This is a genomic window from Pseudoduganella sp. R-34 (assembly GCF_049904655.1).
Classification (GTDB): domain Bacteria; phylum Pseudomonadota; class Gammaproteobacteria; order Burkholderiales; family Burkholderiaceae_D; genus Rugamonas.
On the sequence record NZ_CP184572.1, the window covers coordinates 899320 to 1352296 of the forward strand.

At 61.7% G+C, this 452977-nt stretch carries 408 protein-coding genes, 5 tRNA genes, 6 rRNA genes and 3 pseudogenes (2 of these 422 running past the window's edge); 254 read left to right on the forward strand and 168 right to left on the reverse strand.

Going from position 1 to position 452977, the window contains the following annotated elements; translation table 11 throughout:
• From ACN9MW_RS04195 to ACN9MW_RS04230, 8 genes are all read left to right on the forward strand, one after another.
• Positions 1-133, forward strand: the final stretch of a protein-coding gene (locus ACN9MW_RS04195; RefSeq protein ID WP_426167821.1) for a type 4a pilus biogenesis protein PilO. It extends 554 nt beyond the left edge of the window; 133 of the gene's 687 nt are visible here — the last part of the coding sequence; its start codon lies beyond the left edge, outside the window; it ends in the stop codon at positions 131-133.
• On the forward strand, positions 130-657 hold the full coding sequence (locus ACN9MW_RS04200) for a pilus assembly protein PilP (protein ID WP_426167823.1): 528 nt from the start codon (positions 130-132) through the stop codon (positions 655-657). The genes ACN9MW_RS04195 and ACN9MW_RS04200 overlap by 4 nt, the downstream gene beginning before the upstream one ends.
• Positions 654-2822, forward strand: a complete 2169-nt coding sequence (gene pilQ / locus ACN9MW_RS04205; RefSeq protein WP_426167825.1) for a type IV pilus secretin PilQ — start codon at positions 654-656, stop codon at positions 2820-2822. Before ACN9MW_RS04200 ends, pilQ begins: the two co-directional genes overlap by 4 nt.
• A 36-nt stretch (positions 2823-2858) precedes the next feature.
• Positions 2859-3305: an Ig-like domain-containing protein gene (locus ACN9MW_RS04210; protein WP_426167827.1), complete on the forward strand. Its 447-nt coding sequence runs from the start codon at positions 2859-2861 to the stop codon at positions 3303-3305.
• Positions 3306-3399: 94 nt separating this feature from the next.
• Positions 3400-5019, forward strand: a complete 1620-nt coding sequence (gene aroKB / locus ACN9MW_RS04215; RefSeq protein ID WP_426172115.1) for a bifunctional shikimate kinase/3-dehydroquinate synthase AroKB — start codon at positions 3400-3402, stop codon at positions 5017-5019.
• A 1-nt stretch (position 5020) separates the two neighbouring features.
• Positions 5021-6151, forward strand: coding sequence for a deoxyguanosinetriphosphate triphosphohydrolase (locus ACN9MW_RS04220; protein WP_426167829.1), 1131 nt, complete (start codon positions 5021-5023; stop codon positions 6149-6151).
• A gap of 59 nt (positions 6152-6210) precedes the next feature.
• Complete coding sequence (locus tag ACN9MW_RS04225; RefSeq protein WP_426167831.1) at positions 6211-6846, forward strand: TMEM175 family protein; 636 nt, start codon at positions 6211-6213, stop codon at positions 6844-6846.
• A gap of 85 nt (positions 6847-6931) precedes the next feature.
• A complete protein-coding gene (locus tag ACN9MW_RS04230) occupies positions 6932-7189 on the forward strand; it encodes a hypothetical protein (protein WP_426167833.1) in 258 nt (85 codons plus the stop codon).
• A gap of 6 nt (positions 7190-7195) precedes the next feature.
• Here the strand turns inward: ACN9MW_RS04230 and mutY are convergent, their stop codons facing one another.
• From mutY to mutM, 3 genes are read right to left on the reverse strand one after another with little or no spacing between them, the layout of a single operon-like run.
• On the reverse strand, positions 7196-8299 hold the full coding sequence (gene mutY, locus ACN9MW_RS04235) for an A/G-specific adenine glycosylase (RefSeq protein WP_426167835.1): 1104 nt from the start codon (positions 8297-8299) through the stop codon (positions 7196-7198).
• Positions 8300-10228: a dynamin family protein gene (locus ACN9MW_RS04240; protein ID WP_426167837.1), complete on the reverse strand. Its 1929-nt coding sequence runs from the start codon at positions 10226-10228 to the stop codon at positions 8300-8302.
• Positions 10229-10238: 10 nt separating this feature from the next.
• Positions 10239-11072 carry a bifunctional DNA-formamidopyrimidine glycosylase/DNA-(apurinic or apyrimidinic site) lyase gene (gene mutM / locus ACN9MW_RS04245; protein WP_426167839.1) on the reverse strand — a complete coding sequence of 278 codons (834 nt, stop codon included), beginning with the start codon at positions 11070-11072 and terminating at the stop codon, positions 10239-10241.
• 63 nt (positions 11073-11135) lie between these two features.
• Between mutM and ACN9MW_RS04250 the strand changes: the two genes are divergently transcribed.
• The 6 genes from ACN9MW_RS04250 to ACN9MW_RS04275 all read left to right on the forward strand — a co-directional run bounded on the left by ACN9MW_RS04250 (position 11136) and on the right by ACN9MW_RS04275 (position 16307).
• Positions 11136-12914 carry a tetratricopeptide repeat protein gene (locus ACN9MW_RS04250; RefSeq protein ID WP_426167841.1) on the forward strand — a complete coding sequence of 593 codons (1779 nt, stop codon included), beginning with the start codon at positions 11136-11138 and terminating at the stop codon, positions 12912-12914.
• Positions 12914-13507: a lipoprotein insertase outer membrane protein LolB gene (locus ACN9MW_RS04255; RefSeq protein WP_426167843.1), complete on the forward strand. Its 594-nt coding sequence runs from the start codon at positions 12914-12916 to the stop codon at positions 13505-13507. Before ACN9MW_RS04250 ends, ACN9MW_RS04255 begins: the two co-directional genes overlap by 1 nt.
• 2 nt (positions 13508-13509) lie before the next feature.
• Positions 13510-14388 (forward strand): 4-(cytidine 5'-diphospho)-2-C-methyl-D-erythritol kinase, encoded by an 879-nt coding sequence (gene ispE / locus ACN9MW_RS04260; RefSeq protein ID WP_426167845.1) that lies wholly within the window; start codon positions 13510-13512, stop codon positions 14386-14388.
• Between the two features lie 77 nt (positions 14389-14465).
• Positions 14466-14542: transfer RNA gene (locus tag ACN9MW_RS04265), tRNA-Gln, on the forward strand.
• A gap of 109 nt (positions 14543-14651) precedes the next feature.
• On the forward strand, positions 14652-15602 hold the full coding sequence (locus ACN9MW_RS04270) for a ribose-phosphate pyrophosphokinase (RefSeq protein WP_057264651.1): 951 nt from the start codon (positions 14652-14654) through the stop codon (positions 15600-15602).
• A gap of 111 nt (positions 15603-15713) precedes the next feature.
• Positions 15714-16307 (forward strand): 50S ribosomal protein L25/general stress protein Ctc, encoded by a 594-nt coding sequence (locus ACN9MW_RS04275; protein WP_426167847.1) that lies wholly within the window; start codon positions 15714-15716, stop codon positions 16305-16307.
• Positions 16308-16391: 84 nt separating this feature from the next.
• Here the strand turns inward: ACN9MW_RS04275 and ACN9MW_RS04280 are convergent, their stop codons facing one another.
• Genes ACN9MW_RS04280 through ACN9MW_RS04300 form a run of 5 tightly spaced genes read right to left on the reverse strand, consistent with a single transcriptional unit; the run spans position 16392 to position 18510 of the window.
• Positions 16392-17228 carry an N-acetylmuramoyl-L-alanine amidase-like domain-containing protein gene (locus ACN9MW_RS04280; protein ID WP_426167849.1) on the reverse strand — a complete coding sequence of 279 codons (837 nt, stop codon included), beginning with the start codon at positions 17226-17228 and terminating at the stop codon, positions 16392-16394.
• Positions 17229-17230: 2 nt separating this feature from the next.
• Positions 17231-17671 carry a hypothetical protein gene (locus ACN9MW_RS04285; protein WP_426167851.1) on the reverse strand — a complete coding sequence of 147 codons (441 nt, stop codon included), beginning with the start codon at positions 17669-17671 and terminating at the stop codon, positions 17231-17233.
• Complete coding sequence (locus tag ACN9MW_RS04290) at positions 17671-17928, reverse strand: hypothetical protein (RefSeq protein WP_426167853.1); 258 nt, start codon at positions 17926-17928, stop codon at positions 17671-17673. Before ACN9MW_RS04290 ends, ACN9MW_RS04285 begins: the two co-directional genes overlap by 1 nt.
• A gap of 4 nt (positions 17929-17932) precedes the next feature.
• A complete protein-coding gene (locus ACN9MW_RS04295; protein ID WP_426167855.1) occupies positions 17933-18235 on the reverse strand; it encodes an ArsR/SmtB family transcription factor in 303 nt (100 codons plus the stop codon).
• A gap of 5 nt (positions 18236-18240) precedes the next feature.
• Entirely contained in the window at positions 18241-18510 is a 270-nt protein-coding gene (locus ACN9MW_RS04300) for a hypothetical protein (protein WP_426167857.1), read from the reverse strand.
• Positions 18511-18623: 113 nt separating this feature from the next.
• On the opposite strand from ACN9MW_RS04300, the gene ACN9MW_RS04305 reads away from it, so the two are divergent.
• The 3 genes from ACN9MW_RS04305 to pth all read left to right on the forward strand — a co-directional run bounded on the left by ACN9MW_RS04305 (position 18624) and on the right by pth (position 20192).
• Positions 18624-19088: a YybH family protein gene (locus ACN9MW_RS04305; protein WP_426167859.1), complete on the forward strand. Its 465-nt coding sequence runs from the start codon at positions 18624-18626 to the stop codon at positions 19086-19088.
• A gap of 84 nt (positions 19089-19172) precedes the next feature.
• A complete protein-coding gene (locus ACN9MW_RS04310) occupies positions 19173-19562 on the forward strand; it encodes a hypothetical protein (protein WP_426167861.1) in 390 nt (129 codons plus the stop codon).
• Positions 19563-19607: 45 nt separating this feature from the next.
• A complete protein-coding gene (gene pth / locus ACN9MW_RS04315; protein ID WP_426167863.1) occupies positions 19608-20192 on the forward strand; it encodes an aminoacyl-tRNA hydrolase in 585 nt (194 codons plus the stop codon).
• Here the strand turns inward: pth and ACN9MW_RS04320 are convergent.
• The 3 genes from ACN9MW_RS04320 to ACN9MW_RS04330 all read right to left on the reverse strand — a co-directional run bounded on the left by ACN9MW_RS04320 (position 20189) and on the right by ACN9MW_RS04330 (position 25465).
• A complete protein-coding gene (locus tag ACN9MW_RS04320) occupies positions 20189-21580 on the reverse strand; it encodes a DUF3999 family protein (protein WP_426167865.1) in 1392 nt (463 codons plus the stop codon). The genes pth and ACN9MW_RS04320 overlap by 4 nt on opposite strands.
• Positions 21577-24813, reverse strand: a complete 3237-nt coding sequence (locus ACN9MW_RS04325) for a DUF2339 domain-containing protein (RefSeq protein WP_426167867.1) — start codon at positions 24811-24813, stop codon at positions 21577-21579. Before ACN9MW_RS04325 ends, ACN9MW_RS04320 begins: the two co-directional genes overlap by 4 nt.
• 112 nt (positions 24814-24925) lie before the next feature.
• Positions 24926-25465, reverse strand: coding sequence for a DinB family protein (locus ACN9MW_RS04330; protein ID WP_426167869.1), 540 nt, complete (start codon positions 25463-25465; stop codon positions 24926-24928).
• A 70-nt stretch (positions 25466-25535) separates the two neighbouring features.
• Here ACN9MW_RS04330 and ychF point away from each other — a divergent pair, with 70 nt between their 5' ends.
• The 3 genes from ychF to ACN9MW_RS04345 are packed head-to-tail and all read left to right on the forward strand — an operon-like array spanning position 25536 to position 28222.
• Positions 25536-26627 carry a redox-regulated ATPase YchF gene (gene ychF / locus ACN9MW_RS04335; protein WP_426167871.1) on the forward strand — a complete coding sequence of 364 codons (1092 nt, stop codon included), beginning with the start codon at positions 25536-25538 and terminating at the stop codon, positions 26625-26627.
• Positions 26627-27556 carry a hypothetical protein gene (locus ACN9MW_RS04340; RefSeq protein ID WP_426167873.1) on the forward strand — a complete coding sequence of 310 codons (930 nt, stop codon included), beginning with the start codon at positions 26627-26629 and terminating at the stop codon, positions 27554-27556. The genes ychF and ACN9MW_RS04340 overlap by 1 nt, the downstream gene beginning before the upstream one ends.
• A gap of 60 nt (positions 27557-27616) precedes the next feature.
• Complete coding sequence (locus ACN9MW_RS04345) at positions 27617-28222, forward strand: hypothetical protein (RefSeq protein ID WP_426167875.1); 606 nt, start codon at positions 27617-27619, stop codon at positions 28220-28222.
• 3 nt (positions 28223-28225) lie between these two features.
• Here the strand turns inward: ACN9MW_RS04345 and ACN9MW_RS04350 are convergent, their stop codons facing one another.
• On the reverse strand, positions 28226-28711 hold the full coding sequence (locus ACN9MW_RS04350) for a nuclear transport factor 2 family protein (protein WP_426167877.1): 486 nt from the start codon (positions 28709-28711) through the stop codon (positions 28226-28228).
• Positions 28712-28783: 72 nt separating this feature from the next.
• On the opposite strand from ACN9MW_RS04350, the gene ACN9MW_RS04355 reads away from it, so the two are divergent.
• Genes ACN9MW_RS04355 through ACN9MW_RS04365 form a run of 3 tightly spaced genes read left to right on the forward strand, consistent with a single transcriptional unit; the run spans position 28784 to position 32309 of the window.
• Positions 28784-30238: an NYN domain-containing protein gene (locus tag ACN9MW_RS04355; protein ID WP_426167879.1), complete on the forward strand. Its 1455-nt coding sequence runs from the start codon at positions 28784-28786 to the stop codon at positions 30236-30238.
• Between the two features lie 59 nt (positions 30239-30297).
• A complete protein-coding gene (locus ACN9MW_RS04360) occupies positions 30298-31149 on the forward strand; it encodes an MOSC domain-containing protein (protein WP_426167881.1) in 852 nt (283 codons plus the stop codon).
• Between the two features lie 20 nt (positions 31150-31169).
• Positions 31170-32309: a DUF484 family protein gene (locus ACN9MW_RS04365; protein WP_426167883.1), complete on the forward strand. Its 1140-nt coding sequence runs from the start codon at positions 31170-31172 to the stop codon at positions 32307-32309.
• Between the two features lie 52 nt (positions 32310-32361).
• On the opposite strand, the gene ACN9MW_RS04370 is transcribed toward ACN9MW_RS04365, so the two are convergent.
• On the reverse strand, positions 32362-34341 hold the full coding sequence (locus tag ACN9MW_RS04370; protein WP_426167885.1) for a cation:proton antiporter: 1980 nt from the start codon (positions 34339-34341) through the stop codon (positions 32362-32364).
• Positions 34342-34423: 82 nt separating this feature from the next.
• Here ACN9MW_RS04370 and ACN9MW_RS04375 point away from each other — a divergent pair, with 82 nt between their 5' ends.
• From ACN9MW_RS04375 to ACN9MW_RS04415, 9 genes are all read left to right on the forward strand, one after another.
• A complete protein-coding gene (locus tag ACN9MW_RS04375; protein WP_426167887.1) occupies positions 34424-35422 on the forward strand; it encodes a KpsF/GutQ family sugar-phosphate isomerase in 999 nt (332 codons plus the stop codon).
• The gene (locus ACN9MW_RS04380; RefSeq protein WP_426167889.1) at positions 35422-35958 is read left to right on the forward strand and encodes a KdsC family phosphatase; all 537 of its coding nucleotides are present in this window, start codon (positions 35422-35424) and stop codon (positions 35956-35958) included. The genes ACN9MW_RS04375 and ACN9MW_RS04380 overlap by 1 nt, the downstream gene beginning before the upstream one ends.
• Before the next feature lie 9 nt (positions 35959-35967).
• A complete protein-coding gene (gene lptC / locus ACN9MW_RS04385) occupies positions 35968-36567 on the forward strand; it encodes an LPS export ABC transporter periplasmic protein LptC (protein WP_426167891.1) in 600 nt (199 codons plus the stop codon).
• Between the two features lie 13 nt (positions 36568-36580).
• Positions 36581-37141 (forward strand): lipopolysaccharide transport periplasmic protein LptA, encoded by a 561-nt coding sequence (lptA, locus tag ACN9MW_RS04390; RefSeq protein WP_426167893.1) that lies wholly within the window; start codon positions 36581-36583, stop codon positions 37139-37141.
• A gap of 2 nt (positions 37142-37143) precedes the next feature.
• Positions 37144-37899, forward strand: coding sequence for an LPS export ABC transporter ATP-binding protein (lptB, locus tag ACN9MW_RS04395; protein WP_426167895.1), 756 nt, complete (start codon positions 37144-37146; stop codon positions 37897-37899).
• Positions 37900-37908: 9 nt separating this feature from the next.
• Entirely contained in the window at positions 37909-39405 is a 1497-nt protein-coding gene (locus ACN9MW_RS04400) for an RNA polymerase factor sigma-54 (protein ID WP_426167897.1), read from the forward strand.
• 72 nt (positions 39406-39477) lie between these two features.
• Entirely contained in the window at positions 39478-39837 is a 360-nt protein-coding gene (gene hpf, locus ACN9MW_RS04405) for a ribosome hibernation-promoting factor, HPF/YfiA family (RefSeq protein ID WP_426167899.1), read from the forward strand.
• 75 nt (positions 39838-39912) lie between these two features.
• On the forward strand, positions 39913-40998 hold the full coding sequence (locus ACN9MW_RS04410; protein ID WP_426167901.1) for an enoyl-CoA hydratase/isomerase family protein: 1086 nt from the start codon (positions 39913-39915) through the stop codon (positions 40996-40998).
• Positions 40995-41456 (forward strand): Lrp/AsnC family transcriptional regulator, encoded by a 462-nt coding sequence (locus ACN9MW_RS04415; protein ID WP_426167903.1) that lies wholly within the window; start codon positions 40995-40997, stop codon positions 41454-41456. Before ACN9MW_RS04410 ends, ACN9MW_RS04415 begins: the two co-directional genes overlap by 4 nt.
• Here the strand turns inward: ACN9MW_RS04415 and ACN9MW_RS04420 are convergent, their stop codons facing one another.
• From ACN9MW_RS04420 to ACN9MW_RS04445, 6 genes are all read right to left on the reverse strand, one after another.
• Complete coding sequence (locus ACN9MW_RS04420; RefSeq protein ID WP_426167905.1) at positions 41457-42305, reverse strand: endo alpha-1,4 polygalactosaminidase; 849 nt, start codon at positions 42303-42305, stop codon at positions 41457-41459.
• A gap of 71 nt (positions 42306-42376) precedes the next feature.
• Complete coding sequence (locus tag ACN9MW_RS04425; protein WP_426167906.1) at positions 42377-43573, reverse strand: DUF4272 domain-containing protein; 1197 nt, start codon at positions 43571-43573, stop codon at positions 42377-42379.
• A 29-nt stretch (positions 43574-43602) separates the two neighbouring features.
• On the reverse strand, positions 43603-44145 hold the full coding sequence (locus ACN9MW_RS04430; RefSeq protein WP_426167908.1) for a metal-dependent hydrolase: 543 nt from the start codon (positions 44143-44145) through the stop codon (positions 43603-43605).
• Positions 44146-44277: 132 nt separating this feature from the next.
• Positions 44278-44607, reverse strand: a complete 330-nt coding sequence (locus ACN9MW_RS04435) for a hypothetical protein (protein ID WP_426167910.1) — start codon at positions 44605-44607, stop codon at positions 44278-44280.
• Positions 44608-44653: 46 nt separating this feature from the next.
• Positions 44654-45382, reverse strand: a complete 729-nt coding sequence (locus ACN9MW_RS04440) for a hypothetical protein (protein WP_426167912.1) — start codon at positions 45380-45382, stop codon at positions 44654-44656.
• Positions 45379-45732, reverse strand: a complete 354-nt coding sequence (locus ACN9MW_RS04445; RefSeq protein WP_426167914.1) for a hypothetical protein — start codon at positions 45730-45732, stop codon at positions 45379-45381. The genes ACN9MW_RS04440 and ACN9MW_RS04445 overlap by 4 nt, the downstream gene beginning before the upstream one ends.
• A 101-nt stretch (positions 45733-45833) precedes the next feature.
• Between ACN9MW_RS04445 and ACN9MW_RS04450 the strand changes: the two genes are divergently transcribed.
• Positions 45834-46208, forward strand: coding sequence for a VOC family protein (locus ACN9MW_RS04450; protein WP_426167916.1), 375 nt, complete (start codon positions 45834-45836; stop codon positions 46206-46208).
• A gap of 78 nt (positions 46209-46286) precedes the next feature.
• Entirely contained in the window at positions 46287-46781 is a 495-nt protein-coding gene (locus ACN9MW_RS04455) for an arsinothricin resistance N-acetyltransferase ArsN1 family B (RefSeq protein ID WP_426167918.1), read from the forward strand.
• Here the strand turns inward: ACN9MW_RS04455 and rapZ are convergent, their stop codons facing one another.
• From rapZ to ilvA, 5 genes are all read right to left on the reverse strand, one after another.
• Entirely contained in the window at positions 46782-47645 is an 864-nt protein-coding gene (gene rapZ, locus ACN9MW_RS04460; RefSeq protein ID WP_426167920.1) for an RNase adapter RapZ, read from the reverse strand.
• Between the two features lie 147 nt (positions 47646-47792).
• Positions 47793-48728, reverse strand: a complete 936-nt coding sequence (gene hprK, locus ACN9MW_RS04465; RefSeq protein ID WP_028101576.1) for an HPr(Ser) kinase/phosphatase — start codon at positions 48726-48728, stop codon at positions 47793-47795.
• A gap of 2 nt (positions 48729-48730) precedes the next feature.
• Positions 48731-49213 carry a PTS sugar transporter subunit IIA gene (locus ACN9MW_RS04470; RefSeq protein WP_028101575.1) on the reverse strand — a complete coding sequence of 161 codons (483 nt, stop codon included), beginning with the start codon at positions 49211-49213 and terminating at the stop codon, positions 48731-48733.
• Positions 49214-49308: 95 nt separating this feature from the next.
• Positions 49309-50142 (reverse strand): NADPH-dependent 7-cyano-7-deazaguanine reductase QueF, encoded by an 834-nt coding sequence (queF, locus tag ACN9MW_RS04475; protein ID WP_426167923.1) that lies wholly within the window; start codon positions 50140-50142, stop codon positions 49309-49311.
• 208 nt (positions 50143-50350) lie between these two features.
• Positions 50351-51883, reverse strand: coding sequence for a threonine ammonia-lyase, biosynthetic (gene ilvA / locus ACN9MW_RS04480; RefSeq protein ID WP_426167925.1), 1533 nt, complete (start codon positions 51881-51883; stop codon positions 50351-50353).
• A gap of 140 nt (positions 51884-52023) precedes the next feature.
• Between ilvA and ACN9MW_RS04485 the strand changes: the two genes are divergently transcribed.
• Positions 52024-52518, forward strand: coding sequence for a YqaA family protein (locus ACN9MW_RS04485; protein WP_426167927.1), 495 nt, complete (start codon positions 52024-52026; stop codon positions 52516-52518).
• Between the two features lie 2 nt (positions 52519-52520).
• Here ACN9MW_RS04485 and ACN9MW_RS04490 read toward each other — a convergent pair whose 3' ends face one another.
• A complete protein-coding gene (locus ACN9MW_RS04490; RefSeq protein ID WP_426167928.1) occupies positions 52521-53180 on the reverse strand; it encodes a TetR family transcriptional regulator in 660 nt (219 codons plus the stop codon).
• A 223-nt stretch (positions 53181-53403) separates the two neighbouring features.
• Between ACN9MW_RS04490 and ACN9MW_RS04495 the strand changes: the two genes are divergently transcribed.
• The 4 genes from ACN9MW_RS04495 (at position 53404) to ACN9MW_RS04510 (ending at position 59381) form a co-directional block, all read left to right on the forward strand.
• Positions 53404-54261 (forward strand): SDR family NAD(P)-dependent oxidoreductase, encoded by an 858-nt coding sequence (locus ACN9MW_RS04495; RefSeq protein ID WP_426167930.1) that lies wholly within the window; start codon positions 53404-53406, stop codon positions 54259-54261.
• 238 nt (positions 54262-54499) lie between these two features.
• A complete protein-coding gene (locus tag ACN9MW_RS04500; RefSeq protein WP_426167932.1) occupies positions 54500-58510 on the forward strand; it encodes a DUF3683 domain-containing protein in 4011 nt (1336 codons plus the stop codon).
• A complete protein-coding gene (locus tag ACN9MW_RS04505) occupies positions 58507-58965 on the forward strand; it encodes an HIT family protein (protein WP_426167934.1) in 459 nt (152 codons plus the stop codon). The genes ACN9MW_RS04500 and ACN9MW_RS04505 overlap by 4 nt, the downstream gene beginning before the upstream one ends.
• Positions 58962-59381, forward strand: a complete 420-nt coding sequence (locus tag ACN9MW_RS04510; RefSeq protein WP_426167936.1) for a gamma-butyrobetaine hydroxylase-like domain-containing protein — start codon at positions 58962-58964, stop codon at positions 59379-59381. The genes ACN9MW_RS04505 and ACN9MW_RS04510 overlap by 4 nt, the downstream gene beginning before the upstream one ends.
• Position 59382: 1 nt before the next feature.
• Here the strand turns inward: ACN9MW_RS04510 and ACN9MW_RS04515 are convergent, their stop codons facing one another.
• The 3 genes from ACN9MW_RS04515 to ACN9MW_RS04525 all read right to left on the reverse strand — a co-directional run bounded on the left by ACN9MW_RS04515 (position 59383) and on the right by ACN9MW_RS04525 (position 60523).
• The gene (locus tag ACN9MW_RS04515) at positions 59383-59646 is read right to left on the reverse strand and encodes a hypothetical protein (protein WP_426167938.1); all 264 of its coding nucleotides are present in this window, start codon (positions 59644-59646) and stop codon (positions 59383-59385) included.
• The gene (locus tag ACN9MW_RS04520) at positions 59621-59902 is read right to left on the reverse strand and encodes a hypothetical protein (protein ID WP_426167940.1); all 282 of its coding nucleotides are present in this window, start codon (positions 59900-59902) and stop codon (positions 59621-59623) included. Before ACN9MW_RS04520 ends, ACN9MW_RS04515 begins: the two co-directional genes overlap by 26 nt.
• Positions 59903-60199: 297 nt before the next feature.
• Positions 60200-60523, reverse strand: coding sequence for a hypothetical protein (locus ACN9MW_RS04525; RefSeq protein ID WP_156398190.1), 324 nt, complete (start codon positions 60521-60523; stop codon positions 60200-60202).
• A 58-nt stretch (positions 60524-60581) separates the two neighbouring features.
• On the opposite strand from ACN9MW_RS04525, the gene ubiE reads away from it, so the two are divergent.
• The 11 genes from ubiE (at position 60582) to ACN9MW_RS04580 (ending at position 71543) form a co-directional block, all read left to right on the forward strand.
• Positions 60582-61316, forward strand: coding sequence for a bifunctional demethylmenaquinone methyltransferase/2-methoxy-6-polyprenyl-1,4-benzoquinol methylase UbiE (gene ubiE, locus ACN9MW_RS04530; RefSeq protein ID WP_426167943.1), 735 nt, complete (start codon positions 60582-60584; stop codon positions 61314-61316).
• Positions 61317-61327: 11 nt separating this feature from the next.
• The gene (locus tag ACN9MW_RS04535; RefSeq protein ID WP_426167945.1) at positions 61328-62269 is read left to right on the forward strand and encodes a Tim44 domain-containing protein; all 942 of its coding nucleotides are present in this window, start codon (positions 61328-61330) and stop codon (positions 62267-62269) included.
• A 77-nt stretch (positions 62270-62346) separates the two neighbouring features.
• The gene (locus ACN9MW_RS04540) at positions 62347-62955 is read left to right on the forward strand and encodes a ubiquinone biosynthesis accessory factor UbiJ (RefSeq protein ID WP_426167947.1); all 609 of its coding nucleotides are present in this window, start codon (positions 62347-62349) and stop codon (positions 62953-62955) included.
• The gene (gene ubiB, locus ACN9MW_RS04545; RefSeq protein WP_426167949.1) at positions 62952-64511 is read left to right on the forward strand and encodes a ubiquinone biosynthesis regulatory protein kinase UbiB; all 1560 of its coding nucleotides are present in this window, start codon (positions 62952-62954) and stop codon (positions 64509-64511) included. Before ACN9MW_RS04540 ends, ubiB begins: the two co-directional genes overlap by 4 nt.
• 208 nt (positions 64512-64719) lie before the next feature.
• Complete coding sequence (locus ACN9MW_RS04550; protein ID WP_426167951.1) at positions 64720-65184, forward strand: methyltransferase; 465 nt, start codon at positions 64720-64722, stop codon at positions 65182-65184.
• Between the two features lie 33 nt (positions 65185-65217).
• Positions 65218-65499, forward strand: a complete 282-nt coding sequence (locus ACN9MW_RS04555) for an FmdB family zinc ribbon protein (protein ID WP_426167953.1) — start codon at positions 65218-65220, stop codon at positions 65497-65499.
• 22 nt (positions 65500-65521) lie between these two features.
• Positions 65522-66100, forward strand: a complete 579-nt coding sequence (locus ACN9MW_RS04560) for a DUF502 domain-containing protein (RefSeq protein WP_426167955.1) — start codon at positions 65522-65524, stop codon at positions 66098-66100.
• 26 nt (positions 66101-66126) lie between these two features.
• The gene (gene aspS / locus ACN9MW_RS04565; RefSeq protein ID WP_426167957.1) at positions 66127-67932 is read left to right on the forward strand and encodes an aspartate--tRNA ligase; all 1806 of its coding nucleotides are present in this window, start codon (positions 66127-66129) and stop codon (positions 67930-67932) included.
• A 117-nt stretch (positions 67933-68049) separates the two neighbouring features.
• Positions 68050-68499 (forward strand): dihydroneopterin triphosphate diphosphatase, encoded by a 450-nt coding sequence (gene nudB / locus ACN9MW_RS04570; protein WP_426167959.1) that lies wholly within the window; start codon positions 68050-68052, stop codon positions 68497-68499.
• 78 nt (positions 68500-68577) lie between these two features.
• Complete coding sequence (locus ACN9MW_RS04575; protein WP_426167961.1) at positions 68578-69858, forward strand: HD-GYP domain-containing protein; 1281 nt, start codon at positions 68578-68580, stop codon at positions 69856-69858.
• The gene (locus ACN9MW_RS04580; RefSeq protein ID WP_426167963.1) at positions 69855-71543 is read left to right on the forward strand and encodes an ATP-binding protein; all 1689 of its coding nucleotides are present in this window, start codon (positions 69855-69857) and stop codon (positions 71541-71543) included. Before ACN9MW_RS04575 ends, ACN9MW_RS04580 begins: the two co-directional genes overlap by 4 nt.
• A 16-nt stretch (positions 71544-71559) precedes the next feature.
• Here ACN9MW_RS04580 and ACN9MW_RS04585 read toward each other — a convergent pair whose 3' ends face one another.
• Positions 71560-72240 carry a penicillin-insensitive murein endopeptidase gene (locus tag ACN9MW_RS04585; protein ID WP_426167965.1) on the reverse strand — a complete coding sequence of 227 codons (681 nt, stop codon included), beginning with the start codon at positions 72238-72240 and terminating at the stop codon, positions 71560-71562.
• On the reverse strand, positions 72237-73025 hold the full coding sequence (locus tag ACN9MW_RS04590; protein WP_426167967.1) for a CPBP family intramembrane glutamic endopeptidase: 789 nt from the start codon (positions 73023-73025) through the stop codon (positions 72237-72239). Before ACN9MW_RS04590 ends, ACN9MW_RS04585 begins: the two co-directional genes overlap by 4 nt.
• Before the next feature lie 73 nt (positions 73026-73098).
• Between ACN9MW_RS04590 and ACN9MW_RS04595 the strand changes: the two genes are divergently transcribed.
• From ACN9MW_RS04595 to ACN9MW_RS04640, 10 genes are all read left to right on the forward strand, one after another.
• Positions 73099-73911, forward strand: a complete 813-nt coding sequence (locus ACN9MW_RS04595) for an endonuclease/exonuclease/phosphatase family protein (protein ID WP_426167969.1) — start codon at positions 73099-73101, stop codon at positions 73909-73911.
• A gap of 3 nt (positions 73912-73914) precedes the next feature.
• Positions 73915-75078, forward strand: coding sequence for a cardiolipin synthase ClsB (gene clsB / locus ACN9MW_RS04600; RefSeq protein ID WP_426167971.1), 1164 nt, complete (start codon positions 73915-73917; stop codon positions 75076-75078).
• The gene (locus ACN9MW_RS04605; protein ID WP_426167973.1) at positions 75075-75455 is read left to right on the forward strand and encodes an RNA-binding S4 domain-containing protein; all 381 of its coding nucleotides are present in this window, start codon (positions 75075-75077) and stop codon (positions 75453-75455) included. Before clsB ends, ACN9MW_RS04605 begins: the two co-directional genes overlap by 4 nt.
• A 270-nt stretch (positions 75456-75725) precedes the next feature.
• Positions 75726-76316 (forward strand): TetR/AcrR family transcriptional regulator, encoded by a 591-nt coding sequence (locus ACN9MW_RS04610; RefSeq protein WP_426167975.1) that lies wholly within the window; start codon positions 75726-75728, stop codon positions 76314-76316.
• Positions 76317-76372: 56 nt separating this feature from the next.
• On the forward strand, positions 76373-78163 hold the full coding sequence (locus ACN9MW_RS04615) for an acyl-CoA dehydrogenase C-terminal domain-containing protein (RefSeq protein WP_426167977.1): 1791 nt from the start codon (positions 76373-76375) through the stop codon (positions 78161-78163).
• Between the two features lie 139 nt (positions 78164-78302).
• The gene (locus tag ACN9MW_RS04620) at positions 78303-80699 is read left to right on the forward strand and encodes a 3-hydroxyacyl-CoA dehydrogenase/enoyl-CoA hydratase family protein (RefSeq protein WP_426167979.1); all 2397 of its coding nucleotides are present in this window, start codon (positions 78303-78305) and stop codon (positions 80697-80699) included.
• A gap of 6 nt (positions 80700-80705) precedes the next feature.
• A complete protein-coding gene (locus ACN9MW_RS04625; protein WP_426167981.1) occupies positions 80706-81203 on the forward strand; it encodes a PaaI family thioesterase in 498 nt (165 codons plus the stop codon).
• A gap of 26 nt (positions 81204-81229) precedes the next feature.
• Positions 81230-82426 carry an acetyl-CoA C-acyltransferase gene (locus ACN9MW_RS04630; protein WP_426167983.1) on the forward strand — a complete coding sequence of 399 codons (1197 nt, stop codon included), beginning with the start codon at positions 81230-81232 and terminating at the stop codon, positions 82424-82426.
• 139 nt (positions 82427-82565) lie between these two features.
• Positions 82566-83342, forward strand: a complete 777-nt coding sequence (locus tag ACN9MW_RS04635; RefSeq protein WP_426167985.1) for an enoyl-CoA hydratase — start codon at positions 82566-82568, stop codon at positions 83340-83342.
• Positions 83343-83354: 12 nt separating this feature from the next.
• Entirely contained in the window at positions 83355-84218 is an 864-nt protein-coding gene (locus tag ACN9MW_RS04640; protein WP_426167987.1) for a CPBP family intramembrane glutamic endopeptidase, read from the forward strand.
• Between the two features lie 116 nt (positions 84219-84334).
• On the opposite strand, the gene ACN9MW_RS04645 is transcribed toward ACN9MW_RS04640, so the two are convergent.
• Both ACN9MW_RS04645 and ACN9MW_RS04650 read right to left on the reverse strand, forming a co-directional pair.
• On the reverse strand, positions 84335-84952 hold the full coding sequence (locus ACN9MW_RS04645; protein WP_426167989.1) for a hypothetical protein: 618 nt from the start codon (positions 84950-84952) through the stop codon (positions 84335-84337).
• A gap of 10 nt (positions 84953-84962) precedes the next feature.
• Positions 84963-85988, reverse strand: a complete 1026-nt coding sequence (locus ACN9MW_RS04650) for a hypothetical protein (RefSeq protein WP_426167991.1) — start codon at positions 85986-85988, stop codon at positions 84963-84965.
• A gap of 204 nt (positions 85989-86192) precedes the next feature.
• Here ACN9MW_RS04650 and ACN9MW_RS04655 point away from each other — a divergent pair, with 204 nt between their 5' ends.
• From ACN9MW_RS04655 to ACN9MW_RS04670, 4 genes are all read left to right on the forward strand, one after another.
• Positions 86193-86642 carry a hypothetical protein gene (locus tag ACN9MW_RS04655; protein ID WP_426167993.1) on the forward strand — a complete coding sequence of 150 codons (450 nt, stop codon included), beginning with the start codon at positions 86193-86195 and terminating at the stop codon, positions 86640-86642.
• On the forward strand, positions 86609-87520 hold the full coding sequence (locus ACN9MW_RS04660; RefSeq protein WP_426167995.1) for a DUF2145 domain-containing protein: 912 nt from the start codon (positions 86609-86611) through the stop codon (positions 87518-87520). Before ACN9MW_RS04655 ends, ACN9MW_RS04660 begins: the two co-directional genes overlap by 34 nt.
• Positions 87521-87529: 9 nt before the next feature.
• Positions 87530-89608: a putative bifunctional diguanylate cyclase/phosphodiesterase gene (locus tag ACN9MW_RS04665; protein ID WP_426167997.1), complete on the forward strand. Its 2079-nt coding sequence runs from the start codon at positions 87530-87532 to the stop codon at positions 89606-89608.
• Between the two features lie 84 nt (positions 89609-89692).
• The gene (locus tag ACN9MW_RS04670) at positions 89693-91771 is read left to right on the forward strand and encodes a putative bifunctional diguanylate cyclase/phosphodiesterase (protein ID WP_426167999.1); all 2079 of its coding nucleotides are present in this window, start codon (positions 89693-89695) and stop codon (positions 91769-91771) included.
• A gap of 159 nt (positions 91772-91930) precedes the next feature.
• Here the strand turns inward: ACN9MW_RS04670 and ACN9MW_RS04675 are convergent, their stop codons facing one another.
• The gene (locus ACN9MW_RS04675) at positions 91931-94060 is read right to left on the reverse strand and encodes a ricin-type beta-trefoil lectin domain protein (RefSeq protein WP_426168001.1); all 2130 of its coding nucleotides are present in this window, start codon (positions 94058-94060) and stop codon (positions 91931-91933) included.
• A 158-nt stretch (positions 94061-94218) separates the two neighbouring features.
• Between ACN9MW_RS04675 and ACN9MW_RS04680 the strand changes: the two genes are divergently transcribed.
• The 4 genes from ACN9MW_RS04680 to ACN9MW_RS04695 all read left to right on the forward strand — a co-directional run bounded on the left by ACN9MW_RS04680 (position 94219) and on the right by ACN9MW_RS04695 (position 96739).
• On the forward strand, positions 94219-95199 hold the full coding sequence (locus ACN9MW_RS04680) for a lipin/Ned1/Smp2 family protein (protein WP_426168003.1): 981 nt from the start codon (positions 94219-94221) through the stop codon (positions 95197-95199).
• 42 nt (positions 95200-95241) lie between these two features.
• Positions 95242-95619: a PH domain-containing protein gene (locus ACN9MW_RS04685; protein ID WP_426168005.1), complete on the forward strand. Its 378-nt coding sequence runs from the start codon at positions 95242-95244 to the stop codon at positions 95617-95619.
• Complete coding sequence (locus tag ACN9MW_RS04690) at positions 95616-95744, forward strand: hypothetical protein (protein WP_426168007.1); 129 nt, start codon at positions 95616-95618, stop codon at positions 95742-95744. The genes ACN9MW_RS04685 and ACN9MW_RS04690 overlap by 4 nt, the downstream gene beginning before the upstream one ends.
• 77 nt (positions 95745-95821) lie before the next feature.
• Positions 95822-96739, forward strand: a complete 918-nt coding sequence (locus ACN9MW_RS04695) for an alpha/beta hydrolase (RefSeq protein ID WP_426168009.1) — start codon at positions 95822-95824, stop codon at positions 96737-96739.
• Here ACN9MW_RS04695 and ACN9MW_RS04700 read toward each other — a convergent pair.
• Entirely contained in the window at positions 96736-97488 is a 753-nt protein-coding gene (locus ACN9MW_RS04700) for a substrate-binding periplasmic protein (protein ID WP_426168011.1), read from the reverse strand. The genes ACN9MW_RS04695 and ACN9MW_RS04700 overlap by 4 nt on opposite strands.
• Before the next feature lie 215 nt (positions 97489-97703).
• On the opposite strand from ACN9MW_RS04700, the gene ACN9MW_RS04705 reads away from it, so the two are divergent.
• Both ACN9MW_RS04705 and pnuC read left to right on the forward strand, forming a co-directional pair.
• Positions 97704-99197, forward strand: a complete 1494-nt coding sequence (locus tag ACN9MW_RS04705) for a tetratricopeptide repeat protein (protein WP_426168013.1) — start codon at positions 97704-97706, stop codon at positions 99195-99197.
• 9 nt (positions 99198-99206) lie between these two features.
• A complete protein-coding gene (gene pnuC / locus ACN9MW_RS04710; RefSeq protein WP_426168015.1) occupies positions 99207-99782 on the forward strand; it encodes a nicotinamide riboside transporter PnuC in 576 nt (191 codons plus the stop codon).
• 6 nt (positions 99783-99788) lie between these two features.
• Here pnuC and ACN9MW_RS04715 read toward each other — a convergent pair whose 3' ends face one another.
• From ACN9MW_RS04715 to ACN9MW_RS04730, 4 genes are read right to left on the reverse strand one after another with little or no spacing between them, the layout of a single operon-like run.
• The gene (locus tag ACN9MW_RS04715; RefSeq protein ID WP_426168017.1) at positions 99789-101882 is read right to left on the reverse strand and encodes a TonB-dependent receptor plug domain-containing protein; all 2094 of its coding nucleotides are present in this window, start codon (positions 101880-101882) and stop codon (positions 99789-99791) included.
• 10 nt (positions 101883-101892) lie between these two features.
• On the reverse strand, positions 101893-102606 hold the full coding sequence (locus ACN9MW_RS04720; protein WP_426168019.1) for an SIMPL domain-containing protein: 714 nt from the start codon (positions 102604-102606) through the stop codon (positions 101893-101895).
• A gap of 12 nt (positions 102607-102618) precedes the next feature.
• On the reverse strand, positions 102619-103866 hold the full coding sequence (locus tag ACN9MW_RS04725; RefSeq protein WP_426168021.1) for a M56 family metallopeptidase: 1248 nt from the start codon (positions 103864-103866) through the stop codon (positions 102619-102621).
• A complete protein-coding gene (locus tag ACN9MW_RS04730; protein WP_426168023.1) occupies positions 103859-104242 on the reverse strand; it encodes a BlaI/MecI/CopY family transcriptional regulator in 384 nt (127 codons plus the stop codon). The genes ACN9MW_RS04725 and ACN9MW_RS04730 overlap by 8 nt, the downstream gene beginning before the upstream one ends.
• A gap of 319 nt (positions 104243-104561) precedes the next feature.
• Here ACN9MW_RS04730 and ACN9MW_RS04735 point away from each other — a divergent pair, with 319 nt between their 5' ends.
• A complete protein-coding gene (locus ACN9MW_RS04735; protein ID WP_426168025.1) occupies positions 104562-107123 on the forward strand; it encodes a TonB-dependent receptor plug domain-containing protein in 2562 nt (853 codons plus the stop codon).
• Here ACN9MW_RS04735 and ACN9MW_RS04740 read toward each other — a convergent pair.
• On the reverse strand, positions 107107-107874 hold the full coding sequence (locus tag ACN9MW_RS04740) for a response regulator transcription factor (protein ID WP_426168027.1): 768 nt from the start codon (positions 107872-107874) through the stop codon (positions 107107-107109). The genes ACN9MW_RS04735 and ACN9MW_RS04740 overlap by 17 nt on opposite strands.
• A 249-nt stretch (positions 107875-108123) precedes the next feature.
• Between ACN9MW_RS04740 and ACN9MW_RS04745 the strand changes: the two genes are divergently transcribed.
• On the forward strand, positions 108124-108621 hold the full coding sequence (locus tag ACN9MW_RS04745; protein ID WP_057264480.1) for a winged helix-turn-helix transcriptional regulator: 498 nt from the start codon (positions 108124-108126) through the stop codon (positions 108619-108621).
• On the opposite strand, the gene ACN9MW_RS04750 is transcribed toward ACN9MW_RS04745, so the two are convergent.
• The 3 genes from ACN9MW_RS04750 to ACN9MW_RS04760 are packed head-to-tail and all read right to left on the reverse strand — an operon-like array spanning position 108614 to position 110263.
• Positions 108614-109408: an anti-sigma factor family protein gene (locus ACN9MW_RS04750; protein WP_426168030.1), complete on the reverse strand. Its 795-nt coding sequence runs from the start codon at positions 109406-109408 to the stop codon at positions 108614-108616. The genes ACN9MW_RS04745 and ACN9MW_RS04750 overlap by 8 nt on opposite strands.
• Positions 109405-109902: an RNA polymerase sigma factor gene (locus tag ACN9MW_RS04755; protein ID WP_426168032.1), complete on the reverse strand. Its 498-nt coding sequence runs from the start codon at positions 109900-109902 to the stop codon at positions 109405-109407. The genes ACN9MW_RS04750 and ACN9MW_RS04755 overlap by 4 nt, the downstream gene beginning before the upstream one ends.
• Before the next feature lie 4 nt (positions 109903-109906).
• Positions 109907-110263: a COG4315 family predicted lipoprotein gene (locus ACN9MW_RS04760; protein WP_426168034.1), complete on the reverse strand. Its 357-nt coding sequence runs from the start codon at positions 110261-110263 to the stop codon at positions 109907-109909.
• 103 nt (positions 110264-110366) lie between these two features.
• Here ACN9MW_RS04760 and ACN9MW_RS04765 point away from each other — a divergent pair, with 103 nt between their 5' ends.
• The 7 genes from ACN9MW_RS04765 (at position 110367) to ACN9MW_RS04795 (ending at position 118802) form a co-directional block, all read left to right on the forward strand.
• A complete protein-coding gene (locus tag ACN9MW_RS04765) occupies positions 110367-111023 on the forward strand; it encodes a DUF4142 domain-containing protein (RefSeq protein WP_426168036.1) in 657 nt (218 codons plus the stop codon).
• A 122-nt stretch (positions 111024-111145) separates the two neighbouring features.
• Positions 111146-113845 (forward strand): diguanylate cyclase, encoded by a 2700-nt coding sequence (locus tag ACN9MW_RS04770; RefSeq protein ID WP_426168038.1) that lies wholly within the window; start codon positions 111146-111148, stop codon positions 113843-113845.
• Positions 113842-114420, forward strand: coding sequence for a DNA-3-methyladenine glycosylase I (locus tag ACN9MW_RS04775; protein ID WP_426168040.1), 579 nt, complete (start codon positions 113842-113844; stop codon positions 114418-114420). Before ACN9MW_RS04770 ends, ACN9MW_RS04775 begins: the two co-directional genes overlap by 4 nt.
• On the forward strand, positions 114374-116131 hold the full coding sequence (gene mnmC, locus ACN9MW_RS04780; protein ID WP_426168042.1) for an FAD-dependent 5-carboxymethylaminomethyl-2-thiouridine(34) oxidoreductase MnmC: 1758 nt from the start codon (positions 114374-114376) through the stop codon (positions 116129-116131). The genes ACN9MW_RS04775 and mnmC overlap by 47 nt, the downstream gene beginning before the upstream one ends.
• Before the next feature lie 29 nt (positions 116132-116160).
• The gene (locus ACN9MW_RS04785) at positions 116161-116862 is read left to right on the forward strand and encodes a sensor histidine kinase (RefSeq protein ID WP_426168044.1); all 702 of its coding nucleotides are present in this window, start codon (positions 116161-116163) and stop codon (positions 116860-116862) included.
• Entirely contained in the window at positions 116859-118583 is a 1725-nt protein-coding gene (locus ACN9MW_RS04790; RefSeq protein WP_426168046.1) for a response regulator, read from the forward strand. The genes ACN9MW_RS04785 and ACN9MW_RS04790 overlap by 4 nt, the downstream gene beginning before the upstream one ends.
• Positions 118584-118586: 3 nt before the next feature.
• Positions 118587-118802: a hypothetical protein gene (locus ACN9MW_RS04795; RefSeq protein ID WP_426168048.1), complete on the forward strand. Its 216-nt coding sequence runs from the start codon at positions 118587-118589 to the stop codon at positions 118800-118802.
• Here the strand turns inward: ACN9MW_RS04795 and ACN9MW_RS04800 are convergent.
• Together ACN9MW_RS04800 and ACN9MW_RS04805 are read right to left on the reverse strand one after the other, a co-directional pair.
• Complete coding sequence (locus tag ACN9MW_RS04800) at positions 118799-119446, reverse strand: PhaM family polyhydroxyalkanoate granule multifunctional regulatory protein (RefSeq protein WP_426168050.1); 648 nt, start codon at positions 119444-119446, stop codon at positions 118799-118801. The two genes, ACN9MW_RS04795 and ACN9MW_RS04800, sit on opposite strands and share 4 nt — an antisense overlap.
• 24 nt (positions 119447-119470) lie before the next feature.
• A complete protein-coding gene (locus tag ACN9MW_RS04805; protein WP_426168052.1) occupies positions 119471-120625 on the reverse strand; it encodes a low temperature requirement protein A in 1155 nt (384 codons plus the stop codon).
• Between the two features lie 87 nt (positions 120626-120712).
• Between ACN9MW_RS04805 and ACN9MW_RS04810 the strand changes: the two genes are divergently transcribed.
• The 5 genes from ACN9MW_RS04810 to ACN9MW_RS04830 all read left to right on the forward strand — a co-directional run bounded on the left by ACN9MW_RS04810 (position 120713) and on the right by ACN9MW_RS04830 (position 127619).
• Positions 120713-121828: a DUF3108 domain-containing protein gene (locus ACN9MW_RS04810; RefSeq protein WP_426168054.1), complete on the forward strand. Its 1116-nt coding sequence runs from the start codon at positions 120713-120715 to the stop codon at positions 121826-121828.
• Between the two features lie 10 nt (positions 121829-121838).
• Positions 121839-122579 (forward strand): DUF3108 domain-containing protein, encoded by a 741-nt coding sequence (locus tag ACN9MW_RS04815; RefSeq protein WP_426168056.1) that lies wholly within the window; start codon positions 121839-121841, stop codon positions 122577-122579.
• 128 nt (positions 122580-122707) lie between these two features.
• Complete coding sequence (locus ACN9MW_RS04820) at positions 122708-124084, forward strand: hypothetical protein (RefSeq protein ID WP_426168058.1); 1377 nt, start codon at positions 122708-122710, stop codon at positions 124082-124084.
• Entirely contained in the window at positions 124077-124796 is a 720-nt protein-coding gene (locus ACN9MW_RS04825; RefSeq protein WP_426168060.1) for a hypothetical protein, read from the forward strand. Before ACN9MW_RS04820 ends, ACN9MW_RS04825 begins: the two co-directional genes overlap by 8 nt.
• A gap of 3 nt (positions 124797-124799) precedes the next feature.
• Positions 124800-127619: an ATP-binding protein gene (locus tag ACN9MW_RS04830; RefSeq protein ID WP_426168062.1), complete on the forward strand. Its 2820-nt coding sequence runs from the start codon at positions 124800-124802 to the stop codon at positions 127617-127619.
• Here the strand turns inward: ACN9MW_RS04830 and ACN9MW_RS04835 are convergent.
• A complete protein-coding gene (locus ACN9MW_RS04835) occupies positions 127616-127807 on the reverse strand; it encodes a YgaP family membrane protein (RefSeq protein WP_426168064.1) in 192 nt (63 codons plus the stop codon). The genes ACN9MW_RS04830 and ACN9MW_RS04835 overlap by 4 nt on opposite strands.
• A 69-nt stretch (positions 127808-127876) precedes the next feature.
• A complete protein-coding gene (locus ACN9MW_RS04840) occupies positions 127877-128365 on the reverse strand; it encodes a hypothetical protein (protein ID WP_426168066.1) in 489 nt (162 codons plus the stop codon).
• 238 nt (positions 128366-128603) lie between these two features.
• On the opposite strand from ACN9MW_RS04840, the gene ACN9MW_RS04845 reads away from it, so the two are divergent.
• From ACN9MW_RS04845 to ACN9MW_RS04855, 3 genes are read left to right on the forward strand one after another with little or no spacing between them, the layout of a single operon-like run.
• Positions 128604-129026: a thiol-disulfide oxidoreductase DCC family protein gene (locus ACN9MW_RS04845; protein ID WP_426168068.1), complete on the forward strand. Its 423-nt coding sequence runs from the start codon at positions 128604-128606 to the stop codon at positions 129024-129026.
• On the forward strand, positions 129016-130074 hold the full coding sequence (locus ACN9MW_RS04850; RefSeq protein WP_426168070.1) for a DUF4166 domain-containing protein: 1059 nt from the start codon (positions 129016-129018) through the stop codon (positions 130072-130074). Before ACN9MW_RS04845 ends, ACN9MW_RS04850 begins: the two co-directional genes overlap by 11 nt.
• Positions 130071-131510 carry a TIGR01777 family oxidoreductase gene (locus ACN9MW_RS04855; protein WP_426168072.1) on the forward strand — a complete coding sequence of 480 codons (1440 nt, stop codon included), beginning with the start codon at positions 130071-130073 and terminating at the stop codon, positions 131508-131510. Before ACN9MW_RS04850 ends, ACN9MW_RS04855 begins: the two co-directional genes overlap by 4 nt.
• Here the strand turns inward: ACN9MW_RS04855 and ACN9MW_RS04860 are convergent.
• Positions 131507-132028: a hypothetical protein gene (locus ACN9MW_RS04860; protein WP_426168074.1), complete on the reverse strand. Its 522-nt coding sequence runs from the start codon at positions 132026-132028 to the stop codon at positions 131507-131509. The genes ACN9MW_RS04855 and ACN9MW_RS04860 overlap by 4 nt on opposite strands.
• 86 nt (positions 132029-132114) lie before the next feature.
• Between ACN9MW_RS04860 and ACN9MW_RS04865 the strand changes: the two genes are divergently transcribed.
• The gene (locus tag ACN9MW_RS04865) at positions 132115-132297 is read left to right on the forward strand and encodes a hypothetical protein (protein ID WP_426168076.1); all 183 of its coding nucleotides are present in this window, start codon (positions 132115-132117) and stop codon (positions 132295-132297) included.
• Here the strand turns inward: ACN9MW_RS04865 and ACN9MW_RS04870 are convergent.
• Complete coding sequence (locus tag ACN9MW_RS04870) at positions 132276-136805, reverse strand: translocation/assembly module TamB domain-containing protein (protein ID WP_426168078.1); 4530 nt, start codon at positions 136803-136805, stop codon at positions 132276-132278. The genes ACN9MW_RS04865 and ACN9MW_RS04870 overlap by 22 nt on opposite strands.
• Positions 136805-138586, reverse strand: coding sequence for an autotransporter assembly complex protein TamA (locus ACN9MW_RS04875; protein WP_426168080.1), 1782 nt, complete (start codon positions 138584-138586; stop codon positions 136805-136807). Before ACN9MW_RS04875 ends, ACN9MW_RS04870 begins: the two co-directional genes overlap by 1 nt.
• A gap of 132 nt (positions 138587-138718) precedes the next feature.
• On the opposite strand from ACN9MW_RS04875, the gene queC reads away from it, so the two are divergent.
• Positions 138719-139450 carry a 7-cyano-7-deazaguanine synthase QueC gene (gene queC / locus ACN9MW_RS04880; RefSeq protein ID WP_426168082.1) on the forward strand — a complete coding sequence of 244 codons (732 nt, stop codon included), beginning with the start codon at positions 138719-138721 and terminating at the stop codon, positions 139448-139450.
• Positions 139451-139499: 49 nt separating this feature from the next.
• Positions 139500-142469, forward strand: coding sequence for a CHASE domain-containing protein (locus tag ACN9MW_RS04885; RefSeq protein WP_426168084.1), 2970 nt, complete (start codon positions 139500-139502; stop codon positions 142467-142469).
• On the opposite strand, the gene ACN9MW_RS04890 is transcribed toward ACN9MW_RS04885, so the two are convergent.
• Together ACN9MW_RS04890 and ACN9MW_RS04895 are read right to left on the reverse strand one after the other, a co-directional pair.
• Positions 142470-143834 carry a serine hydrolase domain-containing protein gene (locus tag ACN9MW_RS04890; RefSeq protein ID WP_426168086.1) on the reverse strand — a complete coding sequence of 455 codons (1365 nt, stop codon included), beginning with the start codon at positions 143832-143834 and terminating at the stop codon, positions 142470-142472.
• Between the two features lie 53 nt (positions 143835-143887).
• Positions 143888-144283 carry a hypothetical protein gene (locus tag ACN9MW_RS04895; RefSeq protein ID WP_426168088.1) on the reverse strand — a complete coding sequence of 132 codons (396 nt, stop codon included), beginning with the start codon at positions 144281-144283 and terminating at the stop codon, positions 143888-143890.
• A 209-nt stretch (positions 144284-144492) separates the two neighbouring features.
• Between ACN9MW_RS04895 and ACN9MW_RS04900 the strand changes: the two genes are divergently transcribed.
• The 3 genes from ACN9MW_RS04900 to ACN9MW_RS04910 all read left to right on the forward strand — a co-directional run bounded on the left by ACN9MW_RS04900 (position 144493) and on the right by ACN9MW_RS04910 (position 147861).
• Positions 144493-144702: a hypothetical protein gene (locus ACN9MW_RS04900; RefSeq protein WP_426168090.1), complete on the forward strand. Its 210-nt coding sequence runs from the start codon at positions 144493-144495 to the stop codon at positions 144700-144702.
• Between the two features lie 118 nt (positions 144703-144820).
• Entirely contained in the window at positions 144821-146782 is a 1962-nt protein-coding gene (locus ACN9MW_RS04905; RefSeq protein WP_426168092.1) for a GAF domain-containing sensor histidine kinase, read from the forward strand.
• Entirely contained in the window at positions 146779-147861 is a 1083-nt protein-coding gene (locus ACN9MW_RS04910; RefSeq protein ID WP_426168094.1) for a hypothetical protein, read from the forward strand. Before ACN9MW_RS04905 ends, ACN9MW_RS04910 begins: the two co-directional genes overlap by 4 nt.
• 174 nt (positions 147862-148035) lie before the next feature.
• Here ACN9MW_RS04910 and ACN9MW_RS04915 read toward each other — a convergent pair whose 3' ends face one another.
• Together ACN9MW_RS04915 and ACN9MW_RS04920 are read right to left on the reverse strand one after the other, a co-directional pair.
• Positions 148036-149541, reverse strand: coding sequence for a DUF3369 domain-containing protein (locus ACN9MW_RS04915; RefSeq protein WP_426168096.1), 1506 nt, complete (start codon positions 149539-149541; stop codon positions 148036-148038).
• Positions 149542-149653: 112 nt separating this feature from the next.
• Positions 149654-150442: a DNA-formamidopyrimidine glycosylase family protein gene (locus ACN9MW_RS04920; RefSeq protein ID WP_426168098.1), complete on the reverse strand. Its 789-nt coding sequence runs from the start codon at positions 150440-150442 to the stop codon at positions 149654-149656.
• A 55-nt stretch (positions 150443-150497) separates the two neighbouring features.
• On the opposite strand from ACN9MW_RS04920, the gene ACN9MW_RS04925 reads away from it, so the two are divergent.
• The 3 genes from ACN9MW_RS04925 to ACN9MW_RS04935 all read left to right on the forward strand — a co-directional run bounded on the left by ACN9MW_RS04925 (position 150498) and on the right by ACN9MW_RS04935 (position 153935).
• Entirely contained in the window at positions 150498-150986 is a 489-nt protein-coding gene (locus tag ACN9MW_RS04925) for a GNAT family N-acetyltransferase (RefSeq protein WP_426168100.1), read from the forward strand.
• Between the two features lie 108 nt (positions 150987-151094).
• A complete protein-coding gene (locus ACN9MW_RS04930) occupies positions 151095-153281 on the forward strand; it encodes a PhoX family protein (RefSeq protein WP_426168102.1) in 2187 nt (728 codons plus the stop codon).
• Positions 153282-153431: 150 nt separating this feature from the next.
• Positions 153432-153935, forward strand: coding sequence for a DUF3016 domain-containing protein (locus ACN9MW_RS04935; RefSeq protein ID WP_426168104.1), 504 nt, complete (start codon positions 153432-153434; stop codon positions 153933-153935).
• Between the two features lie 9 nt (positions 153936-153944).
• Here the strand turns inward: ACN9MW_RS04935 and ACN9MW_RS04940 are convergent, their stop codons facing one another.
• The 4 genes from ACN9MW_RS04940 to ACN9MW_RS04955 all read right to left on the reverse strand — a co-directional run bounded on the left by ACN9MW_RS04940 (position 153945) and on the right by ACN9MW_RS04955 (position 156932).
• Positions 153945-154388, reverse strand: a complete 444-nt coding sequence (locus tag ACN9MW_RS04940) for a thioesterase family protein (protein WP_426168106.1) — start codon at positions 154386-154388, stop codon at positions 153945-153947.
• Positions 154389-154450: 62 nt separating this feature from the next.
• Positions 154451-155710: a PQQ-dependent sugar dehydrogenase gene (locus ACN9MW_RS04945; RefSeq protein ID WP_426168108.1), complete on the reverse strand. Its 1260-nt coding sequence runs from the start codon at positions 155708-155710 to the stop codon at positions 154451-154453.
• Between the two features lie 66 nt (positions 155711-155776).
• On the reverse strand, positions 155777-156475 hold the full coding sequence (locus tag ACN9MW_RS04950; RefSeq protein ID WP_426168110.1) for a dienelactone hydrolase family protein: 699 nt from the start codon (positions 156473-156475) through the stop codon (positions 155777-155779).
• Between the two features lie 4 nt (positions 156476-156479).
• Positions 156480-156932, reverse strand: coding sequence for a host attachment protein (locus ACN9MW_RS04955; protein ID WP_426168112.1), 453 nt, complete (start codon positions 156930-156932; stop codon positions 156480-156482).
• 147 nt (positions 156933-157079) lie between these two features.
• Between ACN9MW_RS04955 and ACN9MW_RS04960 the strand changes: the two genes are divergently transcribed.
• The gene (locus ACN9MW_RS04960; protein WP_426168114.1) at positions 157080-159878 is read left to right on the forward strand and encodes a bifunctional diguanylate cyclase/phosphodiesterase; all 2799 of its coding nucleotides are present in this window, start codon (positions 157080-157082) and stop codon (positions 159876-159878) included.
• On the opposite strand, the gene ACN9MW_RS04965 is transcribed toward ACN9MW_RS04960, so the two are convergent.
• A complete protein-coding gene (locus tag ACN9MW_RS04965) occupies positions 159859-161478 on the reverse strand; it encodes a M28 family peptidase (RefSeq protein WP_426168116.1) in 1620 nt (539 codons plus the stop codon). The genes ACN9MW_RS04960 and ACN9MW_RS04965 overlap by 20 nt on opposite strands.
• Before the next feature lie 57 nt (positions 161479-161535).
• Between ACN9MW_RS04965 and ACN9MW_RS04970 the strand changes: the two genes are divergently transcribed.
• The 5 genes from ACN9MW_RS04970 (at position 161536) to ACN9MW_RS04990 (ending at position 166937) form a co-directional block, all read left to right on the forward strand.
• Entirely contained in the window at positions 161536-162345 is an 810-nt protein-coding gene (locus ACN9MW_RS04970; RefSeq protein ID WP_426168118.1) for an SDR family oxidoreductase, read from the forward strand.
• A 166-nt stretch (positions 162346-162511) separates the two neighbouring features.
• A complete protein-coding gene (locus tag ACN9MW_RS04975) occupies positions 162512-164668 on the forward strand; it encodes a DEAD/DEAH box helicase (RefSeq protein WP_426168120.1) in 2157 nt (718 codons plus the stop codon).
• Between the two features lie 154 nt (positions 164669-164822).
• Positions 164823-165740, forward strand: a complete 918-nt coding sequence (locus ACN9MW_RS04980) for an alpha/beta hydrolase (protein WP_426168123.1) — start codon at positions 164823-164825, stop codon at positions 165738-165740.
• Positions 165740-166186 (forward strand): AAA family ATPase, encoded by a 447-nt coding sequence (locus ACN9MW_RS04985; RefSeq protein ID WP_426168125.1) that lies wholly within the window; start codon positions 165740-165742, stop codon positions 166184-166186. The genes ACN9MW_RS04980 and ACN9MW_RS04985 overlap by 1 nt, the downstream gene beginning before the upstream one ends.
• On the forward strand, positions 166176-166937 hold the full coding sequence (locus tag ACN9MW_RS04990; RefSeq protein ID WP_426168127.1) for a tRNA(His) guanylyltransferase Thg1 family protein: 762 nt from the start codon (positions 166176-166178) through the stop codon (positions 166935-166937). The genes ACN9MW_RS04985 and ACN9MW_RS04990 overlap by 11 nt, the downstream gene beginning before the upstream one ends.
• A gap of 283 nt (positions 166938-167220) precedes the next feature.
• On the opposite strand, the gene ACN9MW_RS04995 is transcribed toward ACN9MW_RS04990, so the two are convergent.
• Together ACN9MW_RS04995 and ACN9MW_RS05000 are read right to left on the reverse strand one after the other, a co-directional pair.
• Positions 167221-167541: a nucleotide pyrophosphohydrolase gene (locus ACN9MW_RS04995; protein ID WP_426168129.1), complete on the reverse strand. Its 321-nt coding sequence runs from the start codon at positions 167539-167541 to the stop codon at positions 167221-167223.
• Positions 167538-167987: a GNAT family N-acetyltransferase gene (locus tag ACN9MW_RS05000; RefSeq protein ID WP_426168131.1), complete on the reverse strand. Its 450-nt coding sequence runs from the start codon at positions 167985-167987 to the stop codon at positions 167538-167540. Before ACN9MW_RS05000 ends, ACN9MW_RS04995 begins: the two co-directional genes overlap by 4 nt.
• A gap of 70 nt (positions 167988-168057) precedes the next feature.
• Here ACN9MW_RS05000 and pepN point away from each other — a divergent pair, with 70 nt between their 5' ends.
• Entirely contained in the window at positions 168058-170712 is a 2655-nt protein-coding gene (pepN, locus tag ACN9MW_RS05005) for an aminopeptidase N (protein WP_426168134.1), read from the forward strand.
• On the opposite strand, the gene ACN9MW_RS05010 is transcribed toward pepN, so the two are convergent.
• Complete coding sequence (locus tag ACN9MW_RS05010; RefSeq protein WP_426168137.1) at positions 170709-172577, reverse strand: putative bifunctional diguanylate cyclase/phosphodiesterase; 1869 nt, start codon at positions 172575-172577, stop codon at positions 170709-170711. The two genes, pepN and ACN9MW_RS05010, sit on opposite strands and share 4 nt — an antisense overlap.
• 148 nt (positions 172578-172725) lie before the next feature.
• Between ACN9MW_RS05010 and ACN9MW_RS05015 the strand changes: the two genes are divergently transcribed.
• Complete coding sequence (locus tag ACN9MW_RS05015; protein ID WP_426168139.1) at positions 172726-173610, forward strand: CsgG/HfaB family protein; 885 nt, start codon at positions 172726-172728, stop codon at positions 173608-173610.
• Positions 173611-173707: 97 nt separating this feature from the next.
• Positions 173708-174355, forward strand: a complete 648-nt coding sequence (locus ACN9MW_RS05020) for a response regulator (RefSeq protein ID WP_426168142.1) — start codon at positions 173708-173710, stop codon at positions 174353-174355.
• On the opposite strand, the gene ACN9MW_RS05025 is transcribed toward ACN9MW_RS05020, so the two are convergent.
• The 11 genes from ACN9MW_RS05025 to ACN9MW_RS05075 all read right to left on the reverse strand — a co-directional run bounded on the left by ACN9MW_RS05025 (position 174329) and on the right by ACN9MW_RS05075 (position 186906).
• On the reverse strand, positions 174329-174961 hold the full coding sequence (locus ACN9MW_RS05025; RefSeq protein ID WP_426168144.1) for a YoaK family protein: 633 nt from the start codon (positions 174959-174961) through the stop codon (positions 174329-174331). The genes ACN9MW_RS05020 and ACN9MW_RS05025 overlap by 27 nt on opposite strands.
• The gene (locus ACN9MW_RS05030; RefSeq protein ID WP_426168147.1) at positions 174940-175365 is read right to left on the reverse strand and encodes a DoxX family protein; all 426 of its coding nucleotides are present in this window, start codon (positions 175363-175365) and stop codon (positions 174940-174942) included. Before ACN9MW_RS05030 ends, ACN9MW_RS05025 begins: the two co-directional genes overlap by 22 nt.
• 1 nt (position 175366) lies before the next feature.
• Positions 175367-177277, reverse strand: a complete 1911-nt coding sequence (locus ACN9MW_RS05035; RefSeq protein ID WP_426168150.1) for an amidohydrolase — start codon at positions 177275-177277, stop codon at positions 175367-175369.
• The gene (locus tag ACN9MW_RS05040) at positions 177274-177531 is read right to left on the reverse strand and encodes a DUF1427 family protein (RefSeq protein ID WP_426168153.1); all 258 of its coding nucleotides are present in this window, start codon (positions 177529-177531) and stop codon (positions 177274-177276) included. Before ACN9MW_RS05040 ends, ACN9MW_RS05035 begins: the two co-directional genes overlap by 4 nt.
• A complete protein-coding gene (locus tag ACN9MW_RS05045) occupies positions 177528-178184 on the reverse strand; it encodes a hydrolase (RefSeq protein ID WP_426168155.1) in 657 nt (218 codons plus the stop codon). The genes ACN9MW_RS05040 and ACN9MW_RS05045 overlap by 4 nt, the downstream gene beginning before the upstream one ends.
• Positions 178185-178204: 20 nt before the next feature.
• Positions 178205-179650 (reverse strand): catalase, encoded by a 1446-nt coding sequence (locus ACN9MW_RS05050; protein ID WP_426168157.1) that lies wholly within the window; start codon positions 179648-179650, stop codon positions 178205-178207.
• 3 nt (positions 179651-179653) lie between these two features.
• Positions 179654-180628 (reverse strand): alpha/beta fold hydrolase, encoded by a 975-nt coding sequence (locus ACN9MW_RS05055; RefSeq protein WP_426168160.1) that lies wholly within the window; start codon positions 180626-180628, stop codon positions 179654-179656.
• Between the two features lie 92 nt (positions 180629-180720).
• A complete protein-coding gene (locus tag ACN9MW_RS05060) occupies positions 180721-183717 on the reverse strand; it encodes a sensor histidine kinase (protein WP_426168163.1) in 2997 nt (998 codons plus the stop codon).
• A 29-nt stretch (positions 183718-183746) separates the two neighbouring features.
• The gene (locus ACN9MW_RS05065; RefSeq protein WP_426168165.1) at positions 183747-185525 is read right to left on the reverse strand and encodes a tetratricopeptide repeat protein; all 1779 of its coding nucleotides are present in this window, start codon (positions 185523-185525) and stop codon (positions 183747-183749) included.
• A gap of 14 nt (positions 185526-185539) precedes the next feature.
• Positions 185540-185971 (reverse strand): nuclear transport factor 2 family protein, encoded by a 432-nt coding sequence (locus tag ACN9MW_RS05070; protein ID WP_426168168.1) that lies wholly within the window; start codon positions 185969-185971, stop codon positions 185540-185542.
• An 86-nt stretch (positions 185972-186057) separates the two neighbouring features.
• Positions 186058-186906: a CAP domain-containing protein gene (locus tag ACN9MW_RS05075; RefSeq protein WP_426168171.1), complete on the reverse strand. Its 849-nt coding sequence runs from the start codon at positions 186904-186906 to the stop codon at positions 186058-186060.
• A gap of 52 nt (positions 186907-186958) precedes the next feature.
• Here ACN9MW_RS05075 and ACN9MW_RS05080 point away from each other — a divergent pair, with 52 nt between their 5' ends.
• Positions 186959-187498 (forward strand): DUF2058 domain-containing protein, encoded by a 540-nt coding sequence (locus ACN9MW_RS05080; protein WP_426168174.1) that lies wholly within the window; start codon positions 186959-186961, stop codon positions 187496-187498.
• Here ACN9MW_RS05080 and ACN9MW_RS05085 read toward each other — a convergent pair.
• The gene (locus ACN9MW_RS05085) at positions 187488-188468 is read right to left on the reverse strand and encodes a cyanophycinase (RefSeq protein WP_426168176.1); all 981 of its coding nucleotides are present in this window, start codon (positions 188466-188468) and stop codon (positions 187488-187490) included. The genes ACN9MW_RS05080 and ACN9MW_RS05085 overlap by 11 nt on opposite strands.
• A 62-nt stretch (positions 188469-188530) precedes the next feature.
• A complete protein-coding gene (locus tag ACN9MW_RS05090; RefSeq protein WP_426168179.1) occupies positions 188531-189235 on the reverse strand; it encodes a glutathione S-transferase N-terminal domain-containing protein in 705 nt (234 codons plus the stop codon).
• 121 nt (positions 189236-189356) lie between these two features.
• Between ACN9MW_RS05090 and ACN9MW_RS05095 the strand changes: the two genes are divergently transcribed.
• The gene (locus tag ACN9MW_RS05095) at positions 189357-191795 is read left to right on the forward strand and encodes a penicillin acylase family protein (protein ID WP_426168182.1); all 2439 of its coding nucleotides are present in this window, start codon (positions 189357-189359) and stop codon (positions 191793-191795) included.
• Between the two features lie 6 nt (positions 191796-191801).
• On the opposite strand, the gene ACN9MW_RS05100 is transcribed toward ACN9MW_RS05095, so the two are convergent.
• The 3 genes from ACN9MW_RS05100 to ACN9MW_RS05110 form a co-directional block, all read right to left on the reverse strand.
• The gene (locus ACN9MW_RS05100; RefSeq protein ID WP_426168184.1) at positions 191802-192233 is read right to left on the reverse strand and encodes a type II toxin-antitoxin system VapC family toxin; all 432 of its coding nucleotides are present in this window, start codon (positions 192231-192233) and stop codon (positions 191802-191804) included.
• Positions 192230-192484, reverse strand: coding sequence for a FitA-like ribbon-helix-helix domain-containing protein (locus ACN9MW_RS05105; RefSeq protein WP_426168187.1), 255 nt, complete (start codon positions 192482-192484; stop codon positions 192230-192232). The genes ACN9MW_RS05100 and ACN9MW_RS05105 overlap by 4 nt, the downstream gene beginning before the upstream one ends.
• Positions 192485-192563: 79 nt before the next feature.
• Positions 192564-193025 (reverse strand): hypothetical protein, encoded by a 462-nt coding sequence (locus tag ACN9MW_RS05110; protein ID WP_426168189.1) that lies wholly within the window; start codon positions 193023-193025, stop codon positions 192564-192566.
• 152 nt (positions 193026-193177) lie between these two features.
• On the opposite strand from ACN9MW_RS05110, the gene ACN9MW_RS05115 reads away from it, so the two are divergent.
• The 19 genes from ACN9MW_RS05115 (at position 193178) to ACN9MW_RS05205 (ending at position 215913) form a co-directional block, all read left to right on the forward strand.
• A complete protein-coding gene (locus ACN9MW_RS05115; RefSeq protein ID WP_426168192.1) occupies positions 193178-194755 on the forward strand; it encodes a methyl-accepting chemotaxis protein in 1578 nt (525 codons plus the stop codon).
• Between the two features lie 114 nt (positions 194756-194869).
• Positions 194870-195454: an RNA polymerase sigma factor gene (locus tag ACN9MW_RS05120; RefSeq protein ID WP_426168194.1), complete on the forward strand. Its 585-nt coding sequence runs from the start codon at positions 194870-194872 to the stop codon at positions 195452-195454.
• A gap of 23 nt (positions 195455-195477) precedes the next feature.
• On the forward strand, positions 195478-196053 hold the full coding sequence (locus ACN9MW_RS05125; RefSeq protein WP_426168197.1) for a ferritin-like domain-containing protein: 576 nt from the start codon (positions 195478-195480) through the stop codon (positions 196051-196053).
• Positions 196050-196415 (forward strand): c-type cytochrome, encoded by a 366-nt coding sequence (locus ACN9MW_RS05130; protein ID WP_426168201.1) that lies wholly within the window; start codon positions 196050-196052, stop codon positions 196413-196415. The genes ACN9MW_RS05125 and ACN9MW_RS05130 overlap by 4 nt, the downstream gene beginning before the upstream one ends.
• A 36-nt stretch (positions 196416-196451) precedes the next feature.
• Positions 196452-197651, forward strand: a complete 1200-nt coding sequence (locus tag ACN9MW_RS05135) for a diguanylate cyclase domain-containing protein (protein ID WP_426168204.1) — start codon at positions 196452-196454, stop codon at positions 197649-197651.
• Between the two features lie 227 nt (positions 197652-197878).
• Positions 197879-198775, forward strand: coding sequence for a glycosyltransferase family 2 protein (locus ACN9MW_RS05140; RefSeq protein ID WP_426168206.1), 897 nt, complete (start codon positions 197879-197881; stop codon positions 198773-198775).
• 48 nt (positions 198776-198823) lie between these two features.
• On the forward strand, positions 198824-199831 hold the full coding sequence (gene galE / locus ACN9MW_RS05145; protein ID WP_426168209.1) for a UDP-glucose 4-epimerase GalE: 1008 nt from the start codon (positions 198824-198826) through the stop codon (positions 199829-199831).
• 99 nt (positions 199832-199930) lie between these two features.
• Positions 199931-200818 (forward strand): UTP--glucose-1-phosphate uridylyltransferase GalU, encoded by an 888-nt coding sequence (gene galU, locus ACN9MW_RS05150; protein ID WP_426168212.1) that lies wholly within the window; start codon positions 199931-199933, stop codon positions 200816-200818.
• Positions 200819-200898: 80 nt separating this feature from the next.
• Positions 200899-201678, forward strand: coding sequence for a glycosyltransferase family 2 protein (locus ACN9MW_RS05155; protein ID WP_426168215.1), 780 nt, complete (start codon positions 200899-200901; stop codon positions 201676-201678).
• A 142-nt stretch (positions 201679-201820) separates the two neighbouring features.
• Complete coding sequence (gene rfbB / locus ACN9MW_RS05160; protein ID WP_426168217.1) at positions 201821-202876, forward strand: dTDP-glucose 4,6-dehydratase; 1056 nt, start codon at positions 201821-201823, stop codon at positions 202874-202876.
• On the forward strand, positions 202873-203751 hold the full coding sequence (gene rfbD, locus ACN9MW_RS05165; protein WP_426168220.1) for a dTDP-4-dehydrorhamnose reductase: 879 nt from the start codon (positions 202873-202875) through the stop codon (positions 203749-203751). The genes rfbB and rfbD overlap by 4 nt, the downstream gene beginning before the upstream one ends.
• Before the next feature lie 12 nt (positions 203752-203763).
• The gene (gene rfbA / locus ACN9MW_RS05170) at positions 203764-204645 is read left to right on the forward strand and encodes a glucose-1-phosphate thymidylyltransferase RfbA (protein ID WP_426168223.1); all 882 of its coding nucleotides are present in this window, start codon (positions 203764-203766) and stop codon (positions 204643-204645) included.
• Positions 204645-205190 carry a dTDP-4-dehydrorhamnose 3,5-epimerase gene (gene rfbC / locus ACN9MW_RS05175; protein WP_426168226.1) on the forward strand — a complete coding sequence of 182 codons (546 nt, stop codon included), beginning with the start codon at positions 204645-204647 and terminating at the stop codon, positions 205188-205190. The genes rfbA and rfbC overlap by 1 nt, the downstream gene beginning before the upstream one ends.
• 20 nt (positions 205191-205210) lie before the next feature.
• Entirely contained in the window at positions 205211-207406 is a 2196-nt protein-coding gene (locus tag ACN9MW_RS05180; protein ID WP_426168228.1) for a glycosyltransferase, read from the forward strand.
• A gap of 119 nt (positions 207407-207525) precedes the next feature.
• Positions 207526-208968 carry an ABC transporter ATP-binding protein gene (locus tag ACN9MW_RS05185; protein ID WP_426168231.1) on the forward strand — a complete coding sequence of 481 codons (1443 nt, stop codon included), beginning with the start codon at positions 207526-207528 and terminating at the stop codon, positions 208966-208968.
• Entirely contained in the window at positions 208961-209995 is a 1035-nt protein-coding gene (locus ACN9MW_RS05190) for a class I SAM-dependent methyltransferase (protein WP_426168234.1), read from the forward strand. Before ACN9MW_RS05185 ends, ACN9MW_RS05190 begins: the two co-directional genes overlap by 8 nt.
• 151 nt (positions 209996-210146) lie before the next feature.
• Positions 210147-212381 carry a glycosyltransferase family 2 protein gene (locus ACN9MW_RS05195; protein WP_426168236.1) on the forward strand — a complete coding sequence of 745 codons (2235 nt, stop codon included), beginning with the start codon at positions 210147-210149 and terminating at the stop codon, positions 212379-212381.
• On the forward strand, positions 212381-214201 hold the full coding sequence (locus tag ACN9MW_RS05200) for an HAD family hydrolase (protein WP_426168239.1): 1821 nt from the start codon (positions 212381-212383) through the stop codon (positions 214199-214201). Before ACN9MW_RS05195 ends, ACN9MW_RS05200 begins: the two co-directional genes overlap by 1 nt.
• Positions 214202-214350: 149 nt before the next feature.
• Positions 214351-215913: a hypothetical protein gene (locus ACN9MW_RS05205; protein ID WP_426168242.1), complete on the forward strand. Its 1563-nt coding sequence runs from the start codon at positions 214351-214353 to the stop codon at positions 215911-215913.
• 138 nt (positions 215914-216051) lie between these two features.
• Here ACN9MW_RS05205 and ACN9MW_RS05210 read toward each other — a convergent pair whose 3' ends face one another.
• On the reverse strand, positions 216052-218283 hold the full coding sequence (locus ACN9MW_RS05210; RefSeq protein WP_426168244.1) for a hypothetical protein: 2232 nt from the start codon (positions 218281-218283) through the stop codon (positions 216052-216054).
• A gap of 319 nt (positions 218284-218602) precedes the next feature.
• Here ACN9MW_RS05210 and ACN9MW_RS05215 point away from each other — a divergent pair, with 319 nt between their 5' ends.
• From ACN9MW_RS05215 to ACN9MW_RS05245, 7 genes are all read left to right on the forward strand, one after another.
• Positions 218603-219568: a glycosyltransferase gene (locus ACN9MW_RS05215; protein ID WP_426168246.1), complete on the forward strand. Its 966-nt coding sequence runs from the start codon at positions 218603-218605 to the stop codon at positions 219566-219568.
• A gap of 2 nt (positions 219569-219570) precedes the next feature.
• Positions 219571-220710: an FAD-dependent oxidoreductase gene (locus ACN9MW_RS05220; protein ID WP_426168249.1), complete on the forward strand. Its 1140-nt coding sequence runs from the start codon at positions 219571-219573 to the stop codon at positions 220708-220710.
• Entirely contained in the window at positions 220707-221489 is a 783-nt protein-coding gene (locus ACN9MW_RS05225; RefSeq protein ID WP_426168252.1) for a pyridine nucleotide transhydrogenase, read from the forward strand. Before ACN9MW_RS05220 ends, ACN9MW_RS05225 begins: the two co-directional genes overlap by 4 nt.
• Entirely contained in the window at positions 221489-222322 is an 834-nt protein-coding gene (locus ACN9MW_RS05230; protein ID WP_426168255.1) for a sugar phosphate isomerase/epimerase family protein, read from the forward strand. The genes ACN9MW_RS05225 and ACN9MW_RS05230 overlap by 1 nt, the downstream gene beginning before the upstream one ends.
• Positions 222319-222675, forward strand: a complete 357-nt coding sequence (locus ACN9MW_RS05235) for an SMR family transporter (RefSeq protein WP_426168258.1) — start codon at positions 222319-222321, stop codon at positions 222673-222675. The genes ACN9MW_RS05230 and ACN9MW_RS05235 overlap by 4 nt, the downstream gene beginning before the upstream one ends.
• Entirely contained in the window at positions 222672-223484 is an 813-nt protein-coding gene (locus tag ACN9MW_RS05240; RefSeq protein ID WP_426168261.1) for a glycosyltransferase family 2 protein, read from the forward strand. Before ACN9MW_RS05235 ends, ACN9MW_RS05240 begins: the two co-directional genes overlap by 4 nt.
• A gap of 139 nt (positions 223485-223623) precedes the next feature.
• The gene (locus ACN9MW_RS05245; RefSeq protein WP_426168263.1) at positions 223624-225774 is read left to right on the forward strand and encodes a hypothetical protein; all 2151 of its coding nucleotides are present in this window, start codon (positions 223624-223626) and stop codon (positions 225772-225774) included.
• 38 nt (positions 225775-225812) lie between these two features.
• On the opposite strand, the gene ACN9MW_RS05250 is transcribed toward ACN9MW_RS05245, so the two are convergent.
• From ACN9MW_RS05250 to ACN9MW_RS05280, 7 genes are all read right to left on the reverse strand, one after another.
• Positions 225813-226697 carry an NAD-dependent epimerase/dehydratase family protein gene (locus tag ACN9MW_RS05250; RefSeq protein ID WP_426168266.1) on the reverse strand — a complete coding sequence of 295 codons (885 nt, stop codon included), beginning with the start codon at positions 226695-226697 and terminating at the stop codon, positions 225813-225815.
• 185 nt (positions 226698-226882) lie between these two features.
• A complete protein-coding gene (locus tag ACN9MW_RS05255; protein ID WP_426168268.1) occupies positions 226883-228223 on the reverse strand; it encodes a glycosyltransferase family 4 protein in 1341 nt (446 codons plus the stop codon).
• Positions 228220-231708: a glycosyltransferase gene (locus ACN9MW_RS05260; protein WP_426168271.1), complete on the reverse strand. Its 3489-nt coding sequence runs from the start codon at positions 231706-231708 to the stop codon at positions 228220-228222. The genes ACN9MW_RS05255 and ACN9MW_RS05260 overlap by 4 nt, the downstream gene beginning before the upstream one ends.
• A gap of 17 nt (positions 231709-231725) precedes the next feature.
• The gene (locus ACN9MW_RS05265; RefSeq protein ID WP_426168274.1) at positions 231726-233081 is read right to left on the reverse strand and encodes an ABC transporter ATP-binding protein; all 1356 of its coding nucleotides are present in this window, start codon (positions 233079-233081) and stop codon (positions 231726-231728) included.
• Positions 233071-233889: an ABC transporter permease gene (locus tag ACN9MW_RS05270; RefSeq protein WP_426168277.1), complete on the reverse strand. Its 819-nt coding sequence runs from the start codon at positions 233887-233889 to the stop codon at positions 233071-233073. The genes ACN9MW_RS05265 and ACN9MW_RS05270 overlap by 11 nt, the downstream gene beginning before the upstream one ends.
• A gap of 7 nt (positions 233890-233896) precedes the next feature.
• On the reverse strand, positions 233897-234076 hold the full coding sequence (locus ACN9MW_RS05275) for a hypothetical protein (RefSeq protein ID WP_426168279.1): 180 nt from the start codon (positions 234074-234076) through the stop codon (positions 233897-233899).
• 177 nt (positions 234077-234253) lie between these two features.
• Positions 234254-234329 (reverse strand) — tRNA-Phe (locus ACN9MW_RS05280).
• Between the two features lie 70 nt (positions 234330-234399).
• Here ACN9MW_RS05280 and ACN9MW_RS05285 point away from each other — a divergent pair.
• Both ACN9MW_RS05285 and ACN9MW_RS05290 read left to right on the forward strand, forming a co-directional pair.
• Positions 234400-234888 (forward strand): hypothetical protein, encoded by a 489-nt coding sequence (locus ACN9MW_RS05285; RefSeq protein WP_426168282.1) that lies wholly within the window; start codon positions 234400-234402, stop codon positions 234886-234888.
• Positions 234885-236219, forward strand: coding sequence for a GAF domain-containing protein (locus ACN9MW_RS05290; RefSeq protein ID WP_426168285.1), 1335 nt, complete (start codon positions 234885-234887; stop codon positions 236217-236219). Before ACN9MW_RS05285 ends, ACN9MW_RS05290 begins: the two co-directional genes overlap by 4 nt.
• 12 nt (positions 236220-236231) lie before the next feature.
• Here the strand turns inward: ACN9MW_RS05290 and ACN9MW_RS05295 are convergent, their stop codons facing one another.
• Both ACN9MW_RS05295 and ACN9MW_RS05300 read right to left on the reverse strand, forming a co-directional pair.
• A complete protein-coding gene (locus ACN9MW_RS05295; RefSeq protein ID WP_426168288.1) occupies positions 236232-236918 on the reverse strand; it encodes a hypothetical protein in 687 nt (228 codons plus the stop codon).
• Between the two features lie 160 nt (positions 236919-237078).
• Positions 237079-238041: a hypothetical protein gene (locus ACN9MW_RS05300; protein WP_426168290.1), complete on the reverse strand. Its 963-nt coding sequence runs from the start codon at positions 238039-238041 to the stop codon at positions 237079-237081.
• Between the two features lie 53 nt (positions 238042-238094).
• On the opposite strand from ACN9MW_RS05300, the gene ACN9MW_RS05305 reads away from it, so the two are divergent.
• Positions 238095-240014, forward strand: a complete 1920-nt coding sequence (locus ACN9MW_RS05305; protein ID WP_426168292.1) for a PAS domain S-box protein — start codon at positions 238095-238097, stop codon at positions 240012-240014.
• Positions 240015-240053: 39 nt separating this feature from the next.
• Positions 240054-241337, forward strand: a complete 1284-nt coding sequence (locus ACN9MW_RS05310) for a hypothetical protein (protein ID WP_426168295.1) — start codon at positions 240054-240056, stop codon at positions 241335-241337.
• Positions 241338-241345: 8 nt separating this feature from the next.
• On the opposite strand, the gene ACN9MW_RS05315 is transcribed toward ACN9MW_RS05310, so the two are convergent.
• A complete protein-coding gene (locus ACN9MW_RS05315) occupies positions 241346-241642 on the reverse strand; it encodes a PsiF family protein (RefSeq protein WP_426168298.1) in 297 nt (98 codons plus the stop codon).
• Positions 241643-241767: 125 nt separating this feature from the next.
• Here ACN9MW_RS05315 and ACN9MW_RS05320 point away from each other — a divergent pair, with 125 nt between their 5' ends.
• Positions 241768-242634: a CsgG/HfaB family protein gene (locus ACN9MW_RS05320; RefSeq protein WP_426168301.1), complete on the forward strand. Its 867-nt coding sequence runs from the start codon at positions 241768-241770 to the stop codon at positions 242632-242634.
• A 58-nt stretch (positions 242635-242692) separates the two neighbouring features.
• Positions 242693-242941 carry a DUF1059 domain-containing protein gene (locus ACN9MW_RS05325; protein ID WP_426168303.1) on the forward strand — a complete coding sequence of 83 codons (249 nt, stop codon included), beginning with the start codon at positions 242693-242695 and terminating at the stop codon, positions 242939-242941.
• Here the strand turns inward: ACN9MW_RS05325 and ACN9MW_RS05330 are convergent.
• The gene (locus ACN9MW_RS05330) at positions 242938-244092 is read right to left on the reverse strand and encodes a TIGR04552 family protein (protein WP_426168305.1); all 1155 of its coding nucleotides are present in this window, start codon (positions 244090-244092) and stop codon (positions 242938-242940) included. The two genes, ACN9MW_RS05325 and ACN9MW_RS05330, sit on opposite strands and share 4 nt — an antisense overlap.
• A gap of 198 nt (positions 244093-244290) precedes the next feature.
• On the opposite strand from ACN9MW_RS05330, the gene ACN9MW_RS05335 reads away from it, so the two are divergent.
• From ACN9MW_RS05335 to ACN9MW_RS05375, 9 genes are all read left to right on the forward strand, one after another.
• A complete protein-coding gene (locus ACN9MW_RS05335; RefSeq protein WP_426168307.1) occupies positions 244291-245724 on the forward strand; it encodes a DUF2169 family type VI secretion system accessory protein in 1434 nt (477 codons plus the stop codon).
• A gap of 30 nt (positions 245725-245754) precedes the next feature.
• Positions 245755-250848 carry an RHS repeat-associated core domain-containing protein gene (locus ACN9MW_RS05340; RefSeq protein ID WP_426168310.1) on the forward strand — a complete coding sequence of 1698 codons (5094 nt, stop codon included), beginning with the start codon at positions 245755-245757 and terminating at the stop codon, positions 250846-250848.
• 382 nt (positions 250849-251230) lie between these two features.
• Positions 251231-251542 carry a hypothetical protein gene (locus ACN9MW_RS05345; protein WP_426168312.1) on the forward strand — a complete coding sequence of 104 codons (312 nt, stop codon included), beginning with the start codon at positions 251231-251233 and terminating at the stop codon, positions 251540-251542.
• 619 nt (positions 251543-252161) lie between these two features.
• Positions 252162-252497: a hypothetical protein gene (locus tag ACN9MW_RS05350; protein ID WP_426168315.1), complete on the forward strand. Its 336-nt coding sequence runs from the start codon at positions 252162-252164 to the stop codon at positions 252495-252497.
• Positions 252498-252555: 58 nt separating this feature from the next.
• Complete coding sequence (locus ACN9MW_RS05355; protein ID WP_426168318.1) at positions 252556-252867, forward strand: hypothetical protein; 312 nt, start codon at positions 252556-252558, stop codon at positions 252865-252867.
• Between the two features lie 298 nt (positions 252868-253165).
• On the forward strand, positions 253166-253465 hold the full coding sequence (locus ACN9MW_RS05360) for a hypothetical protein (protein WP_426168320.1): 300 nt from the start codon (positions 253166-253168) through the stop codon (positions 253463-253465).
• A gap of 665 nt (positions 253466-254130) precedes the next feature.
• Complete coding sequence (locus tag ACN9MW_RS05365) at positions 254131-254532, forward strand: hypothetical protein (RefSeq protein ID WP_426168323.1); 402 nt, start codon at positions 254131-254133, stop codon at positions 254530-254532.
• 304 nt (positions 254533-254836) lie between these two features.
• Positions 254837-255397: a DUF805 domain-containing protein gene (locus ACN9MW_RS05370; protein ID WP_426168326.1), complete on the forward strand. Its 561-nt coding sequence runs from the start codon at positions 254837-254839 to the stop codon at positions 255395-255397.
• A gap of 3 nt (positions 255398-255400) precedes the next feature.
• Positions 255401-255901 (forward strand): DUF805 domain-containing protein, encoded by a 501-nt coding sequence (locus ACN9MW_RS05375; RefSeq protein ID WP_426168328.1) that lies wholly within the window; start codon positions 255401-255403, stop codon positions 255899-255901.
• On the opposite strand, the gene ACN9MW_RS05380 is transcribed toward ACN9MW_RS05375, so the two are convergent.
• Genes ACN9MW_RS05380 through ACN9MW_RS05410 form a run of 7 tightly spaced genes read right to left on the reverse strand, consistent with a single transcriptional unit; the run spans position 255879 to position 263307 of the window.
• On the reverse strand, positions 255879-257183 hold the full coding sequence (locus tag ACN9MW_RS05380) for a DUF58 domain-containing protein (RefSeq protein ID WP_426168330.1): 1305 nt from the start codon (positions 257181-257183) through the stop codon (positions 255879-255881). The two genes, ACN9MW_RS05375 and ACN9MW_RS05380, sit on opposite strands and share 23 nt — an antisense overlap.
• Positions 257183-258187, reverse strand: a complete 1005-nt coding sequence (locus ACN9MW_RS05385; RefSeq protein WP_426168332.1) for an AAA family ATPase — start codon at positions 258185-258187, stop codon at positions 257183-257185. Before ACN9MW_RS05385 ends, ACN9MW_RS05380 begins: the two co-directional genes overlap by 1 nt.
• Entirely contained in the window at positions 258177-259505 is a 1329-nt protein-coding gene (locus tag ACN9MW_RS05390; RefSeq protein WP_426168334.1) for a DUF4350 domain-containing protein, read from the reverse strand. Before ACN9MW_RS05390 ends, ACN9MW_RS05385 begins: the two co-directional genes overlap by 11 nt.
• The gene (locus ACN9MW_RS05395; protein WP_426168337.1) at positions 259502-261088 is read right to left on the reverse strand and encodes a hypothetical protein; all 1587 of its coding nucleotides are present in this window, start codon (positions 261086-261088) and stop codon (positions 259502-259504) included. Before ACN9MW_RS05395 ends, ACN9MW_RS05390 begins: the two co-directional genes overlap by 4 nt.
• Entirely contained in the window at positions 261075-262034 is a 960-nt protein-coding gene (locus ACN9MW_RS05400) for a stage II sporulation protein M (RefSeq protein ID WP_426168339.1), read from the reverse strand. The genes ACN9MW_RS05395 and ACN9MW_RS05400 overlap by 14 nt, the downstream gene beginning before the upstream one ends.
• Positions 262031-262723, reverse strand: a complete 693-nt coding sequence (locus ACN9MW_RS05405) for an RDD family protein (RefSeq protein ID WP_426168341.1) — start codon at positions 262721-262723, stop codon at positions 262031-262033. The genes ACN9MW_RS05400 and ACN9MW_RS05405 overlap by 4 nt, the downstream gene beginning before the upstream one ends.
• A 38-nt stretch (positions 262724-262761) precedes the next feature.
• Entirely contained in the window at positions 262762-263307 is a 546-nt protein-coding gene (locus ACN9MW_RS05410; RefSeq protein WP_426168343.1) for a hypothetical protein, read from the reverse strand.
• A 404-nt stretch (positions 263308-263711) separates the two neighbouring features.
• Here ACN9MW_RS05410 and ACN9MW_RS05415 point away from each other — a divergent pair, with 404 nt between their 5' ends.
• The 6 genes from ACN9MW_RS05415 (at position 263712) to ACN9MW_RS05440 (ending at position 269830) form a co-directional block, all read left to right on the forward strand.
• Entirely contained in the window at positions 263712-266264 is a 2553-nt protein-coding gene (locus ACN9MW_RS05415; RefSeq protein WP_426168345.1) for a TonB-dependent receptor plug domain-containing protein, read from the forward strand.
• Positions 266265-266348: 84 nt separating this feature from the next.
• On the forward strand, positions 266349-267272 hold the full coding sequence (locus ACN9MW_RS05420; protein ID WP_426168347.1) for a histone methylation protein DOT1-like protein: 924 nt from the start codon (positions 266349-266351) through the stop codon (positions 267270-267272).
• A gap of 1 nt (position 267273) precedes the next feature.
• Positions 267274-268110 (forward strand): GNAT family N-acetyltransferase, encoded by an 837-nt coding sequence (locus ACN9MW_RS05425; RefSeq protein ID WP_426168349.1) that lies wholly within the window; start codon positions 267274-267276, stop codon positions 268108-268110.
• Between the two features lie 45 nt (positions 268111-268155).
• Positions 268156-268887 (forward strand): MerR family transcriptional regulator, encoded by a 732-nt coding sequence (locus ACN9MW_RS05430; RefSeq protein WP_426168352.1) that lies wholly within the window; start codon positions 268156-268158, stop codon positions 268885-268887.
• Between the two features lie 89 nt (positions 268888-268976).
• Positions 268977-269156 carry a hypothetical protein gene (locus tag ACN9MW_RS05435; protein ID WP_426168355.1) on the forward strand — a complete coding sequence of 60 codons (180 nt, stop codon included), beginning with the start codon at positions 268977-268979 and terminating at the stop codon, positions 269154-269156.
• Between the two features lie 62 nt (positions 269157-269218).
• Entirely contained in the window at positions 269219-269830 is a 612-nt protein-coding gene (locus ACN9MW_RS05440; RefSeq protein WP_426168357.1) for a DUF1579 domain-containing protein, read from the forward strand.
• 33 nt (positions 269831-269863) lie between these two features.
• Here ACN9MW_RS05440 and ACN9MW_RS05445 read toward each other — a convergent pair whose 3' ends face one another.
• The 3 genes from ACN9MW_RS05445 to ACN9MW_RS05455 all read right to left on the reverse strand — a co-directional run bounded on the left by ACN9MW_RS05445 (position 269864) and on the right by ACN9MW_RS05455 (position 273804).
• On the reverse strand, positions 269864-270232 hold the full coding sequence (locus ACN9MW_RS05445; protein WP_426168360.1) for a VOC family protein: 369 nt from the start codon (positions 270230-270232) through the stop codon (positions 269864-269866).
• A gap of 207 nt (positions 270233-270439) precedes the next feature.
• On the reverse strand, positions 270440-272047 hold the full coding sequence (locus tag ACN9MW_RS05450; RefSeq protein ID WP_426168362.1) for a methyl-accepting chemotaxis protein: 1608 nt from the start codon (positions 272045-272047) through the stop codon (positions 270440-270442).
• A gap of 104 nt (positions 272048-272151) precedes the next feature.
• Positions 272152-273804, reverse strand: coding sequence for a M28 family metallopeptidase (locus ACN9MW_RS05455; RefSeq protein WP_426168364.1), 1653 nt, complete (start codon positions 273802-273804; stop codon positions 272152-272154).
• A 178-nt stretch (positions 273805-273982) separates the two neighbouring features.
• Here ACN9MW_RS05455 and ACN9MW_RS05460 point away from each other — a divergent pair, with 178 nt between their 5' ends.
• Complete coding sequence (locus ACN9MW_RS05460; protein WP_426168366.1) at positions 273983-276007, forward strand: M13 family metallopeptidase; 2025 nt, start codon at positions 273983-273985, stop codon at positions 276005-276007.
• A gap of 105 nt (positions 276008-276112) precedes the next feature.
• A complete protein-coding gene (locus ACN9MW_RS05465; RefSeq protein ID WP_426168368.1) occupies positions 276113-278038 on the forward strand; it encodes a PQQ-binding-like beta-propeller repeat protein in 1926 nt (641 codons plus the stop codon).
• On the opposite strand, the gene yegQ is transcribed toward ACN9MW_RS05465, so the two are convergent.
• Entirely contained in the window at positions 278039-279334 is a 1296-nt protein-coding gene (yegQ, locus tag ACN9MW_RS05470; protein ID WP_426168370.1) for a tRNA 5-hydroxyuridine modification protein YegQ, read from the reverse strand.
• Positions 279335-279405: 71 nt separating this feature from the next.
• Here yegQ and ACN9MW_RS05475 point away from each other — a divergent pair, with 71 nt between their 5' ends.
• Positions 279406-279921, forward strand: a complete 516-nt coding sequence (locus ACN9MW_RS05475; RefSeq protein WP_426168371.1) for a YgjV family protein — start codon at positions 279406-279408, stop codon at positions 279919-279921.
• On the opposite strand, the gene ACN9MW_RS05480 is transcribed toward ACN9MW_RS05475, so the two are convergent.
• The 4 genes from ACN9MW_RS05480 to ACN9MW_RS05495 form a co-directional block, all read right to left on the reverse strand.
• On the reverse strand, positions 279895-280665 hold the full coding sequence (locus ACN9MW_RS05480; protein WP_426168372.1) for a ParA family protein: 771 nt from the start codon (positions 280663-280665) through the stop codon (positions 279895-279897). The genes ACN9MW_RS05475 and ACN9MW_RS05480 overlap by 27 nt on opposite strands.
• 76 nt (positions 280666-280741) lie before the next feature.
• Positions 280742-281218 carry a hypothetical protein gene (locus ACN9MW_RS05485; protein ID WP_426168374.1) on the reverse strand — a complete coding sequence of 159 codons (477 nt, stop codon included), beginning with the start codon at positions 281216-281218 and terminating at the stop codon, positions 280742-280744.
• Between the two features lie 32 nt (positions 281219-281250).
• Positions 281251-281952 (reverse strand): LytR/AlgR family response regulator transcription factor, encoded by a 702-nt coding sequence (locus tag ACN9MW_RS05490; RefSeq protein WP_426168377.1) that lies wholly within the window; start codon positions 281950-281952, stop codon positions 281251-281253.
• Entirely contained in the window at positions 281952-282986 is a 1035-nt protein-coding gene (locus ACN9MW_RS05495) for a sensor histidine kinase (RefSeq protein ID WP_426168380.1), read from the reverse strand. The genes ACN9MW_RS05490 and ACN9MW_RS05495 overlap by 1 nt, the downstream gene beginning before the upstream one ends.
• 138 nt (positions 282987-283124) lie before the next feature.
• Between ACN9MW_RS05495 and ACN9MW_RS05500 the strand changes: the two genes are divergently transcribed.
• Both ACN9MW_RS05500 and ACN9MW_RS05505 read left to right on the forward strand, forming a co-directional pair.
• Complete coding sequence (locus ACN9MW_RS05500) at positions 283125-284036, forward strand: DJ-1/PfpI family protein (protein WP_426168383.1); 912 nt, start codon at positions 283125-283127, stop codon at positions 284034-284036.
• Positions 284037-284151: 115 nt separating this feature from the next.
• Positions 284152-285099 carry an MYG1 family protein gene (locus ACN9MW_RS05505; protein ID WP_426168386.1) on the forward strand — a complete coding sequence of 316 codons (948 nt, stop codon included), beginning with the start codon at positions 284152-284154 and terminating at the stop codon, positions 285097-285099.
• Here the strand turns inward: ACN9MW_RS05505 and ACN9MW_RS05510 are convergent.
• From ACN9MW_RS05510 to ACN9MW_RS05520, 3 genes are all read right to left on the reverse strand, one after another.
• Positions 285096-286661 carry a S8 family serine peptidase gene (locus ACN9MW_RS05510; protein ID WP_426168389.1) on the reverse strand — a complete coding sequence of 522 codons (1566 nt, stop codon included), beginning with the start codon at positions 286659-286661 and terminating at the stop codon, positions 285096-285098. The two genes, ACN9MW_RS05505 and ACN9MW_RS05510, sit on opposite strands and share 4 nt — an antisense overlap.
• 222 nt (positions 286662-286883) lie before the next feature.
• Complete coding sequence (locus ACN9MW_RS05515; RefSeq protein WP_426168392.1) at positions 286884-288464, reverse strand: isocitrate lyase; 1581 nt, start codon at positions 288462-288464, stop codon at positions 286884-286886.
• 247 nt (positions 288465-288711) lie between these two features.
• A complete protein-coding gene (locus ACN9MW_RS05520; protein ID WP_426168394.1) occupies positions 288712-289692 on the reverse strand; it encodes a DUF4424 family protein in 981 nt (326 codons plus the stop codon).
• A gap of 229 nt (positions 289693-289921) precedes the next feature.
• On the opposite strand from ACN9MW_RS05520, the gene ACN9MW_RS05525 reads away from it, so the two are divergent.
• The 3 genes from ACN9MW_RS05525 (at position 289922) to ACN9MW_RS05535 (ending at position 295662) form a co-directional block, all read left to right on the forward strand.
• Positions 289922-292225, forward strand: coding sequence for a diguanylate cyclase domain-containing protein (locus ACN9MW_RS05525; protein ID WP_426168397.1), 2304 nt, complete (start codon positions 289922-289924; stop codon positions 292223-292225).
• Between the two features lie 153 nt (positions 292226-292378).
• Positions 292379-292753 (forward strand): GFA family protein, encoded by a 375-nt coding sequence (locus tag ACN9MW_RS05530; protein WP_426168399.1) that lies wholly within the window; start codon positions 292379-292381, stop codon positions 292751-292753.
• A gap of 89 nt (positions 292754-292842) precedes the next feature.
• Complete coding sequence (locus ACN9MW_RS05535; RefSeq protein WP_426168401.1) at positions 292843-295662, forward strand: M16 family metallopeptidase; 2820 nt, start codon at positions 292843-292845, stop codon at positions 295660-295662.
• A gap of 39 nt (positions 295663-295701) precedes the next feature.
• Here the strand turns inward: ACN9MW_RS05535 and ACN9MW_RS05540 are convergent, their stop codons facing one another.
• From ACN9MW_RS05540 to ACN9MW_RS05560, 5 genes are all read right to left on the reverse strand, one after another.
• On the reverse strand, positions 295702-296649 hold the full coding sequence (locus tag ACN9MW_RS05540) for an SRPBCC family protein (RefSeq protein WP_426168404.1): 948 nt from the start codon (positions 296647-296649) through the stop codon (positions 295702-295704).
• The gene (locus ACN9MW_RS05545; RefSeq protein ID WP_426168406.1) at positions 296642-296998 is read right to left on the reverse strand and encodes an ArsR/SmtB family transcription factor; all 357 of its coding nucleotides are present in this window, start codon (positions 296996-296998) and stop codon (positions 296642-296644) included. Before ACN9MW_RS05545 ends, ACN9MW_RS05540 begins: the two co-directional genes overlap by 8 nt.
• Positions 296999-297113: 115 nt before the next feature.
• Positions 297114-297176, reverse strand: coding sequence for a hypothetical protein (locus ACN9MW_RS05550; protein WP_426172116.1), 63 nt, complete (start codon positions 297174-297176; stop codon positions 297114-297116).
• Between the two features lie 263 nt (positions 297177-297439).
• Positions 297440-298030 carry an outer membrane beta-barrel protein gene (locus tag ACN9MW_RS05555; protein ID WP_426168409.1) on the reverse strand — a complete coding sequence of 197 codons (591 nt, stop codon included), beginning with the start codon at positions 298028-298030 and terminating at the stop codon, positions 297440-297442.
• 226 nt (positions 298031-298256) lie between these two features.
• Positions 298257-298332 (reverse strand) — tRNA-Phe (locus tag ACN9MW_RS05560).
• A 75-nt stretch (positions 298333-298407) separates the two neighbouring features.
• Between ACN9MW_RS05560 and ACN9MW_RS05565 the strand changes: the two genes are divergently transcribed.
• From ACN9MW_RS05565 to ACN9MW_RS05605, 9 genes are all read left to right on the forward strand, one after another.
• Positions 298408-299613: a UbiH/UbiF family hydroxylase gene (locus tag ACN9MW_RS05565; protein WP_426168412.1), complete on the forward strand. Its 1206-nt coding sequence runs from the start codon at positions 298408-298410 to the stop codon at positions 299611-299613.
• 13 nt (positions 299614-299626) lie between these two features.
• The gene (locus ACN9MW_RS05570; RefSeq protein WP_426168415.1) at positions 299627-300349 is read left to right on the forward strand and encodes a DsbC family protein; all 723 of its coding nucleotides are present in this window, start codon (positions 299627-299629) and stop codon (positions 300347-300349) included.
• A gap of 63 nt (positions 300350-300412) precedes the next feature.
• Positions 300413-300871 carry a (2Fe-2S)-binding protein gene (locus ACN9MW_RS05575; protein WP_426168417.1) on the forward strand — a complete coding sequence of 153 codons (459 nt, stop codon included), beginning with the start codon at positions 300413-300415 and terminating at the stop codon, positions 300869-300871.
• Positions 300872-300882: 11 nt separating this feature from the next.
• A complete protein-coding gene (locus ACN9MW_RS05580; protein WP_426168419.1) occupies positions 300883-303087 on the forward strand; it encodes a xanthine dehydrogenase family protein molybdopterin-binding subunit in 2205 nt (734 codons plus the stop codon).
• A 14-nt stretch (positions 303088-303101) separates the two neighbouring features.
• Entirely contained in the window at positions 303102-303719 is a 618-nt protein-coding gene (locus ACN9MW_RS05585) for a nucleotidyltransferase family protein (RefSeq protein WP_426168421.1), read from the forward strand.
• Complete coding sequence (locus ACN9MW_RS05590; RefSeq protein WP_426168423.1) at positions 303716-305503, forward strand: M61 family metallopeptidase; 1788 nt, start codon at positions 303716-303718, stop codon at positions 305501-305503. The genes ACN9MW_RS05585 and ACN9MW_RS05590 overlap by 4 nt, the downstream gene beginning before the upstream one ends.
• Before the next feature lie 88 nt (positions 305504-305591).
• On the forward strand, positions 305592-305831 hold the full coding sequence (locus ACN9MW_RS05595) for a hypothetical protein (RefSeq protein WP_426168426.1): 240 nt from the start codon (positions 305592-305594) through the stop codon (positions 305829-305831).
• Positions 305832-306146: 315 nt separating this feature from the next.
• Complete coding sequence (locus tag ACN9MW_RS05600; protein ID WP_426168429.1) at positions 306147-307313, forward strand: hypothetical protein; 1167 nt, start codon at positions 306147-306149, stop codon at positions 307311-307313.
• A 54-nt stretch (positions 307314-307367) separates the two neighbouring features.
• Complete coding sequence (locus ACN9MW_RS05605) at positions 307368-308891, forward strand: hypothetical protein (RefSeq protein ID WP_426168431.1); 1524 nt, start codon at positions 307368-307370, stop codon at positions 308889-308891.
• Here ACN9MW_RS05605 and trpC read toward each other — a convergent pair.
• The 7 genes from trpC to rpe all read right to left on the reverse strand — a co-directional run bounded on the left by trpC (position 308884) and on the right by rpe (position 315039).
• The gene (gene trpC / locus ACN9MW_RS05610; RefSeq protein ID WP_426168433.1) at positions 308884-309684 is read right to left on the reverse strand and encodes an indole-3-glycerol phosphate synthase TrpC; all 801 of its coding nucleotides are present in this window, start codon (positions 309682-309684) and stop codon (positions 308884-308886) included. The genes ACN9MW_RS05605 and trpC overlap by 8 nt on opposite strands.
• A 9-nt stretch (positions 309685-309693) precedes the next feature.
• Entirely contained in the window at positions 309694-310371 is a 678-nt protein-coding gene (locus tag ACN9MW_RS05615; protein ID WP_426168436.1) for a LysE family translocator, read from the reverse strand.
• A 3-nt stretch (positions 310372-310374) separates the two neighbouring features.
• Positions 310375-311412, reverse strand: coding sequence for an anthranilate phosphoribosyltransferase (gene trpD, locus ACN9MW_RS05620; protein ID WP_426168438.1), 1038 nt, complete (start codon positions 311410-311412; stop codon positions 310375-310377).
• 14 nt (positions 311413-311426) lie between these two features.
• Complete coding sequence (locus ACN9MW_RS05625) at positions 311427-311993, reverse strand: anthranilate synthase component II (protein ID WP_055938512.1); 567 nt, start codon at positions 311991-311993, stop codon at positions 311427-311429.
• 1 nt (position 311994) lies between these two features.
• Positions 311995-313491, reverse strand: coding sequence for an anthranilate synthase component I (gene trpE, locus ACN9MW_RS05630; protein WP_426168442.1), 1497 nt, complete (start codon positions 313489-313491; stop codon positions 311995-311997).
• Between the two features lie 184 nt (positions 313492-313675).
• Positions 313676-314371, reverse strand: coding sequence for a phosphoglycolate phosphatase (locus tag ACN9MW_RS05635; protein ID WP_426168444.1), 696 nt, complete (start codon positions 314369-314371; stop codon positions 313676-313678).
• Between the two features lie 2 nt (positions 314372-314373).
• On the reverse strand, positions 314374-315039 hold the full coding sequence (rpe, locus tag ACN9MW_RS05640; protein ID WP_130315645.1) for a ribulose-phosphate 3-epimerase: 666 nt from the start codon (positions 315037-315039) through the stop codon (positions 314374-314376).
• Positions 315040-315141: 102 nt separating this feature from the next.
• Here rpe and apaG point away from each other — a divergent pair, with 102 nt between their 5' ends.
• Both apaG and mltA read left to right on the forward strand, forming a co-directional pair.
• Positions 315142-315516 (forward strand): Co2+/Mg2+ efflux protein ApaG, encoded by a 375-nt coding sequence (gene apaG / locus ACN9MW_RS05645; protein WP_342115459.1) that lies wholly within the window; start codon positions 315142-315144, stop codon positions 315514-315516.
• 117 nt (positions 315517-315633) lie between these two features.
• Positions 315634-316866, forward strand: a complete 1233-nt coding sequence (mltA, locus tag ACN9MW_RS05650) for a murein transglycosylase A (protein WP_426168449.1) — start codon at positions 315634-315636, stop codon at positions 316864-316866.
• Here the strand turns inward: mltA and ACN9MW_RS05655 are convergent.
• Positions 316863-318497: a hypothetical protein gene (locus tag ACN9MW_RS05655; protein ID WP_426168451.1), complete on the reverse strand. Its 1635-nt coding sequence runs from the start codon at positions 318495-318497 to the stop codon at positions 316863-316865. The two genes, mltA and ACN9MW_RS05655, sit on opposite strands and share 4 nt — an antisense overlap.
• Positions 318498-318559: 62 nt before the next feature.
• The gene (locus tag ACN9MW_RS05660) at positions 318560-318997 is read right to left on the reverse strand and encodes a universal stress protein (protein ID WP_426168453.1); all 438 of its coding nucleotides are present in this window, start codon (positions 318995-318997) and stop codon (positions 318560-318562) included.
• 116 nt (positions 318998-319113) lie between these two features.
• On the opposite strand from ACN9MW_RS05660, the gene ACN9MW_RS05665 reads away from it, so the two are divergent.
• The 6 genes from ACN9MW_RS05665 to rrf (ACN9MW_RS05690) all read left to right on the forward strand — a co-directional run bounded on the left by ACN9MW_RS05665 (position 319114) and on the right by rrf (ACN9MW_RS05690) (position 325222).
• Complete coding sequence (locus ACN9MW_RS05665; RefSeq protein ID WP_426168456.1) at positions 319114-319890, forward strand: enoyl-CoA hydratase; 777 nt, start codon at positions 319114-319116, stop codon at positions 319888-319890.
• 325 nt (positions 319891-320215) lie between these two features.
• Positions 320216-321746, forward strand: a 16S ribosomal RNA gene (locus tag ACN9MW_RS05670).
• A 67-nt stretch (positions 321747-321813) separates the two neighbouring features.
• Positions 321814-321890: transfer RNA gene (locus ACN9MW_RS05675), tRNA-Ile, on the forward strand.
• A gap of 7 nt (positions 321891-321897) precedes the next feature.
• A tRNA-Ala gene (locus ACN9MW_RS05680) sits at positions 321898-321973 on the forward strand.
• A gap of 178 nt (positions 321974-322151) precedes the next feature.
• Positions 322152-325023: ribosomal RNA gene (locus ACN9MW_RS05685) — 23S ribosomal RNA — on the forward strand.
• Positions 325024-325109: 86 nt separating this feature from the next.
• A 5S ribosomal RNA gene (gene rrf / locus ACN9MW_RS05690) occupies positions 325110-325222 on the forward strand.
• Together the 16S, 23S and 5S rRNA genes with 2 tRNA genes alongside form the textbook arrangement of a ribosomal RNA operon.
• 56 nt (positions 325223-325278) lie before the next feature.
• On the opposite strand, the gene ACN9MW_RS05695 is transcribed toward rrf (ACN9MW_RS05690), so the two are convergent.
• Positions 325279-327303: a sensor histidine kinase gene (locus tag ACN9MW_RS05695; RefSeq protein ID WP_426168459.1), complete on the reverse strand. Its 2025-nt coding sequence runs from the start codon at positions 327301-327303 to the stop codon at positions 325279-325281.
• Positions 327300-327983, reverse strand: coding sequence for a response regulator transcription factor (locus ACN9MW_RS05700; RefSeq protein WP_426168461.1), 684 nt, complete (start codon positions 327981-327983; stop codon positions 327300-327302). Before ACN9MW_RS05700 ends, ACN9MW_RS05695 begins: the two co-directional genes overlap by 4 nt.
• A gap of 158 nt (positions 327984-328141) precedes the next feature.
• Here ACN9MW_RS05700 and ACN9MW_RS05705 point away from each other — a divergent pair, with 158 nt between their 5' ends.
• Positions 328142-329353 carry an SPFH domain-containing protein gene (locus ACN9MW_RS05705; protein ID WP_426168464.1) on the forward strand — a complete coding sequence of 404 codons (1212 nt, stop codon included), beginning with the start codon at positions 328142-328144 and terminating at the stop codon, positions 329351-329353.
• A 2-nt stretch (positions 329354-329355) separates the two neighbouring features.
• Positions 329356-330774: a hypothetical protein gene (locus ACN9MW_RS05710; RefSeq protein WP_426168467.1), complete on the forward strand. Its 1419-nt coding sequence runs from the start codon at positions 329356-329358 to the stop codon at positions 330772-330774.
• Here ACN9MW_RS05710 and ACN9MW_RS05715 read toward each other — a convergent pair whose 3' ends face one another.
• The gene (locus tag ACN9MW_RS05715) at positions 330775-332295 is read right to left on the reverse strand and encodes a M20/M25/M40 family metallo-hydrolase (protein WP_426168470.1); all 1521 of its coding nucleotides are present in this window, start codon (positions 332293-332295) and stop codon (positions 330775-330777) included. It lies immediately after the preceding gene.
• 170 nt (positions 332296-332465) lie between these two features.
• On the opposite strand from ACN9MW_RS05715, the gene ACN9MW_RS05720 reads away from it, so the two are divergent.
• The 9 genes from ACN9MW_RS05720 to ACN9MW_RS05760 all read left to right on the forward strand — a co-directional run bounded on the left by ACN9MW_RS05720 (position 332466) and on the right by ACN9MW_RS05760 (position 342996).
• Positions 332466-334823 carry a penicillin acylase family protein gene (locus ACN9MW_RS05720; protein WP_426168472.1) on the forward strand — a complete coding sequence of 786 codons (2358 nt, stop codon included), beginning with the start codon at positions 332466-332468 and terminating at the stop codon, positions 334821-334823.
• Positions 334824-334886: 63 nt separating this feature from the next.
• The gene (locus tag ACN9MW_RS05725) at positions 334887-335162 is read left to right on the forward strand and encodes an STAS domain-containing protein (RefSeq protein WP_426168475.1); all 276 of its coding nucleotides are present in this window, start codon (positions 334887-334889) and stop codon (positions 335160-335162) included.
• A gap of 12 nt (positions 335163-335174) precedes the next feature.
• Positions 335175-337205 carry a chemotaxis protein CheA gene (locus ACN9MW_RS05730; RefSeq protein ID WP_426168478.1) on the forward strand — a complete coding sequence of 677 codons (2031 nt, stop codon included), beginning with the start codon at positions 335175-335177 and terminating at the stop codon, positions 337203-337205.
• A gap of 10 nt (positions 337206-337215) precedes the next feature.
• Positions 337216-338835 carry a methyl-accepting chemotaxis protein gene (locus ACN9MW_RS05735; RefSeq protein WP_426168480.1) on the forward strand — a complete coding sequence of 540 codons (1620 nt, stop codon included), beginning with the start codon at positions 337216-337218 and terminating at the stop codon, positions 338833-338835.
• A 9-nt stretch (positions 338836-338844) separates the two neighbouring features.
• The gene (locus ACN9MW_RS05740; RefSeq protein WP_426168482.1) at positions 338845-339315 is read left to right on the forward strand and encodes a chemotaxis protein CheW; all 471 of its coding nucleotides are present in this window, start codon (positions 338845-338847) and stop codon (positions 339313-339315) included.
• Positions 339315-340127: a CheR family methyltransferase gene (locus ACN9MW_RS05745; protein ID WP_426172117.1), complete on the forward strand. Its 813-nt coding sequence runs from the start codon at positions 339315-339317 to the stop codon at positions 340125-340127. Before ACN9MW_RS05740 ends, ACN9MW_RS05745 begins: the two co-directional genes overlap by 1 nt.
• A gap of 1 nt (position 340128) precedes the next feature.
• Positions 340129-340638: a chemotaxis protein CheD gene (locus ACN9MW_RS05750; protein WP_426168484.1), complete on the forward strand. Its 510-nt coding sequence runs from the start codon at positions 340129-340131 to the stop codon at positions 340636-340638.
• A complete protein-coding gene (locus tag ACN9MW_RS05755; RefSeq protein WP_426168486.1) occupies positions 340635-341744 on the forward strand; it encodes a protein-glutamate methylesterase/protein-glutamine glutaminase in 1110 nt (369 codons plus the stop codon). Before ACN9MW_RS05750 ends, ACN9MW_RS05755 begins: the two co-directional genes overlap by 4 nt.
• Entirely contained in the window at positions 341731-342996 is a 1266-nt protein-coding gene (locus tag ACN9MW_RS05760; protein WP_426168489.1) for an EAL domain-containing protein, read from the forward strand. Before ACN9MW_RS05755 ends, ACN9MW_RS05760 begins: the two co-directional genes overlap by 14 nt.
• Here ACN9MW_RS05760 and ACN9MW_RS05765 read toward each other — a convergent pair.
• Positions 342959-344167: a hybrid sensor histidine kinase/response regulator gene (locus ACN9MW_RS05765; protein ID WP_426168491.1), complete on the reverse strand. Its 1209-nt coding sequence runs from the start codon at positions 344165-344167 to the stop codon at positions 342959-342961. The two genes, ACN9MW_RS05760 and ACN9MW_RS05765, sit on opposite strands and share 38 nt — an antisense overlap.
• 372 nt (positions 344168-344539) lie before the next feature.
• On the opposite strand from ACN9MW_RS05765, the gene ACN9MW_RS05770 reads away from it, so the two are divergent.
• The 4 genes from ACN9MW_RS05770 (at position 344540) to ACN9MW_RS05785 (ending at position 351208) form a co-directional block, all read left to right on the forward strand.
• A 16S ribosomal RNA gene (locus ACN9MW_RS05770) occupies positions 344540-346070 on the forward strand.
• 220 nt (positions 346071-346290) lie between these two features.
• Positions 346291-349162, forward strand: a 23S ribosomal RNA gene (locus ACN9MW_RS05775).
• Positions 349163-349248: 86 nt separating this feature from the next.
• Positions 349249-349361, forward strand: a 5S ribosomal RNA gene (rrf, locus tag ACN9MW_RS05780).
• Between the two features lie 86 nt (positions 349362-349447).
• Positions 349448-351208 (forward strand): DUF885 domain-containing protein, encoded by a 1761-nt coding sequence (locus ACN9MW_RS05785; protein WP_426168494.1) that lies wholly within the window; start codon positions 349448-349450, stop codon positions 351206-351208.
• Here the strand turns inward: ACN9MW_RS05785 and ACN9MW_RS05790 are convergent.
• From ACN9MW_RS05790 to ACN9MW_RS05805, 4 genes and pseudogenes are all read right to left on the reverse strand, one after another.
• Entirely contained in the window at positions 351205-351555 is a 351-nt protein-coding gene (locus ACN9MW_RS05790) for a DUF1840 domain-containing protein (protein WP_426168497.1), read from the reverse strand. The two genes, ACN9MW_RS05785 and ACN9MW_RS05790, sit on opposite strands and share 4 nt — an antisense overlap.
• A 69-nt stretch (positions 351556-351624) precedes the next feature.
• A complete protein-coding gene (locus tag ACN9MW_RS05795; protein ID WP_426168500.1) occupies positions 351625-352137 on the reverse strand; it encodes a hypothetical protein in 513 nt (170 codons plus the stop codon).
• Positions 352138-352166: 29 nt separating this feature from the next.
• Positions 352167-354479 carry a TonB-dependent receptor domain-containing protein gene (locus ACN9MW_RS05800; RefSeq protein WP_426168503.1) on the reverse strand — a complete coding sequence of 771 codons (2313 nt, stop codon included), beginning with the start codon at positions 354477-354479 and terminating at the stop codon, positions 352167-352169.
• A gap of 68 nt (positions 354480-354547) precedes the next feature.
• Positions 354548-355873: pseudogene (locus tag ACN9MW_RS05805) on the reverse strand (YifB family Mg chelatase-like AAA ATPase); the annotation flags it as partial.
• A gap of 83 nt (positions 355874-355956) precedes the next feature.
• Here ACN9MW_RS05805 and ACN9MW_RS05810 point away from each other — a divergent pair.
• From ACN9MW_RS05810 to ACN9MW_RS05830, 5 genes are all read left to right on the forward strand, one after another.
• A complete protein-coding gene (locus ACN9MW_RS05810) occupies positions 355957-357930 on the forward strand; it encodes a hypothetical protein (RefSeq protein WP_426168506.1) in 1974 nt (657 codons plus the stop codon).
• 149 nt (positions 357931-358079) lie between these two features.
• The gene (locus ACN9MW_RS05815; protein WP_426168508.1) at positions 358080-360215 is read left to right on the forward strand and encodes a hypothetical protein; all 2136 of its coding nucleotides are present in this window, start codon (positions 358080-358082) and stop codon (positions 360213-360215) included.
• A 302-nt stretch (positions 360216-360517) separates the two neighbouring features.
• Positions 360518-360889 carry a hypothetical protein gene (locus tag ACN9MW_RS05820; protein WP_426168511.1) on the forward strand — a complete coding sequence of 124 codons (372 nt, stop codon included), beginning with the start codon at positions 360518-360520 and terminating at the stop codon, positions 360887-360889.
• Positions 360882-362156 (forward strand): hypothetical protein, encoded by a 1275-nt coding sequence (locus ACN9MW_RS05825; protein WP_426168514.1) that lies wholly within the window; start codon positions 360882-360884, stop codon positions 362154-362156. The genes ACN9MW_RS05820 and ACN9MW_RS05825 overlap by 8 nt, the downstream gene beginning before the upstream one ends.
• A 361-nt stretch (positions 362157-362517) precedes the next feature.
• Positions 362518-363009 carry an HAD domain-containing protein gene (locus tag ACN9MW_RS05830; protein ID WP_426168517.1) on the forward strand — a complete coding sequence of 164 codons (492 nt, stop codon included), beginning with the start codon at positions 362518-362520 and terminating at the stop codon, positions 363007-363009.
• Positions 363010-363181: 172 nt separating this feature from the next.
• Here ACN9MW_RS05830 and ACN9MW_RS05835 read toward each other — a convergent pair whose 3' ends face one another.
• The 6 genes from ACN9MW_RS05835 to ACN9MW_RS05860 form a co-directional block, all read right to left on the reverse strand.
• The gene (locus ACN9MW_RS05835) at positions 363182-363628 is read right to left on the reverse strand and encodes a hypothetical protein (RefSeq protein WP_426168519.1); all 447 of its coding nucleotides are present in this window, start codon (positions 363626-363628) and stop codon (positions 363182-363184) included.
• A 75-nt stretch (positions 363629-363703) separates the two neighbouring features.
• A protein-coding gene (locus ACN9MW_RS05840; RefSeq protein WP_426168522.1) for an IS3 family transposase occupies positions 363704-364809 on the reverse strand; the annotation gives its coding sequence in 2 pieces (ribosomal slippage) (positions 363704-364557 and positions 364557-364809; 1107 coding nt in all).
• Between the two features lie 351 nt (positions 364810-365160).
• Complete coding sequence (locus tag ACN9MW_RS05845; protein WP_426172118.1) at positions 365161-365592, reverse strand: antitoxin Xre/MbcA/ParS toxin-binding domain-containing protein; 432 nt, start codon at positions 365590-365592, stop codon at positions 365161-365163.
• A gap of 48 nt (positions 365593-365640) precedes the next feature.
• Positions 365641-367821 carry a type II toxin-antitoxin system HipA family toxin gene (locus tag ACN9MW_RS05850; protein ID WP_426168525.1) on the reverse strand — a complete coding sequence of 727 codons (2181 nt, stop codon included), beginning with the start codon at positions 367819-367821 and terminating at the stop codon, positions 365641-365643.
• 92 nt (positions 367822-367913) lie between these two features.
• Positions 367914-368696, reverse strand: a complete 783-nt coding sequence (locus ACN9MW_RS05855) for a metallophosphoesterase (RefSeq protein WP_426168527.1) — start codon at positions 368694-368696, stop codon at positions 367914-367916.
• 26 nt (positions 368697-368722) lie between these two features.
• The gene (locus tag ACN9MW_RS05860; RefSeq protein ID WP_426168530.1) at positions 368723-369130 is read right to left on the reverse strand and encodes a hypothetical protein; all 408 of its coding nucleotides are present in this window, start codon (positions 369128-369130) and stop codon (positions 368723-368725) included.
• Positions 369131-369217: 87 nt separating this feature from the next.
• Between ACN9MW_RS05860 and ACN9MW_RS05865 the strand changes: the two genes are divergently transcribed.
• From ACN9MW_RS05865 to ACN9MW_RS05875, 3 genes are all read left to right on the forward strand, one after another.
• On the forward strand, positions 369218-369451 hold the full coding sequence (locus tag ACN9MW_RS05865; protein ID WP_426168533.1) for a helix-turn-helix domain-containing protein: 234 nt from the start codon (positions 369218-369220) through the stop codon (positions 369449-369451).
• 408 nt (positions 369452-369859) lie between these two features.
• Entirely contained in the window at positions 369860-370912 is a 1053-nt protein-coding gene (locus ACN9MW_RS05870; protein ID WP_426168535.1) for a hypothetical protein, read from the forward strand.
• Positions 370913-370932: 20 nt separating this feature from the next.
• A complete protein-coding gene (locus ACN9MW_RS05875; RefSeq protein ID WP_426168537.1) occupies positions 370933-372279 on the forward strand; it encodes a hypothetical protein in 1347 nt (448 codons plus the stop codon).
• A 48-nt stretch (positions 372280-372327) separates the two neighbouring features.
• Here ACN9MW_RS05875 and ACN9MW_RS05880 read toward each other — a convergent pair whose 3' ends face one another.
• The 7 genes from ACN9MW_RS05880 to ACN9MW_RS05910 form a co-directional block, all read right to left on the reverse strand.
• Positions 372328-372789, reverse strand: coding sequence for a hypothetical protein (locus tag ACN9MW_RS05880; RefSeq protein ID WP_426168540.1), 462 nt, complete (start codon positions 372787-372789; stop codon positions 372328-372330).
• A gap of 282 nt (positions 372790-373071) precedes the next feature.
• Positions 373072-374049 (reverse strand): 5'-nucleotidase, encoded by a 978-nt coding sequence (locus ACN9MW_RS05885; protein WP_426168543.1) that lies wholly within the window; start codon positions 374047-374049, stop codon positions 373072-373074.
• Between the two features lie 73 nt (positions 374050-374122).
• Positions 374123-374797, reverse strand: a complete 675-nt coding sequence (locus ACN9MW_RS05890; RefSeq protein WP_426168546.1) for a hypothetical protein — start codon at positions 374795-374797, stop codon at positions 374123-374125.
• Positions 374787-377261 (reverse strand): DNA/RNA helicase domain-containing protein, encoded by a 2475-nt coding sequence (locus ACN9MW_RS05895; RefSeq protein WP_426168549.1) that lies wholly within the window; start codon positions 377259-377261, stop codon positions 374787-374789. The genes ACN9MW_RS05890 and ACN9MW_RS05895 overlap by 11 nt, the downstream gene beginning before the upstream one ends.
• Before the next feature lie 2 nt (positions 377262-377263).
• Positions 377264-378112 (reverse strand): HNH endonuclease signature motif containing protein, encoded by an 849-nt coding sequence (locus tag ACN9MW_RS05900; RefSeq protein WP_426168551.1) that lies wholly within the window; start codon positions 378110-378112, stop codon positions 377264-377266.
• Entirely contained in the window at positions 378109-378801 is a 693-nt protein-coding gene (locus ACN9MW_RS05905) for an OmpA/MotB family protein (RefSeq protein WP_426168553.1), read from the reverse strand. The genes ACN9MW_RS05900 and ACN9MW_RS05905 overlap by 4 nt, the downstream gene beginning before the upstream one ends.
• Entirely contained in the window at positions 378802-380121 is a 1320-nt protein-coding gene (locus ACN9MW_RS05910; protein ID WP_426168555.1) for a hypothetical protein, read from the reverse strand. It abuts the gene before it with no gap.
• Positions 380122-380348: 227 nt separating this feature from the next.
• Between ACN9MW_RS05910 and ACN9MW_RS05915 the strand changes: the two genes are divergently transcribed.
• The 5 genes from ACN9MW_RS05915 to ACN9MW_RS05935 all read left to right on the forward strand — a co-directional run bounded on the left by ACN9MW_RS05915 (position 380349) and on the right by ACN9MW_RS05935 (position 387580).
• Entirely contained in the window at positions 380349-381683 is a 1335-nt protein-coding gene (locus ACN9MW_RS05915; RefSeq protein ID WP_426168558.1) for an ImmA/IrrE family metallo-endopeptidase, read from the forward strand.
• A gap of 102 nt (positions 381684-381785) precedes the next feature.
• On the forward strand, positions 381786-383096 hold the full coding sequence (locus ACN9MW_RS05920; protein ID WP_426168561.1) for a hypothetical protein: 1311 nt from the start codon (positions 381786-381788) through the stop codon (positions 383094-383096).
• A 2-nt stretch (positions 383097-383098) separates the two neighbouring features.
• Entirely contained in the window at positions 383099-385444 is a 2346-nt protein-coding gene (locus ACN9MW_RS05925; protein WP_426168563.1) for a hypothetical protein, read from the forward strand.
• A gap of 137 nt (positions 385445-385581) precedes the next feature.
• Entirely contained in the window at positions 385582-386181 is a 600-nt protein-coding gene (locus tag ACN9MW_RS05930) for a hypothetical protein (protein ID WP_426168566.1), read from the forward strand.
• 1117 nt (positions 386182-387298) lie between these two features.
• Positions 387299-387580: a hypothetical protein gene (locus tag ACN9MW_RS05935; RefSeq protein ID WP_426168568.1), complete on the forward strand. Its 282-nt coding sequence runs from the start codon at positions 387299-387301 to the stop codon at positions 387578-387580.
• Between the two features lie 192 nt (positions 387581-387772).
• Here the strand turns inward: ACN9MW_RS05935 and ACN9MW_RS05940 are convergent, their stop codons facing one another.
• The 8 genes and pseudogenes from ACN9MW_RS05940 to ACN9MW_RS05975 all read right to left on the reverse strand — a co-directional run bounded on the left by ACN9MW_RS05940 (position 387773) and on the right by ACN9MW_RS05975 (position 391941).
• Positions 387773-388189 carry a hypothetical protein gene (locus ACN9MW_RS05940; RefSeq protein ID WP_426168570.1) on the reverse strand — a complete coding sequence of 139 codons (417 nt, stop codon included), beginning with the start codon at positions 388187-388189 and terminating at the stop codon, positions 387773-387775.
• A 334-nt stretch (positions 388190-388523) separates the two neighbouring features.
• Complete coding sequence (locus ACN9MW_RS05945; RefSeq protein ID WP_426168573.1) at positions 388524-389078, reverse strand: hypothetical protein; 555 nt, start codon at positions 389076-389078, stop codon at positions 388524-388526.
• The gene (locus tag ACN9MW_RS05950) at positions 389066-389377 is read right to left on the reverse strand and encodes a hypothetical protein (RefSeq protein ID WP_426168576.1); all 312 of its coding nucleotides are present in this window, start codon (positions 389375-389377) and stop codon (positions 389066-389068) included. The genes ACN9MW_RS05945 and ACN9MW_RS05950 overlap by 13 nt, the downstream gene beginning before the upstream one ends.
• Before the next feature lie 17 nt (positions 389378-389394).
• On the reverse strand, positions 389395-389883 hold the full coding sequence (locus ACN9MW_RS05955; protein ID WP_426168579.1) for a hypothetical protein: 489 nt from the start codon (positions 389881-389883) through the stop codon (positions 389395-389397).
• 1 nt (position 389884) lies between these two features.
• On the reverse strand, positions 389885-390397 hold the full coding sequence (locus tag ACN9MW_RS05960) for a hypothetical protein (protein ID WP_426168581.1): 513 nt from the start codon (positions 390395-390397) through the stop codon (positions 389885-389887).
• Positions 390372-391121, reverse strand: coding sequence for a hypothetical protein (locus ACN9MW_RS05965; RefSeq protein ID WP_426168583.1), 750 nt, complete (start codon positions 391119-391121; stop codon positions 390372-390374). The genes ACN9MW_RS05960 and ACN9MW_RS05965 overlap by 26 nt, the downstream gene beginning before the upstream one ends.
• Before the next feature lie 314 nt (positions 391122-391435).
• Positions 391436-391630 (reverse strand): annotated as a pseudogene (locus ACN9MW_RS05970) (magnesium chelatase domain-containing protein); the annotation flags it as partial.
• A gap of 68 nt (positions 391631-391698) precedes the next feature.
• Entirely contained in the window at positions 391699-391941 is a 243-nt protein-coding gene (locus ACN9MW_RS05975) for an accessory factor UbiK family protein (protein WP_057261060.1), read from the reverse strand.
• 190 nt (positions 391942-392131) lie between these two features.
• Between ACN9MW_RS05975 and ACN9MW_RS05980 the strand changes: the two genes are divergently transcribed.
• The 12 genes from ACN9MW_RS05980 (at position 392132) to ACN9MW_RS06035 (ending at position 403432) form a co-directional block, all read left to right on the forward strand.
• Positions 392132-392893 carry a TorF family putative porin gene (locus tag ACN9MW_RS05980; protein ID WP_426168585.1) on the forward strand — a complete coding sequence of 254 codons (762 nt, stop codon included), beginning with the start codon at positions 392132-392134 and terminating at the stop codon, positions 392891-392893.
• Positions 392894-392904: 11 nt separating this feature from the next.
• Positions 392905-393243, forward strand: coding sequence for a P-II family nitrogen regulator (locus ACN9MW_RS05985; RefSeq protein ID WP_028102386.1), 339 nt, complete (start codon positions 392905-392907; stop codon positions 393241-393243).
• A gap of 11 nt (positions 393244-393254) precedes the next feature.
• Complete coding sequence (locus ACN9MW_RS05990) at positions 393255-394808, forward strand: ammonium transporter (RefSeq protein WP_426168588.1); 1554 nt, start codon at positions 393255-393257, stop codon at positions 394806-394808.
• A gap of 167 nt (positions 394809-394975) precedes the next feature.
• Positions 394976-396274, forward strand: coding sequence for a glutamate--cysteine ligase (gene gshA / locus ACN9MW_RS05995; protein WP_426168590.1), 1299 nt, complete (start codon positions 394976-394978; stop codon positions 396272-396274).
• 139 nt (positions 396275-396413) lie between these two features.
• The gene (gene gshB, locus ACN9MW_RS06000) at positions 396414-397364 is read left to right on the forward strand and encodes a glutathione synthase (RefSeq protein ID WP_426168593.1); all 951 of its coding nucleotides are present in this window, start codon (positions 396414-396416) and stop codon (positions 397362-397364) included.
• A gap of 2 nt (positions 397365-397366) precedes the next feature.
• Positions 397367-397768 (forward strand): PTS sugar transporter subunit IIA, encoded by a 402-nt coding sequence (locus ACN9MW_RS06005; protein WP_426168596.1) that lies wholly within the window; start codon positions 397367-397369, stop codon positions 397766-397768.
• An 11-nt stretch (positions 397769-397779) separates the two neighbouring features.
• A complete protein-coding gene (locus ACN9MW_RS06010) occupies positions 397780-398049 on the forward strand; it encodes an HPr family phosphocarrier protein (protein WP_055928627.1) in 270 nt (89 codons plus the stop codon).
• An 18-nt stretch (positions 398050-398067) separates the two neighbouring features.
• A complete protein-coding gene (gene ptsP / locus ACN9MW_RS06015) occupies positions 398068-399816 on the forward strand; it encodes a phosphoenolpyruvate--protein phosphotransferase (RefSeq protein WP_426172120.1) in 1749 nt (582 codons plus the stop codon).
• Positions 399817-399876: 60 nt separating this feature from the next.
• Positions 399877-401001, forward strand: coding sequence for a homoserine O-succinyltransferase MetX (gene metX, locus ACN9MW_RS06020; protein WP_426172122.1), 1125 nt, complete (start codon positions 399877-399879; stop codon positions 400999-401001).
• Positions 400998-401609 carry a methionine biosynthesis protein MetW gene (gene metW, locus ACN9MW_RS06025; RefSeq protein ID WP_426168599.1) on the forward strand — a complete coding sequence of 204 codons (612 nt, stop codon included), beginning with the start codon at positions 400998-401000 and terminating at the stop codon, positions 401607-401609. The genes metX and metW overlap by 4 nt, the downstream gene beginning before the upstream one ends.
• A 19-nt stretch (positions 401610-401628) precedes the next feature.
• Complete coding sequence (locus ACN9MW_RS06030; RefSeq protein ID WP_426168601.1) at positions 401629-402522, forward strand: M48 family metallopeptidase; 894 nt, start codon at positions 401629-401631, stop codon at positions 402520-402522.
• 1 nt (position 402523) lies between these two features.
• Entirely contained in the window at positions 402524-403432 is a 909-nt protein-coding gene (locus tag ACN9MW_RS06035; protein WP_426168603.1) for a pseudouridine synthase, read from the forward strand.
• On the opposite strand, the gene ACN9MW_RS06040 is transcribed toward ACN9MW_RS06035, so the two are convergent.
• The 3 genes from ACN9MW_RS06040 to ACN9MW_RS06050 form a co-directional block, all read right to left on the reverse strand.
• Positions 403405-404391, reverse strand: a complete 987-nt coding sequence (locus tag ACN9MW_RS06040; RefSeq protein ID WP_426168606.1) for a hypothetical protein — start codon at positions 404389-404391, stop codon at positions 403405-403407. The two genes, ACN9MW_RS06035 and ACN9MW_RS06040, sit on opposite strands and share 28 nt — an antisense overlap.
• A 7-nt stretch (positions 404392-404398) precedes the next feature.
• Positions 404399-405100: a hypothetical protein gene (locus ACN9MW_RS06045; RefSeq protein ID WP_426168609.1), complete on the reverse strand. Its 702-nt coding sequence runs from the start codon at positions 405098-405100 to the stop codon at positions 404399-404401.
• A gap of 71 nt (positions 405101-405171) precedes the next feature.
• Positions 405172-405573 carry a hypothetical protein gene (locus tag ACN9MW_RS06050; RefSeq protein WP_426168611.1) on the reverse strand — a complete coding sequence of 134 codons (402 nt, stop codon included), beginning with the start codon at positions 405571-405573 and terminating at the stop codon, positions 405172-405174.
• A gap of 203 nt (positions 405574-405776) precedes the next feature.
• On the opposite strand from ACN9MW_RS06050, the gene ACN9MW_RS06055 reads away from it, so the two are divergent.
• From ACN9MW_RS06055 to ACN9MW_RS06075, 5 genes are all read left to right on the forward strand, one after another.
• Positions 405777-405923 (forward strand): hypothetical protein, encoded by a 147-nt coding sequence (locus ACN9MW_RS06055; RefSeq protein WP_426168613.1) that lies wholly within the window; start codon positions 405777-405779, stop codon positions 405921-405923.
• Between the two features lie 71 nt (positions 405924-405994).
• A complete protein-coding gene (locus tag ACN9MW_RS06060) occupies positions 405995-406141 on the forward strand; it encodes a hypothetical protein (RefSeq protein WP_426168616.1) in 147 nt (48 codons plus the stop codon).
• A gap of 77 nt (positions 406142-406218) precedes the next feature.
• A complete protein-coding gene (gene lanKC / locus ACN9MW_RS06065) occupies positions 406219-408909 on the forward strand; it encodes a class III lanthionine synthetase LanKC (RefSeq protein WP_426168619.1) in 2691 nt (896 codons plus the stop codon).
• 51 nt (positions 408910-408960) lie between these two features.
• Positions 408961-410661: an ABC transporter ATP-binding protein gene (locus tag ACN9MW_RS06070; RefSeq protein WP_426168622.1), complete on the forward strand. Its 1701-nt coding sequence runs from the start codon at positions 408961-408963 to the stop codon at positions 410659-410661.
• Between the two features lie 15 nt (positions 410662-410676).
• Positions 410677-413463: a M16 family metallopeptidase gene (locus ACN9MW_RS06075; RefSeq protein ID WP_426168625.1), complete on the forward strand. Its 2787-nt coding sequence runs from the start codon at positions 410677-410679 to the stop codon at positions 413461-413463.
• Here ACN9MW_RS06075 and ACN9MW_RS06080 read toward each other — a convergent pair.
• Positions 413416-413988 (reverse strand): acyl-homoserine-lactone synthase, encoded by a 573-nt coding sequence (locus ACN9MW_RS06080; protein WP_426168628.1) that lies wholly within the window; start codon positions 413986-413988, stop codon positions 413416-413418. The two genes, ACN9MW_RS06075 and ACN9MW_RS06080, sit on opposite strands and share 48 nt — an antisense overlap.
• A 187-nt stretch (positions 413989-414175) precedes the next feature.
• Here ACN9MW_RS06080 and ACN9MW_RS06085 point away from each other — a divergent pair, with 187 nt between their 5' ends.
• Positions 414176-414898 (forward strand): helix-turn-helix transcriptional regulator, encoded by a 723-nt coding sequence (locus ACN9MW_RS06085; RefSeq protein ID WP_426168631.1) that lies wholly within the window; start codon positions 414176-414178, stop codon positions 414896-414898.
• Positions 414899-415012: 114 nt separating this feature from the next.
• Here ACN9MW_RS06085 and ACN9MW_RS06090 read toward each other — a convergent pair.
• Positions 415013-415375, reverse strand: a pseudogene (locus tag ACN9MW_RS06090) (hypothetical protein); the annotation flags it as partial.
• On the opposite strand from ACN9MW_RS06090, the gene ACN9MW_RS06095 reads away from it, so the two are divergent.
• Positions 415278-415868, forward strand: coding sequence for an acyl-homoserine-lactone synthase (locus ACN9MW_RS06095; protein WP_426168634.1), 591 nt, complete (start codon positions 415278-415280; stop codon positions 415866-415868). The pseudogene ACN9MW_RS06090 and the gene ACN9MW_RS06095 sit on opposite strands and share 98 nt — an antisense overlap.
• Positions 415869-415937: 69 nt before the next feature.
• The gene (locus ACN9MW_RS06100; protein ID WP_426168637.1) at positions 415938-418142 is read left to right on the forward strand and encodes a TonB-dependent receptor plug domain-containing protein; all 2205 of its coding nucleotides are present in this window, start codon (positions 415938-415940) and stop codon (positions 418140-418142) included.
• 11 nt (positions 418143-418153) lie between these two features.
• Here ACN9MW_RS06100 and ACN9MW_RS06105 read toward each other — a convergent pair whose 3' ends face one another.
• The 3 genes from ACN9MW_RS06105 to ACN9MW_RS06115 are packed head-to-tail and all read right to left on the reverse strand — an operon-like array spanning position 418154 to position 419621.
• Positions 418154-418450: a hypothetical protein gene (locus ACN9MW_RS06105; protein ID WP_426168640.1), complete on the reverse strand. Its 297-nt coding sequence runs from the start codon at positions 418448-418450 to the stop codon at positions 418154-418156.
• A complete protein-coding gene (locus ACN9MW_RS06110) occupies positions 418435-418851 on the reverse strand; it encodes a hypothetical protein (RefSeq protein ID WP_426168642.1) in 417 nt (138 codons plus the stop codon). The genes ACN9MW_RS06105 and ACN9MW_RS06110 overlap by 16 nt, the downstream gene beginning before the upstream one ends.
• A complete protein-coding gene (locus tag ACN9MW_RS06115) occupies positions 418851-419621 on the reverse strand; it encodes an exodeoxyribonuclease III (protein ID WP_426168645.1) in 771 nt (256 codons plus the stop codon). The genes ACN9MW_RS06110 and ACN9MW_RS06115 overlap by 1 nt, the downstream gene beginning before the upstream one ends.
• A 48-nt stretch (positions 419622-419669) precedes the next feature.
• Here ACN9MW_RS06115 and pyrE point away from each other — a divergent pair, with 48 nt between their 5' ends.
• The 3 genes from pyrE (at position 419670) to ACN9MW_RS06130 (ending at position 421681) form a co-directional block, all read left to right on the forward strand.
• Complete coding sequence (pyrE, locus tag ACN9MW_RS06120; RefSeq protein WP_426168647.1) at positions 419670-420326, forward strand: orotate phosphoribosyltransferase; 657 nt, start codon at positions 419670-419672, stop codon at positions 420324-420326.
• A 73-nt stretch (positions 420327-420399) separates the two neighbouring features.
• Positions 420400-420774, forward strand: coding sequence for a hypothetical protein (locus tag ACN9MW_RS06125; RefSeq protein ID WP_426168650.1), 375 nt, complete (start codon positions 420400-420402; stop codon positions 420772-420774).
• A 4-nt stretch (positions 420775-420778) separates the two neighbouring features.
• Positions 420779-421681, forward strand: coding sequence for an alpha/beta fold hydrolase (locus tag ACN9MW_RS06130; RefSeq protein WP_426168652.1), 903 nt, complete (start codon positions 420779-420781; stop codon positions 421679-421681).
• A gap of 126 nt (positions 421682-421807) precedes the next feature.
• Here the strand turns inward: ACN9MW_RS06130 and gatB are convergent, their stop codons facing one another.
• The 3 genes from gatB to gatC all read right to left on the reverse strand — a co-directional run bounded on the left by gatB (position 421808) and on the right by gatC (position 425169).
• Entirely contained in the window at positions 421808-423268 is a 1461-nt protein-coding gene (gene gatB / locus ACN9MW_RS06135; protein ID WP_426168655.1) for an Asp-tRNA(Asn)/Glu-tRNA(Gln) amidotransferase subunit GatB, read from the reverse strand.
• 10 nt (positions 423269-423278) lie between these two features.
• Entirely contained in the window at positions 423279-424754 is a 1476-nt protein-coding gene (gatA, locus tag ACN9MW_RS06140; RefSeq protein ID WP_426168658.1) for an Asp-tRNA(Asn)/Glu-tRNA(Gln) amidotransferase subunit GatA, read from the reverse strand.
• Positions 424755-424869: 115 nt separating this feature from the next.
• Complete coding sequence (gene gatC, locus ACN9MW_RS06145; protein WP_426168661.1) at positions 424870-425169, reverse strand: Asp-tRNA(Asn)/Glu-tRNA(Gln) amidotransferase subunit GatC; 300 nt, start codon at positions 425167-425169, stop codon at positions 424870-424872.
• 238 nt (positions 425170-425407) lie between these two features.
• On the opposite strand from gatC, the gene ACN9MW_RS06150 reads away from it, so the two are divergent.
• The 6 genes from ACN9MW_RS06150 to ACN9MW_RS06175 are packed head-to-tail and all read left to right on the forward strand — an operon-like array spanning position 425408 to position 432168.
• Positions 425408-426451 carry a rod shape-determining protein gene (locus ACN9MW_RS06150; protein WP_028102363.1) on the forward strand — a complete coding sequence of 348 codons (1044 nt, stop codon included), beginning with the start codon at positions 425408-425410 and terminating at the stop codon, positions 426449-426451.
• A 46-nt stretch (positions 426452-426497) separates the two neighbouring features.
• Positions 426498-427442 carry a rod shape-determining protein MreC gene (gene mreC, locus ACN9MW_RS06155; protein ID WP_426168664.1) on the forward strand — a complete coding sequence of 315 codons (945 nt, stop codon included), beginning with the start codon at positions 426498-426500 and terminating at the stop codon, positions 427440-427442.
• Entirely contained in the window at positions 427439-427951 is a 513-nt protein-coding gene (mreD, locus tag ACN9MW_RS06160; protein WP_130316749.1) for a rod shape-determining protein MreD, read from the forward strand. Before mreC ends, mreD begins: the two co-directional genes overlap by 4 nt.
• 2 nt (positions 427952-427953) lie before the next feature.
• A complete protein-coding gene (gene mrdA / locus ACN9MW_RS06165; protein WP_426168667.1) occupies positions 427954-430041 on the forward strand; it encodes a penicillin-binding protein 2 in 2088 nt (695 codons plus the stop codon).
• A gap of 10 nt (positions 430042-430051) precedes the next feature.
• Positions 430052-431167 carry a rod shape-determining protein RodA gene (gene rodA / locus ACN9MW_RS06170; RefSeq protein ID WP_426168669.1) on the forward strand — a complete coding sequence of 372 codons (1116 nt, stop codon included), beginning with the start codon at positions 430052-430054 and terminating at the stop codon, positions 431165-431167.
• Entirely contained in the window at positions 431164-432168 is a 1005-nt protein-coding gene (locus tag ACN9MW_RS06175) for a septal ring lytic transglycosylase RlpA family protein (RefSeq protein WP_426168672.1), read from the forward strand. The genes rodA and ACN9MW_RS06175 overlap by 4 nt, the downstream gene beginning before the upstream one ends.
• Here ACN9MW_RS06175 and ACN9MW_RS06180 read toward each other — a convergent pair.
• Genes ACN9MW_RS06180 through argS form a run of 7 tightly spaced genes read right to left on the reverse strand, consistent with a single transcriptional unit; the run spans position 432155 to position 438337 of the window.
• Entirely contained in the window at positions 432155-432847 is a 693-nt protein-coding gene (locus ACN9MW_RS06180; RefSeq protein ID WP_426168674.1) for an SPOR domain-containing protein, read from the reverse strand. The two genes, ACN9MW_RS06175 and ACN9MW_RS06180, sit on opposite strands and share 14 nt — an antisense overlap.
• A gap of 16 nt (positions 432848-432863) precedes the next feature.
• Complete coding sequence (locus ACN9MW_RS06185) at positions 432864-433637, reverse strand: type III pantothenate kinase (protein WP_426168676.1); 774 nt, start codon at positions 433635-433637, stop codon at positions 432864-432866.
• Entirely contained in the window at positions 433634-434446 is an 813-nt protein-coding gene (locus ACN9MW_RS06190; RefSeq protein WP_426168679.1) for a biotin--[acetyl-CoA-carboxylase] ligase, read from the reverse strand. The genes ACN9MW_RS06185 and ACN9MW_RS06190 overlap by 4 nt, the downstream gene beginning before the upstream one ends.
• Complete coding sequence (locus tag ACN9MW_RS06195; RefSeq protein WP_426168682.1) at positions 434443-435216, reverse strand: SDR family oxidoreductase; 774 nt, start codon at positions 435214-435216, stop codon at positions 434443-434445. Before ACN9MW_RS06195 ends, ACN9MW_RS06190 begins: the two co-directional genes overlap by 4 nt.
• 4 nt (positions 435217-435220) lie before the next feature.
• The gene (locus tag ACN9MW_RS06200) at positions 435221-435889 is read right to left on the reverse strand and encodes a thiol:disulfide interchange protein DsbA/DsbL (RefSeq protein ID WP_426168684.1); all 669 of its coding nucleotides are present in this window, start codon (positions 435887-435889) and stop codon (positions 435221-435223) included.
• A gap of 14 nt (positions 435890-435903) precedes the next feature.
• A complete protein-coding gene (locus tag ACN9MW_RS06205; RefSeq protein ID WP_426168687.1) occupies positions 435904-436620 on the reverse strand; it encodes an SPOR domain-containing protein in 717 nt (238 codons plus the stop codon).
• A 7-nt stretch (positions 436621-436627) separates the two neighbouring features.
• Entirely contained in the window at positions 436628-438337 is a 1710-nt protein-coding gene (gene argS, locus ACN9MW_RS06210) for an arginine--tRNA ligase (protein WP_426168690.1), read from the reverse strand.
• Positions 438338-438470: 133 nt separating this feature from the next.
• Here argS and ACN9MW_RS06215 point away from each other — a divergent pair, with 133 nt between their 5' ends.
• The 18 genes from ACN9MW_RS06215 to ACN9MW_RS06300 all read left to right on the forward strand — a co-directional run.
• On the forward strand, positions 438471-438698 hold the full coding sequence (locus tag ACN9MW_RS06215) for an addiction module protein (protein WP_426168693.1): 228 nt from the start codon (positions 438471-438473) through the stop codon (positions 438696-438698).
• On the forward strand, positions 438699-438989 hold the full coding sequence (locus tag ACN9MW_RS06220) for a type II toxin-antitoxin system RelE/ParE family toxin (RefSeq protein ID WP_426168695.1): 291 nt from the start codon (positions 438699-438701) through the stop codon (positions 438987-438989).
• Between the two features lie 723 nt (positions 438990-439712).
• The gene (gene rsmB / locus ACN9MW_RS06225) at positions 439713-441062 is read left to right on the forward strand and encodes a 16S rRNA (cytosine(967)-C(5))-methyltransferase RsmB (RefSeq protein WP_426172124.1); all 1350 of its coding nucleotides are present in this window, start codon (positions 439713-439715) and stop codon (positions 441060-441062) included.
• 64 nt (positions 441063-441126) lie between these two features.
• Positions 441127-441660: a DUF4390 domain-containing protein gene (locus tag ACN9MW_RS06230; protein WP_426168697.1), complete on the forward strand. Its 534-nt coding sequence runs from the start codon at positions 441127-441129 to the stop codon at positions 441658-441660.
• Positions 441661-443946 carry an ATP-binding protein gene (locus tag ACN9MW_RS06235; RefSeq protein ID WP_426168700.1) on the forward strand — a complete coding sequence of 762 codons (2286 nt, stop codon included), beginning with the start codon at positions 441661-441663 and terminating at the stop codon, positions 443944-443946.
• A 100-nt stretch (positions 443947-444046) separates the two neighbouring features.
• Positions 444047-444760 carry a response regulator gene (locus ACN9MW_RS06240; protein ID WP_426168703.1) on the forward strand — a complete coding sequence of 238 codons (714 nt, stop codon included), beginning with the start codon at positions 444047-444049 and terminating at the stop codon, positions 444758-444760.
• Positions 444761-444996: 236 nt separating this feature from the next.
• A complete protein-coding gene (locus ACN9MW_RS06245; protein WP_307143689.1) occupies positions 444997-445125 on the forward strand; it encodes a hypothetical protein in 129 nt (42 codons plus the stop codon).
• Positions 445126-445179: 54 nt separating this feature from the next.
• On the forward strand, positions 445180-445437 hold the full coding sequence (locus tag ACN9MW_RS06250) for a BTH_I0359 family protein (protein WP_055928525.1): 258 nt from the start codon (positions 445180-445182) through the stop codon (positions 445435-445437).
• A 194-nt stretch (positions 445438-445631) separates the two neighbouring features.
• On the forward strand, positions 445632-446048 hold the full coding sequence (locus ACN9MW_RS06255; protein ID WP_426168706.1) for a hypothetical protein: 417 nt from the start codon (positions 445632-445634) through the stop codon (positions 446046-446048).
• Between the two features lie 108 nt (positions 446049-446156).
• On the forward strand, positions 446157-446549 hold the full coding sequence (locus tag ACN9MW_RS06260) for a VOC family protein (RefSeq protein WP_426168708.1): 393 nt from the start codon (positions 446157-446159) through the stop codon (positions 446547-446549).
• A gap of 23 nt (positions 446550-446572) precedes the next feature.
• Entirely contained in the window at positions 446573-447328 is a 756-nt protein-coding gene (locus tag ACN9MW_RS06265; protein WP_426168711.1) for an Imm10 family immunity protein, read from the forward strand.
• Between the two features lie 19 nt (positions 447329-447347).
• Complete coding sequence (locus tag ACN9MW_RS06270; RefSeq protein WP_426168714.1) at positions 447348-447992, forward strand: glutathione S-transferase family protein; 645 nt, start codon at positions 447348-447350, stop codon at positions 447990-447992.
• 33 nt (positions 447993-448025) lie between these two features.
• Entirely contained in the window at positions 448026-448409 is a 384-nt protein-coding gene (locus ACN9MW_RS06275; RefSeq protein WP_426168717.1) for a VOC family protein, read from the forward strand.
• Positions 448400-449395: an NAD(P)H-dependent flavin oxidoreductase gene (locus tag ACN9MW_RS06280; protein WP_426168720.1), complete on the forward strand. Its 996-nt coding sequence runs from the start codon at positions 448400-448402 to the stop codon at positions 449393-449395. The genes ACN9MW_RS06275 and ACN9MW_RS06280 overlap by 10 nt, the downstream gene beginning before the upstream one ends.
• Entirely contained in the window at positions 449392-449964 is a 573-nt protein-coding gene (locus tag ACN9MW_RS06285) for a hypothetical protein (protein WP_426168722.1), read from the forward strand. Before ACN9MW_RS06280 ends, ACN9MW_RS06285 begins: the two co-directional genes overlap by 4 nt.
• Before the next feature lie 97 nt (positions 449965-450061).
• Positions 450062-450847 (forward strand): class II glutamine amidotransferase, encoded by a 786-nt coding sequence (locus ACN9MW_RS06290; protein ID WP_426168725.1) that lies wholly within the window; start codon positions 450062-450064, stop codon positions 450845-450847.
• Positions 450848-450901: 54 nt separating this feature from the next.
• The gene (locus tag ACN9MW_RS06295; protein ID WP_426168728.1) at positions 450902-452185 is read left to right on the forward strand and encodes an EAL and HDOD domain-containing protein; all 1284 of its coding nucleotides are present in this window, start codon (positions 450902-450904) and stop codon (positions 452183-452185) included.
• An 80-nt stretch (positions 452186-452265) separates the two neighbouring features.
• A protein-coding gene (locus tag ACN9MW_RS06300) for an ABC transporter ATP-binding protein (protein WP_426168731.1) crosses the window boundary here: on the forward strand, positions 452266-452977 show its 5' portion. The gene runs 209 nt beyond the window's last position; the window shows 712 of its 921 coding nt (coding positions 1-712); it begins with the start codon at positions 452266-452268; the stop codon falls past the right edge of the window.

Below are 452977 nucleotides of genomic sequence, written 5' to 3' on the forward strand. Positions count from 1 at the left end.
GGGCAAGGAGTTGCCAGCCGGCGTGCTGCAATTGAATGCCATCGCCAAGACCTTCCGCTATCTTGATGCAGAGGAAGTGGCCGAGCAGCGCAAGGCGGCCAACGAGAAGAAAAAGGGAGGTAAGAAGGAATGAAGAAGTTTGCCCCCCTCGCCTGTGCCCTGCTGCTGACCGCCTGCGGTGAGAGCGACGTGCAGCAGGTGCGTACCTGGATGAAGGAGACCGAGGCCCAAACCAAGCCGACCGTCAAGCCGCTGCAGGAACCGAAGACCTTCGTGCCTTTTGCCTACGTGGCCGGCGACGTGCTTGATCCCTTCAACGCCAGCAAGCTGCTGACCGAACTGGCCAAGAGCCGCGCAGGCAGTTCCCAGGCGCCGGACCAGAACCGGCGCAAGGAATTCCTCGAAAGCTTCCCGCTGGATGCCATGAAGATGGTCGGCACCATGGAAAAGAACAATGTGGTGAATGGCCTGGTGCAGATCGACCGCACCGTCTACCAGGTCAAGAAGGGACAGTACGTGGGACAGAATTATGGTTTGATCACCGGGGTCACGGATGACGCGATCACGGTGCGTGAAATTGTTCAGGATGCGGCCGGCGACTGGGTCGAGCGCATGTCGAAGCTGGAACTGCAGGAAAGTAAGGAGAGCTCCAAATGATCGCCATCAGAACCCTGAAGCGCTTGTGCCGCCAGGCTAGCGTAGTGCTGGCCCTGGCCGGCAGCGCAGCCGTTGCGCAGGCCCAGCAAGGCAACGCGATCGAATCGATCACGGCCAACCAGCAGGGCAGCAATGTGATCGTGAAGATCGCAATGAAGGATACGCCGCAAAAGCTGCCGATCGGCTTTGCCATCACCAACCCGGCCCGTATCGCGCTCGATTTCGGCCAGACCAGCAATGCTACCGGCAAGACCAGCCAGGACCTGAACATGGGCGACCTGGCCAGCGTCAACGTGGTGCAGGCTGGTGATCGTTCGCGCCTGGTGTTCAACCTGAAGCGCACGCTGAACTACGCCACCGCCATCGACGGCAAGAACGTGATCCTGACCATTGATGCTTCCGGCGGCGTGGCGCAGGCAGTTGACGCGCGCGGCCTGCCGGTGGCGGCAGCCAAGCCTGCCGCGCCGGTAATTGTCGGCAAGCAAGCGCTGCGTGATATCGACTTCCGCCGCGGTAACAACGGCGAAGGCCGCGTGGTGATCGACCTGCCGAACAACCAGGTTGCCGTCGACGTGCGCCAGACCCCGACCGGCGTCGTGGTGGACTTCCTCAAGACTACCGTGCCGGATACCCTGCGCCGCCGCCTGGACGTGACCGATTTCGGCACCCCGGTCAACCGCATCACCACCGTGCCGCACGGCGACAATGTGCGCATGACCGTGGAAGCGCACGGCCTGTGGGAGCAGAGCGTGTACCAGAGCGACACCCAGCTGGTGGTGGACGTCAAGCCGATCAAGGAAGACCCGAACAAGCTGGTGCAAGGCAGCCAGGGCTACCGCGGCGAGAAGCTCTCGTTCAACTTCCAGAACGTGGAAGTGCGCGCTGCGCTGCAGGCCATTGCCGATATCTCGGGCCTGAACATCATCACCAGCGACAGCGTGCAGGGCAACCTGACCCTGCGCCTGAAGGAAGTGCCTTGGGACCAGGCGCTGGATGTGGTGCTGCAAGCCAAGGGCCTGGACATGCGCAAGAACGGCAACGTGCTGTGGATCGCGCCGAAGGAAGAATTGCTGACCAAGGAAAAGCTGGAGCTGGAGCAGAAGGCCCAGATCGCCGACCTGGAGCCGCTCAAGTCCGAAATCTTCCAGCTTAACTACCAGAAGGCGGAAGCATTCAAGACCGTGTTCGGCATTGAAGGCGGCGGCGACACGAAGAACCGCATCCTGTCCAAGCGCGGCAGCGCCATCATCGAAACGCGCACCAACCAGCTGTTCGTGACCGATATCGCGTCCAAACTGGAAGAAGTGCGCAAGCTGATCCAGAAGACCGACATCGCCACCAAGCAAGTGCTGATCGAAGCGCGTATCGTGGAAGCGTCCGATACCTTTACCCGCAACCTGGGCGCCAAGCTGGGCTTTGCCGACATGCGCGCCATCCGCGGCGGCGACGCCGGCTGGGGTGTCGGCAACGGCAACAACCGCGTTGGCCTGACCGGCAACATCACCGGCATGGGCCAGGCACAAGGCATTGTAAAAGTGGATGATGGCCAGGGTTCCTACAACAATACCCAGTTCATCAACCTGCCAGCGGCATCGATCAACGGCGCGCAGGCTGGCAGCCTGGCAGTCAGCCTGTTCAATTCGGCTGCCAACCGCTTCCTGAACCTGGAACTGTCGGCCCTGGAAGCTGACGGCGCCGGCAAGATCATCTCCAGCCCGCGTGTGGTGACCGCCGACAAGGCTCCTGCCGTGATCGAGCAGGGCGTGGAACTGCCATACCAGGTGGCGACTTCTTCCGGCGCGACCTCGATCGTGTTCCGCAAGGCCAACCTGAAGCTGGATGTGGTCCCGCAGATTACGCCGGACGGCAATGTGGTGCTGGATGTTGACGTGAACAAGGACTCGGTGGGCCAGGAAACCCGCGCCGGTTTCGCCATCGATACCAAGCACGTCAAGACCCAGGTGATGGTGGAAAACGGCGGCACCGTGGTGCTGGGCGGTATCTATCAGCAGGTCGAGCGCAACACCACGAGCAAGGTGCCAGTACTGGGCGATGTGCCGATCCTTGGCAACCTGTTCAAATCGAATACGCGCGTCAATGACAAGACCGAACTGCTGGTCTTCATTACGCCAAAGATCGTTACCGACCGCCTGTCCGCGCGTTGAGGCGAAACATAGTGTCATCAGAATAAAGGAAAGAACATGGCAAACGTAGTATTCCGAAAACTGTCCGGCCTGGTTGGCGCGCTGGCTTGCGCCAGCCTGCTGGCAGCTTGCGGCGGCGGCGGCGGCAACCCTGGCGTCAGCCCCACCAATCCCGATCCGCTGACGCCGAAGGCCTCCAGTGTGGTGGTGAGTTCCAGCTCCGATACCATTGCCGCCTCTGGCGTCGACGGCACGGAAGTGACGATTACTGCCACCGTCAAGGATGGCGGCAACCAGGCCGTGCCTGGCGCAACTGTACTGTTCAGTACCTCTGCAGGCACCATCAGCAACAGCGGTGCGACCACGGACAGCAATGGCCAGGTCAGCGAGAAGCTGAGCGTGAAAGGCGTTAACCAGCCGGCTGGCCTGGAAATCAAGATTTCCGCCGGCGTCAAAGGCGTCGACCACGTCAGCACCAACACCATTACCGTCAAGACGGTATAAGCGGCACCCACTGCAGCGCCTGCCCGGCGGCAGGCTGCTGCAGTGTAATTTGCGCTATCATGCGTGAATGCAAAATGTATACTTAGTCGGATTGATGGGGGCTGGCAAGACGACCATCGGTCGCCAACTGGCCCGCAAGCTGGGCTTGCGGTTTGTCGATTCCGATCATGAGATCGAAAGCCGCACCGGCGCTTCCATTCCCTGGATCTTCGAGATCGAAGGCGAGCCGGCCTTTCGCCGGCGCGAAGCGGAAGTCATCCGCGAACTGACCAGCCAGCAAGGCATCGTGCTGGCCACCGGCGGCGGCGCCATCCTCAACGAGGACAGCCGCACCCTGCTGCAACAGCGCGGCACCGTCATCTACCTGCGTGCGTCGATCAACTCGATCCTGGCGCGTACCGCGCACGACAAGAACCGGCCCCTGCTGCAAACGGCCGACCCCCGCAAGAAACTCGAAGAACTGCTGGCGCAGCGCGAGCCGCTGTACATGGACATGGCCGACCTGGTCATCGACACCGGCCGCCCCAACGTACAATCGATGGTGCAGAACATCATCAACCAGCTCGATGCGCTGGCCTGCCAGGCCGCGCCCAATTGCATCACCAAAGCACAACCCGCGATGAACGAACAAACCAACATCCTGCTCAACGTCGACCTGGCCGAGCGCAGCTACCCGATCGCCATTGGCCCTGCGCTGCTGGACGATGCCGGCCTGCTGGCCAAATACGTGGGCGGCAAGAAAGTCGCCATCGTCTCCAACGACACCGTGGCGCCGCTATACATGGAGCGCGTACGCGCGCCGCTGGCCGCCGCCGGCAAGGAGGTGATCGAAGTGGTGCTGCCGGACGGCGAGGAGCACAAGCACTGGGAATCGCTGATGAAGGTGTTCGACGCCCTGCTGGCCAGCAAGGCCGACCGCAAGACCACCCTGGTGGCGCTGGGCGGCGGCGTGATCGGCGACATGACCGGCTATGCCGCCGCCTCCTATATGCGCGGAGTCGACTTCGTGCAGGTGCCGACCACCCTGCTGTCCCAGGTCGATTCCTCGGTCGGCGGCAAGACGGGCATCAACCACCCGCTGGGCAAGAACATGATTGGGGCCTTCTACCAGCCGAAGGCGGTGATCGCCGACACCACCACGCTGGAAACGCTGCCGGTGCGCGAACTGTCGGCCGGCCTGGCGGAAGTGATCAAGTACGGCTGCATCATCGACGTGCCGTTCTTCGAATGGATCGAAGCGAACATGGGCCTGCTGATGGCGCGCGACAAGGGCGCGCTGGCCTACGCCATCGCGCGCTCCTGCGAGATCAAGGCCGATGTGGTGCGCCAGGATGAACGCGAAGGCGGCCTGCGCGCGATCCTGAATTTCGGCCATACCTTTGGCCATGCCATCGAGGCAGGCATGGGCTATGGCGCCTGGCTGCACGGCGAAGCGGTCGGCTGCGGCATGGTGATGGCGGCCGACCTGTCGCAGCGCCTGGGCTTCATCGACGCCGCCACGGTGGAACGCATCCGCGACCTGGTGTCCGCCGCCGGCCTGCCGATCGCGGCGCCGGACCTGGGCGCCGAACGCTGGCTGGAACTGATGGAGGTGGACAAGAAAAACGAGGGCGGGGCGATCAAGTTCATCCTGCTCGATCCGCTTGGCAAGGCGCGCATCACGACGGCGCCGCAAGACCTGCTGCTGCAAACCCTGGCCGCCTGCACGGAGTAATATGGAAGAGACGCTCGCCCCCTACGCAGCACATTCGGACAAGGGGCGCGGCCGCCGCTTTCCCGAAACACCGCATGCCTCGCGTTCGCAGTTCCAGCGCGACCGCGACCGCATCATCCATTCGACCGCCTTCCGCCGGCTCGAATACAAGACCCAGGTCTTCCTCAACCACGAGGGCGACCTGTTTCGTACCCGCCTGACGCACAGCCTGGAAGTAGCCCAGATCGGCCGTTCGCTGGCGCGCAACCTGCGCCTGAACGAAGACCTGGTGGAAGCCATCGCGCTGGCGCACGACCTGGGCCACACGCCGTTCGGCCATGTGGGGCAGGACGTGCTGCACGAATGCATGAAGGAGCATGGCGGCTTCGAGCACAACCTGCAAAGCTTGCGCGTGGTCGACCTGCTGGAGGAACAGTATGGTGCTTTCGATGGCCTGAACCTGATGTTCGAAACGCGCGAAGGCATCCTGAAGCACTGCTCGGTCAATCATGCCCGCCTGCTGGGCGACGTCGCCCAGCGCTTCCTCGACAAGACCCAGCCTTCGCTGGAAGCGCAGCTGACCAACCTGGCCGACGAAATCGCCTACAACAGCCACGATATCGATGACGGCCTGCGTTCCGGCCTGATCTCCATTGCGCAGCTGGAGGAAGTGGAATTCTTCGGCCGCCTGTGGCGCGAGGTACAGGATGCGCACCCGGGTCTGGCCGGCCGCCGCGCCATCTACGAAACGCTGCGCCGCCTGATCACCGCCCTGGCCGACAACCTGATCGCCACCTCGCAGGAGCGCATCGCCGCGCACCATCCGCAAAGCATGGAAGACGTGCGCGCCGCGCCGCCGCTGATCCGCTTTTCCGACCAGATGCGCAAGGATGCCACGGAGCTCAAGCGCTTCCTGCACGAGAACCTGTACCGCCACTACAAGGTCAACCGCATGCGCCTGAAGGCCAGCCGCATGGTGCGCGAGCTGTATGAAGCGTTCACCGCCGACCCGTCGCTGCTGCCGCCCGATTACCGCACCGAGCGCGGCGATGTGACCGGACAGGCGCGCCGCGTGGCAGACTACATTGCCGGCATGACCGACCGTTATGCCATCGCCGAGCACCGCCGCATCTATTCGCTGGAAAACCTCTAGCTTGCATCGGTGTGCGTCACAGGTTAATCTTCTGGCAAGCTAAACTTGCCAGAAGAACCATGACCGACATCACTGCCTCCATTGCCACCACCCCACAACTCAGCAAGCACCGCATCGAAGCCCTGGTTGACGGCATCTTCGCCGTCACCATGACGCTGCTGGTGATCGAATTGCGTTTGCCGGAACACGCCACTACGCATAACAGCGCCGAATTGCTGGGAGTCTTGCAGGAATTGGCGCCGACCTTCATCTCTTGGGTGTTGAGTTTCCTGGTACTGGCGCTCTATTGGACCGCCAACCATCGCCTGTTCAGCTATGTGCGCCATGTGGATACGCCTTTGCTGTGGTACACCATCCTGTTGCTGGCAGGCGCCAGCCTGCTGCCCTTCGCTTCCGCAGTAAACAGCCGCTACCTGTCGCAACTGGCGCAAGCGGTGTATGCGGGAGTGATGTGCCTGATGTCGATCGGCTCGCTGCTGGTCGCCACGCGCATTTACCGCCATCCAGAGTTGTGCGCGCATCCGATGGACAAGGCAACCTATGTTGCGGCATGCACCCGCACCGGCATCATGGTCGTCATCGCCATCGTGACCGTCGTGGTGGCCGGCCAGGTCGCCGGCATTGCCAACTCGGCCTTCCTGCTGCTGTTCCTCGCGCGCCCCTTGAGCAACTTGCTGACGCGCCGCCTGCGCTAAGTTTGCGCTGGCTCAAGCCGATTCGCACCTGGGCCTGCTTGAAAGACCGGCTTCCAGGGACGATGATGGGACTTGGGAGGCGTAGGTGATCGAGGAACAAGAAAAGTCCGGCCTGGAACATGAGCGACGCTTTGCTGCACTCGAGCAAAACGTCGCCGTCATCATGTCCAACTACGCGACAAAAGAAGACCTTGCGAAGCTGCAAACGCAGCTGGCGCGCATGGGCACGCAAATGGCGCAAATGGAGACCCGCCTGATCAAATGGGTGATCGGCGCGATGGCAGCAAGTATCGTCAGCGTGATCGGAACCGCATTGAGCGTTGCCAAGCTGTTCATGTCGTAACTGCTGTCAGAACATGCGCCCCTGGCTGCGCTCGCCGAGCAGGTCGAGCGCGAGCTTCTTGATGGGCGCGGGCAGGGCCGCGCCGGGCAGGACGGAGGCATCAAGCCAGGTATAGCGGCCTTCGCCGGCCAGGGCGGCGCGGCTTGAGAGGCTGACCAGCAGCGGGTGGATGTGCAGCTTGTAATGCGTGAAGACGTGCACTACCGGCAGCAGGCGTTCCAGCGATTCCATCACGCCAAACGGCTGCACCGCGGCAGCGACAGCTGAATCATCAGGCCCGGCGTCCTGCGCGGCGAAGGCCGCGTGGCCTGCCAGTTCAGGCAGGGACAGCAGGCCGCCCCAGATGCCGGCGGCCGGGCGCTGTTCCAGCAGCACCTGGCCGCGGTCCACCAGCAGCAGCATGTGCGCCACTTTCTGCGGCGTGGCCTTCTTCGGCTTGCGCACCGGCAGTTCGGCCGTGCGCCCGGTGGCGAAGGCGACGCAGCGCGGCTGCATGGGACAGCGTTCGCAGGAAGGGCTGCTGCGCGTGCACAGCGTCGCGCCCATGTCCATCAAGCCTTGCGTGTAGGCCTCGATGTCCTCGGCCGGCGCCAGCGCTTCCGCGCGTGCCCACATGGCTTCTTCTGTCTTGCGTTCGCCGGGATAAGTATCGATGCCGAACACGCGCGCGAATACGCGCTTCACATTGCCGTCCATGATGGCGGCGCGGCGGCCGGCGGAGAAGGCGGCAATGGCGGCGGCGGTGGAGCGTCCGATGCCAGGCAATTCGGCCAGCAAGGCAGGATCGGCAGGAAATACGCCGCCGTATTCAGCCACCACGCGCTGCGCGCACTTGTGCAGGTTGCGCGCGCGCGTGTAGTACCCAAGGCCGGCCCACTGCGCCATCACGTCTTCAACGGGAGCGGCGGCCAGCGAAGCGAGGGTAGGGAAGCGCAGCAGGAAGCGCGCGTAATAACCCAGCACTGCCGAAACCTGCGTCTGCTGCAGCATGATCTCGGACAGCCACACCAGGTAGGCATCGCGGGTGTTCTGCCACGGCAGGTCGTGGCGGCCATGTTTCTTCTGCCACGCAACCAGCGTGGCAGAAAAGCTCGGGTCTTCGTACTGCAATTACGCCGCTGCCTCCAGTACTACATGCTCGGCCGAGATCGCATCGTTGATGGCGGCGGCCAGCGCGGCCAGCTTGGCCTTTTGCGCCTCCAGCTCGGCCTGGGTGGTTTCGAAGGCCTCGATCTTCTGCTCCAGCGTATCGGTCGCATCGTGGATGCGTGCGATCGACTGCTGGCGGTGCTTCAGCTGCTCCTTGTGCTGGCGGATCTGCGCTTCCAGCGGCGCCATGATGACCTTCAGCCAGGCATCGGTATCGGCATTGGCGGCCTTGAAGCAGCGCTTGACGGCCGATGCCACCGAATCGAAGAAGCGCTCCATCAGCACCACGCGCGAAGTGGTCAGCATGACGGCGGTACCGAACTGCTTCTCGTAGATGCCGTGGGCTTCATTGATTTCATCGCGGTACTTGGCCAGCGAGAAGGCCATCGGCATCGGCAGGGTCAGGCCGTGCTCCGTCGAGAACTTCTTGTACATGGTTTCCATCATGCTGCGGATCTCTTCGATCTTGCGCTCCGATTCATCCAGGTTGGCGTGGATGCTGTCGAAGTACACCTTGATGGCATCGCGCAGGCCGGTGGTGAAGCGGCTGTTCTGCATTTCCGAACGCGCCTTGATCAGGTTGTCGCGCAGGATGCCCATGCCCAGGCTGGAATACAGCTCGGTGGACAAGCGGGTGAACACCGCGCGCGTGGCCTGCAGCTTGAACAGGCTTTCGTCGAATTCCTTTTTCTCGGCTTCGACGCGGCGCGCCATGTGCGCGATCACCGACTGGTTCTTGCCGCGCAGGCCTTTCAGCTCCAGCAGTTGCTCGACGATGCCGCGCGTCTTGGCCGACAGCGCCGCGTACTGGGCGCCGCTCAGTGCCGCCAGTTCGTCGCCCAGGCGACGGCGGATGATGTCCTTGCGGGCCGGGATCAGTTCGTTGAACAGCGCGCTCTCCAGCTGCTTCATGCGGCTCTTGTGCACCAGGTCATGGTCGCCGGTGATCTTGCCCAGCAGCGCTTTCTGCGCCGAGACCGGGAATACCTGGCGCGCGTCAAGGCCCAGCATATGGGCTGCGTGCTCGCGCTGGCGCGCGATGGCGGCTTCGATTTCTTCTTCGGTACGCAGCGGATCCCACATGGAGTCGATCTTGTTCAGCACCACCATGCGCCCGGCGCCATTGCCGATGTGGGTGCGCCATACTTCGATGTCGCTCTTGGTGACGCCGGTGTCGGCGGCCAGGATGAACAGCACGGCGTGCGCGTGCGGGATCATGTTCAGCGTCAGTTCCGGTTCGGTACCGATGGCGTTCAGGCCCGGCGTATCGAGGATCACCAGGCCCTGCTTCAGCAGCGGGTGCGGGAAGTTGATGATGGCGTGGCGCCACTGCGAAATCTCGACCAGGCCATTGTTGTCCAGCGTGGCGCCCATGTCGGGATCGTTCTCGTCGTACAGGCCGTAGCGCTTGGCTTCTTCCACCGGCACGTGGCGGGTCAGGCTGACCTGCTTGAACACTTCCTGCATCTGTTCCGCGGAATCGAGCTGCAGCGGCAGCACGGTCCAGGCATGCGGCTCGTCGCGGTAGTCGCTGGTCGACAGGTTTTCGGCGCGCGTTTCGATCGGCAGCAGGCGGATGCAGGCAGGGTAGGCCGGGTCGTACATCAGCTCGGTCGGGCACATCGTGGTGCGGCCGGCTGCCGACGGCAGGATGCGCTGGCCGAAATCGGCGAAGAAGATCGAATTGATCAGTTCGGATTTGCCGCGCGAAAATTCCGCCACAAAGGCCACCGACAGCTTGTCGTCGGCCAGTTTGGACAGCGTTTGCGCCAGGCGCTGTTCGGTCGCGGCATCGGACAGATCGGCCTGCACGATCCAGTCTCGGTAGTTTGCGACGGCGCCCATGACGCCTTGGCGCCATTGGCTGTATTGTTCCAGGTCCCGTACCATTAGCTTCTCGTTATTTCTGGCAATTTACACAATAAAAAGTGGATCTTTGGCCCTGCTTGATCTGGCGCACAGGCGCGCCGCAACAACGGCAGGGCACACCAGCACGATCATAGACGAAATATGTCTGTTGGAAATACCCTGATTGTCCATTTACCCCGATAAAGTCGCGCAAAGTGCTGCCTCCTTGCACAATTGCCTCAGCCAGCACGTCGCGGATGGCCTGCGCCAGGCGGTCGTAGCGGGCGGCACTGATGCGGTTGGCTGCGGTTTTCGGGTTGATCCCGGCGCGAAACAGGCTTTCAGAGCAGTAGATATTGCCCACCCCGACCACGATGTCGCCGGCCATCAGCACTTGCTTGATGGCCGCGCCGCGGGTACGGGTCTGTTCGAACAGCAGCTTGCCGGTAAATAGCGGGCCCAGCGGCTCCACGCCCAGGCCGCGCAGCAGCAAGTGCTCTTCCAGTGCGCCGTCTTCCGCCGCGTGCCACAGCACGGCGCCGAAACGGCGCGGATCGGTCAGGCGCAACACCTGCCTGCCATCGGCGCCTTCCACCATCATGTCGAAATGATCATGTTTTTCCGGCGGAATGCCGGTTGGCAGCACGCGCAGGTGGCCGCTCATGCCAAGGTGGATGATCAGCGAGCCATGCTCGAATTGCAGCAGCAGGTACTTGCCGCGGCGGCCGGTCGCGACGATGCGGCGGCCGGCCAGCAGCGCCGGCAAGTCGTCCGGGAAGGGCCAGCGCAAGCCTTCGCGGCGCAGCACCACGTCGCGCACGATACGGCCTTCGAGATGGGGTGCGACGCCGCGCCGGGTGACTTCTACTTCTGGTAATTCAGGCATGAGGGTGGTTTCTTGCAGGTTGGCGTAGAATCAAGTCTTGAGCCCGATTTGCAGGATCTTCCTTTGAAAAACGCATTCGCCATTGTAACCCTGTCGGTCCTCGTGTCCGCCTGCGCAGTCGTGCCACCGGAACAGGCTGCGCCTGAGCCCGCAGCACCCGTGGCGCCGGCCACGCCGGCTGCCGATGCCATTGCCAAGGCCGCCAGGCTCGACGAAAAGCTGCCCAACGTCGAACTGACCAGCGATTTGTTCTACAAGCTGACCAAGGCCGAACTCGATTTCAAACGCGGCCAGTGGCAAAGCGCCTATGTGACCATGATGGTGCTGGCACAGCAGACGCGCGACCCGCGCCTGGCGCGCCGCGCTTCCGAAATGGCGCTGTCGGCCAAGCAGGGCAATGAAGCGCTGGCAGCGATCCGCCTGTGGCGCGAACTCGCGCCCGATTCCGACGAGGCCGCACAGTATTTCCTCGGTTTTGCCGTCCTGGGCGACGACCTGGGCGAGGCGGAAACCCTGTTCGCGCAGCGCCTGAAAGCTTCGCCGCCGACGGGCCGCCCGCTGCTGATGTTCCAGATGCAGCAATTCCTGCTGCGCGCAAAGGACAAGGCTGCCGCCTTCGGGCTGATGGAGCGCGTCCTGCAGCCCTACCTGAATACGCAGGAAGCCCACCTGGTGCTGGCGCAAGGCGCCAGCGCCGCCAGCGATGCCGAGCGGGCGCGCGAGGAAGCGAAGAAAGCCGTGGCGATCAGGCCCGACTCGGAACTGGCCACGCTGACCATGGGGCAAATGCTGGGCGACCTCGATGGCGCGCAAAAACTGTTCGCCGAGTTCCTGCAGAAATACCCGGCCGCGCGCGAAGTGCGTTCGGCCTATGCCCGCCTGCTGGTGGAGCAGAAGCAGTACGACCAGGCGCGCGAACAGTTCCTGCTGCTGCTGAAAGAACAGCCTGACAATCCGGGCACCCTGTATGCGCTCGGCATCATGGCGCTGCAGGGACAGGACAGCAAGGCGGCCGAGGGCTATTTCAAGCGCTATGTGGAAGTGCTGGAGGCGGCTCCCGATCCTGAGCGCGACCCGAACAAGGCGCTGATGCTGCTGGCCCAGATCGCCGAAGAAAAGGGCGACCTCGATGGCGCGCTGGCATGGCTGGACAAGATCGACGGCGAAGATGCCCGCGCCGCCCTGCCGGCTCGCCTGAAACGCGCTCATCTCACGGCACGCAAAGGCGACGTCGACGGCGCGCGCGCACAGTTAAAAGAGATCGCCCCGGCCGACCAGGCCGAGCAGGTGCAGATCCTGCAAACGGAAGGCCAGTTGCTGCGCGACTCGGGCCGCGCAGTGGAAGCCTTCAAGACTTTGCAGGATGGCGTGCTGCGCTTCCCCAACAGCCCCGACCTGATGTACGACTACGCGCTGGCCGCGGAAAAGCTGGGCAAGGTCGAGGCGATGGAAACCGCGCTGCGCAAGGTGATCGAGTCGGTGCCCGACAACCACCACGCCTATAACGCGCTGGGCTATTCGCTGGCGGACCGCAATGTGCGCCTGGACGAAGCGTATGAGCTGATCGACAAGGCGCTGAAGATGGCGCCGGGCGACCCTTACATCATGGACAGCATGGGCTGGGTGCTGTTCCGCATGGGCAAGCTGAAAGAGGCAGAGCAATCGCTGCGCCAGGCCTATGCGCTGCGTGGCGATGCAGAAATCGCCGTGCACCTGGGCGAAGTGCTGTGGAAGCAGGGCGACAAGGCCGGCGCCGCCAAGCTGTGGCGCGAGGCCCGCGACAAGGATCCAAAAAACGACGCGCTGCGCAGCACGCTGGCGCGCCTCAACGCAGGAATTTAATGAGCTTCAAGACACTCGCCGCCATCGCCGGCGCGGCCGCCATCCTGTGCGGCTGCGCCACCACGCCAACTGCGCCGCCATCCGCTGCCGTTGTCGCGCCCTACGCCGACAGCCTGGCCGTGTCGGGGCGCCTGAACGTGCGCTATATCAAGAACGGCAACCCGGAGTCCTCCACCGTCAAATTTGACTGGAAGCAGGACGCGCAGAGCACCGAGGTCGCCTTGTTTGATCCCTTCGGCAGCAAGGTGGCCAATATCAGCGTGACGCCGGAGGGCGCCACGTTGCGCCAGGGCGGCAACAAGCCGCCGCTGACGGCGCCAAGCATCGACGCGCTGAGCGCGCGTGCGCTGGGATGGGCGTTGCCGGTAGCAGGCCTGCGCGGCTGGCTGCAGGGCCACGCCACCGCTGCCGACGGCAAGCCATGGTCGGCCAGCCCGGCCAACAGCGAAGTGACCACGCGTGAAGGCTGGCACCTGCAATATACGGATTGGCAGCCCGACAGCTCCCCGCCGCGCCCGAAACTGATCGACGCCGAGCACCCGGGCGGAGGCGATGTGCAGCAAATGGCCTTGCGGATCGTCATCTCCGAATAAACATGAAAAGCCTGTTGAACTGCCCGGCTCCGGCCAAGCTGAACCTGTTCCTGCACGTGAATGGCCGCCGCGCCGATGGCTACCATCTGCTGCAATCGGTATTCCAGATCATCGATCGCTGCGATACCCTGCATTTCTCTCTGCGCGACGATGCTGAACTGCATCGCTCCAACGATATCCCCGGCGTGCCCGTCGAGCAGGACCTGGTGATCCGCGCTGCCCGCATCCTGCAGGCCGAAGTCTTGCGCCGCACCGGCGCCTTGCCGCCAGGCGTGAATATCACGGTCGACAAGATCCTGCCCATGGGCGGCGGGCTGGGCGGCGGCTCGTCCGATGCGGCCACCACTTTCATGGCGCTGAACAAGCTGTGGGCTGCAGGACTGCAGCGCGAAGAGCTGATGGCGCTGGCCTTGCCGCTGGGCGCCGACGTGCCTTTCTTTATCTTTGGCCAGACCGGCTTTGCCGAAGGCGTTGGCGAAGAACTGCAGGCGGTTGATGCGCCTGACTGTTGGTATGTTGTCATCGAGCCCGGCGTGGCCTGTCCGACGGCGCAAATTTTTACCTCCGAGCATTTGACAAGGGATACGCCGCCCGTTAAGATGTCGGACTTTTCCAGCTACCATGCAAATCGACAAGATCTGCGGCAGTTCGGGAAGAACGATTTGCAACAAGTGGCGTGCCGCTTATTCCCGCAGGTAGCAGAAGCGGTAGAATGGCTGGGCGCTGCCGGCGACGCCAGGATGACTGGCTCCGGAGCTTGTGTGTTCGTCGCCCTCCATAGCGAAGAACAGGCCGATGCGGTGCTTGCGAAAGTGCCAGCCGCCTGGACCGGGTGGAAAGCGAGGGCACTGAAACAGCATCCGATCATCGCAAAGTTGTGAAGCGTAAAAAGATTTGGTTTTTCGTGAAATAGGCTATATAATGTCGGCCTACTGACGGAAGACAGTCAGTTGAGAGTAGGGGAATCGCCAAGCTGGTTAAGGCACCGGATTTTGATTCCGGCATACCAAGGTTCGAATCCTTGTTCCCCTGCCACCGTTTTCCCTGGGTCTGTCGAGGCAGCAGTCTCCAGCCAGGGTTAAGACAAAAGCTCCTGTATCGCAGGAGTGCCTCAAGAATTCAACACTACCTCTCGGGACTCCCAATGGCTTACGAAAACCTGATGGTTTTTACCGGCAACGCTAATCCAGCCTTAGCAGAAGGGGTCGCAAAAAATCTCGGCATCCCACTCGGCAAAGCAGTCGTATCGAAGTTCTCGGACGGCGAAGTCATGGTCGAAATCAACGAAAACGTCCGCGGTAAAGACGTGTTCGTGCTGCAATCGACCTGCGCACCGACCAACGACAACCTGATGGAACTGATCCTGATGGTCGATGCCCTGAAACGTGCGTCCGCTGGCCGAATCACCGCTGCAATTCCTTACTTCGGCTATGCCCGCCAGGATCGCCGTCCGCGCTCCGCCCGTGTGGCCATTTCGGCAAAAGTGGTTGCCAATATGCTGGAAGAAGCCGGCGTCGAGCGCGTCCTGATCATGGACCTGCACGCAGACCAGATCCAGGGCTTCTTCGATATCCCGGTTGACAATATTTACGCTTCGCCAATCCTGCTGGGCGACCTGCAGAAAAAGGCCGAGCAAGACCTGCTGGTCGTGTCGCCTGACGTCGGCGGCGTGGTGCGTGCCCGTGCCCTGGCCAAGCGCCTCGGCTGCGACCTGGCCATCATCGACAAGCGTCGTCCAAAAGCCAACGTTTCCGAAGTGATGAACATCATCGGCGACGTGGAAGGCCGTAACTGCGTGATCATGGACGACATGGTCGACACCGCAGGTACCCTGGTCAAGGCTGCCGAAGTGCTGAAAGAGCGCGGCGCCAAGAAAGTAACCGCTTACTGCACGCACCCGGTGCTGTCCGGTCCGGCAATCGACCGTATCTCCGGCTCTTCGCTGGACGAGCTGGTGGTGACTGACACCATCCCGCTGTCCGAAGCTGCCAAGGCTTGCGGCAAGATCCGCCAACTGACCTGCGCACCGCTGCTGGCTGAGACCTTCAAGCGCATCATCAAGGGCGACTCGGTGATCTCCCTGTTCGTCGACTAAAGTTTTTCCGGCCGTGGCGCAAGCCGCGGCCGATTTCTTGAAGTGCCCTGGTCGCGGGGCACTTCGTTTATCGACAAGGCGCGAGCCTTGTTTTATTTTTTGGAGTATTCCATGAAAGTTGTAGCATTCAAACGTGATCTGCAAGGTACGGGTGCGAGCCGCCGCCTGCGTAATTCCGGCCAGACCCCTGGCATCATCTACGGTGGCACCGAAGCCCCTGTGACCATCGCCCTGGACCACAACGCACTGTTCCACGCGCTGAAAAAAGAAGCTTTCCACTCGTCCATCCTGGACATGGAAATCGACGGCAAAGTGGAAAAAGTGCTGCTGCGCGACTTCCAGATGCACGCGTTCAAGCAACTGGTTCTGCACGCTGACTTCCAGCGCGTTGACGCCAACAAGCCACTGCACGTGAAAGTTGCCCTGCACTTCGAAAACGCTGACGTGTCCCCAGCTGTGAAACTGCACGCAGCGACCATCAGCCACGTGGCCAACGAGATCGAAATCTCCTGCCTGCCAGCTGACCTGCCAGAGTTCCTGACCGTTGACCTGTCGAAGATGGATGTCGGCCAGTCGATCCACGCTTCCCAGCTGACCCTGCCGAAGGGCGTGACCATCGTGACCCACGGTTCCGATGCCACCATCGCTACCGCATCCGTGCCAGCCGGCGCTGTTGCTGCTGAAGCCGCTGCTGCTAAAGAGTAATCCTCTTTCGCCGCAATAAAAAAAGGGGACGTACCCTTTAAAGGGGTACGTCCCCTTTAAAGGGTACGTCCCCTTTTTTATTGCTTACGCGCCGGGACGCGGCTGGGGCGCCGAGGGTGGCACCACGATGGCCTCGTTCAGGCGCATGAACTTGAAGCCGGCCAGGCCATTGTTGGCACGTGCCTGGGTGCGTGCGATAAAGGCTTCGAACGGTTCTTCGCGCACTTCCGGCGCCGAAGAATGCAGGAAGTGGCGTGCTCCCTGTGCATCAAGCACCACCAGGCCAACGTGGGTCACCATGTGCTGGCCCTTGCGCACAGATACTACTTCCACCATATCGCCTTCGCCCAGCGTACCGAACTCCCGCAGCGCGCGCTCAACCGGCAGGTAGCTTTCCTGCGTGTCCTGCACTGGAATGTCGCGCTGTACATGGTGCTGGACCTTGAGGAACTGCGCACGATCGACGCGCATGGCATAGCTGGCGCCGCTGCTTGCATCTGAGAGCAGCCAGTGGTTGTTGATGTTCCAGTCCACTTCCATGTAGTGGTTGCGGCTGGCTACGCCGATCACGCCGTCCTTGTATCGAATGCGCTGCAGCGTCCAGAAGAACTCCTCCCACGAGGAGCTGAGCGCCATCGCATAGGTGTGCTCGGCGAAAACCAGGCAATCGCTGGCGGACAGGCTGTACATCGGCAGCGTGTCGTGCAGCTCGTAAGGGAATTCACCCAGCAGGTTCAGCTTGTACGGCTGGCCGATATTGCGCCGGCCGACGGTAGCGATGCGCTTGCGCAGGTCGGGTTCGGCACGCCGCACCTCGGCGATGAAGGCGCCCGCTTCCTGCGGCGACATCTGGTAAATCTGTTTCGGTTCCGCCGCCGCGGTGAGCGCGGCGGCGAGCATGACACTGGCAAGGAAAGGCATGTTCAGGCTGGTTTGGTTTTCGAGGGCCAGGTGAAGTAAGACTTGGCGATATAGCCCCAGGGTACGGCAATAATGGCCAGCAGCACGCCCAGGAAAGCATAGGTGGTACTTTCCGCCGGCGAGCCGGCCAGTTCGCCGCGCGACCAGAGCGGGTAGGCGACGATGGCCAGCCACATCACCTTGTAGAGGATCTCGAGCAGGATAATCGGCAGCATCTTCACCGGGCGCAGCAAGCCAAGGCCTGCCAGCGTGGCAAAAGCCGTCCATACGGTCCATGCCACAGCCTTGTTCGGCTCCCACGGGCCCTGGTGGGTCAGGATTTCAGTCCAGGTGGTTTGGCCCAGCATGAAGAACATCAGCGCATAGAGCAGGCGCAGCAGGTAGATGTTGATGCGCATGACGCCTTCATGCCGCGCATCGCGCTGCCACAGGCGGGCCAGCATCAGCCCACCTCTTTCAGCATGGTTTCGACTTCGGCCAGGCGGCCGTTCATGTTGGCCAGCGTGGCCTGCATGGCGGCCAGCGCGGCGGCGTTTTCCGCCTGGGTGGATGCTGCTTTCGCGGCCAGTGCGTGGTAAGCCTCGGCGTTGGCCGCTTCGGCGTGCGCCTTGTGCGCGGCGGACCAGTACTTCATGCCAAAGACAATCAGTACAGTTGCCAACGGCAGGCCCAGGGTCAACAGGTAAATATGCTCGGACATACGGTCATTCCCCTTCCAGGTTGAGATGTTTGGCAGCTTCCGCGATCGCAGCGGGATCGAGCGTCAGGCGAAAATCGGCCACTTCAAAGTAGTTCAGCGCCTTGCCGTCGCTGGAAAGCTCGTGCTTGCTGGTGACAAGGCCAGCCGCCTCCAGCTTGGCAAGGTGCAGGTGCAGCAGCGGGCGGCTGATGCCTACGTCGCGGGCCAGTTGGCTGACGTAGTTGCGGCCGTCCGTTTTCAATGCAGCGATGATGCGCAAGCGGTGCGGATTGGCAAGCGCTTCCAGCACTGGCAATAGCTTTTGCATTCCACTCACTTCAACAGCAGGCGGCAGTTGGCGCTGACCGATTCGGTCGCCATCGCCCCTTTTTCGCCACGCGCTGCTTGCATGCATTGGGCGAAGCTTTCTTCCTTGGTTTTGGGACGTTCGCATTGTTCGGCCAGCAGGGTGTTCTGGGCGATCAGCATCCTGTTTTGTTCAAGCAGCTGGTCGATGCGCTCCTTGTCCGTCATTGGCGCGTCAGCGGCCAAGGCGGGGGCGGCCAGGACTGCGGCAAACATGAGGGTAGTCAGGTATTTCATGGCACGTCCTTTCTGTTTTAAATTAAAGACACGTGTAATAAATATCTTACAGGTGGAATCTGTTGTCAAGTGTTCTATGCTGAAATGACTTTTCACCACGGGAGGACGATCCAATGAAAGCGCAACTTGCAGGGGTTATGGTGCTGGTAGCCGTATGTGCTGTGCCAGCGTTGGCGGCCGACGCCAAGGCGGATGGTGCGGCGATCAAGGCGGTCGACCAGGCCTGGCTGAAAGCCTTCGCGGCAGCCGACGGCGATGGACTGGCCAAGCTGTACGACGAAAACGCGGTACTGATGCCGCCAGGTGCGCCAGCAGTCACCGGCCGTGCGGCCATCCGCGAATTCCTGCTGAAGGAGGCGCAGGGCGCCGGCAAGTCCGGCATGGTGTTCAGCTTTGGCGAGAAATCGGACAGCGGCGCAAGCGGCAACCTGGGCTGGTCGTCCGGCACCTATATGGTGAAAGACAAGGACGGCAAGGTGGTCGAGACCGGCAAGTACCTGTCGGTGGACAAGAAGGTCAACGGCAAGTGGATGTATTGGCGCGATACCTGGAACGCTGACAGCGCAGCGCCGAAATAGTTCCGCTCTTTCTTGTGCGCCAGTTCAAGGCACAAAGCGCGAGAATGGCAAACAATGGTGGCTTGCCGACAGCGGGAGGCCGCCATGGAACAGTTGACCCCGGATGACCGGACTGCCGCACAGGAGAAAGCCTTGGATGCCGTCAATTGCGAACTGGCCTTGCTGCGACAGCACATGGATGCGCGGTTCGCCAGCATGCAGGCCTCCTTCGATGCACAATTCGCCAGCATGCAGGCCTCCACAGACGCACAGTTCACCGGCATGCGCCAATACATTGACGACGGCTTTGTGAAGCTTCGTCTCGAAATGCAGCTTTACACAAGGGATGAGATTGCCAAGGCCGTGGCACCGCTGCAGGCCCAGATCGATGCCCTGCGCGATCACGTAGACCGTATCAGCCGCTGGGGATTCGGCATGATGGCCATGATACTGATAGGCGAACTTGCCTTGCTGGCGCGCGGACTACTCGGTTGAGGGCAAGGGTATAATCTGCGGTTTTGCACTCGCAACCGCAAGACCATGCCCATCCGCCTGATCGTTGGCCTCGGCAATCCCGGCGCCGAATACGAACAAACCCGCCACAACGCCGGCTTCTGGCTGGTGGACAACCTCGCAAACTCGCTGCCGAATGCGCGCCTGCAGCGCGAATCAGGCTTCAATGCCATGGTGGCCAAGACCATCATCGGCGGCAACCAACTGTGGCTGCTGGAGCCGCAAACCTACATGAACCGCTCCGGCCAGTCGGTCGGCGCCATTGCGCGCTTCTACAAGATCCAACCGGACGAAGTGCTGGTAGTGCACGATGAACTGGACTTGCCGCCGGGCGCCGCCAAGCTGAAAAAGGGCGGTTCGTCCGGCGGCCACAATGGCCTGAAGGACATCACGTCCGCCCTGGGCACCCAGGACTATTGGCGCCTGCGCATCGGCATCGGCCATCCGCGCACGCTGAACCTGAACCAGCCGGTGGCCGACTTCGTGCTGCACCGCCCGCGTCGCGAAGAGCAATTGCTGATCGAAGAAGCGATCGAGAAAGCGCTGCGCATCATTCCCACCGCCGTCGCCGGCGACTTCACCAAGGCGACGATGGAGCTGCATACCAATTAACTGGAGCCGGCGCCGGCCTGCCGCAGCAGGCGCCACACCATCCCCGCAACAAGCGCCACGCCCAGCACCAGCACGCCCCACAGGATCATCAAGCGGTTCTGGGCGGCGCTGTTGTCGGCGCTTGCCTGCTTGGCTGCGTTGGCCAGCGCTTCAAGCTGCTCTTGCGCTGCGCCAGCCGTAGCGTGATCCAGCGTGCGCAATTCTGCCTCGGTAAAGCCGGGCGCCACCTCCCTGATATCGCGCTCCGCCGGCGCGGCTTTGTCGCGCCCCACAGCCAGCTTATAGGGCGGGGTGCCGCTGGCAACGAATACCAATGTGGCCGGCACCCAGCTTACGCGCAGCGCGGGTTTGACCGTCGGTGGCTGGTCGAAGCGCAGCACCCAACGGTCGCCAAGCCAGGCCGGAACGGCGATGTCGTCCGAGAGCCGTGATTTGCCATCCTTCTCCAGGCGGTAAAACGTGGTGTGCAGGGCCGGCTCGAAACGGAACTGGCCGGTGCGACGTACTTCGACGTAGTTGCCCAGCATCGCGGGCAACACCATATTGCCGCTGTCGATCTGCAGCCCGACGCGTCGAGCGGTGACGCCTGCCGGTTTGCTGTATTGCAGGTCGCGCGGGTCGCGGCCCGGTTGCGGCTGCAGCAGCAAGGATTCGAGCGGCGCTGCAGCCGGCCCCTGAACCGGCGACTGGGCGCTGATGCTGGCGAAGGGGAGCGGCTCGCCGCTGCGCCAGCTGAGGCGCGCATAGCGCATCTGGCGGGCCGGGAATTCCAGCTTGTCGTTGGCCAGTGTTTCAGCGCTGGCATTGGCCAGCCAGCTCAATTCCGCCACGCCGATGGCTTCCCAGTGTTTCAGGTCGTCGCTGGCTTCCAGCCATACCTGGCCGGTATAGGTGTTGCGGCCCGGCGGCAGTGCGAAATGCAGCGCGTCGACGGTAGGCGCTTGTTGCATGCCGTCCTGCCGCAGGTCGAGCACCAGTCCGGCCAGGCGTTCCTGCGTGCGGCCGGCCGGCGCGGCGCCCTGTTGCGTGGGCAGGCGGACGGAGAGCACGCGGCCATCGCTTGCAGTGCTGACTTCCAGTCCCGCCAGCGGGGCGTCGGAACGTTCCGCCATCAGTGGGAAGATACGCACCGGAAGGGCCCGGTGGCTGATGGTTGGCGCAGCATCCGGCTGACGCAGGGCAAATGGTTGCGGCGTGCCATGCGCATCGAACACGCGCAAATCGTTGAGCGACGGCGAGCGCGCATTCAGGTAGGCATCGCGCGGCAACTGCAACTGCACCACGCTTGGCTTGCCATTCACCGATAGCGGAATGAGGTGGGTGTAATTCTGCGGCAGATCGCTTACCGCAGTGGTGGCGACAGCAGCTGCCAAAAGCAACGCGTTCATGCTGCTTCCTTTTCATTTTCGCCGCCGCGCGCGGACGGATAGGGGGCAAGGTAACCGATGCCGACCATCAGCGCGCCAACGCCGAGGAAGGATACGATGCGCTCCACGCCGCCGACGTTGGACAGGTCCACCAGGAACAACTTGGCGACCACGACACCAAGCAGTACTGCGCCGGCGATCCACAATTTCCGGTCCTGCCTGCGGGCCGCGAAGCGCATCAACAGCAGCGCGGTCACGCTCCAGACCAGCGAGAGCATGGCTTGCACGAACTGCGATGCAAACAAGTGATCGAACTGGTACGGTACGCCGACGTAGTGCGACACGGTGCGCAGCAGCGCGAGGTTGAACCACGCGTAGGCGACCAATGCTGCGCCGGCCAGCAGCTGTGGACGGTAGGGCGAGAGCTTGTCCTGCAGCATGCGGTAGGCGGCAAGCGACAGCAGCAGCGCAAAGATGCTGGTCAGGTCAAGCGGATTTGCCAGCGGGACGTAGGGCAGCGGCGCCATTGCGCCATCCTGGCCCAGGTTCCAGACTGCCACCAGCAGCAGCGACCAGCCGCAGCCCAGCGGCAGCAACACGTCGCGGTACCACTCCGCTACCGGTTTCACGGGCCAGCCGTTGGCACGCACGCGGCGCATGACCCAGGCCAGGCCGCCCATCATCAGCCAGGCCGGCAGGAAGTTGGCCCAGGCCGGATCGGCGCCGCTGCCTTCCAGCCCGCGCGAAATCCAGTAGGCGCCAACCGGCCAGATCATCAGCCAGGGACCGGTGCTGCGCAGCGTGTGCAGGACCACTTGCGGCGCCTTGCCCAGCGTTGCGCCACGCATCAGCCATTCGGAGAGCAGCCACAGGGCGGCGTAGGCAAACCATACCTCGCCGGCGGGCACCGTGATGCTGCTATACAGCGCGCCAAGCATGCCCAGCGTAGTCATGCCGAACAGCAGCCATGCCGGCAGCACTGCGGCGCGCAGGGCTGGCCAGGACAGGCGTTGCGCCAGCTTGACGAACAGCGGCGTAGTAGCGACGACCACCAGGTTGTAGGCGCTGGCACGCAACGGGCTATGCGGCTCAAAGTCGCCGGTGGTGGCGATTTCATAATGGGCCAGCAGCCAGTTGGCAATCGTCGGCACGATCACCAGCAGCCACCATACGCCGGCATACGCCAGTACCGCATTCGACCAGGCAGGCGGGTATTGCGAGCCGTGGCGCTTCAGCGTCCAGGCGCTGAACACGGCGCCGGCCAGCAGCATCACGCTGCCCAGGAAAGGCGTGGCGAACAAGTCCGGCGACATCGGTGCAACGTGCCAGTTCAAGGCGAGCAGGAAGGCCAGCACCAGGCCCGCCAGCAGTTGTATGCCCAGGGCCAGGCCGCGTGCCATTGGCCAGGCCAGGCGGCGTCCGATCAGGGCCATGACGACGGCTGCGCCAAGGGCACTGGCAACCAGCAGGTTGGCCTGTAGTTTGCCGCTGGTGCGAAGAATGACTTCGGTCCAGGCGCCGCCGACCAGCCAGATAGCGGAGCCGGCGAGAAACAGCGCCCCCAGCAGTTGCAGGCGGCCCAGGCCCTCTTCGCCGGAATGGCTGCGGAAACGCATGGCCATGATGCAGGCGCTGATCGCCAGCAGCAGGAAGCCCAGCCACAGGTTGGAATGCATGGCGGCCTCCGGATCCAGGCCGGACACCGAACCGATGAAGCTGACCCAGGCGCCCAGCTGTACCAGCAGGCCGAAGCCCCAGGCCAGCGGCTGGCGCTGGCGCAGGCCGATCCAGACGATGCCGGCGCCTTCCAGCGCCCAGGCGGCAGAGGTCCAGCGGCCGTCGAGCGCCATCGGAATGGCGAGCGTGCCGAACACCACAGCCAGTGCGGTGAAGGCATCGACCAGCAGGCCGTAGGTGGCGCGGCGGCGCGCCAGCGAGATTGCCAGCGCGGCGTAGAACAGGCCAAGTACTAGGGCGGAATAGGCCATGCCGAATTCGAAGCCCTTGACCAGGCCGAATTGCAGGCTGGCGGCGAGCATCGGCGTGCCGAAGACCAGCGTGCCGTCGACATAGCCTTTCAGCTTGGGCGCCTCGAGGTGGGCGTAGGCGACGGCGATGCCGACGTAGTACAGGAAGAACAGTGCCAGGAAGCCTTGCACCGACAGGTAGAACTGCGGCTCGTAGCGCAGCACGCCCCAGGTGGTGCCAATGGCAAAAGTGAACGCGAAGCCGAGCAGGTTCAGTGCGCGCCAGGAGCGCTTGAGGGCGATCGCCAGCACCCCGGCGTTAAGCAGGGCGTAATAGCTGAACAGGCCGACGTGGCTGCCCTGGCCGGTGGACGCCAGGATCGGCGCCGCGAAGCCGCCGGTAATGCCGAAGATGGCCAGCCATTGCGCATTTTGCAGCACCGCCAGCAGGCAAGTGCCAAGCGTCAGCAGGAACAGCATGACGAAGGCCATGCCGCCCGGGATCAGGTGGTAGATGCGGAAGGCGCCAAACACCACCAGCATCAGCACCGCCATGCAGGTGCCCTGCAGCGGCAGGCTGACGCCCTTGTTGCTGTTGCGGATGCGCCAGGCCCAGGCCAGCGCGGCCAGGTCGGCGAGCACGATGCCGGCCAGGCGCAGTTCGATCGGCACGGTGACGCGGGCGGCAGCATATTTCAGCAGGAAGCTGACACCGATGAAAAGGATGAGAAGGCCGATTTTCGCCACCAGATTGCCTTCGAACAGCCAGTTGCGGGCGGCGGTCAACCAGGCTGGCGGCTCGCTTGGCGGCCGGTTTGGGCGTGCGGGAGCCGGGGCTTGTTCGGCCTTGCTTGCCTTGGCAGCAGGTTCTGGACGCGGCGCGGCAGGTGGCTCGGCATTTGCGGTGGGCGATGCAGCGGCGGCTATCTCGGCCAGAGGTTCGGGCGTGGCGGCTTGCTCAATTGGCGCCGCAGGTGTGACGGCCAGTGCCGGCGCTGGCGTTGGCTGCTGCGCTTGCCCTGGGAGCACGGCGGTACGCGCTGGCAGCGGCTCGCGCTCGGCCGGCCGGGATGGCGCGACGGAAGGCGCCGCTGCAGCTGGCGGTTCCGGCGCGACGCCTGCTTGCTGGGCAGCGGTGCGTTGCTGGAGGCTGGCAAGGGCGATTTCCAACGCAGCAAGGTCGCGCTGCAACTCGAGGGCATGCTCGCGTGCCTGTCGGGCATCGCGGCGCGCGAGCCAGGCCCAGCGCGACACAAGCGCCAGCACGATAAACCACAGCAAATCCATGAATGCTCCTATATTGTACTAATGGCATTATTTTCCATTGGTAACAATATTACAAGCGCCAGCGATACCCGTATCGCCGATTGCCCAGAGGCGTATCAGGATCTGATCCTGCTCAAGCCTCCGCCTCAGGAACCAGCAACAGCAGGTCCGTCGCACCCACGTCAACGCCGGCCTGGGACAGCAGGGTGCTGGCCTGGCCGCGATGATGGGTTTGGTGATTGAAGAAATGCAGCAGCAATAGCCCGAGTTGCCGCTGGTTGGCTTCGCCGTTCATGCGGCGATAGCTGATGACGGCGTCCAGGTCCGCCTCCGTCAGGCCGGCGCTCCAGTCAAGGATCAGGCGGTCAAGCCAGGCCCGGTGCTCGCGCAGGGCGGCCAGGGAATCGAAGAGCGGCTGATCCAGCGCGATCGGCGCCGGCAAGGCCAACACAGGCGCAAGTGCGGCGGCAAAGCGCGGATGGACGCCGATGCGTTTCAGCCAGATGGTGTCTGCCACGGCGATGTGGTTCAGGGTCGCCAGCAGGGAACCAAAGAACGCGCCGCGGTCTGCCGTCAATTCCTCCGCCGGCAAGGCCGCCGCCGCTTCGTACAGCTTGTTGTTCATCCACTCGTTGTAGCGGGCCAGCAGGGCGATATGGGCGGTTCTGGACATGTTCTGGGGTACAATCTCGGTCTATTTGCGGAAAATTCCGTAGCAGAACAATATCATTTAAAGGTTTTCCATGAGTCTCAAATGCGGCATCGTCGGCCTGCCTAACGTCGGCAAGTCCACTCTTTTCAATGCACTGACCAAGGCCGGCATCGCGGCAGAGAACTACCCGTTCTGCACCATCGAGCCAAACGTCGGCGTGGTGGAAGTGCCTGATCCGCGCCTGAAGCAGCTGGCTGAAATCGTCAAGCCGGAACGCATCCTGCCTGCCATCGTGGAGTTCGTCGACATCGCCGGCCTGGTGGCTGGCGCGTCCAAGGGTGAAGGCCTGGGCAACCAGTTCTTGTCCCACATCCGCGAAACCGACGCTATCGTGAATGTGGTGCGCTGCTTCGAAGACGACAACGTCGTACACGTGGCCGGCCGCGTATCACCGCTGGACGACATCGAAGTGATCCAGACCGAGCTGGCGCTGGCCGACCTGTCGACCGTGGAAAAAACCATCGCCCGCGAGCAGAAGAAAGCCCGCTCCGGCGACAAGGATTCGGCCAAGCTGGTAGCCCTGCTGGAAACCCTGGTGCCGCACCTGAACGAAGCCAAGCCAGTGCGCGTCATGGGCCTGGGCGCCGAAGACATGGCGTTGATCAAGCCGCTGTGCCTGATCACCGCCAAGCCAGCCATGTACGTGGCCAATGTGTCCGACAGCGGCTTCACCAACAACCCGCTGCTGGACCAGCTGACCAAGTACGCCGAAGCCCAGAACGCGCCGATCGTGGCCATCTGCGCCGCCATCGAAGCGGAAATCGCCGAACTGGACGACGCCGACAAGGAAGCCTTCCTGGCCGACATGGGCATGGCCGAACCTGGCCTGGACCGCCTGATCCGCGCCGGCTTCAAGCTGCTCGGCCTGCAAACCTACTTCACCGCCGGCGTGAAGGAAGTGCGCGCCTGGACCATCCACGTAGGCGACACCGCGCCGCAAGCTGCCGGCGTGATCCACACCGACTTCGAGCGCGGCTTCATCCGCGCCCAGACCATCGCCTTCGACGACTACATCGCGTTCAAAGGGGAAACCGGCGCCAAGGAAGCGGGCAAGATGCGCGCTGAAGGCAAGGAATACGTGGTCAAGGATGGCGACGTGCTGAACTTCCTGTTCAACGTTTGATGCAGGCCAGCGCCCTCGCTGCCGCGCTGGCGGCGCTGCTGTTGACTGCGCCGGCGGTGGCGCAGCAGGGCACCTACTTCCACAAGAAATTTGATGGCACCATCGGCGACAAGCTCAAGTTCAGCATGGACTTGAAAAATGTCGATGGCGTCATTTCCGGCACTTACCGCTATGCGGGCAAGAAATCCGAGCTCTTCCTGAAAGGCAAGGCCGCACCCGACGGCACGCTTGTGATGGACGAGCAGCTCGCATTCAATCCCACGGTCACGGGCCGCTTGCGCGCGGTGCTGCGCGACGGCAGCCTGCAGGGCAGCTGGCAATCGCCGGACGGCGGCAAGAACTTGCCGCTGGTCGCCCACCAGACTTCTGAAATCATCATCCCGCCGAAAAAGGCGCTGTTGGCCGGTGCGGTCGGCAAGTATCGCCTGTCCGCGATCCAAGGCTTTGGCGGTGCCAATACCATGTGGGACCTGAGCCGCGACAGCAAGGGGCGCTGGAGTGGCAGCGAATCTTCGATTTCCGGCGGCACGCGCCAAGGGGGCGACATGGGCTTGAGCAAGAGCGACGAAAAGCTCCTCGCCAGCACCCTGGTCGAAGTGTTGCCCGACCTGTCCGTGCGCCTCTCGGCTGGAGGCAAGTTGCTGCTTACCGTGCCGTTTCGCGAAGAAGGCATGGAGTACGGCCTGAGGGAGGCCTTCGACGACAATCTGAAGGCCTTGTCGCCCAGGACTACGGTGTGGGATGAGCAGCTGTACCTGCTGGCACAGGAAAACACCACCTTCTACCGCTCCCTCTATACCGCACTGGTCGAGGATCAACCGGCCCGGGTGCTGCTGCGCTACTCGGTCGTCAGCGCATCGTTCGAATTGACCATTAAGCCGGCCGGGTGCTGCGACAATGCGGTCCTGACCTTCGCCCGCTCCAACTGATCGAGCGGGGATTGCCGGCCCAAGTCCTGCCTTGCGCGGTGTTTCTATCGAGTTTCAAAAATGGGCTATCAAGTCGAGAAGATGTCCCGCGAGGACATCGATTGGATTTATTCGGTCGCGGCGCTCGCCGGGTGGCATTGGTACCTGCACCCGCGCCAGTCGGCGGAAGTGATGTGGTTGGGTGGCGGATTCACGGTCGACCGGGCTGCGGGAAGCTTCATGTTGTGGTTGCCGCGCCGAAGGGAGATGCCCGCAGACCACTACCTGTTCCACTGTAACGAATGGACATTGCACTTGTGGCAGGAAGATCACTGCGAATATTCGGTCGAGGACATGCAAGCAGGCCCTGAGGACAACCTGGAGCAGGCGCGGGTGCTGGTCGAGAAAGCATTCCAGTCCGGCGGGTGGCACCTTACTGGCAAAAAAGACGACATTTTCGCTGTGCCTGCCAATGGTGCGTGGTACAGGCTATATCGCCGCGGACCCATCTCCAATCAAGTTGCTATTGAAGGCCAAGCCCGGATTCCGCCAAAATTGCTAAGCAGCCTGAAGGAAGAAATTACGGCGGCTTTTGCAGTATTTGGCGATTCGGGGCGCGGCCCCACGATAGGAGCTACAGGCTGGCCGATGATCCCTGTTTTCGTCGCGGAGGACAGGCGGGGTTGATTGTTACTTGGTCTTTGCCTCGTGCTCGGCGATCGCTTTGGTGAAGCTATCCATCAACGGGTTCGGCACGGCTAGCGACAGCTGGTAATGCTCGATCTTGAAGCCCTTGCCAGTATTGACCAGCACGCCGCTGGCCTGGCAAGTCCCCATCTGTGTGTTGAGCTGCTCGTCGAACCACACGTATTTCTTGTCCGGCGAGAAGTAGACATTGCGCTTTTGCGCGGTGAAGCTCCACGCCTTCTTGCGATCCCAGAAACGCTTGGCCCAGGCCTTGAATTCCTGGTAGCTCCACACCTCGCTCTTGTCGGTGCCGATGAACACGGCGTCCGGCGTGAACTTGTCCCAGTAGTCGGGGCGGGTGTTGGCTGCGTCGTCGTGCCAGCTGTCGACGAAGGCGTTGACCTGCTGGCGGAATTCGCTGTCCGGGTCGACGGCCAGAGCGCTGTGCATCATGAGGACGGTGGCGGCGGCGATCAGCAAGCGTTTCATTCGGTTGTCTCCCGGGTCAATGTTGGCGAAATAGTATAATCGTTGGATTGTGCACAGCATCCAGTAAAGAAAATGGCCTCACCCAACGAAAACGCCAGCATGGCACTGTTCTGCGACTTCGAAAACGTCGCACTGGGCGTCCGCGACGCCAACTACGAGAAATTCGACATCAAGCCGGTGCTGGAACGCCTGCTGCTGAAGGGCAGCATCGTGGTCAAGAAGGCTTACTGCGACTGGGACCGCTACAAGGGCTTCAAGGGCCCGATGCATGAGGCGAATTTCGAACTGATTGAAATCCCGCACGTGCGCCTGTCCGGCAAGAATTCGGCCGACATCCGCATGGTGGTCGATGCGCTGGACCTGTGCTACACCAAGGCCCACGTCAACACCTTCGTCATCATTTCGGGCGACTCCGACTTTTCGCCGCTGGTGTCCAAGCTGCGCGAGAACGCCAAGCGCGTGATCGGCGTGGGCGTGAAGGATTCCACCTCGGACCTGCTGGTGGCCAACTGCGACGAGTTCATTTTCTACGACGACCTGGTGCGCGAATCGCGCCGCCAGCGCCAGGCGAGCCGCGATGCGAGCGAGCAAAAGCCGAAGCGCACGCCGGAAGAAGAGAAGCGCCGCCGCGAAGAGATGGACAAGCGCCGCAACCAGTGCGTGGAAATCGCCTACACCACGTTCGATGCGCTGGCTGCCGAACGTGGCGAAGGCAAGATCTGGGCTTCCGTGCTGAAGGAGGCGATCAAGCGCCGCAAGCCGGATTTCAGCGAGTCGTATTACGGTTTCCGCACCTTCGGCAACCTGCTGGAAGAAATGAAGGCGCGCGGCCTGCTGGAATTCGGCCGCGACGAGAAGTCCGGCGCCTACGTGTACCGTAGCAGCCAGCCGGTCGTGCTGCCGGTTGAAGCGCAGGTCGAGCAGGACGCTGGAATTGTGGCGGACGCCGTTGCAGCGGAGGCGCAGGAACTCCATGAGGAAGCTTCTGCTGCCCCCGGCGAGCCGGCAGGCGACGCGCGCCGCGAACGCGAAGGCCGCGACGGCCGCCGCAACCGCGGTAACCGTGGTGGTCGCGGCCGTCGCGGCGAGGGCGATGCGGCTGCAGGAACTGCGGCCGCCCCGGTCGAGGTTCCAGCCGATGCCGAAGTCGCTGCCGTGGCTGCGCTGGAGGAGGTGGCTCCAGTGGTGGAAGTGGCGACCGAAGCCCCGGCGGAAGCGCCTGCTGAAACCCCGGCCAAGCGCACCCGCGCTGCTGCCAAGAAGCCGGCGGCCAAGAAGGCCGGCTCGCGCGGCAGCAAGGTAGCGCAGGCGGCTGCCGATGCGGCGGAAGCGGTGCAGCAGGCCGAGGCAGTGTTGGCTGCGGTTGCGGCTGATGCGGTGGTAGCCGAAGCAGCGGCACTGGAAGCGCCGCCAGCGGAAGCCGCGGCGGAAGCCAAGCAGACGGCGCAGAAGCGCGTCAGGAAGCCCGGCACGCACAAGCCGTCCGCGCGCAGCAAGCTGCCGAAGAAGCCGAAAGCAGAAGCTTAACGTTCACGATTCGCCGCGCACCGCGCGGCGAAGTTTTTTCTGCCATACTCGCAAGCACTATGCCCTTCATCTCCGAACTGACCCTTTACCCGATCAAGTCCTGCGCGGGCCTGTCGTTGAAGCACGCGACCCTGACCCGCGCCGGCCTGATGACCGAGCAGATCTACGATCGCGAGTGGATGCTGGTCGACGCCGGCGGCGTGGCGCTGACCCAGCGCGACCATCCGCGCATGGCGCTGATCGTGCCGCGCCTGAAAGCTGAAGCCATGGAGTTGCGCGCGCCCGGCATGCTGCAGCTGGAAATCCCGCTTGGCCTGCCCGACCCGGACCGCGCGCCGACGCTGCAGGTACAAGTCTGGGACGACAGCGTGCTGGCCTACGATTGCGATGAAACGACCGCCACCTGGTTCAGCAAGTTCCTCGGCATCGAATGCCGCCTGGCGCGCTTCCACGCCAACGCAAAGCGCCTGACCAGCGGCAAATGGACCAACGGCGACCAGCACCCGACCCTGTTCTCCGACGGCTACCCGATCCTGGTGATCGGCACCGGTTCCCTGCGGGACCTCAATGAAAAACTGCAGCAGCAAGGCCGCCAGCCCTTGCCGATGAACCGCTTCCGTCCCAACCTGGTGGTGGGAGACCTGGACGCCTTCGAAGAAGACTACACCGAGGAATTCCGCATCGGTGAGGCCGTCCTGAAGCCGGTCAAGCCCTGCGCGCGCTGCCCGATGCCGTCGGTCGACCAGGCCACCGGCGAATTCGGCCCGGACCCGCTGGACATCCTGCAAAGCTACCGCGCCAAGCCGGAAGTCGATGGCGGCATCTGCTTCGGCATGAATGCAATCGTAGCAACAGGTGATGGCATAAAACTATCGGTTGGCGACCCAATCGAGGTTACACTGTCGTTTTAGCAGTGAATATCGGCAGGGCGATGGAGATCACGCAGAAAATCACGGGCAAGCAGCCCACATTGGCGGAACTGGCGGCAGAAAACCAGTCCCTGCGCGCCCGTCTTGCCTACCTGATCGAGCAGGCCGAACGCAATCACTCGATCATGACGCGCCACCAGGCATTCGACCTGGAGATTGTCGGCGCGGCCAGCTTCCCCGAGCTGATTGGCACCATTTTCCGCACCCTGCCGGTGATTTCCGACCTCGATGCTGTGACCCTGTCGCTGGTCGACGTGGATGACGATATCCGCACCGTGATGGAAAAGCTGGGCGTCGATTTCGCCGACTTTCCCAACCTGGTGTTCGTGCCGGACACGGAGAGCCTGGCCTTCGAGATCGAACCGGGCCAGGCGCCCAAGCCCTGCCTTGGCATGTTCGACGCACGGAAGCACGGGCCGCAGTTCCCGCAGCCTGGCATGCGCCTGCAAAGCGTGGGCGTGGTACCGCTGCTGCGCAACAAGCGGCTGATTGGCTCGCTGAACCTGGGCAGCGCCGACCCGACGCGTTTCTCGCCGAGCCTGGGCACCGATTTCATCGAGCATATGGCCTCCATCATCGCCATCTGCCTGGAGAACGTGATCTCCAACGAAATGCTGAAGTACATGGGGCTGACCGATGCGCTGACTGGCGTGTTCAACCGCCGCTACGTCGATCGCCGCCTGCTCGAAGAAATTGCCCGCGCACGCCGGCAGTCCTATCCGGTGTCGTTCATGTACATCGACATCGACCATTTCAAGCGCGTCAACGATACAGTCGGCCACGGCGGCGGCGATGAAGTGCTGCGCGAAGTGGCCAACCGCATCAAGGCGGAGCTGCGGCTGTCGGACGCGCTGGCGCGCTTTGGCGGCGAGGAATTCGTGGTGCTGCTGATCGATGCTGACCTGGAGAGCGCGACCTATGTGGGCGAACGCATCCGCGCCGGCATCGCGGCCAGCATGATCGAGCTGTCGCACGGCGTGAAGGTGTCGATCACGGCTTCGGTCGGCGTGTCCAGCCTGGCGCAGGTGCCTGGTGACGTGTCGCCGGAAGAGCAGGCGACGCAACTGATCGAACAGGCCGACGAAGCGCTGTACCAGGCCAAGGAAGGCGGCCGCAACCGAGTGATCCGCTACGCTGCGTAGAACCGGCAACCCGGTGTCTGACCCGCAGGGTCAGACACTGACTTACCGGTTTTCAAGCCAGCAGGTCGTTTTCCGCACGCGCCACTTCCTCGGCCGTGCCGCGCAGTACCACCACGTCGCCGGCTTCCAGCGTGGTGCCAGCATCTGCATCCAGCCGCACTGTTCCGCGACGGATGGCGGAAATTTCGGCGCCGGTGCCATCCAGCCCCAGGTCCTTCACGCATTTGCCGATGCAGGAAGCCTGCTCGCCCAGCGGCACCGAGTGCAGGCGCACCATTTCCGACTCTTCGCCGCTGTCGCTGGCGCCGTGGAAATAGCCGCGCAGCGAAGCGTAGCGCTCTTCGCGGGCGCGCTGCACGCGGTGCACCACGCGCCGCAGCGGCACGCCCAGCATCACCAGCGCGTGCGATGCCAGCATCAGAGAGCCTTCCATCAGTTCCGGCACCACTTCGGCGGCGCCGGCTTCCTTCAGGCGGTCCAGGTCCGAATCGTCGTGCGAGCGCACGATCACCGGCAGCTCCGGCGCCAGCTCGTGCACCAGGTGCAGCACCCGCAGCGCCGAAGGCGTCGAGGCGTAAGTGATCACCACCGCCGAAGCGCGCTTGATGCCGGCTGCCACCAGCGACTCGCGCCGCGCCGCGTCGCCGTAGGACACGTTGGCGCCGGCGGCTTGCGCCTCCTGCACCCGCAGCGGGTCCAGGTCCAGCGCCTGGTAAGGAATCTTCTCTTCGGTCAGCAAGGTCGCCAGCGACTGGCCCGAGCGGCCGAAGCCGGCCACGATCACGTGCTTCTGCACCGACATCGTGCGCGCTGCGATATTGGTCAGGTTCAGCGACTGCATCATCCACTCGTTGGCGGAGAACTTCAGCACGATCTTGTCCGACTGCGCGATCAGGAAAGGCGCCAGCAGCATCGACAGCACCATCGAGGCCAGCACCACCTGCACCACGAAGGGGTCGACCAGCTTCATGCCGCCCACCACGTTCAGCAGGACGAAGCCGAATTCACCCGCCTGCGCCAGCGCCAGGCCGGTGCGCATGGCAGTCGAGGTGGAGGCGCCGAACAGTCGCGCCAGGCCCGCGATCAGGGCAAACTTCAGCAGCACGGGCCCGGTGAGCAGCACCAGTACCAGCCACCAGTTTTCCAGCACCACGCGCGCGTTCAGCAGCATGCCGACGGTGATGAAGAACAGGCCCAGCAGCACGTCGCGGAAGGGCTTGATGTCTTCCTCCACCTGGTGCTTGTACTCGGTCTCGGAGATCAGCATGCCAGCCACGAAGGCGCCCAGCGCCATCGACAGGCCGGCCTGTTCCGTGATCCAGGCCGCGCCCAGCGTCACCAGCAGCAGGTTGAGCATGAACAGCTCCTGCGAGCGGCGCAGCACGACAATGGTGAACCACTTGCGCATCACTTTCTGGCCGACAAACAGCAGCAGGAGCAGCACCACGGCCGCCTTCAGCCCGGCCAGGCCCAGGGTCTTGGGCAAGTCGGCCGGATTCTGCGCCAGGGCCGGGATCAGGATCAGCAGCGGCACCACCGCCAGGTCCTGGAACAGCAGGATGCCGATGATCTTGCGTCCATGCTCGCTCTCCAGCTCCAGGCGTTCCGTGAGCAATTTGACTACAATGGCGGTCGACGACATCGCCAGCGCGCCGCCCAGTGCGAACGAAGCTTGCCAGCCCAGCTGGATCGAGGGCGGCAGCAGGAAGTGGATGAGCCAGCCGAACAGCATGGTGGCGGCAATGGTGAGGCCGACCTGCGCCATGCCCAGCCCGAACACGATCGAGCGCATGGCCATCAGCTTGGGCAGGGAAAACTCGAGCCCGATCGAGAACATCAGGAACACCACCCCGAACTCGCCCAGCAACTCCGTCGCGTGGCTTTGCTCGGCCAGCCCCATGGCATGGGGGCCCAGCAGGATGCCGACAGCCAGGTAGCCCAGCATCGGCGGCAGGTGCATCATGCGGAAGGCGACCACGCCAAGGACGGCGCTGCCGAGGAGGAGGAGGGTCAGTTCAAGAGGGGAGAACATCCGTTGTTTGTTTTGTCTGGCAAGTTTTTTGCTTATCTAATTCGGCTATACTTCGGGCATGAGTTTAACCCATGAAAAAACAATGCTGAAATCTTTTGATGCCAAGACCGCAACACGTGCCCTGGAACTGGCGCGCGAGGCCCTGCAGATCGAAACGGACGCACTGGCAGCGCTGAATGCGCGTCTGGCCACCGACGAAACTGTAGGCCGGGCGGTGTCCTTGTTGCTTCAATGCAAAGGGCGCGTCGTGGTGTCCGGCATCGGCAAGTCCGGCCACATCGGCCGCAAGATTGCGGCGACGCTGGCCTCGACCGGCACCCCGGCCTTGTTCGTGCACCCGGCCGAAGCGGCGCACGGCGACCTGGGCATGGTGACGCCGGAAGACGTGGTGATCGCCATTTCGTATTCCGGCGAAGCAGCCGAACTGATGGCCATCCTGCCCGTGGTCAAGCGCATGGGCGGCCACGTGATCGCCATGACCGGCAAGCCGGCGTCGAGCCTGGCCAGGCTGGCCGACGTGCACCTGGACGTGTCCGTGGCCAAGGAGGCATGCCCGATGAACCTGGCGCCGACCGCTTCCACCACCGTCACGCTGGCGCTGGGCGATGCGATCGCGGTGGCGCTGCTGGACCTGCGCGGCTTCAAGGAAGAGGATTTTGCCCGTTCCCACCCTGGCGGCGCCCTCGGCCGCCGCTTGCTGACGCATGTGCGCGACATCATGCGCAAGGATGGCGCCATCCCGGCCGTGGGCCTGGAAACGCGGCTGCCCGATGCTCTGCTGGAAATCACCCAGAAGGGCATGGGCATGACCGCCATCGTCGACGCGGCCAACAAGCCGGTCGGGGTCTTCACCGACGGCGACCTGCGCCGCATGATCGAAAAAGTCCAGGACTTCAGCAAGGTCGTCATCAAGGACGTGATGCACCTGAACCCGCGCACCATCGGCCCCGACCAGCTGGCGGTGGACGCCGTGGCGGTGATGGAAGAATTCCGCATCAACCAGATGCTGGTGGTGGATGCCGACGGCACGCTGGTTGGCGCTCTGCACATCCACGACCTGACCCGCGCCAAGGTGATCTGATGACGCTCGAACGCGAAGACCTGCTTGCCCGTGCAGCCAGGGTGCGCCTGTTCATCTTCGACGTGGACGGTGTGCTGACCGACGGCAGCCTGACGTATGGCGCCGACGGTGAAATGGTCAAGACTTTCAATGTGCACGACGGCCTGGGCATCAAGCTGCTGCAGGAAGCGGGCATCAAGACCGCGATCATCAGCGCCCGGCGCACGCCGATCGTGCTGGCACGCGCCAAGGACCTGGGCATCGATTACGTGCACCAGGGCGGCCACGACAAGCTGACCCCGTTCAAGGCCTTGCTGGCCGACCTGGGGCTGGCGGAAGAGCAGGTTGCCTTCATCGGCGACGACGTGGTGGACCTGCCGCTGTTGAGCCGTGTGGGCTTTGCGGTCAGCGTGCCGAATGGCCGCAAGGAGGCGCACGATCGCTCCCACTACATTACCGAAGCTGCGGGCGGCCGCGGCGCGGTGCGCGAGGCCTGCGAATTCGTGCTGCGCGCCAGCGGCAGCTATGACCGCGTGATGGCCCAGTTCCTGGTGTAAGGGCAAGCGATGCGTAACCAGAGGACCGCCCACCGCTTCCGCCTGTCGATCGGCATGATCTTCGTGCTGCTGGCGGCGCTTGGCAGCTTCTACCTGCTCGAGCTGCTGAACCGCGCGGACGAACAGATGCAGGCCGACAAGCGCATGAACGAGCCGGATTACATCATCCATAACTTCTCCTTCGTGCGCATGACCAAGGATGGCAAGCCAAGCTATATCATTGCCGGCGACAAGCTGACCCACCGCCCGGTCGACGATTCGTCCGAGATCGACAATCCGCGCGTGCACAGCCTGGCCGGCGAGAAGCCGCCGATGGAGATCGTGGCGAATACGGCGCGCGTGGACGACGCCAACAGCCGCGTCACCCTGAACGGCAGCGTGACGATCGACCGCGCGGCATCGCCGCAATCGCAACTGCTGCACCTGGAATCGGACAAGCTGGTGATCTTCCCGGACGAAGACCGCATGGAAACCGATCATCCGGTGAAGCTGCGGCTGGGGGATACGACTGCTGCGGCCAACAGCATGCGCGCCAATAATGCGACGCGCGAAATGCACCTGGCCGGCAACGGCACGCTGCAGATTCCGCCCAAGGCCGCGGACCAATAACTGAGGAATGAACATGAAACGACTACTCTTGTCGGCAGCCTTGCTGCTGGGAGTCGCCGCTCCGGCGCTGGCCGAGAAAGCCGACTCCTACAAGCCGACCAACATCAGCTACGGCTCGATGGACATCGACGACGTCAAGCAGGTCACCATCCTGCTGGGCGGCGTCAAGCTGACCCGCGGCACCCTGACCATGACGGCCGAGCGCGCCTACGTCAAGCAGACGCCGGAGGGCTTCCAGCAAGTGACGCTGTTTGGCGACGGCAAGAAAGCCACCTTCCGCCAGAAGCGCGACGGCGCCGGCGACCAGTGGGTGGAAGGCGATGCCGACCGCATCGAGTATGAGGAACAGGTTGAACTGGTGAAGATGTTCAACAAGGCCACCATCCGCCGCCTGGAAGGCGGCAAGCAGAACGATGAAGTGCAGGGTGAGTTCATTTCTTACGACAGCCGCAAGGAATTTTTCAGCGTGCGCAATTCGGCCAGCGGGGAGAGCAAGCCCGGCGGCGGTCGCGGCACCATGGTGATCCAGCCGACCCGTACCGAACCCCCAGCGACGCCGACGGAGAAGAAGTAAGCATGCAAGCAAATAACTGCGCCAGCACGCTGGTCGTGCGCGGCCTCCAGAAAACCTATGGCAAGCGCCAGGTGGTGCACGACGTTTCGCTGCAAGTCGATTGCGGTGAAGTGGTCGGCCTGCTCGGTCCCAACGGTGCCGGCAAGACTACCTCTTTCTACATGATCGTCGGCCTGGTGGCTTCCGATGCAGGCACCATCGATATCGGCGGCACCGACGTGTCGAGCCTGCCGATCCACAAGCGCGCCACGCTGGGCCTGTCCTACCTGCCGCAGGAAGCTTCGGTGTTCCGCAAGCTGACGGTGGAAGAAAACATCCGTGCCGTGCTGGAACTGCAGAAGGTGGACGGCAAGCCTCTGCCCAAGGCGGAAATCAAGCAGCGCCTGGAATCGCTGCTGGCCGACTTGCAAATCGAGAAGCTGCGCGAGAACCCGGCCCTGTCGCTGTCGGGTGGCGAGCGCCGCCGCGTGGAAATTGCGCGCGCCCTGGCCACCAACCCGCGCTTCGTGCTGCTGGACGAACCGTTTGCCGGCGTGGATCCGATCGCCGTGATCGAAATCCAACGTATTGTGCGTTTCCTGAAGGAGCGCAATATCGGTGTGCTGATCACCGACCATAATGTGCGTGAGACCCTCGGCATTTGCGACCGCGCCTACATCATCAACCAGGGCGCCGTGCTGGCCTCGGGCCGCCCGGACGACATCATTGCCAACGAATCCGTTCGCCGCGTCTACCTCGGCGAACACTTCCGCATGTAAACGAAGGCCATGAAACAAACACTGCAACTGCGAACCTCGCAACACCTGGCGCTGACGCCGCAGCTGCAACAATCCATCCGCCTGCTGCAGCTGTCCACGCTGGAGCTGCACCAGGAGTTGGAACAGCTGCTTGGCGACAATCCCATGCTGGAGCGCCTTGACGACCCGCTCGACCACTCGGTACGGCTGCTGGCCGATGGCGCCATCAGCCAGGGCAACGGCAATGGCACCGAAGCTCCCGCCACGCCTTCGGCTGAAGGCCCGCAAGGCGAGGGCGGCGAAGCCCCGGCCGCTGCCGGCGAAAGCGATACCTATGAAGGCGGCGACCATGAAGCCGGCAACGGCAGCGACGACGCCGACTGGAGCGCCAGCGCCGGCAGCAAATCCGCCGACGACGAAGACAGCCGCCCGCAACTGGAAGCTTCCGGCTGCACGCTGCGCGAACACCTGCTCGAGCAGATGCGCGTCACCGTGCAGGAGCCGCGCGACCGCGCGCTGATGGAACTGATCATCGATGCGCTGGACGAGAACGGCTACCTGGAAGAGCCGCTGGAAGAAATCCACGAGCGCCTGCCGCCCGAGCTGGAAATCGAACTGGACGACCTGCGCTGCAGCCTGGTGCTGCTGCAAAGCTTCGATCCGCCCGGCGTCGCCGCACGCAATGCCTCCGAATGCCTGGCGCTGCAGATCAGGCGCATGCCCGGCGTGCCGCTGGTGACGCGCCGCATGGCGCTGACCATCGTCGAGAAGCACCTGACCTGGTTCGCCCAGCGCGAGTTCACCAAGCTGAAGAAAGCGCTCGACTGCGACGATGAAGACTTGCGCGAAGCACAGTGCGTGATCCGCCAGTGCAACCCGCATCCGGGCGCCGAATTTGCGTCAGGCGAGTCAGACTACGTGGTGCCGGACGTGATCGTGAAAAAGGGCCGCGGCGGCTGGATCGTCACCCTGAACAACGACGTGGTGCCGCGCCTGCGCGTGAACGCGCTGTATGCCAACCTGCTCAAGCAAGGCAAGAGCGAGTCGCAGATGAATGGCCAGCTGCAGGAGGCCAAGTGGTTGATCAAGAATATGCGCCAGCGCTTCGACACGATCCTGCGCGTCGCGGAAGCGATAGTAGAAAGACAAAAGAACTTTTTCAGTCATGGCGCAGTGGCCATGAGACCCCTTGTGTTGCGTGAAATTGCTGATACACTGGGACTACACGAGAGCACTATTTCTCGCGTAACAACTCAAAAATATATGCTCACCCCGCATGGCATGTTTGAGTTGAAATATTTCTTTGGTAGCCACGTCGCGACCGAAGCCGGGGGGGAGGCTTCCTCGACTGCGATACGGGCACTGATCGTGCAATTGACAGGAGCAGAAGACCCGAAAAATCCTTTATCCGACAGTAAGATTGCGGACATGCTGGGTGAACAAGGCATGGTGATTGCGCGACGGACTGTTGCCAAATATCGAGAAGCGTTGAAGATCCCTCCAGTTAGCCTCCGCAAATCGTTGTAGTGCAGTGCATGGGTTCCTCTGTGCGTTTCGGCGTGCACGAACTCGAGAGCGACATCATCTTTAGGAGTGTGTATGAATCTCACCATCAGTGGACATCATGTCGAAGTGACCCCAGCCATTCGCGAGTACGTGCAGAACAAGCTGGAACGAGTCAAGCGCCATTTCGATCAAGTAATCGATATTGCTGTCATCCTGACTGTAGATAACCTCACCGAGAAAGAGAAACGCCAGAAAGCCGAAATCAACCTGCGCATGTCTGGCAAAACTGTTTACGTCGAAAGCCTGTCGCAAGACCTTTACGCCGCCATCGATACCCTGATTGATAAACTGGATCGCCAGGTCATGAAATACAAGGACCGTGTGCAGAACCACAGTCATGCGGCCATCAAGCATTTCCCGGATACGTATGAGGCACCACCCACCGCCATGTAAAGGACTGGCCGTGCAGCACACCAAAGGGCGCAATTGGCGCCCTTTTTTGCGACCAGTGTGCGTTAGAATATTTGCATGAGCGAACACGTACACACCCAACTCTCCAACGGTACCGGCTTCATCACGCTGGACCGCCCCAAGACCCTCAATTCACTGTCCCTCGACATGGTGCGCGCGATGACGCAGGCGCTGCTGGCATGGCGCGACGATGCGTCGGTGGCGGCGGTCGTGGTGCGCAGCAGCAGCGAACGCGCGCTGTGCGCAGGCGGCGATATCCGCTTCTTCCACGACGTCGGCCGCGGCAATACGCAAGGCGGCAGCGCGCTGCTGGAAGACTTCTTCACCGAAGAATATGCGCTGAACCATTTAATCCATTTCTACCCCAAGCCTTATGTGGCGCTGATGGATGGCGTGGTGATGGGCGGCGGCATGGGCATCGCGCAGGGCGGGCCGGAGTGCGGCGTGCGCATCGTCACGGGCCGTACCAGGATGGCGATGCCCGAGGTGAACATCGGCCTGTTTCCCGACGTGGGCAGCAGTCACTTCCTGTCGCATGCGCCGGGCCAGCTTGGCATGTGGCTCGGCCTCACCGGGCTGACGGTCGGCGCCGCGGATGCGCTCTACCTCGACCTGGCTGACTACTTCGTGCCGGAAACTGAACTGGCCGGACTGGCCAAGCTGTTCGAGTCGACGCCCGGCAAATCGTTGCGCGATGCTGTCGCGGTCTTTGCCTGCCCGCACAACGCCTTCGCCGGCGACAGCGAACTGGAAGCGCAGCGTGCCCTGATCGATCAGCATTTCTCGGCGGGCTCGGTACCCGCCATCATGGATTCGCTGCGAGGCGACAGCACGCCTTTCGCGCAGAAATCGCTGAAGGCAATGGAATTGCGCTCGCCGCTGATGATGAGCGTGACCCACGAGCTGCTGAAGCGCGGCGCGTCGCTGGGCGTGTCCGACTGCTTGCGCATGGAGCGCAACCTGGTGCGCCGCAACTTCGAACACGGCGAGATTTTCGAGGGCGTACGCGCCCTGGTGATCGACAAGGACAACCAGCCGCAGTGGAATCCCGCAACGCTGGCCGAAGTGACGCCCGCCATGGTGGAGCGCTTCTTCGAACCATGCTGGCCGGCCTGGGCGCACCCCTTGCGCCACCTCGCATGAGGGATCTGGACCGGATCGACCGGGGCATCCTGAATATCCTGCAAGAAGATGCCAGCACGCCGTTGCGCGAGATCGCGGAGCGCGTGCATTCGTCGGTCGCGACCTGCCAGCGCCGCATCGAAAGGCTGCGCAACGACGGCGTGCTGGTCAAGGCTGTCGCGCTGGTTGACCGCGCGCTTGCCGGGCGGCCCCTGACGGTATTCGTGTCGGTCGAACTGGAGAAGCAGAATACCGACATCCTCAAGCAGTTCGAGCACCGCATGCGTTCCGAGCCCGAGGTGATGTCCTGCTACGAAGTGGCCGGCGAGTTCGACTTCCACCTGATCGTCACGGTGGAGTCGATGGAAGAGTACAGCGCCTTCACACGGCGCGTTTTCACCTCGCACCACAACGTCATCAACGTCAAGAGCCTGTTCGCGATGAACTGCTCCAAGTTCGAGACCAAGCTGACGCTGTAGTCACGGCTCGCAGCTGTAGCGCAAGCTGTCGTCCAGCGCGAGCGGCAGCACCAGCGTATGGAACTTGCGGGCGTTGGCATCGGCGCACAGCTTGGCGCGCGCTGCGGGATCGCTGCTGTATGGCGCAGCATACTCCGCATTGAATACCGGCTTGCCGCTGGCGATGAAAGCCTGGTAGCCCTCGCATTCGGCGAACTCATGGCATTGTTCGTTGACGGCGAAATCGAAATCGCCTACCAGGTCCTTCAACTGATCCGTATCGTTTTTCAATGCAATGGACATTCCCCGGTGGTGCGCTTCGCTTGCCAGGAATCGGTTGTAATCGAGCTGCGTGGCGGCGGTAAGGGCGAAGCCGCTGTTGTTCGCATAGCCGTCCACGTTGTCTGCTTCAACGCCATTGCATCCCTTGGAGACTGCCAGGTCCAACCGCGCAAGCATGATCTTCCGCACAGTTGCCGAGCGCGTGTCGAGCCATCGCTCCCCAGCCCATCCTTGCAGGTCCTGGCCCATGTCGGCTGGCGCAAAGCCGGAAAAGTCGGGACGCCAGTTTTCGGAGCTGCCGGCTGAAAAATAGCAGACCACTTTCTTGCCGCTCGCCTTCAATGCCTGGACGGTAGCAGGCGCTGTCTCGAACAGATCGATGTCGTACACGGTTGCCGCATAGGCGGTATTGACCGTCCCTTTCAACTGCCACTGCCAGGTATCGCCCAACGCAGGTTTCCAGTAGGCGGCTGGTGCGCTTGCAGGCGGCGGCGTATCCGAACTGCTTCCGCCGCCGCATCCGCTCATCGTCGCCAGCGCCAGGCAGAAGATACTGATCGGAAGCAGCCGCCGGGTGTGTTGTCGCATCAATTCATCCTTGAAAATATTGGCCGGCAATAGTTTCACGGACGGCTTACGGCATGCTTACTCCCTGGCGCTCATGTGCTTAGGTCAGTGTCGTCCCAGTCATCTCCTGGCGCCAATGCCCAGGTGAACGAATGGCGGCGCTCATGAACGGCTCCGCCGTGCGCTATCGGATCGAAGTCTTTGGGCACGGTCATGCTCCCCATTTGCGCGCTCCTGACAGCGTTATGCGCGCAGTAGAATTTGTATTCCATGAAAATGACCTCGCCGGCCGCGCGTAATGAAGCGCTCGCCGCGAAGTCGGCGATATTGCCATCCCAGTCGGGCAGGAAATCAAATAACATCGCCTCGATGACTTCGTCGGATATTTGACTGGTGTCCAGCGTCGGCACCTGTGCAAAACCCAAGATCCAGGCCAGCGCCCACATATTCTCCAGCCTCCAGCCGACAGTTTGGCCATGTACTGCTTGGGATTCGTGGCGCGGCAGATCGATCAAAGCAAGTTCGCTCTCCGTCATTGCGGCACGCAGGTCGTTTCGCTCGATATAGCCCTGCAGTTGGGCGGTTTCGGCCAAGCGTACAGGCATTGCCGCCCAGGCAAATACGGCTTGCAGTGCCATCAAGCGCCTGCATAGCGTTTGCGCATCACGCAAAGTGATGTCCAGGTCGGGAAGTGGCAAGGAATTCGCGGGCTGAAAGCCGAGCGCCATCAGTTCGCTGAAAACGCGTTGCTTCAGTTTCAGTGCGATGCTGTTACCTGCACCGGACGGCGCCGTGATGGGAGTGTATTTCGGCCATTTGGCCTGAGGATCCAATGCAGACAAATCCTCACCATACAGCACCCTTCCGTTTGAATCCCGCATGGACGAGGGAGTGAACCAGACTGCATCGAGCGCTTCTGCGATCACCGACAGGATCTCGTATCTTTCGTCATTGGCTTCTGCGTCGGGCTCGCAGCTTGTGCCAAGCGCGAAACCGAATTTCTCGGTCAGGGCGAGTACCCTTGCCTGTGCAGGAGCGTGCGGGAAGCGTGCGAAATAGCCGCGCATTCCGCCCATCTGGTCCTGCCACGCTTGTCCGCTGTAATAATCCGGATCGTGGGTGATACTCAGGCGTTTCTTCTTCAGCCATCCGCCGGTCGTCACTTCGATTTCGCTCCACGCGTCGTCGGTGCCCGTGACTTTGAACTTTGCATTCAATTTCTTCAGGACTTCGATTACTAGCCCAGGGTTTATTTCCTGAGCGAATAGCGAAACAGGTTCAGTTGCCATCGTTTGAGTTTCCTTTGTGTCGCCGACCTTTACTCCAGTCGGTCGCGAGCGATGTTGTTGCGTATGGCATAGGCGGCCGCCATCGTGGAAAGGCAGGGCAGCCAAACCCATAGGAGTTCAGATTTAATTACAGTCAAGCCGGCGGGGCCCAGGAAGCGCCCCATGGTCAATGGCGATACGCGGATAAACTGGACCGGGAAGAAATGCCGCTGATCGGAGAATGGCCACCAGATGGCTGCACCGAGGCCGCCGGTTGTCAGCATGTCGAGCAAGGGATGCGAAACGCAGGCAACCGACACGAACGCCATCGTCACCCATCGTTTCGCGTGCAGCCACGGTGCGGCCAGTGCAGCCAGCATTCCCAATGCAAGTGCAAACGCGATCGAATGCGATGCCCCGCGGTGGCCAAGCTGGTTCGCGTATTCGATGCCGAGCTTGAAAGCGATGACGTCCATGTCAGGCACGATTGCCGCAACCATGCCTGCGAACAGCAGCCGGCGTGAAATGCGGTCCGGGCCAAGTACGACACCGAGTGCCAGCGGAATCGCTGGGTGGGTAAGGATGGTGGGCATGGTGCAGAGGAAATTAAAGCGGCACCTGGCAGAACAGGTTCACCAAAAACGAAACGTCGAGGTATTTGCGGCCAGTCTTCTGGACTAGTGTCGGGATTCGCTCTCTGACTGCCAAATAGAAGGAGGCATCCATTACTCTTTGGGACAGTCGACCGGAGGCAACGGGCCGAATACGACCTCGGAGTCAGCCGGGCCGGAAGTCTGCAGGATGTAGACGACGTTGGCTGCGCTGTCCACATACATCATGTGGGCGCGACCGCCTGGCAGCATGCCAGGTGAATTCAGCGTCATGTGTCGCGTGTCGCGCAACTTCTCCGGCAGCTTCGGTACCGTAGGCCACTTTTCGCGGGTGCCGGAAGGCGACACGAAGCCGGCGTAGTGCGCAGCCGTGCAGCGCCAGATTGGTTCCGGCTCGGGAGGTGCAGCGCCCAGCGCCGCTGCAAGCAGTAATGAGATCGCCATATGCAAATGATAGATCAAAAAGCAGGCGTTGATTTGTTTTTAATTGTTACCGGCGGCTGAGCTGCGGCCGGGCGGGAGGCGCGCCGCTTTCCATGCGGATGCGCAGTTCTCCGTCTTCCTTGATCAGGAGAACGGCGTATGAATGGGACGTGGTCTCGAGGCCAGCCTGGTCGCTCCGCGCGACACCGCCGGTGACCATTACCGACTGGTCACCGAGTTTTTCGAATGCCAGGTCTTGCCAACGGAACGTGACAGGCGGCTTCCAGCTTTTCGCGTATTCGTTGGAAAGCTTGTCAAAGCCAATTTCTTCTTTCCATTCTCCGCCAATGAAAATGGTGCCGCGCCGGGAATAGCGGTTGGCCAGCGCCTTGCGATCGCCGGCGGTGAGGTCTTCTGCATAGGTGTCCATGAAGAAGTGCGCGAGATCGAGGATATCGGTTGCCGCAGGATCCGCGCAGGCGATCTTTGGCAGTGGGCCGAAGATCACGATGGAATCCAGCGTGCCCGCGGACTGCTCGACGTAAGCGCTGCCGGCTTTGACATCAACGTACATGACATGCGACTTGCCGCCCGCATAGGCGCCCGCTGTGTTGAGCAGCATGGACCTCTTCTTGCGCAAGCGCTCCGGCAAGGCCTTCAGCACCGGCCATTTGGCCGCGGTTCCGGATGGCGAAACGAAGGCGCCATAGTGCTGCGCCGTGCAGCGCCAGGCCGGATCGGGATCGACGGGCGCAGAACCGGCAGCCGCTGCGGCCAGCAAGACGAGCAAGCTCATTTTTCCTTCAACTCCCTCATGCGTTGCGGGATCAGATCCATCTTGCCTTCAACGTTGAACTCTTCGCAGCTGTCCGCGACTCTTTGCTCTTGGCCACCCTCTTTGGTGAAGTAAAGCTTCTCGCAATCGCAACGCAGGCGAGCCTTGAGCTGCTTGCCCTGCTTGAGTTCCGCAGTCCAGCACGAGTCGGCACAGCCGCAGGATTGGTAGGTCAGGACTTCGCCTGCACGTGGCCAGTCCAGATTGTATTTGTGATGCTGTCCAGCTGCCTGCACTGCAGGAGTCAGGGCCAGCATCGCAAGCAGGATGAGGATAGGAGTTGATTTCTTCATATCGGCGAATGTTAGCATATCGCCAAGTGAGAAAATTTCTCACCGCTATAGAGGTAATCGGGAAATCGTTTCGCCTGGACTGCCTATGATGATCGCTCGTTGTTTGAAAGGAGAGCATCATGATTGACCACGTATCCATTGCCACCCGCGACCTGCCACGTGCAGTGGAATTCTACAAAGCCTGCCTGGAGCCGCTTGGCTACAGCGTGCAGCACGAAGACGAAGGCCAGGCCATCTTCGGCGCCGACGGCCACTGGGCCTTTGCAATCTACCCGGCGCAAGGCGATGCGCCGCTGGTGGGCCAGCGCGGGCACATTGCCATCAAAGCGCCGTCGCAGCTGGCAACGCACGCCTTCCATGCCAACGCCATGGCGCAAGGCGCCGCTTCTTTGCGCAAGCCGGGCCTGCGTCCCGACGTCAACGAGCGCTATTTTGGGACGATGATCACCGATCCTGACCAGCATACGATCGAAGTGGTGCACTGGCTGGATTAATTTGGTGCACGCGGCCGGCCGGCGGCTGGCCCGCATCTTGCTGTAACGCTTGGGTCATCAAACTTCACCCAAGCGCTCATGACCAACATACGCTCAGCCCACCCGGCCGATGCTGCTGCCATCGCTGCAATCTACAACCACTACGTTTCATCCACCACCATTACTTTCGAAGAGGCCGAAGTCGGTGTCGACGACATGGCCGGCCGAATCACGAAAGTGATTTCATCGAAGCTGCCCTGGCTGGTGCTGGAGCAGGACGGCAAGATCCTGGGCTACGCCTACGCCAGCAAATGGAAGGAGCGCTCCGCTTATCGCTTCTCGGTCGAAAGCTCCATCTACCTGCACCAGGAAGTGCGTGGCAAAGGCTTTGCGCGCAAGTTGTACCAGCATTTGTTCAACCTGCTGCGCCAGAGCGGCGTGCATCTCGTGATCGGCGGCGTGGCGCTGCCGAATGAAGCCAGCGTTGGCCTGCATGAAAAGATGGGCTTCCAGCCTGTCGGCGCGTTCAAGGAAGTCGGCCGCAAGTTTGGCCGGTGGATCGACGTCAGCTACTGGCAGCTACGCCTGGAGTGATCAGGATTGCTCGCGGTGGCGCAGCACAACGGTTTCAGTCGGCGCGAAGTGACGCGCCAGGCGTTCGGCCATATAGACTGAGCGGTGCTGGCCGCCGGTGCAGCCGACGGCTACCGTCAGGTAGGAGCGGTTGTCGCGCTTGAAGTGCGGCAGCCATTTGGTAACGAAGCCCTTGATGTCCAGGAACATCTCCTCCGCGCTCTCCTGCGCATCGAGGAAGGCGATCACCGGTGCGTCGCGGCCGTTCAACGGACGCAAGGTGAGGTCGTAATACGGGTTGGGAATCGCGCGCACGTCGAACACGAAATCGGCGTCGAGCGGCACGCCGAGCTTGAAGGCGAACGATTCAAAGAACAGCGTCAATGGCGCGTTCTCGCTGTGCACCAGGTCCTTGACCCAGGCGCGCAGTTTGTTGGCACTCATTTCCGACGTATCGATCACGTGGCCAAGCTGCTGGATCGCGGACAGGCGTTCGCGTTCTTCGGCGATGCATTCGATCAGCGTGCGGCGTGCTGCAGGATTTTCGCCAGGGGCCAGCTCGTGCGACAGCGGGTGGCTGCGGCGCGTTTCGGAGAAGCGCGCCACCAGCGAGTGGGTATTCGCGGTGAGGAAGATCACCTTGACCTCGTGGCCGTCTTCTTTCAGCTTGCGGTATTCGCCGGGCAGGCTGGCAAGGCTGGAAGCGCTGCGTGCGTCGACAGCGACGGCCAAAGCATCCGTTCCCTCGATTGCGAGGCGATTGATCAGGTCCGGCAGCAGGGCAGGCGGCAGGTTGTCGACGCAGTAGTAGCCGATGTCTTCAAGAACATTCAGCGCAACGGATTTGCCGGAGCCGGAGATGCCGGTGAGTAGGATGATTCGCATGTGACCGATAGTACCATTAGTCCGAATCAGTCGCCGGACATGGCCTGTCGTTGGTGAAGCAGGGGTTTCGCCGAGCGGGCTCGGCGCCTGCGGAACGGGCCCGCCATGCATAGCGGGCTTCCTTAGCAACATGAGTCATGGGTGGGGCTAGTCCCCACTCATGGCCTGGCGTTGCCGCTCCATGAATTCCTGCAGCGTGTCGATGCCGCGCAGTTGCAGGATGGTGTTGCGAACCGCAGCCTCCAGCAGCACCGCGATGTTGCGGCCGGCTGCAACGGGAATCACGACCTTGCGGATCGGAAGTCCCAGCACGTCTTCGGTCGGGAACTGGAACGGCAGGCGTTCCACCTCTTCTTCTAGCGCTGAACGGCGCACCAGGTGCACGATCAGCTTCAGGCGCATCTTGCGGCGCACGGCAGTCTCGCCGAAGATCGCCTTGATATCCAGCAGGCCCAGGCCGCGCACTTCCAGCAGGTTTTGCAGCAGCGGCGGGCAGCGGCCTTCGATCATGTTGGGAGCGATGCGCGCGAATTCCACCGCATCGTCGGCCACCAGGCCGTGCGAACGTGAAATCAATTCAAGTCCCAGCTCGGATTTGCCGAGGCCGGAGTCGCCGGTAATCAGCACGCCCACACCCAGCACGTCCATGAACACACCGTGCATGATGATGCGCTGCGCCAGCTTTTTCGACAGGTAGACGCGCAGGAAGTCAATCACCTGCGCTGCAGGCAGCGGCGTGGAGAACAGCGGGATATTCTTTTCGTCGCAGATCGCCAGGATGTCAGGCGGGGTCTCGAGCCCTTGCGCAATGATCAGCGCAGGCGGGCCGCCTGCGATCAGTTCACCGATTACATGGGCGCGCGTCAGCGATTTGAGGCGCTGGTAGTAATTGATTTCCTGGTGGCCGAACACCTGGATGCGTCCAGGGTGAATCGTATTCAAGTGGCCAACCTGGTCGGCCGCCGAAGCGACGTCGCCGGAGATCAGGCGCTCGCCGCCTGGAAAGCCGGCGAACCAGCCCAGTTGCAGGGTTTCGCGATTGTCGTCGTACAGTCTCTGGATCGTCAGCGGCGTTTGCAGCATGTTCAACCTGCCGCTTGCAGGCTAGGCTGCCAGTTGACGATGCGGCTGTAGACCGATTTCGGGTCCGGGTCTTCCGTCAGTGCCTGGCGGAAGGCGTCGTCCGAGAACATTTCTGCGATCTCGGACAGGATTTCGAGGTGCTGCTGCGTCACGTGGTCGGGGATGAGCAGGAAGAACAGCAGGTTCACAGGTTTGCCGTCCGGCGATTCAAAAGGAATCGGTTCGGCCAGGCGGACAAAGGCGGCCAATGGCGCCTTCAGGCTCTTGGAACCCTTGATGCGCCCGTGTGGGACAGCGACGCCGTGGCCGAGGCCGGTGGAGCCCAGGCGCTCGCGCGCGAACAGGTTGTCCGATACGGTGGAGCGAGCGATGCCGCAGTTGTTCTCGAAGATCAGGCCGGCTTGCTCGAAAGCGCGCTTTTTGCTGGAGACTTCCAGGTCGAGCTGGACGTTCTCTAGCGAAAGGATTTTGCTCAGGTTATTCATGACGCGACATTGATGTGCTTTGCGAGCGCATTATAGGCCTCTTTCTCAGCCGTGTAACTCGAATTTCACGCAATGTTTCTGCGTGGAAAAATCCCTTACTGGCGGGCGTTGCGCAAATTGGACGGCCGCTGTGCACTACTAAAGTTGGTGCGCCATGGGTTGATATCAAGGCCGCCTCGGCGGGTATACCGTGCATACACCGTCAAGTGTTGCGGCTTGCACTGGCGCAGGATGTCCGTGAAGATGCGCTCGACGCACTGCTCGTGGAACTCATTATGCTCGCGGAAGCCGATCAGGTATTTGAGCAAGCTTTCCTGGTCGATCTGCGGCCCGTAGTAGCTGATCTGCACGCTGCCCCAGTCGGGCTGGCCGGTGACCAGGCAATTTGACTTCAGCAAATGCGAGACGAGGGTCTCCTCTACTGGCAGCTCGTCGAAGTTGGCTTTCAAAGTTTCCGGCTGAGGGGAGTAGTTGTCGACGTCGATGTCGAGGCGGTCCAGCAACTGGCCTTCCAGCTCGCCCATTTCCAGTTTTTGGAAGTCCTCCTGCATGGTCAGGGTGACATGCACGCTGGCGCCGGCGGCGGCGGACAGGTCTTGCTGCAGCAGCATTTTCAGCGCGTCGGGGCCGGCCAGCCTGGTCTGGTTGAAGGAATTGAGGTAAAGCTTGAAAGATTTAGATTCGATCAAGTTTGGCGAATCGGCAGGGATGGTGAAGCGGGCCACCGCCACTTGCGGCTTGCCGCGCATGTTCAGCCAGGACAGCTCGTAGCCGTTCCAGATGTCCACTCCGAAGAAGGGCAGGGTGCCTGTCAGGCCCAACTCGTCGCGCTTGCCCTGGCGCGGGATGGGGAACAGCAGTTCCGGCGCGTAGTCGGTGCGGTAGGCGGAGGTTTTGCCGAGGGGGGAATGTTCTGGGAGGTTGGACATGGCGGACTTTTCTTGAAACGGTCTGCCAGTTTACCAAAAACCGGTAAATCTGGGTCTGACCCGCAGGGTCAGACCCCGTACGGTCTCGAAGTCGCGGGTGGGTTCGAGGTCTTTGACTTTCGACGGAGATCAACGGCGCACAACCAACACCAACAGCGGTAGCGCAGACAGGGTCTGACCCTGCGGGTCAGACCCTGGTTTACCGGTTTCAGAGGAACAGCTTGTACACCGGATTCTGCGACTCATCCCAATAGCGATACCCCAAGGTAGCCAGGAACTGCGCAAACTTGTCCATATCCTGCGGCGGCACCTGCAAGCCAATCAGAATCCGCCCCACGTCGCCGCCCTGCGAGCGGTAATGGCACAAGGAGATATTCCATTCCGGCGCCATCGAATCGAGGAAGCGCATCAGCGCCCCCGGCCGCTCAGGGAATTCAAAGCGATACAGCAGTTCATCCTTGGCTAGCACGCTCTTGCCGCCGACCAGGTGGCGCAGGTGCGACTTGGCCAGTTCGTCATGGGTCAAATCCAGCGTCTTGAAGTTGTTCTCTTCAAAGCGCCGCGCAATCGACGACGACTCGCTGCGATCGGCAATCTGCACGCCGACGAACACGTGCGCCTGCTCCTGGTCGCTTATCCGGTAGTTGAACTCCGTCACATTGCGCGGGCCCACCAGGCTGCAGAAGCGCTTGAACGAGCCGCGCTGCTCCGGCATGGTGACGGCAAACACGGCTTCGCGCGACTCACCGAGTTCGGCGCGTTCCGCCACGAAACGCAAGCGGTCGAAGTTCATGTTGGCGCCGCTACAGATGGTCACCAGCGTCTCGCCCTGCACCGGATACTTGCCCATTTCCGAGCGTTCGACATAAGCCTTGGCGCCGGCTACGGCCAGCGCGCCGGAAGGCTCCAGGATCGAGCGCGTATCGGTGAACACGTCCTTGATCGCCGCGCAGATCGCATCGGTATCGACCACGATCACTTCATCGACAAATTGCTGTGCGAGGCGGAAGGTCTCTTCGCCCACCAGGCGCACCGCGGTGCCGTCGGCAAACAGGCCCACATCCGACAAGGTGATGCGCTCGCCAGCCTTGATCGAGCGGCCCATCGCATCAGAATCCATGGTTTGCACGCCAATGATCTTGATATCCGGGCGAAGCTGCTTCACATAGGCGGCGACACCGGCAATCAGGCCGCCGCCGCCGATCGGCACGAAGATCGCGTGGATAGGGCCGGAATGCTGGCGCAGGATTTCCATGGCAATCGTGCCCTGGCCGGCGATCACTTCCGGATCATCGAATGGGTGCACGAAGGTCAGCTTCTGCTCTTTCTCGAGCTGCAGGGCGTGGTTGTAGGCATCCGTATAGGACTCGCCATGCAGCACCACTTCCACGCTGGCGCCGCCGCGGCGGCGCACGGATTCGACTTTCAGCAGCGGGGTGGTGGCAGGCATGACGATGAGGGCGCGGCAACCGAGTTTGGCTGCGGACAGGGCGACGCCCTGCGCGTGATTGCCGGCGGAGGCGCAAATGACGCCGCGCTTCAATTGCGCGTCGCTTAGATTCGCCATCTTGTTGTAAGCGCCGCGTACCTTGAAGCTAAAGACGTCCTGCATGTCCTCGCGCTTGAAGTAAATCTGGTTGCCAATTCGTTGCGAGAGAATCGGAGCCAGTTCGAGCGGGGTTTCATGGGCCACGTCGTAGACGCGGGAGGTCAGGATTTTCTTCAGGTAGTCGATAGTCATAATTTGCAAAGGATTTGAGTGGTGCAAGGACTGTCAACGGCGGGTAACCGAAGGGGTGGCACGCCTGCCATGCGGGTATGCAATGGCGCGGGCTGTCTGGTGTGCCGGGTGTTCTGGTCGGTTCATTATAATGGAAGCCTATGATCGAATCTGCAATCCAATGGCTGCTGGGTGTGTTGGCGGCGCCCGAAGTGGGACTGACCTCGGTCTTCATCATCAGTTTTGTCTCTGCCACGCTGGTGCCGCTGGGGTCCGAACCCGCTGTCTTTGCCGTCTGCAAAGCCAATCCCGACATGTTCTGGCCAGCCATTGCGGTCGCGACCGTGGGCAATACCCTGGGCGGCGTGGTCGACTACTGGATCGGTTATTACGCCAAGAAAGCCTTTACCAAGGAACGTTCCAGCCGCTGGTTCGGCTGGCTGGCGCACTACGGAGCCAAGACCATGCTGCTGTCCTGGGTGCCCGGCATCGGTGATCCGCTGTGCACGCTGGGCGGCTGGCTGAAGCTGCCGTTCTGGCCCGCGACCATGTATATGGCGATCGGCAAGCTGGCGCGCTACATCACGATGACTTCGCTGCTGTTGTATGTGCCGGACGGTGCCTGGCGCTCGATCGCGCATGCATTAGGCGGTTGACCTCAATCCGATCCCAGGCCGCACAGCAGCAGCAGCAGGGCGGCGGCCAGCTCGCTCTCGTACTCATACCGTAACGGTTCCAGTTCTGGAGCGGCCAGCACTTCGCACAAAGCTGGCGCCGGGTGGCTGAGTGGCCAGAGCCCGATCATGAGTGGGATTGCCAGGCGCATGAAGGTGAAATAGGCAGCGACCGGCAACGCCGGTGCCCTCGCGTGCAGCAGGTCCGCTACCGCAGCCGTCATGACGATGGTGCGCAGCTTGAATTCCTTCAGCCTTTCCTGCGATACATTGCGCTCGATAATCGAAGGCAGAATGCTGAGCAGGCGGCACATCAGAGGATAAGCGGCGCTGGCGCCGGCGAAGGCCTGTGCAAGCTGCTGTCCGGTTGCCGGCTGCACGGCGGCGAGCCGCTCATCCAATTCCTGCTGCCAGCGTCCAGTCTCCTCTTCCAGCAAAGCCAGCAGCAAGGCTTCGCGATTCTCGAAATACCGGTAGACATTCGATTTGGTCATTTCGGCGCGCCGCGCCAGCTCATTCAAGCCAAGCTCGCTGACTTCCATGCCGTTGCGCAGGGCAGCCTTGGCGGTTTCCAGCAAATGGAGGCGGCGCTCCTCTTTCTGTTCGGGGCGGCGGGCGCGCTGAAATGTCTCTGGTGCTGTCATAAATGAATCAGACGTTCTGGTGAGTGGCGCAACTTTATCATCGCAAAGCTGCTTAACAAGAGACCAGTGGTCTTCTAAATTGGAGACCAGTGGTTTCTTATGTCGAATGTCTCACACGGAGTGCAAGATGGCTACCCCTTTAATGGTTCGTTCGGAAATTCTCGGGCAGGATCTGAGCGGCAAGACTTAGGTTGTCACCGGCGCCAATTCCGGCATCGGCCTGGTGACCACCCAGCAATTGGCCAAGCAAGGCGTGACCGTCGTCATGAGCGTACGCCGGGTCGAGGAAGGGAAGCGTGTCGCTGCTGAAATCCGGCAAGCGCTGCCGTCGGCAAAGCTGGCCGTGTACCGGCTGGCGCTGGACGATCTTGCTTCCGTGCGCGCCTTTGCGGTCGAGGTCAACCGCGAGCATCCAAAGCTGCAGGGACTGGTCAACAATGCGGGGGTCATGAAAACGCCATTCGGCCGCACCAAGGACGGTTTTGAAACGCAATTTGGCGTCAACCACCTGGGCCATTTCCTGCTTACCGAGCTGCTGCTAAATGCGTTGAAGGCCGGCGCGCCTTCGCGAGTGGTCAACCTGTCGAGCTATTTCCATGAGTTTGCCATGGGGCGCAAGGGCGAAATCCACTTCGAGGACCTGAACTACGAGCGGCGGCCATTCGATACCTGGGAAGCGTACGCGCAATCGAAGCTTGCCAACTTGCTGCACGCCCGCGAGCTCAGCCGCCGGCTGGCCGGCAGCGGCGTGGTTGCCGCCAGCGTCAATCCCGGTTTTGTGCGTACCAACCTGCTCAAGGTTCCGCTGCCGATGTGGCTGCAGCGCCTGCTGGTGATCCCGGTGCTGAGGCTGGCTGGAATGATCGAGCCTTGGGAAGGCGCGCAAACTACCCTGCACGCCTTGCTCGCGCCTGAAGTGGAAGGCCAATCGGGCGCATACTACAGCCAGATCGCTGGCTATCAGGACAAGGCGTCGCGTAAGGGTGGCTGGCCGCTGCGCTCGCCCAATCCGGTGGCACATGACGACGACGTGGCCCGGCGCTTATGGGACGTCAGCGAAGCACTGGTGCAGGCAAAGTAAGCGCTGGCCTGCCGCGCGAGCGGGATCGTAAGATTCCGCATAGCAGCAGTGTTGCGAAATTCCAGACTGATGGGCGGGCATCGCGGAAAATTAAGGGTGGAATTTTTGTTGAAATGCGAAATTATATTTTGTTAATTGACGTTAACGGAACCCTTCGGCCTTCTAAGGCTGTTCCCATCTTGTGCGCCGCAATAAGATAGAATGGCCTGTCCCAGCGTCAGCCCCCCGTCCACGCAATATGAACGCACCAGCACAAATCCAGGCACTGCTCGCCGAATCGCCAGATGGTCACGCCCACACCCGCTTGCGGGAAATTCCGTACAACTACACCTCGTTCTCTGATCGCGAAATTGTGATCCGCCTGCTGGGCGAAGAGTCCTGGGCGTTGCTGGACGAACTGAGGGCCTCTCGCCAGACCGGCCGTTCCGCGCGCATGCTGTACGAAGTGCTGGGCGATATTTGGGTCGTACGCCGCAACCCTTACCTGCAGGACGACCTGCTGGATAACCCGAAGCGCCGCCAGGCCCTGATCGACGCGCTGCATCACCGCCTGTCGGAAGTGGACAAGCGCCGCAACACCGTCGATGCGGCTGCCGATGCCGATTCGCAGAAGCGCAGCGGCAACGTGGAAAAGCTGCTGCGTGCCGCCAGCAAGGCAGTCGCCGATTTCGGCGAAGAGTTCCGCCAGATGTACGACCTGCGCAAGCGCACGCTGAAGGTGCTGGGCAAGTACACCGAGAAGCACAACATCTGCTTCGACGGCATGAAGCGCATCAGCCACGTGACCGACGCCACCGACTGGCGCGTCGAATACCCGTTCGTGGTGCTGACCCCGGACAGCGAAGATGAAATGGCCGGCCTGGTGAAAGGCTGTATCGAACTTGGCCTGACCATCATCCCGCGCGGCGGCGGCACCGGCTACACCGGCGGCGCCATTCCGCTGACGCCGCTGTCGGCCGTGATCAACACCGAAAAACTGCTCAAGCTGGGCGCCGTTGAAATGAAGGTGCTGCCGGGCCTGGACCGCGAATACGCGACCGTGCACTCGGAAGCGGGCGTCATCACCAACAAGGTCAGCGAAGCGGCCGAGAAGGCGGGCTTCGTGTTCGCCGTCGATCCGACTTCGGCCCACGCCTCCTGCATCGGTGGCAATATTGCGATGAATGCGGGCGGCAAGAAGGCCGTGCTGTGGGGTACCGCGCTGGATAACCTGGCATCGTGGCGCATGGTCGATCCGAACGGCGACTGGCTGGAAGTCACGCGCCTGGACCACAACCTGTCCAAGATCCACGACACGCCGCTCGCGCGCTTCAAGCTGGAATGGACGCATCCGAATTCGCGCGGCGAAGCCAAGGGCGAACCGTTCAAGACCGAAATCCTGGAGATCGAAGGCCGCAAGTTCCGCAAGGAAGGCCTGGGCAAGGACGTCACCGACAAGTTCCTGGCTGGCCTGCCGGGCGTGCAGAAAGAAGGCACGGATGGCCTGATCACGTCTGCGCGCTGGATCCTGCACAAGATGCCGAAGTTCACGCGCACGGTTTGCCTGGAGTTCTTCGGCCAGGCGCGCGATGCGATTCCTTCGATCGTGGAGATCAAGGATTACCTGGACGGCCTGCCGGCGCAGGGAGAACAGTTCAAGACCATCCGCCTCGCCGGCCTGGAGCACCTGGACGAGCGTTACCTGCGCGCCGTCGGCTACGCGACCAAGTCCAAGCGCGGCGTGTTGCCGAAGATGGCCCTGTTCGGCGACATCGTCGGCGACGATGAAGACGCCGTGGCGCTGGCCGCGTCCGAAGTGGTGCGCCTGGCGAACACCCGCGTCGGCGAAGGCTTCGTGGCCGTGAGCCCGGAAGCGCGCAAGAAATTCTGGCTGGACCGTGCCCGCACCGCGGCAATCGCGAAGCACACCAACGCCTTCAAGATCAATGAAGACGTGGTGATTCCGCTGAACCGCATGGGCGAATACACCGACGGCATCGAGCGCATCAACATCGAACTGTCGATCAAGAACAAGCTGCAACTGGCGGAAGAACTGCGCGAATTCCTCGCTGCCGACAAGCTCCCGATCGGCAAGAGCGACGACGCCACCGACGACAAGGTCGGCTACGCGGAAATGCTGGGCGACCGCCAGGCGCAAGCGCTGGCGCTGGTGGACCAGGTGTATGCACGCTGGACCTTCATCCTGGCCAACCTGGACAGGCCGCTGGCCGAAGTGCGCGGCGACCTGCTGGCGCTGGGCCTCGAGCAACTGGCCGGCGCGCTGGACGACCGCCTGCAGCACCAGCCGCAAGCGACCCTGTTCGACGTGGCGCAAGACCGCACCGTGCGCATCAGCTGGAAGCAGGAGATCCGCGCGCAACTGCGCCAGATCTTCAACGGCGGCGCCTACAAGCAGATCCTCGACGAAGCGCAGGCGATCCACAAGCGCGTGCTGCATGGCCGCGTCTTCGTGGCGCTGCACATGCACGCCGGCGACGGCAACGTGCACACCAACCTGCCGGTCAACTCGGACCATTACGAAATGCTGCAGGACGCGCACAAGGCCGTGGCGCGCATCATGAAGCTGGCCCGCTCGCTGAATGGCGTGATCTCGGGCGAGCACGGCATCGGCATCACCAAGCTGGAATTCCTGACCGACGATGAAATCGGCGAATTCCGCGAGTACAAGAAACGCGTCGACCCGGAAGGCCGCTTCAACAAGGGCAAGCTGCTCAACCTGCCGGGCATGGAAGCCACGCTGGAAAACGCCTACACGCCGTCGTTCGGCCTGATGGGCCACGAATCGCTGATCATGCAGCAAAGCGATATCGGCGACATCGCCAACAGCGTGAAGGACTGCCTGCGCTGCGGCAAGTGCAAGCCGGTGTGCTCGACCCACGTGCCGCGCGCCAACCTGCTGTATTCGCCGCGCGACAAGATCCTCGCCACCTCGTCGCTGATCGAAGCTTTCCTGTACGAAGAACAGACCCGCCGTGGTATTTCGATCCGCCACTGGGAAGAATTCGAAGACGTCAGCGACCACTGCACCGTGTGCCACAAGTGCGCCACGCCTTGCCCGGTCAATATCGACTTCGGCGACGTGTCGATGAACATGCGTAACCTGCTGCGCAAGATGAACAAGCGATCGTTCAATCCGGGCAAGAAGGCGACCATGTTCTTCCTGAACGCGACCGATCCGGCGACCATCAACGCCACGCGCCAGACCATGATCGGCTGGGGCTACAAGGCGCAGCGCCTGGGCCACGAAGTGTTCAAGGCCGTGGCGCGCAAGCAGACCAAGGCGCCGCCGCCAACCGTCGGCAAGCCGGCCGTGCGCGAGCAGGTGATCCACTTCGTGAACAAGAAGATGCCGGGCAACCTGCCGAAGAAAACGGCGCGTGCGCTGCTCGACATCGAAGACAACAAGATGATCCCGATCATCCGCGATCCGAAGAAGACCAACGCCAATACGGAAGCGGTGTTCTACTTCCCGGGTTGCGGCTCGGAGCGGCTGTTCTCGCAGGTGGGCCTGGCAACGCAGGCCATGCTGTGGGAGGTGGGCGTGCAGACCGTACTGCCACCGGGCTACCTGTGCTGCGGCTATCCGCAGCGCGGCGCGGGCGATTTCGACAAGGCCGAGAAGATGATGACGGATAACCGCGTCCTCTTCCACCGCATGGCGAACACGCTGAACTACCTGGACATCAAGACGGTGGTGGTGTCTTGCGGCACCTGCTATGACCAGCTGGCGACCTATGAGTTCGAGAAGATTTTCCCGGGCTGCCGCATCATGGACATCCACGAATTCCTGCTGGAGAAGGGCGTCAAGCTGGAAGGCGTGGAGGGTACCCGCTACATGTACCACGATCCTTGCCACACGCCGATGAAGCAGCAGGACCCGATCAAGACCGTGAATGCGCTGGTGTCGACCATCGACAACGTGAAGATCGAGAAGAACGACCGCTGCTGCGGCGAGTCCGGCTCGCTGGCGAATGCGCGTCCGGATATTTCGACCCAGGTCCGCTTCCGCAAGGAGCAGGAAATGGTGTCGGGCGCAGACAAGCTGCGTGCCGACGGCTTCCAGGGCGACGTCAAGATCCTCACTTCCTGCCCATCGTGCATGCAGGGCCTGAGCCGCTATAACGATGATTCGGGCACCACCGCAGATTACATCGTGATCGAAATCGCCAAGCACAAGCTGGGCGACAACTGGCTGGTGGATTACGTGGCGCGCGCCAATGACGGCGGCATCGAGAGGGTGCTGGTATGACGACGACTGCGAACTGCGACCTGTGCAAGCTGTTGGCCGGCTTCGATGCGGCGCCCGCCGGCGCGGCGAGCCCGCTGGTCTGGCGCGACGAGCGCCTGGCTGTGGTGCTGGTCGACGAGCCGGGCTATCCCGGCTACACCCGCGTGGTGTGGCACGACCATGTGCGCGAGATGACCGACCTGTCGCCGGAAGACCGCGACCACGTCATGTGGGCCGTGTGGGCGGTAGAGCAGGCGCAACGCACGACCATGGCGCCGCACAAGGTCAATGTGGCCAGCTTCGGCAATATGACGCCGCACGTGCACTGGCACGTGATCCCGCGCTACACTGACGATGCGCACTTCCCGAACCCGACCTGGGGCGCGAAGCAGCGCGAAGCCGATCCGGCCGCCGTGGCAGCGCGTGCGGCCTTGCTGCCGGCCCTGCGTGCGGCGATTATCCTGAACCTGAAATGAGCAATCCTACCGGCCTGACTGTCCACAGCAAATCGCGCTATCTTGAAGTCTCCTTCGACGATGGCGCAAGCTTCAATATTCCTTTTGAACTGCTGCGCGTGTATTCACCGTCGGCGGAAGTGAAGGGGCACGGGCCGGGCCAGGAAGTGCTGCAAGTCGGCAAGCGGGAGGTCGCCATGACCAACCTCGAGCCGGTCGGCAATTACGCCGTCAAGCCGACCTTTGACGACGGCCACAATTCCGGCTTGTATACCTGGGATTACCTGTACGACCTCGGCGCCCGCATGGAGCACCACTGGACTGACTACCTGAAGCGCCTGGAGGCGGCCGGCTTCCCCGGCGACTCCGGCCGCGAGCCCGGCACAGTTCTCCCCGGCGCTGCCGCAAAAGCCCACGGTTGCGGCCATCATCACTGAGTCAGTCGCAGTCCAGCTCCGGGTGCTGGCACATGAACTCCTCATACTCCTTCACGTGGTTCAGCCAAACATATTTGTACATGGCGCGGTTTTTCGCTGGCAATGAACGCAGGAATTTCGGGGAAAATGACGTCACTTCAGGAATGTCATCCGGGTGGCCCGGGCAACACCTGAGCATTTCTGCGTGCATCCTGTCCATTTCCTCTTTGGTCGCTTGGTCCAGTTCAGGGAAGTCTACGTCAGCGGGAAGTCTGTATCGTTTCATAGTTGAGCTCCAAGAGTTGTAGCGGAGTGACGAAATCGATTTGTGCAAAACCTGCCTCGCCGAGCATCATGTGCAGATGTGGCAGGCGTTCTGCTTCCAGGCGCTGCCATTGCCATGTCATAAACAAGCTGGAACCGAATTGAGATGCACACGCGATTTGAGCGCCAAGCTTCGCCTCATTGGAACTTAGGCCGCCGCCGGCTATCAAAAGTTCCGCTTTTTCGCGAAATATTTTGTTGTCCGGTAGGACGAGCACGGATTCGGCTTTCGTCAGGCGGGCGGAGGCCAGTTCGGGTGGGCCAGCAATGATTGCCTGGAGGGCGATCTCGGATGTGCAGAGATTCCGGGTGTGCGGCAGGGCACGGAACCAGCGCCGCGTCAGCGACTGGCAGGTGCGTGCATAGGCGCTGCGGGCTGGCGGTCGGCCAGGGCGCAGAGGATGGAAGTGTCGAGGTAGATCTTGCTGGGCATTGGGCCAGCTTACGCTTGGCCCGAATGCCTGCTTTCGGATACATCAAGGAATGGCGGCATGTTGCCGCCATTGAAAGTGTGCTTAGTTGACCATCATTTTGCGACGCTGGAACTCTTCATAGCGCTGCTGCTCGCGTTCCCAGATGTAGCGGAATGCGGCGCGGGCTTCTGGAGTCAGGCGGCGAATTGCCTCGACGTTGAAGGTCATTGGATGCGGCTCAGCGGACGCCAGGGCGCGCGACTGGGCGCGGGTGGCATCGATGAACTGCTTGGTGGCTTCGTCGATATCCGGGAAAAAAATGTCCGCGGGCAATTTTTGCTGAAGCTCCATCTGAAAATCTCCTAGTAAGACAAATCGTCTGAGCCATAAAACGACTCGTTGAGCATTCTGGTTGACAAGCGTCATCAAAATCTGTGCGTCACCCCACAAATGTATAATGCGGCAATTACAAGGCACCCTCAAAATGACCAACACCACCCATTTCGGTTATAAAACCGTCAACGAAGACGACAAAGTCAAGGAAGTCGCCAAGGTCTTCCACTCCGTCGCCGCCAAGTACGACATCATGAATGACCTTCTGTCCGGCGGCTTGCACCGCATCTGGAAGGCTTTCACTATTGCTAACGCGGCCGTGCGCCCGGGCATGAAGGTGCTCGATATCGCGGGCGGTACCGGCGACCTGGCCAAGGCGTTTGCCAAGGCGGCTGGTTCGACCGGCGAGGTGTGGCTGACGGATATCAACGAATCGATGCTGCGTGTCGGCCGTGATCGTCTCTTGAATAAGGGCCTGGTTACCCCCACCTTGATTTGCGATGCGGAGAAGTTGCCGTTCCCGGATAACTACTTCGACCGTGTCAGCGTGGCGTTCGGCCTGCGCAATATGACGCACAAGGATGTTGCACTTTCTGAAATGCGTCGCGTGTTGAAGCCGGGCGGCAAATTGCTGGTGCTGGAATTCTCGAAAGTGGATCCGCTCTTGCAAAAACCGTATGACTTTTATTCCTTCACGGTGTTGCCGTGGATGGGCCAGAAAGTGGCCAACGATTCGGAGAGCTATCGCTACCTGGCCGAATCCATCCGCATGCACCCGGACCAGGAAACGCTGAAGACCATGATGCAGGCTGCGGGTCTGGAGCGCGTGCAGTACTACAACCTGACGGCGGGTGTGGCCGCTTTACACACTGGCATCAAAATGTGAGACATCCAACGATGAAAATGAAAAAATTCCTGGCCGGCGCGATGATTGCGCTGTCAGCTGTGAGCATGATGAGCGAATTGTCTGCCCGCCCGATGGGCGGCGGCAAGTCCTTCGGCCGCCAGTCGTCGAGCGTGAGCAGCATGCCGAAGCAGACCACTACTGCACCGGCGCCCACCGCTCCGACTGCAGCGCCGACTGCCACCCGTCCGGCTGCAGCGCCTGCGCCTGCAGCACCGGCTCCGGCGCCGAAACCTAGCATGTGGAAGGGCATCCTCGGCGGTGCACTGCTCGGCCTCGGCTTGGGCGCACTGCTGTCGCACTTCGGCCTGGGCGGCGCCATGGCGTCGGCCATCAGCTCGATCCTGATGATCGCCCTGATCGGCGGTGTGATCTTCGTCATCGTCCGCATGCTGCGTCGCAAGTCGCAGCCGGCGGCCCAGCCAGCGTTCAGCGGAGGCTATAACGGCGGCAACGTGCACCAGATGCAGCCAGCGGCTTTCGAGCCGGTGATGCCTGCTGCGGGCGCGGCATTGGCGGCGCCTGCTGTGGCAGAAGCTGCGGCGCATACCCCATGGGGCGTGCCGGCCGACTTCGACACCGCCAGCTTCCTGCGTGCGGCCAAGTCCAATTACATCCGCCTGCAAGCGGCATGGGACAAGGCGGACGTGGAAGATATCCGTACTTTCACCACGCCCGAGGTTTTTGCCGAGCTGCGCATGCAGATCCAGGAGCGCGGCGCGCAAGCCGAGTACACCGATGTGGTGGCGATTGAGGCCGAGTTGCTGGGCATCGAGAACGACGGCAATGATTCCCTGGCCAGCGTGAAGTTCTGGGGCAAGATGAAACCCGCCGCCGATGCGCTGCCGGAACCGTTCCAGGAAGTCTGGAACCTGAGCAAACCGCATAACGGCAAAACCGGCTGGATGCTGGCAGGTATCCAGCAGCTTGCGTGAGTTGGCGCAGTAACTGGTAAGATCGAGACCGCCCTGGTTTTCCGGGGCGGTTTTGTTTTATTTGGACCCACTTGAATATGTTTCCATTCCCTCCCAGGCTGCCTGGCCTGAGCATGCCGGCAGCTGCCACCGTCAATCACCTGCTGGCGCAGGAGCCATGGGCGCGCACCGAGCTCAAGCTACATGCCGGCAAGGTCGCCGTGATCGATGCCAACCCCGCTGTGCTGCGCCTGCGCGTGGCGCCCGACGGCATGGTGGAAGCGGCAGGCAACGAGGCCGGGGCAGCGGTGACGATCCGCCTGAAGCTGAGCGACCTGCCCCTGATCGCGCAAAACCGCGAGCGTGCTTTCTCCTACGTGCAGATCGAAGGCGACGCCGAATTCGCCAACGCCATTTCACGCCTGTCGCAATCGCTGCGCTGGGAAGCCGAGTACGACCTGGAAAAACTGGTGGGCCCGATTGCAGCCGTGCGCCTGGTGCATGGCGCGAAAGCGGTAGTGCAGGGTGCGCGCAACGGCCAGCGCAAAGTGGCCGAGAATGTCGCGGAATATTTCCTCGACGAGAACCCGCTGTTGATCCGCCCTGTGGTGGCGGAAAGCTTTGCGGCCGATGTGACCCGCTTCCGCGACGACGTGGAACGCGCCAGCAAGCGGCTGGAAAAACTCGAACAAAAACTGGCTAAATGATTCGCAAATTCCTCAGGCTGTTCAAGATTGTCCGCGTCTCCGTCCGGTACGGGCTGGATGAAATCGCCATTTCCGGCTTCGACAAGCCACGCATCAGCAAGTTTCTCGATACCGTCTTTTTCTGGCGCGACCTGTCGACGCCGCGCGCCGTGCGCCTGCGCCGCGCGCTGGAGGAGCTGGGTCCGATCTTCGTCAAATTCGGCCAGGTGCTGTCGACCCGCAGCGACCTGTTCCCGCTCGATATCGTGGCCGAGCTGTCCAAGCTGCAGGACCGCGTACCGCCCTTCGATTCCGACCTGGCGATCAGGATGATCGAGGAGTCGCTGGGCGCCCATCCTGACGAACTGTTTGCGCGCTTCGAGCGCGTGCCGGTGGCGTCGGCATCCATCGCCCAGGTGCACTTTGCTGCGCTGAAGGATGGCACCCAGGTGGCAGTGAAAGTCCTGCGCCCTGGCATGAAGAAACTGATCGATGAAGACGTAGCGCTGATGCATATCGCGGCCAACTTCATCAACCGCGTGTGGGCCGATTCAAAGCGCCTGAAAATCCAGGAGGTGGTGCAGGAGTTCGACAAGTACCTGCACGATGAACTGGACCTGATGCGCGAGGCCGCCAACGCCAGCCAGTTGCGCCGCAACTTTGCCGAGTCGAAGCTGCTGCTGGTGCCGGAGATGTACTGGGATTATTGCTCCAGCAATGTGATCGTGATGGAGCGCATGCACGGCATTCCGGTGTCGCAGATCGATCGCCTGATCGAGGCCGGCGTGGACTTGAAAAAGCTCTCGTCCGATGGCGTGGAGATTTTCTTCACGCAGGTGTTCCGCGACGGCTTCTTCCACGCCGACATGCACCCGGGGAATATCCTGGTGTCGATCGAGCCTGAGTCGTTTGGCCGCTATATCGCGCTGGACTTCGGCATCGTCGGCACGCTGAACGATTACGACAAGGATTACCTGTCGCAGAACTTCCTGGCCTTCTTCCGCCGCGATTACAAGCGCGTGGCGGAGGCGCATATCGAATCAGGCTGGGCGCCGAAAGAGACCCGCGTCGATGAGCTGGAAGCTGCAGTGCGGGCGTGCTGCGAGCCGATCTTCGACCGTCCGCTGAAGGATATTTCGTTCGGCCAGGTGCTGCTGCGCCTGTTCCAGACTTCGCGCCGCTTCAATGTGGAAGTGCAGCCGCAGCTGGTGCTGCTGCAAAAGACGCTGCTGAACATCGAAGGCCTGGGCCGCCAGCTCGATCCTGACCTGGACCTGTGGAAGACGGCCAAGCCTTACCTGGAGCGCTGGATGGCGGAGCAGGTGGGCTGGCGCGGCCTGGTGGAACGCCTGAAGGCGGAAGCGCCGCGCTATTCGCATATCTTCCCGCAGTTGCCGCGGCTGGCGCACCAGGCGCTCACAGTCGCTGCGGAGCGCGACGTGGAGACCAAGGCTTTGCTGGCCCACTTGGTTGCAGAGCAACGGCATACCAATCGCTTGCTGTCGTTCTTTGCATTCCTGGTCGGGTCGTTTGTGTTGGGCGCTGTGGCGTACGTGGCTTATGCCCGACTTCACTAACCGCGATCCGCGTACGCCGGAGTTCTGGGACCAGCGGTTCGAGGCTGAATTCACTCCTTGGGATCGGGGTGGGGTGCCGGCGCAACTGGCGCGCTGGCTTAAAACCGGTAACCCGGGGTCAGACCCACAGGGTCAGACCCCCCGGTACGCGGCAGCCGCTGGACAGGTGTCTGACCCTGCGGGTCAGACATCGGGTGGCCGGTTTTCGGTGCTCATCCCCGGCTGCGGCAGTGCCTACGAACTGCAAGCGTTCTGCGAAGCCGGCTGGAACGCCACCGCCATCGACTTCTCCCCGTCCGCCGTTGTTGCGGCGCAACAAGCTGTCGGCCCCTGGCGTGAGCACGTGATCGAAGCCGATTTCTTCGAATACACACCGCAACTGCCGTTGGACCTGGTCTACGAACGCGCCTTCCTGTGCGCCATGCCGCGCGAGATGTGGCCGCGCGTAGTGCAGCGCTGGGTGCAACTGCTGCCGGAAGGCGGCCTGCTCCTGGGCTACTTCTTCTTCGACAGCAACCCGAAAGGCCCGCCGTTCGGTGCCGACCAGGAGCTGCTGAGCCGGTTATTGAGCGCTTACTTCGACCTCGAGCGAGACACGCCGGTCGAAGACTCCATCCCGGTATTCGAGGGCAAGGAGCGCTGGATGGCCTGGCGCCGGAAAAAAGCTTTATAATTCAGGGTTTTGATGTTTTTTGCGGAGTAATCGATGCCTATCTACGCTTACCGCTGCGAGGAATGTGGCTTTGCCAAGGACGTGCTGCAAAAGATCTCCGATCCGCAGCTCACCGATTGCCCTTCCTGCGGCAAGTCCACCTTTAAGAAGCAACTGACCGCAGCCGGCTTCCAACTGAAAGGCACCGGCTGGTACGTAACCGATTTCCGTGGCGGCAGCGCCCCGGCAACCGGCGTTGCCAGCACGGCCAAGACCGAAGCCCCGGCGGCAGCCGCGCCGGCACCTGCACCGGCGAAGTCCACCAGCGAGGCTTGATTTTCCCCGCACAAGGAACACGATGCGCAAATATTTCATAACCGGCTTGCTGGTCCTGGTACCGCTGGCCATTACGGCATGGGTGCTGAACCTGGTGATCTCCACCATGGACCAGTCGCTGCTGCTGATCCCGGAGAAGTGGCTGCCCAAGGACCGACGAATTTCGGGCCTGGGCACCATCCTGACCGTGCTGATCGTGTTCCTGACCGGCCTGCTGACCAATAACCTGGTTGGCAATTTCCTGATCCGCCAGTGGGAAAAGCTGTTGCACCGCATTCCAGTGGTCAGCTCGCTGTACGGCAGCGTGAAGCAGGTATCGGACACGCTGTTCTCCGATTCCGGCAACGCCTTCCGCAAGGCGGTGCTGGTGCCTTATCCGCATGCGGGCTCGCGCACGATCGCCTTCCTGACCGGCGCGCCGGCCACCGAAGTGCAGAAGCACATGGACGATGAATTCATCAGCGTCTACGTGCCAACCACGCCGAACCCGACTTCCGGCTTCTTCCTGATGTTCCCGAAAAAAGATGTAATCGAGCTCGATATGAGCGTCGATGCCGCACTGAAGTACATCGTTTCGATGGGCGTTGTCGTCCCTGAATAAAACTTAACCTGAAACTGAGAATCAATATGTCCATGCGTACTGAATACTGCGGCCTCGTAACCGAAGCCCTCGTAGGCCAAACCGTCAGCCTGTGCGGCTGGGTGCACCGTCGCCGCGACCACGGCGGCGTGATCTTCATCGACCTGCGCGACCGCGAAGGCCTGGTGCAGGTGGTCTGCAACCCGGACCAGGCGGAAGTGTTCTCCGTCGCCGAATCCGTGCGTAACGAGTACTGCCTGCGCATCACCGGCACCGTGAAAGACCGCCTGGCCGGCACCGTCAACAACAACCTGAAGTCGGGCAAGATCGAAGTCGTTGCCTCCAAAGTGGAAGTGCTGAACGCCTCCGTGCCAGTTCCATTCCAGCTGGACGACGACAACCTGTCCGAAACCACCCGCCTGACCCACCGCGTGCTGGACCTGCGCCGCCCGCAGATGCAGAACAACCTGCGCCTGCGTTACAAGGTGACCATGGAAGTGCGCAAGTACCTGGACGACCTTGGCTTTATCGATATCGAAACCCCGGTGCTGACCAAGTCCACTCCGGAAGGCGCGCGCGACTACCTGGTGCCGTCCCGCGTGAACGCGCACGAATTCTTTGCGCTGCCGCAGTCGCCTCAGCTGTTCAAGCAGCTGCTGATGGTCGCCAACTTCGACCGCTACTACCAGATCACCAAGTGCTTCCGCGACGAAGACCTGCGTGCCGACCGCCAGCCGGAATTCACCCAGATCGACTGCGAAACCTCGTTCCTGAACGAGCAGGAGATTCGCGACCTGTTCGAAACCATGATCCGCAACGTGTTCAAGAACACCATGGACGTGGAACTGCCAAACCCGTTCCCGGTGATGGACTTCGCGGAAGCGATGGGCAAGTACGGTTCGGACAAGCCTGACATGCGCGTCAAGCTGGAATTCACCGAACTGACCGACGTGATGAAGGATGTGGAGTTCAAAGTCTTCTCCGGCGCCGCCAACATGAAGAACGGCCGCGTAGTCGGCATGCGCGTGCCGAAGGGCGCCGACATGCCGCGTTCGGAAATCGACGCGTACACCCAGTTCGTCGCCATTTACGGCGCCAAGGGCCTGGCCTACATCAAGGTCAACGAGAAGGCCAAGGGCCGTGACGGCCTGCAGTCGCCGATCGTGAAGAACATCCACGACGAAGCCCTGAACAAGATCCTGGAACTGACCGGCGCGCAAGACGGCGACCTGATCTTCTTCGGCGCCGACAAGGCCAAGGTTGTGAACGACGCGATCGGCGCGCTGCGCGTGAAGATCGGCCACTCCGAGTTCGGCAAGGCCAATGGCCTGTTCAACGACGTGTGGGCGCCGCTGTGGGTGATCGACTTCCCGATGTTCGAATACGACGAAGAAGAAGACCGCTGGACCGCAACCCACCACCCGTTCACTTCGCCAAAGGACGGCCACGAAGACATGCTGGAAACCAATCCAGGCGCATGTATCGCCAAGGCCTACGACATGGTGCTGAACGGCTGGGAACTGGGCGGCGGCTCGATCCGTATCCACCGCGAAGAAGTGCAGTCCAAAGTGTTCCGCGCGCTGAAGATCGGTGCTGAAGAGGCTCGCGAGAAGTTCGGCTTCCTGCTGGACGCGCTGCAGTACGGCGCGCCTCCGCACGGCGGCCTGGCCTTCGGCCTGGATCGTATCGTGACCTTGATGACCAAGTCCGATTCGATCCGCGACGTGATCGCCTTCCCGAAAACCCAGCGTGCACAGTGCTTGCTGACCCAGGCTCCATCGCCGGTGGACGAGAAGCAGCTGCGTGAACTGCATATCCGCCTGCGTTCGGCTGAGCCTAAGGTGGCTGGCTAAAACCGGTAAACCAGTGTCAGACCCGCAGGGTCTGACACTGGGCCCGCGACTGCCGCCGCAACTGCAGTGAAGGACGGGGGCTGGACCTAGGGCCAGTTCCCGCAGGTTCACCGGTTTATGAAGCCCTACAAAATCCCCGAATCCGTCCTGGTGGTCATCCACACCGCCGAGCTGGAAGTGCTCCTGATCGAGCGCGCCGGCAACCCCGGCTACTGGCAATCCGTCACCGGCTCGAAAGACGCCCTCGACGAACCCCTGCTCACCACCGCCACCCGCGAACTGTTCGAAGAAACCGGCATCGTCGCCGACGGCAAGCACATCGTACTGCGCGACTGGGGCCTGCAGAACATCTACGAAATCTATCCCATCTGGCGCCACCGCTACGAACCCGGCGTCACCCACAACCTCGAACACATCTTCAGCGTGCAGGTGCCGCGCAACGTGCCCGTCATGCTGAGCCCGCGCGAACATACCGCCCACGTCTGGCTGCCGTATCTGGAAGCTGCCGACCGCTGCTTTTCGCCCTCCAACGCCGAAGCCATCCTCCAGTTACCGCAATATATGTAACTTGCAGTTTGCTTGTAAATCGCACTCCGCGCGTTTGGCTATAATCGGACATCGACTGTCACGCTGGGGGCACATGCCATGCCGGAGACTCAGGATATTCTTCTGGAGCAGTTGCAGGTAGGCTTGTATGTCCACCTCGACCTGAAGTGGTTTGAGCATCCTTTTGCATTCAGCCATTTCAAGATCAAGTCGCAGGAGCAGATCCATCAGTTGCGCAGCCTCGGCTTGCACAAGATCCGCATCGATCCTGCCTTGAGCGACGTGCAGCCTGCCGCGCTGTCGGCCGAAGCGCAGGAAATTGCCGCCGCCGCGCCGCCGCCGCCGCCTGCGCCTGAATCCCCAGAGCTTGCAGCCAAGCGCGCCATGATGGAACGCATGCGCCAGCAGCGCGAGAACGCGGCCCGCATCGAACATGCGTTTGTCGATACGGCGCGCGCCATGAAAGACATGGAAAAGAACATCTTCGCGCGCCCGGCCGAGAACCTGCAGAAGGCCAGCGAGATGATCGGCAAGATCGCCGACTCCATCCTGAGTGCGCCGGAACTGGCGATCCACGTCATGGGCGACCGCACCGGCGGCGAGGAAATCTACCTGCATTCGCTCAACGTCACCATGCTGTCGATGATGATTGCGCGCGACATCAAGCTGCCGCGCGAGGTGGCGGGAGCGATGGGCGTCGGCGCCATGTTCCATGACCTTGGCGTGCGCAATATCCCGGACAAGGTGCTGACCAAGACCGAGCCATGGACGCACTCCGAGCAGCACCTTTACGAAACCCATTGCGCGGTGGGGACGGAAATGGGGCAGCAGCTCAAGTTCCCGGCCGCCGCCGTTGCCATCGTGCGCGACCACCACGAAATGTTCGATGGCAGCGGCTACCCGCGGCAATTGAAAGGCGAGGAGATCGGCGTGCTGGCGCGCATCGTGGCGATCGCCAACTACTACGACCGCCTGTGCAACCCGGTCAACGGCACGCCCGGCCTGACCCCGCATGAAGCCCTATCGCTGATGTTCGCCAAGAACCGGGGCAAGTTCGATCCCAAGCTGCTGCAGGTGTTCATCCGCTGCCTTGGCGTCTACCCGCCGGGCACCATCGTGCAGTTGTCGAACGGCGCCACCGGCATGGTCGCCACCATCAATACCGAAAAGCCGAACAAGCCGGAACTCGTCGTGTATGAACCGGGCGTGTCGCGCGAAGATGCGATCATGGTGGACATGGCGCTGGAAAGCGACCTGAATATCGTACGGGCCATCAAGCCTGCGCAGGTGCCGAAGGAAATCTACGCTTACCTCAGCCCGCGCAAGCGGGTCAGCTACTACTTCGACGCCACCAAGCCGGGCCAGGGAGCGACCGGGTGATTTCCGCACTGCGCCAGCTGATGCTCGACCACAGTCCGCATATGATGCTGCTGGTCGATCCCACCGACCTGCACATCATCGTTGCCAACCGGGTGGCCGAGCAAGTGCTTGGCTATTCGGGAGCGCAACTGGTCGAAATGCAGATCACCGACATCGAGAGCTCGCTGCAGGACGTGTTTTACTGGGAGGACGTGCGCGGCGGCCACTTCCAGGATATCGATGCGCAGGAAGGCGAATACCAGCGCGCCGACGGCACGCAAATCATGGTCATGAAATCGCTGCGCGTGCTGCGCCATGAAGACCGCTGGCTGATCCTGATTCTGGCCCGCGATGCACGCCAGGAGCGCAAGGTGGAGGACGTGCTGGAGCAGACCCTGTCGCAGCTGCGCACCACGCTGGAAGCAACCGGCAACGGCATCCTGGTGATCGACTGGCACAACAAGATCGCCAGCATGAACCGTCAGTTCAGCGAAATGTGGCACATCCCGGAAGCCTTCCTCAAGAACGGCAACGACGCAGCCATCCTCGAATTCCTGACTGCCAATGTGGTCGAGCAGGATTTATGCCGCGAACGGCTGCAGCAAGTGAGCGATCCGCACGAGACGCTGGACCAGTTCCACCTGCACGATGGCCGCGTGTTCGAATGCAGTTCGCGCCCGCAATTCCTCGGCGAGCGCATTATCGGCCGGGTGTACGGCTTTCTCGACAACACGGAGCGCGTGCATGCGGAGCAGGCCCTGCGCGAATCGCGCGACCAGCTGGAGAGCCGCGTGCACGAACGCACTCTGGCGCTGCAGATGGCGAACATCACGCTGGAGAGCGAGAAGACGCGCCAGGCCGACCTGATCCGCAAGCTGGGGGAAGCACAGAACCAGCTCCTGCAATCGGAAAAGATGGCTTCCATCGGCGTGCTGGCAGCCGGCGTGGCGCACGAGATCAACAACCCGGTCGGCTTCGTCAATTCCAACCTGAGCAGCCTGCAGCGCTATATGCAGTCGCTGATGCGGCTGCTGGACGCCTATGAGGCGCGCGAAGAACACCTGCCGGAAAGCGACCGCGGCGAGCTGAATGCCCTGCGCAAGGAGATCGACGCCGATTACCTGCGCGAGGACCTGGGCAGCCTGCTGTCCGAATCGATGGATGGCCTGGACCGCATCAAGCGCATCGTGCAGGACATGAAGGACTTCTCGCACGCCGGGGGCGGCGACGTGCTGGTGGCCAACCTGGAAACAGGCCTGGACAGCACCCTGAACGTGGTCTGGAACGAGCTGAAATACAAGGCGGAGGTCGTGAAGGAATATGGCGGCGTGCCGGAAATCGAATGCATCCCGTCGCAATTGAACCAGGTGTTCATGAACCTGCTGGTCAATGCCGCCCACGCCATCGAGAACCGCGGACGCATCACGGTGCGCACCAGTTACGAGAACGAAATGGTGACGGTGTCGGTGAGCGATACCGGCAGCGGCATCGCGGCGGAGAACCTGGGCCGCATCTTCGAGCCGTTCTTCACCACCAAGCCGGTCGGGAAGGGCACTGGGCTGGGCCTGTCGCTGTCCTACAGCATCGTGCAAAAGCACGGTGGGCGTATCGAGGTCGACAGCGAAATCGGGCGCGGCACTACCTTCCGCGTGATCCTGCCGCGGCAGATGTCGCCTGCCGCCGAGGAAAACGACGTCATAAATTGACCTGGATGCGGGTGGCTTAGCGGCTGCAGGGCACGGCAAAGTCGACGTGGTAATGCTCGTCATGCCGTACCCACGGCTTGCCCGTCATGAACTTGAGCCGCTTCAGTTCGGCGCCGCGCGGCGTGGCGAACAGGCGCGGCAGGTAGGCGGTGTCGAAGATCACCAGCGCGAGACCATGTCCGCGCGCACGGGCCGCCTGGTCCAACTGGAGCAGGTGTTCGGCCATCGCGCCAAAGTCGATGCTGTAGTCGCCATGGCGAGCGTCGCGGTCGAATTCGATGTCGTAGCCGAAACGCTGGGTGGCCGGTGTCGGCAGGCGCGCCGGCCGGCCACCCTGGTCCCGCACCGGCACGAGGAAATCGACCGACAGGCCATTCTGGTGCGTGCGATGAGGGCGGAAGCGGCCGCCGAACTCGTTGCCGGATTCCCCGTACACATATTGCACTCCCGGCGCGGCGCGCTCGAGCTTACGGTAGGCGTCGAGGATGATGGCCGACACTTCGCTGTGCACGTGGTTGCGGCCCATGCCGATGGCCAGTTTGCTGTAGGCCGTGAAATTGGCGCCTTCGGACGGGAGCTTGACGCTGCCTTCGATGCTGCCGCGATTGACGGTGCCGTGGCAACGGCTGCCGTCTGCGCCGGCCGAGGATGCGCAAAACGCCAGGAGGGCAGCAGCAGTGGCGCGGGCCGCTTTCAACGGCCAGGCCCCGAAAGGACGCGGCGCAGCATATAGCAAGCGGGGAAGGCTGGCAGCAGCAAGAGGACTAAGAAGCCCGAGTTGCTTTCCGCAGCACCGGCTCCGGCATTTGCGGCCATCAGCATGACCGAGGTGTTGACGGCCGCGTGCATGGCAATGCCCGGAATCAGCGAGCGCGTCCGCTCATAAAGCCAGCCAGCGACGATACCGAACAGGCTGGCGCCGACAAGCTGGTAAATGTTCATGTGGTAGAAGCCGAACACGACCGCTGATCCCAGGATGGCGTAGCGACGCTCATACTGCTGCAGGAAGCTGCGCAGGATAATGCCACGGAACAGCATTTCTTCCACCACGGGCGCGATGACGCAAATCAGCAATATCTGCGGCAGCCCGGCCGACAGCCAGCTACTGATCTCGTTCTCCATCCCGGCGCGCATGGGAAATTCGGCAAGCAGCAGGCGGTTCACCAAGCCCATGAGCAGGAACAGGCATGGCGTGGCCAGCAGGACCAGGGGCACGATGACAACCATGGTGGCCGCGGTTGCCGCGCGCGAGGAATGGAACAGGTCGCGGTAGTCAAGGTTCTTCCAATGCAGCAGCGCGGTGAAAACGATGCCGTTGGCCAGCAGCCGGGAGAGCGTGACCAGGCTGTAGGGATCGTCAAGGCCCAGCAAGCCGTGCGCGTCGTACAGCACGCAGGTCATCAGGTAATCGACGGCCCAAAGGCATAAAACAAGGAAGAAAGCTTCTGGTGCGGAAGGGAAAGTGGTGTGTCGTTCATTCATGCGCATGACTATAAAGCAATTCCCGACACTTTTGACGGGGAGCAAGCCGGGCAGTTGGGGTTAGAATGGTTCCATGAAGATCCGCGTTGCCACATACAACATCCACAAAGGCATGTCATACCGTAGCCACCCACGGGTGCATGCCTTGCGCCATGCGATAGAGGCCTTCCATGCCGACCTGGTCTTCCTGCAGGAAGTGCAGGGCCAGCACGACCGGATCGAGGCCCGTTACGGCGAAGAAAGCGCGGGCCACCGGCACTGGCCGAAAAAGGCCCAGCATGAATTCTTCGCGGGCGAGTCGCACCAGTCCGTGTACGGCCTGAATGCGCAATACGATCATGGCCACCACGGCAATGCGCTGCTCAGCAGATATCCGATTGCGCGCTGGACCAATACCGATATTTCCGATCACGCCTACGAATCGCGCGGCATCCTGCATTCGGTGGTGGAAACGGAAGGGCAACTGGTGCACTGCTACGTGATCCACCTCGGCCTGTTCGAGCGCAGCCGCGTGCGGCAGGCGGACATGCTGATCGAAGCGGTGCGCAGTTCGGCGCCCGATGGCGAGCCCGTCATCATCGCCGGCGACTTCAACGACTGGCGCAATACGCTGACGGACAAGCTGCAAAGCGCGCTTGGCGTACGCGAAGTCTTCGACGAGATCAAGCACGGCCATTCGGTCGGCGACCTGGTGCGCACCCTGGCGCGGCGCAAGGCCGCCCAGCGCCCGGCCCGCACCTTCCCGGCCGCCTTGCCATTTTTCAGGTTGGACCGCATCTATGTGCGGGGCTTCAAGGTAGAATCCGCGGAAGTCCTGCATGGCCCGCTGTGGGCCAAGCTGTCGGATCACGCGCCCATCGTGGCGAACCTGAAACTGGTTTCCTGACACATGCGTCACGTTGATTTTCTAGCCGATAACGAAGTCAAACTCCTGCACTGCGGTACCGATTATTTTCCGGCACTGGTCGAGGCGATCGAGGCCGCGCAGTTTGAGATCTATTTCGAAACCTATATCTTTGCCGAGGATGAGACCGGCAAGCGTGTCATGGCCGCGCTGAAAGCTGCCGCCCAGCGCGGCGTGACGGTGCGCATGATTACCGACTGGTTCGGCACCGGCCACAAGCCCGCCTACCGTCTGCATGCCGAGGTGACGGCCGCCGGCGTCGAGCATCGCATCTTCAACCCCTGGTTCCGGCGCGGGGTGACGCGCACCCACCGCAAGATCTGCGTGGTGGACGCCCAGGTGGCATTTGTCGGCGGCATCAATATCAACGACGATATGTTCACCGACTACGACCACAACAAAGCGCTGGCAGCCCCGCGCTGGGATTTTGCGGTGGCGGTGCGCGGGCCGCTGGTCGAATCGATTCACAGCGAGGCGGAAACGCAATGGACGCGCCTGGGGCATATGAATATCGTCAAACGCCTGACCCTGTTCAACGAAGTGCGCAAGCTGAACAAGATCGCGCGCCAGAGCGCCATGCAGGCCGGCTTCGTGGTGCGCGACAACCTGCGCAATCGCCGCACCATCCAGCGCGCCTACTTGCAAGCGCTGGGACGGGCCAGGAAAAGCGTGCTGCTGGCCAATCCTTACTTCGCGCCGGGCCGCAAATTCCGCCGTGCGCTGGCTGCAACCGCACAGCGTGGGGTGGAAGTGGTGCTGCTGATCGGCGTGGGAGAATTCTGGCTGCAGGATGCGGTGGCACACTCCTTCTACCCGAAGCTGCTGGAAGCGGGCGTCAAGGTGGTGGAGTATCGCAAGACGCAACTGCACGCCAAGGTGGCGGTCATCGACGATGACTGGGCGACCGTTGGCTCCTCCAATGTGGATGGGCTGAGCCTGTTCCTCAACCAGGAAGCCAACGTGGTGATCAAGGACGCGGAATTCACGCGTTCCCTGCGCGGAAAGATCGAGGATGCCATCGCCGATGGCGTGGTGATCCACCCGCAGGATTTCGAACATGTCGGGCGCTTCCGGCGGGTCGGATACGAAGTGGCGTACTTCTTCTACCGCACGCTGATGCGCATTTTTGCAGTCGGAAAGTACACATGAGTGACGTAAGGATAGACAAATGGCTGTGGGCGGCGCGCTTTTTCAAGACGCGCCAGCTGGCCATCGACGCCATCGACAAGGGCAAGGTGAAACTGTCGAGCGGCGAACGCATCAAGCCCTCACGCAACGCGAAGCTGGGCGAGCGCCTGCATATCGATAACGGCGCGGACGAATGGGACGTGCTAGTGGTGGGCATTTCCGGCAAGCGCGAAGGCGCGCCGATAGCACGCCTGCTCTATGAAGAGAGCGAAGAATCGCTGGGCCGCCGCGCCGCCCTGATCGAGCGCAAGAAACTGTTCCCCGAGCCCTTCGCCGACAACAAAGGCCGCCCAACCAAGCGCGACCGCCGCACCTGGGAAAAGGCCACGGAAAGCTGAAAAAGGGGACGTAACCCTCTTTTCTACGGCTTTTTTCGCCTCCGGCGAATTTAAAAGGGGTACGTCCCCTTTTTAATTTTGTTGCAACGCAACAATAGAGGTGCACTTCTAGTGGTGCCGTTTGACTTTCGCCACACGCTGGATAATAGTACGAACGTTCGCAAAACTTTTCACCAGCGGCCGATCTGTTAGAGCGAGAATAAGGCTTTTCCTTCTATCTGGATGGGTTCAAAAGTGAGTGGAATTCTTGTCAATACACCAACGAAATTCATGCGCAAAGGCGAAATGACCCGTGCGGCCATCCTGGATGTGGCCCTCGACCTGGCAAGCCGTGACGGCCTCGAAGGCCTCACTATCGGCTTGCTCGCCGACAAGATGAACATGAGTAAGTCCGGTGTATTCGCGCACTTTGGTTCGCGGGAAGATTTGCAGATTGAAGTCCTGAAGCTGTATCACCATCGCTTCGAGCAGGAAGTGTTTTACCCGGCGATGAAGGAGGCCCGTGGCCTGCCTCGCCTGCGCGCCATGTTTGCCAACTGGATCAAACGTGTGAGCGTGGAAATCGCCTCGGGCTGCATCTATATCAGCGGCGCCGTCGAGTATGACGACCGCCCTGGCCCGATCCGTGAAGAACTGCTGGCCATGGTCGGCGCGTGGCAGGCAGCCTTGCTGCGTTGCGTGCGCCAGGCCATCGACAACGGCGACCTGCGGTCCGATACCGATGCGAGCCAGCTTGTGTATGAAATGTACGGCCTGATATTGGCCCTGCACCATGAGGCGCGTTTCATGCGCACTCCTGGCAGCGTGGACCGGGCAGGCGTGGGCTTCAACCGACTGATCGAAAACTATCAACCATCCTAAGGCTGCGTTTCGCAGCAGCCGAGCAAACATAACCTTTTAGCTTTCTGGAGAAAAAAATGGGTCAATACGTCGCGCCAATCCGTGATATGCAGTTCGTCCTGCACGAGCTGCTGAAGGTGGAAGAGAAGCTGAAAGAGCTGCCTCCTCACGCCGAAACCGACGCGGACATCATCAACCAGGTGCTGGAAGAAGGCGCCAAGTTCACCTCCGAAGTGCTGTTCCCGCTGAACCACTCGGGCGACCGCGAAGGCTGCCATCACGATGCAGCTGCCAAGACCGTGACCACTCCAAAAGGCTTCAAGGAAGCCTACGCACAGTACGTTGAAGGCGGCTGGGCTGCGCTGGCTTGCGATCCGGAATATGGCGGCCAGGGCCTGCCTATCGTCCTGAACAACTCTTTCTACGAGATGCTGAACTCCGCCAACCAGGCATGGACCATGTACCCAGGCCTGTCGCACGGCGCCTACGAGTGCCTGCTGGCCCACGGCACCCCGGAACAGAAATCGACCTACCTGCCTAAGCTGGTTTCCGGCGAATGGACCGGCACCATGTGCCTGACCGAGCCGCACTGCGGCACCGATCTGGGCATGCTGCGCTCGAAAGCCATCCCTAACGCCGACGGTTCCTGGAACATCACCGGCGCCAAGATCTTCATCTCGGCCGGCGAACACGACATGTCCGAAAACATCCTGCACCTGGTGCTGGCTCGTGTTCCGGACGCTCCAGAAGGTTCGAAAGGCATCTCCCTGTTCCTGGTGCCTAAGTTCATCCCTAACGCCGACGGTTCGATCGGCGAGCGCAACCCGATCTTCTGCGGCGCGATTGAAGAGAAGATGGGCATCCACGGCAACTCGACCTGCCAGATGAACCTGGACGGCGCCAAGGGCTGGATCATCGGCCAGCCGAACAAGGGCCTGAACGCGATGTTCGTGTTCATGAACGCCGCCCGCCTGGGCGTGGGCGTGCAGTCCCTGGGCCTGACCGAAGTGGCTTACCAGAACGCGCTGGTGTACGCAAAAGACCGCCTGCAAATGCGCTCGCTGTCCGGCGTGAAGAATCCTGAAGGTCCAGCCGACCCGATCATCGTGCACCCTGACGTGCGCCGCATGCTGCTGACCGGCAAAGCCTACGCTGAAGGCGCGCGCGCTTTCGCTTCCTACGTGGCGCTGCAGATCGACCGTGAACTGCACCACCCTGACGAAGAAGTGCGCAAGGAAGCCGGCGACGAAGTTGCCCTGCTGACCCCGATCATCAAGGCCTTCATCACCGACAACGCATGGATCGCCACCTCCGACGCAATGCAGGTGTACGGCGGTCACGGCTACATCTCCGAGTGGGGCATGGAGCAGTACGTGCGCGACGCGCGTATCAACCTGATTTACGAAGGCACCAACACCGTGCAGTCGCTGGACCTGCTGGGCCGTAAGATCCTGATGGACAACGGCGCCAAGCTGCGCAAGTTCGGCGAGAAAGTGCGCGCCTTCGTGGAAGAAAACGGCACCGACGAAGCGATGTCCGAGTTCGTCACCCCGCTGGGCGACCTGGGCGAGAAGCTGACCAAGCTGACCATGGAAATCGGCATGAAGGCCTTCCAGAACCAGGACGAAGTGGGCGCCGCTGCAGTTCCTTACCTGCGCGTGGCCGGCCACCTGGTGTACTCGTACTTCTTCGCACAGATGGCGAAGATCGCCCTGGAAAAAGAAGCGTCGGGCGACAAGTTCTACACCTCGAAGCTGGCAACCATCCGCTTCTACTTCGGCCGCCTGTACCCAGAAACCGCAACCCTGATCCGCCAGGCTCGTTCCGGCGCCGCCAACCTGATGGCCCTGGACGCTGACCTGTTCTGAAGTTGATGGCGCTGGCTGATCGCGCGCCAAACCGGTAGTGCGGTGTCAGACCCAATGGGTCTGACACCGGTTTGCCGGTTTTGCTGTAGAAAGCCAGCCCCCATGGCATAGCAACGGAAATACCAACCAAAGGATATATATGAGCAACTTCAACGTGAAAAAAGTAGCGGTGCTGGGCGCCGGCGTGATGGGCGCGCAGATCGCTGCCCACTGCGTCAACGCTAAAGTACCAGTCGTCCTGTTCGACCTGCCAGCCAAGGAAGGCAACAAGAACGGTATCGGCATCAAGGCCATCGAAGGCCTGAAGAAGCTGTCCCCGGCTCCTTTCGGCGACAAGGCCGACGCAGAACTGGTGCAGATCGCCAACTACGAAGACAACCTGGACCTGCTGGCCGGCTGCGACCTGATCATCGAAGCGATCGCCGAGCGCATGGACTGGAAGCATGACCTGTACAAGAAAGTTGCTCCGCACATTTCGCAAAACGCAATCTTCGCATCCAACACCTCCGGCCTGTCGATCAACAAGCTGGCCGAAGGCTTCGACGCTGACCTGAAGGCGCGCTTCTGCGGCGTGCACTTCTTCAACCCACCGCGCTACATGCACCTGGTGGAACTGATCCCGACCACCGACACCAAGCCGGAAATCCTGGACCAGCTGGAAACCTTCATGACTTCCGTGCTGGGCAAGGGCGTGGTCCGCGCCAAGGACACCCCGAACTTCATCGCTAACCGCGTTGGCGTGTTCGGCATCCTGGCCATCATCCACGAAGCCGAGAAGTTCGGCCTGTCCGTCGACGTGGTCGACGACCTGACCGGCGCCAAGCTGGGCCGCGCCAAGTCCGGTACCTTCCGTACCGCCGACGTGGTTGGCCTGGACACCATGGGCCACGTGATCAAGACCATGGAAGACAACTTGCCGAACGATCCGTTCGCAGCGCTGTACAAGACACCTGCCGTGCTGTCCGGCCTGGTCGCCAAGGGCGCCCTGGGCCAGAAATCCGGCGCCGGCTTCTACAAGAAGGTCGGCAAGGACATCATGCGCCTGGACGCAGCAACTGGTGAATACGTCGCCGGCGGCAAGAAGGCAGACGACATCATCGCCCGCATCCTGAAAGAAAAGGATCCGGTCAAGAAGATGAAGGCACTGCGCGAATCGACCAACCCGCAAGGCCAGTTCCTGTGGGCGATCTTCCGCGACGCTTTCCACTACATCGCGATCCACCTGGAATCGATCGCCGACAACGCACGCGACATCGACTTCGCCATGCGCTGGGGCTTCGGCTGGAACGTTGGTCCGTTCGAAACCTGGCAAGCAGCCGGCTGGGGCCAGGTTGCACAGTGGGTCAAGGAAGACATCGAAGCCGGCAAGGCGCTGTGCAATGCACCGCTGCCAGCGTGGGTCTTCGAAGGCAAAGTGGGCGAACAGGGCGTGCATACCCCTGAAGGCTCGTTCTCGCCAGCGACCAAGTCCTACACCCCGCGTTCCGAACTGGCTGTGTACAAGCGCCAGGAATTCCGCGCTCCAGTCGTGGGCGGCGGCGGTGCAGATCCCAAGACTGCCGGCGTGACCGTGCACGAAGACGAATCCGTGCGGCTGTGGCACACCGGCGACGACGTCCTGATCCTGTCGCTGAAGACCAAGATGCACGTGATCGGCAAAGGCGTGATCGGCGGCATCCAGCGCGGCCTGGCCGAAGCTGAGAAGAACTTCAAGGGCCTGGTGATCTGGAACACCGACGCAGCCGAAGGCGGCGCCTTCTCGGCCGGCGCCGACCTGCAGGAAGCCCTGCCAGCCTTCATGGCCGGCGGCGCGAAAGCGGTCGACCCGATCATCAAGGAGCTGCAAGACACCTTCATGAAGATGAAGTATTCCAACGTGCCAGTGGTGGCGGCTGTTGCCGGTATCGCCCTGGGCGGCGGCTGCGAAATGATGCTGCACGCATCGAAGCGCGTGGCTGCACTGGAATCGTACATCGGCCTGGTGGAAGTGGGCGTTGGCCTGATCCCTGGCGGCGGCGGCCTGAAGGAAGCGGCAGTACGCGCTGCCCGCGAAGCCAAAGGCAACGACATCCTGCAATTCCTGAAGACCGGCTTCACCAACGCTGCAACCGCGAACGTATCCAAGTCCGCGCTGGAAGCGAAGGCCATGGGCTACCTGAAGGAAGACGACATCATCGTGTTCAACGCCTACGAGCTGCTGCACGTGGCGAAGACCACTGCCCGTGCGATGGCTGACGCAGGCTACCGCGCTCCGATCCAGCGCCCAGTGCCGGTGACCGGCCGTTACGGCTGGGGCACCATCCGCGGCCAGTTGGTCAATATGCGCGATGGCGGCTTCATCTCCGCACACGACTACAAGCTGGGCGACATGATCGCCGAGATCGTGTCCGGTGGCGACATCGACCAAGGCAGCGTAGTGAGCGAGCAGTGGCTGCTGGATATGGAACGCAAGGCCTTCCTGGAATTGCTGAACCATCCTAAGTCGCAAGAGCGCATCATGGGCATGCTGCAGACCGGTAAGCCGGTTCGCAACTAAGAGCAAATGTCCATCCTGTCGCTGGCCTTCAAAATCCTGTTGCGAGTGAAACCAAGCATGGTCTATGAGCAAATCAAGAAGCACATGACGGAGTCGCTGCCGTTCGTGCGCCTGCTCGGCATCCGTATCGACAGCATCGGCCCGGGAACGGCCGAAGTGTCGATGCCGGACGACGGCAAGCTGCACAACCACCTCGGCACGCCGCATGCAGGCGCGTTGTTTACGCTGGCCGAAACGGCGTCCGGCGCGGCCATGGCAGGCGGCTTCGCCGACCTGATCATGGACATGCGCCCGGTCGCCAAGGAGTCGCGCATCCAGTACCAGAAAGTTGCCAAGGGCGCGACGCGCGCCTCCGGCAAGGTACCGGGCGACCTGGCCGCGATCCGCGCCCAGCTCAAGGATGAAGGAAAAGTAGCGTTCCCGGTCAACGTCGACATCTTCGACGAACACGGCACGCTGGCAGCACAAGTACAGGTGGACTGGTACCTCTCCGCCAAACGCTAACGAACACAGATACTGGAAAGCTTAAAATGAGCAAACAACTGCAAGACGCATACATCGTCGCCGCAACCCGCACCCCGATCGGTAAAGCACCGCGCGGCATGTTCAGCAAGACCCGCCCGGACGACCTGCTGGTCGCCGCCATCAAGGGCGCCATGGCTGCCGTGCCTAACCTGGACCCGGCCCTGATCGTCGACGCGATCGTCGGCTGCTCCTTCCCGGAAGCAGAGCAGGGTTTCAACATCGCCCGTAACTCCGTGGTGCTGGCAGGCCTGCCGAACACCGTGGGCGGCGTGACCATCAACCGTTACTGCGCTTCGGGCATCACCGCCCTGGCCATGGCTGCCGACCGCATCCGCGTTGGCGAAGCCGACGTGATGATCGCCGGCGGCGTGGAATCGATGTCCATGGTGCCGATGATGGGCCACCACCCATCGATCAACATGGACACCTTCAAGGACGAGAACGTGGGCCTGGCCTACGGCATGGGCCTGACCGCCGAGAAAGTGGCGCAGCAGTGGAAGATCTCCCGCGAAGACCAGGACGCCTTCGGCCTGGAATCGCACCGCAAGGCGATCGCCGCACAACAGGCTGGCCTGTTCAAGGACGAGACCACCCCGGTCGAAATCATCACCCGCACCCCTGACCTGCGCACCGGCGAGATCAAGGTTGGCAAGCGCACCGTGGACACCGACGAAGGCGCGCGCGCCGACGCCTCCATGGAAGGCATGGCCAAGCTGAAGCCAGTGTTCGCCGCCAAGGGCACCGTGACCGCCGCGACCTCCTCGCAGATGTCCGACGGCGCCGGCGCGCTGATCGTGGTCTCCGAGAAGATCCTGAAAGAACACAACCTGACCCCGCTGGCCAAGTTCTCCTCGTTCGCTGTTCGCGGCGTGCCACCGGAAATCATGGGCATCGGTCCTAAGGTCGCCATCCCAGCCGCTTGCGCAGCTGCCGGTATCACCCAGGACCAGCTGGACTGGATCGAACTGAACGAAGCGTTCGCCGCCCAGGCCCTGGCCGTGATCCGCGACCTGAACCTGGACACCAGCAAAGTGAACCCGATGGGCGGCGCAATCGCCCTGGGCCACCCGCTGGGCGCAACCGGCGCGATCCGCGCCGCGACCGTGGTGCACGCACTGCGCCGCAACTCGCTGAAGTACGGCATGGTCACGATGTGCGTGGGCGCCGGCATGGGCGCAGCAGGCATCATCGAGCGCGTATAATCCGCGCAAGCAAGCGATAAGCAACAGGGCGCTTCGGGAAACCAGGCGCCCTTTTTCACATCCACAATCCGGCGAGAAGACTGTGTCTGACCCTGCGGGTCAGACATAGGTTTACCGGTTTAAAAGGAGACAAACAACAATGGCCATCCAGACCAGCAAAGCCAACGGCATCCTGACCATCGAATTCGACCGCGTGGACCGCAAGAACGCGATCACCTCCGCCATGTACCAGACCATGGCCGACACCATCAACGCCGCCGAAGGCGACGCCGAAGTACGCGCCATCCTGATCACAGGCAAGCCGGAGATCTTCACCGCCGGCAACGACCTGGTCGACTTCGCCATGACCACCACCGCCAACGACGGCGTGGCATTCACCGACCGTCCTGTGATCCAGTTCATGAAAGCCCTGTTCAACAGCACCAAGCCGGTCGTAGCGGCCGTGAACGGCGCAGCCATCGGCATCGGCACCACGATGCTGATGCACTGCGACCTGGTGTACGCCGCCGACAACGCCAAGTTCTCGGTGCCGTTCGCAGCACTGGGCCTATGCCCTGAATTCGGCTCCAGCATGCTGCTGCCGGCCAACGGCGGCCACGCCCGCGCGGCGGAAAAGCTGATGCTCGGCGAACCGTTCAGCGCCCAGGAAGCCTACGACATGGGCCTGATCTCCAAGCTGCTGCCAGCAGACCAGGTGCTGGCCCACGCTCAAGCGCAAGCCGCCAAGCTGGTCGCGCTGCCAGCCGAATCGATCCGCCAGACCAAGCGCCTGATGAAGGCCGGCCGCGAAGCGCTGAAAGCCCACATCGACGTGGAAAGCGCCCAGTTCGGCGCCATGCTGACCGGCGCCGAAGCCAAGGAAGCCTTCACTGCCTTCTTCGAAAAGCGCAAGCCGGACTTCTCGAAGTTCGCCTGATCGGAGCCACAATTGATTGCCGCGCCTGCCTGGCTGCCATTCGGCTTGCTGGGCCTTTCAATTGCCAGCACCGGCCTCGCGGTCACGCATAGCGAGCGGCCGGCTTTCTTGCGCAATCTCTGGCTGGTCTTGCTCGCACTGGCGACCGGCGCCGGCCTGGCGGCGGGCGTGTTGCGCCCCATCGCCCTGGCCAGCATCGCCGCTTTGCTGGCTTTCGCCTGGCTGGCGACCCGCCATGGCAAGTCCGCTGTGCGGGCGCTGTTGACGATATTGACGCTGGTGCTGGCACTTGCGCTTGCAATGCACGCCGTTCCCGGCTACGACAATCCGCTGCTCTTGAAAGATGTCCGGCTGTCGGCGCACTCGGCGCCTTACACCTTGTATGCGAACTTCGACAAAGGCGTGGTCGGGCTGGTGCTGCTCGCGTTGTTCTGCCGCCGCGCCAGTTCCTGGCGGGATTTTGCCGTCGCATCGAAGTCGCAAGTACCGGTGGTTGCGGGGCTGTTGTGCGGAGTGCTAAGCATAGGCTGGGCGATTGGATTCGTGCATCCGGATTTCAAGCTGTCGCCATTCCTGCCGCTGTTCGCCGCCATCAACCTGCTGTTTGTCTGCGTGGCGGAGGAGGCATTCTTCCGTGGCGTCATCCAGGAACAGCTCGCACGCTACGGCGATGCCATTGCCGTCGTCGTTTCCGGCCTGGTGTTCGGCGCTGCGCACCTGGGCGGCGGCTGGCAGTTTGGTGTGCTCGCCAGCCTGGCCGGACTGGGTTACGCGGTGCTGTATTCAAGGACAAAGCGCATCGAGATTCCGATTGCGGCCCACTTCGTGTTAAACCTGGTGCACTTCGTAGCATTCACGTATCCGCGCGCTGGCTGAGAAAAGTCTCTGGAGAAGCGCCTGACGGCAAGCACTTGATCTAATTCGCGATGAATGGCCGTTGGCAGTCGGAAGCCAAAGGTTCCTGGACCGCGATCTCGCGCGCGCCTTACCTTTTAATATTCTTCCACCAAGGTTGCGCGCGTACCGCAGTTTTCAAAGCCATGGAACAGCGGTAGCAGGCTTTTGTGGCATACGACGCCGGGCGAGAAGCAACCATCAATGACGAAGAGCAGGCGCTCGTTGATTGGCGTACTTGCCATCAACTGCGTGTTGAAGCGGAAGGTCGTGACGTCGGGCGGGCTGGAGCCTAATCCCCTGTCAACCTTGTCGTCCCCACTCATGATCTCCGACAGTTCCCAGTCCAGGCAAGCGAACTTCGCCGTGAATCCTACGTACCAGTAATCGTGCAGCGTTTTGTCGTCGTGGACATACTGCGCAGGGTGCGTGAAGATCCGGCTGACGCCTTGTCCCAGCAATGCATCCCGTACCGGCTTGCGCACCAGCAGGTTATCGAATTCGAACATCACATCGGGTGGCACCGCCAGCGATGGGTGGCCCAACCGGCGAGCCCACTGCTTTGAAATATTGTAGAAGGCAAGCGGGGGAGAGCCGGGCGGCAAGGGCTTGGTTTCGTATTCGAGTTCTTCCGTTTCGTGGAAGGGGCGCGGCGTTGGCAGGGAATCGCTGTGGCCGCGCTTGATGAAGTAATACTCTTTTTCGAAGTTGCTCATTGTGTGCTCGTTATTCGTAATCGACAGTACCGACTTGGGGACCTGACGTCCTGTGGTCCAGGCTTCCGCAGCGGCGGCATGATTTGTCTTTGTGGATTGCTGCTTTCAGCGTCGCCAGGTTGGAGCGCGACGTGGGCGGCAACTCCAGGTCATCTTCCCGTCCCTCGGTGCGAAGGGCGCCGATCTTGTGCACTTCATCTGCAGCACGCGTGAACTGGATCAGCGACTCGGCGAAGACTTCAGGCGCCCAGTCAAATGCCAGGCCGTCGTGCCCGCCGGTCAGCGACGCTTCAAGGCGTTCTCCGATTTCGAAGATGATGTTGTCGACCACCCGCCCAGTGGAAAGCAGCAGGAGGGGCAGCAACAGCCGCAGTTCCAGCATCAGCGTGCCGCCTCCAGCGCCCGCGATATAGGCGTACATGGCGGGTGGAATAGCGTCGAACATGATCTCCATATGGGCCAGCCAAATGAGCATGCTCTCGTGCTCCTCGAGCAGGTCGTCGACCAGTTGCCTGTCTTGCGACGCGCGGATTGCTTCAGCCAGTTCAGGCCAGATCGCCGGCAGCACGCGCGCGAGAAAGTCTTCGATACCGGCCTTGTCGCCGTTGGCGATCAGCGTGGGAAGGGACAAGACGGCGCCGCAATGTTCGCGCAGGGCGGCGGCAAACGCTTCCCCGTTGCCTGTGGTCCCGTGGGTGAAGTCATGCGAAGCCGCGCGACGCTCGCGGCCGGGTCGCAGCTTGAGACCACTGGTGACGGGCAGGCCTTGCATCGATTCCTTCCACCAGACCCATTCGTCCGCCTGGTCGGACTGCGCCGCTTCGCCTGGAATGGCATGCAGGCGCAAACTGTCGGAAAAGTCGTTCCACAGCCCCGCGTCAAACACGATGGGCCGTGAACGGAGCCACTTGGCAGGCGGCGGATTCCAGCCCACTTCCGCTGCCGCCTGGTAGGTAATGGCGGCCGCTTCCTCCCAGTGTTCACGATAGGTCTCCAGTGCTTCCACCATGTACAGGAAGGCGCTGTGCAAGCGCATGGCAATCATCCTGCGCTGTCCCCTGATTTCATGCGCAAGCTCTTTCGTGAGAAGGTCTATAGCGACTGGCGATACAAGTTTCGACATGGCTCTACAAATTGCAAAAAAAGCAAACAAGTATTGTAACAACAGGTCCAAAGTCGTGTCGTACAGCCATGCGGTGCCGCGTATAATGCAAGCGACTTTTCAACCGGAGACCTGTCAATGTCCATGCAAGTCCTGCGCCGCGCCGCTGTCCTGTCCGTTCTGGCCGCCGCCATCGCCATCCCTGCCTACGCCGGCAGTTCCGCTTCGTCCGCATCGAGTGCCGGTTCCGAGTCCTCGGGCAGCGTGTCCGATTCGATCGGCGGCTCCAGCAAGAGCTCCAGCGGGGACGACAGGAAAGTGGCCGCTGGCCAGTACCGCGTCATCGACGTTGCAGAAGCGCCGGGCAAGCCGGGTGCCACGCGCCTGAAGCTGCAAGGCCAGGGCAATGAATTCTTCCTGACCGTGCCGAAAGCCGCCCTGGCAGAACGCGCACTGCCAGCCGGCGCACTGGTGCAGGTCAACGAGCGTCCATACGGCTACGAATTCGCATATGTCGATACGCAGCAGGCCTTCTTCCTTGCCCTGGACGAAGCATGGCAACGCGAACTGCGCTCGCACGCCATCTGATCGCTGCCTGCCTGGCGCTCGGCTGGAATGCCGCAGCGCAGGCGGGCGGAATGATGTTCTGCGACCGTCCCGCGAAAGTCACGGCGACGGCGCAGGACCACGTGCTGCGTTTTGCAGCCGTGGTGAAGGATGAACTGGAACGCTCGGGCGCCACGGCCGCCGTCGTTTCGCGCGCCGGCCTTGACCTGGCGCGCCTCGGCCTGCGTTACTCGCACGCCGGCCTGGCGTTGAAAGACAATCCGAACAGCCCCTGGTCGGTGCGCCAGCTTTACTATGCCTGCGACGAAAAGCGCCCACGCATCTTCGACCAGGGCATGGCCGGCTTCGTGCTCGGCGCGGAAGAACCGGCGCACGGCCACCTGTCGCTGGTGCTTCTGCCGGACGAGCAGGCCAGGACGCTGCAGGCGGCGGCACTGGATGCGCAAACGCCGCTGTCGCTGCTGGCAGGGGAGTACAGCGCCAATGCGTATGCCTACAGCACGCGCTATCAAAACTGCAACCAGTGGCTGGTAGAGCTGATGGCAAGCGCCTGGGGCGCAGCCGCTCCCCGGCGCGAAGACGCGCAAAGCTGGCTGCGCGAACGCGGTTACCAGGCGGAGTCGGTCGCCGTAGGCCGCACGCTGGTGATTGCCGCACATTTCGTGCCGCTGGTGCATGTGCAGGACCATCCCGACGAAGACCTGCGCGCGCAGACCATGCGCGTCAGCATGCCTTCGTCGATTGAACATTTTGTTCATCGCGAGTCGCCGCAAGCGCGCCGCCTCGAGCTTTGCTATAACCCGAACCATATCGTGATCCGGCGTGGTTGGGAACCAATGGGCGCAGGCTGCGAAGCGCAGCCTGGCGACGAGGTAATCGCTTTTGAAAACAGTCACTGACAAGGTCATATGAATACGATTGCTTCGCTTTACCTGATCTCCGCAGGGGCGCTGGCAATGTCGGCATTCCAGTCGGCCCTGGTGGCGCGCAACAGCTCCTACGGGCGCGCGTGCTGGGCGTTTGCGGCCATCTGCCTGTCCTTTGCCTGTTTCCAGTACGCGAACGTGCAGCAGCAGCTTGCTCCGGGATTGGCGGAAGCCATCGCGGCGCACAAATGGGTCAACTTCTTTTCGATCCTGCTGGCGCCGCAGTTCTGCTACCTGGTCGCCTCGCTCGACCCAAGCCGGAACGCATTCCGCCTTACCTACGGCATTGCCTTCATCTCGGCCATACTGGCGGTGGACAATTTCATGGTGCCTTATGGCTACCGCTTTTCTGCGCTGGAGACCGAAGCGCCCATCGAGCTGGTGTGGGGCGGACATGCATTCCTGCTGTTCGGTGAAACGACGGCTGCCTATACGGTCAGCCGCTTGCTGTCGCTGGGGGCGACGGCGTTCGCAGTCGTCTACTGCATCCGCGTGCAACGCCAGAAGGCGCGTTTTTCAAACCGGCTGGTGTGGAGTTCCGCCGCGCTGGTGGTGGTGACGACGGCGCTGGGAGGTGCGACCGACACCGGCATGCTGCGAATGCCGTATTTGAGCGGTTTCGGATTCCTGTTCCTGGCTGCCTCCTACCTGCTGCTGGTCAGGCGTGAAGCGACCCAGCGCCTGACCGAGAAGATCCGCATCAGTGCCGCGCTGGAGCGCGAATTGGAGAACCACAAGCTTTCCAGCAGGCGCATCGAGCGCGCCCTGACCAATGATGAACTGACACGGTTGCCGAATCGCGAGGGCGCGCTGGAAAAGCTGCGCGCCATGTTCGTCTGGAGCGAATCCAGCCTGACCAGGACGGCTGTGCTGCTGCTTGACCTGGACCGGTTGGCGATCATCAACGGTACGCGCGGCTACGAGATAGGCAACCAGGTGCTGATCGAGGTGGCGCAGCGGCTGCGCGAACATTGTGGCAAGCGCAGGCTGGTGGCAAGGCTGGGCAGCGCGCGCTTCGCAGTTGGCATTGCGGGCCACAAGACCCTGGCAGGGATCGAGCGCGAAGTGGAGGGCATCATGGCAGCGATCAAGCCGCCATTCACCGTGGCGGACACCGTACTGAACATGACGTTCAGTGCCGGCGTGGCGATCTATCCGGACCATGCCAATTCGGCGGAAGACTTGCTGGCGTCGGCAGGCCTGGCGCTGCACGAGGCACGCGACCTGGGGCCGGGCAATCTGCGCGTGTTCCACCCTTCGCTGCAGCAGTCGCTGAGTGAGCGCATCGGCCTTGAAAATGAGCTGAAGGAAGCACTCGAGAACGGCGAGCTTTTCCTGCACTACCAGCCGCAGGTCTGCGCCGTTACTGAACGGGTGCTGGGCATGGAAGCGCTGATCCGCTGGCAGCACCCGGAGCTGGGCCTGGTCATGCCGGACAAGTTCATTCCACTGGCCGAGGCGACGGGTACGATTGCGGCGATTGGCGCGTGGGTGATTGAAAGCGCCTGCCAGCAATTGCAGAATTGGCGGGCGCTGGGCTTCGGCGACGTGCGGATGGCGGTCAACCTGTCGGCACAGCAGCTGCTGCTAAGCGATCTTGGCGACAACGTGCAGGCAGCCTTACGGCGCGCGGGGCTGATGGGTGAAGACCTTGAACTCGAAATCACCGAGTCGGTGCTGATGCAGGACCCGCAGCGCTCCATCGAAAAACTGGAGTCCCTGCGCAGGCTGGGTGTGCGGCTGTCAATCGACGACTTCGGCACCGGCTATTCCTCGCTCGGCTACCTGAAGATGCTGCCGGTGCACTCCTTCAAGCTTGATCGCAGTTTCGTGCGCGATATCGGCACCAGCGAAAAGGATCTCGAGATCTGCGCCACGGCTGTCGGCCTGGCGCGCAACCTCGGCCTGGAAATCGTTGCCGAAGGCGTGGAAGATGCGGTGCAGGCCGACCAGCTTCGCCAACTGGGCTGCAACCTGCTGCAGGGCTATTACTTTGCGCGCCCGCTCGCGGCGCATGCGGCGACCAATTACCTGATGGACCGGATGGAAGCTGCTGCATAAGCTGGCAAATCGAAAAGTAACTTGTTCAATTTGCTTTCGTTTAAAATAACGTGCATTGCAAAGAAGAAATGAACGAGGATCGATATGGACGCACCCATTGCTTCGCTCTACCTGATATCCGTGGGAGCGCTAGCAATGTGTTCATTCCAGGCGGCTTTGCTGGCGCGCAGCAGTTCCTACGTGCGGGCTTGCTGGGTCTTCGCCGTGATTTGCTTCACGTTTGCGTTGTTCCAGTATGCGAATCTGCGGCAGCAGCTGGCGCCCGACCTGGCGGCGGCGATTGCCGCCCACAAGTGGGTCAACCTGTTTTCGCTATTGCTGGTGCCGCAGATCTGGTACCTGATTGCCGCACTCGACGACCGCAAGCGAGCCTTCTTCCTTAGTTATTTTGTCGCGGGCGTGACGCTGCTCCTGGTGGCGGACAATTTCATCTCGCCATTTGGCTACCGCTTCGCTTCCCTTGCTGCCGAGGCGCCCTGCAAACTGCCCTGGGGTGAACAGGCATTTCTCCTCGCCGGTGAGACGACTCCGGCTTATACCGTCAACCGGCTGTTGTCGCTGGGAGCCGCCCTGTATGCCGCGGCCTTCTGCATCCGCGCCCGGCGCGAGCGCGCGCGCTTCTCCAATCGCGTGGTATGGCTTTCCGTTGCGCTGATCGTAGTGACGACCGCCATGGGCGGCGCAACCGATGCGGGCAAGCTGCAACTGCCTTACCTGAGCGGCTTCGGTTTCCTGTTCCTCGCTGCTTCGTACTTGCTGCTGGTGCGGCGGGAGGCCGCGCGGAGCATGACCGAGAAAATTCGCATCAGCGCTGCGCTGGAACGCGAAGTCGAAAGCCATAAGCTTTCCAGCCTGCGCTTCGAGCATGCGCTGACCAACGATGCGCTGACGCGTCTGCCGAATCGCGCGGGTGCGCTGGAAAGGCTGCACGCCATGTTCGTCCAGAGTGAATCGAACCTGACCAGGATGGCGGTGCTGCTGCTTGACCTGGACCGGCTGGCCATCATCAACGGCACCCGCGGCTACGAGGCCGGCAATCAATTGCTGGTCGAAGTGGCGCAGCGCCTGCGCCAGGACTGCAGCAAAGGCGGGCTGGTGGCGCGCCTGGGAAGCGCGCGCTTTGTCGTCGGCATTGCGGGCCACAAGACTGTGGCTGGCATCGGGCGCGAAGTGGAAGAAATACTGGCCGCAGTCAAGCCGCCATTCAGCATTCCCGGCACGGTACTGAACATGACCTTCAGCGCCGGCGTGGCCGTCTATCCCGACCATGCTTCGTCGGCGGAGGATCTCCTGGCTTCGGCCGCGCTGGCCTTGCACCAGGCGCGCGACGCCGGGCCGGGCAACCTGCGCGTGTTCCATCCTTCGCTGCAGCAGACGCTGAGCGAGCGCATCGGCCTGGAAAACGAATTGAAGGACGCTCTTGAAAAGGAGCAGTTCGTCCTGCATTACCAGCCGCAGATATGTGCCGCCTCCGGGCGCGTGGTGTGCATGGAAGCGCTGATCCGCTGGCATCATCCTTCGCTCGGGCTGGTCATGCCGGACAAGTTCATCCCGCTGGCCGAAGCGACCGGCGCGATTGCCGCCATTGGGTCGTGGGTGATCGATGCGGCCTGCCGGCAATTGGCGAGCTGGCGTGAAAACGGTTTCATCGATATTCGCGTGGCGGTCAACCTGTCGGCGCAGCAGTTGCTGCTGTCCGATCTTGGCGATACCGTGCAGGCGGCCTTGCAGCGCGCCGGCCTGTGGGGCGCCGATCTGGAACTCGAAATCACGGAGTCCGTGCTGATGCAGGACCCGCAACGCTCGATTGAACGGCTGGAGGCTTTGCGCAGGCTGGGCGTGCGCCTGTCGATTGACGATTTCGGCACAGGCTATTCCTCGCTCGGCTACCTGAAGCTGCTGCCGGTGCATGCCTTCAAGCTTGACCGCAGCTTTGTGCGCGATATCGGCAAGTCGGCCAAGGACCTGGAGATCTGCGCCACCGCGGTCGGCCTGGCGCGCAACCTTGGCCTTGAGATCGTTGCCGAAGGGGTGGAAGATGCGAGCCAGGCGACGCAGTTGCGCAAGCTCGGCTGCCATCTCCTGCAGGGCTATTACTTCGCCCGTCCATTGGCCGTCTACGCCGCAACGGACTTCCTGGCAACCGAAAGGAGGGTCGCATGAGGCCCGGCTGGAAACCGACCCGGCGCAATCGCAACGCCGGCACCAAGGCGAATGGCCTTGGACGCGGAGGCCCAAGGGCGGCTGCAGCGCTTTGGGCCGATCGTCGACCCTGAGCGCATGGCAAAGGAAGGCCTGCAGCCGGCCTGGTTCACCTTCTAATCATTCCCAGTGCCAGGACTGGCCCCAGCTTTCCTGGTAGTCCCACAGGTGCAGGTCCTGGCCATCGAATGAACCCCACCAGGCGTCCTTGACGTCGATTGCCTTGCCAGGGGCGTGGCCAGGGCGCAGGGTCTGGCCGGACCAGGAGAAACGCTGGTTGGCCTTGTCGTTGCAGTCCCAGACGACCAGCCTGGCCCCGTTGCCGGTGCCGAAGGCGTAGACGTCGACGCATTTGTCGGGGTTGTTCTTGCTGCGCAGCAGTCCATCCGGGTCCTGGTACCACAGTTGCGTGACCTGGCCCTGGCAGCTCCAGTGGTGGACCGGCGTGCCGTTGGCCATGTTGTTGCCCTCGATGTCCATGCACTTGCCACGGCCGTCGACCAGCTTGCGGAACACATAGGCGCCGCCAGGCTTGACGCTGGCAATCACGCCCGCCCCAGTGACGGAACCGTCCGACACCAGGCGGATGCGCGCGCTGTCGCCGTTGACCATGAAGCTGGTGGCGATGGCGCCGGACAGCGATTTCACCAGCGCTCCATTGCGGTCATATACGTGGATGAAGTCCCGGTTCGCATCGGTGCCGCCGTTGACGTAGACTTTCAGCGCGGCTGCGCCGGGGATAGTCAGCCACTGGGAGCGGTCTTCGTTATTGCCGTAGGCGCCGCTGCTCCAGCTTGTGGCAAGCGCTTCGATGCTGACGCTTGCTCCGCTGGACGTGCCGGCGCCGTCGGAGACCAGTTGCGCGATGACGCCGTTGTCGGCGACAACCAGCGATTGGGCAAGCGTTCCGCTGAAGCTTTGCAGCAGGCGGCGGTTGCTGTCGTAAATGCGCAGCACATCGCCGGCGCCCAGCAGGCCGCTGACGTTGACGCGCACTGCGCCGGCACCGGGCAGGCGCAAGGTTCGCGCGAGGTCGGCGTTATTCCCGTAGGCGCCGGTGTCCCAGCGCGTTGGCGCATCGTCATATTTTTCCCATTTGCCTTCCTCCGCCTGGTCCGAGTAATTGAGCCAGACCGGATTGGCGCCGGCCGCCAGGCGCAGGCGTTCATTCATGTACGCGTTGGCGGGAACGGAAAACGCGAAGCCGCTGCCGAAAGCCGCGACGCAAGCCTGCTTGCCGCCCTGCCAGGCGCCGGCCGCAGGCGTAACGCGCCAGTCGTCCGGCTGGGCCTTGCTCTGGCAGGCGAAGCGCAGCGCCACGGTGCAAGCGGCATCGTTCCAGCGCCCGTCGCCGCGCATTTGCGCGCAGTCTTCATTGTTATAGTCGTTCGGTTCGCCTTCGGCCCAGGACCAGATGGCGGAGGCGATCATGCCTTCGTCCCAGCGGTCCGCATCGACGTTGTCCACGCCGCAGCGCATCAGGGCAGGGATGTTGGAAGCGTCGATGGTGCCGGTTTCGTCGACCCAGGAATCGGGCAGCACGTCTTTGCCCAGCTTGGAGTCGGAGACCGCGTAGATTTTGTCCTGCTCGATCGGCAAGCCGTCCACTGTGCAGTTGGCGGTGTTGACGTACTTGACTTGCCGGCTGTTCCAGCCGCCCGCAGCGCCGGTGGCGAACAATGGGCCTTGCCAGACCACGGCGCCATCGTAGGTATTGTTGGCAGACTTGACGATCACCCGCTTGCCGCGGGCGATCATTTCGCGCGGCGTTTCCCAGCGGTTGGCTGGCTTGTCGGAGGGCTTGTACAGCAGGTTTCCGAAGACAGCAGCCAAGGGACCCACCACGCCGGCCTGGTTGTTGGCACGGTCCTCCAGGTCGACAAAGACGATTGCCTTCGGATTCGCGTCAAGCCAGTTGCGAATCTTCCACAACTCATTGGGATAATTGTCCGGAGCGCCGTAGATCGCCGCACAGTCCTGGTGGCACAGCTGAACCTCTCCATTATTCATGTGCAGGTCCAGGTCGATGTTGCGGATGCCCGAATTGAGCAACTGGTTCATCGGCCAGCGCTGGTTGGCCCAGGTGGCGCCGCTGTCGTTCCACGCATTATGCGCGCCCAGTACCTGGATGCGATTGAGCGGGGTGTCCATGGCTACGTCGTATTGCGTGCGGATGCCCAGGCCCAGGTCCGCAGCGTGCAACGCCTGCATCCCGAGCAGGAGAGAAACGATGACGCCTGCCAGCTTCATTCTGCCTCCGAAAGGTGAGAGTCCTGAACCGGAAAACTTACCCCAGGAAGGGCGTGCGCACGATGGAGGGCAGCCTCTAGGATTTTGGCTCGTGCGGTCATTTACTTGTAGCAGAGTCCTGCTAGTTTGGCCGGCACACCCATTCATAGGAGGAACAGATGCTGAAAACCGTTAGCTGCGCGGTCGTGGCCGCGTGCGCCTTTTCCGTCTTGCCGGCCTTGGCGGCTTGCCCTGACTACGTGACGGCGGCCAATCCGCCTGCACTGTCGGGCCCTGCGCGCAAGGGCTTTGCCAACTTCGGCAACACCATCCTGGCCGGCCTGTACAAGCCCTGGCATATGGCGCACGACGTCATTGTGAAGGCGGGGCAGCCCGCGACCATCACCGGCAAGTTCGATTACGATGCGGTCCTGCACAAGGACCTGGAAGGCGAACGGGTGCATGCCTACCTGTATGGCACCGGCATGCAGCAGTGGCAGTATCTCGGCAGCTTTATTACCGACAGCGACGGCAAGGCCAGCGTGCCCCTTGGCGTGCGCCCGGTCGGCGACTATGTGGTGCGCTTCGTGGTGGAGGGAGACCTGAGCAGCACCAACGGCTACCTGAGCGTGGTCGATCCAAGCCGTGACGCGGTGCTGTTCGACATCGACGGCACCCTGACCATCAACGATTTCGAAGCCTATGCCGATTACGTCGGCGTCAAGACTGCAACGGCGTATTCCTACGCGCCGCAGGTCGTGAATGCCTACCGCCAGAAAGGCTACCAGGTCATTTTCCTGACCGGACGGCCTTACTGGGTAACGAAGGATGGCCTGGAATGGCTGAAGATCCAGAACATGGGGCAATGGCACTACCACTCAAATCCCTACGGCGGCGGCCCCATTCCTCCGGACACGCAACAGTTCAAGACCGAGTATGTGCGATACCTGCGCAACACCGTTGGCCTGAATATCGTGCGCGCCTACGGCAACGCCACGACCGATATTGCGGCCTATGCCGACGGCGGCATACCGAAGGCGCAGACCTATATCATCGGCCCGAATGCAGGCGCGTCCGGCACGCAGCCGATCCAGGGCGATTACACCGCCCATTACAGCTTCGTGGTGGAACCTACGCCGGTGGCGAGCTGCCGCCTGTAACGTGGTAGATTCCCACTTTGAACACTGAGAAGGAGGTTTGAAGTGGGAATCCTTGACGGCATGCTGGGTAACGCGTCCAAGATCGACATCGCGGACTTGCGGGAAGACTTTGCGAAAGTCCTTGCACCGAATGAGCGAGTGGAGCATGCTTACCAGCTGATACGCGACTATTTCGTGTTTACCGACAAGCGCCTGGTGGTAGTGAACATCCAGGGTGTCACGGGCAGCAAGAAGGAGTATCACTCGATCCCTTACAAGAGCGTGACGCATTTCAGCATCGAGACCGGCGGCACGCTGGACCTCGACGCCGACCTGAAGATCTGGATCTCCAGCACTGCGGAACCGTTCACGCAAAAATTCAACAAGCGCCTGAGCATTTACGAAGTGCAGGCAGTCCTGGCGAGCTATGTGCTGAAATGAAGCGAATTGTCTTCGTGCTGGTGTTGGCTGCAGCCGCCTTCTATATCTGGGGCGATCCTGCGGGGCTGCTGCACCGCGTCAGCATGTGGACTTGCGACTGGCTGCGCGTCTTCAAGGTTTGCTGACGCATCCATTGTTCGCCGGCGGACGAATTGTTACGGCGAGGCGCTCGCTAGCATGATGGCTTTGAAGGGAGCCAGCCATGCCAGCCTACGAAGTCATCGACATCCCCAGCCACCAGCCAGCCCTGGTGGCGCGCGTGCGGCACACCGCCCCCGACCGTGCCAATGGCGCTCTGCCCGTACTGTTCGTGCACGGGGCTTCGTTCCCCTCGGGATTGTCTTTCGATTTCCGCATGGATGGCCAGTCGTGGATGGACTGGATGGCTGCCCGCGGCTACGACGCGTATGCGCTCGACTTTCCCGGCTACGGGCTGTCGGATCGCTATGCCGGCGCTGCTGCATCGCCGCCTGGCCGGGCGCGCGAGGTGGTGCAGGATGTGGGCAGCGCGGTGGACGCCATCCTGCGCAGGACGGGCAAGCCGCAAGTCCTGCTGGTCGGGCATTCCTGGGGCGGCTCGGTGGTGGCGCGCTACGCCCAGGACCACGCGGCCAAGGTGGCGAAGCTGGTGCTGTTCGCGGCCATCACGCCGCGCGCTGCAGCCGGCCCGGCGCCGGCGCCGGCGGCTGCAGCTGCAGCTGCCAAGCCGGTCGATGCCTACGAGGCATTGACGCCCGCCCAGCGCATCGCTGCCATGGACGGCCTGCGCCCGCCGCAGGAACCGCCACTGTTGCACGCCGATGTCTTCGCTCGCTGGGGTGCGCAATGGCTGGCGTCGGATGGGCGCCGCGATGGCGCAGTAAGCTTCCCTGCCGGTCCCAGTGCCGACCTGGCGGACTTGCATCAGGGCCGCAGCTACTACGATCCCGCGCGGCTGGCAATGCCCGTGCTGCTGGTGCGCGGCGAATGGGACGCCTGGCCCGGCGACGCGGACTACCGCACCTTGCAGGCCGCGATCAAGGGCGCGCGCTACGTAACCATCGCGCGCGGCACCCACGTGATGCACCTGGAAGCGGCACGCGTGCAGCTCTATGAAACGGTGCGCGGATTCCTGGATTAATTGATGCCGTAGCGCGCACGGATGGCAGCCAGCGCGCCGTTCTGCTCGAGCTGGGTGATCGCCTGGTTGATGCGCGCGAGTTGCGCTTGCGTGGTGCTGGCGGCATTCAGCATCAAATGCACCGGCGCGCGGTAGGGCATGTAGGGCAACTGCACGATCCGGACCTTTTGCAGGCGCGCGATGTGGCGCAGGGCGTGGGCATCGCCCATGATCAGGTCGCCGCGTCCGGCCTCGAGCATCTTGATGCCCTGTTCGAAAGTGCCGAAGGTGCTGCGCCGTCCTTCCGCGTTCAGCAGCGGCAGGGCGCGTTCGTAGTCGTCGCCGTAAAAGCCAAGGCGCGGCGCCAGCAGGCTGGCATGCTGGGTGGCGATGTCCTGGAAACTGTCGATGCGGCGCAGTTTGTCCAGCTTTTCGGGCAGCGTGAACAGGCCCACCGTCTCCTGCCGGTAGGGCAGGCTGAAACGGGCGTAGCCGCGCCGCTCCTCAGTGGCGGATGCGGCCATCAGCAGATCCAGTTTGCCTTGCTGGAACAGCACGTTGCGCCGCGCCGGCGGCATTTCCTTTTCCAGTTGCAGGGCGCAGCCGGCATGCTTGAGTATGGCCTGCAGCAATTCGAAATCGACGCCACCCAGCACTTCCTTATCATTGTGATAAAAGTAGGGCGGCCACTCTTCCGGCGCCAGGCGCAAGGTGCATGCCTCGGCCGGGCAGGCGAGCTGAATCAGGAGTGCAGCGAGCAACATCCTCATGACCGAGGGCATCCGAAAATATCCACGAGGACAGTGTTTCAGATGGCAGCGTCGCTGTAAAGAAAAAAGCTGGTGAATGTGGTGCCGGTATATTTCCCGACCGCCGGCCCCGGTAGTGGCGCCGCAGCGCCAGGTGCACGCATTTTGCTGGCCGAATGTGACCGCCGTTTGACGCCCGTTTGACGCCCGTGTGACGGCTTGGTGTAATAGCGGCCATGAAAGAAATACATGCACTGCTGCAACAAGCCGTCGCCCTGCACCAGAAGGGCGAACTGGCGCGCGCGCAAGCCATCTACGACGAGGTGCTGCGCACCCAGCCGCTCAATTTCGATGCGCTGCACCTGAGCGGGGCACTGGCGCGCCAGCAGGGCGAGCCGCAGCGCGCGCTGGACTTGATCGATGGCGCGTTGGCCATCGATACCCGCCGCGCCATCGCCCACTGCAATCGCGGCGTCGCCTTGCAGGACCTGGGCCGCTATGAAGAAGCCCTGGCCAGCTTCGAACGGGCGCTGGCATTGCAGCCGGATTACGCCATCGCCCTGAGCAACCGCGGCAACGCCCTGCGCCACCTCGGGCATCTCGATCGCGCGCTGGAAAGCTACGAGGCGGCGCTGCGCCTCTCGCCCGGCTATGCCGACGCCCTGTGCAACCGTGCGCTGGCGCTGCAAGCGCTGGCACGCCACGAGGCTGCGTTGGACGGCTTCGGCGCGGCGCTTAGGCTGCGCCAGGAATATCCGGAGGCCTTGCATGGCGCCGCCGTTTCGCTGCTGGCCCTGGGCAAGCCGGCCGATGCGCTGGAAGGCTTCGAGCGCGCACTGCACCTGCAGCCGGAGTACGCGGAAGCATGGTGTTCGCGCGGCGCCTTGCTGCTGCGCGCGCAGGATCATGAGGAAGCGCTGGCGAGCTTCCAGGATGCGCTGGCGGTGCGCCCGCGCTACGCCCGCGCCCAGCTTGGGCTGGCGAACACCCTGCGCGCCATGGGCCGCCGCGACGAAGCGGTCGAAGCCTACCAGGCAGCGCTGGCCTTTGGCGCCGATGCCGACACCGTCGGCTACATGCTGGCCATCATGGGCGCCGAGCAGGCGCCGGGAGCCTCGCCGGCCGCTTATGTGAAGGCGCTCTTCGACCAGTATGCCGGCAATTTCGACCGCCACCTGGTCGACGTGCTGCGTTACCGCACGCCGTCGCTGCTGGTGGAAGCCTTGCGCCGCCACTTGCCGCCGGGCGAGCTCGATGTGCTGGACGCCGGCTGCGGCACCGGCCTGTGCGGGCCGCTGCTGCGGCCACTGGCCTGCCTGCTGGAAGGCGTCGACCTGTCGCCGCACATGCTGGACCGCGCCCGCGATACCGGCCTGTACGACGGCTTGTACTGCGGCGAGATGGTGGGCTATTTGCGGACCCGCCCGGCCAGCGTCGACGTCATCGTCGCGGCCGACGTGTTTGTCTACCTGGGTGAGCTGAAACCGGTGTTTTCCGTGGCGCGGCTGGCGCTGCGCAGTGGCGGCCGCCTGGCCTTCTCGGTGGAGGCGCACGAAGGCGCCGAGGACTTCGTATTGCGTTCCTCCGGCCGCTATGCGCATTCGCGCCAGGGCATCGAAACGCTTGCGCGCAGCCACGGCTTTGCCATCAATGAAATCACCCCAAGCACCCTGCGCCAGGAAAGCGGCGAAGACATGCGCGGTTTGCTGGTCATATTATCGAGAGGCTGAATACATCCCATGCGCATGATCATGGCAGAGCCGCTTGAAATCGCCGCAAATGCGATCATGGCAGTCTCGATCGTCCTGGCGGGACGCAACAATGTCCATTCCTGGTGGACCGGCATTGTTGGCTGCTCGCTGTTTTCCGTGCTGTTCTACGACTCCCAACTGTATGCCGACGTGGCGCTGCAGCTGTTCTTCATCGTCACCTGCATTATCGGCTGGCGCCAGTGGCTGCGCGGCGACCATGGCCATGCGCTGCATATCCGTACCACGCGGCCTGCCGTCCTGCTGATGATGGCGCTGGCGGGCGTCGCCGCCACCGCCGCCTACGGCCTGATGCTGAAGCACTACACCAACGCTTTCGCGCCTTTTGTCGATTCGACCGTGCTGATGTTCTCTGTCATCGCGCAAGTGCTGCTGATGGGGCGCCGCATCGAGAACTGGCCGGTGTGGCTGCTGGTGAACACCATCTCGGTGCCGCTATACGCCAGCCGCGGCCTGTACCTGACGGCCGTGCTGTATGCGGCCTACTGGATCAATGCCCTGGTGGCGTGGCGGCATTGGCGCCGCGAGCGCCGGGCAGGGCGCTAGGCAGTCTCAGAACTGGCGCTCGTAGCTGGCGCGGATCCAGGCCGGATTGCCGATGGACTGCACATTCTCCTTGCGGCCGTTGGCATCCGCATACTCGCTCCCGGCAAGAGACGGCTGGCGCAGGATGCTGCCGGCGGTGATGCGCCATTGGCTGCCGGGTGCGAGGCGGTAGTTGACGTAAGCTTCCAGGTTGCGTTCAACGCCGTTATAAGCAGATTGCCATCGCGTGATCCGGACCCGGCCCGTGGCGGTGTACGACAGGTTGGCGCCGCCACCCCATGGCCCGGACCGGTAATCGGCGCCGGCGTTCGCGGTCCAGCGTGGTTGCCGGGCCAGGCGGTTATCCGGGCCCGGCACGCTGTCCACACGCGACCAATGGCGCCCGGCGGTGAGGGAGAAGCGCAGCGGCGTTGCCGGAAGCGGGCCTTTCCATTCCAGCTCCATGCTGCTGGTGCGTGCGCTGCCGAAGTTATCGGGCGAGGAAACCCAGCGCCCATTCTTCTCGGAGACTGCGTTGAAGATCACGTCGCTGATGTGCCGCGTACCGGCGGACAGGGAGAACAAGGCGCCATCCTTGCCGTAAGCTTCGAATGCGACATCCAGGCCGCGCGCCAGCTCGGGCCTGAGCTGCGGGTTGCCGCTGGCATCGGGCGCCAGTTCCGTATTGACCAGGCTAAGAAGACGGCGCGGCATTAACTGGTTGGTGGTGGGGGCCTTGTAAGTACGGGCCAGGACAAAGCGTAGCTGGCGGCGCTGCTCGCCGGGCAGCTTCCATAGCGCTTGCAGGATCGGGCTGGTGACGCCGGCGCGCACCGTCACCGCGGCAAAATCGTTGCCGCTGCTGCGTGTCTCGCTGGTCTCGCGCCGCAGGCCGCCATACAGCGACCAGCCGGAACCGAGTTCCCATTCGTCCTGCACATACGCCGCTGCATTCCGCAGGCGGGTGCGCGAGGTACGATCGAAATCGACGACGCCGGCGCCGCCTGCCGACGTCTCGTCCTGCTGCTCGCGTTCGCGCTGGTGACTGGATGACAGGTCCCAACCGAGGCTGATGGCATGGCCGCGTGCGGCCGGCAGCGACAGCTTGCCGGTCCAGCCTCCGCGCCGGCTGCTGGCGTCGACGTCGTAGCGACGGTCCAGGGTACGCTCGCCAGCGATGCGCTCAAAGCCCGAGTTGCGCTCGCGTTGCACCTGGTCGCCGCTGATGCTCAGCGTGGATTCGATGCGGCCGCCTTCACCCCATGGGCGCGACCAGTTGCCTTCCGTGCGCAGTGCCGCCGTTTCATCCTTGCGCCCATAGTCGGTGTGCACGTAGGGCAGCACGCTGCCGCCGGTCAGTTGCACTTCGCGCGCGCGGTCGGCATGAAAGCGCACCACATTGGCGAAGGTTTGCCATCCCAGCGTTTCCGTTGCAGACAGCTTCCAGTTGAAGCGGCTGTTTGCGTTGAAGAACAGGAAGCGGTTGCGGCTGCGCTCTTCTTCCTCGCGCCGGCTGGTGAGCGCGCCGGACGGACTGGTCTCCAGCACGCCGGTGTGCTCCGGCCGATGGTTGTTGCCTTGCGTGACGCTGGCATTGAAGGCATGGCTGCCTGTGTCATCCTTGTCCGCCAGGCCGAAGCCGGCGCTGCGCGATGGCAGGTGCGCCGGCAGGGTGGCGGCAGCGCGCCATTCCCGCGTTGGCTTGCTGGCGCTCCTGCGCAGCACGATATTGATGGTGCCTGCTACCGCCTGCGTGCTGTGCTCTGCCGTGGCGGAGCGTATCACTTCGATCTTGTCGATCATTTCCGGCGCCAGGTTGTCCAGTGAAAAGCCGGGGGGAGGGCGGTCGCCGTTGAGCAGGACCTGGGTGTAGCCGGCTCCGAGGCCGCGCATGCGCGGGCCGCCGTCGCTGACGGACACCCCCGGTAGCCGCTTCAGCACGTCAAGGGCATTGGCGTCGCCGAACTTGAGGATTTCCTCGCGGGTGATGATGGTGCGCGAGGCAGTGTCGCGCTCGCGCTGCATGTCGGCGCTGGCTCTTACCTGCACGACGGGCGGCGTTTCCTGGGCGTAGGCGCGTGCGAAGGCCATCGCCGCGCAGGCGATCAGTCGAATTTTCATGGCTTGTGGCTTACTTCAGGACGAAGATGGCATTCACGGTTTGTGAATAGGGGATTGAATCCGGCACGCTGTATTTGCCGGTTTGCGGCGCGGTGCCGCGCGTTTCGCGGCCGGCCTGCTGTTCCATGAAAGGTGCGCCGACCTGGGCAAGCGGGCCGCGTGCGATGGCGACCACCGGGCCAAGCTTGCGGCCGAAGGCTTTGGCCAGCGAGTTGCCCTTGTTGCGCGCGTCGTCGGCGGCGGCCGCCATCAGCTGGGTGTTGATATCGTCGCTATCGGTGCGGTCGAAGGTCGAACTGATTCCGGTGACGTGGGCCAACTCGACCAGCTTGGCGACCAGGTCCGGCCATTGCGCCAGGTCGCGCACGCGGGCGTGGAACAGGCGGCCCATCGAATAGGCTGGCGCCTGTTGCTCGTTGACCGGGACGGTTTTCTTTTCGATCTCGTAGGATTCGATGTCGGCTTGCTGCACGCCGTGATCGGCCAGCAGCTGCATCACGCTGGCGCTCAATTCCTGCAACTGGGCGGCGGTGGCTTCCGCGCTCGCATCCTGGGCCCCGGCTTCGAACTTCACTTCGCCGATGTCGGGCCGCATCCACAGTTGCGCCTTGCCGGTGGTGCTGACGAACGGATGCGAAGGGAGGGGGGAGGCGGATGCCTGCGCGCTGCAGGCGGCGGAAACCAGGCCCAGAACCAGTGCCGCGATGCTGGTACTCAATCTCATCAGCTGTGTTCCTTATTCGAGGGTCCAAACGTACTGCATCTGCTGCCAGGTGGCGACGGGTTTGCCGCGCACCCTGGCGGGTTTGAAATGGCATTTGCCGATGCCGGTTCGCGCTGCCGTGTCCAGGCCCGGGTGGCCGCTGGACCTGACCACGCGCGAGCCGGCGACGTTGCCGCGTTCGTCGATGTTGAACGACAGCGTCACGGTGCCGGTATGCTCGGCTTGCAGGTCCTCGCTGGGCCACAGCGGCTTGGCGCAGGACTTGAAGTCGACCACGGCCGGCGTGCGCGCTGCCGGGACGGTGGCGGCGTCGACGCGGGCATTCGCGTAGCCGGCCAGGCAGGCGGCGGCGACGCCCAGCGCAGCCACAGCGGCCTTCCAGTTGCTGCGCTGCTCTTGCGGCACCATCAGGTGGCGGATGCGCTGCATCAGGTCGCCCCCATCGGCGGCCAGCGCCACGCGCTGCGAGGCGAACTGCATTTTCTCCAGCTCGGACAAGGCGAGTGCCAGGCGGCGCGGTTCGCCAGTCAACCGTGCGGCGATGCTGTCGGCCACCAGTTCGCGTTCATGGCGGATGCGGCGCGACAGCCACCATACGGCAGGGTGGTAGAACAGCAGGGTCTCGACCACGTTCTGCATCAGGTTGACCAGGAAGTCATGGCGTCGCACATGGGCCAACTCGTGCGCCAGCAAGGCTTCCAGCAATTCCGGCGGCATGCGCGCCAGCAGCGCGGCCGGGACCAGCACGACCGGACGCCACCAGCCCGCGGTGATCGGGCTGGCCAGCGTTTCAACGATGCGCAGGCCGACCTGGCGGCGAATGCCAAGGCGGGCTGCGAGACTCGAAAGGCGCTGCTGCCAATGGCCGTTGCGGCCGCCGGTGCGGCGGGCGCGGGCTATCCAGGCCAGGCCGAAGGCGCTGCGCAGCGCCAGGGCGCCGACGCAGGCCAGCCAGGCGGCGACCAGCATCGGCAAGTGCCTGTCGATGCTGGCCAGCAGTTCGCTTTGCCCGAGCGTGGCCGCGCTGCCAGACAGTACCAGGGCTTGCAGGGAGCGCGGCGTGGCCTGCAGCGCACTGGCGAATTCGCCGGCCGGCCACAGCAGGCAGGCCAGCATGGCCATGCAGGCGACCGCGTAGCGCGCGCCGGGGCGGGCGCCGCGCATCAGCCAGAGCAGGGCGGCCGCAGCGAGGCCGACCAGTGCACCTTGCCAGACAAAGTGGAGCAGGGCCCAGCCGGCCGCGTGGATGATGTCATTCATTCGGCTTGTCCTCCTGCTTCAGCAGCGCTTCGATTTCCTCGCGTTCCTTCTTCGAGATGCCGCTGCGCAGAGCCGCCAGCACCAGCGCCTTGGCGGAACCGGCGAAGGCGCGCTGCAGCAGGTCCTGCAGCATATTGCCCTGCATCGCCTCGCGCGCCACGGCGGCGGCATAGATATGGGAGCGCTGGCTCTCGTCGCGGATCAACAGGCCCTTGCCATGCATGATCTGCATCAGGCGCAGCACGGCGCCGTAGGCCAGGTCAGGCTTCTCGCCCAGCATGGCTTCGTGCACCTGCTTGGCGGTGGCGGGGCCCAGCGGCCAGATCGCCTGCAGCAATTCCAGCTCGGCGGGAGTGGGTTTCGGAATGGTAGCCATGTTTATTTCCTTCTAAGGTTTTGACTAGAATAGCCTGTCTAGACAGAGTTGTATACTTTGCCGTTTTCCTTGTGGCGAAATGTAGACAATGCTGTCTATATATTCAAATTGCATATAAGTCTGAGATTTAATTAGTTTCAGAAATGAAGGGTCGACGTTATAGTTGCCGCATGAATACGCAAGCTGTCCTCCGCCGCCACACCATCTACATGCTCTGCATGGCGCAGTGCATGTGCCGCTGCTAAGCACCCCATCCCCCTAGTTTTGCCCGACCTGCCAATCCGGCCGGCGCGGGCCTCGTACACCCAAAAGGAAGACCATGATCAAGCCACTGAGCATTACGCTGGCCATTGCCGCCGCATTCCCGCAACTCGCTTACGCCGAGGAAGAACTGGCGCGCGTCGTCGTGACAGGTTCGAATATCCGCACCTCGCAAAAGGAAGGCGCCAGCGCCGTGCAGGTGCTGACCGCCAAGGAGCTTGCCGCCACCGGCAAGGCCACCGTGGCCGATATCCTGCGTACCATTTCCGCCAACAGCGGCAACAGCTATAACGAGCAGTACACCGGCAGCTTTTCGGCCGGCACGGCGGGCCTGTCGCTGCGCGGCCTGGGCCAGAAGAACACCCTGATCCTGGTGAACGGCAAGCGGGTGTCGTCCTACGCCACGGCGCAAGACCTGCAGGAAGTCTTCGTCGACCTGAATTCGCTGCCGATGGCCGCCGTGCAGCGCATCGAAGTGCTGAAGGATGGCGCCTCGTCCGTCTACGGTTCGGATGCGGTGGCGGGCGTGGTCAACATCATCCTGTACAAGGAATTCAAGGGCACGGAGGTGAGCGCGCAAGTGGGTTCGTCCACCGAGGGCACCGGCCAGCTTGAACGCAGCGCGTCGCTGCAGACCGGCTTTGGCAGCCTCGATGAAAAAGGCTGGAGCGTGGTGTTCTCGCTCGATGCGCTGAAGCGCGACAAGCTGCAGCAAACCGACGTGTCCTACCTGCGCGGCAGCGACTTCCGCGGTTATGCCAACGGCACGCTGGCCTGGACCCCGACCAATTACTACGGTACTTCCGACGCGACCAAACAGCTTGGCGGCGTGCAGGGGCCGCTGCAGGTGCAGAACTACGGCGACATCACGCCGGGCAAGAGCGGCCGGGTGCTGGCGTATAACCCGGCCGAATTCCGCACCCTGATCCCGGGCGTGGAGCGCGTGCACACCTCCTTGCGCGGCACCTTGAAACTGAATGACGACACCGAAGCTTATGCAGAAGGACTGTACGGCTACTCGTGGGCGGAGCAGACCTTTGGCGCACCGCTGACCGTGGGCAGCGGCCTGCGCGCCTGGAACAATGCCAGGCAGGCGTTGGACAACATCACGGTGGCGCTGCCGGCCGGCCATCCGAACAACCCTGGCACGACCGCGTTGCCATTCACTGCCACGCTGTTCGACCTGGGGCCGCGCATGAAGCAGGACAAGGTGGACTTCTACCGCGCCCTGACCGGCATCAAGGGCAACTGGAACGGCTGGGAATACGACGCTTCCATCGCCCGCTCGGGCAGCAAGCTGAAGGAAACCGTACAGAATTTCGTCAACCGCTACGAGTTCGAAAAAGTGCTGGCGGACGGCAGCTACAACTTCGCCGACCAGTCGAAGAACAGCGAAGAGCTGCGCAATCGCTTGCGCCTGTCGACCCTGCGTCCCGCCGAATCGACGCTGACCGTGGCCGACTTCAACGCATCGAAGGAACTGCTGGAGCTGCCGGCCGGCGCGCTGGGCTTTGCTTTCGGCGCCCAGTGGCGCCAGGAAGAGATGAACTCCAATACCTCGACCGCCGTGCTGTCGGGTACGGAACTGCGCCCTGCGATCAACATCATCCAGGGCAAGCGCCAGGTGACTGCGGCCTTCGCCGAATTCAACGTGCCCGTGCTGAAAGACCTGACTGTCAACCTGGCCGGCCGTGCCGACAAATACAGCGACTTCGGCTCCGCCTTCTCGCCGAAAGCCAGCGTGCGTTACCAGGCCGCCCCCTGGCTGCTGCTGCGCGGCACCGTGTCGCGCGGCTTCCGCGCACCTTCGCTGCCGGAGATTACCAGTTCGACTTCGGTCAGCTACGGCTCCGTGATCGACAAGCGGGACCCGATTACCCCAAGCCAGGCGCGCGGCATCACCAACATCACGGTCGCCAATACCGAACTGTCGCCTGAGCGCTCGAAGAACCTGAACCTGGGCTTTGTTGTTTCGCCATCGGCCAATAGCAGCGTGGGCGTGGACTTCTACCATATCCGTACCACGGGCGTGATCGACACCGAAAGTACCGACACCATCCTGGCCAACGAAAGCACCCATCCTGAGAAAGTGGTGCGCGACGCCCAGGGCCGCATCCAGACCCTGTACCGCCAGTATGCCAACCAGGGTGAACGCGTGGTGAGCGGCATCGACGTCGACCTGCGCTACAAGCTGCCAAAAACCGCCTACGGCAACGTGACCCTGACTGCGCAATTGAGCCGTGTGTTCAAGTATGAACAGCCGCTGTCGAACGGCGAGCCGCTGACCAACGGCGCCGGCACCAACTACTTCGGTTCCATCCCGAAATGGCGCGGCACCACCAGCGCAGCCTGGGAACTGGGCCAGTGGACTGCCAACGCGGCATGGAATTACGTCGACGGCTACGAGCAGACCACCCGCCCCGGCGAGCGTGTCAAGCCATTCGCCACCGTGGACCTGAACCTGGGCTACAGGATCAGTGCGGCCACCAGCATGAACCTGTTGCTGGCGAATGCCTTTGACCGCAAACCTTCGTGGGACAGCTCGTTCAACTTCTTCGACTACACGCAAGGCGACCCGCGCGGCCGCTTCGCCTCAGTCAAGCTCAATCACAAGTTTTGATGATCGAGGCGCGGTAGCTGCTGGGCGTGGTGCCCATCCGCTCGCGGAAGGCGGTTGCGAAATTGCCGGCATTGGCAAACCCGAGCAGCAGCGCAATGTCCTGCACGTCCATGTCGGTATCGCGCAGCAGGTGCATGCCGCGCTGGATGCGCGCTTCGCGGATGTAGGCGAACACGGTCATGCCGGTGTGGGTGCGAAACAGCTGGTTCAGTTTTTCGCGGTAGGTGCCCACGCTGGCGGCGATTTCCGCCAGGCCGGGCAGGGCTGCCAGGTTGTCGTAGATCAGGCGCTTGGCGGCGTTGACGATCACCGAGTCGGTGTCAATCGGCCCTGCTTCGCTGGCCTCGACCGGGGGCCGTTTCATCAGGTTCAGGTGCACATGGATGCGCGCCGCCAGTTCACCGGGCGTAAACGGCTTGCTGACAAAGTCCACCCCGCCAAGCTGAAGGCCCATGATGCGGTCTTCCACCGCCTCGGTGCCGCTCAGGAAAATGATCGGGATATCGCGCGTTGCCGGGTTGGCCTTTAACAGTCGGCAACAGGTGTAGCCGTCCATATTCGGCATCCGCACGTCCAGCAGGATCAGGTCGGGCCTGCCGGACAGGGCCAGCTGGTAGCCCTGCTCGCCATTGAAGGCCACCGACACCCGGTAGGGCATTTCGCTTAACAAGTCGACGAGCATGCGTTGTTCGAACGCGGAATCATCCACGATCAAAATATTTCGCACTTGTGCATCGCTGGTCAGGTACATGGTCGCTCAGGGTGGGGCCGTGTTGCTTATTATGCCCATGTTTGAAAAAATGTTGCGCATTTCACATTGAGCAAAGGCATTCTCTCCTCTGGCAAAAGTAAAGTGCGCCGCAACAACGCCGAATGGAAAGAAGATAGCTACGTTCCTTGCAAGAGTGATTTTTGGTGAGTCTTTTAGGGGTGTTTTCGCGGTTCAATTGAGTCTGAAGCATTCAACTGGTTAAATTAAACCAACTGACTAGGAGGCAACATGAAACATACCGACTTTGGCCAAATGCCCTGCCCGATCGCGCGTAGCCTCGGCAAGGTAGGCGAGTGGTGGAGCATCTTGATTCTGCGCGATGCGTTTTACGGCCTGACCCGCTTCGATGAATTCGAGAAGAGCCTGAAGATTGCGCCGAACATGCTGACCCGTCGCCTGGCCGGCCTGGTCGAGGGCGGCCTGATGGAGCGCCGCCAGTACAGCACCCGCCCGCCGCGCTATGAGTACATCCTGACCAAGGCAGGCCGCGACTTCAAACCTGTGCTGCTGGCCTTCATCGCCTGGGGTAACGAGCACCTGTCGCCGGAAGGCGCCAGCTTGCTGGTGGTGAGCCGCGAAACCGGCAAGCCGGCCGACCAGGTGCTGGTCGATGCCAACAGCGGCCTGGCCATCAATGACGAGGACTACATGTTCGCGCCAGGGCCTGCGGCGCCGGAAGTGATGCGTAACCGTATCACCGAAGCCGGCCGCCGCATGCCTAATTAGGCTGCAGCTGTTCGTAGACCGCGTTCGCGACCTGCGACAGCTCTTTCTTCCCGACGGCAGCCGACAGCGCATAGCCGAAGCTGCCGTCGATCCAGTAAAACACTCCCACGTTGCCTTCCTGCGCGAACCGGAATCCCGTGTCGCGGTTTTGCTGTTGGCCGGAACTGACGTAGAGCGTGAGGCGCTGGCCGCCGGCATCGGCGTACATGAATTGGGCAACCGGGCCCGTGCCGCCGGGCAGCAGCCTTCCTCCCACCAGCTCATAACCCTGCTGCGCCAGTTGCGGCGGACGCAGTTGCTTGCCCAGGCGTTTCGACAGCCAGGCCACCAGGTGCTGCTGCTGGTCGGCGCCGACTTCGACCGGGTGTTTGACTTCAGGCGAGTAGACGGCGTGGGCGATGGCGGCTTCGCGCGGCAAGGCCGCCATGGCCTGGGCCGGGGCGCTGGCCTGAGTTCCTGCGCCGCGCAGTGTCCAGCCGGCCGCGCCGCCGATCATGCCGGCGCCGACCGCCACCGCCAGCATGGCGGCCATGCGGCGCCAGGCTGGCATGGCCCAAGCAGGACCGTTGGCCGGGCCGGGCCGGCCAGGCGCCGCCGGGTGCAGCGCTTGCGGAACATCGGCGTCCAGCATGTCGTCGAACAGCGCGTGCAGGGCGGCATTCTGCTCGCGGTAGGCTTGCAGCCGGCCGGCTTCGGCGGGATGGTCGGCCAGGTAGCGATCGACCGCCGCTTGCCGATCCGGCGGCAGGCGGTCATCAACCCAGGCTTGCAATTCGGCTTCGTTCATTTCACAACCTTCAAATTGACGGCCGGCGGCTGCCCCGTCATCAGCCGGCGCAGGTTCTCGCGCGCGCGGCTCAGGCGCGACATCACCGTGCCAAGCGGGATATCGAGCGTGGCGGCCACTTCTTCATAACGCATTTCTTCCAGCGCTACCAGCAGCAGGACCTCGCGCTGGGCAGGCGGCAGCTGCTGCAAGGCGCGCTCCAGGTCGCGCAAGTCGAGTCCCGCCGTGGGCGGCGCGGCCGGCAGGTCCGCGTCATCAAGCTCCACGGCCGGCGGCGGCGAGCGCCGCACCTGGTCCACGTGCAGGTTGTGCATGATGCCGAACAACCAGGCGCGCAAGTCACCATCCGGGCGCCACTGGGCGATGCGCTCCCAGCCGCGTTCCACGGTGTCCTGCACCAAGTCGTCCGCGCGGGCGCTATCGCCGGTCAGCGCCCGCGCATAGCGGCGCAGGCGCGGCAGGCAGGCCAGCAAGCGTTCATGCATTTCCTGCATGCGCTCAATCCTTGACGACGTGCCAGATATCCTTGACGTTGTCGCCTGCGCGGTCGCCGGCTTTCTTGTCGCCGGCGAACAGGTAAAGCGGCTTGCCCTTGTAGGCCAGCTGCTTGCTGCCGTCGTCGCGGGTGATGGCCGACCACGGCGCAGACAGTTCGCCGCTGGCGGCCACGGCAGGCCAGTTTTTCAGGCAGCCATCGACGCAGGCGCTCTTGCCGCTGCCGGCAACGTCCTTGTCGAAGGTGTAGACGGTCATGCCGGCGGCATCGACGTACACGCCGTCAGCTTTTTTCAGCGGTTCGGCGGCAACGGCGGCAGTGCTCAGCAGGGCAGCCAGGGTCAGTACGATAGCTTTCATTTTGTCCTCCGTGAGTGATGAGTATTGCGTATACGTAGCGTGTGGCCAGCTTATTCCATCCTGCCTAAAATATTTTCCTGCCTATTCAGTCACGGAGGATGCGATGAACAATTTCATGCGTGTAGCTGTGTTGTCGGCCCTGCTCGGCGTCGGAAGCGCCTGGGCGGAAGGCCTGGCCAAAGCGGACCAGAAGATGCTGACCGACCTGGCCCTGGCCAATATGGCGGAAATCGAGACAGCCAAGCTGGCCTTGCAAAAAACCCAGAGCGACCGCGTCAAGAGCTTCGCCCAGCAAATGGTCGACGACCATACCAAGGGGCTGGAAGAAGTGCGCAAAGTGGCGGCTGCGCGCAGCCTGACCCTGCCGACCGAGCTCGATGCCAAGCATAAGGCCATGGCCGCCAAGCTGGAAAAACTCTCCGGCGACAAGTTCGACCGCAGTTATATGGAGCAGGCCGGCGTGCAAGCCCACAAGGAAGCACACCAGCTGGTGAGCAAGGCGGAATCGACAGCCCAGGACAGCGAACTGAAATCGCTGGCCACGCGCTTGCAGCCAACCATCCACCAGCACCTGAACAATGCCGAGCAGCTGAATGCCGCGATCAGGGGCAGCAGCGCGACGGTGGGCAGCAGCGGCACCGAGGGCAGCAGCGGCGCGGGCACCATGCCGCAAACGGAAGCCGGTGGCCACGACCATGGCAGCACAGGCGGCAACAAGCCGGATTCCAGCACCCGCAGTACCAAGCCGGAACGGCGCTGACAGCCAGCCGCGGGCAGCCGCGGCGTCGTCAGCCCTGCAGTGCTTAAGCTACTTGAACACCAAAAAGTCCGGTCGTGCGGTATGATTCCATGCTGCAACATCTATTTCAAGGATATTAAGTAGTGGATTTGTTCGCGCTCGACGAAGAGCTGGCCCTGTGGGAAGCAGAATTGCCTTTTGCTGAGGACGAACGTCGCCTGAAATTGCTATCCCGGCTGGCTTGGCACCTGCGACAGCGCGATGGTGTGCGTTCGGCGCAACTTGTCGCCGAAGCAACTCCGCTTGCCCATCTTTTGCCGGCGGCGGAAAGGCGTGTGCTGGCAGCGCGCTGGGAACTGGTCAAGGCTGAAAACTGTTGGCTCGCGGGCGAGCTCGACGCCGCCATCGCCATTGCCGAACGCGCCATGCTGGAATTTGCCCGCCACAATGACCGGCTGGGGGCTGCCGACACCCACAGCCTGCTGGCCTGGGTCGCAGTCGACCGCGGCGACTCGGCCGGCTGCGACAACGAGCTGGCGCTGGCCATTGCAGACGCCCGCGCCTCCGGCGACGCCATGCGCATCGATGTTTTCGAGAGCCTGGCAGCGCTGTTCAGCGTGTTCCGCAATGCGCCGGCCGCCAACGAGCGCTGGAGCAAGCGCTTTGCGATCGACCTGGCAAGCCGCCATCCGGTGGTCGCGGGATCGATTTCGGATTATCTCGGCACGGCGGCATTCCAGGCGGCGGAGTTCGGCCGCGCCATCAGGCACCTGATTGCGGCGTTTGAAGCGGCCCTGGTCTCCGGCCAGGTGCGCCGCGCCGTGATCCTCGCCACCAATATCGGCAACGCCTTCACGCGCCTGAATGCGCACGACGCCGCGCTGGAATGGATGCAGCGCGGGCTGGAGCTGGCGCGGCCGACCGGCTGGCCAATGTGTATCGGCCTGAGCCAGATGCAATCGGCTGAAACGCTGCGCCACCTCGGCCAGCGGCCGGCGGCAAAAGCGCTGCTGCGCGATGCGCTGCAGATGCTGGCTCCCTTGTCCGGTTCGCGCGCCTTCGTCATGGCGCTGGAATACCAGGGCGACCTGGCGCTGGACCTTGGCGACAATGAGGCGGCGCTGGCCAGCTTCCGCGAACTGGAACTGCGTGGCCATGCCCTGGCGCAGAGCGATTTCCATAGTTGCGCGCGGCGCGGCCAGGCGCATGCGCTGGCGGGGCTGGGGAGAATGGAGGAGGCGCAGGCCGCCGCCATGTCGGCGCTGGCGCTGGCGCGCGAGCTGAACGACCCGTTCAGCCAGATCGCGGCCTTGCGCGTCCTGGCCGATATCCACGCCGGCAACGCGATGTCCGTGCTGCAGTACCTGCGCGAGGCCTTGATGATTGCCGCCACCATCGACGGCTATATCGTTCCCGGCGAACTGCTCGATGCCGTGGCGCGCGAATATGCCGCCGTTGGCGACTTCGCGCGCGCTTATGAGTTTTCGCTGCAGGCCAATGCGGCGCGCGACCGCAGCAACAGCCAGGAAGCGACCAACCGCGCGATTGCAATGCAGGTCCAGCACCAGACCGAGCGCGATCGGCAGCTTGCCGCCGCCGAGGCGCAGCGCGCGGAGGTGCTGGCCCAGACCAGCGCCACGCTGAGCCACTTGTCCGCGATTGGCCAGGAAATTACTGCGCAACTCGATGCCTCGGCTGTGTTCCGCGCGCTGGACCGGCACGTGCACGGCCTGCTTGATTCGACCCACTTCTCGATCTTCCTGCTGGAGACGGACGGCGATTTCCTGCATTGCGCGTTTGGCGTGGAAATGGGCTTGCCGCTGCCGCCGACGCGCATCGCGCTGTCCGATCCGCAATTCAACACGGCGCGCTGCGTGCGCGAGCGCGATGAAATCCTGATCGAAATCGAAGACAAGTCCGACACTCCCAACCTGATTCCCGGCACCCTGCCGACCCTCACGCTGCTGTTTGCGCCGCTGATGATCGGCGAGCGCGTGCTGGGCGTGATGACCGTGCAGTCGATGCTGCCGCGTGCTTACGGTGAGCGGGAGCGCCTGATCTTCCGCACCCTGTGCGCCTACGGCGCCATCGCGCTGGACAACGCCGCCGCGCAGGCGCAACTGCTGGAAAAGAATCTCGAACTGGAGCGGGCCTACAAGGCGCTGGAAGAGGTGAGCCTGACCGACCAGTTGACCGGCTTGCGCAATCGCCGCTTCTTCCTGCAGCACGTGGAGTCGGACGTGGCGCTCAGCCTGCGAGGCTACGACGGGCCGGCCTCGGAAGCCGATGCCGTGGCCGACCGCGACCTGGTGTTCTACATGGTGGACCTGGACCACTTCAAGGAGGTCAACGACCGTCACGGCCACGCTGCCGGCGACTCGGTGCTGGTGCAGATGAAGGACCGCCTGCGCGAGGTGTTCCGCGAGTCGGACTACCTGGTGCGCTGGGGCGGCGAAGAATTCCTGGTGCTGGCGCGCGCCACCGGCCGCAGCGGCGCGCATGTGGTGGCGGAGCGCATCCGCCAGGCAGTGTCGTCGCGTGAATTCCTCCTGCCGGATGGCACGCGGCTGGCGCGCACCTGCTCGATCGGCTTTGCCTGCTATCCCTTCCTGCCTTCGCACCCGCGCCTGATGTCCTGGTCGCAGGTGGTGGAGCTGGCAGACCTGGGGCTGTACATTTCCAAGCATTCCGGGCGCGACGCCTGGACTGCCGTGCATGCCACCGAAGCGACGCAGCCGGAAGAATTGTTTCCACGCCTGGTGCACCAGCTTGGCCAATGCATCGAGCGCGGCGAAGCGCGCATCGTGACCAGCCTTGGCGAGCGCACTATAATCACCCAATGAGCACACATCGCTGTTCCTGGGCCAATCCAAACAATCCACGCTATATCGCCTACCACGACCAGGAGTGGGGCGTCCCATGCCGCGACGAACTGCGCCTGTTCGAGATGCTGAATCTCGAAGGCGCGCAGGCGGGCCTCAGCTGGGAGACGATCCTCAACAAGCGCGACAACTATCGCGCGGCGTTCGATGGCTGGGACGCGCGCAAGATTGCCGCCTATGACGAGGCGAAGGTCGCGCAGCTGCTGTCCGATCCCGGGATCGTGCGCAACCGGCTCAAGGTGAACGCCGCCATCACCAATGCGCGCGCCTACCTGCGCCTGCTGGAAGAGGGCGGCAGCCTGTCTTCGCTGCTATGGGACTATGTCGACGGCAAGCCGATCGTGAATCGCATCACAGCGCAGGGCGAGCGCCCGGCGCGCACCGAACTGTCCGACAGGATCTCCAAGGACCTCGCCAGGCGCGGTTTCAAGTTTGTCGGGTCGACGATCATTTATGCCTACATGCAGGGGATCGGGATGGTGAACGACCATGACCTCGCATGCTTCCGATACAAGGAGTGCCAGCACGGTGGCTGATTCGCGCCACGTCGTCCTCGACACCGCGTTTGGCAGCGGCGCCCAGTTCCTCGCAACCCTCGCCCGCCACCGCTCCGCGGCTGGCGGCGCCGGCGCTAGCCATCTGCATTATCTCGCGATCATGCCCTCCGTTCCCGGCTTGTCCACGCTTGCCGCGCTGGCGCAGGCCGTGCCCGCCCTGGCGGCGCAGTGGCCGGTCGACGTCCCCGGCCTGCACCGCCTGCACCTGCCTGCGGAACGCCTGACGCTCGACCTGCTCGCCGGTCCTGCCGAAGCCTGGCTGCCCGAAATCGTGGCCCGTGTCGACGAGTTCATTATCGACCGGCCGCTGGAGCACATCCGCGCCCTGCAATGCCTCGCAGCGCCCGCATCCACGCTGCGCATCCGCCGGCCCGATGAACATGCGCTGCGCTCCCTGCGCGCCGCCGGCTTCACCGTCACCGGCGAACCTGAAGGCGAGTGGCAACATGCCGCCTACACCAGCCGCAAGCCCCAGCCGCCGCGCGCGCCCTCGCCCGAGCGCCGCGCCATCGTCATCGGTGCAGGCGTGGCAGGCAGCGCCGCCTGCGAACGCCTGGCAGCCCGCGGCTGGCAGCTTACCCTGATCGAACGCCACGGCGCCCCTGCGCAGGAAGCTTCCGGCAACCGCGCCGGCATCTTCATGCCTCTGCTGTCGAAAGACGACAATATTCCGACCCGCCTGGCGCGCGCGGCGTACCTGTACGCGCAGCGCGCCTGGCAGCACCTGGGCGGTCTCGATCCGCACGCACCCGGTCCCGATGCGGAAGCCGGCGCAATCCGCGGCAACCGGTGCGGCGTGCTGCAACTGGCACGCGATGCCGAGCACGCCCGGTTGCAAAAGGACGTCGTCGACACCTGGCGCTACCCCGAGCGGTACGTGCGCTGGCTCGACGCCGTCCAGGCCAGCGCCATGCTGGGCGCGCCGACTCCTTACGGCGCCTGGCACTTCCCCGAAGGCGGCTGGGCCACGCCCGCTACCGCCTGCCGCGCCATGCTGCAAGCCTGCGGCGACAAGCTGCGCCGCGTCTTCCATAGCGAAGCCCTGCACATCGAGCGCGTGCAAGATGAATGGCGCGTATGCGACGCCTGGGGCCGACTGCTCGCCGCGGCCCCGACGGTCGTGCTGGCAAACGGCGCCGGCGCGACTGCGCTCGAGCAGGCCCGCGCGCTGCCGCTCTACACCATGCGCGGCCAGGTCACCCACCTGGAAGAAGGCAGCTTTCCCAGCCTCAAGCTGGTGGTCTGCCGCGAAGCCTATATGACGCCGCCGGTGGACGGCATCGTTTGCGTCGGCGCCACCTACGACAAGTCCAGCGAGCGCCAGCTGTGGCAATCCAGCCAGGATGAAAACCTGCTGCGCGCGGAAGAAATCCTCGGCAGCCCGCACGGTGCAGGCGCCCCGCTGCAAGGCCGGGTAGGATTCCGCACCATGGCCCCGGACCGCCTGCCGCTGGTGGGCCCGCTGCCAGACAGCGCCGGCGAGGCCCGCACCGAACGCCTGCGCGACCTGCCGCGCCACGCGGGCCTCCATGCCTTGCTCGGCTACGCCAGCCGGGGCTTGATCTGGGCCCCGCTTGCAGCGGAAATCCTGGCCTGTCAACTGGAAGACGAACCCCTTCCCATCGAAGCAACACTGGCCGCCGCACTGGACCCCGGACGCTTCCTGCTCAAGCAGCGCCGCAAGCTATAATGGCCTCCTATCCAATGGCTGGAGAATCCATGGAAGACCGCGCCGGCTCGCCAGAGCTGTTCATGTTCCTCGCCTCCACGGTGCACGACATGAAGAATTCCATCAGCGTCCTGACCGGCACGCTGGAGAACCTGCTTGTGCAGGCAGGAGATTCCGCGCAAGACAATCCAGCCTATCCGCAGATGGCGCAAATGCTGTACCAATCCAAGCGCCTGAACGACCACCTGATCCAGCTACTAGCGCTCTACAAGGAAGTCGGCCGCCCCAATTATCCTTTCGATCCGGCCCCGGTGCAGGTCAGTGAGCTGGTCGACCAGCTGGTGGCCCAGCAGCGCGTGCTGCTGCAATCGAAGGGCATCCAGCTCGACACCGAATCCCCGCCCGGCCTGATCTGGACCCTGGACGAAGACCTGGTGCTAGGCCTGCTGGCGCACGCAATCAACAACGCCGTGCGCTATACGCGCGACCGCATCGCCCTCACCATCCGCGAAGACGATGGCTTCATGGAGGTGCGGGTGGAAGACAACGGCGCCGGCTTCCCGCCCAATATGCTGGAAGCGGGCCAGGTGACAGGGCAGGGCATCAACTTCCTGGCCAACAGCAGCGGCCTTGGCCTCTATTTCGCCAGCGAAGTAGCGAAGTCCCACAAACACCGCCTGCGCCAGGGCAGCATCGCGCTGGAAAACGGCGGCGCGCTGGGCGGCGGCTGTTTCATCCTGCGCTTGCCATGAACGCCCCAGCCGTCACCACGCCCGTCGCAACGGCGCCGGAAAAAGAACCGGGCGTCAACTGGGCCGACAAGCGCTACCTGATCGTGGACGACTTTGTCGGCGTGCGCCAGTTGCTGCGCGAAGCCTTGCGCAGCCTGGGTGCGCGCCACATCGACCAGGCGTCGAGCGGCGGCGAGGCGATCGGGCTGCTGGCGCGCATCCAGTACGACGTCATCCTGTGCGATTTCAACCTCGGCGAAGGCAAGAGCGGCCAGCACGTGCTGGAAGAAGCCCGCATCCGCGGCATGCTGATGCCAAGCTGCGTGTGGCTGATGGTCTCCGCCGAGAAGAGCGTGGAGGCCGTGATGGGCGCCGCCGAGCACCAGCCGGACGCCTACCTGATCAAGCCGATCACCGAAGGCGTGCTGCTCACCCGCCTGAACCGCGCCTGGCAGAAGAAGCAGATATTCCAGGACATCGACCAGGCCTACCTTGAAAAAGACTACCTGCGCGCGGCCCGCTTGTGCGCCGAAGCGGCCGGCCGCAACAAGCTGCATGAGGTCGACCTGATGCGCATGCGCGCCACCTTGCTGCTGAAGGCCGGCGAGACCGAGCAGGCGCGCCTGGTCTACGAAAAGGTGCTGCAGGAACGCGACTTCAACTGGGCCCGCACCGGCGTCGGCAAGATCCGCATGGCCAATGGCGAGAACGAGGCCGCGCGCCAGATGTTCCAGGGCGTGATCGCCGAGAACCGTTTTTACCTGGATGCATACGACCAGCTGGCCAAGTCGCTGCAGAACATGGGCCGCATCGAGGAAAGCTGCGACGTGCTCGAGCGCGCAGCCAGGATGTCGCCCAATTCGGTGCCGCGCCAGCGTGCGCTGGGCACGACAGCGCTCAAGCTGGGGAATATCGCGCTGGCCGAACGGGCTTTCCGCAAGTGCCTGCAGATCGGCGAATACTCCATCATGAAGACGGTGGATGCCTACTTCGGCCTGGCGCGCGTGCTGGGCCAGAAGAACGACGCCAAGGAAGCCTTGCTACTGCTGGCCGCGGCCCAGCGCGACTTCTCCGGCGGCATGGTGGAGCTGCGCTCCAAGATCACGGAGGGCCTGGTGTACCACGAGAGCGGCGATTACCGGCGCGCGCGCAAGTCCGGCGACGAACTGGAAACCATGCTGAAGGAAGACAGCGAGCGGCCCGACACCGCAACCTGCCTGGAAATGGCGACCTTGCTGTTTGCCGTCGGCGTGAAGGATGCGCCGGTGGAGTTGCTGTGCTACGTGGTGCGCAACAACGACGAAAACACCGTGATCCACGATGAAGTGCAGCGCATCTTCGACAAGGCCCGCATGAGTGAAGAAGGCGCAGCCCTGATCAGCACGGCGCGCAAGGAAGCAGCGGAGATGATGAACAAGGGCGTGCTGCTATGGAAGACCAACAAGCTCGATGACGCAGTCGAATGGATGCGCGAAGCGCGCCGCGGCCTGCCGGATAATATGCGGATCCTGTTCAACTCCGCCCAGATCCTGATCTCCCACATGCAGGCCAAGAGCTATAACGACGCCCTGATGGCCGAAGCGAATGATGTCTTGATGCACGTTGACCGGATTGCGCCGGGCCAGCAGCGCTTTGCGCAGCTGATCGAGCAGTTGCAGAAGTTGATCCCCGGCCGGATGTCGGCGGAAGAAATCGAAGCCGAGCTGACGGCCGCCATGAAAGATGACCACGACAAGGAGTGATCCATGCGCGATATCGCCAAAGAGGTCTATAACAAGATGAAGGTGGGGGCTGCCGCCTGGATTCGTCCAGTCAGCGCCAAGGGCGACACCATCGAATCCTTCCAGTCCGCGCATGACGCGGCCAAGGCCCTGGAAGACGAAGGCTTGATCAATATCATGAAGGTCCAGCGCGATGACGATGGCCTGATCGAGGCCATCCGCATCCAGAAGCTGAATTAAGGCTTGGCGGCCTTCGTGGCGCGCTTGCTTGCCGGCTTGCGCGCTGCCGGTTTGGCGACAGGCTTGCCGGCGTCATGGGCGGCGCCGTTCTTTGCTTCGGCCGGCTTGCCGGCCGGGTCGGGGGCCATCGCCGTGCTGACGGCTTGCGCAAACTGCTCTTGCAGCAGGTTCCACCAGGCGGCAGGGTTGGCCATCTGGTTGGCTGCGGCGCTGGCAGTGTCGTGCGCGGCAGGCTTGGCATCGGCCGGTTTTTCGGCCGGCTTGGCGGCGTCGCCGGCAGGCTTGTCCGCTGGCCTGGCGGCCGCAGCGGTTGCCGGCTTGGCAAACGGATCGTTGTGCGGCGCCTGCTGCACGGCGGCGGCCAGCGATTGACCCATCGACTTCAACGCCGCGATGGTGCCGCGCTGGACTTCCAGCGCCTGGATGCTCGAGCGCAGCATGGTGGCGTTCAGGTTGAGCCAGGACTCGACCGCTTTCAGCTCGCTGATTTTCTTGTCCAGGTCATCCACCGACAGCGTCGGGGCGGCGATGCCGGGAATGCTGATGCCTGGCACACCCATGCTTCCCCACAGGGATTTTACGAAGTCCAGCGTATCCGTCATCACTGCAGCGCCGGGGATGTGGGGCATTTGTGGATTGCTCATATCGGGTCTCCGAGGGTAGGTTGTTTAGCGTAGCACACAGCTCTCCCAGACAGCAACGAGCAGCAGCACGGCGACGCAAGCGCCGGTGGCCAGCAGCGGGGAAAGGTGCAGCACGGTCGACAGGACGCCCAGCACCAGCAGCAGCGCGATGCCGAGCAAATGGGACAGCGGCGGCCAGGCGCGCGTATGCGCCAGCCATTTGAACACGGCGGTGCCGCACAGGAAGAGCAGCTGGCCGCCGATGATGGCGGCCAGCGCTGCCGGGCTGCCATGATGGGGATGGCTCAGCACCAGCTCGTCGCCGACGGCGCCGACGATGATGCCGGCCACGATGGGAATGTGCAGGTAGGTGTAGTTGTTGCGTGCATGGCGGCCCGGCGTTTGCGAATGCACGATGCGGTGGTGGCCCTGTTCCAGCCCGTGGTCGAAATACAGCCACCACATCAGGATCGAGCCCACCACCGCCAGCAGGAAGGCCAAGACGGTAAGCGGATCGAAGGCCAGGTCGGCAAACGTGGCGCCAGTCACCAGCAGCGACTCGCCGAGCGCGATGATGACGAACAGGGCGCAGCGTTCGGCCATGTGGCTGCCGTCCACGTTCCAGTCGGCCAGGGTGGAGCGGCCCAGTCCTGGCACGAAATAGAACATGACCGGCCCTAGCATGTCGACCGCCAGTGCGCCGAGCCACCATGCCATGCGCGATTCCGGCGGCGCCAGGCCGCCGGCAAGCCATAGCGCGCCGCTGGCGCCAAGCCACAAGGCAATGCGCACGAAATTGCAGCGCAGCGCGGCATCTTCGCCGCGGCTGGCCGCCAGCATCGCCAGCGTGCGGCCCACCTGCTGGACCAGGATCGAGGCGCCGAACAGCCAGCCCATGTCGGTGAAGGCGCGCGGAATCGAGACCGACATCAGCAGGCCGGCTACCAGCAGCGCAAACAGGGCGGCGCGCACGGATTTCTTTTCCGGGTCAAACCAGTTGGTGGCCCAGACCGTGTAGATCCACACCCACCACGTCGCCATGAACAGCTGGCCGACCTGCAGCGCGCCTTGCGCATCGAGCTTTTTCAGCAGGGTGTGGGATAGCTGGGTGACGGCAAACACGAACACAAGATCGAAGAACAGCTCGACCATGCCGACCTTGCCGGAATCGGCCTGGCCGCGCTGGCGCAAAAGGGACATCGGGACTCCTTGTCAGAATATCCAGCAAATTATGCCATTGAGCGTGCTGTCAGCGGAATCGGGGGCCGGCACGTTAAACTAGCGACCATGACGATCGTTTCTTTTCCACGCCACCCACGCCGCATCATTGCCATTTGCGCAGCCACCGTGGCACTGCATTTCATGACGATCAACTGGGTCAGCGGCCGCATTGGCGCGGCGGAGCGCGAACGCGATGCTGAAAAAAACGTCATCAGCGCGGAGTTGCGCCTGGCGCCACCGTCGCCTGAACCGGTCGCTCCGGAGCCGGTCGAAGCGCCGCCGCCACCGAAGCCCAAGCGGAAACCGAAGCCACCCAAGCCTGCGCCGCCGCCCGAAGAAGCGGCACCGATTGCCGACAGCGCGCCGGCCGACGCAGGGCCAGCCGTGCCTGCGGAGCCGGAAGCGGCTGCGCCGGACGGCCAATCGGGCGCTGCGCCCGCCACGCCTGCCGTAGAATCCGCGCAGCCGCAGCCGCAGCCTGAAGCCGCGCCGAAAGCCGAGCCGCCAGCCAGCGTCCAGCGCTGGAAAGTTGCGCTGCCGCCGTCGGCCCGGTTCGAACTGGACGTCAGGCGCAAGGACGCGGACGGCACCAACTGGAGCGGCTCGGCCAATATTGGCTGGGAGACCGATGGCGCCACGTATAAGGCCACGCAGGAAGTCGGCATCAGCCTGCTGATTGCGCGCGTCAAGCTGCTGGAAGTGAGCAGCGAAGGCACGATCAACGACACGGGCATCGCCCCGGCGAAATTCACCGAGAAGCGCCGCAACCGATCGGCCACCGCGACCCACTTCAACCAGCAGGATCAAAAGATCACCTTCTCCGCCAGCGAGCGCAGCGTGCCACTGGCGGCGGGAGCGCAGGACCGCGCCACGGTGCTGTTCCAGCTGGCCGGCATCGGCCGCGCGGACGTCAACCAGTTCGGCAAGCCGATGGACATCCTGGTCGGCGAAGACCGCAATGCCCAGGTCTACAGCTTCCTGCTGGTCGGCGAAGATGAACTGGAAACCCGGATGGGCAAGCTGATCACCTGGCACCTGGCGCGCCCGCCCAAGCCCGGCAGCTACAGCGCCAGGCTCGATATCTGGCTGGCGCCCAGCCTTGACTGGTACCCGGTGCAGATCCGCAATACGGAAAGCAACGGCGCCGTCACCACCCAAACCGTCACCCGCATCATCAAGTAAGGAAGCAACCATGCGCAGTACCCTGATTACCCTGGCATTGACCCTCGCAGCCACCACCGCCAGCGCCGCCAAATCCGATTACCCGGTCGCCAGGCGCGCCACCAGCCTGCCGCCGTCGGCTGACCTGAGCTACGTGGTCAAGGGCAGCAACCATGGCTTCCCCTTGGTGGGCGCCGGCACCATCGCCTGGCGCCAGGGCGACGGCAGCTATTCCCTGCATACGGAAGCGCGTTCCAGCCTGTTCGGCAAAGTGCTCGAGCAGCGCAGCGAAGGCACGCTGGACGGCTACGGTCTGGCGCCCGCCAGCTTTTACGAGAAGCGCTTCCGCAAGGACCCCACCACCACCCGCTTCGACCGCGACACGCGCCGTATCGAATTCGAAGACGGCAAGGTGAGTTACGCCATCCGCGGCGGCGAGCAGGATCGCAGCAGCGTGACCTTCCAGCTGGCGATCCTGGCCCGCGCCACCCCGGAGAAATTCACGCCGGGCAGCGAATGGACCTTCTTCGTGGCCGGCCGCCGCGACGGCGAACCCTGGACTTTCCGCGTGGTCGGCACGGAAACCATGGAAAGCGCCACCCTCGGCGAACAGAAGGTGCTGCACTTCAGCCGCAAGCAGGTCGGCGGCCACGAGCAGCAGGCCGACCTGTGGCTGGCCCCCGACCTTGACTGGTACCCGGCGCGCATCCTGTTGAAGGAAGAAGACGGCGATTCCTTCGAGCAAGTCCTAGAGAAAGTCAACCGAAAATAGCCACACCCGGCCTGTTATACTTGCACCCTCAAAGTCGGGGTCAGGTCTGGCAATCCGCCATTCTTTTCGCATAGCGAAATTTGTGGCGGATTGCCAGACCTGACCCCGGTTTTAATTACTGGAGCGCAATGATTGATTTGATGGCAAGTGCGGCCCTGGCCGACACCAACCCGACTGAGCAAGAGCAGCAGGACGCCCTGCAGGCCCACTTCCAGCCCCACATTTCCGCCGACGAGATCGAGCAGGTCTATCACCTGAAGCGCGCCCAGCCGCTGCTGCAGGTGTTTACCGCTTTGTTCCACGGCGGCTTCGAGGGGGTGCTGGTGCGCCTGCTCGTCCTGCGTGAACTTGCCAATGAGACAACTTCGTCCGCGTTTTCGCGGTCCGATATCAATACGCGCCTGGCCTACCTGCTGCCGGAAAGCCTGGAAACTGTGCTGAACCGCCTGCGCTCCAACGGCTTGCTGGCCTGGGATGCGCAGCAATCGGTTTACCGCGTGACGCCGATGGCGCGCAATGTGCTGGCCTCGATCGACAGCCTGCTGGCCCTGGCCGCTCCGGAAGACGACGATGCCGAAATGGGCTTCCTGTTGTCGCAGGTGGCCGGCGCCCAAGCCGTGGGCGGGGTCACCACCGAGCAGCTGCAGCACCTGCTGGGCCGCCTGGTCGACCTGACCGAGGAATTCCGCGACGCCATCGCGTCCGGTTCCGAATTCCGCCTGCGCGAGTCGCAGGCCAAGTGGCACCAGGCCTGCGACTGGGTCGAGAAGGGCTCCCAGATCCTGCGTGCCATCACCACTGACGAAAATGCGGACAGCGCCACCCACCGCGCCGCGCAAGCCATCGGCCGTGCCCAGTCGCAGCTGCTGAACATGCAGGGCATGTTCTCGCGCGCGCTGAACCAGATCGAGCGCCAGCGCGTCCACCTGGGCCAGTCCGGCCTTTCCACTACCGACATCAAACGCTGGCTGCTGGCCCATGAGGACCTGTCTTCGCTGGCGAATGATGCGATCGACCAACCGGTGAAGCCGCTGTTCATCACGCCTGCCGAGATGATCGACGTCGCCGAGACAGAATTAATGACAGAACGTGCCAATAACAATGGGCTGAACGGCCTGCCTGCCGGCCAGGATGCGCCGACCACGATCAACGACAGCCCAGCGATGCAGAAGGAGCTGGACGACTGGCTGGCCCGCCTGTCCGACTTCGCGCAGCTGAACAATTTCCCTTCGGTGGCCGAGGAGTCGCCGCGCGAAGTGAAGGTGCACGAGGCGCTGCTGCCGGCCTCCTTCGCCCTGGCGTCCTACCGCGCCTCGATGCTGCCGCTCTTGGGCGACGAGGCCGAGGCGTCGATGCAGGGCACCACTGCCGACCTGGCGCGCCTGCCGGTGCGCTTCTCACCGCAGGACGAAATGGTGCAGCTGCCCGACCTGGAGGTCGCCGCCATGTCCCTGGCCGCGCTGACCCTCGAATTAGACAAAGAAAGTCCGAAGTCCGATGAGTGACGATACCCAAATCCTGATCGCGCGCCTGGTGGCGCACCAGACCTTGCGCCGCGACGACAAGATGGTCAAGCGCGCGCTGTCGGACGAGTTGTTCCGCGCCGAAGTCGATGCGCGCCTGGCCGCCTGCGGCATGAAGCTGCTCGATAACGTCTACGCCGACCACGTCACGCTGGCCCTGCACCGCAATATCGAGCCGAAGGTCTTCGGCGCGCGCGACACCTGGCAGAACAACAATTTCGGCCTGGCGCGCGACGGCGTGGCCTTGCTGGTGGTGCTGTGGGCGCTGATCATCCTGCCCAAGCGCGAACGCCAGGAAACCCACCAGGCGGCGGACGACGACCAGAACGATATGTTCGGCACCGAGAAGCCGGTGCCGCGCGCGGAAGATACCTCGATCGGCATCCCGTACAAGGCGCTGCTGGCCGACTTCGGCGACAAGCTGGGCAAGAAGACCCGCATGGACATGAACCTCGGCATCCTGGGCAAGCTCGGTTTCATCGAGCGCCGCGGCGAGATCATCGTCGAAGGCCCGCTGCTGGACCTGCTGATGGATACCGACCTGCTGAAAGAGCGCATCATCAACGGCGCCCTGGCCGACGTGTTCAAGCGCGCGCCGGCGCAGATCGTGCACATCCCGCGCGAAGTGCTGGCCGCCGCCAACGACGCCGAGCCGCAGCAAGCGGCCAACGAAGAAACCCCGACGGAAGAATAAGCGATGTTCCAAATCAAATCCCTTGAGCTGGTCCACTGGGACTACTGGCAGCGCATCAAGAACATTCCGCTGGATGCCAAGATCATCACCATCGCGGGGCAGAACGGCTCCGGCAAGACCACCTTGCTGGACGCGCTGCGCACGCTGTTCGGCCTCGATTGCTCGATGGGGCGCACCTACAAGCACTATGCCCGCCACAGCGGCCAACAGACCGCCTGGCTGCGCGCCGTGGTCGACAACAAGCCGCAGGGCAAGCAGCTGTCCAACCGTCCGTTCCGCAGCAGCGGCTTCTTCGCCGAAGACGAGGTGACCCTGTTCTGCCAGGTGCAGAAAAACGGCGGCGACTGGAAGCGCCAGTACCTGATGCGTCCCGGTAACGTGGACATCGAAGAAGTCACCGAAGCCAACGACTGGCTGGGCGTGGAGAACTACCGCAAGCGCCTGGCCAACGCCGGCCTGTCGCAAGCCATGTCCAAAGTGCTGGCGCTGGAGCAGGGCGAAACCGACAAGCTGTGCGAATACGCGCCGCGCCAGTTGCTGGACCTGGTGTTCCAGGTGTTCGGCGACAAGGAAGTGCTGGACGCGTACGACGAAGCGAAGCGCCACCAGCGCGATACCGAAGAAGAGTTGAAGCGCTTCGAGGCCGAACTGGAAGGCTCCAAGACCAACCTGGAAGGCCTGCGCCTGCGCGTGGCCAACTATCACCAGTGGGAAACGCTGCACAAGGAACGCCGCAACCTGCAGGAAGAAGTGCTGCCATCGCTGGAATACCACGAGGCGCGCGAGAAGGCCGCCAATGTCAGCCGCCAGCTGCGCGAAGCGCGCAAGCCGCTGGCGCAGGCCGACCAGCTGCTGGCCGACAAGCGCGGCGAGGTGGCCAAGCAGGCCAAGGCCCTGCAGGACGCGCAGCAGCAGGAAACCCTGCTGGAACAGGAGCAGACCGCGCTGACTTCGCGCCTGAATCTCATCAACGGCAAACTGAAGCCGCTGGAATCGCTGGCGGAGCAGAAGTCCCGCCTGCAAAAACTGGCCGCCGAATCGGGCGCCGACGTGGCCGATGCGGCCGCGCAGCTCGAAGCCAAGGAAACCGAGCTGCTGAAGCTGCGCTCGCAGCGCGATGCCGTGTCCAACCGCATCGCGCAGGACAAGGCCACCATCAACGCACTGTCTGGCAAGACCGCCATGCCGGAGCCGGACAATGTGCGCGCCATGCGCCGCGCGCTGAACGATGCGGGCATCCCGCACGCCATGCTGTCGGACATCGTCGAAGTGACCGATCCGAAATGGCAGGGTGCCGTCGAGGGCGTGCTGGGCGGCTACGCCTCCGTGGTGCTGCTGGAGCGCTCGTCAGATGCTTCCTCGGCCTACCGCCTGGCGGAGAAGGAACGCTATCGCCACTTCATCGTGCCCGATTGCGTGAAAGCGCACGAGCCGAAGAACCAGAGCCTGCTGTCGGTGGTGAAGTTCAGCGGCCTGGCGCCGGAATGGCTGATCGACCAGCTGTCGCGCATCACGCGCGTGGAGTCAGTGGAAGAAGGCGCAAAGCTGGGCAATATCGAAGAATGGATCACGCCTGAGGCCTACCACAAGGAACGCCGCGGCGGCCGCTCGCTGTTCGTGGAAGCTTCGCGCTATCGCTTCGGTTCCGCCGGCAAGACTTCGCGCATGGATGCGATCCAGAAGAACCTGCCGAACCTGGAAGCGGAGGAAGACAAGTACACGCTGCAGATTTCCAAGCTGGCGTCGGAAACCTCCGCGCTGAAGGCCCGTCTGGCCGGCGTGGATGCGGTGAAAGAGCTGTCGGCCCGCACCGAGGAGTTCGACGAAGCCGCCCGCTCCGCCGTGCCGCTGCGCGCCGAGCGCCTGGAAGTGGGCTCGCGTCTGGGCGAACTGCAAGGCCTGATGAAAAACGCCACCGTGGCGCGCACCAAGGCCGACACCGCATGGCAAAGCGCCCGCATGTCGCTGTCCGAGGCGGAAGCGGGCCTGCGCCTGAACTTCAAGCGCCAGATGGAGCAGCGCTCAGACCACGCCCGTGCCATGCTGGCACTGCGCCGCCAGTGGCGCCACCTGCCGGGTGCATGGCGCCGTCCTGCGCGCCGCCAGGCGCTGGTGCAGCAGCACCAGAATGCGCATCAGGTCGACCTGCGTATCGCCAGCCTGCAATCCTCGCTGGCGCGCGATGACTGGGAACTGGATGCGACCGTGATCGACCAGTACGCGCGCCTGAACGAGCAGCTGTCGAACCGCAAATCGGAAACCGAAGAACGCCGCTACCAGAACAACCGTGCGATCGAAGCCACCGCCAACGCGCGCGGCGCCTACATCGAGCGCCTGCGCTACACGATCAAGACCTATTCGTCGAACATCAAGGAGCTGGGTGCGCTGGCCAATATCGACGTGCACGTCGAGCCGGTCAAGCTGGAGAACGACGATCTGCTGCTGTCGCAGGCCGGCCTGCAGGTACGCTTCAAGTTCGACGGCAAAGGCCCGATCGGCCTGAACGACGGCGAAGCGTCGGGCGGCCAGCAGGTGATGAAATCGCTGGTGCTGCTGATCGGCTTGCTGAAGTCGGAAGATGGCTCCGGCGGCTTCGTGTTCATCGACGAACCGTTCGCCCACCTGGACATCCGCAACATCCAGCTGGTCGGCGAGTTCCTGAAGAACACCGATGCGCAGTACCTGATGACGACGCCGCTGACCCACAACACGGACGTCTACGATCCTTCCGACCTCACGCTCATCACGAGCAAGAAAAAGAAGGACACCCAGTGGGCGCAGCCGATCTTCGTGCTGCAGCGCCGCCAGGCGGCAGCGGCTTAATCGCCGTTGGTCGTTATTCCGACTGCACGATACAGGGGACAGAACCTGATCGTGCCGGTCAGGAGCGGCACCACGCCGATCCAGCCCCAGGTCCCGATAAAGCCGAACAGGGTGGCGATGACCAGGCCCAGGCCGACTGCAACGCGCAAGGCACGGTCCACCGTGCCGATGTTTTCCTTGATGCCCATGGCTTTCTCCTTTAACTGTCAAGCAGTATGGAGAAAGCCCCGCGCGGCAGGGAATGACCTAAATCAAATTCAGGCGGCTTCCTTGGAACAGGCGCCCAGGATGGTGTCCAGTTCCTTTTTCAGGGCCAGCATGACGGGCCGGCCGCGGATGCGGTTCACCATTTCGAAGAAGGTGATGCGCATCGCTTTCAAATCCTCCAGCGTGGCGGCGGCTTCCAGCTTGGCTTGCATGACCTGGCCGCGCGCGCCCAAGGTCGGTTCGATGGTGCGTGCATAGAAGGCGCGCGCCTGTGCATACTGCGCTGCAAGTTCCTCTTCGGTCGGCGGGATCGGCATGATCGTAATGGGAGGAGCCTCACCTTCTTCGATGAAACCCTGTGCCAGCAGTTCTTGCACGGCGCCGGCATCGAGCCCCAGCCCCGTTACTTTCGGCAGCAACTCTTCCATTGGATGGCGGCCGTCAATCATCACCAGCAGGGTGCGCATACGGGATGGCAAGCCATAGGTGCGTGCCGAAATTTCCTCTCGTCCCTTTGCGGTCTTATTGTAAGTCGTCATAGGAATGTTTCCTCATGGCAATCATTTTCGTGTGATTTTAGAATACACGACCTTTAAGGAATTGACATCGTCTGAAATATCGTCTTTAATTTCTGTAACGACAGAAAAAAATGAAAAATAACATAATTCAACAAATATTCATTCTGGAACCGGTGGAAATCCGTGACTTTCAGGATGTTAAGCGTGTTTCGGATGAATTTCACGTTTGTAGTTTTTATGTCACAAATGGAGTGAGCCAATGGCCGCACTGACCCTGTTTTTCGATAATGCCTGCCCGTTTTGCCGGAGCGAGATGTCCCGCCTGCGGCGCTGGGACCGCGCCGGCCGCCTGGCCTTCGTCGATATCGCTGCACCCGGCTTCGATCCCGCTCCGCTGGGCACCAGCCTCGCTGCCATGAACACGGAGTTGCACGGACTGCGTGCCGACGGCGCCATGCTGGTCGGCACCGATGCCATCCTGGCGGCCTACACGCTGGCGGGACGCGCCTGGCTGGTATGGCCGCTGCGGGTAGCAGCGCTGCGGCCGATGCTGGCCGCGGCCTACCGCAGTTTCGCCCGCAACCGCTACCGCATTTCGCGCTGGCTCCGGATCGACGGCGCGCGCCCTGCCTGCGACGGCGAGCGTTGCCAGGTCTACTTCGGAGGCAAGGATGGAGCGTAAATGGCTGGTGCGCTGGATGTACGCCAGCGCGGTTGGACATTTGCTGGTCGGCCTGGTGCTGCCCTGGATCGCCGGCGCCGCAGCCCTTGACTGGTATCTCGCCTGGCTTGGCCCGGCATCGACGCGCCCGCAGCACGCCTGGTGGATGGCGCTGTTCGGGCCCACCATCCAGTGCGTCGGGCTGTGGATGCTGGCCTTGGTGTGGTTCGGCGACCAGCGTCGCGAGCCGGCGGCCTGGCTGTGGGTGGCGGCAGGACTGCTGTTGTGGGGGCCGCAGGACATCATGGTATCGCTGCGCGCTGGCGTATGGCCGAATGCGTGGCTCGACATCGCCACGCTGGCGCTGTTGCTGCCTGCCGCCTGGCGCCTGTACCGGATCGACGCTGCCGCGCGTGACGCCGCCGAGGCGGCGCCGCTGGTCGGCGAGGGAGAGCTGTTCCGAAAAGTCCTCGGCAGCGAGTGGAGCAAGCTGCACCCCGACATCCAGCAACGCTTCGCCAAGAACCCGGCACCCGGCAAACCCTTGCTGTACTACGGCACCCTGGCGGAGTTGCGCGCTTCGCGATTCGGCAAGCTGCTCGGCTTCGCCAGCAAACCCTTCATCCAGGGCGCACTGATACCCTACGACGACAGCGGCTTTCCGGTCGACATCCAGGTCTACGGCAAACCGGGCTCGCAGAACATCTACAAGCAGCGCATCTACATGCTGAATGGCCGCAAGCCGGTCAAGTTCACCTCCTACATGGCGGAGAGCGAGCGCGGCGAAGTGCTCGAATACGTGGGACTGGGCCTCGGCATGAAGCTCAAGCTGCACGTGGCCGATGGCAACCTGCATTTCACCAGCGACGGCTATTTCTGGGACCTGCTGGGCTGGCGCATCCCCCTGCCTGGCGTGCTCACGCCGGGCAAGACCTACCTGCGCCACTGCAACGAGGCGCCCAACCGATTCAACATCCGCATCGAAATCCGCCACGCCCTGTTTGGCACGACCTTCGTGCAAGCTGGCGTCTTCCACGAGAGGCGTGCAGCGGAGAGGGAGGCAGCATGAACACGCATCTGCTCGCATTGCAGCTCATGGCCGCACAAGGCTGCCTGGGCGCCTTCGACACCATCTACCACCATGAGCTGACGGAAGCCTTGCCGCAGCGCGTCACGGCAAGGCGCGAGCTTGCCATTCACGCAGTGCGTGCCACGATCTACGGCGTGCTGTTCGTGGGGTTGTCGGCCTGGGTGTGGCAGGGCGCCTGGGCCTGGGTGCTGCTGGCGCTGTTCGGCATCGAGATTGTCCTCACGCTGTGGGACTTCGTGGTGGAGGACCAGACCCGCCTGCTGCCTGCCACCGAGCGCGTAACGCACACCGTGCTGGCGATTAACGGCGGCGCCTTCATTACCCTGCTGATGCTGGGAATGCCGGCAGCCATCGATGCGCCGACAGGATTCGCTTATGCGCCGCAGGGCTGGCTCAGCGTCTTCCTCGCCTTGTGCGGCGTGGGCGTGTTCGTGTCCGGCGTCCGGGACGCCTTCGCCTCGCGTGCCGTGCCTGGCGCTGCCTCGCAAAGCGTACGCTTCGACGGCCCGCCGCAAACGGTGCTGGTCACCGGCGCGACCGGATTTGTCGGGCATTCGCTCGTGCCAGCCTTGCTTGCCGGCGGCCACCGGGTCATCGTGCTGTCGCGCGAGCCGCGCAAGGCGGCATGGGAATATGGCGGCGCCGTGCGCGCAGTTGCCGGCATGGGCGACTTGTCGCCGGCCGAACCGGTCGACGTCGTCATCAACCTCGCCGGCGCCCGCATTCTTGGCTGGCGCTGGAGCGAGCGGCGCAAGGCCGTGCTGCGCGGCAGCCGCGCCGGGCTGACGCAAGGCGTGGTGGACTGGATTGCGCGGGCCGTGCACAAGCCGCGCCTGGTGATCAATGCATCCGCGGTCGGCTACTACGGCATCCAGCCGCAGGGCAGTGGCCAGGTATTGAACGAAGCCAGCCCGCCGCAGGCAATCTTCATGTCGCAGCTATGCCAGGAATGGGAGGCCGCCGCCAGCCGTGCACGCGAGTATGGCGTACCGGTTGCGCTGGCGCGCTTCGGGGTGGTCTACGGCCATGGCGGCGCGCTGCAGCCTATGCTGCTGCCGATCAGACTGGGCTTCGGCGGCCGCATGGGAACAGGACGCCAGCGCAACTCCTGGATCCACATTGCCGATTTGCTGGGGGCGATGGCCCACGTCTGGCGCCTCGGCGCCAACGCTGACGGCGCCTGGAATTTCACGGCTCCGGAGCAGCCGACGCAACTGGAGTTCACCCGGGCCGCCGCCGCCGAGCTGCATCGCCCGAGCGCGATTCCTACGCCGGCCTGGCCGGTGCGCTTGCTGCTCGGCGAGCAAGCGGGCCTGCTTCTGGAAGGCGCCGCCGTAGCGCCGACCCGCCTGCTCGCCAGCGGTTTCAGCTTCCGCTTCCCGACAGTCCGGCAAGCGCTGGCCGACCTGGTTTAGTCGAGCTTCTTCTGCGCCATGCTCCAGCGCAGCAGGCCGATGGAGTAGGCGGCAAGGTAGCCCAGCATCAGGCCGAAGGGAATGACGGTCAGCGGATGTTGCAGGACTTCGGCCTGGTTGATCACGCGCGGGTGTTCGGACTGGCGGTTGACGTAGAACTCGACGCCGATCTGCAGCACCCGGGCGGCGAACAGCATGCAGATCAGGATCGCGGTGCGGCTCGGCGGGGTGAAATACAGCTTGCTGCCGGTGTTTTCGAAGCGGGTCTTCTTGAGCGCGAAGAAGGCCATCCAGGCGCCGGCTATCACGGCGGCAGCCATCATCGCCAGCGCCGGCGGGTTGCGCAGCATGGACTGGGCGGCTGCCAGCAGCAGGACCGGCAAGCCGGCCGCGCCGACCCAGTGCCGCCACGCCACCGATTCCTGGCGGCGGAACACCAGCTTCAGGCGCGAATAGATGCGCCAGATCAGCGTCGGAACGAGGATGAGCAGGACTACGGTGGTGACAGTCAGTTGCATTGGGCGCCGGATTCGGGAAAAAAAGAAGAATTTTAACCGCAGGCGTAAAATACCCCTTCGTGATCTCGCTTTCGGGAGTTCCAGCCATGGAAAAACACCGTATCCACGCCCACCGCGCACCGGATTTGCCGGTGCCAGTCGACGAGTCGCAGCCGCACCCCGAGCCGGTGCATCCGCACAGCCCGCACAACCCTGTCCCGCAAGACGAGCCGGTGCCCAACCATAATCCCGAGCTGCGTCCGCCCGGTCAGTCGAAAGCCCAGTTGTAAAGCACGTCCAGTGCGTTGTTGGTGCCCGTCTGCACCTGCAGCGTCACGCGGTTGTTGACCTTGTAGCGCAGCTTGACCAGGCTGGTCGCGGTGCCCGCGCCCTGCTCGAAGCTGATGTAGGCGCGCGAAGACAGCTTTTTGCCGACCGTGACGACCGTGCTTTCCAGCCCCTTGGCCTGGCTGACGCCCAGCTCATCGAGACCGACCCGGTTGGCCAGGCTCGGCCCGCCGCTGCCGCCCAGCAGGGCGCCGGCTGCGGTGCCGAGCAGGCTCATTTCATTGCCGGCCATGTCGGCGGTGCCGTGGCCGAGCACCATCCAGGCCAGTTTTTCGCTGTCCGGCACGGAAGGCGTGGAAACCAGCTTGGCCGATGGCGCCAGCGCGGTGCCGCGCACTTCGACGCCGGCTTCCACATTGGTCTCGCTCAGCTCATCGCCTTCGGGGCGCTTGCGCACGGCGCGGATGTTCAGGCCCGGGTTGTCGTAGGCGCCGGTGAAATTCAGCACGCCGCGTTCGATCGCCAGGCGCTGGCCGTAGGCGGCGTACGTGCCGCTGACGACGCGGATGCTGCCGTTGACGCGCGGGGCGCGGCGATCGGCCATGCGCACGCGCACGGTGCCGGCCAGCTGCGCGTCCAGGCCCTTGCCGCGCAAGGTGAAATCGTCGCCCAGGTCGGCCTCCAGGTCGATATTCAGGGGCAGCCCGCTGCTGGCGGCAGCCTTCGGTTTTTCACGGCCCAGGATCACCACGTCTTCGCTGATGGTGGGCGTGTCGAGCGAAGGCAGTTCGATGACGGCGCGGTTGGCCCTGAACTTGCCGTCGAACTCGAAGCGCTTGGCGTCGCGCACCAGGGTGCTGCTGCCGCTCAGCACCAGGGTGCGGTCCGGGCGGTTGAATACTTCGAGCTTGTTGGCGGCCAGCTTGAGGTCCATCGACATGTCGCCGCCTGCCAGCCGCAACCAGCCGTCAGCCTGTACATTGCCGTCGGTTCCATCGAAGCGCAGGCGTTGCAGCTGCAGCTGGTCGCCGCTCACTTTGGCCTGCAGGGCGCCGTTGCGCAGGCGGATGCCTTGCTCGGCCCAGTTGATCACCAGCTGTTCGCCCACCACCTCGCCATCCAGCAGGGGATTGGCGATGGTGCCGTGGCCGCTGGCATGGGCGCGCAGGGCGCCGCCCAGTTCCATTCCTTGCACGCCAAGCAGCGGGGACAGCCAGGCAATGGAAGGCAGGCTGGCGCTGGCGCCGAAAGTCAGGGGGCTGTCGGATGGAATGCGGCCGTCGCGCAACTGGGCGCTGGCTTCCAGGCGCGCATTGCCGGCGCGGTCGCCGGCCAGTTCGGCCTGGGCGCGCAGCTGGTCGCCGGCGACCGTGACGCGCGCGTCCAGCACCTTCAGCTCGAGCGGGATCGGGCGTTCGCCGCCGGTGATCGTTACGTCGCCTTTTTCGCGGAATACGTGCAGGTAGCCGTCCAGCGCGGGCGCGGCGCCTTTCGCGGCGGGCGCTGCCAGTTCCAGCGACCAGTCGCCGCCCAGGGTCATGGTGCTGGCCACGTTGCTGCGCCAGGTGTCGGACAGTTGGGCGAGGTAGCTGGCGTTGACGCCGCTGGCGCTGCCTTTGCTGCGCCAGCGCAGGCCGTTCTTCTCCAGCGTGTCGATGCGCAGGCTGCCTTCCGGCATGGCGATGGTGGCGCTGCTTAACTCGAGCTGCTCCGGCTGCGCCAGGCCGGCAACGCCATCGCCTTTGCGGCCGCTAATGCGCAGCGTGGCCGGCGCCTGCAGGGTGAGGGCGAAGCGGCCTTTGTTCTGCAGGGCGTCGATGCTGCCGTTCCAGCTATCCGGGGCGAAGCTGCCGTGGACTTTTGTGCTGGCGTCGAAGTCGGGATTGGTGGCGGCTAGCTGCACCGAGTGGTTGCCTGCGGTGCCGCTGGCCTGCAGGCGCAGGCGGTCAAGCAGCAGGCCGGGCATGTTCAGGCCCGTGACCACCAGGTCGGCCTGCAGCGGATCGTCAGGTGCGAAAGAGGTGCCGATGGTGGCGCTGCCCTTGATCGAAGAGATCTCACGCTGCCCCGGCAGGCGCAGGTGGGCGCCATCCAGCGTGGCGCTGAGCGTTGGCATGGTGTTGGGGCCGCGGCCAGCGACGTTGCCGCCACTGGCGTAGCCGCTGCCGCGCAGGTTGCCGGACCAGCCGCTGCCCAGAACCGCCAGTTGTGGTGCGTCGAGCTTCCAGTCGATGCGGTCTTGCGGCTTGCCGAACGAGCCTTTGGCCTGCAGCAGGTTGGGGCCGAGGTGCAGGTCGACGTCGCTGTCCTGCACGCGGCCGGGGGCGGCGGCGAACTTTGCATGGCCGCTCAGTGCCGCGTTGCCAAGCGTGGACGCCGGCTGCAGGCGGATATCGGCATTGGCCAGCCAGTCCGCCGAGGCGCGCAGCGTGGCGTCGAAATCGGCGTTGACGTTGCCCACGACCGAAGCGCCAAAGCTGGCCGGGTTGAGGCGCATTGCGCTGCCGGACAGCTTGACGTCCATTGCGCCGAAGAGCGCCGCTTCGCCGCTGGCACGGATCACGCTGTCGGCGCGGGCCGGCGCCGGCGTGGGCGCGGCCGGGCGTTGGCCGCCTGGCGGCTGGTAGCCCAGGCCGCGCGCCTCCGCGCTGAAGCTGGTGCGCGGCGCCTGGTAGCCGCCGTCCAGGGTGCCGCTGGCGGTGGCGCTGCCTTGCAGCTGCGGGTCGAGCACGGAAAGCTGTTCGGCGTCGACTTGCCATTCCAGCTTGTCGCCGGCAGCGCCGAATGCGCCGCGCGCGGTGGCGCTGTTGCGGGCGTAAGCGAGGCGGGCGTCGATGCTGGCGATGTGTTGCGCATCGGCGGCCAGCTTGACGCTGCCCGACAGCGGCTGCCCCATCAACTTGCTGGGCTGCAGGACGATGTCGGCGTTGGCGCGCCAGTCCGGCGCCAGCTTTCCGCTGGCCTGCAGTTCCGCGTTCAGGTCGGCCGCAGGGAATGCGCCCAGCGCGGCCGGATCGAAGCGCTTGACGACTGCGTTGGCCTTGAAGGCCTTGTCGTCCTTCAGGCTGGCCTGGGCGGTGGCGGCGATGCTGCCTTGGCCGGCGCTGACGCGCGCCTGGTGCACGGTCAGCAGCAGGTCTTGCAGCGTGGCGTAAGCGTCCAGGCGCAGCTTGCCTTCGCCCAGCGCGGCGCGCAGGGTGTGTTGCTTGCCCTTGGTTTCGGCGCTGATGTCGCCGGCAATCGCCGTGCTGATGGCGGCGCCGTGCAGGCCGCGCAGGTCGAGGCGGTCGGTGTGCAGGCGCACGCTGGCGGTGTCGATGCTGCCGTCTTTTGGCAGGCGGCGCAGCTTGCCGCTGCCGGTGAACTTGCCGGCGGCGCCCAGGTCGATCAGCAGGCCGCTGAGGCTTGCATTGTCCAGCGTGCCGCCCAGTTGTGCGGCGGCGCTGTGCAGGGGCAGCTTTTGCTGGTCGAGCGGGCCGGGGGCGCTGCGGTTGGTAGCGGCCAGCTTGCCGGACAGCTTGTCGCCATTGATGGCGGCGTCCAGCGCCAGGTCGATTGCCGCCTTTGGCCAGGCCGGGTCGAAGCGGGCCGGGTCGACGTCGCGCGCCTGCAGGCGGATGCTGCGCAGGGGCAGGGCGTCGAACGGCGCCAGCACCAGGGTGCCGTCGCCGTTGGCGTAGTTCGATTTGCCTTTGACGTCCAGCTTCAGTTGCGCAAGGTCGCCGCTGGCGTACAGCTCCAGCCGCGTGGCGCTGCGCTCGACCATGCTGGGGTCGGGCGGCGTTGCCGCCGCAGCGCCGGGTGGTGTAACGGGATTGCCGGCAGGCCGGGCCGCGGGAGTCGACGGCGGCAGCGGCGCCAGGGCGGCGGTGGCGCTCAGTTTGTACGGGCGCGTGGTCGAAATTTCCGCGCTGGCGGCAAGGGCGCCAATGGGTGTCTCGGCGCTGGCGTCCTTCAGTTGCCAATGCTGGCCGTCGCCCTGCAGCTGCAGCTTGATGGCGCGCAGCTCGGTGCGGCTGCCGTCTTCGCTGACCAGGGCCAGCGTGCTGACGCGGCCGTCCGCAATGCTCAGGCGGAACGGCGGCGTGATCGATGCCGGCATCACGGCTGGTTTGGATGGCCCGGTGCTGCGCGATTCGGCGCGCGCCACATGCAGCTCGCTGATCGCCACGCCCTCGCTGAAGTATTGCAGCGGCGACCAGTTGATGTCGATGTTATCGAGCGTCAGGACGCTCGACTCGTCGCGGTAGATGATGCGGCCGATATGCATGCGGCCATACAGCGAACCGCTGACGCCGGTGACCACGATCTGGCCGCCGCTGGCGCGCGCAACCCGCGCCACGATCTGCTGCAGCGTGGTTTCGCGTCCCAGCAGCCACGCCGCGCCGCCCAGCACGGCCAGCGTCACGCCGCCGCCGATCAGCGTGCGGCGCAGCCACTTGCGGCGAGGCGCTGCCAGCGGCGCCTCAGGCGGCGCTGGAGGATGGGGGGGATGGCGCGGCGTATCCATCAGAACGTGAACCCCAGCGAGAAGTGCAGCCGGGCCTTTTTAGTGGCATGGCCATATGCGACGTCGACATTGATCGGCCCGACCGGGCTCTTGTAGCGCGCACCGACGCCGTAGCCGGACTTGGGACGCAAGCCGCCCAGCGAATTAGACGCATTGCCGGCGTCATAGAACACCGCCGCGCCCCAGGTCGGCTTGAACCAGTACTGGTATTCGGCGCTGCCGGTGACCAGGTAGCGGCCGCCGACCGTCGCTTCGCCCTGCTGCACGCCCAGCTCCTGGTAGGCATAGCCGCGCACCGAGTTGTCGCCGCCGGCGCGGAACAGGTAGGTGGTCGGCACGCCTTCCTGGTGCGCCGAGCCGAGGGCGCCGAATTCGGCGCGCAGGATGACGGTGGATTTCGGGCTCAGGGGCCGGTAAGTGATGCCGCGCGCCGTGGCGCGGATGAATTTTTCATCCGTCAGCACCGGCAGCAGCGCCCCGCCCAGCGTGGCATTCAGCACATAGCCCTTGGTCGGGAACACCAGGTTATCCACCTTGCGCCAGGTGGCGGCATAGGTGATCGGCAAGGACTGGCTGTGCGACGAGAGCACCCGGTTCACGGTCTTGCTCTCGTTCAGGTACTCGATGGAGATGCTGCGCTCGAGCAGCGGCGTGCCCCAGGCCCGCTTGGCCGCGACGGAAGCGGTGCGCGTGATCTCGCCTTCGATATCCTTGCGTTCCAGCGCCGCGCCGAAGCTGTCGTTGTAGCCGTCCGCCGTGGTGGGAAAATAGAAATCGCTGCGCGCCTGCTGGCGCTTGGTTTCCAGCGTCAGCGCGCTCTTCATCTTCAGGCCGAACACGTTCAGGTCATCGTAGGTGCCCGAGGTGCGGTAGCCGGTATTGGTGCTGAAGCCGATACCCACGCTGGCATTCTTGCGCTTGTTCTCCACCACGCGCACCAGCAGCGGCAGCGGCGCCATCGTCGCCGGCTGCGGCACGCCCTCGGCCTTGCCCTCGGCCGCCTCGATCTGCTCGCCCAGCAGGGACGACAGGTCGGCGCTCACCTCGACGTTGGAGAAATAGCCGGTCTCCTGCAGCTTGCCCTGGTAAGCCTGCAGCGCCGCTTCGCTGTAGACGTCGCCCGGCTTGATCGGGTTCAGGTTGCGTACCGCCGATTCGGGATAGCGCCGCAAACCCTCGATTTTCAGTTCGCCGAAGCGCATTTCCGGCCCGCTGTCGAGCGCCACGTGCAGCAGTGCGCGCCGGGTCTCCGGATCGACCACCGCTTCGCTGGAAATCATTTGCGCGCGCGGGTAGCGCGTCTGCACCACGGCGCGCAGCAGATCGCGCTTGGCCTTTTCCCATTCGTCCTGGCGGAACACGGCGCCCCGCGGCAGGGCCCAGCCGGCCTTCAGCGCCTCCTGGTCGAACGGCGCGCCCGACGCCGACTGGAAACCTTCCAGCACGATCTCCACCTCGCCCACCAGCACCGGCTCGCCCGGCTGCACGTCGACCGTGACGGTCGGCGTGCCGCTTTCGTCCAGGCGGATATTCACCGCCGGCGTGTAGTAACCGGCAGTCGCAACCAGCGTCCTGATCTGCTCCGGCGCGGCGCGCAGCATGCGCTGCAGCTGGTCGCGGTCCATGCGCTCGTTCGTGCGGTAGCGCACCAGGTCGAGGTTATCTTCGAGAAGCGACTCCAGCGCGCGCGGGGCGTTGATGCGGACCTGGTAAGTCCAGCCCTGGGCAGCCGCCAGCAAGGGCAGCAGCAGGGCAGCGCAGCCCAGTACAAGGCCCCTCAATACTTTTATGCCGGTTTGTGCCAAAATTCGTGGTCTGTGATCTGGAAGTCGAAACCGAATGTTACCGGATCAGCCGCAATCTTGTCGGCCACTTAATGATTGATTACAAATAGACCTCTAAGAAAGACTGCGATGCTGACAAACGACGCCGCACTGGTCCTGTTCAGCGGTGGACAGGACTCGACAACCTGCCTGGCCTGGGCCCTGGAGCGCTATCCGCGCGTCGAAACCATCGGCTTCGACTACGGCCAGCGCCATGCGATTGAGCTGACCGTGCGCCCGCGCGTGCTGCAGCAGATGCGCAGCGTGAAGCCGGAATGGGCGGAACGCCTGGGCGAAGACCACATGGTCGACCTGGGCCTGATCTCGCAACTGTCGAAGACGGCCATGACCGAGGACATCGAGATCGTGATGCAGGAAAACGGCCTGCCGAACACCTTCGTCCCCGGCCGCAACCTGCTGTTCATGACCGTGGCCGCCACCCTGGCGTATCGCCGCGGCCTCACCGTGCTGGTCGGCGGCATGTGCGAAACCGACTTCTCCGGCTATCCGGACTGCCGCGACGACACCATGAAGGCGCTGCAGGTGGCCCTGAACCTCGGCATGGACACCCGCAACAAGCTGGAAACCCCGCTGATGTGGCTGGACAAGGCGCAAACCTGGCAACTGGCCGAACGCCTCGGCGGCCAGGAACTGGTTGACCTGATCCGCGCCGACACCCATACCTGCTACAAGGGGGAACGCGGCGCGCTGCACGACTGGGGCTATGGCTGCGGCACCTGCCCGGCCTGCGAGTTGCGCGCGCGCGGCTACCGCCTGTACCAGGCCGCACTGCGTGGCAATCACGATAGTAGCGCCGATTGACTTTTTCTATAGGGCAATTGCTTTGCCCTAAACAAACTAAGATGCTGGTATGCCGAGGCCACCTGCCAGCCCGCCGCTCCAACGCCTGCTCCAACCCCGCCTGCTGGCTGGGCTGGTGGTTGCGCTTTGCCTGACGGCGACCGGCAGCGTCTGGTGGGGCGCCCACGTCGATGCCGAGCGCGACGCCCGCAGCGGCTTCGAATACCGCGCCCGCGAACTGGTCAACAATATGGCTGCGCGCATGCAGGCCTATGTGCAGGTGCTGTACGGCGTGCAGGGCTTGTTCGCCAGTTCCGACTACGTCGACCGGCAGGAATTCCACACCTATATCGAGCGCCTGGAACTGGGACAGAACTTTCCTGGCATGCAGGGCATCGGCTTCATGCGCCTGGTGCCGGGTGCGCAGCTTGAGTCGCACGTCGCCATCGTCAAGGCCGAGGGCTTTCCCGACTACGCGGTGACGCCGCCCGGCCAGCGCAGCCAGTACGGCCCGGTGGTCTATCTGGAACCGTTCTCCGGCGCCAATATGCAGGCTTTCGGCTATGACGGGCTGTCCGAGCCAGTGCGCCGTGCCGCTTTCGAGCAGGCGCGCGATTCCGGCCTGCCGACCATGACGGGCAAGCTGCTCCTCAAGCAGGAAACCGCCGACCCGGTGCAGTCCGGCTTCATTATCGCGCTGCCGATCTACCAGAACGGCGTGGGCCGCTACACCCTGATCCAGCGCCGCAGTGCGCTGAAAGGCTGGGTCTACGCGCCGTTTCGCGTGGGAGACGTGATGGCGGCGCTGGGGCACGATGCCCTGCGCGGCCTGGACGTGGAGGTCTACGACGGCGACGCACCCAACGCCATGACGCGCATGTTCGACAGCGCGCCGGCGGCTGCCGCGGTGGAAGGGCGCCAGCACGCGCTCAAGCGCATCAGCCTGGCGGGCCGGCGCTGGACCCTGCATATCAGCGCGCTGCCCAAGGCCAACGGCGTGCTTTCGGATAAACCGCGCGCCATCGCCATCGGCGGCCTGTTGATCAGCGCCTTGCTGGCGCTGCTGGCCTACGTGCTGGCGGAAAGCCGGCAGCGCCTGCGCCTGGCGCTCGACCAGAGCAGCCGCATGGGCGATGAATTGCGCGAGGGGCAGGAAACCCTGCTGGCCATGGCCGAACATGCCCAGGGCAGCCAGGCGGTGTTGCGCTGCATCCTCGATTCCACGGTGGACGGCATCCTGGTCGACAACTACAGCGGTGCCGTGCTGAACTCCAATCGCCGCTTCCGCCAGTTGTGGAATGTGCCGGAGCAGCTCGATTGGGAAAACGACGGCGCCATCCTGCTGGCCCATATGGCCAGCCAGCTGGAACAGCCCGATGCCTTCCTGCAGGCCTGCGCCCGGCCCGAGCCGGACGACGAGGACAGCCACAGCCAGCTGCAGATGCGCGATGGCCGCGTGCTGGAAGTGACCACGCGCCCGCTGCGCCTGGGCAGCGAAGCAGCAAGGCTGTGGTCCTTCCGCGACGTCACCGAACGCACCCTGAACGAGCGGCGCGAGGAAGGGCGCCACCAGGTGCTGGAATTGCTGGCCGCCGGTGCGCCGCAGCAGGAGGTGCTGGACAGCCTGATGCGCGGCATCGAGGTGGTCAACCCCGGCATGATCTGCAGCGTGATGCTGCTTGACGAAGAAGGCAGGCACCTGCACCTGTCCGCCGCCCCCAGCCTGCCGGCCTTTTTCAGGCAGGCCATCGACGGCTTGCCGATCGGCTTTGGCAACGGTTCCTGCGGCAAGGCCGTCACCAGCAACAGCCGCGTGATCGTGGCGGACATCGCCAGCGACCCGCTGTGGGCGCCGTACCGCGAGATGGCCTTGCGGGCGGGACTGGGCGCCTGCTGGTCGGAGCCGGTGCACGGCGCCAACGGCAAGGTGCTGGGCGCCTTTGCCATCTATCACCGCGAACCGCAGCGCCCCAGCGTGGCGCAGCTGGCCCTGATCGACCAGGCTGCCAGCCTGGCCGGCATCGCGGTGGAACAGGCGCGCGCCGCCGAAGCCTTGCGCGTCGGCGAGGCGCGCTTCCGCAGCCTGTACGACCATGCGCCGGTCGCCTTGTGGCAGCAGGACTGGTCGGCCGTGCGCGCGGCCTTGCAGGAGCTGGTCGAATCGGGCGTGGAAGACGTGGCGCAATGGCTGCAGGTAAACCCCAGCCAGTTGCAACGCCTGGCCGGGCTGGTGCGCATCACCGACGTCAATGCCGCCGCGCTGGCCCAGGTTGGCGCCGACCCGGCCTGCAAGCAGGCGGGCAAGCTGGGCCTGGCGCAGAATTTCGCGCCGTCGGCCATGCGGGAATTCGGGCGTGCGCTGCTGGCGATGGAGCAGGGCGCGCACCTGTTCCAGTGCGAAGCCAGCTTCCTGCGCCTGGATGGCGTGGAGCGCCAGAATGAACTGACCCTGCTGGTGATGCCGGGCCACGAACATGCGCTGGACTTCGTGATCGTCTCCACCATCGACATCACGGAGCGCAAGCGCCTGAATGAAGAACTGCTGCAGCTGGCCACCACCGACTTCCTGACCGGCTTGCCGAACCGGCGCGAGTTCATGACGCGCCTGGAAGACGAGCAGGCCCGCCTGCAGCGCGATGTCGGCGGCCGCGCCGCCGTGCTGATGCTGGACATCGACTACTTCAAGGACATCAACGACGCCCACGGCCACGACTGGGGCGACGCCGTGCTGCGCCACCTGGCCGGCCTGATGCGCGATTCGCAGCGCAAGATCGACATGCTGGGCCGCGTGGGCGGCGAGGAATTCGCCATCCTGCTGCCGGGCGCCGACCTGGAAGCGGCGCGCGCTTTTGCCGAGCGCCTGCGCCAGCGCATTGCCGAGACCCCGATGGGACGCAATGGCAACAGCATCGCCATCACGGTCAGCATCGGCATCGCCAGCATGGCGCCGGCCGATCGCAGCGGCGACGCGGCCCTGGTGCGGGCCGACCACGCGCTATACCGCGCCAAGCGCGCCGGGCGCAACCGGGTGGAAGGCTGATCAGTCGGGGCGCATGCGCAGCTGTTCGACCTTGTCGCCCTTGCCCAGGCTCAGGTCGACCAGCATGGCGCCGCTGCCGTAGTTCAGGCGGTAGCTGTACTTGCGCGCTTCGCCATCGGTGCTGCGCGCCAGCGCTTCCACCTTGCGCAGCGGGCCCCATTCCTGCAGGTCCTCCGACACCATGGCCAGGAATTCCGGCGGCAGGTCGCCCGCTACTTTGTCGCTCAAGCCTTCCGGCAGCTTGCGCTCGGCAATGCTGGCGAACATGGCCCGCACGCGTTCGGCCACGGCCGGTTCGGTTTCCGCAATCGCAGGCTTCGGCTTGACGGCCAGCGCCGGCAGGTAATGCGCGGCGACGATGTCCCCCAGCTTGCCGGGGCGCGCGCTGGCCGAATTGGCCAGCACCACCACCGACAGCCTGTCGTCCACGAAGCGGTACAGCTGCGAACGGAAGCCTTGCCATGCGCCGCCGTGGGCGATGGCGCGATGGCCGTTACGCTGGAACAATTGCCAGCCGTAGCCGTATTCGGTGGCCGTGCCGTCGTTCAGTCTGGCCGGCGTCCAGCTGGCATTGCGCACGCTGGCCGGGAGCACCTTGTCGCCATACAGCGCCAGGTCCCATTTCGCCAGGTCGCGCGCCGTCAGGTACAGGCTGCCGTCCGCCGTGGTGTTCAGGCGCGGCGCCACCCAGGACTGGTTCACCAGCTTGCCGCCCTTGCGTTCATAGCCGCGTGCGCGGTGCGGAATGATGTCGGCTTCGCTGATGATGCGGGTGCCCATGTCCAGCGGCGCGAAGATGCGCTCGCGCAGCTGGTCGCCATAGAACTTGCCGCCCGCCTTGTTGCAGATGAAGCCGAGCAGGTGGTAGCCCATGTTCGAGTACGACCATTTCTCGCCCGGTGCGAACAGCACGGGGATCTCCGCCTCCAGCGCGATCAGCTCTTCTTCCGTGTAATCCTTGGTCAGGTCCAGCCTGGCGTAAGGATCGCCCAGGCCCGAGGTATGCGACAGCAGGTGGCGGATGGTGATGCCTTCCCAAGCCTTGGGCGTGTTCGCCAGGTGCCGGGAAACAGGGTCATCCAGCGACAGTTTGCCGTCTTCGGCCAGCAGCATCACCAGGGCCGCGGTGAAGGTCTTGCCGACCGAACCGGACTGGAAGATGGTGGCGGGCGTGACCTTGACCTTGTTTTCCAGGTCGGCCAGGCCATAGCCTTGTTCTCGGATGATCTTGCCGTCCTTCACGACGGCGATGGAAACGCCGGGGATATGGCTGCGTTTCATCTCCGCCAGGATGGCGTCATCGAGCTTGTCAGCGAAGGCGGGGGCAGAGAAGGCGAGGGAGAGCAGCAGGATGGTCGGGCGCATGGATGCAATCCTTGAGTTGCAAAAATTGCATTGTAGCACCCGATCCGGGCGAATCAGGCAGGGGCATGTTCCAGCGCCGGCGCGGCAGCTTCGGCAGGCTTGCGGTGGCGGCGCTTCACCAGCCAGTAGATGAAGAACGGGATCATCAGCGGCAGCAACAGGGGCGACACGGCCGCCATGGTCACCACGGCCGCCAGCGCCAGGGACAGGATCACGATCACGCCGACGCCTGCCATCACCACGGCCACGATGGCTGCCGCGAAGATCATCGCCACCGCCATCACGGCAAACACGCCGCCGGCCAGCACGGTACCGAACAAGGCGCCCAGCGGCCCGTCATAGTCCGTGTCGCCGACCGTGACGACGAGGTCGCTCGCATCGAAGGAGATCCAGGCTGCAACCATGCAGAAGAACAGCAGGACCAGGGACAGGGCAAATACCTTTTTCATGATGGGCCTCTTGGCGTTGAACATGGTGTTACTGTAGGCCCGGCGCCCCTTGCCAGCCATCCGCTTGCGACGAACGGTGGATTTTGCATGATGAATGGAAAAAGTCCGCCGTTCCGCCTTGAATTGATTGACTGTTTGCCTATACTGAATATCCGATCTCTGAGATGGAGGGGAATATGGCTTGGCTAGTAAGAGACGGGAGCCAATCGTTGCTCCTGGGAATCGACAGCGAACCGCGCCAGCGCAGCGCGATGATCGAGTTAGGCCCCAAAGGCCCGCCATCCGCACCACCGACGATTCCACCAATCATCATCAATCCCTTCAAATACCAGACGCCCGACCCGGCCATCGATCCGCGCATCACTCCCCTCGGCCCGCCGGTGTTGCCGCCTCGGCGGCCTGCCATGTCGCTGCATTGATCTGGCACAAACTTGGTTTTCCTGATACAGCCCGCGCACCACGCGGGCTTTGTTTTCCGCTGGCTAGCGTGGGCGCCTCCTGCTATATTTCCCAGACGCATCTAACCTTGGGAATAAGATGGAAAGCCGTCTGCGCCGCCTGGAGGCCGTCCAGGAAATCCTGCTGGAAATTGGCAAGCTGTCCAATAGTTGCACCGACATCTTGGTCTTCCTGCAGTCCGTGCACGCGGCACTGGGCCGCATCATGTACGCCGCCAATTTCTACGTGGCCCTGAGCGACCGAGACGCGCCCGGCAATGCGGTGCGCTTCGTCTATTTTGTCGACGAAGTGGACGACCATCCCTACAAGGACCAACTGGTGCAGCTGGCCACGCCCGACCAGTCGCCGACCGCCTGGGTCATCCTGAACAAGCAGCGCCTGGTGATGACGGGCGACGAACACCGCGCCCGCGCAGAAAACGAAGTGTTCGGCGTCGGCACGATCGCCGAGCACTGGGTCGGTTGTCCCTTGCTGGACCAGGACCATGAGGTGCTGGGCGCCATGGTGATCCAGAGCTACGACAAGGAGCACACCTACAGCGAGGAAGACCAGGCTCTGTTCGCGCAGATTGCCAACCACGTGTCGAGCGCACTGCAAGGCTTGCAGAGCATGGACCGGCTCGAGCGTGCCGTGCGCGAACGCACCTTGGAACTGGAGCGCGAAGTAGCGGAGCGCAGCAAGGCCGAACGCCTGCAGCGCGCGCTGTACGAGATTGCCAGCCTGTCCGCATCGGCATCGGCCGAATCGGACGCCAGGCTGCTGTACGCCCGCCTGCACGAGATTGTCGGCAGCCTGATCACCGCCCGCAATTTCCTGATTGCGCTCTACCATCCCAAGCGCGACGAAATGTCGATCCCTTACTTCGTCGACGAGAAGGACCAGGAAGCGCCGGTCCAGCGTTTCGAATACGGCGTCGGCATGAGCTCCTTCGTGCTGAAGAAGCGCCAGCCCATGCTGCTCGACGGGCCCGCGTTCGCGGCGCTGATGGACCGCGGCGACATCAATGAACCGCTGGGGAACCAGGGCATCGCCAGCTGGATGGGTTGCCCGATGATGGTGGGCGATCAAGCGCTGGGCGTGATCATCGTGCAAAGCTACGACGCATCCGTGGTGTACTCGCAGGCCGAACTCGATATCCTGGCCTACGTTGCCAACCACACCGCCGCCGCCATCGCGCGCACCCGCGCCGACCTGGCGATCCGCCGCGCCAAGGCCGAACTGGAAGAACAGAACACCGCGCTGGCGACCGCGCTCACGCAATTGCAGACGGCGCAATCGGAGCTGGTGCGGCAAGAGAAGCTCGCCTCGCTGGGGCGCCTGGTCGCCGGCGTCGCGCATGAAATCAACACCCCGCTCGGCATCTGCGTGACCGCCACCAGCCACCTGGTGGAAGAGCTGCGCCTGTGCCGCCTCGACCTGGCTGAAGGCACGCTGGACGAAGACGGCTTGAACCAGTTCTTCGACACGGTCGACCAGTCGCTCAAGATCATGACCACCAACACCCAGCGCGCAGCGGCGCTGGTGCGCAGCTTCAAGCAGGTGGCGGTGGACCAGTCGTCCGACAATATCCGCCACTTCAACCTGCGCAAATACCTGGATGAAGTGCTGCTGTCGCTGCAGCCCAAGCTGAAGGGCAAACCGATTGCCGTCAACGTCGACTGCCCGCCGGACATCCATTGCGAGAGCTTCCCCGGCGCCGTCTCGCAGATCGTCACCAATATGGTGGTGAACTCCCTGGTGCACGGCTTCGAAGAAGGGCAGAAGGGCACCATCCGCATCACCGGCAAGCTCGAAGGCGATCACGTGCTGTTCGATTACAGCGACGACGGCGTCGGCATGGATTCCACCACGCTGCAGCAGCTGTTCGATCCCTTCTTCACCACCAAGCGCGGCTCCGGCGGAAGCGGCCTGGGGGCGCACATCCTGTACAACCTGGTGACCGGACCGCTGGGCGGCACGGTGAAGGTGGTCAGCTCGCCCGGCATGGGGCTGCACTACCACCTGCGTTTCCCGCGCGACCAGCGCAAGCAGTCTGCATGAGGGCGTTTTTCCTTGCCTTCGCGGCGGCGTTTGCCTGCGCCGCCGGCGCCGCACCGCTGGCTGACCAGCCGCGCAGTTATCCTTTCAAAGACCAGCAAGGCGACGATGCAGTCGCCAAGCTGCCGTGGATCGTAGGCGGCCAGGCCGGCGTGGCTGAGCGCATCAACGCCTATGTGTACGACGCGTTCCTGCATACCCTGCCTTCGGCGGACGCCAAGGCCATCGGCGGCATGATCGACCCGGGCACCATGTCAATCGAATCGAATGGCATCAGCCCTGTGAACGGCGGGCGCATGGCGCGCGTTTCGCTGCAGCTGTCGGCTTGCGGCGCGCATTGCGGCGATTCGAATTTTGACTATTACTTCGATGTGTCGAATGGGCGCATGGTGGAGGCACTGGATGTGGTCACGACGGATGCAAAGGCCAGGTTGCTGCCCAAGGCGCGCAAGGCGCGCAGCGTGACGATGCAAAAGCACATCGCCGAGCTCAGGAAGCGCTTCAAGAAGGGCAAGGACAAATCCGATGCCGAAGACCAGCTCATACTGTATGAAAATTGCCTCGACAACGAAGAACAGGCAACTGCCGGCGATTTCGGCCACCTGGGCATCCGCGACAACCGTCTGGTGCTGCGTTCCATGTCCTGCGGCAGTTATTCGGTCCGCAGCATCGACGAGCTGGGCGACTTCGAGTACGTACTCAAGGGCGATGAAATGCGGCCCTACCTGAATCCCTACGGCCGCAAGCTGATGCTGGGCGAGGGCGACGCACCGGCGCCGCTGGTCGGAAAATCCGCCCAGCTGTACAAAGGCACAATCAACGGCAACCTGGCGGTGACGCTGTTTATCGGCGACAGCGGCCTGTCAGCAAGCCCGTCGCCGCAAGCCCACTATTACTATGACAAGCACCGCAAGCAGATTGAGTTGACGGTGCAGCGTCAGGGCGCGCAGCTGACCCTCACCGAGCGCGACAACGACGGCAAGCCATCTGGCGTGATGACGCTGAAGGTGTCCGGCGCAAGGCTGACTGGTGAATGGCGTTCCGGCGCCAAGCGTATGCCGGTCGAACTGGCCGCGTACTGACGAAAATTCGGGGTCAGGTCTGTCTTTTGGACAGACAGCGCACTCCTTTGACAAAAATCAAAACGGGGCGAATCGCAACATCGCGTATTCGTCCCGTCCCGTCGTTTTTCGGTGACTTTGATTTTTATCAAACGTCGTTCACCGCTGTCCAAATGACAGACCTGACCCCGAATTTCAGTCGGGGAAGCGCTCGTTGATCGCGAGGGCCTTGTCCATATTGGCGATCAGCAGTTCGACGAATTTCGGGTCGAGGTGAGTGCCCGCCACCTCGCGCATGTGCTCCACCACTTTCTCGACCGGCCAGGCATCCTTGTAGCAGCGCTTGTGCATCAGCGCGTCGAACACGTCGGACACGGCCACGATCCGCGCGTACTCGTGGATATCGTGGCCCTTCAGCCCTTGCGGGTAGCCGCTGCCGTCGAACTTTTCATGGTGCTGGTGGGCGATCACGGCGGCTGCCTTCAGGATCGGGCGCTGCGAGCCGTCCAGGATCGACAGGCCGACCGTTGGATGCTGCTTCATGATTTCCCACTCGGCCGCATCGAGCTTGCCCGGTTTGAGCAGCACCGAATCCGGCGTGGCGATCTTGCCGATATCGTGCATCGGCGCCGCGTGTTTCAGCACGGCGGTTTCATCTTCCGGCATGCCGGAAGCGCTGGCCAGCAGGTGGCAGAATTCGGCCATGCGCCGCACGTGGTTGCCGGCTTCGTTGGAGCGCGATTCGACCACGTCGCCCAGGCGCATGATCAGCTCGGCCTGGGTGTCAGTGATTTCCTGCGTCAGCAGGATATTGTCGAAGGCGATCGCTACCCCGCTGCAGAAAATCTCCAGCAGCTTCTGGTCGATCTCGGAAATCTCGTCCACGCCCTTCAGCACCAGCAGCGACGCCTTGCCGCTGCTGTTGGGGAAGTAGCCGACGAAGGTGTCGCCGGCCATGCGCGAGATGCGGTTGCGCTCGGCGTCCTTGAGCTGGGCCAGCAGCTCCGGCGTCAGCAGGCTGTCCTCGTCCTGGCCGATCTGGGCCAGCACTTCGTAATCGTGCTCGCCGCTGACGGCGCTGGCGCCGCGCAGGCGCACCAGCATGCTGTGCTCCAGGCGCAGCAGCGCGACCACCTGCTGCAGCAAGCCGTCGGCGAAGTCTTTCAGGTTGCGTGCCTGGAAGATGTGGGCCGAGGCGGCAATCACGCGTTCCAGGCCTTCGCGGTAATGCATTTGCTGCTGGCGCGCTTCTTCCACCTTCATGATGTCGCGGTAGGCGCGCAGGGCGGCGAAGGTGGTGGTGAACAGCTTGGTGCGATCGAGCTCGGTCTTTTCCTTGTAATCGTTGATGTCGTAATTGACGATCACGCGTTCTTCCGGCGCCTGGCCCGGTTGCCCGGTGCGCAGCACGATGCGGGTGAACTGGTTGTCGAGGTCTTCGCGCAGCCAGCGCGCCACTTCCAGGCCGGAGTCTTCGCGCTCCATCACGACGTCGAGGAAGACCAGGGCGATGTCTTTTTCCTTTGCCAGCACTTCCTTCGCTTCGGCGCCGCTGTATGCGTGCAGGAAAGCCAGGCCGCGTCCTTCCAGGCGAAACCGGCTCAGCGTGAGCTTGGTGATGTCGTGGATATCGGGTTCGTCATCAACCAGCAGGATGCGCCACGGCGCAAGTTTGGGCGTAGCAGAAGACAAGAAAGACATATTGGCAAATTCCAAATGTGACACACAGTCCTGGATGATGCGCAATTTTCAGGCGCATCAAATTGATTGTAGTCCTACCCATTGTTATTAACAACAGGCAATACTGGATGAGCTAAATCTTTACAACATCTACTGCGTCGCCGTAACGCTTTTGACAGCGCTCGCACCAGAACGTACGGCGCTGGGTGAGCCCGAGATGGGCCCGGTGCAGCTTGATATTACAGCGCGGGCACACGGCACGGTTGTGCACCAGCCAATGTTTTTTCAATTCAAACGCCAACTTCCATTGTTTGAACTCAAAACTGTATTGGCGCGCTTGCTTGACCAGCTCACGCAACTTTCCTTGTGGCAATTTACTTACCGTGGAGAGAGGGTGTATGTGTAAACGAAACAATACTTCGTTTTTAATAATATTGCCAACGCCAGCGAAGATGTCCTGGTCGAGCAGGACATCGCAGACAAGCCGCTCGGGATTGTCGCGCAGTTTTTTCAGCGCCAGGCGCGGACTCCAATGCGCCGACATCACGTCGCCGCGCCAATCGTAAGCCTGCTCCAGTTCCCCTTCCACCAGCTTGACCGAACAGGTATAGAAGTTCAGCTCGCCGCCTTCTTCGAATTGCAGCGACAGCCGCGGCTCGGCGCCTGCCTTGCGCTCGTCGATGCGGTAGCTGCCGAACATCAGGAAGTGGATGCGCAGCGTGTACAGCGGCAATTCGATCAGGAAGTGCTTGCCCCAGCTGCGTAGCGACAGCACCGGCTGGCCGGGCAGCTCGTCGAACGGCACGGCCTTGCTGTTGCCGCTGGCGCAGGCAATGGTGCGCCCTTCAAACGCGCGCACCTGTTCGCTGAGGATGACGATCGACGGGCCTTCGGGCATGGCGCACCTCCTTGCCGACAGCATCGGCGCTCCAGCGCGGCGGCGCCGTGCGCACGCGCACAATTGCTATACTCGCTGCATGCTGATCCGACCTACGACCGAACACGACTGGACCACCCTCAAGGAGCTGCGCCTTGCTGCGCTGCTTGATGCGCCAACTGCCTTTGGCGTGACGCACGCCAGCGCCGCTGCCAACCCGGATAGCCAGTGGCAGGACCGTGCCGCGGGGCGCGGGCCGGCGGCCTATCTGCTGGCCTTCGACGGCGGCATGCCGGTCGGCATGATCGGTGGTGTCCTGAGTCAAGCGCAGGAGTTCAGCGTGATCGCGATGTGGGTCAAGCCGGCACACCGCGGCAGTGGCGCGGCGGCGGCGCTGGTCGCTGCCATGAAGCAGCACGCGCAAGCACAAGGCCACCAGCGCGTGGTGCTCGAGGTGTCGCCTGCGAACGGACGTGCCGCAGCCTTGTACCGGAAGCTCGGCTTCCAGTTCCTGCCGCAGTGGGAAGCGCTGGCAAGCCACCCGCATATCCAGCTGCAGAAGATGGAATGGCGGGCGGGCGAAAGCTGAACCGGCCGCCTCTTTCGTTTGCGGCGCGCAATCGGCTAGTCACAATGTTGTCATTTTCGCTTCCTAGAATGGCGGGCAGTTTCAACTCCCCCACTTTTGGAAAGCGTCATGGAAAACAAAATCGATCACGACGATATCGGCTACAACGATACCCCGAACGAGCACTTCAGCGAAATTCTCGACAAGCGCATCAGCCGCCGCAACCTGCTGCGCGGTTCGGTAGCGTCGGCCATCTCCGTGATGATGGGTTCTGCCACCCTGACCGCCTGCGGCGGCGGCGGCGACGATGCACCGGTGGTCACCAAGCCGGAAACGCCGGCGCCGGTTGAAAAGCTGCTGGGCTTTGCGGCCGTGGGCAAGAGCCTGGCCGACCTGGTCACCGTGCCGGCCGGCTACACCGCCACCGTCATCTATGCACTGGGCGATCCGTTGACCGCTTCCGCCACGGCCTTCAAGAACGATGGCAGCGATGCCGACTTCGAGAACCGCGCCGGCGACCACCACGACGGCATGGAATTTTTCGGCCTGGACAGTGCCGGCAAACCTTCTGCCAGCGGCAACGACCGCGGCCTGCTGGCCATCAATCACGAAGCGACCACTAACGAAAAGCTGGCATCCTTCTTCATCCACGCCAATGGCGGCACCAACACCCTGCCGCGCCCGGCCGCGGAAATCGACCGCGAAACTTCGCTGCACGGCATCTCCGTGGTGGAAGTGCGCAAGAACGCAGGCAAATGGGAATACGTCAAGGATTCGGCGTTCAACCGCCGCGTCACCTGCCTGACTGACTGCGACCTCAGCGGCCCGGTGAAAGGCAATGCCCTGGTGAAGACCAAGTACTCGCCGGACGGCAGCAAGATCCGCGGCACCCTGAACAACTGCGGCACCGGCCGCACCCCATGGGGTTCCTTCGTCTCCGGCGAAGAAAACTGGAGCGGCTACTTCACCCGCGGCGCCACCGACGATGCCGCGCGCGGCAACGACAAGAGCGTCGCCGCGCTCAAGCGCTACGGCCGCAGCCAGGGCGCCGCATCGCGCCACGGCTGGGAATCGGGCGGCGCCGACGACAAGTACGCGCGCTGGAACAACTCCAAGCTCGGTGCTTCGCTCGATGGCAGCGACGACTACCGCAACGAAATGAACGGCATGGGCTATATCGTGGAAGCCGATCCGTACAACAAGGGCAAGAATCTGCGCAAGCGCACCGCGCTGGGCCGCTACGCCCACGAAAGCGCCGCCTTCGGAAAGACCGTGGCCGGCCAGCCGCTGGCCGTGTACATGGGCGACGATTCGCGCAACGAGTACATCTACAAATTCGTCTCCACCGCCACCTGGAGCGAGGCCGACGCTGCGCCGGCCGACCTGCTGGCCACTGGCGACAAATACCTGGATTCAGGCAAGCTGTTCGTGGCCAAGTTTGCTGCCGACGGCAGCGGTTCCTGGATCGAGCTGAACATCAGCAATGCCGCCATCGCCGCTTACACGACCTATAAGTTCGCCGACCAGGCCGACGTGCTGGTCAACGCCCGCCTGGCGGCCGACGTCGTGGGCGCCACCAAGATGGACCGCCCGGAATGGTGCTCGGTCAACCCGGCCAATGGCGAGGTCTACTTCACCCTCACCAACAACAGCGCCCGTACCGCACCGGACGGCCCGAATCCGCGCACCTATGAAGACATGAAGGGCACGTCCAAGCAGACCGGCAACGTCAATGGCCACATCCTGCGCGTCAAGGAAAAAGACGGCAACGCTTCCGCCGCCTTTACCTGGGACGTCTACCTGTTCGGCGCCCAGTCCGATGCCAACCCAAGCCTGGTCAACCTGTCCAGCCTGACTGCCGACCAGGATTTCTCCAGCCCGGACGGCCTGGCCTTCTCGCGCTCCACCGGCATCTGCTGGATCCAGACCGACGACGGCGCCTATACCGACGTCACCAACTGCATGATGCTGGCCGGCCTGCCAGGCCAGGTGGGCGACGGCAAGAAAGTCACGCTGGCGTACGGCGCCACCAATGTCGACACCTTCGTCGGCAAGACCCCGACTGCCGACACGCTGAAGCGCTTCCTGGTCGGCCCGGTCGACTGCGAACTGACCGGCATCACCGAAACGCCGGATGGCAAGACGCTGTTCGTCAACATCCAGCACCCGGGTGAGGGCACGGCCAACGCCAATATCGCCGACCCGGCCAAATACACCAGCCAATGGCCAAGCAATGCCGGCTACGGCGTGGGCAAGCGTCCGCGTTCGGCCACCATCGCCATCACCAAGAACGACGGCGGGCGCATCGGTAGCTGATTGTAAAAAGTTGTCTGAAAAATGGGGTACGTCCCCATTTATTCTGGGCCGGACGTATCCGGCCCGTTTTTTTTGTCAGGAATTGTTTCAATGACAGCAGGGGCGGGGGCGAGGAGTATATTGAAGCTTATCTAGGAAAGGAAACCCATCATGAAACGCCGAACTCGCTTCTGGATCGCCGCTGCCCTGCTGCTGGCGGCGGCTGGCGCCGCCTCGGCAGGCGGGGTGACCGTCAAGTACCAGGACCCGGACAAATTCACGGACGTGCCGTTCTGGGAACAGGACCGTGACCAGGTGCTGAAGGAATTGACTACCCATTTCGAATCCCTGGCCAGGCAATTGCCGGCCAACCAGCAATTGTCGATCACCGTGACCGACATCGACCTGGCCGGCCGCGTCGAGCCGCGCCGCCGTTCCCTGCACGACTTGCGCATCCTGCGCGGCGGGGCCGACTGGCCGACCATGGAATTGCAATATACGCTGCAACAGGATGGCAAGGTGCTTGCCAGCGGCACCGACCGCCTCAGCAACATGATGTACCTGGACGGCCTGAACCGTTACGCGGGCGGTGATTCGCTGCGGTATGAAAAGCCGATGGTCGACGATTGGTTCAAGAAAACGTTCGGCGCACCGACCCAGCTCAGCAGAAAGTAATGTTGCCGCTCAGTCGATCCAGTTCACGCGGCTGAACTTGGCGCGGAAGTCGTCCGGCATCGGCACCACCTGGCTGTGGCGGTAGTGGTAGAACACGAAGCCTTGCTTGGCCATGGCAACCAGCGTGCCATCGGCCGGACGGGTGATGCGGAAGATGACGTCGCCGCCATACTTGTTGAAATCCATCACGCCTACCTCGAACAGCAGCTGGTCGCGCGCGTGCGCTTCGGCGCGGTAGGTGGTGGCCAGGTCGGTGACGATGATGCCGGTGCCGTCGGCTTCCGTTTCCTGCACGCCGAACTCGAACAGGAAGCGCGCCCGCGCTTCCGAGATCATGGAAATCATCGAGTCGTTGCCGAGGTGGTTGGCGCCGTTGATGTCGGTCACGCGGACCGTCAGCTGGGTCGAAAAGCAGAATTGGTCTTCCGGGAACGCAAGCGTCAGTCTGGCCATGTCTTTCGCGGGCTGGTGGGAAAGCGCCCATTGTAGCGCGCCTTCGCCACCGGGACCGGTCCTTACGGTTTGCGGATGATCTGGTACACCTTGCCGGATTCGCTCAGCATGTACAGCTCGCCCGCGGCATCCTGGCCGAAGGCCGGGACCTGGCCGATATCGCCCACCGCCCAGTCTTTCGCTTCGCTGACTGCGCCGTTGCTATACAGGAAGCTCTTCAGGAAGCCCTTGCAATAATCCGAATAGAGGTAGCGGCCGGCCAGTTCCGGCAAGGCCGTGCCGCGGTAGACAAAGCCGCCGGTGATCGAACAGCCGTTGGCATTGTTGCTGCCGTGGTCGTACTCGAAGACGGGCAGGGTCAGTCCTTGCTGGGAACAGGTGCTGGCGTTGTAGCAACTGGTCCCTTCCATGGTGTTCCAGCCGTAGTTGACTGCCTTGGCGCCGGCCGCCACCACGTCGACTTCCTCCTTCAAGGCCTGGCCGACGTCGGCAATGTACAGCGACGATGTCGTGTTGTCGAAGGCGAAGCGCCAAGGGTTGCGCAAGCCGTAGGCCCAGATTTCGCCACGCTTGCCGGCCTGGCCGACAAAGGGATTGTCGGCCGGCACGTTATACAGCGGCGCCACCACGTCGTCCACCTTCAGGCGCAGCAGCTTGCCCAGCAGGGAGTCGAGGTTTTGCGCATTGCCGCTCGGGTCGCCAGCGCCGCCGCCGTCGCCGGTGCCGGCATACAGGTAGCCGTCGGCGCCGAAGGCCAGCATGCCGCCCATGTGGTTGGTATACGTCGGGTGCGGGATGGTGATGATGCGCTTGAGCGAGTTGGCGTCGGCCACGTTGGCATCGGCCGAGACTTTCACTTCGTCGATGGCGATGTTGCTGAACTTGTCCGTGTAATAGATGTAGAAGCGGCCGGTCTGGGCGTAGTTCGGATGGAAGGCCATCGACAACAGGCCGCCTTCGCCGTCCGTGCTGAGCAGGCCGGTCAAGTCGAGGAACGGCGTGCTGCGCAGCGTGCCGTCGCTGCCGAGGATGCGGATGCGGCCCGGGCGCTCGACAATGAAGCGGCGCGCATCGCCAGCCGGTGCGGTCAGCAACAGGGGAGTGCTGAGGCCGCTTGCCACTTCCTTCACGGCCAGCGCGAAGGCCGGCTTCGGCGGTTCCGGCGGCGGTGGCGCCGGTTGCGTCACGGGGGGCGAACTGCCACCGCCGCCGCCACCGCAAGCTGCCAGCAGCGCGGCCATCAAGGTTGCAGCCAGCGTGCTGGCCGGGGACACAGCGAGGGCCGCAGGCGCGGGCCGGGAATTCAGGTCATCAGCCATCATTTCCTCCGGTTGGGTTAGCAGCCAACTTTAGGACTGCCCAACTGCGCCATCTGTGCGGGAACGCACTTACTGGTTTTCACTTAAAAACAGCAGGGTGTGGCCATGCGCTTCGGCGGCGCTGGGCTGGTGGTAGCTGTTGCGGTGGTTGCAGTTGAAGCCGTGTTCGGCGTCCGGGTAGAGGTGGATTTCAACCTGTTCGCGCGCGCCGAAACGCTCGGCCACCTGGCGCACGGCCTCCAGCGGGATGTGGGCGTCGCGCCCGCCAAAGTGCAGCAGCAGCGGCGCGCGGATGTCGTCGGCGCGCTCCAGGCAATGCTGGATGCCGCCGCCGTAGTAGGCGACCGCATGCTCGGCGTGGCCATTGGCCAGGGCCAGGTAGGCCATGCGGCCGCCCCAGCAATAGCCCAGCGCGGCCAGCCGGCCTGCGGCGCCGGGCGTGGCGCGCAGTGCAGCCGCGGCAGCGCCGATGTCGGCCTGGGCCTGCGCCACGTCGGTGCGCTGCATGCACTGGGCGGCGCGGCCCCAGTCCGCCTCGTCATAGCCGAACTCCAGGCGCTTGCCCTGGCGCCAGAACAGGTCGGGCGCCAGCACTACATAGCCGTCGGCCGCATATTGCTCGGCCACCGCGCGGATGTGGGCGTTGACGCCGAAGATTTCCTGCAGCAAGAGCAGGGCGGGGCCGTGGCCGCTGCGCGGCAGGGCCAGGAAGGCGTCGAAGGCGCCGTCCGGGCCCTGCACCGTGACCCATTGCGTGCTGAGGTCCATGCCCTTAGCCGCCTTGCTGCGGCCGGGCCAGCGCCTGCAGGCAGGCATCGAGGTCCTGGCGCGCAAAGGCCGACACGTTCTTGGCCACTTCGGCCGTGACCAGCTTGCGGGTCTGCTTGTCCAGGCTGTCGCGCAGCAGGCCCAGGAAGCGCGGCGCGGCCACCAGGGCCAGGTGCTGGAAGCGGTCCTGGGCGGCGGCCGTATCGAGCCGGTGCCCGATTTCGCGCGCGAACTGGCGCACCTCGTGCTGCACCGGTTCTTCCACCCGCGGCGCGGTGTGGCCGCGCCCTTCGGGGCCGAAATACTGGCCGTGGCCGTCGGAAGCCAGCTGGCGGTTGTCGGCGCGTCCCAGCGGGTTGGCCAGGTCTTCGATCTCTTCGGCCGGCAACTGGCCGTCGCGCAATTGGAAGATGCGGGCGTGGCTGCTGTCAGCCACGACGATCCAGGTGTTTTCCATGGTCGCCTCCTCGTGGTGTGGGCAGCCCAGTATAGGCCGCTGCCGCAGCGCTTGGCGCGCGTGAGCCGGGCGGAAAATGTTTCCATATGGCATTAAATGGCCGACCGTGCGACAATGGTAAGCTGGCAAAGCGAAGGCAGGGACACGATGGACGATCCGATCAGCGCAGCATCACGGCAACCGTTCCGCACGCGCACGGCGGTGCTGGCGCTGCTGTGCGGCTTCGGCCTGACCGGCGTCCTGTTTGCCGGCGTCAGCCGGCTGGAAGCGCAGCGCGCGCAACTGGCTTTCGAGCAGCGCGTGCAGGCGCGCGCTTTCGTGCTGCGCGAGGGCATCGGCAGCGCCCTGGCCAGCCTGCATGCGGTCAACCAGCTGTTCGTGGCCCGCCCCGGCGCCAGCCGCGAGGAATTCCATCGTTTCGTCACGCCGCTGCTGGTGCGCCGGCCCTATGTGCTGGGCATCAGCTACCTGCGCTACATCGAGCACGCCGAACGGCCGGCCTTCGAGGCCGGTCTGCAGGCGCTGCAGCCCGGCGCCACGGTGCGCGAGCTGCGCGCCGGCGCAGCGCAGCCGGCCGCCGTGCGGCCGCGCTACCGGGTGATCGACTACATCGAACCGCTGGCCGGCAACGAGGCGGCGCTCGGCCTCGATACCCTGTTTCCCGGCCGCGACGACGGCGCGCGCCAGCGCGCCTATGCCAGCGGCGCCCCGGCGGCCGGGCCGCTGGTGCAACTGGCGCAGCGCGACGGCGCGCGCCAGCGCCTTGGCGTGGTGGTGGCGATGCCCTTGTACGCCGGCGCCGCGCCGGGCGGCACGGTGGTCGGCGAGACGGCCCTGACCTTGCAGCCGGGCGCAATGATCGAGAAGATCTTCGCCAGCGCCGGGCCAGACGCCGGCGCGCTCGACCTGCAGGTGTATGCCAGCGCCGAACCCGATCCGGTCGCCCTGGTGTACGACGCGGCGCCGGCCCCATCGCACGGCGGCCTGTCCCTGCCGGCCTGGCTGTACCCGGCCCGCACGGCGCCGCTGCAGCTGGCGCTCGACGTGGCGGGCTCGCGCTGGCTGATGGTGGCCACGCCCGGCGCGCGCATCCTGGCCAGCGAGCACCTGGCTTCGCTGTCCACGCTGGCGCTGGGCGTGCTGATTACCCTGATCGGCTCGGCCTTCATCGATTCGCTCAAGCGCCGCAAGCTGCTGATCCAGCAGCGCGTGGCCACGCGCACGGCGGAACTGAAGGCGGCCAACCAGGCCTTGCTGCTGCGCCAGCGCGCCATCGAGTCGAGCACCAATGCGGTGATGATCACGGCGGCCGAACCGCACAACCCGATCGTGTACGTGAACCCGGCGTATGAACGCATCACCGGCTACCGCGCGCAGGAAGCGCTGGGCCGCAGCCCGCGCGTGCTGTTTGGCGATGACCTCGACCAGCCCGGCATCGACGAGCTGCGGGCGGCGATCCGCGAGCAGCGCGACGGCCACGCGGTGCTGCGCTGCTACCGCAAGGACGGCACCCAGTACTGGAACGACGTGGTGCTGTCGCCGGTGCGCGACGAGCACGGCGTGGTGGTCAACTTCATCTCGATCCAGCACGACATCACCGCCATCAAGGCCTATGAGTCGGAGCTGGAACACCGCTCGACCCACGATGCGCTGACCGGCCTGCCCAACCGCGTGCTGCTGCAGGACCGGCTGGCGCAGACCATCCAGCACTCGGGGCGCAAGGGGCATGAACTGTGGCTGGTGTCGATCGACCTTGATCGCTTCAAGTTCACCAACAGCCGCCTGGGCCACAAGGGCGGCGACCGCCTGCTGCAGATCGTGGCGGCGCGGCTGCAGGCGGCCGTGCGGCCGGTCGACACGGTGGCGCGCCTGGGCGGGGACGAGTTTGCGCTGCTGCTGTTACCGGAACGGGGCGGCCTGGCGCCGCGCGCCGAACAGCTGCAGCGCGTGCTGGACAGCCTGGCGGCGCCGCTGGTGCTCGATGGCACCGAGCTGTTCCTGACCGCCAGCGCCGGCATCGCCGTGTTCCCGACCGACAGCAAGGAACCCGGCGTGCTGGCCGAGCGGGCCGACATCGCCATGTTCCGCGCCAAGGAAATGGGCGGCAACCAGTACCAGTTCTACACCGCGGCCCTGAACGAGCGCCTGGGCGAGCGGCTGCGCATCGAAAGCGCGCTGCGCACGGCGCTGGAGCGGCGCGAGTTCGAGCTGCATTACCAGCCCCAGGTCGACTGCGCCAGCGGCCGCATCATGGGCATGGAGGCGCTGATCCGCTGGCGCCATCCGGAAATGGGCATGGTGGCGCCCAACCGCTTCATCCCGCTGGCGGAGGAGACCGGCCAGATCCTGGCCGTCGGCCACTGGGTGCTGCGCACCGCCTGCCGCCAGCTGCGCGACTGGCAGCGCGACGGGCGCAAGCACTTGCGCATCGCCGTCAACGTCTCGGCGCGCCAGCTGGCAGAGCCGGACTTCGTGCAGGGCGTGGCGGAGGTGCTGGCCGATACCGGCCTGGCGCCGCACTGCCTGGAGCTGGAACTGACCGAGAGCGCCGTGATGAACGACGTGGCGCACGCGATGGCCGTCATGCACGCATTGAAGAAGCTGGGCGTGAAGCTGGCGATCGACGACTTCGGCACCGGCTATTCCTCGCTGGCGCACCTGAAGCGCTTCGAGATCGACGTGCTGAAGATCGACCAGACCTTCGTGCGCGACCTGACGGTCGATCCCGACGATGCCGCCATCGTCACCACCATCATCGCGCTGGCCCGCAACCTGGGGCTGGAAGTGATCTCGGAAGGGGTGGAGACGCAGGAACAGCTGGACTTCCTGCGCCGCCATGGCTGCCGCCATATGCAGGGCTACTTCTTCGGCCGGCCGCTGCCGGCCGAAGGCTTCCTCGCCCTGCTGCAGCAGGATGAAGCGGCGGCTAGCGCTTCACAAAGCTGAACGGGTCGCCTTTCTTCCAGGCCGGCATGGCCTTGCCGTTGGCGACTTCATAGCCCAGGTTCAGGGTGAACTGGGCTTGCTGCACCATGCCCGACAAATCCCAGCTGGCATGGTATTCGTCCTTGACGCTGTGGTAGTCGCGCTTGAAGGCGACGATGCTGGCGGCCGAGGCATCGTGCGCATGCTCGAACTCGAAGTGGCCGTCGCCGGAGAACACGGCGGAACCGACGTTAAAGGCCGGCACGCCCGCCTTGGCGAACTGGAAGTGGTCGGCGCGGAAGTAGGCGCCCGACAGGTCGGGGATCGGCGGCGCCAGTTTCAGGCCCATCTGCCTGGCCACCTTGGCCGCGCTGTCATGCAGCGAGCTGCGCTCGGCGCCGGCCACGCCGATGTCCCTGGTGCGGCCGGCAAAATTCATCGAATCGAGGTTCAGGTCGGCCAGCGTGCGCTTGAGCGGGAAGGCCGGGTTGGCGACGTAGGCCTGCGCGCCGTGCATGCCCACTTCCTCGGCGGCCGGCCACAGGAAGACTTGCGAGCGCTTGGCCGGTTTCTGCACCGCGGCGGCAGCCATCGCCAGCAGGGCGGCGGCGCCGGAACCGTTGTCGATGGCGCCGTTGTAGATGCGGTCCGTGCCGTCGGCCGGGCCGTCGGCCTTGCCCAGATGGTCCCAGTGCGCGGAATAGACCACCGCCTGATCCCTCAGTGTCGGGTCGCTGCCGGGCACGATGCCGACCACGTTGAACTGCTCGACCTGGCGCACACTGGAGCGGATTTCGCTGTGGGCGCTGATGTTCAGGACCACCGGGCGGAAGTCGCGGCGTTCGGCGGCGGCGCGCAGGGCGTCCAGCTCGAAGCCGGCAGCCCTGAACAGGGTGCGCGTGTAGTCTTCGGACAGCCAGCCTTCGACCAGGTTGCCGCCGCCGGGCGCATGGAAGCGTTCCAGCGAGAAGCTGGTGGAGGGAACGTTCCAGCCATAGGCGGCCGATGGCGTGGTGTGGATCAGCAGCGCGCCGGCGGCGCCGCGGCGCACCGCTTCTTCGTACTTGTACATCCAGCGGCCGTAATAGGTGTAGCCTTTGCCGGCAAAGCGGTTCGGTTCTTCGGCGGTGGGCTGCGGGTCGTTGACCATCATGACCAGGATCTTGCCCTTGACGTCGGCGTCCTTGTAGTCGTTCCAGTTTTCCTCCGGCGCGATGGCGCCGTAGCCGACGAACACCAGCGGCGCATCGAATATCACTTCGGCGCGGCCGCTGCCGGTGCCGATCAGGACGTCCTCGCCCAGGCGCGGCTTCAGGGTGCTGGCGCCGGCAGAGAATGTGATCGAACTGCCGGGCTGCAGGCGGGTGCCCTGGAACCTCACCGGCTGGCGATAGGAGCCGTCGGCCAGCGGCTGCAGGCCGATGGCCGCGGCCTGGGTCTCCAGGTAGCGCACTGCCAGGTCGCCGCCGCGCTGGCCGGTGCCGCGGCCCTCGAGCAGGTCGTCGGCGAGGAAGGAAAGGTGGGCGCGCAGCGGCGCTTCCTTGACGGTTGGCGCTTGCTGCGCTGCGGCAGAAGCGGCCGCCAGCAGCAGGCTGGCAGGGATCAGGTACTTGGTATGCATGGCGGGGATCTTACCCCATAATGGAGCGCATTCCCGGCGTCGAAACAAAGGAGATACATGGAAGTCATTATCATCACCGGCGCATCCGACGGCATCGGAGCAGAAATGGCGCGCCAGCTGGCGCGCACGCGCGGCAAGGATGTGGCACTGGTGCTGGCCGCGCGCAACGAGGCCGCCCTGCAGGCGGTGGCTGCCGACTGCGGCGGCGCCGGCGCGGCAACGCTGGTGGCGGCCACCGACGTGGCGCAGCAGGACCAGTGCCGCCACCTGGTAGCTGCCGCGGTGGAACGCTTCGGCCGCATCGACGCCCTGGTCAACAACGCCGGCCGCTCGGCCCACGCCCTGTTCGAGGACGTGACGGACCTGGGCTGGTATGAAGACCTGATGAAAGTGAACCTGTGGGGCGCCATCTGGTGCACCCACGCCGCGCTGCCATACCTGAAGGCGTCGCAGGGCAGGATCGTGGCCGTGTCGTCGCTGGCCGGGCTGGTTGGCGTGCCGGGGCGCACGGCCTACGGCGCCACCAAATTCGCCATGGCGGGCTTCTTCGAGGCACTGCGGGCGGAAATGAAGCAGCATGGCGTCAGCGTGACCACCGCCTATCCGGGCGTGGTGGATACCCAGATCCGTTATCGAGGTTATAACGCTGCCGGCGGGGAACTGGGCAGGAGCAGCCTGCGCGAGGACGATGCGATGCCGGTGGCTGAATGCGCGCAGCTGATTATCGATGGGATGGCGGGCCGCCGGCGCGAGGTGGTGATGACGGCCAAGGGCAAGCTGGGACGCTGGCTCAAGCTGCTGGCGCCGGGGCTGATCGAGAAAATGGCCCTGAATGCGCTGAAGGATGATGTGAAGCCGCACACCTGAAAACCGGCAAAGCGGTGTCTGACCCGCAGGGTCAGACACCTGGCCTGCGGCGGCCGCGTGTTGGTGTCTGACCCTGTGGGTCGGACACCGGGGTGCCGGTTTAAAAGGGTAAAATAGCGCTTTCCGTCGCATCAGGCGATACAACAATAACCTCACGAGTGCCGCCATGTCTGACACCCTGTTTACCGATTTGAACCTCAGCGCCCCCATTTTGAAGGCGCTGAAAGAAGTAGGCTACGAGACCCCGTCTCCGATCCAGGCCTCCACCATCCCGTACCTGCTGGAAAACCGCGACGTGCTGGGCACCGCGCAAACCGGCACCGGCAAGACCGCCGCTTTTGCGCTGCCGATCTTGTCGCGGATCGACATCAAGCAGGCCGCGCCGCAGGCGCTGGTGCTGGCGCCGACCCGCGAACTGGCGATCCAGGTAGCCGAAGCCTTCCAGCGCTACGCCACCCACATCCCGAAATTCCACGTGCTGCCGATCTACGGCGGCCAGTCCTACGGCCCGCAGTTGCAGGCGCTGCGCCGCGGCGTGCACGTGGTGGTCGGCACCCCTGGCCGCGTCATCGACCACCTGGAAAAGGGCTCGCTCGACCTGTCGCAGCTGAAAACCCTGGTGCTGGACGAAGCGGACGAGATGCTGCGCATGGGCTTCATCGAGGACGTCGAGCGCATCCTGCAGGAGACCCCTGAATCGCGCCAGACCGCGCTGTTCTCGGCCACCATGCCGGCCCAGGTCAAACGCATCGCCACCACCTACCTGAACGACCCGGCCGAAGTGATGGTGGCGGCCAAGACCACCACCAACACCAATATCCGCCAGCGCTACTGGCTGGTGTCCGGCATGCACAAGCTGGACGCGTTGACCCGCATCCTGGAAGCGGAGCCGTTCGACGGCATGATCATCTTCTCGCGCACCAAGATCGGCACCGAGGAACTGGCTGAGCGCCTGCAGGCGCGCGGCTTCTCGGCCGGCGCCATCAACGGCGACATGCAGCAGGCGGCGCGCGAGCGCATCATCGGCCAGCTCAAGGACGGCAAGATCGACATCCTGGTCGCCACCGACGTTGCCGCGCGCGGCCTGGACGTGGAGCGCATTTCGCACGTGGTCAACTACGACGTGCCGTACGACCCGGAAAGCTACACCCACCGCATCGGCCGCACCGGCCGCGCGGGCCGCAGCGGCGAGGCGATCCTGTTCATCACGCCGCGCGAGCGCAACCTGTTGAAACTGATCGAGCGCACGACGCGCCAGCCGGTCACGCCGATGACGTTGCCGACGCTGCAGGCGGTCAACGACGTCCGCATCAGCAAGTTCAAGGACCAGATCACCGACACCCTGGCGCAGGAAGGCCTGTCCTTCTTCGAAAACCTGGTGCGCGAATATGAGGCAGAACACAATATCCCGGCGGTGGAGGTGGCAGCCGCGCTGGCAATGATGGCCTGCGGTGGCAAGCCGTTGCTGCTGGACAAGTCGCGCGAAAAAGGCTGGCATGAAGACGGCGCGCCACGCCAGGAAGGCCAGGGCCAGGGCCGCGAGCCGCGTGAACCGCGTGAGCCACGTGAGCCGCGTCCGAAGAAGGAGCGCATCGAGCGCGAGCCGGAGCAGGGCATGGCGACCTACCGCGTGGAAGTGGGCTACCAGCACGGCGTCAAGCCGGGCAACATCGTCGGCGCCATCGCCAACGAAGGCGGCATCGATTCCAAGTTCATCGGCCGCATTGAAATCTACGACGACTACTCGCTGCTGGACATGCCGGCCGACCTGCTGCCGGGCGACATCGATGCGATTGCCGCGCTGCGCGTTGCAGGCCAGGCATTGCGCATTCACCGCGACGGCGAAACGCCGCCACCGGCGCCAGCCGCCAAGGCGCCACGCGCAGCCAAGCCTGAGCGCGCCGAGCGCCCGGAACGCGCCGCGCCACCGCTGTCCGAACGCGCCGATGACGACGAGCCGATGTTCGAGGAAGCACCCAAGCGCAAGAAGAAGGACAAGGCCGCGGCAGGCGAGGGTGCGCCAATGCCAATGCGCGCCTACCGCGTGGAAGTCGGTTCGGGGGATGGCGTCAATGCCGGCAATCTGGTTGGCGCCATCGCCAATGAGAGCGGCCTCGAGTCGCGCTTCATCGGTCGCATCGAAATCCTCGAAGACCATGCCTTCGTCGAGATGCCGGACGGCATGCCGGACGACATCTTCAAGCACCTGCGCAAAGTCTGGGTCGGCGGCAAGCAGCTGAAAATGTCGCTGGCCGACGCCATGCCGCCGATGTCAGGCAAGCACACCCCGCCGAAAAAGCCGGTAGCCAAGCCGAAGCGCTGATCCACGTCGAAACGACCGGGCCTGGCGAGTCGCCTGGCCCCCTTCTCTGGAGCCCCTGAACCGCGCCGACAATAGCGGCGTCAACCAGGCTTGTTGCCGAATTGGCCATCCACAAGCTATGCTGCTGGCTGTTCCGGACTTCACCGAGATAGCCATGCACAAACTGATCCGCCATTCCCTGTGCGCCGCCGTGGGTGCCGCCGCTGTCGGTGCGTCCGCTGCGCCGGCCGACGCCGTGGTCACCAAGCCCATGGACTTGCAGGATTACCTCGCGCTGAAGGGGCCCGCGCCGGACAAGCGAGTTATGTACGGCCCCTCGCCAAGCCAGTACGTTGAGCTGTTCAAGCCGGCAGGCCCCGGCCCGCACCCCGTCGTCGTACTGATCCACGGTGGCTGCTGGACTGTGCACTTCGGCGGCATCGAGCAGATGCGCAATATGGCGGGCGCGCTGACCCGGCAAGGCATCGCGGTCTGGAACGTGGAATACCGCCGCTACGATGAAGACGGCGGCGGCTATCCCGGCATGTACCAGGACGTGGCCACCGCTGTGGACTTGCTGAAGCACGAAGCCAAGTCCAGTGCCCTGGACCTGAGCCGCATCGTCGCAGTCGGCCATTCCGCCGGCGGCCACCTTGCACAGTGGGCGGTCTCACGCCACAAGCTGCCCGAGTGGAGCCCTGCCTGGGCGCCGCAGCCGCTGAAGATCAACACCGTCATCAGCCTCGGCGGCCTGGCCGACCTGCGCAACGAAGCCGCCCTGATCCGGCGCACCTGCGATCGCGAGACCGCTCAGATTGCCGGCCTGCCGAGCGCTTCGCGCCCCGACGTTTTCGCCGACACCTCGCCGGCTGAAATGCTTCCGGCCGGAGTGAACACGATCCTGATCCACGGCGAGCATGACGATATTTCGCCGGCCGTTACTGGAGAAAACTACGCCCGTCGCGCCAAGGCTGCGGGCGACTCAGCGGAGGTGCTGGTTCTGCCAGGCGGCAGCCACTACGACGAAGTCTCGGCCGACTCGAAAGCCTGGGGAATCGTCAATGCACAGATCCGCAAGGCGCTGGGATTCTGATGGAAGCGATCATGTTTGTCGGCATCCAGGCCTCCGGCAAATCGACCTTTTATAAAGAGCACTTCTTCAATTCCCACGTCCGCATCAGTAACGATTTGCTGAAAACGAAGAACAGGGAAAAACTGATGTTCGCGCTTTGCTTCGATACTGGAATGCCGCTGGTGATCGATAACACGAATGTCAGCAGGGAAGTGCGGGCGCGCTATATCGCGATGCTGAAGGAGCACGGCTATTGCATCAGGTGTTATTACTTCAAGAGCGACCTTGACCGGTCGCTTGAATGGAACGGCCAGCGACAAGGGGCCGAATGCATACCGCAGGTCGGCATCTTCAGCACTCACAAGCGGCTGGAAATCCCGGCGCGCGAGGAAGGCATTGATGAACTGTTCTACGTCGACTGGATTGACGGAGAACGTGTTGTAAAGGAATGGATTAGTGAAGTTTGATGAACTCGACGAATCAATGCGGGTGTATGAAACCGCGCATGACCAGTGCGTCCTGCCGGGCATCTATATGGTCGCGAGGATCGACGGCCGCAGTTTTACGCGCCTGACCAAGGAGCTTGCCGGCTTTGAGGCCCCGTTCGATGTCCGCTTCCGCGACTTGATGATCGAAACCACCAGGCATTTGATGAACTGCGGTTTCAAGGTCATCTACGGTTACACCGAGAGCGACGAAATCTCCCTGCTGTTCGACCCGGACATCAATGTCTTCGGCCGCAAGACCCGGAAATACAACTCTATCCTCGCCGGTGAAGCGTCCGCCAAATTCAGCCTGATGCTGGGGCAGTTGGGCGCCTTCGATTGCCGGATTTCGGAACTGCCCACCAAGCGCCTGGTGGTCGACTACTTCCGCTGGCGTAACGAAGATGCGCACCGCAACGCATTGAACGCCCACTGCTATTGGATGCTGCGCAAGGAAGGCGTGGAGCCGAACAGCGCCGCCGCAACGATTGCCGGCAAATCGCTCGCGGACAAAAACGAGCTGCTGTTTAGCCGCGGGATCAATTTCAACGAACTGCCGAACTGGCAGAAGCGCGGCGTAGGCCTGTATTGGGGCGTCGAAGAGAAAGCGGGTTTCAACCCGAAGGACAATGTGCCGGTCGTGTCGCACCGCCGCGCAATTGTGACGGACCTTGAACTCCCGATGCGCGACGAGTACAGCGCCTTCGTCGCAAACCTGATTGAAGGCGCTTGATCCGCCAGCCTGGCATCTTTCGAACTCAGGCGGAACTTCCCCGACCCCTCGGTTCTAAGCCATTGCGAACAATCGGACGACTCTGAGGGGCTCCTCTCAATTCCGAGGCCGGTCAACTTTGTTCGCAAAGCAGCTCATTGCTGCTTATCCCTGCTCATTCCTTGCTCATCGTAGCTCTTTTGATGCTCGTTTTTGCTCTGAGTGCCGTCGAGTCATCTTGAGCACGATTAAGCAGCACTGGCGCAATCAATGCGCGAGTAGCCGCTGTAGTCGCTGTGGCCGGTCAAGCTTTCGGCGTTGGGTACTTAATGGCATTGAGCTGGATTTTTTCCAGCGCCGCCGCGTGCAGGTCGACATCGAGCTTGTCGGCGATATGCACCAGGTAAAGCAGCACATCGGCCAGTTCATGGCGGATCGCCTCATGCTGGCCGTCGGCCAGTTCGCCGGCGCGGCCGGTGGGCAGCCACTGGAAATGCTCGGCTAGTTCGGCCACTTCCACCGACAGCGCCATCGCCAGGTTCTTCGGCGTGTGGTACTGCTCCCAGTCGCGCGCAGCGGCAAAGGCACGGGTGCGCTCGCGCAGGTCCTGCAACGAGTCGCTCACGCCGTTTTCTCCATGAACACGCTCAAGGGGTCGTCGCGGTAATCGCCATACGGTCCGCGCACGCGGTAGCCCAGTCGCTCATACAACCCGATCGCTTCCGGCTGCGAAGGTCCGGTCTCCAGCATGAACTGGCGGCAGCCGCGCGCCAGCGCTTCCGTTTCCAGCATCCCGAGCAGGCGCTGCGCCACGCCCTGGCCGCGCGCGGACGGATGCACGAACATGCGCTTCACTTCCCCGTACTCCGGCGTCACGACGATGGCGCCGCAGCCCACCGCAGCGCCGTCGAGATTGCGCGCCACGGCAAACAGCACATTCGGCTGCAGCAGCGAATTCATGTCGAGCGCATACACGCTTTCCGGTGGATACAGCGACAGCTGGTAAGCATCCAGCAGGTCGATCAGGGCCACGACTTCGGGCTGGTTGGGGGTCTCGAGTTTGATGTCCATCGCCCAATGGTATCATCCCTGCGCCACCTGACCGGGGCCGGTCCGGGGCGAGACATGTCTAAGGATAACCATGAAATCGCTAGTTCCTCATGCCATTACACTGGCAGTCAGTGCACTTGTCGCCACCAGCGGCATCGCGGCCGACAATAGCGCCATTACCCCGCGCGCTGAAAACCCTTACCTGAGCCAGGTCGATGCTGCCGCCCGCTCGGCGCGCGTGTCCAATGTCGCTTATGTCCTCGACTTCACGCTGACCGGCCAGGAAAGCTTCAGCAACACCACCACCGTCGCTTTCGACCTCAAAGACAACGCGCAGCCGCTGACGCTGGACCTGGACAAGGCCACCATCAAGCGCCTGCTGGTCAACGGCAAGCAGGTCGCCGCGACGCAGTACAACAACTGGTTCATCACGCTGGCCGCCGCCGACCTGAAGGCAGGCCGCAACAGCGTTACCGTGGAATTCGAGCGCAAGCACAGCACCAATGGCGAAGGCCTGCACCGCATGGTCGATCCGGTCGATGGCCGCGTCTACACCTACTCGCACTTCGAACCGGCCGCCGCGCACCAGATGTTCGCGCTGTTCGACCAGCCGGACCTGAAGGCCACCTACCAGGTCAACGTCACCGCGCCTGCCGACTGGACCGTGGTGTCCACCACGCGTGAATCCAAAGTGGAAGACGTAGCCAACGGCAAGCGCTGGACCTTCCCTGTCTCAAAGATCCTCAGCCCTTACAACTTCTCCATGCACGCCGGTCCGTACAAGGTGTGGGAAGACGCTACCAGCGCCAAGTACCCGATGCGCCTGTTCGCGCGCCAGTCGGTGGCCGACCAGGTCGACCCGGCGCCGTGGTTCGAATACACGAAACAAGGCCTGGCCTGGTTTGACGACTACTTCGGCATTCCTTACCAGTACGGCAAGTATGACCAGCTGCTGGTGCCGGACTTCCTGTATGGGGCGATGGAAAACGCCGGCGCGGTCACCTTCGCCGAACACTCCTTCCTGCACAAGGACAAGATGACCAGCGCCGAGAAGCACGACCTGGCCAGCGTCATCATGCACGAAATGGCGCACCAGTGGTTCGGCGACCTGGTCACCATGCAGTGGTGGAACGGCCTGTGGCTGAACGAGAGCTTCGCTTCCTTCATGGGCACCCTGGCTACCGCCGAAGCCACCGAATACAAGGACTCCGCCTGGCAGTATTTCTATTCGCAGGGCAAGTCGGACGCCTACGTGCAGGACCAGCGCGTCACCACCCACCCGATCGAAACCCCGGTGCCGTCGACCGCCAACGCCTTCGACAACATCGACGCCATCACCTACTCGAAAGGCGCTTCGACCCTGAAGCAGTTGCGCCACCTGCTGGGCGAAGAGACCTTCCGCAAGGGCGTGCATAACTACCTGGTCAAGTACCAGTTCAGTAACGCCAGACTGGATGACTTCATCGGCAGCCTGGCCGAAGCGGCCGGCCGCGACCTGGGCCAGTGGACCCAGGACTGGCTGTACCAGCCGGGCGTGAACACCATCACCGCCAACTACAGCTGCAAGGCCGGCAAGATCGACGCCTTCAGCCTGCAGCAAACGGCCGTGGCGCAATTCCCGACCCTGCGTGAACAGCGCGTGCAACTGGCCCTGATGCAGAAGCAGGGCAAGCAGCTGGATATTGCCAAGGTGCTGCCGGTGACCTACAAGGGCGCCAAGACGGACGTGCCGGAGCTGAAGGGCGCGGCTTGCCCGGACCTGGTCTACCCGAACTACCAGGACTGGGGCTTTGTGAAAGCCAAGCTCGATACCCGCTCCTTTGCCACCGCGCGCCAGGACGTGAGCAAGGTGGAAGACAAGCTGCTGCGCACCATGCTGTGGCACAGCATGTGGGACAACGTGCGCGACGGCGCGCTGCCGCTCAACGAATTCCTCGACACGGTGCTGGTCAACGCGCCGCAGGAAAAGGACTACGTGCTGCTGGGCGACGTGCTGGGCAAGATGGCCCAGTCGATCCGCTACCTGCGCACCATGTCGGCCGACGGCGCCTACACGCGCACCGTGGTAGGGCGCCTGGAAAAGATGGCGTGGCTGCAGGCCAAGGCCAGCAAGGGCGACTTCCAGCGCCGCTGGTTCGGCGCCTACCTTGGCACTGCCGGCAGCAAGGATTCGCTGGAGCGCATCGCCGCCATGCTGGACGGCCGCGAAAAGCTGGCCGGCCTGACCCTGAGCCAGGACCTGCGCTGGGACATGATCGCTGTCCTGAACCGCAAGGATTATCCGGGCGCCGAGGCGCGCATCGCCGCCGAGCAGGCCAAGGACAAATCCGACAGCGGCGAGCTGGCTGCCGTGGCAGCCCAGGCCGCACGCCCGGATGCCAAGGTGAAGCAGGAATGGCTGGCCAGGATCGGCGACACGCAGACCAAGCTGCCGTTCTCGCGCATCCGCACCGCGATGCATGCGCTGTATCCTTCCTCGCAGGTGGCGCTCAATGAGCAGAGCGCTGCGGCGCGCCTGGCCCAGTTGCCCGTGCTGGACAAGTCGGCCGGCCCGGTCTTCATGCGCGACTATGCAGGTGCCATGATCCCGGCCACCTGCACGGCGCAAAGCGTGCAGCGCCTGTCCGATACCGCAGCTGCCAACCCCGGCCTGAGCGCCGGCACCCGCCGCTCGCTGCTGGTGGCGCACCAGGAAGACCAGCGCTGCGTGGCGATCCGCAAGGCCCTGACGGTGAAGCTCAACTAGACGGCAGCCCCGGTGGAGAGCGCGGCCTGCGCAGCCAGCAGGTCGAGCAGCGCCGGCAGCGGCGCCGGACGGCCCAGCAGGTAGCCTTGCAGTGCATGGCAGCCGTTGGCCGCCAGGAAGTCGGCCTGGGCCTGCGTCTCCACCCCTTCCGCCACTACCCGCAAGCCCATCTGGCCGGCCATGGCCAGGATGGTCTGCACGATCACCACGTCGCTGGCGTCGTCCGGCATGTCCATGATGAAGCTGCGGTCGATCTTCAGCTCATACAGCGGCATGCGCTTCAGGTAGGCCAGGCTGGAATAGCCGGTGCCGAAATCGTCGATGGAAAAGCGCACCCCGAGCTCGGCCAGCTCGTTCATGCGCGCCACGATTTCATCCATTTTCTCCACCAGCAGGCCTTCCGTCACCTCCAGGATCAATAGCGCCGGTTCCATGCCGTGCTCCTGCAAGATCGTGCGCACCTGCTGCACGAAGTCGGCCTGGCGGAACTGCTGCGGGCTGACGTTGACCGACAGCGGCAAGGACAGGCCCAGCACCGACATGCGCTGCTGCGCCAGGCAGGCCTGCTTCAAGGCCCATAGCCCGAGAGGCACGATCAGGCCCGCTTCTTCCGCCAGTGGGATGAAGATGGCCGGCGACACCATGCCGCCCTCGTCGCGCTCCCAGCGCATCAGCAATTCGGCGCCGTGCAGCCGCCCCTGGCAATCGAACTGCGGCTGGAACACCACGTGCAGGCGGTCCTGCTCGATGGCCTGGCCCAGCTCGCGCTCCAGCGTCAGGCGCCGCTCGACTTCGGCCTGCATGGCCGCTTCGAAGAAGGCAATGCCGTTGCGGCCGGCGCCCTTGGCGCGGTACATCGCGGTATCGGCCTCGCGCAGCAGGTCGTCGGCCTGCTGGCCGTACCGTGGCAGCAGCGTGACGCCGATGCTGGCCGAGCAGCCGTAGCCCTGGCCGGCAATCTCGAACTCCTGCGCCAGCGCGGCGCGGATCTTTTCCGCTACCGCTTGCGCCGCATTGCCGGCCGCGGCCAGGTCGGGCGCCAGGTGCGCCAGCAGCACCACGAATTCGTCGCCGCCGATGCGCGCCACGGTGTCGCTCTTGCGCACCGCTTCCGACAGGCGCTGCGCGGCCAGCCGCAGCAAATGGTCGCCGGTGGCATGGCCGCGCGCATCGTTGATGGTCTTGAAGCGGTCGAGGTCGACAAACATCACGGCGCTGAACGCCTGCTGGCGCTCGGAACTGGCCAACAGCCCGGCCAGGCGGTCCAGCAACAGGCGCCGGTTCGGCAGCCCGGTCAGCGGGTCGTAGAACGCCAGTTGCTCGCCTTCGGCCAGCGAGCGCGCCAGGTGGCGCAGCAGCACGCCGCAGCTCAGGGTGAGGATGCCGGCAATGAACAGGTAATTGAGCGCCACGATCGAAGCGCGCAAGGCGGCGTCGTCGGACAGGCCGACGGCTGCCGGATCGGGCGGCGGCGCAAAGCCGGTCAGCACGATGGCGACGGCGCCGGCCAGCAGCAGCCAGATGGCCGGCTTCAGGCCCACCAGCAGCGCGGCCAGGCAGGGCACCGCCAGGAGGTAGGTGTGCGCCACGGGACCGACCTGCAGCATCAGCGCCACGCCGACCGCGAAGGTAATCAGCAGGAACTGCATGGCGCGCACCGGGTAGGACACTACTTCCTGCAGCCGCCACAGGGCAGTCAGCCAGGACAGCGCAACCGCGTCGACCACCACCACGCCCCACAGCCCTTCGCGCAGCGATTGCACGATGCTTGGAATGGCCGTGGCCAGGCCCAGTACCAGCACAATCTGGACCAGGCGGGCAAAGATTTTTTCGCGCCAGTGGGTGATCTGGTCGGGGGCAGCCATGGGCTAGCTTCCTTGCTCTTCGGAACCTTGATGGTACGCCCAATGGCGGCTTGTGTCACGGCAGCCTCAGCGTGACTATTTGATAGTTTTTCTGGCATGCCTTTCTTATAAAATCGGCCGTTTCATCCAAAAATTAGGGGATCTACGTATGAAGACCAAACTGTTCGCGGCCGTGGCGGCCCTGGCGCTGGCCGGTTGTGCCGGCACCCAACCAACCCTCGGCGGCGGCAGTACCGTGGCCACCGGCAGCGCCGGCGGCGCCACCGCCGCCAATGCCAACACCCAGCTGGAAAAATGCGACCGGCCGCTGGGCACCCTGTCGGTGGTGGAAGACCGCAGCATGCCGTGGTTCCAGCAACTGAGCCAGTACAAGCTGGGCTCCACCACGCCGGTGCTGCGCATGATGATCCAGCAGTCGAACTGCTTCGTGGTGGTGGAGCGCGGCGCCGCCATGGACCACATGATGGGCGAGCGCGCGCTGGAAAAATCCGGCGAGATGCGCGCCAACAGCAACTACGGCAAGGGCCAGATCGCCGCTGCCGACTACACCATGAGCCCGACCATCACCTTCAGCCAGAAAGGCACTTCGGGCGTGGGCGGCGCACTGGGCGGCTTTGGCCTGATCGGCAGCGTGGCCGGCATGGTGGCCGGCAATATGAAGACCAATGAAGCGTCGACCATGCTGCTGATGATCGACAACCGTTCCGGCGTGCAGCTGGCGGCAGCCGAGGGCAGCGCCAAGAACACCGACTTCGGCGCGTTCGGCGCCCTGTTCGGTGGCGGCGCCGCGGCCGGCGCCAGCGGCTACACCAACACCCCGGAAGGCAAGATCCTGGTGGCGGCCTTCATGGATTCGTACAACAACGTGGTGCGCGCGGTGCGCAACTACAAGCAGCAGGAAGTCGCCGGCGGCCTGGGCACCGGCGGCGCGCTGGGCGTGCAGGGCGGCACCACCACCGCTTCGCAACAGCCGGTGGCCGCGCAGTCGCAGGTGCAGGCGCCTGCTGCCAAAGCCAAGGCCAAGAAGAAGTAATTCCACCCGTTTGCCGGGCGTACAGCACGCCCGGCAAATTGCCAGTCCCGCCATCCGTTGTTATAGTTCCCCTTGCAGTCTTGCGCGGAGCTATACCTTGAACACCCAGACCATTCCAGACACCGCCGCGCCAATCCGGGTGCTGCTGGTGGACGACCATCCCATGCTGCGCGCCGGCCTGGCCGATGCGATTGCCGGCCAGCCCGACATGCAGGTGGCGGCCGAAGCCGGCGATGGCCGCGAAGCCGTTGCCGCCTGGGCCTCCGTGCGCCCCGACCTGGCAATCATGGACCTCGCCATGCCCGGCATGTGCGGCCTTGAGGCGCTGCAGGCCATCCGCGCCCAGTTCCCGGCGGCGCGCATCGTGATGCTGACCACCTTCGGCGGCGACGCCCAGGTGCGGCGCGCGCTGGAGGCCGGCGCCAGCGGCTTCCTGCTCAAGAGCAGCTTGCGCAAGGAGCTGGTGGGCATGATCCGTGCCGTGCACGGCGGCCAGCGCTACATCTCGCCGGAAATCGCGCAGCAGCTGGCCAGCCACCTGGGCGCCGCCCTGCTCAGCGAGCGCGAGGCCGAGGTGCTGCAATGCGCGGCAGCCGGCAACGCCAACAAGCGCATCGCCAGCCAGCTGGCGATTTCGGAAGAAACCGTGAAGGCGCACATGCGCAGCATCCTGGCCAAGCTCGGCGCCAACGACCGCACGCACGCGGTCACCATTGCCTTAAAGCGCGGCATTATCGGGCTTTGATGGCTGCTGCCCGGCCAGCGCCGCCATTGCCAGCAGCAGCGCCACGGCCGGCAGCAGGCCGATGCCCATGCCCCAGCGCGATGCCAGCGCGCCCGCCACGCAGCCCGCCGCAAAGGCCAGCACGCCGCCGCCCAGCGCCGCCAGCGCGGGCCGTTCAGCGCCGCCCACGCGGTCCAGGCAGTCGATCACCAGTTGTGTGACATTGCCGGTCATGACCGTGCTGGCCGGCAGTTTCGCCAGCAGCAGCTTGCCGTAGCCGTTCTGCGCTCCCATGGCGGCAGCGCACAGCAGGCCGGCAGCCATGTCCCAGCGCGCGCTGGCCGCTGCCGCCAGCATCAGCGCCGCCTGCAGCAGGTGGGCCGGCCGCAGCGCCTCCCTGCCGCCGCCCTGGCAGCGCCGCACCAGGGCCCGCACTGCCACCACGCCGCCGACGAAAGCAGGGAAGGCGAGCAGCTTGAGCAGCACGTCATTACCCGGCGACACCACCTCCCGTCCGAGCAGGACGAAGTTGCCCGTCACGTGGGCCGTGAACAGGCCATGCAAGGCCACGAAGCCAAGGGTGTCGACGTAGCCGGCCAGGAAACTCAGGGTCGTTCCGCGTGCCATCTGCCCTCCTTGCGTGTCAGGTCGTGCCAGGCCACCAGCAGGAAGCCGCCAGCCAGGCCGAGGTGCTCGTAAAAGCTGTTGGCCGCCATGAAGCGCTCCATGCCCGCCATTTCCCAATAACGGTTGGCGATGAAGCTGGCCGCCACCGTGAACAGGGCCAGCCAGGCGGCGCCCAGCCAGCGCAGGCGGCCGCTCAGGATCATCGCCGCCGACCCCAGTTCGCCGGCGATGACCAGGATTGCCAGCGGCGCTGCCGGCTGCAGCCCGAAGTGCTGCATTTCGCCGACCGCGCTGCCGAAGTCGAGCAGCTTGTTCAAGCCGCCCTGCAGGTATGCTGCGCACAGCAGGAGCAGGGCCAGCCAGTGCAGGGCGCGGATGCCCGCGCCGGGCCTGTGCGGCGCCATGTCACACCGCCCAGCAGGAGCAGCCCAGCGCGCCCCAGAACGACTTCAGGTCCGCAATCGGCAGGGAGCGGGTCCAGGCCGTCGCGTGCTGGTGGCCGTGCATGCCGCATTGGCTGGAGCAGCCGCAGGCCGCCGCCGCAGCCATGGCGGCAGTCCTGGCGTGGCCTGCTGCGCCACCCTGCGCGCCGCGCGCCACGGCGCCCGGCATGGCGCCCCAGGCGCCGTAGCCGCCGTACTGGCGCACCGGCGACCAGTCCGGCATGGCGGTCGGGGTCGGCGGATCGTACTGGCCGAACGGGCCGGCGCCGTACACCACCTTGCCGCCAACCACGGTGAGCAGGGACGTGGTGCCGGCAATCTCGTCCTCCGGACAGCGCAGGAAGTCGCGGTCAGGCACCATCAGGTCGGCCAGCTGGCCGACGGCGATGCGCCCCTTCTTGCCTTCCTCGTTGGAGAACCAGGTCACGTTCTCGGTCCACATGCGCAGCGCCGCTTCGCGGTCCAGGAGGTTGCGCTGCGGGTAGAGCCGCATGCCGCCCACCGTGCGCCCGGTGGTCAGCCAGGACAGCGAGACCCACGGGTTGTACGAGGCCACGCGCGTGGCGTCCGTGCCGGCCGACACCTTGACGCCGGATTCCAGCAGGTATTTCACCGGCGGCGTCGCTTCCGCCGCTGCCGCACCGTAGCGCTCGACGAAATACTCGCCCTGGTAGGCCATGCGGTGCTGCACCGCCACCCCGCCGCCCAGCGCCGCGATGCGGTCGATCGATTGCGGCGAAATGGTTTCCGCGTGGTCGAAGAACCAGTGCAGGCCGTCGAGCGGCATGTCGCGGTTCACTTTTTCGAACACGTCCAGCGCGCGCGAAATGGTTTCGTCATAGGTCGCATGCATGCGCCACGGCCAGCGGTTCTGCACCAGGATGCGGATCACGCCTTCCAGGTCGTCTTCCATATTGGCCGGCATGTCCGGCCGCGGCTGGCGGAAGTCTTCGAAGTCGGCGGCCGAGAAGGTCAGCATCTCGCCCGCGCCATTGTGGCGGAAGTAATCGTCGCCCTGCTGGTACTTGCTGCTGGCTGCCCAGTGCAGGAAATCGTCCTTCTCCTGTTTCGGTTTTTGCGTGAACAGGTTGTAGGCCAGGCGGATGGTCAGTTCGCCCGCATCGGCCAGTTGCTGGATCACCTGGTAGTCCTCGGGGTAGTTCTGGTTGCCGCCGCCCGCGTCCAGCGCGCCGGTCACGCCGAGGCGATTCAGCTCGCGCATGAAGTGGCGGGTCGAGTTGAGCTGGTATTCCGGCGGCAATTTGGGGCCCTTGGCCAGCGTGGCGTACAGGATGGAGGCGTTCGGCTTGGCCAGCAGCAGCCCGGTGGGGTTGCCGGCGCTGTCGCGCAGGATCTGGCCGCCCGGCGGCTCCGGCGTGTTGCGGTCGTAGCCTACAGCGCGCAGCGCGGCGCCGTTCAGCAGGGCGCGGTCGTACAGGTGCAGGATGAATACCGGCGTGTCAGGCGCCACGGCATTCAGTTCCTCGATGGTCGGCAGGCGCTTTTCCACGAACTGGTGTTCGGTGAAGCCGCCCACCACGCGCACCCATTGCGGCGCCGGGGTGATGGCCACCTGGGCGCGCAGCATGGCCATGGCGTCGGCCAGCGAGCGCACGCCGTCCCAGCGCAACTCCATATTGAAGTTCAGGCCGCCGCGGATCAGGTGCAGGTGGTTGTCGATCAGGCCGGGCAGCACGCGCCGGCCCTGCAGGTCGATCACGCGCGTTTGCGCTCCGGCCAGCGGCAGGATCTCGCGCGCCTCGCCCACACGGGAAAAACGGCCGCCGGTGACGGCAACCGCATCGGCCTCGGGCTGGCCCTTGTCCAGCGTCGTGAAGCGGCCGTTGTGGAGTATCAGCTCCGGAGCAGTCATTGCTTCTCCTCGTTCTTTGCAGCGCAAGGCAGTTCGCCGAAACAGTGCGGCTTAACGTGTTCTTGCAGCCATGATAACTGCTGTTCCTTCGGCGCCAGCCACTGGCGGACCAGCGGCGGCACCTGTTCTCCCAGCAGTATGCCGAGCAGCCCCACCAGCGCCACCACGGGCGGCGCCGGCGAGCGCACGTTCAGCACGCCGTACAGGATGCCGGCCAGCAGGCCGGCACCCAGCGAGAGAAGATAAATCTTCACTGGCCTTCCTTGGCGTGGAACATGGTCTGGGCGTAGATGATGCCCAGGCCGTAGGCGCCGCCGAATTTCTTGGCGATGCCGGTGGTCAGTTCATAGGTGTCGGTGCGGGCCCAGTCGCGCTGCAGTTCCAGCAGGTATTGCAGCGAGGTCATTGGGCGGGCGCCGGCCTGCACCATGCGGTCCATGGCGCGCTCGTGCGCTTCGGTGGACACGTCGCCGCAGGCGTCGGCGATCACGTACACCTCGAAGCCCTGGTCCAGCGCGGACAGTGCCGGGCCGACGATGCAGACGCCGGTCCACAGGCCGGCCAGCACGATGCGCTTCTTGCCGATGGCGTTGACGCGGCGGATCACGTTCTCGTCTTCCCAGGTGTTCATGGAAGTGCGGTCGGTGATTTCCGCGCCCGGGAAGGCGTCCTTGATCTCGTCGAAGACCGGGCCGGAGAAGCTCTTCTCGGCCACGGTGGTGACGATGGTCGACACGTCGAATCCGGCGGCGGCGTGCGCCACCAGGGCGGCGTTGTTGCGCAGCTGGACGGCGTCGATCGAGTGGGTGGCGAACGCCATCTGCGACTGGTGGTCGATCATGATCAGGGTGTGGTCGCGCGGCGTCAGCAGCAGGGAACCCGGGGTGGCTTTGGCGTTAATGGTCATGTTGTTTCCTTTTAAGTGAGTTACCAGAGTGGGCGCAACTTGTCGAGCGCGGCGGACACGCCGGCGCCGTAGGCTTCATCGGCCTTGTTGCAGTTTTCAATGTGGCGCTGCTGGATGTGCAGCGGCACGCCGGCCAGCGAGCGGGCCGTGTTGTCGAACAGGGCTTGGCGCTGCTGCTCGTCCATCAGGCGGAACAGGGCGCGCGGCTGGCTGTAGTAGTCATCGTCGGCGCGGTGGTTGTAATGCGCGGCGGCGCCGTCCAGGGACAGGGGCGGCTCGGCGTAGGCGGCTTGTTGCTGCCATTCCCCCTTCGAGTTCGGCTCGTAGCCGATGGTGGCGCCCTGGTTGCCGTCGACGCGCATGGCGCCGTCGCGGTGATAGCTGTGGAAGGGGCAGCGCGGCGTGTTGACCGGGATCGCGTGGTGGTTCACGCCCAGGCGGTAGCGCTGGGCGTCGCCATAGGCGAACAGGCGCGATTGCAGCATGCGGTCGGGCGAAAAGCCGATGCCCGGCACCACGTTGGCCGGCGTGAAGGCGGCCTGTTCGACGTCGGCGTGATAGTTGCCCGGGTTGCGGTTCAACTCCAGCACGCCCACTTCATGCAGCGGATAGTCCTTGTGCGGCCAGACCTTGGTCAGGTCGAAGGGATTGAAGGCTGCCTGCGCGGCCTGCTGCTCCGTCATCAGCTGCACTTTCAGCGTCCAGCGCGGGTACTCGCCGCGCTCGATCGCTTCGAACAGGTCGCGCTGGGACGATTCGCGGTCCTTTGCAATCAATTCCGCAGCCTCGGCATCGCTCAGGTTGACGATGCCTTGCTGGCTGGTGAAGTGGAACTTGACCCAGTGCCGTTCACCGCCGGCGTTGATGAAACTGAAGGTGTGGCTGCCGAAGCCGTGCATGTGGCGGTACGAGGCGGGGATGCCGCGCTCGCTCATCACGATGGTCACCTGGTGCAGCGCTTCCGGCAGCAGGGTCCAGAAATCCCAGTTGTTCTCGGCGCTGCGCAGGTTGCTGCGCGGGTCGCGCTTGACGGCGTGGTTCAGGTCCGGGAACTTCAGCGGGTCGCGCATGAAGAACACCGGGGTGTTGTTGCCCACCACGTCCCAATTGCCCTGCTCGGTGTAGAACTTGACGGCGAAGCCGCGGATATCGCGTTCCGCGTCGGCCGCGCCCCGCTCGCCGGCCACGGTGGAAAAGCGCGCGAACACCTCGGTCTTCCTGCCCACGGCGCCGAACAGCGCGGCTTTGGTGTAGCGCGTGATGTCGTGCGTCACGGTGAAGCAGCCGAAGGCGCCCGAGCCCTTGGCGTGCATGCGCCGCTCAGGGATCACTTCGCGGTGGAAGTGCGCCAGCTTTTCCAGGTGCCACACGTCCTGCAGCAGCATGGGGCCGCGCGGGCCCGCGGTTTCCACGTTCTGGTTGTCCGCAACCGGCGCGCCGGCCGCGGTAGTGAGCTTGCGTTCCATTGCTTAGCCCTTGATGAAAGCCAGCAGGTCGGCGTTCAGCTTGTCCTTGTGGGTGTCGGTCAGGCCATGCGGCGCGCCAGGGTAGACCACCAGCTTGGCATTCTTCAGCAGCTTGGCGGCGGACTTGGCGGCAGCGTCGATCGGCACGATCTGGTCGTCGTCGCCGTGCAGCACCAGCATCGGGATGTCGATCTTTTTCAGGTCGGCGGTAAAGTCGGTTTCGGAGAAGGCCTTGATGCAGTCGTAGGTGTTCTTGTGGCCGGCCATCATGCCTTGCATCCACCAGGCGTTAATCATGCCTTGCGATGGCTTGGCGCCCGGGCGGTTGAAGTTGAAGAACGGGCCGGAAGCGATGTCCAGGTAGAGCTGCGAGCGGTCTTTCAGCGAGCCGGCGCGGATGCCGTCGAACACTTCGATCGGCAGGCCGCCCGGATTGGTAGCGGTCTTCAGCATCAGCGGCGGCACGGCGGAAATCAGGCCGGCTTTGGCGATGCGCTTGCTGCCATGGCGGCTCAGGTAGCGCGCCACTTCGCCGCCGCCGGTCGAGAAGCCGAACAGCGCTGCGTTCTTCACGTCCAGCAGGTCCAGCAGCTGTGCCAGGTCGTCGGCGTAGTGGTCCATGTCGTTGCCGTCCCAGGGCTGGCTGGAACGGCCATGGCCGCGGCGGTCGTGCGCGATGGTGCGGTAGCCACGGTCGGCCAGGAACAGCATCTGCGATTCCCAGCTGTCCGAACTCAGCGGCCAGCCGTGGCTGAACACCACTACCGGGCCGTTGCGCGGGCCCCAGTCCTTGTAATAGATTTCCACGCCGTCGCGGGTGGTGAAGGTGCCGGACGTACGGCCGGCGGCAGCAGAGGCCCTGGCGCCGGCCGGTGCGGCGGCGGCGCTGGAAGCGGAGAGCGAGGCGCCGGCGGCGGCGACGGCGGTGGCAGCGCCCAGCAGGACGTTGCGGCGGCGGTTGCTGATAGGGGATGGCATGGTCGGTTCTTCTTTCTTCAAGTGGTTAAACAGCACTTGAAAGAATAGCCAGCCGATGCCGCAGCCGAATCGCCCATCCGGGGGCGCGCCGCCTACCTCTTTTGGGGGAGGGCCGGCAGCGCGGGCTTGTCGGGCAGCCAGCGCCACAGGCGGCGCAGCAGGCTGTCGCTGCGCCGTTCGGCATAGGCCAGCTGCGCCGGCATCTGCAGGCGCACCGTGGTGCCGCCCTGCGCCGGGGAGACGATGGTGCAGGTGGCGCCTAGCGCTGCGGCGCGTTCCTGCATGCCGACCAGGCCGAAGTGTCCGGGCAGGGCCGGATTGCTGCCGATGCCGCCGCCGTTGTCGCTGACTTCGAGCTGGAACAGGGTGGCGCCGTAGTCGATCAGCAGGTCGACCCGCGTTGCCTGGGAATGGCGCGCCGCATTGAACAGCGCCTCGCGCGCGATGACCAGCACCTCGCAGTGCACATGATCGAGCAGCGGGCGCGCCGCCTGCGCCACCGACAAGTGGAAGCGCTCGTTCAGCAGCACCGTGCCGTACTGGCGCAGCACCTGGGCCAGGTTCTCCGCCTCGCCGTCGCCGCGCAAGTCCATGATGTAGTTGCGGCCCTCGGCCATCAGCTGGTCGGCCAGCTCCAGCGTCTGCTCGATCCTGGCCTTTTCCTCGCTGTCGCGGGGCAGCAAGGCAGCCTGGCGGTCGAAGAACATGATCAGCCCCTGCACGCTTTGCAGCAGCGTGTCGTGCAAGCCGCGCGCGATGCGGGCGCGCTCGGCCAGGCGCTCCTGCTGCAGGTCGCGCATGTGTTCCGTCAGCTGGCGCACGCGCAAGGCATACAGCGCCAGCAGCGCCAGTGCCGCTGCCGCCAGCAGCAGGGCGTCGAACCAGCCGGTCTGGGTGAACGATGGCAGGATCTCCAGCTGCATGCTGGCGCCGTCTTCATTCCACACGCCGTGCTCGTTGGCCGCCGTCACGCGGAAGCGATAGCTGCCCGGCTGCAAATTGGTGTAGAAGGCCTCGCGCCGGCCTTGTACCTCCTGCCATTCCTGGTCCACGCCCTCCAGTCGGTAGCGGAAGCGCACCCGTTCCGGCATCGACAGGGTGAGCGCCGTGAAAGCGATGGCCAGGTCCTTGCTGCCCTTGGGCAGCTGTAATGAAGGCAGCGGCAGGTAGGACGCGCCGCCCGAACGCAGGCCGCGGATCTGCACCGCCGGCGCCAGCGTGTTGCGCGCGATGTTGGCGGGATCGATGCTGGCAATATTGTTGGCGGTCGAAAACCACAGCTTGCCGTCGCTGCCCTGCACCAGCGAGGGCAGGGGGCGGAACTGCTCCGCGCTGCCCAGCAGGCCGTCCTGGGCATCGAAGCGCTCGAACTGCGGCAGGTAGGCCGGGTCGGTCAGCAAGCGCGTGAGCTGCGCGGCCGACAGGCGCGAGATGCCGTCGATGCCGTGCAGCCACAGCTCGCCCTGCGCCGTGCGCGCGATGCCGGAAATGCCGCGCAAGCCGGCTTCCACCGCATGGTAGCCGGCGCTGTCGAACCAGCCCAGGCCGAACTCGCCGCCGGCCCACATGCGCGGGCCGTCGGCCTGCAGCGCCAGCACGTTGCCGATGCCCACGCCCTGCTCGGGGCCGAAGATGCGCGCCCGGCCATCCTCGATGACGGCAATGCGGCTGCCCAGGTAGCCGACCCAGATGCGCCCCTGCTCGTCGCTGGCCACGGCGGGCGCCAAGCCCTGCGGCAGGCCGGCCACGCCGCCATCCTTGCGCCAGTTGTTGCCTTCGGCCATGAACAGTCCCTTGCGCGAGAGCGACAGCCACATGCGGCCCGCGCGGTCCAGCGTCATGGCCTGCACGTCGTGCTGCGCGTGTTGCGGCGGGTGCGGATAGCGGGTCAGCAGGCCGGAGGGCGCGCGGCGCCAGCGCTCGCTGTCGGTGCCGAACCAGAGCGCGCCGTCCGGGGCGCGGTAGCCGGAGGTCATGCTGCCGGCTTCGCGCCGCAGGCGCAGGCCTTCGCTGCTGTAGCTGTAGACCGCGCCCGCCATATTGCTGACCAGGATGCGGCCCTCGCTGTCGGCCAGCATGCCCGGATGGTCCAGTTCCTCGGGCGTGGCCAGCAGGCGCAGGCGGTTGCGGCGCAGCCGGTCCAGGCCGGCCGAGGTGCCGATCCAGATATTGCCTTCGCGGTCTTCGAACCAGGTCTGCGGCAGGCCGCCGCTGATGCCGCTCTCGCGCGTCAGCTGCTGCGCCGCATCGCCTTCGGCGGCGCCGTCGCCGGCCAGGCGCTCCAGCGCGTGGGCCTTGAGGAGCCACATGGTCCCGTGGCGGTCGAAGTGGATGCCGTTGGCCGCCACTTCCGCCTGCGGCGCGGCGCCGCTGGCCGGGGCCCGGTCCTGCAGGCGGTAGCCGCTGTCGTTGCCGTCCGTGGCCCACATGGTGCCATCCGGTCCTTCCGCCAGCGACATCAGGTCGAGGTGGGGCCAGGCGCGCTGGAACTGCTGCTGGCCCGGCTCGCGCCAATAGACGCCGCCCTGCACCGACACCCATTGCCGCCCGCTGCGGCTGAACAGGATCTGGCGCGCGCCGCCGTCCGGCAGCCCGCTCTCGGGCCCGACCCGTTGGAAGCGGCCGGCGCCGGGCCTGAGCTGCGCCAGGCCGCCGCCGGCCGCGACCCAGATGGTGCCGTCCGGGCCTTCCGTCAGGCTCAGCACCGCCGATGCGGGCAGGCCCTCGGCCGGCGTGAATTCGCGCACCTTGCCGTCCACGAAGGCGGTGACGCCGCCGAAGCGGTGCCCGATCCACAAGCCGCCGTCGCGGGTGGCCAGCAAGCCCATGGTGCTGGTCGACTGCAGCCGGTGCCCGGCCAGGCTTTCGATGCGCTCGAAATGGGCGCCGTCGAAGCGGTGCAGGCCGCCGGGCGAGGCGATCCACAGCCAGCCGTCGCGCGTCTGGGCGAATTTGACAACGTCGCTGGGCGCGCCCTGCAGGCGGGTCCAGGCGGTATGGGTGTAGTCGGCCAGCAGGCGCGCCGGCGCAGCCTGCGTGACGCAGCTTGCTGCCAGAGCGAGGGCAGCGATCAGTGAGCGGAGAAACATTCCGCTAGTGTAGGTGATTCGCGCCCGCCCTATAAACGCGAAAGGTCGGGCCCGCCGCTGGGGCCCAGCCAGGTGGCGGCGAATCGCTTGTGCGCAGCGGCGGCGGCGGCCTTGTCGCCGCGTTTCTCGTACACCGCGGCCAGGCCGCGCAGGGCCCAGCCGTTGCTCGGCGTTTTGGCGAACGAGGCGCGGAAGGCCGCTTCCGCTTCTTCCAGCTTGCCGGCCTTGAGCAGCGCCGCCCCCAGCGACTGGCGCACCGGGTAGTACCAGTACGGCGGCTCGGTATAGGGCAGCGCGTCCTGCGCCGCCACCGCCTGCGTGAACAGGGCGATCGCGCCGGGCAGCTCGCCCTTCGCCTCGGCCAGCTTGCCCGCCGCCACCAGGCGCGCGGTGCGCACGATATCGGCGCCGGGCACGCCCCAGTCCTGCAGCGGCTTGAAGTCGGCCTGCTGCTCGATGGCGGCAATGCGCTCGACCTCGCGCTGGCTGTCGTCCCACATCGCCGTGCGCGCAAAGCCGACGGCGCGCGCGTAATGCCACATCGCGCGCAGCAGCACGAATTCCTCGGCCGGAGCCGGCAGCGCCAGCAGCGTGCCGGGGCTGCTGAACTGCACGTGGGCGAAGTAGGGCGCGGCGCGCACCGGCTGCAGCGGCGGAATCGCGCGCAGCTGTTCCGGGCTGATCGACTGCTCCAGGCGTTGCGTCGCCTGCAGTGCGGCCTTGCCGTCGCCGCCCATCAGCGCCGAGACCATCGCGAAGTGGATGTTGTGCGGATAGTAGGCGCCCTTGTACATCGGGTCGCTGGCGGCGCCGCGGAAGTAGGTTTCGTCAATGGCAATGGCATCGAGATTCGCCTGCAGCGCGTCCTTGTACAGGCCGACGCGGTAGTAGATGTGCGACGGCATGTGCACGATATGGCCGGCGCCGGGCATCTGCCTGGCCAGCTGGCGCGCATGGGGCAGGGCTTTTTCGGGATGGGTCGAGGCTTCCATCGCGTGGATGTAGTAATGGATGGCGCCGGGGTGGCTGGGATTGCGCTCCAGCACCCGCTCCAGCGCATCGACCAGCTCCTGCGTGCGGCCTTTCGGGCTGGCGCCGCCCGCTTCCCAGTAATCCCAGGGCGACAGGTCCATCAGCGCTTCGGCGAACAGCACCTGCACCGTGTCCTCGTTGGGGAAGCTGCGCGCAGCGTCGGCCATGGCGGCGGCATAGGCCTGGTCCAGCGCTGCGCGGTCGGCTGGCGGCTGCGCGGCGTAGCGCCGGTTGACGGCGCGCACCAGCGCCTGTTCCACCGGGCTGGCGCTATTGGCTGCCGCCGCTGCGCGCTCGGCTGCCGCAAACGCCGGCCCCGCCATGTCGGGAAACATCGGCGCATTGATGTTCGGCCCCAGCACCAGCGCCTCGCCCCAGTGGCACATGGCGCACTGCGGGTCGGCCTGCTGCGCGGCGTGGAAGGCGCGGGCCGCTTCCGCGTGGTTGAAGGCGAACAGCAGGCGCAGGCCCTGGTCGAAGTAAGCCTGCGCGCGCGGGCTGCGCGTGGTGATCGAGAAATGCAGCTTGCCCAGGTCCTTGTACAGCGGCGGCGGACCGCCTGCCTGCGCCTGGCGCGCCTGCTGCGCCGGCTTGAAGGGCGCCGTTTCGGCCGGCGCCGCCAGCGCCAGCAACAGCGGCCGGCCGCCGGCCGGATTGGCGCATAGCGCGCCATCCAGCAGCGGATCGAAGGCCGGCTCGCGTACTGCCTGCGAGCCGGCAGGGAGGGCGCCGGCCGCCAGGCACAGCATGAAGGGCAGGGCACGGGCGGCCGGCATGTCAGCTCTCCTTGTCAGTGGTGCAAGGGCTTGCCGGCAGCCTGGCCGGTGGTGGCCGGGTGCAGGGCATGCTCCAGCTTGCTGGTGTCGTAGTAGGCGCGCAATGAAGCGACTTTATTGTCGCGCATCTTGAAGACGTGGACGAACGGATTCTCGTAGGCGATACCCGTGCTGCGGGCAATCCAGCTCGAGTCGCCGGTCACCACCACGGTATCGCCTTCCTGCACCATGGTCTTCGGTTCGAGGTAAGTGCACTGCGTGGTCTCATTCAACTTCACGAAGAATTCGGCTATCTGCTGCTTGCCTTGATAGCTGCCACCTATGGGCAGGTAGTCGGAGTCGGGATTGATCATCTCCGCATCGTCGTTATAGCGTTCGAGCAGGCCTTTCAGGTCGCCTGCCGCGAATAGCTTGTAGCCTTCACTGATGAACTTTTTGGTGTCCATGACATCCCCCAAACACCGGCACCTGCAGCGGCATGCCGCAGGCTGCCGATCAGATAAGCCTAGTACGCAGGGGGCAGATGTCAAGCTCAGCGCGGGGCGCCGAATACCTGGGTCCAGTAGGCTGCCGGGCGCTTGCCCTGGCGGATGGCGACGCCGGCGCCGAACTCGGTGAAGCGCGGGTTCATCAGGTTCAGGCAATGGCCGGGACTGTTGATCCAGCCGGCCACGGCCTCCGTCGCACTGGACTGGCCGCGCGAAATGTTTTCGCCGATATGGCGCCAGCGGTAGCCTTGCGCTTCGGCGCGCTGTGACACCTCGTTGCCCTGCTTGTTCTTATGGGCGAAGTAGCCTTGCTGCGCCATGTCCTGGCTGTGGGCCAGGGCGGCCGCTGCCAGGTCCTTGTTCCAGGCCAGCGCCGGCGCAGCGTCCATCCAGGTGTCGCCGCATTGGCGCGCCTGGGCGCGCGCCGCATTAGTCGCCCTGAAGACCTCCCGCGCTGCATCGGCCATATCGGGCAGCAGCATCAGCGGGTTCGGCGCCGGCACCGCCAGCACGATGGTCCATTCATTGCCTGAGCGGTGGGCGCCGATCTCGCGATAGCGCGCGCTGCCCAGCGTGGCGCAATACGAGTCGCGCAGGGCCTCGAAGGCGCTGCGCGCGTCTGCGGGGCCCTCCACATTGACCGCGTCGGCGACTTCCGGGTCGTAGCCGGCGCTGTCCAGCGCCGCCAGCAGGATCATGCCGGGCCGCAGCGCGATGCGCGACAGTACCGGCTTTGGCGCCAGCACCGCTACGGCGGGGCGCTGCTTGCCCTGGCAGGCGGCCGGCGCGGCACGCCAGGCGTTGACCATCGCCACAAGTTGTTCGGCATCGCCGGCATGGGCAGGCGGCAGCAGCGTGGCGAGCGCGGTTGCGAGAATGGCAAGTCTCTTCATGCAGGCACTATACGCGCTCTGCTAAACTTGCGGGCAACAAAGGAGTGTGACAATGGTTTCATTGCAAGAACAATTGATGAAGGCTGGCCTGGTCGACAAGAAGAAGGTCAACAAGGTGCAGCAGGAAAAGTCCAAGCAGCACAAGGAAGAACTGCGCAGCGGCACCAAGGCCGTGGACCAGACGCGCGAGGCGGCCCTGGAGCAGCAGCGCAAGAATGCCGAGCGTGCGCGCGAGCTGAACGCGGCGCGCGACGCGGCTGCCACCCAGAAGGCTATCCTGGCCCAGGTGGTCCAGATGGTGCAGCAGCACCGCCAGCCGAAAGGCAACGGCGATGTCGCCTACAACTTCACCATCGGCAGCAAGATCGAGCGCATTTACGTATCGGATAAGGTGCAGCAGCACCTGGTCAACGGCCGCCTGGTGATCGTGGTGCTGGACGGCGTGGCCGAACTGGTGCCGAAAGTGGTGGGCGAAAAGATCGCTGAACGCGCGCCGGAAGTGGTGGTGGCGGTCAAAAAGGCCGCCAGCGAGCAGCCGGCGGAAGACGATCCTTACGCCGACTACAAGATCCCGGACGACTTTACCTGGTAAGCAGCACCCCGGCTTCGGCGGACACGGTGAAAGGCACCGTCGCGCCGCCATAGCCGGCCCAGTTGCGCAAATCGAAGCTGCCGCCGCCCGACATGCGCTGTCCCTGCAGGTTCAGGTAGGTCAAGGGCTGCTTTGGCTTGCACACTTGCGGCAGGCCGACCGATTGCAGGAAGGTGACCGAGCCCGTGCCCACGCGCGTGCCCTTGCCGTCTTCCACCAGCAGCGCCGTTTCCACGTCCACCCCGATGCCGCGCGCCATGCCGGCCCAGCCATCATTGACGATGCGGGCGATGAAGGCCACCAGGCGACCCATGCGGTCGCGCGTGTCGAAGTGGGCGTCGGTAATCACGCTGCCCAGGTCGGGCAGCAGCAGGAAGTCGCGCTCCAGCGTCATGCGTTTGTCGTAGGGATTGGCCAGTGCTTCAGCCGAGGTGATGCTGCCGTTCAGTGCCGCAAAGCCGAAGCGCCCCATCAGGGCCAGGCCGGCGCTGGTGCCGCCGATCGGGATCTTGCGCCCGGCCAGTTCCTGGATCGCAGCCTGCACTGGCGTGCCCTGCCAGAAGTTGATGTAGTCCGACTGGTCGCCGCCGGCGATGAACAGTTCTTCCGCATTGCGGATGCGTTCGGCCACGAAGGGATCGTTGGCGGCATCGCGGCTCGGGATCACCAGCGTTTCCACCGATTGTGCCCCGCCCATGGCGAAGATATAGGGGTTGTAGGCGTCGGTGCCGCGGCTGCGGATCACCACGAAGTTGCCGCCGCCGCCTTTCTGGATCATCCAGGCAAAGACGGCATCGACGTCCGGCCCGCCACCCATCAGCACCAGGCTGGGTTTTTTAGGCTGCGGCAGGACGACGTTGGTGGGATCGCCCACCGCGTAATACTGGTAAGGCTTGCCGGCGTGGGTGGGTGCTGCCAGCGCGGCGGCCAGCAGCAGGAAGACAGCAGACAGGCGGTGGAGGCGTGGCATGGCGATGCTCCCGGGCTGGTGGAAACCTGCCCAGCCATTGTACGCCCGTCACTTGCAGGAATTTAGCTGCGGGCTGGAATATTCAGGCCGCGCGCCACAGCCGGGCGGTCGAGGAAGGCGGCCAGCACGCGGCGCACGTTGGCGAATTTCTCGAAGCCCACCAGGTCGCCGGCGCCGTAGTATTCCACCAGGTTGCGCACCCACGGGAAGATCGCAATATCGGCGATGGTGAACTGCTCGCCCATGATCCACTTGCGGCCTTGCAGGCGCTGCTCCAGCACGCCGAGCAGGCGCGCCGATTCGTTGATGTAGCGGTCGCGCGGGCGCTTGTCTTCGTATTCCTTGCCGGCGAACTTGTGGAAGAAGCCCACCTGGCCGAACATCGGGCCGATGCCGCCCATCTGGAACATCACCCACTGGATGGTTTCGTAGCGCGCGGCCGCGTCCTGCGGCATCAGCTTGCCGGTTTTCTCGGCCAGGTAAAGCAGGATGGCGCCCGATTCGAACAGCGGCAGCGGCTGGCCGCCCGGACCGTCCGGGTCGATGATGGCCGGGATCTTGTTGTTCGGGTTAAGCGACAGGAACTCCGGCGACATCTGGTCGTTGCTGTCGAAGCTGACCAGGTGCGGCTCGTAAGCGAGGCCGGTTTCTTCCAGCATGATCGATACCTTGACGCCGTTCGGCGTGGGCAGGGAATACAGCTGCAGGCGTTCAGGATGTTGGGCGGGCCATTTGGCGTTGATGGGAAAGTCGGTAATGCCAGTCATGCTCAATCTCTCGCGGTTGGACAATGAACCGCGATTATGGGGCAATCCGGTTTTTCATGCCCAAGCCGGGTTATTATTGCCAAGCAATTAACTTTGCGCATACCGATAACTAGGAGACAAGATGAGACAGCATGTTTTATCCCGTATTCTGACGTTGGTCCCGTTCGCGCTGCTGGCGGCCTGCGGCAGCAGCAGCGACGATCCCCCCGCGGCGCCCACTCCCCCACCGATTACCGGCACCACCTATGTCGCATCGATCCGCTATACCTCCTACGGCGTCCCGCACGTCAAGGCGGAGACTTTCAAGGGAGCCGGCTATGGCTACGGCTACGCCTTCGCCAAGGAGAACATCTGCCTGTACGCGGAAGAACTGGTGACCCTGCACGGCGAGCGCGCGAAATACTTTGGCGGCGCCAGCGGCTATCTGGGCCAGCTGGGCGACACCTTCGGCAATATCGATTCCGACTTCTTCTACAAGCTGCAGTTCACGCCGGCGCTGGCGGCCAAGATCAAGGCCGCCTCCAGCCAGGATGCGCAAGACCTCACCGCCGGTTTCGTGGCCGGCTACAACCGCTACCTGAAGGAGACTCCGCTGGCCAGCCTGCCGGCAGCCTGCAACAGCGCCGTCTGGGTGCAGCCGATGACGGAGGACGATGCCTACCTGCGCTTTGCCCAGGCCGCGATGGCCGGCAGTTCGCTGGCCTTCATCAAGCAGATCGGTTCCGCGCAGCCGCCGAAAACCGCCACGGCCGCGCTGCTCAAGCGCAGCAAGCCGCGCCTGCTGGCCGCCTCCGATTACGCCAATTCCTCGATTGCAAAAGGCTTGCAGGCCATCCAGGAGCACACCATCGGCTCCAACGGCTTCGGGCTGGGCAAGGACGTGACGCAGTCCGGCAAGGGCATGGTGTTCGGCAACCCGCACTTCCCGTGGTGGGGCGCGTTGCGCCTGAACCAGCTGCACCTGACCGTCACCGGCAAAGGCTACGACGTGTACGGCGCCACGCTGCTTGGCGTGCCGCTGCCGCTGATCGGCTTTAACGACAAGGTGGCGTGGACCCACACCTTCTCCACCGACAACCGCTTCACGCTGCGCTACCTGGCGCTCGACCCGAGCAGCCCGACCCGCTACATCAAGGACGGCAAGCCGGTGGCGATGACGGCGGTGCCGCTGACCATCAGCGTCAAGGGCGCCGACGGCGCGCTCACCTCGCTGTCGCGCACCCTGTACACCACCGAGTTCGGCCCGATGCTGATGGACAGCTCCTTCGCCTGGGGCACAACGTCGGCGTTTGCGATCCAGGACGCGAACCTGGCCAACCATAAGCTGATCGACCAGGTCATCCTGAACGGCAAGTCCACCAGCGTGGACAGCCTGCGCACGGCGGCGGCAACCCATGTCGCCATGCCGTGGGTGAACACCATGGCCGCCGACAAGGCCGGCGATACCCTGTACGGCGACTTCTCGGTGGCGGCCAACGTGCAAGATGCCCAACTGGCCGGCTGCGTTCCCGGTGCGGCGCAAGGCGCGCCATTCCAGGACATCATGGCCACCACCGGCGTGGTGGTGATGGCGGGGACGACCTCGGCCTGCGACTGGTCGGGCGCGATCGGCGCCGCCCAGCGGCCCTGGGTCAAGCGCAGCGACTACATCCTGAACGCCAACGACAGTCACTGGTGGCCGTCCGCCAGCACCTTCCTCACCGGTTATCCGAAGATCATCGCCACCGGCCCGAATGTGGAAGGCGCGCCGCAGAACAACCGCACCCGTACCGGCCACGCCATCGTGCGTGACCGCCTGGCCAGTGCCGACGGACTGCCGGGCAACCGCTTCACCATGGCCAACCTGCAGCAGATTTACTTGCAGGCACGCTTCTTCAAGGCGCAGAAATGGCTGCCGGAATTCACCGCCGCCTGCCTGGCTTCCAGCACCGCCACGGCGGCGGCCAAGGATGCCTGCACTGTGCTGCAAGCATGGGACAAGACCCATGCGCCAGGCAGCGCCGGCGCCATCCTGTTCTTTGAGCTGTATGCAGCGCTGGGCGAACTGAATGCGGCTTCGTGGTGGAGCGTGCCGTACAACCCGGCCGACCCGCTGGAGACGCCGCGCGGCGCCGCAGGCATCGCCGCCGCCATGGCGAAGCTGGAGGCGCTGGTCGCCAGCAGCCAGTTCGATACCGCAGCCAAGCGCCGCACCCGCCCGGAAGAAGTGCAAACCCTTTCGCGCCCCGACGGCAGCCTGGCCGTGCCGGGCGGACGCTATACCTTCATGAACTGGCGCGGCGTGAAGAACCAGATCTATCCCGGCATCTGGATCTACACGGCCGATTCGAAAACCAACGCCGGCGCCTACGGCAACAGCTATATCCAGTTCGTCACCTGGGACGATAGCGGGCCGGTAGCGGAAGGCATCCTGACCTACAGCCAGTCCTCCAACCCGGACAGCCCGCATTTCAATGACGAGACCAAGCTGTACGTGAAAGGCCAGTGGATCAAGCTGCCCTATACCGAGGCCCAGATCACTGCCGACCCGGGCTACAAGCTGGTTGAGATATCAGAGTGAATCTCTTTACCCTGATTGGCCAGGCGGCTCCCATGGATTAAAAACGGAGACGCCTGCCGCTTGGTAAGGAGCCATGTCGCGGGACGCCACAATGAAGTTGTGCGATGCGGCAATCGCAGCGATATAGCCGTCCGGTGTGGGAAATCCACGCCCGGCGGATTTTGCTGCTGCGGCCAGTTCCGCATAATGCCGGGCGGCCTCGATATCGAAGGCAAGGATGCGGCCCCTGAACAGGTCGACCAGACCGTCCAACGCTGCGGTCAACGCTTCCTTGCGCCGGCCGGTCGGGAGTGCACGAATGCCATAAAGCAGTTCGGCCAGCGTAATGCTTGACAGGTAAAGGGTTTCGGCCGCCTGGTTATCCAGCCAGGCCTTGACAGCGGGATGTGGTGCCGCTTTCATTGCTTCGGAAACCACATTGGTGTCGAGGACGATCATTCGAACGTCAATGGCTCGGCAGGTTTGCTGTCACGGGCTTGAGCTATGGTTTCGATGTCCTTGTCTGTAATGCCGATTTCGCGGCCGAGTGCAGACAAGGCTTCGCCCATGCGGATTCGCGTTTCCGGTTTTACTGCGCTGGCCAGAATTTCCCGCACTTCAGCCTCGGTGCTGCGCCCATTTCCGGCGGCACGCACCCGGAGCGCCCGGTGGACTTCATCGGGAAGGTTGCGAATTGTTAACATTGCCATCGAATCCCTCCGACAAATGCTGTGGATGCATTCATCCTAAACAGATGAATGCAAGCTAGCAAGCGCCGATTGCAATGAATTACGCGGCTCGGCGCGCGGCGCGGCAGGCTTCGAGCTGGGTGCGCAGCTCGGCGGCTTCTGCCAGGTAGTTGTCGCGCGCCGTGGTGGCGCCGACCAGCTCCATTTCCGCCGCCAGCTTGGCGTCGGACAGCGTGGCCGCGATGGCGACGCTGCGTTCGAGCTGACCGCGCAGGTCGGCGATCTGGGCATCCTTGCCTTCGATCGCCAGTTGGTCCTTGGCCTTGCCGACCAGGGCGTCCGCCGCGATATTGCGGGCGTTGCGCAATTCCCCGTTCAGGCGCGTGATCTGGTCTTCGTTTTCTTCCAGCGTGGCGTGGGCGGCTGCCAACTGCGCACGCAGTTCTTCGATCTCGCTGCGCAGCGGGCGGCCCACTTCCTGGGCGGCTTGCTGCACCCAGTGGTTCAGCGCCGCCTTGACCGATTCGGGGATTTCCAGCTGGGGGATGTCGTGCTCTGCCATGTCCGGCTCCGGTGAGGTGTCCACAATCCAGACACGATACCCCTCGATTTGCCGCAGGGCAATGGATGAATGGAAACTGAAAGCTCCTGTTTGTTATCCTGAAATTTGCTTCTTGGTAACAAACCAGGGCTAACAATAATAGGGAGACAATCATGGGCTGGTTCTACCACCTGAAGATCGGGAAGAAGCTGCTATGCGCGTTCAGCCTGGTCATCGCCTTCACCTGCGTGATGGGGCTGTTCTCCATCGTCGAGCTGGTCAAGGTCAGCAAGTCCTCGACCGACATCGCCACCAACTGGCTGCCGGCAGTACGCTACGTGGGGCAGGTGCAGACCTCGCTGGCCCGCTACCGCATTTCGGAGGCCAGCCACATCCTGGTGGATGAAGGCGAGGAAATGAGCACCATCGAAAAATCGATGGCCGGCCGCCTGGACACCATGCGCAAGCAACAGGAATTGCTGGCCGCGCTGGTGACCGATGCCGAAGAGTCACGCATTTACGCCGACCTGAAACAGGACATCGATGCCTACCTGGCGCAGAGCGCAAAATTGGCCGCGCTGTCGCGCGCCGGCAACAAGGAAGAGGCGCGCCTGCTGTTCCGTGGTGCTTCCAACAAGATTTACCGCAAGCTCAATGAGCAGTTCGAAGCGCTGTCGAAATATAACGACGAAGGCAGCAGCGGCGCCGAAAAAGCCGCAGCGGAACGCTTCGAGATGTCGCGCAAGCTGATCATCGGCATGCTGGCCGCGCTGCTGGTGGTGGGCGTGCTGCTGGCGCTGTGGGTGGCGCGCATCGTGGCGGCGCCTTTGAATGAGGCGGTAGCGGTGGCGCAGCGCGTAGCGGGCGGCGACCTGAGCGCCAGCATCAAGGTCGAATCGCGCGATGAGACAGGCGCGCTGATGCAATCGCTGCGCGAGATGAACGATAGCCTGGCGCACGTTGTGGGCCAGGTGCGCGGCGGCACCGATGCCATTGCCACCGCCTCGGCGCAGATCGCCAGCGGCAACCTGGACCTGTCGGCCCGCACCGAGAGCCAGGCCAGCTCGCTGGAAGAGACGGCATCGGCCATGGAGGAGCTGACCTCCACTGTGTGCCAGAACGCCGACAACGCGCGCGAAGCCAAGCAGCTCGCGCAGTCGGCATGGAACGTGGCCGGCGATGGCGGCAAGGTGGTGCAGCAGGTGATCCTGACGATGGAAAACATCAGCGCCGCCTCCGGCAAGATCGTCGACATCATCGCGGTCATCGACGGCATTGCGTTCCAGACCAACATCCTGGCTCTGAATGCGGCGGTGGAAGCGGCGCGTGCCGGCGAGCAGGGACGCGGTTTTGCCGTCGTCGCATCGGAAGTGCGCAACCTGGCCCAGCGTAGCGCCTCGGCGGCCAGGCAGATCAAGCAATTAATCGACGACTCCGCGCGCGAGGTGAATACCGGCACCCGGCTGGTGCAGCAGGCCGGCAGCACCATGGAACAGGTACTAGCCAGCGTGCGCCGCGTCAGCGACGTGGTGGCGGAGATCTCGGTCGCCAGCGCCGAGCAAAGCACCGGCATCGATGAAGTCAACCGCGCCATCGGCCAGATGGACGAAGTGACGCAGCAGAACGCCGCCCTGGTCGAACAGGCCGCTGCTGCAGCCGGAGCGCTGCAGGAGCAGGCCGACCAGCTGGCGGGCGTGGTCAGCCAGTTCCGCCTGGCCGGCATGCCGGGCCGGCAGCTGGCGCTGCGCTAGGCGCCTCCCTGCATAATGAAAACCACCTTCGGGTGGTTTTTTTTTGTTTTTCGGGAACGCAGGCGCAACGCGCGACATCCAATGTCTTGAAAACAGCCAGAAACGGGGAGCCCCATGAACGACCTAGCCGCATTCGAACAGCTGATGCGCCGCCATAACCGCGCCCTATACCGCACCGCGCGCAGCATCGTGAAGGACGATGCGGAAGCCGAGGACGTGCTGCAGGAAGCCTACCTGCTGGCTTTCCGCGCGATGGCCGACTTTCGCGGCGAAGCCAGCATGTCGACCTGGCTGACCCGCATCGTGATCAATGAAGCCATCGGCCGCACGCGCCGCCGCAGCGCCGAGATCATCCCGCTTGACGTGGAGGACACAATGGACGAACACCAGGAACGACCGGAGCAGGCCTTGCTGCGCAGCGAGGCGCGGCGCCTGATCGAGCGCAAGATCGATGGCCTGCCCGACAGCTTCCGCACGGTGTTCGTCCTGCGTGCGCTGGAGGAAATGACGGTGGAGGAAACCGCCGCCTGCCTCGCCATCCCGGAAGCCACCGTGCGCACGCGCTATTTCCGCGCCCGCGGCCTGCTGCGTGAAGCCTTGTCGCGCGAACTCGATGTCGCGCTGGAAGATGCGTTTTCCTTCGACGGCGCACGCTGCGACCGCATCGTTGCCAACGTTCTCGAACGGCTGAAAAACTGACCACCCACCACAAGGAGAAAACCATGTCCTTCCTGATTTCCCTCGACGACGCTGCACAGGGCACGCGCCGTTCCTTCCTCTCCAGATCGGGGCTGCTGCTGTCCGGCGCGGCCGTGGCGTTGCTGGCGGGCGAAGACGCCCTGGCCGCCAAAGGCGACAAATCGTCCGACGAAGACGTGCGCATCCTGAACACGGCGCTCGGCGCCGAACTGGAAGCGATTGCCGCCTACCAGCTGGGCGCGGAAAGCGGCCTGCTGCAAAAGTCGGTTCTCGACCTGGCGGTGACCTTCCAGGGCCACCACAAGGAGCATGCCGACATCCTCGCCAAAACGATCGCCAAGCTGGGAGGCAAGGCCGTTAGCGCCAAGGCGAAATATGCCTTCCCGACCGAGAACCTGACATCGCAGACGGACGTGCTGCGCTTTGCCGCGGCACTGGAGAAGGGCGCCGTCAGCGCCTACCTGGGCGCCGTGCCGCTGTTCGGCAACCGCGAGCTGGCCAAGGCGGCCGCCAGCATCCTCGGCGACGAGGCGATGCACTGGGCGGTGCTGCGCAACGCCCTCGGCGAAGCGCCGGTGCCGTCGGCCTTCATGTCATGAAAACCCCGCTTGCCGCACTGGCGCTGGCAGCGTGCAGCGCCACCACGCAGGCCGCGCCGGCTGCCAGCGTGGCCGCTGGCAAGGTGGTCTACGAGCGCTGCCTCGCTTGCCACGCGCTGGCCTACGACCGCACCGGGCCGCGCCATTGCGGCCTGTTCGGCCGCCGCGCCGGCAGCCTTGCAGGATTCCCGTATTCGCAGGCGATGCGGCGCTCGCGCATCGTCTGGAACGAGCAGACACTCAACCTGTTCCTGGCCGATCCGCTGAAGACCGTGCCCGGCACGAGCATGGGCTATGCAGGCGTCAAGGACGACGCCGAGCGCGCCGACCTGATCGCTTACCTGAAGCAGGCTTGCCGATAAACTTGTCCATGGCTTGTTTTGCGGTATCCTCGTTGGATGACCGATGCTTTAGCGCGCCTGCCGGAGCTGTTACTGGACGCCGTCTTCATGGTGGACGAGGGCGGACGCATCGTGTTCGTCAACCCGGCCTGCCGAGCGATCTTCGGCTACGCGCCGGAAGAAATGATCGGCCGCATCATCCTCGACTTCATCCATCCGGATGACAAGGACAGGACCGTGGCTGAAATGGGACATGTGCTGAACGGCCGTCCAGGCCTCGGCTTCGAGAACCGCTACCTGCGCAAGGATGGCAGCGTGGCCCACATCATGTGGACCGCGCGCTGGTCGCCCGAAGACCGCTTGCGCATCGGCGTGGCGCGCGAGATCAGCGAGCGCAAGCTTGCCGAGCAGCGCCAGGCCGGCATGCTGGCGCTGGCCACGGCCGCCCATGGCGCCGACAGCCTGCCCGAACTGTTCCGCAGCTTCGACCAGATCCTGCAAGGCTTGCTGCCCTTGCGCGGCATGGTGGCCGTGTTGCAGCCGGGCGAGCGGCTGGCCTATGCCAGCACGCCGGAACGGGCCGCGCGGCTCGACGCGACAGGCTGGCACCACGTCACCTTGTCGGGTTCCGGCATCGCGTTCGGCGAATTGCGGCTCGACTTGGGCCAGCACGGCGCGCTGTCGGCGAGGGAAATCGATCTGCTGGAATTTACTGCCGGCCAGGCCGGCGCCGTCATCGAAAGGCTGGCGCTGCATGCCGACCTGGCCCACGCCGCGCGCTACGACGAGCTGACCGGCCTGCCGAACCGGCGCCTGTTCCAGGACCGCATCCTGTCCGCCATTGCGCGCTGCCGGCGCGGCCAGTCGCGCGGTGCGCTGCTGTTCATCGACCTCGACGACTTCAAGCAGGTCAACGACCAGCATGGCCATGTGGTGGGCGACCAGCTCTTGCATGCCATTGCCCGCCGCATCACGTCCTGCGTGCGTGAATCCGATACGGTGGCGCGCATCGGCGGCGACGAATTTGTCGCCCTGCTGGAAAACGTGGCCGGCCATGCGCAGGCGGAAGCCCTGGCCAGCAAGATCCGGCAAGTGATTGCCACGCCCCTGGTGCTGGCCGGCCGCACCCTGCAGCCACACGCCAGCATCGGCATTGCCCTGTATCCCGAACATGGGGACGTCATCGACCAGCTCATGCGCCATGCCGACCAGGCCATGTATGCGGCGAAAGCCGCGCGCAAGGCCGCGGCGGACTGACTGGCCGGCCAGCCTGGAGGCCGGGCAAAGCCAGGGTTGTCATGACAAAATGCCAAGATGGCGGGCCCGGGCTGCCTTGCTGGGTTATCATAGCGGCCTTGCCGGCTGATGCATCGTGATCGGCTCGCGCTGTAAAGAATAGAGGAGGGTTGGTGAACCAACTGTGTGTTAAAGATGTTGGTGCGCCGCTGAGCATGGAGCACTTGGGTCCAAAAGTAGCTATCCTCTTGGGGACCTTCCGTGGCCAGCAGTATCTGGCGGAGCAGCTTGATTCCTTTGCCGCCCAGACTTATTCCAATTGGGAAGTGTGGGCCTCGGATGATGGCTCGACGGACGATACCCTGAAGATACTGGAAGGATTCAAGGCGCAGTGGCCTGCCGGCCGCCTGTCGATCCAGGCCGGTCCTGGCAAGGGGTTTGTCGCCAATTTCCTGGCGTTGACTTGCAATGCCGGCATCCAGGCAGAGTATTACGCGTATTCGGACCAGGACGATATCTGGGATGCCGATAAACTCGAGCGCGCCCTGCAATGGCTGGAGGGCGTGCCGGCTGGCGTTCCTGCCTTGTATTGCGCGCGTACCAGGCTGGTGGATTCGAACAACCGGGAAATCGGCTTTTCGGCCCCGTTCGGCAATCCGCGCTTTGCCAATGCCTTGGTGCAGAGCATTGCCGGCGGTAATACCATGGTATTCAACAATGCGGCCCGCACCTTGCTCCAGAAAGCAGGGCCGCAGCTGGCGGTGGTGTACCACGACTGGTGGGCCTATCTGGCCGTGAGCGCGTGTGGCGGGACGATTTTCTTCGACCCGACGCCTACGCTGCGTTACCGGCAGCATGGTGGAAACCTGGTCGGGATGAATTCAAGCTGGGCGGCGCGCTGGCAGCGCATGCGCAAACTGTGGCAGGGGCAACACAGGACTTGGAATGAAAACAATATCGCTGCATTGCGCATGCTGGAAGACCAGCTAACGCCTGACAATAGGGAAATACTGAACCATTTCGCCAAGGCGCGGGAAAAGGGCTTCATTTCACGCCTGGTCCATCTCTGGCGCAGCGGCGTCAGCCGGCAAACGCGGCTCGGCAATATCGCCCTGTTTGCTGCTGTTATCTTTCGGAAATTTTGACCTGGCGGCCTGGTATCAGCCGCCCGGCAGGAAGGCGACGATAGTCTGATGAATATTCTCGTAACAGGCGGTGCCGGCTATATTGGATCCCATACCTGCGTGGAACTGCTGGCAGCGGGACATACCATTGTCGTATTCGATAATTTCAGCAATAGCCACCCTGAATCGCTGGCCCGCATCGAACGCATTACCGGACAGCGGCCCATCCTGGTCGAGGGCGATATCCGCGACCAGGCCGCCATTGAGCAAGCCCTGCGGGGCCACCAGTGTCAGGCCGTCATACATTTTGCCGGCCTGAAGGCAGTCGGCGAGTCGGTCGAGCAGCCGCTTGCCTACTACGACTGCAATATCATCGGCACCCATCGCCTGCTGGGCGCAATGCAGGCTTGCGGTGTTCGCACCCTGGTCTTCAGTTCCTCGGCGACCGTCTATGGGGAGCCCCAGCGCCTGCCGTTGACCGAGGACCATCCGCTGTCGGCCACCAATCCCTATGGCCGCAGCAAGCTGTTCATTGAAGACATGCTGCGCGACGTGTACCGCGCCGACCCAGGCTGGCGCATTGCGATCCTGCGTTACTTTAACCCGGTCGGCGCCCATGAAAGCGGGCTGATTGGCGAGAACCCGCAGGGCGTTCCCAATAACCTGATGCCTTTCGTGGCGCAGGTGGCAGTCGGCCGGCGCGAATACCTGAATGTCTGGGGCAATGACTACCCGACCAGCGACGGCACTGGCGTGCGTGACTACATTCATGTGGTCGACCTGGCCGGCGGACACTTGAAAGCCTTGCAGCGCCTCGATGCCCCCCAGTGTTCAGAAATCAACCTCGGCACCGGGAATGGTTACAGCGTCCTGCAGGTGGTCCAGGCATTCGAGCATGCCAGCGGTCAAGCCATTCCGTATCGCATTTCTCCGCGGCGGGCAGGGGATGTCGCAGCGTGCTACGCCGACCCGTCCCGCGCGGCGCGCGAACTGGGCTGGAAGGCCCAGCGTGGCCTCGAGATCATGTGCCGCGATCACTGGAACTGGCAAAAGAAAAATCCGAATGGATACGTATAAGACGGATGAATCGCCGTGCTTTATCAGGGGCAGGTTTCTCAATGTTAGAATATTGCCCAATTTTAATGCCTGCTAGCAATTGATTATTAGGTACCAGTAATGAATCAAATCAAAAAAGCTGTCTTTCCAATTGCGGGGCTGGGAACCCGCTTTCTTCCCGCTACCAAGGCATCTGCCAAGGAAATGTTGCCGGTCGTCGACAAGCCGCTGATCCAGTATGCCGTGGAGGAGGCCTACGCCGCCGGGATTCGTCACATGATTTTTGTGACTGGCCGTACCAAACGCAGCGTGGAAGACCACTTTGACACGGCCTACGAGTTGGAAAACGAGCTTGAGCTGGCGGGCAAAACCGAGCTGCTGAATACGGCGCGCAGCATCGCGCCGGAGGATATGGTGTGCACTTACGTGCGCCAGCCCCGCGCCTTGGGACTCGGCCACGCTGTCTTGTGCGCCAAGGAACTCGTCGGCCATGAGCCGTTTGCGGTGCTCCTTGCCGACGATCTGATGGTCGGCAAGCCTTCGATCATGGCGCAGATGGTTGAACAGTTTGGCGAATGGCGGGCAAGCATCCTCGCCGTACAAAACGTACCGCGGGAAGACACCAAGCGCTACGGGATCGTGAGTGCCGAAGACGTCGCGCAAGACATCGTGAATGTGACTGGGATTGTGGAAAAGCCAACTCCAGAGACGGCGCCAAGCACGCTCGCAGTTGCCGGGCGCTATATCTTGACGCCAGGGATTTTCAAGGAGCTGGAGAATCTTCCGCGCGGCGTTGGCGGCGAAATCCAGCTGACCGACGGCATTGCCAATCTTTTGCGCCGCGAAAAGGTATTTGCCTATCGTTATAAAGGCGCGCGTTATGACTGCGGCAGTAAACTAGGCTTTTTGCAAGCCACTGTCGATCTGGGGGCGCACCACGATGAAATCGGTGCCGAGTTTTCCGCCTGGCTGGAATGGCGCAAGCAAAACCCGGTCGCTGCCGGTTGAACAATACTGGCATGAAAACCCGCTAGTGCCCGGACAGGGCGCCAGCCGGCGTCCCCGCGCCGGCCGGGTACGCTGAATATATGCATAAGAAATTAACCCTCTCGATCGTCAGTCACGGTCACCATGCCCATGTGGCGATCCTGTTGCAGCACCTGGCGCGGTTGGATCGGAGCGATTTTGAAGTCATCCTGACGCTGAATGTTCCGGAGCCGGAGCCGGCGCTGCTGGCGACCCTGCCTTACCCGGTACGGCTGATTCAGAATCCGACGCCCAAGGGTTTTGGCGCCAACCACAACGCGGCCTTCCTTGAAAGCGCAGGCGACTATTTCGTCATCCTTAATCCCGATATCGAGTTGCCGGAAGACCCCTTCGGCCCGCTGCTGGAGTTGGCTCAGCGGGACAGTCTCAATATCTGTGCCCCGGTGATTGTCGATGCCGACGGCCAGGTCGAGGACAGCGCGCGCAATTTCCCGACACCGTACGGCCTTTTCAAGCGCCTGGTCTGCCGTTTGCTGGGGCGCCCGATCCTGCCGGACGCCCTGCGGCAGGACAGCGACACCCTGCAGCCGGACTGGGTCGCGGGCATGTTCGTGATGGTGCCGCGCGCGATCTATCAACAGCTGGGCGGCTTCAATGATGACTATTTCCTGTACTTTGAGGATGTCGAATTTGGGGCCCGTGCACGCCTGGCAGGCTGCCATATCGTGGTATGCAAGCGCGCTCGTGTAATTCATCAGGCCCAGCGCGACAGCCACCGGCAGTTGCGTTTCATGTGGTGGCATGTGCAAAGTGCCGCGAAATTCTTCCGCTCCACAGTGTATCTGCGCGTCCTGATGCGGCGCGTGGCCAGGCCTGAATAGCCAGCCGGGGCCGAATGTAACTTGTGTTTCAGTTGTTGTGGATGAATCGAAACCGAGGCGTTAGCCCTGTTCAGATGCGGTAAAATCAACATTTACCTGAGTGGTAGAAGTTTATTGATAACTTGTTTTAGAGGAAGTCACGATGATCTTAGTAACGGGTGGTGCAGGCTTTATCGGGGCCAATTTTGTGCTGGACTGGGTGAAACAATCGGATGAATCCCTGGTCAACCTGGACATCCTGACTTACGCAGGCAACCGCGAAACGCTGGCATCGCTTGAAGGCGATGCACGCCATGTCTTCGTAAAAGGTGACATCGGTGACAGCGCCCTGGTGGCGCGCCTGCTGGCCGAGCATAAGCCGCGTGCGGTGGTGAATTTTGCTGCCGAAAGCCACGTCGACCGCTCGATTCACGGCCCAGAAGCTTTCATCCAGACTAATATTGTCGGCACTTTCCACCTGCTGGAGGCCGTGCGCGCCTATTGGAGCGGTCTGGACGGCGAGGAAAAGACCAATTTCCGTTTCCTGCACGTTTCGACGGACGAAGTGTACGGCTCGCTGGGCAAGGACGATCCTGCCTTTACGGAAACCAATCGTTACGAGCCGAACAGCCCGTATTCGGCCAGCAAGGCAGCCAGCGACCATCTGGTGCGGGCCTACCACCATACCTACGGCTTGCCAGTGCTGACCACGAACTGCTCGAACAACTACGGGCCATACCACTTCCCGGAAAAACTGATTCCGCTGGTGATCCACAACGCACTGGCTGGCAAGGCGCTGCCGATATACGGCGACGGCCAGCAGATCCGCGACTGGCTCTACGTCAAGGACCACTGCAGCGCCATCCGCCGCGTGCTGGAAGCCGGCGCGCTGGGCGAAACCTACAATGTCGGCGGCTGGAATGAGAAAGCCAACCTGGAGGTAGTTCACACCCTGTGCGAAATCCTTGACCAGTTGAAGCCGCGCGCCGATGGGCAGTCGTACAAGACGCAGATTACCTTCGTCAAGGACCGTCCCGGCCACGACAAGCGCTATGCGATCGATGCCAGCAAGCTGGAGCGCGAGCTGGGCTGGAAGCCGGCCGAAACCTTTGAGACCGGCATCCGCAAGACGGTGCAGTGGTACCTGGACAATACGGGCTGGGTCCAGAACGTCACCAGCGGCAACTACCGCAACTGGGTTGAGAAGCAATACGCATGAAAATCCTGCTGATCGGTAAGAACGGCCAGGTCGGCCGCGAACTGCAGCGTACCCTGCTGCCGCTAGGCGAACTGGTGGCGCTGGGCCGTGACGGCCTGGACCTGGGTGATCTCGCTGCAGTAAAGCGGGTATTGGCAAGCCAGGCTGCCGACGTGATTGTCAACGCTTCGGCCTACACTGCGGTCGACCGCGCCGAAGCTGACGAAGCCGGGGCCATGGCTGTCAATGCCGTTGCGGTTGGTGCGATGGCCGAATATGCGCGTGACAATGGCGCCTTGCTGATGCATTACTCGACCGACTACGTGTTCGACGGCACGAAGGCACAGCCTTATGTGGAAGACGATGCCACCGCACCGCAAAGCGCCTATGGCCGCAGCAAGCGCGCCGGCGAAGAAGCGATCCTTGCCAGCGGCTGCAAGGCGCTGGTGTTCCGTACGAGCTGGGTGTTCTCTGCCCATGGCGGCAACTTCATCAAGACCATGCTGCGCCTGGCCGGCGAACGCGATAGCCTGAATGTAGTCGCTGACCAAGTTGGCGCCCCGACCTCGGCCGAGCTGATAGCCGACGTCACTGCCCTGGCTCTGGCCGCCTACCGCCGCGGCGAACTGGCTGGCGGCATCTACCACCTTGCCGCCTCGGGCGCTACCAGCTGGCACGGCCTGGCCAGCTACGCGATCGCAAGCGCCAAGGCGCGCGGTGCCGCATTCAAGGTTGAACCGGCACAGATCCATCCAATACCGACCGAAGCTTATCCGCTGCCGGCCGCGCGGCCGAAAAATTCAAGGCTTGACACCGGCAAGCTTGCCGCCGCCCTCGGCCTGCAGCTGCCAGACTGGAAGATCCATGTCGACCGCCTCATTGAACAAATCTCCTGAACGGAAAACCGTATGAAACGCAAAGGCATTATCCTCGCCGGCGGCTCCGGCACTCGCCTCCATCCAGCCACCTTGGCAATCAGCAAGCAACTGCTGCCGGTGTTCGACAAACCGATGATTTACTATCCGCTCAGCACCCTGATGCTTGCCGGAATCCGCGATATCTTGATCATTTCAACGCCGCAGGATACGCCGCGCTTCCAGCAGTTGCTTGGCAATGGCGAGCAATGGGGCTTGAACCTCGAGTATGCGGTACAGGAATCGCCGGACGGTCTGGCCCAGGCCTTTATCATCGGTGAGCGCTTTATTGGCGACAATCAGTCGGCGCTGGTGCTGGGAGATAACATCTTCTATGGCCACGAGTTCCAGGACCTGCTGGGCAATGCCATGGCCCGTACTGAAGGCGCCAGCGTCTTCGCGTACCATGTGCAGGACCCGGAACGTTATGGCGTGGCCGAGTTCGACGCCCAGCGGCGCGTGCTGTCGCTGGAAGAAAAGCCCGCCAAGCCCAAATCGAACTATGCGGTGACAGGCCTGTATTTCTACGATAATCAAGTCGCTGAGCTGGCCAAGAGCCTGAAGCCGTCAGCACGTGGCGAACTGGAAATTACCGACCTGAACCGCCTGTACCTCGAACAGGGCAAGCTCAATGTCGAAATCATGGGCCGCGGCTATGCCTGGCTTGACACCGGCACCCACGAATCGCTGCTGGAGGCCGGCCAGTTCATCGCGACGCTGGAGAATCGCCAAGGCCTGAAAGTCGCCTGCCCTGAGGAAATCTCCTTCCGCCAGGACTGGATCGATGCCGCGCAACTGGAAAAACTCGCGCGCCCGCTGGCCAAGAATGGCTACGGCCAGTACTTGTTGCGCATTTTGCAAGAAAAGGTGTATTGATGAACGCCACCCGCATGAGCATTCCCGATGTTGTGCTGATCGAACCCAAGGTGTTTGGGGACGAACGCGGTTTCTTCTATGAGAGTTTCAACCAGCGCGCATTCAACCAGGCGATCGGGCGTGAAGTCACCTTCGTGCAGGACAACCATAGCCGCTCCGCGCGCACGGTGCTGCGTGGCTTGCATTACCAGATCCAGCATCCGCAGGGGAAGCTGGTGCGCGTGACCCATGGCGTGGTATACGATGTCGCGGTCGATTTGCGGCGCAGCTCGCCGACCTTTGGCCAATATGTCGGCGTGGAACTGTCAGCCGAGAACAAGCGCATGCTGTGGATACCGGAAGGTTTTGCGCACGGCTTCGTGGTGTTGTCCGAAAATGCCGAGTTCCTGTATAAGACGACTGACTTCTGGTATCCCGAATTTGAGCGCAGCCTGGCATGGAATGACCCTACCGTCGGAATAGCCTGGCCGTTCGAGGGGGCTCCGGCGCTCTCAGCCAAGGATCAGGCAGGCAAGCTGCTGGCCGACGCGGAGCATTTCGCATGAGCGTCCGGCGCTAGGCTGCGATGAAACCGGCGAGCAAGCGCTTGGTGCAGGGGCTGGCGGCGTTGCGGCTTGGCACGCTGCTTGGCCGCGCAAAACCAGCGCCGCCGGCACTATCCGACTTGCCGCCCGGCTTTGACGGCGAGCGCTATCTGGAGTTGAACCACGATGTCCGGGCGGCCGGCATTGCACCGGCCGCGCATTATTTGCTATACGGCCGACATGAGGGGCGCAGCTTTGCGGCGCCTCCCGCCATCACTGATGAGCCTGCGAAGTCGCCGCTGCTGGTGCACCTGATCCAGGAGGCCTTGCCGCCAGGCTTCGACAGCCGGCTCTACCTGGAATTGAACCCCGATGTGCAGGCAGCCGGCAGCGACCCGATCGAGCATTTCCTGCTGCACGGCCGCGCCGAAGGACGGCCATACCAGCTGGCGCCCGCCCCGACCGAGGAAGAGCCCACCCTGGCGCTGGAGGAATTGCCCGCCGGCTTTGATGGCGCACTGTATTTGCAGTTGCATCCCGATTTGCAGGCGGCAGGGGTCGACCCGGTCCGGCACTATCTGCAGCATGGCTCGGCCGAGGGGCGGGCGATCGCGCCGCCGGATCCGGCCCAGGCGCAAAAGGACGCGCTGGCCCAGTTGCCTGCCGACTTTGATCCTGAGCTTTACCGCAAATTGCACCTTGACCTGGCCGACCCGGCAATTGATGGCATAGCCCATTATCTTCATTTCGGCCGGCATGAGCAGCGCGCCTATACCTTGCCGGCGCTGGACTTGTCGGAAGGCCGCTGGCAGGCGGACCGCGAAACCGTGCTGGTCGTTTGCCACGAAGCGTCGCGTACCGGCGCGCCTATCCTCGGCTTGAACCTTGTGCAATCCCTGCTTGAGCGCTACAACGTGGTGGCGGTCCTGCTGGGCGATGGACCGCTGGTCGATGCCTTCCGCCGCTCAGGCGCCGCGGTCGCGCTACTGCCGGCTGCGCGCCTCAGCAACTTGCTGGCGCGCAACCTGGTGACGCAGCTATGCCAGCGTTATCGTTTCAAGTTTGCATTGGTCAACAGCATTGTCTCCGGGCTGATGTTCGAGCCGCTGGCAGAGGCCTTTGTGCCGACCATCGGTCTGGTGCATGAATTCGCTTCCTATACGCGGCCGCACGGCGCCTTTCGCAATGCCTTGCTCTGGTCGACGGAGATAGTGTTTTCCGCCAAGGTCACCATGGAAAATGCGTATGCTGAATATCCCGACCTGCCGCGGCGGAGTGCCCGGATCTTGCCCCAGGGGCCCTGCCGGCTGCCCGAGACGGGGCTGGAGCAGGCGGCACTGGCGAGCGAGCAGGATGCCTTGCGTCGGCAAATGCGGCCGCCCGAGGCAAGGGATGCGACCCTGGTGCTGGGCGTGGGGTTTGTGCAGCTGCGCAAAGGGGTCGAACTGTTTATCGAATGCGCGGCGCGGGTGGCGCGCTTGCCCGGAGGCGGGAATTGCCGGTTCGTATGGATCGGCAAGGGTTACCAGCCGGACCAGGATGTGGCGTACTCGGTGTATCTGGCCGACCAGGTCCGGCGCGCCGGCCTGGAGCAGCAACTGGTCTTCATCGACGAGACCATTGCGATTGAAACCGCCTACGAAGAAGCCGACATCATGTTGCTCTCTTCGCGCCTTGATCCGCTGCCGAACGTGGCCATCGACGCCTTGGCGAGCCGCTTGCCGGTACTGTGCTTCGACCGCACCACCGGCATTGCAGACTTCCTGGCCGAGAGTGGGTTGCGCGAATATTGCGTCGCCGACTACCTCGACACCTCGATGATGGCCAGCAAGGTCGTGGCGCTGGCCAACGATGCGGCCTTGCGCGGGCACGTAGCCGCGCGCAGCCAGGCGGCGGCGGCAAGCTATTTCAACATGGAGCGCTACATTGCAAGCCTCGAGCAGCTCGCGCTCTGCGCTGCGCAGCGCATCGAGCAAGAGCGGGCCGACACCCGCACGATAGTCGAATCCGGCATGTTCCAACCTGCATTGGCCAGCATGCCGGGCGAAGCCGGCACATTGGAGGCCCAGGTCCGTCGTTATGTGCGCGCATGGGCAAGCGGCATTGACTTGCACATGCCGCATCCAGGCTTTCGCCCTGAGCTTTATCGCGAACAGCAGGGAACGGTTGCAGAGAACACCGATCCGTTCGCGCACTATTTGCGGGCAGGCCAGCCGCCAGGGGCATGGAACTGCTAGCACGGTTGGGATCGCCCGGGAGTCTGGGCGGGCTGTTGAAATGCTAAAATAGAAGATTATTCTTTGTTCGCGCCCCCGTGACGGCCAGCGCCCATGATGTTTTTTGTGTAAGTGGTAGCATGAATTCGGAAATTAATGTCGTTGCTGCAGCGGGCGCGCAGGGCCGTGCCGTCGACGCGGGCCAGAGCGTGCCAGCCCCGGGACCAGCTGAAATTGCCATTGCGGTCAGCAACCTTAGCAAATGCTATCAAATCTATGAGCAACCGCGCGACCGCCTGAAGCAGTCGGTGTTGCCGCGCCTTCAGCGCGCGCTTGGCCAGGCTCCCGCCCGGTATTACCGCGAGTTCTGGGCAGTCAATGATGTCTCGTTCGAAATCAGGAAAGGCCAGACGGTCGGCATTATCGGTCGTAACGGCTGCGGCAAGTCGACCCTGTTGCAGATGATTTGCGGCACGCTGAACGCAAGTGGCGGCAAGGTGGAGACCCGTGGCCGCGTTGCCGCCCTGCTGGAACTGGGGGCCGGCTTCAACCCGGAGTTCACCGGACGCGAGAACGTGTACATGAATGCCACCGTACTGGGCCTGCGGAAAGAAGAAGTCGACGCCCGCTACCAGGACATTGTAGCCTTTGCCGATATCGGCGATTTCGTCGACCGTCCGGTCAAGACCTATTCCAGCGGCATGATGGTGCGCCTGGCTTTTGCCGTCATTGCCCACGTCGATGCCGACATTCTGGTGATCGACGAGGCGCTGGCTGTCGGCGATGCCTTCTTTACGCAAAAATGCATGCGCTTCCTGCGCAATTTCATGAAGACCGGCACCGTGCTGTTTGTCAGCCACGACACGGCCGCAGTGCGCAGCCTGTGCAACTATGCGATCTGGATTGAACAGGGACGCATGCTGGAGCAGGGCGCGCCGAAGGAGGTGTGCGAACACTACCTGGAAGCGTTCTACGAGGCACAGCAAGGCAAGAGCACTTCAACGCGCATCAAGTCCGCCGGCACTGGAATGGCGGCGGCAGCGCAGGACCAGCGGCGCGACTTCATCAACGCCAGCAACTTGCGCAACGACCTTGAGCTCTTTGCCTTCGACCCCGACGCGCCGTCGTTCGGCAAAGGCGAGGCGCAGATCACAGCGGTGCGCTTCCTCGACGCGCAAGGGCAGCCGCTGGCCTGGATCGTCGGCGGCGAAAACGTGGTCCTGCGCGTCGAGGCGCAGGCCCATAGCGCCCTTGATTCGCCGATCATCGGTTTCTACGTGAAAGACAAGCTGGGCCAGAACCTGTTCGGCGACAATACCTGGCTGACCAGCATGGATGCGCCGGTCGCTTGCGATGGCGGTCAGTTCCTGGCGGCAGATTTCGCGTTCCAGATGCCGCGCCTGGCCGCCGGCCAGTATTCGATTACGGTGGCAATTGCCAACGGATCACAGCACGATCACGTGCAGCACCACTGGGTGCATGATGCCGTCAGCTTCAAATCCGAGTCCACCAGCGTGGCGGGCGGGCTGATCGGCATCCCGATGCAAAATATTAAACTTGAAACGTTGGCTGTCCATGAATGACTTTAAAGAAGGCCTGCTGCAGGCCGCGAACTTCACCCCGGTCTCCCTGCAAGCCCCCGATGGCTGGTGTGGCCACCTGCCGTTTGCCGCCTGGCTGATGAAGCAGTTGCGTCCGTCACTGTATGTGGAACTGGGCACGCACTCGGGCAATTCCTACTTCGCGTTTTGCCAGGCTGCACGCGAAGACAATATTGGCGTCAAGTGCTATGCGGTCGATACCTGGCAGGGGGACGAGCACGCGGGCAATTACGGCGGCGATGTGTTCGAGCAGGTGTCGCTGCATAACCAGGCCCATTACGCCGGCTTCTCGCGCCTGCTGCGCATGACTTTCGACGATGCGGTCAACTATTTCTCCGATGCGTCGATTGACTTGCTGCACATCGACGGGCTGCACACCTACGAGGCGGTCAAGCACGATTTCGAGACCTGGCTGCCGAAGTTGGCGCCGGGTGCGATCGTGCTGTTCCATGACATCAATGTGCGCGAGCGCGGTTTCGGGGTCTGGAAGCTGTGGGAAGAACTGCAGCAACGCTATGCCGCCCACCATGAGTTCGTGCATTCGCACGGGCTGGGCGTCCTGTGCATTGGCGGCGCCGGCGAAACCACTGCGCTGCCGTGGCTGCGCCCCGGCTGCGCGGAGCAGCATGTGCTGCGCAACTATTTTTCCGCGCTTGGCGCGCGCCAGCTCGAGCGTTTCCAGGCAGCGCAGTCGCACAGCCAGCTCGCTTCCGCGCGCCAGCAGATTGCTGAACGTGATGCCTTGATTACCCACTTGCATGAAGTCGTGGCGGAACATAGCGGCAACCTGCACGTGGCGAATACGGCGCTGGCCCAGCGCGACGTCCAGATGGAAGAGGCGCACGCGGCATTGGACCTGCTGCGCAAGGCTCAGGTCGAATATGAAGAACAGCGGGAAGCCTTGACCGCAGCCTTGGCCGAACGCGATGCCCAGCTGGCCGCCGCGCGCCAGGAATTGGCTGAACGCGACGGCAAAGCTGTGGCCACCTGGCGCGCCCTCAAAGATTGATTTAGTTTTACAGAACTAAAATTGTATAATTTGCAATCATGCGGCGCGCTGGAGCAGGGGCGATGCCCGGCTGCCAGCGCGTGTAACGCTCTTTGCGCGCCCGTCCTTTTAAGTGGTAACCATGAATTCCGAATTCAATGAAAGTTTGTACTTGAAGATCAACCCGGACGTTGCCGCCGCCGTGCGCAGCAAGCAGTTTGCTTCAGGCCGGGAGCATTACGACAAGGTGGGGCGCAAGGAAGGCCGCCCGACCGACTACACGGAATTGATGGACAGCCTGGTCATTGCTGCCGCCGAGCGCGGCAGCGAGGTGCAGCGCCTGCAGCAGGCCCTGCGTGAACGCGAGCTTGAAATTGCAGCGTTGAAGCAGGCCATCCAAGCGATCTATCACTCGACCAGTTGGCGCTGCAGTGCGCCGCTGCGCTGGCTGGGCACGGCGGCGCGCACCCTGACCGGCGGTGCGGCGTTCTGGCGCAAAGTCGCGGCCGCGCGCACGGTCCTGCTGCGCTTGCTGCGCCAGGAATCGCTGCCAAGCCTGGCGGCGCGCGCCCTGAAAGTGTGGCGGCGCGAAGGACTGCGTGGCCTGGTGACCCGGCTGCGCCAGCAGCACCAGCGCGCCGCCGCCCAGGCGGGTGCCGCTGGCACTGCTGCCGCGCTCGGGTTTTCGCTGACGCCGGCCGCCCTGGTGCGGGGGCAGGATGGCCGCTATGCGCTGGAGCCGGCCAGCCCGGGCTATACCTATATTGAACCCCAGCGTCCTGTCGACCTGGCCGAACGCCTGGCCGCGATGGCTGCCGCGCCGCGCTTTTCCATCGTCGTGCCGGTCTACAATACGACGCCGCAGCTATTGGCCGACGTGCTTTCGTCAGTGCAAGGGCAATGGTATCCGCACTGGGAGCTGATCCTGGTTGACGATGCCAGCCCCAGCGCCGAAACCCGGGCCGCGCTGTCTGCGATCGACCATCAGCAAATCAAGTTGCTGCGCCTGGAGAAGAACCAGGGGATTGCCGGCGCCACCAATGCCGGCCTGGCCGCGGCCCAGGGCGATTTCATCGTGTTCATGGACCACGACGATACGCTGACTGTTGACTGCTTGTACGAATTGGCCTTGTGCATCGACGACGAGCAACCGGACTTCGTCTACAGCGACGAAGACAAGCTCGACGAGCAGGGCCGGTATGTCCAGCCGCATTTCAAGCCGGACTGGTCACCGGACACGATGATGAGCACCATGTTTACCTGCCACGTGTCCTGCGTGCGCCGCAGGCTGCTGGAACAGGTCGGCGGCCTGCGCTCGCAGTACGACGGCTGCCAGGACTGGGATTTCGTGCTGCGCGTAGCGGAACACACCAGCCGCATTAGCCATGTCCCGAAAGTGCTGTACCACTGGCGCATTATTCCTGCGTCGGTGGCGGCCGATATCGGCGCCAAGCCGTATGTGCTGGAAGCATCGCGCCGGGTGCGCGCCGACGCGCTGGAACGGCGCGGCCATGCCGGCAGCGTCGAAGCCGTGACCCAGATGCCGGGCTTCTTCCGCGTCAATTACCACCTGCGCGGCACGCCCCTGGTTTCGATCATTATCCCTAGCCGCGACAATGGTGCGGTGCTGCGTCGCTGCATCGAGTCGATCCATGAAAAGAGCAGCTACCGCAATTTCGAAATCATCGTGCTGGACAATGGCTCGGTTGACGCGGCCACCCTGGCTTACCTGGAGCAGGTGCAGCTGGCAGGCCAGGCGCAGGTGCTGCGGCACGACGCGCCATTCAACTTCTCCGAGCTGAACAATATCGGCGTGGCCAGGTCCAGGGGCGAGCTGCTGCTGTTCCTGAACGACGATACCGAAGTGCTGTGCGCCGACTGGCTCGAACGCATGGGCGGCTATGCGCAGCTGCCGCACATTGGCGCGGTGGGCGCCAAGCTGCTCTATCCCGGGGCGCGCGAAGTACAGCACGCGGGCGTGTTGAACCTGGCCGACGGCCCCGGCCATGCCTTCCTGCGCCAGCCGGCCGAGGCGCCTGGCTACTATATGCGCAACCTGCTGGAATATAACTGGCTGGCCGTCACCGGCGCCTGCCTGATGATGGCCGCCGACAAATACCGCGCGCTGGGCCAGTTCGACGAGAGCTTCCCGATTGCCTACAACGACGTCGAGCTGTGCTTCCGTAGCGCGGCTGCCGGGCTGTATAACGTTGTCGTTCCGGCGGTCACCCTGATCCACCACGAGTCGATCAGCCGCGGCGTCGACCATATCGACCCGGTCAAGCTGGCGCGCCTGACACGCGAGCGGCATCGCCTCTACGAGGCGCACCCGGCGTATTTCCAGCGCGACCCGTTCCACAATCCCAATCTTCACCCCTGCGGTGTCAATTTCGAGGTGCCATGCTGATGAACGCTCCTGCCCCTGTTTCATTGGCGCCGGCCACAGCGCAGGCCCATTTCCAGTCCGAAGAGCTGGAGGCATTGCTGGCACGCGCCAGCGCCGTTTCCTTTGATTTCTTCGACACCCTGTTCATCCGTCCCTTGTCTCACCCCGAAGACGCGTTCGATATCCTGGGCGCCCGCTTTGGGATTCCTGATTTCCGCGCACGCCGCCGCGCCGCCCAGACCGAAGCGTTCCGGCGCATGGCTGCGGCAGGGCGCAAGGAAATCACCCTGCACGACATCTATGCCTGCTGGCCCGAGAGCGGCGTGCCGGGCGTCGAGCTGATGCAGGCCGAATATGAGCTCGAGCTGGCGCTGGTGGAACCGAACCCGGAACTGGCGCAAGTGTTCGCGGCCGTGCTGGCCTCCGGCAAGCCGGTGGTGATCACTTCCGATATGTATTTGTCGGCCGAATTCTTTGTCGCGGCGCTGCGGCCGCATGGCTGGGATCATCTGCCATTGTTCATTTCCGCCGACCGCAATGCCACCAAGCGCGACGCTGGGGAGCTGTTCGACGCGGTGGCGGCACAATTGGGCCTTGACGCCAGCGCAATCTTGCACATCGGCGACAATGAGCTTGCCGACGTCACGCGTCCACGCGACAAGGGCCTGATGGCTTTCCATTACCGCGCCGCGAAGCCGGCCGGCGACGGGACCAGGAAGGCGGCATCGCTCGCGCTGTCCTTGGGGCAGGGCTTGCTGCGCACGCGCGCGCGCGACATTGCGGCTGACTCGTTTGCCGAGCTGGGCTATACCTATGGCGGGCCAGCCAACCTCGGTTTCCTCGACTGGATCGGCGAACGTGCCCGCGCCGACGGCGTCGAGCATGTCCTGTTCCTGTCGCGCGACGGCTATACGATGGAGCGCATTGCGCGCGCCGATCCTGCTTGCGCCTTGCCGCCTTACTGTTACTTCCTCGGCTCGCGCACCGCCTACACGCTGGCGGCGATCCGTGCCGACAATTTCAACGAATTCCTGCCTTTCCTGCTGTCGGGCAGCGATGGCCTGGCACCGCACGAAGTCCTCGAGCGCATCGGCGTGACGCCGCCCGCGCCGCAGGCGATGGCCGACCTGGGCCTCGGCGACGATGTGCGCATTTCACCGTCCCTGCACCCGCGGCTGGCCAGCTTCCTGTACGCTTACCGCTGGGAGATCCTCAAGGTATGCCAGCGCAACCGCAGCGCCTTGTACCGCTACCTGCGCCAGATCGGGCTGAAGGATGGCAGCCGGGTTGCCCTGGTTGACGTTGGCTGGAGCGGGACCAGCCAGGAAGCGTTTGAGATGGCGCTCAAGCCGCTGATGCAACTGGACGTATTCGGTTATTACTTCTGCCTGGCCGATACGCCCGAACGCCAGCGCCGTGCAGGTTCGCAGCGCATGGCAGCACTGGTCAATGAGGCCAGCACGTCGGCGGCAACGGTGGCCAGCGTCTACGCCAACCGCGTCACAGCCGAGCTGTTCTTCTCGGCGCCGCATCGCTCCGTGATTGGCCTTCAGGATGGTGCCAACGGGGTCGAAGCGGTGTTCGATGCCGGACGCGGCGACACCGGCGAGCTGTCGGCCATCGCACAAGAGGTTTGCGATGGCGTGCAAGCGTTCGCAGCGCACTATTTGCCGCAGCGCCGCCGCCTCGACGTGCGCGCCACCCCGTTGCAGACGGCCTGGCCATTGATTGAATTGCTGACCGATCCGGGCAAGAAAGCGCAGCAGTTGCTCGGCCAGGTTAAGAACTTCGACGCCTGGGGCAGTTCGCGTCACCACAAACTGACGGTTCGCGACTACTGAGCCCTGCGCCAATCAATCAGCCGCAAGCCGGCAGCATGCGATGCTGCCGGCATTTAAACAATCGACCGGGATGCCAGGTTCCTGCTTATAATCGACCTCTTCAGAGCGGCCTGGTCACCGCGGCGATTGAACCCAAGTCGTGGATTACGATGCCGAAACTGTCAAATAACTCATTCCTTCTGGCGGTCGCTGTTTTCGCAACCTGCTTTCTCTCATTTTTTTTCGATCCATTCCTGATCATCAATCGAGACCGCTTCGATGACTTTTCCGAAGAGATTGTCGAGTGCTCGATGCTGCACACGCAAGCGGTGGGTTGGCGTGACAGGCTTGGGCTAGGCGTCTACCTTCCGAAAAAGGCTTGCCGAGATCGATTCCGGGATGGGTCCATCACTCAAGTTGTTCGCAGCAATCTTGCTGAACTGACTGATCCGAATTGGGAGCGAGGGCTTTCGCGTTTTTCACCATCGTTCATCGTTCCCACGTCGTACTGGAATATTCGCCGGTACATGCCAGGGGAGCGGTTGGAATTTCCCGATGGATCTGTCCGCGCCGTCGTGGAAGCGTCGATCAGCAATTCTTACGTCACTGTTCGCGTCGATGGGCCCATCCAAAACGCATTCAGCAGTGCGTTTGCGCCTGACAGCCGCCCGCCCGCCGGCGACTTCATTCGATATGACAGCCAAATCGGTGGCCCAGGGTTTGTATTCGGCGGCCTGTACCGAATTTTCAAGAAGCATGACGTACATTTCTATCGCGGATTCAATATTGCGTTGTTATCCCTTTGCATCGCGGTGGTCGGCTATTTCATTGCATTTGAGTTTGGAATTATTGCGGCAACGTCTCTCTGCATAGCTGCCCTGTTTTCACCGTGGCTTGTCAATGCCGCCGGAAATCTGTACTGGATGGCGTGGACCTGGTTCCTGCCGGCTGTGCTGGTGCTTTGCCTGGCATCTCAAAGCCAGCTCGAAACACTATCTGATCGATTTGGGCGCAAGGCCTGTGCTGCCTGCTTCGCAGTTATGGCATTGAAATGCGCCTGCGGCTACGAATATTTGCCGTCAATTATGATCACGTCGTTTTTGCCCATCGTATATTTCTGGGTCCGCGATCGTTTGCCAGCGATGGATGCCATCAGAACAATCTTCAAAATTGGTATTTCTGGATGCGCGGCATTTGGTGCCGTATTGCTGGCGCATGCCTATTTGCGCGCAGGATCAATATCATCAGGTATTCAAGCCATAGCATCTGACGTTACGCGCAGGACTTATGCGTCAGGAGGGGCAGTGCAAGAGTCGCTGGGTAACGGGGCATCCCTGTTTGAGGTAGTTGGATTGTATTTTGGAAGACTTTTCCAGCCAATCATCGCCGGGGTGACTCAGCCATTCTATGTAACACTGGCCGTTCTCGCAGTCTTTGCCATCCTGTTGACGGCAGAGAAAGGTAAGCACAGGGCGCTTGGAGCAGTTTTCATCGTGAGCATCCTCTCGCCAATGTCATGGGTCATCGCAGCGAAGGGACACGCATTTGTGCATCCACACATCAATGCAGTTCTGTGGGATTTGCCGACCGTGCTTTTGGGCGTTGTTTGCGCGATGGTCGCGCTGACCAAGTGCGCAACCCTTGTCCATCAGCTGGTGATTTCACATGAGGGAAGGGGCAGCAAACCTTCCTTGTCCGTGTTGCCGAGCGACAGCTGCACGCCGAGCTCCTAGGACTGGCATCCCTTTTCCCCTTGAGAATGCGGGTCCCGGCCGGCCAGGCACGGGCCATACTCGCGGCTGTAGTCCTGCCATGGCACCAGGCCAAGCGCGTTGCTGCAACCGCTGCTGCGAGGTGAACCTGGGCGATTGCTATATTTTCGCGTTGGCTTGCTGGCGAGCCACTATCACGTAATTGGAGGGCACACCAGCTCGTCCAGGAATCAGGATCTCGCCCTCGACATATACGTTCAGGTACTTGCCTGCAGGCTTGACGTCGACGACTTTCCGCGTGTCGCCGTTTTCCAGCTTGACGTAGTTGCCGACCACGAAATCCCGGACATACAACTCAATATTGGGGACTATGAAGCCTGCCCATCTGCGCGCCACTCCGTGATCCCAGTTATCGTCCGTCAGATAGAAGCTCCAGGGCGCATGAAGAGTTTCGTCATTCTGGTAAGTAATCTGCTTGGCGGAGCAGGATTTGATTGATGCAGAAACTTTGCTGTTTCCCACCACCTTGATATCAAAAAAGCTACCGGATTCTGGAGTCTTGAGTACAGGAATTGACGCAGTCGATCCATTAATCGGTAGCGAAACATATCCATCGCCAATGGCCGAGATATTATTCTTTTGCATCAGCAAATACCGCCCAGCTCCCGATGCCGAGTAATTTACGGTGATTGCATAAAAGCCGTTCGCATCAGAGGCGAGCGTAAAGCCGCCGCCATCCTTCGCCACATCGCAGCCGACAGCGCTGTATGCGCGCTCTTTGCTGGCTTTGCGCCATACAATGGTGGTTGGTGACACGTAATCCGGTTCCCAGCGGGATAAAACTTCCTCGTAGAACCAGAAATTCTGGCTCAGGCTCCATTGCTGCCAAGATTCTTCGGTGCTGAAACGGGTGGTAACAAGCAAATCGGCATTGGCAAGCTTGGACTGGGCAGTTTGTCGAACCTCTCCCAGAGCATGAATGGCGGCATCGACCGGCCAGGATGGGAAGCTCCTGTTAAGAGAGCTCAAGATTCCCCAGTATTCCTCGATTATTTTGCTGTCCCGGTGGCTGCGGGCATAGTTGATATAGTCCTTCCATCCTGTGGCAAGAAATCCGCCAAATTCCGGGACATAAAACCGGCCTGAATCACTTTCAGCGATTTCCGACGCTTGCTGGTAATTCATCCACTGTTTAGCAGCGCCAGCAAACAATGCACCAAATGTAATAGTGAGCAGGCATAGCTCGATTGAATGTGCGATACCCGGCGAGATTTGTATCGTTCGCGATGCAAGAATCTGAAGTGCTTTGGCCGCAAGCAGGATGGCCGTCACCGCCCCCCAATAGTAGAAGCCGCCGAAGTACTTGCCAAGTTGTCCGCCTAATGATGCTACGGCACCACCGGCAAACAGTGATATGCCGATCCAGGCTAGCAGGGCAAATTCAATCCTCCGGGTTTTGATCACGCAGAGCAAAACGACTGCTAATACCCCAAGGGGAAAATCATTTTTCTCTGAAATAATTCTTGTGACCTGGCTGGCCTCGAATATCCGCTTTGACGGCTGATAGGAGGAAAAATACCACCATTGGTCATTGGCGACGTCCACGAAATTGTATTTTATGAATTCCAGGGGATGGCCGCCTGTGATCAGCAGCAGCATGGCCGCCCAGGAAGAAATAGCTGTGATGACGATGACTGCCATGCTTTTTTTCCAGGTCGGCCTTTCCTTGAGATAGCAGACCCCCAGGAAAAAGACTGCGATTAACAAAGCCATCGAAATCGCATAATCGTTCGACCACAGCAAGCTGACTCCCACGAGCAGGCCTGCCAGTATGTCACGCCACTTCCCTTGTTGCTGTTTAAGTAATAAATACAAACATATCCCTGCCAAATAGGGCGCGCCAGACCGGATGGGCCGCAGTGAATTACCCGGTTCGCGGGCAAAGTTGAAAATATCGAATAAGTGAGATGCCTCAGGTATTAACGATAAAAGCGCAAATAGCGCGGCGCCTGCTGCCAGCGAGCATAGCTTCGACGCACGGAAGATTAGGTGAAAAATGACCGAAGTCGCAATCCAGCCGAGACTCAATGTAGTGAACTTGGCCGCAAAGACGCTGGCAGCCAGGGTGCCCCCCGCCATTTTAAAGAAGGGGAAAATCAGCAATAAGGGGCCAATACCCAGATAGGGGAAGAAGTTCCGCCCCGGCAACTGTCCGGCGTCGAGCCGGAACATGCCGCTGGCTGTTTGAAAAGCACCATCCAGATGGAATGTCGGAATGTTAATCGACGAAGCAAGTGAATGCGCAACGATCAATGCCACGGACGAAAGGATCGCTCCAGCCGCTAACAGCCGGATGAATAAATCGCGGCTCTTGTTGATTTTTTCGATCATTTTGCCCCGTGAGTTTTGTCGTTGAGTTAATTTTTTTGGGTGCGTGATCTTATCATGCACTCCGTGCTCGGAAACTTGCCGGGTGCGTTCCTTGGCAGGCGCAAGTTGCTGGCTCCCCTTCCCGAGGCTCACAGGGAGCGCCAGACGGCGGCGGTATGGTACGGACGGGGAACATAAAGGGTGACGCTTGCTCTGGCGCCCAAGTATAATGGGCGGTTCATCGCGTAATAACCATGCCCGGGTTCGGAGAATTGTGAATATGGCGTTCTATCCTGTCTTTCTATCAGTAGTTTTTGTAGTGCGCAACCAAGGCACGCAATTGGAAGGTATTCTCAGGACGGCCAGCCAGCAGGCTGCCTCTTACGTTAGCGACTACGAACTGATTATTGTCGACAACGCTTCCGATGATGACAGCGTGCAGGTACTCAAGAAGCTGACCGCGCAAGACGGCCTGCCAAATCTTCAGGTCTATGCGCTGACCAAGGAGGTCAGCAGCGATTCGGCAGCATGGGTGGGTCTGGAGAATGCACTGGGCGATTTTGTCGCGGTCATCGATCCGATGAGCGACGATATTGCCTTCCTGCCGCAGATGCTGGAGAAAGCAGTCGAAGGCGCCGACGTGGTCTTTGCCAATAATCGCAAGAAGCCCCGCCAAAGCCTGCCGTACCGCGCGGCATACAGCGCATTCCACTGGCTCTACCAGAGCTTTAACGGCATCGACTTGGCCAATGAGGCGCCGAGCTACCGCTTGCTTAGCAAGCGCGTTATCAATTTCATCCTGCAGCACCCGCAGCCTTCCGTGACTTACCGCCACTTGCCAGCGACGGGCGGGTTTGCGCGCGCCAACATGGAATACAGCGCCGAACCTGCCGCAGGCAGCGTCAAGAAGCTGGGCGAGAGTGTTGATCGTGGCATGCGCCTGCTCGTCTCGACCACCCAGGCGCCAATGCGCCTGGTGACCAGCCTGTCCCTGTTCGGAGCTGCAGCCAATTTGTTGTACTCGATTTACGTGATCGTGGTCGGGGTCTTCAAAGCCGATGTGGCGCCGGGCTGGGTCAGCCTGTCGCTCCAGCAATCGGGCATGTTCTTCCTGATTTCGCTGGTGCTGCTGGTGCTGGGCGAATACATCCTGCATATGGCCAGCCTGACGAACGAAGGGCCGCTCTACCACGTGGGCCAGGAATTCACGAGCGCCCGCATGACGCGCAAGGAAAAGCTGAACATTGAAACAGTGGCGTCCCAGGCCGCAAGCATCAATACCCAGACTGCGCGCGTAGGTACCTGAGCGTGAGCACGACAAATGCAGACGCTGTCATCATTGGTGGCGGATTCTATGGTGCAGCTATCGCCATCTACCTGGCAAAGCAGCGCGGCCTCCAGCGTGTTGTGCTCCTTGAGCGGGAACCGAAACTGCTTTGCCGCGCCTCCTACCATAACCAGGCGCGCGTCCATAACGGTTATCACTACCCGCGCAGCTTTACCACCGCCTTCCGCAGCCGCGTAAACTTGCCCAAATTCGTGCGCGACTGGCCCGATGCAGTCAAGCAGGACTTCACCAAGCTCTACGCTATTGCGCGGCGCAATTCCAAGGTGACGGCCAAGCAATTCGAGCGCTTTTGCCACGAAATCGGCGCCAAGATAGAGCCGGCACAAGCCGCGCAGCAAAAGCTGTTCGAACCACGCTTGATCGAAGCAGTCTTTCTCGTTGAAGAATATGCCTTCGATTCCACGCGCCTGGCAGCCTGGGCCAAGCGGGAACTGCAGGAATCCGGTGTCGAGGTAAGGCTCTCGACCAGGGCCATGGCAGTGTCGCGTGAACCCGGATCGGAGTTGCTGGTCAGCACCGTCGATACAGATGGCAATCCAGAGGCTTTGCATTGCCGCTTCGTTTTCAATTGCACCTACAGCGGCTTGAACCAGTTGGCCGGTGACTTCCCCGGCACGTTGACCCGGTTGAAGCACGAAATCACGGAAATGGCGCTGGTCAAGGCTCCGCCAGTGCTCGAGGGGCTGGGCGTCACCGTGATGGATGGTCCATTCTTCTCCATGATGCCGTTCCCTGCGCGTGGCCTGCATACGCTGTCCCACGTGCGCTACACGCCTCACTTCAGCTGGCAAGATGAAGGCGGCAACGATCCCTACAAGAAGCTGCAGGATTATGCGCGTGAGTCGCGCGTCGACCGCATGCTGAGGGATGTCGGACGCTACATGCCCGCCGTGCTGGATGCGAAGTACGTGGACTCGTTGTTCGAAGTGAAAACGATTTTGCAGAAGAACGAGGGGGACGATGGCCGTCCCATCCTGTTCGAGAAACATGCCGAGCTGCCTGGCTGCTATTCCATCCTGGGCGGAAAGATCGACAACATTTACGACGTGCTCGAAAAACTTGAAACCGAAGTGATCGAGCCTTCCCGGAGCAAGCAATGAAACAAAACGCGCTAATCGGATTCTCCGGCTTTGTGGGAACCACCCTGCTCAAGCAGGCATCCTTCGAAGCTCTTTATCGCTCGAACAATATCCAGGAAATCGACAATAGGGATTTCGACATGGTCGTTTGCGCCGGCGCGCCTGCGCAGAAATGGATTGCCAACAGCAAACCTGAGGAAGACAAGGTCAAGATCGCGTCGCTGATCAGCCACCTCAAGACAATCACTTGCAATACCTTTGTCTTGATCAGCACTGTCGATGTCTTCAAGAGCCCATTGGGTGTCGATGAAGACACGCCGGTCGACGAGGAGGGCTTGCACGCATACGGGCTGCACCGCCGCCAGCTGGAAAAGTTCGTGGAAGAGCACTTCCCCAAGCATCTGATTGTTCGCCTGCCGGGCCTGGTGGGGCCGGGCTTGCGCAAGAACGTGATTTACGACTTCCTGAACAACAACAACCTGCACGCAATCGAAAGCCGCGGAGTGTTCCAGTTCTACCCGATGGTCAACCTTTGGTACGACATCCAGACCGCGCTGCAAAAAGGACTCAAGCTGGTTCACCTCACTGCAGAGCCGGTCAGCGTCGGCGCCGTTTCGCTGGAGGGATTCGGGCGTCCATTTACCCAGGAGCTCGCGAATGCGCCCGCGCGCTACGATATGCAAACCCGCTATGCCGACCAGTTTGGTGCGCGCGGCCGCCACCAGTACAGCGCACGTGAAACGATCCAGGCAATCCGGGCGTATGCCCAGTCGGAACCGGTCAAGGCGGGAGATGCTTGATGAGACTGGCTATTTCGAACATCGCCTGGGATGTTGCTGAAGATGAGGAAGTCGCAAGCCTCCTCAGGAAATTCAATGTCGATGCCATTGATATTGCACCTGGCAAATACTTCCCGGAACCGCCCAAGGCCAGTGCCGCCGACATCGACCGCGTCAGGCAATGGTGGTCCGCTCATGGCATTGAGATCACCGGCATGCAGGCGCTGTTGTTTGGCACTGTCGGACTGAATGTCTTTGGCCCGAAAGAGGTGCAGGATGCATTGCTCGAGCATTTGTCGGCAGTCTGCCGTATCGGCTCGGGACTGGGGGCAACCCGCCTGGTTTTCGGTTCGCCCAAGAACCGCGACCGCACTGGCCTGGATGACGGCCAGGCCCTGGCCGAAGCAGTGGCTTTCTTCCGACGCCTCGGGGATATCGCCCAGCATCATGGCGTCATCATTTGCCTGGAGCCTAATCCGGTTTGTTACGGTGCGAACTTCATGACGACCAGCGAAGAGACCGCGCTTGTCGTCCGCAGCGTCGATCACCCGGCAATCCGGATGCAGCTCGATACCGGCGCCCTGGCCATTAACAAGGAATCCATCGAGACCGTGCTGTCCGATTGCTCTGGCCTGATCGGGCACGTCCACGCGAGTGAGCCCAACCTGGTCCCGCTGGGAGATCCCGGAACTGATCACGCGGCCTTGCATGTTGTGATGCAGCGCTTTATCCCGGCCCATATCGTGTCGATTGAGATGGTGGCGACCAAGGAGGAACCGCATCTGGCCGCAATGGAGCGCGCCTTGTCCTGCGCCGCTGCGTCGTACCGGCCGACAGCGGGGGGGGCAGCATGAAGTGGGCAATTTTGTTGCTCGGCATTCTCGCCAATGCCTCGGCGAGCGTCCTGGTAAAGATCGCGATGATGCCGCCGCGCCGATTCCCCTCGCTGTCAGACCCGATGGCGGCGCTGACTAACTGGCCTTTCTGGCTGGGCTTGGCCTTGTATGGCGGAGCCTTCCTGCTGTACGCCGCGGCACTGGCGCGGTTGCCGCTGAATGTGGCCCATCCTGTGTTGACCTCCGGGGCCGTAGCCACCGTGGCTTTGTTTTCCATTTTCCTTTTCCGTGAGCCGTTCCACTGGACTACCGTCGCCGGGATTTCCCTGGTCGTCGCTGGCGTGGCCCTGATTACGGCACGTGTCGCATGAACCAAATGAATATCTCTCAAGCTGGACGGGACGCATGGCAAGTCCCGGCAATGGATGTGGCCCTCTGGGAAGGCAAGCGCCACAAGCATTGTGTCGTCATTCCCGTCATTAATGAAGGCGAGCGCATCAAGAATCTGCTGAAACGCATGCAAGCGCTGCGGATTTCTGCGATGGCCGACGTCATTATTGTTGACGGCGGCAGCAAGGATGGCTCACTGGAACTGGGCGCGCTGAAGCTTGCCGGCGTCACGGGCCTGGTCGTCAAGAAAGGTCCAGGCAAGCTGAGTGCACAGCTGCGCTGCGCATACGCATTTGCGCTTGATCACGGTTACGAGGGCATCGTCACCATCGACGGCAATGACAAGGATGACCCGGAAGCGATTCCGCGCTTCATCGAAGCGTTGGAGCAGGGGATCGATTTTGTCCAGGCATCGCGCTTCCTGCCGGGGGGCGTTGCCGTCAATACGCCGAAGTCGCGTGACTTTGCGATCAAGTACATTCACGCGCCCTGCCTGAGCATTGCATCGGGCTTCAAGTGGACCGATACAACCCAGGGCTTCCGGGCTTACAGCAGAAAAATGCTGCTCGACCCAAGGGTCGCACCGTTCCGCGACGTTTTCTCAAGCTATGAATTGCTCGCCTACTTGTCGTACCGGGCTCCCAAGCTGGGCTACGTATGCAAGGAGCTGCCGACAACCCGGCAGTACCCGGTTGGCGAGGTGCCGACCAAGATCAGCGGTATTCGCGGCAACCTGCTGGTACTGACAGTGCTGTTCAAGGCTTGTCTCGGCCAATTCAATCCAGGATAACAGGGCAACGATGGCGACGGCTACTGACAACAAGCTTGAAGTTTCATTCAAGCAGCTGGTTCTTTTCCTGTTCTGCTTTTTCCTGGCAACGACGCATTTTTATCCTGGCACCGGCTCGAATGGCAACGTCGAGCAATGGATGAACCTGGCAAACCAGTATTTTTACGGGCCACAGGATTTCTTGTTCAGCTATGGGCCGCTGTATTGGCTCACTGGCAACGTCACCAGCCAGTACAGCGTCGCCAGCTACTGGACCGGCGTCGTCTTCCTCAGTGTCGTGTTTTCGCTGTTCTGGGCGACCATCATTTCGATGGCAAGCGCGGCCAGGTCCGTATTCTTCCTGGCGGGACTATTCCTGGTCTTCTTCGCCAACCTGAACTTCGGGCCAGCCTTGTTCCTCTGGCCCTTTGTCCTGGTAGTGTTCCTTGACATTCATCGCCAGCGCGAGATACGGTCCGGTGAATATTTCCTGTTCGGTTCGCTCATTGCTGTTGCGTTCTACCTGCGCTTCTTCTGGGGCATGGCTGCGCTGGCCACGCTTGGCAGTTATTTTTTCAGCCGAGCCTTCAGGACCAGGCAGCTCAAGGGCTTATTGCTTCTCGTGGCTGGGTTGCTGGCTGGATATGTGTTAATCGGCTTGGTGGTGTTCCACGACTACAGCAGCCTTGTTCGCTACATCATCATCAACAAGCAACTGAGTTTCGGCAACTCCGTCGACATGACACTGGAGCTGACGAACAGCACTGGGACCTGGATGGCAGTCGCGTTGGTCGCGATTGCGCTGAATGTCTATCTGGTCCTGCGCAAGCGGGACCTGTTAATTACGGTCAATGTCCTGTTCCTGCTCTTCTTCAAACTGGGATTCAGCCGGACTGATCATTACGTCCCGTACTTCGTTATCCCGGTCGCCATGCTGATGCTGCTGCCGCTGCTGGACCGCTCCAAGCTGGCGCGCGCGGTGTTATTGGTCGGCACGGCCAGCCTCTACTATTTGCTGGTCATGCCGAGCTACCCGGGGGCACCTGGGCGCAAGGTATTCCAGCCGACCGTCGATCTCCGGCCCGAGTATGCAAGTCGGATGGAAAGCACTTACCCGGGCTTCAAGCTGAACCCTGAAATGCTGCAGGCAATCGGCAGGAATTCGATTGATATATATCCCTACAACAACGAGTACGCGTTTGCGAACCAGCTCAATTACAAGTATCGCCCGCTGTTCCAGAATTACATGACCCTGACGCCGAAACTCGACGCGATGAATCAAGCATTCTTCGAGTCGGCTGACCGGCCACAGTTTGTGCTCTGGACGGCGGGCATCGCCTGCGCTTCGGCGGATTGCGATCCCTTTGAGGCGTTCGACGGCAAGTATTCGCTGAACGAGGATCCGCTGACTACCAGCGCCATCCTGTTGAATTACCATGTGGTGAAAACTGGCGCCGGAAAAGGCGGCATCCCGCTGCTGCTGCTCGAGAAAAACCAGACGGTGAAGAAATACCAGGAAAGCGCCGTCAGCGCCCAGCAGGGCATGGAATTTGGCAAATGGTACAAAGTGCCGAAGGGCGCAGACGGACTGCTGAAAATCAAGCCGGAGCTGAAGTTTACGCTGTATGGGCATGCGAAAAACCTGCTGTTCCGCGGCAGCGTCCTGAAAGTCAGGTTTAAGTTTGCCTCCGGGGCTATGCGCGAGTATCGCGCCAATATCCTGAACGCCGGCAGCGGCATCGCGGTGACCCCGCTGTTAAACAGTTTCAACCTGAGCGGGCCTGCGCCGGTCGAAATCATGTTCGAGACGACGAATGGAAAGTACTTCCAGCCCTCGTTTGACGCGACATGGGTATTGGTTCCGATCGCGGGGCTCAAGGTGGCCCAGTCTTATGCCGATGCGCGCAGCGCGTCTGCGCCCGAGCACGCGCAGGAGAAGACCATCACCTGCGAGGGGGCGATCGATGTCATTAACGCCGAGCGCTACACGAACCAGGTGATGTCGATCGAAGGCAATATGAAGGTGCAGGGCTGGCTGGCTTCCGCCACCAGTGTCGGCGAGCTGTTCGACAAGACTTATCTGGTCATTACCGACAGCCAGGGCAGGAAACACTATATCGGGACCCGTGTCGAGAACCGGGAAGACCTGACGGCCGCCTTCAAGTTCGAACGCATGAAAACCGCCGGTTACGTCTCGATCGTCGATCTGTCATTCCTTGACGGACCAGCGACAATTGGCCTGGCAGGGGTCAAGGGCCCGACGCTATACACATGCAGCCAGTTTGCCGCCAGGTTCAACGTCAAACGATAAGCGGACGCATCTGACAGCCCCGGTCCTGCCGACCGGGGTCAGCCGGCGGATTTGGCCAATTCTTTCTTCATCCAAGCCGCCGTGCGGGCGAAGCCTTCCAGCATGGGAATGGCCGGCGCCCAACACAGTTCTGCGCGCGCCAACGCATTGCACAGCACGCTTGCCCGGACATCAAAGGAGCGCCCCGGCAAATGGCGGCGTTCAATACGGCGCCCAAGCACCTCTTCAAGCCCGGCAATCAATTCATTCAGGCTGGTGCCGATGCCGGAGCTTACGTTGAACAAGCGCTGCGGCCCGGTATATTGCAGCGCCTTGAGGAATGCAGCCGCCACATCGCTGACGTGGATATAGTCGCGTGTCACGCTGCCATCGCCCCAGATCTCGATCGGTATTCCTTTAATCGCCTGATGCAGGAAGACCCCGACTGCACCCTGCGCCGTCTCGACGCGCTGGCGCTCGCCGTAAGGATTGGCAACGCGCAGGGTGATGGCTTTAATGCCGTGCAAAGCCTCGTACATTTGCAGGTATTTTTCAATGGTCAGCTTGGTGATGCCATACGATACAACTGGATTTGTCGGGTGCTTTTCATCGATCGGCAAGTAGAGCGGGTTCCCATAGACCGTGCCGCCGGAAGAGATGAAGATGATTTTCCGCACCTGATGCGCAACCATCGCATTCATGATGTGCAGGGACGCCACCACATTACTCTGCACGTCATATATCGGATCGTCGTTGGAATTCTTGGGCAGGGTGGTTGATACCAGGTGCAAGACGGCCTCGACGCCTTGCATCGCGGCCTGCACGTCATGCGTGCTGGACAGGTCGCCGCACAACCATTCAACCGATTCGGCGGCGTCAAATTGACGGTAAGGGGGAACCCGCGGACGCTCGAATATCCGTAGCGTATGGCCGGCCGCCAGCAATTGGTCAGCAATTGTTGAACCGATGAAGCCGCCGCCGCCGAAGATTAATACTTTCATCGAAAATCCTTAATCAATCCTTGTTGCAGTCGCGTCGGGATTCAGCTGCAGGTATTTCCTGCCCGTATTGTTTCCTGGCGCGGCTTGGTCGGGGACGATTATAGCAATCGATGGTCCGCCGGGTGGATTTACTGCAATGATTTATATATCGACAGGGTTTCTTCGGCCATCATGTCAGGCGTTCTGGCATAGTGGGTAGTACGGGCCAGCTGGTACAGTTCCTGTGGCGCGCCAACCAGCTTGCCCAGCTGTTGAGCCAGGCTGTCGACACTACCGCGCTCAAAGGCGTAACCGTTGCGGCCAGGCTCCAGGAACTCAGTCATGCCTTCCACATTGGAAACCAGCACGGGCGTATGGGTGGCCAGCGAATTCAGCAAGACCAGCGGGCTATTCTCGTACCAGCGGGAAGGGATGACGAGCAGGTCGATTGCGCGCAAGACATCGGCCATTTTTTCTGATGGGAAAGTGCCCTCGAACCTGACTTGCTGGCCCTCGGCCAGGGCCTTCAATGTTTCCATATAGGCCGGATCCTGGTCCGCAGGTCCATAGATACGCAGCTCAGCCGAGTTTTGCGGCAGGCGCTGGAAGGCTTTCAGGAGCAAGTCGGTGCCCTTATGCGGCGCAATCTGGCCGATGAAGCCAATCACCGGACGGTGCCCGGCAGGCCGCACGGGTTTGGGCGAACGGTCGATATCGACGCCAAACCAGATGTCTTGCATCGGGACCGCGATGCCGTTGGCCTCATAGGCCTTCTTCAGGAAGCGGGTAGGTGCGACGGCCCCTCGGTAGGTGCCGTTATACAGTCCCTGCAAAGTGTCCGGACGCCGGACGATATCTTCGACCAGGCCGTCCACAGCCCCGCCGCGCATGCCGGGCAAGCGCCGGCCGAGATTGGCTGCGGTGGCGATCCATTTCGCCGACCGCGGTGTGCTTGCCTTGCGAATCCAGGCCTCGGAGTACGGGCTGCGCGCGGCATCTTTGAGATGGCAGGCAACGCAATTGCTGCGCGACGGTGCTGGTCCGCGGCACAACTCGCCGTCCGCGGCTTCCAGTTTGTTGTTCAGGCAAAAGCCGAAAAAATCCGTGAAGGTCGCATAGGTTGGAATGCCCAGTCTTTGCGTGACTTCCAGCACTACCGCAGTGTGGTTGATCAGGTGAGTGACGTGCACGATATCGGGCTGAACTTCGCGCAGCGCCTGTTCCAGCACAGGGCGCATGTCTGGCTGATAATAGGTTTCCTTGACACGGGTATGCGGCACTTTGTTTTTATCGATGCAAACCACCGGAATGCCCTCGTATTCGTAGCGCGTGATCAACCCGTCAGCGGCAGGCTCGCCCTGGAAAATGGCCGATAGCACCACAACTTCGTGGCCGGCATTGCGGTAGTGTCGTGCCAGGGCAAGCGTGTAGGTTTCAGTTCCGTAAAAATGCTGCGGGAAAAAACAGTGGATGACAAATGCTATCTTCACACGGACTCCTTGCTGACTGTACTGGTGATCTCAGCGTAAATTTCCGCGTAGTGATCAATCATTGCCTGGACTGAGAAATTGTCCTGGGCACGCCGCTGCTGGGCGATGCCGAGGGCTTTGCGTTCCTTGGGCGAATCAAGCAGGCGCACCGCAATCCGCGCCAGCGCCTCGGCGTCGGCACCGGGCGCCACCAGTTCGCGGGTGCCGATGATTTCGGGAATGGCGCCGATGTCATAGCCGATGACCGGCACCTTCATGCTCATGGCAAAGGGGCTGACTTGCCCGAAGCTTTCCTTCCAGACCGGGGCCACAAAGATACTCATGCGGCGGTACAGGCCAGGGAGAACATCGTAGCCTACATAGCCTGTAAATTCGAAGTTGTGCAGCACGCCTGCTGCTGCGGCAGCCGCTTTGAACGGCTCGAGCAAGCTGCCGCCGCCGACTATCAGGATCTTCGTGCCTGGCCGCATCTGGGCGATCCGGATGAACGGCTGGATTGCATCTTCGTTGAGCTTATCGTGCTCCAGCCGGTAGACCATGCCGACGCAGTCTTCGGGCGCGTGCTCGTTGGCGCCCCGCGTAAAGAGGTTGAAGTCGGAACCTGGATAGACCGTCACGTGGCGCTCATCGTTATCGCCAAACACGCTGCGCACGTAATCGCTGACGTAGACATATTTTGCCACCGCGCTGGAGCGGAACGGGGCAATCGGTGTGTTGATGTTTTCAACGACAGGCAGGCCCAGCATGCCGGCCGCTTCGATTGCCAGTGCATACCACGGTTCATCGCAGTCACCCCAGTAATGGACGTGTACCATGTCCGGCTGGAGCCTTTTGTAATACGCGATAAAAGGCTCGATGCTCTCGCGTTGCCTGCATTCTTCGACATCAAGGCCGGTATAGGCCGGAGGCGCCGGAATAAAACTGGTCAGCACGTGATGGTGGTAGCGATGGCCCAGGAATTCGACGAGGTCGACCACCAGCCGGGACGATCCACCAGTCATGAAGTTGGCGATGACGTGGACTACGCGCGGGGCGGCAGGACCGGGGGCGGCCGGCAACTTGACGCGGTAGGCACCGGTATCCCCGATCGGCGCAGGCGGAGCGCTGGCCGGTGCCAGGCGCGCCCGCATTGTCCGCGGCACGAGGCCGCCGGCGGTGATGCGGGCGATGTTGATGAGCTTGCGCAGCCCGAATGGCTGGAACAGCAACGCATCACGCAGCCGTACCCAGCGGGTGTGGCGCAAGGCGCTCAGGTCGGCAGTGGCGGCTTGCGATTCGGTGCGTAATTGTTCGATCAGACCCGCAGCATTTGCCAGCTCGCTGTCGCGTTTTGCGACCTCGGCATAAAAGTAAAGCCGTTCGGCCTCGAAGCCGTGGCGTACGCGGTCCAGGTCGGAGGCCAGGCCGTCAAGCTGGGCTTGCAGCTCATTCTGCCGGGCCAGCATCATCGATTCTTTCGCCGTAAAACCTGCGGCCAGTGCCTCGATCTCGCTGGCTTGCTGCTGGCCGAGCTGCCGCAGCGCCGCTTCGGCTTCGCTCAGGCTTTGCGCAACGGTGTGGATTTCCTTTTGCTTGAGATCCGCATGCGCTTCCAGACGCTGCACTTCCCGGCCCAGATGCTGCAAGTCCTGGTCCTTGACGAGGATGGCAGATTCCAGGCGACGCGTCTCATCGCCGAGCAGCGCCAGCCCCTTGTCCTTGTCCTGCACGAGCGTTTCCAGCCGGTGTATGTCCTGGCCAAGCTGGGACAGGCTGCGGTCCTTGGCCTCGATGGCGGTCTCGAGCCGGCTGATGTGTTCGGGGTGCCAGAACGGCAGACGCACCTCAAGCCTGCTGCCTTCGAACTGCTCGAGGGTGAGCTGGTTGGAAGGCTTGTTCGACACGAGCTCTTGCAAAGCCTGCTCGCGTTGCACAAAGTCTGCAAAATCGCTTGCCCGCAAGGGTATGCCGACGTGCCCTGCCAGCGCCAGCAACAGGTCCGGAATCCTGGTCGACACGCCGTCGGCAGGCATGGCCACCGACGCCAGGCCAAAGAACGACAAGCCCAGGCTGCGGAATACCAGGAAGCCGAGGGGGCAGCGCATCGTCGGCAGCCATTCCTGGTCGAAAAACACGCCCGACCCGTCCGGGCCGACGATGAAATTGCGGGGGACGGCGTCAAAATGCCTGCCATCCAGGCTGGTCGATTGATCGAGGGCGCGGCGATCAGGCAGCCCGGCGTGCGACAGGAAGTTGCTGAACCAGCACTCGGCCCACTCTTCCAGGGCTGCCAGTGTCCATCCCGGGCGGGAGGTAATACGGATCAGCTCGGCTTGCCAATGGCGGCCTGGAATAAACGCAGCCTGCTCGAAACCGATGGCCATGCTGGCAGGCGTGGCGGCAGCGGAAGCGGCAAACAATGGCTCATGCTTGACGATCAATTCGCCAGCTGCGTTCTCACAGAAGGCGACCTGCTTGGCAAACGCCTGCCGGCGTCCGCTGGCGAAGTGATAAGCAAGCACCTTTTGCGCATGCGGCTCGCGGGGGCGGTCGCTGGCCAGCACCATGAAGGAGTTGGCCAGCGCGCCCGCCAGGCCATTGCGCAGCACTGGCGACCATGCATTCTCCAGGGAGAAACTGGTCGGCGCCCGCTGCGGATCGGTCAGCACTGAGTTCTGCAGCAGGGGGGAAAGATCGCAATTGCGCGCACGGACGCCTTGCTCAGAGAGCATCGATACCGGGAACTTGTAATCGGGGAATGGATACCACCACTGCTGCTCGCTCAAGCCAGCGTTGCTCAATATGCGGCGAAGCTCTTCCTCACCGAAGGTGACGGCATCGTCAGCCCGATACAGGTCTTCGACGCCATACATCGGCATGCCGTTGTGGTCTTCCGGGCTGCCCGCCAGGTATTTCAGTCCGAGCTGGTTTTCGATAGCCAGCAAGAGCACGCCGCCAGGACGCAGGAAGGAGCGTGCCTTCGCCAGCATTTCCTGGACCGCATCGCCGCCCTCGCTGGGCTTGAAGTATTTCCGTGCATATTCGAGGACGCCGATCAAGGTCACGACGTCAAAGCGCTGTTCGGGTTCGAAGGCATCGAATGAATCGTTGACGACGCGTACATTGGGCAGCCCGCGGCATCGACTGGCGGCGATTTCGGCGCGAGTCCGGCTGCCTTCCAGGGCCAGCACCTCGCCACCGAGTTCGCCCAATGCCCGGGTAATGGCGCCGCAGCCGCAACCGATCTCAAGGATGGCGCCCGTCAGCACTGGCTTGAATGGCCACAGCAGGTTCAAACGGCCCCGGCCCAGATGGTATAGGCTGGGCCAGTCCGTGACGGCGCTTTCCAGCTCATGCGAGAAAATGCCTGGGTCCTCGCATTCATCAATAATGCGCTTGATGCGCTGCTCGATCGCGTCGCCGTCGGTATAGGCAAATTCGTGGTCGCTTTCCCTGCGCCACACCGACGTTTTCTCATCCTTCCTGTACGTCCCGAATAGTGTCATTTCGATCCTTAATCTGTTCAAGCGCCCTGGCTGCGCGGGGAGCCTGAAGTCATCTTGGCCTGCAAGTCGAAAAAGCCGGAGAAATCGTGACGATCGCGTGCCACCACGGTCAGCTGGATGGAGTCGTAGCGCCTGTCATGTGGAACGACAGTGCCGTCCGGCCGCCGCGAAGCCACCCCAATCGAAACGAAATACTCGCCTGGCGCGAAGGCTGCCTTGAATGCGATCGTGGCAACCATCACTTCTCCGGATGCGCCGGCTGCACTGATCTCGCGGCAAGCCTGCAGTTCGGAATTGGTGTTGTAAAGCGTGACGCCTTCCTTGGTCTTGATGGTAAAGCCGAGGATTGGCCGCACGACTTCCTGTGAAAACGCAATCGACAAACGCAGGCGTACCTGGTCGCCGATATCGACGGTGGCGGGATTGCTATTCTCCGCCACCACCACGGCGTAGTCGAGGATTCGCGCGGCGCGGTCCCCCCAACGATACTCGTGCGGATTATAGGTCTGGCGAGTGTGGAACAGTTCTTCTGCCAAGGATAAGGTATCGTCGTCCGCAGCCAGGGCGGCGGGACTTTCCTTTTCAAGCTCTGCCGCCTCGTGGATGCGTTCGGCGCCGAACATGAAATCCATGTAGGTATTGATGACGTCGCGCGGCTTTCCCGCCGTGACCATTACCCCATCATTCAGGAAAATGGCGCGATCGCAATGCGTTGCGATCTGTTCGGTGGCATGGGAGACCAGCAGGATGGAGGTGCCGCGCTGCTTGAGCGCTTTGATGTGGGCGAAGCATTTGGCCTGGAATTTGGCGTCGCCAACCGCCAGTGCTTCGTCAACAATCAGGATGTCCGGATCGGATTGCGCCTGGACGGCAAACGCAAGGCGCACGCTCATGCCGCTGGAGTAAGTCTTGACCGGCTGGTCGATGAAGTGGCCAATCCCGGAAAACTCGAGAATGCGGTCGAAACGCCGGTCAATTTCGTCTTCTGAAAAGCCGAGCAGTGCACCGTTCATGTACACGTTTTCACGGCCGGTGAATTCGGGATTGAACCCCGACCCCAGTTCCAGCAAGGCCGCAATGCGGCCATTGGTGCTGATGCTGCCTGTAGTGTGGTTGAGGGTGCCGCAAATCATTTGCAGCAGCGTTGACTTGCCGCTGCCGTTGCGGCCGACGATGCCGACCGTTTCGCCTTTGCCAACCTCAAAAGAGACATCCTTCAGTGCCCAGAATTCGCGAAAATACTGCTGGGGCGGCTGGCTCGCCATCCTCTGCAGGCGGGGCAAGATGAATTGCTTGAGGCGATCACGCGGATGCCCATAGATGGGATAGCACTTGCTTAAATTCTCGATCTTGATGGCATGGTCAGAGGACATCTGCGAACCCCGTGCGAGTTTTCTGGAACCACGCAAAACCTAACCAGGCAATGACAGTTGTAGCTAGCCAGTAAATTCCCAGCACGAGGAAGTCGGGAGATTTTCCCCAGAACAGCACATCCCGCGTCAACTCGATGACGGGTGTAATCGGATTCAGGTAGATCCAGGTACGGTAGACCTCGGGCAGTGACGTCGCTGGATAAAATATGGGGCACAAGAACATCAGCGCCATCGTGACGATGCCCATGAATTGGGAAACATCGCGCAAGTAGACGCCAAGGGATGCCAGGGCCCAGCTCATGCCCATGATAAACAGGGCGAATGGCATGACGATCAGGGGCAGGTACAGGATGCTGGCGTGGGGCACGCCGAAAAAGGCAATGTAGGCAAGCAGCCACACGCCAAGGCTGACCAGCGCGTGGAACAAGGCAGACAGCAAGTTCACGGCTGGCAGAATTTCCAGTGGAAACACTACTTTCTTGACGTAATTAACGTTGGAAAGGATCAGCGTTGGCGAGCGCGTAATACATTCAGAAAACAGGTTAAACATGAGCAGCCCGGCGAACAGCACCAGGGCGAACTCGGTCTTGGAAGCGCTCGCGACATTCCAGCGTGCCTTGAACACTTCGCTAAACACAAAGGTATACACGGCGAGCATGAACAGCGGGTTGAGGAAGGACCAGAGAAGGCCCATGGCGGACCCGCGATAGCGTCCGAGGACCTCTCTTTTGGCAGCAGTTTTGATCAGGTCGCGATTGCGCCACATGCTGGCAAACATTTCGCGTGGACTTGCTGAAAAATTACGCATTAGGCGACTAGCTCCACTTTGGTAGAAGATTTGCCGGAGGCATGGTGGAAAGATGGACTGCGGCAGCCAACCTGGGGCCGCGTGGCGTGGGCGATGCTGAGCCTGGACGGCGGCAACCGGCGCAGGCACGGATCTGGCCGTTATCGAGCGCTTGCAGGTTCTTGCCGTCAGTGATTGGAATACTCATCAACCCGCCTCCACCTGTGATCCCCCGCTCGCAACACCTGGGAAACTGTCGGAGAGTGCCCGACTTCGGGGCGGGGAGAGGGGGCGCGCATGTACGGCCAGCTTGCCTGGCCGCAGATGCAATTCCGTTACTTGAAATTAACTGCGTCCAACCAAGAAGGGTTGGACATGGAATTCTTGGTGGCCCGGGGCGGAATCGAACCACCGACACAAGGATTTTCAGTCCTCTGCTCTACCAACTGAGCTACCAGGCCAAGGCGCGCAATTATAGCAGACGGATTTTCCTTTTGCCAAGGCTTCAGCCCAGTACGATAGAATGTTGTCATGAGTGCAGCAAACCTCGATCCCGGACAGATTGCGTTCATGCGCGGAGGCGTGTCGATCAGCGTGGCCAGTTGCGACCGCAACGGCTTGCCCCAGCTTGTGCGCGCCATCGGCTGCCGCGTCAGCGACGACGGCCGCCGGGTCACGGTCTTCGTGCCGGAAGCGAAGTCGCAGGCGGTGCAGCGCGACATCTTTGCCAGCGGCGCCATTGCCGTCGCCTTCACCCAGCCTTCCACCCACCGTACCATGCAGCTGAAGAGCCGCGATGCGCGGGTGGCGGCGCTGCAGCCGGACGACGTGCAACTGGTCGAGGCTTACCGCGACGCCTTCGTGGCGGAGGTGGGCGCGATCGGCTTCCACGAAAAGATGGTGCGCACCCTGCTATCGTGCCCGCCCGAGGAACTGGTGGCGCTGAGCTTCTGTCCCAGCGAGGCCTACAGCCAGACGCCGGGGCCCAACGCCGGCAAGAAGCTGGAGGCAGGCGAATGAGCGCGATCATGCTCGACACCATCCGCGAGTGCTTCGAGGGCGTCATCCCGGCTGTGCTGGGCACGGCCGACCTGGCCGGCATGCCGAACGCCTCCTACCTGTCGCAAGTGCAGTACATGGACCGCGACCACGTGGCGCTGTCCTACCAGTTCTTCAACAAGACGCGCGCCAATATCCTGGCCAATCCGCATGCCAGGCTGACGGTGGTCAATCCCTATACCGGAGCCCAGTATTCGCTGGCGCTGCAATACCTGCGCACCGAGACTTCCGGCCAACTGTTCGAAAGCATGAAGGCCAAGCTGGCCGGCCTGGCCTCGCATGTCGGCATGACGGGCGTATTCAGGCTGCTTGGCTCCGACGTGTTCCGTGTCACCGAGATCGTCTGCGTCGACCGCGACGTGGCGCCGCCGCCCCCGCCGCCGCGCAACACCCTGGCCGCGCTGCGCCTGTGTTCCGAGCGCCTGCTGGCCTGCCGCGACCTGGCGCAACTGTTCGACGAAACCATGGCTTGCCTGAACGAGAAGATGGGCATCAGCCACGCCATGCTGCTGCTGCACGATCCGCAGGCGGCCTGCCTGTACACGGTGGCCAGCCAAGGTTACGAGCAATCGGGCGTGGGCTCCGAAATTCCGCTGGGGCAGGGCGTGATCGGGGTCGCGGCGCGCGAAGGCACGGCAATCCGCATCAGCCACATGACGGCCGAATACAGCTACAGCCGCGCGATCCGGCAGCAGGCGGAAGGTACAGGGCTGGGACATGCACTGCAGACCGAGATTCCCTTTCCCGGGCTGGCCGCATCGCGCAGCCAGCTCGCCGTGCCGATCCAGGGCTGCGAGCGCCTGATCGGCGTGCTGTACGTGGAAAGCCCGCAAGACCTGCGCTTTAGCTACGATGACGAAGATGCGCTGGTGACCTTGTGCGGCCAGCTGGCGATGGCCATGCACATCATGCAGAACGTGCCAGTTCCTGAGCCTGAGCCCGAAATGGAGGCGCTGCCCGAGGTGCAGGGGACGCCATTGGCGGTGCGCCACTTCGGCGACAACGATTCTGTCTTCTTCGGCAACGACTACATGATCAAGGGCGTGGCGGGAGCCGTGCTGTGGGCCTTGCTGCAGGACTTTGTTGCGCATGGCAAGACCGCCTTCAGCAATCGCGAACTGCGGCTGGACCAGCGCGTGCGCCTGCCGGACATCAGCGACAACCTGGAAGCGCGCCTGGTCCTGCTGGCGCGGCGCCTGTGCGAACGCGAGGCGCCGGTGCGCATCGAGAAAACAGGACGCGGCCATTTCCGCTTGTGCGTCCAGCGCCCCTTGCGGTTGACGGAAGCCTGAGCTTGCGGCGCTTCATGCGGCGATCGGCTGCGGCGCTGCCAGTACTGCTTCCAGCTTCTGCATGTCGCGTGCGCTGACCAGGCTGCGCGTGAGTGCCAGTATGCCTTCGAACAGCGGCGGCGGCATGCCGGCGCGCATGCCCAGCAGCATGCCGGCGCGTTCGGCCGGGCTCACGGCCGGGATCATCCAGCGCATGGTTGCCTGCATTTCCTCCGGCGTAATGGCAGCAATGATGCGCTCGTGGATCTGGTGCAGTTCCTCGTCGGAGTAGCAGGCCCACAGCACGGCATTGTGCTCGGTTTCCTCCAGGTTCATATGCACCAGGTTCTCGCCGATGAAGACCGACAGTTGCAAGTGCAGGTGCTCCAGGTGCTGGAAGCGGGCGCCGCCGACCGCAGTGGCGCAGTGGTCGCACAGCGCCAGCAGCTTGTCGATGGCCCAGTCGTGGTGATCATGGTCGCCTTCGGCCAGCTGCGCCGAGCCGGGACGGCGCGCGTTCATTGCAGGATGCACGAAATCGCGCTCGTGTTGCAGGTGCTTGCGCATCATGGCCAGCAGTTCGCGCACCTGCGCCAGGCTGCCCTGCAGGTCTTCGTTATCGGCGGCGTCGGTGCGGGACAGGCGGCTTTCCGTGTCGCTCATGAAGTGGCGCAGCGCCTTGTGGATGCCGGAGTACATATTGATTCGCGGTTTGCTCATGTCATCATTCCTCGGGTGGGTACGAAAGAATGGTAGTCATGAAGACATCGACGCGTTCTTAAAAACTCCCTCAGCAAACCTTAAAAACTTCTTAAGCAAAAGTCGGGGTCAGGTCTGGCAATCCGCCATTTTGGCGGATTGCCAGACCTGACCCCGACTTTCATGGTGCACGTTGGCGCGACTTCAGCGTGGCGCCGTCGAGGGCGAACAGCAGCACATGCTCGCCCATGCGCGGGCGGCCGTCGGGGCCGGGCTCCAGGGGGATGGGTGGCGTGGACTGGTACAGCCAGACTTCGCGGCCGCTGTCGAAGCGCAGGCTGAGCTGGGGCGGGCCCAGTGCGGCACGCGTTGCCGCGCGGTCGCGCGGGGCGGCCGGGCTAGCGGGGGGCGGGTCGTCCATGTATTCGAAGCCCAGCAGGGTGTCGTCCGGCCAGCTGCGGTCCCATATCGGGGCGAAGTAACTGCGGTCGAGCAGCACTTGGCAGTCGCAGTAGGGCATTTCAGCAGCGGGCGGATTGCCCGCATACAGCGCGTGGAAGGGCAGGGTGGCGCGCCGCTCGCCAGCTTGCAGGGTGATGGAGAACAATGGTTTTTCCGTAAAGAACATATAGTTGCCGTGCGGGTCGCTGCATACCTTGTCCGGACTGCGCAGGAACTCATCGAGCCAGGCAAACAGGTGGGCGTTGTTGGACACCAGCCCGGCCTCCATGCCGACCAGGCATTCCAGCCGCAGGTCACCCAGGCGCCGCATGCCTGCCGGTACGCCCGGGCTGCGCACTTCGGCGCGCCATGTCATGGACAGGGTCTTGCGGTTGGCAAGAACCGCGCTGTCTTCGCGCCACAGTTGTTCGTTGTAGTCCAGCGTGAAGCTGTTGTCGGCGCCGACCGGCACCGACATGCTGGTGGTATCGCCCACCACCTTCAGCCTGATGCCTTGCATATCGGTGCCCGGCTGGCGCGGCAGGAGGCGGAAGCGCAGCGTGGCCTGCGGCGCCAGCGCGCGCTCGCGCTTGAAACGCTCCACGCCCTGCAGCATCTTGCGGTAGGACTTGTCCACCGGCGAACGGGTGCCGGGCACCTCCACCGTGGGCAGGGCCATGGCCGAGGCCAGGGCCAGCAACAATGTCGTTTTCCACATAATTGCAGATTGTGGCATCCTGCTGAAATCCTCGCACAATGAATGCGCGCAGCAGTGCGCGCCCGCTACTGATGATCAACGAAGCTCCGGCGCTTGAGAGTCTGTCAACCAGGTATGAACTCCTGGTATCCAGCATCAGCGACTACGCGATCTACATGATGGACACGGAAGGCCGCATCAGTAGCTGGAATGCGGGCGCCCAGCGTTTCAACGGTTTCAGCGAAAGCGAAGTGCTCGGCATGCATTTCTCGCGCTTCCATACGCCGGAAGACCAGCAGGCCGGCCTGGCGCAGCGCGCCCTCGCAACAGCGCTGCGCGAAGGCCGTTTTGAAAGCGAGGGCTGGCGGGTGCGCAAGGATGGCTCGCTGTTCTGGGCCAGCGTGGTGATCGACCCGATCTATACGCCGGACGGCGAGCATGTCGGCTTTGCCAACGTCACGCGCGATGTTACGGAGCGCAAGCGCGTCATGGAAGCCCTGCGCGAAAGCGAACGGAGTTTCCGCCTGCTGGTGCAAGGCGTGATCGACTACGCAATCTACATGCTGTCGCCGCAAGGCTTGATCACCAACTGGAATCTGGGCGCGCAACGCATCAAGGGCTATGCGCCGGAGGAGGTGCTGGGCACCCACTATCGGCGCTTCTTTACTGAAGATGACAAGGCGGCAGGCGTGCCGGATCGCGCGCTGGAAGTTGCGGCGCGGGCGGGCCGCTACGAAAGCGAAGGCTGGCGCGTGCGCAAGGACGGCACGCGCTTCTGGGCCCACGCCGTGATTGATGCGCTGTACGATGATGACGGCGAGTTGCTCGGCTTTGCCAAAGTCACGCGCGACAACACCGAGCAGCGCCAGGCGCAGGAATCGCTGGAGCAGGCGCGCGCGGCCCTGTTCCAGGCGCAGAAGATGGAATCGATCGGGCAATTGACGGGCGGCGTGGCGCACGACTTCAACAACCTGCTGGCTGTGGTATCGAACGGCATCGACATCCTGCGCACCGCGCCGCCGGAAGCTGCCGGTGCGCGCGTGCTGGACAGCATGCGCCGCGCGGTCGACCGGGGCGCCGCGTTGACGCAGCAACTGCTGGCCTTTGCGCGCCAGCAGCCGCTGGCGCCCAGCGTGCAGCAGCTGAACCGCCTGGTGCTTGGCTTCGAAGGCGTGCTGCGGCGCGCGGCCGGCCCGCTGATGCGCTTTGAAATGGACCTTGACCCCAAACTGCGCCAGGCCTCGATTGACGAAGCGCGCTTCGAGGCAGCCCTGCTTAACCTGGTGGTCAATGCGCGCGATGCCATGCCCGAAGGCGGCACGCTGGAAGTCACCACGCGCAACGTCAGCCTCGGAGCCAACCAGGAGGGAGCCCTGCCTGCCGGCGACTATGTGCGGGTCAGCGTTGCCGACACCGGCACCGGCATGAGCGAGGAAGTGCGCCGGCGCGCCTTTGAACCGTTTTATACCACCAAGGAAGTCGGCAAGGGTTCCGGCCTGGGATTGAGCCAGGTGTACGGCTTTATCGTGCAATCCGGCGGCGGTGTGACAATCGACACCGAGGAAGGCAAGGGTACATGCATCAATCTCTTCCTGCCGGCCCTGGAGGAGGCGGTGCCGGAAACGCCGGCGCCGCGCGCGGCGCGCGAGGAACGCGTGCTGATCGTGGACGACGACCCGCTGGTGATGGAATCGGCGCGCGAACTGTTCCAGTCCATGGGCTACGCCACCTTGCATGCCAACGATGCGGCGGCTGCCTTGCGCGCACTGCAGCGCGACAGCGAAGTCGACGTGCTGTTCAGCGACGTGATGATGCCGAACGGAATGACCGGCCTGGAACTGGCGCGCGAAGTGCGCCAGCGCTACCCGCGCATCAAGATCATCCTGTCTTCCGGCTTCCCGCAGTCGGACCAGGAGTTTGCCGTCGTCGGCAAGCCGTATCGCCTGGCCGACCTGGCCCGCCAGTTGCGCACGGCCTGAGTTACACTCTACGGCTTTGGCACAAGCCGCGGAGGGGACATGAAAAAAATCGTACTGGGAGGATTGGCCATGCTGATGGCTGGCAGCGCCATGGCAGCGTCGGTGCAGGACGTGGCGGAACGCTACCGCAAGCTGGTGCTGGCCATCGGCCAACACGACGCCAGCTATGTGGATGCCTACTACGGCCCGCCGGAACTGGAACAGCAGGCGGCGCAGGACAAGCAAAGCCTGGCGTCGATCAAGGCCGGCGTGGTGGCGGCACAGCGCGACATCGCGCAGCAGAAGGCCGCTGGTGCCGACGAAGCGCTGCGCATCGAGTTCCTTGCCAAGCAGCTCAAGGCCATGGAAGCGCGCGTCGAGATGCTGGAGGGCCGCAAATTCAGCTTCGACGAGGAGACCGCGTTGCTGTACGACGCCGTCACTCCGCATCACGACCGCGCCTACTACATGGCGCTGGTGGCGCAGGTCGACAAGCTGCTGCCTGGCGAGGGTTCGCTGCCGGAGCGCCTGAAAGCTTTCCGCGCCAAGTTCGCCATCCCCAAGGACAGGTTGAAGCCCGTGTTCGATGCCGCCATTGCTGCCTGCCGCGAGCGTACCGCTGCCTTCATGGCATTGCCGCAGAAGGAAAGCTTCGTGCTGGAATTCGTCGCCAACAAGCCGTGGTCAGGCTATAACTGGTACAAGGGCAATGCGCATAGCCTGATCCAGATCAATACCGAATTCCCGATCTACATCGAGCGCGCTGTGGACCTGGGCTGCCACGAAGGCTATCCGGGCCATCACGTCTATAACGCCTTGCTGGAGCAGGCGCTGGTCAAGCAGCGCAACTGGGTAGAGTTCAGCGTGTACCCGCTGTATTCGCCGATGTCGCTGATTGCCGAGGGCAGCGCGAACTACGGCATCGAAATGGCCTTCACCGACGAAGAACGGCTGGCCTTCGAGCAGAAGGTGCTGTACCCCTTGGCGGGATTGGACCCCGCCCTGGCGCCGCAATACGCGCAGCTCATGAAATTGCTCGGCAAGCTGAGCTACGCCGACAACGACGCGGCGCAGGCTTACCTGGAAGGGAAGTGGACGCGCGAGCAGACCATCGAATGGCTGGTGAACGTGGCCTTGTACCCGCCGGAGAAATCGGCGCAGCGCCTGTCCTTCTATGACGCCAACCGCGGCTACGTCATCAACTACAACCTGGGCAAGGACCTGGTCAAGGCCTGGGTGGAAAAACATGTGACGGCCACCGATCCGGTGGCCGCCCGCAAGCAGCGCTGGGAAGCGTTCAAGACTTTGCTGTCGTCGCCGCGCCTGGCCAGCGGCCTACGCTGATGAGCTGATCAGGCGGCTTTTTTCGCGCTCAGGCATTCTTTCATGAAGGCCTTGCGCTCATCGCCCTTCTTCCCTGCCGCGTCTGCGTTGCAGGTCTTCATCTTGTCCTGCTGCGTCGCCGGCGCGGCGGGTTTCGCACTCAGGCATTCCTTCATGAATGCCTTGCGTTCGTCACCTTTCTTGCCTTCGGCTTCCTTATTGCAGGTCGTCATTTTGGATTGCTGGGAGTTCTTTGCCGGCGCCGGGTCCGCGGCGAAAGCGGCGGAACAAGACAGGGCCAGGGCGGCAATGATCAGTTTTTTCATGAGGGGTTCCTTCTAACAGTTGAGTTGGTCTTGCGGTAGTAACTATACATAGATTTTTTGTCGATGTGACCTATTCTCAAAGGACGCCGATGAGTTCAAACGGTCGTTTCTACTGGGGAGTGAACATGGACAAGAACTTGAAAGGGGCAAGCTATGCCGGCCTGGCGCTGCTGTTGCTGTCGGCCTGCGCGGGCACGGATCCAAAACTGGGCGGGGCGCCAACCATGGCCACCGGTTCCGCGGGCGGCGCCACGGCGTCGAATGCGAATACCCAGTTGGAAAAATGTGACAAGCCGCTCGGCACGCTCGGCGTGGTGGAAGATACGGCTGCGCCGTGGTACCACCACCTGTCGCAATACAAGCTCGGCTCAACCGTGCCAGTGCTGCGCATGATGATCCAGCAATCGAATTGCTTCGTCGTCGTCGAACGGGGGGCGGCAATGGGCAAGCTGATGCAGGAACGGGCGCTGGCTTCGTCCGGTGAAATGCGGGCCGGCAGCAACTACGGCAAAGGCCAGATGGTGGCGGCCGATTACACCATGAGCCCGAGCATCACCTTCAGCCAGAAAGGCACGCAAGGTGTCGGCGGTGCGCTGGGCGGCCTGGGACTGCTGGGTAGCGTGGCGGGCGTTGTCGCAGGCGGCCTGAAGGCGAACGAGGCCTCGACCACCTTGCTGATGGTGGACAACCGTTCCGGCATCCAGCTGGCGGCGGCGGAGGGCAGCGCCAAGAACTATGACTTCAACGTTGGCGGCGCGCTGTTCGGCGGCGGCGGCTTCGGCGCGGCCGGTGGCTATTCCAACACGCCGGAGGGCAAGATCCTGATCGCCTCCTTCATGGATTCGTACAACCAGCTGGTGAAGGCGGTGCGCAACTATAAGGCGCAGGAGGTTGCCGGCGGCATGGGCACGGGCGGCGCGCTGGGTGTGCAAGGCGGATCGACGCCGGCATCCAAAGAGCTCGAGAAGAAGGCCGGCAAGAAGAAAAACTGAGTTCCATTGCGGGCCAGGCGAACTATAGTGTAAGTAGCTCTTCGGAAGGGAGGCCGCCATGACCCGCAAATATATCGACTGCCGCGAATTCCCCAGCGATGCGCAATGCAGCGTCGCGATATCGGCAGACAACGAAGACGAGCTGCTGGAAGTGGCCGTCCAGCACGCCGTCTCGGTCCACAAGCATGCGGACAGTCCTGAACTGCGCAGCGCCATCCGCGGCATGATCCATGAAGGCATGCCGCCGGAACATGCGATGCCGCCCGGCGCCACGACAGGCGCGCCGGAAGGCGTCAGGCCGCACTAGGCGGCTTGCTCCGAGGGCCGGGTTTCCAGGTAGCGCAGCAGGTCGCGCCCGAGCACGCGCAGGCGCGCTGTCTCGACCTGGCGCTTCTTGTAGGCGTCATGGCTGGCTGGGCCTTCCAGCGTGCGGCCATGGCTGGCCTTGTCCATCAACTGGATCTCGTACTCGAAGAAAAAGCCGACGTCGTAGTCGGGGCCGCCGCTTGCCGGGTCGTCCGGCGGCAGGTGGATCATCTTGCGGACCGTGACCTGGATGCTGTTGAAGCCGGCGCCGCTATGCGGGTTGTCGGCCCGAGTTTGCGGCGACGAGATCGCCATCAGCTCCGCATCCATCTTTTCCAGTAATTCAGCCGGGTAGCCGTCGGCCGCTTCCAGCAGGCAGCGGTACTGGGTGAACACTTCCTTCGCGGCCTCCATGTCGAGCAGGGTGTTGCGGGTACGCTGGGAGTCGACATTGGTGACCGATATCAGGTGGGCGCGCTGCAGGGTGCGCAGGGCAAGCAGGCATTCGAAGCGCGTGTTGAACACCAGCCGCACGCCGAGGTGGTCGAAGATGTCGGCAGCCAGGTAGGCGGCCTTTTGCAGCAGCTTCAGCAGGATACTGCCGCGGCTCTTGTTGTTCTTGCGGTCAAAGTGCAGCAAGGGCAGGCAGGTTTCGCCATCGCTCAGGTAGAACTGGCCGTCCTCTTCGCGGATCACTTCGTCCAGGCTAGCAAACACTTGCTGGCGAATGGTGTTGAAGTAGCGCAGCTTGAGGTTGTTATCGATGTAGAAAATGCCGTGCATGACCTTGAGCACGGCGCAAGACCACATGCGGCGCAGCTCGACTTGCTCATTGCCGTGCAGGGAAGCGAATACCAGCAAGTCCAGCGGGTCTTCCGGCGCCATCACTTCCGGCGGGACCAGGGCGGCCTGCACGGGGGCCAGGAAGCTGGTGCAGATGAAATCCAGCGCTTCAGCGTGGGCGCGGGCGATCACTGCGCGCGCATGCGGGTTGTCGATGTCGAAGCCGTATTCGCGCACGAACTGGCGCGCGTCATGCTGGTTGCGCAGGGCCAGGCCGCCGAGGTCGATGGCCGACACGCCGGAGGCGATGGCATTCAGGTAGGTCCAGTTCAGGGAAAACTTGCCCTGGCACTTGAGTGAGGGATGCATGGCGGCGTTCGTGAATTGGTGCAACCGTCCAGTCTTTAAAGAAAGTATCGCAGTCGCCGGTGCAAGCCGCAAGCGCGGTGTTGTATCGAAATCGGCCCTGCGTCTTGGCGGGCTGCGCACGATTGAAAATCGCATTTACAACGACGTTATTATTTTAATAATATAGTGTCGGCCGAAAATTATTCTCCTGAAATAACAGTGATTCCATCCATTCCCAGCCTGCGATTTGATAACCGTACCGAGTTCGACGCGCTGCACTTCGATACCCTCGACCAGAACGGCGTTGCGTTTCACGTGATCGTCGCCAAGACAGGATACCGCATGGCGCCGGGTGAAACCGCTGGCATGGCCAGGCTCATTCCAACCGATGAGCCGCTGCCGCTGTACGACAAAGACCAACACTATGATGACGATCTGGAAAAGAGCGTACGGGTAGAAAGCGACCTGGCGCCGTACAAGCCGCTCTGCGATGTCGTGGTTATCGGCGAAGCCCATCCACCAGCCAACGTTAAGGTGCCGCATTTCCATGTCGGGCTGCGGCTGAGTCATCCTGATGCGCCGGCGCCGACCCCCGAGCGGCCGCGCCCACTCAATCCCATGCAGGCTTTGTCGCCCGCTGTTTTCGAGGAATGGCAGCGGCAGTTGGAAATCGCGGAGCGAACACGCCTACCCGGCAAGGTCCTGGTCGATAAGACCTTGAACGTGACGGGGAAGCGCTATCTGCGTCGCCGTGCCGCGCCTGTTCGATGGCTGGGGGGCTTGCTGCGTGCCGCGCCGTGGCGACTGACATCCGCAGAGCCGGCAACGGCTGTCCCGCTGCGCTACGAGTCGGCTTTTGGCGGCGAGTGCCGCGTGGAGCGCGCCAGTGGCCTGACGAAACGGATTCCAAAGAAGCACCGCCTGAAAGATGGGCAGGCCGCCAATTATCCAACGCCGCCTGGCGCCCCGGACGCGCACGACAGCAGCCAGCAAAACCCGGCAGGCTGTGGTTTCAGCAGGAAGTGGTACCTGGACGCGACCCGGACTTCCGAACTGCCAGCGCCCTGCATTGAGTATCCGGCGCGGCCGTTCAGTGCGGACTTGTTCTGGAAGGTAGCCCAAGGACAAACCGACCTGGAAACTGCCGGCATGGGATATGTGGGGCGTGGGTGGCTGCCCCGCCGCACGCTGGTCGGTACGGTCGAAGAAAAGTCCGACTGGCAGGAAAACGAGATACCGCTTCTGCCCAAGGATTTCGACTTCCGCTATTGGAATGGTGCCCCGGATGACCAGCAGTGTCCGCACCTGGTTGGCGGCGAGCAGTTCCGGCTGACCAACTTGTCGCATCCTTCATCGACCCTGGCGCAGCTTGACCAAGCGGGCAACCGTCACCTGGCCTTCACCTTGCCGCAGCAGTCGCTGTTTGTCATGGGCGCAACGGAGGCGGGAGGGATTGCGGTCCTGCCGCTGGCGATCGACACTGTCGTGATCGATATGGAAGCCGAACGGCTTGAATTGGTGTGGCGGCTTGCCATTGTCGCCGACGGAGAATTCGAGGACGTTCGCCTGATGCACGCTACCGAACCCGAGCAGCTGGCACGCCTGAACGAATGGCCGTCCGCCCAGCCTGGACCCGCTCCCCTGGCCGCCTGATACACCACACAACCCGCAACAAGAATCGCCATGGCTCACGAAACAGTCACCAAATCGAAACGCTTCTACTGCGTAAGCCTCAGTCCGGACTTCTGCAAGACGCCAGTGGGAAGCAGCGTTGTCGTACTCCCTTACAACATCAAGGGGGAATTCAAGGACGCGGCCGACGCCTCAAGAAATGTCAAGACCCAGGGCGAACCGGTCCTGCTGCACAACAAGAGCTTCATCCCGAACATCACAGGTGATGAACGAGGCACCTTGGGTGGCATCAAGAGCCAGACCTACCTCAAGCGCGCGCAGCCAATGGAGTTCAGTTCGACCAAGGGATCGAATGGCGCGCAGACGATACAGGAATCGCGCCTGATCTACATGAACGACAAGAATACGATCGGACGTATTCACGAACGCCAGGTGCAAGCGCCGCGTCCGCGGCTGACAATTCTTGGTGTCGAACTGCCGACGTTGAAAGAGGCTGCACAGGAATACAAGGATAAGTACTCCGAACCGATGCACCAGTTCGGCGGCAAGGCAATGGATGTCGGCGGCAAGATCGGCATGGGCAGCGCCGCGCTGGGCGGCGCTGGACTTGCGGTCGGCGCCACCGGCGTCGGCTTGCCGGCAGCGGCTGTGATGGAGACTGGCGCTGCAGCCGGTGCTACTGTTGGCGGCGGCGTGGCTGCTACGGGGCTTGCCGTTGATTCGACGGCTACTGCACTTGATAATGCCGCCAACTTCGTCCTCACCGGAAAGGCGCCTGACGTGATGGGCATGGCCGGCGATATGGCATGGAACGCTGCGGAAAACCTCGCTCTGAAAAAGCTGCCCTTCGTCGGCGGTTGGATCAAGAAACTGGCAGCCAAGAAGAATGCCGTACCAGGCAAGACCCCGACACCGCCCAAGAAAGCGCCGCCAGAACCCAAGAAAGCGGATGGTGGCAAAGGCGACAAGGAAGGGCATGATGGTGGGAAGACCAAGAAGCCCAAGGGAGAAAAAGCGGACAAACCGTCCGACTGCTGCCCCAAAAATGGCGCGCCGGGCGGCAAACCCGTGAAAAGCAAACGCCCTGTGCACTTTGGCACTGGGGAAGAAATCCTGCAACAAACGGACTTTGTATTGGAAGGACCGACACCCCTGGAGTGGGTCCGGACGTATCGATCCGGTTCCGAAACGGAAGACTGGGGCGTATTGGGCGCGCGTTGGGCGACGCCTTTCACGAGCTCAATCTCAGTTTGCGCCCAAGGCATTGTCTATCATGACGACAGCGGGCGTGCACTGCGCTTGCCCATGCTCGCCATCGGCCAGGAGCACGATAGCAGAGCCGAAGGTTTTACCTTGCGCCGCGACAGCGAAAATCAGATCACGCTGGTTTGGCGCGATGGGGCGAACGATACCTACCTCTCAGGACCGGATGGCTGGCTGCCGCATGGTCACGAAGGCGTCAACGCAATGCTGGCGCCACGCGCTCCGGTGCGCGCCCAACGGTACTATCTGGCCCGGCACGCTGGCCGTGACGGCAAGGGCATCCAAATCGAGCGCATCCACGAGGCCAAACCCGGAGAATCGCTGCTGCGTATTCGCACCGACGACGGGCTGGCGCTCGAAGCGCTGCGTGCTGACTATCTACCAGAAGAGGTGGCTGACGATGCGCCAGTAGCAATGCCACGTATTGGCCGTGTTGAACGAGTCGACGCCGATGGCAGCCGCCAGTGCCTGGTGCGCTACAGGTACGAAGCCAGCCTCATTGACGCCAGCGATCCTCTCACCCCATTCCCACTGCGCTGTGATCTGGTAGAGCAAACTGACCTGGCCGGCCAATCGCGTACCTACAGCTATCAGCATCACCTGCTTAGGCAATACACCACTTACACAGGGTTCGCGCACGGGCTGGAATGGGTCAGCCTGGCCTTTCTACGTGAACGCTGGGCTGGCTCCCTACTCGGATCCCCACAACTCGCTGAACGCCATCCGATCAACTTCAACAACAGCTATCAGGCGCGCGCCATACGCACCAGCACGTCCGACGGAAATGGCGAAGTACAGATCGACTATGTTGATGCCGACACCACCCGCGTCACTGAAGCTGACGGCGGTGTACTGGAATACAGCTTCAACGCCAACTGGCTCGCGACATGCGTGCGCCGCATTGGACCTGATGGCAACGCACGCGTACTGGGACGGCGCGAATGGGACCGTGACGGCATGCTGCTGGCCGAAACCGATGCCGAACACAATGCCACACGATACGAGTACGACCTTGCCGGCAACCTGACGTCGATCACCGATGCCCAAGGCCATACGACCCATATCGAATATGATGGCCACAACCAGCCCATCGCCGTCACCGATGCGCTGGGCCATACCACTCGTAGCCGTTATGACGAGGCCGGACGCATCGTCGAGCGCATCGATGCATTGGGTCACAGCACCGGCTATGCCTACGATGCGCAAGGACGCCTGTCGCTGCTGACAGATGCACGCGGCGGCACTAAGCGCCTTGTATATGACCAGGGCGGTCGACTGGCTGCGTACACCGATTGTTCCGGCTTTACCACGCGCTACAACTATGATCGGAATAGCCGCCTGGCCGAGCATATCGACGCCGCCGGCAATACCAGCCATTACGTCTACAATGCCCACGGCCAGCTCGCAGCCGTAACGCGCCCCAATCAAACGACAGAGCAATTTGAATACGACGCCGAAGGGCAACTGCTTGCCTATACGGACGGCAAAGGCCAGGTCACGCGCTATCGCTACAATGGGCATGGCCAGCCAATCGAACGCATCGACGCCAAAGGTCAGACACTAAGCTATGTCTACGACAAGGCGCTCCGCTTGATCGAACTGATCAATGGTAATGGCGAGTCATATCGCTTTGCTTATGACGCCGAAAGCCGGCTGGTCAGCGAAACAGGATTCGATGGCAAGACCACGACCTACACGTACAACCAGGCGGGCCAGCTGATTGGCGCTGCCTGCAATGGCGTGCAAACTGATTTTGCCCGCGACGCGCTGGGCCAACTGCTGGCGAAAAGCAGCCCCGATGGCGCGGTGCGCTACGCCTACGATGCGCTTGGGCGCTTGATTGCGGTGACGTCGCCGCAGGCCGAGAATCGCTTTGAATATGACCCGCTAGGCCAATTGGTTGACGAACGTGTCGCTTATGCGCTGGCCGCCCCACGCCTACCTGACACCCCAAGAGAGTATGTGGCGGCCTTTACGATGACCCATGCCTACGATGAGCTGGGCAATCGTATTCAGACTATCCTGCCCAACGGCCGCCGTATCGACACGCTGCGCTACGGTTCTGGCCATTGGCATGGCACGTTATGGCAAGGTAAATCACTGGTCGATTTGGAACGCGACCAGCTGCATCGAGAAACTACGCGCCAGCTTGGGGGCGAACGGGAACGGCTGACGGAGAGCCGAAGCTACGACCCGCAATCGCGTCTGCGCACCTTCACATTGAGTAAAGGAGCTGAGCGCCTGCGTGAGCGACGTTACGATTATGACGCTGCGAGCAATCTGACGCTAATCGACGACCTATCAAGCGGCAGTACCCGCTACACCTATGACCCGCTCGGTCAGTTGCTCTCAGCAACTCAGCGCGACTTGAAGGAAACGTTTGCCTTCGATCCTGCCGGCAATTTACTGGATTCAGATGTAAGTGGGAATCCGGTTCAAATCGACACCCGCAAGGTTCTGCGTGAATTGGATGAGCAGCCAACCAATATAGCGGCCATTCCGCCAAAGCTGGCCAAAGTCACGCATAACTTGCTGCGACAATACATGGGGTATGTGTATGAATACGATGTGCAGGGGAACACCATTAGCAAGCGCTTGCGCGTGGCAGCAAGTGCCAACGATGAAGGCGTCCTTGAATTTTCCTACGATACAGAAAACAGACTGACGACAGCCACCCGCACCTTTGCTCATTCTCGGCAAATTGCACGCTACAGCTACGATGCATTTGGAAGGCGCATTGCCAAGCAGTTGACCTCACAACGCTGGGACGCCAGGAATGCCGCGCCGTCCGCCGAGGTTACCGATACGGACAGTCTCACGCTCTTCGTCTGGGATGGCGACACCTTGTTGCAAGAGGTGTGGCCGGACAAAACAATCACATATCTCTACGAACCGAACAGTTTTGTGCCCCTCGCCCGAATCGAATCGGGGGAAGGGGCTGCTTGTTATAAGCCGGCCAATAGTCATCTATGTCGCATAGAGGAATGGGCGCTACCCGGCGTCAAAAATGATCCGGATGCACATGTCGAGTTTTGGCAGGTGCAGCAGGAATTCAATAAGGCGCAGGTCCATCGTGCAGAATGGATGCAACGGTTCGAGCAGGCTGACGGCAACTCCAGCGCTGACCACGTGCTTCATTATCAGTGCGATCACCTTGGTACGCCACTTGAGTTGATTGATTGCCACGGAGAGATTTTTTGGTCGGCGCGCTATCGAGCCTGGGGCGGGGTCCTGCGCTATGGCGTGGTGAATGTGGTACAGGCGCTGCGATTTCAGGGACAGTACTATGACGAAGAGACGGGACTCCATTACAACCGGCATCGCTATTACGACCCCAGTATAGGGCGTTTCCTGTCGCAAGATCCTATTGGACTCAGCGGCGGCGAAAACCCCTACATTTATGGACCGAACCCGACGAGGTGGACCGATCCTAACGGGTTGAAGCGCACTCCTCACGTTGGAAATTGTGCCGATGACGTAGCGCGTAGTGCATTGGATGCCGCGAATGCCAAAGCGATTAAGAACAACAAAGAATATGGTGGGCTGATTTATGAAAAGGGTGGCAAATATTACGCGACAATACCGGTTCCTGGAACCGGTCGTACATTCAAGCCAATTTTTGCTTTACCGCAAGTTCCGAGCGGGGCGACAGTGGTTGGAGACTATCATACGCATGGTGATTATTCTCTCGAAGGCAAGAATGGGAGTGTAATTCGAACAAGCGATCCGTTGCGGGATAGCTTCAAGAGCGACAATTTTTCTGACTCGGATAGGCGGACACACATGTTCGCATCGCAAAAAAATAAGTGCCACAAGTCATATCTAGGTACCCCAAGTGGCAAGTACAAGGTCTTACAGGGAGGGATTGAGCATGAATTTTGATGGAGGACAGATGTGGGAATTAGATCACTATCCGAAAGACTTTAATCTCCCTGGGAAAGTTATAAGGGCGGCAAGTCTTGCGTACGAGGAGTTCGTGTCTTTTTCTAAGGGAGAATGGTCACTTGATAATTATGAGATCTGTCTCAGCATCACTAAAGATCTTCAGTTCTTATCATTTTCGTTTATTCCGGACCCTGCTTACGAAATAAACGGCTTACCTTTTGAAATTTCGGCAAATGGCATGTACAAAAACGGTAGAGGCGTGGTGTACGTTTTTCGAATCGAGGATTACGCATTGATAAATAGAACATTTATGAGATAAGCGTAAATACATGCTTAAATGCGGATGCAAAGTGCTTTGGTGTCTTCTTGCGAGGAAATAATGAAGAGTGGTAGTGAGGCGTGGGATTACTTGACAACAAATTATCCGGGAGACTTTTTGTTTCGCGGTAAAGTTTTGAAAATTATGAGCCTTGCTTATAGGGAGCTTTCGAAAAAGCCAAGTGCGGATGAGTCATTAAATAGTTGTGATGTGCAAATTGAAATCGAAGACAATTTGCAGCGCTGTTATATTACATTCAATTTCGCCGCTGATGAAAATTCCGGGAATCGTGGTGAGAGTGTTGCTGAAATAATAAGATACGAATATGATCTAAATAATTTGCAATTAGTGGACGTAATTCGAATTCATTGAGATTTAACTTGGCTCGTCGTATATTACTGGATGAAGATATTGGTGGTGGTGCTATACCGGAAATGGCGCGTGATCAAACAGCCTCACCGTCGGGCACCTCGAATGACTGACAATCTGAGTGTCGGCGTCGAAGAATAGCCGCATAAACGGCGGCGCCGTCGACCCCCGCAGTTTTCATGCCATTTCACTACCCGAATCCTTTGATTTAGGCGGTTCAGACGGACTTCGCGCCTCAGAGGCCGAAATTGTGGCCTCTGCCAGATAGCAAAGGCTCCGCAAGCCGTAGCGGCAGCCTTCCTGTTCAGATGGATTGTGGCGCGGGCCAAGCAGCTTAAGCGCGGCATTTTGCCGCCAAGTAGCGCTTCGGACAGCGGCTTATCTTTGCTGCCTTTGCGCTAAATGTGCATGCGGTAGCCTTAATTGGGCCGCTATTACCTCAGTAGGAAATGGCGGCTGTCCACTGTGTTCGGGGCCAGTTCGCGGCGCCGATTTATCGACCGACACAGGCATAGCCGCGAAATCGACATGTCGCTCAAGCATCGGAGCGCGTCGCCAAGCTTGGTCATTTTTCTTGGTACCTCAAGTGGTAAATATGAGGCTCTACAAGGAGGTATTGAAAGTGAGTTCTTATAACGATAAGTTGCTGGGTTTGGATAATCTCTTCCAGCGGAGCTTTATCTTTTCTGGCGAAGTCGTTAAGGCAGCGAATCTAGCTTACGCAGAGTTTATGCGGTTATCAAAGGGCGCATGGTCTCTGGAAAGTTATTCAATATGTTTTAGTGTTACGGATGACAATAGGTATACTTCCTTTGCATTTATGCCAGACCCAGCTTATGAAGTAAATGGAATACCGTTTGAAGTGGCGGATAGAGGGATGTACAAAAATGGAATGGGGGTGGTGTACATCTATCGGTTGGTGGACTATTCGTTGGTTAATACAACCTACATGCGATAAGAATCGCCGCTAGAGATGCTTAGTGCAGAAATGATGAAATTACTTAGAGCGGTGAACTATGACGGAGAATAATGGTGAATGGGCTAAATTAAAATCGAATTTTCCCGGTAATGCGCTGTATAGAGGCAAGATATTAAAGATTATTAGTCTTGCATATGAGAAATATCTGGAGCGCGGAGGGGGCGATGCGTCATTGAAGCATTACGATGTTGTTGTTGAAATAAACGAATCCGGTGAGACTGTTGAAATTTTGTTTTCCTTAAGAAATTTAGTTGAACCTATAGATCCAACGGCTGATCTTATTGAAATTTTTGGTTTTACCTTTAATTTTGAAGACTGTGGATTAGTTGATGTTGCAACGGTACGGTAAGAGATAATCATAGTAGTAGTAGAGGAACGGGGCGTGACGGCACCGCCGCTTTCTATGCGGCTATTTGAAGTGTCGCAGGGCGGGCTTAATAAAATTGAGAATTAATGAGTACACCAACTACCGAACAATTTTATGTGCTGGAAGATGCGATCGCTGTCTTTTGCCTTTTAGGGAGATACTTCCTTCCATCGAGCCAGAGTTTGTTTATTATTTCAATAGGGCAATCTTTGCGGAAAGGCGAGAGCATTCGTTCGCTCACAAGAAAAAATAACCGCCGTCGATGATATATGGTGATTAAATGGATGATATGCTAGGAATAAAAAAAGATGCCCTGTTCAGCTCTTTCGCTTCCCTGAATTGGATTGATGTAAATTTATTTCGGCTCGGAACGAACATGGGAGAAATGAATTTGACGAAGCAGGAATCTGCTGAATTGCTTTTGGATTTTTTTGTGAAAAACGATATTGGAAACAAAATTGCGGACATAAAACAAACGCTGCGTGAGGAGATCGAGCAATATTTGGATTTTGATGAGTCTGGAATAACCGATCTTGATCGGATTTGCCAGAGGAAACTTAGCGAATGTCCTCCAGTGTAAGGAGATTCGACTAGCGGGCGCCTCGAATGGCTGACAATCCGAGCGTTGGCGTCGAGGAATAGCCGCATAAACGGCGGCGCCGTCATCCACGCTATTTTCATGCCATTTCATTATCCGAACCCGTTGAATTAGGCGGTTCAGACGGACTTCGCGCCTCAGAGGCTGAAATCATGGTCTCCTCTAAGTAGCAAAGGCGCCGCAAGTAGTAGCGGCAGCCTTCCGGTTCAGATGGAGTGTGGTGCGGGCCATGCCGGTCGAGCGCAGCATTTTGCCGCCCAGTTGCACTTCGGACAGCGGCTTATCTTTGATGCCTTTGCGCTAAGCTAAATGTGCATGCGGTAGGCTTCATTGGGCAGTCGATCTTGGCGCTTTGTGATTGACATAGCCATAGATACCCCGGCTGGTGTTGGTCGGCTCGCTCTTGAAAGTCCAAATCGTTGTGCGGCCTCGAATCTGACTCGAGTCGCGCAGTCCGGCGAAGCGGTGGAAGCTGAAGCAATCGAGCAGTTGGAATTCCATCTGTTCGTTCGTCCGGCAATTTATTGAACAGTTGCTGGATCAGCAGAATCCGCACTATTACCTAAGTAGGGAATGGCGGCCATCCACCGCGTTCGCGGACAGTTCGCGGCGCCGATTTATCGACTGACACAGGCATAGCCGCGCGCATGCCAACACATCAATATCGAGCGCAGGGACGGGAAAAAGTGCTTATCAATATTACCGGCGAAGAGATGATTGATGAAAAATTCAATGCGCTTATCGAGCGCGGGAAACAAGTAGGAAGCTCATTTAGCTTTCCTCGCGGAGGTGAAACGTTTTGGATAACGCTTGCTGTCCAAAAAGTCGGAGCTGAATATTTTGCTCACATTGCGCTAATCAAAGAAAAGAACATGGACCGCGAGAAATTCGAACTGTACGAAACATGGGCCTTTCCAACTCTTGAAAAGGCTATTGACTATCTTCAAATGCATAGCCCCAGCCCATTCGCGATAACCAGTCTTTCAACGTTTAAAGGACAGAAAGGATTCAACCCGAAGGCTGAGGATATTCTTCGTGAGGTACCTTAACTGTATTGCAATCGCCACCGTTATTACGACACCGATACTTAGCCCGCGCCATGCTGCAGCTGAACTTGAAGGCGGCGGCCTGCAAGTTGTGCCGCCTCTGCTCTCAGAAAGAAGGGAAGTTCTCGACGTCCTGCCGCCGCGCCCCGTCTGACCGCCGGCTCCCACGCGCTCACGTTGGAAGACGCTGTTTATCACTGCCTCGCCCCAGATCGGCCAAAATTCCAGGTCACATTAGTAAAAAAATAATGTAAAATTTTCTCGGTAGTAACTCTAATAACGATTCAATACCCCTTTAGGAGCAACCGTGAGTAATCCATATTCGATGCCGCAAGCGCCGCTGGTCGAACGCCTCAACAGCGACGAGACCTACATGCCGAAGTTCTTTTCCCTCAGTGGCCGCATTGGCCGTGTGCGTTACCTGGCATACGGTTTCGGCGCAGGCCTGCTGATGATGCCTGTTGTGTTCCTGTTGGCGGGCCTGGGCGCACTGACTGGCTCCAGCGCCAACAGTGCCGGCGCGGCGGGCGCCATCGGCGGCCTGCTGGGCTATGCCCTGTATCTGGTTGCCATCCTGAGCCAGGTGCGCCGCCGCCTGCATGACCTGGGCAAGTCCGGTTGGATGGGCCTGCTGATGATTGTCCCGCTGGTCAATATCATTTTCGGCCTGTGGCTGTTGTTCGGCTCGGGCGATGAGGGTGCCAATGAATACGGCCCGGCGCCAGCACCGAACACGACTGGCGTGATCATCCTGGCGTGGATTCTGCCGATCATCATGATCGTCGGCATGATGGCTGCGATTGCGATTCCTGCTTACAGCGATTACACCGCCAAGGCGCGCGCCGCGCAGATGCAAGACAGCCAGTAATGCATGCATAACCCTTACGCCGCGCCCCAGGCAGGGCTGGAACTGCCGTTCGCCCCTGTCGGCGAGGCGCGGCTGTTTTCCTGGAATAGCCGCATCGGGCGCTGGCGGTTTGTGGCGTACTGCATGCTGGGCGCTCCTGTTGCGCTTCTGTACGCCATCGCACTCGGCACGGCCTTCGGCACGGCGTGGGTGCAAAAATACATTCCCCTGCAATCCGGGCTCCACGATGCCTTGAGTTTTTCAGTCCCGCTGGTTTTCCTGCTGGCGATCGTGCTGGCGACGCGCCGGCGGCTGCACGATTTCGATGTCAGCAGCTGGTGGGCGCTGTTGCTACTGTTCCCCTTCTTGCAGATCATCTTCCTGATCTACCTGCTTATCGCACCCGGTACACCGGAGGCCAACCGTTTCGGCGCGGTGCCCGCGCCGGCAGACCTGGGCGTGAAGCTTGGCGTGGCGCTCGGTTGCGCCTTGCCGCTGGCGTTTACAGCGCTCCGCTTTCTTTGATATCGAGGTAGCGGTTCAGCAGGGCGCCGGCCAGTTGCTCCGGCGCGACGTCGACCAGGTGGCCTGAGCGCAGGCCGAGGCGGCGGATCGCTTCCTGGCGCTGCTGCAGGTAATGCTCGCTGGCTGCCAGCCGCAGGGCGTCGTCGAAATCCTGCACCGGCGCCACGCTGGCGGCGTCCAGCGCGCGCTCGCGCAGGCTGGCGCACAGTACCAGGTGGCGCGAGGACAGCAGGTCGACCGCTTGGCGCAGCGCCACGTCGTCTTCATCGCGCACATTGGTCACCAGCACCACGAAGGCGCGCCGGTTCAGGCGGTTCAGCAAGTCGTTGGCGGCGCGCAGGTAATCGGGCGCGGCTTCGCCTGGCTGCAGGTCGTAGACCCCGGCCAGCATGCGGTCCAGGCCAATGCGGCCCTTGGCCGGCGCCAGCCAGCGATGGTCGACGCCAAAACTCATCAGCCCCACCGCGTCGCCCTGCTTGCCCGCCACGAAAGCCAGGGTCAGCACGGCATACAGTGCGTGGTCGAAGTGGCTGGTGTCGTCGTCGCGCGCCAGCATGCGGCGGCCGGTATCGAGCAGGAATACTACCTGCTGGTCGCGTTCGAGCTGGTATTCGCGGCTGATCGGCTTGCGGTGGCGCGCCGTGGCTTTCCAGTCGATCGAGCGCAGGCTGTCGCCGCGCCGGTATTCGCGCAGTTGGCGGAAGTCGGTGCCTTCGCCGCGTTGGCGCTTGACCAGCGAGCCGGCGGTCGGCGCCTGGCGGTCGGTGGCGCGCAGGGCCTGGCCCAGCAGGCGCGCCACGTCGGGAAATACCTTGGTGGTCTGCTGCGGCCCGATGCGGTGTGTGGCCTGCCACAGGCCCAGCGGTCCGGCCACGCGCAGCCATGGCTTGCCGAAATTGCCGTCGCCGCGGTCCAGCGGGCGCACGCGGTAGGTGAGTGTGGAAAACGTACCGGGCGCCAGGCGTGTCGCATGCGGCATTCCTTCCAGTTCCCAAGCTGCTGGGTAATCGTCAAACACCTCAAGCTGCAGCGCGGCCTTGCCCTCGTTGTGCAGGGTCAGGCGCACTTCGTGCCAGGCGCCGACCGGCAAGACGCCTGCCATGCTGCGTTCCGCGCGCAGGGCAGGCCGACGCCGTGCCAGCAAGGCATCGGCGCCGGCGGCCAGCAGCAGGGCGCCGCCGAGCACTTGCCATGGCGCCTGCAGCAGCGGCCAGACGCTGGCCGGCACGCCGAGCGCGGTCAGGCCCATCAGGGCCAGGAACATACGGCGGGTTGGCTTCATCAGTTGCGCGGCGCGGCGACGGAATCGATCAGCGCAGCCAGCACGTCGTCGGCGCCCAGGCCATCGAGCTCGCTTTCCGGCGACAGGGCGATGCGGTGGCGCAGCACCGGCAGGCTGGCCTGCTTGATGTCGTCAGGGGTGGCGTAATCGCGGCCCGCCATCAGGGCTATGGCGCGCGCCAGGCGGACCAGGGCAATGCTGCCGCGCGGGCCGGCGCCGACTGCCACGCCGGGCCACTGGCGTGTTGCGCGCACCATGCGCACGGCGTAGTTGGCGACTGCCTCGTCGACGCGGATGCGGGCCACCAGCTGCTGCAGTGCGACCAGGATCTCCGGCTTGATCAGGGTGCGCACCTGTGCCACTTCAAGCGCGTCGCCGACGCGGTCCTGGGTCACCGCCAGCAGCATCGCGGTTTCTTCCTGCTCACCTGGGTAGGCGATGCGCGCCTTGATCAGGAAGCGGTCAAGCTGGGCTTCCGGCAGCGGGTAGGTGCCTTCGCTTTCCAGCGGGTTCTGGGTGGCCAGCACCATGAAGGGCGCTTCCAGCGTGTGCGCTTCGCCTTCGATGGTGACCTGGCGCTCCTGCATGGCTTCCAGCAGAGCGGACTGGGTCTTGGCCGGCGCGCGGTTGATTTCGTCGGCCAGCAGCAGGTGGGTGAAGACCGGACCTTTGCGGATGCTGAAGGTCTGCTGGCGCTGGTCGAAGACGGCATGGCCCATCACGTCGGCCGGCATCAGGTCGGGCGTGAACTGGATGCGCGAGAATTCGCCGGCAAAGGTCTTGGCCAGGGCCTTGACCAGCAAGGTCTTGCCCAGGCCCGGCACGCCTTCCAGCAGCACGTGGCCGCCGGCCAGGCAGCAGGCCAGCACCTGTTCGACCACCGTTTGCTGGCCGACGATGGCGCGGCCGATTTCCTCGCGCAGGCGTTGCACGATGTCGATCGCCTGTGCCAGGCGGTCGGCCGGAATGGCGTTGTTGGTGGAGGCGGACATGCTATCGCTCATGATGGGCTCGCAATTGTTGGAGTATTGAAATTTGTCGTGTGAAGTCGGCGGCGCGGCTGGCCGGGGCGCCAAGCAAGGCATCGCTCACTTGCGCTTCCGGCAGCTTGGCCAGGCGCGCCAGGCGGCGCGCGCGTTCGGCCGGACCGAGGGCGTGCAGTTCCGGCAGGCGCCGCAGCAGCTGCTTCTCGGTACTCTTGCGCACGGCCTGCAGCAGCAGGGCGCGCCCTTGCGGCAGGCGCCACAGCCAGCGGCCGCTGGCTTCGATATGCTCGATCAGGGCGCGGCGCGCAGTGGCTGCTTCCGGCAGCATGGGGCCGAAGCGGCGCGAGGCGCTCCAGGTCCACAGCAGCAGCAGGGCGGCCAGGCCCAGCACGACCAGGCGGGCGTGCTGCCACAGCCAGGCTGCCCAGCCGACCGGCTCGTTGTGCTGCACCAGCATCACCTGGGCATTGGGCCCGCTTTGCCCGGCCAGCAACAGCAGCAGCTCGCCGTGGTCGAACTGGCGCAGCGCGTCGTTGTCGAAATAGCTGTCGGCGGCATCGACCGCCACCATGGCGACCTTGCCGCGACCTTCGCCATACACCAGCACGGCCAACTCGTAGGTGTCGCCCCACAGCGGTTTCGGGCCCTTGCCTTCGATGCGTTGCAGGGTATCGGAAGGGCGGGCCAGCTCGATGGTGTTGGCGGCGCCCGGCGCGTTGAGGCACACCAGGCGCGGCGGGCCGGCGGGCTCTTTCGCGGCCGCCGTTTCTTCTTCGCCTGTCTCGCTTTCCTCGTCTTCCTCGTCCTCGGCGCCTTGTTGCCCGGCCCTGGCGGCAGCGCGCTTCTCGCGGCGGCTTGCCTCCAGCGGATCGATGCGGCATGTGTCGTCCATGCGGGTGCGGCCCGACATTGCCACGCCAAAGTGCTTGCCCAAAGGGTCGGTCGACTGATCGGGGGCGCCATCCGGACCGGCTTCGCCGGCGTCGGTGTCGTCAACCCAGTCGGGGGTCATGATCAGGGTGTTGCCGCGGCGGACCCAGTCCAGCAGCAGCCTGGCCTGGCGTTCGTCCGGCGGGCGTGCATAGCGCGACAGCAGCATGACGCCGTCCGGCAACTGGTTCAGCAGCTGGTAGCTGAGCACGGGCTCCACGCGCACCTTGTGGCCACGCGCTTCCAGCAGCCGCGTGGCCGCCAGCATCGGGTTCTTTGCCTGCGCTTCGGATATGTGGTGCTGGCCGCGCCACACCTTGTGGAAGTACAGGTGCCATAACTCGTAGCCGGCGCCGGCCAGCAGCACGGCAACGATGGCGATGATGATTGAATAGCTCCGCTTCATGCTGCCTCGCGGTCGAAGTGTGCTTGCCAGCTTGAGCACAGCGCCGCCACCGTTTCAGCGGCCGGCCAGCGCGCGCCATAGGCCGCGTTCAGCCAAAGCGTGGTGGCCTGGTCGGCCAGTGCCAGGCTGGCGCTATCGAGCGTGCCGGCGGCGTTGGCGCTGCGCGCCTGCGCCAGGCATTCGCCTTCCGTCGCGCCGTGGTGCAGTTTGAGTGACTGGCGGCTGACCAGGCGCGACAGCGTGGCGCGGTACAGCAGCGCCAGCGCGGCACGCTGCTGGTCTTGCTGCCACAAGGCGCGCACGGCGCCGGCCACATCGGCCGGCAGGCTCTCTTCTCGGATATCGAGGCCGCCCACCTCCGTGGCCAGCCTGGGCTCGGGCGCTGCCGCAAGGCTGAAGCGCAGCGGCGCGGCATAGCGCCACAGAAGCCAGGACACCAGGGCAACCGCACCGGCGATCAGGGCAAACTTGAACACGCCGGCCAGGATGGCGGCCAGCCAGCGCGGCACCAGCGGCGGGGTCTTCGGCTTTACCTGTTCCTTTTCCGGCGGAACGCGCAGCTCCCATTGTTCGCCGCAGCGATAGCCGCGCAAGTCTTCGTGCGCGAAAACCTCGTCGAGCTGGCGCCGCACTGCGGCTTGTTGCGGCGACAGGTCGGGCCCGCGGCCGCTGTCCTGTTTCCTGAGGCCGTCGGGCGGCTCGCATGCGGGGACCACGGGCGGGGCGCTGGCGGCCGGCGCGGCTGCCTGCACCGGCGGCGGCATGCCGAGCAAGGCCATGGCCAGCAGCGGGGCTGCCATCAGCACGCTGGCGACGTGGCGCGCCGCGGCCGGCCGTGCCGGAGGACGCAGCTGGCGCAGCACGATTTCGATATCCCAGGCTTCCAGCGTGGCGCGGCGATTCAGGTACAGGGTAAACGTGCAGGCCGTGTAGACCGGGCCGATGATGGCACAGGCCAGGCACCATGCCGCCGTGCCCAGGGCTGCCTGCAGGGAGCCCTGGTCGGTCAAGCCGAACAGGGCGAAGGGATTGGGCGACTCGCCCGGCATGAACAGGCCGATCAGGGCCAGCACGCCCATCATCAGCACGAATTCGAAGGTGGCGCAGGTGCTGCCGAACATCAGGGCGGCGCCGCCGGTGCCGTTGCGGGCAATGGTGGCGCGGCGCGCGGTGGCGACCTTGCCGCGGGCGCGTTCCAGCACCCATACCGGCTGGTGCAGGCCGCGCCCGGCCATGAAGGGGCGCCACCAGGTCAGCATGCGGAACCAGCCGCCGCCCAGCTCGCGCGGCCAGGCGCGCAGGGCGTCGCGCCAGCTGGTCTGTTCGCCGAAAACCTGGCGTGCCAGCACGTGCAGCGGCGCGCGTTCCAGCAGGGGGCGCAGCCACCATGGCAGCAGCCAGCCCAGGGCCAGGTCAGGGTAGTACCAGCTGATCAGCACGGCCAGCGCCGACAGCGGCAGCCACAGGGCCAGCCAGGCGCGCCATACGTCGGCGCCGCCCGCATGCAGCAGGGCGAAACCAAGGTCCAGGCCTTGCGCATTGCTGCGCGGGCGCAAATCAAGGCGCAGCTTATCGAGTTGCATGCACGCCTTTCTCGCGGCCGGCGAAACCGAAGAACAGGAAAACCAGGGCCCAGCACACTGCGCCGACGCTGTATTTGACGGCCGGGGCAAAGGCGCTGGCCGACCAGAAGGCCTCGAAGAAGGCTGCCAGCACGGTGAGCAGGGCGGCGCCGGCCACCACCGGATACATCTGGACGCTGGCTTCCTGCAGGGCGCGGCGGCGGCTCAGGCGGCCCGGCTTGACCAGCGCCATGCCAAGGCGCACGCCGGCCACGCCGGACAGCACCAGGCCTGTCAGTTCAAAGCTGGAATGGGTCACCACGAAGGACCAGAAATTACTGCGGGTGGCCGGATCGAGGCTGAGCCAGGCGGCCACCACGCCCATTTTCATGCCGTTGAACAGGACGCTCAGCAAGGCGGGCACGCCGCCGAAGATGCCGCTGGCGAATGTACGGAAGCCGATCGAGACATTGTTCCAGATGTAGTGGCCGAACATCTGCAGGTCGCCTTCGCTGCCGCCGCGGCCAGTCTTCATGCTGGAGGGGGCGTACATCTGGTGCATGCGCGTCAGTTCGTCCGGCGAGGCGAACATGAAGGCGTTGTGCGAGTCGTGCCATACCAGCGCGCCGATGGCGATGGCCGGCCCGAGCAGGCAACACAGCACTAGCAGCAGCAGCTTCCATTCGGCGCGTACGCGGCGCGGCAAGTCGGCGCGCAGCCATTGCAGCAGCACGGTCGGGCGTTCGGCCGCCACCCCGTACAGGGCGTGGTGGCAGCGCGCCACCAGGCCGTGCAGGTAGGACACCAGCTGCGGCGAGTAGCCGCGCTGGCCGGCCAGGGCCAGGCACTGGCACAGGCGGCGGTATTGTTCGGGCAGGGCTTCGCGGCCTTTGGCGCGCTTGGCCAGCAGGGTATCGATCTCGCTCCACAGGGGACCGTAAGTTGCCTCAAACTGCGCTTGCTTCATCGGACCAATCCTGCGGCCATGCCGCGCAAGCGTTCCAGCGAAGCGTCGCCCTCGCGGCCGGTCAGCGGCTCAGCGATATCGGCCAGTTCCAGCATGCGCGCGTGCGGCAGGCGGCTTTCGCGGGCAAACAGGTCGGCCAGCGCACGCTGCTGCTCCGGCGTCAGCGGAAAGGGCAGCGGCAGCGGCGCCGCATCGGGCACTTCGACGCGCTTGGGCGGCTTGTCGCGGTACACCACCTGGGTACCGGCCACGATGTCGCCCAGGCGGCGGAAATGGCGGTCGCACAGCATGGCCAGCAGGCCGGCGGCATACAGCAGCGGCAGGAAGTCGGCCACCATCAGCAGGTTGCGCAGCACCGACTCGCGCCAGCGCACCGGCAGGCCGTTGGCGCGCAGCACCTGCAGGCCGACGATGTGCTTGCCCAGCGTGCGGCCGCCGGCGTATACCTCGCACAACACCGGGTAGGCCCAGTAGGCAAGGAAGAACACGATCGCCGTCACGCCGTTTAACAGTTTTTCGGAAGGGATGACCGCGCCCAGGATCGAGATGAGGAAGCTTGCCCCCATGCCCCAGGCAACGAAGTCGATGGCCCATGCGTAGCCGCGTGCCACCGGACCGGCAGGAACAAGCAGCAAACGCACGCCTTCGGGGGTGGTCAAGGACAGGCGTCCGTCGAGAAGGGAATTCATGCCATTTATTTAACCATAAAATTTCCTCCTTGGAAATATTAATGGAAATGTTTTATGCCTGCCGCCTCTTCGATTTGCCGGTAATCGCGTGCCTGGCGCACGCTGCCGATGGCTTGCCAGATGGCCTCGATCCGTTGCGGATCGCGCTGGTAGGCGCCGCGTCCCACCATCAGGTACAGGTTGACAGTGGAATAGGGCAACTCGGCCTGCTGGACCTTCCCCTTGAAGCGGGGATCTTCGTGCACCAGCTTGCTCGCTTCCAGTCCCTGCAGGATGGCGACGTCGAAGCTGCCCGTGGTCAGCATGCGCAGGGCGTCGGCAGCCGACTTCACGGTGTCATGGGGAATATAGCCGCGTTCACGCAACTGCTGCCCGACCAGGTAGCCGGTCTGCACGATCACGACCTTGCCGGGCGCCAGCAATTCGTGGCCGTCCCAGCTGCCTTTACCGCCCACGCGCAGGAAGACCAGGGCGGCGTCTTCAAATAAGGCCCGGCCAGGATCTTCGCGCCCGTCGGGCAATTGGGGAATGCGCGACCATGCGCGGCGGTCAATTGCATCCGCTGCACCGACTACTGCATCCACCTGGCCAAGTTTTAATTCATTTAGGCAACGCTTCCAAGGTTTCGGTGAATAAATAAATTGTTCATTCAGGAGTAATTCAACTCGCTTTAATAATTCAAAATTCAGGCCTTTTCCAGCGGGCGTGCTCCATGGCCTCTGGTCGACATCTTCGTAGCAAAGGCGCAGCGGCGGGCCTTTCGCGGCATGGGCAGCCATGCCGGTCAGCAGCGCCAGCAGCACGCAGAGGCTTTTGTAGCTCATGCCATAAAGATTATCACGGCATTTTTATGTTCCAGGCGACTTCATAAAAAAGATCCATACATGTTGTATTTGTGCATGTAAAACGGGAAATAATAGACGGATGAAAATGTTGCATATAAATTCTTCCCTAGTTTTTTTAAAATCTGTATGGAAGAGAGAAATACATGAATAAACATTTTCCGATTGCAGCATTAATGTTGTCCGCCAGCCCGTTTGTGCTGCTGGGCCAGGCCCACGCACAAGCACAGGATGCTGCGCCTATCCAGGCGCAGCAGGCTGCCGACAGCACCACCGACGAGATCCAGAAGGTGGTCATTGTTTCGACCGGTAGCCGCGGCTCGCAGCGCACCATGGTGGATACCCCGGTCCCGGTTGACGTGCTGAGCTCGCGCGAACTGACCAAGACCGGCCAAGTCACCCTCGACAAGTCGATGCAGTTCCGCGTCCCTTCCTTCAATACCGTACAGACCCCGGTCAATGACGCGACCTCGCTGCTGGACCCGTACGAAATCCGTAACATGGGCCCGAGCCGCGTGCTGATCCTGATCAACGGCAAGCGCAAGAATATGAGCTCGCTGGTCTACACCCAGACCTCGCCAGGCCGCGGCGAATCCGGCTCCGATATTTCGGCCATCCCTGCCGATGCGATCAAGCGCATCGAAGTATTGCGCGACGGCGCTTCGGCGCAATACGGCTCCGACGCGATCGCCGGCGTGGTCAACATCATCCTGAAGGACAATGCTGAAGGCGGCTCCGTCACGGCGCGTGCCGGCATCACCCACGAACACGATGGCGGCATGGGCGGCCTGAGCGTCAACCAGGGCTTCGCGCTGGGCGGCGACCGCGGCTTCTTCAACTACACCATCGATGCGTCGCGCGTGAACCTGGCCAGCCGCTCCGGCGCGGTAAGCGCAGCCGGCGAATCGAGCGACTTCGGCGCGCCGCTTTCTGAAGTGCAGGCCTTCCTGTCGAAATATCCTGACGCCCGCAACATCAACGGCTCGCCGAAGACCAAGGCCTACAAGGGCCTGTTCAATACCCGCTACGATATCGGCGAAGGCGTCGCGATCTACGCCAACGCGGCGTATGTGAACAAGAAGATCAACTCCTTCGCGAACTACCGTACTCCTTACTGGCGTCCGACCGATTACGGTTTGTTGCACCCTGCAGGAACCCCGTACGAGGGCTATCAGCCGACCTTCGACGGCACGCTGGACGACTACAATGCCACCGGCGGCGTGAAGATGGACCTGGCCGGCTGGAATGCAGACTTCAGCCTGACCTACGGCGGCAACAAGCAGAAGTACGACGTCGACCACTCCGTCAACCGCAGCATGGAAGACGCCGTCCTGGCGGGTACCAGCACCGAGCACTCGCCGACCCACTTCTATGCTGGCGGCGTGGAGTTCCAGCACTACGTGTTCAACGGCGACATCTCCCGGCAGCTGACCGATACCGTCAACTTCTACGCCGGTACTGAACTGCGCCACGAGAAGTTCGAAGTGAAGGCGGGCGAGCGCGCATCGTGGCAGGGCAGCGGGGCGGACTCCTTCGCGGGCAACCATCCGGACAACTCTTTCCCATCGTCGCGCTCCAACTATGGCGTGTATGCCGGCTCGACCTGGGACATCAGCAAGGACCTGCTGGTTGATGGTACCGGCCGCTGGGAAAAATATACCGATTTCGGCTCCGCATTCGTGTGGAAGCTGTCTACCCGCTACAAGGCGAACGATTGGGTGACGCTGCGCGCATCGGCCTCGAAGGGCTTCCGCGCGCCGTCGCTGGCTCAGATCTACACGCAGAAGGCGCAGTACTCCTTCGTGCCTGGCGGCGGCATCCAGGTGTCTGGCCTGGTGAACAACGTGTCGGCGCAAGCCGCTGCGCTGGGCGTGCCTAAGCTGAAGGCGGAGAAGTCCGACAACATCACGCTGGGCCTGGGTCTGAAACCGGATGAAAACACCAGCGCCACCCTGGACTACTACAACATCAAGGTGAAGGACCGCATCGTGCTGGGCAAGGAAATCGTGCCGACCGGCGATCCTTCCCAGCAGCTGGACCAGATCCTGGCGGCAAATGGCATCGTTTCCGTCAGCTTCTTCGTCAACGCAGTGAAGACTCGGACCGAGGGTCTGGATTACGTGCTGTCGCGCAAGAATATCCCGCTGGCGGACGGCAAGCTGACCCTGAACCTGTCCGGCAACTACACGCACAAGAACGAGCGTGACGGCGCGGTCAAGAATCCTACGATTGTGGCGAACGCCGGGCAGTCCGTGCTCGATGCGACCCAGGAAGCGCTGATGTTCACTTCGCGTCCGAAGTTCAAGACCATCCTCGGCGCCGACTGGGACTACAAGAAGCTGAACCTGTCGGTCAACAATACCGTGTTCGGCCCGACCCGGTTCCGCCAGGCTGGCCTGGACAGCAACCTGGAAACGAAGTTCAAGACCAAGAACGTCACCGACTTCGCCCTCAACTACAACCTGATGCCGAACGTGACCGTGTCGTTCAACGTCAACAACGTGTTCAACACCACCCCTGAGTGGGAGTTCAAGGCCCTGAACGCCGAAGGCCAGAAGATCATCGACGACCCGAACGCCAAGGCCATCCAGCGCAACCTGATCACCTTCAACGGCCGCTACGACATGGTGACCTACGACGGTTCGCATTTCAGCCAGCTTGGCCGCACCTATGCCGCATCGCTGAACTACCGCTTCTAAGCCGCAATCCGCTTGCTGCGAAAACCGCCCCCCTGGGGCGGTTTTTTTATTGTAAAGTGGATAATCAACGGTGAGGGGGAAACCATGCTTTCGATGCGGCGGGCAATCACAAGCGGCGCGCAGCACGTAAGGCCCGTTATTGACGACGCTGTGCTTGCCCGTTACGTCGAAAACGGCCTGGCGGTGCGCGAAGCGTTCCGCAAGAAGGAGCTGCGCGAAACCCTGATCGCGCGCCTGAAGCCGCATCGGCGCCTGATTGCAGGCTGCGTACCGGCAGGCATCCAGCAGCACGGCATGCTGCCGGAGCGAGCGCCTTCGCACGGGCTGGCCGAGATCTCCGACGCGGATCTGGCGCAATGGCTGGTCGACGATGGCCGCCTGATTTACGGCGAATTCACGCAGCAGGAACTCGACAACTATTTCGAAGCGGTGGCACCCTGGCTGCCCCTGCACGGCCATTTCATCGACCTTGGCAGCGGCCTTGGCAAGGTCGTCCTGAGTGCGGCGCTGGCCTTGCCCGGCATGCGCTGCACGGGCGTCGAGCTGCTTGGCTACCGCAATGACATGGCGCAGGTGCGGCTGGCGCAGATGCTGGCGGCAGGCGTGGCGGAAGATCCCGCGGCGGCGGCCAGGGTTGCGGCCCGCGTGCGGCTGCTGCACCAGGACATGTTTGAAGCCGATGTCTCGGACGCGAGCATGGTCTATATCTACAGCACCTGTTTCGCGCCAATGATGGACCGGCTCGCCGGCAAGCTGGCGCGGGAGTTGCCGGAAGGGGCCCTGGTAACGACGGTCACGTTTCCGATGCCGCACCCGGCCTTCGAACTGGTGAAGCAATTCGCGCCGCCCAGCGTGGCTTGGACGACGGTGTTCCTGTATCGACGGCGTAGCGCGCTGGAAGCGGCGACGCCGGCGGCGGCCAACTTCCTGTACGAACAGGATAGCGCTGCATGGGAATATGCAGTGCGGGCCGCGTTTGCGGCTTACGATGCGGAGGATGGAGCCTGATATGGATATTCGTGCGATGACCCTGCCCGAGCTGGAAATGGTGCTCGATTGGGCCGCATCTGAGGGATGGAATCCCGGACTGCAGGATGCAGGCAGCTTTTATGCCGCCGACCCGGACGGCTTCCTTCTCGGCAAGATCGATGGCGAGCCGGTGGCCAGCATCTTCGCGGTGCGCTACGGCGCCGGATTTGGTTTTATCGGCGGCTATATCGTGCGGCCGGAGTTTCGTGGCAAGGGCCATGGCATGGCGCTTTGGCGCGCCGGCATGGCGCGACTCGAAGGGCGCAACGTGGGACTGGACGGCGTGCCGGCCCAGCAGGCCAATTACGCGCGTTCCGGTTTCAGGCTGGCGCACCGCAATGTGCGCTATGAAGGCCGGGGCAGCGACGTTCCCGCTGCCGATCGCGTGCTGCCGCTGGGACCGCACGATATGCGCGATGTGCTGGCGTATGATCGCGTCTTCTTTCCCGCCGACCGTGAGCAATTCATGCGCTGCTGGTTGCAGCAGGAAGGCAGCGTGGCGTTCGGCGTGCGTGAAACTGGCGGCGCACTGCTTGGCTATGCCGTGCTGCGGCCGTGCCGCGCGGGCTTCAAGATCGGCCCGCTGTGCGCAGCGTCGCCGGAAGTGGCCGAGGAATTGATGCAGGCGCTGCGTGGCCGCGTGCCGGCCGGGGAACCGGTATTCCTCGACGTGCCCGAGCCGAATGCCGCAGCCGTGGCGCTGGCGGAGCGGCACGGCATGCATGCCTGCTTTGAAACGGCGCGCATGTACACTGGCGAAGACCCTGGCTTGCCGCTGGCGCAGCAGTACGGCATAACAACTTTCGAACTGGGATGAAAAAGTGCTTGACCATGACGTCGCGTCAACCTTGAGGATGGCTGCATGTTCACCGTAAAACAGCTCTCCGACATCACCGGCGCCACCGGCCGCACGCTGCGCTACTACGACAGCATCGGCCTGCTCAAGCCTTCGCGCATTGGCGACAACGGCTACCGCTATTACAACGAAGTAGACCTGCTGCGGCTGCAGCAAGTCCTGTTCTACCGGGAGATGGACGTGCCGCTGGCCGCCATCTGCGACATCATGTCGCAACCTGGCTTCGACGTCCTGGCGGCGCTGCAAAGCCACAAGCAGGCACTGGCTGCCCGGCTGCAGGAATTGCAAGGACTGATTTCCACGGTGGACAAGACCATCCTCCACCTGAAAGGAAAACACAGCATGAAACCAGTACAGCTCTTCGACGGCCTGCGTGACAAGCACGACAAGCACCAGTTGGAAGCGGAACAGAAATACGGCAAGGAAGTCGTGCAGGATTCGGCCCGCCAATGGCAGGGCTACGGCGACGGCAAGCAACAAGCCCTGATCGATGAAGGCAACGCCATCTACGCCGAGCTGGCGGTCGCCATGCCGCAAGGCGCCGGCAGCGGTGCAGTGCAGGCCCTGGTGGCGCGCTGGCACGAACACATGCGCCACTTCTGGCCCGCCGACCGCGCGCACCTGCCGAGCCTCGCCGCCACGTATCGCGACGACCCACGCTTCCGCGTCAACTTCGACAAGATCCACCCCGACCTCGCACCTTTCATGGTCGAAGCCGTGAGCATCTACGCCGCCTGAGCACAACGCTTGCCCAAGCGCAAAACGCGCCGCCTGGTGCGGCGCTACTCTCGCTTTTGTGCGACGCTACCGGCTGCGGGGATTCGGTGATGAAAGATCAGCTCTTGCTTTTGATATCAGCCATTGCCTGCGCGTTTGGCGCGTGGGCATTTTGGCACTACCTGGATGCAGACGCGGTAGTCGCGTTGATGACGCTTGCATTGGTGTCGTCTGTGGCGGATAACCTGCGTTTGCGACGCAAGTTGCGCGAAACGGAGCGGCGCGGTTGACAGGGCGGCGCGGCGGCGCGGAGAATGGCCCTTCCACAACCCTGCTGGATAAGGAGGAAGTCATGAAGCTCCGTCGTGTCGCGCAGTACCTGGTTGTTGTTGCAGGATTCACCCTGGCCGGCGCCGCCCTCAGCGCTGCACCGGAAAAGAAAAAGGCCGCTGCGCCGCTTGACGACAAGGCGGCAATGGAGGCGATGAATAAAGCCGCCATGCCTGGCGAAGCACACAAGAAGCTCGATGCATTGGCCGGCAAGTTCACGGTCAAGTCGAAAATGTGGATGGACCCATCCAAACCTCCGGAGGAAACTGAAGGCTCCACAGAACGCAAGTGGATCATGGGTAACCGCTACCTGCAGGAAAACTACCAAGGCAAGTTCATGGGGCAGCCTTTCGACGGAATGGGCATCCAGGGCTATGACAACGTGACGAAGAAGTATTTCGGCAGCTGGATCGATTCCGGCAGCACCGGCATGACCCTGTCGCATGGCAGCATGAACGGCAATACCATCAAGTACAAGGGCATGATGTCCGACCCCATGAGCGGCAAGGAGGTGCCTTACACGATGAGCGTGGCCATCACCGACAACGACAACCACAAGCTGGAAATGTGGGGGCCGGGGCCGAACGGCAAGGACATGAAGTGGATGGAGATGAGCTATACCCGCGTCAAGTAAGGAAAGGCCCCGCGGGGGGCCGGCGCACCGGCGCTACGCCACGCGCAGTGGCGCGCGGTGCGCAACCTCGAGCAAGATTCCCCAATCAGTGCGGCAATAGAAACCGGGGCCGCCGCGCATCTCCTGCAGCGGTGACAGCCCGTTCACGCCCGCGGTCTCCAGCTCCGCATGCTTGGCGCTGACGGCGGCTGCATCGCCGACGAGGAAGCCGATGTGGAAAGTCTTGGGATAGCTGGGCTCATCATGGCGGGTCAGCACGAGTACCACGCCGCCGTCGCCGGCCAGCACGGCCATGCCATGGTTGCCTTTGGTTTGCAGCAAGGTAAAGCCGAAATGGCGGGACAGGAAAGCGGAAGCCGCAGCCACGTCGGGCACGGACAGGTCGAGATGATTCAATTGCATGTGAACTCCATGGTTGGTGGGCCCAACGGGAGTGCCAGCGAAGATCGATCGGCCACGCCCAGACGAGCCCGAGACGCACGTGCGCCGGGATCGTCGTGGGTTCTCATGCAAGACTGCACATGGAGCAGAGCTCTCCGGAGAGGAGAGGGACCGGGCTTACCTTGAACCGGTCCTGCCTTTTTCGACAGGCCGGATCATAGCACGATATCAGCTGCGGCCAAGGCGCGGCGTGCGCCGCCCGGGTACGGCGGACGGTTCGGCATCGACGCGGAACACGCCAACGGCCTGCAGCAGTGCTGCCGATTGCTGCTGCATGCTGGCTGCCGCGGCGGCAGCCTGTTCGACCAGTGCGGCGTTCTGCTGCGTAACTGCATCCATTTGCGAAATCGCTTCGTTGACCTGGGCGATGCCCGCGCTCTGTTCGTTGGAAGCGGTGCTGATCTCGTTGATGACCTGGCGCACACGGTGCACGCTTTCCACCACTTCCTGCATGGTGCTGCCGGCCTGCGCCACCAGGGAATTGCCGACGCCGACCGTTTCAACAGAGGCGCCGATCAGGTCCTTGATCTCCTTGGCCGCCGCTGCACTGCGCTGCGCCAGGTTGCGCACTTCCGAGGCCACGACCGCGAAGCCGCGGCCCTGTTCACCGGCACGCGCCGCTTCCACCGCCGCATTCAGCGCCAGGATATTGGTCTGGAACGCAATGCCATCGATCACGCTGATGATGTCGACGATCTTGCGCGAAGAGCTGTCGATCGAGGCCATGGTCTCGACCACTTGCGACACCACGGCGCCGCCTTTCTGCGCCACTTCCGAGGCATTGGCCGCCAGCTCGTTGGCGGTACGCGCATTGTCCGCATTCTGGCGCACGGTGGACGTCAGTTCCTCCATCGACGCCGCGGTTTCTTCCAGCGAGCTGGCCTGGCTTTCGGTGCGGGCCGAGAGGTCGCTGTTGCCGGCGGCGATCTCGCTTGACGCGGTGGCGATGGTATCGGTTGCGTTGCGCACCGAGCTGACGATGCGCGCCAGGTCGTCGCGCATGCCCTTCAGCGCATTGACCATGCTGCTGTTGTCATCGCGCTTGACGTCGATCGGCACGGTCAGGTCGCCGCCGGCGATGCTGCGGGCGATCGAGGAAGCGTAATCGGGTTCGCCGCCCAGCTGGCGCAGCATGCCGCGTGCGATGAACACGCCGATGCCGAGCAGCACGGCAGCCAGTACCACGGCGCCCGCGGCGAAGGTGACGGCGCGTCCGCGCACGGTGGCGTCGACGGTGTCGACGTACACGCCGGAGCCGAGGATCCAGCCCCAGGGCTCGAAGCCCTTGACGTAGGATACCTTCTGCACCGGCTTGTCGCTGCCTGGCTTCGGCCACATGTAATCGACCGGTCCGGCGCCTGCCTTCTTGACCATGTTGACGAATTCGACAAACAGGAATTTGCCGGTCGGGTCCTTGTTGCTGCTGAGGTCTTTGTTGTCGAGCTCAGGTTTGATCGGGTGCATGATCATCTTTGGCTGCATGTCGTTCAGCCAGAAGTATTCGTTGTTGCTGTATCGCAACACCTTGATCGCGTCCATTGCCTTCTTCTGCGCTTCCGCGCGCGGCAGGGCGCCGCTGGCTTCCTGCTTCTGGTAATAGTCGAGCACGCCGTAGGCCGTTTCGACAGCCTGTCGCACATTGCTGGTTCTTTCCTCCAGGATGAGGGTGCGCTCGGAAATGAGGAAGATGGCGGTAAGGATGATGATGCCGAGGATGGCGCCGGCATTCAGCACTGCGAGTTTCTTGGCAATGCTCATCGACTGCGTGAAGTTCATGGTTTGTCTCCAGCTAAAACGATCCTTTTTGTGAAGCCAGCATGGCACGCCTCGCAGAAAAAGAAAAGGCCCTCCGTGGAGAGCCTTGACTTGAGTTTGCCTTTTTATTTAGATCGTTTTGCTGCGCTTTGGTCGCGTACCGTGCGGAATTCGGAGTCGCTCGACCAGTTCGGCCAGTCCTTCGATTCGGCCAGGTCGCGGCCAAGGCCGTACAGGACACCCAGGTCGCGCGCCATGCCGGTGAAGGGCCACTTGGCATCCCACTCGTCCGAAGGCTGGTGGTAGTTGTTGTTGGTGTAAGCTTCCTGCGCTGCCTTGCCGGCAGCGACGCCGCCTTGTTCCCAATCCTCGCCGGAATCGAGCGAGAACGCAGGCACGCCGCGCTTGGCCATCGGGAAGTGGTCGGAGCGGAAGAAGTAGCCGGCTTCAGTGTGCGGGTCAGGCGTGTAGCTCACGTTGATCGCCTTGAACCTGCTGACCAGCATATCCAGCAAGTCCAGCTTGGCGCTGCCGGAAATCGTGAAGTTGCGCGCCGGGCCGTACGGGCTCAGTGCATCCATATTGATCATGCCGACGGTGGTGGCCAGCGGATAGACCGGATTGGCTGCATAGTACTCGGAGCCGAGCAAGCCTTTTTCTTCAGCCGTCACCGCCAGGAACACCACGCTGCGCTTGGGCGCCGGTGCCTTGCCGTAGGCGCGCCCCAGTTCCAGCAGGGCGGCGATGCCGGTGCCGTTGTCGATGGCGCCGTTGTAGATCTTGTCGCCCTTGGCGTCAGGCAGGCCAACGCCGAGGTGGTCCCAGTGGCCGCTGTAGATCACGGTTTCGTCTGGCGCCGTCGTGCCTTCGCGCACTGCAATCACGTTTTTCGACTTGATCACTTGCGCGTCGACCGCGTAGTGGGCCGACAGGCTAACGCCTTTCAGCTCCACCGGCTTGAACTCGCGCGTTTGCGCCTGCTTCTTGAGCGCGTCGAAATCAAGGCCGGCGCGCTTGAACAGGTCGGCCGCCACGTCGCGCTGGATCCATGCTTCCATCGGCGCGTGCGATTTGCCTGGTTCCTTGCGCACGATGTCGTACATCACGTTGGTATTGGAGTTCTTCACCGTCGCCCAGCCGTAGGAGGCCGGTGCGGTTTCGTGCACAATCAGCGTGCCAATGGCGCCCTGGCGTGCCATCTCCTCGTACTTGTAGGTCCAGCGGCCGTAGTAGGTCATGGCCTTGCCGCCGAAATCGCCTTCGCCGGTTTCGAAGTCCGGGTCGTTGATCAGCACCACCGCCAGCTTGCCCTTCAGGTTGACGCCTTTGAAGTCGCTCCACTTGCGCTCAGGCGCGGTCACGCCGTAGCCGACGAAGACCAGCGGCGCCTTGTCGAAGTCGACCCGCTTGGCGCCATTCATCGCGGCGCGCACCGCCAGCTGTTCGCCTTGCGCGAACGGGATGCTGTCCTTGCCGGCGTGCGCGTTCAGTACTACCGGACCCTTGATCTCGAAGCGCCCCAGCGGCACTTCCTGGTACCAGCTGCGCTTGCCCTTCACCAGGTCGCCGCCTGGCTTCAGTCCGGCTGCTTCGAATTGCTTGGCGATGTATTCGACGGTCTTTACTTCGCCGGCGGTGTTGGGGCCGCGGCCTTCGAATTCATCGGATGCCAAAGTTTTAACGTCCTGCGACAAGCGCTGCGGATCGATCTTCGGCACGTCCTGCGCTTGCGCTGCGGCTGCAGCCAGCAGCACGGTGGCCAGCATGGAATGTTTCACTGGTTACCTCCTGGTTGGGGTGAATGGATCTAAAACCCGGCAAGTATCGGTCTTGCAGGGCTGCAGGTCAATTGCCTGGCCCGTATGTAACTTAGTGTTGCTCGCTGGGCTGCGGCGACCACGCGCAGAGCTGGCTGCGGCATACTGCCGTAAGCATTTTTTTCACCGGAGTCATCACATGAAACGCACAATTCTCGGCGGCCTGATTTTTGGCCTGGCATGTTCGCACGCCTTTGCGGCGGACCCGGGTTCAGGCATCGACGCTGCAGGCATCGACCAGCAGGTTCGCGCGCAGGACGATTTTTTCCGCTATTCGCAGGGCAAGTGGCTGAGCGGCGTCGAGATCCCGGCCGATCGTTCGAGCTGGGGAGGGTTCAATGTGGCGCAAGAAAACGTGGAAGGCCAAGTGAAATCCATCATTGAAAGCGCGGAACGCGACAAGTCGCGCAAGGCAGGTTCCGATGCGCAGAAGATCGGCGATTACTACGCCAGCTTCATGGATGAAGCGCGCCGCAACGCCCTGGGCCTGAAGCCGCTGAAGGCGGAGCAGGCGCGCATTGCCGCCCTGTCCGGCAAGCAGGGCATTGCTGCCCTGGTGGCGCACCTGAACCGCATCGACGCCGGCGGCCCGCTCGACATGAGCGTGCGCCAGGATGCCAGGGACTCGACGCGCTATGTGGTGGGTATCCGCCAGGCCGGCCTGGGCTTGCCCAACCGCGACTACTTCCTGTCGGGTAAGGATGCGCGCCTGAGCGAGATCCGCGCAAGGTACCAGCTGCACGTCGAGAAAATGCTGGCGCTGGCCGGCCATGCGCAAGCGGCGCAGGAAGCGGTGCAGATCGTGGCGCTGGAAACCGGGATCGCCCGTGCCCACTGGACCGCCGTGGACAACCGCGATCCGGTGAAGACCTACAACAAGCTGTCGCTGGCAGAATTGAAAGCGCTGATGCCGGGCTTCGACTGGGACGCCTACCTGAAGGGCGTTGGCGTGGCAGGCAAGATCGATTCCGTGATCGTCAGCCAGCCAAGCTACCTGTCCGCGCTGGACAAGCTGATCGAAGCAACGCCGCTGCCGGTGTGGAAGGCCTACTTCGAGTTCCACATGATCAGCTCTTTCGCGCCGTACCTGTCGCAGCCTTTGGTCGACGAGGACTTCGCTTTCCGCGGCGCGGTGCTGGCTGGCACCAGGGAAAACCGCCCGCTGCAAAAACGCGCGATCGCGGAGGTAAATCGCGCGCTGGGCGAAATGGTGGGCAAGGCGTACGTGAAGGAGTACTTCCCCGCTGAACGCAAGCAGCAGGTGGCCGAGATGGCGCAGAACTTCATTGCCGCCTTCCGCGAAGGCATCGACACGCTGGAGTGGATGAGCCCTGAAACCAAGTTGCAGGCGCAGGCCAAGCTGGCCAGGATCAACGTCAAGATTGGCTATCCGGACAAATGGCGCGATTACTCCAGCCTGAAAGTGGCGCGCGACGACCTGGCGGGCAACGTGCTGCGCTCGCGCGAATTCGCGCACAACTTCAGCATCGACAAACTGGGCAAGCCGGTGGACCGCTCGGCATGGAGCATGACCCCGCAAACCGTCAACGCCTATTACAGCCCGTCGCTGAACGAAGTGGTCTTCCCGGCGGCGCGCCTGCAGTATCCGCTGTACGACGCCAATGCGGAGCCGGCGGTCAATTACGGAGCAGTCGGCATCTCCATCGGTCACGAAATCAGCCACGCCTTCGACGACAAGGGTTCGCAGTACGACGGCGATGGCAACCTGCGCAACTGGTGGACCAAGGAAGACGGCGAAAAGTTCGCCGCGCGCGGCAAGATGCTGGTGGCGCAGTACAACGGCTACAGTCCGGTGCCGGGCTATCACGTAAACGGCGAGCTGACCTTGGGCGAGAACATTGCCGACAACGCAGGCCTGATCATGGCCACGCGCGCCTACAGGATCTCCATGAAAGGCCAGCCTGGCCCGGTGATCGACGGCTACACGGCCGAACAGCGCATCTTCATGGGCATGGCGCAGGCACGCCGCGGCAAGGGCCGCGAAGCGTTCCTGATCCAGCAGGTGAAATCCGACCCGCACTCGCCATCCGAATTCCGCGTGAATGGCAGCCTGAAAAACCACCCGGGCTTCTACGATGCCTTCGGCGTGAAGGAAGGCGACAAGATGTACCTGCCTCCCGAACAGCGCGTGATCTTCTGGTGATTTATTTGCGTCCGGGTGTTGTATTTTGGTTGGAAAGAAAGAAACTGTGAGAATTTGAAAATGTTTATTGCCATACCATAAGCCCTTTTTCCTGAGGGTTTTGTTATGCATCCAATCATTCGGGCTACCGCGCCCCTGCTGATGGCGCTGGCCTTGGCCGCTTGTGGCGGCGGTGGCGGTAGCCCGGGCGCAAGCTCGAGCGGTAACTCAAGCGGTAGCTCCGGCGGAACTGCCACGAACCCGGACGGCAGTTGGCTCTCCTTCACGCCAAATCCGGTCCAGGTATCGGGCTACGAAGGAGAGTCGATTCCGTTCAAGATCACTGCGACTTCCAGCCGCACGTTTACCAAACCGTTCAACGTCGCCATCGTCGACACATCGGGCACGATTACTACCGACGTACAGATCTCGGCCCTGAACGAGATGACCTATCAAGCTAGCCTGAGCACCTCGCCCAAGCTTCCCGCTGGTCTCACACAGGTCAATCTTGAAGTCCGCTTGTGCGAAGATGCGCCGCTGACCTGCAGCAAGCCGCTGCCTGGATCGCCATGGAAAGTACCGCTGAAAGTCAACGTGAAGTCGACGACGGAGGCGGCTAAGCGTCTTGCACTGTCGGCGCAATCACTGCAGGCAGTAACTTATGCTGGCGAACAGGTTCAACTGAACCTGGATGGCACGTTCACGGGAGACCTGCTGGGTACGCAATTCCTGGTTGGCGTGTACGAGAAGGGTGGCTTGAGTAATGTCAGCTATACGCAAAGCGCGCAAGGCTTCAATGCAACGCTGAAATCAGCTGCCACCTTGCAGCCGGGTGAATACAACAGCAATGTGGAAGTTCGCTTGTGCCGCGACGATCCGGCAACCTGCCGCCTGCCGATACCTGGTTCTCCCTGGATAATCCCTCTGAAATTGACGGTCAAGAATGCAAGCAACCTGACCACGCTTTTGCGTGTGCCGGGTGTTGGCGCCTGGTCCAGCTTCCAGGGCAACGCTTCGCACAGCGGATTCATTGACGCAACGTTTGACGCGACTAAGTTCTCGCGGCGTTTCAGCTTACCGGCCAGCGCTGTGACTGAATCCACGAACAGTGTCGCCACCGATAATGGCAAGGTGTTCATGACTCTTGGCAAGAGCTTCGACAGCGAATTTGAACTGCTTGCCATCAGCGAAGCCGACGGAAGTATCTTGTGGCGCAGCAGCCTGGGCAAAGTCAACCGCGCAAACTCGCCGGCTGTCGGCAATGGGTATGTGTTCGTGGTCACTGTCGATGTGCAGAGCAACCTTTGGGTATTTGACCAGCAGAACGGCAACCTGGTCTCCAAAACCGCATTTGGCTCGAATACGGGTTCCCGCGCACCGACTGTCGCTGGCACCGACGTGTTTTCGATGGATGGTTATGACTATGACCGCAGCATGACAGCATTCTCATCCTCGCTCTTGAGCAAGCGCTGGTCCTCCCCCATGCAAAGCGTGATGCGTTCGAGCCCTACGCCGGCTGTAGACCTTGAAAACGTTTATGTATTCCTGGACGGGAAACTTCGCGTGCTCGATACCAGTAATGGCAATCTGAAGTGGGCGGTATCCGGTCCCGACGCCAATACCTTGGGCGGGCAGAGTGTTACGTTGTCCGGCAACCTGGCCTTAACCTACGGTTCGGTTATCAGCGCTTATGACCTTACCTTGCGCACAGTTGCCTGGTCGGTGGCGAACAGCAATGTCGTCGATATGGCTGTGGGCAATGGCATGGTGTATTCCGTGGCTGGCATGAGCACTGTGCTGGAAGCACGCTCACTGTCCGACGGCAAGCTGCAGTGGACTTCAGAAAGCCTGGGGCAGGACAACTTCCGGAGCGTGGTCGTAGTGCGCAACCTGGCTTTCGTCAGCGGCAGGGTGAGGACGGTAGCGGTTGACCTCGCGACCCATAAAGTAGTGTGGAGCTACCCGCGCGGTGGCAATCTTTCGATCTCCAGCAACGGCGTGCTTTACATTATGGAAGACAACCGCTCTGTATCGGCGATCAACCTGCAGTAATCAAAGATAGCGCGACAGCAGTGCGCCATCCAGCCCTACTTCGAGCTGGATGCGCACGATGTGGCCGCTGCCGGGCGCGATCGTGATCTCGCTGCCATCGTCCGCCAGCATGCGGGCGATGGTGATATCGCGGTTGCCGCGCGGGTGCATGACTTCAATGCGGTCGCCCACCGCGAAATGGTTCTTCACATCGACGCGCGCCCAGCCGCCGTCGATTCCCAGCACATCCCCCACATATTGGCTGCGGTCGGTCTCCGAAGCGCCGCGCATGTAGTTCTGGTGCTCCTGCGTGTGGTGGCGCTGGTAGAAGCCATCCGTGTAGCCGCGATTGGCGAGGCCCTGCAGCTGGCCGAGCAGGCTTTCGTCGAACGGGCGTCCGGCCACCGCGTCGTCAATGGCCTGGCGGTATACCTGCGCCGTGCGCGCTGCGTAATAGGCCGACTTGGTGCGGCCTTCCACCTTGAGCGAGGTGACGCCGATCTTCACCAGGCGCTCGACGTGCTCCACCGCGCGCAGGTCTTTCGAGTTCATGATGTAGGTGCCGTGTTCATCTTCAAAGATCGGCATCAGCTGGCCGGGACGCCCGGCTTCTTCCAGCAGGTAGGTCTGGTTGGCCAGCGGGTGGCGCGGCTGCTGGTGCAGCACCGAGATGTCGCCGGTCGCGTCCTGGCAGCCTTCGCCCACCTTGTAGTCCCAGCGGCAGGCATTGGTGCAGGTGCCCTGGTTGGCATCGCGGTGGTTGAAGTAGCCTGACAGCAGGCAGCGGCCGGAGTAGGCCATGCACAGCGCGCCATGCACGAAGACTTCCAGTTCCATGTCCGGGCAGCGCTGGCGGATCTCCTCGATCTCGTCGAGCGACAGCTCGCGCGACAGGATCACGCGCGTCAGCCCCATGCGTTGCCAGAACTTGACGTCGGCCCAGTTGACGGCATTGGCCTGCACCGACAGGTGGACCGGCATGTCCGGCCATTCTTCGCGCACCATCATGATCAGGCCAGGGTCGGCCATGATCAATGCGTCGGGTTTCATGGCGATGACGGGCGCCATATCGCGCAGGTAGGTCTTGAGCTTGGCGTTGTGGGCGAAGATATTGCTGGCGACGAAGAACTGCTTGCCGCGCGCATGGGCGCCGTCGATGCCTTCCTGCAGCGCCGGCAGGGTGGAGAAGTCGTTGTTCCGCACGCGCAGGCTGTAGCGCGGCTGGCCCGCATACACTGCGTCGGCGCCGTAGTCGAATGCGGCATTCATTTTCGCCAGGGAGCCGGCGGGCAGGAGGAGTTCGGGGGCGGTCAGCATGGCAGGCAAAATCCGCCAGCGTAGCCAGGCCGTCGCTGCCCGGCCATGATCTGGATCAAGTCTCGCGTATCATGTCGGCCATGATGATCGATTGGTTCTCGCCTGCGCAGTGCGCCGGCTATGTCGCGTTTGTGCTGGGCGTGGGCTGTTTCCTGCAGTCGGACGATCGCCGGTTCAAGCTGTTCATGGCGGGCGAATGCCTGGCCTACATCGTGCATTTTGCCTTGCTGGGCAATCCCACTGCGGTGGCCAGCACCTCGGTTTCCCTGTTGCGCTCCTTGCTGGCGCTGCGCACCCGCTCGCTGTGGGTGGTGGCGCTGGTGATTGCGCTGAACGTTGGCCTTGGCCTCGCCTTTGCGCGGCAGCCGGGAGATTGGCTACCGCTGGCGGCATCTTGCCTGGGGACGCTGGCCCTGTTCCTGTTGCAGGGCATTCCAATGCGGCTGGTGATGCTGTGCGGGACCTGCCTCTGGATCGTCAATAACATCAGCGCCGGCTCCATCGGCGGCACGGCGCTGGAAGTGATCGTCGCCGGCGTGAATATCGCGACGATCGTGCGCTTACGCCGCGTGCAGCTCGCCGTATAGGGCGAGGAACTCCTGGCTCAGCTTGTGGCTGCGATCGAGGTGGATCATCGGCAGGTTGCGCTCATGGGATTCGCGGATGCGGATCGAGCTTGAGAGCTTGTTTTCGAACACCGGCAAGCCTTCTTCCTTGAGCTGGTCGACCATGCGCTGCGGCAGCAGGGCGCGCGGCTGGAACTGGTTGACCACGATGCCTTCGATCTGCAGCGCGGGATTGTGGTCGGCCTTGATCTCTTTGACGTTGTCGACCAGGGTGTAGAGGGCCTGGCGCGAGAAGTCGTCGCAGTCGAACGGGATCAGGCAGCTGTCGGCCGCGATCAGGGCCGACTGGGTGAAGAAGTTGTAGGCCGGGGGCGTGTCGACGTAGATCTCGTCGTATTCCTTTTCCAGCTCGTTGAGCGTGTCGCGCAGCTTGTAGATCTTGTGGCGCGATTCCAGCTTCGATTGCAGGTCGCCCAGTTCGGGATGGGCCAGCATGATGGACAGGTTGGCGAACGGCGTGGCATGCACGTACTCGCCGGCCGGCCTGGCGAACATGCTGAAACTGAGCATTTGCTCGAAGTAGGCGCCGAGGGTAGGCGCCAGGCCTTGGGTTGCCGCGCCGAGCAGGTAGCGGCTGCTATTGCATTGCGGGTCGATATCGATCAACAGCGTGCGTTTGCCATGGTGCGCCGCGATGGCCGCCAGGTTTACCGCAATGGTCGATTTACCGACGCCGCCCTTCTGGTTGAAGATTACGCGTTTCATTTGCTGGCCCCCGCTGTGGCTAAGATTGCAACGATTTTAGCATGATGCGGCGCAGCAAAAGCAAGCGCTTACGTGTTTATGCCTTCATGCAGGAATTTGAATCCATGAGGCCGCGCAGGTAGCCGCGGCGGACCTTGCCTGCCAGGATCGCGCTTTGCGCTTTCCTCGATTGGCGCTCCGCGCCGCTCAGCTTGCGCAGCCAGCCGCGGAAGGGAATCGCGCCTTCCACCGTGCGCGCCAGGGCCCCGGTGGCCGCGTCACCGATGGCTTCCTTGGAGGCGTCCAAATGGCTCTGCTTTTCTTCGGGAACGTCGAAGTCCGGGCCCAGCTCTTCGTCGAGGTCCGCAACTTGCGCCAGCAGGGCCGGGCAGCTCTTGTCGGAAGGCGCCTTGTACGGGTTGCCCATGGCGTCGCGCAGGACGTCAGGGATTTCGACCTTGGCGATATTCAGGTCGCGCAGCGGAGTGGTCGAAATTTCCTGGATGCGGTTTTGATCCTTGGTAGCGCATGCGCTCAGGGCCAGCGCGGCAATGGCCAGTATCAGTCGTTGCATAGCTCTTACGGTTAAAAAAAATGCAAGTATAACTAAGTCGGCGCGATTCGTTCCACAATTGTTTTGCGGTAGCGGCGGCTCATGCGCAGGTGCTGGCCGCATGCCATCACGACTTCATACTCGCCGTCCTCGCGCATGTCGAGCGAGCGCACGCTTTCCAGATTGACGATGGCGGAGCGGTGGATGCGCTGGAAACCGTAGGGCGCCAGTTCCCCCTCGAGCTCGGACAGGCTGCGGCGCAGCATATGCGCCCGGCCGGCGGCATGCACGGTGGCGTAGTAGTCGCTGGCCTCGATCCAGTCGATGTCGGCAAACTTCACCACGTCCAGGGTATTGCCGTTCCGGATGATGAAGCGGCGCGTTTCGCCCGGCACGCGCAACCGCTCTTTCACGCGTTGCAGCACCCGCTCGAAGCGCTGGTCGTCGAAGGGCTTCAGCAGGTAGTCGAGCGCGCCGACTTCGAAGGCGCGTAGCGCAAACTGGTGATGGGCGGTGACGAAGACGATGGCAAAGGGCGGTGCTGTGCCCAGGCGCTCGAGCATCCCGAAGCCGTCGCATTCCGGCATTTCCACGTCGAGGAAGACCAGGTCGGGCCGGGCCGCCGGCAGCGCCGCCAGCGCTTCCTCCGCCGAGCCGCACTGTCCGACCACCGTGATTGCCGGATCGCGCGCCAGCAGCAGGGCGACATTGCTGCGGGCCAGGGGTTCGTCGTCGATGATCATTGCGCGCAGCATCAATGCTCCCGGTAGGGCAGGGTGAGCGTGGCCTGCACGCCATGCTCCATGTCATGCAGCACCAGCGACTGCCGCTCGCCGTACAGCGCTTGCAGGCGCTGTCGGGTGTTGGACAGGCCGACGCCTTCACGCAGTTGCGCCGCCAGCGCCGGCCCGTCGTTGGCAACGGACAGCACCAGCATTTCGCCTGCCCGGGCGGCGGTTATGTGCAGCGTGCCGCCCCTGGCGCGTTTGGCAATGCCATGCTTGATGGCGTTTTCCACCAACGGCTGCAGGACCAGGTCGGGCACCTGCGCCGCCGCGATGTCGGCCGGAATGTCGAGCTGCCAGTGCAGGCGCTCGCCGAAGCGCACCTGCTGGACCTCCAGGTATTTGCGCTGGAAATCGGCCTCGCTTGCCAGCGGCACGAGCTGGCGTTCGGAGCGGTCAGTCACGCGGCGCAGCAAGTCGCCGAGGGCGGCGATGGTGGCGATCGCTTCATTGTCCTTCTTCTCGCGAATCAGGCCGCTGACGGCGTTCAGGGCATTGAAAATGAAATGCGGCTCGAGTTGCAGCCGCAGTGCCGCCAGTTGCGCCTGCGCCAGCAGTTCGCGCTGCTGCGACAGGCGCTTGCGGGTGGCGAAGGTGACGCTGAGCGCGGCAATCGCGCCATACAGGATGACGTCTCCCACCAGGTTGCCGATGAATTTCGACTTCCACAGCGGCAGGAAAGGATCGGGCCCCTTGGGATAGGCGAAAGGATTGAAGGCATGTTCCAGCGTGGCCGCCCAGCAGGTCCAGGCGGCGCCGATCGCCAGGCAGGCGCAGGCATGCACGGCCCAATTGCCCGCAGCGCGCGACGGCAGGGGAAAGCGCCGCAGCAATGCAAGCGCTACCGGCGTCGCGGCTGCCCACGCGGCCCATGACGCGACGATCACGAAGAACAGCGTCCACCAGTCATGTTGCATGCCCATGGCGTGCATGGACACCACGGTCTGGGTGGCGTCAAACAAGGCCAGTGCCAGCCAGGCGAGGAAGGGTGCGATTGCGGTCATGGCCGCAATGATAGGTGAATTCAGGGCACCGGGCGATGGCTTTGCAGCGAAACCACGGCGCGCTGCAGCGAACTGCATCGCGCTGGGCAATGGGGCAATGGGAGACTACAAGCCTTGACAATCCATCGAGGCGAGATCATGAAAAGACGAGAGCTGTTCCGCATTTCCACCGCAATGGGCCTGGGTGCCGCGCTGCCCGCGTTGGCGGCGGCCAAAGTGCAGCAAGCCGGTGCGCCGGCACCCGCGGCGCCACTGAAGCCGCCGCCGGAAGGCAGCATTCCTGTGGCCTTCCTGCTGTCCGATAACGCCGTGGTCATCGATTTTGGCGGACCATGGGAGGTGTTCGCCAACACCAGCGTGCAGGGAAGGTCGGGCGAAGCGGCGTTCCAGCTGTATACGGTTGGCGCGACGGCGGCGCCGGTAACGGCATACGGCGGCATGAAGATCGTGCCGAACTACACCATCGCCAACGCGCCCCCGCCGAAGGTGATTGTGGTCCCGGCGCAAACCGTGAGCGATCCTGCCGTGCTGGAGTGGCTGCGCCAGACCTCGCGCACGGCAGACCTGACAATGTCGGTCTGCACCGGTGCATTCATCCTGGCCCATGCCGGGCTGTTGGACGGAAAGTCGGCAGTCACCCACCACAGCGCCTTCAAGGAATTCGCCATGAAATTCCCGCGCGTTCGCCTCAAGCGCGGTGCGCGTTTTGTCGAAGAGGGCAATATCGCCACTGCGGGAGGGCTGTCCTCCGGCATCGACCTCGCCCTGCGCGTGGTGGAGCGCTATTTCGGCCGCGCGGCGGCAAGCAACACGGCCTATACCATGGAGTACCAGGGCCAGGGCTGGCTGGACCCGAACTCCAACAGCATTTACGCCAGGACGCGCCGCTCAACCGAGCAGCATCCGCTGTGCCCTGTTTGCGAAATGGACGTCGACAAGTTGGACTCCTTGTCCACCACTTACCGCAAGCGCAACTATTACTTCTGCATGGAGGAGCACAAGAAGTTGTTTGATGCGAACCCGGCGAGCTTTATTGCTTCGCTTCCCTGAGCAGTCAGTCGCGGAAGGCCGACATCTGGGGCAGGCCAGAGCAATCGGCACGGTGTAACTGTTGTTGGACGAATGAAGGTATATCATGCATGGTGTTTCAACGATTGGACTATGCATGCTTATAGCGACTCACAGCGGCAAGTTCCACGCAGACGATGCGTGGGCTGTCGCTGTATTAAATGTTTTATATCCCGGCGCCGACATCATCCGCACGCGCGACCAGGCCATCATCGATACGGCTGACTTTGCAGTCGACGTGGGCGGTGTGTGGGATCCGGCGGCGGGCCGCTTCGACCATCATCAAAAAGGCTTCGATGTGGCGCGGCAGAGTGGCGTGCCTTATGCCAGCGCCGGCCTGGTATGGCGCGAGCATGGCGCGCGCTGCGTGGCTGCGCTGGCCCTTGCCCATACCGGGCAGCAGCTGGCGGAAGCGCAGGCACGCGAAATTGCTTATGCCATCGATGCGGACGTGGTGCAGTACCTCGACCTGTCGGATGTGGGCGCCGCGAAGAGCGCGCCGGGCAGCTATGGCTTGTCGGCGGTAATTTCCGGCTACAACAGCAACTGGCTCGACGAGCAAAGGCTCGGCTATGGTGAAGCGTCGGATGAATTCCGGCTGTCGCAGTTCCGCCGGGCGATGGACGTGCTGACTGATGTCATGGTCAATGCGGTCAGATACCGGGTCGGCGCCTTGCTGGCCGTGGAGCAGGTGCGACAGGCGGAAGTGCTGGAGGGCGGCAAGGTCCTGTTCCTGAAAAATGGCGCGCTTCCGTGGAGCCAGGTGGTGCGCAAGGAGATGCCCAAAGTGCTGTTCGTGATCAGCTACAGCATCGCCGAGCAGCGCCACCTGCTGCATACGGTTCCGCTCAGTACCGAAAATTTCGATGCGCGGGCAGACTTGCCGGAGGCATGGGCGGGCTTGCGCGATGCCGAACTGGCGGCAGTCACCGGCGTGCCGGACGCCGGTTTTTGCCACAACGGCAGGTTTATCGCCTCCGCCAGGTCGTACGAGGGAATCCGCGCCATGGCATCCCTCGCCCTGCAAGCCCTGAACCCCGCCTAGTTGTTGCAGCCCATGCTATGGAGGCGGTCATATGCTGCCTTGGCTTGCACCAGGCCATAACCGTAGTATGGGTCGCGGCCGGCCGCGCCCAGGTCAAGCGCGGTCTTGTCCAGCGTGCTGCGGATCTGGGCCGCGCTGCATTTCGGGAAGTAGCTCCACACCAGCGCTGCCACTGCCGACACGTGCGGGGTTGCCATTGAGGTGCCGTTGAAGAGCGCGTAACTGCTTGCGTTCACTTGCAGCACCGCCGGCTGGCCCAGTTGCTGCAGCAGGCTGGCGCCCACCGTATCCGATACGCCGACCGAAGGAATGCTGGTGGCCGATCCACCCAGCGTGCCATTCAGCTCGCCCGCCACGTTGTTGTACACGACCGCGCCAATGCCGCCGCTGGCCTGGCAGTTGGTGACCTTGGCCGCGAACGAGACCGAGCCGCGCTGGATCAGGCAGATCTTGCCGGCCATGGCGCCATCGACCGCCGTGCCGAGCCCGAAGTTGGCCAGCATGCCCGAGGCGGTGCCGGGCGGCGTGCCATCCATCGGAATCGGCGTGTAGACGACATCGCTCACCTGCAGGGTGGCGCTGCGGCCGCCGCCCATCGGCACCGTCGACAGCACGCTGACGCCCGGCGCCGACAGTTCAACCTTTGGCGTGAACTGGGAGAAGCTGGCGACCTGCCGGTTTTCGTCCAGGGCGCCGATCGACATCACGCTGCTGTAGCCGGCTGGGTAGGACTGGGTATTGTTGCCGTCATTGCCGGCGGCGGCAATCGATAGCACGCCGCGCTTGGCCAGCCCGGCGAAGGCGAGTTCTTCGGCGATGCTCGGGTCGCCGCCGCCAAGCGACATGCTGATCACATTGGCGCCGGCCGCGCCGCACTTGTTGGCGGCGCCGATCAGGGTCGAGGTATAAGTCCATTCGTCGGCACTGAACACCTTGACGATGTGGATGTTCAGCTGGCGGCCTGGATTCACGCCGACCACGCCGACGCCGGCATTGTTGATGGCGGCGATGGTGCCGGCGACGTGGGTACCGTGATGCAGTTCGTCGGTGCTCCAGTTACCGGTGCCGGGATTGCTGTTGCCGGTGAGGCGGTTGCCGTTCAGGTCTTCATGTGCCCGGTCGATGCCGGAGTCGATGATGCATACGGTGCGGTTGCTGGCATAGGTGTCGGGCAACTGGTCGGCCTGGACCATGCTGATGCCATACGGGACCTGCTGGCCCAGCAGATAGGGGCTGCCGGTGGACGGCGTGCTGACGGCGAAGGGATAGCGTTTCCTGTCCTCTTCCACGAATTCGATCTGTGCGTTCTTGCGCAGCGTGGCCACTTCGCTGCCGGGAACCTCGGCTGCCGTGGCGTTAATCTCCGCCAGGTCCTGTACCACCTTGCCTCGCGCTGCCGCGATCGCTGCTTTGGCGCCTGACGCGCCGCCGGCCTTGAAGCCGATGATGACGCGCACGTCGCCGGTCGCGGCGCCGGCAATGGAGAACTGGGCACTGACGGCCGCCGCCAGCACGGTCATGGCGAACCTGGCGCGGGAATTTCTGCTCTGTTTTTTGAACATGATGAGTCCTGGGATCGAGTGTTGAATGAGTGGCCTTGGACAACAGAAAAAGACAGCCGCTGGTGGCGGCTATCGAAAGTGATGCTAGGTTGCTTCAATCGCAAGGTCAACCGGAATACTGGCTTTCTTCGCAAAACTGACCTGGAAACCACACAAATTCCATGCAGAAACAGGCAAAAAAAAAACGCCACCCGAAGGTGGCGTTCAGCCTCAGGAGGAAGCTTAGAACTGGTTCATGGTGTTGTCTTTGCCGGCCGCTTTCAGGGCAGCCTCGCCGCTGAAGTATTCCTTGTGGTCGTCGCCGATGTCGGAACCGGACATGTTCTGGTGCTTGACGCAGGCGATGCCCTGGCGGATTTCCTTGCGCTGCACGCCGGCCACATAGCCCAGCATGCCCTGGTCGCCGAAGTATTCCTTGGCCAGGTTGTCGGTCGACAGGGCCGCGGTGTGGTAGGTCGGCAGGGTGATCAGGTGGTGGAAGATACCGGCTTCGCGGGCTGCATCAGCCTGGAAGGTGCGGATCTTCTCGTCGGCTTCGATCGCCAGCGGGGTGCCATCGTATTCAACGCTCATCAGGGCGGCGCGGTCGTAGGCCGACACGTCCTTGCCTTCCGCTTTCATGCGGTCGTAGGCTTGCTGGCGGAAGTTCAGGGTCCAGTTGAACGATGGGCTGTTGTTGTACACCAGCTTGGCGTTCGGGATTACCTTGCGGATTTCGCTGACCATGCCGCCGATCTGGGCAATATGCGGTTTCTCGGTTTCGATCCACAGCAGGTCGGCGCCGTTCTGCAGCGAGGTGATGCAGTCGAGCACGCAACGCGCTTCGCCGGTGCCGGAGCGGAACTGGAACAGGTTGGAAGGCAGGCGCTTTGGACGCAGCAGCTTGCCGTCGCGCTTGATGATCACGTCGCCGTTGCCCAGGGCGTCGGCCGACACTTCGTCGCAATCCAGGAAGGAGTTGTATTGGTCGCCCAGGTCACCCGGTTCCTTGGTGACGGCGATCTGCTTGGTCAGGCCGGCGCCGAGCGAGTCGGTACGGGCCACGATGATGCCGTCGTCCACGCCCAGTTCCAGGAAGGCGTAGCGTACCGCGCGGATCTTGGCCAGGAAGTCTTCATGCGGCACGGTGACTTTGCCGTCCTGGTGGCCGCACTGCTTCTCGTCGGACACCTGGTTTTCGATCTGGATGCAGCAGGCGCCAGCTTCGATGAACTGCTTGGCCAGCAGGTAGGTTGCTTCCGCGTTGCCGAAACCGGCGTCGATGTCGGCGATGATTGGCACCACGTGGGTCACGTGGTTGTCGATCTTGTCCTGGATGGCTTTCTTGGCGTCGCCGGTGGCGGCATCGAGTTGGCGGAACAGGCCGCCCAGTTCGCGTGCGTCGGCCTGGCGCAGGAAGGTGTACAGCTCCTTGATCAGGGCCGAGACGGCAGTCTTTTCGTGCATCGACTGGTCAGGCAGCGGGCCGAATTCGGAGCGCAGCGCAGCAACCATCCAGCCCGACAGGTAGAGGTAGCGGCGGTCGGTGCTGTTGAAGTGCTTCTTGATGGAGATCATTTTTTGCTGGCCGATGAAACCGTGCCAGCAACCGAGGGATTGGGTGTACTGGGAAGGGTCGGCATCGTAGCGGGCCATGTCGGCGCGCATGATCTTGGCGGTGTAGCGGGCAATGTCCAGGCCGGTCTTGAATTTGTTCTGGGCGCGCATGCGGGCGGCCGCTTCAGGGCTGATGGCGTTCCAGGCGCTGCCGTTGCGTTCCTTCAGGGCTGCGATGGCTTGAATGTCGTCTTGGTAGTGGGACATGGTCTATTCCTAGCAAAAAAGCGGATTAAAAAAGGCGAAGCACTTGGAATAATGATAGGCCGTTCTTTTGCGTCGCACCATGTCTTATATAAGACATATAAGCTATATTTTTTCCTTTTTATTCAAATAGTTAATTTTAATTTGTCATGATATGAAATCGCTTTTCGCAAAATGAACTGTTCGGTATGGTGCGCCGCTAAGCAATTTTCTACGATATGAGATCTGGTTTTCGCAATGTGGAATATGCTCACTTGGGCAGCACGGGCATCACGCCATCCTGGTGTTCGCCTTCCTCGACGTTACCGAAATGGACGTTGAGGTCCTTGGCCGGGCGGAAGTTCGCCAGGCGCACTTGGTAGGTGAGCGCGTTGATCTTCTTGAACGTGCCGGGGAAGCACAGGCTGACCAATTCATCCGGCTTGCGCTTGATGATGTTGAGGGTGAAATCCTCGATCCCGTTCTTCCAGGTGTTTCCCGTCTTGAGGATGTAGGACACGTTATGGGTATTGACGTAGCCATTGCTGCGCGCCGCGACCTTGGCACGGGCATTCAGGTAGCCCTGGTCGGTGCAATAGGTCGCCGCGAAGCCGTCGTACATGGCCGTCGCACCGGGGCCGCCTTCGAAAAAGGGGCGGTAGTCGTGGTGAACGCGCAGGATCTTGTTGGCCGGGAATTTCTGGCGCCAGACGTAATTGACTTCCACCGTCCAGGTCGGGTCCCGGCTCTCCTCATCCAGCAGGCCCAGCTTGATCAACTGCCTGGCTTGCTGCTCGGTGAAGGCAGCGACCTTGCCGGAGGTTTCTGCAAACGCTGGCGTGTAGGCGATCTCTTTGTTGCTGAAACCGAGTTTCTTCAGCTGCGCGGTGACGTCCTCGCCTTCGGGCGAGCGGGCCACCAGCCTGCTCTGGAAGGTAACAGGTTTGCCGTCAACGCGGATGGAAAACCCGTCCGGTTGGCCATAATACGTGTCACTGCCCTGCATTGCGGCAGGGTAGGGCGGCAGGGGAAACACAATGGTTTCCTCGACATCGTTGGCCGACTCATTAAGGAATTCGTAGTCGACGCTGATCAGGTCATGGCTGATGTTCAGCACTTCCTTTTTCATCGCAATGGCGTCGGTTTTGCCGAACACAATGCCGCCAACGCTGACCGAGGCAATGCCGTCGTTGGCCAGGACCGTCGCTGGAATCGTGCATGCCGCAAAGGCGAACTGGAAGATTCTTTTCATGGATTAATTACCTATTGGAAACTCAGGGAAGTGCGGCATATTATATTGATAACGCGCGGTGGGGCGTACGCAACACCGGCCAACCACTTCGATTTCTGTGCGGCATTTGTGTTACATCCCTGTGGTAATCTGTTTGCACTTGCCGCGCTCGCGGCCTTCGGTCCCTGACCGTATCGTTTCCCCTTCCTCGCCCCCGAAGGTCCATTTTTCACATAGATCAAGGGAAATCATGATTTCTCTCTTTGCCAGGACACGCACAATACTGGCCCGGCTTGGCCTGCCCGCCGCAGTTTTTGTGGGCGGGGTGCTGGCGTCAGCTTACCTGTATGTCGCAACCGTCCAGCATAGCCAGGAGGAGCAGCTCGCTGACTTGCAGGAAAGCGCCAGGTATTACGAGGCACTGTTGCGACATCGACTGGGGCAGTACATGGACGCCACCCGTTCGATGGGTGCGTTCTTCAGTGCATCGGGCCGCGTCGACCCGGAAGAGTTTGAGAAGTACATGGCAGCCAGCCGCTTGTTCGAACGGCTGGAAGGCAGCAGTTCCTTCGGTTACCTGCCGCGGGTGGAGGCTTCCCAGCTTCAGCGCTTCGAGGCCGAGACGGCGCAGACGTTTGCCGGCTTCCGCATTTCCAGTCCGCGCTACGGTGCCGATGCTTTTTATCCCCTGCTGTATGGCCAGCATGCGACGGATGCAAATCGTGCAGACCGCTTGCGCGGCTTTGACTTCTCGTCGGTGCCGGAACGTTGGCAAGCGATGCGCGAAGCGGATATGCGCGATGCCCCGGTGGCCAGCAGCCGCCATTCGGCTCTGCAGCATGCCGGAAGGGCCCAGGTTGTCATGCTGTTTACCCCTGTCCGGGGCGCGCGCGCCGGAACGAACGCGAAGCCTGGTGCCGACTTGAAGGGATTCGTCTTTTCATCCATGTACGTCGATCGCCTGTTCCAGGGTTTCGACCATGGACGCCTTGCCCAGCTCTTCGACCTCGAGGTGTTTGAAGACCGCGTGGCCGAGAGCACGGTGTTGTTCGACGCCGACCAGGTGCCGCACGTGCTGCAGCCTGAATCGGCCCACGTGCTGGCACACCGGGTGGAATTGCAGTTTGCAAACCGCAATTGGCTGATCTTTTTCTATGCCAAAAAGGCTGTGCTCAACCCGAAAGCGACGCAGGCGGGGGCGCAAATGTTTGCCATCGGCCTGCTGCTCTCCCTGGTCGCCAGCTATGTCGCGGCTGCGTGGCCGCGTTACCTGGTGCGCAAGCGCGCGAGGCGCGACTTCAGCGAACGCTTCGCCGGCTTTTTCGAAGGCCATCCTTTCGCCGTGTATGCGCTGGACACCGAACGGCGCATCATCCACGCGAACCAGCAGCTGGCGCGAGAACTCGGCGTGAGCCGCGAAGCCCTGGTCGGGGCCTCTGTGGACAGCTTCATCGTGGACGAAAGCCGCGCAGTCGCGGCAAGGCGTTTCGAGGAAGTCCTTGCCGGCAACGCCGTGGCCTATACCAGCCGGGTCGTTGCGCCCGATGGCCGCAGATCGGACATGTCGATCGTGCTGATACCGATGAGTGCAGGCGGCACCTTGACCCATGTACTGGGCTTTGCAGAAAACATCACTGAGCGCAAACAGGCGGAACTGGCCCTGCACGAGTCGCGCCAGATGCTGCGCCACATCATCGACAATATTCCACAAAGCGTGTTCTGGAAGGATCTCGACAGCGTCTTCCTTGGCGGGAACCGGTCCTTGCTCGAGGATGCCGGCCTGGACAACGTGGACGAGCTGGTTGGCAAGACCGATGCCGACTTGCGCTGGAAGGACCAGGCCGAGCACTTCAGGCAGGTGGACCGCGACGTGATGCGCTCCGGCCTGCCACGCCTGAAAATGCAGGCAACCGATCATCGCCGCGACGGCTCGCCGTGCTGGATCGAAACCAGCAAGATCCCGCTCAAGGACGAGCAGGGGAAAGTTGTCGGGGTACTGGCAGTGACCGAGGACATCACCGCGCGCAAATACATGGAGCAGGAGTTGTTCCGTCGCGCGAATTACGACATCTTGACCGGCCTGCCGAACCGGGGCTTTTTCGATAGCCACCTGGGCGAGGCTGTCAAGCGGGCACAGCGGCAACCAGGGCTGGCGCTGATGTACTTCGACATTGATCGTTTCAAGCACATCAACGACAACTATGGACACGATGTCGGGGACGAGGTGATCCGTATGTTTGCCAGCCGCACGCGCGCGGTGCTGCGCGAGTCGGACTTTATCGCTCGACTTGGCGGTGACGAATTCGTGCTCGTGATCGAAGGCCTGGCCGAAAGGGAAGATGCCGCCGTGATTGCGGAAAAGCTGGTTCTTGCGATGGTGCCGCCTTTCCTTTTGCCTGGCGCGCAACTGCAGGTGAGTACCAGCATTGGCGTGGCCTATTACGAAGCCGGCATGGCGGCCGAAACCTTGGTCAAGGCAGCCGACCAGGCCATGTACCAGGCCAAGCGCGCCGGCAGGAATTGCTTCCGGCAGGCAGAAGCCCAGCGTGCCTGAGACGCGCCAGGAAGTGGCGCTCAGGGGCGTGCAAGCCGAGGTCGACAAGTTGCTGGGGCAATAGGACGGGGAACGGTAACGCCGCCTTATGGCATTTGGCGCTACATTGACCGGGTCCCGCGCCAAGCGGATTCTTGATGAAGGAGCCCGGCCATGACTATCAAAGGACGTTGCCACTGTGGCGCCGTTGCGTTCGAGATCGATGGCGAAATTCCCGCCCAGCTCACACGCTGCACCTGTTCGTTTTGCGCCAAGCGCGGCGCTTTGCTCGCCTATTTTTCGCCTGACCAGTTCCAGCTGGTGCCGGCGCCCTCGGGCGACAGCGCCTACCGCTGGAAAACCAGGGCGGTAGCGCACCATTTCTGCCCCTTGTGTGGCTGCGCGACCTTTTCCGATTCACCCGCCTTCGAGATGGATGGCAGTTGGGATGGCCATACCCGCCGCATAGGTGTCAATGCGCGCCTGTTCGACGATTTCGATGCCGCCACGGCCGACGTCACGGTGATCGACGGCAAGCACTTATGGTGATGCGCGGGCGGCAAACTTAAAAAAATTCATCACGGCAAGTTCCGGTTATATAATTTATAACCTTTATGTTTATATAGGATCTACCCAGAGTGAAGCTACTTACCGCCATCATGCTCAGCGCAGGGATCCTGTCGCCAGCATTCGCCGCTGCGCCAGCCATCCCCGTCAAGGCTGCCGCAAGCAAGGCTGCCGCAGTCAAGGTCACCTCGGTCGAGGGGATTACCGAATACCGCCTGGCCAACGGCCTGCGCGTGCTGCTGTTCCCCGACGCGAGCAAGCCGACCCTGACCACCAACATCGTCTACATGGTGGGTTCGCGCCACGAGAACTATGGCGAGACCGGCATGGCGCACTTGCTGGAACACCTGCTGTTCAAGCCGACCGCCAACTTCGGCATCAAGAAAGGCAGCAAGACTCCGGTGGAAGTGCTGAACCAGACCGGCGGCCGCTTCAACGGCACGACCTGGTATGACCGCACCAATTACTTCTCGACCTTCCCGGCCAACGACGACAACCTGAAGCTGATGCTGGAGCTGGAAGCCGACCGCATGGTCAACTCGCCGATCAGCCAGGACGACCTGTGGAACAACAAGGCACAGAAAGGGGAGATGACGGTCGTACGTAACGAATTCGAACGCGGTGAAAGCGATCCGTTCCGCGTCACGCTCGAGCGCACCATGTCGGTCGCCTTCGACTGGCACAACTACGGCAAGTCGACCATCGGCGCCCGTTCCGACATCGAAGGCGTGAACATCGAGCGCCTGCGCGCGTTCTACCAGCGCTACTACCAGCCCGACAACGCGATCCTGATGGTGGCCGGCCGCTTCGACGAAGCCAAGGTGCTGGCCCAGATCAACGAACTGTTCGGCAAGATCCCCAAGCCAAGCCGCGTGCTGGCCCCGACCTATACCGCCGAACCGACGCAGGACGGCGAGCGTGCGGTCACCATACGCCGTAGCGGCGGCACCCAGATCGTAGCTGCCGGCTACCACGTTGCCCCGGCCAGCCATCCGGATGCGGCGGCCCTGCAGGTGCTGGGCCGCATCCTGTCCGAGGCCCCAAGCGGCCGCCTGCACAAGACCCTGGTGGATGCCAAGCTGGCGTCGTCCGTGATGGATCTCGACTTCAACCAGATGGAACCGGGCTACCATCTGTTTGCTGCCGTGGTGCCGAAGGACGGCCAGACCATGGCGGTGGAAGAGGCGATGCTGAAAGCGCTGGAAGACATCAAGTCCAATCCGGTCACCGAAGCTGAAGTGGAGCGCGCCAAAGCCTCGATCGCCAAGGACATCGACCAGACTGTCAACGACACTGCCCGCTTCACCATCGCCCTGACCTCGGCGCAAGCGGCGGGCGACTGGCGCCTGTTCCACCAGCGCCGCGACCAGGTTGAGAAAATCGACGCGGCGGCCGTGCAGGCCGCGGCACTGAAATACCTGAAACCTGCAAACCGTACGCTGGCACGCTTCATCCCGACTGACGCCGCCGACCGTACCGAGGTGCCGAAGACGCCGGACGTCGCCGCACTGGTGAAGGACTACAAGGGCCGCGCGGCAATCGCGCAGGGCGAAGTATTCGATCCCAGCCCCGACAACATTGAAAAACGCACCCAGCGTTCGGTGTTGGCCAACGGCATGAAGCTGGCGCTGCTGCCAAAGAGCACCAAGGGCAACACCGTCAGCGCGTCGCTGCAACTACGCATGGGAACGGCCGAGAACCTGATGGGCAAGGCCGTCATCGGTGACCTGGCCGCCTCGTTGCTGTTGAGCGGTACCGAGCGCCTGTCGCGCCAGGAGGTCAAGGATGCCCTCGACAAGCTGAAGGCAAACGTCAACGTCAACGGCGGCGCCGAAGGCGTGACCGTCAACGTGACCACCACGCGCGACAACCTGGCGGCGGTACTGGACCTGTTGGGCGAATCGCTGATGAAGCCGGCATTCACGGCAAAGGACTTCTCCGAGCGCCAGCGCGAGATGATCTCCGGTACCGAACAGCAAATGACCGAGCCGCAACCATTGGCCGGCAACGCCATGCAGCGCCTGACCAATACTTTCCCGGCGGGCCACGTGCGCTACACCATGACCTTGCCGGAGCAGCTGGCGGAACAAAAAGCCGCGGCCCTGGAGCAAGTCAAAGCCTTCCACAAAGCCTACTACGGCGCCGGCAACGCGAGCCTATCCGTGGTGGGTGATTTCGACGCCGCTGCCGTGCAGGCGCAGTCAGCCAAGCTGTTCGGCAACTGGAATGCGGAGCAGCCCTACGTCCGCATCGCCAGCGAACTGAAACAAGTGGCGGGCCAGAGCATTTCGCTGGAGACTCCGGACAAGGCCAACTCGGTCCTGTTCGCGATCCAGCCGGTGCCGATGAAAGATGACGCTGCGGCCTACCCGGCCCTGTTGATGGGTAACTACATGCTCGGCGGCGGCGCCCTGCGCAGCCGCCTGGCCGACCGCATCCGCCAGAAGGAAGGCCTGTCCTATGGGGTGGGTTCGCAACTGTCCGTGCCGGCACGCGATCCGGCCGGATTGTGGCTGGCCTTCGCGATCAGCGCTCCGCAAAACACCGTCAAGGTGGAGGCCGCGCTGCGTGAAGAGCTGAACAAGGCGCTCAAGGCAGGCTTCACGGAAACCGAGCTGGCCGATGCCAAGAAAGCCTGGCTGCAATCGCAGCAGGTGGGCCGTACCGGTGACGCGGGCCTGGCTGGCCGCCTGGCCAACTACCTGAGCTTCGACCGCACCATGGCCTTCGACAAGGACCTGGAAGCCAAAGTCAGCGCGCTGACCGTGGCCCAGGTCAACGAAGCACTGCGTGCGAACCTGAAGCCGGAAGCCGTGTCGGTCATCAAAGCCGGTGACTTTGCCAAGGCAGCGGCGGGCGCGGCTGGTGTAGCGCCAGCCTCCAAGCCGTAAGTGATGCCACCCCCGCCGCGCTGCGCGGCGGGGCTTCCGTCAAGCGCTGAGCAGCGCTTCCAGCTTGTCAAAGGACCCGCTCCATCCCTGCGTCATGCTGGCACGGTGTTCAAGGAAGGCTGCCAATTCTGCCGCCGTGGCTTTGCCTTCCACTTCCCACGTCACGGTAACCCTGGTGCGCTCAGGGGTTTCGGCAGCAAATTGCACCGTGGTGCGCATGGTTTCCGGCCATACCGGCGCCATCGGGTGGCGTGCGATCTTCTCGTTCTCGTCGCAGAATTGCTGGGTGTAGACCAGCAGGTCGGGGCGGCGGATTTCCTCATAACGGGCGCGGCCATACATGGTGATGGCCGCATTGCTCATGCAGTAAAGCGACTCGCCTCCGGTGCGGATATCGGCGCGCAGGAAGCGCATTTCCATGCCGGTTGGCGGAAGCCAGCGGGCCAGGTGTTCTGGCCTGGTCCACATGTCGAATACAGTCTCCAGTGGCGCTTCGAAGCTGCGATTGATGACGAACTTGTCTTCGTCCGCCAAGCGCTTGCCCAGGTATTCCGCCAGCCGGTCCCAGGTCGAATCGCCGTTGGCGTGCCTGATGAACTGGCGGGTCTGGGCGGCCGCTTCCGCATCGGCCAGGGCCATGGTCATGTCCATGCGGGTCCTGCCATCGACCTCGGCGAACAGCACCGTGACGCGGAACAGCGGCGGCGTGTCGTCCGTGGCGCCGTGGTCGTAGACCAGCTTGTGCAGCGGCTCCACCACATGGTAGGTGGTCTTGTTCGGGAAATCGGTACCGTCCGGGCCGTGCATGGTGTAGCGCCATGTGCCGCCGACGCGCAAGTCCTTACTGTGCGTGGTCAGCGTAAAGCCGCGCGGCCCCCACCATTGCGCGACCTGGGCCGGATCGGTCCACGCATCCCATACCGCCTGCACCGGCGCGTCATAGGTGCGGATAATGCGAATCTCATTCGGGGCGCTGAATTCAGCCATTTTCGTCTCCTTTAGGTGGGTTTTTTGCGGTAACGGTTTTCAGGTAGGCATCGAGGCGGTCGAAACTCTCTTCCCAGAACACGCGGTATGGCTCCATCCAGTCGGCGGCATCCTTCAGGCCATCGCCATTGATTTTGCAAGAGCGCCACTGCGCCTTGCGCGTCTTGGTAATGAGGCCGGCTTTTTCCAGTACCTGCAAATGCTTGGTAATGGCGGGCAAGCTCATCTCGTCCAGGAAGGGCTGGGCCAGGTCGGAAACGTTGGCCTCACCCTGCGACAGCCGCGCCAGCATGGCACGCCGTGTCGGGTCTGCCAGGGCAGAAAAAGTTTGGCTGAGCGCGTCTTGCATCGAATTTCACCAATCATTTAATTAACCTATTGGTTTAATATAAGTCGGAGAACGGGCGCCGTCAAGAAAGAAAAACGCCGATCGCGAGGATCGGCGTTTTCAAGGAGCGTTCAGCTTACTTGCGAGGCTTGCGGCGCGAAACGGCGATTCCCGCCAAGCCCAGGGATAGCAGCAGCATCCTGGCTGGCTCTGGTACGTCATTCGGCGTCGTGGTGTTGGTGAAGGAGAAGCTCAGGTCGTTGAACTCGAACGGGGAAGCCAGTTGCCCTGGACGCGCGCATCATAACAACAACATTACCGTTTTCACTTGTAGTTACAAGCGGTCACGATTTGTTTTACTCGTGAAATTCGTTGCTTTACAGTTAATGTGCAAAGTTTTCCGACATCCCCACGCTCGCAGACCGGGGCGATCCGCGAGTGATGGGCGAATGCCGATTCACATCAGAAGTAGTAGTTGCCCGAAATGCCAACGTGGTTGGCTTTCACTTCAACTTTGTTGTAGCGGTTCTTGACTTCAAATTTCTCATTCACGTAACGCAGTTTGATGCTGATGTGCGGCGTGAACAGGTACTCCCCTTCCACCACAGCGCTCAGGGTGTTGTCGAACTTCACGTCCTCGATTTCGGCCGCGCCGCTGCCGCTCAGCTTGGCGCCAGTGACGTAGCGCAGGCCGGTGCCAATCTTCCATTGCGGGTCGATATGGTAGAAAGCCAGGGCTTCGATCGGGAAGCGGTTGAAGTGCAGGTCGCCGTTGCGCGCAGACTGGTTATCCACGTGGAAGTTGACGCTGGTTTGCGCCGAAAACTGCTCATTGATGCGGAAGTCCAGGCCGCCGGTGAAATATACGCCGGAGCCGGCACGGATGTTGGCGGTATCGCCGTTAGTGTACTCGGCAGTGGCCAGTTTGTCGCCGCCAGCGCTTGCGCCGAGGCCGACGAAGGGACGCACGGTTTGGGCCGGGGCAGCAGCGTCCTGGGCGTAGGAGGAGGAGGCGATTGCCAGTGCGGCGAGGGCGAATACAGCTTGTTTCATGCTAAAGATCTCTTGTTTTGAAAGTGTGGGAAAAGGCATTACCCAGGGGTACTAAGGTAGCTTGCCATCCGGCATATCGGTCATATTATTTGCCGGAAGGAAAGTAAGCGCGAGATAGTATCATGTTGATACCTTTGGAAAATGCGCTAATTCTCACAAAGTCAAAAGGCGGGCGCACAAAACGAAAACGCCGACCACTCGGGTCGGCGTTTTCACTTTTTATTCTTGGTGGCCCGGGGCGGAATCGAACCACCGACACAAGGATTTTCAGTCCTCTGCTCTACCAACTGAGCTACCAGGCCAAGAGGCAGCATTATAGCAGGGAATCCTTGGTTTGCAATAGCCTTTTTCCATTGAGGGAAAGCTATAATGCGCGGATGAACAAGCCCACGCATCACCATGTGCAGACTGCGGTCTGCATCGTCGGCAATGGCGCCATAGCCAAGACGGCAGCCCTTGCGTTTGCCCAGTCAGGATTGAGCGTAACTGTGCTTGGCCCCCCCCCGGCGCCGATGCGCCCGGACGAGGCGAGCTGGGACGTCCGCGTGTTCGCCCTCAACCATACTGCCCACCGCCTGCTCGATTCGCTGAAAGTATGGGGAGCGATGGATCAGTCGCGCATCGCCCCGGTCGACGCCATGCTGGTCAATGGCGACGGCAGCAAGGCCGGCGCGCTGAACTTCGATGCCTACGGCGCCCACACCGGCACCCTGTGCTGGATTGTGGAAGACCGCAACTTGAACCAGGCCCTGGATGCAGCGCTGCGTTTCGCGCAGAATGTGCATTTCGTGCAAGGCAAGGCCGTCGCGCTGAAGCACGACGAGCAGGACGCCGTGATCACCCTGGACGATGGTTCCCACCTTGGCGCTTCGCTGGTGGTTGGCGCCGACGGCGCACAGTCCTGGGTGCGCGGCCAGTGCGATATCGGCCTGGATTACCGGCCTTATAACCAGAGCGGCGTGGTGTCCAACTTTGCCTGCGAACTGCCGCATCACGGTGTCGCGCACCAGTGGTTCACCGGCGAGCAGGGTATTGTCGCCTTGCTGCCGCTGCCGGGCAGGCAGGTCTCGCTGGTGTGGTCGGCGCCCGACATGCTGGCCGATTCCCTGTGCCGCGAAGGTGCTACAGCGCTGGCCGAAAGGCTGGCTGCTTTTGCGCAGGAAAAGCTGGGCAAATTGACCCCGCTGCAGCCGGAAGTCGTCAAGGCCTTCCCTTTGCGCTTGATGCGCCCCCATGCGATGGTGGCGCCGCGCGTGGCCCTGGTGGGGGATGCCGCCCACGTGGTGCACCCGCTGGCCGGGCATGGCATGAACCTGGGCTTCGGCGACGTGCAGGAACTGGTCAAGGCCGTGGCGGAGCGGGAAGAACATCGCTCCATCGGCGATGACCGCGTGCTGGCGCGTTATGCCCGCGCACGCAAGGAAGAAGTGAGCCTGATGCTGGCCACCACGGATGGCCTGGAGCGCCTGTTCGGCACCGATCTCGAACCGGTGCGCGCAGTGCGCAATTTCGGGCTAAACTTGCTGGATAAATTGCCGGGCGTAAAGCGCCGGCTGATTTCACATGCCCTCGGAAAGCTGTAAAGCGGAGAACTTAATGAATAAGAGTAAGCTGGTATTGGCATTGGCTTCGGTCATGCTGATGTCCTGTGCGGATGCGCAGAACGCAAAAGAAGAAGCGCAACTGCGCAAAGCCCTGGCCGAGCGCCTGAACGGCGTCAAGATCGACTCCGTCAAGAAGTCTCCGATCCCTGGGATGTACGAAGTCGCCATCGGCAATGAGGTGCGCTACGCGGACCCGAGCGGCCGCTACCTGGTGGAAGGGCATATCCTTGACCTGCAGACCCGGACCGACCTGACCCAGGCCCGCATCGATGACCTGAACAAGATCAAGTTCGACGACCTGCCGTTCGAACTGGCGCTGAAGACCGTCAAGGGCAACGGCAAGCGCGTGATGGCGATCTTCGAAGACCCGAACTGCGGCTATTGCAAGCGCTTCCGCCAGACGACGCTGGCCAATATGGACAATGTGACCGTCTACACCTTCCTGTACAACATCCTGTCGCCGGATTCGTTTGCCAAATCGCAGAACATCTGGTGCTCGGCCGACCGCAACAAGGCATGGGATGACTGGATGTTGAACGGCAAGGCCGCGCCGGTTGCGCCGAACGGCTGCACCGCGCCGAACGACAAGGTACTGGCCCTGGGCCAGAAAATGAGCATCAATGGCACGCCTGCGATCTTCTTCGCCGACGGCAGCCGCATTGCAGGAGCAGTTGACCAGCGTACGCTGGAAGCAAAGTTCGCCACCATCAAGTAAAAATGCGGGCTCGGGTCCGGCAACCGGACCCGAGCCCGGAGATACCTTAACTAGGGAGCTGGCATGGTCACATTGAACATCAACGGGCGCGACGTACAAGTCGACGCCGACCCTTCTACGCCTATCCTGTGGGCCTTGCGCGACAACCTCAATATGACCGGCACCAAGTTCGGCTGCGGCATGGCGATGTGCGGTGCGTGCACAGTGCATCTGGAAGGCCAGGCAATCCGCTCCTGCGTGACGCCGATTTCGGCGGCGGTGGGCCAGAAGATCACCACCATTGAAGCCATGTCTGCCGACAAGGTGGGCAAGGCGGTGCAGGATGCCTGGGTCAAGCACGATGTACCGCAATGTGGCTACTGCCAGAGCGGCCAGGTGATGAGCGCAACGGCCCTGCTGCGCACCAACAAGGCGCCGACTGACAGCGATATCGACAATGCCATGTCGGGCAATATCTGCCGCTGTGGCACCTATCAACGGATCCGCGCCGCCATCAAGGACGCCGCGAAATCCATCGCTTAAGGGAGGCGGCCATGCGCAAAGAATGGTTCATGGCAGCTCAAGCGGACGGTGCGGCTCCTGAAGGGGTGTCGCGCCGTACTTTCCTCAAGGCCGGCAGTGGCCTGATCCTCGGCTTCTACGTGGCCAGCAACGGCGGGCGTTTCGCCCGGGCGCTGGCCGCCGACGCGCCGGCCAAGCCGCCGGTGGCGCCCAATGCCTTCCTGCATATCGCACCGGATAATACCGTCAGCATCCTGGTCAACCGGCTCGAATTCGGCCAGGGCGTGCATACGGCGCTGCCGATGCTGATCGCCGAGGAGCTGGATGCGGACTGGTCGCAGGTGCGCTCTTCGCTGGCGCCAGCCGGCGACCCCTATAAAGACCCCAACTTCGGCATCCAGATGACGGGCGGTTCCACCGCCGTCAAGCATTCCTGGCAGCAGCACCGTGAAATCGGCGCCCGTGCGCGCGCCATGCTGGTTGCCGCGGCGGCCGAGCAGTGGAAAGTGCCAGTTTCGCAGGTACGCGCGTCGAAAGGCTTGCTGACCGGACCATCCGGCCAGAGCGCGACGTATGGCGCGATGGCCGATGCGGCGATGAAGCAGCCGGTGCCGACCGAAGTCAAGCTGAAAGACCAGAAGGACTTCACCATCATCGGCAAGCCGACGCCGCGCCTGGATGCGCGCGCGAAGTCGACCGGCACGCAGCAATTTGGCATGGACTTCAAGCCGGAAGGCACCAAGGTTGTGGTGGTGGCGCGTCCGCCTGTCTTTGGGGGCAAGGTGAAGAAGTTCGATGCGGCCAAGGCCAAGGCCATTCCGGGCGTGATCGACGTGATCAAGGTCGATACCGACCGTGGCGGCAGCGGCCTGGCCGTGGTGGCGAATGGCTACTGGCCGGCCAGGCAGGGGCGCGAGGCCCTGGTGGTCGAATGGGATACCGAGGGCCTGGAAAAAGTCAGCAGCAAGAAGCAGCTGGCCGAGTACAAGGCCCTGGCGAAGAAGGCCGGAATGCCGGTGAAGAAGGCCGATATTGCGGCCATCGCCAAGGCGCCGAAAAAGATCAGCGCGACCTATGAATTCCCTTACCTGGCGCACGCGCCGATGGAGCCTTTGAACTGCGTGGTCGACCTGAAGGGCGACTCCTGCACCATCTGGGCTGGCAGCCAGTTCCAGACGCTGGACGCGGTGGCAGCGGCCAAGGCGGCCGGCCTGACGCCGGACAAGGTCACGTTGAACACCATGATGGCCGGCGGCGGTTTCGGCCGCCGCGCGGTGCCGACTTCCGACTACATCGTGGAAGCCGTGAACGTGGCCAAGGCTTGGGGCAAGGGTCCGGTCAAGCTGATCTGGAGCCGCGAGGACGATATCAAGGGCGGCTACTACCGTCCTTCGCATGTGCACCAAGCCGATATCGGCTTCGACGCCAAGGGCAATATCGTGGGCTGGAATCATGTGATCGTTGGCCAGTCCATCATTACCGGCACGCCGTTCGAGCCGATGATGGTCAAGGACGGCGTGGACGCGACGATGGTCGAGGGCATGGGCGATCCGTACTCGGTGCCGATGAACCTGAGCGTGCATAACGTGAAGGCCAATGTGCCGGTGCTGTGGTGGCGCTCCGTGGGCTCGACCCACACCGCCTTCGTGATGGAGACACTGATCGACGAAGCGGCGCATGTCGCCAAAATGGACCCGGTGGAGTACCGCCGCAAGCTGATCGATCCCAAGCATGCGCGCCAGCTGGCGGCGCTGAACCTGGCGGTCGAGAAGTCGGGCTACGGCAAGACCAAATTGCCGAAAGGCCAGGCCTGGGGCGTGGCGCTGCATGAATCGTTCGAAACCTCGGTGGCCTACGTCGTGGTGGCTTCCATCAGGAATGGCCAGCCCAAGGTGCACAAGGTGACCGCAGGCGTGCATTGCAACCTGCCGGTGAACCCGATGACCATCGAAGCGCAGGTGCAGGGCGCTGCGCTGATGGGACTGGGCACCACCTTGCCTGGCGCGGCGATCACGCTGAAGGATGGCGTGGTCGAGCAGTCGAATTTCAGCGACTACACGGTGGCGCGCATGACGGACATGCCGGCGGTGGAAGTGTTCACCGTCGCATCGACCGACAATCCTACCGGCATGGGCGAACCGGGCTTGCCGCCGCTGGCGCCGGCGCTGGCCAACGCAGTGTTCAAGCTGACCGGCAAACGCGTACGCAAGCTGCCGTTAGACCTGGCCAAGGCGTAAGGCAGGCATAGCACGTGGCCGCTTCCGCCCCCGCCCGCGCGTCCGCCGCTGTTGCGGACGCAGGCGCCGTTGCAGGCATCTTGCTGGCTGCAGGCCGCGGTAGCCGTTTTGATCCGACCGGCGAGCGCTATAAGCTGCTGCAGGCGCTGCCGAATGGCGAGCCGGTCGTCGTGGCCAGTGCCCGCGCCTTGCAGGCCGCGGTGCCGCGCGTAATAGCGGTAGTTCGCGCGGAAGACGCGGCCACGGCCAATCTTTTACGCGGCCTTGGCTGCGAAGTTGCCGTTTGCGAAAACGCGGGCGAGGGCATGGCCGCCTCGCTGGCATGCGGCGTGCGGCGCGCGCAGGACGCCGGGGGCTGGCTGATTGCGCTGGCCGACATGCCTTATGTGCAGCCGGCCACGATGGCGGCGCTGGCGGATGCCGTGACAACCGCAACGACGATCGCAGCGCCGGTGCACGATGGCCAACGCGGCAACCCGGTTGCCTTCGGCCGCGTCCACCTGCATGCCTTGCTGGCGCTGGCCGGAGACCAGGGCGCCCGCAGCATCTTGAAGAACAACCCGGTTAACGAACTAATGGTGGACGATCCCGGCATCTTGCAGGACATCGACACGCCATCCGACATCCAATGAAAAACAAAAAAATCAGCTACACCATCGCCGCCAAAGACCCGGCAACCCATATGTTCCAGGTCACGATGACCATTGAAGCGCCGGCGGCGGAAGGCCAGGTCCTGGTGCTGCCAGCTTGGATCCCCGGCAGCTACATGATCCGCGAATTCTCGCGCAACATCGTGCAGATCCGCGCCGAGGCAGGCGGCCAGCCGGTCGAACTGTCGAAGCTGGACAAGCACTCGTGGCAAGCCGAGCCCTGCAAGGGCAAGCTTACCGTGCATTACGAAGTCTATGCCTGGGACCTTTCGGTGCGCGCCGCCCACCTTGACCAAACGCACGGCTTCTTCAACGGCACCAGCGTGTTCCTGCGCGCCCTTGGTCAGGAAGGCGAGCCGCACGTGGTCGACATCCAGCGGCCTGCCCATGAAGCAGCGTCCAAATGGCGGGTTGCCACCGCATTGAAGGAATTGAAAGCCAGGCGCTACGGCTTTGGCACTTACGTCGCGCAGGACTACGACGAATTGATCGACAGCCCGGTGGAAATGGGCACGTTCGAGATGGCCAGCTTCAAGGCGCTGGGCGTGCAGCACGACGTGGTGTTCACCGGACGCGTGCCAAACCTCGACATTGCCCGCGTTTGCGCCGACCTGAAGCAGATCTGCGAGACGCAGATCGCCTTCTTCGAGCCACGCACGAAGAAGGCGCCGATGGACCGCTACGTGTTCATGACGATGGTGGTGGGCGACGGCTACGGCGGCCTGGAACACCGCGCCTCCACGGCGCTGTTCTGCTCCCGTGCCGACTTGCCCACCACAGCGCAGAAAGGCAAGGAGCCGAGCGAAGGCTATATGAAGTTCCTGGGCCTGTGCAGCCACGAATACTTCCACACCTGGAACGTCAAGCGCATCAAGCCGGCGGTGTTTGCTCCTTACGATTACCAGGCAGAGAACTACACTCCGCTGCTCTGGCTGTTCGAAGGGTTTACCAGCTACTACGACGACCTGTTGCTGGTGCGTGCCGGCCTGCTGTCGGAAGAAGGCTACTTCAAGATGCTGGGCAAGACTGTCGGCGCCGTGCTGCGCGGCAGCGGCCGCACCAAGCAAAGCGTGGCCGATTCCAGCTTCGACGCCTGGGGCAAGTACTACCGCCAGGACGAGAACTCGCCGAATGCCATCGTCAGCTACTACGCCAAGGGCTCGCTGATCGGCCTGGGCCTGGACCTGACCATTCGTGCCAAGACTAATGGCAAGCGCTCGCTGGACGACATCATGCGCGCGCTGTGGCAGAAGTTCGGCCGGGATTTCTACAACGGCAAGCCGCGCGGCGTGACGCCGGAAGAAGTGGAAGCGCTGTTCGACAACGTGGCTGGCTTCAAGCTGAAGACTTTCTTCGACAAATACATCCGCGGCACCGAAGACGTGCCGCTGGCCAAGCTGCTGCCTCAATTCGGCGTGGGCTACAAGGACGAACGCAAGGCGTCCAAGCCTGGCCTGGACGTCAACCTCGGCCGCGAGGGCGCCGACTGCAAGCTGAGTGCCGTGCATGATGGCGGCGCCGCGCAGAAGGCCGGCCTGTCGGCCAACGACCTGCTGGTGGCCATCGACGGCCTGCGCGTCAGCGGAAACCCGTCCAACGTGGATGGCCTGCTGTCGCGCTACAAGGTCGGCGAAACCGTGCAGGTGCATGCCTTCCGCCGCGACGAGCTGATGGCCTTCGACGTGGTGCTGCAAGGCGATCGCGTGCCGGGCATCACCATCGCCGTGGAGCAGCAGAAAACCAGCCTGCGCCGCCCGACCGCCTGATGGCGCCGTGAAGTTCGCGCTGGATCCGTTCACCATCCTGTTCACCACCACGCTGGCCTGCGCGTGCTGGCGGTAGGCATGGTATTCCATGCTTGCGAGCTTCCGGCGCGAGGTCGCCGGCGTTGGGCACTGGGCCTGCGGGCTGCTTTGCATGGTTGGCGCAGGTGGGCTGTTCCTGTCGCGCGGCATGCTGCCCGACGAAGCGGTACTGCCTGCGGCCAATACCTTCCTGATGTGGGGCATCGGCTTGTCGATGGTGGGGACGCGGCGCTTTTTCGGCGAGCCGCCGGGATGGACGATATTCCACGCGGCGTGGCGGCCATGTTAATCAGCGGCCAGGCGGCGGACCCAGTCGCAATTGCAGGAATGTTAACAGCCGGGATTTCCAAATTGCACAATCAGCATCAGTATTGCCAGCCAGCAAACTTTGGTTGAGTCCCTTGACAGCTTGTCATCGCGCGCCGACGCCGCCCTGTACCGCGCCAAGGCAAACGGGCGCAACCGTACTGAAATCGCGGCCCCTACACCTTTGGCGGCCTGACTGTCGCCACGTTGGCGGCTGTCGTTTTCATGCCGCACGGACTATTATTTTGCTCGCCGGTAATTTACCATCACTCATTACGAGTTTGGCTACGTTTAATTTATGACTTATCTACTGCACATCGTCGCGCGCGAAGTTCCCGCCAACGATGCGGAAGTTCTCCCATTCCTGGAACAGATTGCCGGTGCAACCATCAGTATTGCGCCATCCCAGCAGTTGAAGAGTTTTCGCGACGCCATCCTGAAGCTGTTCCCCTGCCTGACCAGCTATGGCGCCGGGGACAAGGCCGTTGAGAACTGCCCTTGGGCGGATGGCCCGCTGGCAGACAATTTCAAAGGCGGTTATGGCAGCGTGGCGATCTCGCGCCGCCATGACGAAGTGATTCCTCACGTGCTGCGTATCGCCAGCGACCTGGGCGTGACCGTGGTGGACGAGCAAAACGGTGCGGTGCACCGCCCGCAGGCTTACCAGGTCGTGCTGGAAGGTCCGCTGGAGGGCGTGGAAGTCGAAACCGCCGCGACCCAGCTTGCGGAGTTGATGAACCAGCCGCTCCCGCAGATGGTGCTGCTGCTGCATTCGCGCCGCCGCACCCTGGTCAAGAAGGGCCTCACCCGCGCACAGGCCGAAGTCTATGTGACTGCCTTGCGCGAGCGCGCCAGCTGCCGTGCCACGGTTTCGGCGGAGCCGCGCAAGGCCGCGGTCAAGTCCGTTCACAAGGCCCCGGGTCACGTTGCCTCGAGGGCGCCAAGTCCACCCCCGGCGCGCGTGGCGCAAGTGCCTCAGGCGACCAGCTTCGACCAGCCGGAAATCGTCGGCATCGAGCCTGACGAGCAAATGTTCCAGGCCGCCGAATCCCAGCGCATGGCCGCTGCATCGCTGGTTGGCAGCATGGTCCTGCTTGTGCTGGTCATGGTCCTGCGCATCAAGTCGCCGTTCATGATGTCGTTCGCGCTGGCGATGAGCGCGCTGGGCGCCATTGCGGTGGTCCGGCTTGCCCAGGCGATCGGTTCCGGCCTGCTTCGCACCCTGGTGTTTGCGATGCTGGCATTCGTGCCGGGCCCGGGCACCCTGATGGTCGCGTGGACGTATTTCCGCGCTGCGGGCGTCTTGAAAGAGAACGGCCTTACTACCCGCAACTCCTTGCTGGATGCGGACGAGGTGCGCGAGCTGGGCGGCCGTGACGGCATGCTGCCTTCCACCAAATTACTGCTCGCGCTGCTGGTTCTTGCAGCAGTCGGGGGCTACGCCTTCATCAACCAGATTCTTTGAGATCGCGGTGGCTGGCCAGCGTTACGCGGCCAGCCGTTCCTGCGTTCGCAGCGCATGAGTTACCAGATTCAACTGGCGTCGGTCGCCACCCCGGAAGCGGACCTGGACGTTTTTCCCTTCATGAACAGGTTGCGGCAAGAAAGCGGCGAGCAGCCGCCATCCGCCTTGTTGAAGCGCTTTCACGACAAGCTGACAGCCCTTTTTCCGGATACGCCCTGGTCGGATTGTCATTTCGCCGGTGATGCCGGCCGCTTGACCGTGGACTACCGCAAGCAGGAAGTGGTTCCACATGTGCTTTACCTTGCCGGCGAATTGGGCCTGACCGTGGTGGACAACCAGTCTGGCGCAGTGCATCGTCCCCCGACTTACCAGGTAGTGCTGGAAGGCCCCGCGCCGGGCGTGGCGCTGGGCGAAGCTGCCAATCGCCTTGCCGCCCTGATGCAAAAGCCGGTAACGGAAATGCTGGCGCTGTTGTCCGGAGGACGGCGCAAGATCGTCAAAAAAGGGGTACTGCGAGCCCAGGCCCAATACTATGTGCTTGCGCTGAAGGAGCGCGCCGGCTGCCACGCGACGATGGCGCTTGAGCATGACCGCGTGGTGCATCTGGAACCCCCGCCGCCAAGCCCGCCCCCGGCGCGGCCTGCCGCTGCAGGGAAAGCTGCGGCGGCGTCGGGCGTATCCCTGGAGCCGGTCGACGTCAAATCGACCATGCCGCCGCGATCGCGCCGCGAACAGGAATCGGAACCGGAAACCTGTTCATTGGGCGGCGCCGACCCGCGCCTCTTCATGCTGGCCGATGGCCTGCGCCTGACGGTGTACGCGACCGTGCTATACCTTGTCACCGGATACTTTTTCCGCGACCTGGCCGGTTGGCCGAAGCTCTTGCTGGCGCTGGGCCTTACCGCCCTGGCAATGGCTGCCGTCTACCGCCTGGCCAAGGGAGCAGGGTCGAATATCGTGATGCGGATCCTGGCGATGGTCCTGATCATCATCCCGCTCGCCAATATCCTCGTGCTGCTGCTGATGATACGGCGCGGTAAAGTGGCCTTGCGTGAAAATGAAATCGGGGCCGGCTGGTTTGGCGCCGCCTACGACGACATGGTCCGCTTGCGCGGCGGAGACAGCGGCTTGCTGCCGTCGACCATGACCGGCCTGCTCGCCGCTTTGGGCGTGGCTGGCTTGATCGGCTTCGGGAAGCAGGCGGCTGAAAAATATATCGACGCGGTGCTTGGCAGCCATCCGCAGCCTTGCGCTATCGTCGGCATTTGGGAGTCCAGCAAACTCGGCCCGAATGGCAGGGTGGTGATGCGGGATGACGGCAACTATTCCGTCCTGCCGCTGCAAGGCCAGGAGGACAAGGTCAAGCAGGAGCAGGGCGAATGGGCTGTGCGCAATCGCAGTTTTGTTTGGCAGGTGCCACTGGCGGACAAGCCCTGGATGAAGGTTGAGCACATCGAGACCTTCAAGCTCAGTCTCGATGGCCAGACCCTTACCATTTTCGAGCCACGGTCGATGGGCTTGTTTACTGAATGGCGCCGCGCGGGCGCCATGAAATCGCAGCGTTGCGGCTTTAATTGAACAGCTTGCGCAGCTCGGCCCCCGGATCGGGCGCGCGCATGAAGGCTTCGCCGACCAGGAAGGCGTGCACGTTGTGTTCGCGCATGCGCTGCACGTCGGCTGGCGTCATGATGCCGGATTCGGTGATGACCATGCGTTCTTGCGGAATACGCGACAGCAGGTCGAGCGTGGTGTCCAGCGTCACGTCGAAGGTGCGCAGGTTGCGGTTGTTGATGCCGATCAGACGGCTCTTGAGGTCCAGCGCCGCGGCCAGCTCGTCGCCATCGTGCGATTCGATCAGAACGTCCATGCCCAATTCGTGGGCGCAGGCTTCCATTTCCGCCATCAGGCCGTGGTCCAGCGCGGACACGATCAGCAGGATGCAATCGGCGCCCATGGCACGCGCTTCATAGATTTGGTACATGTCGACCATGAAGTCCTTGCGCAGGACGGGGATGTCGCAGGCAGCGCGCGCCTGTTTCAGGTATTCGTTCGAGCCCTGGAAGAAATGCACGTCGGTCAGTACCGATAGGCAGGTCGCGCCGGCACCGGCGTAGCTGCCGGCGATTTCGGCTGGACGGAAGTCGGGGCGCAGCACGCCTTTCGACGGCGAGGCTTTCTTCACCTCGGCGATCACGCCGGCCTGGCCGGCTTCGATCTTGCTGCGCAGGCTGGCTTCAAAGCCGCGCAGGCCGGCGCGCAGTTCCTTGTCGCCTTCGACTTCGTCGCGCAGGGATTGCAGGTTGCGGTGCTTCTTGGCCGCCGCTACTTCGTCGGCCTTCACGGCCAGGATTTTGTTCAGGATGTCGGACATGATGATTCTTTAATGTTGTTCGGCCAGGCCCAGGCGCGCGCCAAGCGCGATGAACAGGCTGCCGGTCGCGCGGTTCAGACACAGCGCCACCAGTGGTTTGACCTTCAGCCGCGCGCTGGCGAAGGCGGTGAAGATGGCAAGGCTGTTACACCACAGCATGCTGTTGAAATTGAAGATGCAGCCCAGGACCAGGAAGGCCAGCGGTTTGTTGGCCGCGCCCGCGTCGATAAACTGCGGCACGAATGCCAGGAAGAACAACGCGACTTTCGGGTTCAGGACATTGGTCAGGAAGCCTTGCGCGAAGATTTTGCGGTAGGGCAGATTCGCCTGCGGCGCAAACCGGCACACCGGTGTCTGACCCAATGGGTCAGACACCGGTGTGCCGGTTTTATCGGCCTTAAGCCGCGCCCGCAGCATGCAAATGCCGCACCAGACGATATACGCCGCGCCCACCCATTTGACAACGGTGAAGGCGGTGGCGGAGGTAGCCAGCAGGGCCGACAGGCCAAGCGCTGCCGCGCCGATGTGCAGCATGGTGCCCGCGCCGACCCCCAGCGCCGCAGCGCAACCGGCACGCCAGCCCTGGGTAGCGCTGCGCGCCATGATCAGCAGCGAATCCGGCCCCGGCATGATGTTCAGCAGCAGACCGGAGATCACAAACAGCGTCAGGTCATGGATGCCGAACATCGCTTAACCCTCCCGGCCGAGTTCCTGCGTGACGCGAACGAACTGTTCCAGCTTGGCCACCGCGGCGCCGGACGACACAGCCGTTCGTGCCCGCGCCAGCCCGTCCTCGATGGACGAGGCTACGCCGGCCGCATACAAGGCGGTGCCAGCATTCAGCGCCACGATATCCGACGCAGGCCCCGGTTCGCCGTGCAGGGCTTCCATCACGCGCGCCTTCGATTCGGTGGCATCCGCCACCTTGAGGTTGCGCGAAGCGATCATCGACAGGCCGAAATCTTCAGGATGGATTTCATACTCGCGGATTTCGCCGTTGACCAGTTCACCCACCATGGTGCCTGCGCCCAGCGACACTTCATCCATATTGTCGCGGCCATAGACGACCACCGCATGCTGCGCGCCCAAACGCTGCAGCACGCGCACCTGGATACCCACCAGGTCCGGGTGGAACACGCCCATCAGGATGTTCGGGGCGCCGGCTGGATTGGTCAGCGGGCCAAGGATATTGAAGATGGAGCGCACGCCCAGTTCGCGGCGCACCGGCGCCACATGCTTCATCGCAGCGTGGTGATTTGGCGCGAACATGAAGCCGATGCCGGTCTGCGCGATCGACTGCGCGATCTGTTCCGGCTTCAGGTTGATGTTCGCGCCCAGCGATTCGATCAGGTCGGCGCTGCCCGAGGAGGACGACACGGAGCGTCCGCCATGCTTGGCCACGCGCGCACCGGCGGCAGCGGCGACAAACATCGAAGCGGAAGAAATATTGAACGTGTGCGCGCCATCGCCGCCGGTGCCGACGATATCCACCAGGTTGGTGGTATCGGCCATCGGGACCTTGGTCGAGAACTCGCGCATGACCTGTGCCGCAGCGGTGATCTCGCCGATGGTTTCCTTCTTGACGCGCAAGCCCATGGTCAGGGCAGCCACCATGACTGGCGACATTTCGCCCGACATGATCTGGCGGAACAGGTACAGCATCTCGTCGTGGAAAATCTCACGGTGTTCGATGCAGCGAACCAGTGCTTCTTGATGCGTGATAGGCATGATGCTTCCTTCTCTTATTTGCGATCGAGGAAATTCTTCAGCAAGGCGTGGCCGTGCTCGGACAGGATGGACTCGGGGTGGAACTGCACGCCCTCGATGTCGTATTCCTTGTGCCGCACGCCCATGATTTCGCCGTCGTCGGTCCAGGCTGTGACTTCCAGGCAGGAAGGCAGCGAGGATCGCTCGATTGCCAAAGAGTGGTAGCGGATTACCGTGAACGGGCTGGATAAGCCCTGGAACACGCCCACACCCGTATGCGCGATAAGAGAAGTTTTGCCATGCATGACTTGCTTGGCGCGGATAACTTTGCCGCCAAAGGCTTCGCCGATGGCCTGGTGTCCCAGGCAAACGCCCAGGATAGGTTTCTTGCCCGCGAAGTGCTTCAGCACTTCCAGCGAAATGCCCGCCTGGGACGGGTCTTTCGGACCCGGCGAGATGCAGATGCGGTCGGGATTCAATGCTTCGATTTCGGCGATGGTGATTTCGTCGTTGCGGTGCACGCGCACGTCTTCGCCCAGCTCGCCGAAATACTGCACGATGTTGTAGGTGAAGGAGTCGTAGTTGTCGATCATCAGCAGCATGTCAGAACTCCCCATCCAGGCCATCTTGCACTTGCTCGGCCGCGCGCAGCACGGCGCGCGCCTTGTTTTCAGTTTCCTGCCATTCCATTTCCGGTATCGAGTCGGCGACGATGCCGGCGGCGGCCTGCACATACAGCATGCCGTCCTTGATCACGCCGGTGCGGATCGCAATCGCCACGTCCATTTCGCCGCCGAAGGACAGGTAGCCGCAGGCGCCGCCGTAGATGCCGCGCTTGCAGATTTCCAGTTCGTCGATGATTTCCATCGCACGCACTTTCGGCGCACCGGTCAGGGTGCCGGCAGGGAAGGTGGCGCGCAGCACGTCCAGGTTGGACATGCCTTTCTTCAGCTTGCCCTCCACGTTGGAAACGATGTGCTGCACGTGCGAGTACTTCTCGATCACCATCTTGTCGGTCAGCTTCACGCTGCCGGTTTCGGAGATGCGGCCCAGGTCATTGCGGGCCAGGTCGATCAGCATCACGTGTTCCGCCACTTCCTTCGGATCGTTCAGCAGCTCTTCGGCCAGCGCCGCATCGCGTTCGGGCGTATTGCCGCGCGGGCGTGTACCGGCGATCGGGCGCAGCGTGACTTTCTTTTCGCCGTCAGCCAGGGTTTCGTTGCGTACCAGGATTTCCGGCGATGCACCAACGATCTGCATGTCGCCGAAATTGTAGAAGTACATGTACGGCGACGGGTTCAGCGAACGCAGCGAGCGGTACAGCGTGAGTGGCGAATCCACATATGGCTTGCGGATGCGCTGGCCGATCTGCACCTGCATCAAGTCGCCCGCCAGGATATATTCGTGTGCCTTGGCGACGGCCTTCAGGTAATCCTCCTTGGCGAAGTCGCGGATGGTCTCGGTGCGTACCGACGGCGTGGTTACCGGCGCATCGACACCGCGCCGCAGCAGGGCGCGCAGGTCTTTGAGGCGCTGGCGCGCCTTGGCGAAGGCTTCCGGCTGCTGCGGATCGGCGTAGACGATCAGGTACAACTTGCCGGACAGGTTGTCGATGACGGCCAGTTCCTCGGTCACCATCAACTGGATTTCCGGCAGGCCCAGGTCGTCCTTCGGCTGCGTCCTGGCCAGGGTCTTTTCAATATGGCGCACGGTGTCGTAGCCGAAGTAGCCGGCCAGGCCGCCGCAGAAGCGCGGCATGCCGGGACGCACGGCTACTTTGAAGCGCGCCTGGTATTGCTCGATGAATTCGAGGGGATTGCCCTCGTGGGTCTCGATCACCTGGCCGTTCTTGACGATCTCGGTCAGCTTGCCGGTGCTGCGCAGCAGGGTATTGGCAGGCAGTCCGATGAAGGAGTAGCGGCCGAAACGCTCGCCGCCCACCACCGACTCCAGCAGGAAGGTGTTCTTGCCGTAGTTCTGGGTCTGGGCCAGCTTGAGGTACAGGGTGAGCGGAGTTTCCAGGTCGGCGAAAGCTTCCGCGATCAAAGGAATACGGTTGTAGCCTTCCGCGGCCAGGGATTTGAATTCGAGTTCGGTCATGTTTCTCTCCATTCCGCCATGGATGTGGTGGTGGCGGTTCGGTTACAAAAAACCTGCCGGAGCAGTGACACGCACGTGCGCCGACAGCAATCGGGACTAAGTCAGGATTGCCAGCGTCGCCACAGCCAGGCCTCAATCGAGCCCCGGTGGGTTACATTGTGTCTTTTGTTGAGAAACATTTTGGTCAGATAGCGTCGTTTTGCGTGCTAATCAAGGCAGCTGCATGAAGCAGCGTGTCAACTATACCATCGGAATCTGTTTCGTGTATACCCACGCCGTGGTTATATCCATATGGCACAGTCAGCACAGGACAGCCGGCCGCGCGGGCTGCTTCGGCGTCGTTCGAGGAGTCGCCAATTGCCACCACCTGCGCCGGCGGCAAGTCGAAAAATTCGCAGGCCTTCAGCAAGGGCAGGGGGTGGGGTTTCTTCTTTTCGAAGGAATCGCCGCCAAACAGCACTTCGAAGTAGCCGTCCAGGCCCTTCAGCGCAAGCAGCGGCTTGGCGAATGCCACCGGCTTATTGGTCACGCAGGCCAGGCGCAGTCCGTCCGCACGCATGCGCTCCAGGCCCGACACCACGTCGGCATATACTTCGCTGTGCCGGCCATTGATGACCAGGTAGTGGCGCTGGTAGGCTTCCATCGCGGCCGGGAAGTGCTGCTCGACGCCGGCATCGTCGTGGTCCAGTGCGAGCACGCGCCGCACCAGGTTTTCCGACCCTTTGCCGACCATCAGTTCAATCTGCGCGACTGTAATTGGCGCCAGCCCCAGTTCTTCGCGCATCAGGTTGATGGCCACTTCGAAGTCCGGCATCGTGTCGAGCATCGTGCCGTCGAGGTCAATGATGGCGGCCCTTACGCCGCGCAGGACCGCCGCCATTCTTACAGCGAAGCCAGTTGGCCGCGCATCGCGTCAATCACGGCCTTGTAGTCAGGCTGGCCGAAGATCGCGGAACCAGCCACGAAGGTGTCGGCGCCGGCTTCTGCCGCGGCCTTGATGTTGTCGATCTTGATGCCGCCGTCGACTTCCAGCATGATGTCGCGGCCGGATTCGTCGATGCGGCGGCGCGCTTCGGCGATCTTCTTCAGCGCCTGCGGGATGAAGGACTGGCCGCCGAAGCCCGGGTTCACCGACATGATCAGGATCATGTCGATCTTGTCCATCACGTGATCCAGGTAGCTCAGTGGGGTGGCAGGATTGAACACCAGGCCAGCCTTGCAGCCGTTGTCGCGGATCAGTTGCAGCGAACGGTCGATGTGGTCGGACGCTTCCGGATGGAAGGTGATGATGTTGGCGCCAGCCTTGGCGAAATCAGGAATGATGCGGTCGACCGGCTTGACCATCAGGTGCACGTCGATCGGTACTTGCACGTGCGGGCGGATCGCCTGGCAGACCAGCGGGCCGACGGTGAGGTTAGGCACGTAGTGGTTGTCCATGACGTCGAAGTGGATGATGTCGGCGCCAGCGGCAACTACGTTGCGAACCTCTTCACCCAGGCGGGCGAAGTCGGCGGACAGGATGCTCGGAGCGATACGGAAAGTGGTCATGGCTGGTCGGCTGAGAAAAAAGATGCGTTATTTTACGCTGCTGTGCGGACGCTGTCCGATTGCTTGGACTAGAATTGCCCAATTGTTATGAAGGAAACCCTTATGGCCCAGTATGAGTTTGCGGTCGAGGTACGCACGCAGTACCTGCCGGAACAGTCCAATCCGGACCGCACCAATTTCGTGTTCACTTACACGATCACCATCAAGAACACCGGCACCGTGCCGGCCCAGCTGATCTCCCGTCACTGGGTGATCACCGATGCGAACAACCATATTGAAGAAGTACGCGGCCTGGGCGTCGTCGGCCACCAGCCATTGCTGGCGCCGGGCGAGGTGTTCGAGTACACCAGCGGCACGCAGCTGCGCACGCCGCAGGGCTCCATGTATGGGGAATATTTCTGCGTGGCTGAAGACGGCCACCAGTTTGAAACCAAGATTCCTGAATTCGTGCTGTCCTTGCCGCGAACCCTGCACTAGTTACTTCTCGCCGTCCTTCTTCTTTTTGTTGGCCGGCAGCGTCCACCAGACGATGAATACCAGAAGGAAGAGCGCCACCAGCGCTTCAAGCATCAGATAAATCATAGACAACACCTCATGTTTTTGACACGCCGTAGTTTACCCGTTTGCGCCACCGCCGTCGCGTTAGTGCTGGCCGGTTGCGTCACTCCACCACCGCCGCCTGCCAAACCGTCGCAGCCTGCCCCTGTCACGCCGACTGCGCCTGCCACGCCGGCCCAGCCGCCGGTCCAACCCACCGTGCCGGCCGCACCGCCCCCGCCTGCCAAAGCGGAATTCATTCCCGCCCGCTTCTCCGACTTGCCGGGCTGGGATCGTGACGACCTGCGCGCTGCATGGCCGGCCTTCATGCTGTCCTGCTCCAAGCTGGCAAGCGGAGCAGACTGGAAGGAACCCTGCGCGATCGCCAAGACCGTGGACGCCAATAGCCAGGCTGCCATCCGCCTGTTCTTTGAATCCTTCTTCGACCCGCACCAAGTGGTCGCGCCGGATGGCAGCAATACCGGCCTGATTACCGGCTATTACGAACCGCTGCTGCGCGGCGCCCGCAAGAAGGGCGGCCCTTACCAGACACCGTTGTACAAGGTGCCGGACGATATGGTCATCATCGATGTCGGCTCGGTCTATCCCGAACTGGCGGGCAAGCGTGTACGCGGCCGCCTGAAAGGCAAGCGCGTCGTGCCCTATCCGGCGCGAGAAGAAATCAGCCGTACGGGCTTGCCGGGCAACGAGCTGCTGTGGGTGGACGATTCGGTCGAGGCCTTCTTCCTGGAAGTGCAGGGTTCCGGCCGTGTGCAACTGCCTGACGGCGATACCGTGCGCGTTGCCTATGCCGACCAGAATGGCCGGCCGTACCAGTCGATCGGCAAATGGCTGGTGCAGAAGGGTGAGCTGACCGCTGAACAAGCCACTGCGCAAGGCATCAAGGCCTGGATCGACGGCCACCCGACGCGCCAGCAGGAGCTGTTCAATGCCAATCCAAGCTACGTCTTCTTCAAGGAAGAAAAGCTGCCCGACCCGAAGGTCGGCCCGAAAGGGATGCTGAACGTGCCGCTGACGCCGCAGCGTTCCGTGGCGATCGACCGCAGCCAGCTTCCGCTGGGAGCCCCGGTCTACCTGAATACCACGCTGCCTGGCGACGATGAGCTGCCGCTGCAAAGGCTGATGCTGGCGCAGGATACCGGCGGCGCCATCAAGGGCGCCATCCGTCTTGACCTGTTCTTCGGCTTTGGTTCGGAAGCTGCCGATTTCGCCGGCCGCATGAAACAGCGCGGCAGTATCTGGGTGCTGTTGCCCAAGCTCGCCCGCTAACGCTTGCCCTGCGCATCGGGCACATTCAGCGCGCGCATGATCTTGCCGATATCGGCAGCATACATGCGCGCGCTTGCCTGGTAGGGAGAGCGGCAGGGAACGGGCAGCGTAGCGCCGTCCTTCAAACCCAGCACCACTTCATGCCGCGCGGCGCATGCCTGCGAGATGGCCGGCAAGGCCTGCATGCCGCCAAACAGCGGCTTTCTCTCGACCTGCACCACTTCCACATCCTGGCGCAAGGTCGTGCACGAAGGCAGGGTATCGACCAGGATGCTGGTGCTGGTGGGCGTCATGCTGCGCTTGCCTTTGCAGTCTTCGCGCACCAGCTTGGTCAGCGCCCGCAGCATCATCGCGTCGGTCTGGCGCTGCGTCGGCGCCACCGGCTTGGCCAACCCTGTCTGATCGAGCACGCGCGACCATTCGTCGCGCATTGCGCCGGAGCCATCCAGCACTGCCGGGAGCACCATTGCCTTGCAGGCCTGGCTTCCGCATTCCATTGCCTGGGCCAGGTCCGGCTTGGCGCCATTGCGAAGCTGGCGGTAAAAGTCGTCGATGCGCGCGACGGCGTCACCCTTGCCCTGGCGTGCCGCCAAGGCGTAAACAAAGGCCGGCAGGCCACATTCGTACTCCAGGCGCGTGCCGCCGATCTCCGCGGGGGAGATAGCATGCCAGCGGCGGTCGTCGGCGATCAGCATGCAGGCGGCCAGGGCATCATCCAGTTCGTTCGCGGCTTCCTGTGGCGTCAACCAGCCTTCGTGCACGGACACCAGCCAGCGCAGGAATTCGCCGATACCCTCGTTGATCAGGCGCGAATCGTCGTAGATGTCCACGGCGTCGCGGATCTGGAAGCGGTGGCTCATTTCATGCGCCACCAGCTTGTTGGCAAGGCGGGATACCTCCGGCGATGGCTCGGCAGGCCAGTTGAACAGCGCCAGATGGAGCATGTCGCCGGCGCTTCCGCCAATATTCGGTCCGCCCGGCTCCTTCGCCATGGTGGCAGCAATGATCGGGCGCCTGAACCGTGCTCCCGGCATGCGGTTGTTCAGCCACTTCGCAGTGCGGTCGGCCCGCTCGCGCAATTGCGCCACGGTGGCGGGCGGCAGCGCCGGATCGTAGTAGTCGAGGCTCGTGTCTGCCGCCGGCAAGCGGGCCGGGAACAGCAGTGCCGGCGCATCGGCGTGGGCAGTTGCGCTTCCTTCGTGCCGCGCCAAACCTGTCAGTATGCTGCCGGGCGCAGCAAAGCGGTAAATCACCGCTCCACAGGCCTCGGTGACAGCATAGTTCGACATATGCGCGTAGATACCTTCGCCGGTAGGGAAGGAACCGGGATATCCCTCGACCTTGTTGGTCGTGGCAGGGACGCGGAAGGCGAGCGCCTTGCAATTGTTGGCGCCGCGCGCCAGTGCGTCACCGCCAGCTTTGCCGCACTCACCGACAGCTTGCCAGTGCGAGCGTATCTCGGCAGCGCCGGCGCCGGTCTTCAGGAACGGCAGTTGCGTGCAGGCGGCGGGCAGCTCGTAGCTGACTTCCAATGCGTCGGGAGCCGCCAGGCGGACAGTGACGTGTACGTTTTCGGCAGCGGCGCCAGACATCGCCAGTGCCAGCCCTGCCAGTAAGCCGAGGTGCTTCATTCTGACCCTTGATCAAGTTGCGAATTCGATAAATATTACCAAATTCGCAATAAGATCAGGGGTCAGCGTAGAACGAGCACCGGCAAATTCGTATGTGCGAGAACCTTCTGGGTTTCGCTTCCAAGGAATAGTTTATTCAGGCCCTTGCGGCCATGGGACGCCATCAGGATGATGTCGCAATGCCGCTCTTCCGCGGTCTTGACGATGACCTCGTAGGGGTTGATTGCCTCGCCCAGCACGGCATCGCACTCGATGCCGGCTGCGGTGGCTGCCGCAAGCACCTTATCCAGGCCAGCCTGGACATTGCTCCGTACTTCGCGGTCAAAGACGCCGGGGTCTGGCAGCACGGCCGCATCGGCCAAGGGTACGAAGGGGAGGGGCTGGACCACGGAGACCGCAGTGATGCGCGCGCCATGGATCTTTGCGAATTCGATCGCAGTCTGGGTGGCCCGTTCCGAAAGTTGCGAGCCGTCGGTGGGCAGCAAAATCGATTTGAACATGGCAGTTCTCCTGACAAATTCTCCAGTCCAGTGTAGGTCTACCCCGGATTCATCGGCGCGCGCTTCGTGCACAACAGCTACAATTGCCCGATAGCTAACCGACTGGAGGAGAATAAATGGAATACCAGGACCTGCTCGTAGAAGTTCACGACAAAGTGGCGCTGATCCGCCTGAACCGTCCCAAGGCCCTCAACGCCCTGAACGACAATATGATGAATGAGCTGGGCGAGGCTTTTGCCAAGTTCGAAAAAGACCCCGCAATCCACGTGATCGTGCTGACCGGCAGCGAAAAGGCCTTTGCCGCCGGCGCGGACATCGCTGCGATGAAGGATTACACCTACCAGGACACCCACCGCGACAACTATATTGGGCGCAACTGGGAGCACATCCTGAAAGTGCGCAAGCCGGTGATCGGCGCCGTGGCCGGTTTCGCGCTGGGTGGCGGTTGCGAACTGGCCATGATGTGCGATTTCCTGGTTGCAGCTGACACCGCCAAGTTCGGCCAGCCTGAAATCAAGGTCGGCGTTACGCCGGGCGCCGGCGGCACCCAGCGCCTGCCGCGCACCATTGGCAAGGCGAAAGCGATGGATATGCTGCTGACCACCCGCATGATCGATGCGGCCGAAGCGGAGCGCATTGGCCTGGTCTCGCGCGTAGTCCCGGCCGACAAGCTGATCGAATCCGTGCTGGAAATCGCCCAAGGCATCGCCCAGATGCCGGTTTCTGTCGCCATGCAAATCAAGGACTGCGTGAACCGCGCCTTTGAGACCACGTTGTCGGAAGGCGTGAATTACGAGCGCCGCCTGTTCCACGCAGGCTTCGGCACGCCGGCCCAGCGCGAAGGCATGTATGCCTTCCTCGAAAAGCGCTTGCCAAACTTCGAGGGGCTTTGATATAGTTCGGTCCCTCGCAACGCAGCGTACTTAACGCAACGAAGCGAGAGAAGAAAAAGAGGGGTTGACGAGTTGCACGCTGTACCGCATAATCTCGCTTCTCTGCTGCTGACAAACACAACGCTTTGTCAACGATAAGGCAGCGATCTTTAAAAATCAACAGTCGATAAGTGTGGGCGTTTGACGATATGCCCGAGCCTTCGGGCTCGATGCTCAAAATATACGTTATAACGCTCGCACAAAATTAAACGTAAATCTCTTTATGAGATTTCGTCAGTATTTTGAGTGAGTGACCTGCCGCAGAAATGCGGCAAAAACAGAGATTGAACTGAAGAGTTTGATCCTGGCTCAGATTGAACGCTGGCGGCATGCTTTACACATGCAAGTCGAACGGCAGCGCGGGCTTCGGCCTGGCGGCGAGTGGCGAACGGGTGAGTAATATATCGGAACGTACCCAAGAGTGGGGGATAACGTAGCGAAAGTTACGCTAATACCGCATACGATCTAAGGATGAAAGCAGGGGACCGCAAGGCCTTGTGCTCCTGGAGCGGCCGATATCTGATTAGCTAGTTGGTGAGGTAAAGGCTCACCAAGGCAACGATCAGTAGCTGGTCTGAGAGGACGACCAGCCACACTGGAACTGAGACACGGTCCAGACTCCTACGGGAGGCAGCAGTGGGGAATTTTGGACAATGGGGGCAACCCTGATCCAGCAATGCCGCGTGAGTGAAGAAGGCCTTCGGGTTGTAAAGCTCTTTTGTCAGGGAAGAAAAGGGTCTGGCTAATATCCAGATCTGCTGACGGTACCTGAAGAATAAGCACCGGCTAACTACGTGCCAGCAGCCGCGGTAATACGTAGGGTGCAAGCGTTAATCGGAATTACTGGGCGTAAAGCGTGCGCAGGCGGTTTCGTAAGTCTGTCGTGAAATCCCCGGGCTTAACCTGGGAATGGCGATGGAGACTGCGAGGCTAGAGTTTGGCAGAGGGGGGTAGAATTCCACGTGTAGCAGTGAAATGCGTAGAGATGTGGAGGAACACCGATGGCGAAGGCAGCCCCCTGGGTCAAAACTGACGCTCATGCACGAAAGCGTGGGGAGCAAACAGGATTAGATACCCTGGTAGTCCACGCCCTAAACGATGTCTACTAGTTGTTGGGTCTTAATTGACTTAGTAACGCAGCTAACGCGTGAAGTAGACCGCCTGGGGAGTACGGTCGCAAGATTAAAACTCAAAGGAATTGACGGGGACCCGCACAAGCGGTGGATGATGTGGATTAATTCGATGCAACGCGAAAAACCTTACCTACCCTTGACATGGCAGGAATCCTGGAGAGATCCGGGAGTGCTCGAAAGAGAACCTGCACACAGGTGCTGCATGGCTGTCGTCAGCTCGTGTCGTGAGATGTTGGGTTAAGTCCCGCAACGAGCGCAACCCTTGTCATTAGTTGCTACGCAAGAGCACTCTAATGAGACTGCCGGTGACAAACCGGAGGAAGGTGGGGATGACGTCAAGTCCTCATGGCCCTTATGGGTAGGGCTTCACACGTCATACAATGGTACATACAGAGGGCCGCCAACCCGCGAGGGGGAGCTAATCCCAGAAAGTGTATCGTAGTCCGGATTGTAGTCTGCAACTCGACTACATGAAGTTGGAATCGCTAGTAATCGCGGATCAGCATGTCGCGGTGAATACGTTCCCGGGTCTTGTACACACCGCCCGTCACACCATGGGAGCGGGTTTTACCAGAAGTAGGTAGCTTAACCGCAAGGAGGGCGCTTACCACGGTAGGATTCGTGACTGGGGTGAAGTCGTAACAAGGTAGCCGTATCGGAAGGTGCGGCTGGATCACCTCCTTTCTAGAGTCGGCATCAGACTCAAACGTTCACACTTATCGACTGTTGTAATACGAAGAACAGCAATGTTGGGGCTGTAGCTCAGCTGGTTAGAGCACCGTGTTGATAACGCGGGGGTCGTTGGTTCGAGCCCAACCAGCCCTACCAAACCAATGGGGGATTAGCTCAGCTGGGAGAGCACCTGCTTTGCAAGCAGGGGGTCGTCGGTTCGATCCCGTCATCCTCCACCAAGTTTTCAAACGTAAGCGTAGCCGCTTAGGTTTGAACGCTTAAATGTTCATCGTTCTTTAATAATCTGGAAGAAGTAAAAGTTTTATTAAGCGATATCGAAAGATATTACTTAGGGTAGTAGTAAAACTCATCAAACACAGTAGTAAGTGCTTGAACTTATAGCCGTCAAGGTTATAGGGACAAGTGAATAAGTGCACATGGCGGATGCCTTGGCGATTACAGGCGATGAAGGACGTAGAAGTCTGCGATAAGCTTCGGGGAGCTGACAAACAAGCTTTGATCCGAAGATTTCCGAATGGGGAAACCCGGCCTTATAGGTCATCACTCACTGAATACATAGGTGTGTGAAGCGAACGCGGCGAACTGAAACATCTAAGTAGCTGCAGGAAAAGAAATCAACCGAGATTCCCAAAGTAGTGGCGAGCGAAATGGGAAGAGCCTGTACGTGATAGTCGTTCTGATAGTGGAATCCTCTGGAAATAGGAGCCATAGCGGGTGATAGCCCCGTACACGAAATCAGAGCGGTGGTACTAAGCGTACGACAAGTAGGGCGGGACACGAGAAATCCTGTCTGAACATGGGGGGACCATCCTCCAAGGCTAAATACTCGTAATCGACCGATAGTGAACCAGTACCGTGAGGGAAAGGCGAAAAGAACCCCGGGAGGGGAGTGAAATAGATCCTGAAACCGTGTGCATACAAACAGTCGGAGCCTCGTAAGGGGTGACGGCGTACCTTTTGTATAATGGGTCAGCGACTTACATTCAGTGGCGAGGTTAACCAGATAGGGGAGCCGTAGAGAAATCGAGTCCGAACAGGGCGCCAGTCGCTGGGTGTAGACCCGAAACCAAGTGATCTATCCATGGCCAGGTTGAAGGTGCGGTAACACGCACTGGAGGACCGAACCCACTAATGTTGAAAAATTAGGGGATGAGCTGTGGATAGGGGTGAAAGGCTAAACAAACTTGGAAATAGCTGGTTCTCTCCGAAAACTATTTAGGTAGTGCCTCAAGTATCACCGACGGGGGTAGAGCACTGTTATGGCTAGGGGGTCATCGCGACTTACCAAACCATTGCAAACTCCGAATACCGTTGAGTGCGAGCTTGGGAGACAGACATCGGGTGCTAACGTCCGGTGTCAAGAGGGAAACAACCCAGACCGCCAGCTAAGGTCCCAAAGATTGGCTAAGTGGAAAACGAAGTGGGAAGGCTAAAACAGTCAGGATGTTGGCTTAGAAGCAGCCATCATTTAAAGAAAGCGTAATAGCTCACTGATCGAGTCGTCCTGCGCGGAAGATGTAACGGGGCTAAGCCAGTCACCGAAGCTGCGGATATCCGTAAGGATATGGTAGGAGAGCGTTCTGTAAGCCTGCGAAGGTGTCTTGTAAAGGATGCTGGAGGTATCAGAAGTGCGAATGCTGACATGAGTAGCGATAATGCGGGTGAAAAGCCCGCACGCCGTAAGCCCAAGGTTTCCTGTTCAACGTTCATCGGAGCAGGGTGAGTCGGCCCCTAAGGCGAGGCAGAGATGCGTAGCTGATGGGAAGCAGGTTAATATTCCTGCACCGTCGTATGATGCGATGGGGGGACGGATCGCGGAAGGTTGTCTGCCTGTTGGAATAGGCAGTTCCTGGTTCATAGAAGGCGCTTAGGCAAATCCGGGCGCGTAATTCAAGGGACTGGGACGAGCGAGCTTGCTCGCGAAGCAATCGGAAGTGGTTCCAAGAAAAGCCTCTAAGCTTCAGTCATACGAGACCGTACCGCAAACCGACACAGGTGGGCGAGATGAGTATTCTAAGGCGCTTGAGAGAACTCGGGAGAAGGAACTCGGCAAATTGGTACCGTAACTTCGGGATAAGGTACGCCTCGGTAGCTTGACCACTTTACTGTGGAAGGGCGAAAAGGTTGCAATAAACTGGTGGCTGCGACTGTTTAATAAAAACACAGCACTCTGCAAACACGAAAGTGGACGTATAGGGTGTGACGCCTGCCCGGTGCTGGAAGATTAAATGATGGGGTGCAAGCTCTTGATTGAAGTCCCAGTAAACGGCGGCCGTAACTATAACGGTCCTAAGGTAGCGAAATTCCTTGTCGGGTAAGTTCCGACCTGCACGAATGGCGTAACGATGGCCACACTGTCTCCTCCCGAGACTCAGCGAAGTTGAAGTGTTTGTGATGATGCAATCTACCCGCGGCTAGACGGAAAGACCCCATGAACCTTTACTGTAGCTTTGCATTGGACTTTGAACCAATCTGTGTAGGATAGGTGGGAGGCTTTGAAGTAGGGACGCCAGTTCCTATGGAGCCATCCTTGAAATACCACCCTGGTTTGTTTGAGGTTCTAACCTTGGTCCGTAATCCGGATCGGGGACAGTGCATGGTAGGCAGTTTGACTGGGGCGGTCTCCTCCCAAACGGTAACGGAGGAGTTCGAAGGTACGCTAGGTACGGTCGGACATCGTGCTAATAGTGCAATGGCATAAGCGTGCTTAACTGCGAGACCGACAAGTCGAGCAGGTACGAAAGTAGGACATAGTGATCCGGTGGTTCTGTATGGAAGGGCCATCGCTCAACGGATAAAAGGTACTCTGGGGATAACAGGCTGATTCCTCCCAAGAGTTCATATCGACGGGGGAGTTTGGCACCTCGATGTCGGCTCATCACATCCTGGGGCTGTAGCCGGTCCCAAGGGTATGGCTGTTCGCCATTTAAAGTGGTACGTGAGCTGGGTTTAAAACGTCGTGAGACAGTTTGGTCCCTATCTGCCGTGGGCGTTGGAAATTTGAAGGGGGCTGCTCCTAGTACGAGAGGACCGGAGTGGACGAACCTCTGGTGTACCGGTTGTCACGCCAGTGGCATTGCCGGGTAGCTAAGTTCGGAAGAGATAACCGCTGAAAGCATCTAAGCGGGAAACTTGCCTTAAGATGAGATTTCCCGGAGCCTTGAGCTCCTTGAAGGGTCGTTCGAGACCAGGACGTTGATAGGTCAGGTGTGGAAGTGCAGTAATGCATTAAGCTAACTGATACTAATTGCCCGTACGGCTTGTCCCTATAACCTTGACGGTTATGTAGCATTTACACAGTGTTTGAGAACCCTACCCCCACTTTACTTCTTCCACGATTGTTGACAAGTCATGCCTGATGACCATAGCAAGTCGGTCCCACCCCTTCCCATCCCGAACAGGACCGTGAAACGACTCTGCGCCGATGATAGTGCTGCAACCAGTGTGAAAGTAGGTTATCGTCAGGCTCTTATTAGAAAAGCCCGCCAGGCATGAATGCCGGCGGGCTTTTTGCTTTTCTACTTCAGGCTCCCGCATGCAGCGTCAGTGTGAACTCGACGCCGCCAGCCACATTGCGCACAGCTACTGTGCCGCCCATCTTGGCCATATAAGTCTTGACGACGAACAGGCCTTGGCCGCGATTGGCGCCTTCTTCCTGGCCCGATACGCCATACTCGAATACCTTGTCGATCAGCGCCGGCGCGATCGAGGCGCCTTTGTTATGGATTGCCAGGCTGGCTGTGCGCTGGTCTGACGTCAACGTCATCGTGATCGGGGTGCCCGGCGTTCGGTGGCGGTTAGCGTTGTTCAAGATGTGGGTCACCACATCTTCCAGCGAATAAGGATCGGCGCGAACCATGGCGGGCGTTCCGCCCTGGTAGCTTACGTCGGCAATGCCGACACAAGGTGCGTTGGCTGCCACATCGCGCAGGAAGGCGTCGAGGTCCAGGGTTTCCAGCTGCAGGGTGGTCGACTGAAATGCCTCGCTGGGTGATGCTTGTCCATAAAGTACACGTACTGCCTGCTGCATGCGGTGAATATAGCGCCCACTTGGGTCATGCTCGCCACCGTGCAGCGCCATCAGCGACTGTAGCGGCGACATGATTTCGTGGCCGACTGCGTGCCACATGTCTCGCTCCTGCTCGGCGCGAATCGCTTCCTTCTCCACGTCCTCGCGCACTCGCCGCAGCAGGTCGTGCAGGCAGTTGGCCAGCACACCCAATTCGTCGCGGCCGCGCAGGTCGGACAAGTCAAATTCATCGAGCGCTCCGGCAGTCTTGACTGAGCGTGCTACTTTGTCGGCGCGTTTGGTCAGGATGCTGATTGGGCGGATGATGCCAGCTTCCACTACAAGCCAAGCCACCAGCAATGCACCAAGGATGGCGCCGACAAACCAGGACACACGGGTGGCCACCACGCTCAAGGTGTCGCTGACGCTGCGCGCATCTCCGCTCAATTCAATTTCGAAATTGCCAAGCGGTGTAGGCACGCTGGCGTGGGTTTGCAGTGCCTTGACGGTGGTGTCGACTGGCAGGTGGCGTACCAGGGTAAGCAGGGCGTGCCAGCTCTGGTCGCCACTGCTGCTGGCTGCCGAAAGGGTCAACACTTCCTTGCCTTGCTCGGTGCGGATGCGCAGGGTTTCACCTGGCAAAAGCAGCGACTGCAGGTCGCGCAGGGAAAACAGCGGCGTGGCCTGGTCGCGTGTCGTGTCCAGCAGCGCAGGGCCATCGCCTGGCGGCAGTACTGCCAAGTCAACGTTGATGTTGGCCAAGTCCGCTGGCGGCCAGGCTGGCCGGGGCTTGGCAAAAAGGGCGTCTTGCAGCACCCCGACCGGCAGCCGGACAGAGAAGAACGTGCTGTGCGCGCAGCCAGGCGTGCCTTCAGGTGCGCAAATCGGGCTTTGCCAGATCCAGCCGCGGAAATCCTTGACCGGACGGGCATGCGGCTGGCCTGCATCGGCCGCTGTGTAGCCGGTCAGGCGGCCGCGTATGCCGCCGTTTGCCGGGTCGCCGGTCTGTTCGAAAGGAGCGATCCAGTGGTACTCCTGGCCACGCAAGCTTACCTTCACGTCGACGCGGTGAGCCCCTTCGATTGACTCTTCGCGTATCGGGTGGGCCGCAAGCAGTGGAGCATGGAAGGTCCCGGCGACGTAGATAAAGCCGCCTGCCCAGGGATTGTTCCCGATGCCGACACAAAGCGTGCCCTTGTCGCTGCGCGGTGCAGCGCAGCCGGCCATGGAGATCGCTTGCTGCACCTTGGCCTGGTCGTCGAAATCCAATGCGGCATAAGGCAACAGTACCGGATGAAGGCCGGGGTTCTGACCCACAGTTGGATTCAGCAGGGCGAGCTGCCCGGTTGGATGGCGCAGCGTAGCGGCGATCTGCTCGCGTGTCTTGTGGAAGGAGTGCTCGTAAGCCTGGTAGCTGAGCTGCTTCTCCTGCTGCAGCACGGATACCGCCAGGCCGACTGTGGCGACTCCCAGTAGCGGAAAGGCCATGCGCAATACGATGCGCAGTCGGTATGGCGTCAGCAGGGAAATGGGGTTCATGCCTGGTCGGTCCAGCGGAAACCGCGCATCGGGATGTTCTCGATGCACTCGAAGTCCGGATCGATTTCGCGGAAGGCGTCGCGAATGGTGCTCACATGCTTGCGGATATTGTCGCGGTTGCGCCCACTTTTCACCACTTCAAACAGGTCTTCGTAGGACACCACCTGGCCGCGCCGCTCGAACAGTGCTGCGAGGATGCGCTGCGCCGTCAGCGGCAGGTTGATGCGTTGTCCGCGCCAGGTGGGCGTGCGCTGGCGCAGCGGATCCATCGCAAGCTCGCTGGCCGGGGCGGCGGGCTTGCTGTCTTTTGCAGCGCGCAGGATCTCCAGGAAGGTTTCGATGAAGTCGGCTTCTTCGAAAGTGGTTTTTTGCAGGTAATCCCAGGCGTCCAGCGCTTTCATGATCGAGCGGTAGATAGCTGCCGGCATGGCCGACACCACCAACACCGGCGTCGCATGGCGCTTGTTGATGGCGTTGATGACGGCGACGCCGGCGTGGCGCTCGCGTCCCAGTTCAATGTCCAGTACCACCAGGTCATAGCGTTCACGGGCGATGGCTGCCTCGGCGTCGTCGCGGTTGAACCACTGGTCGACCTGGATGCCGGGGCGGGCCGCGGCAATCCAGCCGGCAAGCTGGTTGCTGGTGGGGAGATCGTCTTCAATGATGGCTACGCGTGTCATGCAGGAAGTATTACCCAAAAGCCCGGCCGCCGGCGTGAATTTTTCTTCACAGGCCGGAAGGGAGTGGGCAGGCGGCAGCATTGAACGTTCGCGGCCTGCGGCCGGAAGATTGCTGCACCGGCGCGGTGCCGGGCCAACCAACCAGAAAGGCAATCATCATGAACAACCGGATCAGTACGATGCTGCAGGCGATTCGCTCGACGCTCGGCCGTGCTGCCAGCAGCATTCATCTCCCTTCCGGCGCCCGCAAGGGCGTCGTGCTGCTTGCCGTGACCGGCGCCGCCGCTTACGGTTTGTACCAGTTCCCTCCAATGCGCACGGTTGGCCGCGGCGAAGTGGCAGTGCGTACCAACCACCTGACCGGCGATACGGCGATTGTGCGCGAAGGCCTGGCGCTGGACCTGCCCGGCATCCATGAATTGCGCCTGCTGTCGCTGCGCGACCAGACCTATCGCCCGGCTGCTGCCGGCGAGACTCCCTTCCAGTCAGGGGAAGGCTTGTCTCTGGGTCTGGACATGTCGGTGCGCTATGGCCTGGACCAGGCCCGCCTTGAGCAATTCGCGTCCAAACTGCCGGCCGATATCTCGCGCGACGTGGTAGCGCCCGATGTGGAAGGGGTGATCTACAAGATACTGACGCGCTACACGGTGCGTGAAATCTTTTCTTCCAAGCGCGCCGAAATCCAGCAGGCCATTGAGGCTGAACTGAAGCCCAAGCTGGCTGCTGACGGCCTTGTGCTGCGCAGCGTCACCATCGGCAAGGTCGTGCTGCCGGAAGATTTCAAAGCCGGCATGGAGAAACTGCTGGCCGAAGAGCTGGCGTCCGAAAAAATGCGCTACACGTTGGAACTGAAAGAAAAGCAGGTGCGCCAGACCGCGCTCGAAGCCGAGGCTGAAAAAGTGGCGCGCGAAAAGGCCGCCGAAGCTGCCGCTTCCGAACAAGTGATTGCCGCCCGGGCCCAGGAAGAAGCCATGCGCCACGTGCTGCCGTTCAAGGAAAAGCAAGTCAAGCAACGTGAACTGGAAGCAGAGGCTGAAAAGACGGCCCGCATCAAGACTTCGGAGGGCAATGCCCAGGCCCGCATCATCGAAGCTGCCGGCGAAGCGGATTCGCGCCGCAAGCTGGCCGACGCCGAAGCCTATCGCCAGGAACTGGTGGGCAAGATCGCCAGCGCCCAGATGGAGCGCGACGGCGAGCTGCTGAGCAAGCATCCGCTGCTGATCCAGAAGACCATGGCCGACAAGCTGTCGGACAAGGTGTCGGTCATCATCGCGCCGCCGCCGGCCGATGGCGGCTTCATTGGCTCGACGCTGGTGGGTGCGCCGAAGACCGCGCACGCCGAGCGTATTGCTGCCACCGCTGGAGAATAAGCATGGCCGCCTCAATGCTTGCCGCCACCCTGGCCTTGGCCATCGTCGCCCAGGACCAACTCCCGCTGCGGGCGGCGCCGCGCGAATCAGCCCAGGCCCAGGCCGTGCTGTGGCAGGGCGACGCGCTGGAAGTGCGCGGCACCCGCGGCGATTTCCTGCAGGTGTACGACCATCGCCGCGAGCGGGCCGGCTATGTGCGCGCGAGCCGCGTGCGGCAAGTCGGCTTGCAGCCTGCTGCCGCGCCGGAGCTGCTGTCGGTGCTGCGCTTCCTGCGCGATACGCCGGGTTCCGAGGCGCTGGGCATCAGCTACGGTGCTGCCTACCTGAAGGCCGCCGCACCGCAAGCCATCGATGCTGAACCGTTTGATGCGATCGGCAGCATGGCGGAGCGGCTGGCGGCGCGTGCTTCTTCCAAACTGGCGCCGCAGGCCGAGACGGCGCTGGCCGCCCACCTGGAAGTGGTGGCCAGCTATGGCGTGGCGATGCGCAGCTACGAGAATGACGGCAAGATGCGGGTCTGCTACGACGGCGACGCTTTTCGCCGCGTGCTGGCGGTCGCCGCCAGTGCCGAGCAACGCTACCGCGCGGCGCTGGCGTTGAGCAACGGCGCCTGCATCGATCCAGCGCTGGGCGTCGTGCAGCGCGCCGAGCATGACCGCTGGCGCGCCGAACTGCTCGACACGGTGGACCTGGCGCGCCTGCCGGAACACATGAAGAACCGCATCCATATGCGGCGCGCGGCAGTCTGGTCGAGCGTGGCGTTCCAGCGCGCGCGCAAGGGCGAGGATGCGTCGCAGGCAGCCGGCCGCGCGGAGCAGGCGCTGGCGGCAGTCAACAAGTCAGAACTGGCGGACGAAGACAATGCTGCGTATGCGGAAGCCGGCGTGCGGGTCGGCGCGGTGCGCTGGGCGCTGGAACCCACCCCGGCGCCGGCGCAGGGCAAGACGGCGCCCCAGCTGGCAGTGACTTCCGCCGCGGGCCGGCCGGGCGAAACTTGCGTCAGCTTGCAAGGCGGCGGCAAGCAGCTCGCGAGCCGCTGTACCTGGGGTGTGGCGTGGATGGCGTCGGCGCGCGTGCATCCGCAAGGCACGGCGTTGGCATTGGCGGTGCAGCCGCTCGATGGCTGGCGCGAAATGTGGCTGTTTCGCCGCCAGGGCGAGAGTTGGGTGATCGACGTGCTGCCGCCGGCCTCCAGCGATCCGGACATCGGCTACGCGGAATTCGCGGGCTGGGTGCCGGGCACCGCCAAGATGCTGGCGGCGCGGGAAGTGCGCGCCGAGGGCAAGTTCCGCCGCAGCTTCGAGCTGCTGGACATGGCCACGCTGGCAACTGAACGCGGCGCCGACAGGCCGGAATCGCTGTCCACTTTCTACAAGTGGCAGGACCCGGCCTGGAAACGCCAGACGGTCAGCCTGCGCTGATTACTGCGGACGGTAAGTCACCTTCAGGTTATAGGTCCCGGCGCTGTAGCCGTTCAACATGACGTAGACGTCGCCATTGGCCGTGACACTGGTGCTGCAGGTCTCGGTCGCAGTGGAGCCGTCCGACTTGCAGCTGTAGCTGCTGGTGGTCGGCAGCGAACCTTTGCGGACATACAGGTCGATGTCGCCGGTGCCGGTGGTTTCAGCCTTGAAGGTGCCAACGCCTGCCTTGAACGGGCCGAAGGTTTTCTTCTGGTTCAGGGTCAGGCTGCCGCTGAAGGTTTCGACCGTGTCCGGCTGAACGATGACAGGACCGTCGCTGCCAAGTTCCACCGCAAAAGCTGCAGCCAGCTTGGCGAACTTCAGCGCATGGTCGGCCTGGTTGCCTGAATTGGCATAGGTGTCGTTGGACGTATGGATGTAAGGGTTATCTTCACCCATCAGCGTTTCGAACGGTATCGAGGCCGGGAAGCCCTGGTTCTGCCAGGAGGCATGGTCGGAGCAAGCGTAACCGCAGGAGCTGTAGCCCACGGTGACGCTCGGCTGGTAGGTCGACATCAGGGAGGCCAGGAATGTGTTCTGCTGGCTGTCCGTGTAGTCGGTGTAGATCCAGACATCCTTGGCCGAACCGCGGTAGTTGGTCATATCCAGCTGCAGCACGCCGACCACGTTGACGTTGTTCGCCTTGAAGTTCGCCGCGATATCCTTGGAGCCGAGCAGGCCGGCTTCCTCCGCCGCATAACCCATGATCTTGATGGTACGGCGCGGCTTGTAGCCGGCGGCGATCATGGCGCGCACCGCTTCGGTCAGGCTGGCGATGCCGGAAGCGTCATCGTCGGCGCCGGGCGAGCGTGAGGTCTCGCCATTGCCGCTCATGTTGATGCTATCCAGGTGGCCGCCCATGACAATGACTTCGGAAGCATTGTCGGTGCCGTTGATGGTCATGATCACGGACTTCTGGTTATAGCCCGAGTGCGTGTACTGGCTCACGCTGATGTCGCTGCGGCCCGCAGCCATGCTGGTCCACTTCTGCGCCAGCCAGTTGGAGGCATTGGCGCCATTGGTGGTGCGGTAGTAGCGGTTCGCGAAGTTCGACATGTCGATGATGGTCTGCGCGATGTTCGAGGCCTGCATCGTCGGCAGAATTCCGTTGACAGCGGTCTGGTTATCGATGGCGTAGCTTGGGCGGCTGACGGCCAATGCCAGCGGCTGCACGGTGCCTGCCTTGACCAACGCCTGGCGGCCTTCCTCCTCACTGGCATGCACGATGAAACCACCGCAGCGCTTCAATTCCTTGTGGATGGCGGCCGACAGTTTCAGCATGGTTTCTTCGTCGATTTGCACCAGATGGACTTTCTCCTTGCCCTGGCCTTGCTTGCTCTGCTTCGCAACGGCTTGCGGCGCGGCGGCTTGCAGCTTGGCGTAAGCGGCGTCGCCGAGGGTAATCCAGGTGGGGGCTGCATTTGCTGCGCTGGCTGCAAAGAGTCCTGCGGCCAGTACGACTGGGGTGAATCTCTTCATGTCTGCTCCTTTGCGCAAAAAAAAATGCACCCGGGGCGGGTGCATTTGTCAAAAATCTTAGCAGATTATTGGTTTCGCACGATTGTGTACCAATTTGATTTGCCTCAACTGTCGCAGAAATGCCGCGCACATCATGGAAGCGTGCACTTTTCTGAGGGAGGAGGAAGACCATGAAAGCGCAACTGCTGGCCGCATGTGCGGCCATATTCCTCACTGCCTGCAGTGGCAAGGGCAGTAACGGCGGCACGCCGGCACCACAGTTTGCCGCGGAAGTCACCCGTACCAGCTATGGCGTGGCGCATATCCAGGCCAAGGATTTCGCAGGCGTCGGCTATGGCCTGGCCTATTCTTTTGCCGAAGACAATATCTGCATGTTGGCCGACAGCTTCCTGACGGTGCGCGGCGAGCGCTCGCGCTACTTCGGACCGGATGCCCACGCGACAAAGCCCCTCAACGGCGAATATGGCGCCGCCCTTGATTTCATGGATTTGCGCAACGAAGATAGCGACTTCTTTTTCAAAGGCTACCTGGATATCGAGAAGCTACGGGCCGGCTATGCCGCCGGTTCGAGCGAAATCCAGCAACTGCTGCGCGGCTATGCCGCCGGCTACAACCGCTATCTGCGCGAGCATGGTGCGCGCCTGCCCGAGGCCTGCAGGAATGCGGCCTGGGTCAAGCCGATCAGCTTTGACGACGTGATGCTCCTGATCGCGGAGAAGGCATTGCATGCCACGGGTGAAGTGTTTGCCGCCGAAATCGTGGCCGCAGCGCGCGATGTAGGCGGCAACGTTACCCTGGCTTTGCAGGAAGGCCCGGTGGATGCGCCACCATCGGGCGAGCCGTACGTCATGCCAACCCAGGGCGCGATGGCCAGCAACGCACTGGCAATCGGCAGGGAAGCCAGCAGCAACGGCCGCGGCATCCTGTTGGGGAATCCACATTATCCATGGACCAGCACCGACCGTTTCTACCAGCTGCACGTCACGGTGCCGGGCAGCTACGATGCAATGGGCGTGAGCCTGGGCGGCCTGCCGCTGGTGGTCATCGGCTTCAACAAGGACCTGGCCTGGACCCATACCGTGACCAAGGCGGTGCATTTCACCACTTTCCGCCTGCCCCGCGACGGCGCCGATCCCATGCGCTACGTGATCGACGGCGTGCCGCAATGGCTGGAGACCCGCACGGCGGCAATCGATGTGCTGCAGCCGGATGGCAGCTTGCTGAAAAAGAGCAAAGCCTTCTACTTCAGCAAACTGGGCGCCGTGCTGGCGGTGCCTGGCAGTCCGCAGGGGCAGGGCGGCCTGCTGGTGCTGGGCGACCCAAATCGCAACAACACGCGCTTGATGGAGCAATGGCTCGCCATCGGTCGCGCCAGCAGCGTGCAGGACTTGCAAAAACAGCTCGGGCGGCTGGTCGGCCTGCCTTGGGTGAACACGGTGGCCGCAGACAGGAACGGCGGTGCTTTCTATGCCGATGCCAGCGTCGTGCCGCACCAGGGCGCCGATCAGTTCAGCGGCGATTGCCTGTTGCTGGCGACACTGCTGATGTTCGACGGGGCGCGCTCATCCTGCGCCTGGGGGCACGATGACGATGGCACGCCGGACGGCATATTCGGCGGCGCCAATGCACCAAGCATGCTGCGCGCAGACTATGTGGCAAATTCCAACGACGGCTATTGGGTCACCAATGCGCGGCAATTGCTGGTCGGGCCGACGCCGCTTGGGTATTCTCCCTTGTATGGCCCTGTGGGTGTGGCGCAGCACCTGCGCACGCGCAGCGGCTTTATCGGCATCGAGGACATGCTGGCGCAGCGCGGCCATGTCGGGCAGGAGGACCTGCAGGCGCTGATGTTCGCCAATCGCGTGCTGGCGGCGGAACTGGTGCTGCCGGAACTGGTCCCGGCCTGCATGGCCAGTACCGACGACTTGCTGCTGCAAGCTTGCACCGCGCTGGCGACATGGGACCGCAAGGCGGAGCTGGACAGCCGCGGCGCCGTGCTGTTCCGCGAATTCTGGAACAGCGCCGCCAAGCTGCCGGCGATATGGTCGCAGGCATTCGATGCAACCGATCCGCTGCACTCGCCGCGCGGCGTGGCGCCGGCAGCAATACCTGCCATGCTGGCGGCGCTGAAGGACGCCGCTGTGCGATTGCGGCAGCTTGGCGTGCCGTTTGACGGGCGCCTGGCCGATTTCCAGGTAGAGCCGCGCAACGGCCAGCGCTTCCCCATCCACGGCGCGATTGGCGATATCGACGGCAGTTACAACTCCATCCATATGGCCGGCGAGCTGGGAACTTCGGGCTACGAGCGGGTGACCTGGGGCACCAGCTATATCCACCTGGTCAGCTTCGACGAAGATGGGCCGCAGGCGCGCGGCCTGCTGGTCTACGGGCAGTCCACTGACCCGCGCTCGGCGCATTATGCCGACCAGCTGCCGCTCTACGCCGAAAAGCGCCTGCCCCTGCTGCCCTTCACGGCAGCCGCCATCGCCGCCGACCCGGCGCGCCGCGTCAGGCAATTGCGAGAATAGTGACTTAGTGCAACTCCGCACACCGGGCTTGCCAGTCACCGGGCATGGGCATACGATGGGCGCATGAGCCCACAGCGCATCGAGCCGCCGGCGCTGCTCTTCATCGAGGGCGACCTCACGATCCGGCGCGTGCAGGAAATGAAGGACGTGCTCCTGGCACGCCTTGCCCAGTCACAGGCGCTGGAAGTGGACCTGGCTGGCGTGACGGAGATCGACACGGCCGGCGCCCAGCTGTTGCTGATGGCGCGCCGCGCCGCTCAAGCCAGCCGGAAGGAGCTGCGGCTGGTCGCGCACAGTCCCGCTGTCGTCGCGCTGTTCGAGCTGCTGCGCATCCAATAGGAAGGCACCCCCATGGACCTGGACGAAGGCTTGCTGGCGTTTGTCACCGAGGCGGGGGAGTTGCTGGCCGAGATGGAAGCCGGCTTGCTGAAGCTGGGCGAGCCTGCCGTGCAGGAGGAAGCCGTCAATGCCATTTTTCGCGCGGCTCACACCATCAAGGGAACGGCGGGACTGTTTGGACTGGATTACGTCGTGCTGTTCACGCATGCAGTGGAAAGCGTGCTGGAAGAAGTGCGCAACGGTGCCCAACCGCTCGATGGCGAACTGGTAGCGCTGCTGCTGGAATGCGCCGACCAGATTGGCGCGATGGTGCGCGATGTCGAGCGAGGCGGACGGGGCGAGCTGGGCGAACGGTGCCGCCCGCAGCTCGATGCACTGCATGCCTATCTTGCCCCGGCGCCCGCCCTGTTGCCGATGGCGGCGTCCTTCGGCGCCGCGGCCGATATTGGTGAAAGCGGCCGCTGGCTGGTGTCGCTGGAGTTCGGGCGCGATGTCTTCCGGCAGGGCATGGACCCGGCTTCCTTCATCGCCTATCTCGGCCGCCTGGGGCGAATCGTGGCGCTGGCCACGGTCGATGGCGGTTTGCCCCCGCCGGGGCAGATGGACCCGCAAAGCTGCTACCTTGGTTTCGAGATCGTGCTGGAAACGGCGGCAAACGCCGAACAAATCAGCAAGGTGTTCGAGTTCCTGCACGATGAATGTATTTTGCGGCTTCTGCCGCCCGGCAGCGGCAATGAGGACTTCCAGCGCCTGGCCAATATCTTGCCGCTGCACGGCGCCGCCATCGCGGAAGTGCTGCAGGCCAGCGCCCTCGGGACGGTGGCGCCGCCGGTTGCAGCGCCACCGGCGGCGCCTGGCGTTGCCGCAGCAGCGGCGGGGCCGCGAGAAAGCCGTACCATCCGCGTCGACGCCGAGCGTCTCGGCCAGCTGATTACGCTGGTGGGAGAGTTGATCATTGCCAGCGCACGCACCCAGATGATAGGCGGCCGCTTCAAGGACGCCGACCTGCAGGACAGTACTTCCGCGCTGGCTGGCCTGGTGGAGCAGGTGCGCGACAGCGCCCTGCAATTGCGCATGGTGAAGATCGGCGCCACGTTCAACCGTTTCCAGCGGGTGGTGCACGATGTGGCGCGCGAAATCGGCAAGGATATTCGCCTGGTCCTGGGCGGCGAGGACGTGGAGCTGGACAAGACGCTGGTGGAGCGCATCGGCGACCCGCTGACCCACCTGGTGCGCAACGCCATCGACCACGGCATAGAGGCGCCCGAAGTACGGCGCCTGCGTGGCAAGCCTTTGCAGGGGACCGTGTTCCTGAACGCCTTTCACGACTCGGGCAGCATCGTGATCGAAGTCGGCGACGATGGCGGCGGCCTGCAGCGCGAACGCATCATTGCCAGCGCCATCGAGCGCGGCCTGCTCGGGCCGGAGCAAAGACCCGGCGACAGCGAAGTGTTCGCGCTGATATTCGAGCCGGGCTTCTCGACCGCCAGTGCGGTGACCAGCCTGTCGGGGCGTGGCGTCGGGATGGATGTGGTCAAGCGCAATATCGAAGCGCTGCGCGGCAGCATCGCCATCGACAGCGAAGCTGGCCGCGGCACCACGGTACGGGTGCGCTTGCCGCTGACGCTGGCCATCATGGACTGCATGCTGGTGACGGTTGGCAGCTCGCGCTTCGCCATCCCGCTCGGCACGATCGAGGAATGCGTGGAGCATGAGCGTGGGGAACGGCGCGGCTTCGTCGACTTGCGCGGCGAGGTGCTGCCAACGGTGGCCCTGCGCCGGTTATTTCGCCTGCAAGGCGTAGCTCCCTGCCGCGAAAGCGTGCTGGTGGTGCGGCACGCCGGCCAGCGCGCCGGGCTGGTCGTCGATAGCCTGCAGGGACAATGCCAGGCGGTGATCAAGCCCCTCAGCCCAGTGTTCAGCGCCATCTCCTGCCTCAGCGGGTCGACGGTGCTGGGCAGCGGCGACGTGGCATTGATCCTGGACATACCGGCCCTGCTCAAGCAACTGCAGGCAAGGCAAGCTGGAAACCTGGCGGCATAGGAGCACGACGATGCGGCGAAAACTGACGGTGGGTATGCGCCTTGGCTTGCTGGTCGGGGTGCTGGTGATGATGATGGCGGGCATCGGCTACGCCGGCATGCGCGGCATTGAGTTCAGCAATGCCCGCCTGAAAACAACCTATGAGGACCGGACGGTGGCATTGATCTACCTTGGCAAGGTCAATGAATACATGCTGCGCACCCGCCACCGCATGGTGATGACCGCCGCGGCCGCCAGCCCGGCCGAGGTGGAGGCTGCCCAGCAGGGCGATGCCTCGCACCAGGAGTTGATCCGCAAGAACTGGAGCGCGTACATGGCTACCTCGCTGACGCAGCAGGAGCAGCAGCTGGCGGCGCAGTACACGGTAGCCTGGAGCGGCTGGCAGAACATGCGCAGCGCCATCATCCAGAAGGCGCGCGCCGGCAAGCATAAGGATGCGCTGGAGGATGCGCGCGGCGCCGACGTGCAGTTCCGCGCCGTGCTGGCAGCCATGGGCAAACTGATCGACTTGCAGGAGCGGGTAGCGCGCGAAGAATACGAGTCGGCCATGGCGCAGGCCAAGGCCACCATGCGCACCAACGCCATGCTGTTGGGCGGCGGCCTGCTGGCGGGCATCGTGCTGTCGGTGTGGATGATACGGGGCCTGTTGCGCCAACTGGGCGGCGAGCCGGATTACGCGGCCCACATCGTGCAGGAGGTCGCCGAGGGCAACCTGGCGGTGCAAATCAAGCTGCGGAAAGGGGACAAGGCCAGCCTGCTCGCGTCCATGAAACAGATGGTCGACAAGCTGTCCGGCGTCGCCTCGGAAGTGAGCAACGGTGCGCTGGCGCTTGCAGCGGCGTCGGAGCAAGTCAGCGCCACGGCGCAATCCCTGTCGCAGGCGGCCAGCCAGCAAGCAGCCAGCGTGGAGGAAACCAGCGCTTCGGTGGAAGAAATGAGCGCCTCCATCGGCCAGAACACGGACAATGCGCGCCTGACCGACACTACTGCCTCCAGGGCGGCTGGCGAGGCGGGAGAAAGCGGCGAGGCGGTGCGCAGCACGGTGAGCGCCATGCGCGATATCGCCAAACGCATCGTGATCATTGACGATATCGCCTACCAGACCAATTTGCTGGCGCTGAATGCCGCCATCGAAGCGGCGCGCGCCGGCGAGCATGGGCGGGGCTTTGCCGTTGTCGCGGCGGAAGTGCGCAAGCTGGCGGAGCGCAGCCAGGTGGCGGCGCAGGAAATCGGCGACCTGGCCAGCGGCAGCGTACAGGTGGCGGAACGGGCCGGCGGCCTGCTCGACGCCATGGTGCCGGCCATCCAGCAGACTTCGCGCCTGGTGCAGGAAATCGCCGCCGCTTCGATCGAACAGGCGACGGGGGTGGGCCAGATCAACATGGCAATGGGGCAGTTGAACCAGTCGACGCAGCAGAATGCCGCCGGAGCGGAGGAGCTGGCGTCCACCGCAGAAGAAATGAGCAGCCAGGCGGAGGAGTTGCAGCAGCTGGTGCGCTTCTTCCGCGTCGCCCATGACGAAGCGCCGCGCCGCACTGTTGAGACGAAGCCCCCGGCCGGCCAGCGGGCGCCGCAGCGCCGGCTGGCGCGGGTGCCGCCGCTGGATGAAAGCAACTTCACGCGATTCTGAGGGCAGGGCATGGAAGCAGAACACCAGTACTTGAGTTTCCGCCTTGGCGAGGAAACGTTCGGGCTGGGGATCCTCGGCGTGCGCGAGATCATCGAGTACGGCGGCGTGACCGACGTGCCGATGATGCCGTCCTGCGTGCGCGGCGTGATCAACCTGCGTGGCGCCGTGGTGCCGGTGCTGGACCTGGCCGCGCGCTTCGGGCGCGCCCCGTGCACAACAGGACGGCGGAGCTGCATCGTCATCGTCGAATGCGGGCAGGCGCCGGAGCAGCAGGTGCTTGGCCTGCTGGTCGACGCGGTGAATGCGGTGCTCGACATCGACGCAGGGCAAATCGAACCTGCGCCCGGCTTCGGAGCGGGGCTGCGCAACGACTTCATCACTGGCATCGGCAAAGTCGATGGTAAATTCGTCATCCTGGTCAACCTGGAGGCCGTGCTGAACGTGCCGGAGATCGCCGCAATGGCGGGAGATGTGAATTGATGCAGACAGTTGCTCCCCTGACGGATCGCGAATTCGTGCAATTCCAGCGCTTCATCCACGAAGCGGCCGGGATTTCGCTGTCGGAGGCCAAGAAGCCGCTGGTGTCGGGACGCCTCGCCAAGCGCCTGCAGCACCTGCAGTTCGATAGCTACGGCTCCTATTTCGCGTTCATCGCCAGCGGAACGGCGCCGGAGGAAACCCAGATCGCGATCGACCTCCTGACCACCAATGAGACTTACTTCTTCCGCGAAGCCCGCCATTTCGAGCATTTGCGCACCGTGCTGAAGGAACGCCGGCAGGACGGGGCGCCGTTCCGGGTCTGGAGCGCAGCCTGCTCCACAGGGGAGGAGCCGTATTCGATCGCCATGGTGCTGGCCGACCTGCTGCCGCCACAAGGCTGGGAGGTGCTCGCTTCCGACGTCAGCGCGCGCGTGCTGGAGACGGCGCGCCGGGGCCACTACCCGATGACGCGCGCCGCCCATGTTCCGCCGGAATACCTGCGCCGCTTCTGCCTGAAGGGCATCGACGTCGAAGACGGTACGCTTCTTGTTTCACGCGTGCTGCGCGAATGCGTGGAATTCGCCCAGATCAACCTGAATGCGGCGCGCCTGCCGGCGCTGGGCAGGTTCGAGGTGGTATTCCTGCGCAATGTGCTGATCTACTTTGACGGCGAAACCAAGCGGCGCGTGGTGCTGCGCGTGCTCGATTACCTGCGCCCGGGCGGCTACCTGTACATCGGCCACTCAGAGAGCCTGCACGATATGGGGCTGCCGGTACGCGGCGTTTCCCCGGCAATTTATTGCAAGGAATGAGATGAAAACGGGCGCCGGCTTCGAGGTCTACCTGCTGCCCGGCGAGTACTTCGTCGGCGATGCGCGTTACCGCATCCGTACCGTGCTGGGCTCCTGCGTGTCGATCACCTTGTGGCACCGGCGCTTGCGCATCGGCGCCATGTCGCACTTCCTGCTGTCGGAGCGCGAAGCGGGGGCGGACGGCGAGCCGGAAGCTGGCTTGAGCGGCCGCTATGGCAAGGACGCGATGACGTTGATGGTGGCCCAGCTCAAGGAGCGCGGCGTGCCCGCGCGGGAATGCGAGGCGAAGGTATTCGGCGGCGGCACCATGTTTCCATCGATCGAAGCGGGCCGGCAAATGGGAATCGGGCACCGCAACGGTGTCGCGGCGGAAAAGCTGTTGGCTGAGTACGGCATTCCCGTGGTGTCGGAAAGCCTGTTCGGCACGGGCCACCGGCATATCCTGTTCGACGTGGCCACCGGCGATGTCTGGGTGCGCCAGGGAGAGCTGGCGGAAAAGGGCGAGGCATGAAGCAGATCAAGGTCATGGTGGTGGACGATTCGGCCGTGGTGCGGCAAGTGCTGAGCGGCCTGCTCGGCCGCGAGCCGGACATGCAGGTCACGCACGCCGTGGCCGACCCGATCCTGGCCGGGGAGCGCATGCGCCTGCAGTGGCCGGATGTGGTGGTGCTGGATGTCGAAATGCCGCGCATGGATGGCATCACCTTCCTGCGCAAGATCATGGCCGAACGCCCGACGCCGGTTGTCATCTGCTCCTCGCTGACGGAGAAGAGCACCCGCATATCGATGGAGGCGCTGGCTGCCGGCGCCGTTGCGGTAGTCGGCAAGCCCCGGCTGGACCTGCGCCAGTCGCCGCACGAGGGCTGCGACGATCTGGTAGCTGCGGTGCGCAGCGCGGCCCAGGCCAGGCTGCAAGCTCTTCCCGCCGTCCGCCTGTCGGCGCCGCCCCAGGTACCGCCGGCCAAGCTGAGCGCGGACGCCATCCTGTCCCCGATGGGCGAGCGAGAACTGCCCGCGCGTGGCAATGGGCGCGTCGTGGCCCTCGGCACGTCGACCGGCGGCACGCAAGCGCTGGAACGCGTATTGAGCGAGCTTACGCCGGCTGCGCCGGGCATCGTCATCGTGCAGCACATGCCGGAACAGTTCACCGCTGCTTTCGCCGAGCGCCTGGACGGCCTGTGCCAGATCGAGGTCAGGGAAGCTCGCAATAACGACCCCGTGCGTCCGGGCCAAGCATTGATTGCTCCAGGCGGCCGCCATATGCTGCTGCGGCGCGGGCCATCCCAATACTTCGTCGAAGTGGTCGATGGACCGTTGGTTAACCGTCACCGACCCTCGGTCGACGTGCTATTCAGGTCCGTGGCAAAGTGTGCCGGCGCGAGTGCGCTCGGCATTATCATGACCGGAATGGGCGACGATGGCGCTGTCGGCCTGCTGGAAATGCGCCAGGCCGGCGCCCGCACGCTGGCGCAGGACGAACAGAGTTGCGTGGTTTACGGCATGCCGCGGGAAGCGGTGAAGCGCGGCGCGGCGGAGCGCAGTGTCGCGCTGGATGCAATAAGCCGCGAAATCCTGCAATATGGAGGTGTCGAACGGAGGGCGAATGAAGGACTTTAGCGCAAGCACGGCCTTGATCGTCGAGGACAGCGCAGTGCAACGCGAGCACGTAGCAGCGTTGCTGCGCCAGATTGGCTTCGGCACTGTCCTGGTCGCGAACGACGGGATCAATGCCTTGCTCACGCTGGAGCAGCGCGCCGCCCCGGTGGACCTGGTATTGACGGACCTCGACATGCCTGGCATGGACGGCGTGGAGTTGATCCAGCAACTGGCCAAGCGGCGTTGGGCGGCCAACCTGATCGCCGCATCGGCCAACCAGCCGCGCCTGATGGAAGCGGCAAGCAGCCTGCCTGCAGGCAGTGCGATGCGCCTGCTGTCCACCATGCCCAAGCCGGTGCGGCTGGAAGCGCTGCAGGCACTGCTGCACGACGCATCGATGCTGGCGCTGGCCGAGCTGGAACAGGACGTCGCGCCGGAAGTTCCCAACTTCATGGAGATTGAGGCCGGCCTGGCGGCCGGAGAATTCATATCTTTATATGCGCCGCGCGTCGCCCTCGATAGCGGCCGGATGGTGGGCATCGCGGTGCAGGGCACTTGGCGCCGCCCGGGGCGTACTGCAATCGATGTCGCCCGCCTGCTTCCTGCGCTGGCGGGCGACAGTGAAACCATCGGCGCCATCTTGCTGGCGCTGGCAACCCAGTCCGCAGCAGACTTGCACGGTTGGCAGGAAATGGGGCTGTCAGCGATCAAGCTGTCGCTTCCGCTGCCGGCCGAACTCCTGGAAGACCTGGGAGAGCTGGGGCGGCTGGTGGCCGGCATCCAGGCGCAGGACGTCAAGCCGGGCAGCGTTTGCTGGGAGATTAGCGAGGCGGTGATTGCAGCCTGTGAGCCGGAAGCGCTGCACAATATAGGCCGCCTGAGCTTGCGCGGCTACGGCGTCGGGGCAGTCCACTGCGGGCGCTATGAGGCAAAAACGCGCGACTTTGCCTGCTTCCCGCTGGCGGAGATTTCGATCGACCCCTTGTTCGTGCACGAGGCGGCGCAGCGCAGCCATCGCAGGCCGTTGTTCGAGGGCCTGCTGGCCATGGCCGGCAAGCTTGGCGTGCCGGCTTGCGCCGACGGCATCGAAAACGTCGAAGACTGGGCGCTCATGAGGGAGATGGGCTGCAGCACTGGACAAGGCCCGTTGATTGCCGCCCCGATGGAGGGAGGCGAATTCGTCGAGTGGTACAAGGACAGCCGCCAGCGATTGCGCGACTGCGCGGGCCATCAACTCAGTGACGCGGCGCCTCCAGCGGCAGGGACAGGGTAAAGCAGGTACCGCAGCCCTCCTCGCTGCGTACGGTAATCCGTCCGCCCAGGATGTCGGAGACGATACTGTGCACGATATGCAGGCCGAGGCCTGAACCGCCGACGCCCATCTTGGTGGTAAAGAAGGGATCGAAGATGCGTTCCTGGTTACTGGCGCTGATGCCGTTGCCGTTATCGCGCACGTGCAGCGCAATCCAGTCGGCCTTCTCATACTCAGCCACCAGTTCCACCTTGCCCTCGCTGCGGCCATCAAAGGCATGCATGATGGCGTTGTTGACCAGGTTGGCGATTACCTGGCCGAGCGGGCCGGGGTAGCTGTCCATCATCAGCTCGTCCGGGACGGACTGCACGACCTCGAACGGGGTGCGCCTGATCGATGGCAGCAGGGTCAATACATTCCCTGAAACGACTTCCGACAGCAGGAAGGTGCGGCGCTGGGTGCTGGTCTGGTCCACCGCCACTTGCTTGAAGTTGGTGACCAGGTCGGCGGCACGTTGCAGGTTGCGCATCAGGATCTCGGTCGTGGTGCAGGCATTATCCAGATAGCCGACCAGTTCCGAGCGCCGCATGTTTTCGCCCTTGTTGAAGTGCTCGCGAATATCCCCTGTTTGCGCCTCGAAGGTGCTTGCCACCATCAGGCTGTTGCCGATCGGCGTATTCAGTTCATGTGCAATGCCGGCAACCAGGGAACCAAGTGCCGCCAGTTTTTCATGGTGCACCAGGTCTTCCTGGGCCCGCGCCAGCGATTGGTAAGCCTGCTTCAACTCATTATTCGCGCGGCGCAGCGCAATGTGGGTATTGATGCGGGCCAGGACTTCTTCGACCTGGAAAGGCTTGGTGATGTAATCGACGCCGCCAACTGCGAAGCCGCTGACAATCTGTTTGGCGTCGCTGAGGCCCGTCATGAAGATGACCGGCATCTCGCGCGTATCGGCATCGGCCTTCAGGCGGCGGCATGCCTCGAAGCCATCCAGGCCAGGCATCACAATATCCAGGAGGATGAGGTCAGGTTCGGCCAGTGCCGCCCGCATCATGCCTTCGCGCGCATCGTGCGCCAGCACGACCAGGAAACCATGGTGGCTCAGGTGGTCGAGCAGGGCGAGCAGCAGGGTGGGCGAATCGTCGACGACCAGGACTGTTGGCGGGCGTGGCTGAGCTTGTTTAGATGGCATTCCAAACCTTTTTCACGTGTGGCCCTTGTCAGAGTGAATCTGGCTTGCTATAGTTCTGTCCCTCGCAACGCAGCGCTGACAAATCAGCGAAGCGAAACGAGAAAAAGATGGGGTTGACGAGTTGCACGCTGTACCGCATAATCTCGCTTCTCTGCTGATGACAAACACAACGCTTTGTCAACGATAAGGCAGCGATCTTTAAAAATCAACAGTCGATAAGTGTGGGCGTTTGACGATATGCCCGGACCTTCGGGTCCGATGCTCAAAATATACGTTATAACGCTCGCACAAAATTAAACGTAAATCTCTTTATGAGATTTCGTCAGTATTTTGAGTGAGTGACCTCGGTAGCAATACCGAAAAACAGAGATTGAACTGAAGAGTTTGATCCTGGCTCAGATTGAACGCTGGCGGCATGCTTTACACATGCAAGTCGAACGGCAGCGCGGGCTTCGGCCTGGCGGCGAGTGGCGAACGGGTGAGTAATATATCGGAACGTACCCAAGAGTGGGGGATAACGTAGCGAAAGTTACGCTAATACCGCATACGATCTAAGGATGAAAGCAGGGGACCGCAAGGCCTTGTGCTCCTGGAGCGGCCGATATCTGATTAGCTAGTTGGTGAGGTAAAGGCTCACCAAGGCAACGATCAGTAGCTGGTCTGAGAGGACGACCAGCCACACTGGAACTGAGACACGGTCCAGACTCCTACGGGAGGCAGCAGTGGGGAATTTTGGACAATGGGGGCAACCCTGATCCAGCAATGCCGCGTGAGTGAAGAAGGCCTTCGGGTTGTAAAGCTCTTTTGTCAGGGAAGAAAAGGGTCTGGCTAATATCCAGATCTGCTGACGGTACCTGAAGAATAAGCACCGGCTAACTACGTGCCAGCAGCCGCGGTAATACGTAGGGTGCAAGCGTTAATCGGAATTACTGGGCGTAAAGCGTGCGCAGGCGGTTTCGTAAGTCTGTCGTGAAATCCCCGGGCTTAACCTGGGAATGGCGATGGAGACTGCGAGGCTAGAGTTTGGCAGAGGGGGGTAGAATTCCACGTGTAGCAGTGAAATGCGTAGAGATGTGGAGGAACACCGATGGCGAAGGCAGCCCCCTGGGTCAAAACTGACGCTCATGCACGAAAGCGTGGGGAGCAAACAGGATTAGATACCCTGGTAGTCCACGCCCTAAACGATGTCTACTAGTTGTTGGGTCTTAATTGACTTAGTAACGCAGCTAACGCGTGAAGTAGACCGCCTGGGGAGTACGGTCGCAAGATTAAAACTCAAAGGAATTGACGGGGACCCGCACAAGCGGTGGATGATGTGGATTAATTCGATGCAACGCGAAAAACCTTACCTACCCTTGACATGGCAGGAATCCTGGAGAGATTCGGGAGTGCTCGAAAGAGAACCTGCACACAGGTGCTGCATGGCTGTCGTCAGCTCGTGTCGTGAGATGTTGGGTTAAGTCCCGCAACGAGCGCAACCCTTGTCATTAGTTGCTACGCAAGAGCACTCTAATGAGACTGCCGGTGACAAACCGGAGGAAGGTGGGGATGACGTCAAGTCCTCATGGCCCTTATGGGTAGGGCTTCACACGTCATACAATGGTACATACAGAGGGCCGCCAACCCGCGAGGGGGAGCTAATCCCAGAAAGTGTATCGTAGTCCGGATTGTAGTCTGCAACTCGACTACATGAAGTTGGAATCGCTAGTAATCGCGGATCAGCATGTCGCGGTGAATACGTTCCCGGGTCTTGTACACACCGCCCGTCACACCATGGGAGCGGGTTTTACCAGAAGTAGGTAGCTTAACCGCAAGGAGGGCGCTTACCACGGTAGGATTCGTGACTGGGGTGAAGTCGTAACAAGGTAGCCGTATCGGAAGGTGCGGCTGGATCACCTCCTTTCTAGAGTCGGCATCAGACTCAAACGTTCACACTTATCGGCTGTTGTTAGGTACTGGTCAAACGTAAGCCTTCGGGTTTAGGTTTGAGTAGTAACGTTCTTTAACAATCTGGAAGAAGTAAAAGTTTTATTAAGCGATATCGAAAGATATTACTTAGGGTAGTAGTAAAACTCATCAAACACAGTAGTAAGTGCTTGAACCTGTAGCCGTCAAGGTTATAGGGACAAGTGAATAAGTGCACATGGCGGATGCCTTGGCGATTACAGGCGATGAAGGACGTAGAAGTCTGCGATAAGCTTCGGGGAGCTGACAAACAAGCTTTGATCCGAAGATTTCCGAATGGGGAAACCCGGCCTTATAGGTCATCACTCACTGAATACATAGGTGTGTGAAGCGAACGCGGCGAACTGAAACATCTAAGTAGCTGCAGGAAAAGAAATCAACCGAGATTCCCAAAGTAGTGGCGAGCGAAATGGGAAGAGCCTGTACGTGATAGTCGTTCTGATAGTGGAATCCTCTGGAAATAGGAGCCATAGCGGGTGATAGCCCCGTACACGAAATCAGAGCGGTGGTACTAAGCGTACGACAAGTAGGGCGGGACACGAGAAATCCTGTCTGAACATGGGGGGACCATCCTCCAAGGCTAAATACTCGTAATCGACCGATAGTGAACCAGTACCGTGAGGGAAAGGCGAAAAGAACCCCGGGAGGGGAGTGAAATAGATCCTGAAACCGTGTGCATACAAACAGTCGGAGCCTCGTAAGGGGTGACGGCGTACCTTTTGTATAATGGGTCAGCGACTTACATTCAGTGGCGAGGTTAACCAGATAGGGGAGCCGTAGAGAAATCGAGTCCGAACAGGGCGCCAGTCGCTGGGTGTAGACCCGAAACCAAGTGATCTATCCATGGCCAGGTTGAAGGTGCGGTAACACGCACTGGAGGACCGAACCCACTAATGTTGAAAAATTAGGGGATGAGCTGTGGATAGGGGTGAAAGGCTAAACAAACTTGGAAATAGCTGGTTCTCTCCGAAAACTATTTAGGTAGTGCCTCAAGTATCACCGACGGGGGTAGAGCACTGTTATGGCTAGGGGGTCATCGCGACTTACCAAACCATTGCAAACTCCGAATACCGTTGAGTGCGAGCTTGGGAGACAGACATCGGGTGCTAACGTCCGGTGTCAAGAGGGAAACAACCCAGACCGCCAGCTAAGGTCCCAAAGATTGGCTAAGTGGAAAACGAAGTGGGAAGGCTAAAACAGTCAGGATGTTGGCTTAGAAGCAGCCATCATTTAAAGAAAGCGTAATAGCTCACTGATCGAGTCGTCCTGCGCGGAAGATGTAACGGGGCTAAGCCAGTCACCGAAGCTGCGGATATCCGCAAGGATATGGTAGGAGAGCGTTCTGTAAGCCTGCGAAGGTGTCTTGTAAAGGATGCTGGAGGTATCAGAAGTGCGAATGCTGACATGAGTAGCGATAATGCGGGTGAAAAGCCCGCACGCCGTAAGCCCAAGGTTTCCTGTTCAACGTTCATCGGAGCAGGGTGAGTCGGCCCCTAAGGCGAGGCAGAGATGCGTAGCTGATGGGAAGCAGGTTAATATTCCTGCACCGTCGTATGATGCGATGGGGGGACGGATCGCGGAAGGTTGTCTGCCTGTTGGAATAGGCAGTTCCTGGTTCATAGAAGGCGCTTAGGCAAATCCGGGCGCGTAATTCAAGGGACTGGGACGAGCGAGCTTGCTCGCGAAGCAATCGGAAGTGGTTCCAAGAAAAGCCTCTAAGCTTCAGTCATACGAGACCGTACCGCAAACCGACACAGGTGGGCGAGATGAGTATTCTAAGGCGCTTGAGAGAACTCGGGAGAAGGAACTCGGCAAATTGGTACCGTAACTTCGGGATAAGGTACGCCTCGGTAGCTTGACCACTTTACTGTGGAAGGGCGAAAAGGTTGCAATAAACTGGTGGCTGCGACTGTTTAATAAAAACACAGCACTCTGCAAACACGAAAGTGGACGTATAGGGTGTGACGCCTGCCCGGTGCTGGAAGATTAAATGATGGGGTGCAAGCTCTTGATTGAAGTCCCAGTAAACGGCGGCCGTAACTATAACGGTCCTAAGGTAGCGAAATTCCTTGTCGGGTAAGTTCCGACCTGCACGAATGGCGTAACGATGGCCACACTGTCTCCTCCCGAGACTCAGCGAAGTTGAAGTGTTTGTGATGATGCAATCTACCCGCGGCTAGACGGAAAGACCCCATGAACCTTTACTGTAGCTTTGCATTGGACTTTGAACCAATCTGTGTAGGATAGGTGGGAGGCTTTGAAGTAGGGACGCCAGTTCCTATGGAGCCATCCTTGAAATACCACCCTGGTTTGTTTGAGGTTCTAACCTTGGTCCGTGATCCGGATCGGGGACAGTGCATGGTAGGCAGTTTGACTGGGGCGGTCTCCTCCCAAACGGTAACGGAGGAGTTCGAAGGTACGCTAGGTACGGTCGGACATCGTGCTAATAGTGCAATGGCATAAGCGTGCTTAACTGCGAGACCGACAAGTCGAGCAGGTACGAAAGTAGGACATAGTGATCCGGTGGTTCTGTATGGAAGGGCCATCGCTCAACGGATAAAAGGTACTCTGGGGATAACAGGCTGATTCCTCCCAAGAGTTCATATCGACGGGGGAGTTTGGCACCTCGATGTCGGCTCATCACATCCTGGGGCTGTAGCCGGTCCCAAGGGTATGGCTGTTCGCCATTTAAAGTGGTACGTGAGCTGGGTTTAAAACGTCGTGAGACAGTTTGGTCCCTATCTGCCGTGGGCGTTGGAAATTTGAAGGGGGCTGCTCCTAGTACGAGAGGACCGGAGTGGACGAACCTCTGGTGTACCGGTTGTCACGCCAGTGGCATTGCCGGGTAGCTAAGTTCGGAAGAGATAACCGCTGAAAGCATCTAAGCGGGAAACTTGCCTTAAGATGAGATTTCCCGGAGCCTTGAGCTCCTTGAAGGGTCGTTCGAGACCAGGACGTTGATAGGTCAGGTGTGGAAGTGCAGTAATGCATTAAGCTAACTGATACTAATTGCCCGTACGGCTTGTCCCTATAACCTTGACGGTTATGTAGCACTTACCCGTGTTTGAGAACACTACCCCCACTTTTACTTCTTCCCGGATTGTTGACAAGTCATGCCTGATGACCATAGCAAGTCGGTCCCACCCCTTCCCATCCCGAACAGGACCGTGAAACGACTCTGCGCCGATGATAGTGCTGCAACCAGTGTGAAAGTAGGTTATCGTCAGGCTCTTATTAGAAAAGCCCGCCAGGCATGAATGCCGGCGGGCTTTTTGCATTATGATACGGCACGCAATTCTTTATAAAGGAATAACGATGCCGATTACGAAACTCCTCAGCGGCCTTACCCTGGCCCTGCTTTCCCTGCACGTCTCCGCGGCGACCGAGCCGGCTTGGGTTACCAAGAGCAATGAGAACGCCAAACTGCTGCTGAACCTGCAAGCCAAGTACTCTCCCGAAAGCGCCAGCAGCCTCGGCGTCGATGGCTATGACGAGCAGATCACCGACATGTCGCGCGACCTGTTCGAAGCCACCGCCAGGGATACGCGCGCTGTCGTCGCCGAACTTCAAAATCGATTGAAGGCTGAGAAGGACCCTAAAGTCAGGCAAGACCTGGAAATCCTGATCGGCGCCGCAGAAGACCAGCTGCGCTCGGCCGCAGTGAACCGCAAATACCTGCTCCCATTCACCGACGTGACCCAGCTGATGTTTGGCGTGATGCGGCAGACGCTGGACCCGCGCATCCCGAAAGAACGCCAGAAAACCCTCCTGGTGCGCATGCAAAAATACGCCGGCATCACCAAGGGCTACCGACCGATTACCGAGCTCGCCTATGAGCGCTACCTGGAACGCCAGAAAGCCGACAAGAACCTGCTTGGCCCGTACAAAGGCGAAGTGGAGCAGGCACTGAGTGCTGCGCCAGCCCTGATCAAGGGCATGAAGGAATTGCTCAGCAAGAGCGAATTGAAGGGCTGGGAGCCGGCATTTGCCGCGATCGAATCGCAACTGACTGCATACAACGCCAAGATCAAGGACCAGATCCTGCCGAAGGCACGTGCCGACCATCGTCTGCCGGCGGAAGTCTATGCGGATAATTTGCACCAGTTCGGCGTAGATATCGCTCCCAAAGAACTGATTGCGAAGGCCTTGACGTCGTTTGCGGAAATTCGCAACCAGATGGCGATCACTGCCAGCCTGATCGCCAAGGAGCGCAAGCTGCCGGACGCAGACTACCGCGTCGTCATGCGCGAGTTGAAAAAACAGCAGATCCCGGTGGAACAGGTGATGCCACTATATGGCGAGCGCCTGTCGCAGATCGAATCTGCCGTGCGTGAGCAAGGCATTGTCACCCTGCCGGACCGCAAGGCGGTGATCCGCCTGGCGAGCGAGGCGGAGAACGCACAGCAGCCTGCGCCACACATGAGCCCACCGCGCCTGATCGGCAACACCGGCGAGTACGGTGAGTTCGTGCTGACCACCGGCATGCCGCCTGATGCGAGCGGCAAGAAGCTGGCCTTCGATGACTTCACCCACCAGGCCGGTAGCTGGACCCTGACCGCGCACGAAGCACGTCCAGGCCACGAGCTGCAGTTCGCGAAGATGATCGAAATGGGCGTGTCGACCGCGCGCGGCGTCTTCGCCTTCAATAGCGTGAACGTGGAAGGCTGGGCACTCTATGCCGAAGCGGAAATGCAGCCTTACGAGCCGCTCGATGGCCAGCTATTCGCCCTGCAGCACCGCATGATGCGTGCGGCTCGTGCGTTCCTGGATCCGATGGTCAACCTGGGGGAGATCACGCCAGAAGGCGTGAAATCGTTCCTGGTCGATGAAGTTGGGCTGTCGGAAGGCATGGCAACGCAGGAAATGCAACGCTATACCTTCCGCGCGCCGGGTCAGGCGACTTCGTACTTCTATGGCTACCAGCGCCTGATGGAAACCCGCCAGGCTGCCGAAGTGGTCTTGCGACAGAAGTTCAATCGCAAGGCCTTCAATGACTTCGTGCTGGCCCAGGGGATGTTGCCGCCTGTGCTGCTGCGCAAGGCGGTGATGGAAGACTTCGTCCAATCCCAGCGTTAAACGCCCCAAACGATATCGTGTCCGCCCGTCTGGGCGGCACGCAGCATTTCCAGCAGGGGGAAGGCGCGCTGCGCAAAGCCAACCTTCTGCGATTCCGCATATGCCGCATCGGCATCATCTTCCGGCAGCGCATGGCTGGGCATATGGGCGGCATGTTCGGAATCGACTTCCGGATGCAGCTTGCTGAGCGCAACTTCCTTCTCGAGCAGTTGCAGCGCCTGGGAAGCTTCCGCTGCCGTGATGACGCCCCGGGTGGGGCTCTTTTTCAGCAGGTCCATGATGCGTTCGACATGCTCGTGAGCCATCATGACTTCCGGCGACGAAATGGATTTAAATTTGATCAACATGGCGCGCTTCCCTTAGTTTGTTGATGTGCTAATACGATAGCACGAGTGCAGTCGCGCGCGTCGTGCTACTTAATACAATTTAAACGAACTCAAGAATGTATCAACCGTATCCGCATCAAAATGTTTCTGGTTCCCCAGAATGACGACCTGATATACGCGTTTATCCTTCGCCAGGAAGCGGCCATGCATGGCCAGCGGGGCGCCATTGGGCGCGGCGCCGCGTGCTTCCACTTCAAATGCACCGTCCCTGGTGCTTTCCTTGGTAATAGTACCGCCGATATTGCGCACCATGGCAAGCCTCATCGCCTGCACGGCCTGCGCGGCCTTGGCTGCGTCCGGTAGCTCAGCGGTGCCGACGGCAAACATGGTGCCTTCGACTTCCGCTGCGGACATGGTCATCTTCACTTCCTGGCCATCGAGGTTGACGGTGCGGGTGTAGGTGGCGGCTTTGCCGGGCAACATGACGGTGTATGGCGCGTCGGTGCTACGGAAATCGCGCCAGTCGAATTTTGGGCTGCAGGCTGCGAGCGTGCCTGCAGCGAGCAGGGCTGCGAGGGCTTTGTCCAGGGTGAGTTTCTTCATAAGCCGAATGTTAGCACCTCGCGCGCCGCTCACACTCCGCCGGGACCCATGCCCGGACCCATGCCGCCGCCAGGTGGAGGCCCCATGCCTGGCCCGCCTGGCCCGCGCATGCCGCCTGGCTCGTGGTCTGGGCCTCCTTCGCGACGTGGCCCGGGCGAGCTGCCGAAACGGTAGGACAGGCCGACGTAGATGATGCGACCGTCGAACTCGCGCAGCGAGCGTTCGCGCAGTGCATAGGTGTCCGTGACGGTCGACATCTTGTTGCTGTTGAAGACGTCGGTGGCATTGACCATCAGGGCCAGTTGCGGCGTGATGGCGTGGCGCCAGGTCAGGTTCAGCGTGGTGTTCGGCTCGCGGTAGCCCTGGCCAGTCAGCATCTTGCCTTGCGCCTGCACTGCCGCCTGCAGCATGTCGGTGCTGGTCGCTTGCCAGTTCAGGCGCAGGCGGCCGCTCAGCGAGGAGGCCGTGCGTTTGGTCTGGTCGCCATTCATTTCGAACACGCTCTGTTCGAAGCGCGCTACGTTGCCGCTCAGGTTCAAGGTAAGCGTTGGCAAAAGCTTGCCGGTCAGCGTGAATTCCATTCCGCCCGAGCGGGTACTGCCGGCATTTTCGCGGGTGGTCAGCAGCACCGTGTCGCTGATGAAGTATTTGCGGTCCAGGATGGAATCGGTCTCGTCGCGGTAGTAGCCGCGCAGGTTGGTCTCCAGGCCGAACATGCGGGTCTCGTAACCGAGTTCGAAGGAATCGGTTTGGGCTGGCTTCAGCTTAGGGTTGCCGGAAGAGACGTTCAGTTCATCGCGGTAGACCACGAAAGGATTCAAGTCCTGCGCATTCGGGCGGCGCAGGCGATGCGCGTAGGCGAAGCGCATTTGCGAGTTTTCGCTCATCTTGTAGGTGGCGAAGAAGCTCGGGATCAGGTTGGTGTAGCTGTTGCCGGCGACGACCTGGCTGGTGAGCTGGTCAATCTCCATTTCGGTATGTTCGGCGCGCAGGCCGGCCATCAGCCCCCATTGCTCGTTGAGGCGCATCTGGTAGGAACCATAGGCGGCGTAGATGGTTTCCTTCATATCGAAGGCATTGCTGCGCAAGGCGTTAGGCGAGCCTTCCTGCGTGATCGGGTCGATGTTGGTGTAATCGATGCTTGAATCGTTGCGGTTCTGGACGATCTTGTAGCCAAGCTTGGTCACGCCGCCGAACAGGCTGGCTTCGTAGTCGCCGGTGAAATCGATGATCTCGTTCCTGTTGCGGTTCTTCTGCGCGCTGTCGGACTGGCTGCCGACGGGCGGACGTACGAAGTAGGTGTTGCGGTAGGTGTTGTCGGAATCGTTGGTGGCGGTCGACACGCGCAAGTCCATCTTGAAGCTCTCGCCCGGCGCATCGCCTTTGTGGTCCCAGCGCGCATTCCACGAGTAGTTTTTGCTCTCGCCTTCGCGCACGGTGCTGCGCAGGTAGTTGTCGGTGATGGCGCCGTCGGGATCGGCCGACAGATAAGTGTCGGCCGCGCGCGCATCATTGGTGCGATGGGAGTATGCGACCTGGGCACCGAGCGTATCGTTGGCGCCCAGATTGTAGGTGACGCCGCCGTTCAGGCCTGCATTGTCATTCAGTCCGTTTGACTGCGATTGCTGCTCACTGTGCGACAGCGCACCGGTGCGCGGGTCGATGCGGTCTCGCACCGTTTCGCCAACGGAGTTGCGGCCGTCATGGCGCACGTTGATGCCGCCCTGGAAGCCCCACAAGCCTTCGTTGTAGGTGCCGGACAGCGCACTGTTGTAGCGGCCAGCCGTGCCGTAGTTGGCGTTGGCCACGCCAAAGCCGCCGGGCTTGCGGGAGCGTTTCATGACCAGGTTGATGATCGGGCCGCCGCCGCCTTCGTTGCCGAACTGCGCGCCGGGGTTGTTGATCACTTCCACCGATTCCAGGTCTTCGGCCGGAATCGACTGCAGCGCCGGGCCGCGGTTATCGCCCTGCAGCATGGCCGATGGCTTGCCGTCGACGTAGACCTGCACATTGCTGCTGCCGCGCAGGGTCAGCGAGCCATCCGGGTCGACGTTCACGGATGGAACGTTGTTCAGCGCATCGGCTGCGGAGCCGTTGCTGGCCGAGGCGTCGGATTTCACATCGTAGACCTGGCGGTCGATGCGGTTGGTCGGGCGCTCGGCGGCCACCGTCACGCTGGCGATATTGCCTGCATCAGGCGGGACTTCCTTTCTTACGGTTGCTGGCGCGGCGTCGGCCTTGGCTGGCTGGGAGGTCTGGGCCTGGGCAGCGGCGCTGCCGCAGCACAGAAGGATCAGGAGAGGACCGGCGCAGTAGCGCGAGTAACGATATTGGGTAGTCATGGTGGCGGCAATTCTAGCGAAGAAACCGCCGCTAAAACCACGCATTTACGTGGAATTACATTTGAAACTTAGAGTTGCCGAAGGGCGCGGCGCAAGTTGATCGCTTCGGAGACATGCTTGCCGCCGATCTGCTTCTGCCCGTCCAGGTCGGCCACGGTGCGGGCCACACGCAATACGCGGTGATAGGCGCGGGCCGACCAGTGCAGCTTGTGCATGGCCGCTCGCAGCACAGCCTGGCCGCTGGAATCCGGCTTGCAGAAACGGTCGATTTCCCGTGGCGTGAGTTGCTGGTTGGTTTTGCCCTGGCGGGCGATCTGGCGCTCGAAGGCCGCGTGCACCCGGGCGGCAATCGTTTCTGATAGCTCACCCACTGCGTCCGCTTGCAGGATGTCAGGTGGTACGGGGCCGACTTCGATCTGCATGTCGATGCGGTCAAGCAGGGGCCCCGATACGCGGCTTTGGTAGCGCAGGATCTGGTCGGGAGTGCATTGGCATAAACCGGCAGGGTGACCGAGGTAGCCGCAGGGACAGGGATTCATGGCGGCGATTAGCTGAAAGCGGGCGGGGAAGTCGGCGTGCCGCGTGGCGCGGGCGATCGTGACACGGCCCGACTCGAGTGGTTCGCGCAGGACTTCCAGCACACGGCGATCGAATTCGGGCAGTTCGTCAAGAAAGAGAACGCCGCAGTGCGCGAGCGAGATTTCGCCCGGCCGGGGCACGCTGCCGCCTCCGACCAGGGCCGCGCCGGACGAGGTATGGTGCGGCGCGCGGAAGGGGCGCACTTTCCAGCCTTCGACGGTGAAGCCGCTGATCAGGGATTGCACGGCGGCGGCTTCCAGCGCTTCGTCGTCGGTCATCAAAGGCAGCAGGCCGGCAAAGCGGGTGGCCAGCATGGTCTTGCCGGCACCGGGCGGGCCGACCAGCAACACCGAGTGGCGCCCGGCAGCAGCCACTTCCATTGCGCGCTTGGCGAAGATCTGTCCCTTGACGTCGGCAAAATCCGGAATCGATGGCGGCAGCGGCAAGGGCTGCGCCACGTGGCGGGGGAGGGCAAAGCTGCCATCGGGGTCGAGGCCGAAGTGGGCGCATACCTGCAGCAAGGTGGCGGCAGGGTAGATGCGCGCGCCTGCAACCAGCGCGGCTTCGTCGGCATTGGCGAGAGGAAGAATGAAGCCGCGGCCGGAGCCGCCGGCGGAGCGCTGCATGGCATATGTCATCGCCAGGGCGCCGCGAATCGGGCGCAGTTCTCCGGTCAGCGACAGTTCGCCGGCAAATTCGAATTGTTCCAGCGAGGAAGAAGGAATCTGGCCGGAGGCGGCGAGAATGCCGATGGCGATCGGCAAATCAAAACGCCCCGATTCCTTAGGCAGGTCGGCCGGGGCCAGGTTGACGGTCGAGGTAAATGTATTATTCCAGTGGTGAGAACAGTGGCTTCGTGATGTACCGATAGAGTCAATTGCGCATGAGGATACCTGTCATGAGTAAGGTAACAGTGGCCCGTGTTTTCGAAATCGAAACGCACGCAACAATACGCACGAGAACATACTACCGTCGGGTTTCTATCGAGGCCTCGGGACTTACTCAGACGGGATGGATGTGTCTGCTTTTGAATGCTTTGGAAATTCGAACAAGGCAGAAGCCGGAGCCAACCGCCGATGTCATCTCGTTTCGAGATGGGCTTAACTTGCTTGTCGCGACTGACGCTGCAACAGAGCTGCTCAATCTTCGACCTGAGCAAGTGGGACGTTTGGAAATACGAAGAATTTTCTTATTGTTCGAGAACGCTCTGATTAATTCTGAGCGACCGCGTTCGGTTAAGGAGCGAATAGGAACTTACTTCAGGAAATACGTACTTGACCTAATTCCTTTATTGGACGTTGCTGACGTGATTACGCGCAAGACACTGCGCTTTCGAACACGCATGTACATATCCTCTTTGCCGAGGCGGGTGATTAGCGACGCACCTGGTTTGAATGGAGAAGATCACGAGCTGCAAATGCCACTCGCGGCAATGCCCCACAAAACGATCAAAGAACTATATCGAAATTCCCTGGCGAGGCTGGAAATTGACCTGCAAAAAGTAATTGAAGCGTGCAGAAAAGAACTACTGTACTGGGAGACGATTAGAAAGACGGTCCATACTCTTGCACAAGAGACCTTTCGGTCGTCGCAGATACAGCTTTGTGAACATGTTCGGCATGTGGGCGCTAAGTGGGCAATGATCGAATACTCGAAATTGCCTGCTCATCTTCAGTTAGCCCTGTATTGCCAAGCGGTCGAAAAGGAAAACTTAGCGAAAGCCAATTCACAGCAGCAAGGATGCCATACCGGCAGATTCCCCAACGTTCGAAGACTGTTGTCGATTGAGCTTGGTTTGACTAGTCAGAGGCTTGCCGGAACACGCCCTTACCAAGTCCTATTTCTTCCTCAAAGAATGAACTCCTGTGAGCTAATTGCAGCCTTCGTTCTTCTGCTTTGCTATACCGGATGGAATGCTCATTCGTTAGTAAATATGACGGTTGACGATATCAAGTTTTCGGCAGGATCAGCCCATATATTTGAGCAAGTTTCAATCAAAGGCTTTAAATCCAAAACTGACGACGATACTCCCGAGATCGTTCTGGATTCCACCCAGCCATTTGCGGCTTATGCGTTGGAACTGCTGATTTGGAACAACCGTCAGCTGAGGCGATTAGGAGTCATTGAGCCTGATGAACGGATGCTTTGGTTCTCCTACTCGAACAAGGGAAACATGAAGCAGCAGTTCATTGGTTTTCAGCATGCGTTAGCGGTCTTCATTAGCCGTCATTCGCTACCCAAATTCTCGTTCGACCAAATTCGCCCACATGTGCTTCTGACTGAACAACTAAGATTTAACAACGTGGATCGCGTTCGGGAACTTGCTGGTCACGCAACGATCAGCACCACTGGTCGCTATCACAATCAAGAGCTATTTCGTCGGCTCAACTCAGCAATTAATCTAGAGTTTCAACGCAGATTGCAGGCGACGGTTCACTTTCGGCTCAGAGAACAGGAAGACTCTTGGAAGAACGTCCCAAACCCTGATCACGTAGATCCTGATCTGATAGTGGCGATAGGTGATGGCGCTAGCTGTCGCAACCCCGGTCAGCCGCCTTTCATGAGTTACCTTGAAGGCGACGTTTGCGACGGCAGAGGCTGTCATGAAGGAGACGGATGCCCGAATCGTCTTATTTGGATTGACGAGGACAGAATAGAAGAGTTGGTACGCCGCCGTCGTTACTACCTGGTGAACTGGGCGCGCTTGTTTGACGAAAACCGCGAAGCCTTCGAAACGATACACTTGGGACGGATACTTTTTTCCTTAGGTTTGTATGACTTCATCAAAGAGAGTAGGTATTCGCATGTATTGAAGGGTATCGAACATCGTGTGGGGGATGAATGGAATCGAGAAGAGAAAGTGCGCGAATAACGCCGCCATATAGGCCGCAGCATGTCGAGTTCTCGTTAGAAAATATCAGAGCGAATCTTCATCCAGACATTCGGCTAACGGAAGAGTGGATACTAAGTCTTCCTCGGTTGTCTGCACGCTCGGACGAGCCGAACATCGCGGAGATAGACTTGTCATCCTTCTGGTTGCCGGCGAATAGCGTCTATCCCGTGCCACAACCTATTACAGAGCAGCCGCGCTTCGCCGCATGCATGGTCCTTGCGGTCAGTGCCTATTGGTCTAGCGCTAATACGCAGAAGACCCGCGATGTGAGAGCTAAGAGTGTTGCCTCGAGCCTGGCGAAATTTCTGGAGTTCGCGTGGATGAAAGATAAGTTTGAGCTATCTTCCTGGACTAAAGAGGACTTTAGGTCCCTTGCAACCGAACTGGCGGAAGGTGGCTGGCAACACGCTCTGAAAATTAAGGACCGGCTGCTCGAGGCGTACGAGAAGACATTTCAATCGGATTTCTCGATGTTGCTGAGACCGCCCAACGGACTAGATCAAGGGTCCATCTGCACTGCCACTTTTCAAGCTCAATTGGGGACGAATGTGCAGGGCCAAGAGGTAAAGATCTATCACAAGGCGTTGGTAGAGGGAGCTCCAGGTTTAGATTCTAAGATCAAGGACGCGGCCTCAATTCGTAACGTATTTGCCGCAATCGTCCCTAAGCGACCTTCCACGAGCATGCTCCGGGAGACGTTTGCCGTCTTGAATTATGCCTATGACTTGCCATTCGGCCTTGGACTAAGCGCTCTGCCTTTTGAAGACGGTCACATTTCGGCAAAGAAGCTAGGGCGCCCTTGTGGACGTACTGCAAATCTCACTGCTGACCAAGCGGCTCGCCTATTTGCAGAGAGTTTCCGGTGGGTATATAGCTATGGGCCGAAGATTGTGATCCTGTTGGGGGAAATCTGTGAAGCCGTCATTCAATCCCATGAAGAGGGGCGTGTAGTTCTGGGGCACGATCTCGACGACGTACTTCAACGGTCCTCGTCGCGGCAATGGCTTGATCAGCATCTTCCTATGCCAGTAAAGGGTATCGATGTTGTTAGAACTGCGGCCAAGTCCCTATCGGTGCGGGAACTCATATTAAGTCTAATGTCCGCTTGCTTTTTCTTGGCTGCAACGATGAATGCACGCAGAAAGGACGAGATATCGCATCGCCGATTCGGGCTCCATAAAGGATGCGTGAAGATGGTCGATGAAGTCTTAGGACTGTTCGAAGGCGAGTTTTATGTAGAAAAGACAGTTTGCGACTACGTATCATTTTATGTGAACAAAGCGACGCGCGACGTTGTGCAACTGCTGGAAGGCATTCAGATACTTTTTGATGAAGTTGATGTTGCGTTGGGACGAGGCGATCCTACGTCACTGCCGGCTCGAGAACGCTCCCTTTTTACCTACAGACGGATTAGTCGAATCGAGGGAATCCGGATTGAGCGATGTTGGTTCGACTTCGAGGGAAACCGACCAAGAGGTAACGCCCGGAGGTTTGTTGAGTTTGCATTAGGCGAGCAGAAAGTGAAAATCACACCTCACATGTTTCGAAGAGCCTATGCACTCATTTTCTATTATCGCTACTCAAACGCGACGTTACAGGCGTTGTCATTTCAAATGCGCCATCACTCCTTAGGAACAACGTTCGTTTACGTCACTGATCCATGGTTCGTTGCTGACGCTGCAAGCATAGCCGCCGCGTTTAAGGACGGCGAAGCGAAGAGGCAATATGCACTTTCGCTGGAAGCGAGAAGTTTTGAAAGAAAGCTTGGGGAGGTTGCAGATGAACTCCTCATCGAGACAGTATCTTCGTTATTGGCGGGCGAACCGTCTTTAGGTAGCTACGCCCGCTTTGTTCGATTCGTTCATTCGAAGCTCAGCGCATCCATTAAATTTGACGAGGCGAGCTTACGTGAAGCCAGCATTAAGATCTCTTCAATCTTACGTCATCGAGGGCATCGCCCCTTGTGCATGCCGCATGGGCAATGCATGGCAGGGACTACACGTAGCATTCATTTGGCCCGCTGTAACGTAAAGGGGGGAATTGGGCTGGACCGCAGCAGGGCGTCGCCAACGATGTGTGCACGATGTGCCTATCACTATTCGAACGAATCCTACTTGGTGAATATCAAGAGCGATTTGCAGCGGCTCCTGGAAATCGCTGCAGGGCCTCAGTCTGTCGAGCAAAAAAATGCGGAGCGGTCCGTTCGCGATTTGCGGCGTTTAATCGAGCTTCATGAACAACGGCTGGGCGAGAGGCGCTTATGAGTTCGGAAGGGCGGAAAAGGGTACTTCGGATAAGCGCTGCGGTGGCAGAGAATGTTCACCAACACGCGTCTTTAGTTAACGCAGCGGCGGCCGATGCGAACATTAGACGAAAAATATCGATTTTGGAACTTTGGATCGAATCGGGTATTCCACACATACCCCAAGACAGCTTGTCGAGCGAAAGTGGCTCTCGCCTACTGGACTACTACCCTAGGACTTTGCGCCAGTTCAATCTGTGGGATGGGAGTACAAACTCTGTTCTGGGAGAGCTCGGAAGTATACGAAAGAATGCCCCGCAGACCTTGAGAAAGAACCTGGCGATGCAGGAGACTGTAGAGCGATTGTTAACTGCGCTGCGATTGCGTGCTGCAGAACAGATCCGATCTGCGAAACCGATTCGTATCCAAACGTTAACACGGAAGTTGGAGGTCTCTGAGGTGCGCCGTGCGCTGCTTGAGCATGAGATGCTTGAGCAGCGCAAAAACATGAAAGAGTTGAGTGCCGAACTGATCAGGCTAAAAGAAGCGAACGCGCTAATTTCGGAGGAAGCGCATCGTGCTATTGGCTCCATGACAGCAACAATTCAAGAATTGCGTGCAGCGAATTCAGATTTGACTAGACAGTTGGCAAAAGTGGCTCCCATTCGCAACGCGAAAGGAGGCAGTCGTGAGTAACGAAGTTAGCGAAGCGAAGATCGAATTAAGTTGGCGTACAGTTGGCACCGATCTTCTCCTTCTGGCGTACAGGGGTACGTCCTTGGTCTACCCGCTGATTGACTATTGCCTCTACTTGTCTCACAAATGCGCTTTAAGCCAAAAGACAATTTATAACGCGATTCCATATGTACAGCGTTTCCTCGAGTTCTTAGAGACGCAAGATATGAAGATTGGGGACGTTAGCGATAATACGCTTGCACGATTTCGAGAAAGCGAATTAGTTCGAGTAAGGAAGAAGGCTAACCGATCAAGGAGTGAGCGTGCCGCAAAGCGAACTGTTAATGCAAAAATTCGACGCATCTATCAATTTCTTTGGTGGTTTCAACAAGTAGAATCGCAAGCGACACTTTTGATTGGTCCTCGTGGTTGCAACGTTCGTTCCGCGCTTGGAGTTCCCCAAGGCAAACGAACCATTCGCGACCGGGATCGGTATCCAGAGGTCTTCCGTTTGGTCGGAGAGGGATCACGACATCGAACGAAGTACGTTGCGAATGACGATGACGTGGATGCAATCATGCACGTCTTCCTTCTTGGGGAAGATCAAATAGCCCAGCGAAACATACTCATGTTGGAGTTTGCCGAAACGGTAGGGATGCGCCGCGGCTCTATTAATTCCCTCCGGACGGACCAGTTCGATCGCAACCAAATTGACGCCGCGGTTGGGACATGGGCCGTCGTACCACCTGCCCAAAAGTTTGGCTATGAAAACAAGTTCGAAATTCCTTTGCACCTAGCATACCGAGTGTGTGACTTTATCGATTCTGTCGTTAAACCGGCAATGGCGAGTAAGGGATGGGGGGGAAAAAATACGGAGGGACGGCTGTTCTTTTCGTTTAAGAATGGGCGCCCATTGCGGGATCAGACCATATCCCAAATTTTTGGAAAGGCGATGGATGATGTAGGTGTGCGCGAGCATGGTGCAAACATTCACAGTCTTCGAAGAAAGTACGCAAATGATGAAATCATTCGTGAACTAGACCGTAGAGTAGAGCAAGGGCTTGATACGAGTGCTGCATCTGTTGCCGCATCTGTTTCGATCGCGCTAGGGCATTCGAACCCTCAATCGATCGAGCCATACATCAGTAAAGCACGTGCGCACGCAAAACAGAAATGTGCTACAAGCGAACGATTGACGGAGATGAGTGACCTCAGGGCTGAGAACGAGGCACTAAAGAGCCAGGTATTGGAACTGAAAATGAAGCTTGCGAAACGCGCGACTCGATAGCTGGTTGACTTTTTAAGCCGACTATCCGTAAGATTAATGTCAATTGTCTGTAGGCTCCTCTTCCCCTGCTTTGTCAGGTTCTAGTCGGCCTACGTTAGTAGGAAAACCGCATGCGAAAGCCTGCCTCTGGTGGGCTTTCTTCACATTGGGGGTGGTCTCCCACGTCATCTGTAAGAAAACCATCAAGGACGCGCCCGAAAAGAAATGGCACGTATTCGTTGACGTTTTCGAGCCCACGAAAGTTCACGCAAACCGATAGATTTAGATCAGACTAATTTAAGCTGAGTAGACATACATGTATTCGGCGGAAGCTTTTTGATGTTCACGTACCATCCGATGAATAATTTTCGAAAGGAGTGGTGTGGTTCTCTTTCTTGACTTCGATGGCGTCCTTCATGAATATGGTGCCGGGGAAAGCAATCTTCTACGACATGTGCCGCTTTTCGCAGCAATCCTTCGTGAGCACACTAATGTCGATGTTGTCGTTGCATCTGCTTGGCGAAAAACGGAGACACTGTCGCAGTTGGCAAGTCATTTCCCGTATGACTTGAACGCACGATTTGTTGGGGTTACGAGCGAAAGCCAAGCGGGATTGCGCCAGCGCGAACGAGAATGTTGGGATTGGCTTTGTGCCCAGCATAGAACAGGCGAGGACTGGATAGCGATCGACGACAATCTCGATAATTTTGGACCCGACCTGCCAGGATTGGGCGCGGTTCTTTTTGTCGATCCAGCGACGGGCCTTGACGAAAATGCGTGCCTACAGCTTAGGGCAATGATCGGTAACCCCAAACCCGGCTCCCATTTTTGTTATGAGCGCAGCACAGTTCGCGGCTGGCGATTGTGGGAGTGAAATAGGTCCCGCCGCGCTATCTCTTGCCCCATTGTGAAAGTGGACTGGATTGGACCCAACGGTGTTGGCAGATTCGGTGCAGTTTGGTCCTGTGCTCTCACCGAATGACGACTTACAGGAGTGTGGCGTGAGTACATATCATTGGAACGGGAGTCGATGATATTTTTTCTGGTTACGTTTTCTTGCTGAAGATTGATTTGAGCCAAGCGAGTATTCCTTTGGAGCCCGCGGGCTGATCGGGCAGCGAATCAAGTTGAGGCTGCGTCAGCTCAGGCTTGGGATCAATTTGAGGTGGTGTGCGCTCAGGCTTTGGATCACCCAGCACATTCAACAAATCAGCGCGTTGCACATTTCCAATGGCAGTGTAGATCACGTCTGCGAGCCTTTCGATCGTCTCGAAATTTCCAATTACCAGGTCGAGAGACTGCTGAATTAATTCGTCGACTTCGTGTCCGATGCCCGCTTCCTCCGCATACTTCGTGCTTTCCGCGAAGTCGTCTTCACAGCCAGCGCTGGGCGAGCTCAGAACAGAAAGTAGCGTCGCCTCTCCGATTAGGTTTTGACTGTGGACTCCGGCAAAGCCGATCTTGACAAATTCTCTGGCTTGTTCCTTCGACATGGTCCGCAGCTTGACCTTTGGGCCAAAATGGGCGCGAGCGAGGTGCCCTGTACTGGAATTGACCTGCTCCCCAATTTAGTACGGCGCCGAGCTGGAGTCTGCGGTTAATAACGCATCAGCGAACTGCTTTGGCGTCAGATTTCTCAGCGTGCTGTGTGGCCGTTCCTCGTTGTATTCCTTGCGCCAGGCATCGATCACCTGCCGTGCATGCCGCAACGATATGAACCAATGTTCGTTCAGGCATTCATCCCGAAATTTCCCGTTGAAGCTTTCGACATAGGCATTTTGCTGGGGCTTTCCTGGTGCAATGAATTTCAGCTGTAGCCTGTGTTGGTAGGCCCATGCATCCAACGTCTTTCCAGCAAACTCAGGCCCATTGTCGACGGTTACAGAGCTTGGCAAGCCGCGTGATTCCGCCAGACGCTCCAGCACAGAGGCGACACGCCACCCTGGCAGCGAGGTATCAACTTCAATCGCCAAACATTCCTTCGTAAAGTCATCCACGATGTTCAGGCAGCGCAACCGCCTGCCATCGACAAAGCCATCCGACACAAAGTCCATCGACCAGCTTTGATTAGCGCCCGTAGCCAACACCCTGACGGTGCGTTCGACTCCGGCGATGCGTTTGCGCTTCCTGCGCCGAACCATCAGGCCTGCCGCGTGGTACACGCGGTAGGTACGCTTCCAATTGAGCGTCCATCCTTCTCGGCGCAGCAGCACATGCAGGCGACGGTATCCATAGCGCCGCTTCTGGCCAGCCAGCTCGGTCAGCCGCGCCAGCAATTCGTCATCGTCCGAGCGCTTTGCGGCATACCGGAACAAGGATCTGGAAATTCCGATCAGCCCGCAGGCTCGCGTCACGCCCAACGCATGCATGGTCATTAAATGCGCCACGGCGAGCCGCTTAGCCTGCGGGCCTACCACTTTCGGCTGACCACGTCCTTTAATGCCGCGTTATCCAGCATGGCATCGGCCAACAGGTGCTTGAGCCTCACATTTTCTGACTCGAGTTCCTTCAGCCGCTGTGCCTCCGAGACCGTCATGCCGCCAAACTTGGTCTTCCAGTTGTAAAAGGTCGCTTCGGCAATGCCGTATTTCCGGCTGAGGTCGGCGACCTTGGCGCCAGCTTCTGCCTCTTTCAGCACACCAATGATTTGCTCTTCAGTAAAGCGCTTTTTCATGCCTGCCTCCCATGTGGCAGACTCTAGATTAACACCGTACTATTTCAGGGGAGCAGGTCAGAATGGGGAAATGTGATCGCAGGATCATTGATTTTCCAATGTTCGGACTGGTGGGCGACAAACGCATGTCCAGCTTCATGGAGCGCGGTGATGTATTGGAGTAGCTGCGAGTGGTCTAAGCGGCGCATAGAATTGTGGCCAAGGACGAGAAAGGCGTAGATTATACTTGCGCCAGCAGGTCACAACGGTGCTGCCCCCGCAGCGACCTAGAGCCGTTTCACTGAAATTGTTGGCGCCTTGACTGAAAGCCCGGAGTCGTTCGTCGGCTTGGGAAATTTTGTCTGGATTGACTTAAGCATATACGCTTGCCTCGGCCATGCCGATTAGACGACCCAAAAGGTCTTGGCCCATTATCGTATCAAGGTATGAACCAGGTCGTACACCGCCGAGTGCTGACAGAGGCGTGCTGAGCCAAGCTCCTAGCCATTTCGCGGAATCGAAATCGCTAGCTCCGCTCCTTGCAACCATCTTTTCGACAGAACCAACCAAAGACATCAAACCGATTACGCGCTCGCTTGGGGCTAGTGGTAAAAATTTGCTCTTCCCTGGACGAATTCCTAAGTCAGCGGCGAGCGCCGCTTCCCGCATGGCAAGTGATTTGGCGAGCAATTTTATGCGCGAGCGCCGTACTCGAGCGCGAGTTAGCTCGATCCGGTGAATTGGTCCGCCGTTATAAAGCTCGAGATAGATGCTCATGTCTGTGGCACAGTTTCGAGGAGACATAATGAGGTACAACGCGTTTAATGGCTCCGACGGATCTGAAGGGGGATGTCATTGAGCACCTTGCTCACCGACATAGCGGCGTTCAATTATTCGCATGAGCTTTTCCAACGGCGCTCCAGATTCAAGAATGTAGTCCCGAGGAGAACGACCCAATAGTTCTCTGGACGCATTGTTCATAAACGCATGTATTCCCCATCCTTTGACGCCAGCCGTGTGCAGGGCATCAAGGATTGTCAATAGCCGCTCTTTATGACATTCAAATTGCCATGCAGGGAAGCGAAAGCCGCCTACTTGGCTAGGATCGATTAGCGCATATAGTTCGCCACGTTCGCGTAGCATATTGATCAATGTCTCCGAGAAGCCGGTACGTTTGGCAGCCTCCGACAACGTAAGATTGTCTACGCTCGCCAACTCTAGCTGCATATAGGTGTCTCCGCGTCCTCGTGCGGCCGCTAGTGGGTCTTGCTTCGCTTTTGGTTTTCTTGACATAGAAGGTTCACGGTTAGAGGACTCGCTTTCGCACTTCCATAGATTTAGCCGAAGTGCCCCAACATTGCTAGCCAGCTGCTCGACATTGCGCCAAATAGCTTTCATCGGGATGCCTTCGTCGTTTGCAGCCTGGAAGATTGCCATGATCGAAACTTGGCAAGGAACCTCGTCAAACAACGTGGAGAGGTGAGGGGCGTATTGCTCATCGACGTGTCCAGAGATCAGTGTTTGGCGTAATTGCTCGGCGTTCAGTGCAAGACGATAACTGACACTCGAGCCTTGTGCAGCCATCTGAAGCCATAGCCGAGGACTGAGCGGCGCCAAAGTCGTCTCGTCCAAGCTAAGGATAGCGGCTAGCGAGACCTGGTTTCTAGCAGCCTCAACGAATTGCCTTGCTCGCTTTAGGCTTAAGCCAAGTTCATTGCAGCGAATTTGAATCTTTTCGTCGTCAGTAGCTGCTGTTCCTACAGCTGCTACACTCGCCGATATTTGGAGCCGCTCGGCTTGATCCGCAACACCAAAGCAATCGCTCAATAAGTTAATATCGCGCTGAGAGATGCCGGCTTCGCGGAATTCGTTCCTCCAAGTGGATGCGATGTCTTTTATCTCGCCAACAATTTCGCGTGCCTCCGCTTCGGTTAGAAGGAAGCGATCGCATTGAGAGAGCGCGTTGGCGATCGTGCTTGCGGGTCCGAATTTTCCAACCCCAATGCTTTGAGGTCTGTGCGGAGCCTCCAGGTGAGGGACGATATCGAATGCCGGCGATAATCGGAATACGCTTGGTTGGACCATGAGGAAGGCGTGGTTGCGCAGATGATCATCCACATTCCCCACCATGATGTTTAAAACCATCCGTCGATAAAGTTCGTGCGCGTCGGCACGCACGTTCGCATTAAAGGGACGCAAGGCTTCGGCAATTCCGGCGTAAGAAAAGTTCGTTGCGAATTCCCGGCCGTCAGAACTAAGCGGCTGTGGATCAAGGAAGCTTTGTGCGCTGGCATAGTGGATATGCCCCCCATCTTTGCGATCAAATCGTTCAATCAGCAGAACTGATCTCTCTCCAATGGTCACCAGTTCGAATGACGGAACGTCGAGTCCTGCCCTCGTAGCGAGCCTTAAGGTCGCGTATTCGGTCGTTGGCACGTCAATCAGATCGTCGGGACGACTGAATTTGGCAATATGCTCGGAACCCTCATGCATAACCAGAGTTTTCGGTCGCATGCCGCCAAGACTGCAGCCGGGAACAATCGCGCGTTCAGTTTCGAAGTCGAACTTTGCATTAGGGTCGAGAGTGTAGGCATCAATTCCTCGCAAGACTTTCGCGGTCAGTGACCGAGATGCCTGAACTGCCACCGTCAGTTGAGGTGGGACCTCCATGTCGTTTGAGAATCCCAAGCAGCCAGACCCAAGCAACTGTGAGCTAAGAAACCACTCGACCGCATTTTGCGGCACGTGCTGATTGGAATCTCGCCGTAGTTTAAGAGTTAAATTGGCACCCCAAGCGAGCGGAGCAGTATCAGAGAGTATCCCGTAAGACCCATCGCCACCGCGCCGAATGGCGATCGCCGTCTGATGTAATGGCACATGAATAGGATCCAACGCGAAGGAGGGGGGCGCGTGGAGGTACCGTGCTTCGTAGATGAACCGACCGTTCTCGAGCTCGTCAAGTTCGAAGCGCCCGATTGGAATCGGGACTGCAGGATTTCTGCAGTCGAACACGAAGCAAGATTGAATCGGCATCGGGTGTCTCTTAGGGGGAATATCTTCGTTCGATCACGGTCTACAACGAATGCTGTAGTCCTGTGTAGTGGTCAAATATGCTGACCTGCTCGTCAAATCTCGACGATGAAATTTTGGTTGAATCCTTCGTTTTCTTGGCTGCCATCCTTTGACATATATCCAAAGGGATTGCACACGACACGACAAGCTCCGATCGTATAGTCGAAAGATTCGTGCATGTGCCCATGGACCCAAATATTTGCCTTCTCTACTACTTGGTCGAGGTTTGAGGCGTATGCGGCCGATGTCAGATCATTCGCAAATTGACTGGGAACTGATTGCATAGAGGGTGCCATGTGGGTTACGACGACGGTCGGCCCATCATGGGGTTCAGCGAGCTTGCTGGCGATCCAAGACTTCTGTCGCTCGTGAAAAAGCGCAGTATCCTTGGCGCGCAGCTTCCCGTAGTTTTTGCTGGCGAGCCGAATGCGTTTGTAGTCCGACATCGCCTCTTCTGACCTGGTCATCGCGAAGTAACGTCGGTCATCACCGAACAGCTTGAAGTCTGTCCATAAGGCGGCGCCCAAGAAGCGAACGTTGCCGATCACATGCATTCCGCAGTCTAAGAAGATCACGTTCTCAGTCGCGGCGCTAGCGGCGCGAATCTTATCTATCTCGTTGTCGAGATTATGCCCGTACCCTTCGTGGTTGCCGTGGACGTAAATCACTGGGATGCCCTTGAATGCATCTTCTGCCCATTTGACTGCACGAACCCCGCTGGTGTCGATGTCGCCGGCGAGAATAACCGCGTCCGGCGAGGCGACAGTTGTGTCAAAAGACACCTGGTGTTGGTTCCAGAATTCGCGATGAAGGTCAGACAGTATGAGCAGGCGCATTAATTCTTTGGGTGATCTAAGACAACTTATTTGGCCAGAATGGCGCGCATCTTTGCGAACCACAACTGCCCCTCATTTGCGGAGACTCGAATTTCATGCCTTGGATGCTCAGCGTCGAGAATGGTGATAACAAGTCGATTATGGATCTTGCGATTACCGCGGACATCACATTCATGCGACCATGTATCGATCTTGGCGTAAGGGTAGCGGTGCAGTTTTGCCCCATCAATGATCGCCATTTCACGCAGAGAGTCATCAAACACGAAGACCTTCTCGTTACCCACGCGATGATCCGCTTTGAATCCGCTGGCGAAGAGCTCTTTCAGGTTGCGCTGTTGAGCCCGAAAGTAGTTGATATACGCCCACATGAACAATATCACCAGGGCGCCCCCGCCATAAACTACCAGGTAAGCCATCCACTCGCCAGCCGTCATTGCATTTTCCTTAAAAATTCACAATATATTGTGAAGACTTAATGATAGCGTACGACGAGGATCTCTCCCAATATATTGGGAGAGGATGTGGATCCATTAGTCTCATTCGGACGCGTGCTTCGTCAACTCAGGAAAGATGCTGGGTTGACACAGGAGCAACTCGCTCTGACGGCGGGGATCGAACGAAATTTCGTCAGTCTCATTGAGCGAGGGATCAATCAGCCGGCATTGAAGGTCATTTTCAAACTGGCCGATGCGCTTGGCACGACTCCTTCTAAAATGCTGCAAGAGGTCGAACGCCAACTTAACGCGCCCAACTAGTTGAAATTGTCCGGATGCAATCTGTGCTGTCAGGCCCATTCTGACCGGAGCCATCATTTCGAAGTAAGAATCAATTCAAGAATCGATATAGGTTGGAAAATTCCCTGTGGGCGGCGGCGCAATTCAGGGCGACCACTTAAATCACGAAGGTCTTAACTGTCGCCAGTCGCCTTGAGTACATGTCGTGCGGTCGTGCGACGGTGATAATTTGTGACATTTCCACCACTTAATTGGTTTATTCTGATCTGATCAAGAAGTTTACCGCTCGGAAAAATTCGACCGCAAACGATTGCTCGCGTTAGCCAATGCGGTTGAGAGTCGCCGTGAGGAAGAGTTGATTTCCTGTAATCTGCGCCTGGTGAATACGTGGGCGGCCGGATGACAGTTCCAGCCAGGAGTCTTCGCATCGTGGGTGAGGCAATTAAGCAGCTACGCTCGTCGCTTACGACAATGCTATCCGTAGCTATTTTGTGGTTGGTTACAGTACAAGCTGTTGGAGATGCGTTAGCCAGACGACAGCATGCGAAAGAGCTCATTGCGTGGCTGTCCGTTCGTGATTCGCTCGTAGGCGGAGCAGATCAACTTTCCCAGCACACCTCTACGGCAGTTACTTGTTTCATCCGAATCGTCCCAGTTCAGTCCGGCACTGAAGTTGAGGAGTGCAGTCCTATTGTGGCGAACATTCCTACAATGGAGCATGCTTCCAGCACTCTTTCCTTGACGCCGTTACCGGAAATAGCGGGGGCATATCGTGTCTCTGCGACCGCAAGCCCACTGAACCTTTCTTCCTATTTTGCCGCATCAATCAACGGTCGAATATGGGTGTTTCCATCGGAGTTGTCGCTGAAAACTACTCGGGATTTTTACAACGCCGCCCTACGCGACGGCCTTGCGAGCCCGCGGCACTGGCCAGCAATGAGGTCAGAATTGCTTAGCGCTGGTTGGGGAGGCGGGACAGCGGAGGGCCTCAAGATCAATGATCCCGACATATCAAAATTCGTCGCTCAAGCGCTTACTGCTACTTTTACCGTGGCTAGTATTCCTATCTCAGCCCCAATGTATCCCGCAGCAGTCGCTACCTTTATATCTTTGATCTGTCTGCTAATGATCGGGCCAATACTGAAGATTAGAATAGGAACGAAAATCCCAGATGATGAACCATGGATTCTAGTGGCGCACTCGCGTGGTCGTATAGGGACAGTGCTCAAGGTCATCAAAATTGCGATCGCGCTCATTTATGTTTCGTTGCCGCTGGTTGTGTTTGCGACCCAACTGCGACTTCGCCTGCTACTCGAGGGCTCGGAGCTTGCACTCTGGATTGCAGCCAATACCCTGCTCTTGATCTGCCCAGTAATCATCATAATCGCAGCAATCAGCCTACGGCGACTGGAAGCGCATCATTCTGCCTCTACAAGCATGTGCTCGCCGGTCGAGAACACGGCGGCTACAACCACCTCCTAATGAATTACCAAAGGATGCCCATGTCGGGATGGTATCTTGCTCCAAAAAGCTATCAGGGTTTGCTGAACATTGGCGAGTGTTCGCTCTCGGTATCGTTTAACGCCGGCATAGACCAGTCGGGAGACGTAAAGATCACTCTGCAGCCAATTCCTTTGAATTCCGATTCGAGGTTTATTGAGGACCATTACTATGAGCAGAAAACTCAGTTTGCTGAATTTTCGCTTTCTGGTGACGACGGTAATGGCGCAACGTTCACAAGCACCAAGATTCTGGTTTATTCACCTGGCCACTTCTTTTCAGACAGCCTTCCGGCAAGCGTCACACCTCGTATCGGCTGCATGCAATGCAGTTTCATTGAGCCGAGTACCGAGGGCTCGTCGCGTGGCGCAAAGTTGTTATTAAGGGACTTTAAGAACTACTTTCCCCTTCGAGCTCATACCCCTTTAGGAGAGGTTGAAATGACTGGGGCAAATGCTCTTGAAGTTCCTGCAAGTTTGACAGGAAGCCTTGCAGTTGCTGCCCCAGCCGATATAGGGAGTTTCTCGCAATGGAAGATTTGCACCTCAGAGCTCTTCACGCACGTTTGCTCAGTCATGTCCTTCGCTCAAGGGGGAAGGCTGGCGGCACCCGTAACCAAATGGCTCAACGAAGATTTCACAGAGATCGAAGTCACATCAATACTGGAAATGAGACCTGGGGCAATGGCGCCCTTCTCTCCATTCGATTTCGCCACCATATTTCAAACTGCCGTCAATACGTATTTCGACCGTCAAATTGACGCAAAAGATCTAAGGATAGCGATCGAATGGTTCAACATGCCGAGCGTATATCGGGAAGGTAAACTTCTGGCCGCCATGACTGTTCTGGAGCACCTCATTAGCGCTAGCCTGTCGAGGCGCGATCTTGAGATAAGATCGAAAACTCAATTTCGCGACCTGCGGAAAGAACTGTTAGCCGTAGTCGAAAAGAAGATTGCTGAATGGACGCAAGATCCGCAGCTACGCGCGACTGAGATGGATGCAATTAGAGACAAGTTTGAGGACTTGAATCGCCGGTCGCTCAAACAGAAGATCGACTTGTTGGCAAGTCGATGGGGCGTTGACTTATCAGATTTAGAGCCCGAGGAAATTGCCTCTGCAAAGCGTGCACGTGATCACATCGTACACACAGGACGGTTCGAGTTCCCTGCGGGGGTGTCTGGCGACCTAATGGATTACGTAAGGCTTACAAGGGAAATTGTCGTTCGTTTCATCCTCGCGGCACTCAAATTTGAGGGAACCTATACCTCTTATGTCGGAGGTGCCCACAACCGCCATTTCGTCAAGGGGATATCCTTAGACGCGAAATTTCATCGGGAGACCTCGTAATCAGCCGACCGCTCAGTGACCGTTCGTTGGCGATCTGAAAACGAGTTCCTAGCACGGTTTTCCGCCTGTGGACACACTATACGCAGGAAGCAATTCAACAAGCTCATATGTCCTCAAAACGTTGAGGCAAAACTCATGGCTGATTCCATGGCGGCCCAACAAGTACTGAGCAAGAGCCCAAGGGTCGCCCCAGTTACCCCGTACGAGGTAGTGGAGCACTGCCTTGGCTTTTGGATCGTCAACACAATCAATCTCCTTTTGCGAGATTCCAGCCCCCAATGCTCTTCCGCCCCTTCGCCACATGTAATGCAGTGCCTTCTTGTTGCTAATGTGAGAACCATCAATACGAGGGGAATCAGCAGTAATGCTGAAGCCATCTACATCTCGGTGCGGACTTGTGAGGTGCTTTGCATTCTCACGCAGAAGTTGTCTCCTTTGATCTTCGGCTTCAAGACGCGCGACAAACTCCGCAGTATTTTTCGCTACAAGCTGGCGCTCCTCGTTGCTCATTTCTATTCCAGAGCCACTTCCATAGTGCGGCGTGCGTTGATCTTCGGGGAGATGCCCATAAAGCCGTCGGAAACAATCGGATCCAACAAGCTTGAACTCCGTTCCGGAGAGCACGATATGGACGCGTCGGAAGATCGCATGTCCACATCCTATCGCTTGGCAAAAGACTCTATCTGCCCTTTCCAGCTGCACTACTGCTATCAGATAGCTGGCGTCGTCGCTTATGTTCACTGCCAGTGTCATGTTTGGCGCACCGTAAGTTTGTACAAGGATAGATTCATATCACTTCTCGACTACAGGCGCCGCAGGTTCAATGGGTGCCAGAATCATCGGCGTCTCATTAATGACACCAAAAGGAATGTGAACCGATGGTGCTACAGCACTTGCTGACTTTAGGTGTGCCGGTTGGTCGTCGAAGAAGATATGCGGCCGAAGAACACCTAGTACCTTGCCTTTGTCGATGCCGCCCAAGAAAAATGCATCGTTAGCATAAACGCCCCAGCTCTCCAGCGTCTTTAGTGCGCGCTCATGCGAGGGGGCGTTCCTCGCTGTAACAATCGACACTCGCAAACGATTTTGATAGTCTGGATTTATCTTCTTATGATCTTCTTCCGCAGCTTGGATTTTGGAGATCCTTACGAGGAATTCCTTAAGCGGGCCGGGATTGTGGGGCTGCATTACGTTTCGCACTTCGTGTGCGTGAAACTCAGACATGCCAGCCGACTGATAAATGGATTCGGATTCATCCCCGGCGAGCACGCCGTCAAAGTCGAAGGCGATACGTAGGGTTAGATCCTGTTCGTCGTCGACATAATTGGACTCCAGAACCTGTCCCGCTGGATGGTGCGCTCTAATCGCTGCATCTACATCTGGCTTATTCCCTGAGAGGAAGAGTGCGATGTTTAGCGCGGGGATATATTCGTAAGGAGAGCGCCCTTGCATAAAGATCGCACGGGTCATCCCCAGCCCGTAGTGCTCGATTGTCTTCATCGCACGCAAGCCGGTATCTGGATCATTGCGGGAAAGCAGGACGACCTCGACAAGGGGATCACCAGGCTCACTCAGGTCATTCAATGACAGGATACGTTTAATGAATGGGAATGCAATCCCTTTCGGAAACGGCTCGTTGAGGTGAGCCCTCTGATATTTGCGATATTCAGCTTCACCATCACGCCGAAATACGGCGTCCGAGTCGCGAAGGTCAAACACTGCGCTGGAAGCGACTCCGATCACCAGGCGATTTTCTAGACTGTAGGGCAAGGGTACCTCGTTGGATAGGTTGTTCGTACGTCAGCTAACAAGCGCTGGCGAATTCTTGGCGTCAGTTCATTTCCTACATGCCGAAATTTAATCCTGACGACATTTTTGGCGTATTAGTTAGCTCGTTCTGAAGTTCAAGGTGAGGCATTTCGAATGCCACGTACTGTTCCAGTGTTACAGTCGAAACGTGCTTGCCAGATGCGCTGACACCAATAACATTAGAGAGTGCCTCAAACCCTACCTGACCAGACGAGCTGCGCCCGTCAACCTTCCGATACTTCAATAGATCCTCCACGTACTCTTTGAACGTAGCAGCATCGGTACCATGCTTGAGGCATTCCATGGCTGATTGCAACGGCACGCCACCAAAATATGTTTTGGCAACCAGTAGCGGCAACTGTTTTTCGGCGATAACGGGACTTTGAGCGTACACGAAGAAGTGATGACTATCCCTGCCATTTAGAACAAGGTGGGCCTCTGGGTAGTCGTCGAACTTTTCCTGCTCTAAGGCCATGGCTCCCTCTCCAACCTTAAACTCTACAAGAATGAGTTTGTCGTCCTTTCCAAACATCCCGTCGCCAACTCCACGTTCTTCTTTGCCGCCTAATGGTGCTAAGAAGTCTACGCCCGAGCGACAAGCCTGCGCGACAAAACTATACTCAACCGTCTTTTCCCAATACTTTGACATATTCATACACCCTTTAAAGATCGTAATTCCGGCGGCTTCGATCTGAAGATCACTTGCCATGAAGGCGGATTCGCCATTGTGTTTTCATTCCTTTTCGATTCTCAACACACTTCTTATCATTAAATATGACCCCTTGTTGATTGAGACGGCTTAAAGCGCTTCTTAATTGTTTATGCCATGCATTGCGATCTATGCCGAGATCATCAAAGTCTCCATGCCATGTTTGTTCGACAAGCTCGTCAAGTGAAAACAGCCTTTCCCGTCCGCATAAATGCGCATAGGAGTATGCAAGTGCGATAGCTGCGCGATAGAGCGAAACATCACCTGGCAAGCTAGGCGGCTTCTCAACATTCATGTACCGCCACACATGTCCTCCAAGCGCTGCCGCACCTAACAGAAACGGTGTCTGATAGTAGATCGCCATTGCGTCTTCAACAGAAGCGGACGCTGGCAAGGAACTCATCAAAGAGTCAAGTTCTACCAATGAATGAACGTCTCGCTCCTTGAGGACTCGCGCTTCGCCACCCAGAACCTTTGTACAAACCAAACATGAGGAGAGCGGAAAAAAATGATGTGGCGTGATCATCTCGCATTTACGACACTCCTTTAACTGAACGCCCATCTGCAAATTTTTCCCAGGTAAAGCGACCCGAAGTGCATCGGGTTCCTCATCAATAATGGTCAGGACTGGCCACTTGGCTACCTCAGTTAGATAGTCGACCCACAGTACTGCTGGCGTCTCGCGAGGCAAGCGTACTAAGAAGGATTTAAGAGTTCTAGACCAAGTAAGATCAACAGTATGGATTCGGTCTACTCTTCTCATGTCGTGGCCAGATAGGCCGAAGGCAGAAGTTCGTCGCTGCTTTGCATTCCGTATGACGTCTTGATATGCGGGGATACTCGAAACTTTAGCTTGGAACCTGCTCAGGGGCTCATCGCCCAGGCAGTCTGCCGCATAGAGAGCAAAGCATGCTGTGGTTGCGCGTGAATATGCACTGAACAACTCCGAGTCCGACAGGTCATTTGCCTCTACGACGATAATGATGGGCGACTCCATGCCACGAAAACGAGATACCAGTGAATGCTTAAGTTCTCCGTTCGCATTTAAGAATTCCTCTATCGAGTCTCTGACGTACCCAGTCCTACTGAGAACAACGATGTCCGAATGTTTTACGCCTCGAGTAATCAGTTGAGAAACCGTCTCGTTCATCGATTCGCGCCAGTCAACGACGGCAATCTCATGCAAAGCTTCTGGGTCAAGTTCTCGAGGGGATGAAATTTGTAGCTGGCCGGGCATCGCCTCGATTAGCCTGTTGGTCACGGCCTTGGGCATTCTAAGAACTATCGACAGCTGTAACTGCTTAAGTCCACTCGCCGCGATGAGTGACGCGAGCGTCGAGGTTTCCCTTTCAAGCGAAAACACTTGAGTCTCATCACAGAACGCAAATATCGGTTTCCCGCTGAACCAGCTACAAAGCAGTTCCCACCATTGAGGCCTAAATGCCTGCGCCTCATCGACGATAAGGACATCAAAGAAGAGTTGATGATGTCCAACGGCAGCACGGAGATCATCTAGGCATTGTCTTTCAAACCAATCTGCGTCGCCGCTCGGGCGTCCAAGAAGCTCTCTCGCAAGATTACAAAGCTTGTGCCACGTGAAGACCTGGCACGTCGATTCCTTCAGTTGCAAACGTAGGTGATCGCAAAGGAGGGCGTTGAAAGTCAGGAAAAGTACTCGCTCACCGGCAGCACTCAGGCGTCGCGCAATTTCAATTCCAATCAGCGTCTTTCCCGTGCCAGGCCATCCGGTAACGATTCCTCCCCTGGCCTGCAAGACGCGGTCTGCAATAGAACTTTGATCCTCGGTGAGTCGGAGCCAGAATTGACCGTCATAGTGAATACGATGTGCCCATTGGGGTGTCCCATCGAATTGTGGACACAGCATTTCGATAGCGGCCTTCATCCGAGCGTCGCCTAACTCACTGAGTTCTAGAGCCGATTTCCAATAAGCCATTACCTCGGCGACTTTTGTGCCAAGTTTTGACAAATCTCGCATATCGAAAAGAATGCGCTGCCGACGTGCCGAATCGTACAAACCTGGTGGAAGAGCCTCATCGGGATAAACATTGCGGGGGACGCCGACCGCATATCCGATCGGCCAACGAATCGTCCCCTTTCCCCCGAGCCAGTGCGCTACGCCATGAGAGTTCCTTCTCACTTGGTTTAACGCGAACTGAGGGCGACCGCCGGCAATGGGAACAAATGCAGCGCCATCGATTCGGTAGTACCCTCCCTTAATTTCAATTGCGAGCATTCCTAATTTGGCATGGAGAACCAAGAAGTCGATTTCGCCAGTTGGAGCGGACCAACCCATCCCGATTTCCGCGCTAGCAGCGGCGAGCCAAGGTAGGCTATGGATTACGACGTAGTCATCGGATAGCTGCTTCTTCAACAGATGGTAGACTGTGGGCTCCGCGGAGCTTTCGGTCTCGGCTGGGCCAAACGATGGAATCATGCGCGCCATTGTTATCGCCCTGAGCGTCGGAAGGCTAGGTACTCGCTGTACTGCGGCATATTCCTAACGTGCGAATGTAGCGGTTCTTTTGCATGGCACTCAATGCAAAGCACTTCCAGGTTACCTTCAGCATTGTCGTACTTCAGCCCATTCTTATGGTGAGTATGCAGGAACCGGGAGAAGGGCGGTGGTAGCCGTGTTGAGCATTCGCTGCATTGGTAGTCTCGGTTCCGCTTCATATTCTCGGACACGAGATTCCAATCCTGCGTGTATTCGTTCAGTGGCGCCGTTTCGCTTGTGTGTTTGGGCAAAACGGCCATCAAATCGCGAGGGAATTGCTTGAAGAACTCTGGGAGGACAAATTGATCCACTTGACGCAATCTTGCCTCACGATGCATACGGAAATTGAACCCCTTCCATTCGATCTCGGCGAGACATATCTGGCACACATCGAGTCGCAAGACTTTGGACACGCCAGTTTCAGTCAAATTCACAAGGAAGTCGCCGTCATCACGATTCGCGACCACGTAGCGGGCAATCCGATTGTTCCGACGCATTTCTTCGAGCTTTGAGCAGTATGCCAAGTGGAACCTGGGCATTGCAGTGCGCCTGGCACCATAATTAGCGACGTCACGAATATAGAGCAGGACGCGATATCCGCGGTAGCTAAGCGTGCGATCCTCCAGAACGGAGATGTCTTCAAATTGGACTTCGATCCCATCTCCGCGCAGGCGCTCTGGCACTGGTGGCAGATTGATTGCTCGCTGCTCTTGCTTTGCCAGCGGCGCAGCAAGCGGCGCCGCCATCAACGTGCGGATATGGTTAAGACTAGCGGAGTCTAAGAAATTAGGAAGCTTCATTTTCCCTTGATCGTTCGCGCAATTTGGTCCATGCGATCCGCAGCGTTTGTAACGATTCTGAATTCGACTCGCTGATTCGCAAGCTGTGCGTTTCTTGATCCGCCTTCCGGCACAACCGGCCTAGATGATGAAAGTCCATTTGCCGTGACATGCTCAATTAGCCACGCCTCATTTTTCTGCACAGCCGGCACGCTAAGAAGGAATTCCAGAGCGCTACGGGTCCGCGCCTGCGAAAGGTTCATGTTCAGAAAATAAGCGGCACGGGGCGCAGTTTCCTTTGTCCACTGCACGCTAGTGTGGCCCTCGATGCGTACTTCCTTGATCGCTTCGCGATACTTATCCGATGTGATCAGCGCGACATAACGTGGGAAGAAGTCACGGAGAATTGTCTTGAATTTCGGCTTTAGTTCTGCCGAACCAGTGTCGAAGAGCACTGTGGGATCATTGAAGCGAATTGTCATGTCGCCTAAGAGCTCTGCATTCCACTGCTTTAGGTCCTTTGCAAATTCTTTTTGCAAGGCCTGATGCAGGTTGTTCTTAGTTTCTTCAAACTCCTTCACCACCAGCGTCGTTGTCTGTTCTACGCGAAGCATAAACGCGGCCGTCAACAGCATGAACACCATCATGAGGCCAGTCATTAGATCGGCCAGAGGAATCCAGTGTGACTGATTACTTTGTTCGATTTCCATTTAAACTTGCCCCGCCATGCGCACGACCTCTCGCAAACGCTCGGTGAGTGGTAAGTAATCTGCAACGAATTTCTCGGACAGTGACGCGAGCTGACGCCCCATAGTTTCCAAGCTCTTTGTCAGCTCCTCTTGAAGTCCCTGATCGAGTGTGACAACGCTTTCTCTTACAGTATCAAGTCCCTTGAGCAATTCGTCGTTGACCAGCTTTTGAGACTGTTTAAGTGTCTCTGTCAGCAGCTGTTTCATCTCGGCCTGCGAACTCTGGACCTGGGTACCCAGGTTCTTTACGACCTCACCAACCTCCGCCTGAACTCGGGATACGCCATACTTCATGCTTTCGGCCAGTTCATCCAACTTCGCTGCAAACTGCGGTGCGACGTCTTTCATCTCCACTAGCACGGTTGCGAGCGATCGTTGGGACTGCTCGATCATGACGTATTGCTGGCCGAGTCCCTGCAGAAGCGACTCCAACGCGTTGGCGGAATCTGTGAACGCTTCTGACCGTTCGGCCAACACTGATAGGCCGCCAGCCGACTTTCGAAGATCTTCAGCCGCCGCGCGTTGAACGGACTGCATTTGGTCGAGCTCATTTTTGTACTGCTGTTGCCAGATTACGAGTTTCTCGACTGCGGCGTTGAGCTCTTTAAAGTTCTGACCAAACTGTTCTTCGAGCTGGGTATTGAAGTCACGTATTACGTCCTTGAGCGCCTCAATCAAAGCCTTTGATCCGTCTTCTGCCATCTTGCTTGCGAAAGTCTCGAATGAATTACGCAACGCTTGCAGCTGGTCGGACTGTCCTTGGCGCATCAGCTTCATTTGCGAAAGCAGACTGCCGTCCTCATCGCCTGAAAGACCACGCTGAAGACTTTGCAGTGCTTGAACTACGTCGTCAAGATTCGCTGACTTCGGTGCGCCGGTAGACTGCGGAATAGGCGTCTTGTGAAAGTGATGGCGTGCTCGAATTAGCAAAGAGCCTGCAACTCCGCTTACGGATGCCAGAAATGCGGTTCTGACGCCTTCGAGGAGATGAGGCACACTTGCTGAGACATCGCCGGCATCGAAGTTCATCAGCGCCATGGAGATCCCCAGGAAGCATCCGAAAATCCCAATGGTTGTCAGAACCTCTGGACCATGTTGAACTGCAAAACGATTGAATCGTATAAAAGCAAAGTAGATTGCCAGGAAGATGTTGACCAACAAAAAGAAGATTGTCAGCTTGTCTTCCAGTACTGCCTGAATTCCCGATGCGGCGTGAGCTTGGCTAGTGGCGACGAACGCAAGAAGTACAGATACAAGTAATCGGAGCATGGTTGCCAGCAATTCTTTTATTGTGGAAACATATAGACTACCAGTTACTTATCAATAACGCCAATTGTGTTGTCATTTTTGATACTTAGATTAACTAGTGTTTTGCTAGAGAATGTGAACTCGGGTTACGGATTTTGCACAAATGATGTTGGGTCATTGCCTTTCAATAAATCGCTCGCTCATCGCTCTCATCAATGTTCATCTACAATGCGTCACCGTTCAAAAACTGACTTCGCGCAATGAACAGTACGAAAAAGGGCGACACGCTGGAACACGCCATCGAGCGAGTATTCAATAACATGCTCAAAGCTGGCGATTTTTGGTGTAACCCCAAACTATGCTCGGTTCATCGAAAAAAGGGCTATTACTCAAAGGACCGTGAAAAGGACATCGTTTTTGATGTTTCGATCGAGTGTCATTTACCAGGTGCGGAGCGCTACTCGATGGTTACCTTAATCGAGTGCAAAAACTACTCGCATAGTGTTCCCGTGGATGATGTGGAAGAGTTCTATGCGAAAGCCCAGCAAGTGGCTGCTGCCAATGTCAAGCTAGTCTTGGCCAGTAATTCTGCCTTCCAAGAAGGAGTGGTGAAATTCGCAAAGTCAAAAGGCATCGGACTATTGCGCTACTTTGGTGACGCGAATACAAAGTGGGAGCTTTATCGTACTCCGTCTGCGGGCCCCACTTGGGGAAAAGACGCCCTGGACGACGCAATGCGGGGAATCGTCTCCGTTGAAGTAGGTGAAAGTGACGTCGACTTCTGCATGCTTTCACCGAAGAGCGCCACGCATTCATTTTGGGAATTTTTCGAAGACTTATACTTATCGGCTCCTGATGGAGCCGGTGCGTATATTGTGTTTCGCAACCCGAAGGGAAAGCCTTCTTGCATTGTTCCGTTTATTGCACTAGAGGAACTCGAGGTGACGTGCGATAAGGTTTTAAAGAGCATCGGGTACCAAGAGGGTAAGGTCTCGCTAGAAGATATCTGTTTGCGTGAGGCAAAGGAGCATGGGTTAGTAGTCTCCCACCATACTTCGCCGCCAGTTCGAGGTTCACGAAAGCCTGTGCTTGGCCAAATTTCTTTCGCTCCGCTTGAAATTCAGCTGTTTGGGGGGCCTGCCAATGAGGGGCGAAGTCGATTTACCCTGGCACACGAATTAGCGCATCATCTTCTTGCCCATGGTGATTTCATGGCGGGTGAGTTCTGTGACGAGGACGACTTTTCTATTGCTAGAAGACGAGGTTCCTTGGCACCTGACGTCGCCAGGCTCGAAGTGCAAGCCAACATGTTTGCCGCATGTTTGTTGATGCCGGAACGACATTTTCGTGCCGATTTCAACAGGCTTATAAACTGGCTCGCACTCCCGAACCGTGGATTCGGCGCACTATTCTTGGATGACCAGCTGTGCAACTACCAGAGCTTCCACCGGATAACTAGCGAGCTCATGGAGCGTTATGGTGTATCCCGCGAGGCCGCGGCAATTCGACTTGAAGGCTTGGGGTTACTTCGAGACGTACGTTCAAAAAGTAAGTGTGATTTTGGTTTGAAATCGAATGATATGGTGGCTGATTGAATCAATGGTGCCACATCAGCTCTCGGTGCTCGTCATTAATTGATCTATTTTCGACAGTATTGCTGAGTTCGTATTAATATCTGACGGACAGTGAGGGAACCTATGATTTTGCCTGATCCGCTAAATGTAGATAGTTTGGAAGCTGCATACTTGGACTGGAATCCATCCAGTACTCCTATACTTCGCCTACCGACTTCTTTGCCGCAACCTCTTCCTTTCTGCGTAGAGGGCGCACTTTTGCAATTTATCGCCTCGGCATCTCGTAGAACTGACGATGGCCTCACAATCGAAATCCGCGGATTGTTGAGGGAAGACCCGAATTACGCGACCTCTCTCAAAAATGCGATCGGTAATACGCATGTGCTGTGTGGATGGATGATGGCGAACCGTTTCGTGGATGGCGCAGGGCACGCAATCCCGAAGTCCGAGAGTCACGTCTATTCGCAGTATTTGGATGCAATGGACACGTATGAGTTTATGGAGACCCATGCGACGCGACAGACGCGGGTCAACCTGATCTGCGTGCAAGGGGCGAAGCGAGAATTCGTTCAGCCGCTCTACCATGAAGTGGCTGGCAAAAAGGTAATTCGGCCGGTGCCAGATGTTCGGCTTTTTGTGCAAGACATCCTTTCCCAGTTGGCATCTAACTGGACAGGTAAGCAAATCCGCGAAGTCTCAGCTCCGTTGGCTCAACTCGTTAAAGAGTTAATGGAAAATGCAGATTGGTGGGCGAGAACCGATGCAGCTGGGAATCTATACAAAGCTGGAAAAAGCTTCCGAGTCTTGAGTTTCCGTATGGTCGATATTGACGACGACAATGCTGCAATATTTGGTGGCGCCAACCATCACTTACATACTTACTTAAGTACCATTCTGCTGGAGCAGGGCAATTCAGACGGTGGCATCTCCAGCTCCCGCCAGAAATCGATAAAACGCCATACGTTCTTGGAGATAACGGTGGTGGATTCGGGCCCAGGACTAGCACGACGTTGGCTCAGTTCGCGTGAAGAGAATCCACTCGTGGTTCGTGATTTAGGTGAAATATCACTGGAAGATGAGCGAAAAGCGGTGACAGACTGCTTCGCAAAATGGGCAACTTCATCACATAACTCCGCACGTGGCATTGGGCTTTTTTCCGTCGCGCGCATGCTTCAAGAGCAGAATGGATTCTTGCGGCTACGTACTGGTCGGCTTGCTTACTTGTTTGGTACGAAGTCTGCCACAAAGGATGTGCAGCAAAAAGCGCAACATCTTGGTGAGGACGGAAAAGCTTCACAGCATGTGCTGGAAGACGGAACGCAAGTTTTCATGGAAGACCACGAGCTCGCGTTCTTCCTCCGCCCATGGAACAAAGGTGACCTGGGGCCGGTTGAAGGCACCTCCTACTCGATTCTGTTACCCGTGCGAGCTTAGATATGCATCTGCAGACCTTTGAAGATTCATCTCGGTCGAAGACTCCGTATGGCGACTGCGTCGTTATGTTCCTCGGTTTGAAGGCCCCTGAAACGTATGCCATTGACCAAGCCTATTCGAGTTGGCTCGAACGCAATGTTCCGCCGCCGGCCACGTTGATCATCGGGCATCGTCGGCTTTTGGAAGAGTTTCATGAAAAAAATATCGCACCAAACGGACGGCTTATTGGGCTTGATCGACTCTACGGCAGCCGGGCCACGAACCAAGTAATTCTTGCAGGCTTCGATTACACGGGACGAATCCAAACAATTGCTTCGGGAGCGCTAGGTGCAGATGACATCACCGACGTCTTTAACGACATTGTCCGTTCGTACATCATTCAGCAATGCGAGGAAGGTGATGTAATCATTCCGGCGCCACCCGGGGCCTATTTCGAAAAGCAGTCATCGCGTCTTTCCAGTCACTTCATTAGGGCCGAATCGTTGTTGCAGTCAACGGCATGTATCGAACTGCTTGCGCTTCGCCTACTGAAACCTCTTCATGATTGGGGTGCGCAAGTCGGTGCGCTAGTCATGGAAGCGTTTCATGTCTACATCGATACGATGGCAGTTTGGCCAATAGCAGAAAAGCTTCGCCAGCTGCTTCAACATGGCAATCCAACGAATTCGGTGCTTAATATAGAAAGCTTTAGATCGTATGACGGATTGAAGAACTGGTCCCCAATCAACCGACCTGCATTCGCAATTATTTCGGCTTCCACGTCTGGGGGATTGGCTTCACAAGTTCGGGAAAAGATCAGATCAGAGAAGCTGTCGATATGGACGGTCTTAACGCTAGACTCAGGCACGGGCTCTCAGTCAAGTTCGGAGAGCATCGCCACTATATCGCGGAAGTTGAACGGTACTGCCGCTCTTGACGGACTTCGGTCAACGTTTGAACCTGATATCAGTTGCCCGCCGCCAGGAACGGAAACGATCAGTATTGTTGGTGAGCGCTTTTTAAGCCAGCCAGCGAAGCCAAAACGTGTTCGTTTGGTTCACGCGAATCTAAATGCCGGCATAAAGGCAATGCTTGCAACGATCGCGAATCAGAAATTGATCAAAGTCCACCGAGGTGGATTTGATTCTCAGTCACGCTGGACTCTTTCGACGGATCTGGATGCTTTGATTGCTCAGGCCTGTACCCCGTCTCAAGATGGGGGGGAGCCGCTGTTGCGTTCGTGGCTCAAGAATTACAGTTCGCCAGCGCCAGTGGTCGTGATCTACCCGTCACCAGAAGGATCGGCTGCGGTTGAAGTGGGTAAAGCGGCTAAACATTTTGCGGATCGAGTGGTTGAAGTCTTGAAAGAGCTTCTCCCCGCAGGGGACGTATCTACGCTCAGTAGTCAAGAGTTGGAGAGATCAGATACCCAGCAATCAAACGATCTCAACGGTTGTAGCGTCGTGGTTGCGTGCCCCGTCATCGGCAATGGATTTATCTTGAAGCAAATAAGTGCGGCCCTGCGACACCGACAACCAAAAGGCCCGCGGCTATTTTTAGCTCTTGCTTCGTTTCCCGAGACAGAAGTTCATGCTACGCAATTGCGGAATGATATATCCGGTGTCGCACTAGATGACAGCCGTTACGATTTCAAGTGCCAGTATTCGCTACCAATTGGACGCCTTGATGGCACTTCAAATTGGCGTGAAGAAGAGGAATTGCTCATTGAATTAGCGCAGAGGCTTCAGCAATCCGGTGAAGAAGAGATTTGGTTGAACACGAGATTGGCGCGGCTTGAAAGCTCATGTACATTTGATGACGATGCAGTTTTTCTGCCTTCGTTCGACGGGCGGCCACTCCCACTGTCGACGGGGTTCTTGCTTTGGCAAGGAAGTTCGAAGATCAGTGGAGACGATTATGGAGGCGCCGTTCTGCTTTCCATTGCCGGGCTGCTGCAAGCTTCTCGGATTGCGAAATCCCAGAAAGATGACACGAGCTTGCGAACTGGCCTGTTCCAGCACGCGCTCATTTGCCCGGAGTCCTTCACGCGGTTCAACGACCCTGTCATTCAGGCTGCGCTGCTCAGAGCTGCGTATGCTCCTGAGTTGAACTACTCCGTCTGCCAAGAAATGAGCTGGGACATGGCGCGTCTTCTAAGAAAATGGATTCGTTATTACGATGAGCCTGCAGGTGCCGCTGTAGGTGAGTTCTTGTATGCGATTACTATTGGAAAACTGAAGCTTAGAGAGCGGGATTTGCGAGATGTGTTGTGCAGTGCCAGGGAATGCAAAGGATGGATCGGCCATCTTGCCTATATCGCGACAACCAGGCAAGAGATTGATATCGAAAGCAGTGCCCCGCTGGAGTAAGGATCGATCTTGGCATGAGTCTTCTCGATGCGGACGACTTATCACGAAACTTGATGAGTCCACCCAAAGTTTTGGCTAAGGAATCGACCTACAAAAGTAGTTGCTTATTGTTGGATTTTCCATGAGGAGATCTGCTTATGCCAAACGTTACGATGTCGGACGTTGTAGATGTATTTAGCTGCGCAGGTTCGCCTAAAGTGACAAAGGTCGCGCAAATCAAAAATCGTCCCCCGTATGAGCCGGCTTTCGACTTCTACCGGCCGCTACGTCAAGCAATCATTGGCGTCCACGCTGAGGGTAAAGACAAGGCCGCACTCGATGCTGTTGTCGACTCTGTACACATTAAAAAAGTGGAGAACTATCGCGAGGCACTGGCTGGATACAAGCGGTGGTGGGGACGAAAGGAACTTACCTGGTTTGATCCAGCGCGTGGCAGCTATTCACATGCAGGCGTAGACGTCACGGTGAATCCGGAGCTTGGATTGGTTGTAAACGGTGAGCGCCACGTGATCAAGCTTTACCTAAAAGACGATCCTCTTACTAAATTGCGCATAGAGCCAGCACTCGCACTGATGGAACTTTCGCTTAGGCACATGTTAGGCACCGATGACAAAGTCGCTGTGCTCGATGTCCGGAACAACAAATTGCATGCTTACGGTGGACAAGGCTCCCAGAGACTAAAGCCTATGGTCGACGGCGAGCTCGCATACATCGCAACGCTCTGGCCAAGCGTCTAAGCGATAAATGGCGGCGAGCTTTCGTCCTCGAATAGTGGCTTTGACTCATATCAAGCGCTAGCTTTTTGAGAACTGGATAATTGCTTTCAGGAGGTGGAGTTATGAACTCAGCTGATCGCCCGGACCATTCGACTTCGACAAGTGTTGAAAGCGCATTACTCCTTCCCCGCGCCCAGGCCGCGAAATACATGGTAAGAGCCGACGTCCCGCTTTCTGTCATCGGTCGCGTTCTTGATAAGGCGGGCCGGCGACGCGTTACAGATTCCCTGCATTCAATGGACGCTGGCCGGCAATTACCTCCGTAGGCGGGTACTCAAATATGAACGTAATAAGCCACTCTTGGAAGTAAGCTGGCCCGTCATCGCGCTCGCGTTGATACCCAATCCACCGCATCTGATTACCGCGTAGGTTGTGGCATTTCACGTCCCATAAATCTGGGAGCAATCTATTGCTGGGAGAGTGGTTTCCCCACTCAGTCACGATGAGCCGGATAAACCCGTTGCTATGGACGAGTTCAACAACCCCGAATACCCCGGATCCCTCGTCGGAATTGCGCTTATGGCGCATGCCGTTTCGCCTTAGCTGTTTAACGTAACTGTACATGCATACAGTACTTCACGGATTAATTAGGAGCCGCAAGGCAGTACCTCCTAAACAACATTGCATAATAAAGCAGCAACGGAAAAGAAGTGTTAGTGCTTGCTCACCGTCGTTGCCTTGAGCTAATTGGGGAAATCAAAAGTCAATAAGAAAACGTGGTCTAAACGAAAAAATTTCACCTTGTACGATCCGAAACGTGTCACTACAATTTGTGACTAGAACTCGTCGGAGCACTACCTGTTGTGACTGCAAGAGGGGGGTGATGGCTGAGGGGAGGTGGAATCGCTAGCCCTGGCAGGGGCCAACGATTCCTGATTTGAACACGAGCCGCTTGGAGGCGGACCATAGCCAGCAATGGAATACTGGCACGGAGGGCACGTATATGGCCAAAACCCATATGATCAGAAGATCGTAGAAGGCTGGCCCTAGGTGATTACGACGTAATCGCTTAGGGCTCCATTATGTCATGGATTTTGTATTACGCAAGATTGACAAACCTACTGGAGCTTTCAAAAAAATGGCAATGTTCACTATTCGCGTCGAACTGCATGACGCTACTTGGACGGACTACAACAATCTCGCGACGCAGCTGGGACGTCAAGGCATAACCGACATCATTCAAGCAGACAACGGCAACCGTTATAAGCTGCCGCCTGCGGAATACAACTACGTCGGAAACGCGACGTTGGATCAGGTGTACAACGCGGTCAACAAGGTAGCCTCAACTTTGGGAAAACGCTTCGCGGTGTTGGCAAACGAAGTGACGTCACGCACGTGGACGGGACTCTCCCGTGTTTGACAGACTATTGCTTCCAAAGTCGACTAGAGTTGATTCGTTGAAGGTCATCTAAACTAAGCGGTACAATGCTTCAAAGCCTCTACGGCTCGGCCCGAATTTGGCCGGGCCGTTTTCATTGTTGCGCTCGGTTACTTGGTAAGTAGCTCGGAAGAGCTTACTTGCCTGATCGTTCGACGCATTGCTTCGAACCTGTTACAAGGACTGAATCTCATCACTTCTTATCGCGAGAAAACCTTCTGTTTGGTTCCTTGCGATGAAGACAAAGATATCTTCATTGACGATAGAAGGGTCTCCCGTCTCTAAATACTTGCGATACAAGGCGCCTAGTGCCGGCGCAGATCGAAAATACTTTTCGATGAAGCTTTTGAGTTCAGCTAAGCACACGGAGCCCTTCAAGCGCTGAGGTGTTTTGAGACCTTTGCAGACGTGACCTAGAAATGAATAAGCCAGATCAGTTGCAAGCACCCACGAGCGAAAACCGCCATCGAGCGCATATACCTCAGCCAAATAACGTTGAATTGCTTCTTCCGACGAAAGCGCGAACACTCGTACCGGTCTCCGTTCGGTGATCGGTTCGTCGAGGGATGCAACGAAATACTCATTTGCCATGTCAATCTCCTAAATCATGCAATAGACCAGTCAAATGAATATTACCAATATATTGGTAATGTTGTGCTCAAGTTGGTTTGAACTTAGTTACATCAGGTTTCTGAAGGCGGAAAATATGCTTGCATCGGCAAGTTGCGCTGCTTGAATTGTCGAAAAAATTCGCTGTCTGCATTTGATCGGTGCTTCAGCAAACCGAAGTTGGTGAGCGCGCCGTTGGGTGAGCTTCCTTCAATGTAGTCATTGCCGACTCAACGAACGGGAAGGCCGGCAGACCATGGCAACATGAACCTCGACGTCGACTTTTGACGCCTGCGTGTTGCCAGCGGGCGACCTTTCAGCGTGCAGCAGGCTGCGTAGCGGAAGTCGCAGGTTGCGGCTCGGCCGCCAGCACTTCGATCCGATAGATTTTCTCAACAAACAAAAGGAAGAATGCGCCCGAAAGCACTAGTACTGTCACCCCAACTACACTACTTTTCAGACGCAGCTTTTCCATTGAAATCTCAAGGTCGACATCTGTATTGCCCTTGCGCTTGAAATGCAGGCCATGCCATAGCTGAATCCCGGAAAAGGCGACACCGCACATCGTGATGGCAATGATCAGCCAAAGAACAATTGTCGCAGAGCGCAGTTGCCATCGATATGCCTCAATGTTCTGGCGCCTTGCCTCGATATCGGCGGCGTAAAAGGCCTTCAGGTAATCGCGGTAATCCTGGGCCAGTGGACCTGCCAGCTTGGCGTTTTCACTGCGGAGTCGCGCGATCTCAGCGGAATCGACTTCAAAACGCTTGCGGTAGATCTGCTGCGTCAAATCCCCCTCCGCGTTGGCGTTAGGAGCGGCCTGCGCCCCAACCAGCCAGACCGCTAGTAACAGAAGCATCATTGCTCGCATTCGGGATGCTCCTTCTTTTGTTTATCTTTTTCCTCTTTGCGAGCGAGCTCAGCACAAAGAAGCTTCAGCCGTAATTGATCCGGTGTCATCGCGCGATCAACGCTGCCGTCAACAATTGTCGGCGCCGCCACCGCAGTCTTCGGAGTCTTAGCAATGCCGATTGCGCTGGTCTCCGGTTCTTTCGGAAACGCTGGCTTCTCACTACTCGGAAAACCGGACTTAATTTGCGCGCGCGGATCCATTTTTTGAGCTTGCGCACTTGCAGCCAGTAATAAAAAGAGTATCAGATACCGCTTCATTCTCGTCCCTCTTCCGGTTAGTTGACTCGGAGATCTACTTCAGAAAATTCGATCGTGATCTTATAGAACACTCCGTGCAGTTTAGATACCAAGCGCTGGTACCGCACTTTGATCGTGGTATTCGTCGGCCCGTATTTAAAGTACGCGTACCGTCCATTGCTTGAGCGCTCTGGCTTGAGCTCTTGGCCCAAACATGCGACCAAGTATTGCTGCCCTTTTGACCAAGCCTGCTGCGCCAGCGCTTCGCTGTCCTGATAAATTTTTTGCGCGCAGGAATACTCCGTAACCCCAGCATGACTTGAGGTGTAGCAATTGCTAAATTCGTTCAGCGGCAGCGTGCCAGTATAGTAATCAAACGTAAAATCGAAATTGCCACGCAAACCTTGGAAATATTGAGCGCCCTCGCCTAAGATCTGACGAATGTTATCGCACGGCTGAACCGCCGCGGAGGGCCCCGGCGCCAGTAACACTGACGCCAGAGCGGTGAGCAGCGTCACTTTTCTCATGCTAATCCTTGGAATACCGATACACGAAACTCAATGTCCAGTGCCGTCCGTCCCTGTCATAGGACAGCTCGATTTCGCGAACCACCCGAGGCGTGTCGTTTGCCACTGGATCGGCCAGGTAGATTACTTCGCCGCCTCCGCGTCGTGGCGTCCGTACTAGTTCTTGGGTAGGGGCCAGGCAAGGCTGCACGGTCGCTAGCAGCGATTCTAAGGACTTCTTGGCGTTGGCTTCGCCCTGCGGCGAGGCGCTACTTCCGAGATACCACACGCATCGGTATTCCGTCGCGTTGACCTCGATTTCGCACAAGTTCGTACCGGGCAATTGAAACGCGGATGGGACGGCGAAGCTATCCTTGGAGGGCATCCGCATTGACTGGAAATTAGTAGCAGACTCCGCTCGCAACTTGGCAATGTAATCGCAGTCGCCTGCGATGGCATCAATGGCTCGCGGCATTAACGCGGCCCACACCAATACCGCGCGGCCATGCCTACGAGCGTCGTAACTGCTTAACATATGCATATCCTGCACCTGCCGCAGTTGCTACGTTGGGGCGATAACCGGTGACATAATCATTCCTGCCGAATTCCACGCCAGCATACATCGCCGTCGTGCGCTGCGCCGGACTGCCATGTGAGTCTTCGTCAAAATACCCGCTTCTGTTAGCCCGTTTTGCTAGAGCACGGGCGAATGCAGCCACATTGAGCTGAACACTCTCTGCCGCTTCACGCGTTCCCAAATACCAGCCCGCCATATAATCGGCATGGGTTTCCCATAAATACGCGCGTTCCTGTAAACCATGGTCATATTGGAACGCATGTGCCCACTCGTGCGCCAAGATTCCGATCAGCACTGAGCTCCACTCCTCGCTGTTGGCAGCGATTTCATGTTCGATCAACGATTTACCTATCGTGATGTATACGCCGTTGGCATCTCGCAGTGTTAGCGCCTCATCGTGACCGTCATCGTCGTGATACTGCCAGCGAGGTGACACGCCGAAATAACGATTGAGAAATACGCTCTCGCGTGCAATCACTTGATCGGCAGTTCGCGAACCGGAGCCGGCGAGATTTACGCGCGTCATATGTAGCTTGTCGACGCGGTCGAAACCGCAGCCAGGCGCCGTGGCGGCACCCGGCGTCGCGGCCGGCGGTTCGCTGCGCGGAAAATCCCCAACTGCCAGCGCAGGGCATGCCAGGCAGCTGGAGCCGAATATCAACACATTGCGGCGCGAAAGCACGTTGATCCTCCGGTTCTGGTATTGTCGTTTTGATATCCCCTATTGTTATCTCATCGACACCATTTAGCAATCCCTAAACAGATGATTCACGAACGGTTGTGGCGTGAAGCCATCACCTGAAAGAAAGGCCGGGAAGCCGCTGAGTCGCGAATCGTGCGAAAGCGATATGTCTCATATGCGCATTTACGGATTGGCTCAGAATCTGCTCACTTCAATTTGTTGGAAGATGACCGTCACCTGTCACCTGCAGCGCCAAATCTTGCGGATGGGCGTTATGTTGCTTAGATCCGGAAAAAAATGCGTTGACTACATTTGATGCGGTGCTGCGGCAGTTCGAAACCGGCGTTCGTGATGGCGGCGCGCACCCGGTCGCGCGATTCCTTTACTTCGGTGTCGGCCAGGCCGACGATCGCGAAGGCGGGCAAGCCGTTTGCCAGGTGGACTTCGACGCTGACTTCCGGCGCCTGCATGCCGGCCAAGGCGCGGCTCTTGATGACTGCGATGCTCATGGTGGCCTCCCGGTCTACGACATCGTAGGCCTCGGGCGCCACCGCCCGTTTGAGCTAGCGCAAGGGGATTACTTGTCGGCCAGCTTGGCTTCCAGTTCTGCCAGGCGCGATTCCATCAGGTCCAGCTTGGCGCGGGCCTTGGCCAGCATCTGGGCCTGGATGTCGAATTCCTCGCGGGTCACCAGGTCAAGCTTGGCGAAACCCTGGGTCATCATCGCCTTGACATTCTTTTCAATATCCTTGGCCGGCGAGTTTTCGATGACCTGGTTGACCTTCTGCTGCAGGTCATTGAAGAAGGCGTTCATGTCCATTTTTTTATTCCTGATGTGTGAGATTTCGCACCACAACGGTGCGGCTTTGGCTTTAAATGGTGCGGAAAGCTGTCTTAACTTCAACTCCTGCACGATTTCTAGCTGGCACGCAATCTGCTAATAAGCAAGAAAGCTATGTTTCAGACTGAATTTTAAACCGCAATAAAAGTTCACTCAAAAGGAAATCGCCATGATTCATAAGAGCAAGAAGCTGGGTCTCACCGCTGCAGTCGCACTCGCAATGGCAACGATGGGAACCGGCCTGGCCCAAGCGGCCGATGCCGCACCCGAGGCGAAGCCTGACAATGAGATCAGCTATAACGCGGCCGTAACCAGCGACTACCGCTACCGTGGTATCTCGCAAACCCGCCTGAAACCGGCGCTGCAAGGCGGCGCCGACTGGGTCAACAACCCGACCGGTTTCTATGCAGGCGCCTGGGCATCCACCATCAAGTGGGTCAAGGACGGCGGCGGTGATGCTTCGGTTGAAGTGGACCTGTACGGCGGCAAGCGCGGCGAAATCGCGCCTGGCGTCAGCTACGACGTGGGCTTCCTGGCTTACGTGTATCCATCCAACGACCTGCATCCGAGCGCCAATACCCGCGAGCTGTATGGCCAGGTCGGCTATGGCCCGGCCACCCTCAAGTACTCGCATTCGCTGAGCAACCTGTTCGGCTTCGCCGACAGCAAGCACAGCACCTACATCGACGCTTCCGTCAACCAGGAAGTGTATGAAGGCATCGTCCTGAACCTGCATGTTGGCCGCCAGAAGGTGAAGAACAGCAGCGCCTTCAGCTACACCGACTGGAAAGTCGGTGCCACCAAGGACTTCGGCGTGGCATCCGTTGCGCTGGCCTATATCAAGACCAACAGCGACGCTTATATCGCGCCGACCAATGGCAAAAACCTGGGCAAGGGCGGCGTGGTGCTGACCGTGTCCAAAACCTTCTAAGAGGCACTCGTATGAAAATGATTACCGCCATTATCAAGCCGTTCAAGCTCGACGAGGTGCGTGAAGCCCTGTCGGCGATCAACGTGCAAGGTATTACGGTGACCGAAGTCAAAGGCTTCGGCCGCCAGAAGGGCCACACCGAGCTGTATCGCGGCGCGGAATATGTGGTCGACTTCCTGCCAAAGACCAAGATCGAGGCTGCCGTTGACGACGCGATCGTCGACCAGGCCATCGAGGCAATCGAGAATGCCGCGCGCACCGGCAAGATCGGCGACGGCAAGATTTTCGTCTCGTCGCTGGAGCAAGTAATCCGTATCCGTACCGGCGAAACCGGCAACGAAGCACTGTAAGGGGAACCGTGATGCACAAGACCATTAAGAAATGGCTGGCGGGGGTGACTGTCCTGTTGGCTTTCAGCGCAGCTCTGCCTGTGCTGGCTCAAGATGCCAAGCCGGCCGAAGCGCCGGCTGCCGCTGCAACCGCTGCAGCACCTGCGGCCGCACCTGGCGTTGCGTCGGCTGATGCTGCCGCTGCCCAGGCAGCCGCTGCTGCGGCCCCAGCCGCCCCGGCTGCTGCGCCAGCCGCGCCGGTAGCGCAAAAGGGCGACACCGCCTGGATGTTCGTGGCGACGCTGCTGGTGATCATGATGACGATCCCCGGCCTGGCCCTGTTCTATGGCGGCCTGGTGCGCTCGAAGAACATGCTGTCGGTGCTGCTGCAGGTATTCTTTGTGTTCGCGCTGATCATCGTGCTGTGGTGCCTGTATGGCTACTCGATTGCTTTCACCGAAGGTAATGCCTTCTTCGGTGGCTTCAGCCGCTCGCTGCTGGCCGGCATTTACGACCCAGCCAAAGGTGCGTTCTCGGTGGCGGCGACCTTCAGCAAAGGCGTTGTGATCCCTGAGTTCATCTACGTCGCCTTCCAGGGCACGTTTGCCGCCATTACCTGCGGCCTGATCGTCGGCGCGTTTGCCGAGCGCGTGCGCTTCTCCGCCGTGCTGGCCTTCATGGTGCTGTGGTTCACTTTCAGCTACCTGCCGATCGCCCACATGGTCTGGTTCTGGACCGGTCCTGACGCGATCACCAACGCCGAGACCCTGGCGACCGAAACTGCGAAGGCTGGCTGGATCTTCCAGAAGGGCGCGCTGGACTTCGCCGGCGGCACTGTGGTGCACATCAACGCCGCTGTTGCAGGCCTGGTGGGCGCAATCATGATCGGCAAGCGCGTTGGCTACGGCCGCGACTCCATGGCTCCGCACTCGCTGACCATGACCATGATCGGCGCTTCGCTGCTGTGGGTGGGCTGGTTCGGCTTCAATGCCGGTTCGGCACTCGAAGCAGGCGACATCGCTGCCCTGGCGTTTATCAACACCCTGCTGGCAACCGCCTGCGCAACCGTATCGTGGGTGTTCGGCGAGTGGATCTTTAAGGGCAAGCCTTCCATGCTGGGCGGCGCGTCGGGCGCAGTGGCCGGCCTGGTGGCGATTACCCCGGCTTGCGGCTTCGTTGGTCCGATGGGTGCACTGGCGATCGGCCTGCTGGCTGGCATCATCTGCCTGTGGGGCGTGAATGGCCTGAAGCGCCTGATCGGTGCGGACGACTCGCTGGACGTGTTCGGCGTGCACGGCGTGGGCGGTATCCTGGGTGCGATCCTGACCGGCGTGTTCGCCGCACCATCTTTGGGCGGCCAGGGTGTATTTGACTACGTTGCCAACAAGGCAAGTGCTGATTACTCGATCAGCGGCCAGGTGATTACCCAGGCGACTGCCGTTGGCGTGACCATCATCTGGTCGGCTGTTGTGGCCTTTGTGGCTTACAAGCTGGTCGATATCGTGATCGGCCTGCGTGTGCCGGAAGAGGAAGAGCGCGAAGGCCTGGATATCACCAGCCACGGCGAATCGGCTTACCACGCTTGAAGTCCGGGTCAGGCACCCAACAAAACATGGCTGCGCCATGTCTTGTCAGGTGCGTGATCCATCGCACGCCCCCGAAAGGGGGCTTTTTTTTGTTCCAAAGTATCTTTTAATTGGCGGTTTTGCCCCAAAATGGAGAGTCTGCAAATACCAACCCGCAAGGAAGTCACATGGTTCCCCATCTCGTCACGGCCCTGACCGGGCCGTTACTGGATCTTGAAGAAAAGATCATTGCCGCGACCCCAGCCATTGAACGGTGGTTCCGCCTCGAGTGGCAGGAGCATACCCCGCCGTTCTATGCCTCGGTCGACCTGCGCAATGCCGGCTACAAGCTGGCCCCGGTGGATACCAACCTGTTCCCAGGCGGCTTCCATTACCTGGCCAACGAGATGCTCCCCCTTTCGGTGCAGGCGGCCATGGCGGCGATCGACAAATACTGCCCGGATGCCCGCAACCTGTTGCTGATCCCGGAAATCAAGCCGCGCCACCCGACCTATTTCCAGGGCGTGGCGCGCCTGATGCAGATTTTCCGCCAGACCGGGCTGAATGTCCGTTTTGGCTCGCTGGACCCCTCCGTCACCCAGCCGACGCCGCTGGCGCTGCCTGACGGCAATATGCTGGTGGTGGAACCGCTGGTGCGCTCGCCGAACGGCCGCCGCCTGGGGCTGAAGGATTTCGATCCTTGCACTATCTTGCTGAACAACGACCTGTCGGCCGGTATTCCGGACATCCTGACCAACCTGCACGAGCAAAGCCTCTTGCCGCCTTTGCATGCCGGCTGGGCCGTGCGCCGCAAGTCCAATCACTTCAATGCCTACGATGAGGTGGCGAAGAAGTTCGGCAAGCTGATTGGCGTCGATCCGTGGATGGTCAACCCTTTCCATGCGAAGTGCGGGGCGGTGGACCTGGCGACCGGGGAGGGGCAGGAGTGCCTGGCGTCTTCGGTGGATGCGGTACTGGCCAAGATCCGTAAGAAGTACAAGGAATATGGCATTAAGGAAAAGCCGTTCGTCATCATCAAGCCGGATGCTGGTACTTATGGCAAGGGCATCATCACCATTCGTGACGCGGCTGAGCTCAAAGAGCTATCGGAAGAGCAGCGCGCGCGCATGACCGTGATCAAGGATGGCAAGGCGGTGACCGACCTGAATATCCAGGAGGGGGTGCCGACCTTCGAGAGCATCAAGGAGGCGTTTGCCGAGCCGGTTGTCTATATGATTGACCGCTATGTGGTGGGAGGCTTCTACCGCGTGCACGGCGAGAAGGGGCCGGACCAGAACCTGAATGCGCCGGGATCGCAGTTCGTGCCGCTGGCGTTCGCGCAGCAGCATGCGGTGCCGGACGTGAAGGCCAAGCCGGGGACTGCGGCGCCGAATCGCTTCTATGTGTATGGGGTAGTGGCGCGGCTGGCGCTGCTGGCGGCTTCTCTTGAGATGGAGCGTACGGATCCGGATCCGGAGGTTTACTAAAACCGGTAAACCGGTGTCAGACCCGCAGGGTCTGACACCTAAGACGCAGCCGCTGCTGGCAACGTGTCTGACCCTGTGGGTCAGACACGGTTTTACCGGTTTTAAGCTAGAATCAGTTGTTACATTTTTGGACTAATCCATGAAAATCGCCTTCCTCGCCGACCCGCTGTCCAGCTTCAAGATCTACAAGGACTCCACCTTCGCCATGATGGCCGAGGCGGCGCGCCGGGGACATGAGGTGTATACCTTCCAGCAGCGCCACATGGCGCTCAAGGAGGGCAAGGTTACGGCCCATGTCTCGCGCATCGAGCTGACCGGCGACCAGCACGACTGGTACAAGGCGGCGCCTTCGGAAGACACCAGCCTGGCCGCCTTCGACGCGGTGATCCAGCGCAAGGACCCGCCGTTCGACATGGAGTACGTCTACGGCACCTACCTGCTGCAGCTGGCGGAACAACAGGGCGCAAAGGTCTTCAACAAGCCGTCCGCCATCCGCGACCACAATGAGAAGCTGTCGATCGCGCAGTTCTCGCAGTTCACCGCGCCAACCCTGGTGACCAGCGACGAAACCCGCCTGCGCGACTTCCAGGCCGAACACGGCGACGTGATCCTGAAACCGCTGGATGGCATGGGCGGCGCCGGCATCTTCCGCATCAAGGCTGACGGCCTGAACCTGGGCTCCATCATCGAGACCCTGACCCTGCATGGCGCGCGCACCATCATGGCGCAGCGCTACATCCCCGACATCGTCAAGGGCGACAAGCGCATCCTGCTGATCGACGGCAAACCGGTGCCTTACTGCCTGGCGCGCATCCCGCAGGCGGGCGAAGTGCGCGGCAACCTGGCTGCCGGCGGTACCGGCGTGGCCCAGCCGCTGTCGCAGCGCGACCGCGAAATCGCCGAGGCCCTGGGCCCGGAATTGGCTTCGCGCGGCCTCTTGCTGGTAGGATTAGACGTGATCGGCGACTACCTCACCGAGGTGAACGTCACCAGCCCGACCTGCTTCCAGGAGATCACCCAGCAGACCGGCTTCCAGGTAGCGTCCATGTTCATCGATGCGGTGGAAGCCCGGGCAGGCAAGCAAGGATAAACATGGTAGGGATTTTATTGATGACACACGCGCCGCTGGGCCAGGCTTTCCTGGCCGCCGCAGCGCATGTGTTCCGGGCCCCGGTTGAAAAACTGGAGGCGATCGACGTGGTGGCGGACCAGGACCTGAACGAAGTGCAGCAGCTGGCGCGCGAAGCCATCAAGCGTCTCGACACGGGCGCCGGTGTGCTGGTGATGACCGATATCAAGGGCGGCACGCCCGCCAATTGCTGTAACAAGCTGGCCGATGCGGGCCAGGTCGAGGTGGTTGCGGGCATCAGCCTTCCCATGCTGCTGCGCGCCATCACCTACCGTACCGATACGCTGGACGTAGTAGTGGAAATGGCCCTGGCCGGTGCGCAGAATGGCGCGGTCAAGGTCGATAACCGTATCCGAGTCAATTAAACAAACAAAACATGATTCAGCAAGAACTTGAAATTATCAACAAGCTCGGATTGCATGCACGTGCTTCTGCAAAATTCACCCAACTGGCAGCCAAATTCCAGAGCGATGTCTGGCTGTCGCGTAACGGCCGCCGCATCAACGCCAAGTCCATCATGGGCGTGATGATGCTGGCTGCCGGCAAGGGCGCCAAAGTCCTGCTGGAAGCAGACGGCGCCGATGAACAGGATTGCATCAACGCCCTGGCCGCACTGGTCAACGACAAGTTCGGCGAAGGCGAGTAAATGCGGGACGGCAGCCCGATGGCATCGTTCTCCCTTCACGGAATTCCGGTTTCGCGAGGCATCGCGATCGGCCGCGCACACATCCTTGCGCCGGCGGCGCTCGATGTAAAGCACTATCTGATCTCCGAGGAGAACGTGGAAGCGGAAGTGAAGCGCCTGCAGCAGGCGCTGGCTGCCGTGCACCGCGAGCTGCAGACGTTGTGGAACGAGCTGCCGAAGGATGCCCCGACCGAGCTGGGTGCCTTCATCGACGTGCATGCGCTGATCCTGTCGGACCCGATGATCTCCGAGGCGCCGCTGGATATCATCCGCAGCCGCCACTACAACGCCGAATGGGCGCTGTTGACCCAGATCGACGAGCTGTCGGCCCAATTCGACGAAATCGAAGACCCTTACCTGCGGGAACGCAAGGCCGATATCCAGCAAGTGGCCGAGCGGGTGCTGAAAGTGTTGATGGGCAGCGAACCGCTGCTGCCAATGCAGGCCGAGCTCGAAGGCGATGAATTCCTGGCCAAGATGATCGTGGTGGCCCACGATATCTCGCCGGCCGACATGCTCAAGTTCCGCGACCGTTCCTTCATCGGCTTTGTGACCGATGTCGGCGGCCAGAATTCGCACACCGCCATCGTGGCCCGGTCGCTCGACATTCCGGCGGCGGTCGGCATGTCGCAGGCATCGACCCTGATCCAGCAGGACGACTGGGTGATCATCGACGGCGATGCCGGCGTGGTGATCGTCACCCCGAGCGCGCAAGTGCTGGAACAGTACCGCGAGCGCCAACTGGCCGCGATGCGCGCCCGCAAGAAGCTGGGCAAGCTGAAAAAGACCCCGGCCGTTACCAGGGACGGCACGCAGATCGCGCTGATGGCGAACATCGAGTTGCCGGAAGACTGCGAGCACGCGATGGAGTCGGGCGCCAGCGGCGTTGGCCTGTTCCGTTCCGAATTCCTGTTCATGGGCCGCGATGGCGACATGCCATCCGAGAACGAACAATACGAGCAGTACACCAAGGCAGTGCTGGCCATGAAGGGGCGTCCGGTGACCATCCGCACGCTCGATATCGGCGCCGACAAGCCGCTGGACCAGATGGAGCACACCGCGCTCAATCCGGCATTGGGCTTGCGCGCCATCCGCTACTGCCTGGCCGAGCCGCAAATTTTCCTGACCCAGTTGCGCGCCATCCTGCGCGCCTCGGTGCATGGCAAGGTGCGCATCCTGATCCCGATGATGGCGCATGCCTTCGAGATCGACCAGTCGCTGGCCATGATCAAACGCGCCAAGGCGCAGCTGGACGAGGCGGGGGAGAAGTACGATCCTGAAGTGCGGGTCGGCGCCATGATCGAAATCCCGGCGGCCGCGCTGGCGCTGCCGATGTTCGTCAAGAAGATGGACTTCCTGTCCATCGGCACCAATGACCTGATCCAGTACACGCTGGCGATCGACCGCGTCGATTATGAAGTGGCGCACCTGTACGACCCGCTGCATCCAGCCATCCTGCAGCTGATTGCGATGACGATCGCTGCCGGCAACAAGGCCGGCATCGAAGTGGCCGTATGCGGCGAGATGGCGGGCGACAGCAAGATGACCCGCCTGCTGCTGGGCATGGGCTTGCGCGAGTTCTCGATGCACCCGTCGCAGCTCCTGGCGGTCAAGCAGGAAATCCTGAACAGCGACCTGGAACAGATTGCGCCGCAAATGCGCAAGATCATGCGCAGCATGGACCCCGAAACGATTGCCGACGCAGTCAACGCCCTGCAAGCCCTGTAACACCAACTTTTTTACAACCGGATTCACATGCCTTCGATTGGAATCGTCTCGCCGCAGACCATGCACTTTGCGGAACCCCTTCAGCTACAGAGCGGAGCGTCCCTGCGCGACTACATGCTGATGTACGAGACCTATGGCACGCTGAATGCGGACAAGTCCAATGCGGTATTGGTGTGCCACGCGCTGAATGCTTCGCACCACGTGGCCGGCTACTACGCGGATAACCCGAAGAACGTCGGCTGGTGGGACAATATGGTCGGTCCGGGCAAGCCCCTCGATACCGACAAATTCTTCGTCATCGGCGTCAACAACCTCGGTTCCTGCTTCGGCTCGACCGGACCGATGCACGTCAATCCTGAAACCGGCAAGCCATACGGCGCCGCCTTCCCGGTGGTGACGGTGGAAGACTGGGTCGCCGCGCAGGCGCGCCTGGCCGACCAGCTGGGCATCCAGCAGTTCGCCGCCGTGATGGGCGGTTCCCTTGGCGGCATGCAGGCCCTGGCCTGGTCCATCATGTACCCTGAGCGCCTGCGCCACTGCCTGGTGATCGCTTCCACGCCAAAGCTGTCGGCGCAAAACATTGCCTTCAACGACGTGGCGCGCCAGGCCATCCTGTCCGATCCGGATTACCACGGCGGCGATTTCTACGAACACAGCGTAGTACCCAAGAACGGCTTGAAAGTGGCGCGCATGATCGGCCACATCACCTATCTGTCGGACGACGACATGGCCGAGAAATTCGGCCGCAAGCTGCGCGACATCGCGGCCAGCGGCGGCGACTACAAGTTCGGCTTCGGCATCGACTTCGAGATCGAATCCTACTTGCGCTACCAGGGCGACAAGTTCGCCGAGTACTTCGATGCCAATACCTACCTGCTGATCACCAAGGCGCTCGACTACTTCGACCCGGCGCGCAAGTTCGACGGCGACCTGACCAGGACATTGGCGGGCACCAGAGCCAAGTTTTTCCTCGCCTCCTTCACCACGGACTGGCGTTTCTCGCCGGAGCGCAGCCGCGAGATCGTGCAGGCCTTGCTCGCCAACCGCCGCGAGGTGACCTACGCCGAAATCGATGCGCCGCACGGCCACGACGCCTTCCTGCTCGAAGATTCGCGCTACATGAACATGGTGCGCGCCTACTACGAGCAAGTGTGGAAAGAAACGAACAAGGAACAAGCAGCATGACTTTCGATGACCTGAGCAGCGCCCGTCCAGACCTGGCCTTCATTGCGCACTGGGTGCGCGAAGGCGCCCACGTGCTCGACGTGGGCTGCGGCGACGGCGTGATGATGGATTACCTGCAGACCGACAAGCGCTGCACCGGCTACGGCCTGGAGCTGGCGGACGACCAGGTGCTGGCGTCGACCCAGCGCGGCGTGCGCGTGATCCAGCAGGACTTCGAAAACGGCCTGGGCATCTTCGGCGACAACTCCTTCGATACGGTGTTGTGCCTGTCCTCGCTGCAGATGATGAAGCACGTGGAAGACCTGCTGCGCGACATCGTGCGCGTGGGCCGCGAAGCCATCGTGTCCTTCCCTAATTTCGCCTACTGGCCGCACCGCGTGGCGCTGCTGAAAGGCCGCATGCCGGTCTCCAAGTCGCTGCCGTACCAGTGGCACGACACGCCGAACGTGCGCTGCGCTACCATCTACGACTTCCAGGAGCTGGCGGAAGAAGTGGGGCTGGAAGTGATCGAATGCGTGGCGCTGGCCGAGGGCAAAACCGTCTCGGTACTGCCTAACTTGCGCGGCGACCTCGCCGTGTTCCGTCTCCGGAAAAAGCAATCCAGTTAAGCTGTGTTATCTTAAAGCCATGAAGAAGTTCAAGTTCACTCTTATCGCGCTGGCGCTGGCCGCCAGCGCCGCCTCGTCCGCGCAGGCGCCTGCGCCGATGAACCCCAAAGCTGACGGCATTCCCGTCACCAAGCTTTCGCGCCTGCGCGTCTTCGCTGATGAGCAGGAAATGGACCAGCAGTCCAAGCTGCAGTACTCCCAACTGCTGAATGAAGCCAAGCAGAAGGAAGCGCTGGTACCGGAATCCGACCCGCAGGTGAAGCGACTGCGCGCTATTGCCGCGCGCATCGTGCCCAATGCACAGCGCTGGAATCCATCCGCCGCCAACTGGCAATGGGAAGTCAACCTGCTCAACTCCGACCAGGTCAATGCTTTCTGCATGCCGGGCGGCCGCATCGCCTTCTTCACCGGCATCCTCACTAAACTGAACCTGACCGATGACGAAGTGGCGATGGTGATGGGCCATGAAATTGCCCACGCGCTGCGCGAGCACGCCCGCAAGCGTGCCGTGCAATCGACCGCCGTGTCGCTGGCCAGCAAGCTGGGTGGTGCGGTGCTGTCGTCCTACCTCGGCATCGACCCGCGCATCACCGACGCCGGCGCCAATGTGGCCGGCCAGCTGACCGTGATGAAGTTCTCGCGCGGGGATGAAACGGAGTCCGACCTGGTAGGCATCGACCTGGCCGCCCGCGCCGGTTTCGACCCGCGCGCAGGCATCGCGCTGTGGCAGAAAATGGGCGCCGTCAATGCGCAGCAGCCGATGGAATTCCTGTCTACCCACCCAAGCGGCAATTCGCGCATCCAGGATATGCAGAAGCAGATGCCGCTGGTGCTGCCGGTCTACGCCCGCGTGCGCGGCCTGGACGTGAACAAGCTGCCGCCTTACCAGACTTCCCCGCTGCCGAAGTCCTGAGATGTCCCGCCCGAAGCAAGCCTCGGGCGCGCCGCCATTGCCGATGCGCGATGGCGTCACGCCCAGCTACCTGTGGCTGCCGGAGGGCGACTGGCCGGACATGATCACCTTCATGTCCGCCAACTATCCCGCCGTGACCGATGCCCAGTGGCGTGAGCGCATGGCGCGCGGCGACGTGGTGGATGGCAAGGGCGTGCCTGTGCAGCCGTCATCGCGCTATGTGCGCGGAGCGCGTATCTGGTACTACCGCGAGCTGGATTACGAATTCCCGATTCCGTTTGAAGAGGAAGTGCTGCACCAGGACGAGCATATCGTGGTGGTCGACAAGCCGCACTTCCTGCCGACGATCCCGTCCGGCCGTTTCGTCAAAGAGACGCTGCTGGTGCGCGTGCGCCGCAAGCTGGGCATCGAAGACCTGGTGCCGATCCATCGGCTCGACCGCGAAACGGCGGGGCTGGTGATCTTCTCCTGCAATGCGCGCAGCCGCGGCGATTACCAGTCGCTGTTCCAGAAGCGGCTGGTGCAAAAGGAATATGAAGCGCTGGCAGGGCCGTTGGCGGGCCGCGAATTCCCTTTCGTCTACCGCAGCCGCATGGTGGAGGGCGACAAGTTCTTCACCATGAGGGAAGAAGCGGGCGAGCCGAATTCGGAAACCATGATCGACGTAATCGAACAGCGCGGCGAGCATGTGCTGTACCGCCTCTGGCCGCACACCGGCCGCCAGCACCAGTTGCGTGTGCACCTTTCTTCGCTGGGGATCCCGATCGTGAACGACGTCTTCTATCCCGTCGCACTGCCGTGCAAGCAGGACGACGTGTCTTCGCCACTGAAGCTGCTGGCCAAGGCGATCGGTTTCCCCGATCCCCTGACAGGCGAGTGGCGTTACTTCGAGAGCAAACGCACTCTTTGAGCCAACTCCTTGCCTTCCTGCGACAGGAAGGGCGCCAGCTTCGCGTAGCTGATCTCAATGGTCTCGTTACAGTCGCGATGGAAATGCGGGTAATCGAGGTCGAAACTCAGGCCTGTTGCGCTTGGGCGCGATGGAATGATGGACGGCTCCAGCCTGTCGCAGACGCTGGCATTCTTCATGATCAGCTTGCGCAGAGGTTCTTCAATCTCGCCGCTTTCGGCCAGCCAACTTGAAGGTTCGACCGTCTCGCCAGTGGCCAGGTCGAAGATCAGCGTGGAGTGGGACGAAGTGGTATGCGGGCCGCCGCAATAGACGTCGGGCGCATCGACGTTCACGAGCAGGTAGTTGGCCAGCACTTTGCCGGCAGTCAGGTTGTCCTGCCAGCCGCCGCCACCATTGCGTTCGCAGAAATTGGCCTGGGTGATGCGCTCTTCCTCCCAGCGTGCGACGTAGTCGTTAATCTTGCGCAGCGGCTCACTGCTGCCGACCAGATTAAAGCTCTCGCCAAGCGGGGAGTGGGAGATGCGCAGCGCCAATTTGCCGATTTTCCCATTGCTGTAGCGCGGCTTGTTGGCAGCAGCGATCGGTGCGTAGAAATCCGGACTGCAATCGCCGCCTGCCAGTGCGGAAAGGCGCGACAACTGTATCGGCATGCCTTTGTCATTGCCTGCGCCTATCCATTCGCCGGTCAATTGCGTGGCCGTGACGCTGGTAATTTTCCATTTGCCAGTGGCCTTGCCCTGTACCTCTTCATTCCAGGAATCGGCCTCTCCTTCCGCCTTTTCAAGCGGAATGCCGTGCAGGTGCTTCAGGTAGAAGTAATGCGAATCAGAATCGGTAAAGCAGGCGTTGATTCCACTGTTGCCGATTTTCCCGGTCCAGGCGCCATGGATCGGCAGGGCATCGCCTGCGTGGGCCGCACTGGCCGCCAGCAGTGCGAGGGCTGCAAATTGTTTCATTCAGTCCTTAGCCGAACATGTAGCGAACCAGCAGGCCGATAGGGAACCACATGCCGAACTGGATTGCGAGGGCGATGAACAAGGCCTGGTTCGATGGGCGCAGGCCGCCTGCGGCACCTTCCGAAATCGTGCGCGTCATCGCTGCATGGGCGACTTCGCGCAGCGTCATGCCGGTGGTGGCCACTTCGGTAATGGTTTCGGCCAGGGGGATGCGCGAAGTCAGGCTGGCCAGCAGCCATGGCAGCGGTTTGGGCAGGCCGGATTGCAGGTTCAGGAAGCCGCGCCAGCCGCTCAGGAATTTTTCAGAGAGTGGGCGGCCCGGTTCGTAATTTACGCTGCGCAGGAAGCTCTCCAGGATTCCTGCACCCAAGCGGGCGAGCAGGCCCGACTGGCTTTCCACGACGCGCGCCAGGATGCCCTGCAAGCCAAGCTTATACGCCATCATGCCGGTCATGCCGACCGCGATCATGAAGGGCGCTGCGACGAATGCAGCGTAGATCATTGCCGAGCCATGGCTGCTACCGAGTTCGCTGCGGAACAACAGCGTGACCCCCAGTGCGTTGACGATCACCGCAGCAAGCACGGCCAGCACGGTGCGCACGATGCCGGCACCGGCGCCACGGGTGACATCGCCCGCCAGCTGCTTGGCGAGGGCGATCTTGTCGATACTGCTGTTTTCTTCGTTTGACGGTGTCAGGACTTGATTCATGGCCAGCGCAATAGTTGTTTAAAGTTTGGCATTTTAAACAACTAGGGCGGGAATCGGCGCTTTTATTGGATTCAGTGCGCCGGTGCGGATTTTGGACTGTAGCTCGAGCCGGGAGGAGCCCAGAACAGCGGGCCTTTCGGGGAGATTTGCAGGTTGTCGCTCAGACCCTGCTTTTTCAGCTCCCGGCGCAAGCCTTCCACGCCGTCATCGCTCTCGATGATGAAGGCTTCGTCGATCACGTCGCCGTAGTGGCGGTTGGTGGTTTCGATCGCCAGTTCGACCAGGTCGCCGTCGGCTTCAATGCTCCACAGGTGCACGTCTTCGTCTTCGGCGAAAGTCTTGAAGCGCCAGGTGCCTTTGTCCGTCTGCACGAACTGGATCGTGTCGAATTGCTCGTCGGTGGCTTCGGTTTCTTCGTCGTTGATAAAGCTGCTCTTGATGGTCAGCAGGAACAGGACTAATACGCTTTTCATGGGGTCGCCGTTTTGTGCAGGTAATACGCCATTGTAAGGGAGAGGCTCGCGTACGCGCATTTACTAGCGCCTGCCGGACCTGTCAACCCCATATTCCTGCTAGTTATCGGCGAAGCGCCATCTCCATAAACTTCATTCCGTCGACACACACAACGTAGCGACAGCAGCAAACCAAACCACTATTAACTTTATGGAGAAATAAAATGACCCGTATCCTGAACCTGCAAGCCATGACCTCCTATCGCCCAATCGACGAAGACGGCGGCAGCACCTCCAGCGGCAACGGCTGCGCATGCTCGACCGCCAGCGCTGCCCTGTGCTTCATGGGCGACGAAGTGGTTGCCATCTAAGGCAAGCGTCGACCACCGGCAGGCAGTGGCGCGGACGTCGCGCCGCTGTCTGCGCCATACAGGAGAGAACCATGTCCCGCATCCTCAACCTCCAGGGCTTGTCGATCAAAACAGGTCTCGACGAAGACTCCAGCAGCACCAGCAGCAATCAGTGCTGCGCCTGCTCGACCCCGAGCGAATGCGCCTGCTTCATGGGCGAAGAATTCATCGCACTCTGAGCAATCCCGGCAAGGCGGCGCGAGGCCGCCGATAGCATTTTCCTCTTCCCAATCATCTTCAGCTTGGTAGGCACAACATGTCAGAATTCGTAATCAAGGACAAATTCATTTATTCGCTGGCGGACAAGAGATACTATGAAACGCTGACACGCTACCAGGCGCAGCACGACGACTTCTGCCTTGGCCTGAAGCGCCGCCTGCCGCAGGACTGGGTCATGCAGCGTCACGAGCTGTGGATGCACTGCATGCCGCCGCAATACCAGTACCCCGACCAGGGCTGGAAAATCCACCTGTCGGCCACTCCCGCGCACGCACCGGCGATCCTGAATACTGCCGCCGCCATCCTGGTCCAGGAGAATGTGCCGTTCAAGTTCGTCGCCGACAAAATGCTGCTGAGCCTGTCGCTTGGCAAGCGCTGGTCGCGCGGCGCGGCAGGCAAGTTCATGGCCATCTATCCCAAGGACGCCGAGCAATGCGAGCGCCTGCTCGAAGCGCTGCACCAGGCTACCATCGGCTTCCACGGCCCCTACATACTGTCCGATCGCCGCTACAAGGACAGCAAGGTGGTGTACTACCGCTACGGCGGCCTGCGCAGCACGCGCCGCATCGGCACCGACGGCAGCAAGACCCACGTCATCCTCGACCAGGACGGCAACTATGTGCGCGATGAGCGCACGCCATTCTTCAACCTGCCGGCAGGCGTGGTCGATCCGTTCCAGCAGGACCAGCACATGCAGGACGGCGGCGAAGAAGGTACGCTGAAGAAGGGCCGCTACAAGATCGACTCCGTGCTGGCCTACAGCAATTCCGGCGGCGTTTACCTGGCCACCGACCGCGTCGACGGGCAGCGCGTGGTGATCAAGGAAGCACGCCCCTTCACCAATGTCTCGACGCGCGGCCTGGACGCGGTGCAGTTGCTGAAAAAAGAGCACCGCATCCTGAGCTGCCTGAACGGGCTCGATATCGCGCCGCAGACGGTGGACTTCTTCTTCGACTGGGAGCACGCCTACCTGGTTGAAACCTATCTCGACGGCGCGCGCGACTTCCGCAGCTATATGGGCGCGGTGTCGCTCAGCCTGCGCACGCGGCCGGAGCCGGACGCCGGCCAGAAATTCTTCACGCGCTTTTGCGAAGTATTCCGCCAGCTGACGGCCATCGTGCAGGAACTGCATCGTCGCCACATCGTATTCGGCGACCTGTCGATGGCCAATGTGATGATCAGCGCACAGCCGGACAGCGACGCCATCAAGGTGCGCCTGATCGACTTCGAAGGGGCGCACGAAGCCCAGGTCGACCTGGCCGCCCACTTGTTCACGCCCGGCTTCTCGCCGGACGAATTCGGCTCGCGCGGCGTCACCTCGTCGGATGACGACCTGTACGCGCTGGGCGCGCTGATGATGGCCGGCCTGTTCCCCATGAATATGCTGTTGACCCTGGACCGCAGCGCCCATAAGCGCTTCCTCGACGCCATGAGCGCCGACTTCGGCTTGCCCGCGCGCCTGCGCCAGGTGATCGAGGGCTTGATGTCGCCGCGCGACCAGCGGCCGGCGCTGGCGGAAGTGGCGCAGGCGCTGGCCGAGCCGTACAGCCTGCCGGCGCCGGTGATCCGCAGCGATGCCTTCAGCACGGCAGGCGCGCACGCCATGCTCGAGCAGATGATGCGCTATATCGATTCCACCGCCGACTTCGAGCGCTATGACCGCCTGTTCCCGGCCGATCCGGAAGTGTTTTCCTCCAACCCGCTCAGCCTGGCGCATGGCGCCTGCGGCATCGCCCTGGTGCAGCACCGCGTGCGCGGCAGGGTGGACAGCGCGGTCCTGGACTGGATCAAGCGCATTCCGCTCAAGCGCGACGCTTACTCGCCCGGCCTGTACAGCGGCCTGAGCGGCATTGCCTGGTTCTGGCTGGAACTGGGCGAGGAAGAGCGGGCGCGCGCCACCCTGGCGCTGGCTGAACAGCATCCTTACCTCAAGCAAAGTGCCGACGTCTACCATGGCGCCGCCGGCTGGGGCATGACGCAGCTGCGTTTCTTCGAACACTTCCGCGAGCCGCAGTACCTGGCGGCAGCGGTGAGCGCCGGCGAATACCTGCTGCAAAGCCGCGAGGCCATGGCAGAAGGGCAGTGCGCCTGGCGCACCCCGCTTGGCCTGTCCGCCAGCTATGCGCACGGGGCGGCCGGCATCAGCGCCTTCCTGCTGTACCTGCATCTGGCCACCGGGCGCGCCGACTTCCTGCTGGCGGGCGAGGAAGGGCTGGCCTGGGTCATCGCCGGCGGCGTCGGCAATGAAGATGGCGGCCTGAGCTGGTTGGCGCGCGACACCACGCCCTCGCTGACGCCGTACTGGCGCTGGGGCAGTTCGGGCATTGCCCGCACCTTGCTGCGCTACTGGCACGTCACCGGCAAGGAAGAGTATGCCGCCATCATCGACCGCGCCATTATCGATGCCGACCGCAAGTATGCGATCTACCCGGGCTACTTCTTCGGCCTGGCCGGCATTGCCGAGCTGTTCCTGGACCTGACGCGCTTCGAACGCTGGCGCGAGCAGGCCGAAAGCAGCGTGGCGCGCCTGTTCTCGGGCGTCATGCTGTACGCCCTGGAAGAAGAGGCTGGCACAGCCTTCCCCGGCGAATCGCTGGGCCGCATCAGCTGCGATTTCGGCACCGGCAGCGCCGGCACCGCGCTGGTCCTGCACCGTCACCTGACGCGCTGCGGCCCATCGCTGATGGTGGACAGCCTGCTGCCCGGCTGGCCTGCAGAAGACCGTTAATCCCTCAACCGCAGGCCGCTGGACGGCCTGCCAGCTTTTCGGAAGACAATCATGGATATCAAGACTGAGCAAGCGCCCGGCGTGATGGCGACCCTGAAACAGATGCTGCCCTTTGGCCGGCGCTTTGCCGGGCGCATTATGCTGAGCCTGCTACTCATCCTGCTGGCGGGCGCCATCCAGCTCACGCTGCCGCTTGGCATCCGGCACCTGTTCGACCAGCTGGTGACCACGCAAGACCGCTCCGGCCTGCACGTGCTGTCGATCTTGCTGGTCGGGGTGTTCGTGCTGCGTGCCGGCCTGGCGTTCTGGGGCCAGTACCTGTTGCAGCTGACGGGCGACAAGATCACCAACGACATCCGGGTTGCCCTGCTGCGGCATTACCAGCGGCTGCCGATCGCTTACCACCACCGCAACCGGATCGGCGAATTCATCTCGCGCCTGTACAGCGACGCCCCGGAAATCCGCAACGTGGTCACCAACCTGACCGTCAACGGCACCATCAACCTGGCCCAGCTGGTGGGCGCCAGCGTGGTGATGCTGTACATGAACTGGCGGCTCGGACTGGTGGTGCTGGCGCTGTGCCCGGCCACCACGGTGGTGGCCAACCTGTACGGCCCGTATTTCCGTCAGGTCTCGGCGCAGATCAAGGCATCGTTGTCGGGCGCAGTGGCGTATGCCCAGGAAACCGTGGCAGGCACGCATGTGGTGCGCATCTTCGGCGCCGACGGACGCGACGTGGCGCGCTTTGCCGACCAGATGGACGGCCACCTGGAGATGGCCGGCAAGGGCCGGCGCGCCGATGCCAGCTATATGGCGATCGTGACCCTGCTGACCGTGGTCTCGACCATCGTCCTGTTCTGGTATGGCGCCACCGAGGTGCTGGCCAGCCGCATGACGGTTGGTTCGCTGGTGGCCTTCTTCCTGTATTCGCAGGGCGTCAACCAGAGCATTACCGTGCTGGCGCAGCAGTATTCCACGATCAACCAGTCGCTGGGCGCCTCGGCCAGGGTGTTCGAACTGCTGGCCGAGCCGGCCGAAACGGAAGACCCTTGGCAGGGCCAGCAGTTTACCGCGCGCCGCGCCACCATCGAGTTCAAGGACGTGAGTTTCCGCTACCACGATTCGGTGCCGGTGCTGGAGAAGGTGAGCTTCCGCGCCCTGCCGGGACAGACGGTGGCGCTGCATGGCCGCAGCGGCATCGGCAAATCGTCGCTGCTGGGCCTGCTGCCGCGCTTTTATGCGCCAACCTCCGGCACCATCTGCATCAACGGCATCGACATCACGCAATATTCGCTGGCGTCGCTGCGCTCGGCCATTTCGATGGTGTCGCAGGACGTGTTCCTGTTCTCCAGTTCGGTACGCGAAAACATCCGCTATGGCCGGCCGGATGCCACCGATGCCGAGGTGGAGCAGGCGGCGCGCGACGCCAACGCACACGACTTCATCCGCGGCCTGAAGGATGGCTATGACACGGCAGTCGGCGAGCGCGGCGTGCAGCTCAGCGGCGGCCAGCGGCAGCGCATTGCCATCGCCCGTGCGCTGCTGCGCGATGCGCCGATCCTGATCCTGGACGAGGCCACCTCCGCTGTCGATGGCGAGACCGATGCCCTGATCCATGCGGCGCTGGAGCGCCTGACGGCCAACCGCACCACGCTGGTGGTGGCGCACCGCATGAGCACCGTCGAGCGCGCCGACGCCGTGGTGCACCTGGAAGCCGCGGCCGGCATGCAGTTCAGCCGTGAAGCCGCCTGACCCTGAAAGGACGCCATGAAGCTGATCGCCATCCTCACCCTTGCTGCCGGCCTGCAGGCGCCGGCCGGCGCCGCGCCGGGCGTGCAGCCGGGCGCCTCGATCGAGGGCATTACCGAATACCGCCTGGAGAATGGCTTGCGGGTGCTGCTGGCGCCGGATCCGTCGCGGCCGACCGTGACCACCAATATCGTCTACCAGGTAGGTTCGCGCCATGAAAACTACGGCGAAACCGGCATGGCCCATCTGCTGGAACACTTGCTGTTCCGGCCTTCGCAGAAGTTCAGCGGCAAGGACGGCGTGCCGACGCCTCTGCAACTGCTGAACGGCATGGGCGCCCGCTTCAATGGCAGCACCTGGTACGACCGCACCAGCTACCACGCCACGTTTCCCGCCGGCGGCAGCAACCTGGCGCGCATGCTGGAACTGGAAGCGGACCGCATGAGCGGTGCCGCCATCGCCCGCGACGACCTGTGGAACCCGCACACCGGCAAGGGGGAAATGACGGTGGTACGCAACGAATTCGAACTGGCCGAGAGCGACCCGTTGCGGGTTACCGGCGAACGGGTGCGGGCCGTGGCCTACGACTGGCATAACTATGGCAAGGCGGCAATCGGCGCCCGCTCCGATATCGAACAGGTCGACATCGAGCGCCTGCGCGCCTTCTACCAGCGCTACTACCAACCGGACAATGCGGTGCTGGTGGTGGCCGGGCAGTTCGAGGAAAAGGCCGCGTTGCAGCAGGTGCGGGCGGCGTTTGGCGCGATCCCGCGCCCGGCCCGCACCCTGCCTGCCACTTATACGGTGGAACCGGCCCAGGACGGCGAGCGCAGCGTGACAGTGCGGCGCAGCGGCGGCGTGCAGCTGGTCAGCGCCGGCTACCACATCGCGCCGGCCGGCCACGGCGACGGGGCTGCGCTGGAAGTCTTGCTGCGCATCCTGGCCGACGCGCCGGGCGGCCGCCTGCACCAGGCACTGGTGGCCGGCGGCCTGGCCACCAGGCTGCAGCTGGTGGACAGCACGACGCGCGAGCCCGGCTTCCTGCAGCTCGGGGCGGTGGTGGCCAAGGATGCCGCCCTCGAGCCGGCCCAGGAGGCGCTGCTGCGCGTGCTGGAAGGCATGCGCGAGCGGCCCGTGACGGCAGCCGAGGTGGCGCGCGCGCGCCAGCAATTGCTGAAAGGTTTCGAGCAGACATCGGCCGACAGTGCGCGCCTGTCGCTGGCCTTGACCGATGCCTTGGCAGCCGGCGACTGGCGCCTGTTCTTCCTGCAGCGCGACCGCATCGCCAGGGTCGATGCCGCTGCGGTGCAGGCGGTGGCAGAGAAATACTTCAGGCCCAGCAACCGGACGCTGGGCCGCTTCATTCCCACCGAACAGCCGGAGCGGGTCCAAGTGCCTGCCAGTGCCGCGCTGGAAGCGGCGCTCGAGCACTACCACGGGCGCGCTGCCGTGCGCCAGGGGGAAGCGTTCGAGGCCAGCCCGGCTGCCATCGAAGCCCGGGTGGAGCGGCTGGCGCTGGCGAACGGCATGCAGGTGGCGCTGTTGGCCAAAGCCAGCAAGGGCGGCACGGTGCACCTCGCGCTGAAGCTGCGCCTGGGCAGCGAAGCCAGCCTGCATGGCAAGAGCGAGGTCGGACCGTTCGCGGCTGCCTTGCTGGCCATGGGCACCCAGTCGACTTCGCGCCAGCAGTTGCGCGACGCGCTGGATGCCTTGCAGGCGACCGTGAGCTTCCAGGGCGGCGCCGACAGCGCCAGCGTGTCCGTGCAGACCGTGCGCGAGCACCTGCCGGCCGTATTGGCGCTGGTGGCCGAGCAGTTGCAGCGGCCGGCCTACCCCGAGCAGGAATTCCTGCAGTACCAGCGCGAACGCGTGGCGCGTACCGAGCAGGCCGCAAGCGAACCGCAAGCCCTGGCAGCCAATGCCTTCCAGCGCCTGCTCAATCCCTTCCCGCCGGGCCACCCGCTGCACACGCCGGCCCTGCCGGACAGCGCGGCGGCGCAGAAGGCCGTCACGCTGGAGCAGGTGCGCGCGTTCCACCGCCAGTTGTACGGCGCGCAGGATGCGACGCTGGCGGCAGTGGGCGACTTTGATGCGGCGCAGCTGAAGGAGCAGCTGGCGGCGCTGTTCGGCAACTGGCGCTCGGCCCAGCCTTACGCCAGGATGGCGCGCGCCTACCAGGCGGCGCCCGGTGCGCGGCGCCAGATCGACACGCCGGACAAGGCCAGCAGCGTAGTGATGGCGGCCTATCCCTTGGCCATGCGCGATGACGATGCGGCATTCCCGGCCATGCTGATAGCCAACTATATGCTGGGCGGCGGCGTCATGCGCAGCCGCCTGGCCGACCGCCTGCGCCACGCGGAGGGCCTGTCCTACACGGTCGGGTCGCAGCTGCTGGTGCCGGCGCGCGACGGCGCCGCGCTATGGCTGGCGACGGCCAGCAGTGCGCCGCAAAACAGCGGCAAGGTGGAAGTGGCCTTGCTGGAAGAACTGGGCCGCGCGGCGCGGCAGGGCTTCACGCAGGCCGAACTGGACGCCGCCAAGCTCGCCTGGGCCCAGGCCCGCCAGGTGGCGCGCAATGCGGATGCGGGCCTGGCCGGCATGCTGTCGGAATACCTGTCGCTGGGACGCACCCTGGAATTCGACCGGGCGCTGGAAGCGCGCGTGGCCGGGCTGGCACTGGATGAAGTCAACCAGGCGGCGGCGCGGCTGCCGGCAGCGGACAGCCTGGCCGTGGTGAAGGCGGGCGACTTTCGTCCTTCAATGCTGGCGCAGCGCGCGCAGGGAAGCGGCAACGTCAACCCATAAGGCCACTGCCGTTTCGACCCCGACCTCGCGCGGCGGGGCGAAACGGCGCAGCACCAGGCCGGCCTGGCGCAGCATGCGCTCGACGGCCGTGGTGGTCACCGTCACATACTGTGCGATGCCCTGGCGCTCGCCAAAGGCGATGACCTCGCGGATCGACTGCAGCGTATGCGCGGAAAAGCCGAAGCCCGCCGCACCTTCTCCCTCCATCACGAAACGGCTGAGCTCCCAGACCTGCGGATCGTTCGGCGCCGCCTGGCCGCCCAGCAGCTCGGCAAACACATCCTTCAACATATACGGGCCATCGGTCGGCAGCAGGCGCCAGCAGCCGCACAGCAGGCCGCCTTCTTCGCGCAACAGCATGTAGTGGGGATCGATGGCGTCGAAGCCGTCGATCTCCATGCCCCCCAGCACGGAGACATCCCAGCCGCGGCGTTCGCGGAAGGCGCGGGCACGCATCTGGTGCATGGCGACCAGGGTCGATTTCGGAAAGGCACGGCGGGCGGCGATTTCGATTTGCAGCGGCATCTCTGGCTCCTTTGGTTGAAGTGACAGGACCATTTTTATGCGCGTCGCATACGGCGGGAACTAGCAGATCTGCTAGTTCCCTCGGTTCGTTGACAAAAAGCTACATTGGTGATTGAATGTTGGTATTGCTTAAATAATAATCTCTATTTTCAATTGGCAAGCTGGGTGCGGACGAAGGGGAGGCAAGGTGCTGGAACTGGACCAACTGCACACGTTGATGGAGGCGCAAAGCGATACGCAATGGGCGCAAGCCCTGGCTGAGCTTGCAGCCCAACTGGGTTTTGAATATTCCTTGTTCGGCGTGGTGCCCAACAAGGCGCAGCCGCTGGAATCGGCTTTTCTTGTGAGCAATTACCCAAGCGAATGGCGCGCCGCCTACGACAAGCTGCAGCTGCATGCGGTGGATCCGACGGTCAGCCATTGCCTTGGCAGCGGCTTGCCCATCATCTGGCAGCCGGCCAGTTTCCAGGGCGAGCGCCAGCAGCAGTTCTACGAGCAGGCGGCCAGTTATGGCTTGCGCTCAGGCGTGACCCTGCCGGTGCACGGACGCTCCGGCGAATTCGGCATGCTGAGTTTCGTCAGCGACCAGCAGCAGCGCACGGCCGGCGCCGGCCAGCTCGATACGCTGGCCAGCCTGTCCCTGATCCGCGACTACGCCCAGGAATCGGCGCGCAAGTTCACGTCGGCCAAGGGCGCGCCGGCGCCGGCGGTCAAGCTGACGGCGCGCGAGCTCGAATGCCTGAAGTGGGTGGCGGCCGGCAAGTCATCGTGGGAAGTGTCACGCATCCTGGGCCGCTCGGAAGCCACCGTCAACTTCCACCTTGCGAACATCATGCGCAAGTTCGATGTCAGCACGCGCCAGCAGGCCATTGTCAAATCCATCGCGGCCGGCCTGGTCACGCCCGAATAAGGCGGCGCGGCGGCGCGCGGCTGCCAGGTCGATTTCGCTGATGTGCATGTCCAGGTAGAGCGACAGCAGGATCGCCAGCGGGGCTGGCACCCAACTGCCTTGTTCGATGCGGCTGCCTTGCGACTGGGTGACGCCGAACTGGGCCCAGAACTCGCCTTGGGTTTCGCGCCGGGATAAACGCAGCCAGCGCAATTGCTCACTGACGGCGCGCCTTGCCAGCCGCGCGGGAATTCGGCTCATAGGGGTGATGTTCCTGAAGGGATCGGGGTTCAAGCTTAGCACCGGCGGCCGCGCCGTCGAGCTAGCAGATCTGCTAGTTCCCGCCGTATGCATGGTGCATAAAAATGAAGGCTCTTCGATCCCACCACAAGGAGCCATCATGCAGCTGAACATCGAAATCGCGGAACGCAACGCCTTCCTGCAGTCGGACCTGTTTGCCATGCACCGCCTGCGCGCCAAGGTATTCAGCGAGCGCATGGGCTGGAAGGTGCCGGTCCTGAGCGGCATGGAAATCGACGGCTACGATGCGATGGACCCTTACTACATGATGATGCGCGAGGAGGGCGGCATGCTGCGCGGCTGCTGGCGCCTGCTGCCGACCACAGGTCCGTATATGCTGAAGGACACCTTCCCGGAGTTCCTGCATGGCCAGCCGGCGCCGGAAGACCCGCAGGTCTGGGAGCTGAGCCGCTTCGCGGTCGAGGCCGACGGCGTATCGAGCTTCGGATTTTCCGCCATGACCATGCAGTCGATCGCCGAGATCATCCGCTACGGCCACCGGCACGGCGTGTCCCAGTATGTCACCGTGACGGCCACGGCGATCGAGCGCATGCTGCGCCGCGCCGGCCTGGTCACCCGCCGCCTTGGCGCTCCCCTCACCATGGGGCGCGAGAGCGCGGTCGCCATCTACGTCGACATCGAAGCGTCGATGGAATCGCTTGGCCTGGCGCGCACCACCTTGCTGAACTAGCAGATCTGCCAGTGGCGCCGGCAGCGGCGCCGCCCCTACACTGTGGCGACCAATTCCAAGTACCGCTCCATGACGAATTTCGACAAGAAGCCCATTGCCGCGGCAGTGGGCATGGCCATGCTGTGCCAGCTGGGCACAGCCGCTGCGCAGGAGGTGCCGCTCGGCGCCGATCCCAATTCGCGTTCGGCGTTTGACACCAAGATGTACCGGGTGGAAGTCAAGACCCGCCCGCAAAGCGACCTTGACCTGCGCCGCAACGCTACGGTGGCCAGGCAGACTTTTGGCCGCGAGGAGATCGACAAGTTCGGCGACAACAGCCTGAATGAGGTGGTGCGCCGCCTGCCCGGCGTGGATATCCAGAACGGCCAGCCGCGCCTGCGCGGCCTGGGCGCCGGCTATACCCAGATCCTGCTCAATGGCGAGCCGGCGCCCAACGGCTTCTCGCTGGAGCAGCTCAACCCGGCGCAGGTGGAGCGCATCGACATCCAGAAGGCCGCCACCGCCGACCAGAGTGCGCAGTCCATGGCCGGCAGCATCAATATCGTGCTGCGCAGCGTGCCGAAAAAAGTCCAGCAAAGCGTGCGCATCGGCATGGCCTACGGTGTCGAGCATCCCACGCCCAATGCCAGCGCCCTGTATAGCGCGCGGGCCGGCGACCTGTCCTATTCGCTGCCGCTGTCGGCCTACGAATACCATGGCCGGGCCGACATGCGGGCCAGCCGGCTGGTGCCGCAAGCCGGCGCCGACACCGGCTTCGCGCGCCAGCTGGCCGCCCAAGATATGTGGGGCCACAGCGTCAACACCTCGCCGCAGCTGAACTGGCGCATCGACGAAGAGCAGGGCCTGAACCTGCAAGCCTTGCTGCAGCGCTCCGACTGGCACAGCAAGGTGCAGTTCGATAACCTGGCGGCCAGTTCGCCGGCGCTGTTCGAGGACCCCAGCCGGAATTCGGGCAGTTCCCGCAACCATCGCCTCAGCGGCCAGTGGCAGCGGCGTTTTGCTGCCGACCGCAAGCTGGAGCTGAAATTTACCGGTGGCGAGGCTGCCAATGATTTCGACAACCAGACTTTCCGCGCGGGCCAGCCCTACCGCCGCAGCGTGGGCGACAGCCGCGACCGCAGTTTCACCCAGTCGGGCAAGGTCGGCCAGCTGGTGGGGGAGCAGCACCGGCTGTCGGCCGGCTGGGAACTGGAGACCAGGCGCCGCGACGATGAGCGCCGCATCACCGTGCTCGGGGCCGACCAGTTGCCGGGGATCGACGGCTTGCCGCTGTCAGCCCGCATCAGGCGGCAAGCCTGGTACCTGCAGGACGAGTGGGAACTGTCCGAACAGTGGCTGCTGTACGGCGGCATACGGCGCGAAGCGATCACCACCCGCAGCGACACGCTGGAGCGTCCGGTACGCAACCACAGTGCGGTGCTGTCGCCTTTATTGCACATCAATTTCAAGCCCGATGCCAAGGGACGCGACGTGCTGCGCGCCAGCCTGACGCGCAGCTACAAGGCGCCGGACCTGTATGCCATGCTGGCGCGGCCCACCCTGAGCAGCATCTACCCATTGCCGAGCCAGGGCAACGATTCGGTGGCTGCCGACCGGGTCGGCAATCCCTTGCTGCGGCCAGAACTGGCAAGCGGCCTGGACCTGGCCTACGAACACTACTTCAACGGAGGAGGCTTGTTCAGCATTGGCGTGTTCCACCGCCGGGTGAAAGACCTGGTACGCAATGTCACCACGCTGGAAGATCCCGACTGGGCCAGCGTGCCGCGCTGGGTCAGCCGGCCCGTGAACCTGTCGCGCGCCAGCAGCAGCGGCGTCGAGCTGGAGTTGAAAGGCCCGGCGGCGCAATTGCTGCCCGGATGGATCGATCCGAAGACGCGCCTCGAGCTCAGGGGCAGCCTGAACTTTTACAAGAGCAAGGTGAATGCGGTGCCTTTGCCCAACAGCCGGCTGGATGGCCAGCAGCCCTGGTCCGGCACTTTCGGCTTCGATTACCGGGCGCGCAGCCTGCCGCTGGCAGTGGGCGCCAACCTGTCTTATACGCCCGGCTATGTCACGCAGCAGACCATGTCGCAGGCGCTGGCGTTGACCCGCAGCCGGGCCATCGACCTGTATGCGCAGTGGACGCTGAACCCGCAGGCCAGCCTGCGCCTGGGCGCCACCAACGCTGCCTCGCAGTGGTCGGGGCGCACCACTACTTCGGAGGATGGGGCGATGCTCGAGGTGGCGAAGAAAACGCGTCCAAGCTACACCTTTGCGCTGGAAATCAAACTGTAGCCGGCCGCTGTTCAGCACCCGCAGGCGGGTTCGCGGCCGCTGGTGTGCGCGGCCTTGCGCAGCAAGCTGCCCTCTCCTGTGCCGGAGGAGAGGTAAAGACGTTCGTCGTAGCCGCAATTGTCGTCGGGGATGGCCAGCAGCAGGTCGCCCTTGCCGTCGCCATCCAGGTCGCCGGCCCAGTAGACGACGGGCGTGGTGTCGCCTTCGTAATGGCCAAGCGCGTCAACGGCGAACAGGAACTGTTTGGCGGAGTCGCCGGTAAGGTGGTAGCGCTTGCGTCCTTCGGCCGTTTTCACCCAGGACAGCACCAGCGGCTGCGCTCCTCCGGGCAAGCTCCATTTACCCAGCTTGCGCAACTTTCGTACTGGGGGCTGCCGAAATACTGCTCGTCGTTCATCGCGTGCCAGGTGACGACCTTGCCGGGCTTGAGCGGCAGGTTGGCGAATACCGCGCGCGGCTTGCCGTCGATGGCGACGCTGTCCAGGCTTTCATCTTCGTCCAGGATATTCTTGGCTCTGCCTGTGCCGACATCAACGCCGACGGGGCGCAGTTCGCATTCCAGCTTCCGGCAGAACAGTCCCAGCCAGGCCGCATTGCGCGGAATGGAATTCGGCACGAATGACCGGGTGCTGTCGATGATGACAGCCGTATCGGCCGCGCCGGCAGTGCCGGCGCAAGTGAGCAGCAAAGCGGCTAGCGAGCGTCGCATCAGGCGTGGTACTCGATGATCAGAGGTGCATGGTCGGAGAACTTTTCGTCCTTGTAGACCGACACGGTATGCGCCTTGGATGCGATGCCAGGGGTGGCGACGTGGTAGTCGATGCGCCAGCCCACATTCTTGGCGTAGGCCTGGCCGCGGTTGGACCACCAGGTGTATTGCTCGGGGCGCTGGTCGAGGCCGCGGTGCACGTCGACGTAGCCGACTTCGTCGAACAGCCTGGTCATCCAGGCGCGTTCTTCGGGCAGGAAGCCGGAGTTCTTCAGGTTGCCCTTCCAGTTTTTCAGGTCGATCTCTTTGTGGGCGATGTTCCAGTCGCCGCAGATCACGAACTCGCGGCCTTCGGCGCGCAACTGCTGCAGGTGAGGCAGGAACAGGTCCATGAAGCGGAACTTGGCGAGCTGGCGCTCTTCCGACGAAGAGCCGGACGGGCAGTACACCGAAATAACGGTCAGGTTGCCAAAGTCGGCGCGCACGTAGCGGCCTTCGGCATCGAACTCGGGGCTGCCGAAGCCGATCATCACCCGGTCAGGCGCCACCTTGCTGTAGATGCCGGTGCCGGAATAGCCTTTCTTTTCCGCGTAGTGGAAGTGGCCGTGGTAGCCGTGCGGGTTGAGGAATTCCTCGGTCATGTCCGGCGCCTGCGCCTTCAATTCCTGCACGCAGATGATGTCGGCGTCGATCGTCCCCATCCAGTTGAAAAAGCCCTTCTTGGCGGCGGAGCGGATACCGTTCAGGTTTGCGGAAATGATTTTTGGCATAGGTGTTCCGGTTAAAATATCGGCACTTTGAACAGAGATGGGTGCACTATGAGCAATTTGAGGCAAGAGTTTATCGCGTTTTCCGTACAGGCGGGAGTGCTGAAATTCGGCGAGTTTACGACCAAAGCAGGGCGGCAATCGCCCTATTTCTTCAACGCCGGCCTGTTCCATGACGGCGCGACCTTGGCCCGCCTGGCCGACTTCTACGCCCAGACCCTGCTGGACTCCGGCGTTGAATTCGACATGCTGTTCGGCCCGGCCTACAAGGGCATCACCCTGGCCTCCGCGACCTCGATGGCGCTGGCAGGCAAAGGCCGCAACACCTCCTTCGCCTACAACCGCAAGGAAGCCAAGGACCACGGCGAAGGCGGCACCCTGGTGGGCGCCAAGCTGACTGGCAAGGTTGTCATCATTGACGATGTGATCTCGGCCGGCACTTCGGTGCGCGAATCCGTGGAGATGATCCGCAACGCTGGCGCCGAGCCTTGCGCCGTGCTGATCGCGCTCGACCGCATGGAGCGCGGCGGCAAGGATGGCCAGATGTCCGAGCTGTCGGCGGTGCAGGAAGTGAGCAAGAACTATGGCATCCCGGTGATCTCGATCGGCAACCTGTCCGACCTGTTTGCCTACCTGTCGGCCGATCCGTCGCTTGCACAGTACAAGGACGCGGTAGCCGCATACCGCAGCAAGTACGGCGTGGAATAAGCCGCGCTGGCGCCAGCCGGGCGTTGTGCTAGACTGTGATTGCTTCCTTACAACATTTAGATCGAGGAAAGTAATGAACATCGCAACGCTCAAGGTGTACGGCGACGAAAGCGCGGTCGCAGACGTGCGGGACGGGCTCCCCAGCGAGCCCGAAAGCGACTGGAAGAAGGGCGACACCAGCCCGACCGGCCGTACCCGCCTTGACCACGGCTTTTATGCCACGCTGGGCACCGACCCCGATCCGGACGGCCTGATGCGCAAGGTGCGCGCCTACCTGCACGAATGCCAGGCGCGCGGCATCACTTTCGATGTGGCGCCGATCCAGGCTGAATTGCGCGTTGCTTTCGCCCCCGCCGCGCCCAACCAGGGCGCTTCCACCCTTGATTTCACGCTGGCCGACCTCTCGCTGTTGCTGGAGATGGGCATCGCGCTGAGCATTTCCTCGTGACCGCATGAACCGATTCGCCGAAGACCGCTTCGCCACATTCAAGGGGCGCAATGGCGCCGAACGCAAGATCCATATCTGGGAGCCCGAAAAGCCTGCGGCCGGCGTGCTGCTGGCCATCCACGGCGGACTTGCGCATGCGGGCGACTATGTGACGCCGGCGCTGTATTTCAAGCAGCACCGTTTTGCTACCGTGGCGTTCGACCTGTGCGGACATGAGAATGCGCGCCGGGTGGATATTCCGGACTTCGGGGTATTTATCGAGGAAGTGGAACTGTTCCTGCATTGGGTCAAGCAGCATTACCCGGGCGTGCCGGTGTTTATCATGGGGCATTCGATGGGAGCGCTGATTGCGACGCGCTTCGGGCTGGAGAGGCTTGAGCGTGATCCGCTGGTGAAGGGCTTTGTGCTGTCGTCGCCTTATTACGTGAATGCGATCAAGGTGCCGGCGGTGCTGGAGAAGCTGTCCGGCTTGCTGGCGGCGCTGGCGCCGACCATGAAGGTGCCGATGGCGTCGCTGACCGATGTGCTGACGCATGATCCGACGATTACGGCGCGCCATCATCGCGACGAGGCGGACGATGTGCGGGCGCGCGAGTGCACGGTGCGGTTCGGCGTGGCGCTGCAGGGCGCGCAGAAAGGTCTGGCGGAGAAGATGCCGACCTGGCGCTGGCCTTTATACGCGGTCGTTGCTGGGGATGACAAACTGGCTGATCCGAAGGCTACCTTGGACCTGCTGGCGATGATTGATCCCAAGCTGCTGGAGTGCCATGTACAGCATGAGAACTATCACGAGAATTTCAATGAGGTGAATCGCGAGGAGATCTTTGCGGATATTCTTCGCTGGATGTGCGGGCACCTGCCAAAACCGGTAAACCAGGGTCAGACACAAGTGTCTGACCCTGTATGATCTCGCGGCCGCGGTGTTGGTTCTAGTCCTTTGACTTTTGTCGAAGATCAAAATCGCACAACCGCAACCCCTGGCTGTGCCGCAGACGGGGTCTGACCCTGCGGGTCAGGCCCAGGTTTACAGGGTTTAAGAAGCCAGCTTCTTCTTCAGCAGCTCGGTCAGCTGGGCCGGATTGGCCTTGCCTTTCGAGGCTTTCATCGCCTGGCCGATCAGCGCGTTGATGGCCGCTTCCTTACCCGCGCGGTACTGCTCAACGGACTTCTCGTTGTTGGCAATAACCTCATTGACGATTGCTTCCAGCGCGCCGGTGTCGGAAATCTGCTTCAGGCCTTTCTGCTCGATGATCGCATCGACCAGGTTCGGGTCTTCCGACTTGGCTTCCCACATTGCGCCGAATACTTCCTTCGCGATCTTGTTGGAGATCGTGCCGTCGGCGATGCGCTTCAGCATGCCGGCCAGCTGCACAGGCAGTACCGGCGCTTCAGTGATCTCCACGCCTTCGCGGTTCAGGGTCGACGACACATCGCCCATCAGCCAGTTCGCTGCGGCCTTGGCGTTCTCCTTGCCTGCTGCAGCAACCACGGCCTCGAAATAGGTGGCCATGCCCTTGGAGGCGGTCAGTACCAGCGAATCGTATTCCGGCAGCTTGTACTCTTCCACGAAACGCGCGCGCATCACGGCCGGCAGTTCCGGCATGGATGCCTTTACACGCTCGATCCAGTCGGCGCCGATGGTCAGCGGCGGCAGGTCCGGGTCAGGGAAGTAGCGGTAGTCCTGCGCGTCTTCCTTGGTGCGCATTTCGCGGGTGACCTTCTTGTCCGGATCGTACAGGCGGGTCGCCTGCACCACCTTGCCGCCGTCTTCGATCAGTTCGATCTGGCGCGCGACTTCCACGTGCACGGCTTCTTCGATGAAGCGGAAAGAGTTCAGGTTCTTGATTTCGCAGCGGGTGCCGAATTCCTTCTGGCCTTTCGGGCGCACGGACACGTTGATGTCGCAGCGGAACGAGCCTTCCTGCATATTGCCGTCGCAGATGCCCAACCACATCACGAGGCCGTGCAGGGCCTTGCAGTAAGCCACTGCTTCGGCTGCGGAGCGGATCTCCGGTTCGGAAACAATCTCCAGCAGCGGGGTGCCGGCGCGATTGAGGTCGATGCCCGACATGCCGTGGTAGTCCTCGTGCAGCGACTTGCCTGCGTCCTCTTCAAGGTGAGCGCGGGTCAAGTTCACGGTGCGCGTGACGAACTGGCCGTCCTTCTCGAAGCCGAAGGTCAGCTGGCCGCCCTGGACGACTGGATCTTCGAACTGCGAGATCTGGTAGCCCTTCGGCAGGTCAGGGTAGAAATAGTTCTTGCGGGCGAAGATCGACTGCGGGGCTACTTTGGCGCCGACGGCGAGGCCGAAGCGGATCGCACGGTCGACGGCTTGCTTGTTCATCACTGGCAGCACGCCTGGCAGCGCCAGGTCGACCGGGCTGGCCTGGGTGTTTGGTTCGGCGCCGAACTTGGTCGGCGAGCCGCTGAAAATTTTGGAGTCGGTAGTGAGCTGTACGTGGTTCTCAATACCGATGACGACTTCCCATTCCATATTCTTTTCCTTAAATCGAAGAAGGCGCGCGTTTATGCCAGTCAGTAGCTTGCTGGAACTGGTGGGCCACATTCAGCAGCTTCGCTTCAGCGAAGTAGTTGCCGATGATTTGCAGGCCGACCGGGCGGTTGGCGTTTTTCTCGCCTTCGCCGAAACCGCAAGGGATGGACATGCCAGGCAAGCCTGCCAGGCTGGTGGACAGGGTGAAGATATCGGCCAGGTAGTTCGCTACCGGATCGTCTGCCTTCGAGCCCAGGTCCCAGGCCACGGTCGGTGCCACTGGACCCATGATCACATCGCACTGGCTGCCCAGCACATTGGCGAAGTCCTGCGTGATCTTGCGGCGGATCTTCTGCGCTTTCAGGTAGTAGGCGTCGTAGTAGCCGTGGCACAGGATGTAGGTGCCAACCATGATACGGCGCTGCACTTCAGGGCCGAAGCCTTGGGCGCGGCTCTTCTTGTACATGTCCTGCAAATCCTTGTAGCCCTCGGCGCGGTGGCCGTAGCGCACGCCGTCAAAGCGCGACAGGTTGGACGAGGCTTCCGCCGGGGCGATCATGTAGTAGGCAGGGATCGACAGCGCGGTGTTCGGCAGCGAAATGTCGACCAGCGTGGCGCCCAGTTCCACGAACTTGGCCAGCGCGGCGCGCACAGCCTTTTCGACGTCGGCAGCCAGGCCTTCGCCGAAGTATTCCTTCGGCACGCCGATGCGCAGGCCGGCCAGCGGCTTGTCCAGGTCGCGGGTGAAGTCTTCGGCAGCGTTGCCTTGTTCAGCGGACAGGCTGGTCGAATCGCGCTCGTCGAAGCCGGTCATTGCCGACAGCAGCAGCGCGCAGTCTTCCGCGGTTTGCGCCATCGGGCCTGCCTGGTCCAGCGAAGAGGCGAAAGCGATCATTCCGAAGCGCGAGGCGCGGCCATAGGTTGGCTTGATGCCGGTGATGCCGCAGAAGGCTGCAGGCTGGCGGATCGAGCCGCCGGTGTCGGTGCCGGTGACGCCAGGGGCCAGGCGTGCAGCGACGGCGGCAGCGGAGCCGCCCGAGGAGCCGCCTGGAACGGCAGACTTGTCCCACGGGTTTTTCACTGCGCCGAAGGCCGAGTTCTCGTTCGAGGAGCCCATGGCGAATTCGTCGCAGTTCAGCTTGCCCAGGGTGACCATGCCGGCGTCCTGGAATTTCTGCACCACGGTGGCGTCGAACGGGCTGACGTAGTTGGCCAGCATCTTCGAGCCGGCGGTCGAGCGCCAGCCTTTGGTGACGAAAATGTCCTTGTGGGCGATCGGCACGCCTGTCAGCGGGGTGGCGGTGCCAGCTGCGATGCGCTTGTCGGCTTCTTCGGCCTGGGCCAGCGTCAGGGCGCGGTCCACGTGCAGGAATGCGTTCAGGTCGCTTTTTTCAATTCGGTCCAGGAAGTGGGTCGCCAGCTGGACAGCGCTGACTTCCTTTTTTTGCAGGAGCTCGGACAGCTCTTTGATTGTTTTGGTGTGCATTCGTTTTCCTCTTTAAACCAGTAAACCGGTGTCAGACCCGCAGGGTCAGACACCAATACGCGGCAGTTGCGGGCCGGATGTCTGACCCTGCGGGTCTGACACCGCCTTACCGGTTTTATTCGATCACCTTCGGCACCAGGTACAGGCCATCTTCGGTCTTCGGCGCCACTTGCTGGTATTCCTCGCGGCGATTCGGCTCGGTTGCCACGTCTTCGCGCAAGCGCAGGGCAACCTGCATGGCATTGGCCAGCGGGTGGGACAGCGGGGCGACGCCCTCGGTGTCCACGGCCTGCATCTGCTCGGCCAGCGCGAAAATGCCGTTCAGCTTGTCCAGCATATTGGCGGAATGTTCAGCGTCCATCTCCAACTGGGCCAGTTTGGCGATGCGTTCAACGTCGTTCAGTGTCAGGGACATGGAATTGTCAAAATGTAATTTATTGGATTGATTGCCTATCACCAGTTAAATCGCGGCAAACGCCGCATAAATCAACGGTTGCGTGCTCGCACAATAGAGTGGATTTAGGGCAAATAACCTGTAGATTATAAGGTACAATCGCGGGTTAATGCGCTGCTGGTGCTGAACACCCGCCTGGCCGCATCTGACCGGATACCTCATATAACGAATTTTGCGCACAGCGCCCTACAGGACACTCATGTTTGGTTTTTTACGTCGCTATATCTCGTCTGACCTGGCTATCGACCTGGGTACGGCGAACACCCTGATTTACGTCCGCGGCTCCGGCATCGTGCTGGACGAGCCTTCCGTCGTAGCGATCCGCCAGGAAGGTGGTCCAAACGGCAAGAAAACGATCCAGGCCGTTGGTAAAGAAGCAAAACAGATGCTGGGCAAGGTACCCGGCAACATCGAGGCGATCCGCCCGATGAAAGACGGCGTGATCGCCGACTTCACCGTCACCGAGCAGATGCTGAAGCAGTTCATCCGCATGGTGCACGACTCCAAATTCTTCCGCCCATCGCCGCGTATCATCATTTGCGTGCCTTGCGGCTCGACCCAGGTGGAGCGCCGCGCGATCCGTGAATCGGCCCTCGGCGCGGGCGCATCGCAGGTGTACCTGATCGAAGAGCCAATGGCAGCGGCGATCGGCGCCGGCTTGCCAGTGTCCGACGCGACCGGCTCGATGGTGGTCGACATCGGCGGCGGCACCACCGAAGTGGGCATCATCTCGCTGGGCGGCATGGTGTACAAGGGCTCCGTGCGCGTGGGCGGCGACAAGTTCGACGAAGCGATCGTCAACTACATCCGCCGCAACTACGGCATGCTGATCGGCGAACAGACCGCCGAAGCGATCAAGAAGGCCATCGGTTCCGCTTTCCCAGGCTCCGAAGTCAAGGAAATGGAAGTCAAGGGCCGCAACCTGTCGGAAGGCATCCCGCGCTCCTTCACCATCTCGTCCAACGAGATCCTGGAAGCGCTGACCGACCCGCTGAACAACATCGTCTCCGCCGTCAAGAACGCGCTGGAGCAGACCCCGCCGGAACTGGGTGCAGACATCGCCGAAAAGGGCATGATGCTGACCGGCGGCGGCGCCCTGCTGCGCGACCTGGACCGCCTGCTGATGGAAGAAACCGGCCTGCCGGTGCTGGTGGCAGAAGACCCTCTGACCTGCGTGGTGCGCGGCTCCGGCCTGGCGCTGGAGCGCATGGACCAGCTGGGGTCCATCTTCTCCTACGAGTAAGGTTGAGTAAAAGGGCAGCGGAAGCTGCCCTTATCAATTGGAAGACATGGAATACAGTCCACCGCCACTGTTCAAGCAAGGCGCGTCCGCCCGTTTCAAGATGATGGTGTTCGCGTGCATTTCGATTGCGCTGCTGCTGGCCGATTCACGCGTGAATGCGCTGACGGCAGTCCGGCAGGGCGTCGGCTTTGTCCTCTATCCCCTGCAGAAGATCGCACTGCTGCCGCGCGATGCCATTAGCGGCATGGGCGACTACTTTTCCACGCTGTCGAAGCTGGAGAAGCAGGTCAGTGTCCTGCAACAGCAACAGATCGCCGCTTCGCAGGCCTTGCAGCAGGCGCAGCTCTACCAGGCTGAGAACAACCAGCTGCGCAAGCTGCTCGATGCGCAGCAGCGCGTGCCGGGCAAGTCGCAGCTGGCTGAAATCCTTTACGAAGCGCGCGATGTGTTCACGCGCAAGGTGATCCTCAACCGCGGCATCCAGCATGGCGTGTCTGCCGGCTTGCCGGTGATCGACAACCAGGGCGTGGTGGGGCAGGTGACGCGCGTGTTCCCGTTCACTTCCGAAGTGACCCTGCTGACCGACAAGGAGCAGGCGATTCCGGTGCAGATCCTGCGCAACGGCCTGCGTTCGGTGGCGGTTGGCCGCGGCCAGTCGGGCAACCTCGATTTGCGCTTCATGGCGCCGACAGCGGACGTGGTGGTCGGCGATATCCTGATTACGTCCGGCATCGACGGCGTCTATCCGGCCGGTCTGGCCGTGGCGCGCGTGGTGCAGGTGGAGAGCAATGCCAGCGGCGCCTTCGGCCGCGTGGTGTGCGCGCCACTGGCCGGTACCGAGCGCAATACCGCGCTGCTGATCCTGATGTCGCTGCCGGAAATGCCGCCGCGCCCTCCGGAAGAAGAGCCGGCCGCCAAGCCGTCGAAGAAGAAAGACAAGGAAAAGGTCAAGGCGGAAGCTGCAGAAGCGCCGAAGGAGGCAACCCGATGAACCGTCCACAATACATCCTGCTGCCTGTCAGCCCGCTGTTCATTTTTTTCAGCCTGTTCTGCGCGGTGCTGCTCAACATGCTGCCGTGGGGCCGCTTCTTCGCGGCGCCGGACTTCGTGGCACTGACGCTGGTGTTCTGGGGTGTGCACCAGCCGCGCAAGGTCGGCATCGGCACCGCGTTCTTCCTCGGCCTCCTGATGGACGTGCACGACGCTTCGCTGCTGGGCGAGAATGCCCTGGCTTATACGCTGCTGTCCTATTTCGCCATCATGCTGCATCGCCGGATCCTGTGGTTCCGCGTGACGACGCAGATCCTGCACGTGCTGCCGCTGCTGTTGCTGGCGCAAACCGTGCAGATGGTGGTGCGCTTCATCGTGGCCGGCAAATTCCCTGGCTGGTTCTTTTTCATTGAAAGCGTGGTGGCAGCGCTGTTGTGGCCATTGGCGACCATGCTGTTGCTGGCGCCGCAGCGCCGCGCCGTGGACAAAGACCACACCCGCCCGATCTGAGCATGACCGAGTTCAAGAATACAGAGCAAGACCTGCACCGCTTCCGGGTGCGACTGTCCGTGCTGGGCGGGCTGGTGTTCTTTTGCTTTTCGCTGCTGCTGGCGCGCTTCATCTGGCTGCAGGTCATCAAGCATAACGACTACATTGCCAAGGCCGAGGATAACCGCATCGCGGTGGTGCCGATCGTACCGAGCCGCGGCCTGATCCTCGATCGCAACGGCGTTGTGCTGGCGCGGAACTACTCTGCGATCACGCTGGAGATTACGCCTTCCAAGCTGGCCGCGCCGATGGAGGACGTGATCGACGAACTGGCCAAGCTGGTGGAGATCACCACCAAGGACCGCCGCCGCTTCAAGAAGCTGATGGAAGAATCGAAAAGCTTCACCAGCGTACCTCTGCGCAGCCGCCTGAGCGATGAGGAAGTGGCGCGCTTCGCCGCCAACCGCTTCCGCTTCCCGGGCGTGGATATCCAGGCTCGCCTGTTCCGCCAGTACCCGCTGGGCGAGGTGGCCTCGCACGTGGTCGGTTATATCGGCCGCATCAATCAGGCTGAATCAAAGGCGCTGGAAGGAACCGAGTACGAAGCCAATTACAACGGCACCGAACATATCGGCAAGGAAGGCCTGGAAAAGAGCTACGAACGGCAACTGCATGGCGTGACCGGCTACGAGGAAGTGGAGCGTACCGCCGGCGGCCGCGCCATCCGCACGCTGTCGCGCACGCCTGCGACGCCGGGCTCCAACCTGATCCTGTCGATCGATATCGAACTGCAGAAGATCGCGGAAGAAGCTTTCGGCGAATACCGCGGCGCGCTGGTGGCGATCGAGCCGAGCACCGGCGACGTGCTGGCTTACGTCTCGCGCCCCGGCTATGACCCCAACCTGTTCGTGGACGGTATCGATGCGCAAAGCTGGAACGAACTGAATACCTCGCTCGACAAGCCGCTGATGAACCGGCCGCTGTCCGGCACTTATGCGCCGGGCTCCACCTTCAAGCCCTTCATGGCGCTGGCGGCGCTGGAAACCGGCAAACGCACCACCAGTCAGGCGATTGCGGACCCGGGCTTCTTCTACCTTGGCACCCACAAGTTCCGTGACGACGTGGTGGGCGGGCACGGCATGGTCGACATGCGCAAGTCCATCGTCGTGTCCTGCAATACTTACTACTACATGCTGGGCCGCGACATGGGTATCGATTTGATCCATGATTTCATGGCGCCGTTCGGCTTCGGCCAGCTTACTGGAATTGATCTGGAAAACGAGAAGAAAGGCGTGCTGCCGTCGCAGGAATGGAAGCGCCAGCGCTTCAAGAAGAACCCGGCGGCAGGCAAGTGGGTGGGCGGCGACACGATTTCAGTCTCCAACGGCTCCGGCTACAACAACTACACGCCGCTGCAGGTGGCGCACGCGGTGGCCAACCTGGCCAACAACGGCGTGGTCATGAAGCCGCACCTGGTCAAGATCATCGAAGACGGCGGCACCCGCAAGCGCACCCTGACCGTACCGAAGGAAAGCTACCGCATCCCGCTCAAGCAGGCCAACATCGACTTCATCAAGGATGCGATGGTGGGCGTGACCACCGAGCCCGGTGCGACCGGCTACCGCGCCTTCCTGAATGCCGGCTATACCGTGGGCGGCAAGACCGGTACCGCGCAGGTGGTGGCGATCAAGGCCAATGAAAAGTACAACGCCGCGCGACTGGATGAACGCTTGCGCGACAATGCCTGGTTTACCGCCTTCGCACCGGCAGACAAGCCGAAGATCGTGCTGGCGCTGATCGTGGAGAACGCAGGCTTCGGCGGCGCCGTGGCCGCGCCGATTGCGCGTAAAGTGCTGGACTATTGGCTGCTGGGCAAGCGCCCGACGGAAAAGGAAACGACGCCGGTGCCGAAGGAAGATGCGGTCACCGTGCCGGTGGAAGACCTGCCTGAGGCGGACGTGGATGCCGCTGCCGAGCGCCGCGCGCAGCAGCAAGGCCAGGCAGGTGGACAGCCGGCAGCGGCAGCGCCGCAGACGCCTGCACCGGTGCCGCAGGCGCCAGCGCCGGCGGACCAGAAGCCGCCGGCCGGCCCGCCGCGCAAGAGAGAATAAAGGAGGCAGCATGCCAATCAATGAAAGGCGTTCACTGTGGCGGCGCATGCGTCCGTACGTGACGGTATTCGATGGCCCGCTGATGCTGGTCATCGTCCTGCTGCTGGCGACCAGCCTGGTCGCACTGTATTCGGCCAGCATCGGCATTCCCGGCAAGATCGAAGACCAGTTGCGCAACATCGCCATGTCTTTCCTGGTGATGTGGTTCGTGGCGAATATTTCGCCGCAAAACATGATGCGCGTTGCGCTGCCGGCCTATGTGGTGACGATTTCGCTGTTGCTTGCGGTGGCCTTGTTTGGCACCATCAAGCTGGGCGCGCGGCGCTGGCTCAACCTGGGTTTCGTTCAGATCCAGCCTTCCGAATTTGCCAAGATCGCGGTGCCGCTGATGCTGGCCTGGTACTTCCAGCAGCGCCACGGACATATGCGCTGGCATGCATATGCGCTGGGCGCGGTACTGCTGCTGGTGCCGGTGTTCCTGATCGCGCGCCAGCCCGACCTGGGCACGGCGCTGCTGGTGGTGGCGGCGGGCGCCTGTGTGATTTTCCTGGCCGGCCTGGCGTGGAAAGCCATTCTTGCTCTGGTGGTGATGGGCGCTGCCTGCCTGCCGGTGGCCTGGTCGATGATGCACGATTACCAGCGCGAGCGGATCATGACGCTGATCGACCCGACGTCCGACCCTCTGGGCAAGGGCTTCCACATCCTGCAGTCGACCATCGCCATCGGCTCCGGCGGCGTGACGGGCAAAGGCTGGACGCAGGGCACCCAGGCCCACCTTGAGTTCATTCCCGAGCGCACCACCGACTTCATCTTCGCCGTGTTCTCCGAGGAGTTTGGCCTGATCGGCAACCTGGTGCTGATGTTCCTCTACCTGCTGCTGATTGGCCGCGGGCTGATGATCGCCTCGGGCGCGCCGAACCTGTTTACCCGCCTGCTGGCGGGCGCGATCACGATGATTTTCTTCACTTATGCCTTCGTCAACATGGGCATGGTGAGCGGCATCCTTCCGGTAGTGGGCGTGCCACTGCCGTTCATAAGCTACGGTGGCACTGCGCTGCTGACACTCGGATTGGCATCGGGCATCCTGATGTCGATCCAGCGACATAGAAAGCTGGTGCAAACTTGAAGAAGCACGCAATCCGACTCCTGCCGCTTGCGGCAGCCGCACTGCTGGCCGCTTGCGGTACCACGCAGACCGACTCCACTTCGCGCAAGCCGCCGCCGCCCGTGACGGCCAAGCCGCAACCGGGCATTCCGGCGCTGCCGGCCGCCGGCTCCGGGCGCGGCGCCTACTACCAGGACGACGGCCCGGGCGACAACCCGCCATCGGGCTTGCTTGAGACGCCTGATGCGGAGGTGCGCAACGATCCTCTCGCGCCTTACTCCAATCGTCCTTACGTCGTCTTTGGCAAGACCTACAAGCCTATCCCGCTTGGCTCGGACTTCAAGCAGCGCGGACTGGGCACCTGGTATGGCAAGAAATTCCATGGCCAGCGCACCTCGTCCGGCGAGATCTACGATATGTACAAGATGACGGCGGCGCATCCGACGCTGCCGATTCCTTCTTATGCACGCGTGACCAATGTCTCCAACGGCAATTCGGTGGTGGTGCGCATCAATGACCGCGGGCCGTTCCACTCCACCCGAATCATCGACGTTTCCTATACGGCGGCGCTGAAGCTTGGCCTGCTGGTCAACGGCATGAGCCAGCTTGAAGTGGTGCACCTGCCGCCGGCCGAGATCGAGCGCATGATCGCGGCGCGCAAGGCTGGCGGCAGCGCAGCGGCCACCGCTTCGGTGACGACGCCCCAGGCGCCGCAAAGCATGCCGAAGGCGGCGCCCATGCTGGCGTCCTCCAATGGCGACGAAGCCAGGCCGGTGTTGCTGGGCGGTGCAGGCGAGCAGGGCTTCTACCTGCAGCTGGGTTCTTATGCACGCGAGGACGGCGCCGACGGCCTGCGCAAGCGGCTGGAAGCAAGCGACGCCAGCCTGAAGCTCGACGTCGAGCAGGCTGGAAAATTCTACCGGTTGTTCGCCGGCCCTTACGCGAGCCGCGAAGATGCGCAGGCAGCCGGCAAGGCGCTGCCTTCAAGCCTGAAGCTCAGGCCTATCGTTATCGAGCGCTAGAGCAGGAACGGGTTTCCTGCTCGGGAAACTTGGCGGTGATCTTGGCGATGCGCGTCCTGGCGTCTTCGCTGAGGTCGCGGAACTGGAAGTACACCTGCTTGCTGCTGGTGTAGCGCGGCGCCACGCGGGCCGGTTGCACGCCTTGCTTGACCAGCGCGGCCAGTTGCGCCTGCGCGGCTGCCTCGGTGCGGAATACGCCCAGCGAGATACCCCATCTCAGCGGCGAGCTATCGTTCAGGATGAAGAAATTGGTGACGCCGAGTTCACGCAACTCGTCCGCCTTCTTTTCGGCGGCAGCGCGGCTGGCTTGCGGCGGGATGTGCACGATGTAGCTCGACACTTCCTGTTCGGCCACGTTGCGGCGCTGCTGGCGGTCGCCCAGTTCCAGCGGCGCCAGGCGGTTTTCAAACTTGCGCGCCTCGTCCAGCGCGAAGTTGCCCACTTCCACGCAGGCGACGGTGGCCGGCTCGTCGCGCGGTACCGGCGGTGGCGGGGCGAGTGCTGCTACCGCGCTTTCGGCCTTGCTGGCGCTGATCAACTGAAGCTTGTCGGCATTCTGCTGCTTTTGCAGGCGTCCAGGTTCATGCTCGTTGCCGCTGAATTGGCCGAGGTAGCCCTCGCCGTACGCATACAGCGCGGCATTGGCGACCAGCAGCAGGGCAAATATCAGTTTCAGCACGGGCGCTCCATACGGGTCAGGCGCTGCGCAAGGCAGCGTGCAGTCCAATCATCACAATGTTCTCGACGTGGCGGTGCGGCACGGGGACCGCTGGCGCGACGTAAGGCGCGGCGCCGCCGGAAATAATACATTCTACGGCCTGGTGCAGCTCGAACGCGCGTTCAATCGCACCGGCTTGCGCGGCCAGGCAGCCGGACAGGATGGCGTCGTCGGTGTTGTCGGCGAAGCCTTCCGGCAGCTTGCCGGGCTTGATCTGCGGTAGCTGGGCAGTGTTCCTGGCCAGCGAGGTGGCCATCAGGCCCAGGCCCGGCAGGATCATGCCGCCCAGGAAAGTGCCGTCAGCGGTGATCGCGTCGATCGTGGTGGCCGTACCGCAATTGGCGACCACGATGGCTTTGCCCGGGCACAGGGCGCGGGCGCCGATGGCCGCGGCGAAACGGTCGCAGCCAAGCTGCGCGGGATTACGGTAGGCATTGCGGACGCCGGCGCGCTCCGGGATGGAGGCGAACCATTCGATGGCTTGCGGATCGAGCTGCAGCTGCGGCGCGGACAGCCAGCCGGCCAGCATGTCGCGCACGGACTGGCCGGCCACGTTGGCGATCAGCACGCGGCTGATGCCGGGCGCGGCGGGCGCACCGGCAAGGGCACCGGCCAGTGCCGCCGGGAACTCGGCGGCGTCAGCATGCATGTGCGCACCTTGCACCAGCCAGTCGCCGAGGGCGGCGCCGGGGGCAACGAGCGCCCATTTGATGCGGGTGTTGCCGGCATCGATCAGCAGTTGGTAGCTCATGGCGCAAGCCTCAGCGAAACATCGCCCGACAGCACGGCCACGCGGCCAGCCGGCGTATCGAGCAGCAAGCGGCCCTGGTCATCGACGCCGGCGGCCAGTCCTTCCTGCTGGACTTCGCCCTGGTCGAGCAGCCGTACCGGCTGCCCGCGCCAGGCCTGCAGCGCGTTCCAGCGTTCGGTGAAGGCGGCAAAGCCGGTAGCGTCGAATTCCGCCAGCACCGCACACAGGCGGCTGAGCAATTGCGCCAGCAAGGCATTGCGGTCCATCTGCGCCAGCCAGGGGGCCGAGGATACTTCGCGGCCGATGGCCGCCTCCATCTCGTCCGGCATCAGCAGGTTCATGCCGCAACCGATGACGGCCCAGATGGTGCCATCCGGCGCAGCCTGGGTTTCGACCAGGATGCCGGCCAGCTTGGCGCCATCCTTCAGCATATCGTTCGGCCATTTGAGCTGGACGGGCACGCCCAGTCCATTCACGGTCTCGGCCAGCGCCACGCCGACAGCCAGCGGCAAGCCCACCATGCGGTGCAGCGGCGCGCGGAACGGCCAGGCGACGGAGAACGTCAGCGATGCGCCCGGCGCGGAGAGCCAGCTGCGGCCGGCGCGTCCGCGGCCTGCGGTCTGGCGCTCGGCCACGCGCAGCACGGGCCCGCTCAATGCGGCCGCCCCCGTCTGCACCGCGCAAGGCACGCGCGCCAGCAAGTCGGCGTTGGTCGAGCCGGTTTCGTCCACCACTTCAATGGCGACGTGGGATGCGCTGTCGGCGACCAGCGCACGGATTGCCGCAGCAGCGAGCGGTGTTGCATTCATGTTGTGCCCTTGCGCGCCTTGTGCGGCGCCTTGGCGAAAGCCCGGTCGAACAGCCAGTTCGGCAGCGCGCGCAACAAGCGCGCAATCATGCCTGCGCCGAAGGGAATGACCCGGTAGCTGTCGCCTCGCTCGATGCTGCGCGCTGCGGCGGCCGCGAAATCGGCAGGCTGCATCAGGAACGGCATCGGATATTTGTTCTGTTGCGTCATCGGCGTATCGATATATCCCGGCGCAATGGTGACCACCTTGATCCCGCTGCCGCGCAATTCGACCCGCAGCGCTTCGCAATACACCCGTACCGCGGCCTTGGACGCGCTGTAGGCGCCCCCGCCCGGCAGGCCGCGCACACCGGCAACGCTGCCAATGCCAACCAGGCGCGCCGGAGAGCCCTGCGCGCGCATCGGCGCGATGAAAGGCGAAAACGTCGCCACCGTGGCCGTGACGTTGGTGGCGATGATCGATTCGAAGACCGGCAAGTCTTCCGCCAGTTCAGTGATGGTGCCGTGCGAGATGCCTGCGCTGGCGATGACGATGTCGCAGCCGCCGGCATGGGCCAGGAAAGCTTCTGCAGCGCTGCGCAGCGCTGCATGGTCGGTGACGTCGGCCGCGTAGCAGCGGTGGCGCTCCGGATTGGGAAGGGTAGCGGCAAGCGCCTGCAGCGCCTCCGCGCGGCGTCCCAGCAGGCCGAGAACGCAACCTTGGGCGGCGTACTGCGCCGCCAGTGCCGCGCCGATGCCGCTGGAGGCGCCGGTGATGAAAACGCGCTTCAAGGTCTTACTTCTTCTCCGCCTTTGCCTTGGCCACCAGGAAATCCAGTACCGTCAGCGCATTGGCGTGCTGCTGGGCCTCGCTTGGCACCGGCTTGATGCTCTTGTTGGCTTCGGCAGGGGAGGTCATGTACTTGCCATCGACGATCAGCATCGGCCAGTAGTCGACCCGGTAATCGCCCATCATGCGTTCCGTGCGGCGCACCTTGGCCGCTACGCCAAAGCCGTTATAGGCTTCGGTAAATTTGGTCTTGTCGATGCCGTTGCTGGCGGCCCAGTCGATCACCGCGGCGTCGTTGCGCAGGGAATTGCCCTGTTCATGCATGGCGTTGAACACTTTCGCATGGTTCTGCTCCACCAGGCCGAGGGCTTCCAGCGCGAAGAACAGCTTCTGCTGCGGCAGCACGGACGGGCCGCGGCTCACATGGATGCGCTTGAACACCACGTTGTCGCCTTGTCGCTTGACCCAGGCGGCCATGGCCGGATCGAGTACATAGCAGTGCGGGCAGTAGTAAGCGAAGAACTCGATGACTTCAACCTTTTTGCCGGTGTCTACCGGCTGCGGCTCTGGCAGCACCACGTAATCGGTGCCGGCCACTGGCGCCGCCGGAGAGGCAATGGCGCCGAACGCGACGCCGCACAAGAGCGCGGCCAGGATCTGCTTAAACAGTTTCATCGCTCGCACTTCCCTTATTTTTGATTACGGACGACGGCAACATCGATGCCGTTTTCAGATAGCTTGGCGCGCACCTTGTTCATGGCCTCCACCTGGGTGAAAGGACCCATGCGCACGCGGTGCAACACGCCGGCGTCGGTGGCGCGGTCGGACACCGTCGCTTCGAAGCCCAGCAGGGCCAGCTTTGCGCGGGTGTTTTCGGCGTCGCCGACTTCGCGGAAGGCGCCGGCCTGCAGGTAGTACACGAATTTGTCTTCGCCTGGCAGGGCAGGCGCCGGGGCGGCTGACTGCGCCGGTGGCGCCGCGCTGTTGACCGGCGGCGGGGCCGCGGGCGAAGTGGTGGCAGGCGCCGGTGCCGGTGCCGGAGCCGCTGGCGCTGCCGCCGGGGCCTTGGCCGGAGCATGGCCCTGCGCCTGGATGTTGTCCACTACCTTCTGCAGTTCATCGGCTGGAGCTGGCTTCGCGTTATCGCGCTCGAATTCGCTGTTTGCCTTCTTCACCGCATCCTTGTTGCCGTACATCGGCTTGTTCGGATCGGCGATCTGGCCGGATGCTTCATCGGTCGGCTTGCCGTTTTTCGGCGCCTTGTCGGTGAACGGCGTCTGGCCCTTGGTGATGCTCAGGGCGACGACGACGGCGATGACCAGGCCGATGACCAGGCCGATGATGAAGCCAACCAAGGTATTACCTTGTTGCAGACGCGGAGAAAAGCGCGAGGAGCGAAAAGCCATGTGGACCTTACATTTGGTTAGGAGCAGAAACACCGATCAGTGCCAGGCCGTTGCGCAGCACCTGGCGGGTAGCGACCATCAGGGCCACGCGGGCCAGCTTGGTCGCTTCGTCTTCCACTAGCACCTTTTCGGCGAAGTAGAAGGAGTGCAGGGCGGCGGCCAGGTCGCGCAGGTAGAAGGCTACCTGGTGCGGGCCCAGTTCCGCCTGGGCGCGGGCCAGCACTTCCGGATACTGCGCCAGGGCGGCCAGCAGGGTCGCTTCGGTCGGCGCGGTCAGCGGCGACAGGTCGACGTTGGCGACCGAGGCTTCGTCGCCGCCCCAGTTTTCCAGCATGCGGCAGATACGCGCATGGGCGTACTGCACGTAGTAGACCGGGTTTTCGTCGGAAGTTTTCAGGGCAACGTCGACGTCGAACACGAATTCGGTGTCGGCTTTGCGCGAGATCAGGAAGAAGCGCACGGCATCGCGGCCCTTGGTGATGTCGCCGCCGCCGGACCATTCGATCAGGTCGCGCACGGTGACGTAGGAGCCGGCACGCTTGGAGATCTTCACCTCGGCGCCGTCCTTCATCACGGTGACCATCTTGTGCAGCACGTAGTCGGGGAAGCCTTGCGGAATGCCCAGTCCGACCGCCTGCAGGCCTGCGCGCACGCGGGCGATGGTGCCGTGGTGGTCGGAGCCCTGCACGTTGATGGCCTGGGTGAAGCCGCGCTGGAACTTGACGATGTGGTAGGCGACGTCCGGCACGAAATAGGTGTAGCCGCCGTCGGTCTTGCGCATGACGCGGTCCTTGTCGTCGCCGTAGTCGGTGGTGCGCAGCCACAGCGCGCCGCCGTCTTCGTAGGTGTGGCCGTTGGCGACCAGGGCTTCCACGGCCTTTTCCACCTTGCCGTCGGAGTACAGCGAGGATTCCAGGTAGTAGTTGTCGAACTTCACGCCGAAGGCCTGCAGGTCGATGTCCTGCTCGTTGCGCAGGTAGGTCACGGCGAAGGCGCGGATGTTCTCGATGTCTTCCACGTCGCCGGAGCCGGTGACGGGCTGGCCGTCGGAGGCGGAAACGGTCTTTTTGGCCAGGAAATCGGCGGCGATATCGGCAATATAGTCGCCGTTGTAGGCCGATTCAGGCCATTCCGCGTCGCCCGGCTTGAAGCCCTTGGCGCGGCACTGGACCGAGGTAGCCAGGGTCTGGATCTGGACGCCGGCGTCGTTGTAATAGAACTCGCGGGTGACCTTGGCGCCTTGCGCTTCGAACAGCGAGGACAGGGCGTCGCCCAGGGCGGCCTGGCGGCCGTGGCCTACGTGCAGCGGGCCGGTCGGGTTGGCGGAGACGAATTCGATGATGACGTTCTTGCCGGCCAGCGATTCGCTCTGGCCGAAGGTCGCGCCCTGTTGCAGCACGGTCTTGACCACGGACTGCTTGGCGGCGTCGGTGACGCGCAGGTTGATGAAGCCCGGGCCGGCGATGTCGGCCGATGCGACCAGGTGCTTGCCGGCCGGGTCTTCCTGCAGGGCGGCGACGATCTTCTGCGCCAGCTCGCGCGGGTTCATCTTGAGCTGCTTGGCCAGCTGCATGGCGATATTGCAGGCGACGTCGCCGTGCGATGGGTCGCGCGGGCGCTCCAGCACCACGTTGGCTTTAACGTCGGAACCTTCCAGGATAGGCTTGAGGGCGGCCTGGAACAGGGAAATGATCTCTTGCTTTTGTTGGGCGAGCATGTGAATAGCCGGGAACGTCTGAAAGAGGGACATTATACTGAAAAGCGTATCATTCCCTCTATTGCTTGACTTGACTCAGTGGATGGCTTGATTGTCCTGTTACGCTGTGGTTTTTATTGGCTGGAGACTCCAAATGCTTTCGCTGTCAGAATTGCAAGAATTGGCCTGTGCCCTTCCCGTCGAAGACAGGGCCCGGCTGGTGCGCGCGGTTTTGGATTCGCTGCCCGATGAGGGCTGGGGTTCTTTGCATCCGGACTGGATGGCGGAAATTGACAACCGTCTGGCAGCATTTGAACGAGGCGAGTTGGACGCTATTCCGGCCGAAGAGGTATTCAAGCAAGCATATAAAAAGGCGAGCTAAATGGCGGCTCGCTTCCTTGCGCCAGCGAGGAAGGAACTCCTCGACCATATTGATTTTTACGACGCGCGTCGACCCGGCTTAGGGAAGTTGTTTGTTCGGGCCGTGGAGCGCGCGGTTCGGCTGGCAGAAGCATTTCCTGACGCCGGGTGTCCCATTGCGGAATCTGTCCGGAGGATAGTGGTCCGCAATTTTCCGTTTGAATTGCTCGATAAGACAGAGTCACATGGCATTCTGATCATCGCAATTGCACATCAATCCCGGCAACCGGGATATTGGCGTGATCGCATATGACGGCGGTTTCATGGCTTAGGTCGGTCTTGTCCCGGGTTACAATCTTGGTTTTCACAGATTTACCGCGATGAATACGGCCGCCCGGCCGTGCCGCCGGCTGGCGGGCGCGATAACAGGATTGCAATGACTAAGAAAGAGCGCCCAACTTTATCCCTCAAACCCAAGGCTAAACCGGCTGCACCGGCGGCCAAGGCGCCTCGTGCGCAGGGGGATGGCGGACAGCGCTCCGCTGGTTCGGACCGTCCGCGTACCGCCGGCCCGCGTCCGGCTGGCCAGCCGCGCGGCGAATCAGCACCACGGGCCAATACGCCGCGCCCGAGCGGCGAGGGGGCCCAGCGCGGCTTCGGAGCACGCCCTGACCGCGAAAATCGTGGCGAAGGCCGCAGCGAAGGCCGTGCCGACCGCGAGCAGCGCAGTTTCGCGCCGCGTTCGGACCGGGAAAACCGCGGCGAGGGCCGCGACGACCGTGGCCAGCGCAGCTTTGGCACGCGCTCAGGCGGCGAAAACAGCCGCAATGAAGGCCGTGGCGAAGGAGTCCAGCGTGGTTTCGGCAGGCGCGAAGGCGCCGATTTCCGCAACGATTCGCGTTCGGATCGCCCACAGCGTGATTTTGGCCGTTCGGCCGGCGGCGAAGGTGCAGGTTCCGGCTCGCCTTGGGCAGCCCGCAAGCCTGCGGCTCGTGGAGAAGACGCACCGGCGCCACGTGCGCCAGCCAAGCCGGCCATCCGCGAAAGCCACCATCGCGACCTGAAACCTCGCGTACAGACCGACTTCCAGTCCGAACTGAAACAGGACTCGCTGGCCTTTGCGATCCTGGGCGCAGCGACTGCGGCAGTGCAGGTCCAGCAGGGCACGGCATTGCCGCAGGCCCTGGCAGCCGTATTCGCAAACAACGGCGCCATCCCGCAAGCGCGCGGCGCGATCCAGGACATCGCCTACCGCGCCATGCGCCAACTGGCACTGAGCGAAATCCTGATCGGCCTGATGGCGCCGAAAGCCCCGGACCCGCTGGTCCAGTCGCTGCTTTCCATCGCCCTGCCGCTGATGCACCCGGCCGACGGCAGCCCGGCCCCGTACGAAGCCTTCACGGTCGTCGACCAGGCCGTAACGGCCGCCGGCTCCCACCCGGACACCGCGCGCGCGAAAAACATGGTCAATGCCCTGCTGCGCCGCTTCCTGCGTGAAAAAGAGGAACTGCTGGACGAAGCCCTGCAGCAGCCGGAAGCACAATATAACTACCCGCAATGGTGGATCGACTCCGTCATCACCGCCTACCCGAAGAACTGGGAGCAGGTACTGGCCGCCGGTAACAAGGCGCCGCCGCTGACGCTGCGCGTGAATACCCGCCGTACTTCGCTCAAGGACTACCTGGAGCGCCTGGCCGCGCAGGGCATCGAAGCGACCCAGGTCGGCGAATTCGCGGTGCGCCTGGCCAAGCCGGTGCCGGTATACCAGATCCCGGGCTTCGACCAGGGCGACGTATCGGTGCAGGACGCCGGCGCCCAGCTGGCCGCGCCTTTGCTGGACGTGCAAGCCGGCATGCGCGTGCTGGACGCCTGCGCCGCCCCGGGCGGCAAGACTTGCCACATCCTCGAACTGGCTGATGTCAATTTGATAGCATTGGACGCCGATCCAAAGCGCCTGCAGCGCGTCCAGGAAAATCTCGACCGCCTGCAATTGCAGGCAACGCTCCAGCCGGCAGAAGCCCAGGCCGACGCGTGGTGGGACGGCCAGCCATTCGACCGCATCCTGGCCGACGTGCCTTGCACCGCCTCCGGCATCGTGCGCCGCCACCCGGATATCCGCTGGTTGCGCCGCAAGAGCGACACCCGTCAACTTGCAACACTTTCGTCGCAAATTCTCGACAACCTTTGGAAAATGCTCGCCCCCAATGGTAAATTGCTGTTCGTGACATGTTCGTTGTGGCCGCAGGAGTCCGAGGCGCAGGCGGCCGCTTTCGCGGTGCGCAACCGCGCCACCCGCCTCGATGCGCCGGGCCAATTGCTGCCTCTGGGCGGCGCCGGGCAGGATCACGATGGTTTGTTCTACGCATTGTTCCAGAAAGATGCGTAACCCTTTGACGAGCACCAGGCAAGTGATCCAAAGATTTCTTCGACTCCTTTGCTGGCAGTTGCTGTTGACGCTTGCGTGCGCGTTGCCGCAGGCTGCCCACGCCTCCGACGAGACGGTGGAGATTACGCGCGCCTATATCGAGGCGGCGGAAGAGGGGTATCGCCTGTCCTCGGCCTATTCCTTCGAGCTGAGCCACGGGATGGAAGAAACCGTGCAGTCGGGCGTCCCGCTGCACTTCACCACGGAAATCAGCTTTACCCGCCCGCGCTGGTACTGGTTCGACGAAAAAGCCGTCACTGCCAAGCGCACCCACAAGCTGTGGTACGACGTCCTGATACGCCAGTACTACGTGAAGATCGTCGGTTCCGTTGCCCAGCCTTTCCAGACGCTGGACGAAGCTCTGTTTTTCATCCGCCGGCCTACCCGCTGGGTAGTCGCGCCGCGCGGCGCCCTGAAGGTGGGCGAAACGTATAACGTGACCCTGCGCATGGGCATGGACAAGGATTTCCTGCCCAAACCGATCCAGGTCAACGCCTTCAATAACAGCGAGTGGCGACTCTCGTCCAGCAAAAAAACCTTCCAGTACAGGGCCGAGTAAGTGACGTCTGCCCTCCGGTACTTGTTTGTCGTCGCTGGCGCGACATGCAGCATATTGCTGTTCCTGCTCGCCTCCGCCTCCGATAATTCCGCCTTCTTCGACCGCTATTACGGCTGGCTGCTGGGCCTGAACGCCTCCGTCGCGGTGGCGCTGGTGCTGCTGGTCGGGTTCTCCCTGTTCCGCCTTTATTCGCGCTACAAGAGCGGCAAGTTCGGATCGCGCCTGATGACCAGGCTGGTGGTGCTGTTTGCCGCCATCGGCGTCTTGCCCGGCCTGGTGATCTTCCTGGTGTCGGTGCAGTTCGTGTCGCATTCCATCGATTCCTGGTTCAACGTGCGCGTGGAAGAGGCGCTGGACGCCGGCCTGGACCTGGGCCGCTCTGCGCTGGATGAATCGCTGGCCGAACTGGAAGCGCAGGCGCGCGGCACCGTGCGCCAGCTGGCCGAAGACCCGTTCTACGCCGCCCCGGCCACGCTGGCGCGCTTCGTGCGCCGCCATCCAGGCACCCAGAGCGCCATCATCGTCGACGCCGACGGCGGCCTGATCGTGTCGGCCATGGGCGAGCGCCGCATCAACCTGTCGGCCGACCTGCCTTCGGCCGCAATGCTGAACAAGGCCAAGGACGAACCTTCCTATGCCGCCTACGAAGGCGGCGGCGAGCTGCGCGACGACCGCATCGGCGCGCCGCAGCCGGCGCCGCTCGACGCCAACAGCGTGCTGCGCCTGCGCGTGCTGATGGCGATTCCCGATCCGGTGCAACCGTCCGGCGCCCACCTGGCGCCGCGCTACCTGCAGATCATCCAGGCCGTGCCGCAAAAGCTGGCCAGCAACGGCGAAATGCTGCGTACCGCCTTCTCCGAATACAAGGAGCGCTTCGTGGCCCGCGTCGGCCTGCGCAAGATGTATATCGAAACGCTGACGCTGACGCTGCTGCTGGCAGTGTTTGGCGCCATCGCCGCCGCCTTCCTGATCGCAAACGACCTGGCGCAGCCGCTGCTGCTGCTGGCCGAAGGCACCCGCGCCGTGGCCGAAGGCGACCTGTCGCCGCGCCCCATCGTGGCCAGCTCGGACGAACTGGGCACGCTGACCCAATCGTTCAACACCATGACGCGCCAGTTGTCCGAGGCGCGCAGCGCTGTGGAACGCAACCGCATTGCGCTGCAAAACGCCAAGGCCCACCTGGAATCGGTGCTGGCCAATATGTCGGCAGGGGTGATGGTGCTGGATTCAGAATTCCGCCTGGTCACCTGCAACGACTCGGTCGAGCGCATCCTGCAGCACGCCGGCGTGACCCTGATCGGGCAGCCGCTGGCCGAGGTGGAGGGCATGCAGGAGTTCGCCGCCGCCATCATCAACGCCTTCTCGGCGCAGTCGGCGCAGACCGCGGCCGGCCGCAACCTGCAGCGCCTGCACTGGCAGCGCCAGATCGAGATTCCGCGCCCGCCCGGCAGCGCCGAAGAAAATGAACTGATCCTGCTGACGCGCGGCTCGCGCCTGCCGCTGGAAACGGGCATCGGCTACATCGTCGTGTTCGACGATATCACCGACGTGATCTCGGCCCAGCGCTCGATTGCCTGGGGCGAGGTGGCGCGCCGCCTGGCCCATGAAATCAAAAACCCGCTGACGCCTATCCAGCTGTCGGCCGAACGCCTGCAAATGAAGCTTGAATCCAAGCTGGCGGGCCCCGATGTGGAATTGCTCAACAAAGCCTCCACCACCATCGTCAACCAGGTCGCCGCCATGAAACGCATGGTCGACGACTTCCGCGATTACGCCCGCACCCCGCCCGCCGTGCTGCAGCCCCTCGACCTGAACACCCTGGTCGAGGACATCCTGCACCTGTACGTGAGCGGGGAGGGCGACGACATCATCCACGCCAACCTGGCGCCGGCCCTGCCCATGATCCTGGGCGACGACACACAATTGCGCCAGGTGATCCACAACCTGCTGCAAAATGCGCAGGACGCGCTGCAGGAGCATCCTCCTGCCGACGCCAGGCCGCGCATCGACGTGGTCACGGAGGGCATCATCTACCAGAGTGCGGACGGCGGCACGCGTATTGCAGTGCGCCTCTCAATCTCCGACAATGGCCCCGGTTTCGCGCCGAAAATCCTGGCCAATGCGTTCGAACCGTACGTGACGTCGAAGGCAAAGGGCACGGGCCTGGGCCTGGCGATGGTGAAAAAGATTATCGAGGAACACGGGGGGCGGATCGATATCCAGAACCGTGACGATAGTAGTGGTGCGTCGGTGCTGATTTTGCTGTTAAAGTTGGCGTCGGTGTAGTTGGCATAATATTGTTGTACCAATAAAATCATTGTCGCGCCGACAGGTATAGAATGCCTGCGTAGAGAGCGATAAAAATGAGGGAAGGGGCAAGGGATACATGGCAAACATTCTCGTAGTTGATGATGAAATGGGCATTCGGGAGCTGCTCTCGGAAATCCTGGGCGACGAAGGTCATGCGGTCACGCTGGCGGAGAACGCCCAGCAGGCGCGCCAGGCGCGCGCCGCCGGGGCGCCCGACCTGGTCTTGCTCGACATCTGGATGCCGGACACGGACGGCGTTACGCTGCTCAAGGAATGGCAGCGCGATGGCTTGCTGACCATGCCGGTCATCATGATGTCGGGTCACGCGACCATTGATACCGCGGTGGAGGCAACCCGCATCGGCGCCATGAATTTCCTGGAAAAGCCGATTGCGATGCAGAAGCTGCTGAAGGCCGTGCAGGCCGGCCTGAGCCGCGCACAGGAAGCGGTGCGCGCACCGGTCATGACGACCCGCCCGGTGATGCCGGCGCCGGTCGAGGAAAGCAGTTTCGGCCAGGCGCAGGTGGCGCAGCAACCGGTGACCCACAACCTGGGCATGGCACGCGCCGTCAACGGCGACAACCCGATCTTCAACCTGTCGTTCGACCTGCCGCTGCGCGAAGCGCGCGACGCGTTCGAGCGCATGTACTTCGAACACCACCTGGGCCGCGAAGGCGGCAGCATGACCCGCGTGGCCGAGAAGACGGGACTGGAGCGCACCCACCTGTACCGCAAGCTCAAGCAACTGGGCGTGGAGCCCGGCAAGCTGTCGAAGAAAAACCAGGCTTGATTCCGACTACGCTGGTAACAGGCCCGACGGCCGCAGCACGTGAAAACGCGATTGCGGCCGTTTTGTCGCCTGGCCACGCCACGGCCATCATCCTTGAAGGTTTGGCCGACGCACATTCTCCATTGGTGTATGATGAAAGTGACCCGACGGCATGGCAGCCGCAGGTACACCGCATCGCCCCCGGCTGCCTATGCTGCGCCGGTAATCTTGTCTTACGTGTTACATTGAATCGTCTCTTGCGCCGTCCCCCGGCGCAGCTCTTTATCAGCCTGGCGGATGCCACTCACGTGGATAGCCTGCGCGCCATGCTTGCCACGGCCCCTTACGACGCCCTGCTGCGCCTGGAGCCGGTACTGAACGCTTGAAAATGGCTATGACAGCCCCATCTCGGTTTGGAAACGAAACGTGAAGGAAGCCATATGAACCTCATTTACAACAGCGAGCAATACAGTGTTGTCGAATTTGGCGCAGACCGCAGCCTGGAAGCCTTGCGCTTCGGCGGCTACGAGATCGTCGACAAAGGCGGCAAGCGCGAAATCTTCATTGCCGGGGTCATGGCGCAGAACTTCCGCCGCGACGTTAACGAATTGATTGCCAGCGAGCCCACCATCGAGGAGATCGATGATTTCCTGGGCAACTATGAAGCACTGATGAGTCAACCGGTGCTGCTGCACTAAGTTCTTTTGCATCCTCCGTGGAGCGCTCCCTTGCTCCACCATGGGCAGCCATGCCAGCGCTGCCCGTTTCCTCTGCTGAATCGATTCAAAAGCCCCGTGATAGAATTTGGAAAAATGTCAATTCGACATTTTCTTCACACTTGGGCCAGTAATTGCGTTCTACAACTCCAACGATCGTTCTCAAGCTTCGCTGCTTGATTCTCGTAGGTGCGTTGATATTCAGCGGCTGCGCGCAAGAGAAATCCGCACTGTCCACAGCGTCGATCCGCATCGCCCTCACCGATGCAGCGCCAGGAATGCCTGCGACTGTACTCCCTGAACTCCAGCGGCTAGGGTTCACGGAGCAGCTTAATCCAGCGCGTACTCCGCACTTCAGGATTTTCTCTACCAGGATTCCCGAAGAATACATGGTCGGCATCCCGTTGGATTCGGACCAGGAGACTTATCAAGTAAATATTTTCTTCAGCGGCCCCAAACCGTTTGGCGAGGCCGGCGTTGTGCTCTACCGAAATCTGGTGGCAGGCCTGAAAGATAGTCTCGGGGCGGCGCGCGTTACCGCCAGCTCGACCAGCGATACAGGGCAGGTTCTGCTCGAGAGCTCACCCCGTTAAGTGCTGCGGCACGCAGCGTACTTCCACGCCTGATCCCCGCGGCGGGAATGATGTGGGAGTATGATTCCCGCTGACACTCCCCTGAACATACTGCCAGAACGCATAACCATGAGCGCCCTCGGATTCAGTCACTACAACCTGCGTGCACCGCGAGCATTGCTTGATGAACTGCGCGACTTCTACTGCGACGTAGTCGGCTTGACCGTTGGCCAGCGACCTCCATTGCGCAGCTTTGGCTATTGGCTTTACGCTGGCGGACATGCCGTTTTGCACCTGTCGGAAGCCGGGCCGGAGGAAGTCAGGCCGACGCAGCCGTCGGGCACATTTGACCACGCAGCCTTTCGTTGTCGTGATCGCCCTGCGTATGAGAGGGCGTTGGCCTTGCGAGGCATCCGGTACCGCGTGGCCCTTGTTCCGGCAACGCAGCAGGTCCAGATTTTCCTCACCGATCCAGCTGGAAATGGGGTAGAGCTGAATTTCGATTCTTCCGACGAGGCCTGAAAAGCAGTGCGCTACGGAGACAAATGATGGCAGCCGAAGAAAACGCAATCCGCGCGGTGCACGCGAAGTGGGTCGAGGCAGCCAATGCGGCGGACCTTTCCAGCCTGCTTGCCATCATGACCGAGGACGTCGTCTTCCTCAATCCGGGCGAGGCGCCTATTGGCAGGGAAGGTTTTTCAGCCAAGTTCACTGCGGCCCATCAAGAGTTTCGCATCGCCTGCGGCAGCGAACTGAAAGAGCTGGTCGTAGCGGACGATTTTGCCTACACGCGCAGCGCAGACCACTTGAGCGTGACGCCGCGCGCCGGTGGCAATGCAACCCTGCTTGCCGGACAGCGAATGACAATTTACCGCAAGCTCCCCGACGGCCAGTGGCATCTTTCACGCGACGCGCATACCTTGTCGCCGGTGCAGAGCTTCAATTTCTTTGCCTCGGAAGTTTCAGCCGCGCCAGTCGATGGAATCTGGACAGTCGCATTTGGCGGCCCCGCGCACGGGGACTATTTCCTGGTCCAGCGCGATGTCGAGAACGTGCTGGGTGAGCGCGGACTCAACGTGCACTATATTGAACTGGGGGGCCAGTCGAAGGGATGTTACGGTGGTGTTGAAAAGGTGCAGGTGCTGCCGGATGCAGTGAAATTCCAGTTCACTTCCGACGCTGCGGTGCGCATCGGATTATCCGGGATTGTCGTTTCCTTTAGCCTGTCCAAGGCGGAGCTCGCGTTAGTGTCGTCTGCCTTGGCGCACATAGTGGAGCATGGGCGAGTCGAAGTACTGTAGGCACCACCATCAGACTGCCATGACCAATAACCAGCAATTCGTCTTGTATGGAGCTGCGGCTTCCGGTTCAGTCGCCGTTGAAGCCGCCCTGGAGCTGCTTGACATTCCATTCCTGGTAATAGAAGGGGAAACCTGGTCATCGGCAGCAGCGCGGAAGCGTGTTGGAGGGCAAAACGCGCTGCGGCAAGTTCCGACTCTGGTGTTGCCGAGTGGCGAGACGCTTACAGAGAGCGCGGCCATCCTGCTTTGGCTGGCTGACGCTCACCCGGGCGCGAGGTTGGCGCCGGGCCCACATGATCCTTTGCGTGCGCAATTCCTGCGCTGGATGTTTTTCGTCTCGTCAGCAATCTACTCACTGCACTGGATCAAGCCGGATGTGAGCAGGATTGGCGCACCGCAAAGCGCCAGGGATGATGTAGTAGACTCAATCCATGAGCGCATAGCTTTCTGCTGGCGTACCATGGACGCGCAACTTCGCCCTTCCAAGTACTTGCTGGGCGATACCTTGAGCGTACTCGATCTCTTCGTGGCTGTGATTTCGCGCTTCGGTCCATGGCGTGAGCGTTTCTATCAAGAGGCGCCAAACATGACTCCAGTGGTCAAGCGCGTCGACGAGGATTCTCGTTTGAAGGCGCTTTGGGAGCGGCGTTTTCCGTCAGACTAGGCAAATACGCGTTAGAAACTCGCGGGAGGATCTATGAAACGCACCTGGACAATCATCGGCGTCGCCGATGTCGCTCATAGCTTCAACTGGTACCAGACTTTGTTTGGCCAGCCAAAGACCGCACCGGCCCACGAATTCTTTGGGCAGGTACGCGACCCCGATGGCACGGTTCTGCTCTGCTTGCACCAGTGGGGATCGCATGACCACCCCACGCTGGCAAGCCCGGGCGATTCGCAGCCCGGCAATGGGCTGTTGCTATTCTTCCGCGTAGACGATTTCGACGAGGCGCTGGCAAGGGCGCGCGGCCTGGTGGCGAACCTCGAAGAAGATGTCAGCGTCAACCCAAGCACCGGCACGAGGGAATTCGCGCTGCGCGATCCGGATGGCTACTACGTCATGGTGAGCGCATGGGACTGAAGACCAGGCTTACGGAAAGGCTCGGGATCAAGCATCCGATCCTGCTGGCGCCAATGGGCGTCATGGCCGGCGGCAGGCTGGCGGCGGCGGTAACCAATGCCGGCGGCCTGGGCATCATCGGCGCTGGCTATGGCGATGCCGAGTGGATCGAGCGGCAATTCGCGGCAGCGGGTGGTGCGCGCGTCGGCTGTGGGTTCATTACGTGGTCGATGGCGCGGGATTCGACGTTGCTCGAGCAGGTCCTGGCCAAACGGCCGGCCGCTCTGATGCTGTCGTTCGGCGAGCTGGAGCCGCACGCCTCGATCATCAAAGCGCGCGGCATCCCGCTGATCTGCCAAGTGCAAGGCATGAAGTACCTGCGCGAGGCCGTCGACGCCGGCGCCGACATCATCGTGGCCGAGGGCTGCGAGGCGGGCGGCCATAGCGGCCATCGAGGCTTGTTCACGCTGGTGCCTGAAGCGGCCGATTACCTGGCAAAGCATGCGCCAGAAACGGTGCTGGTAGCGGCCGGCGGAGTCGGTGACGGGCGAGGGCTCGCGGCAGCGCTGATGCTCGGCGCGGACGGTGTCCTGGTTGGCACCCGTTTCATCGCGGCGGCCGAATCGGAGGCGCCGGAAGGCTTCCGGCAAGCGATCATTCGTGCCGATGGCGACGCTACGATCAAGTCCAACTCGGTCGACGTGGTGCGCAAGCGTTACTGGCCTAACTCGGAATTCGTGGTCCGAGTGCTGAAGAATGATTTTGTCTCGGCATGGCATGGGCGCGAGCGCGAACTGGAGAAATCAATCGATGTCGAGTTCGAGCGGTTCTGGGATGCGTTCAGGAAGGGCGACGCCGACAATTCCGGCGTACTGATGGGGGAGGTTTCCGGCATCATCCTGGATGCGCCACCGGCCGCAGAGATCATTCAGAAGATGGTTATACAAGCGACCACCTTACTGTGCAAACATGCTGATTTGACGCCGACCCTGGCCCCGCCATTATGATGACCGATTTCAAATTGATCGCAGGCCGCCTCGTTACCGAAATTAGAAAAGCCATCTTTTTTTTCGGAACCTGCGGAGTAGTGGTCGGACTACTAATGCTCTGGCAGTTCAAGCTCAAAACGCTTGGCGTTGCCACAGGAAAGGCGTGGCCAACAGAGCTTTTTTCCGATTTCGTGTCGTTCAATGCGTTCACGCTGGTATTCGTTGGCTTGATAGCGATTGCGGCAGCGTCAACGTTGTTTCGGAGCTTTGGCTTTCCATTGCCTCGGCTTGAGGCCTTGGTAGCTCATCTTGAAGAGCGGCTATCGCAGATCGCAAGTTCGATCATTTCATTTACCCTGGGATTGTCCGCATTGGCGCTCTTGCATGCCGTGCTCACGCTGGAACAGGGCGGCCTGGCACTGGCGCTTCTTGTCATGATTTTCGATTGCGTCATATTTTTTGGCTTCGTTACGGCTGGCGCCATTGCGCGTCGTGTCGCGCCATTCGATCAGAGGGGACCGTCGTTATTGGCCTTAGGTGGTTCAGTGATTTTCGTTGGTATTTGCCTAGTCAATGGCATCAACTAATTCCTTCGCGGTAAAGGCAGTTGATTTAGGCCCGCACGGGCTCTGGATGCATAGTGAAGGCCATTGCTTCGGCCTCGCAACCTGTTAAAGTTGTGGGATGTGCCAATTACTTGCAATGAACTGCAATGTCCCGACCGACATTGTGTTCAGTTTCACCGGCTTCGCCCTGCGCGGCGGGCAGACCGATACCCACCATGACGGCTGGGGCATCGCCTTTTTCGAAGGCGCCGGCGTGCGCCATTTTGTCGACCACCAGGCCGCGATCCATTCGCCGATTGCGGAACTGATCAAAAACTATCCGATCAAGTCCAAGAACGTGATCGCGCATATCCGCAAGGCCACGCAGGGCGAGGTCATGCTGGAGAACTGCCATCCCTTCGTGCGCGAACTGTGGGGCCGCTACTGGGTGTTTGCCCATAACGGCGACCTGAAGGAGTTCGCGCCAGTGCTGCACGGGCCGTTCCGCCCGGTCGGCACCACCGACAGCGAGCGGGCGTTCTGCCTGATCCTGCAGGACTTGAGTGAACGCTTCGGCGACACCTGTCCGCCGCTGCCGATACTTCGCGCGCAGATCGAGAAAACCGTGCGCGGCATCGCCGGCCATGGCACCTTCAACATGATGCTGTCCGACGGCCGCGCGCTGTTTGCGCATTGCTCGACCCACCTGCATTACATCGTGCGCCAGCATCCCTTCGACAAGGCCAAGCTGTCGGATGAGGATGTGAGCGTGGATTTCTCGCAGGTCACCACGCCAAACGACCGCGTGGCCGTGATCGTCACCCAGCCACTAACTACTAATGAGCAATGGACGGCCTTCGCGCCGGGCGAGATGAAGTGCTTTGTGGATGGCCTGCCGCAGAAACGGGACTTTGAGAAAATTTAACAGACACCGGCAGGATTTGATGCCAAAATGGCAGGACACGTCAGGAATTTCCCTATGATCGACCTTTCCAGCAACGATGCGGCCTCCCAGAGCCTGAAAGTTCGCGAATTTTATCTGGGCCGCCAGCCGATCCTGGACCGCAACCAGGCCTTGTTCGGTTACGAGTTGCTTTTTCGCAACGCTCCGGTTGGGCCGGCCAATATCAATACTTCGGCGCTGTCTGCTACCGCTGCGGTAGTGGCGCACGCCGCGCAACTGGGCATGGAGCGCACCATCGGCGATGCGATCGGCTTCGTCAACGTCGATGCCGATGCGATCCTGAGCGATATCTTTGGCTTCCTGCCGCGCGAAAAACTGGTGCTGGAAGTTAGCGCTGCCAACACCCTGGCGCCAGCTGTGCTGTCGCGCATGTCGGAGCTGGTGAGCCACGGCTTCCGCTTCTCGCTGGACGATATCAATCCCGATTCGCCGCAGTTGCCTGCGCTGTTGCCGATGGTGGAATACGTCAAGCTGTCGATGCGCGACATGCCGCTTGATGGCCTGGTCCAGCTGGCCCCGCGCATCAAGCAGGACGGCAAAAAGCTGGTGGCCAGCAAGGTCGAGAATCGCGACGAATTCAAGAATTGCCTGGACCTGGGCTGCGATTACTTCCAGGGCTATTACTTTGCCAAGCCGGTCATCATGAGCGGCAAGAAGCTGTCGCCGTCGCAAATGGCGGTGATGGAGCTGATGACCCTCGTGACCTCGGATGCGGACAACGCCGAGATCGAGCGCGCCATCAAAAAGGACGTTTCGCTGGCCCTCAACCTGCTGCGCCTGGTGAATACGCCGGCCGTAGGCGCGCGCCAGCGCATCGATTCCCTGAGCCAGGCGGTGCATGTCCTGGGCCGTCGCCAGCTTCAGCGCTGGCTGCAGATCATGCTGTACGCGGAGCCTGGCAAGCGCGGACATTCCATGACGCCCTTGCTGATGCTGGCCACCACGCGCGGCCGCCTGCTGGAACTGCTGGCGACCAAGCTGCGCCCGGCCCACCGTCACGTGGCCGATATCGCTTTCACGGTTGGCATCATGTCGCTGATGGATACGCTGTTTGGCATTCCGATGCAGGAAATCCTGGCGCAGATCCCGATGGGGGATGAGGTCGGGGAAGCGCTCGTATTCCGCGGCGGCTTCTTCGGCGACCTGCTCAAGCTGGCCGAATGCATCGAGCGCCTGGAAGACATGGACACGCGCATCCTTCCGGCGCTGGCCGACCTCGCGATTTCGACCGAGGAACTGGTGGAGCTGGAAATGTCGGCATTTGAATGGAGTGACAACGTGGTGCGATACGCCCTGTAGAGGCATATGCACCGATGGCGGCGCCGCAGTAGCGGCGCCGTTTTTTTTCCGGAGGACGAAGAGTGTTAAGTGTCAGTGGGTTGAGCAAATCTTATGGCGAGCGGCGCGCGGTCGACGGCGTTTCGTTCCAGGTGCAGCGGGGCCAGACCGTGGGCCTGCTGGGGCCGAACGGCGCCGGCAAGTCGACGACAGTCAGCATGATCTGCGGCTTGATCAAGGCCGACGCGGGCAGCGTCACGCTGGATGGCGAGCCGGTGGTGCATGGCGCCAGCTCGGCCAAGATGAAGCTGGGGCTGGTGCCGCAAGACCTGGCCTTATACGAAGAGCTCCCCGCAATCGAAAACCTCAAGCTGTTCGGCGCCCTGTATGGCATGAAGGGCGCAGCGCTGGTCAAGCGCGCGCAAGAAGTGCTGGCGCTTGTGGGCCTGTCGGACCGTGCGAAGGAAAAGCCTTCGACATTCTCGGGCGGTATGAAGCGCCGCCTGAATATCGGCGCGGCGCTGCTGCATGATCCGCAATTGCTGATTCTCGACGAGCCGACTGTGGGCGTTGACCCGCAAAGCCGCAATGCCATTTTTGAGACGCTGGAAGCGTTGAAGTCACAAGGGCGCTCGCTGATTTACACCAGCCATTACATGGAAGAAGTGGAGCGGCTGGCTGACCATATCGTGATCATCGACCACGGCAAAGTGCTGGCAGATGCGCCGCCGGCGGAACTGTACCGCCGCCTGCCGACGCAAGCAGCCCTGCAGGTGGAACTAGCGGGCAGCGACATCCTGCCGGCGGAGTTGC

What these genes read in the sequence shown, in the direction of transcription:
- ACN9MW_RS04200 (WP_426167823.1), top strand. Translation starts at nt 130, where the DNA reads ATGAAGAAGTTTGCCCCCCTCGCCTGTGCCCTGCTGCTGACCGCCTGC.
- pilQ (WP_426167825.1), top strand. Translation starts at nt 654, where the DNA reads ATGATCGCCATCAGAACCCTGAAGCGCTTGTGCCGCCAGGCTAGCGTA.
- ACN9MW_RS04210 (WP_426167827.1), top strand. Translation starts at nt 2,859, where the DNA reads ATGGCAAACGTAGTATTCCGAAAACTGTCCGGCCTGGTTGGCGCGCTG.
- aroKB (WP_426172115.1), top strand. Translation starts at nt 3,400, where the DNA reads ATGGGGGCTGGCAAGACGACCATCGGTCGCCAACTGGCCCGCAAGCTG.
- ACN9MW_RS04220 (WP_426167829.1), top strand. Translation starts at nt 5,021, where the DNA reads ATGGAAGAGACGCTCGCCCCCTACGCAGCACATTCGGACAAGGGGCGC.
- ACN9MW_RS04225 (WP_426167831.1), top strand. Translation starts at nt 6,211, where the DNA reads ATGACCGACATCACTGCCTCCATTGCCACCACCCCACAACTCAGCAAG.
- ACN9MW_RS04240 (WP_426167837.1), bottom strand. Translation starts at nt 10,228, where the DNA reads ATGGTACGGGACCTGGAACAATACAGCCAATGGCGCCAAGGCGTCATG.
- mutM (WP_426167839.1), bottom strand. Translation starts at nt 11,072, where the DNA reads ATGCCTGAATTACCAGAAGTAGAAGTCACCCGGCGCGGCGTCGCACCC.
- ACN9MW_RS04255 (WP_426167843.1), top strand. Translation starts at nt 12,914, where the DNA reads ATGAGCTTCAAGACACTCGCCGCCATCGCCGGCGCGGCCGCCATCCTG.
- ispE (WP_426167845.1), top strand. Translation starts at nt 13,510, where the DNA reads ATGAAAAGCCTGTTGAACTGCCCGGCTCCGGCCAAGCTGAACCTGTTC.
- ACN9MW_RS04270 (WP_057264651.1), top strand. Translation starts at nt 14,652, where the DNA reads ATGGCTTACGAAAACCTGATGGTTTTTACCGGCAACGCTAATCCAGCC.
- ACN9MW_RS04275 (WP_426167847.1), top strand. Translation starts at nt 15,714, where the DNA reads ATGAAAGTTGTAGCATTCAAACGTGATCTGCAAGGTACGGGTGCGAGC.
- ACN9MW_RS04280 (WP_426167849.1), bottom strand. Translation starts at nt 17,228, where the DNA reads ATGCCTTTCCTTGCCAGTGTCATGCTCGCCGCCGCGCTCACCGCGGCG.
- ACN9MW_RS04285 (WP_426167851.1), bottom strand. Translation starts at nt 17,671, where the DNA reads ATGCTGGCCCGCCTGTGGCAGCGCGATGCGCGGCATGAAGGCGTCATG.
- ACN9MW_RS04290 (WP_426167853.1), bottom strand. Translation starts at nt 17,928, where the DNA reads ATGTCCGAGCATATTTACCTGTTGACCCTGGGCCTGCCGTTGGCAACT.
- ACN9MW_RS04295 (WP_426167855.1), bottom strand. Translation starts at nt 18,235, where the DNA reads ATGCAAAAGCTATTGCCAGTGCTGGAAGCGCTTGCCAATCCGCACCGC.
- ACN9MW_RS04300 (WP_426167857.1), bottom strand. Translation starts at nt 18,510, where the DNA reads ATGAAATACCTGACTACCCTCATGTTTGCCGCAGTCCTGGCCGCCCCC.
- ACN9MW_RS04305 (WP_426167859.1), top strand. Translation starts at nt 18,624, where the DNA reads ATGAAAGCGCAACTTGCAGGGGTTATGGTGCTGGTAGCCGTATGTGCT.
- ACN9MW_RS04310 (WP_426167861.1), top strand. Translation starts at nt 19,173, where the DNA reads ATGGAACAGTTGACCCCGGATGACCGGACTGCCGCACAGGAGAAAGCC.
- pth (WP_426167863.1), top strand. Translation starts at nt 19,608, where the DNA reads ATGCCCATCCGCCTGATCGTTGGCCTCGGCAATCCCGGCGCCGAATAC.
- ACN9MW_RS04320 (WP_426167865.1), bottom strand. Translation starts at nt 21,580, where the DNA reads ATGAACGCGTTGCTTTTGGCAGCTGCTGTCGCCACCACTGCGGTAAGC.
- ACN9MW_RS04325 (WP_426167867.1), bottom strand. Translation starts at nt 24,813, where the DNA reads ATGGATTTGCTGTGGTTTATCGTGCTGGCGCTTGTGTCGCGCTGGGCC.
- ACN9MW_RS04330 (WP_426167869.1), bottom strand. Translation starts at nt 25,465, where the DNA reads ATGTCCAGAACCGCCCATATCGCCCTGCTGGCCCGCTACAACGAGTGG.
- ychF (WP_426167871.1), top strand. Translation starts at nt 25,536, where the DNA reads ATGAGTCTCAAATGCGGCATCGTCGGCCTGCCTAACGTCGGCAAGTCC.
- ACN9MW_RS04340 (WP_426167873.1), top strand. Translation starts at nt 26,627, where the DNA reads ATGCAGGCCAGCGCCCTCGCTGCCGCGCTGGCGGCGCTGCTGTTGACT.
- ACN9MW_RS04345 (WP_426167875.1), top strand. Translation starts at nt 27,617, where the DNA reads ATGGGCTATCAAGTCGAGAAGATGTCCCGCGAGGACATCGATTGGATT.
- ACN9MW_RS04350 (WP_426167877.1), bottom strand. Translation starts at nt 28,711, where the DNA reads ATGAAACGCTTGCTGATCGCCGCCGCCACCGTCCTCATGATGCACAGC.
- ACN9MW_RS04355 (WP_426167879.1), top strand. Translation starts at nt 28,784, where the DNA reads ATGGCCTCACCCAACGAAAACGCCAGCATGGCACTGTTCTGCGACTTC.
- ACN9MW_RS04360 (WP_426167881.1), top strand. Translation starts at nt 30,298, where the DNA reads ATGCCCTTCATCTCCGAACTGACCCTTTACCCGATCAAGTCCTGCGCG.
- ACN9MW_RS04365 (WP_426167883.1), top strand. Translation starts at nt 31,170, where the DNA reads ATGGAGATCACGCAGAAAATCACGGGCAAGCAGCCCACATTGGCGGAA.
- ACN9MW_RS04370 (WP_426167885.1), bottom strand. Translation starts at nt 34,341, where the DNA reads ATGTTCTCCCCTCTTGAACTGACCCTCCTCCTCCTCGGCAGCGCCGTC.
- ACN9MW_RS04375 (WP_426167887.1), top strand. Translation starts at nt 34,424, where the DNA reads ATGCTGAAATCTTTTGATGCCAAGACCGCAACACGTGCCCTGGAACTG.
- ACN9MW_RS04380 (WP_426167889.1), top strand. Translation starts at nt 35,422, where the DNA reads ATGACGCTCGAACGCGAAGACCTGCTTGCCCGTGCAGCCAGGGTGCGC.
- lptC (WP_426167891.1), top strand. Translation starts at nt 35,968, where the DNA reads ATGCGTAACCAGAGGACCGCCCACCGCTTCCGCCTGTCGATCGGCATG.
- lptA (WP_426167893.1), top strand. Translation starts at nt 36,581, where the DNA reads ATGAAACGACTACTCTTGTCGGCAGCCTTGCTGCTGGGAGTCGCCGCT.
- lptB (WP_426167895.1), top strand. Translation starts at nt 37,144, where the DNA reads ATGCAAGCAAATAACTGCGCCAGCACGCTGGTCGTGCGCGGCCTCCAG.
- ACN9MW_RS04400 (WP_426167897.1), top strand. Translation starts at nt 37,909, where the DNA reads ATGAAACAAACACTGCAACTGCGAACCTCGCAACACCTGGCGCTGACG.
- hpf (WP_426167899.1), top strand. Translation starts at nt 39,478, where the DNA reads ATGAATCTCACCATCAGTGGACATCATGTCGAAGTGACCCCAGCCATT.
- ACN9MW_RS04410 (WP_426167901.1), top strand. Translation starts at nt 39,913, where the DNA reads ATGAGCGAACACGTACACACCCAACTCTCCAACGGTACCGGCTTCATC.
- ACN9MW_RS04415 (WP_426167903.1), top strand. Translation starts at nt 40,995, where the DNA reads ATGAGGGATCTGGACCGGATCGACCGGGGCATCCTGAATATCCTGCAA.
- ACN9MW_RS04420 (WP_426167905.1), bottom strand. Translation starts at nt 42,305, where the DNA reads ATGCGACAACACACCCGGCGGCTGCTTCCGATCAGTATCTTCTGCCTG.
- ACN9MW_RS04425 (WP_426167906.1), bottom strand. Translation starts at nt 43,573, where the DNA reads ATGGCAACTGAACCTGTTTCGCTATTCGCTCAGGAAATAAACCCTGGG.
- ACN9MW_RS04430 (WP_426167908.1), bottom strand. Translation starts at nt 44,145, where the DNA reads ATGCCCACCATCCTTACCCACCCAGCGATTCCGCTGGCACTCGGTGTC.
- ACN9MW_RS04435 (WP_426167910.1), bottom strand. Translation starts at nt 44,607, where the DNA reads ATGGCGATCTCATTACTGCTTGCAGCGGCGCTGGGCGCTGCACCTCCC.
- ACN9MW_RS04440 (WP_426167912.1), bottom strand. Translation starts at nt 45,382, where the DNA reads ATGAGCTTGCTCGTCTTGCTGGCCGCAGCGGCTGCCGGTTCTGCGCCC.
- ACN9MW_RS04445 (WP_426167914.1), bottom strand. Translation starts at nt 45,732, where the DNA reads ATGCTAACATTCGCCGATATGAAGAAATCAACTCCTATCCTCATCCTG.
- ACN9MW_RS04450 (WP_426167916.1), top strand. Translation starts at nt 45,834, where the DNA reads ATGATTGACCACGTATCCATTGCCACCCGCGACCTGCCACGTGCAGTG.
- ACN9MW_RS04455 (WP_426167918.1), top strand. Translation starts at nt 46,287, where the DNA reads ATGACCAACATACGCTCAGCCCACCCGGCCGATGCTGCTGCCATCGCT.
- rapZ (WP_426167920.1), bottom strand. Translation starts at nt 47,645, where the DNA reads ATGCGAATCATCCTACTCACCGGCATCTCCGGCTCCGGCAAATCCGTT.
- hprK (WP_028101576.1), bottom strand. Translation starts at nt 48,728, where the DNA reads ATGCTGCAAACGCCGCTGACGATCCAGAGACTGTACGACGACAATCGC.
- ACN9MW_RS04470 (WP_028101575.1), bottom strand. Translation starts at nt 49,213, where the DNA reads ATGAATAACCTGAGCAAAATCCTTTCGCTAGAGAACGTCCAGCTCGAC.
- queF (WP_426167923.1), bottom strand. Translation starts at nt 50,142, where the DNA reads ATGTCCAACCTCCCAGAACATTCCCCCCTCGGCAAAACCTCCGCCTAC.
- ilvA (WP_426167925.1), bottom strand. Translation starts at nt 51,883, where the DNA reads ATGACTATCGACTACCTGAAGAAAATCCTGACCTCCCGCGTCTACGAC.
- ACN9MW_RS04485 (WP_426167927.1), top strand. Translation starts at nt 52,024, where the DNA reads ATGATCGAATCTGCAATCCAATGGCTGCTGGGTGTGTTGGCGGCGCCC.
- ACN9MW_RS04490 (WP_426167928.1), bottom strand. Translation starts at nt 53,180, where the DNA reads ATGACAGCACCAGAGACATTTCAGCGCGCCCGCCGCCCCGAACAGAAA.
- ACN9MW_RS04500 (WP_426167932.1), top strand. Translation starts at nt 54,500, where the DNA reads ATGAACGCACCAGCACAAATCCAGGCACTGCTCGCCGAATCGCCAGAT.
- ACN9MW_RS04505 (WP_426167934.1), top strand. Translation starts at nt 58,507, where the DNA reads ATGACGACGACTGCGAACTGCGACCTGTGCAAGCTGTTGGCCGGCTTC.
- ACN9MW_RS04510 (WP_426167936.1), top strand. Translation starts at nt 58,962, where the DNA reads ATGAGCAATCCTACCGGCCTGACTGTCCACAGCAAATCGCGCTATCTT.
- ACN9MW_RS04515 (WP_426167938.1), bottom strand. Translation starts at nt 59,646, where the DNA reads ATGAAACGATACAGACTTCCCGCTGACGTAGACTTCCCTGAACTGGAC.
- ACN9MW_RS04525 (WP_156398190.1), bottom strand. Translation starts at nt 60,523, where the DNA reads ATGACGCTTGTCAACCAGAATGCTCAACGAGTCGTTTTATGGCTCAGA.
- ubiE (WP_426167943.1), top strand. Translation starts at nt 60,582, where the DNA reads ATGACCAACACCACCCATTTCGGTTATAAAACCGTCAACGAAGACGAC.
- ACN9MW_RS04535 (WP_426167945.1), top strand. Translation starts at nt 61,328, where the DNA reads ATGAAAATGAAAAAATTCCTGGCCGGCGCGATGATTGCGCTGTCAGCT.
- ACN9MW_RS04540 (WP_426167947.1), top strand. Translation starts at nt 62,347, where the DNA reads ATGTTTCCATTCCCTCCCAGGCTGCCTGGCCTGAGCATGCCGGCAGCT.
- ubiB (WP_426167949.1), top strand. Translation starts at nt 62,952, where the DNA reads ATGATTCGCAAATTCCTCAGGCTGTTCAAGATTGTCCGCGTCTCCGTC.
- ACN9MW_RS04555 (WP_426167953.1), top strand. Translation starts at nt 65,218, where the DNA reads ATGCCTATCTACGCTTACCGCTGCGAGGAATGTGGCTTTGCCAAGGAC.
- ACN9MW_RS04560 (WP_426167955.1), top strand. Translation starts at nt 65,522, where the DNA reads ATGCGCAAATATTTCATAACCGGCTTGCTGGTCCTGGTACCGCTGGCC.
- aspS (WP_426167957.1), top strand. Translation starts at nt 66,127, where the DNA reads ATGTCCATGCGTACTGAATACTGCGGCCTCGTAACCGAAGCCCTCGTA.
- nudB (WP_426167959.1), top strand. Translation starts at nt 68,050, where the DNA reads ATGAAGCCCTACAAAATCCCCGAATCCGTCCTGGTGGTCATCCACACC.
- ACN9MW_RS04575 (WP_426167961.1), top strand. Translation starts at nt 68,578, where the DNA reads ATGCCGGAGACTCAGGATATTCTTCTGGAGCAGTTGCAGGTAGGCTTG.
- ACN9MW_RS04590 (WP_426167967.1), bottom strand. Translation starts at nt 73,025, where the DNA reads ATGAATGAACGACACACCACTTTCCCTTCCGCACCAGAAGCTTTCTTC.
- ACN9MW_RS04595 (WP_426167969.1), top strand. Translation starts at nt 73,099, where the DNA reads ATGAAGATCCGCGTTGCCACATACAACATCCACAAAGGCATGTCATAC.
- clsB (WP_426167971.1), top strand. Translation starts at nt 73,915, where the DNA reads ATGCGTCACGTTGATTTTCTAGCCGATAACGAAGTCAAACTCCTGCAC.
- ACN9MW_RS04605 (WP_426167973.1), top strand. Translation starts at nt 75,075, where the DNA reads ATGAGTGACGTAAGGATAGACAAATGGCTGTGGGCGGCGCGCTTTTTC.
- ACN9MW_RS04610 (WP_426167975.1), top strand. Translation starts at nt 75,726, where the DNA reads ATGCGCAAAGGCGAAATGACCCGTGCGGCCATCCTGGATGTGGCCCTC.
- ACN9MW_RS04615 (WP_426167977.1), top strand. Translation starts at nt 76,373, where the DNA reads ATGGGTCAATACGTCGCGCCAATCCGTGATATGCAGTTCGTCCTGCAC.
- ACN9MW_RS04620 (WP_426167979.1), top strand. Translation starts at nt 78,303, where the DNA reads ATGAGCAACTTCAACGTGAAAAAAGTAGCGGTGCTGGGCGCCGGCGTG.
- ACN9MW_RS04625 (WP_426167981.1), top strand. Translation starts at nt 80,706, where the DNA reads ATGTCCATCCTGTCGCTGGCCTTCAAAATCCTGTTGCGAGTGAAACCA.
- ACN9MW_RS04630 (WP_426167983.1), top strand. Translation starts at nt 81,230, where the DNA reads ATGAGCAAACAACTGCAAGACGCATACATCGTCGCCGCAACCCGCACC.
- ACN9MW_RS04635 (WP_426167985.1), top strand. Translation starts at nt 82,566, where the DNA reads ATGGCCATCCAGACCAGCAAAGCCAACGGCATCCTGACCATCGAATTC.
- ACN9MW_RS04645 (WP_426167989.1), bottom strand. Translation starts at nt 84,952, where the DNA reads ATGAGCAACTTCGAAAAAGAGTATTACTTCATCAAGCGCGGCCACAGC.
- ACN9MW_RS04650 (WP_426167991.1), bottom strand. Translation starts at nt 85,988, where the DNA reads ATGCGCTTGCACAGCGCCTTCCTGTACATGGTGGAAGCACTGGAGACC.
- ACN9MW_RS04655 (WP_426167993.1), top strand. Translation starts at nt 86,193, where the DNA reads ATGTCCATGCAAGTCCTGCGCCGCGCCGCTGTCCTGTCCGTTCTGGCC.
- ACN9MW_RS04660 (WP_426167995.1), top strand. Translation starts at nt 86,609, where the DNA reads ATGGCAACGCGAACTGCGCTCGCACGCCATCTGATCGCTGCCTGCCTG.
- ACN9MW_RS04665 (WP_426167997.1), top strand. Translation starts at nt 87,530, where the DNA reads ATGAATACGATTGCTTCGCTTTACCTGATCTCCGCAGGGGCGCTGGCA.
- ACN9MW_RS04670 (WP_426167999.1), top strand. Translation starts at nt 89,693, where the DNA reads ATGGACGCACCCATTGCTTCGCTCTACCTGATATCCGTGGGAGCGCTA.
- ACN9MW_RS04675 (WP_426168001.1), bottom strand. Translation starts at nt 94,060, where the DNA reads ATGAAGCTGGCAGGCGTCATCGTTTCTCTCCTGCTCGGGATGCAGGCG.
- ACN9MW_RS04680 (WP_426168003.1), top strand. Translation starts at nt 94,219, where the DNA reads ATGCTGAAAACCGTTAGCTGCGCGGTCGTGGCCGCGTGCGCCTTTTCC.
- ACN9MW_RS04690 (WP_426168007.1), top strand. Translation starts at nt 95,616, where the DNA reads ATGAAGCGAATTGTCTTCGTGCTGGTGTTGGCTGCAGCCGCCTTCTAT.
- ACN9MW_RS04695 (WP_426168009.1), top strand. Translation starts at nt 95,822, where the DNA reads ATGCCAGCCTACGAAGTCATCGACATCCCCAGCCACCAGCCAGCCCTG.
- ACN9MW_RS04700 (WP_426168011.1), bottom strand. Translation starts at nt 97,488, where the DNA reads ATGAGGATGTTGCTCGCTGCACTCCTGATTCAGCTCGCCTGCCCGGCC.
- ACN9MW_RS04705 (WP_426168013.1), top strand. Translation starts at nt 97,704, where the DNA reads ATGAAAGAAATACATGCACTGCTGCAACAAGCCGTCGCCCTGCACCAG.
- pnuC (WP_426168015.1), top strand. Translation starts at nt 99,207, where the DNA reads ATGCGCATGATCATGGCAGAGCCGCTTGAAATCGCCGCAAATGCGATC.
- ACN9MW_RS04715 (WP_426168017.1), bottom strand. Translation starts at nt 101,882, where the DNA reads ATGAAAATTCGACTGATCGCCTGCGCGGCGATGGCCTTCGCACGCGCC.
- ACN9MW_RS04720 (WP_426168019.1), bottom strand. Translation starts at nt 102,606, where the DNA reads ATGAGATTGAGTACCAGCATCGCGGCACTGGTTCTGGGCCTGGTTTCC.
- ACN9MW_RS04725 (WP_426168021.1), bottom strand. Translation starts at nt 103,866, where the DNA reads ATGAATGACATCATCCACGCGGCCGGCTGGGCCCTGCTCCACTTTGTC.
- ACN9MW_RS04730 (WP_426168023.1), bottom strand. Translation starts at nt 104,242, where the DNA reads ATGGCTACCATTCCGAAACCCACTCCCGCCGAGCTGGAATTGCTGCAG.
- ACN9MW_RS04735 (WP_426168025.1), top strand. Translation starts at nt 104,562, where the DNA reads ATGATCAAGCCACTGAGCATTACGCTGGCCATTGCCGCCGCATTCCCG.
- ACN9MW_RS04740 (WP_426168027.1), bottom strand. Translation starts at nt 107,874, where the DNA reads ATGTACCTGACCAGCGATGCACAAGTGCGAAATATTTTGATCGTGGAT.
- ACN9MW_RS04745 (WP_057264480.1), top strand. Translation starts at nt 108,124, where the DNA reads ATGAAACATACCGACTTTGGCCAAATGCCCTGCCCGATCGCGCGTAGC.
- ACN9MW_RS04750 (WP_426168030.1), bottom strand. Translation starts at nt 109,408, where the DNA reads ATGAACGAAGCCGAATTGCAAGCCTGGGTTGATGACCGCCTGCCGCCG.
- ACN9MW_RS04755 (WP_426168032.1), bottom strand. Translation starts at nt 109,902, where the DNA reads ATGCAGGAAATGCATGAACGCTTGCTGGCCTGCCTGCCGCGCCTGCGC.
- ACN9MW_RS04760 (WP_426168034.1), bottom strand. Translation starts at nt 110,263, where the DNA reads ATGAAAGCTATCGTACTGACCCTGGCTGCCCTGCTGAGCACTGCCGCC.
- ACN9MW_RS04765 (WP_426168036.1), top strand. Translation starts at nt 110,367, where the DNA reads ATGAACAATTTCATGCGTGTAGCTGTGTTGTCGGCCCTGCTCGGCGTC.
- ACN9MW_RS04775 (WP_426168040.1), top strand. Translation starts at nt 113,842, where the DNA reads ATGAGCACACATCGCTGTTCCTGGGCCAATCCAAACAATCCACGCTAT.
- mnmC (WP_426168042.1), top strand. Translation starts at nt 114,374, where the DNA reads ATGACCTCGCATGCTTCCGATACAAGGAGTGCCAGCACGGTGGCTGAT.
- ACN9MW_RS04785 (WP_426168044.1), top strand. Translation starts at nt 116,161, where the DNA reads ATGGAAGACCGCGCCGGCTCGCCAGAGCTGTTCATGTTCCTCGCCTCC.
- ACN9MW_RS04790 (WP_426168046.1), top strand. Translation starts at nt 116,859, where the DNA reads ATGAACGCCCCAGCCGTCACCACGCCCGTCGCAACGGCGCCGGAAAAA.
- ACN9MW_RS04795 (WP_426168048.1), top strand. Translation starts at nt 118,587, where the DNA reads ATGCGCGATATCGCCAAAGAGGTCTATAACAAGATGAAGGTGGGGGCT.
- ACN9MW_RS04800 (WP_426168050.1), bottom strand. Translation starts at nt 119,446, where the DNA reads ATGAGCAATCCACAAATGCCCCACATCCCCGGCGCTGCAGTGATGACG.
- ACN9MW_RS04805 (WP_426168052.1), bottom strand. Translation starts at nt 120,625, where the DNA reads ATGTCCCTTTTGCGCCAGCGCGGCCAGGCCGATTCCGGCAAGGTCGGC.
- ACN9MW_RS04810 (WP_426168054.1), top strand. Translation starts at nt 120,713, where the DNA reads ATGACGATCGTTTCTTTTCCACGCCACCCACGCCGCATCATTGCCATT.
- ACN9MW_RS04815 (WP_426168056.1), top strand. Translation starts at nt 121,839, where the DNA reads ATGCGCAGTACCCTGATTACCCTGGCATTGACCCTCGCAGCCACCACC.
- ACN9MW_RS04820 (WP_426168058.1), top strand. Translation starts at nt 122,708, where the DNA reads ATGATTGATTTGATGGCAAGTGCGGCCCTGGCCGACACCAACCCGACT.
- ACN9MW_RS04825 (WP_426168060.1), top strand. Translation starts at nt 124,077, where the DNA reads ATGAGTGACGATACCCAAATCCTGATCGCGCGCCTGGTGGCGCACCAG.
- ACN9MW_RS04830 (WP_426168062.1), top strand. Translation starts at nt 124,800, where the DNA reads ATGTTCCAAATCAAATCCCTTGAGCTGGTCCACTGGGACTACTGGCAG.
- ACN9MW_RS04835 (WP_426168064.1), bottom strand. Translation starts at nt 127,807, where the DNA reads ATGGGCATCAAGGAAAACATCGGCACGGTGGACCGTGCCTTGCGCGTT.
- ACN9MW_RS04840 (WP_426168066.1), bottom strand. Translation starts at nt 128,365, where the DNA reads ATGACGACTTACAATAAGACCGCAAAGGGACGAGAGGAAATTTCGGCA.
- ACN9MW_RS04845 (WP_426168068.1), top strand. Translation starts at nt 128,604, where the DNA reads ATGGCCGCACTGACCCTGTTTTTCGATAATGCCTGCCCGTTTTGCCGG.
- ACN9MW_RS04850 (WP_426168070.1), top strand. Translation starts at nt 129,016, where the DNA reads ATGGAGCGTAAATGGCTGGTGCGCTGGATGTACGCCAGCGCGGTTGGA.
- ACN9MW_RS04855 (WP_426168072.1), top strand. Translation starts at nt 130,071, where the DNA reads ATGAACACGCATCTGCTCGCATTGCAGCTCATGGCCGCACAAGGCTGC.
- ACN9MW_RS04860 (WP_426168074.1), bottom strand. Translation starts at nt 132,028, where the DNA reads ATGCAACTGACTGTCACCACCGTAGTCCTGCTCATCCTCGTTCCGACG.
- ACN9MW_RS04865 (WP_426168076.1), top strand. Translation starts at nt 132,115, where the DNA reads ATGGAAAAACACCGTATCCACGCCCACCGCGCACCGGATTTGCCGGTG.
- ACN9MW_RS04870 (WP_426168078.1), bottom strand. Translation starts at nt 136,805, where the DNA reads ATGGATACGCCGCGCCATCCCCCCCATCCTCCAGCGCCGCCTGAGGCG.
- queC (WP_426168082.1), top strand. Translation starts at nt 138,719, where the DNA reads ATGCTGACAAACGACGCCGCACTGGTCCTGTTCAGCGGTGGACAGGAC.
- ACN9MW_RS04885 (WP_426168084.1), top strand. Translation starts at nt 139,500, where the DNA reads ATGCCGAGGCCACCTGCCAGCCCGCCGCTCCAACGCCTGCTCCAACCC.
- ACN9MW_RS04890 (WP_426168086.1), bottom strand. Translation starts at nt 143,834, where the DNA reads ATGCGCCCGACCATCCTGCTGCTCTCCCTCGCCTTCTCTGCCCCCGCC.
- ACN9MW_RS04895 (WP_426168088.1), bottom strand. Translation starts at nt 144,283, where the DNA reads ATGAAAAAGGTATTTGCCCTGTCCCTGGTCCTGCTGTTCTTCTGCATG.
- ACN9MW_RS04905 (WP_426168092.1), top strand. Translation starts at nt 144,821, where the DNA reads ATGGAAAGCCGTCTGCGCCGCCTGGAGGCCGTCCAGGAAATCCTGCTG.
- ACN9MW_RS04910 (WP_426168094.1), top strand. Translation starts at nt 146,779, where the DNA reads ATGAGGGCGTTTTTCCTTGCCTTCGCGGCGGCGTTTGCCTGCGCCGCC.
- ACN9MW_RS04915 (WP_426168096.1), bottom strand. Translation starts at nt 149,541, where the DNA reads ATGTCTTTCTTGTCTTCTGCTACGCCCAAACTTGCGCCGTGGCGCATC.
- ACN9MW_RS04920 (WP_426168098.1), bottom strand. Translation starts at nt 150,442, where the DNA reads ATGCTGTCGGCAAGGAGGTGCGCCATGCCCGAAGGCCCGTCGATCGTC.
- ACN9MW_RS04925 (WP_426168100.1), top strand. Translation starts at nt 150,498, where the DNA reads ATGCTGATCCGACCTACGACCGAACACGACTGGACCACCCTCAAGGAG.
- ACN9MW_RS04930 (WP_426168102.1), top strand. Translation starts at nt 151,095, where the DNA reads ATGGAAAACAAAATCGATCACGACGATATCGGCTACAACGATACCCCG.
- ACN9MW_RS04935 (WP_426168104.1), top strand. Translation starts at nt 153,432, where the DNA reads ATGAAACGCCGAACTCGCTTCTGGATCGCCGCTGCCCTGCTGCTGGCG.
- ACN9MW_RS04940 (WP_426168106.1), bottom strand. Translation starts at nt 154,388, where the DNA reads ATGGCCAGACTGACGCTTGCGTTCCCGGAAGACCAATTCTGCTTTTCG.
- ACN9MW_RS04945 (WP_426168108.1), bottom strand. Translation starts at nt 155,710, where the DNA reads ATGATGGCTGATGACCTGAATTCCCGGCCCGCGCCTGCGGCCCTCGCT.
- ACN9MW_RS04950 (WP_426168110.1), bottom strand. Translation starts at nt 156,475, where the DNA reads ATGGACCTCAGCACGCAATGGGTCACGGTGCAGGGCCCGGACGGCGCC.
- ACN9MW_RS04955 (WP_426168112.1), bottom strand. Translation starts at nt 156,932, where the DNA reads ATGGAAAACACCTGGATCGTCGTGGCTGACAGCAGCCACGCCCGCATC.
- ACN9MW_RS04960 (WP_426168114.1), top strand. Translation starts at nt 157,080, where the DNA reads ATGGACGATCCGATCAGCGCAGCATCACGGCAACCGTTCCGCACGCGC.
- ACN9MW_RS04965 (WP_426168116.1), bottom strand. Translation starts at nt 161,478, where the DNA reads ATGCATACCAAGTACCTGATCCCTGCCAGCCTGCTGCTGGCGGCCGCT.
- ACN9MW_RS04970 (WP_426168118.1), top strand. Translation starts at nt 161,536, where the DNA reads ATGGAAGTCATTATCATCACCGGCGCATCCGACGGCATCGGAGCAGAA.
- ACN9MW_RS04975 (WP_426168120.1), top strand. Translation starts at nt 162,512, where the DNA reads ATGTCTGACACCCTGTTTACCGATTTGAACCTCAGCGCCCCCATTTTG.
- ACN9MW_RS04980 (WP_426168123.1), top strand. Translation starts at nt 164,823, where the DNA reads ATGCACAAACTGATCCGCCATTCCCTGTGCGCCGCCGTGGGTGCCGCC.
- ACN9MW_RS04985 (WP_426168125.1), top strand. Translation starts at nt 165,740, where the DNA reads ATGGAAGCGATCATGTTTGTCGGCATCCAGGCCTCCGGCAAATCGACC.
- ACN9MW_RS05000 (WP_426168131.1), bottom strand. Translation starts at nt 167,987, where the DNA reads ATGGACATCAAACTCGAGACCCCCAACCAGCCCGAAGTCGTGGCCCTG.
- pepN (WP_426168134.1), top strand. Translation starts at nt 168,058, where the DNA reads ATGAAATCGCTAGTTCCTCATGCCATTACACTGGCAGTCAGTGCACTT.
- ACN9MW_RS05010 (WP_426168137.1), bottom strand. Translation starts at nt 172,577, where the DNA reads ATGGCTGCCCCCGACCAGATCACCCACTGGCGCGAAAAAATCTTTGCC.
- ACN9MW_RS05015 (WP_426168139.1), top strand. Translation starts at nt 172,726, where the DNA reads ATGAAGACCAAACTGTTCGCGGCCGTGGCGGCCCTGGCGCTGGCCGGT.
- ACN9MW_RS05025 (WP_426168144.1), bottom strand. Translation starts at nt 174,961, where the DNA reads ATGGCACGCGGAACGACCCTGAGTTTCCTGGCCGGCTACGTCGACACC.
- ACN9MW_RS05030 (WP_426168147.1), bottom strand. Translation starts at nt 175,365, where the DNA reads ATGGCGCCGCACAGGCCCGGCGCGGGCATCCGCGCCCTGCACTGGCTG.
- ACN9MW_RS05035 (WP_426168150.1), bottom strand. Translation starts at nt 177,277, where the DNA reads ATGACTGCTCCGGAGCTGATACTCCACAACGGCCGCTTCACGACGCTG.
- ACN9MW_RS05045 (WP_426168155.1), bottom strand. Translation starts at nt 178,184, where the DNA reads ATGACCATTAACGCCAAAGCCACCCCGGGTTCCCTGCTGCTGACGCCG.
- ACN9MW_RS05050 (WP_426168157.1), bottom strand. Translation starts at nt 179,650, where the DNA reads ATGGAACGCAAGCTCACTACCGCGGCCGGCGCGCCGGTTGCGGACAAC.
- ACN9MW_RS05055 (WP_426168160.1), bottom strand. Translation starts at nt 180,628, where the DNA reads ATGCCATCCCCTATCAGCAACCGCCGCCGCAACGTCCTGCTGGGCGCT.
- ACN9MW_RS05060 (WP_426168163.1), bottom strand. Translation starts at nt 183,717, where the DNA reads ATGTTTCTCCGCTCACTGATCGCTGCCCTCGCTCTGGCAGCAAGCTGC.
- ACN9MW_RS05065 (WP_426168165.1), bottom strand. Translation starts at nt 185,525, where the DNA reads ATGCCGGCCGCCCGTGCCCTGCCCTTCATGCTGTGCCTGGCGGCCGGC.
- ACN9MW_RS05070 (WP_426168168.1), bottom strand. Translation starts at nt 185,971, where the DNA reads ATGGACACCAAAAAGTTCATCAGTGAAGGCTACAAGCTATTCGCGGCA.
- ACN9MW_RS05075 (WP_426168171.1), bottom strand. Translation starts at nt 186,906, where the DNA reads ATGAAGAGACTTGCCATTCTCGCAACCGCGCTCGCCACGCTGCTGCCG.
- ACN9MW_RS05080 (WP_426168174.1), top strand. Translation starts at nt 186,959, where the DNA reads ATGGTTTCATTGCAAGAACAATTGATGAAGGCTGGCCTGGTCGACAAG.
- ACN9MW_RS05085 (WP_426168176.1), bottom strand. Translation starts at nt 188,468, where the DNA reads ATGCCACGCCTCCACCGCCTGTCTGCTGTCTTCCTGCTGCTGGCCGCC.
- ACN9MW_RS05090 (WP_426168179.1), bottom strand. Translation starts at nt 189,235, where the DNA reads ATGACTGGCATTACCGACTTTCCCATCAACGCCAAATGGCCCGCCCAA.
- ACN9MW_RS05095 (WP_426168182.1), top strand. Translation starts at nt 189,357, where the DNA reads ATGAGACAGCATGTTTTATCCCGTATTCTGACGTTGGTCCCGTTCGCG.
- ACN9MW_RS05100 (WP_426168184.1), bottom strand. Translation starts at nt 192,233, where the DNA reads ATGATCGTCCTCGACACCAATGTGGTTTCCGAAGCAATGAAAGCGGCA.
- ACN9MW_RS05105 (WP_426168187.1), bottom strand. Translation starts at nt 192,484, where the DNA reads ATGGCAATGTTAACAATTCGCAACCTTCCCGATGAAGTCCACCGGGCG.
- ACN9MW_RS05110 (WP_426168189.1), bottom strand. Translation starts at nt 193,025, where the DNA reads ATGGCAGAGCACGACATCCCCCAGCTGGAAATCCCCGAATCGGTCAAG.
- ACN9MW_RS05115 (WP_426168192.1), top strand. Translation starts at nt 193,178, where the DNA reads ATGGGCTGGTTCTACCACCTGAAGATCGGGAAGAAGCTGCTATGCGCG.
- ACN9MW_RS05120 (WP_426168194.1), top strand. Translation starts at nt 194,870, where the DNA reads ATGAACGACCTAGCCGCATTCGAACAGCTGATGCGCCGCCATAACCGC.
- ACN9MW_RS05125 (WP_426168197.1), top strand. Translation starts at nt 195,478, where the DNA reads ATGTCCTTCCTGATTTCCCTCGACGACGCTGCACAGGGCACGCGCCGT.
- ACN9MW_RS05130 (WP_426168201.1), top strand. Translation starts at nt 196,050, where the DNA reads ATGAAAACCCCGCTTGCCGCACTGGCGCTGGCAGCGTGCAGCGCCACC.
- ACN9MW_RS05135 (WP_426168204.1), top strand. Translation starts at nt 196,452, where the DNA reads ATGACCGATGCTTTAGCGCGCCTGCCGGAGCTGTTACTGGACGCCGTC.
- galE (WP_426168209.1), top strand. Translation starts at nt 198,824, where the DNA reads ATGAATATTCTCGTAACAGGCGGTGCCGGCTATATTGGATCCCATACC.
- galU (WP_426168212.1), top strand. Translation starts at nt 199,931, where the DNA reads ATGAATCAAATCAAAAAAGCTGTCTTTCCAATTGCGGGGCTGGGAACC.
- ACN9MW_RS05155 (WP_426168215.1), top strand. Translation starts at nt 200,899, where the DNA reads ATGCATAAGAAATTAACCCTCTCGATCGTCAGTCACGGTCACCATGCC.
- rfbB (WP_426168217.1), top strand. Translation starts at nt 201,821, where the DNA reads ATGATCTTAGTAACGGGTGGTGCAGGCTTTATCGGGGCCAATTTTGTG.
- rfbD (WP_426168220.1), top strand. Translation starts at nt 202,873, where the DNA reads ATGAAAATCCTGCTGATCGGTAAGAACGGCCAGGTCGGCCGCGAACTG.
- rfbA (WP_426168223.1), top strand. Translation starts at nt 203,764, where the DNA reads ATGAAACGCAAAGGCATTATCCTCGCCGGCGGCTCCGGCACTCGCCTC.
- rfbC (WP_426168226.1), top strand. Translation starts at nt 204,645, where the DNA reads ATGAACGCCACCCGCATGAGCATTCCCGATGTTGTGCTGATCGAACCC.
- ACN9MW_RS05180 (WP_426168228.1), top strand. Translation starts at nt 205,211, where the DNA reads ATGAAACCGGCGAGCAAGCGCTTGGTGCAGGGGCTGGCGGCGTTGCGG.
- ACN9MW_RS05185 (WP_426168231.1), top strand. Translation starts at nt 207,526, where the DNA reads ATGAATTCGGAAATTAATGTCGTTGCTGCAGCGGGCGCGCAGGGCCGT.
- ACN9MW_RS05190 (WP_426168234.1), top strand. Translation starts at nt 208,961, where the DNA reads ATGAATGACTTTAAAGAAGGCCTGCTGCAGGCCGCGAACTTCACCCCG.
- ACN9MW_RS05200 (WP_426168239.1), top strand. Translation starts at nt 212,381, where the DNA reads ATGAACGCTCCTGCCCCTGTTTCATTGGCGCCGGCCACAGCGCAGGCC.
- ACN9MW_RS05205 (WP_426168242.1), top strand. Translation starts at nt 214,351, where the DNA reads ATGCCGAAACTGTCAAATAACTCATTCCTTCTGGCGGTCGCTGTTTTC.
- ACN9MW_RS05210 (WP_426168244.1), bottom strand. Translation starts at nt 218,283, where the DNA reads ATGATCGAAAAAATCAACAAGAGCCGCGATTTATTCATCCGGCTGTTA.
- ACN9MW_RS05225 (WP_426168252.1), top strand. Translation starts at nt 220,707, where the DNA reads ATGAAACAAAACGCGCTAATCGGATTCTCCGGCTTTGTGGGAACCACC.
- ACN9MW_RS05230 (WP_426168255.1), top strand. Translation starts at nt 221,489, where the DNA reads ATGAGACTGGCTATTTCGAACATCGCCTGGGATGTTGCTGAAGATGAG.
- ACN9MW_RS05235 (WP_426168258.1), top strand. Translation starts at nt 222,319, where the DNA reads ATGAAGTGGGCAATTTTGTTGCTCGGCATTCTCGCCAATGCCTCGGCG.
- ACN9MW_RS05240 (WP_426168261.1), top strand. Translation starts at nt 222,672, where the DNA reads ATGAACCAAATGAATATCTCTCAAGCTGGACGGGACGCATGGCAAGTC.
- ACN9MW_RS05245 (WP_426168263.1), top strand. Translation starts at nt 223,624, where the DNA reads ATGAACCTGGCAAACCAGTATTTTTACGGGCCACAGGATTTCTTGTTC.
- ACN9MW_RS05260 (WP_426168271.1), bottom strand. Translation starts at nt 231,708, where the DNA reads ATGACACTATTCGGGACGTACAGGAAGGATGAGAAAACGTCGGTGTGG.
- ACN9MW_RS05265 (WP_426168274.1), bottom strand. Translation starts at nt 233,081, where the DNA reads ATGTCCTCTGACCATGCCATCAAGATCGAGAATTTAAGCAAGTGCTAT.
- ACN9MW_RS05270 (WP_426168277.1), bottom strand. Translation starts at nt 233,889, where the DNA reads ATGCGTAATTTTTCAGCAAGTCCACGCGAAATGTTTGCCAGCATGTGG.
- ACN9MW_RS05275 (WP_426168279.1), bottom strand. Translation starts at nt 234,076, where the DNA reads ATGAGTATTCCAATCACTGACGGCAAGAACCTGCAAGCGCTCGATAAC.
- ACN9MW_RS05285 (WP_426168282.1), top strand. Translation starts at nt 234,400, where the DNA reads ATGAGTGCAGCAAACCTCGATCCCGGACAGATTGCGTTCATGCGCGGA.
- ACN9MW_RS05290 (WP_426168285.1), top strand. Translation starts at nt 234,885, where the DNA reads ATGAGCGCGATCATGCTCGACACCATCCGCGAGTGCTTCGAGGGCGTC.
- ACN9MW_RS05295 (WP_426168288.1), bottom strand. Translation starts at nt 236,918, where the DNA reads ATGAGCAAACCGCGAATCAATATGTACTCCGGCATCCACAAGGCGCTG.
- ACN9MW_RS05305 (WP_426168292.1), top strand. Translation starts at nt 238,095, where the DNA reads ATGAATGCGCGCAGCAGTGCGCGCCCGCTACTGATGATCAACGAAGCT.
- ACN9MW_RS05310 (WP_426168295.1), top strand. Translation starts at nt 240,054, where the DNA reads ATGAAAAAAATCGTACTGGGAGGATTGGCCATGCTGATGGCTGGCAGC.
- ACN9MW_RS05315 (WP_426168298.1), bottom strand. Translation starts at nt 241,642, where the DNA reads ATGAAAAAACTGATCATTGCCGCCCTGGCCCTGTCTTGTTCCGCCGCT.
- ACN9MW_RS05320 (WP_426168301.1), top strand. Translation starts at nt 241,768, where the DNA reads ATGGACAAGAACTTGAAAGGGGCAAGCTATGCCGGCCTGGCGCTGCTG.
- ACN9MW_RS05325 (WP_426168303.1), top strand. Translation starts at nt 242,693, where the DNA reads ATGACCCGCAAATATATCGACTGCCGCGAATTCCCCAGCGATGCGCAA.
- ACN9MW_RS05330 (WP_426168305.1), bottom strand. Translation starts at nt 244,092, where the DNA reads ATGCATCCCTCACTCAAGTGCCAGGGCAAGTTTTCCCTGAACTGGACC.
- ACN9MW_RS05340 (WP_426168310.1), top strand. Translation starts at nt 245,755, where the DNA reads ATGGCTCACGAAACAGTCACCAAATCGAAACGCTTCTACTGCGTAAGC.
- ACN9MW_RS05345 (WP_426168312.1), top strand. Translation starts at nt 251,231, where the DNA reads ATGAAGAGTGGTAGTGAGGCGTGGGATTACTTGACAACAAATTATCCG.
- ACN9MW_RS05355 (WP_426168318.1), top strand. Translation starts at nt 252,556, where the DNA reads ATGACGGAGAATAATGGTGAATGGGCTAAATTAAAATCGAATTTTCCC.
- ACN9MW_RS05360 (WP_426168320.1), top strand. Translation starts at nt 253,166, where the DNA reads ATGGATGATATGCTAGGAATAAAAAAAGATGCCCTGTTCAGCTCTTTC.
- ACN9MW_RS05365 (WP_426168323.1), top strand. Translation starts at nt 254,131, where the DNA reads ATGCCAACACATCAATATCGAGCGCAGGGACGGGAAAAAGTGCTTATC.
- ACN9MW_RS05375 (WP_426168328.1), top strand. Translation starts at nt 255,401, where the DNA reads ATGCATAACCCTTACGCCGCGCCCCAGGCAGGGCTGGAACTGCCGTTC.
- ACN9MW_RS05380 (WP_426168330.1), bottom strand. Translation starts at nt 257,183, where the DNA reads ATGAAGCCAACCCGCCGTATGTTCCTGGCCCTGATGGGCCTGACCGCG.
- ACN9MW_RS05385 (WP_426168332.1), bottom strand. Translation starts at nt 258,187, where the DNA reads ATGAGCGATAGCATGTCCGCCTCCACCAACAACGCCATTCCGGCCGAC.
- ACN9MW_RS05390 (WP_426168334.1), bottom strand. Translation starts at nt 259,505, where the DNA reads ATGAAGCGGAGCTATTCAATCATCATCGCCATCGTTGCCGTGCTGCTG.
- ACN9MW_RS05395 (WP_426168337.1), bottom strand. Translation starts at nt 261,088, where the DNA reads ATGCAACTCGATAAGCTGCGCCTTGATTTGCGCCCGCGCAGCAATGCG.
- ACN9MW_RS05400 (WP_426168339.1), bottom strand. Translation starts at nt 262,034, where the DNA reads ATGAAGCAAGCGCAGTTTGAGGCAACTTACGGTCCCCTGTGGAGCGAG.
- ACN9MW_RS05405 (WP_426168341.1), bottom strand. Translation starts at nt 262,723, where the DNA reads ATGAATTCCCTTCTCGACGGACGCCTGTCCTTGACCACCCCCGAAGGC.
- ACN9MW_RS05415 (WP_426168345.1), top strand. Translation starts at nt 263,712, where the DNA reads ATGAATAAACATTTTCCGATTGCAGCATTAATGTTGTCCGCCAGCCCG.
- ACN9MW_RS05420 (WP_426168347.1), top strand. Translation starts at nt 266,349, where the DNA reads ATGCTTTCGATGCGGCGGGCAATCACAAGCGGCGCGCAGCACGTAAGG.
- ACN9MW_RS05425 (WP_426168349.1), top strand. Translation starts at nt 267,274, where the DNA reads ATGGATATTCGTGCGATGACCCTGCCCGAGCTGGAAATGGTGCTCGAT.
- ACN9MW_RS05430 (WP_426168352.1), top strand. Translation starts at nt 268,156, where the DNA reads ATGTTCACCGTAAAACAGCTCTCCGACATCACCGGCGCCACCGGCCGC.
- ACN9MW_RS05435 (WP_426168355.1), top strand. Translation starts at nt 268,977, where the DNA reads ATGAAAGATCAGCTCTTGCTTTTGATATCAGCCATTGCCTGCGCGTTT.
- ACN9MW_RS05440 (WP_426168357.1), top strand. Translation starts at nt 269,219, where the DNA reads ATGAAGCTCCGTCGTGTCGCGCAGTACCTGGTTGTTGTTGCAGGATTC.
- ACN9MW_RS05445 (WP_426168360.1), bottom strand. Translation starts at nt 270,232, where the DNA reads ATGCAATTGAATCATCTCGACCTGTCCGTGCCCGACGTGGCTGCGGCT.
- ACN9MW_RS05450 (WP_426168362.1), bottom strand. Translation starts at nt 272,047, where the DNA reads ATGAACTTCACGCAGTCGATGAGCATTGCCAAGAAACTCGCAGTGCTG.
- ACN9MW_RS05460 (WP_426168366.1), top strand. Translation starts at nt 273,983, where the DNA reads ATGAAACGCACAATTCTCGGCGGCCTGATTTTTGGCCTGGCATGTTCG.
- ACN9MW_RS05465 (WP_426168368.1), top strand. Translation starts at nt 276,113, where the DNA reads ATGCATCCAATCATTCGGGCTACCGCGCCCCTGCTGATGGCGCTGGCC.
- yegQ (WP_426168370.1), bottom strand. Translation starts at nt 279,334, where the DNA reads ATGCTGACCGCCCCCGAACTCCTCCTGCCCGCCGGCTCCCTGGCGAAA.
- ACN9MW_RS05475 (WP_426168371.1), top strand. Translation starts at nt 279,406, where the DNA reads ATGTCGGCCATGATGATCGATTGGTTCTCGCCTGCGCAGTGCGCCGGC.
- ACN9MW_RS05480 (WP_426168372.1), bottom strand. Translation starts at nt 280,665, where the DNA reads ATGAAACGCGTAATCTTCAACCAGAAGGGCGGCGTCGGTAAATCGACC.
- ACN9MW_RS05485 (WP_426168374.1), bottom strand. Translation starts at nt 281,218, where the DNA reads ATGCAACGACTGATACTGGCCATTGCCGCGCTGGCCCTGAGCGCATGC.
- ACN9MW_RS05490 (WP_426168377.1), bottom strand. Translation starts at nt 281,952, where the DNA reads ATGCTGCGCGCAATGATCATCGACGACGAACCCCTGGCCCGCAGCAAT.
- ACN9MW_RS05495 (WP_426168380.1), bottom strand. Translation starts at nt 282,986, where the DNA reads ATGACCGCAATCGCACCCTTCCTCGCCTGGCTGGCACTGGCCTTGTTT.
- ACN9MW_RS05500 (WP_426168383.1), top strand. Translation starts at nt 283,125, where the DNA reads ATGAAAAGACGAGAGCTGTTCCGCATTTCCACCGCAATGGGCCTGGGT.
- ACN9MW_RS05505 (WP_426168386.1), top strand. Translation starts at nt 284,152, where the DNA reads ATGCTTATAGCGACTCACAGCGGCAAGTTCCACGCAGACGATGCGTGG.
- ACN9MW_RS05510 (WP_426168389.1), bottom strand. Translation starts at nt 286,661, where the DNA reads ATGTTCAAAAAACAGAGCAGAAATTCCCGCGCCAGGTTCGCCATGACC.
- ACN9MW_RS05515 (WP_426168392.1), bottom strand. Translation starts at nt 288,464, where the DNA reads ATGTCCCACTACCAAGACGACATTCAAGCCATCGCAGCCCTGAAGGAA.
- ACN9MW_RS05520 (WP_426168394.1), bottom strand. Translation starts at nt 289,692, where the DNA reads ATGAAAAGAATCTTCCAGTTCGCCTTTGCGGCATGCACGATTCCAGCG.
- ACN9MW_RS05525 (WP_426168397.1), top strand. Translation starts at nt 289,922, where the DNA reads ATGATTTCTCTCTTTGCCAGGACACGCACAATACTGGCCCGGCTTGGC.
- ACN9MW_RS05530 (WP_426168399.1), top strand. Translation starts at nt 292,379, where the DNA reads ATGACTATCAAAGGACGTTGCCACTGTGGCGCCGTTGCGTTCGAGATC.
- ACN9MW_RS05540 (WP_426168404.1), bottom strand. Translation starts at nt 296,649, where the DNA reads ATGGCTGAATTCAGCGCCCCGAATGAGATTCGCATTATCCGCACCTAT.
- ACN9MW_RS05545 (WP_426168406.1), bottom strand. Translation starts at nt 296,998, where the DNA reads ATGCAAGACGCGCTCAGCCAAACTTTTTCTGCCCTGGCAGACCCGACA.
- ACN9MW_RS05555 (WP_426168409.1), bottom strand. Translation starts at nt 298,030, where the DNA reads ATGAAACAAGCTGTATTCGCCCTCGCCGCACTGGCAATCGCCTCCTCC.
- ACN9MW_RS05565 (WP_426168412.1), top strand. Translation starts at nt 298,408, where the DNA reads ATGAACAAGCCCACGCATCACCATGTGCAGACTGCGGTCTGCATCGTC.
- ACN9MW_RS05570 (WP_426168415.1), top strand. Translation starts at nt 299,627, where the DNA reads ATGAATAAGAGTAAGCTGGTATTGGCATTGGCTTCGGTCATGCTGATG.
- ACN9MW_RS05575 (WP_426168417.1), top strand. Translation starts at nt 300,413, where the DNA reads ATGGTCACATTGAACATCAACGGGCGCGACGTACAAGTCGACGCCGAC.
- ACN9MW_RS05580 (WP_426168419.1), top strand. Translation starts at nt 300,883, where the DNA reads ATGCGCAAAGAATGGTTCATGGCAGCTCAAGCGGACGGTGCGGCTCCT.
- ACN9MW_RS05590 (WP_426168423.1), top strand. Translation starts at nt 303,716, where the DNA reads ATGAAAAACAAAAAAATCAGCTACACCATCGCCGCCAAAGACCCGGCA.
- ACN9MW_RS05595 (WP_426168426.1), top strand. Translation starts at nt 305,592, where the DNA reads ATGCTTGCGAGCTTCCGGCGCGAGGTCGCCGGCGTTGGGCACTGGGCC.
- ACN9MW_RS05600 (WP_426168429.1), top strand. Translation starts at nt 306,147, where the DNA reads ATGACTTATCTACTGCACATCGTCGCGCGCGAAGTTCCCGCCAACGAT.
- ACN9MW_RS05605 (WP_426168431.1), top strand. Translation starts at nt 307,368, where the DNA reads ATGAGTTACCAGATTCAACTGGCGTCGGTCGCCACCCCGGAAGCGGAC.
- trpC (WP_426168433.1), bottom strand. Translation starts at nt 309,684, where the DNA reads ATGTCCGACATCCTGAACAAAATCCTGGCCGTGAAGGCCGACGAAGTA.
- ACN9MW_RS05615 (WP_426168436.1), bottom strand. Translation starts at nt 310,371, where the DNA reads ATGTTCGGCATCCATGACCTGACGCTGTTTGTGATCTCCGGTCTGCTG.
- trpD (WP_426168438.1), bottom strand. Translation starts at nt 311,412, where the DNA reads ATGCCTATCACGCATCAAGAAGCACTGGTTCGCTGCATCGAACACCGT.
- ACN9MW_RS05625 (WP_055938512.1), bottom strand. Translation starts at nt 311,993, where the DNA reads ATGCTGCTGATGATCGACAACTACGACTCCTTCACCTACAACATCGTG.
- trpE (WP_426168442.1), bottom strand. Translation starts at nt 313,491, where the DNA reads ATGACCGAACTCGAATTCAAATCCCTGGCCGCGGAAGGCTACAACCGT.
- ACN9MW_RS05635 (WP_426168444.1), bottom strand. Translation starts at nt 314,371, where the DNA reads ATGGCGGCGGTCCTGCGCGGCGTAAGGGCCGCCATCATTGACCTCGAC.
- rpe (WP_130315645.1), bottom strand. Translation starts at nt 315,039, where the DNA reads ATGACCACTTTCCGTATCGCTCCGAGCATCCTGTCCGCCGACTTCGCC.
- apaG (WP_342115459.1), top strand. Translation starts at nt 315,142, where the DNA reads ATGGCCCAGTATGAGTTTGCGGTCGAGGTACGCACGCAGTACCTGCCG.
- mltA (WP_426168449.1), top strand. Translation starts at nt 315,634, where the DNA reads ATGTTTTTGACACGCCGTAGTTTACCCGTTTGCGCCACCGCCGTCGCG.
- ACN9MW_RS05655 (WP_426168451.1), bottom strand. Translation starts at nt 318,497, where the DNA reads ATGAAGCACCTCGGCTTACTGGCAGGGCTGGCACTGGCGATGTCTGGC.
- ACN9MW_RS05660 (WP_426168453.1), bottom strand. Translation starts at nt 318,997, where the DNA reads ATGTTCAAATCGATTTTGCTGCCCACCGACGGCTCGCAACTTTCGGAA.
- ACN9MW_RS05665 (WP_426168456.1), top strand. Translation starts at nt 319,114, where the DNA reads ATGGAATACCAGGACCTGCTCGTAGAAGTTCACGACAAAGTGGCGCTG.
- ACN9MW_RS05695 (WP_426168459.1), bottom strand. Translation starts at nt 327,303, where the DNA reads ATGAACCCCATTTCCCTGCTGACGCCATACCGACTGCGCATCGTATTG.
- ACN9MW_RS05700 (WP_426168461.1), bottom strand. Translation starts at nt 327,983, where the DNA reads ATGACACGCGTAGCCATCATTGAAGACGATCTCCCCACCAGCAACCAG.
- ACN9MW_RS05705 (WP_426168464.1), top strand. Translation starts at nt 328,142, where the DNA reads ATGAACAACCGGATCAGTACGATGCTGCAGGCGATTCGCTCGACGCTC.
- ACN9MW_RS05710 (WP_426168467.1), top strand. Translation starts at nt 329,356, where the DNA reads ATGGCCGCCTCAATGCTTGCCGCCACCCTGGCCTTGGCCATCGTCGCC.
- ACN9MW_RS05715 (WP_426168470.1), bottom strand. Translation starts at nt 332,295, where the DNA reads ATGAAGAGATTCACCCCAGTCGTACTGGCCGCAGGACTCTTTGCAGCC.
- ACN9MW_RS05720 (WP_426168472.1), top strand. Translation starts at nt 332,466, where the DNA reads ATGAAAGCGCAACTGCTGGCCGCATGTGCGGCCATATTCCTCACTGCC.
- ACN9MW_RS05725 (WP_426168475.1), top strand. Translation starts at nt 334,887, where the DNA reads ATGAGCCCACAGCGCATCGAGCCGCCGGCGCTGCTCTTCATCGAGGGC.
- ACN9MW_RS05730 (WP_426168478.1), top strand. Translation starts at nt 335,175, where the DNA reads ATGGACCTGGACGAAGGCTTGCTGGCGTTTGTCACCGAGGCGGGGGAG.
- ACN9MW_RS05735 (WP_426168480.1), top strand. Translation starts at nt 337,216, where the DNA reads ATGCGGCGAAAACTGACGGTGGGTATGCGCCTTGGCTTGCTGGTCGGG.
- ACN9MW_RS05740 (WP_426168482.1), top strand. Translation starts at nt 338,845, where the DNA reads ATGGAAGCAGAACACCAGTACTTGAGTTTCCGCCTTGGCGAGGAAACG.
- ACN9MW_RS05745 (WP_426172117.1), top strand. Translation starts at nt 339,315, where the DNA reads ATGCAGACAGTTGCTCCCCTGACGGATCGCGAATTCGTGCAATTCCAG.
- ACN9MW_RS05750 (WP_426168484.1), top strand. Translation starts at nt 340,129, where the DNA reads ATGAAAACGGGCGCCGGCTTCGAGGTCTACCTGCTGCCCGGCGAGTAC.
- ACN9MW_RS05755 (WP_426168486.1), top strand. Translation starts at nt 340,635, where the DNA reads ATGAAGCAGATCAAGGTCATGGTGGTGGACGATTCGGCCGTGGTGCGG.
- ACN9MW_RS05760 (WP_426168489.1), top strand. Translation starts at nt 341,731, where the DNA reads ATGAAGGACTTTAGCGCAAGCACGGCCTTGATCGTCGAGGACAGCGCA.
- ACN9MW_RS05765 (WP_426168491.1), bottom strand. Translation starts at nt 344,167, where the DNA reads ATGCCATCTAAACAAGCTCAGCCACGCCCGCCAACAGTCCTGGTCGTC.
- ACN9MW_RS05785 (WP_426168494.1), top strand. Translation starts at nt 349,448, where the DNA reads ATGCCGATTACGAAACTCCTCAGCGGCCTTACCCTGGCCCTGCTTTCC.
- ACN9MW_RS05790 (WP_426168497.1), bottom strand. Translation starts at nt 351,555, where the DNA reads ATGTTGATCAAATTTAAATCCATTTCGTCGCCGGAAGTCATGATGGCT.
- ACN9MW_RS05795 (WP_426168500.1), bottom strand. Translation starts at nt 352,137, where the DNA reads ATGAAGAAACTCACCCTGGACAAAGCCCTCGCAGCCCTGCTCGCTGCA.
- ACN9MW_RS05800 (WP_426168503.1), bottom strand. Translation starts at nt 354,479, where the DNA reads ATGACTACCCAATATCGTTACTCGCGCTACTGCGCCGGTCCTCTCCTG.
- ACN9MW_RS05810 (WP_426168506.1), top strand. Translation starts at nt 355,957, where the DNA reads ATGAGTAAGGTAACAGTGGCCCGTGTTTTCGAAATCGAAACGCACGCA.
- ACN9MW_RS05835 (WP_426168519.1), bottom strand. Translation starts at nt 363,628, where the DNA reads ATGTCGAAGGAACAAGCCAGAGAATTTGTCAAGATCGGCTTTGCCGGA.
- ACN9MW_RS05845 (WP_426172118.1), bottom strand. Translation starts at nt 365,592, where the DNA reads ATGTCTCCTCGAAACTGTGCCACAGACATGAGCATCTATCTCGAGCTT.
- ACN9MW_RS05850 (WP_426168525.1), bottom strand. Translation starts at nt 367,821, where the DNA reads ATGCCGATTCAATCTTGCTTCGTGTTCGACTGCAGAAATCCTGCAGTC.
- ACN9MW_RS05855 (WP_426168527.1), bottom strand. Translation starts at nt 368,696, where the DNA reads ATGCGCCTGCTCATACTGTCTGACCTTCATCGCGAATTCTGGAACCAA.
- ACN9MW_RS05860 (WP_426168530.1), bottom strand. Translation starts at nt 369,130, where the DNA reads ATGACGGCTGGCGAGTGGATGGCTTACCTGGTAGTTTATGGCGGGGGC.
- ACN9MW_RS05875 (WP_426168537.1), top strand. Translation starts at nt 370,933, where the DNA reads ATGTCGGGATGGTATCTTGCTCCAAAAAGCTATCAGGGTTTGCTGAAC.
- ACN9MW_RS05880 (WP_426168540.1), bottom strand. Translation starts at nt 372,789, where the DNA reads ATGAGCAACGAGGAGCGCCAGCTTGTAGCGAAAAATACTGCGGAGTTT.
- ACN9MW_RS05890 (WP_426168546.1), bottom strand. Translation starts at nt 374,797, where the DNA reads ATGGCAAGTGATCTTCAGATCGAAGCCGCCGGAATTACGATCTTTAAA.
- ACN9MW_RS05895 (WP_426168549.1), bottom strand. Translation starts at nt 377,261, where the DNA reads ATGGCGCGCATGATTCCATCGTTTGGCCCAGCCGAGACCGAAAGCTCC.
- ACN9MW_RS05900 (WP_426168551.1), bottom strand. Translation starts at nt 378,112, where the DNA reads ATGAAGCTTCCTAATTTCTTAGACTCCGCTAGTCTTAACCATATCCGC.
- ACN9MW_RS05905 (WP_426168553.1), bottom strand. Translation starts at nt 378,801, where the DNA reads ATGGAAATCGAACAAAGTAATCAGTCACACTGGATTCCTCTGGCCGAT.
- ACN9MW_RS05915 (WP_426168558.1), top strand. Translation starts at nt 380,349, where the DNA reads ATGAACAGTACGAAAAAGGGCGACACGCTGGAACACGCCATCGAGCGA.
- ACN9MW_RS05920 (WP_426168561.1), top strand. Translation starts at nt 381,786, where the DNA reads ATGATTTTGCCTGATCCGCTAAATGTAGATAGTTTGGAAGCTGCATAC.
- ACN9MW_RS05925 (WP_426168563.1), top strand. Translation starts at nt 383,099, where the DNA reads ATGCATCTGCAGACCTTTGAAGATTCATCTCGGTCGAAGACTCCGTAT.
- ACN9MW_RS05930 (WP_426168566.1), top strand. Translation starts at nt 385,582, where the DNA reads ATGCCAAACGTTACGATGTCGGACGTTGTAGATGTATTTAGCTGCGCA.
- ACN9MW_RS05935 (WP_426168568.1), top strand. Translation starts at nt 387,299, where the DNA reads ATGGCAATGTTCACTATTCGCGTCGAACTGCATGACGCTACTTGGACG.
- ACN9MW_RS05940 (WP_426168570.1), bottom strand. Translation starts at nt 388,189, where the DNA reads ATGGCAAATGAGTATTTCGTTGCATCCCTCGACGAACCGATCACCGAA.
- ACN9MW_RS05945 (WP_426168573.1), bottom strand. Translation starts at nt 389,078, where the DNA reads ATGCGAGCAATGATGCTTCTGTTACTAGCGGTCTGGCTGGTTGGGGCG.
- ACN9MW_RS05950 (WP_426168576.1), bottom strand. Translation starts at nt 389,377, where the DNA reads ATGAAGCGGTATCTGATACTCTTTTTATTACTGGCTGCAAGTGCGCAA.
- ACN9MW_RS05955 (WP_426168579.1), bottom strand. Translation starts at nt 389,883, where the DNA reads ATGAGAAAAGTGACGCTGCTCACCGCTCTGGCGTCAGTGTTACTGGCG.
- ACN9MW_RS05960 (WP_426168581.1), bottom strand. Translation starts at nt 390,397, where the DNA reads ATGTTAAGCAGTTACGACGCTCGTAGGCATGGCCGCGCGGTATTGGTG.
- ACN9MW_RS05975 (WP_057261060.1), bottom strand. Translation starts at nt 391,941, where the DNA reads ATGGACATGAACGCCTTCTTCAATGACCTGCAGCAGAAGGTCAACCAG.
- ACN9MW_RS05980 (WP_426168585.1), top strand. Translation starts at nt 392,132, where the DNA reads ATGATTCATAAGAGCAAGAAGCTGGGTCTCACCGCTGCAGTCGCACTC.
- ACN9MW_RS05985 (WP_028102386.1), top strand. Translation starts at nt 392,905, where the DNA reads ATGAAAATGATTACCGCCATTATCAAGCCGTTCAAGCTCGACGAGGTG.
- ACN9MW_RS05990 (WP_426168588.1), top strand. Translation starts at nt 393,255, where the DNA reads ATGCACAAGACCATTAAGAAATGGCTGGCGGGGGTGACTGTCCTGTTG.
- gshA (WP_426168590.1), top strand. Translation starts at nt 394,976, where the DNA reads ATGGTTCCCCATCTCGTCACGGCCCTGACCGGGCCGTTACTGGATCTT.
- gshB (WP_426168593.1), top strand. Translation starts at nt 396,414, where the DNA reads ATGAAAATCGCCTTCCTCGCCGACCCGCTGTCCAGCTTCAAGATCTAC.
- ACN9MW_RS06005 (WP_426168596.1), top strand. Translation starts at nt 397,367, where the DNA reads ATGGTAGGGATTTTATTGATGACACACGCGCCGCTGGGCCAGGCTTTC.
- ACN9MW_RS06010 (WP_055928627.1), top strand. Translation starts at nt 397,780, where the DNA reads ATGATTCAGCAAGAACTTGAAATTATCAACAAGCTCGGATTGCATGCA.
- ptsP (WP_426172120.1), top strand. Translation starts at nt 398,068, where the DNA reads ATGGCATCGTTCTCCCTTCACGGAATTCCGGTTTCGCGAGGCATCGCG.
- metX (WP_426172122.1), top strand. Translation starts at nt 399,877, where the DNA reads ATGCACTTTGCGGAACCCCTTCAGCTACAGAGCGGAGCGTCCCTGCGC.
- metW (WP_426168599.1), top strand. Translation starts at nt 400,998, where the DNA reads ATGACTTTCGATGACCTGAGCAGCGCCCGTCCAGACCTGGCCTTCATT.
- ACN9MW_RS06030 (WP_426168601.1), top strand. Translation starts at nt 401,629, where the DNA reads ATGAAGAAGTTCAAGTTCACTCTTATCGCGCTGGCGCTGGCCGCCAGC.
- ACN9MW_RS06035 (WP_426168603.1), top strand. Translation starts at nt 402,524, where the DNA reads ATGTCCCGCCCGAAGCAAGCCTCGGGCGCGCCGCCATTGCCGATGCGC.
- ACN9MW_RS06040 (WP_426168606.1), bottom strand. Translation starts at nt 404,391, where the DNA reads ATGAAACAATTTGCAGCCCTCGCACTGCTGGCGGCCAGTGCGGCCCAC.
- ACN9MW_RS06045 (WP_426168609.1), bottom strand. Translation starts at nt 405,100, where the DNA reads ATGAATCAAGTCCTGACACCGTCAAACGAAGAAAACAGCAGTATCGAC.
- ACN9MW_RS06050 (WP_426168611.1), bottom strand. Translation starts at nt 405,573, where the DNA reads ATGAAAAGCGTATTAGTCCTGTTCCTGCTGACCATCAAGAGCAGCTTT.
- ACN9MW_RS06055 (WP_426168613.1), top strand. Translation starts at nt 405,777, where the DNA reads ATGACCCGTATCCTGAACCTGCAAGCCATGACCTCCTATCGCCCAATC.
- ACN9MW_RS06060 (WP_426168616.1), top strand. Translation starts at nt 405,995, where the DNA reads ATGTCCCGCATCCTCAACCTCCAGGGCTTGTCGATCAAAACAGGTCTC.
- lanKC (WP_426168619.1), top strand. Translation starts at nt 406,219, where the DNA reads ATGTCAGAATTCGTAATCAAGGACAAATTCATTTATTCGCTGGCGGAC.
- ACN9MW_RS06070 (WP_426168622.1), top strand. Translation starts at nt 408,961, where the DNA reads ATGGATATCAAGACTGAGCAAGCGCCCGGCGTGATGGCGACCCTGAAA.
- ACN9MW_RS06075 (WP_426168625.1), top strand. Translation starts at nt 410,677, where the DNA reads ATGAAGCTGATCGCCATCCTCACCCTTGCTGCCGGCCTGCAGGCGCCG.
- ACN9MW_RS06080 (WP_426168628.1), bottom strand. Translation starts at nt 413,988, where the DNA reads ATGCCGCTGCAAATCGAAATCGCCGCCCGCCGTGCCTTTCCGAAATCG.
- ACN9MW_RS06095 (WP_426168634.1), top strand. Translation starts at nt 415,278, where the DNA reads ATGCAGCTGAACATCGAAATCGCGGAACGCAACGCCTTCCTGCAGTCG.
- ACN9MW_RS06100 (WP_426168637.1), top strand. Translation starts at nt 415,938, where the DNA reads ATGACGAATTTCGACAAGAAGCCCATTGCCGCGGCAGTGGGCATGGCC.
- ACN9MW_RS06110 (WP_426168642.1), bottom strand. Translation starts at nt 418,851, where the DNA reads ATGCGACGCTCGCTAGCCGCTTTGCTGCTCACTTGCGCCGGCACTGCC.
- ACN9MW_RS06115 (WP_426168645.1), bottom strand. Translation starts at nt 419,621, where the DNA reads ATGCCAAAAATCATTTCCGCAAACCTGAACGGTATCCGCTCCGCCGCC.
- pyrE (WP_426168647.1), top strand. Translation starts at nt 419,670, where the DNA reads ATGAGCAATTTGAGGCAAGAGTTTATCGCGTTTTCCGTACAGGCGGGA.
- ACN9MW_RS06125 (WP_426168650.1), top strand. Translation starts at nt 420,400, where the DNA reads ATGAACATCGCAACGCTCAAGGTGTACGGCGACGAAAGCGCGGTCGCA.
- ACN9MW_RS06130 (WP_426168652.1), top strand. Translation starts at nt 420,779, where the DNA reads ATGAACCGATTCGCCGAAGACCGCTTCGCCACATTCAAGGGGCGCAAT.
- gatB (WP_426168655.1), bottom strand. Translation starts at nt 423,268, where the DNA reads ATGGAATGGGAAGTCGTCATCGGTATTGAGAACCACGTACAGCTCACT.
- gatA (WP_426168658.1), bottom strand. Translation starts at nt 424,754, where the DNA reads ATGCACACCAAAACAATCAAAGAGCTGTCCGAGCTCCTGCAAAAAAAG.
- gatC (WP_426168661.1), bottom strand. Translation starts at nt 425,169, where the DNA reads ATGTCCCTGACACTGAACGACGTTGAACGCATCGCCAAACTGGCCCAG.
- ACN9MW_RS06150 (WP_028102363.1), top strand. Translation starts at nt 425,408, where the DNA reads ATGTTTGGTTTTTTACGTCGCTATATCTCGTCTGACCTGGCTATCGAC.
- mreC (WP_426168664.1), top strand. Translation starts at nt 426,498, where the DNA reads ATGGAATACAGTCCACCGCCACTGTTCAAGCAAGGCGCGTCCGCCCGT.
- mreD (WP_130316749.1), top strand. Translation starts at nt 427,439, where the DNA reads ATGAACCGTCCACAATACATCCTGCTGCCTGTCAGCCCGCTGTTCATT.
- mrdA (WP_426168667.1), top strand. Translation starts at nt 427,954, where the DNA reads ATGACCGAGTTCAAGAATACAGAGCAAGACCTGCACCGCTTCCGGGTG.
- rodA (WP_426168669.1), top strand. Translation starts at nt 430,052, where the DNA reads ATGCCAATCAATGAAAGGCGTTCACTGTGGCGGCGCATGCGTCCGTAC.
- ACN9MW_RS06185 (WP_426168676.1), bottom strand. Translation starts at nt 433,637, where the DNA reads ATGAGCTACCAACTGCTGATCGATGCCGGCAACACCCGCATCAAATGG.
- ACN9MW_RS06190 (WP_426168679.1), bottom strand. Translation starts at nt 434,446, where the DNA reads ATGAATGCAACACCGCTCGCTGCTGCGGCAATCCGTGCGCTGGTCGCC.
- ACN9MW_RS06200 (WP_426168684.1), bottom strand. Translation starts at nt 435,889, where the DNA reads ATGAAACTGTTTAAGCAGATCCTGGCCGCGCTCTTGTGCGGCGTCGCG.
- ACN9MW_RS06205 (WP_426168687.1), bottom strand. Translation starts at nt 436,620, where the DNA reads ATGGCTTTTCGCTCCTCGCGCTTTTCTCCGCGTCTGCAACAAGGTAAT.
- argS (WP_426168690.1), bottom strand. Translation starts at nt 438,337, where the DNA reads ATGCTCGCCCAACAAAAGCAAGAGATCATTTCCCTGTTCCAGGCCGCC.
- ACN9MW_RS06215 (WP_426168693.1), top strand. Translation starts at nt 438,471, where the DNA reads ATGCTTTCGCTGTCAGAATTGCAAGAATTGGCCTGTGCCCTTCCCGTC.
- ACN9MW_RS06220 (WP_426168695.1), top strand. Translation starts at nt 438,699, where the DNA reads ATGGCGGCTCGCTTCCTTGCGCCAGCGAGGAAGGAACTCCTCGACCAT.
- ACN9MW_RS06240 (WP_426168703.1), top strand. Translation starts at nt 444,047, where the DNA reads ATGGCAAACATTCTCGTAGTTGATGATGAAATGGGCATTCGGGAGCTG.
- ACN9MW_RS06250 (WP_055928525.1), top strand. Translation starts at nt 445,180, where the DNA reads ATGAACCTCATTTACAACAGCGAGCAATACAGTGTTGTCGAATTTGGC.
- ACN9MW_RS06260 (WP_426168708.1), top strand. Translation starts at nt 446,157, where the DNA reads ATGAGCGCCCTCGGATTCAGTCACTACAACCTGCGTGCACCGCGAGCA.
- ACN9MW_RS06265 (WP_426168711.1), top strand. Translation starts at nt 446,573, where the DNA reads ATGATGGCAGCCGAAGAAAACGCAATCCGCGCGGTGCACGCGAAGTGG.
- ACN9MW_RS06270 (WP_426168714.1), top strand. Translation starts at nt 447,348, where the DNA reads ATGACCAATAACCAGCAATTCGTCTTGTATGGAGCTGCGGCTTCCGGT.
- ACN9MW_RS06275 (WP_426168717.1), top strand. Translation starts at nt 448,026, where the DNA reads ATGAAACGCACCTGGACAATCATCGGCGTCGCCGATGTCGCTCATAGC.
- ACN9MW_RS06280 (WP_426168720.1), top strand. Translation starts at nt 448,400, where the DNA reads ATGGGACTGAAGACCAGGCTTACGGAAAGGCTCGGGATCAAGCATCCG.
- ACN9MW_RS06285 (WP_426168722.1), top strand. Translation starts at nt 449,392, where the DNA reads ATGATGACCGATTTCAAATTGATCGCAGGCCGCCTCGTTACCGAAATT.
- ACN9MW_RS06290 (WP_426168725.1), top strand. Translation starts at nt 450,062, where the DNA reads ATGTGCCAATTACTTGCAATGAACTGCAATGTCCCGACCGACATTGTG.
- ACN9MW_RS06295 (WP_426168728.1), top strand. Translation starts at nt 450,902, where the DNA reads ATGATCGACCTTTCCAGCAACGATGCGGCCTCCCAGAGCCTGAAAGTT.